The following is a 461,373-nucleotide window of genomic DNA, read 5'->3' as shown; positions in this document are numbered from 1 at the left end:
CCGGTACGAAGATTCTGCTGAAGGAATTCGCGGTATTCAAACGGTTCCTTTACAAAAATCCGTGCAATATTCATAAGAGTCTCTGTATCTCCGCATTCACTTCCGAAACATAGCTCATCTACAACACTAAGCCCGTCAAGAAGACTTATCCCTCCTCTGGAAAAACCCTCTGCACTGGCTGTTGCTGTCTGTACCGGTATTTCCAGGACCAGATCAGCGCCTCCAAGAAGAGCCATCTCAGCCCGGAGATGTTTTTCCATAAGGGCAGGAGCCCCTCTCTGTACAAAATCCCCGCTCATGGCGATCACAACATAATCAGCACCAAGGACCTCCCGGGCATAGCGGATCTGGTATTCGTGGCCTTTGTGAAAGGGGTTATATTCTGCAATGATTCCAACAACTTTCATATAAAAAAGTACCTGCCGTTTCTAAAAATTCAAATCTTGAAATAAGTTTTTATATTATGATAATGGTGCTATTTTAACATAAGCAATGTAAAAAGTTAAGCGGCATTCGAAATCTGTTTTGCTGCCATAAAACTGAATGCTGCTGTACGCTCTGTACCCGGCAACGCCCTTTGTAAGATACAGAAATCACGCAAATGCATGATCATGAGCCGAAATCCTCTGACCATCTGTGACATTTACCCACAAAAAACACCTCGCAGAACATTGTCGGTGAACAGTAATAATTGCACTTCAAAAAATACGCAGTATAGCCATTTTCTGACAATGAAACGCTTGAAAAGAAAAGGGTAAGGGGGTATAATGAACATAGTGTAGTGCCCGAACAGACACTAGCGTTTTTGTTACATCAAGAAAGGAGCCATTTAATCATGGGATTTGTTGAACTGCTTAAAAAAAGAGCAAAAGAAAGCGTAAAAACAATTGTACTGCCAGAGACAGAGGATATGAGAACTCTTGAGGCAACTGACAAGATTCTGAAAGAGGGAGTTGCAAAGATCATCCTCATCGGTAATGAGGAAGAGATCAACAAGAAAGCTGCAGAGGGCGGCTTTGATATTTCCGGTGCACAGATCGTAGATCCGGAGAAATCTGACAGAACTCAGGCATATATTGATAAATTTGTAGAGCTGAGAGCAAAGAAAGGAATGACACCTGAGAAAGCGAAAGAGATCCTTCATACTCAGTACCCATACTATGGCGTAATGATGGTTAAGATGGGGGATGCAGACGGTATGGTATCCGGTGCATGCCATTCTACAGCAGATACACTTCGTCCATGCCTTCAGATCCTGAAGACAAAACCGGGAACCAAGCTTGTATCTGCATTCTTCCTGATCGTAGTTCCGGATTGCGAGTATGGTGCAAACGGTGCATTCGTATTTGCTGATTCCGGTCTGAACCAGAACCCGACTCCGGACGAGCTTTCTGCGATCGCAGCATCTTCTGCTGAGTCCTTCAAGCTTCTTGTTCAGGAGGAGCCGATCGTAGCTATGCTTTCTCACTCCACCAAGGGAAGTGCAAAGCATCCTGACGTAGATAAAGTCGTAGAGGCTACAAGAATTGCCAAAGAGGAGCATCCGGAGCTTAAACTTGACGGAGAGTTCCAGCTTGATGCAGCTATCGTTCCAAGCGTAGGCGCATCCAAAGCACCGGGAAGCGAAGTAGCAGGTAAAGCTAATGTACTGGTATTCCCTGACCTTGATGCAGGTAACATCGGATACAAGCTTGCTCAGCGTCTTGGTAAAGCAGAAGCATACGGACCTGTTACACAGGGTATCGCAAAACCTGTAAACGACCTGTCCCGCGGATGCTCTGCAGACGATATCGTAGGCGTTGTAGCAATCACAGCAGTACAGTGCCAGGCAGAGGATAAATAATTATTAAAAGATCAGGAGAGTTAAATCATGAACGTATTAGTTATCAACTGTGGAAGTTCTTCATTAAAATATCAGTTAATCGATTCTGAGACAGAGAATGTACTTGCAAAGGGTCTCTGCGAGAGAATCGGTATCGACGGAAGACTGGTATACCAGAAAGCCGGATGTGACAAAGAGATCACAGAGGCAGCTATGCCAACACATAAAGAAGCGATCCAGATGGTACTGGATGCTCTTACAAACGATAAGACAGGTGCGATCGGAAGCCTTAAAGAGGTTAATGCAATCGGACATCGTGTCGTACACGGAGGCGAGAAATTCGCTTCTTCCGCAGTGATCACAGACGAGATGATCAAAGCAGTAGAAGAGTGCAACGACCTTGCACCGCTTCACAACCCGGCGAACCTCATTGGTATCCGTGTATGTGCAGAGCTTATGCCGGGCGTACCGCAGGTAGGCGTATTTGATACTGCTTTCCATCAGACAATGCCTGCTAAAGCATATCTCTATGGACTTCCGCTTGACTTCTACAAGAAATACAAAGTAAGAAGATACGGTTTCCACGGAACATCTCACAGCTTCGTATCCAAGAGGGCTGTTGATTTCCTTGGCCTTGACAAAGACAACTCCAAAGTTATCGTCTGCCACCTTGGAAACGGATCTTCTATCAGCGCAGTTGTAAATGGCAAATGCGTAGATACAACAATGGGTCTTACACCACTTGAAGGTGTTGTTATGGGAACTCGTTCCGGTAACATCGATCCGGCTATCATGGAGTTCATTGCTAAGAAAGAGAATCTGGACATCGAGGGCGTTATGAACGTACTTAACAAGAAATCCGGTCTTCTCGGACTTTCCGGCGGACTTTCCAGCGATTTCCGTGACCTCAACGAAGCAGCTGAAGGCGGAAACGAGGATGCAGCTAACGCGATCGACGTTCTCTGCTATGGCATCGCTAAATTTGTAGGCGGATATGTTGCAGCAATGAATGGTGTTGACGCGATCGTCTTCACAGCAGGTATCGGCGAGAATGCGATCCCGGTACGTGAGAAGGTTGTCAGCTATCTCGGATACCTTGGCGTAACACTTGACAAAGATGCTAACGGACATCGTGGCGAGGAGATCGTGATCTCCACACCGGATTCCAAAGTTAAGGTTGCAGTTATCCCGACAAACGAGGAGCTTGCAATCTGCCGTGAGACTGTAGCACTGGTATAAGCAGCTGTTTCAGTATCGGTACAGAACCGTTCGGGCATGATCGGTAATCAGGCAGAATTATATATTACTGTGGATCAGCAGTATACATTCGGGGGGCGGACAATTAAAGGTCCACCCCCGTAATTTACCCTGAATTTCTGATTAAGCCAACAGTAACAAAAAATTAAAAAAATGTAATATTTTCCCGAAAATAACGTTGACAAATCACAAGACCATATGTATAATGGATTGAGTGTGGATAGGAGAGACTTATGCAGATTCATTTATTAGACATTTCTTCCTGTGATGGCAAGACGATCCAGGAATCAGTTATTCCTGAACTGGAGAAGATTGATTTTCAGATGGGAAGTTTTCCGGTACTTGCGAAGGAACCGGTAGAGCTTACGATCACCAATACCGGTGATAAGGTTCTTGAGCTTACAGGAACCGGTAAGATTACAGTGGGTATTCCCTGTGACCGTTGTCTTGAGACAGTAGCCGTTGAGATACCGCTGGAATTTAAAAAGAAGCTTGATATGAAGCTTTCTGATGAAGAACGTGTCAATGATCTGGATGAAAGCAGCTATCTCACAGGTATGAACCTGGATGTGGACCGGTTGGTCTATCTTGAGGTATTGATATGCTGGCCTTTAAAGGTCTTATGTAAAGAAGACTGTAAAGGTATCTGCAGCCGCTGCGGGAAGAACCTGAATGAAGGTCCCTGCGGATGCAAGGAGGAGCCTAAGGATCCCCGCATGGCAGCTATCAGTGATATATTCAGTAAATTTAAGGAGGTGTAACCTATGTCCATTTGTCCTAAGAACAAATCTTCCAAAGCTAGACGTGACAAGAGAAGAGCGAACTGGAAAATGAGCGCTATGAACCTTGTTAAATGTAGCAAATGTGGAGCACTTATGATGCCACACAGAGTTTGCAAAGCTTGCGGAAGCTACAATAAGAAGGAAATCATCAAAGTTGAGGACTAATTTTAATTAGACAGTCAATATATGATGCGAAAAGAGTCTGGTATGCTGAGATAAGTATACCGGCTTTTTTTATACTCTGGGGGGAAAATAAAAAAATATGAAACAGAACAAGAATCAGAAAAATACCGCCGTGAACCAGATCACAGAGGGAGTGGTCTGGAAGCAGCTTCTGATATTCTTTTTTCCGATCCTGTTTGGAACTCTGTTCCAGCAGATATACAATACTGCGGATACGGTTGTAGTAGGACGCTTTGTGGGAAAAGAAGCATTGGCAGCAGTAGGAGGCTCATCCAGTATGATCGTGAATCTGATCGTAGGTTTTTTTGTAGGTTTATGTTCCGGTGCGTCTGTAGTGATTTCTCATTATTATGGGGCGAAAGACCACAAAAATCTCAAAAAAACACTTCACACATCCATGATCTTCTGCCTGGCCGCCAGTATTATTGTTGGAACAGCAGGTTTTATCCTGGCTGAGCCGATCCTTCGCCTGATGAAAACACCGGTAGAAGTAATTCCCGATTCTGTATTGTATCTTCATATCTATTTTGCGGGGACATTTTTCAACCTGGTCTACAACATGGTATCCAGTATCTTAAGAGCAGTAGGTGATTCTAAAAGACCGCTCTATGTGCTGATCATTACCTGTTTGTTGAATATTCTGCTGGATGTTGTATTTGTAGTGATCTTTCATATGGGAGTCCTCGGTGTTGCACTTGCAACAGTCAGTTGCCAGGCAGTCAGTGCCATCCTTGTAACCTGGTTCCTGATGCGTGCAGAGGATATTTATCGTCTGGAATTTTATGAGATTCGTTTTGATCTTCGTTCTCTGTGGGCAGTTCTCAGGATCGGACTTCCGGCAGGACTGGAATCAGTGATGTACAACATTGCCAATCTCACCATTCAGATTTTTGTCAATGAGCTGGGGACTGATACTGTGGCAGCCTGGGGAACTATGGGAAAGATTGATGCGGTGTTCTGGATGGTATGCAATGCTTTTGCCATCTCAATTACCACCTTTGTAGGACAGAATTATGGTGCCAGAAAATACCACCGTATGCGAAAAAGTGTCCGCGTCTGTATGGTGATGGCATACATTTCGGCGTTTATTGTAAGCGGAACACTTATTCTGTTCGCAAATCCGATCTACCATTTGTTTACAACAGATCAGGTGGTTGTAGACATTGGGGTGCATATGATTCGTTTCCTGATTCCATCCTATGCCATTTATGTTGTGATCGGAATTCTTTCCGGAGCGCTGCGTGGTTCCGGAAGAGTATTGGTTCCGATGATTCTGACCTGTGGTGGGGTCTGCCTGCTCCGGATCATCTGGTTGTTTGTCTTTGTAAGATCGCATCCAGGGATCGACAGTATCATGCTCAGTTATCCGGTATCCTGGATAATTACTGCGGTATTGTTTGTCATCTATTATTTCCGGCGATTTCCAGGTATGCAGAAAAAGAAATAATGATATATGAAAAGGTGCTGATTCTGTGCAGTAGCAGTAATCAGCACCTTTGCTGTTTCGAATGATGTCGATTTATTACGTATAGATTTGATTGCCTGAAAGCTAAAAAAGAGGTATTCTGGACGCAGATAGATGAAACATGTGCAATGGGGATGACCAGATATGCATGATCTGCAAAAAACAATACGATATGGGTTTTTGTTGATACTTGAAGTTATTGCGTTGTGTGTCGGTATGATTTATAGTGCAAGAACTGTACGGGCTGAAACCGAAGCGCTGATGTCAGATTTTGCACGGATATTTAATATTTCTGGAAAAGAAAAAGTTCTTTTTTCGGCAGCAATGAAAAATATTTTGAATATTGATCTGGAAGTACAGCAGCCGGACAGAAAGGTAACAGAAGTTGTTACTGAAAATTGGACCGTGATCAGTGGAAAACGTCTGGATCTTATCCTGAAATATATGGGAGATATAAATTTTGAAAAAGATGGGATCAGTCTTCGTATCCCTGCTTCTGTGGCACAAAGCTGGAAGGTAGCAGAGAATGGCACAATACAGACACTGGTACAAAAGGTTTCCGATCATTCATATGAAATAAAGATCTATAAAGGAATTCAGAAGATCACGGATATTCCGGGAAGCCGGATCATGATACCTGTAAAAGAGATATTTCCCAAGGAAGATATGGAAACTATGGAAATTACGGATTCCCAAGGAAGAAAATTTAAGACATTCCTGGATAAAAATCAGGATATTCTGATCGTTGACACGGACGAGACAGGAATCTTCTGTGTAAAAAGTCGAAAAAAAGATATAAAAGGGAATCCTTTTGAAATGGCAGCCCTGACGGCAGCAACAGTGCTAACAGTGCTGATCGTAGGAATCCGAAGCAGATCCGGAAAGCGAGGTGACAGTCATAAAGGAGAAAAGTAGGCAATGGACCCTGATCTTTGGACTTACTGTAGTGTTATCTATGACTGCTTTTTTTATGATGTATCTCGTGAACAATGAATATACAGCGAAAGGCGAGCAGACCATTCAGGGAATCCTTTGTCTGGATAATAAAGATGCGGCGGCAAAGCTACATTATCTTGCCAGGGAATGGCAATATTTTCCGGGAAAGCTGCTTACACCTGAGATGCTGAAAAAGAATCCAGGATATTACAGTTGTTATATTTCGATCGGAGAGCGTAATGAAATGGAACTGGGGAATGAAGAGGCCTCTTCGTATGGATGTGGGACATACCGGATGTTTCTGATCCTGCCCGAGGAGGAAAAAATCTGGGCTGTTTCGCTGACGGAGGTTTTTTCTGCATATCGGATCTATATCAATGGAGAACTGGCCGGGGAAGTGGGGAATCCTGACGAAAAATCTTATAAGGACAGGATCATGAACCGTGTTTTTACATTTCAGGGATCCGGGGCTGTGGAAATTGTCATAGCAGCAGCAGACAGAAACCATACCAGATCCGGAATCCGGTACATTCCGGTTTTTGGATCTCCGTTTCGGGTAAGTATACAGAGAGGAATGCGGGCACTTGGAAGCGGTTGTGCCATTGCATTCTGTAGCTGTATTATGTTCGGGACACTTATGGTATATATCAGAACCAGGACAAAAGAATTTGCCATTTTTAATCTGGTCTGCCTTTGTGTAGTGGGATATTCTGTCTGTCCCCTGATACATAATTTTTTTCTTCTGCCCACAAGACCCTGGTATGCACTGGAAACTATGATCTATTATCTGATCCTTTCCTGTATGATCCGGCTTGAGGATTGTATTATGGGGAAAAAACGGGGGAGATATCTGACTCTTCTGATCAATCTCTGGATCGTGATCGCTTTCTTTCTGGAGAGCTTTGCGGACATACTTCCCTCGGCCGGGATTCTTTATGAAGCTGCCTGGATCAGTGAAGCTGTCAAAGGAGTGGCGGCAGTTTATATGCTGCTCAATACTTTTGGAGAAACAGATTGCAGATATGGAAAAATCGTTTTGGTGGGAACAACGGTTTATGCCTGTTCTCTTGTGGCAGATAGGATAGGGTATCTTTATGAGCCGATTTTTGGAGGAGGTTTCCCGGAGACAGGTGGGCTGGTACTGACAGCTGCGTTTGGCTGTGTTCTGTGGAGAGATCTGTCAGAAGCATATAAGATCCGTCTGACTTATGAGGTATATAGTCATCAGACTGAACTTCGTCTCCTTGCCCAGAAAAATCATTATGACCGGTTAAAGGAACAGATGGAAGAAACCAGTCGTGTCCGCCATGATATGCGTCAGCACCTTCGTGTTCTGACGGCATTGCTGGAACGGGAGCAGTATAAAGAAATGCAGAAATATCTTTGCCGGTATACCCGGGAATTCCAGGAACGGCTAACCTATCAGTCTTACTGTAAAAATCAGGTTGCCGATGCGATTTTACATTATTATGAAGAATTATGTAGAAAAAACGGGATCGTTTTTCAGTGTCAGGTAGAAGCACCGGAAAAAACAGGGATCCAGGATACAGATTTTTGTCGTCTCTTTGGTAATCTTCTGGAAAATGCCATAGAAGCGGCACAGCTTTGTCCGAAAGGCAGTTCCAGATTTGTCCGTGTACAGATCCGTACCAGAAGTAATAAACTTCTTATAAAAGAAGAGAACAGCTGTACAGATCCCTTACGCAGAAATAAAACAGGATTTTTTTCGGGTAAGCATTCCGGACAGGGGATCGGAACTGCGTCGATCATGGAAATTGCAGCACGTTATGGAGGGTTTGCGGATTTTCAGTCTGAAAATGGCATTTTCAAAGCTGAGATATTTCTTCATCTGACGCAAAGAGATACTGAAGATAAGCTTTGCGGATAGCAGAAGAGCCACGTTTCCGGATCTGGACGACCTCCCCGTTGTCCAGAAGGAAGCCTTCTTCAGAAGCTTCCTGTATACGATCCATATTGACGATACAGCCACGGTAACAGGAGAGAAAATTAGGGCAGTCCCTGATCTGTTCCTCAAATTTGTGAAAGGTAAGATAAGAACGGACCGGACCGGCATCGGTATGAAGGCACACTGCATTTCGGAATGTGTCTGCATATAAAATGCTGCGCAGAGGGACCCGGATGGGAACCCGGTCAGAAACGACTTCAATGTAACGGGATGCCAGTAAATGCCTGGATTGAAAGGAATCCAGAATGGAACAGAGTTTTTCAGGCTGAAAGGGTTTCAGAAGATAATAGGAGGCTCCTACATCATAGCTTTCCACAGCAAAATCACTGCTGGTAGTGACAAAAACAAGGATGCAGTCATCGGACTGTCTTCGGATCCTGCGCGCAGCTTCCATACCCGTCATCCCGTTCATATAAATATCCAGGAACAGAATCTGAAATTTTCCGGGCTGATAATCTTCAAAAAATTCTTCTGCGCTGAAAAACTGATAGATTTCTGCCTGGATATGTTTTTTCTCAAAATAGGAAACAGCGATATTCTTCAGGTCTTCTGCATCCGTTGAGATGTCATCAATAATTGCAATATTCAAAATAATATAACCTCCGATTTATAAAAGAGTAGTAAAAACAGTATATCATAACTTTTATGTATATCCAATGTCGGATTTTTGCCTGGAATGACGTATTTTGTAGAAGGTTATCAGAAATGAATGTGTTTTTGGCAGATATTTAACACAAAAATGTCATATTTCATGGAAACTGTCATTTTGTCACAGGTCTGTTGTCATTTCCTGATAATTTTTTTACAATAGTGGCAGAAAATACGAAAGGCGGTGGATATACGAAAAAGAAGGGAAGCAGCTGGCGACACCAGAAACTGTTGACCAAGATCCAGATAAAAAAACAATCCCCCAAAGGGGCTGTATTTCCATATGGGAGGTACAGCCCTTTCCCCTGTCATAACAGTGATTCTTGACGGAAACGCGGAAATTCGCTATCATGGAAATGATTTTTATATACTTTGGAAGAAAACGGAGAAAATGCGCATGAACATTCTTAATATAGAACATATCCACAAAATTTTTGGAGATAAGGTGATATTTGATGATATCTCCTGCGGCATCGATCAGGGAGAAAAAATAGGTATCATCGGTGTAAACGGAACCGGTAAGACTACTTTGCTCCGCGTGATCGCCGGAGAGGAAGAACCGGACGAAGGGCAGGTGATCACTCAGAACGGGATCCGGATCAGCTGGCTTCCCCAGACTCCGGAATTTCCGCAGCATATGACCATTCTGGACTATGTGGCAGAAGGCAAATGGCAGAAGGACTGGAGTACCGAAAGTGAGGCCAGACGCATGCTGAATACACTTGGTATTACCGATCAGAATATTAACATGGACAATCTTTCCGGTGGTGAAAAGAAAAGAGTGGCGCTGGCCAGGATGCTTTTAAATCCGGCTGACATTCTGATCCTGGATGAGCCTACCAACCATCTGGACGGAGAAATGGTCACATGGCTGGAAGATTTTCTCCGGAATTTCCGTGGAACGGTGATCATGGTCACTCATGACCGTTATTTCCTGGACCGTGTGGCAAACCGGATTCTGGAGATCAGCCATGGAAAATTATATTCCTATGCAGGAGATTATTCCAGATTTCTGGAGCTGAAAGCACAGAGAGAGGAAATGGAGCTTGCCAGTGACCGGAAGCGCCGCAGCGTACTTCGGATGGAACTGGAATGGGCAGCAAGAGGCTGCCGCGCCAGAAGTACCAAACAGAGAGCAAGGCTTGACCGTTTGGAAGCACTGAAGGCGGGAAAAACCCCGCTGAAAGAGCAGAATGTGGAAATGGATTCCATTGAGACCCGTATGGGAAAGAAAACCATAGAGTTTCATCATGTAAGTAAAACCATCGAAGGTCGTCTTTTGATCAATGATTTTGATCATATTGTTCTTCGTGACCAGCGCCTTGGGATCATTGGACCAAATGGCTGCGGTAAGTCCACGCTTCTTAAAATGGCAGATGGACTGATCTTGCCGGATTCCGGAGAGATTCAGATCGGAGAAACGATCCGTATCGGGTATCTTGCCCAAAACGTTCCGGATATGGATGGAAGACAGCGGGTGATCGATTATATCCGTGAAGTGGCGGAATATGTTCCGACAAAAGAAGGAAGGATCACAGCTTCCCAGATGCTTGAGAGATTTCTTTTTGATCCGGCCATGCAGTACACTCCGGTGGAGAAGCTTTCCGGAGGTGAGAAGCGAAGACTGTATCTTCTGAAGGTTTTGATGGAGGCACCAAATGTTCTTCTTCTTGATGAGCCCGGAAATGATCTTGATATACCCACCATGACCATTCTTGAGGACTATCTGGATTCTTTTTCCGGCATCGTGATCACGGTGTCCCATGACCGCTATTTCCTGGATAATGTGGTGAACCGTATTATGGCATTTGAGGGAGATGGCCGGCTTGTCCAGTATGAGGGCGGTTATACGGATTATCTGGAAGCGAAGGAAAGAAAGGGACAGTCTCTGGAAACGCGCGCGGATATGAATGGAGGTACAGTACAGGGAGAAACAGCTGAGCCTGAGAAAAAGAAATCCGCTGCAGATACCTGGAAACAGAACCGGAAACAGAAACTGAAATTTACCTATAAAGAACAGAAAGAATTTGACACTATTGACGATGACATCGCAGCGTTGGAAGAACGTCTGGAGCAGATTGATAAAGAGATGGCTGCCAATGCCACAAATGCGGGAAAACTCCGGGAGCTTTCCGACGAGCAGCAGGAAATCCAGCAGAAACTGGACGAAAAAATGGATCGCTGGGTATATTTAAATGATCTTGCAGAACAGATTGAAAATCAGAAAGAGTAAAAGATATTGACTTCTCAGGCAAAACTCTAGTATCATAAATAACGGCACGTTAACCGGATAAACTGCGAAGCAGTTATTCGTTTATGAGCAGGTAGCGAATGCGGATTTCGAATATCCGCTTAAATTTTGGTACTCTGCAATGAAAATCCTTATACGGATGTGTCTGAGGATTTTCACTACAGTGTACCATATGCATTCCGAAAAGATTTCGGACAGAGAAAGGACAACATATGTCAGAAATAGTAAAAGTCGTTGTAGATGCAATGGGTGGTGACAATGCTCCCGAGGAACCGGTAAAAGCCGCAGTGGAAGCTGTGAAAGAAAAAGAGAACATCCAGGTTATCCTTACAGGAGTACAGGATGTGATCGAAGCAGAGCTCCGGAAATACCCGGATTATCCTAAGGACAGGATCCGTGTGGTGCATGCGTCTCAGGTGATCGAGACTGCGGAACCTCCGGTCATGGCTATCCAGAAAAAGAAAGATTCCTCAATTGTAGTGGGATTAAACCTTGTAAAAAAACAGGAGGCCGATGCCTTTGTTTCCTCCGGAAGCACAGGTGCGGTACTGGTAGGAGGGCAGGTGATCGTAGGCAGGATCAAAGGAATCCGGAGACCACCTCTTGCTCCGCTGATTCCTACCGCAAAGGGCGTTTCCCTTCTGATTGACTGTGGTGCCAATGTAGATGCCAGACCAGATCATCTGGTACAGTTTGCACAGATGGGTTCCATCTATATGGAAAATGTAGTGGGTATTAAGAAACCGAGAGTTGCTATCGTTAATAACGGTGCTGAGGAAGAAAAGGGCAATGCGCTGGTAAAGGCTACATTCCCTCTGTTAAAAGCATGTAAGGATATCAATTTTATCGGAAGCATTGAGGCGAGAGATATCCCGTCAGGTTATGCAGATGTAGTAGTCTGTGAAGCTTTTGTAGGAAACGTGATCCTCAAGCTTTATGAAGGTGTGGGAGCTACTCTGATATCTATGATCAAAAAAGGTATGATGACAAACATTCGCAGTAAAATGGGAGCTCTGATGGTAAAACCTGCTCTTAAGAAAACCTTAAAATCATTTGATGCCAGTGAATATGGCGGAGCACCGCTTCTTGGTCTGAAAGGTCTTGTGGTCAAAAGCCACGGAAGTGCCAGTAGTGTAGAAATCCGTCATGCGATCTTTCAGTGCGAGCAGTTTAAGGAAGAGAAGATCAATGAAAAGATCGAGGAGTTTACAGCAGCTGAGCAGAAAGCACAGGCAAAAGAAAAAAGCGAAAAAAAATAAAACCGGGATTGCCGGAAATATTACAGACAGAACAGGAGGCGAACAGTCGTGGAACTGGAAATGCTGAAGACCATCATCGAAAAAACTCTGGGAAGAAATATGGATGCCATTACAGAAAAAACTACCTTTGTGGATGATCTGGGAGTGGATTCTCTGGATTTTTTTCAGATTCTTATTGATCTGGAGGAAACTTTTGATGTTCGTATCGACCCGGAGGAAGCCGAGGAGATCGTTACTGTCGGCGATGCAGTGGAGACTCTTCGCCGGGTAACGAAGGGAAGAAGAAATGGAAAATAATTTAAAAAAGCTGGAGCAGACTATCGGATACCAGTTTACCGCAAAATCTTTACTGGAGCAGGCAATGACACACAGCTCCTATGCCAACGAAAAACACCTTGGAAAGCTTGGATGCAATGAACGTCTGGAGTTCCTTGGAGATGCGGTGCTGGAGTTGATCAGCAGTGATTTCCTGTACAAAAAATTCCGAAATAATCAGGAAGGTGAGTTGACCAAGAAACGTGCCAGTATGGTATGTGAAAAGAGTCTTGCCTACTGTGCAAGAGAATTCGGGCTTCCGGAGTTTATCCTCCTTGGAAGAGGTGAGGAAATGATGGGCGGTCGTAAAAGAGATTCCATCGTTTCTGATGCCCTGGAATCTCTGATCGGGGCTATGTATCTGGACGGTGGATTTGAACCGGCACAGGCTTTTGTTATGAAATTTATCCTGAACGATCTGGAGGATAAGAGGATTTTTTATGACAGTAAGACAGTGCTTCAGGAAATGGTGCAGGAAGGCGGAAATCATCCGGTGGAATATCGTCTCCTGAAAGAAGAGGGACCGGACCACAGTAAGAGTTTTACTGTGGAGGCGCTGATCAATGGAAAAAGTATGGGAACCGGAACCGGCCATACAAAAAAGGCAGCAGAACAGGCTGCAGCCCTAGAGGCAATACGCAGTATAAAATAACAGCAGGTGGCCAATGTATCTGAAAAATATAGAGGTGCAGGGATTTAAATCCTTTGCACAGAAAATAAATTTTGAATTTCATAACGGGATCACCGGCATCGTAGGACCTAATGGCAGCGGAAAAAGTAATGTTGGCGATGCAGTCCGCTGGGTTCTGGGAGAACAGAGCGCCAAGCAGCTTCGAGGCGGGAATATGCAGGATGTTATCTTTTCAGGAACGGAGCTTCGCAAGCCTCTGAGCTTTGCGTCCGTGGCTATTACACTTGATAACAGCGATCACAAGCTCCCGGTGGATTTTGAAGAAGTAACCGTTACCAGAAGACTGTATCGTTCCGGTGAGAGCGAATACCGCATCAACGGCAGCTCCTGTCGTTTAAAGGACATCAATGAGATGTTCTATGATACCGGTATCGGAAAAGAAGGATATTCCATCATCGGACAGGGCCAGATCGATAAGATCTTAAGTGGAAAACCCGAAGAACGCCGAGAGCTTTTTGACGAGGCAGCCGGGATCGTCAAATTTAAAAGACGAAAAAATACCACACTGAAGAAGCTTGAGGAAGAACAACAGAATCTGGTCCGTGTCACGGACATCTTAAGTGAGCTGACCAAGCAGCTGGAACCGCTGGAACGTCAGTCTGAGACTGCAAAAATATATCTGGCAAAAAGAGAAAATCTGAAAGAGCTGGATATAAATATGTTCCTCCTGGAATATGAACACACCGGAAATCTGATCCGCGAGCTGGAAGAAAAAACCAGGATCGCAGAAAATCAGTTAAAAGAAGCCCAGAATGCTCATAGTCGTACCAAGGATGAATATGAACGTCTGGAAAAAATACTGGAAGAGCTGAATGAGCGGATGGAGGCGTTGCGGGAAGAAAGCCGGGATCGTGCTATCCGTAAACAGCAGCTGTCCGGTGAGATCAATGTTCTTCATGAACAGATCCTGGCAGGAGAGCAGAATGACAGTCATTATCGCAGCCGTCTTTTAGCAGTTCAGGAAGATACGGAGAAAAAATCTGCAGACCAGGAGGCTCTGGAAGAGCAAAAAGCAGATCTTCAGGCAAATTTACGGGAGATCGACAGAAAACTTGCTGACGAGCAGAAAAAAATGGACAATATCCAGAGCAGTATCGAAGAATGCACCCAGGCAGTGGAAGATGGTAAGAATGAGATCATTGAGATCCTTAATTCCCGCGCAAACACCAAAGGTAAGGCACAGCGTTTTGATGCCATGAAGGAGCAGTTGGATATCCGGAAAGCAGGGATCAGTCAGAGGATCCTTTCCCTGAAAACCCAGGAAGAGGAGCAGCAGTCAGCGATCGATCAGGCACAGAGGGAATACGACACTATCACGAAGGCCATTCAGGAAACCAGAGAAGAAGGCAGCCGTCTTACAAAGGAGATCCATGCCATTCAGGAAACCCTTAAACAGCAGAATACACAGCTGGAAAAGGAACAGACGTCCTATCACAGAGAGGCATCCAGACTGGAATCTCTCCGCAATATCACAGAACGTTATGATGGATATGGAAACAGTATTCGTCGTGTCATGGAACAGAAGGATCATGTTCCTGGGATCCGTGGCGTAGTGGCGGATATCATCCACGTAGAAAAAAATTACGAGATCGCTATTGAGACAGCTCTTGGCGGAAGCATTCAGAATATCGTTACGGATAACGAGCAGACTGCCAAGCAGATGATTGAATTCCTGAAGAAAAACCGGTATGGTCGTGCGACTTTTCTCCCATTAAACAGCATTTCTTCAAGAGGCGAGTTTAATCAGAGAGGTGCGTTGAACGAACCGGGAGCTATTGGTCTTGCCAGTGGCCTGGTAACTGCAGAGAAGGAATATGACGGTCTGATCGGATATCTTCTTGGCAGAGTGCTGGTGGTGGATCATATCGATCATGCTATTGCCATTGCCAGAAAATACCGGCACAGTATCCGTATGGTAACGTTGGAGGGAGAATCCTTGAGTCCAGGCGGTTCTATGACCGGTGGAGCTTTTAAGAACAACAGCAATCTTCTCGGCCGTCGTCGTGAGATCGAGGAACTGGAAAAGAAGGTAAAAGAGCTGGCAGCCGGGTATAATGAGATCCGACAGTCCATGGAAGATAACCGCAGCAGGAGAAATAAGATGCGCGATACTGTGGCGGCGCTACAGCAGAAATTTCAGGAACAATCCATTCAGCAGAATACAGCCAGGTTGAACATTGAACAGCTGGAGAAAAAAGCGGAGGAGATCCGCGGCGGATATACCAGGATCGAGAGGGAGCAGGAGGAAATCCGTCTTCAGGCAAGAGACATGCAGGCAGATAACATAAAGATCACGCAGGAGCTTGAAGCATCTAAAAGGGATGAGGAAGAGCTGGAGACATTTATCGAGACCCGGCAGAAGGAGTTGGAGGACTGGAAAAAGGACGAAGCGGAGACTTCAGAGAAGCTGGAAAGGATCCGTCTTGACGCATCTGCATCCCAGCAGAAGGAAAGCTTCATAAAGGAAAATCTGCGGCGCCTGAAAGAGGAGATCGAAGTTCTTTCGAAAGAGAGGGAAGAAATTCTGGATTCTCTGGAAAAAGGCAACCAGGAAACTGCAGAAAAGAGAAAGACGATCGACAAGGTCCGTAAGGAGATCGAAGGCTTTGCCGCAAAAGAAGAGGCGGCTGCAAAACAGCTGGAAAAATGGCAGCAGGAAAAGGAAGAGCGCACAAAAAGTCATAAGGAGTTTTTTGAAAAGCGTGATGAGCTGTCTGGCCAGATCAGTCTTCTGGACAAAGAATGCTTCCGACTGAAGACTCAGACAGAAAAGATCGAAGAGAACCGGGAAGCAAGGATTTCCTATATGTGGGAAGAATACGAGATCACTCCGAATAATGCCTTGCAGTACAGGAAAGAAGAAATGAATGACAGGCATGTGATGAAGCAGCAGATCCATAAATTAAAGGACGAGATCCGAGCTCTTGGCTCTGTCAACGTCAATGCCATTGAGGATTACAAAGAACTTCTGGAACGGCATACGTTCTTAAGTGGTCAGTACAACGATCTTTTGGAAGCGGAAAAAACGCTGGAACAGATCATCCAGGAGTTGGATGAGGGCATGCGGAAGCAATTTAGCGAAAAATTCGGAGAGATCCAGAAAGAATTTGATAAAGCCTTCAAAGAACTGTTCGGCGGAGGCCGGGGAACTCTGGAACTTGCGGAAGACGAGGATATCCTTGAGGCAGGGATCAGGATCATTTCCCAACCGCCCGGAAAAAAACTTCAGAACATGATGCAGCTTTCCGGTGGAGAAAAAGCACTGACAGCCATTGCACTTCTTTTTGCTATCCAGAATCTGAAGCCTTCACCATTCTGTCTTCTGGATGAGATCGAGGCTGCACTGGATGATTCCAATGTAGGACGTTTTGCGGGATATCTTCAGAAGTTGACGAAGAACACACAATTTATTATAATAACACATAGACGTGGTACCATGAATGCAGCAGACAGGCTTTATGGAATTACCATGCAGGAAAAAGGGGTATCCACGCTGGTATCCGTAGATTTAGTAGAGAACCAGCTTACCCAGTAACAGAGGGGATGAATCAGTATGGCAGAAGAAAAAAAAGGATTTTTTAAACGTCTGGTAAGCGGACTTACCAAAACGCGAGACAATATCGTTGCCGGCTTTGATTCCATTTTCAGCGGTTTTTCCAGTATTGATGATGATTTTTATGAAGAACTGGAAGAGATCCTGATCATGGGAGATATCGGCATTAACGCAACCACCTCCATTCTGGAGCATTTAAAGGAGCAGGTTGCTGAGCAGCATATCAAGGAGCCGTCCCAGTGCAAACAGCTTCTGATCGACAGCATCAAAAAACAGATGCAGGTAGAAAGCACAGAATATGAGTTCGAGAACCGGAAATCCGTGATCCTTGTGATCGGTGTCAATGGAGTAGGTAAGACTACCTCTGTAGGCAAACTGGCCGGTAAATTAAAGGATCAGGGAAAAAAGGTCATCCTCGGAGCAGCAGATACCTTCCGTGCGGCAGCCGGGGAGCAGCTGACACAGTGGGCCAACCGTGCCGGCGTTGAGATCATCGGCGGCCAGGACGGAGCAGATCCGGCATCTGTTGTCTATGATGCAGTGGCAGCGGCCAAAGCCAGAAATGCAGATGTTCTGATCTGCGATACCGCAGGAAGACTTCATAATAAGAAAAATCTTATGGAAGAGCTTCGCAAGATTTACCGTATTCTGGAACGTGAGTATCCGGAAGCATATTTGGAAACGCTGGTAGTTCTTGACGGAACCACGGGCCAGAATGCGCTTTCCCAGGCAAGACAGTTTGCCGAGGTCGCCAATGTTACCGGAATCATTCTTACCAAACTTGATGGTACAGCCAAGGGCGGAATCGCAGTAGCAATCCAGTCTGAGCTTGACATACCAGTAAAATACATCGGAGTAGGCGAAAGTATCGATGACCTGCAGAAATTTGACGCAGATGCATTTGTAAACGCCCTCTTTGACGTAGAAGAAAGGAGCTAAATACAAATGCTTACATTAGAAAGCTTTGAGGAAGCGGCAGCAAAAGTAAAAGAAGTGACACAGGAAACAAAGCTGATATACAGCAGTTATTTCTCGGATATGACAGGAAACAAGGTTTATCTGAAACCAGAGAATATGCAGCGTACCGGTGCATATAAGGTGCGTGGTGCATATTACAAGATCAGCACACTTTCTGATGAAGAGAGAAATAAAGGTCTGATCACGGCATCTGCAGGAAATCATGCCCAGGGTGTTGCTTATGCTGCACACAAATATGGAGTAAAAGCAGTCATTGTCATGCCAACTACTACACCACTGATCAAGGTGGAGCGTACCAAGAGTTACGGTGCGGAGGTTATTCTTCACGGAGACGTATATGACGAAGCCTGTGCACATGCACTTGCCCTTGCAGAGGAAAAAGGCTATACTTTTATCCATCCTTTTGATGATCCGGCAGTAGCAACCGGTCAGGGAACCATCGCCATGGAGATCGTGCAGGAACTTCCTCTTGTAGATTACATACTGGTACCGATCGGAGGGGGCGGACTTGCTACAGGTGTCTCCACACTTGCGAAGCTTCTGAACCCGCACATCAAAGTCATCGGTGTTGAGCCGGCAGGCGCGGCATGTATGAAAGCATCCCTGGAGAAGGGGGAGGTCGTAACGCTTCCTCACGTAAATACTATCGCAGATGGTACTGCAGTACAGACTCCGGGAAAAAATATCTTCCCATATATCCAGGAAAATCTGGACGATATCATTACCATCGATGATGATGAGCTGATCGTGGCTTTTTTGGATATGGTAGAAAACCACAAGATGATCGTAGAGAACTCAGGACTTCTTACCGTAGCAGCTCTCCGTCATCTGGATGTAAAAAATAAGAAGATCGTTTCCATCTTAAGTGGTGGAAATATGGATGTGATCACCATGTCATCTGTTGTACAGCACGGACTGATCCAGCGTGACCGTATCTTTACCGTATCCGTACTTATCCCGGATAAGCCAGGTGAACTGGTACGTGTTGCAAGTGTGATCGCTGAAAATCAGGGTAATGTTATCAAACTGGATCATAACCAGTTTGTAAGTACGAACCGAAATGCAGCCGTAGAACTTCGGATCACCATGGAAGCTTTCGGAACAGATCATAAGAATCAGATCGTTGCAGCTTTGGAAAAAGCGGGTTGCAAACCGAGAGTGGTACGTGCTATACTGTAGGACATGTTATATTGCAATAACTGAAACTTCTGACCGGACTGTTGCATATGATGTAACAGCCCGGTCTTTTGCGAAAATACCTGCATAGACAGAAAGGACAGATAAATATGTGTGGAATTGTAGGATTTACAGGTAGACACCAGGCAGCTCCGATCCTTTTAGATGGACTCTCCAAGCTGGAATACAGAGGATATGATTCCGCTGGAATCGCCGTACGTGACGGAGAGGGCGAGACTGAAGTGATCAAAGCCAAGGGAAGACTGAAAGTTCTGTCAGAAAAGACAAACGGCGGAGAGACAGTACCGGGAACCTGTGGTATCGGCCATACCAGATGGGCAACTCATGGTGAACCCTCTGAGAACAATGCACATCCTCATATGACAGACGATGGTAATATCGTAGCAGTCCACAACGGCATCATTGAGAACTATCAGGAACTGAAAAATAAGCTCACCCGTAAAGGATATACTTTCTATTCTGAGACCGATACCGAGGTAGCAGTCAAACTGATTGACTATTATTACAAGAAATATGAGGGAACACCGGTGGATGCCATCACACATTCCATGGTGCGTATCCGTGGTTCCTATGCCCTTGCGATCATGTTCAAGGATTATCCGGGTGAAATATATGTAGCCAGAAAAGACAGCCCCATGATCCTTGGAGTGGCAGAAGATGAATCCTTTATCGCTTCTGACGTACCGGCGATCCTGAAATACACCCGCAATGTATATTATATCGGCAATTTGGAGATGGCGCGTGTGAAAAAAGGCGAAGTCACCTTCTACAATCTTGATGGAGATGAGATCGAGAAAGAGCTGAAAACCATTGAATGGGATGCAGAAGTAGCAGAAAAAGCCGGATATGAGCATTTCATGATGAAAGAGATCCATGAACAGCCAAAGGCAGTGCTGGATACGTTGAATTCCGTGCTCAAGGATGGAAAGATCGACCTCAGCGAAGTTGGCCTGGAAGAAGAAAGCATCCGGAACATCCAGCAGATCTATATCATAGCCTGCGGCTCCGCTTATCACGTAGGAATGGCAGCACAGTATGTGATCGAGGATCTTGCACAGATCCCGGTAAGGGTAGAACTCGCTTCCGAATTCCGTTACCGAAAAATGGCCCTTAACACCAACAGCCTTGCAGTGATCATCAGCCAGTCCGGTGAAACAGCAGACAGCCTTGCAGCACTTCGTAAATGCAAGGAAAATGGTATTCATACACTGGGAATCGTTAATGTAGTGGGATCTTCCATAGCACGTGAGGCTGATAATGTATTTTATACTCTGGCCGGACCGGAGATTTCTGTAGCTACTACCAAGGCGTACAGCACACAGTTGATCGCAGCTTATACACTGGCGATCCAGTTTGCAATGGTAAGAGGGACGATCACAGAAGAAGCCTACAGTAATTATATCAGTGAATTGCAGACACTTCCGGATAAGATCTGTAAGATCCTGGAAGATAAGGAGCGTATCCAGTGGTTTGCCTCCAAACAGGCAAATGTAAAAGATGCTTTCTTTGTAGGAAGAGGAATTGATTACGCCATCAGCCTGGAGGGCAGCCTGAAGATGAAAGAGATCAGCTACATCCACTCTGAAGCCTATGCGGCAGGAGAGCTGAAACATGGAACTATCTCCCTGATCGAAGACGGAACTCTTGTGATCGGTGTGCTGACCCAGCCGGATCTCTACGAAAAAACAGTCAGCAATATGGTTGAGTGCAAGAGCCGTGGCGCCTACCTTATGGGCCTGACCACATTTGGCAATTACAATATCGAGGATACCGCAGACTTCACCGTCTACATCCCGAAAACAGACCCGCACTTTGCAACATCCCTGGCAGTGATCCCGCTTCAGCTTCTGGGCTACTACGTAAGCGTAGCCAAAGGACTGGACGTGGATAAACCACGAAATCTGGCGAAGAGCGTGACAGTGGAGTAAAAAATATATATTGATTATAGAGAAAGCCTCAGAGTATGTATATGCGAAAATACTCTGAGGCTTTTTTATAAAATCTTTACGCAAAAATAGTTTCATGGTATCATATAAACATATGATGCTGCGAAATTATTTTGCTTTTCAGGGAATATTAAGAAGGGGTGACGGGTACATGCTTATGCCGGTAGTGCCAGAGAGGAGATTGCACTGAAACCAGAGCACTCGGACAGCCATGGAGCAGATAAAGGAGAAAGATTATCCGGAGTCTTTACAGAAATGTACAGGAAATATCCTGGCTTGTGGGGATCAATTATAACAAACTAATCAACAGTGATAAGCTTTTGGAGCTGCTGTTACAGTACAAAAAATAAGATAGGAAAAAACATATGAAGAATACAGTAGTGATCTTTAATGCCGGTATCGGTGCACTGACTCTGGGTTTTAAAAATGCCGGTTATGAGATTTTGAAAGCATATGAGCCGGACAGGAAAGTGACAGAGATCTATCAAGAAAATATAAGTCAAAATGTAACTGTATGCAGCCTTTCTTCCATAGATCCTGCCACAGTTCCGGACAGTAATGTCTGGGCTTTTGATCTGACGCAGTCGAAAGAAGAAGAGGTGTTTCGTAGTTGGGCCCTGGTGCAAAGAAGACGGCCGCCGGTCATTCTTTTTGTTATGAAAAAGCAATTATGGAAAGGGTTCATAAAGGAACACATTTTTCAGCTACAAGAATATGGATACCATATCACGCATAAAAATATCCAGAGTTCGGAGGTTACTGCATTTCCGCTGCGGGAAGAATTTGCATATATTGTTTTAAAAAGAGTGAATACTTCGGATATGGTCATGCCGGTGCAGTTCCATAAGAGCAGTAACCTGTTGGATGGCTGGGTGGAAATGAATCCACAGGATTCCTGGTATTACAGGATTGATTTTGCGAAAGAGAAGATCGATGCTTCGCATGCCGGCGACAGCGTTTTGTGTTGGGAAAAAGGCGGTTATCGGGAATCCGGGCAGGTTCGTCTGAATCTGAGAAAAATGCCGCTGATCCGTATCCATGGCGTCTATCATAAGATCACACACAAAGAAATAGCCAGATTAAAGGGATTTCCGGAAGATTTTCCACGTTCTGTGCCAAACAAAAGCCGGATGTACAGAAGCCTGATATATGCGCCGAACATAAAAGTGACAGAACAGATTGTTCGCAATCTCTGCGCAGAACCCTATATAAATTCAGAGGGTGATGTACAAATGAAAAACTGGGAAAATACGGCCCGCTTTAAGCAGCTTTTTGAAGAATTCCTTACATATAAAGGAGGTTCTTTCCAAAGCGATGAGAAATGGGTTTTTGTGACCAGAATGTACAGTGATTCTAAAGAAATCGCTACACTTAACCGGCTGCAGAGTTATAGCCGTCTGGCTGGAAAAGCAGTGTCAGATCAGAAAAAGGATCTGCCATTACAAAATATCTGTGTAGTGGCGAATCTAATCTCTGATGAGACCAAGAGAAAGTACGAAGAGGCGAAGCTTGGATATGTCTGGGACATCCGAAATGTGCTGTGGCTCTTTGAGGACTATCCGGAACTGAAGAATGAACTGATCTCAATCCTGAATTATTCGGTGGAAAACATAGAACCGGAGAGACCGGAGCCTTTTATTTTTGAGAAAATCAGCCAGGTGGAGAATACGGATCCGGAATCTGTTGTTGACAGCTATATAGCGCAGTTAAAAGCGCTGGAGACTGGTAGTGCAGCTTTCAAGAAATATGAGGAACTTTGTGTTTCTATCCTGAAATATATCCTTGGAGAATATCTGACTTTGTGGGAGCAGCAGAAGACAACAGAAGAAAATCTGTATCGCTTTGACATGTGCTGTAAGATCAAAAACGGGGTAACACAGGATTTTTTTGACACGATCTGTAAGTATTTTTCTACGAAGTATATCGTGTTTGAGTTTAAAAACTATGAAAAGCCTATTACCCAGAGGGAAATCTACACTACAGAAAAATATCTGTACGAAAAAGCTCTCCGTAAAGTTGCGATCATTATTTCCAGAAAAGGAGCGGATAAAAATGCGAAAATGGCCGCACGGGGAAGCCTCCGGGAAAGCGGAAAACTGATCATCTGTCTGTCCGATGAAGATTTGGAAGCGATGCTCCAGATAAAAAAAGATGGGGAAAAAACAACGGGCGGGTATTTGGAAGATATTTTGGATGATATGCTGATGCGCCTGGAAAAATAGAAAATTTTGTGAAAAATCACTCAAAAATACTCATTACGAAGGCAGAGTTTTGGAAGATGATCCGCTGCCTTCGATTTTTTTTATTTTCGAAATAAATCTGTTGTTGTAATATGGAAATTGATGTGGCATAATAAATGGGAAAATGTTAAAAATAAGAAAAATCCAGATTAAGGAAATGTAAAGTTGCATTTTCAGGATAACATGGCTCCTGACAGATTATGACAGGAAGCGAGTATGACAAAGGAGAAAATTATGGCAATTTTTTCAATGATCTTATCTTTGTTGTGTGGAGTATCATTATTTTTGTTTGGTATGTCCCTAATGGGCGATGGTCTGAAGCTGGCAGCAGGTAATAAGCTGGAAGCATTTCTTTATAAGATGACCAATACTCCGCTGAAGGGTGTCGCACTTGGTACTGGTGTTACCAGTGTGATCCAGTCGTCTTCTGCGACGACAGTTATGGTGATCGGTTTTGTAAACTCCGGTATGATGAAACTGAAACAGGCGATCGGTATCATCATGGGAGCCAATATCGGAACCAGTATTACTGGCTGGATCTTATGTCTTTCTTATATTGAAGGATCCAATGGAATCGCCAGCGTTCTTTCCACAGCAACGATTTCTGCTGTTGTGGCTGTAGTTGGTATTATTTTCCGTATGTTCTGTAAGCGTACCTTACATAAGAACGTGGGAAATATCATGCTTGGTTTTGCAATCCTGATGACAGGTATGCAGATGATGAGTGGTGCGGTATCTCCATTGCGTGAGAGTCCGATGTTCATCAAGATGCTGACTATGTTTTCCAATCCGATCGCAGGTATTCTTGTAGGTATTGCTTTTACTGCGGTACTGCAGAGTGCATCTGCAACGGTCGGTGTGCTTCAGGCTCTGTCTGTAACCGGTATCCTGACGTTTGCAAGTGCGTTCCCGATCGTTCTTGGTATCGGTGTCGGTGCTGCATGTCCGGTCCTGATTTCTGCGATTGGAGCCAATAAAAATGGTAAAAGAACTGCTCTTGTATATCTGATCAATGACCTCTTTGGTCTGATCCTCTGGTCTGTGATCTTCTATACGGCAAATGCATTTGTACATTTTACATTTATGGATATGACCATGACACCGGTAGCAATCGCTCTTTTGAACACAGTCTTCCGTCTGGCAACCGTTATCGTGCTGTTCCCGTTTATCCCGAAGATTGAGAAACTGGTATGCTGGCTTGTGAAGGATAATAAAGAGGATCTGGAAGATGAGGCAGACTTTGATCTTCTGGAAGAGCGTCTTCTGAATTACCCGGCCCTTGCTATCGCACAGTGTCACCGTGTAATGAACGGAATGTCCAAGAAGCTCCGTAAGAATGTCAACAGAGCCATGAATCTTCTGAATGATTATCAGCAGGATAAGTATGATAAGGTTCAGCGAAAAGAGGATCTGATCGACAAGTATGAAAGTCGTCTAGGAGAGTATCTGATCCAGCTGACAAAGAGAGAGATGAATTCTGCACAGACAAGACAGACTTCACTGTATCTGCATACGATCAATGACTTTGAGCGTATCGGTGATCATGCTTCTTACATTGCTCATATGTCCAATGAAATGCATGATAACCATACGAATTTTTCACAGGAAGCCTGGGATGAGCTGAATGTTGTTATGGAGGCAGTTCGTGAGGATATCAATATAACCTGCAATGCTTTCATGAAAGACGATAAAGAAATGGCACAGAGAGTAGCACCTCTCGGAGCTGTGATCACAGGACTTTGTGATGTACTGAAGATGCGTCATGCAGAGCGACTGAGCCAAGGCAAATGCGGACTGGAAGAGGGAACGGTATTTAGTGATATCCTCAACAGTTTCTGTCGTATCGCAACTCACTGTGCAAGTGCTATGGTGGCACTTATGAAGAGCGGAGAGACAGGATCTGATCTTCATATTCACGATTCCAAGATCTATCCCACAAACAATGCGGACTACTACCAGTATTTCAAGGAATACGGACAGAAATATGATATTGGAAATCAGGAAGGCCATATGCTCAGCATGGAGCCGGAAGAAGTAGAATAAGAAATGAAAAAGAAGGGGCTGATTATTGACAGCCTCTTCTTTTTTATTTCCTACCACGGATATTTTCCTTTTTTGGCATAAGGTAGAAGTTTACCATCGAGATTCCTCCTTGGGTAATATTCTTAAATAAACTATATATAACAAAAAAACGAGATACCTTTAAGAGGTACCTCGTTGTACTGAGATGATTATAGTTCAGAAAACAAAATATGTCAACCCTTTATTTTTTATTACTTTTTGTAAAAAACATATAATTGCTGATAATTACAAATAAGGGTTATCAAAATACAGATTTCATGATATGATAAACCTATCAGATAGCGTGAGACATATAATGGGGATATGTATCTCGCAGAAAGAAAAGGGAGGGTTTTATTATGGGTGAAAGTATGATCACATCGTTTGACGGAATGAAACTGTATCTGAAAAAAGAAACAGCAGCAGACAATAAAGCTGTGATCGTAATTGTCCACGGACTCTGTGAGCACCAGGGCAGGTACGATTATTTTGCGGAAAAACTTCATGAGGCGGGAATCGGAACCTATCGCTTTGATCACAGAGGACATGGACGGTCTGAGGGTGAAGAGACTTTTTATTCAGATTTCAATGAGCTTCTGGACGACACCAACGTAGTTGTGGATATGGCAATTGAAGAAAATCCGGATATCCCGGTATTTCTTCTTGGACACAGCATGGGAGGCTTTACAGTTTCTCTGTACGGAGCCAAATATCCGGACAAAAAGCTCCGGGGGATTATTACCAGTGGTGCGCTGACCGCAGATAACGGCAATCTGATACGTGGTGTGCCGGGAGGAATGGATGTACATACACGCCTTACTAATCAGCTGGGTTCAGGTGTATGCTCTGTACAGGAAGTAGTAGACTGGTATGGAAAAGATCCATACAATAAACAGTCCTTTACAGCTGGTCTATGCTATGCGATCTGTGACGGACTTGACTGGTTCAAAGAGAAAAAAGCAGAGTTCCATTATCCGGTCCTTATGACACACGGCGAGAAAGATGGTCTGGTAAGTGTACAGGATACCTATGATTTCTTTAAAGAAGCAGGATCAAAAGACAAGCAGATGAAGATTTACGGCGGACTTTTTCATGAGATCCTGAATGAGTATTGTAAAGATGAAGTGATTGGGGATATGATCCGGTGGATGGAAGTGAGGATCTGAATATAAATAAATTGTTTTACAAGTAGTAGCAAAGCCAGGTGAAAACATATAACACCTGGCTTTCTTTTGCAAAGAGATTCTGTTACAATAGCAGGATGAAAACAAGAAGACAGAACAGGAGAAAATGATCATGTCAAACATCATAGAAATCACAGATTTTAACGCTCCGGAGCTGGATGTATATGCCAGGATCTCGGAAATACAGCTTTTGAACCGGGCAGAACCGGAGAAGGGGATTTTTATTGCGGAGAGTCCGAAGGTTATTGAGAGAGCGTTGGATTCTGGGTGCCAGCCGATTTCTTTTCTGGTGGAACATAAACATGTTGAGGGCGAGGCAAAAGAACTGATCCGTCGTTGTGGAGACATTCCGGTTTATACGGCAGAATTTGATGTGCTGACGCAGCTGACCGGATTCAAGCTGACAAGAGGAATGCTCTGTGCCATGCGTCGGCCGGCGATGCCTGATATAGTCGATGTATGCAAAAATGCCCGCAGGATCGCAGTTCTGGAAAATGTGGTAAATCCTACTAATATAGGCGCGATCTTTCGTTCTGCGGCGGCTCTTGGGATGGATGCGGTGCTGCTGACACCGGGGTGCAGCAATCCATTGTACCGCCGTGCGATCCGTGTCAGCATGGGAACCGTATTCCAGATACCATGGACTTTTTTTGATGAAAAAACAGAGTGGAAAACGGAAGGAATCCGGTCTCTGAAAGCGATGGGATTTAAGACGGCAGCCATGGCTCTTAGGGAGGATTCCTTTGATATTGATGATCCTCATTTGATGGCAGAAGAAAAACTGGCAGTAGTTCTTGGAACAGAGGGGGATGGCCTTGCTTCGGAGACCATTGCGGACTGTGATTATACGGTATGTATTCCAATGGCACACGGTGTGGATTCACTGAATGTGGCGGCAGCCAGTGCAGTTGCATTTTGGCAGCTGGGAAAACGCTAAATATTTAAGAGAGTTTCCGTTTTTTATGATCTTGCATTCCGGTTTTCTTCTTCCATATCCATCAGATGAAAAGAAAGCAGCAGATACAGGATCTCGTTTCTGTCTGTAAGATCTGAATCCAGAAAAGCTTTGATCTTATCCAGACGATAAAGAAGAGTACTTCTGTGGATAAATAAAGCGCTGGCAGTATGAGAAATGTTCTGGTTGTGCTCCAGAAAACAACGCAGTGTTTCATAGAGATGAGATTGCTTTGCCTCATCCTTATATTTCATTGACAGAAGCTTTTCGTGACAGATCATGTAAGCAGGAAGCTTTTTGGTTGCCTGTTCCAGAATATAGGGCAGAGCGATGGAGTCAAAATAGTGGATACTTTCTGCGGGATTTTTGCGTTTTCCAACCTGCAGGGTAACAGAAGCCTGCGTGTATTGCCGGTGGAAATTAAAATGTCCAAGCATCTTCCGGCTGTATCCGGCGCTTAACATGCTGCTTTTGATAAAGCCCTCGATCTTATCGGAAATCTCATGGATAGTCAGAGTGCAGAGATCCAGATTGATAAAAAGCACAGCATTGCCTTTGTGCTCCGTGGCACAGGTGGCGGGAATTGTATTTTCCAGATAGTTACAGATGGCATTAAGGGTCAGATTTTTCTGGTCGATCAGTCCGGTCTGGATCAGGATGCATTGATACATATGGGAAGAAAGCCATCCCGCATTTGTCAGCTGCTGACTGATTTTTACATAATCAGCTCCGGGATCTGTCAGAATGGACATAAAAATCTGATGAAGAGGAAAAGCTTTATCCCGGCTGTGCATGATACCTGTGGAAAGTGCATGGGATACCATCTGGGAAAGGTACTCCAGAACAAAACCAAACGTATCATCCAGGGGAACCTCACCTTCGGAAAACATCAGCCTGTATACTGCTTTATCATTATTGGAGATATTTACGCAAAGAGAAGGAGCAGTAAGGCCATTTCCCGGATAATAAAAATATCCGGTTTTATAAAAAGCCTCTTCGTAATGAGGATCCTGCTTCAGGCTGTCCACAATGGCCCAGGAATTTTCAGTGGAACCCAAAACAGAATTGGAAAGATCACTTAGATTCCAGTCTCTGGAGGCAATGATAGTAAAATCCATACCGATCAGCATTATTGGATTAGGAATAACGGAAGCTGTAAGATTCAGAAGATCCTGGATAGAAGCGTTCTGAAGACGGGAATCCATCAGGGACTGATTCCACTGATCATAGAGGATAAAAATATCCTGAAGCCTGTTAAAGACAATATTGACCGGAATATCTTCAGGGATGATACATATGTTTGGCTGAGTTAATTCGTAGTTCTGATAGATTTTTCCAATCATCAGGAACAGAATATTTTTAGGATGATGAAAAGTGAGCTGAAAATCCGGATCTGTGATAAGGTAAACACGTCCATCCTGAAGAGAAGTGTTCTTTTCAAAGCAGGAAGGGCAGGAAAGGGCGGGGAATGTATCCAGCCTGGATGTATGCAGGGTAAAAGATTTCTGTAAATGATAGCAGATGAGTTTTGCACTGAGTTTCAAGGAAAATCCTCCTTCCTATATTTTGTAGGAAAAAACAGGAATAATAGCCATATTATGTGGAATTGTGATTCTTTTGATTTACAGTATAATGGAATCATAAGGAAAAAACAAGTGCAGAAACAAGTCATTTATATTGGGGTGTGGCAAAACAAGTGCGGAAAAAAGGGCAGGGCTGTATGTCAGTTAATGATCTTCCGAAGCTGATCAAAGAATATGGAAAAGATATCACATTTATGGGTGGTATCGACAACGGTAAGGTAGATCGCTTTGACTGGAATCAGGAAATGATCGAAGAGTCAACAGATCAGCTTTGCAGAGACTGTGGTAAGCTTTATTTTATTCCATGCACCACCCATGGCCTGAATTTCTCGTGTATCCCGGGTGTATATGAGGCAGTGGATCAGGAAATCGATAAAATGACAAAGGAAATGTTTTGATCGAAGCATAAGGCCTATTAATAAGAAGTAAATAGAATAACAAAGGTCGGAAAAGCCTGCAAAACCCAACAGAAAAGTGCTTTTTCGGCCTTTTTTTGTGAAATTCAGAAAAAAATAAATTTGTAAAGCAAAAACCCTTGACAGGTATGATGGAATCGTGTATGATAGCCAAGGTGATTACAGATGGAGAAATTTGTAGAGCAGACATTTTTATTTGATTTTTATGGAGAGCTTCTGACAGAGAGGCAGCGGCAGGTGTACACCAGTGTGGTATTTGAGGACTATTCCTTAAGTGAGGTTGCTGAGGAACTTGGCATCAGCAGACAGGGTGTACATGATATGATCAGACGGTGCAATCGGACGTTGGAAGAATATGAAGAGAAGCTTCATCTGGTCGAGAAATTCCTGAACATCCGCAGTCAGGTCATAAAGATCCATGAACTGGCTGACAAGTACCACGCCGAAGATATTGCGGCGATTTCCAATGTGATATTAGAGGAGTTATGATCAATGGCATTTGAGAGTTTAACAGATAAACTGCAGAATGTATTTAAGAAACTGAAGGGCAAGGGCCGTCTCACGGAGGCTGATGTCAAGGTGGCACTGAAGGAAGTTAAGATGGCGCTTCTGGAGGCGGATGTTAACTTTAAGGTCGTTAAGCAGTTTACAAAATCCGTTCAGGAAAAGGCTATCGGACAGGATGTTATGAATGGTCTGAATCCGGGACAGATGGTGATCAAGATCGTAAATGATGAGCTGGTCAACCTGATGGGAAGTGAGACAACAGAGCTTCCGATCAAACCGGGAATGGATCTTACCGTTCTTATGATGGTTGGTCTTCAGGGTGCAGGTAAGACAACGACGGTTGCCAAGCTGGCAGGCAAACTGAAATCCAAGGGAAAGAGACCACTGCTTGTGGCCTGTGATGTTTACCGTCCGGCAGCGATCACACAGCTGCAGGTAAACGGTGAGAAACAGGGCGTCGAGGTCTTTTCCATGGGAGATAAGCAGAATCCCGTGGATATTGCAAAAGCAGCTATCGAGCATGCGAAATCCAATCAGCAGAATGTTGTGCTCATCGATACGGCAGGACGTCTTCACATTGATGAGGATATGATGCAGGAGCTTGAGAATATCAAAGCGAATGTGAATGTAGATGCTACAGTGCTTGTAGTTGATGCCATGACAGGACAGGATGCGGTAAATGTGGCGCAGAATTTTTCTGATAAAGTTGGCATTGACGGTGTGATCCTGACTAAGATGGACGGTGATACACGAGGCGGCGCTGCGCTTTCCATTAAAGCCGTGACCGGCAAACCAATCTTCTATGTTGGTATGGGAGAGAAGCTTTCAGATCTGGAACAGTTCTATCCGGAGCGTATGGCTTCCAGAATCCTTGGAATGGGCGATGTAATGAGTCTGATCGAAAAGGTGGAAGCATCTGTGGATCAGGAACAGGCTCAGGAGATGCAGAAGAAGCTGAAAAAAATGGACTTCGACTTCAATGATTATCTTACCAGCATGGAGCAGATGAACAAGATGGGTGGTATTTCCAGTATCCTGAATATGCTTCCCGGAATGGGTGGCAAGATGAAGGACATCGAGGGTATGATCGATGAGAAGGCTATGGACCGTACCAAGTCTATCATTCTTTCCATGACACCTCAGGAGAGAAGTAACCCAAACATTCTGAACATTTCACGCAAGAACCGCATCGCCAGAGGTGCCGGAGTGGATATTACAGAAGTAAATCGTCTTGTGAAGCAGTTTGAGCAGAGCAAGAAGATGATGAAACAGATGCCGGGATTAACAGGCGGCAAGATGAACATGGGAAAAAGAGGCGGCTTTAAGCTTCCCTTTTAATAAATAACAATAAATTTTCAGAAAGATAATTGGAGGAAAACAAAAATGGCAGTTAAGATCAGATTAAGAAGAATGGGACAGAAGAAAGCACCTTTCTATAGAATCGTAGTAGCAGATTCCCGCTGCAAACGTGACGGAAGATGTATCGCAGAGATCGGAACATATGATCCGAATCTTGACCCAAGCGTATACAAAATCGATGAAGAGGCAGCTAAAAAATGGCTTGCAGCTGGTGCTCAGCCTACAGAGGTAGTTGCTAAGCTTCTTAAACTTGCCGGAATCGAGAAATAATACCTGACAGATTTGGATCTGTGACCTCAATGAGGCAGGAGCAAGGAGGTATGTAATGAAACAACTTGTAGAAGTAATTGCAAAATCTCTTGTTGAAAATCCGGATGAAGTAGTCGTTACTGAGACTGAAAAAGACGACGCGATCGTTGTTGAACTGAAGGTCGGACCAGCCGATATGGGTAAGGTTATCGGAAGACAGGGCAGAATTGCCAAGGCAATCCGTACTGTTGTGAAAGCGGCTTCTTCAAAAAGCAGCAAAAAAGTGATTGTAGATATTCTGCAATGAAAAAGAGACAGGAGCTGTGGATTCCATGGCTCCTGTTTTTACTCTGAAAAGGAGCAAAAATGGAAGATTTATTAAAGGTAGGAGTTATTACAACGACCCATGGCGTCCGTGGTGAAGTAAAAGTTTTTCCAACAACGGACGACGCAGAGCGTTTTCTTGATATTGAATATGTGCTTCTGGATACAGGAAAAGAGCTTCGCAGACTGAATATTCAGAATGTAAAGTTTTTTAAAAATCTTGCGATCCTGAAGTTTGAAGGCATTGACAACATCAATGATATTGAAATGTACAAGGGCCGTGAGCTTTGGATCCCACGTGAAGAGGCACAGGAGCTTGGCGAGGACGAATATTATGTGGCGGATCTCATCGGAATGGAAGTACTTCTGGAGAATGGGGAGAAATTCGGAGTGCTCCGTGATGTGATGGAGACCGGTGCTAATGATGTTTATATTGTAGATCGTGTGGATGGCGAGGAAATTCTGTTTCCTGCGATACATGACTGTGTTCTTGATGTGGATGTTGAAAAAAATACCATGACTGTACATTTGATGAAAGGGCTTGTTTAAATGAATTATCATGTACTTACATTGTTTCCGGAAATGATCGAGAACGGAATGAACACAAGTATTACAGGCCGTGCCATTACAAAGGGACTGTTATCACTGGAAGCGATTAATATACGGGATTTTGCATTCAATAAGCACCAGAAGGTAGATGATTATCCTTATGGCGGCGGAGCCGGAATGCTGATGCAGGCAGAGCCGGTATATCTGTCTTATGAATCCATTGCAGAACGTATTGGAAGGAAACCCCGCGTGATCTTTCTGACTCCTCAGGGAAAAACCTTCAATCAGGATATGGCAAAAGAGTTTGCCCTTGAAGAAGACCTGGTTTTCCTCTGTGGTCATTATGAGGGAATTGATGAGCGTGTTCTGGAAGAAATCGTAACAGACTATGTTTCCATTGGTGATTATGTACTTACCGGTGGAGAACTTCCAGCTATGGTCATGATGGATTCTATTTCCAGAATGGTACCAGGTGTTCTGAATAATCAGGAATCCGGTGAGACGGAATCCTTTTCCGGGAATCTTCTGGAGTATCCCCAGTACAGCCGCCCGGAGGAATGGCATGGAAAAAAGGTTCCGGAGGTGCTGCTTTCCGGACATCATGCCAATGTGGATAAATGGAGAAGAGAGCAGTCTATCATCCGTACAGCCAAATGGAGGCCGGATCTTTTACCAAAGGCTGATCTGACCAACAAAGAGTGGAACGAGGTCCGCAGGCTTCGCAAACAGTGGAAAGAGGAAGTGGAAAAATAATTATGAAAACATCAGATTTTTATTATGATCTGCCGCAGGAACTGATCGCTCAGGATCCGCTGGAGGACAGAAGCTCTTCCAGACTGATGCATCTGTCCCTGAAAGATGGAAGTATTGAACATCGTCATTTTACCGATATACTGGATTACCTGCATAAGGGAGACTGCCTTGTGATCAATGATACCAAGGTTATCCCGGCACGTCTTTATGGTCACAAGGAAGAAACTGGAGCACTGATCGAGATCCTGCTTCTGAAACGCCGCGAAAATGATATCTGGGAGTGTCTTGTAAAGCCGGGAAAAAAAGCACGTCCCGGTGCAAAGATCACTTTTGGTGACGGTATCCTGAAGGGTGAGATCATTGATATTGTAGATGAGGGAAACCGCTTGATCCAGTTCCATTATGAGGGGATTTTCGAAGAAATCCTGGATCAGTTGGGAGAAATGCCGCTGCCGCCGTATATTACCCACAAGCTGAAGGATAAGAACCGTTATCAGACTGTATATGCAAAGAATGAGGGATCTGCTGCCGCACCTACCGCAGGACTTCACTTCACGCCGGAGCTTCTTGAGAAGGTAAAGGAGAAGGGTGTGAATATTGCACATGTAACTTTACATGTAGGTCTCGGAACCTTCCGCCCGGTAAAGGTAGATGATGTAGAAAAGCACCACATGCACTCGGAGTTTTATATTGTGGAAGAAGATCAGGCAAAATTGATCAATGACACAAAGAAAAACGGTGGAAGGGTGATTTCTGTGGGAACTACCAGCTGCCGTACCCTGGAGTCAGCAACCGGAGAGGACGGAATCGTGAAGGCCGGAAGCGGATGGACAGAGATCTTTATCTATCCTGGTTATAAATTCAAAGCTATCGATGGACTGATCACCAATTTCCATCTGCCGGAGTCCACGCTTCTGATGTTGGTTTCAGCCCTTGCCGGAAAAGAACATATTATGGCTGCTTACGAGGAAGCTGTGAAGGAAAGATATCGTTTCTTCAGTTTTGGAGATGCCATGATGATCGAATAAGATCTAAAATTACTTTTTATATAAATAATATCCCAACGGATCGCAGCATGGAAACATGCATTATCACAGGATCTGTTGGGATATTATTTTTGGGTTATTCTATTTATTCTTCACTGTCAGAGCCTTCCGATGTAGCGGATGAAGAATCCGCGGCCGGAATTGCAGCACTGCGTTCCTCTATCTTGGATTTGATCCTGGATGCCTCATCTCCGGATGCAGGAGTTGGCTGGTAGTTGTTGTAGCCATCTGCGGAAGAAATAGAGCAGGGAATGATATTGGTCACGTTATCAGCCTGTACGCCTTCTGAGGTGATAGTGAAGGTCTGCTGGAAGATCATGGTGTCCATATCACTTGGAGAGCTGTTTCCTCCAAAGCAGAAATTACCAAGACTGTAGACGATGTTTTTTCCTTTATAGGTTTCGATTCCCTGGAGTACATGCGGATGATGGCCGCATACCAGATCTGCACCTTCATCGATAGCAAGGCGGCCAAGTGTCATCTGATTGGTATCAGGAACTGTTTCGGTCTCATTGCCCCAGTGGAAGATCACAACAATGAGTTCTGCTCCATCTGTTTTGACCTTTGCGATGTTATCTTTCAGCTGCTGTTCACGTCCAAGGTGGTCGTTCAGCTCATAAATTCCGACAAGACCAACTTTGACCCCTTTGATATCCATAACTGCAGTATCATCATAACCGAAGTGTGTAATGTTTGCATTGTCCAGAGCAGTCAGAGTATCCGTGTAGCTTTGCTCTCCGTAATCATGGCTGTGATTGTTTGCGGTGTTTACGGCTTCAACGGAACCGCTGGTGAGTATCTGAGCATATTCGGCAGGCGCTTTAAATGCAAAGGTTTTATCTTCTCTGGCATCGGAATCGGTGAGGGTTCCTTCAAAATTGGCAATTGTCAGGTCATCTGCCTCAAAGATGCTTTTTACATTTTTAAAGAAATAATCTTTGCCGTTGTTGTCGTAGTATGCGTTCAGACTTGTGTCATAATCAAAGGTCTCATCGGTACCCAACGTGCAGTCACCGACTACACTGAGCGTCAGTGAAACGGGATCTTTCACAGCAGCAGCTTCTTCTTTTGCCTTTTTTGCGGCCTCCTCTTCCTGTGCCTTCTGCAGTGCGGCGGCTTCTGCAGCTTTACGGGAAGAAATGCATGCACGTGCGGAAAAAATGATCACAAGAATAAGTATGATCAGGATCCCGCCAGCTGCAAGAAACATTTTCTGACGGCGTACCTGGTAATATCTGGATTTTTTGCTGATGTCATTCCTGCGAGTCCCAGTGAAATGTGAACGGGAATTTCGGGATGCAGAACCAGATTGCTTCTGACGTGTTTCTCGTGCTCTGGCGGCTTCCCTGCGTGCCTGCTCCGGATCATGGCCATGAGGCGGCCGCCTTCGATTGTCGTTTGCCATTCTTTTTCTCCTTCATATGTAAAGATATCTTTATTATAGAAAGAATGGTAAGTATTGTAAAGAAAGAATCGCGGACTTTTCAGAAAAAGAAGTTTTTGATATAATAGTTAAGCCAGAAGGCAGAAATATAAACTACAGGGAGATGGTGCTGACATGGTATTATATATCGGAAATCATACAAGTTCGTCCAAAGGCTATGCCGCCATGGGACGTCAGATGCTGAAAAACGGCGGAAATACGTTCGCTTTTTTTACCCGCAATCCCAGAGGAGGCAAGGCAAAAGAGATCGATCCCGTAGATGTGGAAAGATTTCTGAAGCTTTCCGGGGAAAATCATTTTGGAAAGCTGGTGGCACATGCACCGTATACCATGAATGCCTGTGCCGCAAAAGAAAATCTGAGAGATTTTGCAAGAGAGATTATGGCAGATGATCTGAAACGCATGGAATATACGCCGGGAAATTATTATAATTTTCACCCGGGCAGTCATGTAGGACAGGGAACTGAGACGGGAATTGCCAAAATTTCGGAAATCCTCAATGATGTCCTTACAGAAGAACAGAGTACGATCGTCCTTCTGGAAACCATGTCCGGCAAGGGTTCGGAAGTAGGAGCAACATTTCAGGAGCTTCGTGATATCATTGACAGGGTGGAAAAAAATAATAAACTGGGTGTTTGTCTGGATACCTGTCATGTATGGGATGGCGGTTATGACATTGTCCATGATCTGGATGGTGTTCTTGATGAGTTTGACCAGGTGATCGGCCTTTCCAGATTGAAGGCTGTTCATCTTAACGACAGTATAAATGGACTGGGCAGTCATAAGGATCGTCATGCAAAGATCGGCGAAGGTCAGATCGGCCTGGATGCACTTGTGAATGTGGTGTGCCATCCGGCTCTTGAGGGAATCCCCTTTATTCTGGAGACACCAAATGATGATGAAGGATGGAAAAGAGAAATTTCACTTTTACGAGAACGATATTCCATGAAAGGAGATTGATCCATGAAAAAGTTCAGATATTTTATTCTGGTGATTGCCGGGGTGGCGGTTATGCTGGGAGGCTGCAAAAATAAGGAAAAATATGACGAATCCGCTTTTCAGGATGACCTGGAACCTCTGAGTGAGGATGAAGTGGAAGCCATGGACCAGAATGGTGATGGTGAGATGGCAGTAGCTGATGAAAGCGACCTGGAGCAGCTGCAGGATTCTGAAGGTGCTGCAGGATCAGGAGATACAGATGGGGCCGCTTCATCGGATGCAGCAGACTCGCAGAGCAAAAAGAAACTGGATGAAAATGGCACTTATACAGATAAAGATGAAGTGGCCCAGTACATTTATGAGTATGGCCATGTACCCTCCAATCTGACTGCTGCAGACTATGATAATGCAGACAGTATGCTTCCGGTAGAGGAGGGTGTCACCTATCAGCAGTGCAGCCTTGATGATGCAGGGAAACAGAAGCTGATCTTTACTCAGGATGCAAAGCGCATTTATTACACAGACGATGACGGACAGTCTTTTGACGAGATCTATTAAAACCAAAAGAACAAAATAAGACCCCCGGATACAGATAAACGATCAGTATCCGGGGGATTTTGCGTGTCAGGGCTGAGAATGATCAGTGGACCAGATTCTTCATTTCAGCTCCATCCATAAAAGCTTTTGCGTTTTCCAGGGTTGTCTCCGCAATATTGGTCAGTGCTTCTACCGTAAAGAATCCCTGATGTGAGGTCATGGTCACATTTGGGAAGGACAGAAGACGCTGGATCGTGGAAGTAGGAAGAATGCTGCTTGACATGTCTTCATATACATATGCGGATTCTTCTTCGTAAACATCCAGACCAACAGCGAAGAATTTGTGATCACGGATACCTGCGATCAGATCATCTGTTTTGATCAGTCCACCTCTGGAGGTATTTACAAGGATCACACCATCTTTCATTTTTGCAATAGTTTCGGAGTTGATCAGATGCTCTGTTTCCGGAGTCATCGGACAGTGCAGACTGATCAGATCACTGGTGGAAAGGAGTTCGTCCAGTGAAACATACTCCAGAAAGTCAAGATTTTTATTAGGGAAAAGATCATAAGCAATTACTTTCATGCCAAAGCCGCGACAGATTTTTGCCATTGCCTGACCGATTTTTCCGGTGCCGATGATGCCGGCAGTTTTCTGATAAAAGTTAACGCCCATGAGACCGTTCAGTGCAAAGTTATTTTCACGGCATTTGATATATGCCTTATGGGTGTGCCGGTTGGCGGTAAGGGCCAGTGCCATGGCGTGTTCGGCAACTGCTTCCGGAGAATAACCGGGAACACGTGCCACCTGGATCCCACATTTTGCTGTAGTTTCCAGATCAACATTATTGTATCCGGCACAGCGCATCAGGATCAGTTTTACACCCTGGCGGTGAAGCTCCTCAATGACCGGTGCGCCGAGATCTGCATTTACAAATGCACAGATGGCATCGTAGCCGTGGGCAAGAGCTGCGGTTTCTTCATGGATATTTGCTTCAATGAATTTAATTTCAATACCTGGATAAGATGGAAGCAGCTTCTCAAAAAAATCCCTATCGTAGCTCTTGGTGTCATAAAACAAAATTTTCATAATCGTTGCTCCTCTCTGGAAATAATTATTTTCCGAAAAAATAATACCATAATAGTAGGAATTTGGAAAGTGGGAAAAGCAATAAAATTTATCAAAAAAATGGTTTTATTTTGGGATTATAGTATCCATAATAAATAAAAATTATACGAAATACAAAAAAAGAGAGCATTTTATGCACTGTCATCTGATGGAACAGATGTTGTGATACATGAAAATGCTCTCTGTCTGGATAAAAGATAATTATTCTGCCAGACTATAAAGATCGGAATAGAATTCCGGATAGGAGATGTTGACACATTCTCCGTTTTTGATGGAAAGTGCTCCCTCACAAAGCAGTCCTGCTACTGCAAAAGACATAGCTACACGGTGATCCAGATGAGAATCGATCTCTGCGCCATGAAGGGCTTTTCCACCATGAATGATCATGCCATCTTCGGTTGCCTGGATATCTGCGCCCATTTTCCGAAGATTTTCTGTCATAACCTGGATGCGGTCGGACTCTTTGACACGAAGCTCCTGTGCATCCCGGATAACCGTGGTTCCTTCTGCAAAAGCTGCCATAACGGCGATCATCGGAAGTTCATCGATCAGAGTAGGAATGATCGCACCTTCTATTGTGGTTCCGTGAAGAGCAGAGGAGCGGATCAGAAGATCGGCAGTAGGTTCGCCCTCTGTGGTCTTGTTGAGAAGAGTGATATCTGCTCCCATGGCCCTGCATACACGAAGGATACCGTCACGGGTCGGGTTGATTCCCACATTTTTCAGAAGGATCTCACTGTTGGGAACAAGAAGACCAGCTGCGATAAAATAAGCTGCAGAAGAGATATCCCCCGGAACCAGGAGCTCACGTCCGTAAAGAGATGGATCCGGTTTGATGGATGCTGTTGTTTCTTTTGAGGTTACATCGGCGCCAAAGTAATTCAGCATGATCTCCGTGTGATTTCTGGAAAGGACCGGTTCTGTTACACGAGTAATGCCGTCAGAGTACATTCCGGCAAGAAGTACGCAGGATTTTACCTGGGCAGATGCTACCGGAGAATTGTAGTGGATGGCATGGAGCTTTCTTCCGGAGATCTTAAGCGGTGCACATCCGTTTCCGTTGAGACTTATGATATCGGCACCCATTTGGGAAAGCGGAGTCATGATCCGTTTCATAGGGCGTTTCTGGATGGAAGCATCGCCGGTAAGCTCTGATACAAAGTTCTGTCCTGCAAGGATCCCGGAGATGAGACGGGTGGTAGTGCCGCTGTTGCCGACATCAAGAGTCTCTGATGGAGCACTGAGACCATGGAGACCTTTTCCGTGGACCAGGATCTCTCCTTCTGTATTTTCAATGTTAATACCCATTTTCCGGAAACAGGAAATAGTTGAGAGACAGTCTGCGCCCTCCAGAAAATTTGTGATCCTGGTAGTGCCTTCTGCAAGAGAGCCGAACATGACAGCTCTGTGAGAAATGGATTTATCTCCGGGAATGGCGAGAGAACCGGATAATTTCTTAGCTTTTTTGATTTCCATATTAGTACCTGCCTGTATTGTTATTTTTGAAATACATGGCAGCAGATCGGATATCTGCTGCCGTTTATATATCAGCGTTCGCAGATCTTGTAATTACGTTTTGTAAGAAGCACTTTAGCCTGCTCCAGGGCTGCGTCTGTATAAAATTCGATCTTCAGAACGCCATCTTCAAATTCTCGGTTGTGGATAATACCGATATTTTTGATGTTGACCTTTTCTGTTGCAAGGATGGTTGCAATGGTTGCAATGGCACCGGCCTCATCTGCCACATCAATATAAAGGACATAGGAGCGGGGGATCAGGCTGTTGTCTATAATGTCAATGGAGTCACGGTAATCCTTGGAGCTTGCAAACATGTCAAAGATGTTGTCAGCTTCTTTGTTGTCAATGGAACAGCGGATCTGGATCAGCATACGGATAAATTCATCCAGAACCGTGGAAATGTTTTTCTGATTTTCCAGACAGATCTGTTCCCACATAACCGGTGAAGAAGAGGCAATACGTGTGATATCACGGAAACCGCCGGCTGCGATCATTTTCATATACTGGGCGTCGTTATCCAGAAGATTTACAAGATTTACGAGAGCAGAGGCTACAATATGAGGAAGGTGGCTGACTCCTGCCGTGATGAAATCATGTTCTTCTGCAGTGATAACAAGGGGGATCGCACCAAGAGAGGAGATCAGTTCTGTGAAATCAGAAATTTTTTCCAAAGCAACTTCTCCTCCCGGAGTGATGATATAGTAAGCATTTTCCAGGAGATGATCACTGGAATTGGAAAAACCGCTGCGTTCGGAGCCTGCCATTGGATGACCGCCGATGAAGCGTCCTTCAAGTCCGAGCTCGGTTACTTTTTCGTGGATAACGTTTTTTACACTGCCTACATCTGTGAGGATACAGTTCTCTCCAAGAGAAGCTTTGATCTTTTCCATGTATTCCACATTGAATTCTACAGGTGCACAGAGAAAAAGATAATCACAGTTATATAACTGTTCATCTTCAATATCACAGATCCCGTTGATCACGTTTAAACTGACCGCCTCTGCCAGAGCGCTTCTGTCTTTGTCAAAGGCAATCAGGCGATAATCCGGGTGAAATTTTCGTATGGTTTTGGCAATGGAGCCGCCAATCAGTCCAAGGCCGATAAAACCTATGGTTTTCATAGTACTTCAGAGTCCTTTCAGGTTACTTTTTACTTTTATTCTTTAATAGTGTAAATCACGGCTATATTGTAAAAGAAAGTGTGAAAAATGTCAACAAATGTTAGAGGAAACAGGAAGGCCATTTTTATAGCTGTTTACCGTAATGTTTTGCGAATAGGGAAGAGTAATAGAAAGTTACTGTTCATTGGTAATATTCCGCGAAGCGTGTTGCTGAGAACGGAGTGAACAGTAACAATAGAAAAAGGCTTGAGAAATCAGAGATTTCGGACGTATAATATAATAAGAAAAAACAATATAAGATACAGAGGAGAATTTAGCATGAAATATCAGTCAGTAATGGATCTTCACACACACACCGTAGCCAGCGGACATGCATACTGCACACTTCGCGAGATGGCCAGGGCTGCTTCCGATAAAGGTCTTGAACTCCTGGGGATCACAGAGCATGCACCGAAAATGCCGGGAACCTGTCATAAGTTTTATTTTCAGAATATAAAGGTGGTACCCCGTGAAATGTATGGGATCCAGCTGCTTCTGGGTTCGGAGGTGAATATCCTGGATGCGGCGGGAACGGTAGATCTTGAGCAGAAAACCCTGGAGAAGCTGGACGTGGTCATTGCAAGTCTTCATGTTCCATGCATCAGACCAGGCAGCAGGCAGGAGAATACGGAGGCCTATCTTAATGCTATGAAGAATCCGTGTGTCAATATCATCGGACATCCGGATGACGGAAGATACGATATCGATTATGAGGCGCTTGTACAGGGAGCCAGAGAATACGGTAAAGTCCTGGAACTGAACAACCACTCCATGGACCCTGACTGTAACCGTGAGAATGCAGTGGAGAATGATACCATCATGCTGGAATACTGCAAAAAATATCGGGTACCTGTGGTTATGGACAGTGATGCCCATTTTGACCTTCTGATCGGGGAGTTTGATCTTGCCAGAGACCTTCTGACCAAACTGGATTTTCCGGAAGAGCTGGTACTGAACCGTTCTGTGGATGCCGTGAAAAAGTATGTAAACCGGAAATTCTGAAAGAAAGACGACTGTTCTGTATTAATTGACGGTAATGCGAAAAATTTTCTGAAAAAAAGTTGTCAAAATTGAATAAAATACTTGAAATTTGCATGGAAATTTAGTAAAATGTGAACATATTAAGTAAGACAAACAGGGAGGTATTACATATGGACGTTTTCAGAACAGACCGAATCAGAAATGTAGTCCTATTAGGTCATGGTGGCGCAGGCAAAACAACACTGGCTGAGGCAATGGCTTATCTGGCAGGTATGACGAGCAGACTCGGACGTGTTGAGGATGGCAATACTGTCAGCGATTATGACAAGGAAGAAATAAAGAGACATTTTTCCATCACAACTTCTCTGATCCCGGTACCATGGGACAAGATGAAGGTAAATGTACTGGATACTCCCGGATACTTCGATTTTGTGGGAGAAGTTGAAGAGGCAGTCAGCGCCGCAGATGCAGCGATCATCGTTGTTTCCGGTAAGGCCGGTGTCCAGGTAGGAACACAGAAAGCATGGAATCTCTGCGAGAAATATAAGCTTCCGCGAATGATCTTTGTTACAGATATGGACGTGGATGATGTCAGCTATCGTGAGGTCGTGGAAGAGCTGACAGAGCTGTACGGCAAGAGAATCGCTCCTCTTCATTTCCCAATCCGTGAGGATGGTAAGTTTGTAGGTTATGTCAATGTTGTGAAGCAGGCAGGAAGAAGATATATTGACAAGGCCGGCAAGGAAGAATGCCCGGTTCCGGATTATCTGACAGAATATCTTGAGAAATATCATGAAACTCTGATGGAGTCTGTTGCAGAGACAAGCGAAGAGTTTATGGACCGTTATTTCGAGGGAGATACCTTCTCCGTAGCAGAGATTTCCGCAGCTATTGCAACCAATGTACAGGATGGAAGTATTGTTCCGGTATGCATGGGATCACCGGTGAACCTTCGCGGTGTATCTAACCTTTTGGATGATATCTGCGGTTACTTCCCAAGCCCAAGCGGACGTTCCTGCAATGGTATCGCACAGAAGACTAACGAGATCTTTGAGGCCAATTATGACTTTGCCAAGGCAAAATCTGCCTATGTATTTAAGACCATCGCGGATCCGTTCCTTGGTAAATATTCTCTGATCAAGGTATGCTCCGGTGTGCTGAAATCCGATGATACACTTCTTAATGTAGAGAAGGGAACAGAGGAGCGTGTAAACAAGCTTTATGTCATGGAAGGTTCCAAACCGATCGAAGTTCCGGAGCTTTTTGCAGGGGATATCGGTGCCATCGCCAAGCTTGGCAGTGTACAGACCGGTGACAGCCTTGCAACCAAGGCGAATCCGATCCTTTATCCAAAGGCTATACTTTCCACGCCATATACATACAAGAGATTTAAGGCAGTGAAGAAGGGTGACGAGGATAAGATCGCACAGTCCCTTGCCAAGATGATGACAGAGGACAGAACATTGAAGGTTGTCAATGACAGTGCAAACCGTCAGAGTCTGATCTACGGTATGGGTGATCAGCATCTGGATATCGTTGTCAGCAAGCTGAAGGAGCGCTATAAAGTGGATGTGGAGCTTTCCAAACCGAAGGTTCCGTTCCGTGAAACACTTCGTAAGAATTCAGATGTGGAAGGCAAACATAAGAAACAGTCCGGCGGACACGGACAGTATGGCCACGTTAAGATGCGCTTTGAGCCATCTGGTGATCTGGAGACACCTTATGTATTTGAGCAGGTAGTTGTAGGTGGTGCAGTTCCGAAGAACTACTTCCCGGCTGTTGAGAAGGGACTTCAGGAATGTGTTCTGAAGGGACCTCTGGCTGCATATCCAGTCGTTGGTGTGAAGGCAACCCTTTACGATGGATCTTATCATCCGGTAGATTCTTCTGAGATGGCGTTTAAGATGGCAACTATCCTTGCCTTCAAGAAGGGCTTTATGGAAGCTTCTCCTGTACTTCTTGAGCCGATCATCTCCATGAAGGTTACAGTTCCGGATAAATATACCGGTGATGTTATGGGAGATCTGAACAAGAGACGTGGTCGTGTTCTCGGAATGAATCCGGATCACGAAGGAAATACCATCATTGAGGCAGATGTTCCGCTTCTTGAGATTTATGGTTATTCCACAGTCCTTCGTTCCATGACCGGTGGAAGCGGAGATTTCTCCTATGAATTTGCACGCTATGAGCAGGCTCCTAATGATATCCAGGAGAAAGAGATCGCGGCACGCGCAAGCAAGATTGACAGTGCTGACGAATAAACAGAGAGATCCTTTAAGGCAGAATAAAGAGTTGACAGGCTGCAGCATTTGCTGTAGCCTGTTTTTAGGTGCATTTGAAAATAAGCAGTCAGAGAAACGAATTGTGCTCATACAGGTTATTGAAGCATGAGCAAAAAGAAAAGAGAGAGGACAAAAAAATGTTAGTATGTGATTATATCGTGGAACAGATTGACGGAGATTATGCACATCTGAAGCGTGTGGATCAGCCGGAGGAGGAACTGAAAGTGGTTGCCAGAGCATTACTTCCGGCAGAAATCTATGAGGGCTGTGAGCTTCATTATGAGCTGATGCAGTATTCAATGAAATGATAAGGCTGCAGGATATCGCGGATATGGCAGGTGTCAGTCGTACAACCGTATCTAATGTGATCAATGGAAATACAAAACGGGTTTCACAGAGTACCATTGACCGGATCACGGCGATCCTGAAGGAGCAGAATTCTGTTCCCCACATGGGATCTGTGATGCTATCAGGACACGGCTCAAGGATCATTGGAGTGGTTCTTGGTTTTTCCTTCATTCATGGTATGCAGTCTCTGCAGGATTCTTTTGTGGGAGAGATCACAGGAACGCTGCAGGTCGAAGCAGAAAACAGAGGCTATTATATTATGCTCATTGGCGGTGAACGGATCGATAATGTGGTAGATATGGCATCCCGTTGGAATGTGGAAGGTCTTATCATTATAGGGTATAATGAAGAACAGTATCACCAGCTTTCCAGAAAGCTGAATAAAAAAATGGTATTGATCGATGCCTATCCGAAGGGCGGATATAGCTTTCAGAATGTAGGAGTGGATGATTATTCCGGCGGATATCAGATCGGGGAATATCTGTATTCCTGTGGATACCACCGGGCACTTTTTGTTGCGGAAACAGAGCAGGACAGTGATTATGCCAGATGGCTTGGATTCAAACAGGCTATGGAAAAAAATGGCGGCTTCTGCAGCCGCTCCCGCTATGTGGTGGTTCCCCAGGAACCCCGGCGCAGACTGAAAAAATATGAAGAGCTGCTGCCTCATTTTCTGGAGACAAAGGCTCTGGCATTTTCTTCGGATTACACAGCTGTGGAGGCCATCAATTTTTTTACAGACAAGGGAATCCGGATTCCGGATCAGATTTCCATTACCGGCTTTGATGATAATTTTTATGCGCAGATCGTCAGGCCAAAGCTGACCACTATTCATCAGGATATTCATCAGAAAGCAGTTCTGGCCCTGCGGAAGCTGCTTCTTATGGCAGAGGGAAAGGAACCTGCCGAAAAAAATGTAAAAAGCCCTGTCTGGCTTGTAAAGAGAGATTCTGTAAAAGAGTAGCAGGATCTCTTTTTTATGTTGTGATGACTTTTCCTGGCGCCTTTCCGGAATGTGGTGGGAATTCTTTCGCCGTACAGCAGTGCTTTATTGTTAAAACTGCATAAAAAAAACAGAAAAGTTTGGCAGTAATTTAAGTTTCACGAGAAACCTGTTGATTTTAAAGGGTGGATAGGATATGCTGATTTCAGAATCAACAGAAAAAGGAGGCCATTTATCATGAAAAAAAGCTGGTGGAAAGAAAGCGTGGTATATCAGATCTACCCGAGAAGTTTTAAGGATAGCAACGGAGACGGAATTGGTGATATTCCCGGGATTATAGAAAAACTGGACTATCTGAAAGAACTGGGAGTAAATGTTCTCTGGATCTCACCCATGCTGGAATCTCCGCAGGACGACAATGGCTATGATATTTCCGATTATCGTAGGATCTATAAAGAATATGGAACCATGGAGGATTATGAAAAACTTCTTGAAGAAGCGCATAAACGGGGCATTAAGATCCTCATGGATCTGGTCGTAAACCATACTTCCGACGAACACAACTGGTTTATTGAAAGCAGGAAATCCAAAGATAATCCTTACAGGGATTACTATATCTGGAGAGAGCCGGTGAATGGAAAAGAACCGAATAACTGGGGAAGTGTATTCGGAGGACCTGCATGGGAGTATGATCCTCAGACAGAGATGTATTATCTTCACCTGTTTTCCAGAAAACAGCCGGATCTGAACTGGGAAAATGAAAAGGTCCGTCAGGAAGTTTATGATATGATGAATTTCTGGTGTGAAAAAGGAATCGACGGTTTCCGAATGGACGTGATCAGCATGATCTCCAAGGATCAGTCATATCCGGATGGAGAAATGAACGGAGGATTATACGGTGATTTCGGTCCTTACTGCGTCCATGGCCCGAGGATCCATGAGTTTCTTCAGGAAATGAACAGAGAAGTTTTATCCCGATATGATGTGATGACAGTTGGAGAAACCTCCGGTGTGACTATCGAAGAGGCACAGAAATATGCAGGTGAGGACAGGAATGAGCTGAACATGGTATTTCAGTTTGAGCATGTAGAGGGACAGGGATCAGAACATGGCAAATGGACTACTGAGAAATACGATTTCCAGGAATTTAAAAAGGTTATGATTAAATGGCAGGAAGAGCTTGCGGGAAAAGCATGGAACAGTTTGTTTCTTGGAAATCATGACCAGCCAAGAAGTGTTTCCAGATTTGGAAATGATAATCCGGCATACAGGGAAACTTCAGCCAAGATGCTGGCAACCTGTCTTCATATGATGCAGGGAACTCCTTATGTTTATCAGGGAGAAGAGCTTGGAATGACCAATGCTTATTTTACAGAGCTTAAGGATTATCGTGATATCGAGAGCATTCAGTATTTCCATGAATATACAGAAGCAGGTATTTATACACCGGAATACATGATGAAGTGCCTGATGCTGAGAGGACGTGACAATGCCAGAACACCAATGCAGTGGGAGGATTCTCATCAGGCCGGCTTTACGGAGGGAACGCCATGGATCAGGGTAAACTCCAATTATAAGGAGATCAATGCGAAGCAGCAGCTTTCAGACCCGGATTCTATTTTCCATTATTATCAGAAGCTGATCCGTTTAAGAAAAGAAAAACCGGTGATCGTTTACGGTGCTTTCGAGGCACTTTACAGAGATCATGATCAGATTTTTGCATATACCAGAACTCTTGAGGGAGAGAAGCTTCTCACAGTCTGCAATTTCAGTGAGCATGTGGCAGAAATGGAAATTCCGGAAGAATTTCAGAAAAATGCAGAATGTCTGATCACAAATCTTGGAAGAAAGGATTTTGGAAAGAAAGTGGTCCTGAAACCTTATGAGGCATTTGTTCTTTACAGAAATCTGTAACAGGAGAGGGAAAAATGATAAAAAAATATGTATATGGAGAGCCCTTTGAGACTGAGGCACTGACAGAAAACATTGAGACAGCAGAAGGAAAGCCAGGATATGGAGAAATCTGTGCAGAAGATGGATTTTCTTTTACTTATATCATGGATGAAGAGGATATCGTTTATGGATTGGGAGAATCCAACCGCGGTATCAACAAGAGAGGATTCATTTACACCAGTAACTGTACCGATGATCCGGAGCATACAGAGGATAAACATTCCCTGTACGGTGCACATAATCTTATCATTGTGTCCGGAAAAGAAACCTTTGGAATGTTTTTTGACTATCCGGCAGCGATCACCTTTGACATTGGCTATACCAGAATGGATACCATGAAGGTAACCTGCGAAAATGCAGACCTGAAGCTTTATGTGATCGAAGGGGAGAGTCCCTATGATATTGTAAAGCAGTTCCGTCATGTGATCGGAAGAAGCTATATCCCGCCGAAATTTGCCTTTGGATTTGGCCAGAGCAGATGGGGCTATACTACAAAAGAGGATTTCCGGAAGGTTGCAGCTGGATATCGTGAAAATCATATTCCCATTGATATGATCTATATGGATATCGATTATATGCAGTCTTATAAGGACTTTACATTAAGTGAAGAGAATTTTCAGGATTTTCCGGAATTCGTAAAGGAACTGAAGAATCAGGATATCCGTCTGATCCCGATCATCGATGCCGGCGTCAAAGTAGAGCCGGGATACGATGTTTATGAGGAGGGTGTCAAAAACCGCTACTTCTGCCAGAGAGAGGACGGCAGTGATTTTGTAGCTGCTGTATGGCCGGGTGATACTCATTTTCCGGATGTGTTGAACAAAGATGCCAGAAAATGGTTCGGTGACAAATACCGTTTTCTGATCGAGAAGGGAATCGACGGTTTCTGGAACGATATGAACGAGCCGGCGATCTTCTATTCCACAGAGGGAATAAACGAGGTCAAAGAGCTTGCAGGAGAATTTGCAAAAGATACGGAAGGAAAGATCCATATCTGGAAGATGCAGAGCGCACTTCGCAATGCAGCAAACAATCCTGAAGATTATCGGAGATTTTACCATAATGTGAATGGCAGAAAGATCCGCCATGACAAAGTCCATAACCTGTTTGGCTACAATATGACCAGAGCAGCAGGGGAGGCTTTTGAACGGATCGATCCGGAAAAACGTTTTCTGATGTTTTCCAGATCATCTTATATTGGTATGCATCGCTACGGAGGAATCTGGACCGGCGATAATAAATCCTGGTGGGCTCATATCCTTTTGAACCTGAAGATGATGCCATCTCTGAATATGTGTGGTTTCCTGTATGCGGGAGCAGATCTGGGCGGATTTGGCGCTGATACAACAAGAGAACTGCTGCTTCGTTTCCTGGCGCTTGGAGTATTCACACCGCTGATGCGTGATCATACAGCGATTGGTACCAGAGAGCAGGAATGCTACCAGTTCGAAAATGTGGAAGATTTCCGTCATGTGATCGGTGTAAGATATCGTCTTATTCCATATCTTTACAGTGAATATATGAAGGCTGCTCTGAACGATGATATGTATTTCCGGCCGTTGGGCTTTGTTTACCCGGAGGATAAGATTGCCGTACATGTGGAGGATCAGCTGCTTCTTGGAAATGAGATCATGATCGCTCCGGTTTATGAACAGAACGCAAGAGGCCGTTATGTATATCTTCCGGAGGAGATGAAATTTGTGAAATTCCTTCCGGACGGAACCATTGCAGAGGAGATCCTGGAAAAAGGTGTACATTATGTGGAAGTGGCACTGAATGAGATCCCGCTGTTTATCCGGAAGGGGAAATGTATTCCGGTTGCAGAAGCAGCGGAATATGTGGCAGCTCTGGATACAAAAAATATGCAGCTTCTCGGATATGAAGGTGCGGAGTATACCTTATATGAAGACGATGGAATCCATAAGGATTACGACAGAGAAGAAAATTACCGTGTTCTGAAAAAATAAAGTCAGCAAAATGAAATATAAATTTCTGTGTTACATCATTTACGTTAGACATTATAAAGAATACAGGATGTGAACAGTTGATAAACAGAAAAGCCGTAAGTATATGTGAAAGTTTCTTAAACATATATCTTACGGCTTTTCTGCTGTTACTTTACATAAAATATCTTATGTAAAGTAATTTGCGTTCTGTTTAAATAACACTTCAGAAAAATCTGTTTATGCTTCTTCCTCAATCTTGATAACATTTTTCAGTACAGAGCAGCATGCCATGTCACCGATAACATTGACGCAGGTGGCGCCCATATCACAGAGGGTATTGATGCTGATATAAACACCAAGAACTCCGGCAGGAAGTCCGGCCATAGTTGCCAGTGCTGCGAAAGATGCGATAGCGCCACCGGGAACACCTGGAGTACCAACGGAAAGCAGTACGTTTGCAAGAAGGATAATGATCATAAGAGGAATACTTACATGGATCCCGCAGGCGTTTGCAAAGAACATGATCATAAAGGACATCAGGATAGATACAGCATCCATATTAACGGTAGCACCAAGAGGAATGGCGATGCTGGTGATCTGGTTGGATACGCCCATTTCTTCTTCCATACACTGCTTGCTTAATGGAATGGTTGCGGAGCTTGAGCAGGTTCCGAAGGCGTTCAGTGCTGCCGGCAGGATCGCTTTCAGGAATCTCAGCGGACTCTGTTTGCCGATCAGCTTTACAGAGAGACCGTACACTACAATAGCGAAGCCAAAGAATGCCACATACAGAATAACAAGCTGTGTTGCAAGGGAAATGATCGTTTCAGTTCCGTTGGCTTCCACAACCGGTACGATGGTACAGAAAACACCGATGGGTGTAAAGTACATGATGGTTGTGATGATCTTCAGGCATACTTCATTGACGGAATCAATCAGATTCAGGAATGGAGTTCCTTTTTCACCGACTGCGATCAGTGTGAAACCGATGATCAGGGCAAACACCAGAACCTGGAGCATGTTTCCGTCAGCAAATGCGGCGATTGGGTTGGAAGGGATCAGGTTTTTCAGGGTATCAAGGATACTGCTCATTTCTGTAGCCTGGATGTCTGCCGTTGCCATCTCAAATTTGACTCCCTCTCCGAGATGGATCAGTCTCGGGATGATCAGTCCGCACAGGCTGGCAAGTGCCGTTGTGCAGAGAAAATAGATCATGGATGCTGCAGTGATCTTGCCGGTAGTACGTGCGTTTCCGATGGAACAGATCCCAATGACAATGGAACAGAAGACCATGGGAAAGATCATCATGTTCAGGGCGTTCATGTAGATACTTCCGATCAGACTGGTCACAGTGAGGACAGGTTCAAACCGTCCGGCCAGGAAAAGCCCTGTGAGAATACCCAGGATCAGTCCTGTAAAGATCGCACCGGTAATATGCTTCCGGTACCAGGAATAAAAAGATTTCATTTATGCGTTCCCTCCTAAGATAAATATGTATGTATAATATAGGAAAATACATGCAGGAAATTATATCATGTGAAAAAAGAAGCGTCAACTAAACCAGGCCAGGATTGCAGGTTCATGTATATTTTGATGGAAAAGGGCTGTTTTTGGATTTTTGTTTGACAAATACATCATAAGTAGTTAAAATTAATAGCAGTGTGTGAAAGCATTAAAGTATTAATACTGAGTAATTTGTCAGGAGGAATAAAAAAATGGCTGCACCTTATAACCATAGAGCCATCGAAGCGAAATGGCGCACAAACTGGGAGAAAAAGCCGGTAAATGTCAATGATGGCAAGAAACCGAAATACTACTGTCTGGATATGTTCCCGTATCCGTCCGGAAACGGTCTTCATGTAGGACATTGGAGAGGCTATGTGATCTCTGATGTATGGAGCCGCTATAAAATGCTCCAGGGTTATTACCTGATCCACCCGATGGGATGGGACGCTTTTGGTCTCCCGGCTGAGAACTATGCTATCAAGATGGGTGTTCATCCGGCAGTATCTACAGCAGCAAACATCAAAAATATCAAACGTCAGATCAACGATATCGCAGCAATCTATGACTGGGATATGGAGGTTAACACAACAGATCCGGAATTCTATAAATGGACACAGTGGATCTTTGTAAAAATGTTCAAAGAAGGTCTTGCATATGAGAAGGAGTTCCCGATCAACTGGTGCCCTTCCTGTAAGACAGGTCTTGCAAATGAAGAGGTTGTAAACGGATGCTGCGAGCGTTGTGGTACTTCGGTTACCAAAAAGAACCTCCGTCAGTGGATGCTCCGCATCACAAAATATGCAGACAGACTTTTAAGTGATCTGGATAAACTGGACTGGCCGGAGAAGGTTAAAAAGATGCAGACAGACTGGATCGGCAAATCCTACGGCGCAGAGGTCGATTTCCCGGTTGAGGGAAGAGAAGAGAAGATCACGGTCTATACAACAAGACCGGATACTCTTCATGGAGCAACATTCATGGTACTTGCACCGGAGCATGCTCTTGCAAAGTCTCTTGCAACAGACGAGACAAGAGAGGCTGTAGAGAAATATATCTTTGATGCTTCCATGAAATCCAATGTAGACCGTCTTCAGGATAAAGAGAAGACCGGTGTGTTCACAGGTACTTATGCGATCAATCCGCTGAATGGCGAAAAGCTTCCGATCTGGCTTTCCGACTATGTTCTGGCAGATTATGGTACAGGTGCTATCATGTGTGTACCTGCTCATGATGACCGTGACTTTGAGTTCGCAAAGAAATTCGATATTCCGATCATCCAGGTTATCGCAAAAGACGGTAAAGAAATTCAGAATATGACAGAAGCTTACACAGAGGCTTCCGGAACCATGATCAACTCCGGTGAGTGGAACGGAATGGAATCTTCCGTACTGAAGAAGGAAGCACCGCATATCATCGAGAAGCTGGGTATTGGACGTAAGACTGTCAACTATAAACTGAGAGACTGGGTATTCTCCCGTCAGCGTTACTGGGGTGAGCCGATCCCGATCGTACACTGCCCGAAATGCGGTGCGGTACCGGTACCGGAGGATCAGCTTCCGTTAAGACTTCCGGAGGTAGAAAGCTACCAGCCGACAGGAACCGGAGAGTCACCGCTTGCAGCTATTGACGAGTGGGTAAATACCACATGCCCGTGCTGTGGTGCTCCTGCAAAACGTGAGACAAACACCATGCCTCAGTGGGCAGGATCTTCCTGGTATTTCCTCCGTTATGTAGATAGTAAGAATAATAAAGAACTGGTTTCCAAAGAGAAAGCTGATAAATATCTGCCGGTAGATATGTATATCGGTGGTGTAGAGCATGCTGTTCTTCATCTTCTGTACTCCAGATTCTACACCAAGTTCCTGTATGATATCGGAGCTATTGATTTCGATGAGCCGTTTGTTAAGCTGTTCAACCAGGGTATGATCACAGGCAAAAACGGAATCAAGATGAGCAAATCCAAAGGAAATGTTATTTCACCGGATGATCTTGTAAATGATTACGGATGTGATTCCTTACGTATGTATGAGCTGTTCGTAGGACCGCCGGAACTGGATGCAGAATGGGATGACAGAGGAATCGATGGTGTATCCAGATTCCTGAAACGTTTCTGGACACTGGCTCTTGACAGCATTGAGAAAGATATCCCGGCTACCAAGGAGATGGAGAAGACTCGTCATAAGATGGTGTATGATATCACCAGCAGACTTGAAGCATTCAGCCTGAATACTGTAGTGTCCGGATTTATGGAATACACAAACAAGCTGATCGCTATCGCAAAGCAGAATGACGGTGCTGTTGACAAAGAAACCATCGAGACAGTTACCATTCTTCTTGCGCCATTTGTTCCTCATATTGCAGAGGAGATCTGGGAGAAGCTTGGTCATGAGGATTCCATTTTCCATGCACAGTGGCCGGCTCACGATGAGGAGCTTATGAAGGATGATGAGATCGAGGTTCCGGTTCAGATCAACGGCAAGACCAAGGCTGTTATCAGTATTCCGGCAGAGATATCCAAAGAAGATGCGATTGCCGAAGGAAAGAAGGCAGTTGCAGATAAGATCTCCGGAAATATCATCAAAGAGATCTATGTACCGAAGAAGATCATCAATATCGTAGTAAAGAAATAAGATATATTAAAAACACCCGAAGCAGGGCGGAATATTTTTTCTGCCTTTGCCAGGGTGTTTTTTTGTGGAGAAACATCATGAAAACAGTAAGTATGCACAAAAATAACAAATGTTATTTAGCGAAGATGTTAATAATATTTAGGCATTTTAACAGATTTGCCTAATTTTTGGTCATACCAATTATATTGTCTATTGTTATTCAAATGAAAAAAACGTACAGTAACACCATGAGTCAGGCAAAGACCGAGAGATGGCTTTGCTGCTCAAAATGCAGTGTGACGGAATGAGGATGTCCGTTTAGCTGTATCTGCATATCTACATATTGAGAGAAATAAGGAGAGAGATAGTATGAGCGCAATGAATACACTTAAGAAATTCGGACTTGAACAGGCATTCAACTATGTTTACAAAGATCCGGATAAGAATTTTATCAAGATCATGGACTGGGCAGATAAATTTTCCGGTGGTGGATTTCCTACACAGAGAGCGATGATCCGCGAAGCCATTTCCAATCCGGAACATCCGTATTATCCATTTATTCATAGATTGGTAACTGATATTGATCCACATGTTATGAAAACTCTGGCTGCAAACTTCTTTATCAATGCAAACCTTGCAGGCTGGCCGAGACAGGATGAATGCCGTAAAAAATATGGCTGTAATATTCCGTGGGCGATCCTTCTTGATCCTACAAGTGCCTGTAATCTGCACTGTACAGGATGCTGGGCAGCAGAGTATGGAAACAAGCTGAACCTCACTTATGATGAGATCGATGATATTATCCGCCAGGGTAAAGAGCTTGGTGTTTATATGTATATTTATACAGGAGGAGAACCTCTTGTAAGAAAAAAAGATCTGATCCGTCTTTGCGAGAAGCATAATGACTGTATCTTCCTTTCTTTCACAAATGCAACACTGATCGATGAGGATTTTGCAAATGATATGCTTCGGGTAGGAAACTTTGTTCCTGCGATTTCACTGGAAGGATTTGAGACTGCAACAGATGGCAGAAGAGGAAATGGTGTATACCAGAAGGTTATCAGGGCAATTAATCTCCTCAGAGAAAAGAAGCTTGTTTTTGGTATCTCCGCATGTTACACAAGTGCGAATTTTGCATCCATTACATCTGAGGAGTTTTATGACAGCCTGATCGATCTTGGAGCGTACTTTATCTGGTATTTCCATTACATGCCGGTTGGAAATGATGCTGCACCGGAGCTGCTCCCAACACCTGAACAGAGAAGAGAAACTTATGAGCGTATCCGTAGATACCGTGCAACAAAGCCGTTGTTTGCCATGGATTTCCAGAATGATGCAGAGTTTGTGGGAGGATGTATTGCAGGCGGCCGTCGCTATCTGCATATCAATGCAAACGGCGATATCGATCCATGTGTGTTTATCCATTATTCTGATTCCAATATCCGCGAAAAAACACTTCTGGAAGCACTGCAGTCTCCGATGATGATGGCATATCATGACGGACAGCCGTTTAATGACAATATGTACCGTCCATGCCCGATGCTTGAAAATCCGCAGAAGCTGAGAGAAATGGTAGAAAAATCCGGAGCACATTCCACAGATCTTCAGTCACCGGAGAGTGCGGAGCATCTCTGTGCGAAATGTGACCGGTATGCTGAAAACTGGAAGCCGGTAGCAGAGGAAATGTGGAAGGAAGACCAGGAGAGAAAGGCAGCGAAGAAAGGCTGCTGATCCTGAAACTTAAAAAAGCAGAACTTATGAAAGAGCACGGTACCGGAAACAGGTGCCGGTGCTCTTTTTTTGAAAACGGAGGGATCAGACCATGAAAAAAATGATTGATAACATCAGAAAATATCTGCCGGTGGTGCTCTTTCTTGTATTTCTCCTTTTCTGTATCCGTTATAGAGAGGATCTGTCTGTGAGAAGGATCTTAAGCTATACACCGGAGGAACCTGTTAAGGCTGCATTACTTATGCTTGGGCTTTATGCAGTGAAAAGTATTTCTTTTATATTTCCAATTGCGATCCTGCAGCTTGCTGTAGGGCATCTGTTTTCTACAGGAACAGCACTTCTGGTGAACTTTCTGGGAAGAGCAGTCACATTGGCACTTCCATATTGGATGGGACGCTTCTCAGGTGCATCCATGGTGGAAAGTCTTACAGCTAAATATCCGAAGCTGAGAACAGTAGTAGATTACCAGAACGGAAATTCCCTGTATATTTCATTTTTTATGCGGACATTGAACTTTTTACCGGGAGATGCTGTGAGTCTGTTTCTCGGAGCTGAAAAGATCCCATTTGAAACCTATATGGCAGGTGGCATGCTTGGAACGCTGCCGGGAGTTATTCTCGCTACAATATTTGGAGCAAATATCAAAAATCCGAAGTCTCCGGCATTCTGGCTCTCCGCAGTGCTTCTTGTGATGATCAGTGTATTCTCGATCCTGATACACAGGCATATTTCCCGGAAGAAAAAATAACAGGGCTTTCTCTTCCTGCTTTTACTGAGAGGAAAAATGTAGTATAATGCAGACAGTAAAGAAAAGAAGGGAAAGAACATGGGGATAGATCATAACAAAAGATTAAAGGAACATTTATATTATTACAGTGCAAGAATCAGCCGGGATATGTCAAATCTGATCAAGTGGCTGGTTCTTGCTGTCATTACAGGATGTATCGTAGGAGCTGCCAGCACACTGTTTTCTTTTACGTTGAAGGCAGTAACCGGTTACCGGAAGGCTCATGAATGGATTTTTCTTTTGCTTCCGTTATCCGGCCTTGTCATTGTATTTTTGTATGAGAAGCTTGGAAAAGAGGATGGAGGGACCAATCAGGTTCTTTCTACCGTGCGTTCCAGAGATAATGTGCCGATCCTTTCTGCACCACTGATCTTTATCACAACGGCACTGACTCATCTTACCGGTGGTTCTGCGGGACGTGAGGGAGCAGCGATCCAGCTTGGAGGAAGTATTGCCAACCAGCTTGGAAGATGGATCCATCTGGACGAGGAGGACCGTCATGTAATTGTCATGTGCGGCATGAGCGCGGCGTTTTCCGCATTGTTTGGAACACCGATGGCAGCGGCAGTTTTTGCGCTGGAAGTGGTTAGTGTGGGAGTGATGTACTATGCGGCACTGATGCCATGTATGATCGCGTCACTGGTCGCTTCCGGATTTGCAGCCGGAATGGGAGTCACGCCGGAAAGTTTTCATGTGACAGATATTCCGGCACTGACTGTGGAAACTGGCCTGAAAATGGGAGTGATCGCTCTGGGCTGTGCAGTTGTCAGCATTATGTTCTGTATTGCCCTGAATGGTGCAGCAGGACTTTATGGCAGATGGTTTAAGAATAAATATGTCAGGGTTGCAGTGGGTGCCTGCCTGGTCATTGTTGTCACCTTTATTCTGAGAACAGATGAATATATGGGCGCTGGTGCGGAGCTTATTGAAAAAGCGGTGGAAAACGGACAGGCGGGTACTTTCGCCTTTTTCTGGAAAATGGTGCTTACTGCACTGACTATGCGTGCAGGATTCCGTGGGGGAGAGATCGTACCTTCTTTCTGCATCGGAGCCACCTTTGGCTGTGTGATGGGTAATCTCATGGGAATTTCTCCGTCAATCTGTGCAGCCTGCGGAATGGCAGCAGTTTTCTGCGGTGTGACCAACTGTCCGATCACTTCGATCCTGATTGCTTTTGAAATGTTTGGATTTAAAGGAGTATCCTTCTATCTGATCGCAGTATCTATCAGCTATGCGGCATCGGGGTATTATGGCCTTTATAAGGACCAGACCATTGTGTACTCAAAATATAAAGCAAAATATGTGAACCGGCATACCAGATTCTGATATAGAGCGAAATATGAAAGGGCGTGTGTATACTGGCATAATATCCTATGGAATACCGCATGGACATGTCTGGAAAATATCTGGACATCTGCGGAAATCTGATGTAATATATTAAACGTTAGTATTTACAGAAAGGCAGATTTTGAAGTATGGAAGAGAAGATTCTTGATTTTATCATGGAGTATGCACAGAAGAATGAGGGAGTTCCGTTTCAGGTGATCGAGGAGAATTTTAATATCGTTATGGATGATAAGCTGAAAGATATCATCAGTGATGCGATCTGGGACAGGGATAATGTTTCCGATGTGATCACAGAAAGTGACCGTTATGTGATCACCTGTTTTGAAGATTAATACAGGGCTGTCTGCGACCGCTGCGGTAATGGAATTAAGAAGTCTGAATATGAGGAGAATGCGTATGTGGCATTCTCCTTTTTTATTAGTCTGCCAGAATAATCTAAAAGAATTGAAGTTCCCCAAAAAGAATGATATCCTAAAGAAAAACAGATGGGGTGGTTGAAATGAACAGCAAATATGAGATTAACACAAAAGAAAACCGGGAATTCCTGAAAGCATCCTGTGAGGATCTTTTGAATTTCGGACATCGGTTTCCTTCACCGAATGGAGGTTCCTATTATCTGGGGGACGACGGAACACCATGGAAGGACAGAAACCGGGAAACCTGGATCACCTGTCGTATGGCTCATGTATACAGTCTGGGTCTGATGCTTGGCCATGAGGGAAGCGGAGAACTTGCGGATGCGGCATTGAAAGGTCTGAGGGGAGAGCTTCACGATGAAAAAAACGGTGGCTGGTATGCAGGTGTAACACCGGAAGGAGATATTGTGCCCAATAAACAGTGTTATGCCCATGCATTTGTGATCCTAGCTGCATCTTCCGCACTGACAGCCGGAAGGTCCGGGGCGGAGGAACTCCTTGAGGAGGCTCTGGCTGTTTATGATCAGTATTTCTGGAATGAAGAGGAGGGGCTGGCCTGCGATACCTGGAATACGGAATTTACCGTGCTGGATGATTACCGTGGATTAAATGCCAATATGCACACGGTAGAGGCTTTTCTGGCAGCTGGAGATGTTATTGGAGATAAGAAATATCATATCCGTGCAGGCAGGATCATTGATCATGTAATTGGATGGGCAGAAGATAATAGCTGGAGGATTCCGGAACATTTTACGAAGGAATGGGTGGCAGATCTTGACTGCAACCGTGACCGTCCGGATGATCCGTTCAAGCCATATGGAGCGACACCGGGCCATGGAATCGAATGGGCAAGACTGATCACACAGTGGGCACTTGCAAACTGCGGAGAAGAGAAAGAAAAACTGGAAAAATATCTCCAGGCAGCAGAGAAACTTTACACAACAGCAATAAAAGACGGCTGGAATGCAGATGGTGCACCGGGAATTGTATACACGACAGATTGGAATGGCAAACCGGTGGTACGTGACCGTATGCACTGGACTCTTGCAGAAGCGATCAATACCTCTGCAGTTCTTTATCATGTGACCGGTAAGGAGAAATATGCGAAAGATTATGCTGAGTTTATGAAGTACCTGGATGAAGTGGTCATGGATCACGAAAACGGTTCCTGGTTTCACCAACTGGATGAGACAAATCATCTGAAGGAAACTGTATGGCCGGGAAAATCCGATCTGTATCATGCGTTGCAGTCCACACTGATCCCGTATCATAAAGCAGATACATCCATTGCACCGGCAGTGGAGAAAAAACTGGAGATCTGAACAAAATCGTTTTGTGATTTTTGTTCATGAGCATATAACGAAGCGGAGTGCGAATGTCCACTGAAAACATAAAAAACCTTCCTGTGTTTACAGAAAAATTTCTCAGGACAGATACTTGCAGAGATACAGGTATCCTGTCTTGGAGAAATACGAGAACACAGGAAGGTTTTTTTAGTTTACTCCGTGACCTCTTTCAGATCCGAAATATCCGGAGAAGCCATGAGAGAATAATTGGTGTAATAAACAACGAAACCGGGTTTTGCACCGGCAGGTTTTTTTACATGTTTTTTCTGGATATAATCGATCTCTACCTTGGGAGCAGAGTGCCCTTTGGAGTACCAGGCTGCCAGGCGTCCTGCTTCTTCGAAGGTACGGTCCGGAAGTTCACCATCTTTAGTGCGGACGATCACATGGGAACCAGCCATCTTCTTTGCATGGAACCACCAGTCATTTCCGGTTGCAAACTTGAAAGTCAGCTCATCATTCTGGAAATTGTTTTTTCCCACATAGATATCAAAACCGTCACTGGATATGTAGTGGAGCGGTTTGGATTTTGGCTGGGCTTTCTGGCCTTTTTTGTTAGTGTAGTGGCGTTTGATATAGCCGTACTCAGTGAGCTCTTCCTTGATCTGGGAAAGGTCACTTTCGGATCTGGCGATATCCAGAGCATTGGAGATAGATTCCAGATGAGAGATCTCACTTTCCGTATCTGCGATCTGTTCTGTGACGGCTTCCTCTGTACGCTTCAGCTTTCCGTATTTATCAAAATATTTCTTGGAATTCTGTGCCGGTGTCAGTGTCGGGTCAAGAGGAATAGTGATCTCCTCATTGGTGTAATAGTTCAGTGCCTTAAAGGATCTGCAGCCTTCCTCAAGCCCGTATCCGTAGGTGTTGATCAGTTCACCGTAGACCTTGAATTTATCTTTTTTTGCAGTATCATTCAGCTGCTTTTTCTGGATGTTGTATTTTTTTCGGTTACGTTCCAGAGCGGTCTGTACTACACGGCGAAGATCGGAGGATTTCTGGTGGATGCGTGTCAACAGACTCTTGGTAGCATAATAAGTCTCCAGCATAACAGAAACACTGTCAAAGGTTTCGCTGCGGTATTCACTGCCAAACTGCTGATAAGGAAAGACACCGTATTCCACAGGCTCCTCTCCGCGGTAGACAATATTCGGGGTGAATTCTCTGTTCCGGATCTGCTCCATAAGGCGGAGAAAGGTATGATAAAGATGGGTGCAGGCTGTCTCATCCAGGGACTGTGCTGCATCGCTTCCGTCAATGGATGCACGGTAGCAGATCTCCTCAGCCATTACCGGGCTCATACCTGTGAGTGAAGTGTAAAGTGCCTTGGAAATATTCACAGGTTTTTTACAGATGTGCTGTGTGAACTCCTCCTCGGAAACAGTCAGCGGATTTTCTTTATCCCTGGTATTGGGAATGAAATATTCTCTTCCGGGAAGAACCTCACGGACAGAGCTCATATGGGAAGAGACATGCTTGATGCTGTCCAGGATCATTCCTTTTTCGTCACAGAAGATGATGTTGCTGTGCTTGCCCATCAGCTCCATGATCAGACGCTTTCTGCAGGGATCCCCCAGCTCATTAAGATGCTCCAGCTCAAATTCCACCACACGCTCCATTCCAGGCTGCTTCACATCAAGGATACGGGCGCTTCCGATGTGCTTTCTGAGAAGCATGCAGAAGTTCGGTGCAGTTAAAGGACTGATACGGTTCTTATCTGTAAAATAGATCAGAGGAAGGGATGCGCTTGCACTTAAGAGAAGACGTTTCTGTCCATTTGCGCCTTTTCCTGTGATCAAAAGTTCATCGTTTTCCGGCTGGGCGATTTTATTGATACGTCCGCCTTTTAAATTATCATCAATCTCTGCCACGAGAGCAGAAACTGTAATTCCGTCAAATGCCATGATTTTACCTCCATTTCAGTTGCTGTTCACTCCGTTCACAGCAACTCATTTCAACATCGATCATTATAACAGTAAAAAAAGAGTTTGACTAGGGTTTTGGAATGAACTATAATAAATCCGTATGCAATCATTGGCTGCATTTATCAGCAGCTGATAAACTTAAGAGGCAGTATTGGAGGATAACATGATAAAAAGTATGACCGGCTTTGGCAGGGCAGAAGCAGTTTCCAGAGAACGTAAGGTTTCTGTTGAACTGAAATCCGTCAATCACAGATATCTGGATCTGAACATCAAAATGCCGAAAAGACTCAGCTATTTTGAGGGAGAGATCCGAAATGTGATGAAGACTTATATCCGCCGCGGCAAAGTTGATGTGTTCATCACCTACGAAGACTATACAATGGGCGGAATGGCTCTGAAGTACAATGCAGAGCTGGCAAGGGAATATCTGGGCTATTTGAACCAGATGAGTGAGGAACTGGGGATTGAGAATGATATCCGTGTTTCCACACTTTCCAGATATCCGGATGTGTTTACAATGGAAGAGCAGGCTCCGGATGAGGAAGAGCTCTGGAATTTTCTGGAGGGTCCGCTTCATGAGGCCTGTCGGAAATTTGTGGAGACCCGCCAGCGTGAGGGTGCTAATCTGAAACAGGATCTTCTTGGGAAGCTGGACGGACTGGAAGCAAAGGTCGATGTAGTGGAAAAACGTTCTCCGGAAGTAGTGAAGGCTTATCGGGAGAAACTGGAAACCAAGATGCATGAGCTTCTTGAAGATAACCAGATCGATGATTCCAGGATCGCCGCAGAGGTGATACTTTTTTCAGATAAGATCTGCAATGATGAGGAGACGGTACGTCTTCGAAGCCACATCCACGGAATGAGAAAGATCCTGGATGAGGACGAGGGCGTGGGACGTAAGATGGATTTCATGGCACAGGAGATGAACCGTGAGGCGAACACCATCCTGTCTAAATCCAATGATCTTACCGTATCCAACGCGGCTATCGATCTGAAGACAGAGATCGAGAAGATCCGTGAGCAGATCCAGAATATCGAGTAACCGGACAGGAAACAGGCTGTACACAGACAGAAAGGGAGAGCGTAAATGGCGAAACTCATTAATGTAGGCTTTGGAAATGTTGTCAATTCACGCAAGATCGTGGCTGTGGTAAGTCCGGATGCCGCTCCTGTGAAGCGCATGATACAGAGTGTCAAGGGAACCCGCACCCTGATTGATGCCACACAGGGAAGAAAAACAAAAGCAGTGATCGTTACTTCCGATGATTATCTTGTGCTTTCCGCTCTGCAGCCGGAAACCATTGCCAGGAGATTTTCGGAAGCGTATGGAGAAGAAACGAGGGAGGAAGGAAATGAGTAAGGGAATTTTAGTTGTTGTTTCGGGCTTTTCCGGTTCCGGAAAAGGTACTGTCATGAAACGTCTGATGGAAAAATATGACAATTATGCATTATCTGTTTCTGTTACTACCAGAAATCCAAGACCGGGCGAGAAGGACGGAGAGGCTTATTTCTTCCGCACAAAAGAAGAATTTGAACAGCTGATCCGGGAAGACGGACTGATCGAGTATGCACAGTATGTGGAGAATTATTATGGCACACCCCGCAAATATGTAGAGGAGCAGCTTTCCGCAGGGAAAGATGTGATTCTTGAGATCGAGATCCAGGGTGCCATGAAGATCCGTGAGAAGTTTCCGGATACACTGCTGGTATTTGTATGTCCGCCGTCTATGGAGGAGCTTAAGAACCGTCTGGTAGGTCGCGGAACAGAGACTCTGGATGTGATCAACGGGCGTCTCAGAAGAGCGGTTGAAGAATCCAGAGGAATGGATAAATATGATTATCTCCTGATCAATGATGATCTGGAGGAATGTGTTGATACACTTCATGAGACCATCCGGTGTGAGCGCATGCGTACATCCAGGAATCATGATTTTGTATCCAGGATCCAGAAAGAAGCGGAAGCTTTTTTATAAATACCAATTAATAAGTTAAATACGGCCCTGCCGTTACAGAAGGGAGAAAAGATATGATACATCCATCTTATTCAGAATTAATTGAGGCTATCAACACAAACAACGAGGACGACGATGAGGCTCTCGTGCTGAACAGCCGTTATTCTCTTGTACTTGCAGCAAGCAAACGTGCCCGCCAGCTGATCGCAGGAGCAGAGCCGCTTGTACCGGGTGCAGCAGGAAAGAAACCGCTTTCCGTTGCCATTGATGAGCTCTACAAGGGTAAGGTAAAGATCCTTCCCGGGCAGGAAGAAGAGGAAGAGCTGGAGGCTCTTGAAGCTGAAAAGGAGGCTCTTGAGGCAGCAGAGGGCGAGACCGCAGAAGGCACTGAGACTGCAGAAGCAGCTCAGACAGAAGCGGAGTAATTTTATGAAAATATTATTCATCTCTCTTGGCTGTGACAAGAACCTGGCGGATTCCGAAGAAATGCTGGGACTTCTTACAGCCGGAGGTCATGAGATCACAGACGATGAAACGCAGGCAGATGCAATCGTGATCAATACCTGCTGTTTCATCAAGGATGCCAAGGAAGAGAGTGTGGAAACCATTCTTGAAATGGCAGAGTACAAAAAAACAGGAAGCTGCCATGCACTGATCGTTACCGGCTGTATGGCACAGCGATACCAGAAAGAGATCATTGAGGAGGTTCCGGAGGTCGATGCTGTTCTTGGAACTACATCCTACGGCGACATCGTAAAGGCTCTGGAAGAAGCAGTAGCCGGAAATCATTTCGAAGAATTCCGTGATATTGACTATCTTCCGGACACAGGAAGCAAACGTGTCCTTACTACTGGCGGACATTTCGGTTATCTGAAGATCGCAGAAGGCTGTGATAAGCACTGCACCTACTGTATCATCCCGAAACTCAGAGGTAAATTTCGAAGCGTTCCGATGGAGCGCCTCATTGCCCAGGCAGAGGATATGGCTGAACAGGGAGTGAAAGAACTGATCCTGGTAGCACAGGAGACCACCGTTTACGGAAGAGATCTTTATGGCAAAAAATCTCTTCACATTCTTTTAAAGAAGCTCTGTGAGATCAGAGGTATCCGTTGGATCCGCATCCTTTACTGTTATCCGGAGGAGATTTACGATGAACTGATCGAAACCATTCGTGATGAGAAGAAGATCTGTCATTATCTGGATATTCCGATCCAGCACGCATCGGACCGTATTCTTAAGAGAATGGGCCGCCGTACTTCCAAACAGGAACTGATCGATATTGTCGGAAAGCTCCGCAGGGAGATTCCGGATATCGTGCTGCGTACAACTCTGATCACCGGATTTCCGGGTGAGACGGAGGAAGACCATGAAGAACTGAAGGAATTCGTAGATGAGATGGAATTTGATCGCCTTGGTGTCTTCACTTACTCTCCGGAGGAGAATACCCCGGCAGCAGAGATGGCAGACCAGGTTCCGGAAGAAGTGAAGGAAGAACGCAGAGACGAGCTGATGGAACTTCAGCAGGAAATCTCTTACGACAGAGGTCAGGATCGTATCGGACAGGAACTTCTTGTTATGATCGAGGGAAAAGTTGCAGATGAAAGTGCCTATATCGGACGTACCTATGGGGATGCACCGAAGGTTGACGGATATATTTTCGTTCAGACAGGCGAACTGCTTATGACAGGTGATTTTGCAAAGGTACGTGTGACAGGTGCGCTTGAGTATGATTTGATAGGAGTGCTGAGCGATGAATACACCGAATAAACTTACAGTTGCAAGAATGATACTTGTACCATTTCTTGTAGTTTTCTTACTGACAGGATGGGGAGGAGAAGCAAACCGCTGGATCTGTCTAGCGATTTTTGTCGCAGCAAGTGTGACAGATTGGTTTGACGGTCATCTTGCCAGAAAATATAACCTGATAACCAATTTTGGAAAATTTATGGACCCGCTGGCTGACAAGCTTCTGGTATGCTCTGCCATGATCTGTATGATCGAGGTTGACAAGCTTCCGGCATGGGTTGTGATCATTATCATCGGACGGGAATTTATCATCAGTGGTTTCCGTCTGATCGCAGCTGAGAACGGAATTGTCATTGCCGCAAACTACTGGGGAAAATTTAAAACCGTTTCCCAGATGATCATGATCATACTTCTGATGCTGGATTTCGGAGGTGTTTTTGCAGTGCTGACACAGATATTTATCTGGCTGTCTGTTGCACTGACCATTATCTCCCTGCTGACTTATATCATGCAGAACAGAAAGGTCCTTTCCATGCAGGAGTAGGGATCAAAGTATACGAAAGGAGTTTCTTTTCATGATCACAGAACTGATATCCGTAGGAACCGAGATCCTTCTTGGAAATATCGTAAATACCAACAGTGCCTATCTTTCTGAAAAATGCGCCCTGCTTGGGTTAAGTGTTTACTATCAGGATGTAGTAGGTGATAATGAAGGCCGTATGCGTGACGTGATCCGTACCGCACTGGACCGTTCTGATGTTGTGATCCTCACCGGAGGCCTTGGACCAACAGAGGATGATATCACCAAGGAAGTAACTGCGGATCTGATGGGAATGCCGCTTAAGGAAGATTCCCACTCAAGGAAACTGATCGATAAATATCTGAAGGAATATGAGAAAAACAATCCTCAGAGACGTATCACGAAGAACAACTATAAACAGGCCATGGTCCCTGAGGGAGCCATTGTTCTTGACAATCATAACGGAACTGCTCCGGGACTGATCCTTGAGAAAAAAGGAAAAACCGCAATCCTTCTTCCGGGCCCTCCCAATGAACTGAAGCCCATGTTCGAGGAGTACGTTGTCCCGTATCTGCAGAAAAACCAGCCGGAGATCATTATATCCCAGATGGTGAAGATCAGCGGGATCGGTGAGAGTCAGGTAGCAGAGGAGATCCAGGATCTGATCGAAAGTCAGACTAATCCTACCATTGCACCTTATGCCAAAACCGGTGAAGTGCATCTTCGTGTGACAGCAAGCGCAGAGAATGAAAAGGTCTGCAGAAAGCTGATCAAACCGGTTGTCAAGGAGCTGAAGAAGCGTTTTGGAAAGAATGTTTTTGCCACAGATGAGAGTAAGACACTTGAGGAAGCAGTGATCGATCTTCTGAAAGAAAAAGATTTGAAGCTATCCCTGGCGGAATCGCTCACCGGCGGTATGATCGCCCAGCGCATTGTCAATGTATCCGGTGCGTCGGAGGTGTTTGGCTATGGCTTTGTGACTTACAGTAACAAGGCCAAGCATAAATGTCTGGGAGTGAAGAAGCGTACTCTGAAGGAGCAGGGGGCAGTTTCCGCCAAATGTGCCAGAGAAATGGCAAAGGGTGCCTGCAAAGCATCCGGAGCAGATATCAGTATTTCCGTGACGGGTCTGGCAGGACCGGGAGGCGGAACAAAGGAAACTCCGGTTGGTACTGTATTTATGGGCTGCTGCTATAAGGGCAAGGCCATTGCCAAAGAATTCCATTTCACAGGAAACCGCACGCGGATCCGCGAGCAGACTACAGCGCATGCGCTGGCGATGTTACGTGACTGTATCATTATGAGCAGATAGCGTGTCTTGATCATCTGTCTGGCGTTACAGATTAACCATAATATTTTTTATATAACAGGACTGATTTTTAAACAGATGAAACTTTTGAATTCAAGTATCTGTATCAAAAATCAGTCCTGTTTTATTTTTGTTTCCTGATAATAAGCCTTGGTATGGGCAATGAAAGAATATAAATGATCATATTTGCAAGGATACTATCATAAGTGCTAGTGTTTTTATCAGGGATTTCCTCTAAAATGTGGTTAAAGCAATATATGACGTAAATATACGTTTTACCGGAAAGGGGGAAATCAGAATGAAAAAGAAAAAAATCTGTTGTGTTTTGTGCTTATGATCAGCCTTATTTTTACGATGGCATTCGGAAGTGTGACTGTCAGCGCCGCACCAAAACTGAACAGAACAGGTGAAATACTCTTCTTCCAATCCTAAGATCGCACGTGTGGATTCCAAAGGAAAGATCACCGCAGTGAAAAAAGGAACAGCAGTGATCACAGCGAAGGCAAATACGAAGAAATTTAACTGTAAGGTTACAGTAAAAGCAGCGCAGAAGCCGAAGCCGACACCTACACCGGTGCCGAAACCATCTTTAAGTGCCACCACCTTAAATATGAATAAAGGTGATGTGAGGCAGCTTCAGGTTGGGATCAGTCCTGGCATGATCTTCTTACCAGGATCAAACAGCCGGCAGGAAACTATGAATATTGATCGAATATGAATGCTCCGCCATTCAATCCCATTCTAAAAAAGGAATCGACAGCGTAAAAACTGCCGGTTCCTTTTGGTTATACATAATAGAATATCTCATCGGTGCAGCGCATATTTTTCAATGGCGCGTGCTACGCCGTCTTCGTCATTGGAAGCAGTAATATAATCGGCTGCTTCTTTTACCTGGGGCTGTGCATTGGCCATGGCTACGCCAAAACCGACTTCCTGCAGAAGATGGACATCGTTGTCACCGTCTCCGCATGCCATAATGGATTCCCTTGGGATTCCCAGCATTTCGCCAAGAGCAACAAGAGCGGTTCCTTTGTTGACGCCGGCGGCGTTGATCTCAATATTGTAGCTTAAGGAGCCTACAAGCTCCAGCTCCTTAAGTTCACTTAATTCCTTCCAGGCAGCGGCACGTTCCTCCATGTCTGCAAAAAGCGCCTGGACTTTATCCATGCTTCTGTTTTCTTTTGTAATGACATCCCGGATGTCCGGAACTGCGATACGGGTAGTACGGACATAATTCCACATATTGGGGTCGTGATGGTATTTTCCTACATTATCAAGCTTGGCAGCATCTGCATATCCCTGGCCGTCAAAATAGATCTCACTTAAAGTATCATATTTTTCAAAGATACGGAGAGCTTTTTTTGCACTTTCCATAGGAAGAAGCTGCTCGATAAGAAGTTTATTATGGTCTGTATCAAGGACTCTGGCTCCGTTGGAGGTGAGAGCGTAGTGAATTCCCGGAAAATTTCTCAGTTCCGCGGGAATGCCGGTATATGGCCGGCCGGTAGCCATCAGAACAAGGATACCTGCATCAATAGCTTCCCTGAGAACACGTCTGGTATTTTCTGTGAGTTCTTTTTTTGTATTCAGAAGAGTTCCGTCCAGATCAAGACCGATCATTTTTATCTGCTGCATATCTAAGATTTCCTTTCCCGGTTAAGGTCATATATACAGAAAAACCGTCCCGAAAAAACATTTTCCGGGACGGTACCTATCTGTTTATCAGATGTCAAGAAGATCACTGTAAACTTTCAGTGCTCCGTCTGTATCATGAGCGAGAACACGTTTTGCAAGAACCTTACCAAGCTGTACACCCTCCTGGTCAAAGCTGTTCAGGTTCCATACAAAGCCCTGGAACATGATCTTGTTCTCAAAGTGTGCAAGAAGCGCACCCAGAGACTTCGGTGTAAGTTCCTCGCCGACAATGATACTGGAAGGACGTCCGCCCTTGAAGTTTTTGTTCAGGTTCTCGTCTTCTTTTCCGCATGCAAAAGCAACGATCTGTGCTGCAACGTTTGCACAGAGCTTCTGCTGGCTTGTGCTGTTCTCGATATCAACATCAACACCAAGCTGGCTCTTCTTAAAGCCGATGAACTGAAGCGGAACGATATTGGTTCCCTGATGCAGAAGCTGGTAGAAGGAGTGCTGTCCGTTTGTTCCTGGCTCACCGAAGATCACCGGTCCGGTCACATAATCCACCGGCTCACCAAAGCGGTTTACGGATTTACCGTTAGACTCCATATCACACTGCTGAAGATGAGCAGGGAAGCGGCTTAATGCCTGTGAGTATGGTAAAACTGCAGTAGAAGGATATCCCTGTACATTTCTCTCATAAACGCCGATCAGGGCATCCAGCATATCCGGGTTCTCAAGAATGTTCTTATTTGTTGCAAGCTTATCCTCTTCGGCAGCTCCGTCAAGGATGTCTGCGAATACTTCCGGTCCAAATGCAAGGGAAAGGATCGCTCCGCCTACGCCGGAAACGGAAGAGTAACGTCCGCCGATATAGTCGTCCATGAAAATAGCGGTAAGGTACTCATCACTCTTTGCAAGAGGAGAAGTCTCACTGGTTACAGCAAGCATATGTCTGGACGGGTTCAGGCCCGCTTTTGTAAGGGCGTCTTTTACGAATGCCTCATTTGTCAGAGTTTCAAGTGTTGTACCGGATTTGGATACAACGATGAAAAGAGAGTGAGCAAGATCTACAGATGCAAGAACAGCAGCTGCATCATCAGGGTCAACGTTGCTGATGAATTTTGCTTCCATCTTGAAGGTGTTGTTTGCCTTTGCCCAGTTCTCAAGTGCGATATATAATGCACGCGGTCCCAGGTCACTTCCGCCGATACCAATCTGTACAACAGTAGTGAATTTCTCACCGGCTTCATTTGTGATCTCGCCTGCATGTACTTTGTTTGCAAAATCTGCAGCTTTCTTCTGCTGAGCTACATAGAATTCTCGCTTGTCCACACCGTCAACAACAACAGAATCGCCAAGCTGTGTACGTGCAAGATGATGAAGGACCATACGTTTCTCGCCGGTGTTGATCACTGCGCCGTTGTATAATTCCTGGAATTTCTCGATCAGTTCTGCCTCATCAGCCAGTTTGGAAAGTGCGTCAAGAACGGTCTCGTCCACTTCCTTAGCTGCGTAATTGTAAGCCAGACCTGCTGCCATCGGTACGCTGTACTTCTTTACACGTTCTGCACCCTGCTCGCCGGACATTGCCTCTGCAATGTTCACGTGATCTTTCAGACCGTTAAGTGTGCTGTAAGAAGCAAGAGTGTCCAGATTTTTCCATGTTGCCATAATCATATTCCTCCTTTAATGACTGTGATCAGAGATATCACCATAAATCCTTTGGATATCTTTTTCACAATTGTCTACAGCCAATTATACTGAAAAAAGCTCTGGATTTCAACGGAAGGAACGATTTAATTGGTGAAAATCTTGTTAAATAAGGTAAAAAATATCAGAGATAACAGGATTGTGCCGGAAATATGAAGAAGTTTTCGTCAGCAGCAGGACAGGAATAAGGAAATATGATATGATAGAAAACAGACCACCCGGAGAAAAAAGCCGGGAATATAATAAGTGATGAAGGGAATTGTTTTATGGAGGAAATGAAGAAAAAAGGAAATGTGATCGCACTGCTGCCTATCGGTGTTTTTCTGGTTCTGTATCTGGGACTGGGAATTTTGTTCGAGTATGTGATGGAGATCCCCATGGGATTTTATAATGTACCGATCGTTGTGGCTTTTCTGTCTGCGATCCTGGTGGCATGTGTTCAGAACAGAACGATTAGCTTTGACAGAAAGCTGGAGCTTATGGCAAAAGGAGTAGGAGATAAAAATATCATCACCATGCTTCTGATCTTTCTGACCGCAGGCTCTTTTGTGGGTGTTGTGGGGCGCAGCAGTGCAGAAAGTGTGGCCTACTGTATGCTTTCTCTGATACCGGCACGTTTTTCTGTTGCGGTATTGTTTGTAGTGGCCTGCTTCGTATCTGTGGCTATGGGAACTTCCGTTGGGACTATCACGCTTCTTACTCCTATTGCGGTAGCGGTTTCCAAAGCTTCCGGTTTTGATATGGCATTTTGTGTGGCATCGGTGATGGGAGGAGCCATGTTTGGTGACAACCTTTCTTTTATTTCTGATACCACGATCGCAGCCTGCAATGGTCAGGGCTGTCAGATGAAGGATAAATTCCGGGAAAATTTCTGGATCGCATTTCCGGCAGCTGTTGTTACACTGACTTTGATCCTTATCCTGTCTTTTCAGACAGAGATCCAGGGAAGAGTGGTACAGGATTATCATCTTATACAGATTCTTCCATATGTTCTGGTGCTGATCGGCGGTATCATCGGCATCAATGTATTTGTGGTACTTCTGATCGGAATTATCTCCGGCGCATTTATCATGCTTCTTGGAGGACATATCGCACCGGTGGAGCTTCTGACCAATATAGGCTCCGGTGTTTCCGGAATGTTCGAGACTTGTATGGTGGCTATCCTTGTAGCAGCCATGTGTGCGCTGATCCGGGAGCATGGAGGCTTTGAAGCACTGCTTTCCGGAATACAGAGAGTTTTTAAAGGAAAAAAAGGCGGACTTCTTGGCATGGGACTTCTGGTTGGAGCCATGGATATCGCAACAGCCAATAATACGGTGGCCATTGTTATGGCCAACCCTATTGCAAAGGAAATGGCGCTGGAATATAAGATCACTTCCAGAAAGACAGCTTCTATCCTGGATACATTTTCCTGTATTTTCCAGGGGGTGATCCCATATGGAGCCCAGATGCTGGTTGCTATTTCTGCGGCAAAGGAACTGGGATTTGAGCTTTCTGCTTTTCAGATCATGCCGAAACTGTTTTACCCCATGCTTCTGCTTGCGAGTTCTCTGATCGCGATCTTTGGTGTAAAAGGCGGGGATGATAAATGAATCAGGAAGAGATGATCCGGGATGTTCGGAAAAGACTGTTTGAAATGCAGGATACAGGATATCAGGATTTTCATGCAAGGCTGGTTCCGACTGTGGAGAAAGAAAAGATCATCGGTATCCGGACACCGGTACTCCGGAAATTTGCAAAAGAGTTTGGAAAAACAGAAAGATCCGAAATGTTCCTGAAGGTTCTTCCTCATCAGTACTATGAGGAAAATAATCTCCATGGCCTGCTGATCGAGCAGATCAGAGATTATGATAAATGTCTGGGAGAACTGGAACGTTTTCTTCCGCATATTGATAACTGGGCGACCTGTGATCTGCTGGCGCTCCATATGATGAAAAAACACCGTGATATATTTATCCGGGAGATTTATCGCTGGATGGAGTCAGATAAGCCGTATATCATCCGGTTCGGGATCAGTATGCTGATGCGCCATTATCTGGACGAAGGATTTAAACCGGAATATCCGGAGAAAGTGGCAGCGATCCGCTCGGAAGAATATTATGTAAATATGATGCGAGCCTGGTATTTTGCTACAGCGCTGGCAAAACAGTATGAGAAGATCCTTCCATTTCTGGAAGCGCAGAGGATGGATATCTGGACTCATAACAAGACGATCCAGAAATCCATTGAAAGCTACCGTATCACACAGGAACAGAAGGATCATCTCAGGACACTGCGGATAAAGAAATAAACAGCAGGTAAGGGTTGGAATATGAAGGCAATATCGATCTATGCACTTACAAGAAATCAGAGTATGGAATGTGTTCAGAAGCTGGAACGCCAGCTTTCCGGCAGAGATTTTTTTCTCAGGATCAAAGAGTGGGAACTGGAAAGTATGAAAGTACTGGTGAAGCAGTTGGAACTGCATATGGAAGAGGTATATAAGCTCCGGCTTTTTTATTCGTTCCAGATCCCGAAGCTTGGAAAGGAGTTTGATCTTCTTCAGATCAAGGATGATCAGATCGTAAATATTGAACTGAAAAGTGGCAGTGTATCGGATGAGGCTATTCGAAGACAGCTGATCCAGAACCGGTATTATCTGTCTGTTTTTGGAAAACCGATCCTGTCGTATACCTATATCAGTAGCGAAGACCGTCTGGTAAGGCTGACCAATCATGATCACATCGTGGATGGAGACTGGGAAAAGCTTTGTACTGCGCTGGAGAAAGAAGGTCAGGATTATGGTGGTGATATTGAAGATCTGTTTCAGGCAGAGCTGTACCTGATCTCTCCACTGACAGAACCGGAACGTTTTCTCAAAAAGGAGTATTTCCTTACTTCACAGCAGAGAGATATCGAACGGCAGATCCTGAAGAGGATCCGGGGAGAGAGAAATGGATATTTCTGGTTCAGTGGTCTTCCCGGAACAGGAAAAACCCTGCTGCTCTACGATATTGCAATGCGGCTGTCTGTGCGTCAGAAAGTCTGTATCGTTCACTGCGGCGAAGGAGGAAAAGAATGGCGGCTTCTTCATGACCGTCTGCGGCGGATAGATTTTCTGGCAGATGATCAGCTGGGAGAGTCAACAGATCTTGGCTGTTACAGCAGTATTCTGGTAGATGAATCGCATCTTCTTTCTCCGGAAAAAATGTCGGTTCTGCTTACATGGAGCGAGCGCCGGCCTGTGATCTTTTCCAGTGATTCCGAAGATGTGATATCACCGGAGGAGTTGGATCGAAGTATTGTGGAGGGACTGGGAAAGCTGCCGGGAATTCAGAAATTCCATCTGACAAACCGGATCCGTACCAATGCGGAACTGTCTTCTTTTATTCAGAACATGGTACATCTGCCGGAAAAAAGAAGCTCCAGATGGTATCCGCATATTGTGGTGATGTATGCCAACAATAACAGTGAGGCGGAAAAGCTTCTGCATGATCTTATGAAACAGGGATTTAAGGAGCGGACAGAAGAGGCTTCCGGGCAGCCTGGTGTCCAGGCGGTGAGACCTGAGGAGAAGATTGTCGTATTGCTGGATGAACAATATTATTATGATGAAAACGGATATCTCAGATCCAGGTGTTCTTCGGGAGAATATTCTAATGTACGAAGTCTTTTTCACCTTCTGAACCAGGCAAAAGAGAGCCTTGCCCTGGTGGTGAAGGAGAATATGGCAGTATATGAAGTGCTGCTTGAGATCCTGCAGATGAAGAAAAAGCATATACGTTGAATTTTCGTGACTGTAAACTAACTGACTCTCCCTTGAAATCCCCCACCATTCCGTATATAATGGGAACGTTGTGGGGGATTTTCCCTGCTTGGCATTATGTTAAACAATAACTTCTGAAAGGAATATTATGAGAACTCTAGCTTTAAGCGATGAAATTTTAATGAAGGTTGACAAAGCTGCCCGCTATATCGGCGGTGAAGTCAACTCCGTAATGAAAGATAAAAATGCGGTAGATATCCGTTTCGCAATGTGCTTCCCGGATGTCTACGAGATCGGAATGTCAAACCTCGGCATGATGATTCTCTATAACATGTTCAACCAGCGTGAGGACGTATGGTGTGAGCGGCTCTTTTCCCCATGGCCGGATCTGGATAAGGTGATGAGGGAGGAGAAGATCCCGTTGTTTGCACTGGAATCCCAGGAGCCCATCCGGGATTTTGATTTTCTTGGAATTACGATCGGGTACGAGATGTGCTATACCAATATCCTCCAGGTACTGGATCTCAGTGGTATCCCGCTGAAAAGCGCAGACCGTGGTGAGGATTTCCCTATTGTGATCGGTGGCGGTGCCTGTGCGTATAATCCGGAGCCGCTGGCACCTTTTTTTGATATGTTTTATATCGGAGAAGGTGAAACGGTTTATGATGCACTTTTTGATGCGTACAAGGCCAATAAAAAGGCTGGTGGCAGCAGGAAGGATTTTCTTCTGGCAGCAGCTAAGATCCCTGGAATTTATGTTCCGTCTCTCTATGAAGTTACCTATAAAGAAGATGGTACGATCGCATCCTTTGCACCGACGGCGGATGGTGTTCCCGAGAAGGTCCAGAAGCAGCTGATCATTGATATGGAAAAGGAATACCGGGCTGTGGAGGCGCCGGTTGTTCCTCACATCAAGGCAACACAGGATCGTGTAACTCTTGAGATCCAGAGAGGATGCATTCGAGGTTGTCGTTTCTGCCAGGCGGGTATGATCTACCGTCCGACCCGTGAACGTGATGTGGAGACTTTGAAGGAATCGGCGCGTACCATGCTGAAAAATACAGGACATGAAGAGATTTCCCTCAGTTCCTTAAGCTCCAGTGACTATTCCCAGCTGAAAGAGCTGGTGAACTTTCTGATCGAAGAGTTTCATGGGAAGGCTGTTAATATTTCCTTACCATCTCTCAGGATCGATGCGTTTGCACTGGATGTTATGAGTAAAGTGCAGGATGTAAAGAAAAGCAGCCTGACCTTTGCTCCGGAGGCTGGTTCTCAGCGACTTCGTGACGTTATCAACAAAGGCCTGACAGAGGAAGTGATCCTCCATGGTGCAGGCGAAGCGTTCAAGGGCGGCTGGAATCAGGTGAAGCTTTACTTTATGCTCGGTCTTCCCACAGAAACAGAAGACGATATGAAGGGAATTGCTCATCTGGCACAGAAGATAGCAGAGACCTATTACGAGGTGGTTCCGAAAGAACAGCGTAAAGGTAAGGTACAGATCAACGTCAGCACTTCTTTCTTTGTGCCGAAGCCATTTACCCCATTTCAGTGGGCGCCAATGTATGCAGAGCAGGATTTTGTGGAAAAAGCCAAGGTGGTTAAAAATGAAGTCCGTGCCCAGCTGAATCAGAGAAGTATCCGTTATAACTGGCATGAACCGGATGTAACAGCTCTGGAAGGATTTCTCGCACGTGGGGACAGGCGATGTGCGGACGTGATCCTGAAGGCTTATGAAAAAGGTGCCCTTTACGATGCCTGGACAGAAAATTTTGATTATGATATCTGGAAGGATGCTATGGCTGAATGCGGAGTGGATATGACATTCTACACACTTCGTGAAAGAAGCCTGGATGAGATCCTTCCATGGGATTTCATTGATACCGGTGTCAGCCGCAGATTCCTGGAGCGAGAATGGCAGCGTGCAAAAGAGGGTGTTGTGACAGAAAACTGCCGTCAGAAATGTTCCGCATGTGGAGCTATGAAATTTAAAGGAGGTGTCTGCCTTGAAGGTAAGAATTAAATTCAGCAAAGAGGGTCCTATGAAGTTTGTGGGACATCTGGATACCATGCGTTATTTTCAGAAAGCGCTTCGTCGTGCAGAGCTTCCGGTAGCGTTTTCCGGCGGGTACAGCCCGCATATGATTATGTCTTTTGCAGTTCCCCTTGGAGTAGGGATGGAGAGTCTCGGAGATTATTTTGACCTGGAAATGGCAGAAGATATGCCTACTGCAGAGATCGCAGCCCGTCTGGAGGGACAGATGGCAGAGGGGATGCATATCGTAAGTGTTCGCAAGGTAGAGGATGGGAAAGCGGGTAAAGCGATGGCGTTGGTGGCAGCAGCAGATTATCTTGTGGAGTTCCGTCCGGGCAAAGAGCCTTCTATCGACTGGAAAGGACAAGTGAAGGAATTTCTGGCACAGCCGGAGATCAAAGTGACCAAGCAGACTAAGCGCAGCGAAAAGGAAATCGATCTCCGCCCGAATATCTATAAAATGGAAGTAAGAGAGAATGGGTTCTTCTATATGCTGGCATCTGCAAGCTCTAATTATACGAAGCCGGAGATGGTAACAAACACCTTTTTTCATTGGCTTGGAGAAGAACTTCCGGAATTTGCCTTCACAGTGAAACGTCTGGAAATGTATGCCGATGAAGGAGAAAATGCAAGTCCACGTTTTGTGACTCTGGAATCATTAGGTGAGGAAATTGAGTAAACTGATCATTACAAGAATGGAGATCCATGGTGTGTCCTGTACAGTAGCGGCCCTTTCAGAGGAGGAACGGATCGTCGAGATCCGGCTGGAATCCGATCAGGAAAAATCCATTCTTGGAAATATATACACCGGACAGGTCGAAAATATCGCATCCAATATCCAGGCGGCTTTTGTGCAGATCGAGCCTGGAAAGAGATGCTACTACCCTCTTGCGGAGGCACAGAGAGCTGTTTTTTCCGCAGGAAGAAAAGGCAACGGACCATTGCGGCCTGGAGATGAGCTTCTGGTCCAGGTAAGCAGGGATGCCATGAAGGGGAAACTTCCGGCATTGACCTCCAATCTGAATTTTACGGGAAGATATCTTGTTCTCACTACAGGAGATAAAAAGTTTGGTCTGTCTTCCAAGCTGGCACAGGAAGACCGCCATCGCCTCAGCGGATGGCTGAAAGAAGAAGCAGAGCGTCCGGATAAGGAATTCGGGATCATTGTCCGGACCAATGCCGCAGATGCTTCCAAAGAAGAGATCCTGAAGGAACTGGAGTGGCTGAAGGGCCGCTACCATAAAGCTGTGGTCCAGGGACGGAACCGAACCTGTTTCAGTCTGGTACTGGAGACAGAACCATTTTATGTGGCGGCTGTGAGAGATGCGTATGGTCGTGACCTGGATGAGATCATTACCGATGTACCGGAAATCAGAGAAATGATCTTGGGATATCTGGAAGAGATCAGCCCGGAGCTTAAAGAGAAGCTTCGTTTTTATCAGGACAAACTTCTTCCGCTTTATAAGTTGTATCGCGTGGAAACTGCACTGGATGCGATCCAGAAAGAAAAAGTATGGCTGAACAGCGGCGGATTTCTGGTGATCCAGCAGACGGAAGCCTTTGTATCCATTGATGTAAACAGTGGAAAATATACCGGAAAGAAGAAAATGGAAGAAACCTTCCGCAAGATCAATCTGGAAGCGGCAGCGGAAATCAGTCGGCAGCTGAGGCTTCGTAATCTCTCCGGTATTATCCTGATCGATTTTATCAACATGGAAAATCCGGATCACAGAGAGGAACTCTTTCATGTTTTACAGAAGCTTCTCAGAAAGGATCCGATAAAGAGCAGGGCCATTGATATCACACCATTGCATATCCTGGAAATGACCAGAAAGAAAGTAAGACGTCCGGTGATCGAGGACATTCGGGAGCTTACAAAAAAATAATAAAAATATCAAAAAAACTATTGACATAACAGTATGTCACTGTTATGATAATCGAGTATGCCGCACAAAGAGGTTAAAGAGCTTCAGTTTCAGAACAGAAGCCACCGAATTTGGCGAGTAAATAATTAGGAGGTGCCACAGATGTACGCAATTATTGCAACAGGTGGTAAACAGTACAAGGTTGCCGAGGGTGACGTAATTAAAGTTGAAAAGCTCGGTGTAGAAGCTGGTGAAACCGTAACATTTGACAACGTGATCGCAGTCAGCAATGACGGATTAAAGGTTGGCGAGGATGTAAAAGATGCCAGTGTTACCGCTTCTGTAGTTGAAAACGGTAAGAATCGCAAGGTCATCGTTTACAAATACAAACGCAAAACTGGATATCACAAGAAAAACGGACACAGACAGCAGTACACCAAAGTTAAGATCGAAAAGATTAACGGTTAATCTGGTGTCATCATGATTACAATTAAAGTCAGAAAGAAAAATGGATCTTACGAAGAATTTATTTCGAAGGGACATGCCGGTTATGCAGAAGCTGGACAGGATATTGTTTGTGCTGCGGTATCTGCACTGATCATTACCACGGTGAATTCTCTTGAAAAATTCACAGATGATAAATTTGATGTGCAGGAAAAGAATGGATTTGTTTCCATTCATTTCAGAAATGATCTTTCTGAACGGGGGATGCTCCTTATGGATTCCTTACTTCTCGGTCTGACGGAAATTGCTGGTAGTTATAACAATCGATATTTGACAGTAAAAGTCAAGGAGGTGTAACAACAATGATGAAGATGAACCTTCAGTTATTCGCACATAAAAAAGGAGTTGGTTCTACAAAGAACGGTCGTGATTCCGAGTCTAAGAGATTAGGTGCGAAAAGAGCAGACGGACAGTTTGTAAAAGCCGGAAACATTCTTTACAGACAGCGCGGAACCAAGATTCACCCAGGTGAAAACGTAGGCTGCGGTAAAGACTATACTTTATTTGCACTTACAGACGGAGTCGTAAGATTCACAAGAAAAGGTCGCGATAAGAAACAGGTTTCTATCGTTCCTGTAGACGCAGAGTAATGAAATAGGTAAAAGGCTTCAAATCGATCCGGTTTGGAGCCTTTTTTTGGAATAGAGGTGTAATATGTTTGCAGATAGAGCAAGGATCATTATCCGCTCCGGTAAAGGCGGCGACGGACATGTAAGCTTCCGCCGTGAGCTGTATGTACCCAATGGCGGGCCGGACGGCGGCGATGGTGGCCGTGGCGGTGATGTGATTTTTGAGATCGACGAGGGCCAGAATACTCTCGGAGACTACAGACACAGAAGAAAATATAAAGCTGAGGATGGCCAGGAAGGCGGTAAAAAACGCTGCCATGGTGCAGACGGTAAGGATGTGGTCCTGAAGGTTCCGGAAGGTACGGTGATCATGGATGCGGAATCCGGCAAGGTCATCGCGGATATGTCCGGTGAGAATCGCAGACAGATCGTATTAAAAGGCGGTCGTGGTGGAAAAGGCAATCAGCACTATGCAACAGCTACCATGCAGGTACCGAAATATGCCCAGCCTGGACAGCCGGCTCAGGAACTTGAGGTTCTCCTTGAACTTAAAGTGATCGCGGATGTTGGTCTGGTAGGATTTCCGAATGTTGGTAAATCTACCTTTCTTTCCCGTGTGACAAATGCACAGCCGAAGATCGCCAACTATCATTTTACAACGTTGAGTCCTAATCTTGGAGTTGTAGATACTGATAACGGCGGCTTTGTTATCGCTGATATCCCGGGACTGATCGAGGGTGCATCGGAAGGTGTAGGGCTTGGACATGAATTCCTCCGTCATATTGAGCGTACACGGGTTATCATCCATATTGTAGATGCAGCTTCCGTAGAAGGTCGTGATCCGGTAGAGGATATCCACAAGATCAATAAAGAGCTGGAAGCTTACAATCCGGAAATTGCGGCAAGACCGCAGGTTATCGCAGCCAACAAGATCGACTGTATTTTTGACGATGGAGAAGAAAGCCCCATCGATCGGCTGAAAGCAGAGTTTGAACCGCAGGGTATTTCCGTTTATCCGATTTCAGCTGTTACTGGACAGGGTGTCAGAGAGCTTCTTTTCCATGTGAAAGAGCTTCTGGATAAGAGCCCGATGAAACCGGTAGTGTTTGAACAGGAATTCTTCCCGGAAGATGTTCTTGTAAATGAAAATCTTCCATTTACTGTGGAGCGCAGCGAAGAAGATCCGGAAGTATTCCTTGTGGAAGGTCCTAAGATTGAAAAAATGCTTGGCTATACAAATCTGGATTCCGAGAAGGGCTTTGCTTTCTTCCAGAAATTCCTGAAAGAGGGCGGTATCCTGGAGGAACTGGAGAAAGCCGGTATCCAGGAAGGTGATACGGTTCGTATGTATGGCTTTGATTTTGATTATTATAAATAAAGAGGTATGACAATGACAAGTAAGCAGAGAGCATATTTAAAAGGCCTTGCCATGACAATGGATCCGATCCTTCAGCTTGGCAAGGGTGGTCTTACTCCTGAAAATACCGCTGCTGTTGAGGAAGCTCTTGCAGCAAGAGAGCTGATCAAGATCAGCGTTCTTCAGAACTGTCTGGAGGATCCGCGTGAAATGGCACAGGTTCTTGCAGAGAGAACAAGATCTCAGGTAGTACAGGTGATCGGTAAAAAGATCGTTCTCTACAGAGAAGGTAAAAAGGACAAGAAAAAAATCATTCTTCCCTAATCTCGGGAGGTTATAAATGAGCAAAGCAACAAAGAAAATAGGAATCATGGGTGGTACTTTTGATCCCATTCATATGGGGCATTTGATCCTGGGAGAAAAAGCCTATGAACAGCTTGAACTTGATAAGGTTTTGTTTATGCCCTGCGGAAATCCACCTCATAAACGGAACCGTAAGGGCAGAGCGACTGATGAACAGCGTGCGGAAATGGTCCGTCTTGCCATAGAGGATAATCCTCACTTTGAGCTGTCTCTGATCGAGATGCATGAGGAAGGCTATACGTATACTTACCGGACTCTGGAACAGCTGAATAAAGCGAATCCGGACACAGAGTATTATTTTATCATCGGTGCAGATTCGCTTTTTAATTTTGATACCTGGATGGAACCGGAACGCATTTGTCATGAAGCAGTACTGGTAGTGGCAACCAGAGATCATACTCCATTGAAGGAACTTGATCAGCAGATGCAACTTCTGTCACAGAAGTATAACGGAAATTTTATTCGACTGGATACCATGAATATTGATGTTTCCAGTGAACTGCTCCGTTCCTGGCATGAAAGCGGGCAGAGTCTCCGCTACTATGTTCCCCAGCCTGTGATTTCCTATATCGAGAAAAATGATATCTATAAAGGAAATGATTCAGATGGGAAAATATGATTTTATCAAGATAAAAAAGAAACTTTCCAAATATCTGGATGAGGCCAGATTTGAGCATACAATGGGGGTTATGTACACTTGTGCTGCGCTTGCCATGGTTTATGATTATGATCTGGAGGATGCACAGGCTGCAGGACTTCTTCATGACAGTGCAAAGTGTATTCCTAATAAAAAGAAACTGAAGCTGTGCAGCCAGCATGATATTCCGGTATCAGATTTTGAAAAGGATCATCCGTTTCTTCTTCATGCCAAACTGGGGGCTTATGTGGCCAGCAGTAAATATGATATTAAAGACGAAGAGATCCTGACAGCGATCACTTATCATACAACAGGAAGACCGGGAATGAGTCTTCTTGAGAAGATCGTATATATTTCAGATTATATTGAACCAATGCGTGACAAGGCTCCGAATCTTGCGAAGGTGCGAAAGATTGCTTTTGAAGATCTGGATGAGTGTATGTATGAGATTTTAAAGGATACACTGGAATATCTGGAGGAAAATCCCAAGGAAATCGACAGTACGACCAGGGATGCTTATGTTTATTATAAAGAACTCCATGACAGAAAAATGCAGGATGCAGCCAACAGACAGGAGGATTAAAATTTATGAGTATCGAAAAAGATATGGTCCGGATTGCCTGCAAGGCACTGGATGATAAAAAAGCAAAGGATATCAAGATCATTGATATCCATGAGGTTTCCGTGATCGCAGATTATTTTGTGATCGCAAGTGCTTCCAACCAGAATCAGGTACAGGCAATGGTTGACAATGCAGATGAAATGCTTGGCCGTGCCGGATATGAAGCAAAACAGATCGAGGGAACCAGAAACTCCAGCTGGGTCCTCATGGATTACGGTGATATGATCATCCATATCTTTGATGAGGAAAACAGACTTTTCTACGATCTTGAGAGAATCTGGAGAGACGGCAAGATTCTTGATGCGGAAGAATTTCTTGGTGAGAATGAGTAAAACTCGTTATATTGGTTTACTGTAAAAATATTATGTAAACTAAAAAAAGGAAATCAAAAAGCAGAAGTTTTCTGCTGAAAAAGAAAAGAGAGATATCTTTGTGGGGCGGTACAGCCACCTTAAAGATATCTCTCTTTTTAGATCACATTACATTGGGATCAGTTGTTTATGCTTTCATGAAAAGAAACGAAATACACCAAATACTTTGCCGAGGATCTGCAGATTACCGGTAATGATGATCGGTTCCATATTGTCGTTCTCCGGCTGAAGTCGATAATAACCATTTTCTTTGTAGAAAGTCTTAACTGTTGCAGAATCATCGATCAGAGCAACCACCATGTCGCCGTTTTCTGCTGTTGCCTGCTGCTTTACAAGAACCTGATCTCCATCAAAAATACCTGCATTGATCATACTGTCGCCTTTGACAGTCAGCATGAAACTTTGTTCATTGGGCATATATTCAGCCGGGATCGGAAAGTAAGCATCGATATTTTCCACTGCCAGGATCGGCTGTCCGGCAGCAACAGTGCCTACAAGAGGAACATTGACAACCTCGCGGCGGACCAGATTGAAATTATCGTCAATGATCTCGATCGCACGGGGCTTGGTGGCATCTCTGCGGATATATCCGTTTTTTTCCAGAGCTTCCAGATGGGAGTGAACGGAAGATGTGGATTTCAGGTTTACTGCTTCACAGATTTCACGGACGGAGGGCGGGAAACCTCTGTTAAGGATCTCGTTTTTCATATAATCCAGTATTTCCTGCTGCTTTTTACTGATTCTGCCATATGTCATGTGTACTTACCTCCCTGGGTTGATTTTATCTGCTGTCGACCATAATATGACAGCATCACGAAATTATATTTTAAATAGTATAACATACTTTTGAAAAAATGGCAAACGGATATTCGGAAAGTATGTTCGCACGTTTTAAAGCTTGTATTCATTTAAATAAAATGTTACAATAAAACGAACTTTAAGAGATGAACGATGTAAAGGAGGCATTCATTTGCCGGACAATAAAGTACATTCCGGAAAAACTCCGGGATTCTTAGCAAAGCTTCGTAAAATTTTTGGTCTGAACATTGGAACTGTAATGTTCGGAGCAATTTTTATCTATATGATCTTTAGTGTGATTCTTTATCTTACAGCTTCTCATATGGAATCTTATCAGGTTCCCTCCGGTCCGTTATCCATGAATGAGACATACACAGGGCTGGCGATCATGACAGAGAACGTAGTGCAGGCAGATGCAGGCGGTTACGTTACATATTACGCAAGGGAAGGTACCAAGATCAATGCCAACGGTGCTGTCTACAGCCTGAACAGCTCAAGATCTGCAGACAATGTAACCTCTCTGAGCAGAGAGGAACTGGCGGATATACGCAGTAATATGCAGAGCTTTTCCAAAGGATTTGATCCCAGCAAATTTAACAGTACCTATAGTTTTAAATATCAGCTCAATGGAAGCATCCTTCAGTATGCTTCAGATAGTTCGGGAGCTTCTTCTGCAAGTACGACGTCTGAAGATGGAGAGGAAGCTACAGTTACAACAATAGCTTCCAGTGATCCGAATATCCGCCGTGCGCAGACAGACGGGGTCATCCTGTATTCTACAGATGGCTACGAAACAAAAACCGTTGATAATGTCACAGCTGCTGATTTTGATCAGAATTCCTATCAGGAAACGGATCTGAAAACAGATGGACAGATAAAGGCCGGAGATGATATTTATACGATCATTACAGATGAACGCTGGAGTCTTTTGATCCCTTTAAGTGAGAAGCAGGCTGCTAATCTGAAGGAGCGTACATCGATCCGCGTCAAGTTTCTGAAAGATGATCTGACGCAGACAGGAGACTTTTCGATCATGGAGATCGATGGGGCTAAATATGGCAAGATCGATTTTAATAAGGGACTGATCCGATATGCGTCAGACCGGTTTCTGGAAATAGAACTTGTCACGAACAATGTGACAGGTTTAAAGATCCCGTTATCTTCTATCGTAACGAAGGAGTTTTATGCAATACCTTCCAAATATCTTACGACGGATGCTGAAACACAGCAATCCGGATTTATGCTTTCCGGCAGAAATAAAAAGGGCAACAGTACGAGAACCTTTGTCAGTGCCGGTATCTATGGCCGTGATGAGATCACAGACAAAGAAACACAGAAAACAAGCTATATTTATTACGTAGACAAGAATAAATTTAAAGAAGGTGATGCTCTTGTTGATCCGGATAGTGGAGAGAAGTTTATCATCGGAGATACAGAAGTTCTGGAGGGAGTTTTCTGTATCAATCAGGGATATGCGGTATTCCGCCGGATTGAGATCCTGGATGAAAATGAGGAATATGCAGTTGTATCAAAGGAAACCTATAATGGGCTTGTCCGATATGACCGTATTGTGAAAAATGCAGATAAAGTAAGTGAACAGGATATACTTTACTAATTAAAGGAGGCTTTATATCATGGTAGCGGAAAATTTGGCACAGGTGCAGAAAAATATTAATGAATCCTGCAATAAAATAAACAGAGATCCGAATGAAGTCACACTGATCGCAGTAAGCAAAACCAAACCGGTGGAGATGCTGAAGGAGGCTTATGATGCCGGAGCACGTGTCTTCGGAGAAAATAAAGTGCAGGAGATTGTAGATAAATATGATCAGATGCCTTCAGATGTCAAATGGCATATGATCGGACATCTTCAGCGTAATAAAGTAAAATATATTGTGGATAAAGTTGCAATGATCCATTCTGTAGATTCGCTTCGCCTGGCCGAGACGATTGAAAAAGAAGCAGCGAAAAAAGCGGTTATCGTCCCGATCCTTATAGAAGTAAATGTAGCGCAGGAAGAAAGTAAATTTGGTCTGAAACCGGAAGAAGTTTTACCGTTTATAGAACAGATCGCAGATTTTTCACACATTCAGATAAATGGGCTCATGACAATTGCTCCCTATGTTGATAATGCAGAGGAAAATCGCGAAATTTTCCGTGAACTTAAGAAATTAAGTGTTGACATTGCTGCTAAAAACATTAATAATGTTACTATGAGTGTTCTGAGCATGGGAATGACCGGAGATTACATGGTTGCCGTGCAGGAGGGCGCTACGATGGTGCGGGTAGGCACTGGTATTTTTGGTGCAAGAAATTACGCATTATAAGACTAATAAGATTGGAGATTTAAAATGGGCGTTTTAGACAAGTTTTTAGATGCCATCAAACTGAACGACGATTATGACGATGACGAATTGTTAGATGATAGACTTCTTGAGGATGAGGACGATTATGACGACGATTTCCTCGATGAAGATGATGATATGGAAGAGAAACCAAAGAAGAAATTTTTTGAGAAATTTTCCAAGAAAAAAAATGACGAGGAAGAGGATTTTCTGGATGATGAGCAGGAAGATGAAACGGTTAAGGTACCTGTTGCCAAGTCATCTGCAAAGACAGCTGCAGCCAAGGCTCCGGCAAGACAGGACCGTATTTCCAGACCGGCATCTTCTTCCAAGATCACCCCGATGCGTACAAGCAAGCGTTCTTCCCAGGCTGCAAATATGGAAGTTTGTGTGATCAAGCCTACAACAATGGAGGAAGCAAGAGAAATTGCAGATACACTGGTCGATAATTCTACTGTTATCCTGAATCTTGAAGGGATCGATGTGGAGCTTGCACAGAGGATCATCGATTTTACTTCCGGTGCATGTTATTCACTTGGAGGAAGCCTTCAGCAGGTGTCCAGCTATATTTTTGTACTTGGACCATATAATGTAGATATTACAGGTGATCTTCAGAATATCCTTGGCGGTTCTGTGCCGTCTGTAAGAGTGGGTTATTAACCTCATGGATAAAGAAGAACTTTTTGTTAAGAGAATCCGTGAACTGGCAAATCTGGCCTATCAGAGAGATATTACCACATTTACGGATTTTCTTAATTTAAATGAACGGAATATTTTAAACAGTCAGAATTTTCATAAGCTGGGTGTTACAGCGGAAGGTTTTGGCGGATACGAGAATGCAGAGCGTCAGATGGTAGCCTTTCATCCTGATGCTCTTGCTTTTACATGGGATTATCCCATTGATTGTATCCGGCTCGAGCCAAAAGCAGTGAAATTTTCAGAAGATCTGACACATCGGGATTATTTGGGAGCGATCCTGAATCTTGGAGTTGACAGGAGTGTTGTTGGGGATATTCTTATAGAAGATCATACTGCGAGCTTTTTCTGTCTGCGTCAGATGACAGATTTTTTTCTGGAGAATCTGTGCCGTGTAAGACATACTACAGTTGTGGCGTCGAAGATAGAAGATCCGGGTGATCTTCCGAGACCGGAACTGAAACCAGTTAGTGGAACCTGTGCGTCCGTACGCCTGGATTCTCTGATCGCACTGGCTTTTGGAACTTCCAGAAGCAGTATTGTGCATTGTATTGAAGAAGGACTTGTTTTTGTAAATGGAAAACTGATCACATCCAATGGTTATGAGCCCAAAGAGGGAGACATCATATCCGTTCGGAAAAAGGGACGTTTTATTTATGATGGAGTATCCCGTCAGACAAAAAAAGGACGTCTTGGGGTACGGATTCTGCTTTATATCTGAACAGCTAGGAGGAAAACGCAATGACAGCATCAAAATTACTTGTAAAACGAGAAGGTGATTTTCATTATCCCATCTGTTTTGAAGAAGATTTTTCTAATCTGGCACAGGTTATGAAGGAAGAGGGATTTGTCGACAGAAAAATCTGCATTGTGACAGATTCTAATGTGGGACCACTGTATGAAGAATCTGTAAGGCAGGTTTTAAGTGAGGTAAGTTCTGATATTTCTGTGTTCACCTTTGAGGCAGGAGAAAAAAACAAAAACCTTAATACTGTTTCGGCATTGTATCAGGTTCTGATCAAAAATGGTCTTGATCGAAAAAGTCTGCTTGTTGCATTAGGCGGTGGTGTGGTAGGCGACCTTACCGGATTTGGTGCAGCAACTTATCTCAGGGGGATTGACTTCATTCAGGTACCGACAACACTGCTTGCACAGGTAGACAGCAGTGTGGGTGGAAAAACCGGTGTAGATTTTCAGCAGTACAAAAACATGGTAGGAGCTTTTCACCAGCCACGTCTTGTTTATATGAACCTAAGCACTCTTTCTTCACTTCCGGCAGAACAGTTTGCCTGCGGAATGGGTGAGATTTTAAAAACAGGACTGATTTGTGATGGAGATTTTTTCCGCTATGTATGCTGTGAACAGAAAGAGATCAAAAAGCTGGACATGAAACAGATTGCCAGAATGGTACGCAGGTGCTGTGAGATCAAAGCCGGCGTTGTGGAGCGTGATCCAAAGGAACAGGGCGAGCGTGCACTTCTTAACCTGGGACATACTGTGGGGCATGCAGTAGAAAAACTTAAGAATTTCACCCTGCTCCACGGACAGTGTGTAGGAGTCGGATTGGTAGCTGCGGCATATCTTTCCATGAAACGAGGACTTCTGACCAGAGAAGAATATCAGGAAATCTGTCAGGGATGTTCGGATTACGATCTTCCGGTGCATGTAGAGGGCCTTATCCCGGAAGAAGTTCTTTCCGCAACAAAGAAAGATAAAAAAATGGAACAGGGACATATCAGGTTTATCCTGATGGATGGTATCGGAAAAAGCTTTATCGACAAAACAGTTACCGATGAAGAACTGCTTTCCTGTATTCAGGAGATAACTCTATGATCAGTCGTGTTAACCATCATCAGAAAATGTCTTTTAGTAAGTGTATGTCGGGGGACATTTTTTTACTGATCTTACTCGTGGCTGCAGATCAGGGAGCAAAATGGCTGTCATATCTGTATCTGAAAGGACAACCATCTGTTTCGCTGATTTCCGGCATACTTGAACTTCATTATCTCTATCCTGAAAACAAGGGAATCGCGTTTGGAATGTTTCAGGGAAGTGTATTCTTTTTTGCCATTGTGAGTGTGCTGTTTCTGGGAGTGATCCTCTATGCATGGATCCGTATTCCGAAAGAGCGGTTTTATCTGCCTTTGCTCACCATTGCTACAGTACTTGCAGCCGGTGCACTGGGAAATTTTATTGATCGTTTTTTCAGAGGATATGTGATCGATTTTATCTATTTTTCCCTGATCGATTTTCCGGTATTTAATCTTGCGGATGTTTATGTAGTTGTAAGTGGAATTTTTCTGATCCTGTTTGTGTGCACGAAATACAGGGATGATGATTTTGCGTTTCTGAATATCAAACAGTAATTCGGGCAGAGAGACATATAATGCATTTGTCTGTTCTTGTAGGAGATATAAATGGAAATATATGATTATACAGTAGAAAAAGAAGAATCAGGTATACGAATCGACCGCTATCTTGCTGAGAAAGACAGCGGTCTTTCCAGGTCTTTCCTCCAGAAACTTCTGAAAGAAGGACAGATTACCGTGGGCGAGAAAGCTGCCAAATCTAATTATAAGGTTCGTGAAAATGACAGGATCCATCTGGAGATCCCGGATTCCAGTGAGCCGGATATCATTCCGGAGGACATTCCGCTGGATATTCTTTACGAGGATGAAGATGTACTGATTGTTAATAAGCCCAAAGGGATGGTTGTACATCCAGCAGCCGGGCATTATCAGGGGACACTGGTCAATGCAGTTATGGCACATTGTGGTGACAGCCTTTCCGGTATTAACGGAGTGATGCGGCCCGGAATTGTCCACAGAATTGATAAGGATACCACCGGAGCGCTGTTGGTATGCAAAAATGATATTGCTCACCGGGATCTGGCAGAACAGCTGAAATGTCACAGTATCCGCAGACGCTACCGGGCAGTTGTGCAGGGAAATCTGAAAGAGGATGAGGGAACAATAGAGGGACCTATTGGACGGCATCCGACAGATCGTAAAAAAATGGCCATCAATCATAAAAATGGTAAAGATGCAATAACACATTATAAAGTGCTGGAACGTTTTGGCGAGGCCACGTATGTGGAATGTCGGCTTGAAACAGGGCGTACCCACCAGATTCGTGTGCACATGGCCAGTATCGGACATCCGCTTCTTGGGGACACGGTGTATGGTTCATCCAGAAATCCTTATCATCTGGAGGGACAGGCACTTCATGCAATGATTCTTGGATTTGTTCATCCACGTACCGGTGAATATATGGAATTTACAGCCCCACTTCCGGAATATTTTGTTAAATTGCTGATAAAATTGCGAAAATAGCTGGAAAACACGTGAAATATATTGTATAATAACTATATTAAAGAGGAAGCAGAGTTAATATTTACAAATTCGCTGAATCTGGACAGAAAGGATGTGGCTGTTATGAGTAACAATACAACAAGTTCTATTATTACTATCGGTCGTAAATATGGCAGCGCCGGAAGGCAGATCGGCCAGGAAGTTGCTAAATATTTTGGAATCAAATGCTATGATAAAGAGCTGCTGGAGCACGCAGCCAATGACAGTGGGATCTGCAAGGAGCTGTTTGAGCATCATGATGAGAAGCCAACAAACAGTTTTCTTTATTCTCTTGTGATGGATACTTATTCATTTGGGTATTCCTCAGCCGGATTTACAGACATGCCTATGAACCATAAGATTTTTCTTGCACAGTTTGAGGCAATCAAGAAGCTGGCTTCAGAAGGTCCTTGTGTAATGGTCGGCAGATGTGCGGATTATGCACTTGCAGATAATCCGGATTGTTTCAGTGTATTTGTTCATGCAAACCTTGACTGGCGTATCAACCGTATTTCTCAGAAATACAATAAAAATGCTAAAGAGGCCAAGGACATGATCAACAAAACAGACAAAAGCCGTTCCAGCTACTATAATTATTACACCAACAAGAAATGGGGATCTGCGGACAGCTATAATCTTTGTCTGGATAGCAGCAAGCTTGGCATTGATGGAACTGCGAAGGCAATTATCGAAGCCATTCACATTTATGACAGCCTGAAAAAATAAACATCAGATTTCAGACACCCTGCCATTTTTTATGGCAGGGTGTTTCAGCATTATAGGATAATTCTGCCTGCAGAATTATCCTATAAGTTATTAAAAGGAATGTTTATGTTTTTTTTAGACACAAACCAGAGATGCTATGTTATAATCACATGGTGGAGGAAATTACTATGAAAATTCGTTGGAACCATCGCTATGTGCAGTTAGGTGTGACTGCATTTCTGGTTATTGCTGCCAGTATTTTATTTTATTATGGGATTTTCCATATGAAATCTCTGATCACCGGAATTAAAACATTTTTCGGTATTATGGCGCCGATCATTTACGGAGCTGCCATAGCATATCTGCTAACTCCCATTGTTAATTTTCTGGAGCGGAAGATCATTTTTCCGATTTTTGAAAAAAGGAATAAAACACTTCAGAAAAAGGGGAGGAAAGTAGTACGCTGGATCTGTGTGATCCTTTCTGTATTTTTTATGTTTCTGGTCATTTATGCCCTTGTCATGATGATCCTTCCTCAATTGATTCGAAGCATCATGAATATTATCTACAGTTTTCCTCATTATGTAAGTGTAGTGGAAAAATGGTTAAACTCCGTCGTGGAAAAGGGATGGAAACTGAATCCGGATATGATCAGTCAGATCAATCAGTATTCCAGCAGATTACAGGAGTATTTGACAAATACGATCCTTCCCCAGATGCAGTTTATGATGAAAAATATATCTGCGAGCTTTCTGGATCTTCTTGTTTTTCTGAAGAATTTCCTTATTGGAGCGATCGTATCTCTTTATATATTGGCGGATAAAGAGGGGTTTATTGCCAAGGCAAAAATGGCGGTCTATGCAGCACTTCCAACCAAATGGGCAACTTTTCTTGTTCATTCCATGCGTTTTACGCATAAAACTTTTGGTGGATTTATCAGCGGAAAGATCCTGGATTCTGCAATTATCGGTGTATTGTGTTATGTTGGAACATCGATAATTGGAACTCCATATGCGATTCTGGTCAGTGTGATCGTCGGTGTTACAAATGTTATTCCGTTTTTCGGTCCATATCTGGGAGCAGTTCCATGTATTCTTCTTATTTTGCTGGTAGATCCCATTCAGAGTTTGTATTTCCTGATCTTTATTCTGATCCTTCAGCAGTTTGACGGAAATATTCTTGGACCAAAGATCCTGGGTGAGTCGACCGGACTGTCCAGCTTTATGGTTATTGTTGCAATCATGGTCGGTGGTGGTTTATTTGGAGTTCCGGGAATGATCGTTGGAGTTCCGGTATTTGCTGTGCTGAATGCTGCCGTATGGAAGCTGATCGGACGTAGTCTTGATGAAAAAGATATGTCTGCAGATGCTGAGTTTTATAGAGATATTGACTGTGTAGATCCTGTTTCCGGAAAGGTTCTGCCAATGCCGGTGAAAAAAAACGTATCAAAAGCACAGGAAGTTACAGTAAAAGCGGAAAAAAACAGAATCTGGTCCGGGGCTTGGGATGAAATTAAACGAATGTTTACATTTTTAGTTAAATTTATTCAGGCGAAATATGTAGGTTTTCGACTGAAGCAGAAAAACAGACGGAGACGGAGGAAGAACAGGTTATGAAGTTTGTAATTCAGCGTGTAAATCATGCAGAAGTCAAAGTAGACGGAGAAATTGTCGGAAAAATCGGAAAGGGTTTTCTTGTTCTGATCGGTGTTGGCCGTGAGGATACCAGGGAGGATGCAGATTGGTATCTGAAAAAGCTTCTGGGACTTCGTATTTTTGAGGATGAAAATGGAAAGACCAATTTGTCTCTGGCAGATGTAAACGGGGAATTGCTTTTGGTTTCACAGTTTACCTTATATGCAAACTGTCGTAAGGGAAACCGTCCAAGCTTTATAGAAGCCGGTGCACCGGATGAAGCAAATAAATTATATGAGTATATTATTTCGGAAGCCAGTAAACAGGTTCCGGTTGTGGAACATGGAATCTTTGGTGCAGATATGAAAGTATCTCTGGAAAATGACGGGCCGTTCACCGTTATTTTTGATGAAAATCTACGGAAGTAGCCGTTTACACTACCAATCTATTTGAAAAACTCGGGTTTGTCGTATAGATATAGATGGGTGCAAAACCACTTCTTTTAACAGGTGTTTCAGGTATTTCCTGCAAATTATGTAAATTTATATATTAAGGAGTTTTTATGGATAACAAAATTACTTACCACGAACAAAATGACATTGACAATACTTTAAAACTCCGTGAGGTTTTAAAAACGCTTCCGCCATTTTGCAGGGATTATTTCCGGGCTATTGATGCAACGACTACAACCAAGACCAGAATTTCCTATGCATATGATATTCGTATATTTTTTCAGTTTCTGTTAGATCAGAATCCAATGTTTAAAGACAAAAATATGTCGGATTTTACAGTTGATGTTCTGGATCAGATCAAAGCTGTTGATCTTGAGGAATATGAAGAATTTCTCAAAGTTTATAAATCCGCCGACTCTTCCAAAACGGAAACAAATGGTGAACGTGGCGTCAAACGAAAAATTTCTGCTTTAAGAAGTTTTTATGCTTACTATTATAAACATGAAATGATCACCACCAACCCGTCTGTTCTGATCGATGTGCCAAAGATTCATGAAAAGAATATTATTCGTCTGGATACAGATGAGGTTGCCATGCTGCTGGATTATATTGAGCATTGCGGAGATACGCTGACCGGGCAGAAACGGATGTACCACGAAAAAACGAAGGACAGAGATCTTGCTATTGTTACTCTCCTTCTTGGTACCGGGATCCGAGTATCCGAATGCGTCGGACTGGATGTTGAGGATGTAGATTTCAAAAACAATGGAATCAAAGTTACCCGGAAAGGTGGAAATGAAATGGTTGTATACTTTGGTCCTGAAGTAGAAAAAGCGTTGAAGAAATATCTGGAAGTCAGGGAGAATATTACACCTCTGGCAGGCCATGAGCACGCTCTCTTCTATTCTACCCAGCGTCGCCGGATCGGTGTTCAGGCTATCGAGAATCTGGTTAAAAAATATGCCAGAGAGATCACAACTACAAAAAAGATCACCCCGCATAAGCTTCGCAGCACCTATGGTACTGCCCTGTACCAGGAAACCGGTGATATTTACCTTGTAGCGGATGTTTTGGGACATAAGGATGTCAATACTACCAAGAAGCATTATGCGGCTCTGGATGATGCCAGACGGCGTCAGGCGGCCAAGGCAGTACGTCTTCGCGAGGACTGATATTTGGTATTGTTGGCATTGAGAAGCAGCTGTTTGGTAAAGAGCTATATAGTGAACCAGATGCTTTTATGTGCTTCCCTGTGTATGACATATAAAGATATAAAGAAATGGAGTTGATTTACATAATTATTATTACGTAAACCAACTCCCTCTTTTGTATTATATTCAATTTATATCCATACTCAAAACCGGTAGCATTATTTGTCAAAATCTGTCTCGAATATACCTTCCGGAGTACGCATGGTAAGAACACCCAGATTAAATTCACTGTCCATAATTGTGATATGATATTCAAAGATCACATCATCATCAAACTTGGAAAGCAGCACATAGCTTCCGTTCTCTTTCCCATCGATCTGATCGCAGATGTCATCGTAAACTTCCTCTCCGGAAATCTTTCGCGGGTATCCGCTTGCCTTGATCTTCTCTTCGATCGCTTTATATAATTCTTCCATACCTTATCCATATCCTTTCTGATATTAATTTGCTGATAAATCAGATATGTTTTTATCATACCAGATTTATCAGCAAAAATCAGCAAATATTTGGTTGTTTCCGATAAAGTTTCAGATAGGAGTACAGTTATATGATATAAAACTGTGTAGCCGAAGAATTTATTTCTTCTCGTAGAGGAATTCTTCCGGCAGAGTTACTTTGAAATCCTTTGCAAGGGCGCGGAAGTCATTCGGTGTGATAGTCTGCAGCTTCTGTGGAGCCATAGATAAGATCTTAACCAGGATCTCTGCGGATTTTTCAACGGTATGAAGAAGTCCGAAGGTCAGGTCGAAATCTTCGCCTGAGCAGAACATACCATGATGCGCCCAGATAACAACATCATATTTTTTCATCAGTTCAGCGGTTTTGATCGCGATTTCTCTTCCGCCTGGAACCATCCATCCGATGACACCTACACCATCCGGGAATACTACCGGACACTCAGTTGCAGATTCCCAGAGTTCACGGGTAAATACCTTGTCATCCAGGGGAAGAACGAAGGTAAGTGCAATGGTATTGGTGGTATGTGCATGGTAAATAACACGATGTTTACCGTTGGTAAGTTTTTTCTTTACTTCATGGTTCATAAGATGTGTCGGAAGCTCGCTGGTCGGTCTTCCGCCCTCTACAAGACCCCAGCGGATACGGTAATTGGTTCCTGTCTCGTCAAGCTCAATGATCGCAAGACACACTTCCGGGTCAACGATGATATTACGGAAATATTTACCGCTTCCTGTTACCAGAAAAAATTCGCCTGCAAGTCCCGGAACTTCAACACCGATGGGGGTCCATTCTCCGGGTGCGTTCAGTCGTGGGCGGATCATTTCCACTTCTTCTGATTTCAGACGATAGCTTAAGTTTCCGCCGTTTCTTTCATGCCATCCCTGCTTATATCCATCATCTGCCATTTTGATAAAGCCCTGTACGAATTTAGACTCAAGAATTTTCATAATATATTTCCTCCGTGTTCTGTGTGGTTTGTTGTTGAATTGCAATTGTTTTAATATGGTTTTTTGTTGTTTGTGACTTTATTATATGACTGTTGATGTGGATTGTAAAGAGAAATTTGAAAAAAATATCAACAAATCCACATGTGAAGTATAAAAAACAATGTAAATATTCAACAAACCACATATGCGACAGATATAAAAGAACAGAGAACACAAGCGAGCAATGGTAATATTATGTGATTTAAATGTAGTTTAATGTTGTCTTATAAGGTATTGAGTCCTTTTTATAAAGGCATGCAGGAACATCCGATTCCCAGCCCATCCGGGCCAATATGGCAGGAAAGTCCAAGTGAAAGATCGTCACACATCACATCCATTCCCGGAAAGCTTTCCCGGATCTGTGAGATCCAGTCTGCGGTAACTTCCGCAGTGCTGCTGGATGCAGCCATAAGATATACTTTTCCGGCATCATATTCTTTTTTGAAAGTTGTTTCCAATTCTCTGTGCATAGCATCGATCATGGCTTTTCTTGATTTTTTCATGCCTCTGCATTTCTGGAAAACATCCAGTTTACCGGTCCCAAATTTCATAACCGGTTTGATATTGAGAAGACTTGCGGCCAGTGCTGTGGTGGTATTGATACGGCCTCCCTTTTTCAGATATTCCAGTGTGCTTAATCCGACATAGATCACGGTTTTTTCACGGGAAGCTTCCAGAATATCCTTGATCTGCTGTGCTGTATATCCATCTTCCACCAGGTCTATCGCATCCAGAATGGAACGGTGAAGGGGTGTGGAAACACGCCCGTTATTTACCACAAACACCTTGTTTTCGTATTTTGGTTCCTGAGACAAGGCGGCAGCAGTCATGCAGGAACCGCTTAAACTACTGCTCAACGGAATGTAGAGGATCTGATCATAGGATAAAAGCATTTCGTCCCACATTTCCATAACTTCCTGTGGGGAAGGCTGTGAAGTTGAAACATCTGCTCCTTCACGTAGCTTTTCATAAAATCCTTTTCTGGAAAAATCCAGGTCTTCATGAAACAGTTCTCCATTCAGATAAAAAGGCATAGGAAGGACATGAATATCCAGTTCCTCTGCTTCTTGTTTTAAAATGCCACTGTGGCTGTCAGCCATGATTCCAATTTTTTTCATTTTCCATTTATCTCCTGCGTAATTCATGAATGTGTTTCGCAATGCGGTTCTTTTTTATAAAGAGCTACACTTTCTCGGAAACGTTTTTTGTTCAGCTCCCGCATCTGGGAAACCTCGTTTTTCTTTATGAAACCATGACTTTCCATAAATGTTCTTTGATCCAGCTGGTCCATATATATGGAATAATCCGTATCCTTCTCTGTTGAAATCTGTTTGAGAAGCCCGGTACCGATTCCGTTTCTGCGGTAATCTTTGCTTACATAAAGAAAGAGGATATTTCCGGGAGTCGGTTTCTCCGGGGAAACAGTCAATTGTTTTTTCATATCCTGAAGTTTGTTAAAATGCTCCAGATTCTTCCTGCCTTCCTTAGTAAATTTCAGGCGCAGGAAATGATAGCCTTTTTTCATACGGAAAACCGGGGCAAAATGGCCATGAGAGTCTTTACCGGTAATGAGCACCCCAACTACCTGATCACGGTAGGTTGCCACGGTAACGATATCTCTGTATATCATATAGGTGTAAAAGAAAAGTCTGGTCAGACGTTTTTCGGTATGTGTTTCTTCAAACTCCCAGCGGTCTTTATAGTTTCTTCGGATAAATTCCCGGATCATTGAAAAATCTTCCTTTTCTGCTTTCCGGTAGGCAGGTGCTTTTTTTAATAACATATTCCATATCTCCTGTATTTTTTCATAAATAACTATTCTATACTTTAAAAGATGATCTGCAACTTAACATCAACTGTTTCTCAACAATTGTTGAAGTTTATGAAAAAGTTTATATAAAATAAAAAACAACGGAAGAACCTCATGAAAAATAAGGTGTCCGCTGTTTTTTGGGTTTATGGATATGTGTAAAGTATTTGTTTTACAGTATAACAGTAAAACGACAGCCGCTTCCGGGAATATTTTCCACGGAAACGGTTCCCTTGCACAGGTTCAGAATCTGTTTTACAAGGGCAAGTCCAAGACCGTTTCCTTCCTGTTTATGGGAACTGTCGCCCTGGTAAAATTTGTCAAAAATATGTTTCATGGAGTATTCACTGATCTGGGGGCCTTCGTTTTCTATGGAAAAACGGATCTTTTCTCCTTCCGGCATCATCCGGATATAGATCGTACCACCACAGGGACTGAATTTGATAGCATTGGAAATCAGATTGTCCCATACATGACAGATGAGATTTTCGTTTCCAAGATACTCCACATCCATCATGTCCACATCAAATTCAATTTCTTTTTCTGACCATTTCGGTTCCATCATAACAATGGATTGTCGGATCTGTTCATCCAGACGGTACCAATTCTGACGGGTCTGGATCGACTGGTGTTCGATTTTGGACAGCAGCAGGATATTTCCTGCCAGGTGGGAAAGCCTTCTGGTGTTAAAAAGGATTTTGTTGATGTACTGCTCCTGCTCTTCTGATATAGGCATGTCATCATCCTGCAGCAGAGTTGCATAACCCTCGATGGCACTGATGGGAGTTTTAAATTCGTGGGAAACATTGGAAACAAAGTCTGTCTGCAGAATCTCCGTTGCTTCCAGTTCCTGGACCATCAGATTGAAATTAGAATAAATATCCCGGATTTCCTTCATTTGCTTTTCAGTTTCCAGTCGGACGGAAAAATCGCCTTCTGCAACCTGTTGCATGGCTTTTTTCAGCTTTAGTACAGGCCCGAAATACCGGATACTGAGGAAGTTGTTAAGGACACCCCCTGCGGCCACGCTGGCCAGGATGATCCATACGATGTTCGGAACGTCTGAAATATGCAGCACATCCATAACGAGCCAGGATATCAGAGATACACAGACAAGCTCCGACATGATCATAAAGATAAAACGTAAACGAATGCTTAAATTTATGAAGGGTTTCTTTTTCATGCCTTTATCACCTTATATCCGACTCCACGGATCGTCATGATCTTAAAATCCGGATTATCGCGGAAGCGTTCCCGAAGCCTTCCGATGTGGACATCTACTGTGTGGGCATCACTTGCGGAATCATATCCCCAGATATCGTCCATAAGCTGTTGCCGGGTAAAGATTTTTCCCGGAAAGGAAACCATCTTATATAAGAGCATGAATTCTTTCTGAGGAAGTACCATACTTTCCGAGGAGGTGGATACCGTCAGGGAATCGCACTCCAAAATGGTATCTCCGATTCGCTGTTTCCGCTCATTGATCATCTGTGCTCTGCGGAGAAGTGCACCTACCCGCAAAACCAGTTCATTGATATTGACCGGTTTCACCATATAATCATCGGTACCGGACAGAAATCCCATACGCATATCATCAAAAGCATCTTTGGCAGTGACCATAAGTACAGGAATGGAATCTCCGGCATCTCTGAGTGAGCGGACCAGTTCATAGCCATCCATATTGGGCATCATTATGTCTGAAATGATCAGATCGTAGTAATCTTTTTCCAGGGCATCCAGCGCTTCCTGCCCGTCAGAGACTCCTTTTACTGTATAACCGTTTTTTAAGAGGACATGCTGGAAAAGCTGGCGGAGTTCCCGGTCATCTTCCGCAATGAGAATTTTAAACATTTTTACATTCCTATTCCTTGATTTTTTCAATGTCCATGTTTTCAGGCAGGATACAGCTTAAAACAATGGAGATGATAAATACAACAGCAACTACATTTTGCGCAAAAACGGACTGTATGATCGACGGGAAAATATTCCAGATCCCGCTCTCGCTTGCTGTGGTGAATCCGATTCCGACAGCAAGGGAAAGAGAAACAATAGTGATATTTCTCTGTGAAAAACCACAGGAAGCGATCATCTGTACACCGGATGTCAGGATAGAACCAAACATCATAATGGTACATCCGCCGACAACAGAATCCGGAAGTGAGGCGAAAAAGTTTCCGATAGGCGGCAGCAGTCCGGCCAGGATCATACATACAGCTCCTGTCATAATGGTAAAACGGTTTACAACCTTTGTCATGGCAACCAGTCCTACATTCTGTGAGAAGGATGTTACCGGAGGACATCCGAACAGAGAAGAGATCGTGGAGGCATAACCATCACAGGCAAGAGAACCGGAAATTTCTTTTCCGGCGATCTCACGGTCCAGTCCGGAGGAAACCAGTGCAGAGGTATCACCGATGGTCTCTGCTGCAGATACCAGGAAGATAATGCAGGTGGAAACAATGGCTCCTGCATGGAATTCAGGTTTTACGGGAAGTAGGTGAGGCAGAGAGATAAGGCCACCGGATAAGATAGAACCAAGATCGACTTTTCCCATAAAGATGGCAATTATGTATCCTACTATCAGTCCAGCCAGTACAGATAACTGTTTTAAATACCCTTTGCTGAGGATATTCCAGAGAAGGCACACTGCAAGTGTAATGGTACCAAGAAGAAGGTTTCGGGCAGAACCGAAGTCTTCGCTATAGCCGCCGCCAAAGGATCTTGCGCCTACAGTAAACAGTGAAAATCCAATAGAAGTTACGACAGAAGCTGCTACAACCGGTGTAATGATCTTACGCCAGTATTTTGCAAGAAGACCAAGAGTTCCCTCCATGATACCGCCGATCATAACCGCACCGATCACGGCAGGATAGCCGTAATTAGCTGCAACAGTGCTTAAAACGGTGACAAAGGTAAAGCTGACTCCCATTACCACCGGAAGTCTGGAACCAATCTTCCATAATGGATACAGCTGTATCAGAGTAGCAATTCCCGCCACAAACATAGCATTTTGAAGCAGAATTGCGATCTGGGCCTGGGTAAGAGCCGGCTGAGCTGAGGCTGCGATCAGCGTGATCGGTGTCAGATTTGAAACAAACATGGCAAGGATGTGCTGAAGCCCAAAAGGAATCGCTTTGGCAATGGGAACGGTTCCATCCAGCCGGTAAATGTTGTTGATGCTGCTTTGCATTTCTTTTTAATTCTCCCTTCTACTATTATAAGAAAAGCCACAGAACAATCATAACACAGGTTCGGTATGGAAACCAGACAGATTTTGGTGAATAAATTTACTAATAGATGAAATAGGTCAGATTATGAATATTTATACACGAAAAAAAGAAATACCCTCTTGCATTTTCGGAGCTTTTACTGTAGAATTATTAACCAGGTGAACACAAATGTATGCCATACCCGAACACTGATTACAAAGATGTAACCAATCTTAACTGTATCAGTGTTTTTTAATATACAATGGGGAAACGAGGAAAAAATTATGGAAAAAAAGCATGAAATGATGAGTCTGGAGGACTCCGAACAGCTGAAAGGCAGAATGAAATTCTTTGAAAAGGAACTGGTAGAGAATCATCACATCGATCCCAACCTTTATGTGGAATACGATGTAAAAAGAGGACTTCGTGATTCCGCAGGTAAAGGTGTTCTCACAGGGCTTACTGAGATTTCCGATGTTACCGGCTATAAGCTGGTCAATGGCAGACGTATTCCTGCAGACGGTGCACTGTATTACCGGGGAATCAATGTGCAGGATATCGTAAACGGATTGAAGGACAGACGTTTTGGCTTTGAAGAGACGATCTATCTTCTGATTTTCGGTAAGCTTCCCAGCAAGGAAGAGCTTTCCAGATTTCTTGAGCTTCTTTCTGACATGGAGGATCTGGGAGGACGTTTTGTCCGTGACGTTGTCATGAAGGGAACCAATGCCAATATTATGAATGCTATGGAGCGCTGCGTACTTGCTCTCTATACATATGATGATAACCCGGAAGATATTTCTGTGGAGAATGTACTCCGCCAGTCTCTGGAACTGATCGCCAAGCTTCCTGAGATCGCGGTTTACTCCTACCATGCATACCGTCATTTCCGTAAAGATGAGACACTTTTTATCCGCAATCCGCAGAAGGGGCTTTCACTTGCCGAGAATATCCTTCTGATGCTTCGTCCGGACGGCAAATATACAGAGCTTGAGGCCAAGGTTCTTGATATCGCACTTGTACTTCATGCCGAGCACGGTGGTGGTAATAACTCTACTTTTACCACACATGTAGTAACATCTTCCGGAACAGACAGCTACTCTTCTACCTCTGCATCCATCGGTTCACTGAAGGGACCGCGTCATGGTGGCGCCAACCTGAAGGTCCAGAACATGTTTACAGATCTGAAGACCAATGTAAAGGACTGGGAAAGTGATGAGGAGATCACAGCATATCTGCAGAAAATACTGAATAAAGAAGCATTTGATCATGCAGGTCTGATCTATGGTATGGGACATGCAGTTTATACACTCTCCGATCCGCGAGAAGTGATCCTGAAGCGTTTTGCACAGGCTCTTGCAGAGGAAAAAGGAATGATGGAGGAATTTAAGCTCTATGATAAGGTTGAGAGTATTGCCGGAAAGCTGATCATGGAACACAGAAGGCTGTTCAAAAATGTTTGCGCAAATGTTGACTTCTACAGTGGTTTCGTTTACTCAATGCTTGGTATTCCGGAAGAACTTTTTACTCCGATCTTTGCCATCGCACGTATGCCTGGCTGGAGTGCACATCGTCTGGAAGAACTGATCAGTGCCAATAAGATCATCCGTCCTGCTTATAAGTATGTGGGGCATCATGCAGATTTTGTACCTTTTGATGAGAGATAATAAACAGAATGATAAAAGCAGTGGGGATTTCTGGCCTGTTTAAGGTAGAAATCTCTGCTGTTTTTTTATTCTCTTAAATTACAGAATAACAGGATCATAACTTTACATAATATATATTATGTGAAATAAATATCTTTTTTCACAAAAAAACAAGGCTTACCGCATAAGATATGATCGGATTGCCTTGTTTTTTATGGAATCTTACTTTATTATTTTTTTCCTATCGGAAGCTCTTCAGCCAGTTGACAAGCGAATCATGCCAGATGTTGTCGTATACGGTCTTTTTCATCTGGTCGTCTACAGGACCGTTTCCTGCCATTTTTGCAAGGATAGCAGCCTGAAGTTCGCCTACTGTCATTTCTTCCGGTGTTTTGTGCGGATTTGGTGCAGCGGCCGTTTCCTGCAGATTGGAAGACTCTGCTTCAGGAGTTGACGGAACATCCGCCGGGTTTGCTGTATTGTCAGAAGCTTTATCTGTATTTTCAGCGTTTGAAGCTTCTTTTTCCGGGGCAGCTTCTGTTACAGTGTTGTTTTCAGCCTCCTGCTCCTCTTCTGCCTCAGATGCAGCGTCTTCGTTCTCTTTTGCTGCAGCAGTTTCCGGAACATCAGTCTGAACCGGTTTGTATTCCGGCATATCTCCTGCAGGAATCCAGATCTCACCGCTGTTTGCTGCAACACGGACACGGATCCGTCCGCTCTGTGCGGAAACCTTCTGACCTGTGAGAGCACCTACGTATTCCGGTGCACTTCCAGTTGGAAGGTTCATCTCTGCATCACTGTCATCATTATTCACAGTAACGATCACTCGTATGCCTTCCAGATCTCTTGCAAAGGCAAACTGACGGTTTGTAAGAGCCAGTTCTGCGTAGGAACCGTAGCTTAATGCAGGAGTTCCCTGGCGGACCTTTCCGAGGGCTGCGATCAGTGCAGTACATGGGTTCTTTGTTGCAGCATCCGCATAATCGTTAAGATCAAGTGCCGGACGTAAGCTGGCATCGGAAAATTTTTCTTTTTTTCCGTTAATACCGAATTCTGAGCCGTAATAAATGCTTGGAACGCCAGGTAAAGTATAAAGAAGTACATGTACGGGAGCAAAATGTGCCTTGTTTTGCAATTTGGTATGAATTCGCTCTACGTCATGGTTGTCCACGAAATTGTAGAGGTCAAGATCTCCCATATTCTGAAGATATTTTACTGTATGAGCGATTTCAAAATAATTGTGGTCATTATGTCCGCTGTAAAGTGCTTTGTGAAGGGCATAGTTGGTTACACTGTGGAGAGTCTGCCCGTTTACCCAGCGGCTGTAATCTCCGTGAATAACCTCTCCCATAAGCCAGAAATCTTTCTTGACCTCGTCTGCGGTATGGCGGAGAATCCGCATAAAATCAAAATCCAGTACATCAGCGGCATCCAGGCGGATTCCGTCAATATCAAATTCGGAAACCCAGAAACGGATCACATCACAGATATAGTTCTGTACTTCCGGATTGCGCTGGTTCAGTTTTACAAGAAGATTGTATCCACCCCAGTTTTCATAGGAAAAACCGTCATTATATTCGGTATTTCCGCCGAAATTTACATTACAGTACCAGTTAACGTAAGGGGAATGCTCACGGTTTTTCTGGATATCCTTAAAAGCGAAGAAATCACGGCCTGTATGGTTGAATACACCATCAAAGATCACACGGATGCCTTTTTCATGGCAGGCTTTTACAAAATTGGTGAGATCTTCATTGGTTCCGAGACGGGAATCCAGTTTTTTGTAATCGGTTGTCTCGTAGCCATGTCCGACACTTTCAAAAAGCGGCCCTATATATAAGGCAGTACATCCGATTTCTTTGATGTGGTTGATCCACGGCAGCAGTGTGTTCAGTCGATGTACAGGAGTTCCGTAATCATTTTCTTTTGGAGCGCCTGTAAGTCCAAGTGGATAAATATGGTAGAAGATTGCTTCGTTGTACCAGCTCATAATATTACACCTCTGTTCTAAAAATTTATAATTTCCTGATAATTAGGGAAATTACACAAATATCTTCTCTATAATACCAGATTCCTATAATATAATCCAGAATAAATCAGCCAGTTTTTCAGCGAAAAATCCGGCAGATTGCTAATTGCCGGATCTTATCTGATGGATACTATGTTTATTCGTCAAATTCTGCAGTAACTATAAAGCCGCGTGGCGTATGCTCAATGCTTTTGATGATTCCCTCTTTGGATCTGATGCGGTCTGCGTTTCTGTAGCAGCCGGACATGGCTACTGCAGGCTCAATGATATAGCTGTAGTTAGTGGCAGAGAGAAATTCGGAGATTTTTACTTTATCTCCCACCTGGATCAGCCCCTGTCTTTCCATTTTAAATTTTTCTTCTCGCATAAATATGCCTTCTTTCTGTATAAATACGCAGTGCGAATATATCTGTAAATACAATTAATTACACGGTTAAAATATTTAAGAACCGGATGGGATCCGTACCAGAAGCTTCTGTCCGTCTTTTTCTACTGCTGTAAGAACGGGAATATGTTTTTTTCGCAGAGCATGAACGATGGGATACAGGGAAAACATGGCATTATCTGCAAAAACTGCTTCTGGTTTGCAACTGAGGATTTCTTTAATCCTGTCTTTTATAAAGCTTTTCCATTCTGCCTTTTCCATGGAGAGTTCTCCATAGATCCCGTTCAGCGTCAGCTCGGGTAACCGGGGAACCGGCAGATGTACGATCCTGGCAGAAGAAAGATCCGGAAGCTTTTGAAGCAGTATGTCTGTTTCTTTATTTCCGCCAAGGCTTACGATCACAGCTTCTTCATGGAAGGCGGCAAGGCTGCTCCTGCAGGCAAGAACAGAATCCTCAAGGGTTCCGCATATCATGAGAAATCCTCCTTTATGACAAAAGGCTGCACTTTTAAGACCGGTTACCAAAGACAACTCCTCGCCTTCCAGGCCCAGCCAGGAAGAAGGAAAACTGCATTTGTAATTCATGGAATATTCTTTTTTCTGTGGCTGGATACAGTAACCGCCCCGGTTGGACGGAAAGATCACAAAAGCAATGTTGGTTTCCGAAAGGCGCTTTTGGCAGGGAATAAATTCCGGAAGTATAAGGATATTGGTATTTTCCGCCGGGGTATCGCCCGAAGCGAGGGAAGCAGCATGTTCTGTAAGAACTTCTTCCACCCGTCTGTCTGCACGTTCGTTTCCAAGGTAACGCTCGAATTTATTTTCCAGGATCATGCCTGCCACACTGACTGCCTGAAAAAAGGCTTCGTCATTGTTGCTTTTGGAATCCCATCCCGGATTGAAATTGCCGATCAGTGTGGCAAGTTCATTTTTTTCACCGGTATTATCATTGATATCCAGAGGCTGGACAAAGGATTCATCAAATTTTAGTGCCAGCTCCTCACCTAGGATTTCCGGTCCAAGCTTCTCCCAGAGAAGGCCGAAGGCCGCATATGGGACGCCATTATCGCGAATACGGCTGTCTTTCTGATGATGATCATACTGTCCTCTGCCAATATCAAAAACAAGACCTTCATAGTTTTCAGGAACCTGGTTTCCACGTGTGATGGTGATCTCGGGATTCAGATATAAAAGCAGTGCGGCGGAAAAAACATCGTCTGCGTGAAATTTCCCGCTGTGGGTGAATGCGGATGCATTTTTCTGTTTGATTTTTTCCAGTAAATGATTCATATGAAACGCTCCTGTGTGTTTATTCTGTTCTTCAGTATACCACAGAAATGAAGAATAAACAAAGTCCTCTACAGTTAAAAAGGAATCCGTCCTGAAGACAGATTCCTTTAAAAATTTACGTTCTTTTATGCTTTATGTACAAAATAGGACGTTCATATTCAATTTTATTATAATGCGCAGATAATTTTATCCTGATATGCTTCCGGAACTTCTTCTTTATCCAGAGACATACTGATAATAAAGGAAACTTTGAAGGTTTCACCGATGGCACTTAACTGATCCAGTGTTTCGGTTGCGTCCTTTCCTTCAAGCTTGGCTGTTGTAAGGAAGCTGTCCAGATATATCTGCTCCAGATCATGATCCTGAGAGAGGATACCACAGATAAATCCTACAAATTCGTCCCCATTCTTAACCGGAAATCCGGAAACATCGATAAGGCGGACCTTGTTGTTCAGCTCATACATGTGCTTAGTACTCTTGTCTAAGTAAACAATACTGCCGTTGGCGTCTTTAACAGCTCCGTTTACTTTGTCTAACAGTACTTTTGTTTTTCCTTTGCCTTTCTTTCCTACGATCAGTTCAACCATCCTGTTTTCCTCCTTAGACACATATAATAATTTTGAATAAAATTGCTATTGATATGCTTCAAATTATAGTGCATTATGAATAAAATTGCAAGGGTTTTTTGAAAAAATCTGGTAATTTTAATCAGGTCTTACTGCTCTCTTTCATTTTCCATCTGTGCTTTTGCTTTCCTTCCGATCCGGGCAGTGCTGTTCATGATACTGGCCCGGGTAACCTTGTCGTTTCCGTACTTCAGACGGATTGAATCCAGTGCGGCATCCAGTTTCTGCTGGCGTTCCTTCCTGTGAGTATCCTCAAAAAAGGAAAGCTGTTCAAAGGAATCATCCGTAAGACCGGTCAGTGATACTCCCAGGAGCCGGAGTGGCTGTTTCATCCAGGATTCCTGAAAGAGATTTTGGGCATTTCTGTAAATCTCTTCTGTGATGTCGGTGGCATTTGGCAGTTTAGTCTGATGAGATTTGTTTTGAAAATCCAGGGTACGGAAGGTTACAGAAATGCAGGTGCATTTTTTCTTTTTGCGGCGCATGCGGGCAGCCAGAATATCGCATTGTTCCAACAGGATCGGAAGTGCCTGCTCCAGGGAGACAAGATCATCGTTAAAGGTAGTTTCCAGACTGAATCCTTTTGCTTCATCAGGTTTTGCTTTCACAGGGGAGTCATCCAGGCCACGGGCATACTGATATAACTGCTGTCCTGCCTTTTCACCGAGAAGTGCCTGTATTTTTGCTTTTTTTTCATGAGCCAGATCTCCGATGGTTCTGATTCCTGTATCCTGCAGCTTTTTTTCGGAGGATCTGCCAAGAAAAAGGAGTTCTCTCACTGGAAGAGGCCACATTTTTACAGGGATTTCTTCCGGAAATAAAGTATGCACTTTATCTGGCTTTTCGAAATCAGAGGCCATTTTGGCAAGAAGTTTATTGGTGGAGATGCCGATATTTACGGTAAAGCCGAGTTCTGTACGGATCTTATCCTTCAGTTCATGGGCAGTTGCCACCGGATCCGGGTAAATATAGGAGGTTCCGGTCATATCCAGAAAAACCTCATCAATGGAAAAGGATTCCATTACCGGTGCATAGGACGCACAGATTTTTTTGAAGGCTCTGGAACATTTATCGTATAATTCAAAGTCAGATGGAACGGCCACAAGATTCGGACATTTGCGAAAAGCCATAGCCATGGGCTCTCCTGTCTGAATCCCGTATTTTTTTGCGGGAATGGACTTGGCGACAACGATGCCGGTACGTTTACTGGGGTCTCCGCCAATACAGGAAGGGATGTCTCTCAGATCAGGAAGTCCCATCTTTACTCTTTTTGCTGCTTCCCAGGAAAGAAAAGCACTGTTTACATCAACATGAAAAATCAATCGTTCCATATAGGGTTCTTCTTTCAATTGTATAAAGTTTGTCTGTTATATCTATTTACAGATTTTTACAGACAACTGGTTAAAAAGGTTCCGATATTCCTCTTCCACCTGTGAAAAAGGGTATTGCCGGTATTGGATCGGAACATGGACAACCGGTTTTGGAGTGTCCGGTGTTTCATTCAGAAGATATTTCAGGTCATACCAGAGCAGGTCATTGTCGATCTCCTTCAGCTTTTGTTCTTCTATGGCAGAAAGTCCGGATCCTAGATATTTCTGATAGATAATGTTTAAAAGAGCTTCCTCCTGTTTCCGATACTCAGGAAGACTTTTCTTAAATGGTCTTGGAACATCGGACATATAACATTCGCTGGCATCGTGAAGAAGAGCCGCCAGTATAAGACGGCCGGAATAGCCACGTGCCTCGGCTTCTTTGGCACAGAGGATGCAGTGCTGCCCTACGGAGAAAAAAGTCCTTACATGGCCATTTCCGCGGCATAGAAGAGAAAGCGCGTGTGCAATGTCCTCAATGCAGATCAGCTCTTCGGCCGGATGTGTCGGATCAAAGTGTTTTCCAGTGTATGTGGTAATGCAGTCGCCCATAAAATGTTACGCCTTTCTTTAAGCTTATGAATAAATATGATTATTTATTATAAACATCCAGAGAAAGTGTGTCTATATGATCGTGAAATAAATTCCGGGAACTGTTACAGAAAAACAAAAGAAATACAAGGCTGTTTTACAAATATGAGTGATTCTGTGCTATAATACAAAAAAACGACAGGGAGATCATCAGCGATGAAACATATGGAAGAAATGAAGATTGCCGGATTAGCCATGGCATTATGTATCGTGATGCTGGGAATCTATATTGTCGTCCCAAAGGATGGAACGGTTTCTCGTCTTACTGCTATTCCGGATAATAATGCGGCGGAGCCTGTTACAGATTCTACATCAGAGGGAACTTCTGATGCGGATTTTCCAATCTATACAGAGGACAGCTACAGCAGTGGGTCCGAGAGTTCGTATTCTTATGACGATACTGGGGATGGAGATTCCTATACGGAAGAGCCGACTTATGATCCAGGTGATAATTCTTACGATGGCAATACTGATAGTGAAGCGAATGGAGCAGATACTTCAGATACATCTTCAGATGGAACCGGCAAAGGCGCAGGCAATTATGAAGATCCGGACAGTGGCTCCGGTGAAGTGGTCAATGACAATGATTACAGTGGTACTTCGGATACGGATCTTGATAGCAGTGAGACCGAAGATACCGGTAGTGATGGCACAGTAGAAATTAACTGAATGTAAAAAAAGAATAAAAAAGCAAATCTGCGAAATAAAATTTCAAACAGATTTGCTTTTTTATTTTTGGTTTGTAATCCTGTCAGTTGATGTTCTGGAGCAAGGATGTCATTTCCTGATAAAGAACATCCTTTGAAGACGCACCCATGACGATGGAAATAAATGGCTTCCCATAAGCATTCTGGCTTAAAAGTGCGAGACAGTTACCGGCTTTATCGGTTGTTCCAGTTTTTCCTCCAAGGATAGTGACATCCTTAGGAGTTGCTGCCTCTCCGGTAAGATAATGATCTGTAGCGGGTAAGGTAGCACTTGCGTCGGAGCCATCGGAATGCTTATAGCTAACTGTATAAGATGCCATTTGTGTGATGTCTGTAAACTCCGGATAATTCAGGGCTTCTTTCAGCATCAGATAAATGTCATAAGGCGTTGTATAATGATTTTCGTCCTGAAGACCATGGGGATTGGTAAAGTGAGTTCCTGTACAGCCAAGTTCTGCAGCAAAGCTGTTCATCATTTCTACAAATTTATCTGTTGTTCCACCTATGTGTTCCGCAATGGCAGATGCTGCATCATTGGCAGAATAAACAAGAAGACAATGAAGAAGCTGATCCATGGTAACCTGATCTCCCGCCTGGAAACCAGCTACCTGAGAACCGGATTCCAGGGTAACATTTTCCTGTGAGATCGTTACTGTATCATCCATGTTCCCATATTTCAGTGCAAGCATAGCTGTCATGATCTTTGTGATGCTGGCAGGATAAACCTTGTTGTAGGCACCTTTTGCATAGAGTACCTTTTTATCACTGAGATTCAGAAGCACACCGGATTGGCTGTCATCCAGACTGACAGAATCCAGAGCAACATCTTTTGTAACAACACAGAGATTATGGGCGAAACCTGCCGCGCGCTGTTCTTCCTTGGAAGTCAGAGTATTATCAAATTCGGAGAATGCATTGAAAGAATTTGCAGGAGTAGAAAAATCACCGCCCTTCAGCATGTAAACACCAAAACCGCCAGCTGTACATAGTACGATCAGCAGAAGAAGGAGAAAAATGGTGTTGCGGATCCTTTTACGACGCATCCGTTTCATCCGTGTATTCTGAGCTTTACGTCTGGCAGAAACAGTTCTGTCAGACGGCGTGGTGGAAGTTCTTTTTGTCCCCCTGGAGGCTGTATGTGCAGCCCGGGAATCCTGACCTCTGGAAGGATTGCCAGAATGTACATGAGTTTTTACAGGTTCTTTACGTGTCATAAGTATTCCTCTTTCCGAAAGTAGGTATCCGATTTCTGACCTTTTTTCTGTAATTCTTTATTATATGCACTGCTCTGCAGTCCTACATTGAGAACAAGTCCCATACCCATAAACAGACTGATCAGAGAAGTAAGACCATAGCTTACAAAAGGAAGCGGAGTACCTGTGTTTGGCGCAAGGCCGGTAGCAACACAGATGTTGATGAAGCTCTGTATGGAAACAATGCTTCCAACACCGCAGCATATGATCTTACCGGCAAGATCCTTGGCCCGCAGGCTCATACGGATACATTCAAAGGTGATCAGAAACAGCAGCAGTACGATCAGAGTACAGCCGATAAATCCGTACTGCTCTCCAGCCACCGCAAAAATAAAGTCGGTCTGATTCTCAGAAACAAAGTTTCCATCATTTACGGATGTAACACTGGTGTCATTACTGAAAGCACGTCCCACAAGCTCTCCGGAGGCGATGGCTGTTTTTGAGTTGTTCTGCTGTTCAATATCATCTGCGTATTCTTCGTTCTCCGGATACAGGAATGACATGATACGGTTTCTCTGGTAATCCTGTATCAGTTTCTGATCCGGCTGCACGATAATGGACAGAAAGATGATGGCCAGAGGAATCGCGATCAAGGCTACACCTCCGATGATCTTATAACTAAGTCCTGCGATGTAGATCAGAATACAGAACAGAACTGTTACGGTGATGGTGTTTTTCATATCCGGCTGTACATAGATCAGCATCAGTGGGATGACCAGAAGGACAGCTGATTGTATCAGAGTCTTTAAGGTATTCAGATCTTCCTCATGATCCATAAAAAATTTGGCAAAAAACAGGATAATAATGATCTTTGAAAGCTCGGTAGGCTGGAATCGGATAAAACCTAAATCCACCCATCTGGCAGCACCATTGGCGCTGGATCCGAAGAACCGGACAGCCAGAAGCATAACGATATTAAATCCATACATGATCCATTGAAAGTTCAGCAGCCAGGAATAATCCATCAGTGAAAGGATCAGCATAAAGACCACACCGATGATCACACCCAGAAGCTGACGTGTGCGAAGGTAGTCGGCAGCTGTTCCTACAAGCTGAATTCCAATAAAGCTGATCGCCAGGAGAAATGTCACCAGTCGAAAATTGTAAAACCGCAGCTTATACTGTTTAATCATAAATTATGCATCTCTTTTCTTAAGTACGGGTATGACTGCATGCAGAACAGGTGGTTCCTGTGTGATCTGTATGGTCACCCCTGGTTCATCAATTACAACGTATTTTTTTACGGCATGTATCAGATCGTTCCGTAAAAGCTTCATCATCTGTGGAGAACAGTCTATGCGTTCCGATACAAGAAGAAGCTTCATCCTGTCGCGTGCATAGCCTGCAGAGTGGTTTTTCCCGGAGAAAAATCCCATAATCATTCCTCCTGTGATGAAAAATGTCAGACAGCAAAGTGTCTCTTATTTTCGAAAAATGCTGCCAAGACGGTGGAATACACCATTTTTCCGACGGACAGTAACATAAGGGACTTCTTCGCCCATAAGCCTCCGGCAGATATTGCGATACTCTTCTTCTGCCTGAGAATTTTTTCCGGATAAAGGTTCTCCCTGATTTGTGGAGATCACGATTTGTTCATCATCCAGGATCGCACCGATCAGATCCACAGCCAGGATTTCCAACACATCTTCTACAGACATCATATCACCTCTGGCGATCATTTCAGGTCGAAGCCGGTTGATGATCAGCCGGATATCCCGGAGCCCTCCGGACTCCAGCAATCCGATGATACGGTCTGCATCACGGATCGCGGAAACTTCCGGTGTGGTCACGACCAGTGCACGGTCCGCTCCGGCTACTGCATTTTTGAATCCCTGTTCAATTCCTGCCGGACAATCCAGAAGGACATAATCGAATTCTTCCCGGAGATCATCGGTAAGCTTGATCATCTGTTCCGGAGATACGGCAGTTTTGTCCTTGGTCTGGGCAGACGGAAGAAGATACAGTTCTGAATGCCGACGATCCCGGATCAGTGCCTGTTTCAGGCGGCAGCTCCCATTGATCACATCAACCAGATTGTAAACAATACGGTTCTCCAGTCCCATGACAACATCCAGATTTCGGAGTCCGATATCGGTATCTACAACTGCAACCTTTTTTCCCATGGCAGCCAGTCCGGTCCCGATATTTGCCACGGTGGTGGTTTTTCCAACACCGCCTTTTCCAGATGTAATGACAATGACTTCACTCATGTTTTCTGATTCCTCCTATAAAATGTTCCACACTTCTGGTATCCTCATAAAGTTTGTTTAGTCATTCGATACATTACTGGTATCGCTTGCTGCATAGCCAGTGAGAATGGTGCTTTCATCTGCAAGTCCGAAAATGTATTTAAAGATATCATTAGCTGCAAGGCAGGCATTACCGGATGCATATCCGTTTGCGATTCGAACAGATATTGCGTACTTGGGATCAGAAACAGGCGCATATCCGATAAAAAGTGCATTGTTCGGATGATAATAGTCAATCTCGGCAGTACCGGTTTTTCCTGCTACTTCAACTCCAAGTCCGTTAAACTGATCATGAGTCTGCACCACACGATACATACCGTCATGGATGTCATCCCAGATATTGCTGGAAAGATCCAACTGTCCAGCTGTTTCGGAAGGATATTCCTTTATAAGTTTTCCTTTGGAATCCGTCACACGGTCCAGAAGGGAAAGCTTATAGATCGTACCGGAAGTGGCGATCGTTGACGCATAACGTGCAAGCTGGCTGGTCGTAAACGCATTGGTACCCTGTCCAATATAGGAAGGGACGGCGTTTTTGTCAGAAACCTGCGGAGAAGCCTCGGAAATTTCAATGCCGGTTTTCTGATCCAATCCCATAAGGGAAGCATATTTCTGAAGCATTCCAAGACTTCTGGCTTCAGAAAAATTACCTTCGGAATCTTTACCAAGTTCGAAACCAATCGTAGTGAAAAATACGTTACAGGACTGCTCAATGGCTTCACGGATATCAAGAGAACCGTGGCCCTGTTTATTCCAGCAGTTGATCGGAGGTGTTACAAGGTCAAAGCTTCCTGTACATTCAATATATGTGCCATCATCTATTACGCCCTCAGACATGCCGGCAACAGTAGATAAGATCTTTAAGGTAGATCCTGGAGCCGTCTTCTGCTGTGTTGCCTTGTTGAAGAACGGGCTGGAAAGATCTGTGGAAAGCTTTGCATAATAATCAGTATCCATATTGTTGGTCAGACGATTATTATCATATCCCGGATAGGAAACACATGCGAGAACATTTCCGGTTGCAGTATCTGTGATCACCGCAGATGCAGAGCACGGAGCCAACGCAAGCTGGGCCGGTGTGATCTCAAGATTTGCGATCTTGCGATACATGAAGGTGTAGGCATCAAGACCACCGGAGGCCATTGTCTGATACAGCTCGTCTTCTTTGGAAAGAACGCCCTGTTCATAGAGAACAAGACACAGATCTTCTCCACTGATGGTGTCTTCCTGAAGCATATATTTATATAGAAGCTTTGAAAAGCCTGTATCTGTTTTCAGGTAATCAATGATATAGGCGGTAAGAGCCTGATAGATCTCTTCAGAATCCAGATATTCTCCGGAGGTTGAGATCTGGGAAATATCGATCCAGTTCTGACTGGCAGCGTAGTTCAGATAATCCTTCAGACTGATACTCTGGTCATTTTTCCAGGCTTTGTATGTTTCATCTGCGGTATCAATGGAATCACTTTTCAGTACCTTCAAGGTATTGGTAAGAAGATCATCACAGATATAGGTAAGATATTCCTGCATCTGCGTATCTTCATCCTTATAGGCTGGAGGATTGTCGCCTGTCAGCCTGTTACTTATTGTATCAAAAACCTGTTGCTGTTTTTGCTGAAATTTGACGTATAAATTTTTTTCTGTGTCGGAAGCATCTGCATCACTGAATTTATTGATATCGATCACACTGTTTGCGATCAGTGCATTGTATACATCATAGATTGGGATGGTGATCTTACTTGCATCTTTCTCTGCTTCATAATCAAAGCTTTTATTCGGTGTCAGTTTAGAGAGGACAATACCAGCAACACGCTGTTCCAGGATCTGGTAAATACTCTTCTGCCAGTCGGAATCAATGGTCAGATAAACATCGTTTCCGGCCACAGGATCAACAGTTTTAGAATTGTCAATGTCAAGGACTTTACCAAGATTATCAACTGTGACCGTTTCTTCTCCGTCTTTTCCCTGAAGTTCAAGCTCCATATACTGTTCGATTCCGGCTTTTCCAACAACCGCATCATTGGAATAATCAGGATTATCCTTACGAAGGGTTTCCAATTCCTCAGAAGAGGCCTGGCCTGTGTAACCGAGGATTGGCGCCATACTCTCATCGTCCACATATTTTCTGGTGGAATCTTCTACAATGTCAATACCCTGGAGAGCGGCCTGATTTTCTTTTATGGCTGCCACAGATTTTTCACTGACATTTGTTGCAATGGTCACCGGCATATATTTCTTGAAACTGTTGGTGTTCAGCTGATAGCGCATGATCGCAATTTCGAGGATTTCCTGTTTAGTAAGTTCTTCCGGAAGAGAATGTGCGGCAAGTTCTTCTGGGGTGTAGGCATCTTTTCCGTAAAGAACGATAGAAAATCCGCTGCTTCCGGTAAGATGATCCATGATCTGGGCTGCGGTTGCGTTTTTCTGCTCATCACTGAGATCATCAATCTGTGCTTCTCCGTAAATATCCGCACGGAAACGGTTAAGAGTAAATCCTTCATCTACATCAAAAGCATAATCTCCATGATCATTGACGGTAATATGAAAATTATCAGATAAGCTGTCCCCGTTTTTGGAAAGAATCTGTAATACCTGATAGGCGATACCGTTCAGAGTCAGATTCTTTTCTCTGGTACTGTTGTATGTACCGCTATCTTCGAATGTGACAGAATATGCAAGTACATTGGAGGCGACAACTGTGCCGTTACGGTCATAAATATTACCACGGGTGCTTTTGATCACGCGTGTTTTGGTGGTACGTGTCTGAAATTTACTGATGTAATCCTCTCCCTGTATGATCTGCAGACTGAAAAGCTGCCGGACCAGAATAGATGACAGAAAAATAAATACGATCACAAGAACTGTAGTACGTTTCAGACGGATTTTTTTGATGATTTTTTTTATTTTAATTCCCAAATAGACTCACTTTCTTTCCTTACAGTATCCATTAAGTGGTAGTTGATCCAGTAAAATACCCGGTATACGATGATGGTGAGAAAAACCGTATATACAATTTCGGGGATAATGATCCTATATATGTAGGTCCAGAATCCAAGACGGCCTCTGAGCAGAAACTGGAGGCCATACACAGCCAGATTATAAAGAAGATCTGTTCCTGCTACAAGAAAAAGCGGAACTTTCAGATCATCATCATAAAAACTGCGGAATGCATAGCCGCTGATAAAACCTATATACATATAGATCAGTGCATAAAATCCAAACAATGATCCATAAAAGAGATCGACAAAAAGCCCGGAAAAAAATCCAGTCCACAGACCGACTTTTCTTCCACGCATAAGTCCCATGGATACACACAGGATCAGAAGCAGATTTGGAGTGATGGATCCAATGGAAATACGGTCCATTACTGTGCACTGAAGGAGAAAACAGACAATGATAGTGATAAATAATATAATCCTATTTTTCATTGGACGCATCCTCCGATTTGTCTATCGCGTCCTGTTTATTGGTGGTGATCACAAATACATCTTTCAGATGACCGAAATCAACCGGTGTAACGATCGTACCTGTTTTTGTCAGGTTATTGGGATCCTGTTGGATCTCACTGACATAACCAATAAACAGTCCTTCCACATATTTTTCACTGATATTTGATGTGACAATACGTTCTCCGACTGTTACCTTGTTATCCTGATCGTAAAGCTGCTCAAAGCTTAATTTACCTTCATCGATCAGTTTCAGATCTCCGGTGACAACGCAGTTGTCGGAGGTACTGACTGCCATAGCACTGACATTGCTGCTGTCATCGATGATGGAACGGACAGTAGCCCAGGAAGGTCCCACTTCTGTGACAATACCCACAAGACCCTTTCCGGCGATCACGTTGTTATCAACCCGGATCCCGTTATTACTGCCTTTGTTGATCATAAAGGTATCATACCAGTTTCCGGGATCTTTGGAGATTATCCTTGCGGCAACCTTGGGATAGTCGGTATATTCCTGATCAAGATCGTAAAGTTCCTTCAGGCGTGTGAGCTCTGTCTGGTCCTGGATCAGGATGTTGTTTTGCTCCGTAAGACTGTTGATCTGACTTTTCAGCTCTTCGTTTTCCTGAAGCACGTCCTGTTTGTCACGAAGATTGTTTTTTACATTTCCAAATATATCACTGACACCGGCGATCCCCTTTTCAAAGGGAACGATAAGAAAACCGGCGGCCTCCTGAAGTGGTGCGGAAGAGGTTCCGGAGGCTGCTGTAGCTACAATGCAGCTTCCACAGAAAAGTGTCATGATTACCAGAAGATGTTTACTTTTTAAATTAAAATGAAAACGCACTTTTTTTCGGATGTTTTTCATTATATATGCCCCTTTACAGTTTTTTCTGCTTTACCGGCTGGGCCCATTTGCGCAGGTTTCTGTCGCGGATGATTTTTTCCAGGCCGTATGCTGCAGAAGTTTCATACAGATCAGAAAGATTAAAGGCAAATCCTGTATAGCTAGCCAGATAGTTATCTATATAAGGCAGCCGTGTACTGCCGCCGGTCAGATAAATGCCCTCTTTTGCAATATGATAAGCGATCTGTGGCGGGGTACGTTCCAGAAAAGATTTCATCTCTGCTGCGATCTGGTTCACACAGTTGGCGATCCCCTCATTAACAACGTAGGCAGAAATAACTTCTTCTCGTGGAAGTCCGGAAATACTGTCGATCCCGACTACTTTTCGGGCTTCTTTTTTCTGATCGTTCAGTCTTCCCATAACTACTTTCAGACGTTTTGCAGTTCGTGTTCCAATCTGAAGATTATAATGTTTTCGGATCTCGCTGCAGATAGATTCGTTCATCTGTCTGCCTCCGATGGGGATCTTACGGCTAATGATGATCTTGCCGTCGGTTATGATGGAAAACGCTGTGCTCTGTGCACCGATGTTTACGATCATGCTTCCCTGATTCTTTTCAGGGTCGATTCCCATGGCAATGGCATCTGCAATAGGGGACTCCACCATAAAAACACGGTTTTTTCGCAGCCAGTGGCCATTGACCAGATAATAATATGCTCTCTTTTCGATAGCCGTCATATCAAGTGGCACGGAAAAATACATGTCTGCTCCGAGACCGGATGTATGATCGATCTTTTTTATCATGCTGTAAAGGACGATCTCCTGCAATTCCAGATTTGCCAGCATACCGAAAGCCATGGGAGAATTTACGGAAATATCCGCAGGTGATTTTTCAAACATTTCATAAGCTTCGTTCCCTATGGCAAGGATCCGGCGTCCTCTGTAGGCTACCATGTTCTTTTCTATGTAACTTTTGTTTCTGAAAAATGAATAGACTTTTACAGAGCTGCTTCCAAGGTCTACTCCGTAATTATTTCTAAAAAGCATAAATCCGTCCCTTCACTTAAGTATATTCATCAAAAATCCCTTTTTCGCGGAAACTGACATACCTGTGATCACCGATGATGATATGATCCAGAAGATGGATGCCGAGGAGTTCACCGCAATGATAAATCCGTTCCGTAACATCCAGATCAGCCTGACTGGGGGATGGATCACCACCCGGATGATTGTGGACCAGGATCAGGTTCACCGCACGATATTTTGCAGCTTCTACAAAGACTTCTCTTGGTGTGATCAGTGTGGCATTGACTGTACCGCGGCTTAAAAGCTGTTCACCCGACAAATGGTTATGTCCGTCCAGCATCATGCAGTAAAGCAATTCCTGTTCTTCATGCCGGAGCCGCTCCATATAATATTTCGCAATGGTTACCGGATGGTGAAAAGACAATTCCGGTTTTGCAGCTGCGGTTGCCATACGCTTGGAAAGTTCCCCGATACATTTCAGCTGTACGGCTTTTACCTTACCGATCCCATGGATCTTCATCAGTTCCTGAATGGAAATATGAAACAGTCCAAGCAGGCCACTGTATCCGGTCTGTTTCGATAAATTCAGGATTTTATCTGCCAGAGTCAGGGAACTGGATCCCTGTACGCCACAGCGCAGAATCACGGCAAGAAGCTCTCGATCGCTTAAGGACTGTTCTCCTTCCCGCAGACATTTCTCATACGGGCGCTGATAATCTGGCATTTCCATTATAGTATCTTTCATATGATTTCCCTTTTCGCTCTCGAAGAAGGGGATGCAAAATTGCAGAAGTTATTTTAGCATAAAAAAGCAGGGATGTACACTCTATCCCGGAAATTTCCACTTTTTTCATATTTTGTTTACAGGCAGGGCATAAACGGAAGCGACTGCTTCTGCCACCTTGATCCCGTCCATCGCTGCGGATGTAATGCCTCCGGCGTAACCGGCGCCCTCTCCGCAGGGGTAGATCCCTTCTATATTGGAAGTGAGCTTTTTCGGTTCCCGAACGATCCGTACAGGAGAAGAGGTACGGCTTTCTACTCCTTCCAGCAATGCATCCGGCCGGTCAAAACCGGAAAGCTTTTTTCCAAAAGCATGGATTCCTGCTTCAATGGAATCGCCGATCTCTTTCGGGAAAATACTGCGGACATCGGTAAGTGTATAAGCTCCTTTGATACAGGGGATCACATCTCCAAGCCTGGTACTTTTCTGATGTGTACAGTAATCTTTGAAAAGCTGTACCGGGATTTTTCCGTTTCCGGCTTCCCAGGCAGCGCGCTCCAGTTTTCTCTGCAGAGCGATTCCGCCGAGAACTCCCTCTTCAGGAAAATCAGAAGGGTTTACCGTAACGATGATAGCACTGTTGGCATTATGACTGTCACGTGCCTGATAGCTCATACCATTCACTGCAAGCATATCTTCTTCAGAAGATGCATTTACAACATATCCGCCGGGACACATACAGAAAGAATAAACGCCACGTCCGTTTTCCAGTGTATGGGTAACCTTGTAGCTGGCTGCACCCAGACGGTCGTTTTCCGGTTCTCCGTAAAGATCCTGGTTGATCATGGTCTGCGGATGCTCCACGCGTACCCCCACCGCAAAAGATTTCGGCTCCATATTTATATTGTGTTTATCCAGCATGGCAAATGTATCTCTGGCGCTGTGGCCGGGAGCAAGAATACAGATTTCTGCCGGTATTTCCTCTTTTGCATTGACAATGACTGCGTTAAGCTTCCGGTCACGGATTATCAGATCAGTTACTGTGGAACGAAAACGGAATTCCCCGCCCATTTCTTCAATCTGATGACGCATAAACTGAACGATACCTACAAGCTGATCTGTGCCAAGATGAGGCTTTTGCTGGTAAAGGATCTCAGAAGGAGCTCCTGCCTCCACAAATCGGGAAAGAACCTCCCTTCCTCTTCCAAAAGTATCTTTTACCAGAGTGTTCAGCTTTCCATCGGAAAAAGTCCCTGCACCGCCCTCTCCGAACTGTACATTGGAATCCGGATCCAGGATGCCGTTTTTCCAGAAATTTTCCACGGTTTCCTGTCGTTTGTCTGCTTCTTCTCCCCGTTCCAGTACCAGTGGACAGTACCCGGCTTTGGCCAGGTACCAGGCACAGAATAATCCTGCAGGTCCGCTTCCGATCACTACAGGACGATGGGACAGAGTTTCAGAGCCAGATGAGGGAAAATGATATTTTTTCTCAGAGGTTAACATAATATTTTTATCGTGAACCTTTTTGAGGACACGGGATTCGTTATCCAGTTTAATATCTACAGTGTAGACAAATTTTTTTTCCTCTTTGTGCCGGGCATCCAGAGATTGTTTTCGGATCTCATAGGTGAACGGCTGATTTCCAAGACGAAGCATTTTTGCTATTTTTCGGTGAAGCTGCTCTTCTGTATGGGTGATGGGAAGCTTCAGCTGTGTGATCCGGATCATTTTTCTTCCTCCTTTGCTGCCCAGATACCGGCGGCAGCTCCGCTTGACCATGCCCACTGCAGGTTATAGCCTCCGCAGGTACCGTCAATGTCAAGGAGCTCTCCGGCAAAATAAAGACCTTTATGAAGTCTGGACTCCATGGTTTTGCTGTGAACTTCAGACGTATCCACTCCACCGGAACAAACCTGTGCCTGTTCAAAGGAAAGGCCGTTTTTTACCGGGAGACGAAAATCGGTGATCCCGCGGATAAGATCCTTCTGTGCACATAAAACACGGATCAGTTTTTCAGGAAAAAGTCCGATGAGAAGTTCTTTTTCTGTTTTGTAAGGGCAGGCTGCTTTTCTGTGCTCCAGGTATTCTTCCAGCTCTTTCCGGTTCAGTTCCGGAAAAAAATTTATGGAAAGCTCCACATTTTTGTTTTCATGGACGGCACGGATAGCATAGCGGGAAATCTGGAATACCGGGATCCCGGATACACCGTAATCAGTAAGCTGCAGCTCTCCCTGCTGGGAGACTGTCGGTGTGCCGTCTATATAAAGTGTTATCGTCCCTTCTGTTCGTACACCACTCCAGCCGGAAAAAGAATTCCCCTTACATTTCAGAGCTGTCAGAGCTGGAAGGGGTTCGATCAGATGATGTCCAAGACTTTTTGCAATTTCGTATCCGCTTTCGCAGGAACCTGCAACGGAAGAAGCACGGGAACCATTTGCAAGGATCACGGCATCACCACTGTAGGTCCATCCGTCCGTATGGATCTTCCACTGTCCGTCTGCAAAAGACACGTCGGTAACAGTCTGATTGGTTTTCAGCTTTACCTTCAGGCTGCGTGCCTTCATGACAAGAACATCTACTACACTCTGTGCCTGGTTGCTTCGGGGATAGATCCATCCGTTGCGGTCTGTGGTACAGATTCCCAATTCCTGAAAGAATTTCAGAGTTTTTTCCACAGGAAACTGTGCCAGAGCATCTTTGGCAAATTCAGGATGAGATCCCCGGTAAGCGTTTTCATCCTGATTCAGGTTCGTCATATTACAACGGCCATTTCCCGTAGCACAGATTTTTCTGCCGGGACGGTCATTTTGTTCCAGAACCGTAACTGCAGCTCCGTTTACAGCAGCCTGAATAGCTGCCATAAGACCGGAAGCACCGGCTCCTACGACAAAGATCTGTTTTTTTAAGTCCGGTCCTTCGGATTTTTTCATAATCTCACAAGTTCCTTATCAACCATATACTGAAGAGATTTCAGGATTCCCAGCTTTGCATGCTCCCAGGTAAGACCACCCTGGAAATAAACTGCATAAGGAGGTTTCATGGGGCCATCGGCAGAAAGCTCAATGGAAGAACCCTGGATGAAAGCACCTGCTGCCATGATCACCTGACTGTCATATCCCGGCATATCCCACGGCTCCGGTGTCACAAAGCTGTCTACCGGTGCAGCAGCCTGGATACCCTGACAGAATGCTACAAGACCCTCTGGTGTTCCGAGGGTGACCGCCTGGATGATATCCTGACGTGGTTCTGTGCTGTTTGGAACTACCGGGAAACCAAGCTTTTCATAAATGTTCGCTGCAAAAACAGCGCCCTTTAAAGCTCCTTTAGTGACCATCGGTGCAAGGAAAAATCCCTGATACAGAGAACGGTTTACACCAAGAGTTGCACCGACTTCCATGCCCAGTCCCGGGCAGGTCATACGGTAGGAGGCATTTTCCACACAGTCTTTTCTTCCTGCGATATATCCGCCGATAGGTGCCAGACCACCGCCTGGATTTTTGATCAGGGAACCCACCATGATATCCGCACCTACATCACTTGGCTCGATGGTATCTACGAACTCTCCGTAGCAGTTATCTACCATACAGATTACATCCGGTTTGATCTTCTTTACAAAAGCGATCAGCTCACCGATCTGTTTCACAGAGAAAGAAGGACGGGTCTGATAGCCTTTGGAACGCTGGATGGTTACCAGTTTTGTTTTTTCATTGACTGCTTTTTTGATGTTTTCGTAATCAAAGGTACCGTCCTCAAGAAGATCTACCTGACGGTATTTTACGCCATATTCCGCAAGAGAACCATTGGACGGACGGATTCCGATGACTTCTTCCAGGGTATCATATGGTTTTCCTACAGGGGAAAGAAGCTCATCGCCCGGGCGTAAGTTTCCAAACAGTGCAATGGCAAGTGCGTGGGTTCCACAGGTAATCTGCGGGCGGACCAGGCAGGCTTCTGTGTGGAACGTATCCGCATAGACCTGCTCCAGGGTCTCACGTCCAAGATCATTATAGCCATAACCGGAGGAAGCTCCGAAACATGCTTCACTAACACGGTTTTTCTGCATGGCATGGATAACCTTCATCTGGTTGTACTCTGCAGTTTTATCAAATTTTTCAAAACGTTCTTTCAGGGAATCTTCTACAGTTTTACCGAAATCATAAACTGCGGAAGAAATTCCAAGCTGTGCATATAATTCTTTCATGATCATTTTTCCTTTTTTATTTTATTTGGCAGGCAGGATTCCTTTTTCCCTGCATACAGAAAGCATATAGGAAAGAATCCTGCTGTCATCGTAATCAAAGTTATCTTTATCTACCCAGGTTACCTCGCCTTCTCTTCGAAACCAGGTAAGCTGGCGTTTGGCAAAATGTCTGGTGTCACGTTTCAGGATACGGACGGCTTCCTCGTAAGAGTATTCTTCGTCCATCCAGTCCAGAATTTCTTTATAGCCCAGTCCCTGCATGGAAACCATTCCTCTGTGACAACCCATCTCACGAAGTTTTTTTACTTCTTCTACCAGTCCGTTTTTCAGCATTTCATCCACTCTTGTGTCAATGCGTTCGTAGAGAAGGGGACGTGGTGCGTTCAGGACAAAATAGGCCAGGGCATAAGGGCTGGTATGCTCCTTCTGCTCTTCATTATGTTCGGAGATCCGGGTACCGTTCTGTTTATAAAATTCCAGGGCACGGATCACACGCTTGACATTGTTCTCATGGATATCTTTGGCTGATTTTGGATCAACCTTGGCAAGCATGTCGTGGAGAAATGAAGGGCCTTTCTGCTCTGCCAGTTCTTCCAGCTCCCTCCGGTAATGGTCATCCTGGTTGGAACTGGTAAAATCAATGTCTCTGGTTACGGACTGAATATAAAATCCTGTACCACCTACCAGGATCGGGATCCGGCCTTTGGCGTAAATTTTGTCCATGGCTTCTTTTGCCATCTGCTGAAAAAGAACGATATTAAAATCCTCTGTGGGCTCCAGCACGTCCACCAGATGATGGGGAACACCATCCATTTCTTCTGGTGTGATCTTGGCGGAACCGATATTCATGTGGCGGTAAACCTGCATGGAATCCGCGGAAATGATCTCTCCGTTTACTGCTTTTGCAAGGGCAATGGAAAGTTTTGTTTTTCCCACGGCAGTAGGGCCGGTAAGGACGATAAGAGGTTTTTTCATATATTTCCTCCGTTTATAATAGGTATCTTAAACGATACGTTTGAATTTTTTTTCAATCTCTGTCTTACTCATGGCAATGATGGTTGGCCTTCCGTGAGGACAGTTATATGGATTTTCCAGTGTCAGAAGTTCATCGATCAGCTTGTCGGCTTCCTGGGAGGACATGGAATGATTGCCTTTTACAGCAGCTTTGCAGGCCATGGTCGCAAGCCTTGCGGTAAAAAGTTCAAAGGCATCTTTGGAACCGTCTGCGTTAAGATGGTCCAGCATTTCCAGAAACAGTTCTTCCTCTGTCATCCCTAGAAGACTGGATGGAACCGCACTGATGCTGTACTCTCTTCCGCCAAAAGGCTCGATCTCAAAACCGAAATCCCGGAAATACTTTTCGTTTGCTTTCAGAAGGTTTTCTTCCTCAAGGCTGAGTGAAACGATCAGCGGCGGGCTTACATACTGGGACTGGATGTTCTGAGACTGAAACAGCTTTACGAATCGCTCATAATATACTTTTTCATGAGCAGCATGCTGGTCAATGATATAAAAATTATCCTCGAACTGTACCAGCCAGTAGGTGTCAAACAGCTGTCCGATCAGCCTGTGGCGGCTTCTGGATTCAGGAGCAAGAAGCCGTTCTTCAAACAGTTCCAGCTGTTTTGGCGGTTCCTGTTCCTGAGATTTGATCGGTTCGTTGTCTACCTCAGGAGGTGCCGATTCAGCAGGCTTTTCAGAAATCACTTCAGAATCTGCTGTTTCTGCAGCGGAATTTTCATTTCTTCCATCTTTTAATGTTCCGGAAAACATTTCCTCTTCTTCTTTTGTAAAAGGCTGCGATCCATATACGGGGTTTTCCCGCAGAGAATCCACATGCTTGTATTTATCTGCAGAAGAAGCTGAAGAACTGTGAGCTGTTTCAGCTGAGCCATAGGAGGCGGTACCATTTGTCGACTTATCATAAGGCATCGATGGAACCGGCGTTGTACGTACTTCAGAAGCTGCCGGTGCAGTATGGGAAGCTATATTTGCCGTCCGGTTCGGGTGACCGTACATCTCCTGCCGCCGTTTTACTTCAAAAGGCTCCGGAATATTTCCTGGCTTTATCTGTTCTTTGCGGGATGTCGGTTCGTCTTTTCCCACAGATACCTGAGGAATCAATTCTCTGTGGGTCAATGCCTTGCGGACAGTTTCATAAATGGCAGTATAAACTTCGGTTTCTCTGGCAAAACGCACCTCTCTCTTTGCGGGATGCACATTAACATCCAGGTCATTGCCATCCATTTCGATCCGAAGGGAGACAAACGGAAATTTATGCTGCATGACAAGTCCCTTATATCCGTCCTCAATGGCTTTGGTAATGATCTTGTTTTTAACATACCTGCCATTGATATAATAATTCTCAAAAGTACGGTTTCCTCTGGAAATCTCCGGTTTCCCCACAAAGCCCTCGATCTTCATGAAATCATTTTCATAGGAAACATCCAGAAGCGCCTTGGCAATCTCACGTCCGTAAACACTGTAGATCACATCTTTTACACTGTAGTTTCCGGAACTGGAAAGCTTCACCTGACGGTTCTGGATATATTTAAAGGAGATTTCCGGATGGGAAAGCGCCAGCTGCTCCATCAGAGTATTGATGTAACCGGCTTCTGTCATATCGGATTTCAGGAATTTGCTTCTTGCAGGTGTATTGTAAAAGAGGTTTCGAATTAGAAAGGTTGTTCCCTCGGGTGCCCCCATTTCCTCCAGAGACTGTTCTTTTCCGCCTTCGATCACATAACGGGTACCACTGATCCCGGAAGGCGTCTTTGTGATCAGCTCCACCTGGGAGACAGCGGCAATACTAGAAAGTGCTTCACCACGGAAGCCAAGAGAGGCAATGTGGGTCAGGTCTTCTACCTTTTCAATTTTACTTGTGGCATGGCGGAGAAAAGCAAGCGGAACCTGCTCTGCATCCATTCCGGAGCCATTATCCGTGATACGGATCAGCTTTTTTCCACCGTCTGTGATCTCCACAGTAATAGCGGTAGCACCTGCGTCAATGGCATTTTCCACAAGCTCTTTTACAACAGAGGAGGGGCGCTCTACGACCTCTCCTGCTGCGATCTTATCAATGGTATTCTGGTCTAAAACTGCAATTTTTTTCAAGGGTATCACCACCGGTTCTTAATTTTGTTCTGCAGGTTATAGAGAATATTCAAAGCTTCCATTGGTGTCAGATTTCCAATCTCCAGGTTTTTGATCTCTTCAATGATATCATTGTCCTGTACCGTGTCAAACAGTGACATCTGTGCCATATCTACCTGATCGTAGGTGATTTTCTGCTTTTTCTTTGGAGCGGTCAGATCTTTTACAGCTGCGGTGATATCTGCATCACTGAGCTCCTCTACCAGTTCCTTGGCACGCTGGATCACGGAATCCGGAACTCCGGCAAGCTTGGCTACCTGGATACCATAGCTTTTATCTGCTCCGCCTTTTACGATCTTACGCAGAAATACGATGTCGTCGCCTTTTTCCTTGACAGCGATACAGTAGTTGTTGACACCGGAAAGCTTACCTTCCAGTTCGGTAAGCTCATGATAATGGGTCGCAAATAAGGTCTTGGCGCCGCAGAGTTTGGTATTGCTGATGTGTTCGATCACTGCCCAGGCAATGGAAAGACCGTCAAAGGTACTGGTTCCACGTCCGATCTCATCCAGGATCAGAAGACTTCGGGAAGTGGCATTACGAAGAATGTTGGCAACCTCTGTCATCTCCACCATAAAGGTACTCTGTCCGCTTGCAAGGTCATCGGATGCTCCCACACGGGTGAAGATCCGGTCAACCACACCGATATTCGCACTGTCCGCAGGAACAAAGCTTCCGATCTGTGCCATCAGTACGATCAGCGCTGTCTGGCGCATGTATGTGGATTTTCCGGCCATGTTCGGTCCTGTGATAATGGAGATGCGTTTTTTGTGGTTGTCAAGATACGTATCATTTGGAATGAACATATCGTTTTCAATCATTTGTTCCACAACCGGGTGGCGGCCATTTCGGATATCAATGAGGCCGGTTTCATTGATCTTGGGCCGGACAAAGTTATTCCTCTGTGCAACCAGTGCAAGGGAAGCAAAAACATCCAGAGCCGCTACTGCCTTTGCAGTACGCTGGATACGGACAACCTCAGCTCCAACCTGATCACGGATATCTGAAAACAGTTCAAATTCTAATGCATAAAGTTTATCTTCCGCTCCAAGGATCAGATCCTCCAGATCCTTCAGCTCCTGGGTGATGTAACGCTCTGCGTTGGTAAGAGTCTGTTTGCGGATATAGTTCTCCGGCACGAGATCCTTGAAGGTGTTGGTAACTTCTAGGGAATAGCCGAATACACGGTTATATTTGATCTTCAGGCTCTTAATACCGGTGTGTTCTCGCTCTCTTGCTTCCAATTCAGATAACCACTTCTTTCCATCTGTCCGGGAGCGGCGGAATTTATCCACATCTTCGTTATAACCTTCCCGAATGATACCGCCGTCCTTCTGGGCAAGGGGCGGATCATCAGCAATGGAATTACGGATCAGAGCGGTAATGTCTGACAGTGGATCCATGTCTTCGTTGATCTGCATAAGCAGCGGAGATTTAAATTCTGCAAGGATCTGCTTTATATACGGCAGCATTTCCAGGGAAGAGGCAAAGGAAACCAAATCTCTTGGGTTGGCGGATTTATAGCTGATACGGCTTATCAGACGTTCCAGATCGTAGATTGGATTTAAGTATTCTCGGATCTCATCACGTTCCATAGGTTTTGCGTTCAGTTCTTCCAAGGCACCAAGTCTCTTTTCAATTTCCTCTGCATCAATCAGAGGCTGTTCCACATAAGAACGAAGGGTTCTTGCACCCATGGCGGTTTTGGTCTTATCCAGAACCCAGAGAAGAGAACCTCTTTTCTGCTTTTCGCGCATGGTTTCCACAAGCTCAAGGTTACGACGGCTGGAGCTGTCGATGAGCATATATTTTTCAGCAGAGTACGGGCGGATGCTTGCCATATGGGAAAGTGCTGTTTTTTGTGTTTCCTTCAGATACAGGAACAGTGCACCGGAGGCAATAATCCCGCTGTCATAATCTCCGATCCCGAGACCTTCCAGATTTCCTACGTGAAAATGCTCTTTCAGGGTTTTCTGACACAGCTGGTCGTCAAAGTACCAGGGATCCAGAGCAAATACACAGATCCCAAGACGCCCCTTCAGATCCGCTACATCCACACCGCTTAAAAGAAAGGCGTCGTTGCAGATGATCTCTGCAGGTGTAAATTTATTGATCTCATCCAGAAGCTTCTGTGGTTTATCCAGTTCTGTGAGAAAACAGTCACCGGTTGTGATATCTGCAATTGCACAGCCAAAATGATCTCCGATGGAGACAATGGACATCAGATAATTGTTTTTGGACTCGTCCAGTGACATGGTATCCAGAGTAGTTCCCGGTGTGACAATGCGGACAACCTCTCGTTTAACAAGACCCTTGGCTTTTTTCGGATCTTCTACCTGTTCGCAGATGGCAACCTTATAGCCCTTTTCAATCAGCCGGTTGATATAAGTTTCCGCAGCATGAAAAGGAACGCCACACATGGGCGCTCTCTCTTCCAGTCCGCAGTCTTTTCCTGTAAGTGTAATTTCCAGTTCCCTGGATGCAGTCAGTGCATCCTCAAAGAACATTTCATAAAAATCGCCCAGACGGTAAAAAAGGATACAGTCGCTGTACTCTTCTTTGGTCTTTATGTATTCTTTCATCATCGGTGATAATGTACTGGTATCAGCCGGAAACCCAGTGTTTATGCGGGTTGCGGATGCCTCATATTCTTTTTTGACCCACTTTTGACCCATTTTTTTTTCTTCTTCAGTGTTTCTTGCTTTTTCCAAATATTTAAACCTCTTCCTAAATTGTCATTTTATCAGTAAAATTAGCTTTCTTTTCCATATTTTTTATCGTACCGTTCGTATTCATCTTTCACATACCCCTGTTCAAGATGCGTATAATATTCTGTCATTTTCTGAGTAGAATGACCACTAATCTTACCTACTGTAGCTGGTCCCATTCCAGACTGAACACATCTTGTTACAAAAGTATGACGAAAACTATGCGGAGTTACCTCTAACATTTCTGCTTCCCGACCCTCTTTTTTGGCCACCAGTGATTCCTGCTTATTTACAATATTTTTGATTCGTTCGCATTCATCTTCAGCATTGACAGGAAGATAGCTCATTCCTGTAGATGTTGTAAATATCAGCCCAGGGTATTTTTCCAGAAGCTCATTTTCAGCACCCCATTTCTTGCCTAATACTTTTTTGTCCTGGTCCTGTTTTTCTTTCCAGTTTCTAAAAGCTTCAATTGCGATATCTGGCAGCGGAATCAGTCTGACACTTTTCTTTTTTTTCGGGGATGTAATCTGCGTAATATAATATGGCTCTGTAAGTCTCTTTCCCTGCTTGTCATAATACAATTTAACTCTGTTCAACGTTTTGTATACACGGAGATATTTTTCATCAAAATTAACATCTCTCCATTGTAGGGCAAGCGCTTCACCTATACGCATTCCCGTATGCATTAAGATCAAGAAAAGCTCCTCGTAACGGTTTCCTTCAATAGTTTCCAGAAAACGGTGGCTTTCGACTGTACTAAGACAATTCTCTTTTGCATCCAAATTTTCTTCTGCTGGTTCTGCCAATGTTTCTCCCGGTACCTCTTTAGAAAGCTTAACATCTGCTGTGGGATCCGATGGAATCATTTTACTGGCAGCTGCCCTCTCAAACATTTGATGCACGATACTTAATGATTGTATTATTGAAGTCCGGGCATATCCCTCGTCCTCCAGTTTCTTTATCATGCTAAGAATATGTTCCGGTTTGACCTCTGCCAGCTTCATATAGCCAATGTATTCCTCAGTTCTTCTAAAACCATCTTCATAATTTCTTATTGTAGTTGCTTTGATCTTAAAAACTTTATAGAGTTCCATCCATTTCTCATACCATTTTGAAACAGACATACTCGAATCAAAGCCCGGGACTCCCGGAAGAACTTCTGTCAAATACATATTTCTTTGTTTTTTCAACTGTTGCAAGTTTGTTCCATAAATCGAAAAAGGCGGTTTGCCAGAACCCTTAATTGTGATTCTGGCCTCATAACGCCCATCTTTTCTTTGGCGAATCCCTTTACCTATTTCTTTACCTTTTAGATTCTTTCCCATAACATCACCATCCTCTTTCCATTAATAGATGATCATGCATGGCACTGGGCTTAATTTTAACACAACCCCTAAAACCTTTCAAGACTGCCGATCAATCCATTTCTGAAATTTTTTCTTATCAATCAGGGTTCTTCGCCCAATTCGTACCATGAAGGTATTATTCTTCATAAGAGTTCTCATGGTTTTCTCTGAAAGGCCTGTGAGTTCACAGGCTTCCTTGACCGATATAAGAATCTTATCGTTATCTGCTGCTTGTGTTTTTTTATGTATCATATATATTACAGCCAATATCTGCAGGCAGATGATATTGGCTGTTCCTCCTCTCCTATGGATTCTATAAACGACTGCCTGCTGGTCAATACAATTTTATTTTGTGTGTTGCTTTTTTACATAATATTCCACTGCTTCTTGTAAGCTGCATCCACTTCGACGACTTTTACTTACTACGCTGTTTTTGTTTATCTCCAACTTTTCACAGCATTCCTTAAGCGATGGGTAAAGGATTCCCCGATATTCAAACTCCTGATTGTTTAGCATATACTTTCTTTTTCTAGTCATAAAATGCTCAAAGGATTCTTCCAGGGAACAATTTTGGTTCCTGGCCCGCTGCCTTACACACGCATCTTCGATGCCATATTTCTTGCAGCAGGCCCTGAGACTAGGATATTCCCTTCCTCTAAATGTAAATTTCTGTATTCTTTTTTCTATCATTTCTTTATTCTTTATAAAATGTTCCAGAGATTCCTCTATGCTGCACCCTAATCTGTACTTTCTTGAAGATACGCTACTTGCACTCACGCCATAAGCTTTACAGCATTCTTCCATTGTTGCATAACTTTTATCTCGGAATACAAATCCCTTTTTTATCTCTTTCTTTTTCATTATAAAGTGATCCAAAGCCTCTTCTAGGCTACATCCCTTTGATGATGTGCGATTACGAACACTGGCAGCACGAACATCATATTTCCTACAACATTCAGCAACACTTTGATACTCTTTCCCTTTATATACAAATATCTTTTTCAACTTGTTTACACTGCTTTTTTCTATAAAATGTTTTACAGCATCTTCCCATGTGCAATGAGTCCTCCAGGCTCTGGCCCGTACACTGGATTCATTAATTCCATATATCTCACAACATTGTCCCAGCGAAATATATTTTTCCCTTTCATAAAAGAATGCTTCCTTTGCACGATGCCTTTTTTTGGGAATTACATAGTTTCCAGTAATTTCCTTTTTTTCCATTACTTCTTGTGGGATACATCCTTCCACATGAGAGACAATTTTTTCCAGCACCTCTGCATGGGAACGATTCTCCTTAAAAACTGCAGAACTTACTGACTTTGGCTTCAATCCATATGCAAGACAACATTCCGCAAAGTTTTTATATTCTTTTCCCCGAAATGTAAAAGCCCGTCTCTCTTTGGATTTAATGTAATGCGTAATCGCACGTGTGGAAGAAACCCCATTATTGTCCATATATAAACGTACTGATATAGGATTAATGCCAAGTTCTTCACAGCATTGGGGCAGTGATGGATATTTCACTCCATGATATGTGATTTCATGCGTTTTTTTCCATTCGATTGCCCGTTCAATTGCTTCCTGTGGTGTACATTTCCGATTCCACATATCTGTTTTAACAGAAGCTTCATTTAAATCGTAAAATGCGCAACAGGTTTTAATACTGTTCCATTTTCGATTTCTGAATATGATTTCTTTACTTTTTTTCAATTCAATAAAATGTGTAATTGATTCTTCTGTCGTACATTTATGTCTGTTTTGATAACTCATTACACTGCGGTAACAAATTCCATAAAATTCACAGCATTTATGCTTACTATCAAAAATTCTACCATTGTATACGAACTTGAACTTCTCCATGTAGTTTGATCTGATTTTTCGTGGCATAAGAACTTCTTTTCTCCTTTTAGCGTAATTGGATCTGATACATGTCAAAACATTTTGCCAAACAAAAAAAGACACTCCAAGAGTCCATTTTACTCTTTTTGTGTCTTTGTCGGTTGATCCGCAGACGCGGTATAAAGTATAAAATTCTGATTTTGTATCAGAATAAAATTTTGTGCAATCTGCCTTGCAAAATGTTCAATTTCATCGTATCATTCCAGATCTTTAATGTCAATTTCACTACAGTCTTTAAACAGTAGCAAGTGGGTAGTATTTTACTTGTATTCCTATGGATATATGCATAAACTGTTGCATACATGTAAATGTCCCTCCAGTCTTTTCACCGGAAAAGGGCACTTACAGAAAGGCTTTTTTACATTTATGTCAGGCAATAATTGCATAAATCAAAATTGGAAATGAAATAAACATAAGCCCAAAATCAACAAAGATCAATATCAACCAAAGCAACTGCAATTTTTCTTCCAAATGTCTTCCCCTTTTTCCGTATATTTAAGGACTTCCATAAATCCCTTATACCTAATAAAAGAGAATTTCAGAGCTGTTTCTGTAAAGATCTCCAAATTTTCACAGGAATTTTATTTTTGCCTTCAAAATTGCTTTTTTGATATATCAAACTGTTTTTATGCGACGCCGATCACAATTCTCGTTCCCTTGTGAAGATATTTCTGTGCAAACTCTGCACTCTTTCCAAATGTGACACAGGAGATAAAATCTGCTTCCTGTTCTCCGTCACGTTTATATCTTCTATTTACCGCAAGTGTATATCTTGCTACTGCCATATCATTATCTTTTCCGGCATATTTGATCTCCGGATTCTTTGTCAGTCTTCCCATTAAAATCACTTTATTCATAATCGCTACTGTCCTTTCCGCAGCTACGCTGCCATTGCATATTCTTCATCATCTGGTTCATTGTCCGGCATAAACATTGCACATGCGTCCGGTGGATTAGTATCATCCGGCGAAAACATTTTCCGAATCATTTCATATATGCTCGGATACCGATATGCGATTTCTTCTCTTGCGAGGAATCTGCATACCTTGTAAAGATTCTTTTTCATTTCTGCATCCGTTGCAAGCATAGCTGCCAGATGGATTCTCTCCTTTGTACAGTTCAGATTCGGGCATCCAAACCAGTGGATTATCTGCATTTCTTTCATTTTCAGTTCTGTCATAAACTGCTCCTTTCCAGGCATTTCGCCCTGTAAACATTGTTATCAGTTTCATTCGTCCGGCGGTCTGGCGTGCGTTTCCCTGTCATCTGCAGTCGTCTCAGACTGCCTCTGCCTGCATCAGCAGGCCACTGACCATAAGGCTTTGGTCAGCCGCCCATCATCGGGAGTGTCATTATGATTCCGCTCACTCTCTGTAAAAGAAAGGTCATGGCAGAACTCCTGGTAGACTTCCAGGGTGCACTTATCGGTTGTCAAGGTTCAGCGAAGGAACATTCCAAAACGTCCTCTGATTACTAAAGTCAAATGACTTGGCATGATGCAAAAAATTCGTGATATTTTTTTGCATTTTTATCATTTTTTCTTTTACTTTTGTTAATCCCTTTACTTACTCTGTATTAGGAGAGATAAAAGCGGACATGATTTTGAAAAATTATGAGAAAATTTTGTTCCTCTACCTATAAAGCTTTTGAAAGTATATTTACCAACCCCCTTTTGCAAGTTTTTTTCGCAAAAATGAACTATTCCCACACTAATTGCAAGTTTCAGAGGGTGTTTGGACGGTATTTTCGCAGAAAAAATCATTTTTCTACTAATCACACGTGGCAATGGGAATCATGTCAGCTGCTTTTGAAAAAAGGTCAAAAAAGAAGCACCAACTTTTATAGTCAGTGCCTGCCATATGTTTCTATTGATTCTGAAATACTCCTGTGGTAAATCCACAGGAGTGCTCGTTATCTTCTTTATTACATTTTTTCTTTCTTAAGATTAACCATCCGGTGATTACTGTTACCGAAGCAATCAGCAAAATCACATACCCTGACAAGTCTGTTGTATCACCTGTCTGCGGTGAATAGATTGACGTTGGGGTATTTCCTGTTGGTTTATCTTTCTTTGTGCCGTTACTGTCATTTCTGCCCGTCTGTCCGGACTTTTTCACGTCTTTATATGCAATGGCACAATCTGAAAACTGATTGGTCTGGAATGTAAGTGTCTGGTTATCTGCATCATATCGGGAACCTCCATCCTACAAAAATTGTCAAAAGTTATCAAAGAATATAACTCTGATTGTACTCTTGATTATGCTACAGTACAAGAAACACTGGGCTGATGAACCGGAAATGATTAAGAAATAATATCAGGAGATTCAGGAGTTATATCCACAGATTGGATTTTCCATTGGAAAAAATCTATCCGGTCTTTTAACAAAATAAGTACAATTTACGGCGGGCAACTTGCCCACCGTTATATTCAGCTATTCGTCAAATAAATATATGCATCTTCCAAAGTGATATCATTATCCAGGACACAATTCTCATTTGGCTTTCCTTTGCTTAATACTTTCATATGAATTCCATTTTCTACATACTGCTTAGATGAAATAGAATAATTGGCTTCTAACAAACGGGCTTCTTCTGCATTTTGTACCGTACAATTCCAAACACAGCCCTTTGCATTTTCCAGCAATCCACTCACGCTTCCGGAATATAAAAAATTTCCTTTTTTCATAATGGCAAGCTGTGTACAGGTTGCTGCTAAATCTTCTACTACATGAGTGGAAAACAGCACAGTTCTATCCTTTGAAAAATCAACCAGAAGATTGCGGATCCTGATTCTTTCTTCCGGATCTAACCCAGTTGTTGGTTCGTCAATAATCAAAAAATCCGGATTATTAAGAAGTGCCTGTATGAGTCCGACACGTCTCTTCATACCACCAGATAATTGCCGCATTTTTTTATTCTGATGCTCTGTAAGAGAAGTCTTTTCCAGATAATAGGTAATTCTTTGCTCGAGGTCATTTGTGGATACTCCTGATAGTCCTCCCATATATACAAGGCATTCTTTCACCGTAAGATTCGGATATAAGTCGATTTCCTGTGGAAGATAACCAATCTTTTTCTGTATTTTCTCATAATTTCCCTCGTTATACAGAATTCCATCAAGGGAAACCATTCCTTCCGTTTGTTTTAAAACGGTTGTAAGAACCCTCATCAAAGTGGTTTTTCCAGCACCATTCTCACCCAAAAGTCCGTAAATTCCCTTGGGTATTTCAAGAGATGCCTTATTTACTGCAACTACACCATTTTTAAATCTAACTGTTAAATCATTTATTCTAATACTCATAATCTATCCTCTTTTCTTTAAAGCCATTGGTAATACTGCAAATAAAAACAGCCCCGTTATAAAAGACACAAGTGTTCCATAAATCCAACTCTCGGACATTAATTGAGTAGGTTCACAAAAGCTGAAAGAAAACAATCCCAGATTTCCGAAAAATGAACTTCCCGCTTTTGATATAAGTCCAATGACAATTCCAAATAAACATCCAATACCTGCCCACATATTTCGAAGCAATGTGCACAAAATCACAGTGCATATACTCCAAAACCAGATAGTTCCAAACATTGCAATGAAAAATAAAAGGAATATCTGAGTGCCCGAAACGCCTTCGTTTACACTGCCCGGTTTTTGCCAGAAAAACAAAACATATCCAACACAGGAAAGTATTAATAAATATAATATTTGAACGCACACTCTCTGTGATATTACTTTTAACTGTTTTTTTTGATCATACAAATGAAATACATCGGCACGCTTATTTTTTACTTCCATCAAATATGTGTCACTACAAAAAATAATTGTTAAAAATGCTATTGGAGACTGAATTGCTGAACCGATTTCTTCATTGTATATAATCGGATGAATAACACACAATATCAGTATAAATGCACATGAATAAAAAATCTTATATAACGACAGGCAGTTTTTTAATTCCGTTTTCAATGAACCCTCCTCCTTTTCCAGATTGCAACAGAAATACATACTAATATAACAGATGAGATTACAAGCATAATCTGATTTATATTTGACATTTTGGCTGCATGTGTTTCAAAAAACCTGCCAGGAAATCGCACCATAATAGAGAACGGTCTCATATAATAAATATCATTCTTCTTGGTCAGCATATTCGAATATATAATGTGTAAAAACAAAACTGGTGCTGCCGGAAGCGGATTTTTAAATATTAATGCTGTAATTGTATAGACACAACATATCATCAAAAAATTCGGCACAATATAGATCAGAGAATTCACGCAAAAATCAATTGGTGTTACCGAAAAGCCCGATTCTAAAGACGTTTTCAAACATAGCATAAAGAATATAACATTCAAAATTACTAATACGCCCAACATACTAATGAATCCGCTTATTATTTTCCCGCATATATATTGGATTGCCGTAACAGGCTTTGTATGTAATAATTCATAGGTATTTTTTCGTGTATCCTGAATAAATAAAAATGATAGCAAGACTGTTGCAAAAAAGGCCATATGCAATCCTGCAAAATCCGTGAACTTTTTGGCAAAGTACCAGGAAAAAGAATGTTCGGATAATTTTCGCTCGATATAATGATTGATTTCTTCTGCTGTCCCCTTATGAATTTCAAGGTCCTCATAAGCATATATTGCATTATAATAGCCATATTGGGATTCCAAAAACTCAGAAGCAGTCTTTACATCCATGTTCTGAATTTCTTTCATTACATGATTTGCTTCCTGCCTGCTAAATCCAAAACCATTTTGGGAGGTGTCCATTAACGTCTCTTTGATCGTATCTTCCCACTCCCTTCTTCTTTCTTTATCATCAGATGTGGGAATGTACCCATTCATGACATCAGCATCCTCCAATGCTACGTCATTTTGTGTGATCTGTTCATTCTGTTTGATATAATGAATTTGCAAATACGGTGACAGACATTGATACATACTGGCAACTATAATAATCAAGCCAATCCACAAAACAGGGTTCTTTAAATAATCAAGTATACTTCTTTTTATGATTGTTTTCATTGTATCTCTTCCTTTCTTTATTTCTTTAACAACATCATACAAATCAATTCTCAATAAATTCACAACAAAAAAGACTAAAACCACTTTATTTGTGATTTCAGCCTTATAAAGTATTTTTATTCAGCTTTGAAAAGAGCTTCTACATGAGCACCGCCTTGTCTGGCATTATATATTTTCAAATTTCCTCCATGCTTTTCACAGAAAATACGAGAAATATACATACCAAGGCCAAAATGCTTTAAATCATCTTGTGGATTCTTATGATAAAATGGCTCTGTTACTTTTTCCTCAGTATCCACAAATCCTATTCCATCATCTTCAACAGAAATTATAAGAAAACCATCCTTTTTCTTTATCTGCAAAGCAATACTTTTTTGTGCATATCGAACCGCATTTTCCAGTAAATTGTCTGTCACTTCCATGACAAGTTCCTCATCCACTTTCACAATGTTTTGTTCCTGCGCTCTTTCTACCTTACATAATTTACTTTCCTTCTTGGACAGCATGGCAGCTTCTGCCTCAATCTTTTTTACCAGTTCCGATAATTCAATCTCTGAGCATTGCAGTTCCCTCTGTTCTAAATGGGACATTTTTCTCATGTTTTCCGTGAAATGCTCTATACGGTCAATCTGATACATGCCTGTTTGTAAGATATCAATAACATCCTCTGTTTTTATACTCTCAGAAGAAACAAACTCTAAGAGCATTTCCTGATACCCTCGCAATATGGAAAGTGGAGAACGTATATCATGTGCAATTGCATTCCGCAAAGCCTTCTCGTCATCAATCATTCGCCACATCTTTCTGTTGTTATCTGCTAAAGCACTTCGCATCATTTCAAATTCTTTACACAAAGTTCCCATCTCATCTTTATTTTCATAGGACACATGAAAATCCAGTTCATTATCTGCAATCATTTGCGAGGCATCTTTTAGTTCCTGTAGAGGTGTCTTTAACTTATTTTTATAAAAAAAGAATACCGCAGCAACACTCCCAACAATCGAAAAAATCAGTACCGAATATGTTTCCATAAAGTCACACATTTCCGAAAGATGATAGTCCAAACGATTCATCTGCGATTGATTAGGTCTTGATATCTCAATCTCGTATTTCTTTCCATATTGCTGAAACACGTCCGTATAATCTGCATAATCAATATATTTTTCCCATATTTTATTCTGCATATTTCTTGCAAAATGAACTGTAAATCCAGATAACAGAAATGCTACCGTTAAGCTGATCACAAAATAAAGCAGAATTGTTTTTTTCAGTGACAAGTTTCTTATTTTTTCCATCGGTATCCAATCCCCCATACAGTTTCTATGTATTCTTTTTCTGAATAATCCGCTATTTTTTTCCTTATACGCCGTACTAATTCCGTTATCGTTCTACTGTCCCCTTCCGCATCATATCCACAGACTTGTGCATATATACGTTCTTTATCAAACACCTGCCCCGGATGCATGGATAAGAATTCAATAATCTGATATTCAATTTTTGTGAACTCCATCTTGTGTCCGGCTATAGCTACTATTTTTTCAGAATAATCAATCAGCATTTCATCCATGAAACGGTATTCCGTTTTTTGTTGATGCCTTTCTTCTCTCTTTATGTTTGTGACAATCCTTGCTTCCAACTCCCGAAGACTAAATGGTTTCGTAATATAATCATCCCCACCCGAAAGCAACCCATTAATTTTATCATCTTCATCAACTCTTGCTGTTAGAAACAAAATCGGACATAACACTTTACTGCGTATCAGACGACATACTTCAATCCCATCCATACGTGGCATGTTGATATCCAATAAAATAATATCCGGTTTCATTTTTATTTTATTTAATGCTTCCATTCCATCTGTAGCCGTAATGGTTTCATATTGTTTCATATTAAAATAACTACAAAGCATTTTCACCAATTCTTTATCATCATCGACAACTAAAATCTTGTATTTCATCCAAACCACCTCCAGTATCCATATTATACGATAAAAAACAATGAAATCACAACAAGAGTACATGAAGAACGTAAGCACAATATATTTTTTTTCTCAATTCCAGCTCAATTTCCCCTCAATGCCTTTTTCTTCCGATTTTCGTATGCTTATCTCACGGCAAAGCAGTACCACACCGGTATGACCTGCTGAATGCAAAATAGCAGCCTTAATGCGAAGGGGATCGTCTGCACGGAAATGTTTTGCCTTTACTGCAATCTGGTCAACAGTCAGAAATCCAAATCCATGAACCTCACAGAGCCGGAAAGGCTCCTCCTTCACGATCATAACTGCAGCAGGGCCAAATTTCTCCTGTATTTTTGAAACTTTTGCAGGAGTCACCCCAAAAGGGGACAAATATATCATCAGTTCCCGGATGGAACTGCTTTTTTGATATCCTTCCAGAATATCATCTAAGCGTTTCTGCGTAATTCCTTTTACCTGAAGAAGTTTCTCCGGGCTGTCATTAAAAACATTCAGTGTGTCTTCCCCAAACGTTTCTACGATGCGGGCTGCCATTGCCGGTCCGATCCCTTTGATCAGGGATGACGACAAATAAGTCCGAATACCTTCTTTTGTGGTTGGCATGGTTACTGAAAAATTGCTCACACTATACTGCATTCCATATTTTGTGGGTTTCCAGTCTCCCGTCAGTTCCACATCCAGGCCTCCGTTTGTCGGAAGTTCGGTTCCAAATGCCTTTTTCCAATGGAAATACTGCAGATTCCTTCCCTGTTTACTGAAAAACGGTTTCGATTTTCAGATTCCAGAGTTTTCCGAATCGCCTGGATCCGCTCAAAGCCTTCCTTTTCGTACCATATGGCAGCCTGTGCCCTGCATCTTGCCTGCTTCTCCTGATTATCGAAATTTACCGTTTCCGATCCCTTCTCATGATTTTTCGGTAAATCCTCGGTCTTTTCAGCATCTGCATGTACTTTACGGGCATCTGCATGGTTCTTTTGCTGTTTGTTGTCATCATCATTCTCATTCGTTTCCTCCTTGTCCTTTTTCATAATAAATTTTTCATAGAAAAACAGTCCTGCTGCAACCGGAATGACCAGTGAAAGGGAATGTATAATCACTGCCAGAAATACCGGCCATAAAAATGGTGATACTAATAGACCAAAAATTCCAGTTATCACGCACAGCTTTTTATGTGCAGACAACCATTTGTTCATTTTCTCCATCATAAGCATTTTCTCCTATGATTTGCTCAGTCAAAATCCAGTTTTTCATCATCTGTTTCCATGTACCGGTCATCAATATCCTGACTACGCTCCCGGCTTCTTGCCGAAGTTCCTCTGGATCTTGTCCCTCCAGAATTTGATCTCCGTCTGTCATCTGATGCACCTGCCCTGGTATTGCTTCTGTACCTTCCAGCTTCACGTTCTCTGTCATAGTCGCGGTCATCCATTTCTGTTGCTCTTTCACTTCTGGTGCTTTTGGAAGCTGAACGCTGGTTTTCTGCACGGTCAGAACAGTTTCGATTAGAAGATGCCCTTGTTTCTCTTTCCGGTTCTTCCCGTTCGTCATTTCCAGATTCTAAAGCTTTCTTACTTTCTGCAAAAGAAATCTCTTCAATCATAAGCCGCATGCCGTAGACATTTTCACCAGCCCGATTCTTGTAGTTGTCATTCTGCATACGACCTTCTACCAGAATCTTAATCCCCTTAAACAGATATTTTTCCGCGAACTCTGCTTTTCGGCCAAAAGCCGTACAGCTGAAGAAATCTGCTTCCGGATCTCCTCTTCGTACAAATTTCCGGTTTACCGCCAAGCGAAAGTTTGCGATGGCAAGTTCTCCATTCTCTGTCTGTGTGTAGCGTAAATCAGGCTCATTTACTACTCGTCCCATCATGATTGATTTGTTCATAATTGTCCTCCCATAACTTTATAAAGTTTTCCAGTTTCATTCCAGATGTTCCCGCATACATTTGACTAATGCTCCCATACCATTTTTTCGGATCTCGCGGGCAGCAGAGTCAGCCGTACATAAATTTTTCGCCATCTCCAGTGATTCTTCTCCCGGATGTGTTGCAAACAATACCGGTATCAGATAAAACAGAGATTTTTTGACCAGCATATCATATGCCATCTTAAAGGATTCAGGCGAAGTTTCCTTTCCATCTGGATTACATACAATCTGCCATACTCCTGGATATTCGATAATCCATTCAAGAAGGTGCACGACCTCCTTTTCCATCTTTTTTCGTTTCATAACACCCTCCTTGCATTCTGAGTTTCCTTGTGTTTTTTTTGTGATCCTCCTTTCCTTATTTGCTGATCTGTACTTGTTGTCTGCCATATTTTTGCAACAAAAAAAGGCCATTTAGAAATTTTCATTCTAAATGACCTTATTCATTACAAAGGCAGGAGGCTTTTGGCTCCTTAATGTTTTACTTCCGGTCAGATCCGGAACCAGCGTTTCTTATCTGTGTCTACAGATACAAATACAAATCTCATAATCATATTAACGCAAGATATTGTTGGCGTCAATCGCACTTTTGCTATATTTTGTATTTTCGATTTTCAAAGATTTGATCAACTTCTCTTATTACTTATGGAAATGTAATTTTACCATTTTTATTTATACGAATCTTAAATGTACCACCAAACATTTTATTGTTATTTTTTTTATCTTTACAGTAAAAATATCCAATTGCGGTATCTCATCCCTCTCTTCGATCAAACTATTCTTTTGTCATCTGATTCTAATTTCTATTTTTCCTTCCACTGGGCTATATAAATCCAGAGGATCTTCATCACTTTCATAAACACGTCCTTCGCCTTCTCCGTAAGTATCTTCTGTTCCTGTTTCATATTTTTTATATGTTGTTCTGTTTTTTTCTTCTTTATTTACATATAATTCTAATGTCACCGTTTTAGCATCTGGAGAAATTCCTTTATATTTTGTATTATTTCTGCTTTCTTCAAACACAGTCTCTGTGTCTCCATAATTTGTCATTCTATAAAGCCCCTGATTTTCTTTATCGTCGGTTCCTATTAAATAATAATCTTCATATTCTTTATTATCCAAATTTCCATAAATTGTACTTGCCAAATCGTTTAAGTTCATTTTTGAAATCGTCAGATTTTGATTTGGAGATATCTTTATTTTTTTATTCACATTTACATTTATGGTATTCTTCTCCAGTTCTTCCCAATTTGATGAAAATTCAAAAATATAGTCATCCGTATCTTCTGTATCTGCAGTATCCATTTCTGTTGGATCAAATAACCATACTTTCATTTTTATATCTGCTGTATTATCTTTAATAGTTGTATCTTCCAACCTATAATGACAAACCTGACCATCTGCTCCGTTCTCCTTTTTCTCCAGAGCATATGTTCCATCTAACTGTGCCGCTTTTCCATTTATCTCCACTTCTGTTAGTAGAATAGTCTCTTTTTCTTTTGAATCATTTATATTATCAGATATTGCCACCCATAAATTCTCCTTATCAGCAGCAATTTCATCTAACGTAATAGAAATTCCATTTTTAGTAATCGTTTTTCCAACACTATCTATATATGATTCTACATTTTCATTAATCCCCAATGCAGTTTGAATCCACGAAGTAATCTGTTCCCAGGCCGCCTTTATCTCATGCGGATGTCCCAAACCTCCTATCAATAATGCTATTACAACTCCTGCTGCTGCAATCTTTGCTAATTTAAATTTCAAATTAACATTTCGCTTTTTCCATGGCAAGGAAGCTTCGTAAACAAATTTTTCATCTATTTCTCCCATCAGATCCAAAAAATTGTTTTCTTTTTTCATATGATTTCTTTCACCTCTTCCCATAATCTGTTTCTGCTTCGAAAAAGACTGGATTTAATTTTAGTCTCAGAGCATCCATGTCTTTTTGCAATGTCTTTAATATTATCCATATACCAATATCGCCTGACAAAAATATCCCTGTCTCCTGCTTTTAAATCACTTAAAAATTTTTCTAAAATATTCAAAATTTCCTTTTTCTTTATATCCTCTTCCACATAATCCTTTATTATATTTTCCAGTTTTTCCACTTCACCACAAATATCCATCATATGTGTATCTGCTCTTTTTGAAGCATTTTTCTTTCTGAAATTGTCCAATGCCAAATTTCTGGTTATTTTTCCAAGAAATGCAGATAATTTTGTTGGCGTTTTGGGCGGAATCTTATTCCACGTTATCAGCCACGTATCATTTACGCATTCTTCTGAATCTTCTGTGTTATATAAAATATTCCATGCAATCTTAAAGCAAAATTTTTCGTACTTTACTTCTACCTGGCGAATTGCATCTTCTGATCTTTCTAAAAATAAATTTATAATATGTATATCTTCCATATCACATTTCTCCCCTGTATATTAGTGTTTTTATGCAGATAGGTTATTTGCAGTGTGCCATATTAATGTTTTCTATTATATAGAACGTATTTTTTTCTGTTTGGTTGCACTTTTTTTCTATTTTTATAATTTTTTTTGTTACCATGCTTCCATTATCACTATAACATATTATCTAAACATTCTTCTCTCTTGGTCAACTATTAATATCGTAATCTACTTCTGCAAATAAAGCTACATGCAAAAAATGAAAAAAGGAGCTGCCATTCCATGTGTATTCATGAAAGGCAGCTCCTGCTTGAATCATTTTTATTTAACAACTACTTTTACTTTTTTACGGATCTTTCCAGATTTCACTGTGATATAGGCTGTTCCCTTTTTCTTTCCGGTGATCACGCCCTTGGAATTTAGCGTCACGCTCTTCTTATTTGAAGAACTGTAGGTAACTTTCTCCTGGGAAGTGATCGGGCTGATGACTGGTTTCAGCGTAAGTTTTTTTATTCCTTGCAACAGTCACGCTTGATTTCAGTCCGGTGATCTTTGTTGTTCTTACCGTTGTTTTCTGCACAGTAATGGAAATGACCTGTTTCTTGCCGCTGGCCAGTGTAATGGTCACTTTGATTATTATTTGAATTCCAGCCCTCAGCCTTTTCATTGACAGAGGGCTAATTTTGGCTTAACAATTATTGAGCATCCCTTAACTGATCTACAATGCTGCATTTTGCTGCGTTATCATACATCATGCAAGGAATCAGCCACCCAAGCAGAAGAAATACCGGAATTGTCAGCAGGACAGGCAGAACGGTGAACCGATACTCAAAGAACCAGAACATACTGCCCAGCATTTTCCCCGCAAGAGGTCCCACCGCCAGTGAAAGCACAAAGGCCGCCGCTACGGAAGACAGTGCGTAAAACAACCCCTCGTAGATCAGCATGGTTTTGAGCTGTCGGGGCGTCATTCCTACAGCCTGAAGCACAGCAAATTCCCGGCGGCGGGAAAGAATACCGGTCATCATGGCGTTGAAGAAATTTAAGAGTCCCACCAGCCCAATGATAGCACAGAGGATACCACCGATCAGAAGGAACATCTGCCGGAACTGAGCAAACTCAGAGCGAACCGTGGCTTTGCTTTCATACATCAAGGGCGAAAACTCACCGGCCGTGAGCTTTGACAGATATTGCTCTGCTTCGGCCTCGTCAGCTTCGTCCGCTGTGTCGAACAGGTAGAGCATCGGAACGACTGCACCACCGCTGTCCCTCTGTGCGGTGTCCACAGGCAAAACTGCGTTATATCCAATACCACCATAACGATAACCCATGGAGTTCGGAAGTTCTACCAAGGCGCAGACCGTGTACTCTACATCTCTGGCCCCATACAATTTTGCCTGAAGGTACTCCTCCGGTGTGTCTTCGTTGCACAGTTCCCCGGTGCGGCTGTCGATATATTTCACATCATCCGCATAGGTAGCCGTGATCGTGTCTCCCACCTTGGGGTAGTATTCAGGATTGGGTAGATTGCCGTAATCATCCAAAGAAACCGCAATGGCAATGGCGTTATTGTCCGGCTCCAGCATAGGAGAAATATCTCCGTCGAACACTTGCAGCTTGTCAAACAGACTGTTATCCAGAGCCTCGATTCTGGTATCTCCCATCACCATATTGCCCCGGTGCTCCATGCGGCTCATATGGCTGTCCAACTGCTCGGCACTTTCGTACCGTGCATAGTCTTGCCGCAGAGCATCCTCCGTCATCCACAGGTATGCGGTTTTTCGCACAGCATATCCCGTGCCGGAAAGACTGGCCTTTGTGTTTGCTGCGATCTCCTCGATCTGTTCTGGCGTGATGAATTCATCTGCCGGGTTGAAACGGAAGTAGTCGGGAGTGCTGACGATAAAATCGGCGCAGGTCATGGAGGATACATACTTCTCCATGCTGAAGCCTCCCACAAAGGCACACAGCGCATTGAACAGTGTCACCGACAGTGCCAGAGACACCACCACCAGCACCGTCTTTTTCTTGTTTCGTCCCAGATTGGCAAAGGCCATCTGATGGAGCTTGACTCCCCGGGTGCTGCGCTGTTTTTTCTTAGTCTGTATCGCATCCGTATATTTGGTAGCCTCTACCGGAGAGACCCTGGCTGCCATTTTTCCGGGCTTGGAACAGGACAAAAGCACCGTCAACAGGGCAAACAGCATGGAACCAAGGAAGATCACAGGCGAAGTGCTGATGGTGGTGATGCCTGCATCCAACTGGGTGGAGCGCAAGACAACAGGTACCAGAACAGCGCCGATGCCGTAGCCCAGCAACAGTCCTGCCGGAATGCCGATCAGACAAAGCAGAAGTGCCTGCTGGCGAATGATACGTTTGAGCTGCCGGGGCGTTGTGCCAATGGTTTTCAGAAGTCCGTAAAACCGGATATCCCCTGCAACAGAGATCTGAAAAATGTTATAGATGATAAGATACCCCGTGAAAATCACCAGCAGCAAAAAAGCTGCTATGGCGATCATCAGCTCTGGATCGAGCTGTGACTCCAGCTGGGATGAGGTATATCCCCAGTTGACGCCGATCCGGACGCTGTTGGGATCGGTATAGCTGTCCCATGTGTATCCAAGATCGGTATCCACCTGCTCCATCTGCCCTTGAATATTTGTGCTGGAGGCCAGCATGACATTCAAATCGGTGCGGAAAGGCTGTAACCCTGTTTTCACTGCCTGCGCTTCGATGTCATCTGCGTAATCACGGCTGATGTTGATGTAGTGAACAGGCATTAGTTCATCATATTCCCAATAGCCCACCAGCGTAAAGGTATCTGTTACAGTAAAGGCGGTTTGATCCTTGTCCGTGATGGAATAGGAAACCGTGACCTCGGCGCCCAGCTCCGGCGTTACGCCAAGCAGCTGCAACGCTGCCGTATCCATGGCTACTTCTTTGCCGCTTTCGGGCATCCGCCCGGTAGTAGGGGTGGCATAGCTCCATTTGGTGCAGTTGGCATCCATGTAGCTGATCTCTGCAGGCGTTTTGGAAAAGACACCATCCACAGTGATGCCGATCACCTTCCGTGCCCCCGCAGCCTTCACCTTTGGATGAGCAGCGATACGTTCCGCCTGCTCGGGGGAAACATCTTTAAAGGTACCGTGTGCATAGCCACCTACCTGCCGAAACTGGTAGGTTTCATAACTGGCGTTCAACGACAAGACAATGGTGAACATGGACGTAAATAGCATCGTTGTCAGCGCAATGGCAAAAATGGCGATCAGATTGCGGCGGCGGTTCGCATAAAGGGATTTTAAGCTGAGCTTTCGAATACATTTTCTGTTTTTGACATTCATCGTAGCCACCTCCCGTTAGTTCTGGGAGACGATCCGACCATCTTCGATACGGATAATGCGGTCTGCCATCTGCGCAATTTCTTCGTTGTGAGTGATCATTACGATTGTCTGGGCGAACTTTTGACTGGTGACTTTCAAAAGGCTCAATACATCCTGGCTGGTTTTGGAATCCAGATTGCCGGTGGGTTCATCTGCCAGAATGATAGCGGGTGCTGCCGCCAGCGCACGGGCAATGGCTACTCGCTGCTGTTGACCGCCTGAGAGCTGATTGGGCAGGGCATCCAGACGGTCGCTCAGTCCAAGCGTCTGCACGATCTGCTGCATAAAAGCCTTGTTTACCTTTCCGCCATCCAGTTCAGTGGGTAGAATGATATTTTCATATACATTCAGCACCGGAACAAGATTGTAGCTCTGAAATACAAAGCCGATTTTCCTGCGGCGGAAGATGGTCAGCGCTTCCTCCTTCAGGGAGAAAATATCCTGTCCGTCCACTATGACAGTGCCGCTTGTAGGGCGATCCAGCCCGCCCAGCATATGCAACAGCGTGGATTTTCCGGATCCGGATGTGCCGACAATTGCAACAAACTCTCCCTTCTTCACACTTAAATCAACTCCATCCAACGCATGAACTGCGTTATTACCGGAGCCATAAATCTTTTTCAGGTCTTTTGCCTGTAAAACCTCCATAAACGAGTACCTCCATGAAAAAATCTGTATGTATGAAAGGAAATGATCCTTTGATACATACAGATTATCGCATAGGATTCTTTCCACATTCTTTCCGGCAGAAAATGAAATCTAACAGTTTTGATAGAATTGTTGTTATTTCGGCAGAAATATGGAAAACGTACTTCCTTTTCCCGGAACGGAAGCAACCTTGATATAACCGCTCTCACCGGATATAATCTGTCGGGCAAGGTATAAGCCGATGCCAACCCCTTCTTGTTCCTGAACAGCATTTGAACGATAAAAACGGGAAAATATCTTTGCCTGCTCGTTTTCAGGGATACCTGAACCGGTATCCGATATATCGATCCTTGTAAACATTTCGTAACTTATGGTAGAAATCGTGATTGTTCCATGCTCCGTATATTTGATGGCATTGTCTACAATATTAGCCAGTGCTTCCGCTGTCCATTTGAAGTCAAATGTAGCGGAAATATCTGTATCGTACAGATATATGGATAATCCTTTTCCAGAAGCCTTGGCGGCATATTGTTCTACTACGCTTTCAAGCAGCGGCTGAAGTGATGCTTGCTGAGGGGAAAGTGAAATGATCCCATTTTCCAGTCTGGAAAGTTTTACGAGAGAGTCAATCAGAAATCGTAGCTTTTCCGATTGTTTGTACAGTGCCTCCACGTTTTCCTTTGCCGATGCAGGCAGAGTTTCCTCCATCAAAAGCTCGCTGTATAACAGCAGGTTTGCAATCGGCGTTTTCGTCTGGTGGGAAATGTCCGCAATCAAGGATTTGATTTTGTCTTTTTCCTGTGCCATATTTCGAGAAGATGCTTCTGCGGCAGAAAGATAGTGTGCAAACTTTGTTTCCAAAGCAGACAGCTGGCTTTCATCAAAAGTGATTTCAGAAAAAGAACCGGTCATGGCAGCGTCCAGCATCCTTTCGATTTCTTCCATCGTTTTTCTGACCTTTCTCCGCTCCCATAATACAACAGCTGCCGCCGCCAGAGAACACAGCAGTATGATCACAATGCCGGTTTTATTCATCTTTTGTCACCCAGCTATAACCGATTCCATAGACGGTTTTAATGTATTTCTGTGCCTCAAGCTTATCCCTCAGACGCTTGATCGTAACAGACAAAGCATTTTCATCCACATATTCAGCACCATCTGTCCAGATCCTGTCTACAAGGTCTCCACGGGTCATGGTTCGACCACGATTTTCAACAAGCAGACGCAGTAATTTTTGTTCTGTTTTACTCAATTCCACTTTTGAATCTCCCACATAAAAGGTCATTGCTTCAAAGTCAAAGTGAAATAGATCAATATGGATCGGTGCATTTTTATGGCTTGACGTTTGCTTTCGCAGTTGGGTATTCACTCTTGCCCGCAAAACCGAAAGAGAAAAGGGCTTGGTAATGTAATCATCAGCGCCCCTCTCCAGTCCGTCCACGATGTCCAGATCGGTATCATTGGCAGTCAGCAGAATAACAGGAATCCCGGGTGTGGTTTCCTTGACATCCCGTAGCAATTCAAGCCCACTGCCATCCGGCAGATTGATATCCAACAGGATCAGGGATACACCGCCGCAAAGCAGCTGCTCCTTCGCCGTTTTCAAGTCTTGGCAGGAAATGATCTTCCGATCATCTACTTTCAGTGCTTTGCATAAACCTTGATTCAAACCAATATCATCTTCAACAATCAATAATTGCTCCATATATCTCACTCCCTCGTTCCTCAAAGGTATTCGGCAAAGTTAATAACAAGACACAAAAATAACCGTCCCAGCGTGAAGTGAACGGTTATTTTCAATCAATTAAGTATGTGGACTAACCGTCTATCGGCAGCACACTTTTTCTATAATCATATTAGCACGCATATGTGACAATGTCAAAAAATTTCTTCATTCTCTTGGTTATTAATCTCCTTGATCAGCTGTACTGCTTTCTCTGCATCATCGGTTTTCACGAATATATTCACACCATATATTCCAAATCCAGGTGCTCCATGCATTGCAACATTCGCACCTGCTTCCTGGGAAAAAGCTTCTATTTCACTTTGCTTTAACATTTCTACGAGCTGTTCTGTCTCTACTATATTCTGTGCATTATAAATCTTTGTCCATTCTGTCTTAGATTGGGAAGTTTCTTTTCTCTCCTGAACATTTGGTGAATTCTGATTTCTTTTTCGATTAATAAATGCTAAGGTCCTAAGAATAATAAATGACACAATAGTAATACCTATCAGAAATCCCAATGCCAATCGTGTTATCTGTGTTTCTGTAGCTCCCATTCTAAATAAACATATACCATAGATGACTGTAAAAATTCCTGCACATATTACACTGGTGAGAAAATTTCGCCATATAGCAGCACTTTTTGGCAGGCATTTATCCCATATTCCATTATACACCATAATAGCTACATATAGGATTCCTCCTACTAAGACAGTTACTATCTCTCCCAAAACCAAACGAGTATCCACCATTAATAGCATCTGAATAATAATCGCTAACACACCAATCACAAACATTGATGCAAATGCAAGATTTCCAGCCTTTAATGCTTTTTGTTTCACCCATTCTTCATACACCGCAACTTTGTCCAGTGTTTCTTTCATATCTTTATTCATAGTCTGGCTCCTTTCTCCATCCAGGAGCTCTCTCATCTCAACATCGTAATATTCAGCAAGTTGAACAAGTACACTGAGATCTGGCATATTTATTCCTGTTTCCCATCTGGAAACTGTTCTTGCAGATACCCCAAACTTCTCGGCAAGCTGTTCTTGCGTAAGATTCTTTTCTTTACGACATTGCTTTAAAAAAGCTCCAATCTTTTTTGTATCCATATCTCTACCTCTCTTCCACTTACAGCTTACCAATATGCACCAAAATTACCACGACATAAAACGAGAATCCGTTAATTTTCAACCGGACATCTTATGTCTGGAATAAATAAACGGTATTTTCATACCGAAAACAAATACCTATAATCATTCCAACATTCAAACAAGAAGTATCTCTCGCCCAATGCGCTCGGTCAATTCCGATTTGAGTTAAAGCCCAAGAGGCTTTTAATGCCCCTTATGCTTTTCTCTTTTCTTTTGCTGTTTCAATTCAAACATTCGCTGTTCTTTCGCCTCTTTTTTCTTGCGATTTCTCTCTTTACGCTCCTGTTGGTTATGTTCCTGCTGTAATTTCAATGCTTGCTGCGATTTTGTGCCAATACCTGTTCTTATTGTCTGCTTTTTTACTTCTCGATGCATCCGTTTCGGATTTCTTTTTATATCCTTTACAACAGTTTCAACAGCCGGACTGAATTTCAAACTGAAATAGTATTGTTGAATATATTCCTGCACTTCGTAATCTTTTGGTTCTGCACCAAATATTACCTTTGCTACAGATAATTTACCATCCTCAATACGCTCGAATACGCCTACCCAAAATGGTTCTTCAAAATATACCGTCAGTTTTCCATTTGTTTTGTCCATAAAAATCCCTCCTAAAATGAATTGAACAAAGAATGGACAACCCGGAGGGGCAGGTTACTTACCCTATTTACATAGGACGGCTGGGCTACCTACCAGCTCTAGCATATCTTAAAAATATGCATTGCGTTTTTATCTTGTTTTTATCATATAAAGTGCAATATCACACAATATATCCTTACAATTTATATATTCTAATTCCTATAGTAAATCTATACAATCATCTTTTCCATTGATAGTACGAGACGATTTTAACATAATACTTTATCTGCTTTCAACACATAATCATGGGAACATATAATTCTGCTTCTCTGAATGATATCACCTCTAACAGAACAGTTTCCTTTTGCACAGCCTTCTATCGGTGTAAAATTTTCGCAGGAACCACATTTTCTGCGTTCCTTTTTCATTCCACGTCCATCGCACCGGATCATTTCATAACCAACAATGTATTTTTGCAGTTCATCTTCCGGGATTGTTTTTTCCAGCTTTTCCCCTGCATCATTTCTCAGTTCAAAATGAATATCCTTGCCATTTATGTCTGCTTGCAAGGCTATATTATTATTTAAGAGACCTTCCTCGTTTAACTCATTGATTTCTTCACAATCCAGATTTTCAATAAATTGCAAAATATCTTCCATTATGTCTACAGACAAGCCATATCCTCCAGAGCTGTATTCATAGAATATATTTCCATAATAATCGCCTTCTTTTAAGGTTATCGCAATCACATAGTCCCTGGATTTGTAATCATCAGATAGATCATGGTATATTTTTGTCTTCTCCTTATACTGATATCTGTTCTGGTTCTCTTCCCTGTACTTTTCATTTCTTATTTTATCGACTGCATTTTGTTTTTCTATCTTTGCTTCCATTGCAGCATAACCATTTTGCTTAAATTTTTCTATCAGCTCGTCCCCATAACAATCACGAAATTCTTCTCTACATTTCTTTAATGCATCCAGTTGTGTAGATAAAAACTTATCAAAGAAGCTTTCCGGAATATGCAGCCTGCTTGAAAATGGTCTTTTTCTCTTTGATATCGTTCTTTGAGTGCTGGCATATCCCAACACTCCCATAGACACATCTAACACCCCTGCTAATTCTACTGAATTTAATTCATAGACCTTTTCAATCGCATCATAAATATTTATTTCTACACCGACTCCCTGTTCATCCTGTTGTAAAAGATCCAGAAATTTTTCATAACTTATTTTACATCTATCATAAGGTCCCTTAATATACCAAGGTGCTTTTTTCGTAATCTCCGTATAATACTCCAAAGAAGCTTCCCAGTCATCGCACTCTTCGCCTTCCTTGCATGTAGTATACATGCCGCACACACCATTGGAATCAAATCCACACGTTTTACAAATCTTATCAATTCTCACACTTATCACCTCAATCCATCAACATTTTTCTGCATAGATAAATTTTATCATCAATGCTTTCCTTGTAATTATACACTTTTTCTGATGATATTGCTATCTGCAAGGATATTTGAACTTACTATTGAACTCTTCTTACTGAAAAATATAGATACTCAATTTGAATATATTTTTTCGACAATTACGTAGTATTTCTGTCTGAGGATTCTTATTGTCCTTTTGGGGGATTATAAATAAATTTTATTATATATTTATATGATTTTATACTGAAAACTTCAAAATAGAGATACTATATTTATATTCGAGGAAAAGAAATCGAAAATATGCACAACATTACCATTTTCCGAATACGATCTTTTTTATCTAATTACTCAATTCTTACTGTAACTGTTTTCTAGTAATATTATGTTTTTTCATAGTCGTATAAATGCTCAAAAAACCATTGAAAAAACCGTGAAATGTGCTATAATTATTCTCCGTTATTGAACAAAGTACTAATTGACATCCAAATATTTTTCAGAAGGACAATTATGCGTAAAAAATGAATTAAGAATAATACTTATGTGAACGTTATTGCTTACATTGATAATAATCGTCAATTTTGGCATTTTGCGTCAAATCAAAATATTGATTAATCTGATATAAAAATATCCTCATTACATGATAAAGAGAGATTATCTTTGAATGTCGCATCATTAGGCAATGACTTCTTGTTTAAAAATTAGTAGGAGATATAATGGAAGATGTAAATGCAATACACAGAATTTTCAAAAATTTAAAATATGAAATGGATAATAATGGTTGGGTCTATCAATGGCATTTAGGTGATGAAGAACCTATAAAAGTAACTCATAAATTTTACCCACCTGTATCCTCTGAAGAATTTCAGTTATTTGAAAAACACTTCCCCAACATGAAACTTCCCGCTTCGTATAAAGCCTTTTTATCTTGTTCAAATGGAATGGAGCTTTTTTGTGGAGAAGAGGGTAGTTCTCTAGTCAGCTGTACCATCTACTCTTTAAAAGAAGCTCTTAATCAAAAAGAGGTTTGGAATAATACACCCATTTTATCTGATCCAGAATTCACCTATCATCTTCCCATTCTTTTTCTGCAAGATATAGGTGATATAACCATGGATTTACAAGCTGTATTAGAAGGTAGAGAAGATTATTTATGTTATCCAGCTCCTGACACCGATCGTTTTAACCTTCCTTTTAATGAATGGTTGGAGCGCTATATTGTATGCCAGGGACATGAATTTTGGTTTTTCTTAAATCCGTAACTACCAAAATACTTTCTCTATATTTTTATTTAAAAATATATGTTTATGAAAAACACTCTGACTACTAATAAGTTGGAGTGTTTTTATAATTTATATTATATTTATAGATTTACTCTCAGTGCTACACATTCCGGGGGGTGAGGGCGTCCCCAAAGTGCGTTTTGATATCCAAACGATATGCTTGCCGGGTACTTCCAAACACTTTTTAAGGAAACCATACCATCCGTCCAACCATTTTATATTAATTCTCATCCGTATTATCGTTCTTCTCCATTAGCTGTTTCAGCTTTTTATTTATTTTACTTCTATTCTCCTCCTGTAATTTTCCGCAGAATAGATAGCAAAATTTCAGTGCAAACCACCAGATATACAAAGCTTTAAAGCTCTGGAATGCCTGATCATCCAGCATTCCATGTGCCACATTGTTGCGCATGTTAAATCCAAATTTTGAACAGAAAATCGTATTTAAAGCAAATATAAGGTCTTCATCCAGGCTTTCTTTTACTCCTTCCAATTCTAAGACAGCGTGCATTGGTTTTACTTCTTCAATCCCTTCTTCATTCATGTTGTAAACAGGTTCTCCACATTCCACTGCCAGATATCTTACTGCATTTTCTATCTGTGGAATCAGGATACTTAGCGCCGTCAAAAAATCTCCTGAAAAGCCAAACATAAGACCCTTGGTATACGATTCTTTTCTCCCCTCCGGAATCGCACAACTTACATCTACAATCTTTTTTACATCACTCTCTTCGATCACAAATCTGGAACGAATATATTCAAACGTATTTCTCACCAGGATCTGTGCAAAATAATCCATCTCCATGGTTGCTGTCCGCTCCATATTATCCTTAAGCGCACCTTCATCGATTGTTCCATCGGGCTTTTTCACAGGCCCGCTTTTAGCAATTAATTTTCCTCCTTTTCCAAGGATTGCCGCTGGAAATATCGTGTGCAGGATCCCAGTCCTATTTAATACCTGATTCTTTACCCTTTCTCTTTCCGGAATCGGAAGAAATGAAGCAAAATAACATAATGCCTCTTCTTTATCAAGATCTTCCAGTTGGCGGAACAGTTCTTTTACAATGCCGCTGGCATCCTGTTTATCACTCCATACCATCATCTCCGAAAGGGAAGCTTCTTCTATCTGTGCTATTTCCTGCAACAGTGCCTTTCTTTCTTCTTCCGTACCTTGTATGGTCTTTAACAACTGAATAACCTCTTTCAAATTGTGAATCTTTCTCATTGAATTTCCTTTGGAAGAGGCCCCGGCATATTCAGCCTCCATCCGGACAGCCTGAATCTTACGTCTTCGTGTCGCAATCAGTTTAGGTTCAGTAATACACTTTTTCTTCAGCCAGTTATTTTTTCTGCAATAGAGTTCTTCCAACAGATCACAAAACTTACCAATGAGCAGTGCATCGCAGCTATTATCATCGTAAGTTTTCAAGATATTTTCCACATAAGGGATCAGATATCCTGTATCCACTTTTTCCTCCATGGCAGTTTTTATCAAATATCCAATTTTTGCGTGGCTGCTGTTATCATACTCTTCTAATACTTTTATCAGCAGATTCTTTCGCACCTCTTCATTGATTTCCTTGCTTCGGATTTTTTTAGAGATAAACAAGATCCGGTTTATAGCCATGATATGATCTGCAAATGCACCGGTGTTCTTCAAGTGTTCGCAATAAGCCGTTTCTGCTATTTTAGCATTTGAAAAATCATTTTTCACAACCCATAAAAAATCTGATATCTTTGCCTTGTTGATCGGTGCGATGGGATAGCTTCGGATTTCCTCCAGCAATGCCTGATACTCTTCTCTATTTATATCTTTCCGATTCCAAATGCTGCGGGCATAGGAAAACGGTACGTCTTTAGGCGTATCAATCCATCGTTCCACAATAATATCCACCAGAAGATTCCTGAATTCCCCATCCATCGTTCCGCAGAAATCTGTCAGTGCTTTCTCTGCCGTTTGAAAATTAGGTCCTTTTAAAATCTCTGCAATCTGCTCTGCCATTTTTTCTGCCATACATATTCCTCCAACCTTTTTCTATAGGAAAAGTATAACGTATTTTTCTTTTTCCTGTAAAGCAGAAAGACCTGAAATTCCAGGTCTTTCGGTCATCATTGATTAGAAATTGAAATTCACACTCTATTTTATATCCTTGGAACCCATAGAAGCCGCCCATCCAGCCTGAATCCTTTGTATTACGTTTCCATCCCGTGCATCAATCGTAAGGAGTGGAACACCTGCAGCATCCATCGTCACGTCTCCCATGACCGGTCCATCCTCCCCATTTCCGTACTCATACTCTGGCTCTTTGGATGTCCAGGTTCCATAAAAATCCCACACCGGGATCAGGACTGCTTCGGTATCGCTGCCTTCACTGTCTGGCATGCACATATAACCCAGTTGTACCTTTGTTATGGTTATCTCCGCACTCTGTGCATCAATGGACGGATAACGGTAGTGGCTTCCTCCATCGACAGAGATCAGCCGATTCTTGTCTTCTGTCATTACCTGCAAAGTGATCGTTTTTTCAAAGATATCCTTGACCTCATCAAAAGGAAGTAAGAACAGCCTCTCATCGGAAGCATTCGATGCTTCTATGGGATTTCGGTGCAGAAAACTCTGAAGTGTCCCACTGCAAAAGTCCATCGTCAGTACTTCATTTTCCCATCCTTCAGACTGTCCTTCATGAAGTGTTCCGTCCTCATTTTCCCATTCAAGAGCCTGCTCATTAACAGGCAGAGAGGTTTCCCTCACATAATTAACCGGAACCCCGTCTATCATCCGTTCAAAAATGAAATCATCTTTTTCCAGGGTAGTGCTTCCTTCAGTAAGTGCTTTTGAGGAACTTTCAAATATCTCCCAGTTTCCGGACACAAGACCTGAAACCTTCTCCTTTGCTTCCTTTTCAGATACTTTCCCGCTTCCTGCCTTTATATAATTTTGAAAGCGTTCTTCCCTTTCTTTTTTCTCACTCGATTCCAGGGTCATGTCTCCACAATCGTCAAAGATAAACTTCGCTATCCCAAATCCGAGTTCCTCCACATCCGATACCTGCTCACTCTGTGTATAAGAATACCGATAGGTCAGTCCATCTACTGTATATGTCCCGCCTGTTCATTCTCATTCTTCTCTTCCTGCATGGGCTGTCCTTTTCCGAATGTGTCTTTTATTTTATTCTGTTCTTCTTCAGGAATCGCCACCCTTTTTACTTTTTTTAAACAGATTGCATCTACATCCGGGACTTTTACCGGTGCATCCGCTGTCAGGGTAAAATTCATCGGGGTTTCTTTATCCTCCCGGTCCGCTGATCTTAGATCTGCTTGGATTGTTGTCTGGTATGTTTCCGGTGCCTCTACCTGTTCTGCGACGGTTTTCTGAACTGTTTCCTTTTTCTCTTCATTTTTCTGTTCTGTCTGATTCTTTTCTTCCACAACAGCAGACTGGACAACACGGTCACATCCGGATAATGTCAAAAGATTCATACACAGAACGGCTCCCATAAACATTCTTATTTTCTTCATCCTTTTTCCATCCTTTCCTTTCGGTATTAAAAAAGGTACCCTCTTCTTATGAGAAAAGAGTACCATATTGCTTCGCCGATGTATTCATCAAGATGTAAACAAATTGTAAATCAGAAGATGGCTCTTACCGTGGCCCCCTCTCTCTGTCTGCTTTCGATTTTCAAGCATCCGCCATGGATTTCAGCCACCTTCACACAGAGTGCCAGCCCAAGTCCGGATCCGCCTTCTTTTCGGCTTCGTGATTTGTCCACCATATAGAATGCATCTGTGATCTTTCCCAGTTCTTCCTCCGGGATCCCCATTCCGGTATCCGACACCTCAAAGATCTTTTTTCCAGCTTTCTCATAAGCCTTTACCCAAATGCTTCCACCGGCATCCGTAGCCTTTAGGGCATTGTCGATCAGGTTTATCAGAAGGCTTTCCATCAAGGCCGGATCCATTTTCATGGAAAAGGCTTCACATTCCATCTTGAGGTGCACCGCTTTCTTTTCTGCCTGTTCTTTTTCCATGTCTATGACATGGTTTAAAAGGTCACCTGCCATGGTCATTTCCATCTGTATGGCATGGTTCTGATAAAGCCCCAGCATCTGTAGCATCTTCCCAGAAAGAGCCTCCAGGCGTTTTCCCTCCCGGTTGATATGTTCCAGTGCCCGGTCTTTCTGTTCATCTTTCAGCTTTACATGGCGCAGGGTATCCGAATACCCGATAATGGACGTTAACGGGGTACGCATTTCATGGGAAAGTGCCCCATGAGCAGCTCCTGTTTCTCTGCCACTTCCTGTAGCTTCTCCATCTGTTCCACAGTTCTTCGCATCATCATATAAATAAAAAGGCCGGCGATCAGGAACACAGCCAGATAAATTCCCAAAAACCAGACAGCGGTCTGTCTCAGCTCTGCAAAAAGCCCTGTGACTTCCCGGACAGAGAGGACTTCGTATCCTTCCGGTCTGGATAATGGTTCCAGCTGGAGAAGGAGGTATTTCTGTCCCAGTTTCTGTATCTTGTAGGCATACGGATCTCCTTCATCCTTTAAGCCTAAATTTTCGAGTCCCACCACTTTATAATCTGTCAGGTTTTCAATGACGGCATTGCTTTTTCGGTCGATCAGGGCCATGCCTTCCCCACAGCATCGCTGGAACTGAAATCCCATATAAGCCCGCTTTCCAGTCTCGGACATCTGCTCATATTTGCTGTTATCCCAAAATTGTTCCAGGAGTATCTTGCCATTTTCCAGCTGTCTTCCGTAGGTCTCTGCAGCATTATTGAGGCTTCGTTTTCCTGTGATATAAAGACTTAGCGTTCCCACTGGGAGCAGGGCACATAATAACGTTACCAGCATAAGAAGTACCGTTCGTTTCCACAGCTTCATCCTTATTCCTCCAGACGGTATCCAAGTTTCGGGATCGTCCTGATCTCATCATAAAGTTCCAGCTTTTTTCTGAGCTGTCCGATATGGACATCCACCGTCCTGCTTTCTCCCAGGTAGTCTTCTCCCCAGACCCGTTTTAACAGTTCTTCCCTTCCAAGCGCAATATTCTTATTTTGCAGGAGCAGCACAAAGAGGTCATATTCCATTGGCTTTAGGCTTACCGGAAGCCCGTCTTTGTAGACCTGATGGCTTTGCATGTCCACCAGGATGTTCCGGACCGTTAAGACTTTCTTGGCCCGTCCCGTCCTCTCCAGTACCTTCTCAATGCGTACCAGAAGTTCCAGCATCTCAAAAGGTTTTACCATATAATCTTCCGCACCCAGCTTTAATCCCTTCACCTTGGAAGCCACATCATCCTTTGCAGTCAGGTAGAGCACCGGAATATCTTTCTTTTTAAAATCCTCCATAAGTGCAAATCCGTCTTTTCCCGGCAGCATGATATCCACCACTGCCATATCTGCATCCTCATGCCATAAGAGCAGCCGCTGGGCTTCTTCCCCATCATAAGCTGCCACAGTCTCATATCCTGCCGCTTCCAGATTCATGCACAGCAATTCTGAAATTGCACGGTCATCTTCTATCACCAAAATTTTATTTTTCATTCCTGATGCCACCTCTAACGCTTTTTCTATAGTATAGTTTTTTATATCCCAAGTCTACATTGCATTTGTTATTGCCTTCTCATCATTTATACGCATCAAGACACGATAATGTGACCAGTTCAATTCAGGACACAGTGTGTCTCGAATTAGAAAAGTATAATAAAACTGAAATTATAGATTTTTGTCTCTTTTCTTTTTTGCCATTACGAATCCCAAAATTAAAGTCAAGTTCATAACCAGTACAACTATGCTACCTTCAATTTTACAGCTGCCACCCGACAAAATTGAATTTCCACTAATTACCATGTTGAACAAATGCGGATAATCTTCTGCTAATGATACTCCACCCAAAATAATTGCACCAACTCCATTCCATAAAAAATGGATTACAATCGGAGCAACTAAGGATTCCGTGTATTCCAAAACTGCCGTCACGAAAAGACTCATTGTTATAACGTTTAGTACGGGAAGTATTCCTGCTTCAAAAGCCCCACCATGTGCAAATGTAAATAATCCGGTAGAGATAAGGACAGCGACAACGATGTTGTAATTATTTTTTATCATCTGATACAAGTAACCACGAACTAACACTTCCTGCATAACGCTATTGATAAAAGCTGAAAATAATTGTAAAACCAATAACTGACAATAATGGAATCAATTCTGCCCAAAATCTCCAGACTGCCGCACTTTTTGTATCTGGTATAGGCAAAATTCAAGCACATATAGCCCAGTCTACAAAAAAGGCAAACGTTTTTAATGATACCAATACTAATTTCTTCATGTAATATTTTCCTCTACAATCCAGATTTTCTTAATTTCACAAACTTGAATCCGTCGATTCCTTTATTATCTAATCTGTTAGCAATTTATCCAACAGCATCTGCCTGTTGTTTATGAACATTTCTGTTATCCGATAGCTCTCTGTTTCTTCATATTCGCATAAATGTATTCGTCCATCATCAAAACAATAGATATCTGCATCAGGTATTCCTAACAAAATTGGCGAATGCGTAACTATAATAAACTGTGCTCCCTCTTTTGCACAACTATATATTTGCATCAACAATGTAAGCTGTCTCTGTGGGGATAATGCAGCTTCAGGTTCGTCAAAAAGATACAAGCCATTTGGACGCAGATTATTCTGTGCCAATGCGAGAAAACTCTCTCCATGTGATTTTTCATGGTATTTAGCGGAAGGATGTGTGAGATCCGCATATTCTTCTTCCTTCGTTGCAACATTATAAAAACTTTCAGCCCTAAGAAAATAACCCCACTTTTCCTTCCGATAGCCTTTGGAAATTCTTATCGCATCACACAATTCTGAATGTGTATCATGCGTAGAAAAAACATAATTCTTTGTTCCACCCTCCGGATTAAAACCATGTGCTACAGCAAGTGCCTCCAATAAAGTCGATTTACCACTGCCATTTTCTCCGACAAAAAAGGTAATTGGTTTATTGAAAACAAGTTTTTCAATCTCTTTAAAAGCCTTAATTCTCTTTAAATAACTATCGTTATCAATTCTATTCCAATCGAATAATACTCCTTGTAAGAATTGATCATTCATCTAATCACCTGCCTGTAAAAAACACTTTCTAATCTACCTTTTCTTGCTCTTTGGACAAGAAGCATCATTCGCTCTAAATAGCTCGGTCAACTGGAAGTTCTGGATGCGTATAATATGCGAAAAAAAACTTAACTCCATCTTAAATATAGTGCTGAGTTTCACTGTCATTCTTTAACACCATTTTTACCACACCAAGCAATGCTGCAAACAAAACACCAGCAACCGGCCATACAATCCATGTAATATCCCAGCTCATCGTCCAGAAGCTCCATGCAAGGTAAATCGCTGTAGTCAAGCACCAATATACACCAGAAAACGTGTCAGTCTTTTTCTTAAACAGTTTTTCTTCTTTTGTATATTCGCCTTCCTGAAGAAGGGTATCGTAACTGCTTTTTACCATCCCAACACGAACCAACAGATTCACTCCTATTGCAAGTATGAACAGCAGCAATCCAACGGAAAGGCCGAAACAATAGTCAGACGTTTCCATGGCTCCGGCAATAATTGTCGGAATCACTGCCAGTATACAAAGCACTACCCCAACAGCTGTTCCTCTGATAAAAATCGGTTCATAGGAATCTTTTTTTTCTCGTACTATTCCAGATACACCATACTCTGTTTCAAAGCATTCTTTTTCAAAATGTTCCATATGTGATTCTCGCATTCCATATGTAATAAACAAAAAGACGGCTGCCGCAACCATTCCAAGCAGAAAAACACATCCAAATACTGTTGCCAGAGATTCCGAAACATGAAATACGTCATCTTCTGCCATTGTCACAAGAACAATCAATAATATTGGACTTGAGATACACATACTTGTTGCGTTTGCCACTACTTTGGATCCATTTCTTTTCATGTCAAGAAATTCATTTGCATTCTCCATAGTTACTTTTTTCAACGGTTCTGCATAGCTTTCAGTACTTTCGTGATAGGTGATATTTTCTGCTTTCATTTCATCTTTTAATAGGTAATCTGTACTAACACAAAATAGCTCCGACATCTGTAAAATTCTTTGCAAATCTGGAACAGCTCCTGCACTTTCCCACTTAGATACTGCCTGTCTGGATACGCCCAACTGATTGGCTAGTTCTTCCTGTGACCATCCATTCTTTTTTCTTTCCTCTGTAATCTTATCAGCTAAAATCATTTTTTTCTCCTTTTGCAGATTTTATGAGCTCAATATAACAGTTTTGCTGTTTGCATTCCACCATTCCGGGCTGTAAATCTGTCAACCAGCAGTTGCAAATCACAAAAGAACTCTATGAATCCCGATTTTCCAACAATACAAGCAGGAAATTATTTATCATCTGTATTGTTTTCCTTTTTCTTATGAGTCGAACCCAAGCAAAGAAATGAAGAACCAAGACATAACCATACTATAGCCATAGAACTTTCATTTCCACTCGTAAAGCCAATAGCTGACGCTATGAAAAACAGAACTGATGCAATGTAAAATAAAATTGATTTGTTTATCCCTTTTTTCATAAATAAGAATCTCCTCCAAATCCCGATTTTCTCAATTCTCCAAACTTTTATTTATCTTCTAACTCAAATCCGAGTTCTTTCAATTCTTTTTCGTTTCTGACATCTTCTTCCGTTTTCTTTCCAGTAATGGCACTGTAGGCTTCTTTGATTCCATTTTTCACTGCCCATTTGATGACGAAATACAGCGCAATCAAAATAATAATTGCGGTTCCCCGCTTAAGCCTAATTCATTCCACATAATCATTAACTCCTCCGATTTCGTGACTTTCAATTTATTTTCAATTTTGCAGGCTGGGATTTATCATTGAATAAAACACATCCATACTCCAACTGCTATGATCAATATGCCTGATATTCTTCCTGCGAATTTTGACTTTTGATATCCTAGAAAATTAATTGTTTCAGGAGTTGTAAATGGCAATAAAACAACATCTATACCCATTACTACAATCCCAATTCCTATTATAAAGACATTATTGTTAGAAATAATGCCATAAAACATAACTAAGAATCCCAAAATAATGCCTAATGTAAAATACTTGATTTTATGGCTGTCTTTATCCATCATCTTTTCATAACAATTTTCACATTTACTGTTACAAAATTCAAAATTATCATTGAGTTTTTTGCCACAATATTTGCATTTTTTCACACTCTATTCCTCCATAATTTCCGTTTTGTTACTAACATGATATCATATTTTTTTCTCAATTACATCCACCTAATTTTAATACACTGCCATTCGTTTTGCTTCTATAACCAGCATCCTCTTGATCTTCTCCTGCAAGGTTTCCTTTGCATCTTCATCAATCGAATAGTTCTCATTTATCTCGATTTTTTCGGTTCCCAGTCAAAATAGTCAAAGACTTCTTTCCATATCTGGACGGAACATACACACTTTTCTTCCATGAAATTATTGCTGATAATTATAAAAAAACAGAAGACCATTTAAGATCTTCCATTTTATAAACAAACCTCTATATAAAACTATATATCCTGCCCATTTTTAATAAAAACAGACAATTGGCACACTTTCGTTTATCCTATTATAAAGTTCTGCCGCTTTGTCCGCCGGAAGATTAATGCATCCATGGGATCCACCACCTTCTCGGAAACGATTTCCTCCAAAGTATGGCTGCCATGAAGCATCATGAAATCCAATCCCCCCATTAAAAGGCATCCAGTAAGTTACTGGTCTTTCATATTCATATTTCCCATTTTCCAACATTTTTCCTTTCAGCACAGATGGACTTTTCTTGTAATACAGTTGAAAAATTCCCGGTGGTGTCTGCCGTTCTGCATACTGCATATCTCCTGACACAATATCCGATTCCAAAATGATAGAACCATCCTGATAGTAATATAAATGCTGTGCAGACAGGTCCACTTCAATATACGTGCTGCCTATATCATTCATTCCCCGTGCATTTGCTCGCATAGCGTATACCGGTTCCCGGTTTATCTGTACTCCTGCAATCATTTCCTGCATAATGGTTTCTATTTCCTTTTCCTGATCGATCTTCCATCCATAAACGGAACTATACACCTGAACAGTACGTCCGTTTGTTGTACAAAATTCCCTCTCTGTATTTACGGTATCATGTGTGGCAGCCAGCTGTGCCACATATTCTGCCACACACTGTCTCAGTTCATCCTCATTTTTTTGTAGCTTTCCTCTTTCATCAAAAATAAGCCAGTTTCTGATCTCGTCTCCCTCCAATGTTACCGTTTCTTCTCCAAATATATATACGATTTTGGTCCGGATCAGATTTTGGCATTCTTCCAATGAATTTTTAAGATCTGGATCATCTTTCAGTACTGCTGCTTTTACATAAACAGCCGGACAACTATTCAGATCAATGGTTCTTTTTTTGTCAGTAACCGCTTCTGACAGTGCCTGATAAGCTCCATTGAAATCCATGGTATTCCCTTCCGTTTCCGGTACGATTTCAAACTTCGAATCTTTATAAGCTACATAAGCATCTTCTGGTGCTGTCTGATTCTCTTTTTTTATACATTCCAGTTTTTCCAGCTGTTCTTTTAACCTCACTTTATCATAGGTCATATTTTCCTTGGCTGTATAATTTTGCTTTTTCCAAAATCCCCGAACCCATTTATATGGTTTTTGTTCATCCAGATATTGGGAAATACTGCCATCCGAAACATAACGATATCCGATCAATTTTCCATTGATACTCTGTGATTTCAGATTTCTTGCCTTTACTTCCAGCAGATAGTCCTCTGCTTTTTTAGCAACCGCCTGTTCTGCCTCTTCCGATGTTTTTCCAGAACAGTTAATTCCATTGATCGTTGTTCCCCGAAAAAATCTGTCTGAATAGTAATAAGACATTCCTGCATAGCCAGCCATAGCAAAGAACACTATGATGACAGTGATTATTATCCACATTTTTTGCTTTCCATTATCCTTACTGGTTATCTCTTTTCTTTTTCCCATCCATGCCCCCTGTTTTTAACGATAAACAGCATTCAGACAAATTTTTTAAATCGTCTGATTTTAATATCTCCGATTTAATAAAAAATAACCAAGGCTGCTGGAAAAACATTTTCTTTTACAAAAAGTAAGCTGATTTCTACAAAACATTTTCCCTCTGTTCTTTTACGGATAGGAACCCGCATCATCATTTATCTCACATTTTGCACTTTTGGGGTACTTTCAGACACTTTCCTTTTTCTCTGTGAACAGAACCCTGAAAACAGGAAAAAAAGGCTGCCGTGACCGGTCAGGGATTTTTCATCCTAGACTGATTCATGACAGCACCTAATCAGATCTCACTTATTTTCTTCTATACAAAATCGCTTCTCTGTTTTCTCCTTCTGTCCGGCCGGATTGTACACGTGTTTGTTTTACACTAATTAGATGCAGATACAAGCAAATCGGTTCTCATAATAATAAATTTTTTCTTTCTATCGAATTTTCCTGGTTCATTTGATAAAATGTCCTTATCTGACAGGAGGGGATTTTTTGAAAAGAGTATTTGATAGTCCTTTTTTGAATAAAGCTGCACTGGTGCTGATCTGGCTTCTATTAATGGGCGGGACATTCTTTTATGCCAATAAAAACTATTTTCTTTACCATGAAAATCCAACTTTAATCAAAGCAGACGGATATTATCTTTATAATTTTGGTAGTCCGCGTCATTATTACTGGGCACTGCCTGTTAAATTCACCCATGAAGGCAAAGTATATCATTCTCAGCTTCCTTTAGATATACGAGATGAAAGTTCATCCTGTACTGTAGATCTTCGCATTTACATACCGGCAGATTCTTCTGGCAGTGCATTTGCATTCCGAAACAATATCACCATTCCTGCACTATGGAGGATCTTTATTTTTGTTCCACTGCTACTTCTTCTTACATCCAAAAGAAAAGCCTAGGAAGGTTTTACACCTTATAAAAAATATTCTATTTTCATCATCTTCCTTTTAAAAAATGGGAGGTTTCACTTACCTCCCATTTTCCCAAAGAATCCTTTTATTTCAATTTTTATAATGTTTCAAGAAAACACATGAATGCTTCTCTTCCCTCGGTCGTACATTTGTATACTCCTGCATCTTCCAGAACATGGGTAAATACGATTCCAATCTCTTTCTGAAGAATGCCATGGATGTTTTCTTTTGTGATTTCCGGATATTTCGGAAGGAATTTCTTAACCCACTCTGCATGTTTCTCAATCTGCTCATTTGAAGAAATATCTTTGCCTTCGAGAATATACTCTTCCAGAAGTTCCATCTCACCTTTTAATCTGGCCGGAAGAACTGCAAGTCCCATAACTTCGATCAGACCGATATTTTCTTTCTTAATATGATGATATTCTGCATGCGGATGATACACTCCCAGCGGATGTTCTTCTGTTGTGATGTTGTTCCTTAATGTCAAATCCAGTTCGTAGGTATCCCCTACTTTACGTGCAATTGGTGTAATTGTATTATGTGGTTCTCCATTGGTCTCAGCATAAATAAATGCTTCTTCATCGGTATAGCCTCTCCATACTTCCAACACATGTGTTGCCAGATCTACCAAGCGATTGGAATCTTTATGGCGAATACGAAACACAGATAATGGCCATTTTACAATTCCAGCCTCTACATCTTCAAATCCCGGAAGTATTACATGCTGCTCAATTGGTGCTTTTTAACATTTTTCTTTCTCCTGTGCTTCACTTTTAAATTTATATTTTTGGTAGCATATATACCGATTTCCCTGATAAGTCAGCATACCTCGATCACCTTTTTCCAGTTCACGAAAATCTCCCTGTTGTATTTGAAATTCCATCAAACTTCCATCCGTCATCTCAAACACAACGCGAAACCAAGGTACATGTGCTTCAGACTGCATATGGGTATAGATTCCTTGCTTCTTTTCAACTACAGTCGCATCAACAGATTCAACTGCCGCACTACTGTTATTGCCAAAACTTAACAACATTTTGGTAAATACAAACATCATGATTATGAGTGCTGCTATACAGATTATAAATGCCATCCTATTTCTCCATTCCAGATATTTCATCCTGGGTCTGACTTATATATTGTTCACGATAAAGATTCCGGTATTCTCTTGACGTTACTTTATATCTTTCACGAGATATCCGGTTAAATGTCCTTTGGCTCTCAACTCCTGCATCCAGGCAAATGTCTGTGATGCTCTTACCAGTACATTCCAATTAATCTCCTGCAAGTTTTGTCTACTTTTTCTTCCCATTTGGCAAGTAATATACGTCTTCTGATATTATAATGTGCTTGTAAGATAAAGAAAGGAGGAAAACGAAATGAAAAGATTTAAAGCATACGTCAACTACCTCATGAACTTCTATGCCAACTACTTCAGAATTTACCGCTATATGTAAAGGACATTCCTGCCATCACAGGAATGTCCTTTACGGAAACCCAGTTTCAATGGTTTCCCTTATTATACTCTAATTTAGTTGCATTTGTACATGAACAGGATTCTCGAAAACATAGACAAAATTGAACAGAATTATGAAAATACTCTTACCAAGTTTTTTGATTTGTAAACCACTTATTAGCAGACGGATCCGCCAATGCTGAAAACGGATAGGCTGTTTTTCTTTCAGCTTTCAATTTGTCCAATTAATAATCTCTGAATTTCCATACATCTGATGGATTTGCTTTTTTCATCCTCAGCATTCTTTGAAGTTGCTCTTCTGTAAACCACAGATCGTGCAGTATTTTTCCGAAATATAGAGGCTAGATATCAGACCGCTTCATTGCAATTATAAACTGTTGATTTACCAAGATTATTTACATATACGGTAATCAAGTCACCTTTCTTAAGATCCGGCTTTTTCCATACCAAACGGCTTTTATGATAATACACTTTATTATGATATGTAAAACTATTTGACACTCCCCACAGCTAAAGCAGGGGGATTCTTGCTTCTCCCACTACTGCATTGGCAAACACCTTACGGTACTGCAATGTCTTACACAGTGTCCACAAGCTATATTTATACTGTTCCCGTATGCCCTACGGTACAGTTTTTATCTTTATGCAGACTGCATCTGCAGTCCTTTTTTCAGAATATTGATACTTGCATTCGTATCCCGGTCATGAACCCCATGGCATTTGGGACACTCCCAGATACGAATGCCCAGATTTTTTATCCGTGGATTTCTGTAGCCACAACAGCTGCAGGTCTGACTGCTCGGATACATCGTTGGTACTCTGTGAATTTCATTTCCATACCAGCCAGCTTTATATTCCAGCATTTCAAAAAATTTTGCCCAGGAAACACTCGCTATCGATTTTGACAGTTTATGATTCCGGATCATCCCCTTAACATTCAGATCTTCAATACAGATGGTTTGGTTTTCACGCACCAGCATCGTTGACTGTTTCTGCAGGAAATCATTCCGCTGATTGGTTACTTTCTCATACACTCCTGCCACCCTGATCCGCTGCTTCTCGCGGTTATGGGAATCTTTTTGTTTTCGGGAAAGCCTGCGCTGTTCTCTTATGAGTTTTCGCATTGAGCGTTCCAGATATCTGGGATTTGATACCGTATTTCCATTACTGTCAGAGTAGAACGCTTTGATTCCGACATCAATCCCTATCGTTCCGCCAGCATTTGAGCGTGGTTCCGGTTCAAAATCAACATTTAAAACCGCAAAATATTTTCCAGCCGGTGTGTGCTCAATGATCACGTGATTAATCTTTTCCACTTCCATCGACTGCCGTATTTTAACAAATCCAAGTTTCGGAAGTTTGATATATCTTCCCACAATACGAATATTATCTTTTTGATTTACCGTTCTGTATGACTGGAACCGGTTATGTTTACTTTTGAAGGTTGGATAGGAAGCCCGTTTCTGAAAGAAATTCACAAATCCCCGGTCGAGATCCCGCAAAGACTGCTGTAATGCAATGGAATCTGCTGCTTTCAGAAAGGCAAACTCCTCTTGCTTTTTCAGTTCAGTCAGCATGGCGGAAGTCTGGGGATAGCCGATCTTTTCCCCATTTTCATAGCCTTCCTTACGCATGGCAAGTCCCCGGTTGTAGATGAACCGGCAGCATCCCAGGGTCTGATGGATGAAGTTTTTCTGTTCTCTGTTCGGGTAGATTCTAAATTTAATTCCTTTTTGCATTATCCCATCTTATCCTTTTGTCTCTGCGATGTTTTCTGGTTTTCAATATACTGTTTTACTGTTTCCAGCGGAGCACCGCCCACCGTCGATACAAAATAGCTGTTTGTCCAGAGAGTCGGCATTTTCGTTTTAAGATAGGGAAATTCCTGTCTTAAAATTCTGGACGTATAGCCTTTAAATGACTTTACAGCTTTGTGGATGCCAAACTGAGGATCTACTTCCAAAAGCATATGAACATGGTCTGGCATGATCTCCATTTCCAGGATGTCTACAGAAAGATTTGCAGCATACTCTGTGAGCAGCTCCTTCAGCCGGACGTCCACACCATTAATTAATACTTTTCGTCTATACTTTGGACACCATACTACATGGTATTTACAGGAATAAACGACATTGTTGTTTGATTTATATGTTGTGTTCATATTTATATTATACTATGGTTTATTAGTTAATACAATTGCTATTTTGTCCATCTTCAATTACTTGCATAAATTCGATGGACGCGTCTTATATCCCCATAGCGGAAGCAAGGGGTTTTACGACGCATTGGATAAAGCATATTTTTTAAAGAATTAAAAATCTCAATATTCGTAAGAGACAATAATCTTTCTGCAAAAATCACAATTATAGGCAGCTATGCGGTCTCCAGATATCCTTGCTACCAACTCTGGATCCGTATTTAACCGCAAACTCTCAGAGCCTTCTTTCCACTCCAGTCCTGCCCCTGCACCAACCGCATGCAACTGACCCTTTCGCATTTTTCCTTCACAATATGGACATCTCATATTCATGTCATCTCCTTTAAGTAGTTAAAGTTCCTCTTGTTACCGAGTATTATCCTGTTCCTGGATAGATTGTATATCTTCTTTCGCATATGTCTTTCGCCTAAATGTTCTTTTCTATTTTTCTCGTTTCTTACGTTCTTTCATCAATAAAACAAATTGAACTGTCCATATTACGCATGCTGCCAGACACCCGACTCCACTATATAAAAAATCTATGGCTGCCCCGGCTACAAATGGCAGTGCCATCCACATCATCCGATTTCCATATACTCTGCACATTTCTTTTTCATCATACTGTTTTCGTTCTTCCTTAGATTTCATATTATAGCCAGACAAAAATGCAACGGCCTTTCCATTTGATTTTACAAAGCAGATTCCGAATAAAAACATAATCACTGCCATTCCCAAATCAAAGATAACACAGATTATCATTGCAGACACCTCACTTCCCGCTCTGGCTATCAAATAAAAAAAGCCAAACACAACAGTAAAACTTATTATGTTTGGCTAGGTCAACTTGTTATTTTTTTATCACTTCTTATGGTTGTATTATACTATATATTTCTCTATAGTAAAACAATTTTTTATATTATTTTTTATTTTAATATTATATTTCTACTTTCATCAATTTTTCAGATATTTTCAACGCATAAACAATGCTATTAGCTACAATATTTCCGGAAAATTCATCATAGGTTTGTGTTGCCACAAAGAAACGCTGGCTCTGAAAATCAAAGCCGTCGTTCCAAATTGTCTGCTTTTTCTTTTGCCGTCGTGCGGCAGATAATCAATTCATTCTATTTTGAACTTCTTTTATGCTACCTGATGTCTGCAATAGGAATGAATCGCCAAGAATGTAAACACAAATAATTCAATTCCTGCCGAAATCAAAATAACATGCGGTGTCCAGAAACTCGTTCCACCGATATTCAGATAATTGAAATCTGCAAGCTGAGAAAGGAAATTGTTCTGCATACCAATTCCGGCAGATGGAAGTATGGTAGAGAGCCATGTTGCTCCCATCGCCACATATGCAAAAAGCGGCATGAGAAGAACTACAATAGAGATCAGCAAAACGGTCAATGTGTCTTTACATTTTGCAGACAGGAACAGCGTACAGCTAACCGTTGCTAATACAGAAAGTAAGCCCGCTGCTGCGAGAATTATCTGCAACTGCCCCAGATTGATGTTTGGCAGATTAATGATAGAGTATCGCATCTGAAACGATGTTTTTAAACAATCCGTCCCGAACGCTGCATCTAAAATCAGAATGTGTACCGTGATCCCGACAAGGAATGTAACAACGAAAAGTGTAAATGCCGCCAGAATTTTGGTAATTGCTAATTGTTTATGCCCGTATTTGGTGGTTCGCAGGATGCTGTCACCGCCCGTTTGATATTCTCCGGCGAAAGTAGGTGCTGCGATTGCCACACACAAAATAGCAAGGAACAAAATATAAAACTCAATATAATCAAATGCATCTTTAGAAATTCCAGAATGAAGATAAAATGGCGTATCAAGTTCTGAATATTTTTCAAGAGCTTTCTGCTGTGCGGTTTCGTTTTCTCTTTGCTCATTCCGCATGACATCCTGTAAATGTTCTGCGCACTTTTCATAATAGGCTCCGTCAATGTCATTCGGGTCAATATCCATTAAATCAGCACCAATGCCTGTTAATGGATCAGCAAACGCTTCGGACAGACCCATCAGCAAGTGACGGAACGGGACGATTTTTTCAACAAATACAGACAGAGGAAAGCCCTCTTCCTCGACTGGCCCATATTCTCGAACGCAGCTTTGATAAGTTTCCAAAGCCGATTTGATCCTATCCGGGGTCACTTCACCAGCGGATGTTTTATATAAATCTTGTTTGTACTTGATAGCTGACAAGCCATCTAATTCTGTAACCGTGCCATCTTCGTTTGGACGGTTAATACCCTCAAATGAAATAGGCAGGTATGCCATGGCTACGGAAAGCAAAAGTGCGATTGCAAGTAAAATCAGGGTGCGCCGTGACTTCAAAATACGTTTTAGTTCAAGTCTAAAGAGCCGCATATTATCTGTCCTCCTTTTCCAAGTCTGTCTGCGGGAACAACCACAGATACAGATCTTCCAATCGTGGCTCCGTTGTAACAGACCCATCAATTTCCGAATGCTCGGACAGATAACGAATAGAAACCTGATTGTGATCTTCGCCTCGCTGATTGATAATGCGCAGCCGCATTTCACATTCCGGCAGCTTTGAGGTCGGAATTATGCAATTCCAAACCTTGCCCTCAATCCGCTTGACAAGTTCTGCGGTAGTTCCGACATCAACAATTTCTCCGGCTTTCATAATTGCGTTGCGCGTAGAAATATATTCTATGTCAGATACGATATGGGTGGAAATCAACACGATTCGATCATGCGAAAACTCGGAAATGAAATTCCGCAGACGCACGCGCTCTCCGGGATCAAGTCCTGCTGTCGGTTCGTCCATGACAAGTATCTCCGGGTCGTTCAACATAGCCTGCGCAATACCAACACGACGCTTCATGCCGCCTGACAGATTGGAGATTTTTTTCTTTTTCACATCGGAGAGCGAAAGAATGTCCAACAAATGATGGATCTTTTGGGTGGTTGCCCTTGTAGGAATATCTTTCAGCGCAGCCACATACTCCAAATAATCTTTGACCGTAAAATCCCGGTGATACCCAAAGTCCTGCGGCAGAAAGCCAAACTTGCTTCGGTAAACTTCACCCAACTCTCGAATGTTTTTTCCGTCATAGTAAACTGCTCCGCTGGTTGGTTTCATAATATCAGCAATCATGCGCATGAGCGTGGTTTTCCCTGCGCAATTCGCCCCCAAAAGTCCTCAAACGCCGGGAGTCAATGTCAGATTGACATCATTTACTGCTGTTTTGTCTTTGAACTGCTTGCTTAAATGCTCTATTTTCAGTTCCATGCTTACACTCCTTTCTTTTGCTTCGGCTGAACAATAAAAAGCCCTTGTTCGATAATCATTGTACCGAACAAAGGCTTTTCAATCTCAAAAATCACACGCTTAAATTCCTAAGTAATTCCTAAGATCACAGTCTTATTTTCCTAAGCGGAAAGGGGTAATGTAATCACAAAGTCTATGGTTTCGTTTTGACTGGATGCAGTAATCGTTCCACCGTGTAAATGTATAATTTCTTCCGAAATAGAAAGACCAAGTCCCGCGCCGCCTGTATTGGAAAGCCGGGCTTCATCCAACCGATTGAATTTCTCAAATATACTGTTAAGCTGTTCCTCCGGGATTGTTTCCCCACGATTTTCAAAAGTGATCTGAATATCATGTTCTAACCGTTTGGCCGATATAGTAATCTCTGTCTGTGGGTAGCTGTATGACGCGGCGTTCCGCAAAAGGTTACTGAAAACTCTCGCCAGTTTTTCAGGGTCAGCGTTCACGGATAAGTTATCCTCCGCAGTAAATACCGCTGTATTGCCATTTGCGGAGAGTGTCGGATATATTTCATCTATTACCTGCGCAATCAGACAATGTAAATCCACAGGTTCTTTTTTGATAATAACCGTATGTGCATTGTACTTGGTAATTTCAAAAAGTTCATTGATGAGCTTTTCAAGGCGTTCTGCCTTATTCAACGCAACTTTTACATACTTTTCCTTTTGCTGTTCAGGCATGTCAGGGGCTTCATGGAGCAGGCTCAAATAGCCGATTACCGTTGTGAGAGGAGTGCGTATATCATGTGCCAGATACATAATAATTTCATTTTTCTTCTCTTCTGCCTGCTTTGCAGCCCGTTTGCTCAACAGAACAGACATTTTGATTTGATTGAGTTGTGCCTCCAATTCTTTCAGTGGGTCAGGCAATGATACGGTATGATTGTTCTGCTCATAGACCGTTTGGGTCGCATCAATTACTTCATCCAGATAGCCCCACGGCTTTTTCCAATAGTAATTGAAAATACATACAAAGCCGATCATCAGATACAAAATAAAAAGCAGATCGAGCCGCCAGTAGAGCCATGCAAAAATACCGTTGTCAAATTTTGAAAAGATGTAGTCCAAGATAAGGGTCAAACCATATCCAACAACGGTATAAACCAGCAATGATAGGTATAGGCGCACTTTAAGGCGCTTTTCTATTGCTATTTTTTTATTCGACATGAATACACCTCCTACCGATTAGCAAACAGAAGAAAGCCAAGCAGGCCAATCACGATAACACTTACTATGCCTGCCGCATTTGTGAGTACATCAGTAATGTCAGAACGTCCGATTGCTAAAACATACTGCATAGTTTCCAATAAAAAACTTGTTCCAGCAATCAGCATGAACTTCACATATAATTTTGTTCTTGGCAGAAGCATTTGAAGATAAATGCCCATAGGAACAAAAATCAAGAAATTTTCGAGTACCTCTGTTAAGTGAAATGCTGTGCCAACTTCTTTGTCATAGTGAAAAGGAATAAGGTTTATACTCCTTACTTTATCCAGATTACTGATTGAAAACTGTAGTTTGAACAGTATGATCCAAACCAGAAGTGCCAGATAAATTAAGAATAAAATAGTTGCCAAACAATTTGATTTTCTCTTCATAGCGTTCTCCTTTCGCTTAAATTTTGTAGCCGACACCCCAAATCGTTTTAATATACTGCGGAGTATCGGAAGTATCGTTCAGTTTCTCGCGCAGATGCCGGATATGCACAGTAATTGTGCTGCTGTTTTTAGAGTAGTATTCATCTTTCCAAACTGCATGAAACAGTTCCTCAATGCTTACAACATTTCCAGCACTTGACAAAAGGACGTGGAGAATAGAAAACTCTGTCGGTGTCAGAGAAACCGGCTCACTGTCTAACAGACATTCATGGGTCTGCACATTCAGGCACAATTTGTTATAGGAAAGTTTCGATGGAACTTTCTCTGTGATGATACCGGGCGAATATTTCTTGTAACGTCTTAACTGTGCTTTCACTCTGGCAACTACTTCAAGTGGGCGAAAAGGTTTTGTCACATAATCGTCCGCTCCCAATGTCAGCCCCGTTATTTTATCCGTTTCCTCAATTTTAGCCGTTAGCATGATAATTGGATAAATGTATTTCTTTCGGATAAGCTGGCAAAGTGAAAAGCCGTTCATATCCGGGAGCATAATATCCAGAATGGCAAGATCAATGTCACCGCTTTCAATACACGACATGGCATCTGTTGCGCAGTAAAATTTATAAACAACGTAATTTTCGTTTTTCAAGTAGACCTCCAACAGATCCGCTATATCTTGCTCGTCATCTATAATTAGTATCTTTTCAGACATATTTTCAACTCTCCTTTTTGCTTGTACTCGATTAAGTATAACAAATACAGCATCTAAATTCACAATGGATTGCATGCGAAATTATTAAGATTTTCCTAACTTTTTTCATGCTAATATGATAATGCACATTAGCATATTAGCATGAAAGTAATCACAAATAACACCCATGAACAAATTTAATTATAACAATGTCCCTTTGCAAATGCTTGTTTTATTGCTTTCATTATAGAATACTATCGAAAATAGACATTTTTTTGTGCAAAACCACGAACTTGTCCATTTATAAGAAAAAGAATAAATTATTAGGGATATTTTTGATTTCTGCACGTCTAATAGATGTAAAGAAAATGCTGGCTGGCAAAAAAAGAGGTGGTGTTTAAATGACAAAGGAACAACTTGGATCTCTGATCCTAGATTCAGAAAGACAATTATACTCAACTGCAAAAACAATTTTATTTAGTGACTATGACTGTGCAGATGCTATTCAGGAAACAATTGTGAAGGCTTTTTCCAACGTCGGTACATTAAAAAACGATAACTATGCCCGGACCTGGTTAATCCGTATCTTAATCAACGAATGTTACAGCCTTGTGCGTAAATCCAGTAAATTTATCCCATTGGAAAATCTAGCTGACAGACAGGAACCGGAATCAGAAAAAACGAAGAATTACAGTGAATTATATACAGCCGTAAATTCCTTAAAAGAGGAACTGCGTTTACCCGTTATTCTATACTATATAGAAGATTTCAGTGTAAAAGAAATCGCCCAGATCCTTGAAATATCGGAAGGTGCCGTTCAAAAGAGACTTGCAAGGGCAAGAGGAAAATTAAGGCAGGAATTACAGGAGGTGTCAATATGAGATTAGAAGATATGAAAAACGATATTCCCGAAACACCGGATTTTATCCATAATATGATTCAAAATGAGGTGGCAAAGCAGCTGGCGGATAATAAAGTGGCGAATCTGCGAAGAAGAAAACGATGGACAGCTCCGAAAGTTGCCGCAGTGGCAGCTGCGTGTGTGCTGGCAGTTTCCACGGCAGTATATGCAGGAGTAAATCTGTATCACTGGTTTTTGGAAAAACAGGGTTCTTATGGTGTTTCAGTCAAAATTGATGCTGGTGATGCAGCAAAGAAGACCGTACTTCCAGATGAGGTCCCAGAGGTAGATCTGTCTACTAAATATGTTCCGGAGGGCATGAGCTGGATTGATGAGTACCATCTCCAATATCCTGAGCATGGCATGACTGGCGGGTTCAGTTTTTCATTTGTCCTGTTGGATAAAAATGATCTGGGACAGGTAGTACAGGATCAGAATGTTATTGATAGTGAAGAGCGTACATTTGGAAAATACCAGGGGATATATCTCAAATATAATAGCATTACCGAAAACGGGGCTCTTAACCAGAGAATTTATCTTATCTGCCCGGATTTATATCGTGTGCTTATGATCTACATCGGAGATGATGTGTCAAAGGATGAAGCCATAAAAGTTGCAGAAAATCTGGTGATTGAGGGAAACACGACTATGGTAAAGACCGCCGGATTACCTACATGGAGCGGAGAGATGGTATCTGAAAAGACAGAAGATGATAATGATGAAATAAGTACTTCTGTAAATGAGAAAAAACTACCCATTTACCAAATTGGTGACACCTTTGATCTGGATGTGATTGGTGAAAACACAAATGGTGAATATCTGGAAAAAACGATTTCTGTAAAGGTAGATTCTGTTCAAATTTCTGATGATCTTCAGCTTCTCGATCCGGACAAAATACCACAAGAATGGGCGGAAGCCATTGATGCTGATGGAAAGCTAGCTACAAACACATTGAATTATGTGAAATCTGGCGACGGAATCGATTCCCTGGATGAAATTGTGAAGTCAGAGGAAGTGAATCAGAAACTGGTCTATGTTACAGTTACCTATATCAATCATTCAAATGAGGAAATCGACCATATGCTTTATCTTGGTGCTTTACTGACCCTGACTAAGGAAAATGGAAAAGTGCAGCTTTACATTCCAACAGAACAGGCCGGCGATGGCTATGACTACATTAGTTGGACCGGCGTGGCAAAGACTGGAGAAATGGTATATTATAGTGTCTCTGAAAATTATGGCAACGGTGGAAACTATATTTCCTCTATAAAACCAGGCGAAAGTGTACAACTGAACATGGCCTGGATCGTAAATGAAAGCGACCTCAAAAATCTGTATCTGAATGTGACTGGAGACGGAGCTTCATATGAGTTCTCTGAATATATACTGAAAAAGGGACTAGTAGATATTCGCAAATAATATGCTATCGTTTATGATTCCATTTTTTTATATGTCATATATGAAAAAGCGTTTTTCGATTCCTTTTGGTTTCGAAAAACGCTTTCTTTTATTCTGTATAGATGTTCCCATTCTCATCCGTCCAGGTACCGTCACCATTGTCTGTGTATCCGACCCCATCTGCGTCACAATAATAATAATCTCCGTTTGTTGTTTCTATTACATTAACAGTACCGTTACTGCCCTGAAGTTCATGCTGTTCCAGTTGGTTTCCGAAATGATAACCTTCGTCATTCCAGGTACGATATGAATTTCCATTGGCATCTGCCCAGTTTCCATCTCCCTGATAACTGTATCGGCTCCCATAATCATCAGAATAGGTCCCATCTCCGTTATCGTAAAGAACTCTGGATTCTTCATCTCCTCCACCCGGTGCTACAATTGATGCTACACCGGAAGTAGTAGTGAATCCACTGGTATATGGTACGCCTGCTGGCAGATTTTCATAAGATGAAACAGACCCGTTGTTGTCAGAGGTAATTCCATCATCGGTCGTTTCACTTACCTGTCCGCTGTTTTCCATGGCAGGTTCATCATTTGTTTCCGCATCCGCTTTTTCCTCTTCGTCTACAGAATCCTCTGTATCTGTATTCTCTGTCACTCCTCCTTCGTCCTGTGTTTCAGCAGCTTTCTGCATAGTTACCATTTCAGAAAACGGTGCATAATCCGGTACATTATTTTTCTCTGGATCTGCATTTTTTTCAATACCAGACTTCTCCGTCTCTACTGAAACTGTATCTGTCCCGGCAGAGACATTAAATACCAGATTACCGCCTGCAAGCAGCAGCGTCACAAGAATTCCCGGAAGAATTCCTTTGCGGAGTTTCCGAATGTTCACCATATACAGAATCCGATCTTTAAACACCATTTCGCTGTCATTAAGACTTGCTGTCACATATGGAATCTGATTTTCCATGGCCACTGTCCTGAGAAGCAGCTGTCGATATAATTTATGTTCCTTTTTATTAACTCTGCGAACAACTGCTGTATCACACAGATTCTCAATATCCTTATCCGCTTCTTTCAGCATGATAAGAAGAAAGGGGTTGAACCAGTATATCGATGCACAGATTCGAAGGAGCATCTTATACCAGAGATCCCGATGGCAATAATGTGTAAGTTCATGGTAAAAGATAAGTTTTCTTTCTTCTGCTGAATACCCGGTTGCTGGCAGATACAATTTTGTATGTAAAAGTCCTGCAAGAAGCGGTGTGGTAAGACCTGCGTTTTGCCTGAGCTCCGGTATTCTGCGTACGTGCTTCTTTTGACACGCTGCACGGTACATCTGAATACTCACCGTATCACTTACCTGTAGACTCATCCGTTCCAGATTCCTTATAGAAAAATAATATGCCAGCAATTCTCCTGTCAGTTTAAGTACCGCTACGCTCAGCCAGACAGCAGCAAAAATCACAGCCACAATTCCCAGCCATTTATCTGATTCGTACCTGACAGTTCTCTTTTGTTCCGGGATTTCTGTCAGATTTTTCATGTCATTGCTCGCAGATGATACGGTTTCTGGTATCTTCTGACTTTCCTCTGGTCTGACTGCGTAATCCGTTATCTTCGGGTTTTGCGTATTCTGTTGACTGCTTCTAAGTACTTTGAAATCCACCAGTGCCAGATTCTCCGGAAGGCGCACCGGAACACAAAGGCTTATCGTAATCAACAGCCAGATAAAGTACTTCCATCTCGCTGATACACGTCCTTTAAACAGAGTCGCAAGCACTTTTACCAGTAAAATTACTATTGCTGCAATAATGTTCAGTTTCAGAATGTGCAGAACAAGAACCTCCATAATTTGCTATTCCTCCCTGTCCTCCAGGTTCTTAAGAAATTCACTGAGATCCTGGACTTCTTCCGAGCTGATTTTCTTTCCATGATAAAGTGAAGTTACAAACTTTTTTAGTGAATTCCCATAAAGCTTCTCAAGAACACTCTGGCTTTCATGTGCCTGATAATCTGACTGCGAAACCAGGGGTGTATACAGATTCATTTTTCCCTGTTTCGTCACTTCCACGAAATTTTTGTTCTCCAATCTGGTCAGCAATGACAAAATTGTTGTTGATGCAAGCTTTTTCTTCATATTGATCACTTTCTCAATCTCCGGTCTGGTCATCGGCGGAGTATTATTCCAAAGAACGAGCATAATATCCAGCTCTGATTCCGGAAGTCTCTGGTAAGTTTTTTTCACTTTTTCATACCTCCTGTTACATATTTTCTACAAATGTAGGAATAATTCTATTTTACCACGGTTTACGGAAATGGCAAGGGTTTTGCACAATTTGCAAATGCCCTTGCCATTCCTGCAGCTACTGACCACTATCAATCTATTTCTGCATAACTGCTGCCATTTTCATCACTCCATGTCCCGTCTCCGTTGTCCGTAAATCCTGTACCATTTTCGTCTTGGAAATAATAATCACCATTTGTAGTTTCCGTAACCGTCACAGTATTACCGTTTGCATCCTGAAGGTCATGCTGTTCCAACGTATGTCCCAGATGATGAGTATCATCATTCAGAGCTGAGTAGGTATTTCCATTTTCATCGGTATAAGTCTCATCCCCATTATCGGTATAGTCCATTCCATCATCTCCACGATATTCACAAGAATAATCTTTGTGAAGAATGTAATTAATCTCAATGGTATTTCCATCACTGTCAACTAATGTCATTGGTGAGGTAGAAAGGATATCGGAATCATCATTGCTGTCCGAGGATTTTGAAGAAGCATTTTCTTCTGTATCGGAGGAATCTGAATCTCCTCCTGACTTCTGACTGGCAGTATCTGTAGTTGCCTTATCAGAATCATCAGAAGAATCATCGGTCTGGTTTTCATTCTCCTGTCTGGTAGGTGAAGGATTTCCAGGATAAGAAATATATTCTACAAATTTTCTGACGTCACTGATGTCATCTGCATCTTTTGCATATCCCACTGCCATATACAGGCTGTTTCCCTCTGAATAAATTGTCTGATAGCAGGCATCGTATGTGTCATTGCATTTGGCAATCCCTGTTTTGACATCCTTCAGTGAATATTTATAGATATTTACATAATCATTTCCGTTCGTATAGCTTGCATAGGTACCTTCCGTATCTGCTTTTTCCCATTCAGATCCAGCCGGCGGCTGTGTATAGAAATCGTTATTTCCTGCTGCCATAACCGTTGCGGCTGAAAAAATCCCAAGTGTTGCTACCGTCATAAGTGTCATAAATTTTGTCTTCATCGTGGATTCTCCTAGAATTTTATTTTCTACATCTGTAGAAGTTAATTGTATTCTACAACTGTAGAATACAATTGTCAATTCTTTTTTTTATATTTTTTTATCATCTCAGTTTAATTTCTATTTTTCCTTCCACTGGGCTATATAAATCCAGAGGATCTTCATCACTTTCATAAACACGTCCTTCGCCTTCTCCAAATGATTTGAGGCATACTGGACATGATAGTCAGAACTAACATTTCTTTTTTCATTTTTCTGCAATCATATTTCCATCAAAAGTACCATTTTACGCCATTCCTGCAATAAAAAAAGACCCTCCCGGATAGACCATTATTGTTCCTGTCCACCCAGAAAGACCTGAAAAGTGACATGCTCCCACCACTTAAATCTTTGATTTTGAAGTGGGGGCTTCTTGCTCAATGGCTCTACTGAACCAAGTATCTACAAGCTATCCTCGCGTGCCCCGCGATTTTTATTAGTCCGGTTACGGACTTTTTGTTGTGCTGTCATGCACATTCTGCAAAGATTCTTTTTCCCTCATTCATGATGTTAACTGCTGCATTTACATCGCGGTCCATTCTGTATCCGCATTCACAGTGATAAATCCTATCAGATAAAGACAATTCTTCTTTTTTCTTTCCGCATACACTGCAAATCTTACTGGATGCAAAATAACGATTTACTTTTATCAGATATTTTCCACGTTCCTCCAGTTTATATTCCAGCATAGACAGAAACAGGCCATATCCATTATCATGTACGCCTTTTCCAAGATGAAGTTCTCCTGCCATCCCTTTCAGATTCAGATCTTCCACACATACTGCATCATAGTTCTCGACAAGACGGGCACTAAGTTTATGCTGAAAGTCTTTTCTCTGATTTCGGATCTTTTCATGGCACAGTGCAACTCGTTTCTTCTGCTTCTTATAATTCCGACTGCCTTTCTGACATCTGGACAGCTTTCTCTGTTCCCATGCAAGCTTTTTCTCTGTATTTCGGTAGAACATCGGATATTTGGCTCTTTTACCGGTAGAAAACACACACATTCCATGCATCGCAAAATCGATCCCGATAAATCTTTCTGCCGGTCTTTTTTCTGCTGTTTGGTTTTCACAGCAAAATAAAAGACTGGCAAAATATTTTCCGGATGGCTCCCTGCTGACTGTCACAGATTTCAATTTCCATTTTTCTGATATCGGACGGTGAAGCTTTATTCTAACAGCCGTCATCTTAGGCAGTTTCAAATATTTTCCTTCCAGAAAGATATTTCCATTCACCACGTTTGTTGTATAGGATTTTCTTGATGACTTCTTTGATTTGAAACGCGGAAATCCTGCAGATGGTTCACGAAAAAACTTATGGAATGCGTTTTCCAGATGCATCTGTACATTTGCTAACGCCAATGAATCCACCTCTTTCAGCCACGGATATTCTTTCTTGTAACTGGCTGGTGTGTTCCTTAACATCTTTTTTTCTTTTTTATAATATTCCATTTTATCTGCAAGCATACAGTTATAGATAAATCGGCTGCAGCCGATTGTTTTTTCTATTTGTACACGTTGTTCTGCATTTGGATAGATTCGTATTTTTACTGCCCAGTTTATTTTCCTCACCTTATTCCTACGTATAAGTAAACGAATTCAATTATCATTTTTCGAGCAATATGTTCTTTCTTTATTATAATACAATTCCACTGCAAGAACAAGTGTTTTCTTTTTTTATCTACAAAAATCTTTTGGGTATTTATGGGATTTATGGGTTATTTATGAGCATTTATGATCAAATCTACAATTCATCTCACTACCTGAAGAGATAGGAGAATTCTTGTTATATATCATGTTAAAATTTATTCTTCTCAGTGGTCTTAATATATAGTTTATCAAAATATAGAAGAAATGGATATATATTTTCTTTTAATATTTTTCTAAAAAAGCTTTATTTTATCACTCTCCAGTCACCGGACGCATCATGGAAAGCAGCTCCTTCCGGTAATGATCGGCCTTTTCCTGATTGCCCTGTTCTTTCCGTACCATTTTTGTGATTCCCGGATACTGTCCCGGGAAGCTTTCCAGCATGATACCATCTCCATAGATTAGGTAAACATCTCCGTCTGTCATATCTTCCTCTGTCAGCTTCTTTCCATTCTCATCCGTAAGCTTATCCGGTATCGTTCCGGAGAAAATCGTGTCTGTATCCAGATCCGCAAAATACCAGCTGTTATCATCTGTATGAAAATACACTGCTGTCATCGGCTTTTCCCCGCATCCCGCCAGACAGAACATAACAAGTACCGCCAGCATCACGATCCATTTTTTCATTATTCCACCTCCTAGTCTCTGTCAGTATTTGATTATTTCGACTTCACACCGTGCTAGCACCATGAAAAACATTAATATTACTGACTTCTACAATGTTTTTTATCTGGCACTACCATTAGTGGGAGATTTTTGATATAAATTTAATTGATCGTTGGAAGTACTTCCATAACCTGATCAATCACTTCCACAATTCTCTGTATATCCATATTTTCTTTTACATCAGAACTATCATTCACGTTCAAACCATCTTGCCAGTCCTGGACAATAGATACTGCCGGGATATTCACTAATGCAAACGGATAATGGTCACTGTTGGTTGCCATTGTCAGGAAAAATCTGTCACTGGGTGTAAATAGTTCTGACATACTGTTTTTATTTAATTCTGCCAGTTTTTTCAATCCCTCATCATCATATTCCGCATTGTCTGGTCTTTTGTTTCCTTCGATCATCGCCATATAACCCAGATCACTTTTTTCTGCAATAGTATCAATATTTATTACTCCGATGATCTGTTTCCGCTCGTCCTCCGTCAGCTTACCAACATACCATCTTGAACCCAGCATATATTTCTCTTCGCCCGAGAACAGGATGAATTTTATATTATACGGTATCTCTGTATCTTTTAAAATCCTTGCCAGTTCAAGCACTGCTGCCACTCCGGAACCGTTATCATTGGTGCCCACCGAATCTTCTGCACTGTCATAATGGGCACTTATGATCAGATTTTTTGTAGTATCAATGGATGAGTTTTTTGTCACAATGATATTTTCACCAATGCCGTCAACAATTGCATCCTCGGCTGTTGATGCCAGAAACACATCCGTCTGCGAGGAATGCCTTATTGCATTCTCATTGTTTTCATCGTTATATTCGAATTTCTGGTATTCTATTTTGTCATATCCCAGATTGCCAAAATATTCGCTAATATATTCTTTTACATTCTGTATTGCATCAGAATTTATTGGACGCGGTTCAGAAGTGATTTCATCGATGATCTGTTCAATATTCTGTTCCAAAGGCTCTATTATTGTACCGTTCTGGGTAACACTCTCCGCCATTGTCTGAATTGGTGCTATTAATGATATAACCATAATTAAGGCAATTGTAATTTTTTTCATTTGTGAGCTCCCTCATTTTACCAAGTATTAATCAGTATTTTTTATCCAATAACTTTCCTTTTTTTAACAAAATTAGTTTTTTATCATTTATGTTATCAACTTTATCAACTGATACTATTATACCATGAACTGCAGCACCAACCAAGTGTTCTTTTTTGCTTTTACAATTCATTGCACATCTGCAGAGGAAGGAGAATTCTTGCTATATATTAATATTATGTTAAATTCCTGAAAGTATTTTCTTTGCGTTCTCCAGCTTATTTTTTCCATTTATTTTTAGATATACTTTACTGATTTCAGAAGGCTCTCCTATTTCTCTGCAGAGATCCTGTGCCTGGGAAATGGGTATGTAGATTTCGTTGCCTTCTATTACTACAGCGGCTTTACAAGGCATATATGAGGTTTGCGGTCCTCTTGCGGAATTGCTGGATAAGGTAGTAAGATCATCTGTGGCTTTGGAAGTATCCTTCTCTTTTTCATCCAGGGAATAAAAAATATTCAGGTTTTCACCCATCTCTAAAAATTTTTCCTGTTGTTTTTTTGAAATGGCATGATTATTATAGTCTTTCATATCCCGTAGGGAACCATTTCCCAGCAATAACAACGGCATCTTCCCCAGTTCATTCTGAGTTGGATTTTTTCCAAACGCATTCATATCAATTCCTGAAAAAGTCGTTGTTTCCGTATAATCTTCAATTTTGATGACAACCGGGACTTCTATGACTGGCCAGATTTCTTTTATACCTTTTATCTTCTTCGCTTTCTGCAAAAAATCTTCATCATAAGCCAGATCTCCAAGTGGGAGCAGCACAGTAAATTGCCGTTTTTCTTCTTTCATGCCTGCCAGCAGCATTCCTAATAATGTAAGTATCAATGCCAGCAGAAGTATGACAAATAAGGTAAAGCTGTCTTTTTTTTTTTCTTTTCAATGAGAAGCCGCCTTTCTCACTTCTTCGAGAAGGATATTTTTCTTATGAAGCTTTCTGACCAGAATCAGGATTATGGAAATAAGCAGTACTGCAACAACTGCAGCTATGGAATACCACCAGTTATTGGTTTTCTCCTGGTCATCTTCAACCTTTAAAGACTTTATCTGGGTTTCTTTGATTTCAGAATCAAATTTTATTTCTTCCTCATATGATTTGCCATCTGCATCCTCATACGTAAGAATTAATTGTCCTGCACATTTTCCTGTTTTTCCTTTTACATATATGCGAAGACTTCCTTGGGATAAATCTCCGGCCTCTATGGTCCCTAAGAATGCAGTATCGTTTGAGCTTAATTCATCAGCCTTTAAGCTGACACTTGCATTGTATATTTTGTCTCTTCCTAGATTCATTGCTTTTACCGGGATCTCTACTGTATCCATAGTGTATAAAACAGATGGAATATCTGAAGCTTCCAGCTTAACACGAACCGGTTGGATGATCTGAAAAGACAGTAATTCTGTACCGGTAGTTGCCGTTGCTTTCGAATCTTCATAATCCAGAGAAAAAGTAATGACAGCCTGGCCAGGATCACAGTTTTCTGTTATAGTAATCATCTGTTCCAAAGTAATTGCTTCACCAGGAGCCAGGACTTGTACATAAAAAGAGTTTTTCTCAAATTCAATTCCTTTGTTCTCTGTAGAAAGGGAAATTTTTAAACCAAATATATTTTGACTGCAGCTTTTATTTCGAAATGTCAGCGACATTTCTGTTGTAGAACCAGCCTCCAGTCGTTGACCCGAAAGATTGCTGTCTTCTAATAATACCTGCGGTTTATGTAATATTTTTTCACTTGATGAGTCTGATGTTGAATTACCTCCTTCCTCACCGCCCGAGTACCCTCCGTTGTCTATAACCGGATCTGTTATCTGCGGGGCGTCACCGTCCTCCGGATTATCACTGTCTATTACAACATGAAAAGGATTCGATTTAGAACCATCACCAAAGTCATCTCCTGATGTAAAAATATCCGAATCCGGATTTTCTTTATCGCTATCAGCTTTATCAGGAGTCTTTTCATCCTCTGCCGGAGGTTCGGTACTCGGAGGTTCGGTACTCGTAGAATCATCCTCTTTTTCATCAAGGGTTAACGAGTTGTCATTCTCATAAGATACGGACGGATCTGAGTCCGTAAATCCTTCTTCAGCAGATGTAATCTCCGTGTTTTGAGGCTCTGTGGCAAAAACGGTAGCCGGAAGAAATATTATTGTCGTACACAATACTAATGCCGTTTTTACAAATAAATTTCTCATTATCAGGCAGTCCTTTCTCTTAAGATTCCTCCATCCATTTCATATACGTGGTCACATAAGATTCTGATGTCCTCTTCATTATGGCTTGCCAGCAAAATGGTTTTTCCTGCTGCTTTTAAATCCAGCAGCAGTTCTCTTATTTCTTCCACGCCATGTTTATCCAGTCCATTAAACGGCTCATCCAAGATCAAAAAAAGAGGATCTTCCATAATGGCCTGTGCAATACCAAGGCGTTGACGCATTCCAAGGGAATATTTTCCGACTGGTTTCTTCATGTCCGGATCCAATCCTACCCTTTTTAAGACTATGCGGATATCGGCCTTCGAAATCCGGCCATTCATGTCTGCCAGGATCTCCAGATTTTTAAAGCCCGTATATTGTGTAAGAAAACCGGGAGTCTCGATAATAACTCCAAGACTTTCAGGAAAATCCACATCATGGCCTATTTTTTTTCCAAATACAAAAATAGCGCCCGTAGTTACAGGAAGAAACCCACAGATGCATTTCATAAGGACGGTCTTTCCTGAACCGTTATTTCCAACAATCCCATAGACGTTACCTGTTTTCAGGGAAAGATTTACTTCCTGTAACACGATGTCTTCACCGAAACGTTTGGTCACGTGTTCTATTTTTACGCAGGTGTTCTGCATCATTCCACTTGCTCTTTCCAGATCACAGGCCAGATTAAATGTCCCTTCAGATTTCTTCCAATCTTCCATATAAAACACCTCCCAGAATTCCCAGCATTACGAATAAAAACAACAGTAGAAATAGCCAAACTCCTATTTTGTCCGGTCCCCAATTTTCATCAGCCAGTATCCATTCTACTGGATAAAACCATATCTGATTCTTAAAATAGCGGTCATGAAGGATAATTCCGAAATAAAAGCTTACAAAAGGGATTCCATATGCCATGTAAGCAGAATCCCATAAAATCCCGCAGCTTCCACCGAAAGTACTTATGATACTTCCGATAAGTCCTGTCCGAAATGCCTTCATGAGTAAGTCCAGAAGTGCTTCTTTCTGAATAGCACCCTTTATCTCCAGCGGATAGAACACAATAAAATTGATAAAAAGTACCGTTAGTATAGATAACGTCCAGACCATAAAACCAGATACCATAATGGAAAAAACTTTACCTTCGATATACTGTCTGCGAGTCGTTCTGGGAAGTATCTCCTTTAAAAATCCACTTTTATATTCTTGCAGAATGGAATCACTCCATGGCAATACGGCTGCTACCGGAATGGCAAAAGATACTGCCTGACTTTTTAAGGAACCTTCCAGTATACTGATAAAAGTACCACATGTCAGTGCTTTTTTTAAGCTGGGATAAGTCTGTCCAATGGCTATGGAAATGCAGGCTATCAGCCATGCTGCCAGAAAATTCTTATTAAAAAACATACGTTTTGTTTCACCCCACATAGGTTTTCCCCCTTCCGATCATGTCTTTTCTCCAAGAAATTCAAAGGTATATTTTTTCATCCGGTTAATTGCAAAAACTGCAAGAAGAACTAAAATACCCAGAAAAAACATATAGGAATGCGAGATTTTCGGGAGCAATGGATCATAACCCAAGTTATGTTTTCCGTATACTGCCTGGTTCAGAGGACTAATCCAGCAGATTAATACATTTACCTGATACATTTCGTATTTTTCTTTATGTAAAATTGCAGCCAGTACTTTCGGGTCCAATAAAAAGCCAAAAACACTGTAAAGAAGGCCAAAAATCATCCCCTTAGTCTTCCCTTTATAGAGATTTCCTACAAGGATTACAAAGCTTAAGGTCAGCGAATAACAAAACAGAAGGAAGAAAACCTGCAGCATACAGCCATAGGGTGAGATACTTTCCATGACCCTTACTGTAGAAGGGACCTGTAGGTTTTTTCCTAATTCTGAATAACCAAGCATGGCCGCAGTTTCGCTCCACAGGTTACCTGGATAACTCTTTTTCATACACAGCACGGCCGTAAACAGCAGCATCAAAACCGTATATAAAACAGTTACAAGAATAACATAAATGAATTGACCTAAAAGCCATTTCCTCTTTGTTGTCCGGGTCAGCTGGTATGGAGTAATAGGTGTCATCTTTGGCAGGTCAGAAAACATAAGAAGCAAGAGCAGCGAACTGGACAGTACTGCTATCCCATCCCCAAATGTCCAGATAAATGGTTCAATGGCCTGTACCGGTGTATCGTAGGTTTCCATTACAACCATGATTCTGCCTGTAAGCAGGAAACTAAGTACAAATTCTAACAGAAATATAAAAATAACTTTGGGATTGCGTAAAAATCCGAAGAAATTGTACCGTACAATTCCAAATACCTGTCTCATGTCAGTAACCCAGATTCCGGTCTATGATACTGCCATCCACGGCATTAATGGTAAGGAAGCTTTCATTCGGATCTTTACTGGTATTTGATTCTGTTTCTCCGTTATATTCACTTTCTGAAGTCATGCTGCCGAAAAAATCCCAGACGGGGATCAAAATACCTGTGTGTGCGTCAGTAGACGGCTCATATATTCTGGCATAACCAAGAACGATCCGATCAATATTATAGACCCTGGAATTTTCATATTGCATATTATCAGCGTTTGTTACCACCATCATTTTTTCATAAATTTTCATAACCTCGCTGAATGAAAGAAGATTTAAATTCTCTGTCTTTATTTTACCAATTGTGTAGGGATTTGAATAAGTCATGCTTTCTATGCCATCTTTATCGACATAAAAACAGAGACTTTCATAAGACCATGTTTCCATTGTGCTGTCCATATCTTCCAATGCCCCACCGTCTGCAATTGTCTGAGTTACCGGCACACCATTTATGGTACGTGCATAGTCAATTCTATATCCATTTCCAAAATTACCTGAACTATTATCGCCTTCAAAACTTTTGCACACCGCGTAATTCCAGTTAGAAAACTGTAAATCTGTGATGCCCATTTTTTCAACTTTTTCCTTTACAAGTTTTTTTGCTTCATCCAGGGACAGCCCTATAGATTCTTCTGTGGGTTTTTCTTTCTCTTCAGAATATCCGTAATCACACCACATTGCATCCTCCGGTATTTTTTCCCCACCCTTGTTTGCTGCTTTCTTGATCTTGACTGACAAGGTATCGGAGCCAGTGTAAGATGTTATATAATAGTATTGTGAATCGTCTGGCATCTGTGCAATACAATCGAAAAAATTTCCGGCAACAGGTTTTGCCTCTGTCAGGGTTTTCTTTTCCGGAGCAGTTTCGTATTCCTGTTCCCATGTCTCAATATCTTCATAGATATCATAGACATAATTACCATCATCATCTGTTCCATAGTTATACGGATCCAGGTTTCCGGTTGCAACGTCTTCTTTTAGTTCATCCAGAGTTTTTTTAATTTCATCTTTTGTCTTCACATAATAACTATCCATGGTATAAAGTTTTGCCTCTGAGAAGAATGCGTTTGTAATACGGTCTAGAAGCTCCTGGGTAACTTCTGCCGCAGTGACAGAAATAGCAGATATCTTTTCCACTTCCGGAATTTCTACGCTTGCATCTGTATTTACCACGAGCTTGGCACTGTCATCTTCCACATGGCTTTTATAATTTTGAGGAGCATCAATGAGATTCCTGATGGTTGTCTTTGACTCTGAACCGTCATCGTTCTTGCTTTCAGATGCTTCTCCTTTAGAACCGCTAACATCATCCGCTTCCGTATAAGCATCTACAGCCTTGCTCCCCTTCGGCTTTACCAAAGAAGAATCCGGGGTCTGTGCGCATCCTGTAAACATTCCAATACAAAGCACTATTCCTGCAAACTTTTTTATGTTTTTTCTCATTTCTGGTAATATCTCCTTTCTAAGGTTGTTATAAGTATATCATCGAGCATTACACCAAATCTTTCGCGATTTGTAACTGATATGTAAACGTTAGTGTGATTACCAGAAAACAGAGACGGTAGTTCCTTTTCCCGGATTGCTTTCAATCTTCAGTTGGAAATCGTGCAGTTCTATAATTTTCTGACATAAAGAAAGACCGAGCCCTACACTTCCTTTTGCCCTGGAACGAGATTTGTCTACCATATAAAATGGTTCCGTCACCATTTCCAGATCCTCTTTCGGTATTCCCTTTCCAAAATCCTGAACCATCAGATGGTCTGGGGTTGCCTCAAGCACAATTTTAGATTCTTTCCTGGAAGCTTTGACTGCATTATCAATTAGATTTGTCACTACACTTATCATTAAGTCCTGATCAAACTTCTTTACCAATTTTTTTGGTTCACAAAATACATCAAGAGAGATGTTTTTTTCTTGAAGCCTGCAATCAATGAGTTCTTTTACTTCTTTCAGGAAGTTATCCACCTGTATTTCAGCTGGATTGAATGAGTCTTCCGAAGCTTCGTAGAGTCCGGTTAATTCCAGCATTTTCATAGAAAGTCTTGAAAGCCTGCGACATTCATTTTCAATATAAATCAGAGCCTTCTCCTGCCTTTCCGGAGTCAGGCGCACAGTAAGCAATGTATCTGCATAGCCTATGATTGCAGTCATTGGGGTCTTCAGCTCATGAGCCAGACTTCCAATAAGCTGTTTTTGTGTCCGGTTTATGTTAGAAAGACTTTCAATTTGTTCTTTTATTTTACCTGTCATAAAATTAAAGGTTGCACCTACCTGCGCAAGTTCTGTATTGCCCTCTGACGGTACTTTAAAATCATAAATACCTTCAGAAACAAGAAGCGTAGCTTCTCTTAGGCTTGTAAGCGGTGCTGTGATTTTTCGAAGGCTCAAATAAAGGATAATTCCCATCACCACGATCAAAGATAAAGTAAATCCACCCGTCTGAAAAAACAGCAGATGACTTTTTTCTATTACATCTGTTATATCTTTATAAGTAACAATCTGATATCCCATATTTACATTGCCATAGTAAAATAACAAAAGTGTCCTTCCATTTATCTGACTGACCATAGGGCCATGACCGTCACTGTTGCTGCCATGATCCACCATGTTTGCCTTACTTTCACATAATTCTCTTAACTTTTTTACATCGAATTCATAAACAGTTCCATTATAGGTCATTTTTCCATCAAGATATAAAACCGCGCTGTCATGAAAAACCTGCCGAAAAGCATAAGTAACTATTTGGGGGCGCATTTCGTTGTCGGCATTCTGTTTCTGATTGTCAGAAAGGCTTGTTTTATTTTCAAACTGTAAGATATTTGTTCTGAATATACTGCTTTCATAACTGTTGATATTCTGTATACTCTGATTTTTCCAACAATAAGTGGTATAGAGAAAGATCCCTGACGACACCAACAGAATGATACATGTAGTCTGAGCAAAGATCTTTATTAAGAGTTTCATAAATCCACCTCAAGTCTGTAACCGATTCTGGGAATTGTTTTAATCTTATCCTGCCAGCCAAGCTTTTTCCTGATACGACCCACATGTGCATCCACAGTTCTTGTTTCTCCGCAGAACTCTTCATTCCACAGTTCCTGCAGAATCTGATTCCTGGTCAGTGCTTTGTTCGGGTTTTTGGCGAACACCATGAGGCAGTTATATTCCATTGGCTTTAAATAGATTTCCATGCCCATTTTTGTAACAGTACGACTAGACGTATCAATGATAACATCACCAATTTGAATCTGTTCTTGTACAGTGCCATTACGTTCCAGTACCTTTTCAAGACGGACCATCACTTCCAGCATTTCAAATGGTTTTACAATATAATCTTCTGCACCGTCTTTTAATCCCTTTATCTTGCTCGCGATATCTCCCTTTGCGGTAAGAAATATTACGGGGATTTCATACTGCTTCAGTTTCGGTAACAGGCTATATCCGTCTCTTCCGGGAAGCATGATATCTACAAGTGCACACTGAAACGCATGATCTTGAATAATTGCTTCATATGCCTCATTTCCATCCAGATATCCTACTGTTTCATACCCTGCAATCTCCAAATTCATACATAGCAGGTCATTGATTGACATTTCGTCTTCTATCACAAGAATTCTTGCCTTCATAATTATTACCTCACATGTTTTTATAACTATCTTTTCACAGGTTAATTATACATTAAATTCTATATTGCAGTTGTAACTGATTTGTAACAGCAAAAAAGGAAACCAAAACCATTCTGTGAGAATAGTTTTGGTTTCCTGTATAAATCGTTATTTTCTGATCGTTTATAACGCTGATGAGAACATTTGGGAGCAAATGATCAGTCTTTTATGAATCCCAAATATCTGCTTCCCTGATAAGTCAGTACTCCGGAATCTCCTTTTTTTATATTTTTAAATGATTTCTTTCATTTACCTTTATCAGATCGTATCATTCAAATCACATCCACTGATGATGCGATTCCATAAATTCTCCCGCTTGTCCATTCCTTTGGTAAAATAGGGAAGTCTTTCCTCTTCCAGCTCTTCCAGACGAAGCACATTTCCATTCAGATAATTGTCAATCCGGTATCCTGTACTTTTAAGTCTTGTAATCACGCCACCGATTTTTATATCCAGGATCTCATAACCAAATGGCTTTGCATCGTTCATCCAGATTTTTTCTCTTGATGATTTCATATCTGTCAGATTGCAGATGATTCCAGGAATAACATTCTGACTGATATCTTTCAACGCTGCTCTGTCCGATCTGTCATATGCTGATTTTATACACATGCCCAAATCGGCTTTATCAGCTAATACCGCCGCCAGTTTTTCATAAAATGAAAATAAAAGCTGATATTTTCCTGTTTTTTTTGCACATTCCTTCATACATTTCTGTATGTTTTGGTAGTAAGATTTTGTATTGACACCTGATTCTTTCACATGATAATCAAAAATGCCTAACATTGGATCCTGGTATAACAGATATTTTGAAGGATTTTGAGCCTCTTTATTCTCTTTCGTATTTAAGAATAAGGAATCAAAATTGTCAAGTGCCATAAAATCATCAAATTCTCCGCCTGTGCAGTTCCTGAACTCCTGCTTAAGGATTGTTTCGTCATAGTCTCTGTGAAAATCAAGGTGTGCAAAAAGTACAAGTCCCGGAAGCAAAGCATCCACCGGGGTTTCTGCACCATTATCCATCCATGCTGTACAGAGCACCTCTTTTATATTGTATTTTTTACAAGTAGAAAGAGCTGCTTTGGTACACGCATAGGTCTTAGAATAATTGGGGGAAATTCCGTTCCAAATCCAAGATCCTCCTGCAAAAATAACGTTATCCGAAAACTGCGCATGGATATCCAGCATTTTTTCATAGGTTCTGGTATCAGCATGATAATAGTCCCAATATACTAATCCTAGATCTTTTTTCGGTTTTTCCCATTTGGAGCAGTCCGTGTTTTCGGGCAGATCATAGTATCCGCCTGTAGAATTTGCTGTAATGTACATGTCACTCCATATCATAGGCTTTAATTCTAATTTTCTGCAAATATCTACGACTCTGTTACAATGTTCCCTGATTATCAGTGACCCTTTTTTATATCCATTTTCTTTTAGATAATTTCCAAGTCCCAGCATGACAGCCTCATCCATTCCAAGATGTACCCTGTTGGTAGAAAAATTCTCCTTTACTGAGCTGAGCAGCTTTTCAATAAACTGATAAGTTTCCTCTTTTTCAGGCTGGAGAATGTCCGCAGAATCACGAATCTTATCCATTCCCGGCCACTTCAGCGCATTGTGCAGATGAGCCAGGGTCTGAATACACGGAACAAGCTCTACCCCAAACATGGAAGCGTAAGCATCCAGCTCTTTTATTTCGTCCTTGGTGTATTTTCCGCGATAGACTCCAAAATAAGGCTGCCCCTCTACTTCATAGGTATCTTCTGTATAAAGCATAAGTACATTCATTCCAAGTTTTGCCAGTGTCCTGATCAGGAATTTCACCTTTTCAACTGTAAATACAGCATTTCTGGAACAATCCAGCATAAGACCGTTTCTTTCAAAACAGACATGCTCTTGATATTGAAATTCATCCTCTTCCATATGATATATGGCATAATTAAGTGCGCGGTAATAATGAGATATTTCCCGACAGATGATATGAATCTGGTTTTTTCTTTTATTGATCAATATTTCTGGTCTGTCCTGAAATTTAACAAACAATTCTATATTTTGGTTGAAACCGTCATTTTCAGCCAGCAGTATTTCAGTACCTTTTTTAATAGTATTATATTCTTTCTTATCAGATGAAAAAACAATGTTCATACGTATTCCTCTTTCTCTAGTAATCCTGCTCTTCTTAACAAATCAATCTTTTTGGCAGAGCATCCTCTGTCAATGTTCTATTTTATTCGTTTGTAAATAATCGGCTCATCATAGCCAAAAGTTCTTTTCCCATTTACTTCCATGGACTCTGATACTTCCAATTGATTTTCAGTGAACTTTTCATGCAGAGAAAATTTCAATACGGGAGAAAACATACTTACACTTCCGCCTTCCCATATATCACCTGATTTTCTGAAAAATGCAGGAGTAAATTTTGCAGAACACTTTAGCTGATCATAGTCGGCACCTTTGAACATTTTGTAAGTAAAATTCTTTTTATCATATCCTTCCGGTATCTCATAAGAAATAAGTTTTATTGAATTGCTTTCTTCCATGAAAAGAAACAAATGTGAAGAAGAGCGGGTAGTTCCCTGTACAGAATAATAGCTCTCTTCAATCATAAATACGCCTTCGAAACTATTTGGAAGATTTGCAATTCTGGAATTACATATTGTATTGATATGCTTTGCATATGGATACTGTGGATTTGTCTTACTTATTTTCTCAAATTGATCCTTATTATCAAATTTTCCATTCAACAGCGTAACAAAATTTATCAAGTCAGCCATAATCTTATGCCTCCATAATCTTTATCATATAGTTTTCATTCACTATACACCTTCCATATAAAAGAGTCCATGTACAAAATAAGGGAATATATAAACAAAATGCATCAGTTAACAAACATCGACAGAGGGGCATATCATTGTCCAATTGATATGCCCCCTCTTTGTCTGAATTACTGTTCCATTTTATAAATTTACGTATAATATTTCGTACCACACTCTGTTTCTATGGCTGAATCAGGATAATAAGAAAGTTACTGTTAATTGTGTTTATATCTACTTAAGGCACGAATCAGTTTTTCTGACTCCAGTGGTTTTGTAAGATAATCGTCCATTCCAGACTTCAGTGCTTTAGTCTTATCTTCTGTAAAAGCATTGGCGGTCATAGCTATAATCACAACAGCAGATGCATCACTTCTGTTCATTGTACGTATTTCTCTGGTAGCTTCCAGGCCATCCATAACTGGCATCATAATATCCATCAGAATTACATTGACTTCACCAACACCTGATTTTGCAAATGCTTCAACAGCCTCCTTACCGTTTGAAGCCCTTATAATTTCTGCTCCTGCATTTGTCAGAAGGAATTCCGCAATTTCCATATTCAATTCATTATCTTCGGCCAAAAGGATTCTCATGCCTTCAATTGATACATCATCTTCCTGGCCTTCTACCTGCTTCATATCAGTAGAAATAAGGAATGGAAGCTGTACCATGAATGTGGTTCCTACATTTTTCTCGCTTTCAAATTTAATCGTACCGCCCATTTTCTCTATTAGTTTTTTTGTAATTGGCATACCAAGACCTGTTCCTCCATAAACAGATCTTGCACCACCTGTTTCCTGAGTAAATGGTTCAAAAATATGGTTCTGAAATTCTTTGCTCATTCCAACCCCGGTGTCCTTGCAGTGAAACTCAAACAGTATATGCCTGTCATCTACCTGTGTTTCATAATAGCTGAGCAGTATCTCTTTTTCTTTATTATACTTGACAGCATTACTTATGATGTTCATAAGGATTCTTTTTAAACTTTAATCACAGCACTTTTGCATGCTCTGTCAATGTGTTTATTTCCATAAATAAATTTTTCTTTGTACCCATTATATGGTTCCAGTATTGATACGTCAATCCCATTAATGTGCCTTCTCTTCTTCACTCTTTGTGAAAGGAAGAGATTGCTAGCTTTTACCAATCACTCTGCCACTTCCACATCAAGTCTGCTTTGTTCTGAATTATCGAGCGGGTGATCATGTGCCAATCTGATATTGTTGACAATGAAGGACAGGAGCCCACTGCATTACTACTTAGCTCCTGTCCTGTACATCTTGAATATAGAATTAGTAAAAACAGATTATCGGGACATCATACTGAATAAGATTATAAAGCTGTCCGGCATTTTCTGGTGGAAGATTGATGCATCCATGAGAACCACCTGTAAGATATCTGTCACCACCAAAGTACGGCTGCCAGTCTGCATCATGAAAGCCAATTCCTCCATTGAATGGCATCCAGTACGTTACCGGCTGTTCATAAGAATAGGTTCCATTTGCTGTCATTTCACCTCGCAGCACGGACGGACTGCTCTTTGAATTCAGTGTGAATATTCCAGGGGGTGTTTTTCTATCCGGAGCGCTTGGCAGTCCGGATACGATTTCTGATTGGAAAATAATATTTCCATTCTGATAATACCACATATACTGCTCTGTGAGATCTACCTCTATATATGTATCTCCGAGATCATTAATCCCGTGTGCATTTGCCCTCATAGAATATACCGGTTCCCTGGTTGTCTGGGTTCCTGACTGAATTTCCTGCATGAGCTGTGCTACTTCCTTGTCCTGATCAATCTTCCACCCATAGGCAGAACCATATACATACACAGTCCTTCCGCTCGTGGTCTGAAATTGTCTTTCAGTGCCAACTGTATCATGATCTGCTGCAAGCTGTGCCACATAATCCACTACGTGCTGCCGGAAGGCTTCATCATTCTGGAGCAGCTGCCCTTTCTCGTCAAACTGCAGCCAGTTTTTGATGGTATTCCCATCGAGTGTTACCGTTTCGTCTCCAAATGTATATGTGATATTTGCTTTTGTCAGGTTCTTATATGTATTTACCATATTCTGAAGTTCTGAACTTTCTTTCGTCACATCTGCTTTCTTATAAGCCTTTGGATCACTTTCCAGATTTACCTCTGCCGCATCGTTATCGATTGCCCTGCATATCATCTGATAAGCTTCTTTGGTATTTAATTCGTTGCCTTCCGTTTCTGGCACAATAGTGAATTCTGAGTTAACAAAACTTACATACGCATTTTCCGGTGCTATCTGATTCTCTTTTTTCGCACAATTTAATGAATTTACCTGTTCTTCCAGTTTCTCCCGGCTGAAAAAAGTCTCTTCTTGAACCATATAGTTTTTTGTTTCAAAAAGACTGCCGATCCATTCCCATGATTTCTGAGTTTTCAGCAGCTGGAGAACCGCACCGCTGGATACGTATTTATAATCAATGTCTTTTCCTGTAATGGCCTGCGGGTCATGCATTCTTGCCCTTACCTGAATAGTATAGTTATCCTTTTTCCCAGCAATCTCCTGCTCAACCTCATATGCTGTCTTATTTGAACTGTCAATCCCATTGATGGTCGTCCCATAAAAGAAGTGATATGAGTAATAATAAGATATACCTGCATAAATACAACAGCCTATAACAAAAATCATCAATATAATCAATATTACAATTTTCTTAATTTTATTTTTCTTCTTTTCTGAAAATATAATAGATCTGAATTCCGATTTATCCATCGGCACATAAACAACTGAACCTGGTCTTGCCGATTTTGTAGTTCTCATTGATTGCCCTATCACTTCTTTTGGTCTCATGTCTTATTTATCTTTCTTTGAATCAATTAGTTTTTTGCATTGTCACTATCAAAATGTAATGTCTTATGGTACTTTGCATTTTCCTCCAGAAGTTTTTTCCATTTCTGGCCGTCTTCTTTCGTAGGATTATCAAAATTCTGCTGCCCCTTCAGTTCATCCATATACTGGATATAATCCAGGAAATAAATATCTACTGTCGAAATATCCCTGTCCTGAATTGCGAAGTTATTACAGTTTCCAGTAGACTCATTATATGGAAGTGTGTTTCCGTTGGCATCAAGAGCTACCATGAAGCAGTCACTGTTGGATCCTTCCTTATAAAGTTCATTTACCGTCAGTTCATACGGAGAACGAATTACGGATTTGAGTCCGATACCAGCATCGTTTGTATCATTCAGTTCCAATACTTCTGTCCGGGAATCATCTACTGTAACCGGGATATCGAAACTCCAGTCACCTTCATATTTGTAGTAGCCGGCATCCCTTCCATAGTTTTCATCATCCGCTTCTGACCACTCATAGTCTGCTTCCAGCCCTCTTACCTTCGTGATATCCAGATGCAGATTAAAAGTATCCGGAATCTCAATATCTTTAATATATTTCTGATATGCTCCACCACGCTCAGATACTTTATTGATAAATTCTTCCAGCAGCGCATAACCTTCATCCGTCTGATCATCTAAGTCCGCCTGAGTTATTCCCATCTCATCCATTACCTGCTGTGTCATTTCATTGTATTTCTCATTATATTCCGTATAGTCTTTTGCCGCCTCTGCCAAATCATAACGGAAAATGCATGCATAGGTGTTGTCATCCAGAAACTGTCCTTCCACCTGACCGTCGATCACCGGACTAGCTTCTGAATCAAAGTCCACACCGCCAGTCATATCCAGATCAATGACTGGTGTTCCACTTTCCGCCCTGGTTGACGTTTCTGGAAATGGCTTATCACTCTTAAACTGCATAGTTATATAGACCGCCTGGCTGTTGGCATATACCTCAGAACATGTAATTGTCAGCCCATCTGCTGTTTTAATGTAAGCATTCTCACTAGTGGCATTACCTGTCTTGTCCCCATCTGCTTCACTGCCATCTGCCGTTGTTCCATCAACGGATTCCAAGGTTGTTGCATAATCCGAAAAATCACCAAAGAAACTTACATTATCCTGCAAGATTTCAAAAAGCCCTCCTACAACCGGGATATTCTTTGCCATTACTGGATTGGTTGCACAGAATATAAATCCGACCGCCAGTACCGCTGCCATACCTCCTGCTACCCTGCCTCCGATTTTCATCCAGTGGAATGGATCCCTTGGTGCTTTTTTCTGAGTAACCGTATTATTCTCAATCAAATGATAGGCCTGATTGATATGTTCATGTACAATCGCCGGAATTTCAGTATCCTTTTGCATTTTTTTCTGGAAATCTTTCTCATTATTATTTAGAGTCATCATTAGGCACGTTCCTCCTTAATTTTATATCCATATATCTCTGCGATTTTTTTTCTTCCACGATGAAGGCGGGATTTCACTGTGTTTTCTGGCAAATCCAGGATATTACTGATTTCCCGGATATTAAATTCCTCCATGTAGTACAGAATAACAACCAAACGATATTTACTATCCAATGGTTCTAATGCCTGTAAGCATTCTATTGTCTCATATTCTTCATGAAAAGGTGTTTCTGGAATTTGATCCATAAAAGTAACCAGTTTATTCTTTTGTATGACATCTTTACATTTATTGATCAGGATGCGTATCAGCCATGTTTTAAAGTATCTGTTCTTTCTTAGACTTCTTAGATTTTCATAGCAGGAAAGGATCGTATCTTGTATTGCATCTGCAACATCTTCATCATTTTTCAGATATGCTGCTGCAATCTTGTACATACTCTGTACATTTTCATCCATGAGCCTGCAAAAAGCATCCTTGTCGCCTTTCTTCGCTTTTCGTATCAAAACCTCATTCATTATAGTTCCAATTCTCCTATCTCAGACCAGTCATCCGGAGTATACTATAGAAGCTTCATTTATGTGCTCCTACTTATTAGACGTGCGAATCCCTAAAAAGGTTGCAAATATTTTAAAAAAAATTATCTCAGATAAAAACACCTCCGAAATCGTTCAAATTTTATGATCATCAGGTCCTATTAGGTTATAAAAACAGCCGTACCATGTGCGTTTTACATGATACGGCTGTCAATAATTCTCATACCCTCAGGATAGATTAATTGAATCGCCAACTAAGACTCTCCATTTTTATTTATGTAATAAAGTTTGATCCAGCATGTTTTTAATTTCATCCGGAAGACTGTCTATCATTGCATTTTCGTCCAAAAACAGTAAAGTTGTATATTTTTTCGCATCATTCGGTGCTGAGAAAATATGAGTTACTGTATATGCTGTTCTACTTTTAGAAAAACAATCTTCATCTCGCAGTGATTATACTACGAAGCAATCGCCTTTTTGCTGTCCCTGATCATCATACTCTTTATTTAAGCATAGAGTAAAATTAAGATCTGTTGTGCCAAACTTATAAGTTCTCGTATCTGTAACAATCTCTTCCAACATAAAGCCTTCTGATCCAGCCAGCATTGCAATCTGTCCGATATGCTTAATTTTACGCTTACACAATGAAAAAGGGTGCTGCGGTGTAAAAAATATCTGCGAAGCCTGAAGCAGCTTTTTTGCTGCATAACTATAAAATTATTTTGCGGAAAGGTTTGTGGCCACACCTGTTAAGTGCCTGAAATTGGCAGCTTTATAAAGCACCTCAATATATCTGCCTTCAAATACATATAGAAATCTTTTACCTACTAAATGCTTCCTATACAGATCGGCAGCTATTTTAATCTCCTGTACGATTTTCTCTCTATCCTGTTGTTTTCCCAATCATCACTATAATATAAAAACAGCACCGGACAACTTTTTGTTATCCAGTGCCCATAATCTTAAAAAGCGGTTTTATGCTGGCTGTCAGCCGCGACATCCTTCCGAACGTCTAAAATGTCGCCGGTATCATTAAGTCCCCGGCGCGGACTCACCGTATCTCCCTGGTGTGGGCGTAATACCCTTCCGAGTATCAAATAGTCCCAGTAATTACCCTGCCCGGGCACAGTACAGCTTTTACGTGCCGCTACACGAAACCTTTTGGTTTAACTATATTATATGCGATACCCTAAGAAATATCAATAGTTTCTGGCAAAATCGATTGGCTGTATTTTATTGTACCCCATTACTTACCACTGTCTATGGTTTCCAGATCCTCAGGACAGATCAATCAAAAATCATATCCTCTGTTCCATCAGGTCTTAAAAATACTGTTTTTGAAATTCCATTACATTCAAGCGTTACTTTCTGCTCACAGGAAGAACAGAGGCGAACCCTGTGTATCCTGCCATCTCTCCATTCAAAATCAACTGTGATGGCACCCTGTGCCTTCATTCCCCGGACATTTCCGTCTTTCCACTCAGCCGGAAGTGCCGGAAGCAACAGGATATGCCCCTTCCTGCTCTGGATAAGCATCTCTGCAACTGCAGCTGCAAAGCCAAAGTTCCCATCGATCTGGAACGGTGGGTGTGCACACAGCATATTGGGATAAATGCCGCCTCCCACACAGGAAATATTTTCCTCCCTGGTATAACGGAGCTGGTTTTTCAAAAGCCCCAGTGCATGTTCCCCGTCCCGGAGTCTGGCCCAGAGAGGCATACTTTCCATGCCATACACCATCCGGTTCCTTCGTCCCCGCGCCTTTCCAGAGCCACCCGGCAGGCTTCCAGAAGCTCCGAGGTTTTTTCTGTGATCAGGTTTCCGGGATAAAGACCATACAGATGGGAAACATGGCGGTGATGGATCTCTGTTTCCGGATAATCCAGGAACCATTCCCGGATCTGTCCAAAGCTTCCCGTCTTAAATGGCGACAGTTTTGAAAGTACCCGTTTTACATCCACTGTCTCTCCCTCTATGCCCAGGATGTTACATATTTTCAGGTAGTACCCAAACAGTTCTTTCAGGATGCTGATATCCATGGTGGATGCCATTCCCACACTGTGGGATTTTCCATCTTCTCCACAGAAACGGTTTTCCGGGGAAGTGGAAGGCCCGGTAACATAGTATTCCCCATATGGGAACAGGAACCCAAGATAGAACTTTACGGCTCCCTCGATCGTTGGTTTTCACGCACCAGCATCGTTGACTGTTTCTGCAGGAAATCATTCCGCTGATTGGTTACTTTCTCATACACTCTTGCCACCCTGATCCGCTACTTCTCGCGGTTATGGGAATCTTTTTGTTTTCGGGAAAGCCTGCGCTGTTCTCTTATGAGTTTTCGCATTGAGCGTTCCAGATATCTGGGATTTGATACCGTATTTCCATTACTGTCGGAGTAGAACGCTTTGATTCCGACATCAATCCCTATCGTTCCGCCAGCATTTGAGCGTGGTTCCGGTTCAAAATCAACATTTAAAACCGCAAAATATTTTCCAGCCGGTGTGTGCTCAATGATCACGTGATTAATCTTTTCCACTTCCATCGACTGCCGTATTTTAACAAATCCAAGTTTCGGAAGTTTGATATATCTTCCCACAATACGAATATTATCTTTTTGATTTACCGTTCTGTATGACTGGAACCGGTTATGTTTACTTTTGAAGGTTGGATAGGAAGCCCGTTTCTGAAAGAAATTCACAAATCCCCGGTCGAGATCCCGCAAAGACTGCTGTAATGCAATGGAATCTGCTGCTTTCAGAACGGCAAACTCCTCTTGCTTTTTCAGTTCAGTCAGCATGGCGGAAGTCTGGGAATAGCCGATCTTTTCCCCATTTTCATAGCCTTCCTTACGCATGGCAAGTCCCCGGTTGTAGATGAACCGGCAACATCTCAGGGTCTGATGGATGAAGTTTTTCTGTTCTCTGTTCGGGTAGATCCTAAATTTAATTCCTTTTTGCATTATCCCATCTTATCCTTTTGTCTCTGCGATGTTTTCTGGTTTTCAATATACTGTTTTACTGTTTCCAGCGGAGCACCGCCCACCGTCGATACAAAATAGCTGTTTGTCCAGAGAGTCGGCATTTTCGTTTTAAAATAGGGAAATTCCTGTCTTAAAATTCTGGACGTATAGCCTTTAAATGACTTTACAGCTTTGTGGATGCCAAACTGAGTATCTACTTCCAAAAGCATATGAACATGGTCTGGCATGCTCTCCATTTCCAGAATGTCTACAGAAAGATTTGCAGCATACTCTGTGAGCAGCTCCTTCAGCCGGACGTCCACACCATTAATTAATACTTTTCGTCTATGCTTTGGACACCATACTACATGGTATTACAGGAATAGACGACATTGTTGTTTGATTTATATGTTGTGTTCATATTTGTATTATGCTATGGCTCATTAATTAATACAATTGCTATTTTGTCCATCTTCAATTACTTGCATAAATTCGATGGACGCGTCTTATATCCCCATAGCTGAAGCAGGAGATTTTACGACGCATTGGATAATATTACGATACTTTTTTTACCTTAGAATTAATGGACATAAAACCTGCTCCTGGATGTCGCGGATAAATATTCTTATACCTGTAAGTACTCAGCACGATCCCCATAAGTCCATAAGAAATTATGATACAGCTTCCTCCGGCTGAAAAAAACGGAAGAAATGTTATTGATTGCGGAAATACGCCTAGATTCTCAAGGACATTTATCAAAAAACTGATGAGAAATACAATTCTGCACCCGCATCCCATCATCATACCCAGCTGATTTATCTGTCGCAACGCAGTGTTAAAGACTGCAAAAATCAGAACCGCAAGAACACAGCACAAAAGTATAGCTGCAATTATTCCATATACAGATGACAAATAGGTCAGAATGTAATCCGCATTAAATGCTGGCAGGATTCCCGTTACATCTGATTTGCTTTTCCCGATCAGCTTATTCTGTCTCCAAAGTGAATGCAACATTTTTGTGAGATAGTCTGTTTCGCTACCGCTGGAAAACATCGCCTGTATGCGTGCAATTTGATATTCCGCCAGCCTGTTTCTCAGGTACATATCCAGGAAAGCTGCTATGGGCGCGGTCAAAAACACAGCCCAGATTCCACAGATAATTCTTTTCTTTCTGACAGTAAATTTCAGATTTGTATTTCCAGCATCATATTGTATTTTCCCATTCATAATCTTCTAAGATAAGGCCTTCAAGATTAAGCAAACAACTCGTAGTTTTACTATGATTCCATTTATTAGCTCCCGTGTTTACTGTAAAAAACACATTCTTTTTTGCTCTTGTAATTCCAACATATAAAATACTCAGTTCTTCTTTAAATGCTTTTTTTAATGATTGAGCATATGTAAATTTGCAATAATCAAATCCTTCATTGCAACTATTTGCTTCCTTACAAGATCTGCACATATGAGAACTTGGAAAAGCGAAACCATTTAATCTAGGAATAATTACATATTCCCATTCTAGGCCTTTCGCCGCATGTATAGTAGTTAAAACAACTTGTTCGTCTACAAATTCCATCATATGTTTTAATCCTTTGTTTCCTAAAATGAAATCAATATAGTCATATTTATCTCTTGAAGTTCCACTCACTTTTTTCGATTCTACAAATAAAATTTCTAATAATTTATACATTGATTCAAATATATATTTTTTTGATTCTTGTTGATATATTTCATTTCTTCTGGCATCAACAGCCAATAAACAATTCTTTAGATTTCGCTGAACAGCTTTGCCTAAAACATTATTATGAAATTCTTCTAATGCTATATTATAAAAAGAAATATATTCGGGATCAGTTTCTTTAAATAACGCATTAAAATACAGAATGCCTTTTTGATCTAAAATTTGAGCAACTGAATTGCCTTGCCATCCTGCTCGTACCAGAACCGCAACCTTATCTTCTTTAGTTGAAACAATCTTTTCTATTCCCTTTACAATAAAATCATCTTCTTCATGATCGCTCTGTAAATTTTTCACAAGAACTGAGGCTTTTAAATGCGATGGCTGAAAATTTTCTACACAATCCCTTATAAATAAATCTAAGGCTTTCATTCGATTATTTTCTCTAAAACGATAATTATTACAAAATTTAATCTCTATAGCTGGATAGGTTTCAATGATTAAATTGAAAATACCATTTACAGCACCTAAAAAACCATATATTTTTTGAACATCATCACCTAAAAAAATAATCATATTATTGCCAATTAATTTTTTTATCAACAAATACCCTAACAGATTTGTATCCTGAAACTCATCTATAATAATCATCTGATAATATTGTTTATAAAAAGAAGATATTTGCGTTTCACGCAGTAATTTAATTGCAGATATTAAAATTCCATTATATGTAATTACATGATTTGTTATTAGCTTTCTGTTCAAAATATCCCAGTAATCATCCAATGCAACAATCAGATTCTCTTTATTTGAGGCTTTAACCGCATCATTTACTTTTTTCAATTTATCACTATCAGCACTTGTAATAAATGTATTCAAAAGAGGACTATCTTCGTCTACAATTTTGAAGTCCGATAAATGAATGAATTCACCATTAAGGCAATATCCATGTTTAAAGAGAATTCTCATCGCAAAATTGTGATAATTGGCAACATCCACTTTAGCTAAATATTTTTGGATGTTTTCCACCAATTCTGGTAAAAGTGCTTTTAATGAATCTTTTATTTTCATTGCCGCATTTACACTAAATGTCATTGCTAAAATTTTCTTATTCGACAAAATATGTCCATTACTTAATTCTCTAGCAATTTTACTCACCATTGCTGTTGTTTTTCCACATCCAGCTGGTGCTGTAACAATTATTCTATTTTCATCCGAGAAGATGAACTTTAATTGCTCGATATCTCCTGCATGTTTTTCTTTAATAACATTTTCTGCCTGCATTATTTTACCTCTTTTATTAATTTATTGATAATTTTCTCAAAAGCAGGCGGAATAACTGTAACATATCCCGCTAAAACTGCACCTTTAGCCGCATTTTTAGATTGCTTTAATTTTTGAAGTTCTCTATCTTTATTCTCCACCATAATTTTCATTTGTAAGGTATCATCTATTTCAATATTTGCTGGATTTTCTACAAATTGTCCAGGATTAAAATTTAATCCCTCCCTTCTCAAAATCGGAATATATGGTTCTACTCCTGATAATTCTTTACAGCTTTTTAAATAATCAGTCAATTTAAAATTGTCATATACATCTTCTTCATAATCATTCGCTTTTGTAAAATAGATATCTGGTTCAGAACTATAACTTTCTTTCTTATCCTTGTCTATTAGCGCGATAGATTTTATTCCAAAAGATTTGTAAAGTGCCATACATCTTTTTACACTGTCTGCTCCATCTAGCTTGATAACTCCGATTCCTCTCTCATCCATATCGAGGCCCATACGTTCAGCAAATACCGGAATTGCCCCATTTTCAGTGTCTCCTTCTACAAAAATAATACATTTGCTAAACATAGCCTCTTTTAAATATATAAAATTATGAAGCATATGCTTATATAATTTATCATCAATCACAACATTCATACCTGAAACAATTTTTAATTGCGAATCAGTTCCTGTACTTTTATATAATCTTATAAATTGTCTGTAGTTGTCCAATAAAATATTCGGTGAATGTGTAGCTATAAAAATCTGTCCTGTTAATCCATCTATATCAAACAAATCCTTTAATAAATTTAAAAATTCTTGATTATTATTTTCAATCAATGCCTTAATTTTTCTAATCAAACTTCGCTGCCTATATGGATGCTGATGAACTTCTGGCTCATCTAATACTAAGAATAAAGGAAAGAGTTTTTTTCCATCTCTGTTTATTAATCGTTCTTCAAAATCTTCAGGTTTCCTTGTCGCCTTAACGTTATAAATTATTTCAATAATTTGTAACAAAATATTAAATGCATATTGAACCCCTTCGCCCAGTGAGCTTAATTCTCGTCCATTCTCATCTCCCAAGCCTAACAATCTACATACAAGTTTATCTACTTCTGTTTCAACATAAGCACTTACACTATCCCCTGTAATCGTATTTATTTTTTTTATTTGTATGTTCACATTTTTAACAATGTTCTTAAGCTTTGTTTTCTTAAGAATATCTTTTTCTTGTATTTCAGATTGTTCCAAGCTATGTTGAATAAGATAATTCAATACTTTTCCTGAACCGCTTGTTTTTCTAAAGTCTACTTCCTTTGATGGCATCCTTTGTGCATAATAGTACAATATATTCATAGTCCGTATGGTTGCCATACCAATTTTGGTTTGATTTGGCGTATCGTGATAATAATTTATCCTTTCATCGACAGAATCTTGCACTGCAACTAAAGTAATTGAATTACTGTCATCTACATCAAAATTATCTTCAAAATATCCGATTTCTTCATTTGAATATTTAACTTTGAATTTAATTTTAATTGGTAATGTGATATCCATAAAATCGGTTTCTGCAAATTTCCCGATTGCCAAGCAGATGTTTATCAATTCTAATATATTGGTTTTACCAATATTATTTTCGCCAATAAGAAAATTTAAAGTATCATTAAACGTTATTGTCTTTCCGGTCAAATTCCGATAATTATTAATTTCTACTATTTCACTTATATACATGACATTATTTTGATGTTTTAAAATTTAAACATCTTTTCCTTCCTTTAATCTTCAGTTTTCTGATTCCCATTATAGATTTATAATCATATATTATATCCTATTTGATGGACGTAGAAAACATAAAGGAATAAAAAGTATTCACAAAAACCTTATATTTTTAATATAAGGAAAGATCTCCATGCTTTGTCCAGCTGTTTGCAGGTCTCTTGCGCTGTCTGTGACGGAAGTTGTCTGTACCACAGATCTCCTTTATGCTCTTTTTTCTGATAATACCAGTCAGGATACTTTTCCCGCCCCAGTTCTTTATAATGACGACGTTCATAGTTGCAGACATTCCAGAGTTTGGATGCTGCATAACACATATGCACTATGATATTGGAATATTCTGGTAGGATTTTTGCATATGTTCTGCGTGACAGCAACATTCTTACTTCGAATATGAAACAAAGAATTTATCGTACCAGATAAGGAATGACAAAACTGTCCAGATTTTACGGCTGTTATCTGCCTTTTTCTCTTTATGGTCTTTCAGAAGCTGAAGCAGTTCCTCTGTATGAAAAAATTCTTCTGCTTCTTTCGAGGTAAATAACTCCTTTACCATCTGATACCAGTCATCCTGCCGCAGCCACACACGGATTGGAATTGGAAAACCAAGTTTCCTACGTTCATCGGTTTCCTGTGGAAGAAATTCTGAAACAGCTTTACGGAAAATATATTTGGTTGTACCCGCTGCAATCTTGGCTTCCTTCGGAAGCTTTGCTGCAAAGTCAAAAACTTCTTTATCCAGAAATGGTACCCTGACTTCCAATGAATGTGCCATGCTCATTTTATCTGCTTTCTGCAAAATATCTCCAGGAAGCCAGTAGCTCAGATCTACAGACTGCATTTTTTCCATGTCTTGAAGTGATCCTCTGTTTTCTGACTCAAGTTCTTCAAAAAATGGTCTTAAATATTCCTGTGTGGAAGGTCCTGTTACTTTATTTTTCAAAATCTGCGCTTTCTCTTTTTCACGGTAAATATATGCATTTCCGATGAAACGTTCTTCCACTTTCATTCCTGCACGGATAAGGAAATCTCGTCCCTTCACATCCGGCAGCTTTGCAGCCAGTTTTCCAATTACACGTCTGACACCAAATGGAATCCAGTCAATTTTTTTCAATGATTCCGGTTCTCTGTAAATATTATATCCACCGAAAAGCTCGTCTGCTCCTTCTCCGGAAAGAACAACCTTGACATGACCTGCAGCCTCTTTTGAGAGAAAGTAGAGTGCAACGGCAGAAGCATCAGCAAGGGGCTCATCCATATGATACATAACATCTGGAAGGGCATCCCAGAATTCCTGCTTGGATATGATTTTCACATGGTGTTTCAAACCTGCTTTTTCTGCCACTTTGGCAGCTTTGTTTACTTCACTATATCGGTCTCCCTCATCGAATCCCACTGTAAATGCCTGATCTGCACCAGAGGAAGAAGCCAGATAACCGGAATCCACTCCTCCGGATAAAAACGCGCCGACTTCCACATCACTTAACATATGGTGCTCCACTGAATCCTTTAAATTCTCTGCAAGCTGATTCCGCAGCTGCTCCATATTCGTCTTACGGTCCCATTGGCCTGGTGCAAGCTTTGTTTTGAAATAAGTCTTTATCTCATAGTTTCCGTTTTTATATAAAAGCATATGACCTGGCATAAGCTTATAAATCCCCCTGAAAAAAGTTTCTTCCAGAGGGGAATATTGAAATGACAAATACTGCTCCAGTGCCTTCTGATTTACTTTCCTTTCATAGCCTGGAAATGCAAGGATACTCTTAATTTCAGAAGCAAATACAAAGTGTCCATCTATTTCGGCATAGTACACAGGCTTAATTCCAAAAAAATCCCTTGCAAGCATCAAACTCTGCGCCTGTTCATTCCATACAGCAAATCCAAACATTCCCCTGAGCTTATCCAGTGCCTTCTCCCCATACTGCTGAATAGTATTTATCAGAACCTCCGTGTCAGAATGAGTACAGAAAGAAATGCCGAAAGCCTCAAGTTCTGCCCGCAGTTCCTTATAATCATAGATTTCTCCATTAAAAACAATATGAAGGTTTCCGTCCGCACTTTCCATAGGCTGCTGCCCATCTTCTAAATCAATAATACTAAGTCTTCGAAAGCCCAGCGTGATCTTCTCCCTGCAAAAAGAGCCCTCACTATCCGGGCCCCTATGCTCAATGGCTTTCATCATCCTTTCAATTACTGTCTTCTGATCCTGTCTGTAACCTGTAAATCCACAGATTCCGCACATTTTATCCTCCGTATCTATTTGATGTAGTTTATACGCTGCAACAACTTTTTTACCACAAGTGAATCCCACATGGTCACATCGTAATCATAGTGGTCTGTGAGTCTGCGCCTCAGCTTGTGTTTTCCCTTCTTTTTCTACTTTTGTAGAAATCATCTCTAATTCTACATCTGTAGAATTAGAAAGTCAATCTTATTTTCTACAATTGTAGAATCTATGTCATATATTTGATTACCCGTCATGACATACCCCAATGACTCAGATCTTACAGATTTTCAAACGGTGTGAATGCCTCACTACTGATAAAATGAAAAGCCGGAAAAACGGTCTTTTGTTACAGAGCCATTTTTCCGACTGTATGGTTACCTATATTTAGTCAACTACCCATCACCTAAAGGTAATGGGCTTGGCAGACTTAGCCAAAAAGAACCGATATCAGTCTTGCAAAGACCTTGTATCGGTTCTTTTTGTATTTTCTCATTATCTAATTATGGGAGGATTTTTCTGTATCACCGAAAAAACTTTTATTCCCGCACTTCAAGCCACTGGTCAATGTTCCCAAAATGTACCGCCTGCAGGTTATCTACATCAACCAGTTGCGGGAAGCTGTTTCTGATGATCAGGACACCATTTTCCTTATCCTGTTTTTCTCCACCGCCAGCGATGCCTCCCATAGTCAGATCAAGTGTTAAAACCGTTCCATCTTTATAACGCACCTGGTCAATATTAGCTCTGCCATAAAGATCCATACCATAATCTGTACCTGTGTACTCAAACCTGTTTTTCTCATCTTCATACACCTTCATAGCTTCATCATAATCAAGATATAATGACCATAAAAGGGGCGTTACTTCCATTTTTTTCACTGTGATTTCATAACCTCCAAAATCACATTTCCGGTTCACTTCCAGAGTTGTCGGAGGCTTTACTGCACCCAGGGTCCATTTAAAATCCCATGTTCCATCTGTAATAACAGTCGTATCATAATCTCCTTCCTCCGTAAGATTCTTTAATGTGATTTCTACTGTTTTATTACTCAGATCATAATCACCGTCATAGGATATACAGGCGTTAAAATATTTAAGATGTGCAGAATTTTGATCTGTTTTCAGTAACACATCCTGTCCTACCCCAGTATTGAAACTTCCAAATCTGTTATTGTCCACTGCATATACTTCCTTTCCATCGATCTTAAAATGTGTCATCTCCTCAAAAGAAGTATGATCAGTCATAGAAATACTGTCATCTGTTTTCACTTCAAAAAAAGCATACAGAAATCCCTGGTCCTGAATAGAATCTGTCAGGGTAACCGTCACACCATTTTGTGTTACAGACTGGTCTATATTCTGAATATAGGTTGATTCCTGCAGTGTCTTCTGCTGTTCTTCCGATGGCTCCAGTCTTTTCACCAGGTAATTATTCCATTTAAAGAACTCTTTTGCAGCTACAGTAACAGCCATACCAGTACAAATTACTGCTGCTGCAATCAATAATCGGCCACTGATTTTTTTTCTTTTGTATTTTTTATCAACTGAATCCGCCTGTTCAATCTGTTTTAGTGTATCTTCAAATTTATTATGAAAATCCTGTGGTACTTCCGGTGCGATATTATTCCATTTGTTCTCTAACATGACATTTTCCCCTTTCCTGTTATTCTTTTTAATTGCTTGCTGTTTTTCCCAGTTGCCGGTCTTTTCTCTTCTTCGGATAACTGCTCTTTCAAAAACTCTCTTGCACGTGAAAGTCTGCTTTTGATCGTTCCTTCCGGAATATCCAGAGCCTCACTGATCTCTTTCAATGAAAATCCTTCTAAATAATACAATGTGACCAAAACCCTCAGATCCTCCGGAAGTTCCATAATCGCCATATACAAATGACTGTATCTGTTCTTCTCAGTCGTTTTCATATTGTCCATATATTCTTCATATGGAATAACATTTTTTCTTTTCCGAAGAATCCCTTTGCATTCATTGATCAATATCCTTGTGATCCATGTTCGGAAATATTTTTCTTTCTTTAAAGTGGGAAGTTTTTCATATGCCTTAAGAATTGTTTCCTGCACAGCATCCCCACAATCAGAGTCATTCTTCAGAATGGACTTTGATATATGATACAGCATGGCTTCTGCATCCCGAACCTCCTTAATAAATACATCTTTTGTCATAACTTTGTCTTCTCCTTTTGTCCAGCTGGATTACCACTCATGTTTACTTTTACACTAATTAGATGCATCGGAAAGGAAATCGGTTCTCATAAAAGTATTTTTTCCGTTGCCTCTTCCATTGCCAACGAAATATCCACTTTTTTAATCTCTGTTCTGTTTGTGTTTGTATTTTTTATGTAATTCCGTAATATATTCCTCAAGCTTCTCTTTGTCTTGCTCTTCACAGGCGACAAAAACAAAACACTGCTTAGATCAATCCGATATGCTTTCACTGTTTTCTCACCCAGTTTCTCTGTATATGTGCAATAATTCCAGAAACGGTGCTAATTTATCCGGTAGTTTCATTTTTACTCTCTTACGTTTTTTACATTCTCCGTATTATACTACCATTTCACCAGGATATTCTCAGAAATTTTACAAACAAAAAGATGGACATAAGCAAGATCATACATGACAGAAGCACTCCTTGCATTGCCAATCAGATCCGGATTCGGATATTCATCAACAATGGATACCAGGTTGTGTTTTGTATATCAGCTGTCACAAGGGATGATGACATGATCTTTGCTGTGAAATTCAGGCATAACCTGCCGGATCATGGAGGTTGCCAGTTCCAGTTTAGACTCTTTTTTCCGCCACATGCGATAACCAAGAGGAACGGAAAGATAAGGTACTTTATCCCCATTCCAGACAGGTACGCAGAGCATGACACTCACAAAGCAGTGTCCATTCAGATAGTTGGAACCGTTGTGTGCGGCTCAGTATAGATAATATCAGCAGAAATAAGGTATCTGCTGTCGGAACAGAAAAAGTTTCAAAATAGATCAAAAAATATTGCTGAAGTCTGCCTGTCAGTGTTTTTTCGCTGTATAATGTTTTTGCCGTACAGGTTCACTTTCCTTTGTAATATTTTATGCCAAATTCATTATACATCAGAAAGTCCTGTACGATATTTTTTTATGAAAAAGTTGTAAAGTGGTGTATTAATATCGTAATTTTCCAAAAATGAAACTTTTTGCTCTTTGACAGGATATATAAGAATGTAAAGGTTAAAAGCTTTTAATTTTTGAAAATATTAAAAAGAAAGTAGGATTGATATGACAGATGAAGAAGAACTTTTGCAGCGTCTCAGGAACAGAGAAAAAAATTCAATAGATGAAGCAATCCGAATTTATACGCCGTATTTGAGTACTGTTTTGTATCATATGACCGGCAATTCACTGCCGAAAGAGGATATTGAAGAAATTGTGGCAGATGTGTTTGTTGTACTTTGGAAGAATACCGGGAGGATAGATTTGCAGAAAGGTACATTACGGTCATATCTTGCTGTTGTTGCCCGGAATTTTGCTCTGAAACGGATAAACAGAAAGATGGATCATACATCTCTTGAAGATATTGAACTGTCAGATGGCAAAAATTTCATGGAAGAGAATTTTCACAATAATTATGTATGGGAAACAGTTATGAGCCTTGGCGAACCTGACAGCGAGATTTTTGTAAGACGGTATAAATTTGATGAAAAAATCAAGGATATTTCAAAAGCAATGGGACTTAATATTTCTACAGTTAAGACCAGACTTTCAAGAGGAAAAAGAAAACTCAGAAAAATGTTATCGGATGCGGAGGAAAAATTATGAGAAGAAAAAATTTGCTTAAAGAATTGGGAATACAAAAACAGGCAGATATTTCCTGCAATGCTCTTGATATTGATACAGAGAACGTCAGACAGAGAGTTTATGCAAAACTTGACTTCGCAGATACAGAAAGGAAGCAAACGACTATGAGATCAAAAAAGAAAATATTACCTTTGTTGATAGCTGCAACACTTACAATTGGAGTTACTGCTATGGCAGCAACAGGAAAGATTTCAATGTGGACAGGTTCATCTGCATCACGTGCTGATTATACATCTCTTCCAACGTCAGAACAGATTACAAAGGATATTGGGTATAGACCGGTATTGATTGATACCTTTGAGAACGGGTACTGCTTCAAAGAGGGCAATATTATAAAAAACAGTTTTAAGGATGGCAATGCAAATGTAATTGAGAATTTTAAATCTGTGTCCTTTGATTATCAGAAGAATGGAGATGTTGTATCGTTTGAACAGCAGAAATTTAACTCAAAGCTTACTCCGTCAGGTGATATTATTGCCACTGTAAATGGAACAAATTTGTATTATGTACATTATATAAATAAAGTGGTATCGGATGATTACGAATTGACAGAACAAGATAAAAAAGACCAGTCCAGTGGAAAAGTTGTATTCAGTTACGATGACAGCACTTCTCAGATTGAAGTCAGTCAGGTTCAAAGCGTTAACTGGAATAAGGATGGCATCCAGTATGATCTGCTGCAAATAGATGGAAAATTACCTGCCGGAGAACTTGCAGATATGGCGAGAGAGGTTATTAATAACAGAAGATAATCGAGTAGGAGGGAGTGATTAGCTCCCGCCCTTTTATCGAAACCGCCGTGCGTACCGTTTGGTACACGGCGGTTTCAATGAGTTGACGTGCACAGACTGATAGGCTTCCAATACATGCTACAGTGCAGTGCCCTTCCCGGGAATAAATAAACGGCTCATATCTGCATGCTCCAGTTCAAGAAGCGCTATTTTTTTGTCAATGCCTCCGGCATATCCTGTCAGGCTGCCATTTGCGCCTACTACACGATGACAGGGAATGATAATAGAAACTTTGTTGTGTCCAACTGCACCGCCTACAGCTTGTGCAGACATATGAGAAAGCTGCTGCATTTCAGCTACTCTTCGTGCAATCTCTCCATATGTGATCGTCTGCCCATAAGGAATCTGTAATAAAATCTGCCATACTGCCTGTCTGAATGCGGATCCGGAAGGATGAAGAGGGGGAGTAAATGTGGGGTCCTCACCGGAGAAATATATATCCAGCCATTTTTTTGCCTCTGTAAGGATTTTCGTCTCCTGCACTATTCTTTTATCAGGAAGTGTATTGGCAAAATATTTCTGGCCTTCAAACCACAGACCGGTAAGCCCAATATCATCGGCAGCCAGTAAAATATTTCCCAGAGGTGATAAATATGTAGAGATATAGATCATTTTCAACCTGCCTTTCAAAAATCATATTCTCCCATATATGATGAACAGAATACCGGTCAATGTCAAGATGGCATACAGTAAGAATTATGTTAATGCGATCGTAGCTTCCAAGGTTCAGAAAAGAAGCTGTTCTTTCAGTTTCCATTTTCTGTTCCTGGAAGTAAAGGCTGCCTCCACAGAATTCAGAAGTAGCAGCCTTTTCTGCTCCTGGGTAAGATTTAACAGAGATTCCATATATCGGAATTCCCGGGAGAGGGTTGTTCTTTCAATCGCCGGATCATCGGTATTTAAGGTTACCTTAAGTCCCATTTCGAGAAATGCTTTCAGCGGATAATCAGACATTTCTTCCACAGCTTTTGTCTGGCGGTTGCTTGTAGGACACATTTCCAGAAAAATCCCCTTATCCTTTACAAGCTGTATCACTTCCTTATTTCCTGCAATCCTCACACCATGGCCGATCCTGACCGCACCCATATGGACAGCTGTTTTTACATCCTCTGCATTTCCGGCCTCGCCTGCATGGATGGTAAATGGAACCTGATATTCTCTTGCTTTTGCAAAAAGTGCCTCGTAATTTTCTGTTGGAAAGAGTGCCTCGGCTCCTGCAAGATCGATAGCAACCACGCCGCCATCTTCAACAAGATATTTTTTTGCCAGCTCCAGAGTTTCCAGATTTTCTTTCTGGTTAAGATCACCGCGCATACAGCATAAGATCAGATTACCGGGGATGGGAGCTCTTTTCAGACCACGTAATGCAGCATGGATCGCTGTTTCCTGAGTCATTTCCTTCTGTGTATGGAACTGTGGGGCAAAACGAAGTTCTGCGTAGATCACACCGTCTTCTTTCATTTCAGAAAGGATAAGATAAACAGCTTCTTCCAATGCCTCTTCTGTCTGAAGAAGGGAAAGAGGCAGGTCAAAGCATTTCAGAAAATCATTGAGATTTTCGCAGGTATCCGGTACAGAAAGGAGAGAAAGAAGCTCTTCATCTGTTGCAGCCGGAAGTGTGATCTGCTGCAATGCGGCAAGTCTTCTGGCTATCTCTGGGGTAATGCAACCGTCCAGATGTGCGTGGAGATCGATGTAGTGATTAATGATATTTTCTGTTTTCATAGGCGTTAAGTACCTCCCTGTCAGGATTTATTCTTATCCCGGAAATGATTTTATATTTCTTAAGGTATCTGCCGGAATGAAATATTAAAGTGAATTCCGAGTTATATTTCCTGTGTGGCTTTTTTTAACCAGGATTTCTCTTCTTCATTCAGATATGGGGAAATTTTTTCGTATACAAGGGCATGATACTGATTGAGCAATTTGCGCTCTCCTGCTTCCATCTGTCCCGGATCTATACCTTCCAGATCAAATGGTACCAGGGTCAGTGGCTCAAATTTCATAAACTGGCCGTAGGATGTTTTTTCAGCTTTTTTGCAGACTACAAGATTTTCGTGACGAATGCCGAATTCATTTTCCGCATAATATCCCGGTTCATCGGAGGTGATCATTCCTTCTTCCAGAACAGGAGCCGGAAGCTCGTCAGGGCTTTTCCAGCGGAAGCTCTGCGGTCCTTCGTGTACATTGAGAAGATAACCTACGCCATGGCCTGTTCCGTGGTTGTAATCCTCTCCCATAGCCCAGAGAGGTCCTCTGGCCAGGGTATCCAGATTCAGGCCGGTACAGCCGTAACGGAATTTTGCTGCTGCCAGGTGCAGGTGTCCACGGAGTACTGCTGTGAAATATTTTTTTTCTTTTTCAGTAACCGGGCCAAGTACAACGGTGCGGGTGATATCAGTGGTGCCCTCCAGATAATGTCCGCCTGTATCCATCAGAACCAGTCCTTTTGGCTCCAGTGGAATATTGGTTTCTTCTGTTGCACTGTAATGGACAATGGCTCCATGTGCACCGTAGGCAATGATGGGATCAAAGCTGTTTCCCTGAAAATTCTCCTGTACGGAACGGAATTCATAGAGCTTATCAGCAGCGGAAAGCTCGGTGATCTTCTTCATTCCCACATTTTTCTTCAGCCAGTGGATAAACTTCACCATTGCAACGCCATCTTTGAGGTGGGCAGTCTTTTCATTCTGGACTTCGGTTTCATTTTTGATGGCTTTTGGGAGAAGGGTCAGATTTTCACCGTCCAGGATCGTTACCTGCTTCGGAATACTGCTGACCAGTCGGCTGTTTACATTGCTTCTCGAAAGATATACCTTTTTCTCTTCGGGGATCGTCTGTACATAGGTGTAAATATCATCATATGGATAAATGGCAATATCGTCTTTGGAAAGTGCTTCCTTAACAGAATCCGAAAAGGCTTTTTCATTGGCAAAAAGACGGAGCTCGCTGTCATCCAGCACAAGATAGGAAAGAACTACCGGGCAGCAGTGGATATCATTTCCGCGGATATTTAAAAGCCATGCAATGTCATCAAGAGAAGTGAGGATAAAGAGGTCTGCCCCCTTCTCTTTCAGTTTGCTGCGGATTTCCCGGATTTTGTCTGCTCTGGACCTTCCGGCCCATTTTTCGGATAATTCCATTACCGGTTTACAGGAAAGTGCCGGACGATCATCCCAGATATTTCCGATGAGATCCTCATTTACAGAAAAACGTATCTGTTTTTTCTGAAGGATTTTTTCCAGCGTCTCTGCTTCTTCTGCGCTTACGGTACGGCCATCGAAGCCGAGACACATTCCCTTTTTCAGATTTTCTTCCAGGAATTTGTGAATCGTTGGTACGTCCGGTTCTCCTATCTTAAACAGAGTAACCGGCGTTCCCTCTAACTGCTGTGCAGCCTGGATAAAATATCTTCCGTCTGTCCAGAGTCCGGCCATGTCTTGCATGATCACGGCAGTTCCGGCAGAACCGGTAAATCCAGTGATGTATTTTCTGCATTTAAAATAATCTCCAACATACTCAGAACCATGAAAATCATCGGTCGGAACCAGATAAGCATCGATTCCCTTTTCCTTCATTTGTTTTCGAAGAGCTGTGATACGTTCTGTAACTGTCATAATCTTATGCCTCCTCTGTATAACTGTTCTTTATCGCAAAGCCATGATCCATAGGGCCGCTTCCTTTTCCCAGATCCAGCATGGCAGCAAGGGCTCCGGAAATATAGTCCTTGGCACGGTTTACAGATTCCACCATGGAAAATCCCTTTGCAAGGTTGGAAGCGATGGCTGAGGAAAGAGTACATCCTGTTCCGTGGTTGTTGGGATTGTCGATCCTTTTTCCCTCAAACCACTGATATGTTCCATTTACATAGAGAAGATCATTGGCATCATTGAGCTTATGTCCGCCCTTGCAGAGAACTGCACAGTGATATTGCTCGGAAACCTGTTTTGCAGCTTCGATCATATCATCGGCGCTTTTGATCTTCCGTCCGGTAAGCACCTCGGTTTCCGGGATATTGGGGGTGAGAAGATCTGCAAGAGGAAACAGTTCCTCCTTCAGAACATCCACTGCCTCCTCGCTGATCAGTCTTGCACCACTGGTGGCAACCATAACCGGGTCCACCACGATGTTTTTTGCCCGATACCAGCGGAGTTTTCCTGCGATCATATGGATCAGATCACTTTCGGAAACCATTCCGATCTTTACTGCATCCGGAAAGATATCCGTAAAAATACAGTCCAGCTCCTGACCCAGGAACTCTGCGGTTGCATTCTGGATAGCTGTGACACCGGTGGTGTTCTGGGCAGTCAGTGCGGTGATGGCACTCATGGCGTATACTCCGTTTGCCATCATGGTTTTAATATCGGCCTGGATCCCGGCTCCTCCGCTGGAATCGCTGCCTGCGATGGTTAATGCTGTTTTCATCTTTGGTTTCCTCCATTTTCTGTGAATATATGATTTTGTAACTCTGTCAGATCCCGACAGTAGATATAGGCATCCTTTTTCAGCTGTTCCTGATCCGGTTCTCCCAATGCGTCATAAATACCGGCAGTCAGAAATCCTGCTTTTCCGGCAGTCTGCAACGCGTAGAGCGAATCCTCCACAACCAGCGTCCGGGATGGCTCCGATCCCAGTGCTACTGCTGCTGTAAAATAGACCTTCGGAGAATGTTTGCTTTCTCCGATCTCACTGGTGGTATAGATTTTATCAAAAAAGGAAAGAAGTCCGTTTCTTTCCAGCGCCCGGCAGATATGTTCCCTGGGGCTTGAGGTTGCCACCGCAGCCGGGATTTTCTGTTCTGCAAGACATTGAAGAAGCTCCCTGGCACCTGATTTTGCCGGGACCTCTTCAAAATAATATTTGCGGATCCGGGCTTTCAGATCCATCACGATCTTTTCTTCGGAATACTCAAGAGTAAACCTGCTTTTCAGCCAGGCCGCTCCCTGCTCCATACTCATGGAAAAAAGGATTTCGTCCATTCCCGCAACCGGCTGATATCCCAGATCTGTAATATATCGTTTTCCAAGCTCCTTCCAGACAGAAAGCGAGTCCAGAAGGACACCATCTGCATCAAATATCATGGCTTTTATAGGAAAAATCATGTTTATACTCCTGGAAATTTTTTTGTAATACTCTGTCATTGGAACATTACGAAATAATTTTCCATGACATAAAAACTGACATAAAAAACGCGGATATATCACAAAAGATATATCCGCATTTATTATAAGCCGCAGATTCTCAAAATGCAACCGGGAGTTAATGAGGCTCATCTGAAACAGTAATTCTCTGTTTTCAAAATATTTTTTATTCTTTACCGTTAAAACAATATGTGCATACATTACAAGGATCGATTCCAATGGATTCCAGAAGATCATCCAGTCTGTGATAACGGAGAGTGGTAAAATTCTGCATCTTGCAGATATCCTGTACCATCTGCTCGTATTTCTCTGTATGTGGATCTGCATATTCATCCAGAATTTCCTGCGGACAGTTGGGGCCTTCTCTTTTTTCAATCACCTGACGTGTGATCAGCTCCATCTCAGATTTGGAACGTGAGAAGTTTAAGTATTTGCAGCCGTACATGATCGGCGGGCAGGCAGGACGAACATGAACCTCCTTGGCACCGCTGCGGTACAGAAATTCAGTTGTTTCGCGGAGCTGGGTACCACGTACGATGGAGTCGTCTATGAGAAGAAGTTTTTTATCCTTGATCAGCGCACGTACCGGGATCAGCTTCATTTTTGCAATGAGGTTACGTTGGTTCTGATTGGTCGGCATAAAAGATCTGGGCCAGGTTGGTGTATATTTGATGAAAGGTCTTGCGTAAGGAATGCCGGATTCATTGGCGTATCCGATGGCATGGGCAATGCCGGAATCCGGAACACCGGCTACAATGTCCGGATGCACGGAATCGCCGTCTCTCTTTGCAAGCATGCTTCCGCAGCGGTAGCGCATCTCCTCTACATTTACACCTTCATAAGAGGCTGTCGGATATCCGTAGTAAACCCAGAGGAAAGAACAGATCTTCATTTTCTTTCCAGGCTCAACCAGAGTTTTAACTTCGTCTGCTGTTACGAATACGATCTCTCCAGGGCCTAGCTCTTTATAATCTTCGTATCCAAGGTTGATATAGGCATGACTTTCAAAAGAAATACAGTATGACCCTTCTTTGTGGCCAATTTCCACAGGAGTTCGTCCCATCTTGTCACGGGCTGCATAAATTCCGTCTTTTGTCATAAGAAGCAGAGTCATGGAGCCATCGATCAGGCCCTGTACGTACTGGATACCTTCCACAAAATTGTCTTTTTCACAAATCAGTGCAGCGATCAGTTCGGTCACATTGACTGTTCCGTTGGTCATCTCCTGAAAATGTACCTTGGTCGTATTGTACAGCTGCTGCAGAAGTTCATCATAATTATTGATCTTTCCCACAAAAGTGAGGGCAAAGCTGCCGATCCTGGAACTGAACAGAAGGGGCTGAGGCTCATAATCAGAAATACATCCGATTCCCATATTTCCCTTCATGGAACCCACATCTCCGTCAAATTTTGTACGGAAAGGCGTGTTCTCAATGTTGTGGATGGCACGGTCAAATCCACTTTCTCCGTAAACCGCCATACCTCCGCGTCGTGTTCCCAGATGAGAATGGTAATCCACTCCGTAAAAAAGCTCCAGTACACAGTCATCCTTCGATGCTACTCCAAAAAATCCACTCATAATGTGCTCCTCTCTACTACCATAATGCTAACGATTTTTGTTGTCGTTTGTACATCCATAATCGCTATCAGTATAGCATAAGAGAATTGAAAATAAAAACCAATTTGGCGGATATTCCTGCTTTTTCAGAATAAATTATAATGATATTAGCCGAATTTATAGAAGCAGAAAGCATTTTATGCGTGAGGCAAATGTTCCGTCAGTTCCAAAGTGCGATAAACAGATTCAGGTAACCGGCAAAAGTCAGCCATGCCAGATACGGGACCATCAGATATGCAGCATTCCGGGAAAACTCCCCGAATGTGCAGATACAGCAATATACAAGTCCCCACAGAAAAATAAGCCAGAGAAATGCAAAGCCATACCATCCTGCCCCAAAGAAGAAAAACGGCCATAGGAAATTCACAGCAAGCTGGATCCCATATAAAGTAAGAGCCTTATTTCTGGCTCTGCTTTTGGGCCTGGATGCGATCAAGAACGAAGCAATCCCCATCATGATAAAAAGAATCGTCCATACAACCGGGAACAGCCATCCTGGCGGCGATAAGGGAGGCTTATTTAATGTTGCAAATACTTTCATTCCGTTTCTGGTAAAAAAACCGGAAACAGCTCCGGTCGCCAGAGGCACTGCAATGCAGGTGATCAGTTTTCTGGTATCTTTTTTCAAAAATATCCCCCTTTCTGGTCTGAGAAGATCTGCGGACAGCATTCATTTTCTCTGTTTATTATATTTCAGGATGCCGGTTTCTATACAATCATAATCGAGTAGGAGGGAGTGATTAGCTCCCGTCCTCTCACACCACCGTGCGTACCGTTCGGTACACGGCGGTTTCAATAGTTGATGTGCACAGACTGATAGGCTGTGGCTAAATCATAAAAGCCACCGTTTATCAGTCTTTCTTTTGTCATGGCTTTCTTAACTGTTGTCAGATTCGCACAATACCAGTGTCCTCTCCGGCAGTTTGCTGCCATGTTCGCATAGTATTCGTGTACTCCCATCTTTATCAGATTTCTTTTCTTTGTTCTTGGAAGTTTCCACTGTTTCCATATACACATGCGTATTCTGTGATAGAGCCATCCGTTGATGTCTTCAATATTGTTTTTCATGCTTGCTATTCCGTAATAGTTCAGCCATCCTCTTGCATATACCTTGATTTTCTCAAGGCTTGGTTTGATTGACTGTACAGACTTACGGGAAGATAACTCTTTCAGTCTCGACTTAAACTTCTTCCATGACTTTGGATGAACGCGAACGTAGATACCGTTCCCATTCCTTCCCAATGCAAAGCCAAGAAACTTAAAATTTCGGATTGCAAACACGCTGACAGTACGGCTTTTCTCTCTGTTGACTGTAAGTTTCAGCTTCTCTTCCAGATATTTCGTACTGCTTTCCAGAAGTCTCTCCGATGCCCGTTTGCTCTTCGCAAGGAGCACAATGTCATCTGCATATCGGATACATGGGACTCCTCTCTTTACAAACTCCTGGTCAAACTCATTAAGGTAGATATTCGCCAGTAATGGGGATAGGTTTCCTCCTTGTGGCGAACCTTCCTCTGTTTCCATCACCACTCCATTCTCCATTACCCCACTTTTCAGATAACGCTTAATCAACTGTACCACCCGTTCGTCCTTTACGGTCTTGCGCAGTAAGTTAATAAGGATTTCATGGTTAAGTGTATCAAAGTATTTCGATAAATCTAAGGATACTGCATAAGTGTATCCTTTTTCTGCATACTCCTTCACTTTAAGTATTGCGTCTTTGGCGCTTCTGCCCGGACGATAGCCAAAGCTACCATCTGCAAACAGCGGTTCATAGATTGGCACTAACTGTTGGGTTATTGCCTGTTGGATGGTACGGTCTATCACCGTTGGTATGCCAAGCTTTCGCACACCACCGTCTGGTTTTGGAATTTCAACCCGCCTTACCGGAGATGGAGTATATTTTCCTCTGAGTATCCGGTTTTTCAGTTCCTGTTGATGTTCCTTTAGATATGGCAGGGTTTCTTCGATACTCATTCCATCAATACCTGCCGCTCCTTTATTCGCCTTCACTCTTTTATACGCTCTGTTTAGATTATCTTTGTACAGTATCGCTTCCAAGAGTTTCGGCTGTGCACTGTCTCTTTCTTTCCATATCCGATTGAATGACCTTGACGCTTTCGCATACCCTTCATGTTCCGCACTATCTCTTTGCGAACAGCCACTTTTTGTGTTTTCTGTCATCATCAGTCATTCCTCCTTTCCCAGTCATACTCAAGACTCCTACTGATTCGGTCCTTCACCTTTCGGCTACTATGACCTCTGCTGACTTCTGTGCGTTCAGCACTGCTTTGTACAGTGGTTACTCCTTTCGGAGCATACCGCACAGACCTCCCCGGGTACCACACGTTTCTTCCTCTCCATCCATCTGCCTTATTTATCACGCATGATTCCGTGTAGTTATTGGGCTTTGACTTGGATAGCAGCCTTACCCTCATGCATAACCTTATATGAGATTTCTGTTCGTCAGACCAGAGATTTGCCCGTGGTTAGTCTGTTCCCACATCCGGCTTCCTTCGGATTCCGTCTCACGATGGACACCCTTGCCTTCGGCTATATCCTTCCCACTACCGGGCGGATTCGGGACTTTAACCCGTTAGAAACGTGCGCCGCCGGGCGCACTACAAAAAAGAAACAGCTCTGTTTTTATGCAGAACTGTTTCTTTTTGTAGATCGTTTAAAACTTTTGATCATTTAACACAGGTACACGTTTTTTTATATTCATTACTCCTGAGTGATTCCCTTGAACTCGTAACCGGCTTCTTTGATCACTTCTTCCACTTTTGCCTCGTCAACCTTCTCAGGTACAGAGAATACAGTTGTTCCGTTCTCGTGAGAAGAAACTACGTCTTCTGCTCCGAAAGCTGCCTGGATGGCTTTGTTTACGTGTGCCTCACAGTGTCCGCACATCATTCCTTCTACATTGACTGTTACCTTTACCATTGTTTTGTTCTCCTTTTCTTCTTTTATATTTTCATCATGACTGATGTGTAATGTTACCGGATTTTTGATCGTTTTGTCTTTGGCTGCATTGTGGACCTGAAACAGATTCAGACGCAGCGCATTTGTTACAACACAGAAGCTGGAAAGACTCATGGCCGCAGCTCCGAACATCGGATTCAAGGTCCATCCGAAAAGCGGGATCCAGACACCTGCTGCAAGGGGAATGCCGATTATATTGTAGAAAAATGCCCAGAAAAGATTCTCATGGATATTCCGAAGTGTGACGCGGCTTAAACGTACTGCCGCTGGAACATCGCTTAACTGGCTCTTCATCAGAACGATATCTGCCGCATCAATGGCAATATCTGTTCCTGCACCGATGGCAATTCCGATATCGGCTCTTGTAAGTGCCGGCGCATCGTTGATACCGTCACCGACCATGGCAACCTTTCCCTGCTCCTTCAGAGTGCGGATCACACTTTCTTTTCCATCCGGAAGAACTCCTGCGATCACATCGTCAACTCCTGCCTGAGCTCCGATGGCTTTTGCGGTACGCTCATTGTCACCGGTAAGCATAACTACACGGATTCCCATGTTCTGAAGCTCTTTTACTGCACGGGGACTGTCTTCCTTGATTACATCCGCAACTGCGATGATTCCCAGAAGTTTTCCGTTTCGGGTGAAAAGAAGGGGTGTTTTTCCCTGCTCTGCAAGCTGATCGGCCCGCCTGTTAAGGTCTGTGGAAACCTTTGTCTGGCTGCTGATAAATTTCATGCTTCCGCCTGTCAGTTTGTCACTTCCAAGCACGGCAGAAAGTCCGTTTCCCGGAAGTGCCTGGAATCCGGTTACTTCACCTGTGGCAAGGTTCTCTTCCACGGCTTTTTTGAGAACTGCCTTTGCCAGTGGATGCTCGCTTTTTTTCTCCAGTGCACAGGCTAGAGTGAGAAGCTCTGTTTCTGTGATTCCCTCTGCCGGGAGAATATCTGTTACCTCCGGCTGACCACTGGTAATGGTTCCGGTTTTATCCAGTGCGATGATCTGGATTTTTCCTGCTTCCTCCAGGGAAACAGCTGTTTTGAAAAGGATTCCGTTTTTGGCACCCATACCGTTGCCGACCATAATGGCAACCGGTGTTGCAAGGCCAAGTGCACAGGGACAGCTGATGACCAAAACGGAAATTCCCCTTGCCAAAGCATAACCGAAGGTCTGTCCTGCAAGAAGCCAGATGATCGTTGTGATCACTGCAATAGTGATCACTGCCGGTACAAACACGCCTGAAACACGGTCTGCGATCTTTGCGATCGGTGCCTTGGTGGCTGCCGCATCACTGACCATTTTTATGATCTGGGAAAGAGTGGTATCCTCTCCGACTCTGGTTGCTTCACATCTGATAAATCCGGACTGGTTCACGGTTGCCGCAGAGACCATGTCTCCGGCTTCTTTATCAACCGGGATACTCTCTCCGGTCAGTGCGGATTCATTGACTGCGGTGGTTCCTTCCAGGATCACTCCGTCCACCGGAATATTCTCTCCCGGACGGACAACAAAGATGTCTCCTTTCTGAACCTGCTCAATAGGAACGGTAAGTTCCTGTCCCTTTCGTACTACAACCGCAGTTTTTGGCGCAAGCTTCATAAGGCTTTTCAGGGCATCGGTAGTTTTTCCTTTGGAACGGGCTTCCAGCATTTTTCCTACGGTGATCAATGTCAGGATCATGGCTGCAGATTCAAAATAAAAATTCATCATGTAATTCATAACTGCAGCAGAATCTCCGTCTGCCTGTGCTCTTGTCATGGCAAACAGTGCATAGACGCTCCACAGGAAGGATGCCATGGAGCCAAGAGCTACCAGAGTATCCATATTTGGGGAACGGTGCCACAGACTCTTAAATCCATTGATGAAAAATTTCTGGTTGATCACCATAATGATACCAGCCAGGAGCAGTTGTACCAGTCCCATGGCTACGTGATTGCCGTCAAACCATTTCGGCAGTGGCCATCCCCACATCATGTGCCCCATGGAGAAATACATCAGCACCAGCAAAAATCCCACGGATGTGATAAGACGTCTCTTTAGGATCGGGGTTTCATGATCTTCCAGCGCTTCTTCTGCCGCAGACATGGAAATCTTTGCTCCGGCAGCTCCGCCCTTTAAGGATGCACCATATCCGGCGGCTTCCACTGCGGCAATGATCTCGCCGGATGAAGCGGTTCCTTCAACTCCCATAGAATTGGTCAGAAGGCTGACGGAACAGCTATCCACCCCCGGAACCTTTGATACGGCTTTTTCCACACGGGCAGAGCAGGCGGCGCAGCTCATACCAGTTACATTATATTGTTCCATTTTCTTTCAGTACCTCCTAAAATCCAGTTTATCCCTTTATTTCATCAGCTTCTGGAGGGTTGCTACCAGCTCATCAATGGTCTCATCCTTACCTTCCCGGATATCTCGGGCAACGCAGGTGCGGATGTGGCTGGCAAGCAGCTCTTTGTTGAACGCATTGACTGCAGCATTGACTGCGGCAGACTGGATTAAGATATCATTACAGTAGGCATCATTCTCCATCATTCCTATAATGCCTCTGATCTGGCCTTCAATACGTTTCAGACGGTTGATCAGCTTTTTTTTCTCCTCTTCTGAACGTGCAGTGTGTTTTTCACAGCAGCAGGGACAGACTTTCTTTTCAGACATAAGCTGTCTCTCCTTTCTCATAAATACCCTAATGGGGTATCCTCTTTATATGGAACAATATATACCCTCATAGGGTATTTGTCAATAGAAAACAGTATTTTTCATAATAAAAAAGCCCGCTCATCCGATATTGGCAATGAGCGGGCAATATAAACTTATATTTAACTGAATCAGGTAAGTCCCCAACGGGGTTGCGAAAAGCAATAAGCAGTGGGTGGGGACTTGTCCATAATTTTACTCTTCCACGATATGTCCGAAATAATAGAATCCCTTGCAGGTATCCAGGCTTACTTTTACATATTTGCCGATGAGATCTTTTTCTCCCGGGAAATGAACCAGAAGATTATGCTGGGTACGGCCAGTAAGAGTGCCCTTCTCCCGGTTTTCATCTTCTACCAGGATTTCCTGTACGCTTCCCTGGAAACGGGAGGAATTTTCCCGGCCCTTTTCCTGTACCAGAGTAAGAAGACGACTGAAACGGTCTTTTACCACATCCTCCGGTACCTGATTTTCCATGCCGGCAGCAGGGGTTCCGCTTCGTTTGGAATAAATAAATGTGAAGGCGGTATCGTAATTTGCTTTTCTTACAACATCCAGTGTTTCCTGGAAATCTTCTTCTGTTTCTCCCGGAAATCCGACCATGATATCTGTTGTCAGTGAAATATCCGGGATTGCCTTACGAATCTTATCTACCAGTTCCAGATATTTCTCCTTGTCGTAACGGCGGTTCATTTCTTTTAAGACTCTGCTGCTTCCGGACTGCAGCGGAAGATGCAGATGGTGACAGATCTTCTGGCTCTCTGCCATGGTCTGGATCAGTTCGTCGGAAAGATCCTTCGGATGTGAAGTCATAAAACGGATACGCTTCAGCCCTTCGATCTTTTCCACCTCTTTCAGAAGTTCTGCAAAGGTCACCGGTGTTTCCAGAGTTTTTCCGTAGGAGTTTACATTCTGACCAAGAAGCATGATCTCAGTAACGCCATCTGCCACCAGTTCTTCGATCTCGCGGATGATGGCCTGTGGCTCGCGGCTCTTTTCGCGGCCACGGACATAAGGAACGATGCAGTAGCTGCAGAAGTTATTGCAGCCAAACATTACGCTGACTCCTGTTTTGAAGGAGTATTTGCGGGAAGTTGGCATGCCCTCTACGATCTCATCGGATTCCTTCCAGATATCAATGATCTGGTCGTCGGTCTGCAGCGTCCGGTAAAAAAGCTCCGGGAATTTGTGGATATTATGGGTTCCGAATACAAGATTTACATATTTATAATCCTTGCGGATCTTTTCCACTACGTGATGTTCCTGCATCATACATCCGAACAGTACGATCTTCATATCCGGGTGATCTCGTTTGATGCGCTTTAAATGTCCAAGATGTCCATAAATCTTCTGATTGGCATTTTCCCGGACTGTGCAGGTGTTAAATACAACTGCATCGGCATCCTCGGTATCGACCATTTCATATCCCATTTTTTCCATGATGGCCGCAATAGACTCTGTCTGAATGGAGTTCATCTGGCATCCTTCGTTCTGGATGTGGAAGGTGGGACGTTTCGTACTGCTTTTGGCAAGAAGCTCTTTACATTTTTCAATGTACTGAAGCTGGATCTCTGTTTCTTTGTTCTGGCTCAAATCAATTCCTCCAATAACTAAAAATTTCATATGTATCTATAAATTATTTTTCTTTAGACAATATCAGACGGGAGCATTTAACTCCCGTCTGATATATCATACAGAATTTACAGTTGTCTGTCAAAGAGTTTTTATAATAGCGGTGCAAAAACTCTCAGTACGTTCTGAATGGCACGTACCACAATATTTCTCTTCTGGCAGAATGCCAGATCAATGGGATCACAGTACTCCAGGGTTTCTGTAAAATCATCCCGAATGTCCAGGATCACATCATTCTTATACATCCAGACACCATCTTCAAAATGTAGATAAAGGCTTCGGTAATCCAGATTTATGGTTCCTACGACGCCTACTTTGTCATCGCAGACAAAAGATTTTGCATGTAAGAATCCCGGCTGGTATTCGTAGATCTTTACACCTGCTTCCAGAAGCTGTTTATAATAAGACTGTGTCAGCAGGAAGACCATTTTTTTGTCCGGGATGCCTGGTGTCATGATCCGGACATCTACACCGCTTTTTGCAGCGAGGCACAGGGCGGTCATCATCTCATTATCTATGATCAGATATGGCGTGCAGATATAAACATAGTTTTTGGCGCGATTGATAATATTAAGATAAACGTTCTCTCCTACGATCTCATCGTCCAGGGGGGAATCGCAAAATGGCTGGACATAACCGCTTCCCGGAAATTCGTTGGGGTGCCACCTGTGCGGAACATAATTTCCGAAATCAAGAGAAGTATCTGTTCTGGTAACGATTCCCCACATATACAGGAACATAGCTGTCATATTCCAGACGCCTTCTCCTTTCAGCATAACGGCTGTATCCTTCCAGTGGCCAAACCGTTTTCGCTGATTGATATATTCGTCAGCCAGGTTGATGCCGCCGGTAAAACCGGTCCAGCCATCGATCACACAGATCTTACGGTGGTCACGGTTATTCTGGATAATATTAAGAATCGGACGGAATCGGTTGAATACTTCGCATTTGATCCCCCGCTGGCGCATCTCCTGATCATACTTGTATGGCAATGTGGTAAGGCAGCCGAAGCCGTCATAGATCAATCGGACATCCACTCCTTCTTTAGCCTTTTTTTCAAGGATATTAAGGATCGTCTGCCACATTACCCCGTCATTTATGATGAAATATTCGATAAAAATAAAATGCTTTGCCTGCTCCAGTTCATGCACCAGAACCGGAAACATATCATCTCCTACCTGGAAATACTCTGCTGTGGTATTCTCGTGAACCGGATATCTGGAATATTGCCAGATATAATCCGACTGGATTCTCATGGAACGGTCGTCTTCGTTTAAACGTTTTCTTGTGAGCTCTGAGCCTTCCAAGTATTCTGCAGTTTCATCAATAAGATTCTGATAATGCTGTTCCATCACAGTACCGATCCTTGATTTACCGAAAAGAAGGTACAGGGAAACACCAAATACCGGAAAAATAAGGATCAGCATCGTCCAGGCGAGCTTATAGGATGGATTGATCTTTTTATTTACGATCCACAGAACAACCAGAAAACCTATGGCCTGCATTCCGATCGTCACCCATCTGGAGTATTCCATAAGCCGGAAAAGGGCGATCAGCAGCCACGCCAGCTGTACAACAAGAGCCAGAGCTACATAAAAAATTCGATTAAATAATAATTTAAGGAGCGATCGCAATGGTTTGATAATCAGTTTAATAAACAAATTCATATTTCTTTCCTTCGTCAAACGTTCCTGTTTCTATTTAATTAAAAATCCCTGACCATACAGCCAGGGATTTTTGCGCACAATTAATTATATTTACGTTTTCTTGCGGCTTCAGATTTTTTCTTACGACGAACGCTTGGCTTCTCGTAATGCTCTCTCTTACGGATTTCCTGCTGGATTCCCGCCTTAGCACAGCTTCTCTTGAATCTGCGAAGAGCGCTATCTAAAGTCTCGTTCTCTTTTACGATAACGTTTGACATAGACTCACACCTAACCTCCCTCCAGTTGTAGATTGTGCTAAAATACAACTGTCTGGGTATTTTTCTTGCACGAGTGTTATTATATAGCATAACAAGTGCTTTCGTCAACATCTTTTTCGATTTTTATGAAAAAAATGTCAAAACTGTAAATCACGCGCAACTTTGTTATTTTGTGAGCTGTTTTTCAAGGATTCCTGCTGCTGCGTCCATAGCTTCCTGAGCCTTTTCCGGATTCTTTCCGCCGGCCTGTGCCATGTTCGGACGTCCGCCGCCGCCACCGCCAACGATCGCTGCCACTGCTTTGATCAGGTTTCCTGCATGAGCGCCTGCTTTCTGAGCTGCATCCGTTGCCATTGCAAGAAGATTAACCTTGCCGTCGTTTACTGCTGCAAGAAGGACAACACCTTCACCAAGCTGCTCTTTCAGTTTATCACCCAGGTCTCTGAGACCGTTCATGTCAACGCCTTCAACTTTGGCTGCAAGGAGTTTTACGCCGTTTACTTCAACGACTTTATCCATGACATCGCCAAGTGCACTCTGGGCAGCTTTGCTCTTGAGGGATTCATTTTCGCTCTGAAGAGCCTTTACCTCAGCCTGCAGGTGGCTGATCTTTTCTACAACCTCGGCTGTATTGGCCTTTAATGCTTTTGCAGCCTCATGGAGAAGCTCTTCCTGCTTTCTGTAATATTCGATAACTGCTTTGCCGGTAAGTGCCTCAATACGGCGTACACCAGCTGCGATACCGGATTCGGAAACGATCTTAAAGAGCATGATGGAGCTTGTATTCTTTACATGAGTACCACCACAGAGCTCTTTGGAAAAGTCTCCCATGGATACTACACGTACCTTCTGGTCATATTTCTCACCAAAGAGAGCCATTGCTCCGGATTTCTTTGCTTCTTCCACATCCATGACATCGGTATGGACATCAAGACCTGCCTGGATCTCTTTGTTTACAATATCTTCTGTTGCCTGGATCTCTTCTGCTGTCATTGCCTGGAAATGAGCAAAGTCAAAACGAAGTCTGTCCGGAGTTACCAGAGAACCCTTCTGCTCTACGTGGGAACCAAGAACAGTTTTCAGTGCTTTCTGAAGAAGATGTGTTGCACTGTGGTTTTTCTCGGTATCTTTTCTTGCTTCTTCGTTTACCTGCAGGGATACTGTCTCACCTGAGGAAATCATACCGGATTCCATATGTCCTACATGACCGAATTTGCCACCGCGGAGTTTGATGGTGTCCTCAACAACAAATTTACCGTTTGCAGTCTCGATCACACCGGTATCACCTTCCTGTCCGCCCATTGTTGCATAGAAAGGAGTCTGCTCTACAAATACGGTACCCTTCTGTCCCTCTGTGAGAGAATCTACGATTTCTGTTTCTGTGGTAAGGACAGTAACCTTGGAATCAAAGGTAAGATGATCGTAGCCGACGAATTCTGTTGTTACGTTTACATCGATATCATCGTATACGGTTGCGTCTGCACCCATATAGTTGGTTACTTCACGAGCAGTACGTGCCTTGACCCTCTGCTCTTCCATTGCCTTCTGGAAGCCTTCCTCGTCAATGCCGTAGCCTTTCTCCTCAAGAATCTCTTTTGTAAGGTCAAGAGGGAATCCGTACGTATCATAAAGCTTGAATGCGTTGTCACCGGAAAGAGTCTTTTCACCTGCTTTTTTCATATCCTCTTCCATGTCGGAAAGGATGCGAAGTCCCTGATCGATAGTTTTGTTGAACTGATTCTCCTCATTTGTGAGTACACGGAAGATGAACTCTTTCTTCTCCTCAAGCTCCGGATATCCGGCTTTGGAGCTCTCAATTACCTGTGCACTTAATTTGGCAAGGAAAGTCCCCTCAATACCGAGAAGACGTCCATGACGTGCTGCACGGCGGATCAGACGACGGAGAACATATCCACGTCCCTCATTGGTAGGCATGATTCCATCGGAGATCATAAATGTTGCGGAACGGATATGGTCCGTGATCAGACGGATGGAAACATCATCTGCGTAGTTTTTCTCATATTCTTTATGTGCGATCTCGCATACAAGATTACGGAGTGCACAAATTGTATCTACATCAAAAATAGAATCTACATCCTGAACAACTACAGCAAGACGCTCAAGTCCCATACCGGTATCGATGTTTTTCTGTTTCAGGGTTGTGTAGTTTCCGTTTCCATCGTTCTCGAACTGTGTGAAAACGTTGTTCCATACTTCCATGTAACGGTCGCAGTCGCAGCCTACCGTGCATCCGGGTTTGCCGCAGCCGTATTTCTCTCCGCGGTCATAATAGATCTCAGAACATGGACCACACGGACCTGCTCCATGCTCCCAGAAATTATCTTCTTTTCCGAAACGGAAAATACGTTCAGACGGAATCCCTACCTCTTTGTTCCAGATATCGAAGGCTTCATCATCATCCTGGTAAATGGATGGGTAGAGACGGTCTGCATCAAGTCCTACAACCTCTGTAAGAAACTCCCAGGACCAGTGGATGGCTTCTCTCTTGAAGTAATCACCAAAAGAAAAGTTACCAAGCATTTCAAAGAAAGTACCGTGACGTGCGGTTTTACCTACGTTCTCGATATCTCCGGTACGGATACATTTCTGGCAGGTTGTCACTCTTGTTCTTGGCGGCTTCTCAGCACCTGTAAAATATGGTTTCAGCGGAGCCATACCTGCGTTGATCAGCAGAAGACTCTTATCTCCCTGAGGAACCAGGGAAAAGCTTTTCATTACAAGATGGCCCTTGCTTTCCATAAAGTCAAGGAACATCTTACGAAGTTCGTTCACTCCGTACTTTTTCATGTTGTTATCCTCCTTGTGTCAACCCTACCTGTCAGCATTTCCGGAATGCGGTAGCTTTATCCCGGAAATGTCACAGATATGGGAAATTATTTTACACAGATTTTTTTGAATTTTTTCTTGCCTCGTTTCAGAACGATCCCGTCCCCTGCAAAAGCATCCTTCTCAACCGTGTGGTAAATGTCGGTGAGCTTCTCACCATCGATGGATACACCACCCTGCTGGATCGCACGGCGACCCTCGGAACGGCTTGGTACCAGCTCTGCTTTTACAAGAAGTGTGATCAGGTCGATTTTTCCTTCCTCGTCAAAATCTTCCTCTGAAAGCTCTGTTGTAGGCATATGAGAAGTATCTGCACCTGAGAACAGTGCGCGGGCACCCTCCTGTGCTTTCTTGGCTTCCTCCTCACCGTGTACAAGCTCTGTCAGCTGGTATGCAAGGATCTCCTTGGCTTTGTTCAGCTCGCTGCCTTCCCATTTGGCCATCTCGTCGATCTCCTCAAGAGGAAGGAAGGTAAGAAGACGCATACATTTGATAACGTCAGCATCGTCTACATTTCTCCAGTACTGGTAGAAATCGAACGGGGATGTCTTATTCGGATCAAGCCATACAGCTCCGGACTGTGTTTTTCCCATTTTTTTGCCCTCAGAATTGAGAAGCAGTGTGATGGTCATGGCATAGGCATCCTTGCCAAGCTTACGGCGGATCAGCTCAGTACCGCCAAGCATATTGCTCCACTGGTCATCGCCACCGAACTGCATGTTGCAGCCATATTTCTGGTACAGCATGTAGAAGTCGTAGCTCTGCATGATCATGTAGTTAAATTCCAGGAAGCTTAAGCCTCGCTCCATACGCTGTTTGTAGCACTCTGCTGTCAGCATACGGTTTACGGAAAAGTGAGCGCCTACCTCACGGAGAAGCTCTACATAGTTAAGGTTCATAAGCCAGTCAGCATTGTTTACCATAAGAGCTTTTCCATCAGAGAAATCGATGAAACGGCTCATCTGCTGCTTGAAGCAGTCAATATTGTGCTGGATGGTTTCTTTTGTCAGCATCTGGCGCATATCGGTCCTTCCGGACGGGTCACCGATCATTCCTGTTCCGCCGCCAAGAAGGGCGATCGGACGGTTTCCTGCCATCTGCAGCCTTTTCATCAGGCAAAGAGCCATGAAGTGACCTACATGAAGGCTGTCTGCTGTAGGGTCAAAGCCGATATAGAATGTGGCTTTCCCGTTATTTACCATCTCTTTGATCTCATCTTCGTCTGTAACCTGTGCGATCAGGCCACGTGCTTTCAGTTCTTCCCAAACTGTCATTGTTCTTTCCTCCTGTATAGCTTTTATGTTTACGCTTTTATTAAAATTTATAATTTACAGTATCAGCGTAAAAAATAAAAATGCCCGGTTCCTGTCCGTTTAGGACGAGAACCGGGTCCCGCGTTACCACCTAAATTTACAGAAAACTCGCATTTCCTGCCTCATAAAGTGAATTTACATCCCATTATATCCATATATATCAAGATATAAAACCACTTCAGCACAATAACGGGTGCCATTCCGTCGCAGCCTATCTATAATACGTTATTACTATAAAATTTATAATTTACAGTATCAAATCCCGATTCGGTGCGCAGCTCCGGGATGTATTCACAGAAGTTCTACCCTGCGCCTCTCACCTGCCGGCTGCTCTCTGTGGGGCTTTCCTCAAGCTACTTCTTCCCTTCCAAGCCTTTTACTATACTATATGAAGTATACAAACTGCTTTTTTGTTTGTCAAGAAATTTTAATATTGCTTTGACAACTTAAAGTGGCAGAATATTACTATTCACTCCGTTCTCAATTTCTGTTAGCCATTTATTCCCTCATCTACGTAAAGGTCATTGCCGTCTGCCGCTGATGTGGCAAGCTGATCACACCGTTCATTTAACGGATTATCCGCATGTCCCTTAACCCAGTGGAAGCTTACCTGATGCTGCTCCTTGGCCTTTAAAAGGCGTTTCCAGAGATCTACGTTCTTCACATCTTCGTTTTTTCCACGTTTCCAGTTTTTCTTCAGCCAGGAATCGATCCAGTGCTGATTAAAAGCATCTACCAGATACTTGGAATCGGAATACAGATCCACCTGGCAGGGACGGTTCAGTGCTTCCAGCGCTACGATAGCTGCCATTAACTCCATCCGGTTGTTTGTAGTTTTTTTGTATCCTCTGGATAGCTCACGTTCATGTAACTGACCTTTGGTATCAATATACTGAAGAACCGCTCCGTAGCCTCCCGGTCCGTCCGGATTTCCCCGGGCTGCACCATCAGTGTAGATTTTTACCTGCATATTTGATTCTCCTTAAATTTTTGATTTTATGTCCATACGCCTGTTTGTTCAAAGTTTACTGCCGGAAACTATGTTGTTTATACCCAGTCTACAAAAAATGTATGGCCTTTATAAGTTTCATATTTCACTTTGCTGAAATTCAGATTCTGGTTCCAGAAATAGCTGGTCATCATGAAATACATATAATTAAAATCTTTCTGTTTAAATCCGCTGAGTGTTCTGGCTTTGCCGGAAGTAACATGTTTATTGAAAATAGTCATGGCTTCCCTTGCAGCCTGATAGGCAAGAGTACGGTTCTCGAACTGACCATTGAGTCGTTTAAGAAGGGCACCGTTCCTCACTACAGAATACTGCGGAGTTGTACTGCTTCCGATATTCTCATAGATCACACCGCGGATCGTAGACGGAAATTCTCTGTCTGATTTGATCGTACGATTCAGAACACAAAGTGCTACTGCTTCCATTCCAATCTTGCCCTGATCTCCTGCCTCTGATTCACAAAGTGCGGCCAACAGTGCTTCATCGGATGTCTTGCCGTTGACTATTCCGGGATGGCTCTTATATTCTTTTACCATAGTGTAATATCTGCTGTTTTTGGTATCGTAAACTTTGACATTTCCATTGCTGACATTTACATTTGGTTTGGTAGTCTTCGCAGTGGCCACTCCGTTTGCTGCGATGGAGTATGTAATTCCATTCACTGTCACGGAGGTACTTACTGCCATGACACCGTTGGATTTAAAATAATATTTTTTCTGATCGATGGTTTTCAGACCGGTGCACATATAACCGGTATCAGGAGCAAAATAGTAGCTGATATTTTTGGATTTGTTTTTTACCCATTTGGTCGCCATATAACCGGAAGTTTTGTAAAAATAACGTTTCTGCCCTTTGCTGTTGGTGAGCCAGCCGGTTGCCATAATGCCTCCGCCTTTTGTGAAATAACGCTTTCTTCCATTGCTGCAGTTTATCCAGCCTGTGGTAAGCTTACCTGTTTTGGGATTGAAATAACGCTTATGGCCTTTGGAATCTGTCATCCAGCCGGTTGCCATAACACCCTTGCCTTTTGTAAAATAGTATGTATATTTGCCATTGACCTTCATCCAGCCCTTTACCTGTACTCCGGTCTTTGTGTTAAAGTAGTACTTGTATCCGCCCAGGGTCATCCAGCCTTTCTGCTTGCTCCCGTCACTTTTTATGTAGTATGTTTTTCCACCGATAGTTTTAAAGCCTGCAGTGGCAGCCTGTACCTCTTTTGCAGAAGCAGAAAAGACTGTGCTTCCCACGATCATCAGCATGGCAAGCATCAGACCCTTCAGCCATTTTTTTGTTCTGAAACTCTTCATAATTTTCCCCATCTCCTGTTTTAGATATAAAAGCTAGTTCGTCTCAAAAATTACAAAATTGTTACATTTCGTTTATTATATCGTAATGAATAAACACTGTCAACTTTTTTGTAACTGTGGACGGACTCCTGCCATATGATGAAGTGTAAATAAAATTTGCTGGAGGACTTATCGATGAGTGACTTAGCGGCTACCAATTGTGGATGTGATTGTGGATGTGGATGTGATTCCGGATGCAGCACGGGATGTGGATGTAACAATAACTGTGGCTGTAATAATAACTGCGGAACTTCCCTGTTTGGAAACGGTGGAAACAGCTGCTCCTGTATCCTTTGGATCATCTGTCTGATGTGTTGCTGCGGAAACAACAATGGCTGTGGCTGCAATAACAACGGCTGCAACGACAGCTGCTGGATCATCATCCTTCTTCTGCTTTTGTGCGGAAATGGATGCGGCTGCAACAATTGCTGCTGATCTTTTGAAAAGGCAGAGGTCATTTCCTCTGCCTTTTCTGCTGCCGTTTTTCTGCCTCCTCCTGTTTCTTTTTTTTCTCTTCCAGACATTTCAGATCTATCTCATAAAAAGAATTTCCATCAATGACAAGTTTCTGTTTTTTTTCAGATTCCATAACCGCATTCCTTTGAAAAATTTCTTCTATATATAATATGACCAGGGAAGGTTTCTGTCATATTTCTTTCTGCAAATTCATAGATTTCAGGAAAAAGGACTTTTTTATGGAACAGGAGCCTATCGCACGTACTGCTCTGGATGAAATGGTGGAAAGTGACCAGAATCAGATGCTGAAGGCTATGATCCCGTACCTTCCTTCTTCAGGGCAGCAGTTTTTATCTGTGTATACGAAAGTCCAGGAACTATGGAATACCATGTCACTTTTTCAAAGTAGCCGTAAAACAGCCGATCTGCAGGCTACCGGTTTTTCCGGAACCGATCCTCTGGAAATGCTGCAGGATATCCGTAAGTGCTGTGGCGGAGAAAATCGCCGTCAGATCGATCATATCACCAGTCTTATGGCTACGATCCAGATGCTTCGGATCATGAATGAAGATTCGTCAGGAGGTGAGAATCCATGAGTGATGATTGGAAAAATAATCCCCGGCTTTCCGGAATGGACCCTCAGAAGCTTTCAATGCTTCAGGGTCTGGCAGATCAGGGATTGGGGAAAAATCCGTCCGAACTTCTGCCATTTATCATGGGTGCAGCTTCTAAAGGAAAAAATGCGGGCTTAAATTTCAGCTCTGATGAGATCTCCACTATCATAGAAGTTCTTAAAATGGGGAAAAGTTCAACAGAGGTAGCTAAGCTTGACAGAATTGTGAATCTGATGAAAATGATACGTCATTAACAGCTCTGCGATCCCGGAACAGCATTTTTTCTGTTCCGGGATTTTCCACTTTATAATTCTTTTTATATTTGCCGGAATATAATCTGCAAAAATCTGACATATCTATAGATTCTATCGCATAATTCATAGAACATATTCCCTATTTTTGTGATATTTTTTTATCATTTTCCCTTTCTTCTTATATCAGTATATGGTATACTTGTCCATGAAATGAATGATATGCAAAATAGGATTTTATGCGTCAAGTGTTTGGCGAATGGGGAGTTGTCGCCAGAACGAAAAGTACGTCTTACGGTATGAGATCCGCACCCGTTGCAGCAATATAAGAGAATATCTCATATTGTGTAGGGCTTTTTCGACATACGTTCTATTACAATTGGAGATATCTTTTTTTATGCGCAAAAATAAAAGAGACAGTCTCCGAAAAACGTGATTTTTTTAACAAATGGAGGTTGTTATTTATGGTAGACAAAGCAAAAGTTGAAGAGGCGATCAAGCTTCTTCTCGAAGGAATCGGCGAAGATGTAGACAGAGAGGGACTGCAGGGAACTCCGGAACGTATCGCCCGTATGTGCGAGGAAATTTATGGCGGACTTGATAATGAAGCGGATGAACATCTTCAGAAACAGTTTCATGTAGAGAACAATGAAATGGTTCTGGAAAAGGATATTACCTTTTATTCCATGTGTGAACATCATCTTATGCCTTTTTACGGAAAAGCTCATATCGCATATATCCCAAATGGCAAGGTTACCGGCTTAAGCAAGCTGGCCCGTACCGTTGATGTGTACGCAAGAAGACCGCAGATCCAGGAACGTCTGACTGTGCAGATCGCAGATGCGCTGGAACGTGTCCTCGCTCCAAAGGGAATCATGGTTATGCTGGAAGCGGAGCATACCTGCATGACCATGCGTGGAATCAAAAAGCCGGGAAGCAAAACGGTTACGACTGTCACCAGAGGTGAATTCAAAGAAAATATGGAGCTCCAGAAACAGTTCCTTGCTATGGTTAAGGACTGATGGACAGAGTAAATCAGATCTGGAATCATCCGCTCTATCAGAATGAGCTTAATAAGCTTCAGTTGCTGGAAGCTGACCGTGAATTCTGCAGACATACACCGGAGCATTTTTTGGATGTGGCACGCCTTGCCTATATCAGAGCACTTGAGGAAAATGCTCCTGTTTCAAAGGAACTGATCTACTGTACTGCTCTTCTTCACGATATCGGACGGGCCAGACAGTATGAAGATGGTACGCCTCATGATGAGGCCGGCGCTGCTATTGCCGGACAGATCTTAAATGAGCTTGGATTTTCTATGGAAGAAATCGAAGTGATCGTTTCGGCAATACGTGGTCACAGAGCTCAGACGGATCAGACAGTTCTTGGAAAACTGCTTTATACTGCGGACAAAAGCTCCAGAAACTGTTTTTCCTGTAAAGCAGAGCCGGAATGTTACTGGTCTCCTGCCAAAAAAAATATGACGATCCAATATTAGGAGGTTTTTCCATGAAAATCGGAAATCGTGAGTTTGATGTAGAAAATAAAACATATATTATGGGTATCTTAAATGTCACACCGGATTCTTTCTCAGATGGCGGAAAATGGAATGATATGGATCATGCCCTGAAACATACAGAAGCTATGATCGCCGAAGGTGCTGATATTCTGGATATCGGTGGGGAATCCACACGTCCGGGGCATACACCGGTTGGTGCACAGGAGGAGATCGAGCGTGTTCTTCCTGTTATCGAAGCAGTAAAAGGGCGTTTCGATATCCCCATCTCTGTAGATACTTATAAGGGATGTGTTGCGGAGGAAGCCCTGAAACACGGAGCAGATCTTATCAATGACATCTGGGGACTGAAATATGATCCTGAAATGGCTCCTGTCATTGCCAGATATCAGGCTCCCTGCTGTCTGATGCATAACAAAGACAATACCGAATACAATAATTTTATTGTGGATATGCTGGCAGAAACCCAGGAATGTGTCAATATCGCCAAACGTGCAGGTATTGCTGATGATAAGATCATCCTTGATCCGGGTGTCGGATTTGGCAAAACATATGAGATGAACCTGATGACCATGGATAATCTGGAGCTTTTCCGAAAGCTGGGATATCCGGTGCTTCTTGGCACCTCCAGAAAATCCATGATCGGACTTGCACTTGATCTTCCTGTAGACCAGCGTGTAGAGGGAACCCTTGCCACATCGGTGATCGGTGTTATGAAGGGGTGTGCATTTGTCCGTGTTCATGACATCAAAGAAAATAAACGTGTCATCCAGATGACAGAAGCTATTCTTGGGCGCTAGGAGGAACTGATGGATAAAATCGAAATCAGAGATCTTGAAATTTTTGCAAACCATGGTGTGTTTCCGGAGGAAACAGCTCTCGGACAGAAATTTGTTGTTTCTGCTGTTATGTATACAGAAACACGTCCGGCAGGGCTGACAGATGATCTTTCTGCTTCTATCAATTATGGGGAAGTCAGTCATATGATCACCGATTTTCTTCAGAAAAATACTTATAAACTTCTGGAGGCTGCAGTGGAAAATCTGGCAGAGATGCTGCTGCTTTCTCTCCCATTGTTAAAAAAGGTCACCCTTCGTATTGAAAAGCCCTGGGCTCCGGTAAGACTTCCACTGAAAACTGTTGCTGTGGAAATTACCCGAGGCTGGCATACAGCTTATATTGCTTTTGGTTCCAATATGGGAGATAAGAAGAAATATCTGGACAATGCGATCCAGGGGCTTCGAGATATGAAAGAGATTGTTGTTGAAAAGGTTTCAGAGTATCTTGTAACGGAGCCTTACGGGGATGTGGAGCAGGATGAGTTTCTCAATGGAGCCTTAAGAGTCCGGACGCTGCTTTCTCCGGAGGAGCTTCTTGACAGGCTGCATGTGCTGGAACAGGCTGCGGACCGAAAAAGGATCATTCACTGGGGACCAAGGACACTGGATCTGGATATTCTGTTTTACGATAATGAGATCATTGATACAGTGGAACTGCATGTGCCTCATATTGATATGGAAAACAGGGATTTTGTGCTGAAGCCTATGGTGGAGATCGCACCGTATCTTCGGCATCCGGTGTTGAATTTAACAATGGAGCAGTTGCTAAAAAAACTTGAGGAAAAAACTTTGGCGGTGTAACTTTATTTGTTAAGACAAGCCCGATACAGATTCTTTACTACAATCTGTATCGGGCTTGTCTAATATGTATATAAGCTATTGAAAAAATTTTATTTACGGTTTACCAGGTCGAATTCGTCGGTGATCTCTTTGGATGGTGCCTTAGTAATAAGGCTGACGATGATATTTGCTGCGATGGCTACCAGAAAAGCGGGAAGAAGTTCATAGATTCCCCAGGCGCCGCCCAGTTTGCTGATTCCGTATTTCCAGATGAATACCATGGAACCGCCGCAGATCATTCCTGCCAGGGCTCCCTGCCAGTTGGAACGTCTCCAGAATAATGCCAGAAGCACCACCGGACCGAATACGGCTCCGAAGCCTGCCCAGGCAAAGGATACGATAGTAAACACAGAACTGTTCGGGTCGCGGGCAATAAACATGGCTACTACTGCAATGAGAAGAAGCGTGATCTTATCGGCTGCCATGCTTTCTTTTTTTGTTTCTTTATCCTTCAGGATGCTTCCGAGAAGGTCGGAAGAAACTGCTGAGGATGCTGCCAGGAGCTGAGAATCTGCAGTTGACATGGTGGATGCAAGGATTCCTGCAAGGATGAGTCCTGCAAGGATTGCTGCAATTACACCATGTTTACTGAGAAGATCTGCGATCTGAACGATAATTGTCTCAGATGCGGAACCTTCCAGAAGGGCAAACTCTCCTGCTGCTGTCATTCCAAGTCCTACCACACCGATCAGTACTGCCACTGCCAGTGAGATCACTACCCATATAGTTGCTACTCTTCTGGAAAGTGTAAGCTTCTCTTCGTCTTCGATTGCCATGAAACGAAGAAGAATATGCGGCATTCCGAAATATCCAAGTCCCCATGCAAGCATGGAAATAATATTAAGCAGTGGATATGCCTGTTCTGTTCCGGTTGTCGGATCATATGTAGTAAACATAGTCAGATATCCGGGCAATGATCTTGCATGGTCTGCAACTGCTTCAATACCACCTGCTGTGTTGATCCCGAATACAAATACGATCACAAGAGCGATGGACATGATGATACTCTGGATAAAGTCCGTGGTAGATGCTGCCAGGAATCCTCCCAGTGTGGTGTATCCAACGATGACCAGTGCACTGATGATCATAGCCGGCAGATATTTTACACCGAAGAGACTTGCAAAAAGTTTACCACAGGCTGCAAATCCGGAAGCTGTATACGGAATAAAAAAGATCACGATAAAAATCGCTCCGATAGACTGCAGGATCTTTTTCTCATCTCTGTAACGATTACTGAAAAAGGATGGCAATGTAATGGAATTTCCTGCCACATGTGTGTAGCGGCGGATTCTTTTTGCCACGATCCTCCAGTTTATGTAAGTTCCAATCGCAAGGCCAATGGCTGTCCAGCCTGCATCTGCAATACCGGTAAGATAAGCAAGTCCAGGCAGGCCCATCAGAAGCCAGCTGCTCATGTCAGAAGCCTCTGCACTCATAGCTGTTACAAGTGGTCCAAGCTTTCGGCCTCCAAGATAGAAGTCAGAACTGTCATTATTGTTCTTGGAGCACAGATAACCTACAAAGATCATTGCACCCAGATAGACGATAATGGCTGCCATTATACAAATATGTGCTGTTGTCATTGTTTCTCTCCCTTCCATGTATGTTTTCACATATTTATAGATATTATTATATTAACTTAAGAAAGTAAAGGGTATTTTGGGATTTTTCACATATTTTCTGTATAAAATTGTATAAATAACAAGAAAAAGGGCTGAACCCGATAAACAAGCTCAGCTCTTTTCAACATTTCTGTTTAATTTTCTTCGATACGTTTCTCTACGTCTTCTACTGTATATGCTTCTGTCAGTACTTTCAGAGCCTCCGGTGTGGTGTCTGTATTGTAAACTTTGATCACTTCCATCAGATCTGCACAGCTGTATGCATTTTCGTAAATATCCTGTGTATATCCGTAAAGCTCGTTGAAAGTATCTTTATCCGATGCATTCCAGAATCCCTGATACAGACGAACTGTGTTGTAATCTGTATCGTCAGTGTTTGCCTCCGGATGACCGGACATTGCGTTATACAGGATCGCAAAAGCAGGGCCTCCCATGGATGCATATTTTCCGGCAATGTAATCAATCTTAGGATTTCCAAAAGAATCCTCATCATTGATCTCATCATGGTTTTCCATGGAGAAGCAGTCAACTGCTCCAACCTTGATGTTAGACCCCTGCTCCTCTTCTTTTGATGTAATGAGTTTCATGATCTCATCAACATTGAAAGTACAGAAAACCGCATCATAATCTCCATCTACAAAAGCATGTTTCAGGTTATTGATTCCTTTTGGGTCTGTCATATATCCAGGACAGATGGTAATGGTGATATCATCTTTACCGGCATCTACAACCGTTGTTTCCTCCGATGCAGCAAGTTTTTCCACATCTTCGGAATAGGTCAGACCTTCTTTTTCAGCCAGTCCTTCCAGAACACCGATGGTTCTCTGGAGATGCATATAGTTCCCCTTAGAAGCACCGCCTGACGGTATGAGGTAATTATTTGTATCTGTATCTGCAAAATACTCAGCCATATTATAACCGGCCTCATAATCAGCCTTTGCATCCGGGCCCACACTTCCGAGGAAATACTGGCTTGTTTTTATCTGCTCATAATCTTTATCGCTGATGCTTCCGGAACCAAGAACATAGTACATCTCTTCTTCATCGCAGGCTTCTACAATCTTCTGAATATCCTGACCATAGAAGGAGATGATTCCGCTTACGCCCTGCAGTTTCATTGCACGAATGAAATCAATCTCATCCTCTGCGGAATTAATGCTTCCTGAAAAATAGAACTTCACTGGGAATCCCTGCTGGATATAATCCCTGTAATAGCTCATAAACATGTTCATTTCCGGGCTATCCTGATTATATACTACAACACCGATCGTATACTGAAGATCTCCGTCTTCCACAGCAGCAGAAACTTTTTTTCCGCTGACAGCAAAAACAGCAAGCATCAACAGCAGAATGCCTAATATTTTTAAGTTTTTAAATGTCATACTGTTTTTTGCCTTTCTTTATTTCTCAGTTACATAATGGCAGGCAACTTCATGTCCTGCTTCCATTTCCTTAAGTACAGGCCTTGTTGTTTTACATTTTTCCATGCAATGCTCACAGCGGTTCTGGAACGGGCATCCGTGAGGAACGTCCAGAGGACTTGGTGCCTCACTCTCAATACTCTCGATCTTTTTGTGCTGATCCATATGAATGGAAAACTGTGCTCCCAGAAGTGCCTGTGTATACGGATGGAGAGAGTTTTTCGCAACATCCTCCCCAGGAATTACCTCTACAATATTTCCAAGATACATAACTGCAATCTGATGAGCAAAAGAACGAATCAGCGCCAGGTCATGACAGATAAACAGCATACTGATATTCTTTTCTTTCTGAAGGCGCACAAGAAGCTGGATCACGGATTCCTGTACAGAAACATCCAGTGCAGAGGTAGCCTCATCACATACCAGAATCTCCGGTTCCAGAGAAAGTGCACGTGCAATACTGATACGCTGTCTCTGACCACCACTCATGTTATGGGGATAACGGTCTACAAAATCTCCAGGAAGCTCTACCATCTCCAGAAGTTCTCTGGCCTTGGCTTCTTTTTCACTTTTTTTCAGTTTCCCATAATTGATCAGTGGCTCTGTAAGAATGTCCACGATCTTCATTTTCGGATCAAAAGAAGCAAGCGGATCCTGGAATACCATCTGCATGTTCTGACGGTTCAGCCAGGTTTCCTTTTTGGAAAGATCTGCAAGATTTTTTCCATGGTAAAGGATCTCACCGCTGGTCGGCTTGTCAAGGGAAATGACCATACGGACAAATGTTGATTTACCGCAGCCACTCTCTCCTACGATTCCCAGAGTTTTTCCTTTATATACATTTAAGTTTACATCGTTGCAGGCTGTTAAGGTTCTGCCGCCGGAAGCCGGGAACTGCTTTACGATATGCTTCGCACTAAGTACGATATCAGATTCATTAAACATAACGCTGTCCCTCCATTTCCGGCACTGCAGCCAGCAGTTTCTTAGTATAGTCACTGGTCGGGTGATTCATAACTTCATCACGGGTTCCCTGATCCACAACTTTTCCATGCTGCATAACTACCAGCTGGTCAGCCATATAGGCTGCAACACCGATGTTATGGGTAACGATGATGATACCCGTTCCGAAATCATCACGGAGTTCCATCATCTGGCGTACGATCTGAGCCTGTGTAGTAACGTCCAGAGCACTGGTCGGCTCATCTGCCAGAAGAAGTTCCGGGTTAAATGTCATAGCCATGGCAATACCAACTCGCTGGCGCATACCACCGGAAAGCTGGTGCGGATAGCTTTTCATAATGTTTTCTGCATCAGGAAGACGCATTTTCTGAAGCATGGAGCATCCTTTTTTCCATGCTTCCGCTTTGGATACATCGGTATGTGTGCAAATATATTCCACATACTGACTGCCGATCTTACGAATCGGGTTTAAGGTTCCACCGCAGTCCTGGAAGATCATGGAAATACGGGTACCTCTTAATTTTCTCCATTCATCCTTTGTATTGGAAAGCAGAGATTTTCCGTTGAACTGGATATCACCGGCACTTACCCGGCCGCCCCCGGCAAGTGCGCCGAGAACAGCACGGATAACAGTTGTTTTTCCACTTCCACTCTCTCCTACTACACTGATGATCTCACCTTTCTTCATGGAAAGATTGAAATGCTCAATGATAGGTGCCTGCTTTCCGTACTGAACGGAAAGATCCTTGATTTCAAGCATAAATAAACGCTCCTTTACTCGGCAAGAGTGATATCCTTTGTCAGCCAGTAGTAGTCCATCGGATACATCTTAACGCCAGTTACCTTCTTATTGGAGAAGAGGTAAGTTGTCTCATATCCGAAGAATACAGTTGCTGCATCGTCCATGATATCCTGCTGGATGTCAACGATGAGATCTTTTCTCTTATCCTCATCAAATGTCTGAGCAAGCTCATCAAGAAGCTTATCTACATCCGGATTGTTATATCCTGCAGTGTTGTTTGCAGAAGAGCTGTACCAGTTCTCTCTTAAGTAGTTCTCCGGGTCACCGGTGTTGGCAACCAGTACGTTCCAGATAAGAAGGTCATACTGTCCGGAATCTCTCATGTCAAGAAGTGTCTCATAACTTACTGTATTCAGGTTTACGTTGATACCGATCTCTTTCAGGCTGGCCTGTGCTGCCTGTGCGTATACACCAAGCTCTGCACGGCTTGTGTAGATAACAAAATCAAGAACAAGCGGATCTCCGTCCGGAGTCTCTACATATCCGTCGCCATCAACATCTTTGTATCCAGCATCCTCGAGGATCTTTTTAGCGCTGTCCGGATCGTAAGAGTTTTCATCGTTGAGATCATCAAATCCAAAGTCAAGTGTTGGCGGAACCGGTGCTTTACCAGCTGTTGCACCACCCTCAAGAAGAGTGTTGCAGTATGTCTCTTTGTCAAGTCCACGGAGAAGTGCCTGACGAAGTGCCTTGTCGCTGAGTGCATGATCCTCATTCTGGTTCATGAATGCATAAGTAGAACGAAGAGACTGAAGCTCCTGGATGTCGTAATTGTCATTTCCCTCAAACTCAACCAGGTTCTCTGTTTTCAGGTTGTAAGCGATATCGATCTCGCCTGTCTGAAGAGCCATGGAACGTGTTGTCTGGTCATCGACACATTTCAGAGTAACTCTGTCAAGCGGAACTTCGCCATCCCAATAGTTCTCATTCTTTACTACAACGCAGGAGTCTGTCGGGCTGAAAGACTCTACTGCATAAGGTCCTGTACAGATCGGTCCTTCCATTGCAAATGTGGAATCATCAACATTTGTATCAACGATCAGAAACAGCGGGTCTGCAAGGCATCCGGCCATGTTTGCGTTTGCTCTGTTCAGGTGGAAGATCAGGTTCTGTCCGTCAACTTCAATACTATCAAGGTCAAAGAACTCCGGAACACGGTCGCTCTTCTCAGCTGTACGCTCGATGGAAGCTTTTACCATCTCCGGTGTCATATCATCGCCGTTGGAGAATTTTACACCCTCACGGATCTTGAATGTCCATGTTTTTCCATCTTCACTGTTGTCCCACTCTTCTGCAAGACATGGAACGATATCACCGTTCTCATCGAATTTTGTAAGGCACTCACCGATCGCATAACGGGATACAACCCAGCTGAAATACTGCTCTGTCGGCTCAAGTGTATCTGCAAAGCTTGTTACTCCAATCGTGATTTCCTTATCACTGCTCTTATCGCCCTTTGCCTGAGCCACTGTTGTCATAGAAAAAGTCATCATACATGCAAGTGTAGCAGCCAGCACTTTTTTAACTACGTTATTTCTCATTTCATCCTCCTAAAGATAAATATACTGATTATTGGTGTTGGTTTGTTACAGAAACGTTTTTTAATCCTGGCGCGGATCCAGTACATCACGGATGCTGTCTCCAAGCATATTGAAAACAACAACACAGATCACGATCGCAATACCAGGGTAGATCATAAGCCATGGCGCTTTTGCCATGTAAGTTCTTCCTTCATTCAGCATCAGTCCCCACTCCGGTGTCGGCGCAGTTGCACCAAATCCCAGGAAAGAAAGAGAAGCCAGCTCCAGCATCATGGTTCCGATATCTGCTGCCGCAGTTACCACCATCTGGGTTACCATGTTCGGAAGAACGTGTACAAGAAGAATTTTCCAGGTCTTTGTTCCGTTTACCACTGCAGCTTCTATATAAAGACTCTTCTTGACTTTCAAAACCATACTTCTTGCAAGGCGGGCATACTTCGTCCAGCTTACAGCCGCGATGGAGATAACGGCATTTACCAGGTTTGGTCCCAGCATACCGGCAATGGCGATGGCCAGTACAAGGCCGGGGAAAGAGATCATCATATCTGCGATACGCATGATCACCGCGTCCACAACGCCACCGAAATATCCGGCAATAACTCCTAAAAATGTACCGATCACAAAAATCACCGCAACCAGACATAATGTCATGATCAGGGAAGTTCTTGTTCCGAAAATAACACGGGAAAGAAGATCTCGTCCAAGTTTATCCGTTCCGAACGGATGAGCGGAACTCGGCTCCTGCAGTGATTCAGTCATAACTGCATTCAGCGGATCATATGGCGCAAGCTGCGGTGCGAAGATCGCAACGCCAATTACCACCAGGCCCAGAATGAAGAAAAGAGTGAACTGTTTATTTTCTTTAAATACTCGTAATACCTTTTTCAATTATCTATCCTCCTTAAGTCTTGGATCGAGATAAGTGTAGGACAGATCCACAAGCAGGTTGATGCACATGTACAGGATCGCGATCCAGAGTACATAGCCCTGTACAAGAGGATAGTCACGACAGGAAATTGCCTTTACTGCCATATTTCCCATACCAGGCCAGTTGTAAATGATCTCTACAACTGCGGTACCTCCAAGGAGGCTTCCAAGGGAAAGACCCAGCAGTGTTACCAGCGGAAGCATTACATTAGGAAGAACGTGTTTCCAAAGGATCACGCTTTCTTTGATTCCACGCATTCTTGCACCGGTCACATAATCCTGGTGAAGCTCCTCCAGCACCGCACTTCTTACCTGGCGGGTATATTTCGCAGACATGGCAAGTGCAAGAGTCAGTGCCGGAAGGATCATAGACTTGAAATCCGTACTTCCTCCTGCTACATTGATCCAGCGAAGCTGAACACCAAAGATACTGAGAAGGATCAGGCCCAGCCAGAAGCTTGGAACAGATACTCCCACAAAGGTAATTCCTCTCACAAAATAATCCGGGAATTTGTTCTGATATACAGCGGCCAGGATTCCAAGCGGTATGGAAATAATGACCATCATCAAAAGTGCCAGCAAAGACATCCTCAGCGTCGGCCAGAAACAAGATACCAGTTTATCCGTTACCGGCATTTTGAAAGAATAGGACTGTCCCATATCTCCTGTAACAACACCCTTCAGCCAGGAACCATACTGCACGAGAAAGGGCTGATCAAGGCCAAGCTCATGTCTTGTCTGTTCCAGAAGCTCCGGTGTCGGAAGATTACCACATTCTGTCAGCATGATCTCCGCAGGATCACCAGGTGACAGGTAGGTCAGTCCAAATGTGAAAAAGCTGATTCCAAATAATACAATGATGATCTGGAGAAATCTTTTTCCTATTTGTTTCTTTGTCACGTTTTACTCCTTTCCTCATTTGATGCGATTTTAACATTGCCGTTTTAATTGAGTTAGATAAAAAAACTACTGGATTCTTATTATGCAGAACATGCATGGAATTTTAGAAATTTGCACGAAAAAAGCCCGCGATGAAATACGGGCACATAAAAAAATATGCTTCCTATCTTCCGTAAGAATCATTTTAAAACAATTGCAAGCAGGTCTCCTGACTTAGGATCCTTACCCTCAGGCACCTTCCCGGTCTATTTCTCACGCACTCGACCAGTGGTATTTTGTCTGAGGATTCCCCCTTACAGTGACGGGATCGTACCGGATTTACACCGGTTTCCCTATTAATCCTCTCGGAACTTACAACGGCTGATGTGAAAATCAGCAAATGCTGTTAAATTACCTAAATATTATACGATAAAACTATAGTTTATGTCTATGGAAAAATGTTATATTTTTTGAAAACTCATAAATTTTGTTAAAGATGCTTGAATTGTATATATCCCCCATTGGGGATTTGACAATTAAATTTATTTGATCTGCTAAAAAAACACGGATTTTACCTCGCTGTTTTTACAAATAGAATAGCAAATGGTAAAACCCGGTTTTCTTACTGTTTCAATATGATTTCAGACAGAAGCGTTCTGAAAAGTCTGTTTACTATCAGGTCAGAGTATCTGTGATCGCCGCATATGCGATCATCGGTCCGTCTTCAATGATATTCAGGCTGGCTGTCTGATAAAGTACGACTCCGTTTTCAGTTGCAATAGACGTGTAAAGTAAATTTCCATAGTAATCTCTCAATTCACCCAGTTCTTCTCCCTTAAAGAAGTACTCTCCAGGCTTCTTGGATGGATACCAGCATCCGGTATACGGCGCATATTCATAGACTACATTTTCAAGAAGCATCTGACGGTAATGCTTCAGACCATGACACGTCTTTCCCTGGAGATGAAAAACAAGGTGACGGACGTCTCTTTTATCCTGTTCTACTTCCTCCCAGGTCCAGTAGCTGTGTCCGCCTCTTTCGATAAGAATACTTGGAATTCCAAGAGAAGAAGCATAATTATAGGCGCCACCTGTGGCGGTTGTGGAACGGACTACATATTTTACGCCGATATGCCGTGCCATATGCAATGACTTCTCTGCTGTTTTTTCATCTACAACCCCTACATAATAAACATAGGGATGAAGTTGTTCGAACCCATCTCCGCTGTGCAGGTCGATATAATAATCTGCTATAGAAAAAAGTTTCGTCACTATAGTATAGGCAATACGATCTGCAGCTGTTCCCTCAGGATCTCCGGGGAAAACGCGGTTCAGGTTCTTGCCATCCTCATAGACCAGACTCATGGTGCGATGCTCAAAGCCGCTGACGTTGACCAGTGGAACGATGATCACATTTCCCTTCAGTTCTTCCGGCTGAAATTCTTTTGCAAGTTCCATTGCTGCCTGGATTCCCACATACTCCGCACTGTGTATTCCTGCCGTGATCAGGACCGTCGGTCCGTCTTCCACTCCGCATATCACAGTTGCCGGCATTGCTATGCCGTATCCTGTGATCTTAATTTTCCCCTGTGCCTTCTCTCCTTTTTCAATCACCCAGTCATCAATTTTGATCATTGGTTGTTTCCCTTTTCCTTTTTTATATTTCCGCACTTTTGACGATAAGTATATCATGCCTAACCGAAATTGTACATATTCTTTTAAGATTCCGGGAAAACAGAAAAAAGCTTTCGTAACCGTTCATTCTGATCCGACGTACAAAAGCTTTTTTCCTGAATGATATATAATTTATCTTTTTACCAATTCTTTGGTGATTTCTTCCCAGCTGACTCCTTTTTCCACCATGAGTACCATCATATGATAAAGAAAATCTGAAATTTCGTATTTAATCTCTTCTTTATCCGGATTTTTGGCTGCAATGACGATCTCTGTGCATTCTTCACCGACTTTTTTCAAAATCTTGTCGATTCCTTTATCAAAAAGATAATTAGTATAGGAACCTTCCTTTGGATGCTCTTTTCGGTCAGTGATCACATCATACACATTCTGGAACACGTGAAGTGGATTGGTATCATCGTACTCTTTTTTCATCAGAGGTTTGAAGAAACAGGTACGGTTTCCTGTATGGCAGGCTGCTCCAACCTGCTCCACTTTGGCAAGGATCGTATCATTATCACAGTCAATAGTAAGAGCCTTTACATACTGTACATGTCCGGATGTCAGCCCTTTGGTCCAGAGCTCATTCCGGCTGCGGCTCCAGTATGTCATTTTTCCCAGCTTCAATGTTGTGTTAAAAGCAAGCTCATTCATATAGGCCAGCATCAGTACTTCATCCGTCCGGTAATCCTGGACAATAACCGGAACCATTCCGTCACTGTTTAATTTAAAATCCGACCATGCAATATTACTTTTATATGTGTTTACCGGAATTCTGGCTTCTTCGCAGGTTTCCTTAAATGTATGCAGATCATTTTCAAGACTGCTTACATAAGCACCGCAAAGTCCGGACACAGCTGCTTCTCCTAAAAGCTTCAGAACGTTCTCATATCTGTTTTCATCGGTATGAAGAACAATGGAAATCTGAGAAATCTCTGCGATTTCATTTTCGACAGTGTCCAGAGCCAGAACAGTGTCTGCATATTTTTCGATCAGATCCTGATTTTCTGTGAATTCTCTCAGATCAGAGATGCTGATCATCATACGCTCTTTTCCAAAGCGGCGTGATACTTCTTCCAGAAGTTTGATATTATTCTCTTTCGAAAAATTCAGTACAACTTTGGCACATCCCGCATAGATCAGCTTTTTTACATCTTCCATACGTTTGATATTTCCCGCTGCGATAACCGGGATTTCAGATGCCTGACAGATATCACGGATTTTTCCGATCGCACGGTCATGCTCTGCATCTGCAGAAGAAAAGTCAAATACCAGAAGCTCATCTGCCCCATTGTCACCGTAAAATTTTGCAAGTGTTTCTACATTTCCGTCTCCGAAAAGATTTCTCTGTCCAAATCCTGTTACCGCTTTTTCTGAATGAAGATAAAGACATGGGATCAACTGTTTGTTCATAAGTGGTCTCCTTCTGTATCAGAGGCTTCCCTTGGTAGAAAGCACGTCTGTGATCCGGGAATCGTATTGTGTTGCTGCATCAAGGGCTTTCGCAAAGCTTTTAAACATGGCCTCTGCCACATGATGGCTGTTTCCTCCGGAAAGAACTTTGATGTGAAGATTCATTGCCGCAGAATAGGATACTGCATAAAAGAATTCCTTTACCATCTCTGTGGCCATATCTCCTATTTTTTCTGTAGGAAACTCTGCATCCCATCCAAGATAAGGTCTTCCGGAAAGATCTACTGCGCAGAGCACAAGCACTTCATCCATAGGAAGGATACAGCTGCCGTAACGTTTGATCCCTTTTTTGTCGCCAACTGCCTCACGGATAGCGTTTCCAAGGACGATCCCTGTATCTTCAATGGTGTGATGATCATCTACATTCAGATCACCGTGGACTCTCAGCGTAAGATCATACAGTCCATGGCGCGTAAAACCGTCCAGCATATGGTCAAAAAAGCCAATGCCTGTATCAACATCGGAACTTCCTGTTCCATCAATATTCAGCTGCAGACGTATCTGCGTTTCTTTTGTGTTTCTTTCAATCAGTGCTTCTCTTGCCATTATTCGTTCTCCTTGTCCTCTTCCTCAAAACGGACTGCAATGGAATTTGCGTGTGCAGTCAGCTGTTCCGATGTGGCAAACTGGATAATGTCCTTGTGGATCTTTCGGAGTGCTTCTCTTGAATAATATACAATACTGGATTTTTTGATAAAATCATCTACAGAAAGTGCGGAGAAAAATTTGGCAGTTCCATTGGTAGGAAGCACATGGTTTGGTCCTGCAAAATAATCTCCAAGGGGTTCAGAGCTGTGCTCTCCGATAAAAATCGCACCTGCATTTCGTACCTTCATCATATCTTCAAAAGGATTCTTTGTGACGATCTCCATATGTTCAGAAGCAATTTCATTGGCAGCCTCAATGGCCTCGTCCATATCTTCTGCGATCAGGATATAGCCAAAGTTCTCCAGGGATTTCTCGATAATGGCTTTTCTGGAAAGTACCTCAACAAAACCTCTGACTTCTTTATCTACCTGATCTGCAAATTCCTCATTTGTTGTGATCAGGATCGCAGATGCCATCTCATCATGTTCTGCCTGAGAAAGAAGATCTGCTGCAATATAACGAGGATTTGCAGTCTCATCTGCAAGAACGAGGATCTCGCTTGGGCCGGCAATAGAATCAATGCTTACGTATCCATAAACTGCCTTTTTTGCAAGCGCAACAAAAATATTTCCGGGTCCTACGATTTTGTCAACCTTTGGAATACTCTCGGTTCCATATGCAAGTGCTCCGATGGCCTGTGCACCACCCACTTTATAGATTTCATCTGCACCGGCTTCGTTGGCGGCAACAAGTGTGCTTGGATTAACTTTTCCGTCTTTTCCAGGAGGTGTTGTCATTACAATACGGTCAACACCGGCAACTTTTGCAGGAACGATATTCATCAGCACGGAAGACGGATATACAGCCTTTCCACCGGGAACGTAAACACCTACACGGTTCAGAGCGGTTACCTTCTGACCAAGCATGGTTCCGTCTGTTGTGCTTGTGAACCAGCTGTTCAGAAGCTGCTTTTCGTGATAGCTGCGGATATTCACCAGTGCTTTTTTGATCACATCGATCAGGGAAGGATCTACCAGCTTGTATGCTTCCTCGATCTCCTCCGGTGTTACACGGATCGTATCCCTTGTCACTTCGACTTTATCAAATTCTCTGGTAAATGCAAATAACGCGGTATCTCCCTCTGCTTTTACTTTGGCAAGTATATTTGCTACTGCATCCTCGTATTTTCCATAATTATTAGGGCTTCTTTTTAAGAGAGTTTCCAGAATATCTTTTGTAGATTCTTTGGTGAGTTTTACCTTACGCATAATAAATTCTGCCTTCTTTCTGTATTTTGGAGGTTCATCTGTTGCTCAGTTTATTTGACCACACCTCGAAGTTCCGTGATCAGTTTGCGGATCCGTTCATCTTCCATTTTCATGCTGACCTGATTGACTACCATACGTGCAGACAGCGGGCAGACTTCTTCCAGCACCTTCAGGCCATTCTCACGAAGGGTGCTTCCGGTTTCCACGATATCCACGATAACCTCGGAAAGTCCTACGATCGGTGCAAGCTCAATGGAACCGTTCAGCTTAATGATTTCCACAGTCTGATGCTTTTTGTTATAGAAGTAATCCTTTGCAATATTTGGATATTTTGTAGCTACACGGATCAGCTGATTGTTATTCAGAACTTCCCTGGCGCTTTCAGGGCCGCATACGCACATGCGACATGCTCCAAATCCAAGATCCATAACCTCATATAGCTTTCTTCCTTCTTCCAGAATGGTATCCTTACCTACGATACCGATATCTGCTGCACCATACTCTACATAAGTCGGCACATCCGGACCTTTTGCAAGGAAAAACTTCAGCTTCAGTTCCTCGTTGGTAAAGATCAGCTTTCGGGAATCTTTGTCACGCATCTCCTCACATGTAATACCGATCTTCTCAAACATATCCAGTGTTTTGCTGGCCAGACGCCCTTTTGTGAGGGCAAATGTAAGATATCTCATCAGTCCTGCTCCTCCTTTGTCGGGCACAATGCCACTTTTTTACCTTCGTTTCGAAGCTCCATTGCTTCCTGGATCGCTTTTTTCAGATTTTCCGGATCATAGGTGATCACAATGGTCTTATCACCGGCCGGAACAGTCAGTTTCTGTCTGGAAAGCGCGAGCATCAGGTTATCGACCACAATGGCAAATCCAATGGAAGAAGCCGGTTTTCCGAAATGTTTCATCAATTCGTTGTATCGTCCGCCTTTGATCAGAGGTTCACCGGTTCCATATGTATAGGCCTGGAAAATGATCCCTGTATAATAACGGAACTTACTGAGCATTCCAAAATCAAAAGCAATGTATTTCTCACAGCCGTATACTTTCAGGATCTCATAAATTTCTTCCAGTCGTTTTACTGCAGAAAGTGCCTCTGGATTGGAGGTGAGTTTTTTTGCTTTTTCCAACACTTCTGCTGAACCGAACATCTGAGGCAGTTCAGCAAAAGCCTTGGAAAGGTTATCGCCTAAATTCTGTCCCTTAAGAAGTTCTTCCACACCAAAATAATTCTTCTGAGAGATCAGCTCACGAAGATGCTCTTCTATCTCTGGCCCCAGATCTGCCTCTGCAAGCAGGGATTTATAATAATCTACCTGGCCTACGCTAACCTGGAATTCGGTAAGTCCTGCTGCCTTCAGACACTCCACGGTCATAGCAAGAATTTCAGCATCTGCTGCTGCAGAATCATCTCCCATATGTTCAACACCCATCTGAGTATTTTCTTTCATCTGACCTCTGTAACTGGAATTGTTGATAAATGTATTTCCGGTATAACAAAGTCTTACAGGTCCCTTTTCCGGATCAAAATAAGTTGCACATGCTCTGGAAACAGACGGTGTAAAGTCAGGTCTGAGAACAAGTGTGTTTCCCTCTCTGTCAAAAAATTTATATAAGTCCTTGGATGGAATCGTTCCTACTTCATTGCTGAACACTTCAAAATACTCAAATCCCGGTGTTTCTATATCTTCATATCCATATCTTGAAAACACCTGGTGGAGCTCCTTCTGGAGCCGTTTTTTGCGGCTGCATTCCTCTCCATAAATGTCCCGCACACCTTCAGGTGTATGAAAAATACGCTGCATGCTCATTTCCTCCGTAACACATTTTGAGATTTCCTGTGTTTCACTTTAATTCGCTACCATGCTATCACAGAAAAACTTAAATTTGATTATATAGGAAACCTTTCCAAAAGTCAATCCCGTAATTGCAGATCTTTCTGGATTCCTTCCAGATAAGGAACCAGAAATCCATTTTTTCCGGAAAGATAAAATTCCTGGTCCAGCTCTTCCCGACGAAAACTTTTTCGTCCGCCGTCTTCCATCCTTTTCCAGAATTCCTTCAGCTTACGAAGGGTAAGATAATAAAAAACATTATCTGCGCTGAAATAGATCAGAAAAAAAGCAATCCCCTTCTGCTTTTCAAACTCATCCATAAATGCTACCTGATGAGGATGAATGTTCGCAAGGGGAAAAGTTTTTACACAGCATTCTTTTGCATCGAAGCAGACAGGGATTCCCTGTACTGCTCCGATATAATCTACGGTACTTTTCTGTTCAAAATATGCCAGCGTGATATGCCGGGAGGTTTTATCCATTTTAACCGGAGTGATAGGCGTCGGAATTTTCTGGATGAGGGCCAGTCCCTTTTCCCTGTACTGCTCATTGGTACGATTGATAAGTTCCTCCAGAGTAGAACCACGAAGTCCTCTGCTGTTCCATGTTGCCATAAGAGCTGTCCTTTAATCCAGAAGCTTGATGGATGGGAAATAACGGATCTCCGCTTTTCCGACGATCTGATCAAACTGTACATACGTATTCTGCCAGTATCGGGAATCCTTGGAATTGTTACGGTTGTCTCCCATCATAAAGTAACAGTTTTCCGGTACTTCGTATGGTCCGAAGCTTCCAAGAGGAGTTTCCGGCACAAAGGAATCATCCAGAGGTGTCTCTGAATCATTGATATAAACTTTACCATCTTTGATCTCTACTTTATCTCCGGGAAGACCGATGATACGTTTGATGAACAGCTGAGACTCATCATCCGGATATTTGAAGATCACAATGTCAAAGCGTTCCGGATCTTTCCATTTTTTTGAGATCTCGTGGCCAAATACATCCATATTCAGACCATAGGCCAGACGATAACCAAAGATACGATCCCCGGTCATAATGGTATTTTCCATAGATTCTGACGGGATCTTTGCATTGATCAGTACTACATTGTTGATAACCAGGACTACAACTACCACGATGATAATCATCTTGACGTAATCCCATATTTCATTCCAGATTTTCATAATAACTCTCCTCCAACTTTTCCTCTTTTAGTGTTCTGAGAAAGATTTCCGGAAGCGGTGCCGTAAAGACCTTCCCGGATAAATATGACAGGCTTCCTTTCATAGATGGAAACTCCATTCGAAAAGAATGAAGCAGCTGTCCTTTCAGTTTTTTATCGGCTTTTCCATATTTGGGATCACCAACAATCGAATGTCCCTCCGAAGCAAGGTGGGCACGAATCTGATGTGCACGTCCTGTGATCAGTTCAACCTTAAGAAGGGTACGGGTTCCATTGGTACCCAACGGATAATACTTTGTTTCCACTGGCAGGGCATTTTCTTTCTCTTGTTTATAGATGGTTACTTTGTTGCTTTTTTTATCTTTTGCCAGATAACCTTTGATATATCTTTCTTCTTTTAAAACTCCCTCCACAAGACAGAGGTAATATTTATGAAGTTCCCTGGACTTGAACATCCCTGAAAGTTCCTGCAGACCGGAAAGGCTTTTGCCTGCCGCTATCAGCCCACTGGTATTGCGGTCAAGGCGGTTGCATACGGAAGGACGAAAGGTTCTCAGATCATTCTCTGTAAGAGAGCCATTTTTCAGAAGATAGCCAGTCAGATATTCTACCAGTGAAGGGGTTCCGTCATCAACAGGCTGAGAAAGCATTCCTGCCGGTTTGTTGATCAACAGGATATTTTCATCCTCGTAAATGATATCCAGAGCATAATGTGCCCGTGGAGCAGAATCATTTCCGCTGAATTTTTCAAATGTTTCATCACTTAAAAACAGTTTTACATGATCTCCTGAAAACAGCTTTTCATTCCCGGTGGCTTTTTTTCCATTGAGCGTGATATTTTTTTTCCTCATCATTTTGTAGAAAAAGCTCTTTGGAGCTTCGCGGAGAAGCTTGGCCAGATATTTGTCAAAACGCTGTCCGGCCTCGTTTTCGTTAATGATAAATTCTTTCATTATATAATGCTCCTACAGACAGATTGCCAGGATCGTATGTTTGATCAGTTCTTCTCTGGAAAGATCCGGGTATCGTTCATCCGGTGTGAATTTAATCCCGTTTCTCAGAGATTCTTTGTGCTCATTCATGGAATCCAGACGTTCCAGATAGGGCTTCAGGTCCTTCAGGATCTTTACATCCACTTTATATCCGTTTTTACGGATGATTTTCTGTGACTGCTCTGCAAGGTAGGTGATATCTGCTTTTGGATCACTGGTATAACCCACTACTGTATTTCCGCACACGGCAACAGCGTCCAGGTAACCGCTTTTCTCATAAAAAGTCATGTACATTTCATAGGACATGACCAGGTCTCCTGCATGTTCGCAGATCTCTTTATAGATCTTTTCATCCATAGGATGACGTAACAGGATCATGATCAGGCTTACCATGGATTTACAGCCTGGCAGACAGCCTACTACGGTCAGAACCGTCCAGACTGTCATTCTTGTTCCGTTGACGGCCCACGCCACAAAGAAAATGAGCAGTGGAAGCGAAAATAATCCTGCGGTGATCAGGAGTCTTCGTTTTTTTTCGCTGTTAAAATAACCGAAATCACCTTTTTTTGTTTTTCTTTTTCTGGTATCTTTCATGTGCCGAACTCCTTGTCTGTGTTTTTTTGGCTTTTTTATGAAGCTCTCTGGGACGGATCAGACATTTCGGTCCAAAGCCGACCAGATCCATACGTCCGGTCATCTTAAGTCCTTCCAGGACCAGTTCGCGATTTTCCGGATTTTTATACTGCATCAGTGCTCGCTGTATTGCTTTTTCGTGTGGATTTTTCGGCACATATACCTTTTCGCCTGTCAGCGGATGGATTCCTGTGTAATACATGCAGGTAGAAAGTGTCGATGGCGTTGGATAAAAATCCTGAACCTGCTCCGGCGTAAATCCAAGATCACGGACGTATTCCGCAAGCTTCACGGCTTCCTTCATTGTACACCCGGGATGGGACGACATGAAATACGGAACGGCATATTGCTGTTTACCAGTCCGCGCATTTGCTTTTTCATATTCCTTCAGAAAGTTCTCATAAACCTCGTGCCTGGGCTTGCCCATAAACTTCAGGACTTCATCGGAAACATGCTCCGGTGCTACTCGCAGCTGACCGCTGATGTGATATTTCACAAGTTCATTAAGAAAAGTTTTATCCGGGTCTGCCATCAGATAATCAAACCGAATGCCGGAACGGACAAAAACTTTTTTGACTTTGGGGATGTTCCTTACCTTTCTGAGAAGCTGAAGATAATCCTTGTGGTCTACCGTCAGATTCTTACACGGAGAAGGAAACAGGCACTGCCGCTCCTTGCAGACTCCTTTTGTCAGCTGCTTTTTGCAGGAAGGATAACGGAAATCAGCCGTGGGGCCTCCTACATCATGGATATAGCCTTTAAAATCCGGATCCTCTGTCATCTTTTCAGCTTCTTTCAGAATGGAATCATGACTTCTCGTCTGAAGGATACGGCCCTGATGAAAGGTCAGCGCACAGAAATTACAGCTTCCAAAGCATCCTCTGTTGCTGGTCAGACTGAATTTGATCTCTTTCAGTGCCGGAATCCCGCCTTCTTTCTGATACATGGGATGATATTGTCCCGTATAAGGCAGATCGTAAACATCGTCCATTTCCATCTGCGTCAGAGGCTGAGATGGTGGATTCTGTATCACATATCCACGGTTCCCATAAGATTCTGCCAGAGGCTTTGCTGTAAATGGATCTGTGTTTCGGTACTGAATGGCAAAGCTGTCCGCATAAGCTTTTTTATCGGTCTGTACCTGTTCAAATGACGGAAGGATCACTGGATCGTAAACCCTGCTGATATCATGGCTTTTAAAAACCGTCCCTGCCACATATGTGATCTCCTGGACCGGAATCCCGCTTTGCAGGGCTTCTGCGATCTCCAGGATGGAATGTTCCCCCATTCCATAAGAGATCAGATCCGCACCGGAATCGATCAGAATACTGTGCTTGACCTTATTTTCCCAATAATCGTAATGTGCCATTCTTCGAAGACTGGCTTCGATCCCGCCAAGAATGACAGGCGTATGTTTATAGGTCTGCCGGATCAGATTGCTGTATACAACAGAAGCCCTGTCCGGTCTTAATCCCATTTTTCCTCCCGGAGAATAGGCATCTGTGCTTCGGTGCTTTTTGGAAACCGTATAATGATTCACCATGGAATCCATGTTTCCTGCTGTAACGAGAAAACCCAGGCGCGGTTCCCCGAACACCTGGATGCTCTCCTTCTTTCGCCAGTCAGGCTGAGGGATCATGCCTACACGATATCCTCTGCTTTCCAGAAGACGTCCAATGATCGCAGATCCAAAAGACGGATGATCCACATAGGCATCTCCTGTCACGTAGACAAAATCCAACTCATCCCAGCCTCTTGACTTCATATCTTCTCTTGTAACTGGTAAAAAATCCTGCATTTATAATTCCTCGTATGTAAGTGTATTAGTACTGTCTGCTCTGTGTTCATATGCTGTGATGGACTGCCTGGGCACGATAACCCTCTGCAATGATATCCAGCTGCCTGTGGAAGCGTTCCAGCTGACGCAGATCCTTGGTTTTGAATACCCGCAGGAACTCATCCTGTATTTTGCTGACTTCCCGTTCACTGGAAACACGGTAGAGATTTTCAATATTATTCAGAATATCCTTTACAAGATTGGACTGCATCTGCGATGAATTCTGAGCATCCATGATTTCGTTGCGCACAGAAGACATTTCATGATCCAGCGAAATGATCGCATCGGATGCTTTACTAAGACGTTCTGCTACATGAGGAGGCATATCACCTTTGTATTTATACTGAAGGGAATGTTCGATCGTTGCCCAGAAATTCATTGCCATGGTACGGATCTGTATTTCTACCTGAAGCCGTTTCGGCCCGTTAATAGTCTCCACTGTATAATAAAGGATCATGTGATAGCTCCGGTAACCGCTCTGCTTGATATGTGTCAGATAGTTCTTTTCACTTTTGACTTCCATATCTGTTCTTTTTCGGATGATCGCAGCAACGGTATCGATATCTTCTTCAAACTGACAAATGATCCGTACTCCTGCCAGATCTTCCATTTCTGTTTCCAGCTGTTCGATCGGGATATCTTTACGCTGCATTTTCTCCAGGATACTGGAAACGCTTTTTACTCTTCCACTGACTTGTTCAATGGGAGAATAACGATCATTTTCGTGATACTCTTCTATCATATGTTTAAACTTGACTGTCAGTTCTTTGACAGCCAGCTCGTAAGGGCACAAAATACTTCGCCATAACTGTATTTCCATGTTGCTCGCTCCTTATCATCTGCCGTCAGTCTCTTTTTTGTTTTGGTGACAGCGGCATACATTTTTTATTATAACATATGTTTTGAAAAAAAAGGGATTGTTTATCAATTTTTTATTAAAAAATTATAGAATTATTTTCCTTTTTGTGTGATGCATCCACAAATCTATATATATGTAAAATTCTGTATTTTATGAATATTTTTTATCAGGGCATAAAAATACCCTGGAGAAACCTTTCATTTCTCCAGGGTAAAAGTTCGAACATACTCCGAACTGGATCAGTCTTTCAGATTTTTGAGAACCTGTACAAGATAGTTCCATACTCTTTCTGTGGAAGCAATGCTGAGAACCTCCTCGGATGTATGGATATCCTTCATATCCGGTCCAAGGGATACACAGTCCAGTCCTTCCATTTTTTTATAGAAAAGCCCACATTCAAGGCCTGCGTGGATCGCAACGACTTCAGGCTTATGGCCATACATTTCCTCAAAAACTGCAACCATTTTATCTCGTAACGGAGAGTCTTTTCTGTACTCCCATGCCGGATATGCACCCTGTACTTCATAGTCGCCACCAAGAAATTCTGTAAGATATTCAATCTTATCAGATAATGCACTGCATGCAGCGTCTACAGAGCTTCTTACACTGGAACTTGCAAAAAGCTCGTCCTCATCCAAACGGAGGATGCCGATATTGCTGGAGGTTTCCACCAGACCTTTGATGGTTCCGCTCATTTTTTGGATTCCGAATGGTACATTCTGCAGATAAAATACGATTTTTTCCTGACTTGTAGGATGAAGAACCTCTGCTGTTGCAGTATCCTTTTCTGTTATTTCAAAAGTAATGTTTTCGTCAGAGCCTGTATATTCCTCACGGACCTGCTCCTGGAGCTCTTTTGCGTAAGCTTTTACCTCAGCAACGGAATCGGTAAGAAATTCTGCGGTGCACTCTCTTGTAATGGCATTGTCTTTCTGTCCGCCTGTAAGAGAAATAAGGGCATATTCCGATTTTTTCTTAAGCCCGTAAAGAAACCGTCCCATAAGTTTATTGGCATTAGCTCTGTTCTTGTCAATCTCGGCACCGGAATGTCCGCCCATAAGTCCACAGACTTTGACCTGTACCTTTTCTCCTTCTCCTTCTACACGCTGGACAGGGATATGGCTGATACCGGAAAGACCGCCGGCACAGCTGATCCAGAGACTTCCCTCCGCTTCAGAATCCAGATTGATAAATCTTCTTCCCTTCAGCACGCTGCAGTCCAGACCGACTGCACCAAGAAGACCAATCTCCTCATCAACCGTGAGCAGCACTTCAAGAGGAGGGTGTGGAATATCTGTACTGTCAAGAAGGGCAAGACCATAAGCAACTGCAATACCATCATCACCGCCAAGAGTTGTTCCGTTGGCTGTGATATAACCATCTTTTACAGAGATGTTCAAACCATCTTTTGTAAAATCATGATCTACGTCTGGTCGTTTTTCACATACCATATCCATGTGGCCCTGGATGATCACTGTGGGAGAATTCTCATATCCTGGTGTGCCTGGCTTGTAGATCACTACATTATTCAGCTCGTCCTGTACGTATCTGAATCCATGATCCTTCGCAAATTCCACAAGGAAATCACTGATCTGTTTTGTATTTCTGGAACCATGAGGAATCTTGCAGATTTCTTCAAAATAATGAAAAACTCTCTTTGGTTCACAATTTTCTAATACTGGCATAAATTCTGCCTCCTTCTGCTTCATAAATTCATTTGTCTTTTATAATAATCATATACTGTAAAAAAAGCAAGGACCTGTTTTTATGAAACGAAAAATAATCATATTTTTCTATATCTGCCTGTTGCTTTTTCTGCTTTTTCATCCAAAAGAAGCTCTTACTGGAGTAAAAAATGGCCTTGGATTGTGGTTGAATATCATGCTTCCCACTCTGTTGCCATTTCTGATCCTGACAGGAGCATTATTAAAAACCGGAAATATCCGGAAGCTTCTGAAACCATCTGCTTTCTTCTGGAAAACGTTTTTCGGGCTTTCACCTGCTGGAGCCTATGTTCTGATCCTGGGTCTGTTATGCGGATATCCTATGGGAGCTAAACTGGCACATGATCTGTACATAAACCAGCAGATTTCCCGCAGAGAAGGGGAATATCTTCTTACGTTTAGCTGCAATGCAAGTCCCGCATTTATCATTTCCTATCTTTCCGGCATACTCTTGAAAAATAAGATATCAGCAGTACAGATGATCCTCACTTTTCTGGCGGCAGATCTCTTTTGTATGCTGTTTTTCCGTTTCGTTGTATATCGCGGGCATACCGTGGACTCTGTCTGCGTAAACAAGATAAAAAAAGAGACATACCAACAGGACTCCACAGGAGCCATCCTGGATGTCTCGATCATGGACGGATTTGAAACCATCACACGTCTCGGGGGCTATATTCTCATCTTCTCACTGATACTCGCCTGTATCAGATTTTACTGGCCATTTCATGCACAAAGCTGTATGCTGTTCACAGCACCACTGGAACTAACTACCGGGTTGGAACAGATTGCCGACGCACCACTGCCATGGAAAAGCAGATACCTTGCTTCTATGATCCTGACTTCTTTTGGTGGCTTTTGTGTCATGGCTCAGACAAAAAGCGTATTGGAAAACAGTTTGTCACTGATCCCCTACGCTATTTCAAAATGTCTGAACGCCAGTGTGATATTCCTGATCCTAGTTTTCTCCGATATCGTCTAACAGATCTTCGTCTTCTTTTGTTACAGAAGAACTGTCATCATCCTGGAAGGTATTGGAGATTGCCGCTGCCTGAGCAGTCTGTGGTGCAAGCTCCTGACGATTATGATTAACAACCTCAAGGCAGCTCTGCAGAGCATCAATAAATGCTTTATATTTACCACCGGCATCTTCAAGTGTCTGGTTCAGGACAGAACCGATATTAGCCATCATATCATCCGTGTATGTGATCGCACTGAGACGAATGCTGTTTGCATCCTGTGTTGCAGAATCAAGAATCTCCTGAGCCTGCTTATTTGCAGCATTTATGGTCTCATTTGCCTGTGCATATGCTTTCTGCATGATCTCATGCTGTGTAACCAGTTCCTGAGCTTTGGCCTGAGCATCTGCGATCAGACTGTCAGCTTTAGCCTGAGCATCCTCAAGGATCGCATCCTTATTGCTGATGATCTTCTGATAACGTTTGATCTCATCCGGAGTTTTCAGACGAAGTTCACGTAAATACTCCTCAATCTCTTCTTTGTTCACTACGATCTTGGTAGTGGAAAGAGGCTGGAATTTACAGCTGTCCACATACTCTTCAATCTCCTGAATAATCTGTTCAATTCTGCTGCTCATAATACACTCTCCTTATTTCTCTGTTTCTCTTTTTTTCAATTTCTCTTCGACTGCATCCGTAATCTCACGTGGAGCGAATTTGCTCAGATTTCCTCCGAAATTAGCAACTTCTTTCATAATCGTGGAGCTTAAGTATGCATATTCCAGACTGGTTGTAAGAAAAACGGTGTCCACATCCGGTGCCAGAACACGATTAGTCTGGGCCATCTGCAGTTCATATTCAAAATCCGTGACAGCACGAAGCCCTCGAACGATCACCTGGGCATGGTTTTCCCTGGCAAAGTTCACTGACAGGCCCTCGAATGCTTTCACCTCCACATTCGGGATATCTTTTGTCGCCTTTGTTAGTATCTTAACACGTTCTTCTACAGAAAACAACGGACTTTTTGCAGAATTATGCAAAACTCCCACTATAACCCGGTCAAATGAAATGCTTGCCCGCTTAATGATGTCAAGATGGCCATAGGTTGCCGGGTCAAAGCTTCCCGGGTATACTGCTGTTATCATATGTCTGTCTCTCTTTCATTTTTTTAGGAAAACATGCTTGTTGGTTTTATATTCCTTGGAACGTACCAGACGATATCCAAGGTCCTCTACATAAGAAAAATCCGTATGCAGATCTTCCTCCACAACGATCAGCGTGTTTTCATCTGCAAGAGTGCTGTCAGCCAGATACTCAAGGACTGGTTGTTCCAGATGCTGTTCGTATGGTGCATCCATAAAAATACAGTCAAATGGTTCTCCGCCTTCCAGTGAACGCAGTGCCTGAAGCACATCCATGTTCAGCAGTTTACCACCATCCGTGAGTTTTGTAAATGAAAGATTTTCGCGGATACAAGTACATGCTTTGGGATTTTTTTCAACAAATACAGCATACTCGGCTCCACGGCTCAGAGCTTCAATACCGATCGCTCCGCTTCCGGAAAACAGATCCAGAAAACGACAACCAGGTATTTCAGGCTGGAGAATGTTAAAAAGAGTTTCCTTAATACGGTCTGTTGTTGGTCGTGTCTCATTTCCGGGAATGGTTTTTAAGTTCAATCTACGTGCTTTTCCTGCTATGACTCTCATTTCAGATTTAATCTCCAATCCAGATCACCGCGGGCCAGTCCAAGGATCAGAAGTTCCGCAGTGGCAATATTTGTAGCAACCGGAATATTGTACTGGTCGCAGCGTTTGACAATGCTCATGATATCCGGCTCTGCCGGGTCCATCATGACAGGGTTATAAAACAGGATCACCATATCCAGATCCTGACGTTCTACCATCTCCATAAACTGTTTGTCTCCGCCTATACTTCCGGCAAGAAACTTGTGAACGTGAAGACTGGTTGCTTCCTCAATTCTTCTTCCTGTTGTTCCGGTTGCATATACTTCATGTTTGGCAAGGATATTCTTGTATGCAATACAGAAGTCTTCAATCAGAACTTTCTTACTGTTATGCGCAATAATTCCTAAATTCATAATTCACCTCTCCATTCTGCCCTTGGGTTACATCCCTTTTCTCCCCTTTTATATAGGTAAAATCATATAACTCTGTAACTGATTCTAGCATAACGCCCAAAAAAGTGCAATTTAATTCATGTAAATTCATGAAAAATTAATATTTTCCCCGGCGTTGCTCCATATACTCTATTCTTCCCAGCTGTTTCCTGTAGTATAATCAATTTCAATTCCCGGCTGTATGTTATAAACAAAAACATGGAAAGATATCTTCTGGTCTTTAACGGATTCGGCTTCCATTTCCACACCCCGAGCTACCAGTTCATCTCCCTTAAAAAACGGAGTTACACGATACATGCAGGGATTTCCTGTACTGTGCACGTAATCTGCAACCTCATTTTCAAAAGGAAGCATTCCCGTCACATTGAGATATCTGGTTCCTGTGATAAGGTTTTTCTTGTTTGCATTCTCTCCAGTCAGCTGATACCCGATAAGATGGCAGCGATTATACAGATACCGGCCATCTACATTTTCATATTTTACAGTATGCCATCCTGTAGGCTTCACCATTCCGATCGCTCCTCGCTCTTCGACAGGCATCAGCTCCGGTGTGACCTTGGATTCTGCATAACCACAGCGCCCCAGGGAATCTAGTTCACTATAAAATTCGTATGCAGGTCCTGCGCTTTTTTCATCAGAAAAAGATGGTACATTTCCATTGATCTCCACATATGGACTGTCGCTGTATTCCGGAATCTGATCCAGAGAAACAGATTCTGTCTGCTCTCCTGTCTTCGTCTGGGATTGTTTCAGCAAACCTGCCACTGCATCGGAAGCGGATTCCGAAACATCTTCCCAGAGGATCTGTGCATTTTCTTCTATATATGTAAGAAATACCTGTCCGAAGATCCGACTTTGATCTTTTACCTCTTTCAGGCTCCGCGGCGGCATCCATCCATTACATACTGCAAGGGTAACACACAGAATAATAGCTGTGAGTATTTTTCGCATGGGCTGTTTTTTTCGTTTATATTTTCGTTTGTATGTAGGATAACGTTTCTTTTTCACGGGACCCCCTTATTTTTGTCTGACAGATATTATATGTTGTGCAGAAATTATTATAACTTCTGTTCCTGTAAAAAAGCAACCATACATTCTGTTTTTTATATTTTTGATTTCCTTTAACTGCCAGTGTATTATTTTACGGATTTCATATACTAGCAATGTAACATCAAAACAAACAACAACCAAGGAGGAAATGAATTATGCCAAGTAACACTTCTTCTAACAAAGCAGTTGTACCGGAAGCAAAGGGCGCACTTGACCGTTTCAAATATGAGGTAGCAAACGAGCTGGGTGTTCCGCTTACAGACGGATACAACGGAAACCTGACTTCCAAACAGAACGGATCCGTAGGCGGATATATGGTCAAAAAAATGATCGAGGCGCAGGAGCGGCAGATGTCCGGCAACTCCCAGGGCGGACAGCAGTACTAAATCTGTGTGCGCAGGTAGTTTTATTGCTATGCTGAGTTGATCTAAGCTCATGCAAAAAAAGATGCTGTCTGACAGAACTGAAAAACTGCCAGACAACATCTTTTAATTTTATATAAAAAGAGAGCTTATTTCATAAACATATCCACACATTATACAAATAATAAGATCAAAAAATCTTAAAATCCTATATTTATTTACAGCAATTCCTGTACTTTCCGATTACATCTGCTGATGCTCCGAAAACAGTTTTGCAGTCATCATGCTATTCTCATTTGGTCAAATACACAAAAGAAATAGCCTGTTACAGATTTTCTCTATAGCAGGCCATCTTACATACTCTTTTATATACTTTTTATCAGAGACTCTTTTTACAGTCCGATAAATCCTGTAACATCTCCGTTGATCACATAATGTGCACCATTATCTTCCGGTTTAATGTAGATTTTGAGATCTTTCAGTTCAGAGGCTTTTTTGCCCATGTCCTCTGTCCAGATCTTTTTGATCCTGTCAGCAACCTCTGAAGTATGTATCTCCTTGCCCCAGTACTGAACATATACTTCTGTTACTGGCTCAGCTTTCTTAGCTGCTGTTTTTCTTGTTGTTTTAGTCGCTGTTGTCTTAGCAGCCGTCCTGGTTGTTGTTTTCTTAGCTGCAGTAGTTTTTCGTGTTGTTGTCTTCCTGGCAGTTGTTTTCTTAGCCGGTTCTTCTGATTTTACAGCTGTTGTTTTCTCTTCATCAGATTTTACTTCTGCTGCTTTTTCTTCTACTGGTTTCTCAGCAGCAGGTTTTACCTCTGCTGTCTTCTCAGTTGCTTTTGTCTCTACAGATGCTTTTGCATCGTCTGTCTTCGGTGTCTCAGCCTTAATGGCTTTCTCTTCGGATGCGGTTACTACAGATTTTGCAGGAGTCTCGCTTACTGAAGCCGTTTTTACAGTTGTCTTGGTTGCAGCTTTCTTTGTCCTAGCCATGTTTATAGCCTCCTTACAAGGGATTTGTTAATCTTTTCTCGAATTTTAGGATATCACTTTTTGTGAAAGAACGCAAGGTTAGATCCCCAGATTTTCCAGTTCTTCACTCATATACCCCTTGAGATGCTCCTTTAAAGCCTTATGCTGAGGCAGGATAAGATCAAAATCCAGTGCCAGGATCTCACCAGCTGCTTCACTTGCATTCTTCAAAATTCCGGCATCATTGTAGATATCACCGATCTTAAATTCCATCAATCCGCTCTGGCGGATACCGAAAAGATCTCCTGGACCCCGAAGCTTCAGATCTTCTCCGGCTATATAAAATCCATCATTGGATTCATTGAGGATCTTCAGGCGTTTAGAAGTATTTTCTTCATTATTTCCCTGGATAAAAATACAGTATGACTGATGCTCTCCACGCCCTACACGGCCCCGAAGCTGATGAAGCTGGGCAAGCCCGAAACGTTCTGCGTTTTCTACCATCATAACGGTAGCATTTGGCACATTCACTCCGACCTCCACAACTGTGGTAGATACCAGCACCTGGATCTCGCCGGAAGCAAAAGCCTCCATGATCCTGTTTTTCTCTTTTGGCTTCATCTTTCCGTGAAGAATCTCTATGCTGATCTCTCTCGGCAGGACCTCCTGAAGCTTTCTTGCATAATCTGTAACATTCTCTGCCTCCAGGCCTTCGCTCTCTTCCACCATAGGGCAGATCACATAAGCCTGCCTTCCCATCTGAACTTGCTTTTCAATAAAAGAATATGCCTTGGGACGGTAGGAAGTTCCTACTACACAATTTTTGATCGGAAGTCTTTTTGCAGGAAGCTCGTCAATGATCGAAATATCCAGATCTCCGTATAAAATGATCGCCAGTGTCCGGGGAATGGGGGTTGCGCTCATAACAAGTACATGAGGCGGATTTCCTCTGGTCGTCAGCGCTTCCCTCTGGCGAACGCCGAATCTGTGCTGCTCATCTGTGATCACAAGCCCCAGATTCTTATATTCCACCTTTTCCTGGATCAGGGCATGAGTTCCGATGATCACATTCACTTCACCGTCTGCGATCTTCTGATAGATCTCACGCTTCTGTCTGGCTGTGGTAGATCCTGTCAGAAGCACCGGATGGCAGGAAGCGATATTCTGTTCTTCCATCAGCCTCAGAAAGCCTTCGTAATGCTGATTTGCCAGAACCTCTGTCGGTACCATCAATGCACTCTGAAATCCATTCTCTGCTGAAAGTACCATAGCTAAAAATGCGATCACGGTCTTGCCGCTACCAACATCCCCCTGTACAAGCCTGGACATCAGCTTATGACCGCTCAGATCCCGTTCGATCTCATGCCAGACATTCTTCTGGGCTCCGGTCAGGTCATAGGGAAGCCCTTCTATGATCTCCTCGGTTGTCCATACTGGTTTCATAGGAAACGTGTTTGGAGCCTCTTCTGTTTTCTCCTTCAAGAGCTGTATTGCCAGCACAAAAAGCAGAAATTCATCGAATACCAGACGTTTCCTGGCTGTGAGAAGCTCCTGCATATTTTTCGGAAAATGGATAGTCCGGATTGCATAATTGGCATCTGCGAGCTGATAGCGTTCCCGTATCTCCTCCGGCAGATATTCCCCATGGAGAGGCCTTGTATCCAAAATCTGATGGACCAACTTCGTGATCATCTTGTTGGAAAGTCCTTTCGTCAGACCATATACAGGCTGCATACTGTGAATGATCTCCTCATAAGCTGCCGGGGTAAAAATCTCCGGATGTTCCATCTGCGGACGGCCTTTTTTTCTGATGATCTTTCCTCTGAGGATAAACACACTGCCCTTTTTGAGTGTTCCCCTCAAATAAGGCGCATTGAACCAGGCAACCGGTAATCGGCCGCTTGCATCTGCCACAGTTGTTGTCAGAACCTGGAGATTGCGTATCTGGTTAATATAAATACCTGTTGCTATAGTGGCACGGATAGAGACTGTTTTGTTCTCCTCTGCTGATGCAATCTCCACAGGCTCCTCATATATATCGTAAGTCCGCGGATAATAACGGAGAAGCTCTTCCGCAGTCGTGATCCCGATCTTCTGGAAAAGCTTCTCTGTTTTCTCACCCACGCCTTTTAATTCACGCAAAGGTGTCTTTTCATTCATTTTTTATACTCTTTATTCTACAGAAATCAGATAGTAGTAGATCGGTTGTCCGCCCTGGTTCAGCTCAACCTCGCACTCCGGATATTTCTCAGTAAGAGAATCAGAAAGTGCCTCTGCATCTTCTTCCGATACATCCTCACCATAGTAAACACTGATGATCTCAGATTCCTCGTCAACCATCTCTGCTACCATCTCCTCTGCTACCTGAAGTCGATCCCTGCCTACTGCAAGGATACCTGCATCACCGATTCCCATGATATCTCCCTCATGGATTTCCTTGTCATCAATGCGTGTGTCACGAACTGCATAAGTAATCTGTCCGGTTTTTACTCTGGATATAGCATCTGTCATGGAAGCAAGATTCTCCTCGCCACCTTTTTCCGGAACAAAGCTGATCATTGCAGAAATTCCCTGTGGGATTGTCTTGGTTGGTACTACAATGATCTCCTTATCCTCAGTCAGATCCCTCGCCTGATTTGCTGCAAGGATAATATTCTTGTTATTCGGGAAAATATAAATTGTTTTTGCATTTACTTTCTCAATAGCATTGAGCATATCTTCGGTACTTGGATTCATAGTCTGGCCGCCTTCGATCAGATAATCTACGCCAAGTTCACGGAAAATCTGAGAAAGTCCCTCGCCTACGGATACGGAAATAAAGCCATGATCCTTAGGAGGTTCCTTGTTTTCTGCCTGTTCTTTTGCAAGTTTTTCCGCATCTTTGATCAGTTTTTCCTGATGTTCTTCTCTCATATTGTCAATCTTCATGCGGGAAAGCTGACCATACGTGAGTGCGCGTTCAAAAGCCTGTCCCGGATGATTGGTGTGCACGTGTACCTTGACAATCTCATCATCAGCCACCAAAACAATGGAATCACCGATGGAATCCAGAAATTCACGGAAACGGTCGATCTCATCCTGTGGAAGCGGTTTTTCAAGAAGAATAATAAATTCTGTACAATATCCAAATTTAATGTCTGCCTCTGCCTGAGGAGAAATTTTTGTGATCTTAGGAGCTACTGTTTCAAACTGGGAATAATCCACTTCTTTTCCATGATATCCGTCGATGGCACCACGGAAAACTTCCAGAAGTCCCTGTCCACCAGAATCCACAACACCTGCTTCTTTCAGGACCGGAAGCATCTCCGGTGTTCTGGCAAGAGTTTCCTCTGCATGCTGAAAGATCCCGTCGAAAAAAGCATCCAGATCTTCTGCCGCATCAGCAAGCTCTGCTGCTCTGTCTGCTGCAGCTCTGGCTACAGTAAGAATGGTTCCCTCTTTTGGTTTCATAACTGCCTTGTATGCAGTCTCAACGCCTCGCTCCATAGCTGCGGCAATGGCAGGTGCATCCAGATCCGTAAGTTTACGCACACCTCTGGTAAATCCACGCAGAAGCTGTGACAGGATAACACCGGAATTACCTCTGGCTCCACGAAGGGAACCGGAAGAAATTGCCTTTGCAAGGGATTCCATATCCGGATCTGTAAGAGCACCTACTTCGGAAGCAGCAGACATGATGGTAAGCGTCATATTGGTTCCTGTATCTCCGTCAGGTACAGGAAACACATTCAGTTCATTGATCCATTCTTTCTTCGCTTCCAGATTTTTTGCTCCGGACAGAAACATTCTGGAAAGTATTTTAGCATCTATGGTTTTGTTATTCACCACAAGTTCCTCCTCTAAAACTAATCTATTGCACGTACGCCCTCAACCATAATGTTGATTTTCTCAATCTCCATTCCTGTAAAGGCTTCGACTTTATATTTTACATTGTTGACAAGATTGTCCGCAATAGTACTGATATTCACGCCATATGCTACGATGACATGAAAATTCAGCCGGATCTTATTATCATCCGTGATCTTAACACTGATACCATGCTTCAGGCTGTCAATACGCAAAAGCTTGACCAGGCCATCCTTCATACTGATAGCTGCCATTCCAATGATGCCAAAACACTCTACCGCCACACTGCCGGCATAAGTCGCAATGACATCCGTATCAATTACAATCTGACCCAATCCGGAATCTATACGTCCATTCATATGGTTACCTCCATTGTTTCATTCAGATTAAATTATATAAAACTATTATAACCTTTTTTTTATAATTACGCAATGATAGAGTTCAACTTGTTTTATCTTATAGAAAATTACTTTATTTTCAAAGCATCCTACATATCCGGAAATGGCATAAAATCAGCATTTCCAAGTCTTCATAGTATAAATATATTGCTTTTCTTGCAAGAACACAACGCTTAATTCCACCATGATCCGCCCTGTTCCCGGAGGTATGGAATACTTTCCTTAAAACTCTTTGCAGAATTTTTAATAAATTTCCTTTTTTTGCTTGCAAAAGAGCAATTCATCTGTTAAAATGATGACTGTTGATAAAAGGAGGTGCTATTCATGGCTAAATGTGCAATCTGCGATAAAGGAGCTCATTTCGGAAACAATGTGAGTCATTCCCATAGAAGATCCAACAAAATGTGGAAATCTAACGTTAAATCCGTCAGAGTAAAAACAACTGCCGGCGGAGCAAAGAAAATGTATGTATGTACTTCTTGTTTAAGATCCGGAAAAGTTGAAAGAGCGTAAGTAATATCGTATGCCCCCGTAGAATGCGGGGGCTGTTTTTTTATCTTTAAGACAGATAAATTACAAGCGGGAAGTATGCCAGGTGCACACTTCCCGCTTATCTGCAAAACATATGATATCCGCACAGCAGACATACGACTGCCATTGCGATCACAATAAAATTCTCTGTAATAAGGATACCAAGAACCATGCCTACACCAATAAAAAACAGCATAAAACCAGTTAGCTTTCCCACTCCTGTCTGCTCATTTCCTGTTTTTTATTACAGTATATGCATGAAATCTGAATGGAATACTACTCTTCTTTCCCGTCTGTATCCTCAGCATTGCCTGCACCTGGTGCAAAACGGTTCACAAAATCCGGCACCATATCCAGGACTTTGGTAAGACCATCCTGATTTTTTACGTTTACAAGTTTGGTGCTTCCATTCTGGATCACAAGCACTGCACAGGGAGACATCTTTCCGGCAAGACCTCCGCCACCGTTGTTCTTCTTATCCCCTTCAAAAGCTCCGGCTCCCACGCCGAAAGATACATCGACCAGAGGAAGAATAATGGTATCACCTACATGAATGGCATCGCCAACCACTGTCTTGGCCGATACAAAGCCATCCATTCCTTTAAATAATGAATTCACGGTATCTTTGAAATTATTCTCTTTCTCCATGTTTTACCTCCTTATGTCTCCATCGGTGGATGACGTATTTTATATTTTTATTGAAATAAAGCTCTGCTGCTGTTTTGAGAACTACAATTCCGTAAATCCTTCCCTTTAACAGGATCTCTCCTTCAAGAACATTTTCATTATCAAAAAGGGGCGCTGCTTCGATCTTGTTTTTATGAAAAGGAATCGTCATTCCTAATACAGCCAATACCATACCTGTAACTGCCGGATCTTCATTGCCAAATGTGATTTTTCCGGTGATCCTTGTCGGAAGCACATGATAAATCAGTTTTTTTGCATTTTTCCACAGAAAGGAAAGAGCCTCTTTGATTCGGGGATGGTCTAAAAATTCTTTCCACCAGTTTATCTTATCACAGAAATTCCGGATTGTTAATGCAAGACTTTGAATTTTTTTCAGAATCCTTTTGGGGATTCCAAGAAAATTATGAATGATTCGGATCAGCTTTCCAACTGCCGTTTTTATTTTTCCCACTATATTCAAAATTAAATCTGCAATCTTTGTCCGAAGCTTCTTTTCATCTTCCGATATTTCTTCAGAAATCGATATCGGCTCCATTATTACCTTTTCCGAAATTTCATTTATATCTTCAACAGTATCTTCCTGAGGCTCAGACATTTGTAACTCTGCTGCATCGTTCTGCTGTTCGCTTTTTGATGTCTTTTCATGGCTTCTGGAAGACTCTGTCTGTTTTTTTGCATTTTGATTTCCGGAGTTGGAAAGAGCTCTTGGTTCCCTTTTTTTACGAAACAGATTTTTTAATTTTTCCAACGGAATCCCTAAAAAACATATTTTTGTTTTCAGAACGCCCTGCTCCCAGAATACCTGTGCAGATATTATATGAAGCAGCCAGCTCACTTCACCGGTAGCATGTATTTCACGAAGACTATCCGTACGGTCTTTTTTTAATTTCCCTCTGTATCTGATCGGACAGAACAAAAGAAGCAGCAGGATCAGAAAGATCAGCCCGATCAGGATCCCCAGAAGGATCAATATCCATTTTATTATCAGCCATAATATATGCAGCATTAGTTCACCTGTTTTTCAGATATTCTTTTATTTTAAAATTTCCAGTTTCGGTATAAACCTGTTCGATCACATCCTGTGCCATCTGTATAGCACCTGATTTTCCTCTGGCCATTCCAATGATCAAAGGACAGGTGTCTCTGGCGCTTCGCTGTACAAGCATGCCTGCGGGAAGAATTTCCAAAATATTTCCGGGATTATCAGACAAAGTAACAACGTAGATATCTGGCACAAATTTGCCAGCAGTGATCCTGGCTCTTATTCTGGTAGGATTTTTTACATCATTTCCTATGTAATAGTTTTTCATCCATTTCAGCAATCTGCCATCACCTCCGTTTATAATGCCAAACAGGGCTGCGTAAGTACACAGCCCTGTCCTGTTGTTAAAAATACTTCTGCTGTTTCGCCCAGACGCCCTCACTTCGCATTTCCAGATACTCCTGATAGGCCTGTTCCACGATATGCTTCTCGTTGGAAAAACGGAGAAGATGATAGATTTCATGAAACTTATAGTATCCGGAATCTACAAAATATTCCTCTCGCTGGGGTTTGCTATGATAATTATCAGCTATCATGAGATACCAGTGTACCTCTTTCATTACCACATCCTCCGGAACGGTGAAATTATACTGACTCTTGCCGATATATTTCACGATAGAGGCCCGAACACCTGCTTCTTCCATTACTTCACGCAAAGCAGTCTGCTCAAAAGTCTCTCCTTTTTCTACAGTTCCTTTGGGAAGCACCCATCCTTCATAACGATTCCTGTAGGATTTATACAATGCCAGGATCTTACCCCGATGAATTACCACACCGCCACAGCTTGTTGCTTCTATCATATTGCAATCCTCCTGTAATGCGTGTGTCTTTTGCACTGGCTATAGTATACCTCTTTTTCACCTTATAGGCAAGGGGCAAGAAGCAGATACTGTTCTCAATTTAATCGAAATAATATGCATCAAAAACATCTGCCGCAATGGGAACTGCCGCTTCACTTCCGGTTCCGCCGTTTTCCACGATCACTGCAATGGCGATATCCGGATCATCTACATTAGAATAACCCACAAACCAGGAATGACTGGAGCCATTTTCATCAAACTCCGCAGAACCGGTCTTTCCGGCAACAGTATATCCTCGCCCGTTCAATGCAGAAGCCGTACCGTTTTCAACTACATTTTTCATTAGTTTTCCAAGGATATTGGCTTCATTTCTTGTCATCAGACGTTTGTATTCTGTTTTTTCTGTTTCTCTGACCATATCACCGGAATTATTCACGATCTTATCGATCATCGTTGGCTTCATCAGTACACCATCATTGGCGATGGCACTTGTGATCAATGCCATATGCATCGGAGAAACAAGAGTGTTACCCTGACCGATCGAGGTCTGCATCACAAGTGCATTCGGAGAATCTTTATCAAGGGTAAAGCGGCTGGTTTTATAGGAATTCAGCGGAAGAGCCCTATTAAAGAGCAGATCCTCTGCAGTACTTTTCAGAGTATCTCCTCCCAGACCAAGTCCCATATCTGCAAATGCACAGTTACAGGAATGTGCAAAAGCGGAATAAAAATCCTCCTGTCCATGTACTGTACCATTGTAACACTGGATCGTGTGGTCATCCACTGTAATACTTCCCTGACACAGATAGGAATATCCTTCCAGTGATCCCTTTTGCCTGAAATAATCCAGTGCCGTGACGATCTTAAATGTTGATCCCGGCGGATAAGCTCCATTGGTCGCACGGTTTAAAAGGCTGCTGTTACTTTCATCATTAACAAGGGTATCCCAGTTCTGTGCGATCGTATTCGGATCAAAATCTGGTTTGCTCACCATAGCCAAGATACGTCCGGTGGATGGTTCCAGTACAACTACCGCTCCTCTCCGGTCTCCCAGAGAATTGTATGCCGTTGTCTGAAGATCTGCATTCAGACTGGAGATCACGGTATCACCCTGATTCTTTTTTCCCAGGAATTCATTTTTCATCTGTTCCAGAAAAAATGAATGGGAGGTGAGAAGCTGGAAATTTGCTTCAGATTCCAAACCGCTCTTACCATTGGTATCATATCCTACTGCATGTGCAAAAATATTGGAAAACGGATACGTTCTCTCTTCTGTTCCATCTTCATACACATTGGTCTGTGCCAGGACCTCACCATCCGAAGACTGGATGCTTCCACGTACTACCCGGTCCGAAAATGTATCCTGACGGGTGTTGTACGGGCTGTTGATAAAATCTTCGCTTTTTATGGCGTCAAAATAGACCAGATATCCGATCAGACTGACAAAGATCAATATAAAGAAGGCCGATACAAAAGTTAAAGGCCGGTTCTTTTTTCTACGGAGTCTGGCGATTTCTCTTTCTCTCAGGCGTTGCTCTCTTTCCTCTTCTTTCAATCGTTTCTTTTCGCTGCGTTTCAATTTGTTCGTCCTCATCTTCCCTCAGAATATACAGTCCCTGAATGATCGCAAGCATCAGGATGGTACACATGACAGAACTGCCTCCGTAACTCACCAGCGGAAGTGTAACTCCTGTCATTGGAATAAACTTGGTTGCACCGCCAATGGTCAGAAATACCTGAAAAGCATATTCCGTTCCGAGCCCCAGTGCGATCAGTTTATAAAACGGATTCCTGATCTTTAGTGCAATAGTAACGATCATCAGAAAAAAGCTTGTGCATACAAGAATCAGGCAGATGGCAAAAATGCCACCCAGTTCCTCGCAGATAGCACTGAAGATAAAATCATTTTTTACGACCGGAATCTTCTCCGGAGAGCCCTGACAAAGTCCCATTCCAAACCAGCCTCCGGTTCCGATCGCAAACAGAGACTGCACGATCTGATAACCTTCATTTTGATAGACAGCCATCGGATCCTTCCAGGCACTGACTCGCTGACGGACATGTCCAAAAAGATGATATGCGATCACCGAACCAACGCATCCTCCGCCAAGTCCCAGAAATAAATAGCTCGGATTTCTCGTTGCCACATAGATCAGTACAAGGTAGGTGACAAAAAAGATTACTGCACTACCCAGATCCCTGGAAAGGACCAGGATCCCTACATGGATCACTGCAACGATCGTAGCCAGTACTACTTTGCGAAAATCCACCTTGGTACACAGAAGTGATGCCATAAAAAATACGAAGGTTATCTTGATCACCTCGGAAGGCTGGATTCCCATAAGAGAAAGCTTTGCACCGTAGCTTGTGCTTGCCAGAACAAGAACTGCCGCCAGAAGTACAATACCAATTCCGGCATAAGCCCATGTAAGATCCTTTAAAAATTTCATTTTTCGTATCATTACCGGTATCACCAGTGATACTGCACTTCCTGCGGCCACGATCAGAAGCTGCTTAGTTGCAGACGGAAGTGAAAGCCTGCAGAGCATGATAAATCCTACGCTCAGGAGCATGCACATATTATTTAAAAGAAGCAGCGATGCATTCGGATAAATAATTCGATAAAGGATCTGGATCGCTGCAAAAAAGATCATCATTTCGATATAGAACAGGATGACCCTGAAATCCATGCTTTTTAAATAGATCACAAGAAATGCTGTAAAATCAATAAAAAAGATCATGGTCAGCTGCTGATGGAGCAGTTCTCTCTTTTCTTCCTCATCCTGCCGCCACACCATATAAAAACAATGAAAGGTATAGACGATCATCAATGTGAGGATCACATACTTAGATAATTCTGTAATTACATTAATCATACACTTTTACTCGGCTCCTCTTTTAAAATGGCCTTTTGTATACCTGCGTCCGGAAGGTTTTCCGTTTTTCTGATAAACCGTCCGGAATTCTTTCAGGATCGCTTTTGCTTTCTCTGGCTCTTCGATCGTAAATGCCAGTCGCAAAGAGTGAAGGTTCAGTTTTTTTACCTGATCTTTTTCACCTGGAAGTCCGTAAGGAATGCTGTTATAAATGATATTATAACAATATTTTGCTTTTTCGGAGATGTTTTTCCCCCATGGATCACAGCTGCATTTTACCGGAAATTCACTGTTATAGCGGTCTTTCAGATAAGCCGTCTCACATTTTCCTGTACATCCGAAAAGATTTTTCCTTACACACTGCGCGGAAAGCATCAGTGGGATATAACCATATAAAAGCAGCTCCGAAGAAGTATTATCTCTGTGTTTCAGTTCACCCTCATTCAACTCAAGGGGGACTGTATTTCGAAGAACTCCCTCTTCCCGCCAGAAATCAACACTCTGATCATTCCAGGTATACATGGATGCATCCAGGATACATTTTTCGCCATATCCCATTTTTTTCAGTACTGCGTAAGATTCCAGGTTTCTTACCAGAAAACCCTTCATACCCTGCTCCAACCATTTTTGAGCTGATCGAAGCCACTTTTCAGGGGTTTCTCCTCGATGGATATGTGGAGTAGAAAGATATAATTCACTACTTGCAGCAAGTTCCGGTGAAAAATACTTTTCCATAGTATCAAAAGGAAAATAAAAACCTGTAATCCCCGGTTCGTTCAAAAGTACTTCCGCAGTATCCGAACGTTCACAGGATACATACACAGGCAGGCTGTCTGTTACCCTTCTGTGACAGGCAGCCTGATCCTTAGATTTCGTCGGCTGCTTCGTAACCTGTGCTCTCTTCTGACATCCGATCAGTGCTTCCCGCAGCTGACTCAGAGCATCTCTTCGTACTTCATTGAGAACTTTAACCGGAACAAAAATCCTTCCATTTATTTCAATGTTCAGATCCTCCCACTGAAAATCTGTATTTCCCAGTTTCTCCATCTGCTGACGGATCCTCTGTTCTTCCATTGGCTGATTTTTAGCAAACTGTACCTCACCGCCCATAGCAGTTACTGTCTGGCCCTTGCAGGTTATTTCAAGTATAACAGGACTTTCAGGAGAAAGTATTAAATTCCCATGAATTTTTTCTTTAATTTTTCTGATCTCCGGCTGGATATTACCGGATTTTTTTTCATTGGCAAAAGCCATCATTTCCGGCCCACGATACATATCATAGTATCCTTTGCAGGATCCTCCCCGGCTGAAAAGCTCAAGAAGATACTTCCGGTCTTCTTCCAGAACGTGATATTCTTTTCCACTTAAATACATATCCAGATATTTTCGATATACTGCCGTGACGCCCGCTGTGTACGCCGGCTGTTTCATACGTCCTTCGATCTTCAGAGACATAACACCCGCCTCCAGGATATCCGGAAGAATATCCAAAGTGCAGATATCTTTCAGACTTAATGCACAAAAATCCTTGTCTCCTTTATATTTTCTGTGATCCATGGTTACACTGTAAGGAAGCCTGCACGGCTGTGCACAGCGGCCACGGTTTCCACTTCTCCCACCGAAAATACTGCTCATCAGACACTGGCCGGAATAGCTGTAACAGAGAGCTCCATGGATAAAAGTCTCTATTTCCAGAGGACTTGCCTTATGCATGGCCGATATCTCTTCCAGAGAAAGCTCTCTGGCCGGAACCACACGCGTTGCTCCCTTTCCCTCCAGAAACCGCATTCCTTCAGGTCCGGTTACTGTCATCTGTGTGCTTGCGTGAATATCCAGATCCGGAAAACTCCGGCGTATAAAAGAAAATACCCCCAAATCCTGTACGATCACCGCATCCAGACCAGCCTCATAATACGGAAGCAGATATTCAAACAACTGATCATCCAGTTCACGGTTCTTCAAAAGTGTATTCACAGTAAGATATAATTTGCGGTTATGGATATGTGCGGTCTCAATGGCAGTGATCAGCTCTTCCTGGGTGAAGTTCTGCGCATAAGCTCTTGCTCCAAAAGCCGGTCCGCCTACATATACCGCATCAGCTCCGGCACCAATAGCTGCCTCAAAGCTTTCATAAGAACCTGCCGGCGAGAGCAGTTCTGTTATCATATTTTTCAAAGTATTCCCTCATCTCCCATCTGTTAATCAAATCTGATGGCCATAAAACAAAAGAGGATTACCGAAGCAATCCCCCATCCTTATTTAAGCAGTTCATCAAGTTCTTTCTCCAGTTCTTTCACTTTACCATCCAGAAGATTCTTCTGTTCCTGAGCTTCCTGTTCTGCCTTCTTCGCCTCTTCGATCTGCATTTTCAAAGAGATCAGTTCATGCTTCAGATCATACATCTCCTGGTCTTTCTGCTGCAGATCCTGTTCAAAAATCTCCGCCTGTTTTTTAGCCTTAAAATAATCATCTGTAATATTCAGACTGAGCAGTGTATGCTTGGTCTCCATGGCCTGTCTGGAGTATCCCGGCATCTGACTCAGCTCACTGATCTTATTATTCATATAGGCTGCAACCTTCTGAAAATATTCCTCGGACTCATACCCGCCCAGAGTAATGATCTTTCCATCGATAACAACCTGTGCTGTATTCTTTACCGCCATTCGTAAAGCCTCCTGAATTTATCTGTTACTGGTTATTTCCTCAATAACATTCCTCTGTATTGCCGGTCTTACAACCCACAATTTCTTCTATTATAACTGATTCCTGCAAAAATGTATAGAAGTTTTTCTATTATTTTGTCGATAAATCTGAAAAGCACAAAACCCTTGATTTATGCGGGCTATCGGTTTTCATTTGTGACTAATGTGTGACTAATCAGAATTATATAACAATTCACATATTCCAAGATGATACAATATTTTTCTTAAAAATGCAAATTGCTGATGATCTTCTGGCCGTAATTCCTGCCGGATGCCTGGGCTTTTCCCATAATCTTTAACATATGTTTCCTCCAATAAAAAAAGACGATTATTCGTCTCCTAAAAATACTTGAATTATTTTTTTCGAAATGGTATATTGATAATACAAAAGGAACAACCGCCCACAAGGGGTTGATCTCAGTATAGGGATAGAATTACCACCTTGCACTCAGCCAAAGTTTTGGGGTGGTTTTCTATGTAGAATAGAGGTCAGCCACCCTGCAACACAATTGTTCCGTGTTCTATATTATCATATCATCCTTTGGTATTCAACGAATTTCACAAGGGGATCACTCGCCCTCTGAATCTTTGTATTTCGTCCTGTCCCAGATACCTTTTACTTTTTCCCAACCGCCGGTCGCAACCAAATACACTACAAACGCCGCAATAATCGATGCGAAATTATAATACCAGGTGACAGCTGTCTTATAATACGTGCACAGGACTGCCAGTGCCACCGGACACAGGATCAGTGATGTGACCAGTGCTACAATACTTGTCGGGATCTTATTAAGTCCCGGGAGCTCTTTGATCACCTGCACAATGATCGATACCAGGAACGCCAGCACCCCGATCAGCGCCAGACCATATGTTACATACTGCATCATTACATTTACATTCATGTTCATTCTCCTTTTCTTTCCATATCTTCTATTCTATGACATGAGGAAATGATTGTTTCCATGTAGTGTTTCCCTTCTCCGACTGTTGCACCGGCGCAATTACAGTTTAAAGCACATGTTCTGAAATTTCTTATAAGCATCAAAGTATAACTCGTGCTTATCTCCGTTATATGTCAGCTCATAATACATTCCATCCGGCACAGTCGTGCTCAGAAGTGCTTTACTGTTCTGTAATGTCTTACAACTCCATACCACGTACACATACTGTACTGTGATTTGTTTTCCATCGGTCTTATCCATGTGTGAATTGGTATATTCAGCTACTTTTACTTTGCAAAGTCTTAAAAATTCTTCATTTCCCATTTCCTTACCTCCTACACATGGTCAATTCTCGGAATTCCATACTCAACCGCACGCTCATGTTCGATCTTGCATCCTCTTGCTTTCTGCCAGTCTTTTGCAAAATAGGCGATATCGGCATCAGATAAAAACTCCAGGGACTTTCCAATGAACCACAGAGGTTTTGCTCCTACCGGTGCTGACTGGAAGAAAGAATCAATAACCTCTACAGGTTCTCTCAACAACTCTTCTGCCGCTTTGATTGCCACCTTTCGCTTTGCAAGAATCTCCTCATCTGCTTTGCCACTCATTGGCTGACTGATAAATAATTTCTTCATTTCTTGTCCTCTCTTTCTTAAAAAAGTGTATAAAAATACCACCTGCCATTTTCTGACTGGTGGATAATTATTGTTTATTTTAAGTCTTGCATTCTTGTGTATATTATCGTAAAATACACATAAGAATCGAGTAGGAGGGAGTGATTAGCTCCCGTCCTCTCACACCACCGTGCGTACCGTTCGGTACACGGCGGTTTCAATAGTTGATGTGCACAGACTGATAGGCTGTGGCTAAATCATAAAAGCCACCGTTTATCAGTCTTTCTTTTGTCATGGCTTTCTTAACTGTTGTCAGATTCGCACAATACCAGTGTCCTCTCCGGCAGTTTGCTGCCATGTTCGCATAGTATTCGTGTACTCCCATCTTTATCAGATTTCTTTTCTTTGTTCTTGGAAGTTTCCACTGTTTCCATATACACATGCGTATTCTGTGATAGAGCCATCCGTTGATGTCTTCAATATTGTTTTTCATGCTTGCTATTCCGTAATAGTTCAGCCATCCTCTTGCATATACCTTGATTTTCTCAAGGCTTGGTTTGATTGACTGTACAGACTTACGGGAAGATAACTCTTTCAGTCTCGACTTAAACTTCTTCCATGACTTTGGATGAACGCGAACGTAGATACCGTTCCCATTCCTTCCCAATGCAAAGCCAAGAAACTTAAAATTTCGGATTGCAAACACGCTGACAGTACGGCTTTTCTCTCTGTTGACTGTAAGTTTCAGCTTCTCTTCCAGATATTTCGTACTGCTTTCCAGAAGTCTCTCCGATGCCCGTTTGCTCTTCGCAAGGAGCACAATGTCATCTGCATATCGGATACATGGGACTCCTCTCTTTACAAACTCCTGGTCAAACTCATTAAGGTAGATATTCGCCAGTAATGGGGATAGGTTTCCTCCTTGTGGCGAACCTTCCTCTGTTTCCATCACCACTCCATTCTCCATTACCCCACTTTTCAGATAACGCTTAATCAACTGTACCACCCGTTCGTCCTTTACGGTCTTGCGCAGTAAGTTAATAAGGATTTCATGGTTAAGTGTATCAAAGTATTTCGATAAATCTAAGGATACTGCATAAGTGTATCCTTTTTCTGCATACTCCTTCACTTTAAGTATTGCGTCTTTGGCGCTTCTGCCCGGACGATAGCCAAAGCTACCATCTGCAAACAGCGGTTCATAGATTGGCACTAACTGTTGGGTTATTGCCTGTTGGATGGTACGGTCTATCACCGTTGGTATGCCAAGCTTTCGCACACCACCGTCTGGTTTTGGAATTTCAACCCGCCTTACCGGAGATGGAGTATATTTTCCTCTGAGTATCCGGTTTTTCAGTTCCTGTTGATGTTCCTTTAGATATGGCAGGGTTTCTTCGATACTCATTCCATCAATACCTGCCGCTCCTTTATTCGCCTTCACTCTTTTATACGCTCTGTTTAGATTATCTTTGTACAGTATCGCTTCCAAGAGTTTCGGCTGTGCACTGTCTCTTTCTTTCCATATCCGATTGAATGACCTTGACGCTTTCGCATACCCTTCATGTTCCGCACTATCTCTTTGCGAACAGCCACTTTTTGTGTTTTCTGTCATCATCAGTCATTCCTCCTTTCCCAGTCATACTCAAGACTCCTACTGATTCGGTCCTTCACCTTTCGGCTACTATGACCTCTGCTGACTTCTGTGCGTTCAGCACTGCTTTGTACAGTGGTTACTCCTTTCGGAGCATACCGCACAGACCTCCCCGGGTACCACACGTTTCTTCCTCTCCATCCATCTGCCTTATTTATCACGCATGATTCCGTGTAGTTATTGGGCTTTGACTTGGATAGCAGCCTTACCCTCATGCATAACCTTATATGAGATTTCTGTTCGTCAGACCAGAGATTTGCCCGTGGTTAGTCTGTTCCCACATCCGGCTTCCTTCGGATTCCGTCTCACGATGGACACCCTTGCCTTCGGCTATATCCTTCCAACTACCGGGCGGATTCGGGACTTTAACCCGTTAGAAACGTGCGCCGCCGGGCGCACTATCTTAATAAGAACCATTCGCAGTACCCATGATCTTTTAGATCGTACAGCTGAATGGTTCTTATTTTTTATTTCTTTGATAAACACCAATTATTTTTCTATCCTTGTACAATGCGATTTCTTCCAAAAAAGGAGAGATGTGTTGATCTGAACAGATTATTGACCTGCTCCATTATTTCGCCCTCTTTCAGCGGGCAATCCGTTATATCAAAAATAAAGTTTCCTGCCTGGCGCTTTTTCTTTTTTACCGCATTATACAGAACGTTTTTTCACCTGTGCTAATAGTCTTCAATTCAGATTCTCTGGTAACCCAGTTACCGAGTAATTCACTTTTTTTGTGACCTTTACTTTGTCGATAAATCAGGACGAGGATATCCAAGATGGGTATATGCCAGCACGGAAGCCATTCTTCCACGTGGAGTTCTGTTAAGGAAACCTGTCTGTAAAAGATAGGGTTCATACACATCTTCCAGTGTTCCGGAGTCTTCTCCGATTGATGCGGCAAGTGTTTCAAGCCCCACTGGTCCGCCCTGGAAATTCAGGATCAAGGTCTGGAGAATGCGGCGGTCCGTTTTATCAAGGCCATACTGATCTACCTCCAGAAGATCCAATGCAAAGCAGGCAACATCGTAGGTGATCACACCGTTATACTTCACCTGGGCAAAATCACGTACTCTCTTCAGAAGACGGTTGGCCAGACGGGGGGTTCCTCTGGAACGCTTGGCGATCTCGGCAGCTCCGTTGGGTTCGATTTCCACGCCAAGCACCTGAGCGGAACGGAGAATGATCGTCGTCAGTTCTTTTTTATCATAAAACTCCAGTCTCTGTGTTACGCCAAAACGATCACGAAGCGGTGCGGAAAGAAGACCTGCCCTCGTTGTTGCACCTACCAATGTAAACTTCGGCAGGTCCAGACGAATAGAACGGGCGGATGCTCCCTTGCCGATCATGATATCGATAGCAAAATCTTCCATGGCCGGGTAAAGAACCTCTTCTACCTGTCGGTTCAGTCTGTGTATCTCATCTACAAACAGCACATCTCCTTCCTGAAGGTTGTTCAGGATCGCAGCCATTTCGCCTGGCTTTTCAATCGCAGGACCTGATGTTACCTTCATATGTGTTCCCATCTCATTGGCAATGATCGCGGAAAGTGTAGTCTTTCCCAGCCCCGGAGGTCCATAAAACAGCACATGATCCAGTGAATCATGGCGCTGCTTTGCTGCTTCGATATAAATCTTCAGGGTATCTTTTGTTTTCTGTTGACCAATATATTCATCCAGACTCTGAGGCCTTAAATTTCCCTCCAGGGAAAAATCCTCTTCTGTAACATCTGTTGTAATGATCCTGTTCTCCATTTGCTATGCTCCGTTCTATTTCATTTCAGTGCGAGCATGTTTGCTCTTACTCACGGCGTTAAAAATTTTTCAGTGCAGCCCGAAGAATTGCTTCTACATCATCTGCCGGTATATCTTCCGGTACCTTTCGTACTGCACGAAGGGCATCTGCAGAACTGTATCCTAGTGCGACAAGCGCCTCTACCGCTTCCTGACGACTATCCCTCAGATCAGAGGCTCCCTCGGCTGCTTCTTCCTGCTGATGCGCCAGTTTCATCTCAAAAGCATCTTCCAGCTTCAGCTTGTCTTTCAGCTCCAGGATCATTTTCTGGGCTGTCTTTTTCCCGATTCCAGGGGCCTTGGAGATTGTTTTTACATCATCGGAAAGTACTGCAAAACGAAGCTCGTCTGCACTGATCCCGGAAAGGATACCCAGAGCGCCTTTAGGTCCGACTCCGTTGACACCGATCAGGAGCTTGAACATGCCAAGATCATCCTTCGAAAAAAAACCATATAGCTGTAGAATATCCTCCCGCACATAGAGAAAAGTATGGATCTTCTTTTCATCGCCTATCCGCGCTTTCCCAAGATCCTGTCCTGTCATATAAATCTCATAACCAATTCCGCCATTTTCCACAACCAGACAATTTTCACCGATATCTGCTACGGTACCTTTTACAAAAGAAATCAAATCTCAAGGCTCCTTCCCTGAAACAGCTGAACATCTGTTTCCCATATGAACGCAATAGTAACATAATTTTCAAAAAAAATCAACCCGGAATACAATCTCCGGGTTGATATACAAATCTGTGATTCCTCTCGCTGTTTTCTATCACTGATTAAGGAAATCCTGATCCTCAAAATAATTGATCCGCATGGAAGAACGGACATCATGAAGCGTTGCGGCAGCTTTTTCCCTGGCAACCTCTGTACCAGCTTTCAGGATATCGAACACATCTTCGGTTCGCTGCTCCCACATTTTCCTTCTTTCACGGATCGGTCCAAGTTCTGCCTGCATAACATTATTCAGGAACTTCTTGACTTTCACATCACCAAGGCCACCTCTCTGATAGTGAGCCTTAAGTTCATCCAGATTCTGATACTCTGGCAGAAATTCAGCAAAATGTTCCTGACGGCTGAAGGCATCCAGATAGATAAATACCGGATTTCCCTCTACACGACCAGGATCCTGAACACGAAGATGGTTCGGATCTGTAAACATAGACATGATCTTTTTCTTCACAACATCTTCTTCATCAGACAGATAGATGCAGTTTCCGAGAGATTTACTCATCTTAGCCTTTCCGTCAATTCCTGGAAGACGTAAGCATGCTTTATTGGAAGAAAGAACAATTTCCGGATCTGTCAGTGTGTCACCATAAACCGTATTGAATTTATGGACGATCTCCTTGCATTGCTCAAGCATCGGAAGCTGATCTTCACCTACCGGTACATGGGTTGCACGAAAGGCAGTAATATCGGCAGCCTGACTGATCGGATAGCAGAAAAAGCCTACCGGGATGCTGGCTTCAAAATTACGCATCTTAATCTCAGATTTAACGGTAGGATTACGCTGTACACGTGCTACAGTAACCAGATTCATATAATAAAAGGTAAGTTCTGTCAGCTCCGGGACCATGGACTGGATAAAAATATTGGATTTTTCCGGATCAAGCCCGCATGCCAGATAGTCCAGAGCAACCTGAAGAATATTATGACGTACTTTCTCCGGATGCTCCGCATTATCTGTGAGTGCCTGGGCATCTGCGATCATAATATAAATCTCATCATATAAGCCAGAATTCTGCAGCCTCACACGCTCTGCCAGGGATCCAACATAATGACCTACATGAAGGCGTCCCGTCGGGCGGTCGCCAGTTAAAATAATCTTACTCATGAATTTCGTTCTCCTTGAAGTATACTGAATATTTATGTTCTATTATAGCCCCTTGAAATTCACCGGTCAAATATTTTTAACCGGAAACTGCAATTTTCGTTGAAATATAACCAAAAATTTGTATGTATTTATTTTATTTATGCATTATCGGGCACAACATGCTTTATTCCAAAAAAAGAACTGCCATATCACTCGGAAAACTTTCGTGACAGGCAGTTCTTTTTGTTTTACAGAATCACATGTCTTGGGCAAACTTCCTTACATTTACCACAGCCTGTACACTTATCGTAATCAATGTGTGCACAGAAATCGGTAACTGTGATTGCCTCGGACGGACAGTTCTTCTCACATTTTTTACAGCCAATACAACCAAGCTCGCAGGCAGTTGTAACTGCCTTACCTTTTGCGTGGGAGCTGCAGGCTACACGTATCTGTTTGTCATATGGTACCAGTTCGATCAGGTGACGCGGACATTTGGCAACACATTTGCCGCAGGCTTTACATGCCTCCTGATCTACAACCGCAATACCATTCACTATATGGATCGCATCAAACGGACATGCCTTTACACAGCTTCCGAAGCCCATACATCCGAATGTACAGTCTTTTGCACCGCCGCCTGGGATGAAAGCCATCATCTCGCAGTCTTCCACACCTGTGTATTCATATTTCACGGTCGTCTTATCACAGGTTCCCGCACATTTTACAAAAGCAACCCGACGTGCCGTTTCTTTTACTTCCTGTCCCATGATCGCGCCGATCTTGGCTGCAACCGGAGCACCACCAACCGGACACTGATCTACAGGAGCTTCTCCCTTTGTAATTGCAGCAGCGAGTCCGGAACATCCCGGATATCCACAACCACCACAGTTATTTCCTGGAAGAACGCCGAGAATGGCTTCTTCCTTTTCATCTACCTTAACGGTTAATTTCTTGTCTGCAAGTCCGAGAAAGATACCAATGAATAAACCAGTACCGCCGACAATGACTGCAGCCATAATAATTCCTGTTATACTCATGCTCTTCTTCCTCCTATACGATTCCGGAGAATCCAAAGAATGCAATAGCCATCAGTGCTGCTGTAAGCAGAACGATCGGCATACCCTGGAAGGATTCCGGAATATCGTTGTATTCCATTTTTTCACGGATTCCCGCAAGTAATACAATTGCGATCAGGTAACCTACACCTGTGGCAAATCCGTTGACAACACTTTCAAGAATGCTGTATTCATATTTAACATTGTTCAGTGCTACACCAAGAACTGCACAGTTTGTTGTGATCAGAGGAAGGTATACACCAAGTGCCTTGTAAAGGGATGGTACAAATTTCTTGAGAAACATTTCTACGATCTGTACCAGTGCTGCGATAACCAGGATAAATACGATCGTTTTCAGATACTCAAAATGGGTCGGTACCAGGATAAATTTATAAAGCAGTCCTGCAACAAAGGATGCAATGGTAATAACGAATACAACCGCACCACCCATGCCGGCTGCAGTTTCTGTCTTCTTGGATACTCCAAGGAAAGAACAGATTCCCAGGAACTGACTTAATACAACGTTACTGCAAAGTGCAGAACCAATTGCGATCAACATCAAGCTTGCCATCTTCTATTCCCCCTTTTTATTCTTTGTCGGAAGGACATCCGCCGCAGGTCGCGCAATTGGAGCCGCAGCCGGACTGGATCTTGGAAACATCTTTGCCCTTCTTTGCCATGTTGATCTTTACTTTATTCTGGATCGCTGCAAGTCCGGCAAGAACCAGAAATGCTCCAGGTGCAAGGATAAAGATAGTGATCGGAGTATAGCCGGCAGCACCGGTAGCTGCATCAGCAACCGGAATGATCTGTGCTCCGAAAGCCTTTCCGGAACCAAGGATCTCTCTTACAAGACCAATGGCAACCAGGCCCACGGTAAAACCAAGACCCATTCCAAGTCCGTCAAAGATAGACGGAAGGACAGGATTCTTGGAAGCATAACTCTCTGCACGTCCCAGAATGATACAGTTAACAACGATCAGTGGAATGTAAATTCCAAGTGACTCATAAAGAGAAGGAGTAAAGCCCTCCATCAGAAACTGTACGATAGTTACAAATGATGCTACAACTACGATAAAGGCCGGCATTCTGACAGAATCCGGGATAACCTTACGCAGCATGGAGATGAGCATATTTGACATAACCAGAACTACGGTTGTGGAAAGTCCCATACCGATACCATTGATCGCAGAAGTCGTTACCGCAAGGGTAGGACACATACCAAGCATCAGGACGAAAATCGGATTTTCGGTTATAATGCCGTTTTTTAATCTTTCACCACAATTATTCATATTCAACTACCCTCCTAAAATGCGTTTTTGCAATAGCCGATAGCTGTATTGACTGCACCGGTAAAAGCTCTGGATGTGATGGTCGCACCACTGATAGCATCAATAGGCTCACCTTCGCCGCCATCCTTGGATACATAGAATTTATCGGTATTCTTTCCAACATACTGTTCCTGGAACTTCGCTTCTGTAGCACGCATTCCAAGTCCGGCAGTCTCACTGATAGAAAGAATGGAAACGCCGCTGACGGTACCGTCTTTTGTTACACCAACTGTGATCTGGATATCACCGCCGTAACCCTCTTTATCGGTTACAGTTACCACATAGCCTTCATCTGCTGCTTCACAGACTTCATCTACGGTTGCCTTGATTCCAAGATCTGCAGCTGTTTTATCTGCTGCTTCCTTGTCTACATCTACAGCTTTAAAATCTTCCAGGCTTACATCACTGAATACAGTCTGCCATGCTTCCTTTTTTGCCTGTTCCTCGGTTCTTGCAATGGGTTCTTTGGTAACTTCGTAAACCAGTCCAAGGCCAAGGCCGGCAACTACTGTAATGATCGTAAGGATCAATGTATTTCTGATAATCTTACCCATTATTTTTTGCCTCCTTTTCCAAAAGCAACCGGTTTTGTTACTTTTTCAATAAGCGGAACCAGAAGATTGCAGAAAATGATCGCATAGGAAACGCCCTCTGCGGAACCACCAAAGAGACGGAATACCGCTGTCACGATACCGAGGCAGCAGCCATATACCAGCTGACCTTTCGGAGTGATCGGAGTTGTCACATAATCTGTTGCCATAAACCAGGCTCCAAGCATCAGACCTCCTCCAAAGATATGGCTGAAAAGATAGTTTACATCAAAGCCTTTGCCTGTTCCCAGCATATAGAAAATGACAAATACTGCAAAACTTCCAATATATGTAAGAGGTACCTTCAGATCAATGATCTTAAATGCGAGAAGGATCACTGCACCGATGAGGATCGCCAGGGCAGAAGTCTCACCGATCGTACCCTGGATATTACCAAGGAACAGATTCTTTACAGGAATAGAAGTCCCCTCAATGAATCCCTGGTTTTTAAGTGCTGTCAGAGGTGTTGCCTGTGTAACTGCATCTACAACAGCATGGGAGCTTTTGGAAACTGCAAAGTTAGTCATTTTTCCGGCAAAAGAGATCATAAGGAAACATCTTCCTGCAAGAGCCGGGTTCATAAAGTTCTGTCCAAGTCCACCGAACAGCTGTTTTACAACAATGATCGCAAAAGCACTGCCAAGGATCGGCATCCAGATTGGAATCTGGGGCGGCATGTTCAGTGCAAGCAGAAGTCCTGTTACAACTGCACTGAAATCAGTAGTTGTATTTTTTTTATGCATCAGGCGGTCATAGAGCCATTCAAAAAACACGCTGGATGCAACCGTCGCCAGCACTACAAGAAGTGCATGCACTCCAAAGTTCCAGATACCGAAAAGTGTTGTCGGCAGAAGTGCGATCACTACCAGCTGCATGATACGGCTGGTGGTCATTTTATCCCTGATATGGGGATTAGATGATACGTTATACATTTGTTCCATTGTTATTCCTCCCCCTATTTCTTTTTCTTGCGCTCTGCAAGAACCATTTTTCTCATAGATTTAATACTCTGAGTCAGAGGTCGTTTGGCCGGACAGATGTAACTGCAGCAGCCGCACTCGCAGCATTCCATACCATCCATCTTTTCGAAGCCTGCCATATCACCATGTTCTGCAAGAGTTGCAAGGCGGGCCGGAACCACATGGCCCGGACAGACGCTTACACAACGTCCGCAATTAATACATGCAGTCTGGATCTGCTTCGCTTCGGAGACTGCGTCACGCTCCAGGAAAAGCAGGGAAGAAGTTGTCTTCGTACATGGAATATGAAGATCATACAGCGCAAATCCCATCATCGGTCCACCGGAGATTGCTTTCGCGATTTTTTCCTTCAGTCCTCCTGCAGCATCTACCAGTTCAGACAGATCTGTTCCTGTAAGAACAGAAAAGTTCTTCGGTGTACGGATACCGTCTCCGGTAACAGTTACATTACGGCTGATGACAGGCTGTCCAAGGATTACTGCCTTATAAACAGAAGTAACGGTCTCTACGTTATCAACCACGCATCCTACGTCTGCCGGAAGCATGGTGGAATTGATCTCTCTGCCTGTTACCGCATAGATCAGTGTACGCTCACCACCCTGAGGGTATTTAGTCTTAAGCTCTTTTACTTCCATACGCTCTTTGCCTTTGATAGCTTCTTTCATCCTGGCAATACAATCCGGTTTGTTGTCCTCAATACAGATACATCCCACTGCCTTCGGAAAAGCTTTCAGAATCACTTCCAGACCACCTACTATACTTTCCGGTTCTTCCATCATCCTACGGTAGTCACTGGTGATATAAGGCTCACATTCCGCACCGTTGACCAAAATATAATCGATCTTGTCAGGTTCCTTTGGTGAAAGCTTTACATGTGTCGGGAAGCCTGCACCACCCTGACCAACAACTCCGCCTTCCTGAATCCTTTTCAGGATATCTTCCCTGGAAAGATCAGAAAGTGTAGCAGGCGTATATTCCACAGATTCATACAGACCGTCATTCTCGATAATGATCGCATCACCCATAGCGCCTACTGCAGTCAGACGTTTCTCAATTCCCTTTACGGTTCCTGATACAGACGAGTGTATCGGTGCGGAAACAAATCCTCCTGCTTCTGCGATTTTCTGTCCTGCAAGCACATGATCGCCTTTTTTTACGATCGGCTTGGCCGGAGCTCCGATGTGCTGAGAAACAAGAATTGCCAGATCTCCCTTCGGCAAATACTTCTCGACAGGACAGTTTTTTGACAAATCTTTGCCGTCATTAGGATGGATACCACCCCTGAAGGTTAAAAATGCCATAGATCTCATCTCCTCCTTTATTTTTTGCAAGTACATGTACATAGTATTTCTGCGTTGCGCACATACTCATTTTTAAAGTTGATTCCGTGTTTCTGATTTTCCTTTTCTTATTTCATCCAAGACAAACAAGATATATTTCGCTCACATAAAACATCTCGCGAAACTTTACCAGTGAACAGCAACAAAATAGCTTCTGTTCTGAGCAGGATATGTATGAAAGATTGAATCCAGACACGATCATGTGATATACTTCGGTAGAAGATATTCACCAGCTCATAAAAAGCTGTAAATGAATGACTAATTTATGAAGCGATAATAGTCATTTTTCCACTGTCAATCCCCACATAAATCCAGTACCATTTCCTGTTTTTTATCATCAACTCTACTAATAACTATAACTCATTTCACTTTAAATTGCACTATTGAAAAACAGTTTTTTTGTGTATAATCAGATACAATCCATAAAGGAGAAAATTAACATGATCGTTAAAAAAATGCCGATTTTACAAGGGTTTCCAGCCTTTGAGACTGTTAAAAAATTGACTAAAACCCAGAGCTTTTCAGAGCGTTTTGTACCGCTTTTCTATGATATTGAAACTACAGGACTATCACGAAATTCCACTTTTCTGTATCTGATCGGTGCTGTAGCCTACGAAGGAAATAACTGGCAGATGTACCAGTGGATGATTGAAAACGAAGAGGAAGAACCTGAACTTCTGAAAGCATTTGCTGTATTTCTTCAGGATTTTTCATGTACGATCCAGTATAACGGTGACAGCTTTGACCAGCCTTATCTGGATGCACGATATCAGATCCACGGACTCTCTTCCCCTTTTACAAAGCTGCCTTCGCTGGACCTTTACCGGGAACTAAAGCCGCTCAAGGGACTTTTGAAGCTTTCCCGGATGAATCAGCCTTCTATGGAATCATTCCTCGGTATCACTGAACGAAACTACTGTGATGGAGGTGCCTGCATCCGTCTTTACAAACAATTCGCTTCCGGAAAGAAACCGGAAGCTGCTGAGATCGTTATGGGACACAATCAGGAAGATCTTCTTGGACTTGGAAAAATATTCTCCATGCTATCCTATCTTGCTCTTTTCAATGAAGATTACGAAGCACTGGATTGTGAAATTCAAGACAATCAATTGGTCTTTACAATTAAAACTCATTACGATCTGCCTGTTGAATTTTCAAATCATAGTGAAGAATTCTACATATTCGGACGAAATAACCGTGTCCGTCTTCTTGTGAAGCTTCAAAATGGACGTTTAAAGCAATATTATTCCAATTATAAGGATTACGATTACATCCCTTCGGAAGACACAGCCATACCAAAAACCTTAAGTGCCTGCATGGACAAAAAACTCCGAAGACCTGCCAAAAGGGAAAATTGTTATACCTGGTTTCCTGTAACAGAAGCTTTTCTGCATGATCCTTTAAAACAGAAAATCTATCTGAAACACTGCCTGCCATATTATCTTTCTGTTCTTAAATAATATCTCTGTTACGCAATTCCAATCAAAAAAAGGCCGTCACAATAAATGTGACGGCCTCTGAAATTCAAAATATTCATCTGCTGTACAGCTTCTGAGAAATTACTCCTCTGTCTGCTCTGCAGAATTATCCTCGAGTGCTTTCATGCTGAGGCTGATCTTTCTGTCTTCGCCATTGAAATCAACAACCTTAGCCTCGATCTCCTGACCGATGGAAAGTACATCAGATGGTTTCGCAACGTGCTCTCTGGAGATCTGAGATACATGAAGAAGAGCATCTACTCCAGGTGCAAGCTCAACAAATGCACCAAAATCTGTCATACGTGCAACTTTGCCCTTTACTACGTTTCCTACTGCGAAGTCCTCAGCAGCTGTAAGCCATGGGTTCTCCTCCGGGAATTTAAGGGAAAGTGCGATCTTGTCTCCGTTGATATCTTTGATAAGAACTGTAACTTTATCACCTACATTGAATACCTTCTTCGGGTTCTCTACTCTGCCCCAGGACATCTCAGAGATGTGAAGAAGTCCGTCTGCTCCGCCGAGGTCGATGAATGCACCGAAATCTGTAACATTCTTAACAACACCCTCAACTTTATCGCCTACGTTGATCTTAGCAAGAAGCTCTTTCTGTTTCTCAGCTTTCTCAGCAAGAAGAAGCTGTTTGCGGTTACCGATGATACGGCGTCTTCTTGGGTTGAACTCTGTGATAACGAACTCGATCTCCTGATCTGCATATTTGGAAAGATCTTTCTCATATGTGTCAGATACAAGGCTTGCAGGAATGAATACTCTTGCTTCCTCAACATTGACACAAAGACCACCGTCAAGTACCTGTGTTACAGGAGCCTTCAGAACCTCCTGGTTCTCGAATGCCTCCTCAAGACGTTTGTTGCCTTTCTCTGCTGCAAGACGTTTGTAGGTAAGTGTAACCTGTCCCTCTCCGTCGTTTACTTTGAGAACCTTTGCTTCCATGGTATCGCCAGGTTTAACAACGTCTGTAAGCACAACGCTTGAATCGTTTGTGTACTCGTTCTTTGTGATGATACCGTCTGCTTTATAGCCGATATTCAGGATGATCTCATCATCTTTAACATCGATGACGGTACCCTGTACGATCTCTCCATTTCTGATTGTTTTTACGGAATCTTCCAGCATCTGTTCAAAACTTAACTCTGACATGTTCTTGAACCTCCTCAATAATTTTCTTTGGGGTGGAAGCCCCTGCTGTAATACCTACACAACTACTGCATTGGAACATTTCAGAATCCAAGTCTACAGGTGTTTGTATATAGTAAGTATTTCCACATTCCTTTTTACATATTTCAAACAGCTTTTGAGTATTGGAACTATGTCGGCCACCTACGACCAGCATAGTGTCTACCTCTCCGGCTATCGCTTTAGCTTCTTTCTGCCGTTCTTCGGTAGCATTACAAATAGTGTTTAAAATATTTAAAATATTTAAAACATTATTATCATAACTCTTTTTGCGGAGAATTTCAACTAATTCTTGAAATTTGTTGTAATTAAATGTCGTCTGGGACACTACACATACTTCTTTTTCCGGAGAAATATTGAATTTCTCAGCATCCTCAGCATTTCTGATCACTGTATATGGTCCCTGACACCATCCGCAGATCCCCTGTACTTCCGGATGGCCCGGATCACCGATGATCACAATATGGGCACCTCTGGAGCTTTCTCTCTCAACGATCTTGTGGATCTTCAGCACAAAAGGACAGGTAACATCTACATATCCGAGACCATATTTTTTGATCGTGTTATAAACCCTGCGGCCTACTCCATGGGAACGGATCACAACAGTGCCGCCCTTCAGGCTGCCAAGATCCTTCTCACAGATCACAGCCACACCTTTTTTTTCGAGATCTGAGACAACCTCCTCATTATGGATGATCGGGCCCAGTGTATAAATCGGTGCTGCATCGGAACCGATCAGCTCATAAACACGGTCAACTGCTCTTTGTACGCCGAAACAGAAGCCGGCAGTTTCTGCAACTTTTACGTTCATCCATTCACCCTTTTTCTGTATACGGAAAGGATACTCTCAACCACTTCGTCAATTCCCATCTCAGATGAATCAACAAGAACAGCATCCTCTGCTTTTTTAAGCGGAGAAACCGCGCGGTTCATATCTCTCTCATCTCTGTCAACAATATCTTTCAGGATTTCATCCATATCGCAGGCTTCACCCTTCTCTGTAAGCTCCAGGTATCGTCTGCTGGCACGGGTCTTTGCACTTGCAGTCAGAAAGATCTTCACTTCCGCATTGGGAAGAATGGTGGTTCCGATATCTCTTCCGTCCATAACTACATTATTCTCGGCTGCAAGATTGCGCTGCAGCTTCAGAAGATGTGCACGCACCTCCGGATTTGCAGAGCTTACAGATGCCATATTTCCTACCTCTTCCTTACGGAGGAACGCAGTTACATTCTTTCCGTTAAGGATCACCTGCTGCTCACCGTTCTCATAACGGATAGAGATATCCGCATCGTGACAGGCTTCAGAGATTTTTTCGTCACCGCTGATCCCTTTTTCCAGAAGATAAAGTGCCATGGCACGATACATTGCCCCTGTATCTACATAAATAAAGGACAGCTCCTTTGCCACTTTTTTTGCAATTGTGCTTTTTCCTGCACCTGCCGGTCCGTCAATTGCAATATTAATACCCATAATTGTTGCTCCTTCCTCTTTTCTGTTATTCAATCGCCTGAGCTGCCGCATACGCTGTAGACCATGCGATCTGAAGATTATAGCCACCGGTCACTGCATCCAGATCCAGTACTTCACCTGTAAAATACAGATTTTTTATTTTTTTGGATTCCATTGTGGATGGCTGTATCTCTTTTACTGACACACCGCCTCTTGTGATGATTGCTTCCTTAAACTCTCCCATTCCCGTGATCGTAAACGGAAAAGCCTTGATCAGACGGCCAAAAGCCTGACGCTCTTCCCTGGAGATCTCATGTACCGGTTTTTCCCCGGGGATACCGCCAATTTCGATCATGATCGGAGTCAGAGAAGACGGAAAAAGAACACCGATCACATTTTTAAACTGTTTGTTATGATTTGCATCAAATTCACGCAGGATCCGGGCGTCAAGCTGTTCTGCATCAAGCGCCGGCTTCAGATCCAGGAAAGCCTCCAAAGGCTCCTTTTCCAGCTTTTTGCCGATCTGTGCACTGGCGGAAAGTATCAGCGGTCCTGTCACTCCGAAATGAGTAAACATCATCTCGCCGAAGTCTTTATAGAGAACTTTTTTGCCGGATTTTACTGTAAGCTCCACATTCCGAAGGGAAAGGCCCTGAAGTTTGGAGACATAATCTTCTTTTGCCACCAATGGCACCAGTGATGGTGACTGGGAAACAACTTTATGCCCCGTCTCAGCAGCAAAACGGTATCCGTCTCCTGTGGAACCTGTGGACGGGTAGGAAAGCCCTCCTGTGGCAACTACCACAGTATCCGCTTCAAAAAAATCACCGTCCGAAAGTAATACACCAGTAACTTTTTCATCCCGTGTACAAACTTCCTTTACCTCTGTATGAAGATGAATCTGCGCTCCGGCTTTTTTCAGTTCCCGTTCAAGAGCACGGATAATATCTGATGAATGATCCGATACCGGAAAAACCCGGTTTCCACGCTCTGTTTTCAGCGGCACTCCTGCTTCCTCAAAAAATTCCATCACATCTCTGCTTCCATAGGTGTAGAAAGCGCTGTAAAGAAATTTGCGATTTGACATCACTGCCGGAAAAAGCTCTTCGGTATCGGAATCATTGGTGACGTTGCACCGTCCCTTTCCGGTGATAAAAAGCTTTTTTCCGAGTTTCTCATTTTTTTCCAGTATGTGAACCTGGTGTCCTCTGCGCGCAGCATATACACCGCAGAGCATTCCGGCGGCACCGCCGCCTATGATCGCAACTTTGGACATTACCTGTTATCCTGCCTTTTTTATCTTTTTTATGCACAAAGGAGCCTGCATACAGCAAGCTCCTTTTCCTGTTTTGAAATGCATCTGCATTTCTATGTGTGCTTTATACCGGGTATGCGCCGTTCTTGGTATCTGCTACAGTCTCATCAACTTTTGTCTTCTGAGCCTGGCGATATTTAAAGAAGTCCATGGCAACCTGCGGGAACAGTGCATATGTGAGAACATCCTCATCCTGCTCCTTGTACTGTGCCATCTCGCTCTCAAGCTTATCAAGCTCATCCTCCAGAAGATCTGCCGGACGGCATGTGATCGGTTCAATATCTCCGATACATTTTTTCTGTACTTCCGGATTGAACGGTCTGGCTGTTGCGCCATACTTACCACTTAACACGTCTTTTGTCTCTTTTGTGACAACCTTGTAACGCTCGCCCATGATCACGTTAAATACAGCCTGTGTACCAACGATCTGAGAGGACGGTGTAACAAGCGGTGGCTCACCAAGGTCTTTACGTACACGCGGAACTTCCTCAAGTACTTCGTAGAATTTATCCTCGGCATGCTGCTCTTTCAGCTGTGATGTCAGGTTGGAAAGCATTCCGCCTGGTACCTGATACAGAAGAGTCTTGATATTTACACCAAGGTTCTTCGGATTGAGAAGACCTGTATCAAGAGCCTCATCACGCATCGGACGGAAGTAGTCAGCGATCTCAGCGAGAAGCTGCTGATCAAATCCTGTATCATATGGTGTTCCCTTGAAGGTCTCAACCATAACCTCTGTTGCCGGCTGGGATGTTCCAAGAGCAAACGGAGACATTGCTGTGTCGATGATGTCAACACCTGCCTCTACTGCCTTCATATATGTCATGGAAGCAACACCGGATGTATAGTGAGAATGAAGATCGATCGGGATCTTAACAGTCTCTTTGAGAGCCTGAACAAGCTCTGTAGCCTTGTACGGAACAAGAAGTCCTGCCATATCTTTGATACAGATGGAATCTGCACCCATATCTTCGATACGTTTTGCAAGATCTGTCCAGTAATCAAGTGTGTAAGCATCACCAAGTGTGTAAGCCATTGCAACCTGTGCATGTGCTTTCTCCTTGTTTGCTGCTTTTACAGCTGTCTGAAGGTTACGAAGGTCATTCATACAGTCAAAGATACGGATGATATCGATACCGTTAGCTGCGGATTTCTGTACAAAATACTCTACTACATCATCTGCATATGGACGATATCCAAGGATGTTCTGTCCACGGAACAGCATCTGAAGCTTTGTGTTTTTGAAACCGTCACGAAGTTTACGAAGTCTTTCCCACGGATCCTCTTTCAGGAAACGTAAGGAAGCATCGAAAGTAGCACCGCCCCAGCACTCTACTGCATAGTAGCCGACTTTATCAAGCTTCTCAATGATCGGAAGCATCTGCTCTGTGCTCATACGTGTAGCGATCAGGGACTGATGAGCGTCACGCAGGATCGTTTCCACAACTTTCACAGGTTTTTTCTCTATTTCTGCCATAATTATTCTCCTTACAAATTTTTATAAGACAATGGGTTAGACACCAAAGATCGCCATAAATGTACCGGCAGCAACCGCTGTACCGATAACACCAGCAACGTTCGGTCCCATCGCATGCATCAGCAGGAAGTTTGTAGGATCTGCCTCAGCACCAACCTTCTGGGATACACGGGCTGCCATAGGAACGGCAGAAACACCGGCTGATCCGATCAGAGGATTGATCTTTCCGTGAGTAACCTTGCAGAGAAGCTTACCAAGCATAACACCACCAAAAGTACCGCAGGCAAAGGCAACAAGACCAAGAACTACGATCTTCAGTGTATCTACGTTCAGGAACGCCTCAGCACTTGTGGAAGCGCCTACAGATGTTCCAAGAAGGATTACTACGATGTACATAAGAGCGTTGGAAGCTGTTTCAGAAAGCTGTTTAACAACTCCGGACTCACGGAACAGGTTTCCGAGCATCAGCATACCAACAAGAGGAGCTGTTGTCGGAAGGATCAGGCAAACAACGATTGTGATAACGATCGGGAAAAGGATCTTCTCAAGTTTTGTAACAGGACGGAGCTGCGCCATTTTGATCTTACGCTCTTCCTCTGTTGTGAACGCCTTCATGATCGGAGGCTGGATGATCGGTACCAGGGACATATAGGAATATGCTGCCACTGCGATCGGTCCCATAAGAGAAGACTGTCCAAGCTTACCTGCAAGGAAAATGGAAGTCGGGCCGTCAGCACCACCAATGATAGAGATCGCTGCTGCTGCTTTACCATTAAATCCAAGGAAAATTGCAAGGAAGTATGCAAGGTAAATACCAAGCTGTGCAGCTGCTCCCATCAGGAAGCTGATCGGGTTTGCGATCAGCGGACCGAAGTCTGTCATCGCACCGACACCCAGGAAGATCAGTGAAGGAAGAATACTCCACTCATCCATTAAGTAAAAATAATGAAGAAGTCCGCCAACGCCATTGGATGAATCCTCAATGCTCAGCATAATGTCCGGATAAATATTTACCAGAAGCATACCAAAAGCGATTGGAACCAACAGCAGCGGCTCAAAACCATGTTTAATGGCAAGATATAAGAACACACATGCCACTGCGATCATCAGGTAGTTTCCCCAGGTAAGGTTGAAAAATGCTGTCTGATGGATCAGGTTTGACAGGGTATTTGTTACATAAGACATTTGTCTACCTCCTGTTTAGTTCATTGTTGCAAGAGTATCTCCATTTTCAACGGCAGCACCCTCTGCAACATCGATGCTGGCGATCGTTCCGTCCTGAGGAGCAACAACCGGGATCTCCATCTTCATGGACTCAACGATCACTACGCTGTCACCAGCTTTTACGCTCTGTCCAACAGATGCAACGATTTTTACAACTTTTCCAGGAACCGCTGCGGAAACCTTAACAGAACCTGCGCCTGCTGCCGGAGCTGCTGCCTTTGGTGCTGCTGCAGGAGCTGCCTTAGGAGCCGGAGCTGCTGCTTTTGGTGCTGCTGCAACTGGAGCTGCTGCGTTTCCGTTCTCTTCTACAGTAACTTCATATGCTGTTCCGTTAACAGTAATTGTATAACTCTTCATTTTAAAATCCTCCTAAATAATGATTATCTTTTTCTGCGGTTGACTTTGCGGATGGAACGTACCACAAATCCGTCTGTGCTTGTCTTGCCTTCAGAAGCAGCGATTGCTGCAGCGATCACGGCAATAAGCTCACCATCATCTGTTACATCCTCAACAGCAGGCTCAGCAACTGGTGCTGCAACAACTGGCGCCGGAGCTGCGGCTGCCGGAGCCGGTGCGCTCTCTTTTTTCTTTCCTTCCACAAGTCCGGGAATATATTTGAAAAGAGAGATCACGAAGATCAGGAATACCAGGATCACAAATACGGTTCCAAGCCCCATCACTGTGTTCATGGCTGCCTTCTCCATGTTCTGTGCCAGTGTATAATTCACATCAACTGTAAGAGAAGTCGGGGTTCCTGATTTATCAAATACATAAGTGAAATTCGCTTTGTTTTTCTCGAAGGATACCGGAACAACAACAGTATACTGATCATCGGAATACTCCACTGTGATATCTTTCTCATTGATATCACCTTTTTTCTCACCAAGCTCTTCTCTGGAGCCGTCCCATGCACTTGCAGCACTCTGTGTGAAAGCATCCTCTGATTCCAGATATCCCTGGATATCATCCTCAGACATTGCGATGATCGCATCCGTCAGGCCCTTGGTTGTTGTGACAAGCTGACTCTTTACAGAATCATCAATCTCATCAGCAGCCCATGCAGTAGCTGTGCATCCGATCAGAAGTGCTGCCACGCAAAGAAGTGCCATGCAGACAGAAGAGATCTTTTTATAAAACTGTCTCATACGCTCACCTCACTTAGACTGTTCCATGCTTTTTGGATGGACGGTCTTCCCTTTTTGTGAACAGCATCTCAAAAGCACCGATTACATATTTTCTTGTATCTTCTGCTTTGATCACAGTATCCACATATCCTCTTGCTGCTGCAGATGCGATACCGTTCTGGAGTTCTTTGTACTCAGCTGCCTTCTCATTCAGTGTAGAAGCGTCAGCTCCCTCATACATGATCTTTGCTGCAAGGGAAGCATCCATCATACCGATCTCAGCTGTATCCCATGCATAAACCATATCTGCTCCGACAGATTTGCTGTTCATGGCAACGTATGCAGTTCCGTATGCTTTACCAATTACAATATTTACCTTCGGTACAGTTGCAGATGCAAAAGCATGTACCATCTCACCTACAGATTTAGCCATCATCTTCTCATTGCAGAGTGTAGCTTTAAATCCTGTTACATTAGTAAGAGTAAGTACCGGAATCTCAAAAGCATCACAGAATTTTACGAAGTCTGCTGCTTTTCTTGCACCTCTTGCAGAAAGAGTTCCGTCGGAAATCTCTGTCTTATTGCCATCAGCATCGTAAGATTCACTTCTGTTTGCAACAGCGCCAACAGTAGCACCGTTCAGACGAAGGAAGCCTGTTACGACATCCTGGCCGTAAGCTGCCTTTGTTTCAAAAAACTCACCATTATCAGCGATTCTTGACAGCGCAATAGCTGTGTCGCCTGTGCAGCCTGCGATATCATCACATACTCTGTTCAGGTCATCTGTGCATTCCTTGAAGCTGTCATTGTCTTCATTATTTTCCGGAAGCATGCTGATCAGTGTGCGGATCTGTCCGAGGATCTCCTCTTCTGTTCCGATGCCGTCAACAAGTCCTGTCTCCTCACTCTGGAACTGTGCGGAAGCTGAATCGCATTTTTCCACTCTGTTTCCTTCCAGTGCATTAGGAGTGTTTACAAACAGTCTGCCCTTCTTCTCCTCTACAAATGTAAAGTCTGTAAGAGCCGGTACAACTGCCATTCCACCGCCGCATGTTCCGAAAACAGCAGTGATCTGTGGAATAACACCGGATGCCAGTGTCTGTTTCAGATAGATCTCACCAAATGCCTCAAGTGCATCGGTAGCCTCCTGAAGACGAAGTCCCGCACAGTCTACAAGACCGATAACAGGTGCTCCAACTTTCAGAGCGAGATCATAAATTTTGGCGATCTTTTTGGCATGCATCTCACCAACTGTTCCGTTCAGTACAGATGCATCCTGGCTGTATACATACACCAGACTGCCGTCAATCACACCATATCCGGTGATCACACCGTCTGAAGGTGCTTTTTTTTCAGTCATGTTGAAATCCGTAGCTCTGGCTGTGACAGCCTGTCCGATCTCAACAAAACTGTTGGCGTCAAGCAGGGAATCAATCCTTGCGGCCGCTACGCTTTGTGTCGCATTACTCATTATACTATGCCCTCCATTTTTTTATTAATATAACCAAAAATTCAGCCGAGTATAATTGTACCTTTTTTTTGCAGAAAATTCAATACTTTTCGTCACGAACGTTAAAAAATTAACCCCTGACATATGCCAGGGGTCGCTAAATTAATGGAAATAATCCTCAAATACTTTATCCACATACCATTTATAGGTAATTCTGTCGATTTTGTCATCGGCGGTTACAAGGCAGGAAAGGAGTTCTTTTCCGTTGAGCTTTGCATGGAGTGTACCGATCTTCTGGTTTTTCTGTATTGGTGCCGGGAGCTTATCCGGAAGCTCCGTTTCCCATGTGATCGTTTCTGTTTTTTTCAGAAGATATCTTTTCTCACGATCTTTTTCAGAAAGTACTGCGTGTATTTTCAGCATGACCTGTTTTGGAGGATATCCTGAACGATCGGACTTTTGCGGATATGGATCTTCTTTTCCCGGTGCTGCTTCTGTTACCGGGATCTCCGGCAGCTGCGGAAGCTCCGGCAGCATTGAATAATGATAGTTTTCCCTGCCATAAGACAGAAGCTTCCTGGTATCGATCCATTTGTAATTTTTATTTCCAGGCCATCCGCATCCCAGAAGAGCCACGATAAATAATCGCTCGTCCTGTCGGACTGCGCAGACATAACAATATCCGGCATTTCCTGTAAATCCTGTTTTTCCGGAGATCACTCCTGTTTCCATATCCAGGAAAGCATTGGTATTATGTACCGAATAATGCTTTTTTCCTGAGATATCCGTGAAAGTATAATCTCTTGTCTGGGTGATATGGACAAATGTTGCATTTTTTATTGCATACGCCATGATCAGGGCAAGATCCCGGGCTGTTGTATGATGGATACCGCCTTCATCTTCTCCATCCAGACCATTAGGTGTAACAAAATGTGTGTCTTTACATCCCAGCTCTTTTGCTTTTTCATTCATCTTCTCTGCAAAAGCTTCAACGGAGCCGCTGATATGTTCCGCGATCGCCACAGCGGAATCATTATGACTTTTCAGCATCAGTGAATAGAGAAGATCCTCCAGATAAAACTGCTGTCCTTCCCGCATGCCAAGACGTGTCTGTGGCTGAGATGCCGCATTCCCGGAAACCTGCACGTAATCATCTCCCTTTGCCAGCTCCAAAGCAAGAATACAGGTCATTACCTTTGTTGTACTGGCATTTGGCCGTCCTTTGTAGGCTTCTTTTCCGTACAGCACGCGGCCGGTCTCCCCATCCATGAGAACTGCAGAAAGTGCATATAGATTTTCGTCATCTGCCGCCTTTATCGGAAAGATCTGACAAATAATAAGGACCGCTGTCATCAGCACGACAGCGGCCATACGCCGTTTGCTCATAATGCATCACCCCGTACACCATTCATATAACTGTTTACAGTAACCGTTATATTTAATTTTATGCGGAGATAGCATTCGGATATCACTTGTATCTATTGTCTGCCGGGATCGATCATCCGTTAAAAGTCAGATCCCATCTGTCAGAAAGATGTCCTGGCCTGACTGCAAGTAAAGCAAGCTCTTCCAACATATCCGGTGCCTTGGCAAGTGCCTCTTCCATCAGACTGTCCAGCTTAAGAAGCTCATCTTTGCAGTCGATCTCCGGCTCCGGGCTCATAAAAAAATCGGTAATAAACGCAGATCTCTTTTTTCCTGCGGGGGAAAGGGCATGTTCCGAAAGGCGTCTCTTCCTTCCTCCATCGTCACATACCAAAATACAGGTGAATATCTTCATCATTTTCAATGACAGATAAATGTTCCAGGTACGGATTGCCGGCAATACCTGGTGGATCGTCCATGCACTGAGAAAACTGGCACGGATCCCATGAGACGGATAAAAACGCAATGGATCTTTGCCGGTTTCATACATCAGCATACGATCAAATTCCTTCTCAAAGAGCGTATGTGAGACTTTCCCTTCGGCAGCTACCTGATTGACGTAAGGATGACAAGTAGAATCCAGGATATAATGACATCCGAACCCCAGCAGGTAGGCCATCAGTGCAGGATTTTTTTCCTCCCGGACCTTCGCCATTCCCTTTTCAAAGAATTCTCTTGCTTTCCGTCCGTGCATCTGCACTCCGTACTGTGTCACCGGATTTTTGGATATAAAATAATAAAACAGGATATCCGGACCATGCTGTCCGATCCGGTACAGATTTCCGTTGCTTCGAATCAGATGCTGTAATTTTGCGGAAAGTTTCCGGTAAACCCTTTTTCCAAAAAGATCATGTGCGTATGTTGTGGGCATTTTTGTCACTCCTCTTCTGTTTCCTGATCTGTCCGGCAGGTCCCGGCAAACCGACATCTGTCCGTGTTATTTGTTATACGTCCAGCTTCAGCTGGATCTCTTCCTCTGCTTCCGCCTTGAAATCCTCCAGCTGGACCGGATCCATTTCCGGAAGATCTTCCAGCCCCTGGACACCAAAGCAACGCAGAAATTCTTCGGTGGTTCCCAGGAGGATCGGGCGACCCGGAGCATCCAGACGTCCAAGTTCTCTCACCAGATCATAATCCATCAGCTTATTGATGGCATGATCACATTTTACCCCTCGGATCTTTTCGATTTCTGCTTTTGTAACGGGCTGTTTGTAGGCAATGATCGAAAGGGTCTCAAGCATAACATCTGTCAGCGTGGGTTTCTTTGGCTGCGCTGCGATCCGGATAAGAGAATCATAGTATTCTTTTTTTGTACAAAGCTGAAAGGAGTTTTCGAGCTCTATGATCTGGATCCCCCGCTCTTCTTCCTGATAACGGATCATCATATTTCGAATGATATTTTCCGTTGTTGTCGGATCCTGGCGGATCGCTCTGGCAATACGGGGTAATTCCACAGCTTCTCCCATTGCAAACAGGATGGCTTCGATTTCTCCTTCAATTCGTTTGATTTCCACTTATTGTCCTCATTCCTACTATATTATTCATCTGCAAACTCTGTCAGATTCTTCCATGTGTCCGGATCCGTGATAACTTCCACATGAATATCATCAAAAAGATCTTCCTGTTCTGCATGAACATGTCCCATTTTCATCAGTTCCAGAATTGCCAGAAATGTCACGATCAGCTGTATTTTGGAATGCTGATTTTCCATCAGCCTGCGAAAGCTGAATTTCCGGTGAGCTTTTGCATATTCCTTCATTTCCAGCAATTTATCAGAAAGTGATATTTCCTCTTTTTCAATCCTTCCGAATTTACTTCGGATCGGATCGATCTTATCTTCCTGTCTGCGGATCAATGCCTGATAGATCGCACTCATCCGCTCCAGTGTCAGACCCCGGAGAAGTTCCTGGGGATCAGACGGCGGAGTATACTGCAGCACTTCTTCCGGAAGATCCTGTTTTCGGTAATAAACCCCTGCCGCATCTCCAAGCCTGTCCCGTAATTCATAGGACATATATTTGTACATCTTATATTCCAGCAGCTTCTGCACAAGCTCTGCTCTGGGGTCCTCCTCTTCTCCTTCCTCATTCACTTCTTTCGGAAGAAGCATTTTGCATTTGATATCCAGAAGAGTAGCTGCCATGACAAGAAATTCGCTCATGATTCCCAGATCTTCTTTTTCCATGGAATGCAGATATTCCATATACTGATCTGTGATCTCCACAATAGGAATATCATAGATATCGATCTTGTTTTTGTCGATCAGGTGAAGCAGAAGATCCAGAGGGCCTTCAAATACATTCAGCTTAACAGATAATGCCATAGGGTTTCCTCATTTCGTTTTTTCGGAAGGTTTTATATCGATTACCAGCAGTTCCCTTGGATTATGGATCCGAAGGGGGATGGTATGTTCTCCAAGTCCGGCACTTACGATCATATGCTGATCACCTTTGTGAAAGTCTCCGCAGCAAAACGGCGGAAGAAGCAGATATTGAGGAGATGAAAGACCGTAATGTTCACTGAGGCGGACAACGCCTCCGTGATAATGTCCGGACAGGATCAGATCAGCACCCCATTCAAAATAGGTTTTTCCGTATTTCGGATTATGTGCCAGCAGGATCTGCATCCCTTTATCTTCAGGTTTTCCGATCATTTCTTCCATCACTTCTTTTTTCAGCTTCGGTGATCTTGGTTTGTGATAATATTCGATGGGAAGCTCCAATCCCCAGAAACAGAAGTGTTCTCCCTGCAGGACCATATCTTCACGTCCGTTCCTTAAAATATGCACACCGGCTTTTTTCAGTGCTCTTTCGTATTTTGCATAATATGGCCGGTATTCTTCGGAAAGGAACATTTTATATTCATGATTGCCAAGTGCATAATACACGGGAAAATCTCCGGCAAGCTCTGTCAGCAGCTTACATGCAGTTACCAGAGTATTCGTTTCTGTGCGTACAGCCATGTCGCCGGCAGAAAGGATCACGTCCGGGGCAAGCTTTCGGATCGTCTCTGTCAGCCGGATATTGTCTTTTCCGTAGGATATCCCGTGAAGATCTGCAAGAAGGATCATCCTCACGCCCTGTGGAGCATGGATCTTGTCCGTATGGATCTCATATTGTTTGATTCTGAATTTTTTCATATTATTTTCCAAATCCACAGTTTGGGAAAGTACAAACCGGACAGTTCAGACAAAGTCCGCCTTCTCCCAGCCTGGCTATCTCCTCTGCCTTGATCTCATCATCCGCCATTACTCTGGGCAGGATCAGATCAAATACCGTTCTTTTTGCGTACATGACGCAGCCCGGAAGTCCAAGTACCGGTATGGATCTTCCGTTCCGCTCAAGATATGCCACAAGCAGCATAGCTCCTGGAAGTACAGGTGCTCCATAGGTTACGATCTTTGCTCCGGTGTCATGGATCCCGCCCGGAGTACGATCATCGGGATCCACACTCATTCCGCCGGTACAGATGATCAGATCGGCTCCTGCATCTGCGAAAGAAAGAATTGCCTTTGTGATCTCTTCCTTATCATCTCCCGGCATCACCTGGCCTGTCACTTCTGTCGGAAACTCAGAAAGCTTTTCCCGGAGTACCGGTGTGAAGGTATCCCGGATCAGTCCTTTTTTGATCTCACTTCCGGTTGTGACGATTCCTACTTTTTTCTGCTGGTAAGGGAGAATGTCAAAGATCGGAAGACTTCCTGCTGCCTTCTCTGCTGCATCCATTTTCTCTTTCTCGATCACAAGCGGAATGATCCTGGTTCCTGCAACCTTATCACCTTTCTTTATCGGAAAATCTCCATGTCTGGAAGCGATCATCATTTCTCCCAGAGAATTCACAGCCACAAGTGCATCACGACGTATTTTCAGAATACCATCGATTTTTGATACCACCTCGATCTTACCTTCTTTGATCTCAGTTCCATGTACTTTGGAAGAATTTCCGGCACAGATTTTGTAAAGGATCTCTGCAGCTTCATTTTCGTGAAGGATCCCCGGTTTTTTCTCCCACACAAAAAGGTGTTCTTTTCCTACAGAGAGCAGCAGTGGTATATCCTCTTCTTTCACTACATGCCCTTTTTTGAAAAGAACGCCTTTTTTCTCATCTTTTATGATCTGCGTGATATCATGGCACAGAATGTGGCCCACTGCATCTTCTGTTCTGATCTCTTTCATCCAAAATCCCTTCCCTGTTCTGTTATTTCTTCAATCCGTTGTATTATACATCCAGTCTGCCCTTTTTGTCAAAATATGTTGCAGGCATCACAAAAGAAATGCCTGACAGGTTCTTTCCAGCCAGTCATGGTATCCGGCCTTTTTTATTGTTTCCCCGTACAGGATATCCAGACTGCCGATCTTTTTCCCATCCTGATAGTATTCCTGTGCCCCTGCTTTCTGTCCTTTTTTCACCGGCGCACTTTGTTCTTTGGGAAGGATCAATTTTTTCTTAACATTGTCAGGTTTCGTGCCATCTGTGCTGATATATCGGAATTTCCCTCTATATACAAGCGGAACCTGCGCTTTGACTCCTTTGCGGAGCTTCATAGGTTTCAGTGGCTCCAGAGCATCATCCAGATACAATGTGCACTTAGAAAAGCCGTAATTTAAAAGAGCTGCTGCATCCCGGAATCTTGTTTTCGGGTCCGGTGCGGCCATCACGGAGGCGATCAATGTGATCCCGTTTCGTTCTGCCACAGCACTGAGACAGTATTTTGCAATACTGGTGCTGCCTGTTTTAAGTCCCATACACCCCTCATAGCTGCGCAGCAGTTTATTGGTGTTGGTCAGTGTGAATTTTGAGGAACCTTTTCTGGTAACGTGTGTGATATCCTCCATCCAGACAGATGAATATGTAAGAACTTCCGGATATCTGCTTATGAGCTCCCTGCTCATAAGTGCTATGTCATAGGGCGTTGTATAATGCTCCTGTGATTCCGTCAGCCCACAGCAATCCACAAAATGAGTATTTTTCATTCCAAGATCATTCGCCCGCTCGTTCATCCTCTCCACAAAGGCCTGTTCTGTTCCCGCAACATGCTCTGCCATGGCTACACTGGCGTCATTTCCGGAAGCGATCACAATACATTTGATCATGGTTTCCGCATTCTGTGTCTCTCCCTCTTCCAGAAATACCTGCGACCCTCCCATGGATCTGGCATAGGCACTGGTGGTAATGGTATCCTCCAAATGCAGTGTTCCCTCACGGATAGCATCAAAGATCAGGATCAGCGTCATGATCTTTGTAATACTGGCCGGGCTTCTTCGGGTGTCAGGATCCCTGGAATAGATCACTGTACCGGTTTCTTTTTCCATAAGGACTGCACCCGGCGCTTCGATCAGCTGCTGTGCTTTTCTGCTATCCTCAGTTTCTCCCCTGACACCAACAGGTGTCAGAGCCAGGCATAAGACTAAGATACCGATTAAAAGGCTTTCCGGAACACTTCTGTTCATAAGCTCACTCCTGCCGCAAACATCTCTGTTCTATTGTAAAAGCTTTCCTGAAAGATTATTCCTGAAATTCTGAAAAATCATGGATTCCGGTCCGTATTCCTGTATCTTTCACTCTGCATCGCTTTGCTTTTTCAGTTCTTCGTCATACAGCTTAACACCTGTTTCGCAGTTTTCAGCAGCATATTTTCTTGCATAATTCGCTGCATCGATTGCCTCAGATGCATTGGCACATTCTTTGGTGATCAGATAGATCCCCGTGCGGACACAGAGCTTCATATCCGGGTATTTCTCTTTCATCTGCCGTAAGAATTCCTGATTAATCTTTAAAGCAAATGTTTCCGGATCACCATCCATATCATAGGGAGTGAAGAGGATAAAATGATCAGAGATCGCCCTGGTAAAATATGTATCCATATCTGTTTTTAGAACGCTTATCACATACTCGGAAAACTGCCGCAGGATCTGATCTCCCACACGGTATCCGTATTTTGCATTGATACGTTTAAATTTTTCAAAATCGGTATATATCACTGCATGTCCCGGACCGTAACCTCCGATCAGCATTTTCTCCACATCTTCTCGAAATCTTGAAAAAGAAGACAATCCGGTAAGCTGATCCCATCCGGATTCTGCAGCAATGCCACGATAAACACTGTTAAATGCCTGGTTCTTGGCATAATGCGCGGAAATGATCTTGGTAACTTCTCCCAGCAGTTTACGGTCTTCTCTGGACCAGAGTCTTTTTTCCCGGCAGGTCACATATACAATAGTTCCTGTATAGCTTCCTTCACAGTACATGGCAGCACAGACTACGGTTTTTGCTCCACCTTGTAACACATTCTTTCTTCCCTGTTCCGAATAATCAGCCAGATCGCTCTCCTGAAGGACCACAGTACCATATTCATCGTTATGGCGAAATAATGTGATAAAATCACTTTTTAAAAAATGGATCTCATCTATCAAAAGTCTGTAGTCCTCTTCCGAAACCCATTGAAAAATCCGGTCTGTTTTCTGCTCTGCCACTTCAGTACGCAGGATTGTGATCCGGTTAAGTCGGAATTTCAGACCGATCACTTTCATCAGAAGTTCAATAGCAGTCTGAAAGCTGCTCATTTTTTCAAATATTTCAAATGCAGTAGAAACAATATCATTATGAAGATATCTGGCATCTATCTCAACACCCTCATATAATTCCTGCTTTTTCTCTGTCTTATCCTCAAAATGTCTCAGATTATCACAGAAAGCATAGCGGTTTTTTCCATTTTTCTTTGCCTGGTAAAGTGCCCAGTCTGCATTTTCAAAGAGCTGCTGATATGTATATCCGGAAACATTTTCCGGAAGAAAGCAGATCCCTACACTGCAAGTTGCCAGATATGTGGTTCCGGGAAATTTGAGTTTCTGCACTTCCCGGATCAGCTTTCCTGCCTTTTTCATGATAGTGGCATGTCCGATGTCCTTCAAAAAGATCACAAATTCATCGCCACCCAGACGCATGATCACATCATTGATGTCGAACAAAGCCACAAACAGCTCTGCAAAACGTTTCAGGACTTCATCACCGAACATATGTCCGTAAGTATCATTTACATTTTTAAAATAATCCACATCAAGCACCATCATCCCGCATCCTGCATAGGGATTTCTGGATGCAAGGTATTCATCGATCAGTTCTTTTCCGAAAAAGCGGTTATACAGTCCGGTCAGAGGATCTTTTTGGGCACGTTCCTCAAGAAATTCTTCCTGTAGCTTCTCCCTGGTGATATCTCTGGAGCTTCCTATAAAATAATGATATCCAGTATTTTTGTCCTGTGCTATAAATCCCCGTACTGTCATAAGACCCGCATTACCGTCTTTATTGATACACCGAACTTCTATCGTCCCGCCTTCCCGGGATGTCAGAAAATCCGTCAGAAACTTCCAGTCGTCTTTATAAACATTGCTGTATTTCTGTCCACTGTTCTTAAAATCCGTAATATTTTTTACAGGTCTCAGGTATTCATCCAGACGTTCATATGTGTCCGTCTCCTGACAGTACTGAAAAATCTTCAGTGTAGTATTTCGATAAATGCAAGCGTATTTTTCCAATGTATCCCGAATATCAAAAACGGGATTTTTTTCGTCTGTTTTCATCATCGACCTCCCAGAGAGTTCTTGAGTTCACAGTATTTGTAAAAAAGTATACCATATCTTTGGGTATATATGTAGTTTTTTTATTTCTTTTTACAGTTTGTTTTTTACTATATAAAATACGCAGCTGAGGGCAGGATTACTCCTGCCCCTCTGCATTTTTCAGGAAAATGATACGGGTATGGTATTTTTTATGCTGTCATTATGGGAATATCGATCATATCTGGATTTCTCATTTACAAAAGTCAGCGATGCATTTTTGTTTTGCATTGTCAGAGCAGCCGTACCGGAAGCAATCTTCCGGGGATCTGTACCATATGCAGGTGCAGCGCCTTTTATGATGCGGACATTCTCTGTATTTGCCCATACCTCTTTCAGATAATAGCGTAGTACCGGTTTTTCCCAGACCGTATACTGCCCCAGCGGGATATTCCTGAGAGTGACCGATAATGTTGCATATCCATTTTTATCAGTTTCATAGCTTCCTCTGGTAAAGGTCACATAATCCTCATATCTGTGAGGATTTCCGGATAGATCCGTACCTTCTGCCACAAAGGAAAAGGTTGGATTTCCATGAGCCCAGGTAATATCCTCCTCTTTGATCTTTTTTACGATGGTGATATTTCCCAGCGGAAGTGTTACCGGAGTATTCTCTGCTTTCAGATCCACAGTATCCGTATCTGTATTTGCTTTTTTCTGGAAGATTACCTCCTTTTCATATTTGCCTGTATAGTTCTCCGGATTTTTTGTTTCCACTACTTTGAACCTTCCCTGATTGGCATCTGTAAGCACCAGCTCTTCAGTAGAGTACCATCCGGTTTCTACGTCAAACTTCAGGATACTCTGCCCGCCCAGGTCATCCTGGTAAGTCTGGTTCTCTCTGTTCCACTGAAGCACAGTAAATTCAGCATCTTCCAGAACTTCCCCGGTATAAATGTCTGTTTTTCTCAGTCGGATCACTCCTGTATATTCCTTTTCCTTTTCATTGACAACTTCAAAGGAAAGGCGGGCATCCTTGTCTGTGATATTTACTTCTTCTTCCCAGCTTCCTGTATATCCGGGCGGAGTCTTTGTTTCCATGATCTTATATTTTCCCTCATTATCCGAGGTCTTTAAAAGTTCACCGCTTACATAAAGCTCACTTGAGCTATCATAATTCAGGAGTGTTCCTTTTTCTTTATAGGCTTTTTTGGCTGCGCTGTATTCATAAAGTGTAAACTCCGCACCCTTCAGGACCTCACCGGTCTTCGCATCGATCTTACGAACCTCTATCCTTCGTTTTTCGTTCTGATAGTTCACTGCTTCAAACAGAAATTCCTGCTTTTCTCCCGGCTTTTCCAACGTAAAATTTTTCTGCCAGTTTCCGGTGTAATTGGGTGGAGCTTTTGTCTCCCGTACACGGAATTTTCCCTGATTGTCTTCGGTATAATTAAATTTCTCGGAGTTATAGATACGTTTCTGTCCATCATAAGTCAGTTTTTTTAAGGTTACATAGCTTTTGCTTTTTTTACTCCACTGATACAGGGTAAATTCAGCTCCTGCCAGTGGATCACCGGTATTTCCATCTTTCTTTCTGATGGATACTGTTCCACTGATATCCATGATATCCGTTACGTTGACGGTTGTTGTCTTTCCACCGGTTACTGTAAGATTTTTGATAACGGTGTTCAGCTTGTATCCGGCAGCGGTTTTAGTTTCCTTCACATAATATTTTCCGGGAAGCAGCTTTGAAAAAAGGATCTCTCCACTGGCGTTTGTTGTTCCGGATGAAACCTTCTGATCCTTACTGTACATAGTCCGGTATCCGGAGGTCAGAGCTTCTGCTGCAAACAGTCCGTACTGCGCTCCCTGGATCAGTTTTCCCGTGTTGGGTTCCTTCTTGACCAGCTTTGCATTGCCGTAAACCGATGGCTTTACTGAAAACGAAAGGCTTCCTCTTGTTCCCTGATATACGTAAGCGCCAAAATCCTGTACTCCATCTTTTCCTGCCTGTGCACTTCCGTCAACCAAGATATAGGAAACCGGCTGAAGCAGCATTTTGCAGGAAAACTTCTTTGTAGCAGATGCATTTAACGGAAAGATCAGAAAAAAGTATGCTCCATCCTTCAGGTTCAGGCTTGTTCCCGACATCATTTTGGGATTGGATTTGTGAGAATTATACTCCGCTGCACTTGTCCAGTAGGCAAGCTGCCATTTTTCTGCAGCTCCTCTGGTAATGGTGATCCCATTTCCTGCTTTTGCTCCGTCTGTCACTTTCATAAGAGTACTCATCTGAAATCCGTCCTTCATACTGTCCGGAACAAAGGGAAAACCTGCTGGTCTGCTTCGGAATACACTTAAGGGGATCGTCTTTCCGGATGCTGCCGACCAGGAACCATCTTCGGAAACATAAACGGCTGCCTTGTTTCTTGCAGGGATCGTCAATGTTTGGATCTTATCGATCAGGCGGTTTATCCCTGTATGTTCTACTTCTGCTGCTGTGGCATATCCACAGTCATTAAAGTATACCTTTGACAATGCAATATGCGTGAATACATAACGGTTCTGCCATTTTGACCAGTCTATGTGACTGCAGGAGGGGTCATATCCGGTCCCCAGATCCCCCGGTCCTCCGTAACCAAAGTACAAAAGCTTTTGGATCACAGAATTAGTCAGTGCTTTTACTGCCTCATTCTTCAGTGTCATACTGTCCAGCCCATCCTGGGTCGCTTTCAGGCAATACAGAGGTGAAACCTTCTCCTCTCCTGTATCATCGATATAATGTACAGAACGATACGTACATCCCATACGGGTTTTATTTCCGGGACCAAGAAAATCATTGGCAGCTGTCCAGATCTCATCGCAGTAAACCCTGGTCCAGCTGTCCAGATAATACTGGGACGGGGAAAGTGCTGTAACTGCAAGGGAATCCTCTCCCTCTGAAATCACTTCCGCACTGCCTGCTTCCAGGATCTTCCCCGGAAGTGCTGCAGAAAGGGCAATGATCTCTCCGTTTTCAATCTCCTGGATCAGTTTTTGATCCTCTTCGCTTTCCGCTGTGAGGATTTCTGCATTTTCTTCCGTAAAAACGATAAATCCCGGATCTTCCGCCTGCTCCGGTGTTTCTGTCAGAGCTATATTTTCTCCTTCTTCTGAAGCAACTTCCGGTTCGGTCAGCTCATCACTGTCAGTATTTTCAGCATTATCTTCACCTTCTTCAAAAGCTTCCTCCACCGTTTCCTGTTCAGGCAAGGCTGTCGGAACCAGCATCTCGGCCTCCCCAGGCTGAGACGTCGCCGGAATATCCGGGGCCTCCTCTTCTTTCTCCGGTTCTGCCTGTTCCTGCTGCGGATCTGCTGATACCGAACTCATATCTGCTGCAGGACTGGCCGAAACCACAAGAGAAGAAGCTGTGATCATCAATGCCATCCATGCACCGATCATTCTTCTTTTCAATTTTTTCGTCCTCCTTTCCATAGCGTCAGACTGCAGGTAAGCAACGCCATACCAGCCATCAGTGCAAACAGGAGCACAGGAGATTCATCTCCGGTCTTCACTGGTGTTGTCCTTACCGAAGAACTGTTATTTCCGGAAGCTCTTTCTGTGGCTTCTTTCCTGTCATTCCGGCGTGGGACGGAACTGGTTTCCAACGTCTCCTGATCCTCCTCCACAGAAAAGATCCATTTCACGTCTGCTGCCCGAAGAGCATATAAATTATCCAGCTCTGCCGGAACCGTAACTTCAAATCTCATGTTTCCTTTTTCTCCACTGGAAAATTCCCCCAGGGACACGGCTTTATTGAGAGACACAGCCAAAAGATCCCCGGAATACAGCTTTTTATGATTCATGGTGATCACCAGCTTCAGCTTTTTCAGAAATTCCTGATCCTTTACCGATTTACATTCCGGTGATGTGCGGAAGAATATCTCTGCAGCATGCTCCGTTGTGTTACTGATCTCTACAGAATCATGAAAAACATCTCCCGGCATTGCCGTTGAAAATCCGGAAAAAAAGTCTTCCGGAGCTGCGATCAGTTTGTGCGCGTTTCCTTCAAACTTCACCTTCAGATCCACCGGACTTTTTTTCTGAACCACAAGACCATCGGTATCGTGGATACATCTTAAGATCTTCTGATTTCCCCAGGGTGACATGGCACGGAAATCCGGTGCAAAATTTGCCGCCTGGACAGCATCTGCCACGATGGTGATCCCCAGCTTCTTATCCTGGTAGGATTCATCCCATTGGGATGGTACAGTCACACCGGTAAAAATATCCACGCTGTCTCCCTGTTCCAGCTTCCTGGTATAATAAAAATACTCTCCCTTCCGGATCCATCTCGGTGACATTCCTGTAAGATTCCTGTCATCCAGACCATCCAAACCTTCCAGATCATCTGTATAAGAGATCTTCACCCTTACCCAGCATGGCTCTGAATGATTGGTGATCCTGGGGATCTTGGATATCTCATCTCCCGGAAGAACGATCCGGCGATCCTGATATTTCATTTCTCTGCCGTCCTTTTTTTCCAGTTCCCTGAGAGAAATATTGATATCTCCCACTGCTATGTGATTGGTCACTGTCACGGAATCTGAAAATCTGGCATAAGCAGCCGTGCACGCCAGGATACTGCCTGCTATAACAGCACCTGCCAGCAGGACTTTAAGGTGTTTCTTCAAGCATTTCCCCTCCTTTCTGCCTGAGCAGAAACCGGATATGAAAAATACCTCCACGCACTTTCATAATCTGAAAATCCTTCTGCCTGTACAGCTTCCTCATAAACATTGATCTCAAAATCTTTAATGCTGTCCCTGTAAGTATCATCGATCTTCTGGGGATCAATCTGAAATCCGGTACACAGAGGAGCTGTTTTTTCTCCCTCGGATATCTTTTTGCGGTAGTAATAATAGCCGTCCTGACTGTTATACACCCAGTTTGCCGTATCCAGACCTGTTAATTTTACGCCTCTGCCGATATCGTCATTGGAGTAGGAAAGGGACATCCTCACATAGCAGTCTGCCTGGAACCCTTTCACACTGCCGGAAAAATTCCCGATCCGGATCTCTTTTCTGTAGGACGGACCATTCTCCATAGGCGTAGGTGTAGGATCCGGAAAATCCTCCTCGATCTCCGTTGTCACATACCCCACAGCAGCAGAATTTATCTTTTTTTCGAAATCTGAAAAATACGCCGCAGTCCCTGCTGCACACAGGAGCCCTGTTGTCAGGAGAAAAAAAGCGGGTCTTTTTAATCTATTCATTTCGTGACACCACCGGCCTGTCCTTTATTCTGATTTACATATTTCTGGTAAGCAGCAGTTGCCTGCTCCAGAACCGTAGTCTTGTCATCACCGGTATTGGTAGCCTGGATCGCATAAGCCCGTACCGGCATATCGATCTGCTGTGTATCCAGCTGACCTTCGATGATATTGGCAAAGGTTACTGTATCAAAAAGAGTTGTTGTCTTTGTTCCCGGCTTCAGGATGTGATTATATGCATAGGTATAGACCATATTCTGCCCCACTTCGGTCCGCTCCAGCTGTGTCCAGTCCTTGTTTTTGGTGAAGCTGAACAGCTCTGTTTTTGCAAGCGCATTCCTGGTGCCATCCTTGGCTGCCGTGATCACATTTCGGACCGGAACAGAAACTTCCAGATATACAAATGCTTCATTTACTCCTTTATTTGATACATAGGGGTCCTTCCGGATCACCTGAGTAGGAACCAGATCTGTATTGTCCTCCGGTTTCCAGTTAGGCTCATCCAGGTCGATATCCACTTTTCCTACGGTAAAGCTGTTGGTTGCCGTTTCAAAATCCGTAAGATATGCCGCTGTTCCTCCGGCTGCCAGTGCAGTGATCACAGCAGCAAGTGCGATTCCTTTTACCAGTTTTCTGTTTTTCATCATGATTAAATTCCTCCCTGTATTTTTTTCTTTTTTGGGGTATATGCCAGATCAAAGAGTACTGACAGACATGCCGCAATGCAAACTGCGGCAAAAGGGATCCGGGCTTTCAGAAAATGGATCACGTAGCCCAGATAAGGCAGGTGAAAGACTACCCGCCCGATGATCTGTGACGCCTCTGCGGGAACAGGATCTTCTGTCTTGTTGGCGTCACCTTTTGTGATAAAGATATCCTTTTCTTTTTTTACCACTCTGTGGGTGACAACGGTATCTCCGTTATGAAAAGTAATGATATCTCCCTTTTTCGGAGAAAACTCTCCTTCCTTTGTAAAAACCACAGCTCCGGTTGGAATCTCAGGTTCCATGGAACCGGAATAGACCACATAGGGCCGGATCCCGAAAAGTCCGGGAATTAAAAGTACCAATGCTGTCACCAGCATCAGCCCAAGAACCGTGTTGCCGATACATCGAAAAAATATTTTCATTCCTGTATTCTGTTCTATATACGATATTTGATGATCACTTCCCTCTGCAGGGAAAGAAACAGTGTTCGGACATCAGAAAAATTCCGGCGGAGACCTGCTCCACATAAATTGAGCCATAAAAAAGTCCTCCCTGTATAGCAGTTAATATGGCAGTTCGCAACATGCTCCCATCACTTAAACTCGCAGATCTTGAAGTGGGGACAAGCATGATCAAAATGATAATACAGCAAAAATACTGAATGGAAATTATTCGAGCAGATATGCTCAGATGTACAGTTCCTCTCATCACATACAGAGATGGAAGAATTCCTGCAACATTTGTTAAAAAAGATTTGTTTCAGATGATGTTATTATAGGGTTCGCAGCCCCGGAAGTCAATCAAATTCGTCCGACAGGATTCGACACTGGTTTCTCAGCGGGTATGTCTGCCACCCTATTTTTCATAAGCTGACAGACCCTGCATCCGCACAACGCCAGATTTTTTTACAGCTGTACCAGAGAGTAAATATATTCCAATGGAAGGAGCAGCAGATCACAGATTTCCCGTTCTTCCTCTTCTTTATTTCCGGAATTTACCGGCAATTCGATCCGGAAAGCCGGCTGACGGATCATTTCTCCGTAATACTGTTCCGGCCTGCCTGTGCTCCTTCGCCCGTTCTGCACTTCTCGTTCTATTGCCAGCTGCTCCAGCTTTCCCCTGGTACATTTTTTTAAGTGACGTGCAAGACGGTAGCATCTCTGACCAGTGGAAAAATTCTGATCCCGCCGGTAATAAACCACCTTTTTCCCATATCCACAGAAAACCAGCAGGCCACGTCCTCCGTATTCCTGAAAGATCCGGATCAGCGCCCGTGTCTCATTTTCACTGGCAGGCTGCTGATGGATCTTTTTTCTGCTGCAGAAGGTGGTGGGAAAATTCCGTGCAGTATCCATTCCTCTTGCATTCCCCTCGAATTCATCACAGGGAACATCCTGCATTTTCAGCATCTGACGGAAAATGGGATTTCGCACAGTATTGTAGCCCTTCCGGCAGATCTCATATCCATCCGGATTGACCACCGGTATGATACAAAGCCTGGTCTGATCCAGGAGCTTTTTTACCTCATAAAGCTCGTCCACGGTCCAGTTGCATTCATATATCCTGCAAAGCTCCAGTGCCATCCTGGTAAGCCTGTCCGTCATCTGTCCATCCGTTCCGGAAAAGCCGGCCACACAGAAAATACAGGCATCTCCATGTCCGATCTCCAGCATAGGGATCATCCGGTCATCGTGGCTTTTTCCGATCACCCGAAACTGCGTAAAGCCGCTGTAACGCCTGGCAGCCTCCCACAGTGAATAATAAATTGCTTCGTAGGTTTTATCCTGTACTGTATCCATGATGTTCCCTTCCTTCCGTCTTTATACATGTTCGTTATTATGTATATTATGCGAAAGGGCATAAAAAAAGAACCGGTTTAACACCGATTCCTTTTGTTTACAAAATAATTCAGGATACCGCCTCCGATGATGATCACCAGCGCAACTGCAACCACTCTTTTCGCTGCCTCCTGAGGAAGCTGGCCCTTGGAGCCAATAGAAGCCTCATAAAAGGTCAGTGTATAATCGATCTCATGAGGGGCACCCATGGCCAGTGTATCTGCGATCACTTCCATCTTATCATCCAGGGCAGTTACCGGGACAGTAAAAACAGAATTTCTGCCTTCCTCACTCTCATTGAGATATTTTTCCCCATCTACGATCATGTAATCATAGTTGGAGCTGCTCCACTGGAGCCGTGCATACATCTTCCCCTCTTTTACCAGCATCAGTGCGGGGGAAGAAACGCTGGCCTTTCCGCTTCCGCCTTCCAGTTCCACCTGTATGGAATATTCTCCGTCCTCCAGATCTGTTTTCACTGCGTTCTCTCCATCTGCAGCCAGAACCTGTATAGGGCATAGCAGCAGCATAGCCAGAAGAAGCAGCATTATTGTTCTCATCTTGTGTTTCATGGTTTTCTCTCCGTTTTCTGTTTTTCCTTCGTATCACTATAGCACAACGCTCCTTTTCTGTAAAGAACATCTCAGAGTTGTTGAAATGTCTCTTCTTTTCCAGTATAATAGAGTGAAATTTGCATACAAACGAAAGGAAATGAACAGAGATGATCGAAACAAAAAATCTCACAAAAAAATTCGACAGTTTTACGGCTGTGGATTCTCTGGATCTTCGCATAGAAACCGGCGAATTTTTTGGTCTGCTGGGGCCCAACGGTGCCGGAAAGACTACCACGATCAGTCTGCTTTCCACTCTGCTCCTGCCCACAGAGGGCGAAATCCTCATTGACGGGCAGACACTTGGACGCAACCGACCGGATCTGAAGCGCAAGATCAGCGTGATCACGCAGGAATATTCCATGCGCCAGGATATGAACATGGACGAGATCATGGAATATCAGGGCCGTCTTTATTTCATGCCACGAAAAGAGATCAAACGGAAAACTGAAGAGCTTCTGGATTTCTGCGGACTTCTTCCCTTCCGCAAGCGGACTGTAAGGAAGCTTTCCGGTGGTATGAAACGAAAGCTTATGGTATGCCGGGCACTTCTCACAAGTCCGGAGATCCTTCTTCTGGACGAGCCCACTGCAGGCATGGACGCGCTATCCAGACGACAGATGTGGAATCTTCTCCGTCAGCTGAACGGAAAAAATCTGACCATTCTTCTGACAACCCACTATATGGAAGAGGCACAGTCTCTCTGCAACCGGGTAGCACTTATGGATCACGGAAAGCTGGAGGAGATTAATACTCCATCGGGCCTGATCGACGGCCTGGGCAAATACACCGTAGATCAGGAAACACCGGAAGGTGCAAAAAGCCACTACTTCCACAGCCGGGAAGAGGCCATCTCTTTTCTGTCCTCTCTGGACGGACAGTGCACCCTTCGGGAGACAACTCTGGAGGATGTTTTTGTGGAGCGCGCAGGCAGGCATCTGATGCAGCGATAAGCCGGCGTCAGCCACAGTTATCTTATAATTTAACAGAATGGACGATGAATTATCATGGGAATACTTACTATTTTATGGGAAAAATGGGTGGAGTTCCGAAGGGATTTCTATAAGATCACGCTGGCAGCTATGATCGCGCCACTGATGTATCTGATCGTTTTTGGAATGGGGATCCAGACCTCCTCACATGGGGAGCCTTATCTGAATTTCCTGATCCCTGGTGTGGTTTCACTGACTACAATGAACGGAAGCTTTAATGCCATCGCACAGAATCTGAATGTGCAGCGTCTTTATGAGAAAGCCTTTGACCAGGTTATGATATCTCCGACACCTCTGTGGCAGTTTATTGCCGGACAGATCATCGGAGGCAGTCTCCGTGGGCTTTATGCAGGAGGGATCATTCTTCTTCTGACTATGCCGATCGGAACCGGTCTTGTATTCAACGGATGGTCATTACTGGTGATGTTCCTCAACGGTGCTGTATTTTCTGCCATCGGTGTTGTGGTTTCTTTCCTTGCAAAGAACCATGCGGATGTACCTCGTTTTTCCAACTATATCATTATGCCAATGGCTTTTTTGTGCAACACCTTCTTCTCTACAGAGAAGATCCCGGGCTTTCTTGGGAATTTTGTAGCTGCTCTTCCATTGTCACAGACCAGTCATCTGATTCGTACCATTGCTTCCGGCGGTGGAGTCAATTACCTCAGTATCCTGATCCTGACAGTCTATCTTATTGCATTCAGTATTGCAGCTTCCTGGTTTATCTATAAGAAAAAGAATCTGTAAATTTATCTTTATAATAAAATCACCAGCTTTCCTGTTCTTTCGGAAAACCGGTGATTTTTTTATTTCTTATGCTACTTTGGCTATTGTGCGTTTAAATATCTTTTTTTCTTCTTCTCACGATCACATATCCACCTGCAAGAAGTGATGCCACTGCCAGTGCGGACATGGTTCCGACCGGTGAGTTATCAGCTGTTGATACTGCGTTTCTGGATCTGGTTCCGTTGCCTCCGTTGGAGGATGTTGCGGATGCCTCTCCTGTTATTGTTGCGTCCGGATTAGAGCCTGTCTGACCGCCGCCATATGAACCATCTGCTCCCGGAGTTCCGGTAGGTGTCAGTTTTGCAGATTTAAACTGATATACCGCAGATTCAATAGTATCTGTCTGCTGCCACTGACCACCGGTGTAGATGTATTTCTGGAAGAATACATACAGGTTGTATGTAGCGTCTTTGTTGATTCCCTTGGCGGAACCAATCTTCCATGCTGTATGCATCTGGCTTTGGGTTGGGTTTGCAGCTGTACTCCAGTAAACCGGAACCCACTTCACATCACCCTCATTTGGATCCTGGTTGGTTGTTCCTGCACCGATCACAGTAAATTCATAGAACTGATTCGGATAGAACTGAATTGCCTCGTCCAGTCCCTGTACTATGCTCTCTTTTACATCCGGGATGTATGCATTCGGTGTGTTAGTCGGAGTTGGATCTGCAACTTTCGGTCTGGAATCTTCTTTAAATGCTATTTTCAATGGATTCGTCAAAACACCATTCTTATCTTTGATCTGGATATAAAGATCAATTGGATTGTCAGAGTTTAAATCCTCAAGACCGATATTAAATTTCTTATCAGCAGTAAACGTTGTCTGTTTTCCGGTAGATGTAAGATCTTTCGGAGTGGCAGACGTGCCATCACTGTTACGAGAAACCCATTTATAATAACAGGTACCGCTCTTATTCGAAATAAGAGTAACATTCGCAGATGTATGGTTGATCCATGAAAATCCAACCCATCTGACATTTGCCGGACGCTTAGCTTCATCCAATGCAATCTTCTTTGGTGTACTTACAGTTCCATCAGTTCCTTTGATGCTCACATAAACATCAATTGCATTGTTTGCATCCAAATCTTTCAAACTGATCGTGAAATCCTTATTTGCAGAAACATTTTTTCCCTTGCTCATTTTATCAACTGTCGGAGCTTTGGAACCACGATTTACCCATTTATAATAGTACACACCAGCTTTATCAGAACGCATAGTTACAGTAGCAGATGTATGACCTTTCCATTTGTAGCTTACGTTGGAAATCTTCGCAGGTGTTTTCGCTGTTTCTTTCAAAGTAACAGTTGCAATCTTTGTTACTGCTGACTCTGATCCATCTTTCGCTACTACCTGTACATAGAGATCAATCGCATCACCTTTCAGGTTTTTCAGATCAATCTTAAAATCTTTGTTTTCAGTGATCTCAATATTGCTGTCTTTAGTTGTGCTAATGGAAGGTTTATCCGCTCCCTTTGCCACCCATTTATAATAGCATGTACCACTCTTATCGGACTGAAGAACTACTTCTGCAGTTGTTGCAGTTTTTCTCTTTGCGCTGATTTTAGTAACCTTTGGTGCTGCCGGTTTCGGATTGTCTGGATTCTGTGCCTGGGTTACTGCAATCTCCTTCTTTACACCTTCACCAACAATGTTGTTACCACTTTCACTTTCTTTTACCCATATATAAAGGTCAATAGTCTTGTCTGTGACATTGGTAAGTTTCAGGGAAGTGGTTTCTCCTGCCTTAACCGTTCCACCTTCTATAGCTTTCTCGATAGTCGGAGCTTCCGCACCTTTTGCAACATATTTATAGAAATATGTACCTGCTTTATCAGATGTGAAGGTTACAGAAACAGTATTTGCTTCTTCACTTGTAGCACTATCAATAGTAATCGTTGGTTTATTAGAAACAAGCTGACCTGTAGCTGTATTTATTCCATAACTCTGGTCGCCTTCATAGCTCATCGCATTAACTGCTTTTGCAAATGCATCCGCAGCTAAAGATTCAGGTTTCTGGAAAACTGTATAGTCAACTGTCGGATTCTCTACGGAATATCCAATATTCTGATTCTCAAATGCGCCGGCAATGATGATACTTCCTGCACTCTGATCCTGCTGTCCTAATACGATATTGGATTTTACGCTCTTATCTCCGCTTGTATAGTTCTCGATAATCTTCGGTTCGTCTGCTGCAGCATTCGTTCCTTGTTCCAGGGAAATCGTACCTGTGCTGTAAACAGCTCCACCTGTAGATACATTATCTTTGATCTCGCCACCTGTAATCACAAGTTTACCGCTGTTTTTAACTGCCGCACCTACTGCAGTAGAGACATTCTTAGAAAGAGTAACGCCTGTCGTCATCACAAATTTAGCGCCAGCTTCTACAGAAACGATCGATCCATCTGCTGCGGTTCCGTCGTTTTTATTACCTTCAACAGAAAGTTTACCGATTTCTGAGGAACCGTCACCTTCATTCTGTGTCATGGACAAAATACTTCCTGCACTCACCTTGAACATATCACCTGCAACACTCCCACGTCCAACTACGGTTGTAGCATCTGTTGCACCAAAAATTGCAATATTCTTTTTGGCAGGAACGGTAATAGTATCTGTGAGATTAAACGATGCACTGATCAGAATCTTATAAGCAGATGTATATAAATCACTATCATCAATAGATCCTGTAAAGTCAGGTGCATTATTAATCGCTGCCTGTAGTTCTTCCGCAGTAGTAACAGTTGCATCTGCCGCAGTAGTTTGCTGCTCCTGCTGCGCCTCTTCCGCCTGGGCCTGAGCTGCTGCCTGGGCCTCTGCTTCTGCCTGAGCCTGAGCTGCTGCCTGGGCCTCTGCTTCCGCCTGGACCTGGGCTGCTGCCTGGGCTTCGGCCTCTGCCTGAGCCTGAGCCGCTGCCTGCGCTTCGGCCTCTGCCTGGGCGTCGGCTTCACTCTGTGACTGGTCATCCACAGCCGCTCCGTCATCTGGTGTTTCTGTATTCTCGTCTGCAGTCGGTGCTTCTGCCTCTGTTACCGCTCCGGTATCTTCAGCGGCAAACGCTGCGGCAGGTGCCATTCCAACAGTCATGGAACCTGCAAGCAGGACTGCAAAAAGCTGCTTTTTTTTCATTTATAAGTCCTCCTGTTATGAGTTAGTCTTTTTAAATCCAATTACCAAAAAGTATAGCACAACACTTCAAAAAAGTAAAGCGGACCGAAAAACCCGCTTTACTTTATTGTGTTACGGACGTACCTGTCCATTACCATAAATGATATACTTGGTGGTGGTCAGTGCAAGGAGTCCCATTGGGCCTCTTGCATGGAGCTTCTGGGTACTGATCCCGATCTCCGCACCGAATCCAAACTCATTTCCATCGGTGAATCTGGTAGAAGCGTTCACATAAACTGCTGCTGCATCTACCTCATCCAGGAATTTCTGGGCATGGGTATAATCATTGGTAATGATAGCCTCCGAATGCTTTGTATTATATTTATTGATATGTGCAATGGCTTCCTCCACGGAATCCACTACCTTTACAGAAAGGATATAGTCAAGATATTCAGTTCCCCAGTCCTCTTCTGTTGCAGGAACTGCTCCCGGCATCAGAGCCTTTGCCGCTTCATCTGCGCGGACCTCCACATGCTTTTCCTTAAGGCGTCCGGCCAGTACCGGCAGGAAATCGTCCTTCACCTTGCGGTTTACAAGAAGGGATTCGCATGCATTGCATACGCCCACACGCTGGGTCTTTGCATTGATCACAATATCCGCTGCCATCTGAAGATCTGCAGTCTCGTCCACATAGATATGACAGTTTCCGGTTCCGGTCTCGATGACAGGGATCGTACTCTGGTTTACCACTGCTTTGATCAGTCCTCTTCCGCCACGTGGGATCAGTACATCCACATACCGGTTCAGCTTCATAAATTCCGCAGCCGTTTCTCTGGAGGTATCCTGGATCAGCTGGATAGCATCCTCGGTAATGCTGCAGGCTTTTAATGCCTCACGGATACAGTTGACAATGGCAGTATTGGAATGAATCGCGTCGCTTCCACCCTTCAGGATCACGACATTTCCGGTTTTGAAGCAGAGACCGAATGCATCTGAGGTAACATTGGGACGTGCTTCGTAAATAATGCCGATCACACCTAAGGGAACACGTTTCTGCCCGATCAGAAGTCCGTTGGGACGTTTTTTCATACCGGTAACTTCCCCGATGGGATCTTCAAGACCGGTAAGCTGACGAAGTCCGTCTGCCATTCCTTCGATCCTCTCCGGTGTCAGCATCAGACGGTCGATCAGTCCTTCCGGCATCTGATTCTTTTTGCCGTTTTCCACATCCAGGGCATTGGCCTTCAGGATCTCATCGGTATGAGCGACAAGAGCCTTTGCCACAGCTTCCAGGGTTTTATTTTTGTCATTTGTGGAAAGATTTCGAAGGACTGTCTCCGCATCTTTCGCATTCTGTCCCAATTTTTCAAGCATTTCATTCATTTTCAAATATTCCTGCCTTTCTTTCTGTCTTTACAGCAATATCTTACTGTGCATCGCGGTATATATTCTCTTCCGTCACAATAACCTGCGGACAGATATCCGTAGGCTCTGTGGGAACCTCCGGAAGGATCTGGAAGGAAAATCCTACTGCAACGCGGCAGACCTCCGGATGTTTTTCCAGAAAGCGGTCATAAAAACCGCCGCCATAGCCTACCCGGTTACAGTTCACGTCAAAAGCCACCCCAGGCATGACCATCATGGCTTCTTCCCAGGAGACCTTTTCTCCGTCTTCCTTTGGCTCCGGGATCCCGAAATAGCCGGATTCCAACTGACTGAAATCGGTCAGTCTGTAAAATACCATATCCTTCCCGAAAACCTTTGGCACTGCCACTTCCTTACCGTCTTTCCAGGCCTGTTCGATAATATAGCGTGTGATCACTTCATGGTTATAATCTGCGTATGCCATGATCCGTTCTGCATTCCGGTATTCCGGAAGCTCTGTCAGGGCCTCTGTGATCCGGAGACTGTTTTCCCGGATCCAGGCATCGGTATGTTCTTTTCTGGCTTTGAAGATCTTTTTTCTAATTTCCTTTTTTTCTTCCATATTTTTCTCCAAGATTGGTGATGCTGCCATCCTTTTCTTTGATATCGATGTTATTCAGATGCGCACGGAGATTCCCCTTCACTGCATCCAGATATTCTCTCCGAAGCTTCGCCTGTTCCACCTTTTCTTCCTCGGTAAGACCTACACTTTTCTGTTTATGCGCCAGTGCGTTGATCCTGTCGATCTTGATATTATCCATCATAATCTTATTCTCCTTAAAGCAGTTTTTCGATATAATCAATGAGGAAGAATTCTTCCTTCTTGTTTCCTACAAATAATGTTCCGCAGCTCCTGCCTTCCACGATCCTGTGGATGTTGTGGAAGTCATTTCCGTTGGCAATGACCATGTCCGCCCCTGCCGCAGTGGCGATGATCGCAGCGGTAAGCTTGGTCGCCATTCCGCCGGTGCCCACATTGCTTCCTGTGGAGGATTTGCCAAGCTTACGCATATTGTCATCCATGTTTTCTACAATATCGATAAACTGTGCATCCGGATTGGAATTGGGATCGTCTGTAAAAAGACCGTCAATATCGGACATGAGGATCAGAAGATCCGCATCGATCAGTGCAGCAACCACGGAGGAAAGGGTATCGTTGTCTCCGAATTTTACCAGGTTCTGGAATTCGTAGGAGGATACCGAGTCGTTCTCATTTACAATGGGGATCACCTTTTCTGCCAGAAGCTGCTGGAAGGTATTCTGGGCATTCCTGCGGTTGGTATTGTTGACCATGGTATTCTTGGTCATCAGGATCTGTGCCACCATCTGATTGTATTCCCCGAAAAGCTTCTGATAAATGGTCATTAGCCTGGCCTGTCCCACAGCTGCACAGGCCTGCTTTTTCTCAAGCTCTGCCGGCTTTCCCTTCATACCCAGTGCAGCTGCACCTACCGCAATGGCTCCGGAGGATACCAGCACTACGTCTTTCCCCTGGTTATGAAGGTCGCTGAGCTCTCTGGCCAGGATCTCCAGCTTACGGAAATCCAGTCTTCCTGTTTCTGCGTGGATCAGTGATGATGATCCGATCTTGATAACAATACGTTTCTTGTCTTTCAGTCGTTCCCTGTAATTTGCGTTCATGTTTTTGGTTTCTCCTGATACCTGTATATTAGTCTTACTGATAAGTGACGGAATCGATCCTGTCATTCTGTACGATCTCCACCCAGGTAGTACCCGGATTCAGGCGGATCTCCTGTTCATTTCCGTCGTAATAATGCGTGATCCCCCATGGAGAATCCTTCTCCCAGCGGATATCAATGGCTTTGCCTCTGGTAATAAATTTGCCCTCTCCGCCGGAAATGGCATCAATATTCAGATAGCCGTTTCCATCGTAAGCCGGACAGGATGAATACTGAAGGATGATATTGTCGCAGGTAAGCTGTTCATTATCCAGCTGATCCACATGTTCCCTGCCAAACTGGAATCTCTTATATTCCTTTGTCTCTTCATCGTATTCATACCACGGATGATTATCAGTAAAATTATCCAGCTTCACAAGGCTGGCTGTGATCCCATCCGGTACGGTCTCTGTACCATCTTCTGCAAAAAGATAATGTCCGGTATATTCTTCTTTATATTCCTGGCTGTATCCCATAGCATCTATGCCTGCCTGAAGGTGGCTGGCATCTGTATAGGCATTGTGAGGTGCCTTCCGGTCTGTTGTACGGAAAAAAGCAAGCTTGCCGATCTGGATCCCGTTAAGGTTATCGATCACATGCTGCTCCAGATAAGGCAGTGCATAGGCAGCCTGTCCGTAGTGGGCATAGATCGCATTAAATTCGTTGGCGTAAAAGAGATAATAGTCACGGCAGCTGCGAACGGAACCGATCCGTTCCAGCTCATCATAATCTTCGAGAATGCCCATAAGACGGGTAATATTACCTTCCACCGGCGCTTCGTAGACAACACCGGCATGTCCGATACCACTCTGCGGAGCTCCGACACTGTTGTTGCCCATCATCACGGCAACCGGTCTCCTACGTCCAATGCTCTCCGGAACATTTTCGCCGGTGAGATAACTCTTTACCTGGGTTTCTTCCTGTTTCTCCCCATTGGGGACAAAACCTACCAGATCCTGCCCGGCTCCAAAAGCGGGAACAGTCTGGGCAATGCAGATGCATGCAGCTGTGATACCTGCCAGTATACCTGTCTTTTTCATTCTCATATATTACCTCCTTTTCTTAAAGCGGAAAAGCTTTCCGCTTAGCTTTTCTGTGGGACAGCACGTGATCATTCGCTGTATTAGCGGTTGATCCCCAGTTCCTTCAGTGCTGCTGCCTGCTTGGCTTCCATGACCTTTGCCTCATCCTCTGTCATATGATCATAGCCCAGAAGATGCAGCATACTATGTGCCACCAGGAAACAGAATTCCCTCGTCACACTATGTCCGTATTCCTCTGCCTGGGCAAAAACCTTAGGCACGGAGATCATGATATCTCCAAGAAGGAGTTCATCACTGTCCAGATCAAAGTAGGACTCATCCTCTTCCACAACGGAATAATCCGCCGGTGTCTCAAAGGGGATCATAGGAAATGACAGCACATCTGTAGGAGCCTGGATATTCCGGAATTCCGTATTTACCCTCTTAATCTCCTCGTTATCTGTCAGGACAAGATTGACCTGTCCGTCATAGGGGCATTTCTCCATTTCAAGAACCTTGTCCGCAACCTGGGATGCAAGGGCAGCATAGTCAATGCCTAACTCCTGATCTGTCTCATATTCGATATTTATGGTCATCTTCTGTACTCCTTATTTTTCACAGCATACCTGTCATCCTTCCTGGATTTGGCAGGCTTCTGTTTTTTTTCATAATCGTCATAGGCCTGCACGATCTGCTGTACAAGTGGATGACGTACAACATCCTTGCTGGTCAGCTGACAGAATCCGATGTCATCGATCTTCTTCAGCACCTTCATCGCCACATCCAGACCGGACGTGGCGTCCCTGGGAAGGTCCTTCTGGGATGCATCGCCTGTGATGATCACCTTGGAACCGAAGCCGATCCTGGTCAGGAACATCTTCATCTGGGCAGGTGTGGTATTCTGCGCCTCATCCAGGATGATAAAGGCATTATCCAGTGTACGCCCTCTCATATAGGCAAGAGGGGCAACCTCGATGAGCCCCTTCTCCATGTTTTTGGCAAAGCTGTCTGCCCCCATGATCTGATACAGTGCGTCATAAAGAGGACGCAGATAGGGATCGACCTTGCTCTGGAGATCGCCGGGAAGGAATCCCAGCTTCTCTCCTGCCTCAATTGCCGGTCTGGTAAGAATGATCCTGGAAACCTCCTCATTGCGAAAAGCAGTTACTGCCATGGCCATGGCAAGATAGGTTTTGCCGGTTCCGGCAGGTCCCACACCGAATACGATCATCTTCTTACGGATCTGTTCCACATAGTCCTTCTGTCCGAGGGTCTTGGGTTTGATCGGCCTGCCCTGTATGGTATTACAGATAAAATCCTTGTCGATCTCCTCCATCACGGATCCAATCTTCTCCATAGCAAGGGAAAGTGCGTAATTCACATTCTGCTGTGTGATGGTATTGCCTCTGCCCGCAAGTGTGTTCAGTTCCTCCACGATTGCCCTGGCCTGTGTGGCTCCCTCCTGGCTTCCCAGGATCTTAAGAGAACCGTCACGGAAGATCATGGTTACGTTCAGAGTACGTTCGATCAGCTTCAGATGCTCGTCAAACTGTCCGAAAATATTCGCCTGGCGGTCTGCCGGCACATCCACATATAATTCGATAATGCTGCTAGCCATCCTCTGGTGTCCTTTCTTTTGGCTGCGTCTTTTTTTCTGTGGGGGCTTCTCTTCCGGTCCTTTCAATGACGGTAAGAGTGCCTCTGCTGACGCAGTCCTGGTGATTTATTTCTATTTTAACATTATTTTCAGATATTTGAACCCCTTTTTCTATTAATTTTTCTTCATAATCATAAAGCCTCTGTATGGCCTGTTTTTTGGCGGCATCCTCTGTCAGTCTTTCTTTTCGGAGCTCAAACCTGTTGGTAGTGATGATCCCCAGGGAAAAAGGAACCTGAAAGATCCCGGTACTGAAAAGAGATTCCCGGCAGATAAGACGATCTTCATTTTGCTGCAGAGGAGAAGAAAGGTCCAGGAAACTGCTTCCAAGCTGAAAAAAAATCGTTGTTTTATTTTTACCGGGCCATACCTTTTTCTCTATGTCCAACGGAAAGGTATCGTAATAGGCAATGGAATGACAGACGTAAATATCCGCATCTGCCTGAACATACTCATAGCGGATGACCTCCTGGCTGTCATCTGTGATATCCACGATCCCGGAAACCAGTTCCTGGCCTTTTTTTATTTCATCCCCGGCTCTGACAAGAGGAGTTCCCTGCCGTGTGACCATGGAATCGATCACTCCGTCCAGAGTCGAAAACAGACTGCAGGATTTATCTTCCGGCTCTGCTTTTTCTCCGGCAGTTCCCTCCCGGATCTCAAAACGCAGGCCCGTTCCCGAAAATCCGGCAGACACCCAGGTGATCTCCGGAAATTCTCTTCGCAGGGAAGCTGCAAGTGCACTGCAGCTGATCTTCTTTCTGGATACTCCGAAACAGACCCCCTGCTCTTTCAGAAAGCTCATCAGCTGGGGAGTGGGATTTAAAATATTTCCCCGGATCTCAACGTTCCACACTCTGCCTGACAGAAAAAAAAGGAGGCAGAAAACTGCCAGAAACCCTGCAGGGATCATTTTTCTTCTTTTACAGAAAAGCAGAAAAAACAAAGGCCCTCTTTTTTTCAGGATGTGGATATGTACCCCTGTTTTTCTCCGCAGTGGCGAGATCTGCAGAAAATCCGCTACCTTCATAGTCAGCTGAAGCTCCGTCTCACCGGTACGGATGATCCTTTTCAGATCCATTTCCCTGCCTCTGCACAGATTCACAAACCGCTGGCACTGCTGCCCCTTAACAGAAACCCGCACAAAACCTGGGATCATTACTTATTTCCCTCCTCCAGCGTAATGCTTTCGATCTGCCCGCGGATACATAGTTCAAGGGTTGTGTAGCAGGGGATCACAAGGTTTTTCCCACGGATCACAAGTCTGCCGGAAGGTGTCAGTATCAGGATCTCCTCCCTTGTATAGCTCTGGATATTCCGGTAATTTTCGATCACTGCCCGGCGTTTTCCCGTAAGTATCACCTGCACCTCCCGAAATGCCGGTTCCCCGGGAAGCTCCAGAAAAGCTGACATTTTTCTCATTAAAAAAATCCTCCGGCTTTTATCATTAATCTATGCCGGAGGATTTCTTCTTATGTATCTTTCGCTGTATCTGCTTTTTGTCTTTTATCTGCGGATCAGCACCATAGAAAACCAGAGAATGGTATTTCCACCCAGATTGTATTCCATAGCTTCCTTTTCTACGATCTCACTGACTACCACGCCATAGCTTTCCAGACATGGATGCATATGCTCCGGAAAACGGCATGGTTTTCCGTCCAGATAGGCACAGCGTTCACAGAAGTCACAGGATTCCGTGGAAAGCGTAAAGGTCTCATAGCCCTCTCCCTCCAGAAAATCACGTACCTTCTCTGTAAGCGCTTCGTGTTCCATTCTTGTGGAAAGCATCTCCTTCATGTTCATGATATCCGATACCTCCGCAACGCTGGAAAAGAAAACTGCTCTCGGATAGCTCCGGATCTTCTTTTCGCATTCTGACAGCTCTCCCACTGCCGGAGGACAGGCCCATGTGCTCCCATAACGTTCACATTCCTGTTTACAGATCGTACGCACACGTGACTGTACTTTAATATCCCCTGTATCCAGCACACGATACTCAAAAATGGGATACTGGGAAATAAATTCATCAAATTTTTCTTTTATACTGTTCATACCTTTAAGATCTCCTGTTCTCCAAAAAGGCTCATAACTGCTGCCTCATAGTCACCAAAATGCTGGGATTTTTTGATCTTTTTCAGATATCTGGCATAATTGGTAAAGCCCGGTGCCATATAACTCCACAATTCCTTCATGCGAAAAAGTACATTTCGTTCTCCTGAAAGATGTTCCTGATAATCCCGGTAAAGACGGTCATGAAACTGACGCAGCTTTTTCCGGTATTCTTCCCGGTGATCCTCTCCGTCTTCTTTTTGCATAATGGCATCCAGAAGATAGGGCCTTGCGATCAGGCCTCTTCCGTACATGACGCTGTCTGCATCCGGAAATTTCTCCCGGATTTCCTGATAAGCCTCCACTGAAAAAATATCCCCGTTATATCCCAAAGGAACCTTCAGCTTTTCCCTTGCCTCCTCATACAGTCCATATCTGGGAATCCCCTTATAATGATCCTTCAGAAGGCGTGGATGGATGATCAGCTCCTTCAGCGGATATCTGCCGTAGATCTCAAGAAGCCGTTCCCAGTCTTCCTCATAATCCGTTCCCACTCTCGTTTTTATGGAGATCTCCATACCGGTCTTTTCGAAGATCTCATCCAGAAAACGTTCCAGCTTATCCGGCTCGCCCAGGAAACCGGCACCCTTTCCCTTGGCTGTGACAGTTCCCGAGGGGCATCCCAGATTGAGATTTACTTCCCTGTGTCCGTATTCATCCCGGAAGATATGCGCTGTTTTCACAAAATCCTCCGCATTGTTGGTCAGGATCTGGGGAATCACCGGAAGATCTCCGTTGGTTTCCGGTGATACCTCTTTGATCTCCTTGCTGCTGAGACGTTTATTGGGCTTGGCAGTGATGAAGGGAGTAAAGTATTTATCCATGGGATAAAAATAGTCATGATATGCATTCCGATAGACCCAGTTGGTTACGCCCTCCATAGGTGCCAGATAATTCTTCATTGTTTATCCTCCTTCATGCGGAAATAGATCTGCTTTCTCCCTCCGCTTCCCGTGGGGATCCTGCCTGTTTCATAATTTCCCAGAGATTTGATAAAGGGGGTCAGCTTGGAATATCCGTAATTACGCACATCAAAATCCGGAAGTCGTTTCCCAAGCTGGTCACCCAGCTGTCCGGAGGAAAGCCATCCCTCTTCGTCAGAAAATTTCTCGATGATAGCATTAATGGCCTTGCGTACCCGCTTGAGGTCTTTGTTCTTCCTGGAGCCGGAGCTGCTCTGTTTGCTGCTGTTTCCGGATTTTTTAGCTTCTGCTGCAGTAGCCATATCTTCCTTCTTCTCTTCCTCCTGCTGGTTGCGGTAGAGAAGATCCAGATATTTAAACTGGTTGCATGCGGAAATAAACGGCTTCGGCGTCTTCTCCTCACCCATACCCAGGACCAGCATTCCGGATTCCCGGAGCCTTGCTGCCAGACGGGTGAAATCACTGTCCGAAGAAACAATGCAATATCCATCCACATTTCCGGAATACAGAATATCCATGGCATCAATGATCATCGCCGAATCGGTGGCGTTTTTTCCGGTGGTATAGCTGTATTGCTGGATAGGAATGATGGAATCCTCCAGAAGAACCTTTTTCCAGGAGGAAAGCCGTGCACTGGTCCAGTCTCCATAGATCCGTTTGTAGGTGGCTATGCCGATGTTTGCCACTTCATCCACGATGATCTTGATGTATTTGTCTGATACATTATCTGCATCGATCAGTATTGCAATTCTTAATTCATTGTCCATAAATCCAACCTTTTCTGTTTAATCTGTGCCATCTCCGATGCGGATCAATGCTCCAACATGATCTTGAGGATCTCTCTGTCTGTTTCCTTCATACCGTCTTTTCCGATCTGTCCCACACAGCTGATGGTCTCTGCGGTTTCTTCCTGGAGAATTCCTGTATAAGGCGCATAAGACTGCCCGTTCATGGCAAGATGATGCGCCAGGAAGGCTGCGTCAAGACAGGCTGCGATCTTGGCAGCACAGGAGATCTTGGCCCCATCACAGATGATTCCCGGAATATTGGCAAGGGTATTCTCGATCGTTTTTTTGATCAGGGAAATATCTCCGCCTACCATATAGGTAATGGCGGCTCCGGCTGCACAGGAGGCCGATACCGCCCCGCAGAAGGCAGACAGCTTCCCTATATATTGCTTCTGATAGACTGTGAGGAGATTGGAAAACACCAGGGCCCTGTAGAGGCTGTAATCCGGCAGCTCCATCTCTCTTGCATAGACGATCAGCGGAACAGAGCATGCAATTCCCTGATTTCCGCTTCCGGAATTAATGACAACCGGCATATCACAGCCACCCATACGTGCCTCGGAAGCTGCTGCAGTAAGACTTCTCATTCTGGTGAGCATATCATGAGAATAGTTTTCACGGATCACGCGCCCGATACCCAGGCCGTATTTTCCGGTCATTCCCTCATGAGCAATGGCCATATTGCTTCTGATCTGCGCATCCAGAAGTTCCTTTACATCGGAAAGCTCTACGGTATCCGCAAATTCCCGAATATCCTCCAGATTTAACAGGCCTCGGTCCGTCTCTTCCTTTTCTTCCACAGCTTTGTCTGCATCAAGGAGGATTTCCCCGTTTTTGCTGATCCTGGTCACGTTGATATGGTCGTATTTGATCTCCAGGCTGACGGTATCTTCACCGGCATACATTTCGATGATAATGTGAAGGACCACCGGCGTATCCAGAAGCTCTACCTTACAGATATCTGCCTCCAGAAGTTCCCGGCAGCGTGCCCTACCCTTTTCATCGACTTTGGAAAGAACCTCCATATCCAGAGAAGCATCTCCTGCTACCGCCCCAAGGATCACACCTGCAGGAATTCCCTTTAATCCCCCGGAATTGGGGATGATCACACAACGCACATTTTTGATGATATTTCCGGAACATTTTGCTACGATACGCTCCGGCTCTTTTCCAAGGATCTCTCTTGCTCTTGCCGCACCATAGGCCAGGGCAATAGGTTCTGTACATCCCATAGCCGGGATCATCTCCTCACGGAGGATCGCCAGATAGTTTTTATATATATTTATGTCCACTTTTTTATTTACCTTCCCGTATTTTATGATTATTTCTTTTCCTGATATTTATGACATGCTACCATATGTCCCGGCTCCACCTGACGAAGTGCCGGGGTTTCCTGTCTGCAGCGTTCCTCACACCACGGACAGCGGTTATGGAAGCGGCAGCCCCCGATAGATCTGGACTGTACTCCGGTATCCGTAACGATCTGATCCAGAGTTTTGACTCTTGGGTCCGGAACCGGAATCGAGGAGATCAGCATTTTTGTATAAGGATGCAGCGGATTGGAATAGAGCTTATCTGCATCTGCGATCTCCATGAGATTTCCAAGATAAAGCACCCCGATCTCATCACAGATCTTCTGGACCACCTGCAGCTGATGGCTGATGAACAGATAGGTCAGCCCGTACTTTTCCTGAAGATCCTGAAGCATCTGAACGATCTGGGCCTGCAGGGAAACATCCAGCGCAGAAATGGGCTCATCGCAGACTACAAATTCCGGCTGTACGGAAAGTGCTCTTGCAATGGAAATCCTCTGACGCTGTCCGCCGGAGAACTCATGAGGATACTTCAGAAGATCCTGCTCTTTGAGGCCAACCACGCGGATCAGTTCTTTTGCACGCTCTTTGCGTTCTTTCTGCGTGTACATTTTATGGATCGCCATAGGCTCGCAGATGATATCCTGCACTGTATGGCTTGGGTCCAGAGAGGAATAGGGATCCTGAAAAACGGACTGCATTTTTTTGCGGTATGGAAGCAGTTCTTTTTCCCCCATGGCTCCGATCTCTGTTCCTTCATAAAAAATCTCACCGCCTGTGGGTTTATGATAACGTAGAATTGCCTTTCCGATGGTAGATTTTCCGCTTCCGGATTCTCCTACCAGACCGAAGGTTTTTCCCTTTTCAATAGAAAAGCTTACCTGATCCACAGCCTTCAGTATGCCCGGCTTAAAGGACAGAAGCTTCGGAGATTTCTGTTTAAAATATACTTTCAGATCTTTTACTTCAATTAAGGGCTTGCTCATCTCTTCTCCTCCCTTCTGTGACAGAATATCCTGTGTCCCTCTGAAGCCTCATAATATTTCGGAAGACAGGCTTCACACGTTTTGTCCGCATATTTACAGCGATTGAGGAAGGGACACAGATCACCGTTTCCATCCGAAAGATCTCTCTCCAGAAACTGTTCAAAAGTACCTCCCACCCGCGGCATGCTTGCGATCAGTGCCTGTGTATAGGGATGTCCCGGATGAAGAAAAATTTCCTCTACGGTTCCCTCTTCCACCACGTAGCCACCACACATAACAGCTACCCGCTTACAGGTCTGCGCCACGACGCCCAGATCGTGGGTGATCAGGATGATGCTCATATTGTTCTTTTTTTGAAGCTCCAGAAGAAGATGAAGGATCTGCGCCTGGATCGTAACGTCCAGAGCTGTGGTCGGCTCATCGGCGATCAGGACCTTCGGATCACTGCTCATGGCCATGGCGATCATCACACGCTGGCGCATACCGCCGGAAAGCTCGTGGGGATAGCTGTTCATAGCCTTTTCCGGGTCTGTGATGCCTACGGCTGTGAGAAGCTCCAGCACCCGGGCCTTTGCTTCTTTTTTGTTCATGTTGGTATGGCGTCGGATCAGCTCTACCATCTTATTGCCAACAGTGTAAACCGGATTCAGTGCGGAAAGCGAATCCTGAAAGATCATGGCGATCTCACCACCGCGGATCTCACGGAGCTCTGCTTCATTTTTCTTCAGGATATCTTCTCCCCGGAACAGGATCTCACCGCCCATGATCTTACAGTTGGATGGTCCGAGACGGAGAATGGATTTGGTGGTCACACTTTTTCCGCTTCCGGACTCTCCTACGATCCCGAAAAAATCCCCCTCACCGATGGCAAAGCCAGCACCTTTTACTGCCTGTGTCTCTCCAAGGTCTGTAAAGAAAGACACCTTCAGATCTTTTACTTCCAGTAATTTTTCCATATGTAAATGTCCTCCTTACTTGGGCTCGAATACTTTTCTTAATACTTCTCCCAGATAATTGAAGCTGACGACAGTGATCAGGATCAGGATTCCGGGGAAAATAGCCAGATACGGTGCCTGCTGGATATAGCGCTGTGCATTGCTCAGCATACTTCCCCAGGAAGCCGTAGGCGGTTGGATACCCAAGCCGAAAAAGCTCAGTGCAGATTCCATCAGGATGGCATTGGCAATGTTCATGGTTGCAGCCACGATAATGGTAGGCATGATGTTAGGCAGGATATGGTGTACAATGGTGGAGAATTTCTTCTGTCCGGAGATCTTTGCATAGATGACATACTCTCTCTCGTTCAGGGAAATAGTCTCGCCACGGACGATCCTGGCAATGTTCATCCAGGTCAGAAAGCCGATGATCAGGACAATGTTCTGAAGTCCCGGTTTCAGGAAGGCATTCATAACGATCATGATCAGGAATGTCGGAAGGCTCATCAATGCATCCACCAGACGCATCAGCACCGCATCCACCGTTCCTCCCACAAAACCGCTGATGGAACCGATGACCACGCCAAGGGCTGTAGAAAGCACCATGGAAAGGAAGCCCACCAGAAGGGATGCTCTTCCTCCGTAAATACAGCGAGCCAGATAATCCCGTCCCATATCATCCGTACCGAAAAGATGCGCCATGGAAGGAGCATTCAGTCTCTCTGTGGCGCTGATGGCATTAGGATCTACCGGGTACAGAAAGGCAAAAATGGAGATCAGTGCCAGCAGGATGATAGCTGCTGCACCTACCACTGCAAGTTTATTTGTCTTAAAACCAAGTTTGATATTTTTCCAGATATTTTCTCTCATGTTCCTTCACCTCCTAACATCCTGCTTTCCGGATCCTCGGATCAAAGACAGCATACAGAATATCTGCCAGAAGATTTCCGAGCACCACAAGAAGCGCGGTGAACATGGTAATTCCCATGATCAGGGGATAATCATACTGCATGACGGCAGTAACTGCCAGCTGACCGATTCCCGGCCATGCAAAAACCTGCTCGGTGATAATGGCACCGGATACCAGGGACTGCAGGCTCATTCCGAGAACTGTGATCATAGGAAGCATGGCATTTTTCAGTACATGCCGGAAAAGGATTCCAGACTCTTTCATTCCGTAAACCCTCTGCACCATAACATAATCGGAGGACATTTCCGTAATGGTACTGCTTCTTAAATACCGGATGTACTGTGACGCATTTGCAAAGGTCAGAACTGCACAGGGCATGACCATATGCAGGATCAGATCTCCAAAGGAACGGTTTCCGTCTGAATGCATACCGATACTTGGCAGGATATGTAAATGCACACTGAGGAGATAGATCAGCATGATACCGAACCAGAAAGTAGGAATGGAGATACCTACATAACAAAACATACTGGTAATCTTATCCAGAACACCATTCTTATTCTTTCCGGAATACAGGCCCAGTACAATGGCAATGAGAAAACCAAGCAGCATGCTGGTTCCCATGAGGATCACGGTTGCGGGAAGCCTCTCCAGCATCTGTGTCAGGACCGGACGGTTATTCATCAGAGAATTTCCGAAATTCCCGTGAAGGATCCTTCCCAGCCACAGAAAGTACTGCTCATAGAGAGGCTTTGTAAGTCCCAGGCTTTCTCTCAGGTTCTGGATATATTCTTCACTCATATTTGGTTCCACATAAGTCAGAACAGGATCTCCGGGCGCTGCTTTTGTCAGTGCAAAGCAGAGAACAGAGACAATAAACAGTGTCAGAATACACTGTATCAGTCGGTTTACGATCTTCTTCAAAATGTACCTCCTTTATTTTCCCCGAAAACAGGAAATCGGCTGGCGCAAAAAACGCGTCAGCCTCTTTCTGTTTCCGGTATTCATCCGCTATAAAATTATTTATTTCTCCAATGTGTAGATCTTGGAATAATCATAATAAATAGTTTTTAACAGACATTCATCAAAGCCCCCGAAATCTTTACTTACCGCATAGAAACCATTGGAATAAGCGATCGGATAGATATACATGTTATCATTGATCGTATTCTGGATCTCTTTATAAATCTCACCACGTTTTGTCTCATCTGCAGTGCTGTTGCCATCTTCCCACAATGCATCCAGATCTGTATCCTTGATCCTGGAATAGTTGGAACGGCTGTCGGAAGAACTCATGTCTGCGTAAAGGCTCGGCTCTTCTCCCAGAGTATAGAAGCTCAGTACCAGATCATAATCTGTGCACTCCGGATCCTTTGTCTTATTCTTGAAGGTAGACTCATCTGTAGGAAGAAGATTGATGGTGATTCCTACATTTGCAAGGGCAGACTGTACATACAGAGCCTCACTCTCCATTGTCTTATCTGTGGAGATATACATCAGGTTCAGAGAAAGATTTGTCTTTCCTGCTTCGGAAAGGAGCTCCTGTGCTTTAGCCGGATCATTGTCGTAGGTGTTGTCCGGTTTTGTATAGTAGAGTGTATCCGGTGTAAAAATAGAATCCGCAGGCTCTGCATAGTCCTCGGAAATGAAAGCAAACTGGCAGAACTCCTCTTTATTCAGTGCGTATGCGATTGCCTGACGTACCTTTACATCCTGAAGATCTTTGTTCAGCTCATTCATGAACATGGCGTTGACACGTCCGGAATTATAGGTATTGATGTTTACGTTATCGTAAGCACTGACGGTATCGTAATCATCTGCACTGATCAGACGTGCATCCAGATCTCCGCTTGCAAGTGCCGCATTGGCGGAACTGGAATCCTTTACGATCTTGAAGGTGATGGAATCCAGATTTACATCATCAAAATAGTCGTCGAATTTTGTTACTTTATAATACTCTCCGGATTTGTATTCCTCGAACTTAAAAGGACCATTTCCCACCGGTTCATTGTTGAGATCACTTTCTCCGATATTCTCCACGCCGTCATAAATATGCTTCGGAATACAGTAAACCTGGCTCAGTCCGCCAAGAAAGCCTGCGGAAGATGATCCAAGGGAAAGCTTGACTGTAAGGTCATCAACCTTCTCTGCCTCTACCGCCTTATCATTAACGTATCCGTAAGAAGAGTACGGAACATTCTGCTTCTCATCTACCAGCACCTGCATGGTAAATACCACATCATCGGCTGTGATCGGCTGACCGTCATGCCATTTCAGTCCGTCTTTCAGCTTCAGTGTGAATTCGCTGGCATCATCATTGGCTGTTACACTTTCGCAAAGTCCGTTTCCGTAATACATCTCTCCGTTCACGATCTCAAAAAACGGGCTGTACAGTGCCTGCATCATATCGAAGCTTGTCTGATCCACAACATAAAGCGGATTGATGTTCTGCGGATCTGCTGTTTCTGCAATGGTAATATTTCCACCTTCCGCCTTGGTTCCTTCTGTTTCTGCTGCAAAAACAGTCATTCCTGACATGACAGTTGTTCCTGCCACTGCAACTGCCAGAAGCGCTGCCAGTACTTTTTTTCTCATTTCCTGTTCCTCCTGTGTTTCAGTGAGTATTCCTCTTTTCCTACCAGTTTAATATGATATATGCAAGATAATACTATACCATATTACCTTTGTCAAGCTGTCCCTGGCTCTTCAGAGATTTTTTTACTGCATTTCGCTAAAGCTTGTATTTATTCTACATACAGATCACACAGGCGTCAAGATAAATTTTCTGTATCTTTCCTCTGATCTATATATATTTCCTTAATTCGTCATATTTTTGATCCAGTGTCCGTAATTGCACTTCAAAAATGCAGGCACGCATTTAAAGATCTGATCTGCATTCAGGCAACATACCACTATTGCCGGAGATGCATTGACCACAAATGCCATAAACATGGACAGGGGAATCACGATCCCCCAGGTACTGATCAGATCCACTTTCATGGAATAGGCGATGCTTCCGCTTCCCCGGATAATACCACCGTTTGTCGGCATCTGATAGGACATCCCTACCATTACCACACTTAAAATAATAAGAAAAGTATTGGCCATCTCTCTCGTTTCCGGCGAAAGCTGATACAGGCTCAGCACCGGGATCCGGATAAAGAAAAGAAGGATACCACAGATGAGTCCCATGACTACAAATAATTTCTGAAGCTTTTTGGAATAAACCTTCGCGAGTTCCAGGTTCCCGGAACCGATGGTTTTTCCCATGGTAACTGATGCAGCGGAGGCGGCTCCCACAGCAGCGGATTTCACCATCAAAAACAGATTGGAGGCTGCACTGTTGGCAGCAATGGCTGCTGCTGTCATATGTCCCAGGATTGCTGTCTGAAGAGCCGTATTCACGCCCCAGAGTCCCTGGAGCACCAGCAATGGACATACCACCTTATAATATTTCCGGCCGAACCTTAGGTCTGAATGCAGATAATCCCGGATACAAATGCCGATCCAGCTCTGTTTTTTGCGGATATAGATGATCAGAACACAGATCTCCGCAATACGGGCAGTCAGTGTTCCCACAGCAGCTCCTGCGGCTCCCATCCTGGGTGCACCAAAATGTCCGTAGATCAGGATCCAGTTTATGCTGCAGTTGATCACAAGAGTCATTACCGAAAGCCCGAAGGCAACCCCTGCAATTTCCACACAACGCAGTGTAGCAAGCAGGATCTGCGTCACCGCAAAGAAAAAGTAAGTAAACCGGATGATCGCCAGATAGGAACGGCCGGCTTCAATAATTGTCTGGTCTGTTGTAAAAAGCCCCAGCAGCTGTGTTGGAAAAAGGCTGGCCAGGATAAACAGCACAAAGGCAATAAAAAGGCCTGTGCGCATGGCCCAGGCACTGATCTTTCTTACCGGTTCTGTCTCTTTCTTTCCCCAGTACTGACTTCCGAATATGACAAGTCCGTCTCCCAGCGCCATAAGCAGCTGCTGAAAGACGAACTGTACCTGGTTTACGGTGGTCACACCGGATAATGCAGTTTCGCTGAAGGCTCCAAGCATAATGTTGTCAGCAAGATTGACACTTAAGGTCACTACATTCTGCAACACCAGCATGGAGCATAATTTCAGAAAATTACGATAAAAATTCTTCATCAGTCTTTTACGATGGCAATGATATCATCTGCGTTGATCACCAGATATTTCTCACCCTCATATTTGATCTCAGTTCCTGTGTATTTTCCGTAGATCACACGGTCACCTGGCTTTACCTGCACTGGTACTTCTTTACCGTCTACGACCTTACCGCCACCTACTGCGATAACCTCTGCCTGCTGGGTTTTCTCTCTGGAGCTGTCCGGAAGCACGATGCCGGATGCGGTTTTGTCTTCTGTCTCAAAATATTTTACGATAACTCTGTCTGCAACTGGTTTTAATGCCATGTTCATTTCCTTCTTTCTGTGATTATTAGCACTCTTGAGTTTCGAGTGCTACTCTTTTCTTATCATACTACATATCCGAAAATTGTCAAGATATTTGCGGATATGCAGTATGATATTATTTATGATAGGGCTCTCCGCTGATGATACGATAGCTGCGGTAGATCTGTTCCAGAAAGATCACACGCATCAGCTGATGAGGAAATGTCATTTTCGAAAAGCTTAAAGCATAGTCTGATCTCTTCAGTACTTCTTTTCCAAGACCGATAGAGCCGCCGATCACAAACTGGATATGGCTGGTCCCACGTATCCCCAGTTCGTTGATCTTCCGTGCGAAGTTCTCAGAGGTCAGCTGTTCGCCTCCGATCTCCAGAGTGATCACAAACGCATCGTCCCGGATATATTTGAGAAGACGCTCCCCTTCCTTGTTCCGAATGGCATCTTCTACTGTTTCGCTGGCATTATCCGGTGTTTTTTCGTCGGACACTTCTATGATCTCCAACTTGCAGTAACGCCCGAGGCGCTTGGAATACTCCGCAATGGCATCCCGCAGATATTTTTCCTTGATCTTCCCTACTGTCAGGATACTTATTTTCATCCGCCGTTCTCCTCCAGATAATTCTCAAATTCTTCTGCTGACATCAAAACCTTCCTTGGCTTGGTTCCTTCCTCCGGGCCTACCACTCCTGCGTCACAAAGCTGATCCATGATCCTTGCCGCACGGTTAAATCCAATCTTGAACATACGCTGGAGCATACCGATGGAGGCCTTTTCCTTCTCAATGATAAATTTACCGGCTTCTGTAAAATAGACATCTCTGTCACCGCCGCCGGCTCCTCCCGGGACACCGGCTGTATTGACCTGCTTCTCGATGGAGGTATCATAAACAGCACCCTGGTTTTTGTCAGAAACATATTCTACGACTGCACTGACCTCCTCATCTGAAACAAAAGCACCCTGCAGTCTGGCCGGCTTCTGATACCCCTGAGGATAAAACAGCATATCGCCCTTGCCAAGAAGCTTCTCGGCACCGTTCATATCTAGGATCGTCCTGGAATCCACACCGGAAGATACGGAAAATGCGATCCTGGACGGCATATTGGCCTTGATCAGGCCTGTGATGACATTGACAGATGGCCTCTGGGTAGCAATGATCAGATGGATACCTGCTGCACGTGCCAGCTGGGCCAGGCGGCAGATCGCATCCTCAACTTCTCCCGGCGCAACCATCATAAGATCCGCAAGCTCGTCCACGATGATCACGATCTGCGGCATCTTCTCAGGTGCCTTTTCTCCCTCCGGGACCCGCATATTGGCAACTTTTTTGTTATATTCTCCAAGATTACGTACCCCATATTCCGCAAAGGCATTGTAACGGCTGGTCATTTCAGAAACAGCCCAGTTCAGCGCACCGGCCGCTTTCTTCGGATCTGTGACTACCGGAATGAACAGGTGCGGGATCCCGTTATATACACTGAGCTCCACCACCTTCGGATCGATCATGATCAGACGCACCTCATCCGGTGTCGCCTTATAAAGGATGCTGATGATCAGCGTATTGATGCAGACGGATTTTCCGGAGCCGGTTGCTCCGGCGATAAGAAGATGAGGCATCTTGGCAATATCTGCCACTACCGGTTTTCCGGCAATATCCTTACCTGCTGCAAAGGACAGCTTGGATTTTGCATTTTTAAACTCCTCTGACTGAAGGAGATCCCGCAGCATGACCGGGCTGTTCTCCTTGTTCGGGACCTCGATCCCCACGGCTGCCTTTCCCGGTATCGGTGCTTCGATACGGATATCCGGTGTAGCAAGATTCAGCTTGATATCATCAGAAAGACCAACGATCTTACTGACCTTCACACCCATTTCCGGCTGCAGTTCATAGCGGGTAACGGTAGGTCCGCAGCTCACATTGGTAACGGTTACATTAACGCCGAAATTATGCAGGGTTTCCTGAAGCTTCTGTGCTGTTTTTCGCAGATGTGCATCGGAATCTCCCTGAGATCTGCCATCTCCGCGCTTCAGAAGCTTCAGCGGCGGATACTGATATGGTTTCTTCTCCGGAGCTCCCCCCTGGCTGATCTCATGCTGGATATTTCTGATCCCATGCTCGATCTCTGTCTGAGATGACTTCGGGTTTCTGGAGGGCTGATGGGATGCCTTCTGTTCAGCTTCCGGCTGAGGATCCTCCTTTATCTCAGCGAGAACGGCTGCCTTTCCTGTTTCCCGGGAAGCTTTTGCTGTTGCATCTGTCTTTGCCGGCAGGATCTGCTGCATCTCGGGAATATCCACATCCTCGTAGCCGTCATAGGCATCCTCCTCTTCGGCTTCCTGCATTTCTCTTTCGAAATCCGGCTCCTCCGACTCTTCCCGGGCCGGCTGCGGCTGTGAACGGTGGATCTGGAATTCCAGCGGCCGGGCATGCTCCTCCGGTTTCTCCTCAAGCCCTGGATCCTCTTCTGTCAGCTCTGTATCTGCCGGAAGTACAGCCTTTTGTTCATCAAGAAAAGAAGGAAGATTAAATTCTCCTTCCCGGTTCGCCTTCACCGCAGCCTGTCTTTCCTTCTGCGATCTTCTGGCTTTTTTCTTTTGTTTTTTTGAGATATTTTCCGGAGCTTCCTCTGTAAGGGCAAGTTCTTCTTCCTCCAGCTCTTCTTCCAGCCGGCGGATCTTCTCTGCTCTTTTTTCCGCACGGATCTTTCTTCGAAGCTCTTTCTGCTTTTCTCTGTCCGGCTGTCCCTCAAGATAAGCTTCTTTGCCCTCTCGTGCTGCATCTGTAAAAAAGTCCAGGATCTTATTCATAAATCCGAAGAAGGATCTCTGTGTTATGATGATGAGAGATACAAGAAGCACCAGAACGATGATCACAGTTCCGCCCACAACACCAAAAGCGGATGCTGTGGAAATACATACCGCACCACCGAATACTCCACCGCCGGTACGGTATTCCGAACTCAGTGAATAATAATCCGAAAACGTGGTACTTGGCGTATAGCCCTCTGTGATCAGCTGAAGAAAGCCGCAGAGGAACACAAAAAATACCACGCCTGCCAGTACCTTTTTGTAGGCAAGGCGGTTGGTATTGTTCACGATCAGGAACGTAACTCCGGCAAAAAGCAGGATCGGGAAAATATATGCACAAAGTCCCATGATGCCAAAACATACGGCACTGATGGCATTTCCTACGATCCCTCCCATACCAAATGCACTGATCATCAGGATCAGACAGGCCGCAAACATCACAAGGATCAGGATCTCTGTCTGAAAGCGGTTACCGACAGGCTGCTGCTTCGCCGCAGGTTTTCTTTTTCTTTTTTTTGTCGTTTTTGAAGCTGCCATTGTCAGACTCCTCCCAGTTGATATCAAATATAATTCGCTGCCAGAATAAGGATTCCGGCTGCAAAAGAATAAAATGCAAAATAACGCAGTCTGACCTGATTCGAAAGCTTAAGCATAAAACGGATCACCAGATAGCCTGTGATCCCGGCCACGATCATTCCAAGAACATAAATAAATCCCTGGCCAACAGTCATATGAACAGAAGTGAACTCTCCCATCTCCACAAAAAAAGCTCCCACCACAGCCGGAATGCTCATCAGCAACGAATATTTCACTGCAAACTTCCGTCCGAGACCGCAGAAAAGTCCTGCACTCATGGTAAGTCCAAGCCTGGAAAGTCCCGGAAACACGGAAAGGCCCTGACAGATACCCATCCACATAGCATCTCCAAAACTGGTTTCTCTTGTTCCCTTGCTGCCATTGACATTACTGTAGTCCACAACAAGGAGAATCACACCTGTAAGAAGGATCCCGATCCCGGAAAACATGTGTGAGGATGCGCTTCGCACAACAAGTCGTTTGCACTGATATCCGATCAGGACTGTAGGAATGGTGGATACCATGATCAGGGCGGTAAGCTTCCGATAAGTTCCGCTTATGATCTTTGCATAGGTAAGCTCTTTCCCAGTCCTACGGTTATAGAGAAAAATATTGGCATTTCCGATCAGATCCAGTATCATTCCGATCAGCTCGATCCCGATTTTCTTGATGTCCTTCAGAAAAACAAGGATCAGAGCTATCATAGTTCCCAGATGGAGCATCACTTCAAAAAGCACACCGGAACCTCTGGTACCGCCCAAAAGATCCTGCACTCCACAGAGATGTCCGAAGCTGCTCACCGGCAGAAATTCGGTGATTCCCTGAATGATTCCCAATATAATCGCATGTATCACTGACATAATGATATTTCCTTTTCTTAAATTTTTTCCAACACATTATAGCATAACTGAGTAAAACTTACAATCTTCACTTGGCAAAAGTTTCAAACAAATGTTCTTTTTTGATCTGCAGGAAAAAAAATCCTCCGGCTGCATCAGAAAACACAGTCGGAGGATCTGTTTATAAACAGACTTTCTGCTTATTTATTTTTCAGATATTCGTCGATACCTTTTGCACCAGCTTTACCTGCACCCATGGCAAGGATTACGGTAGCTGCACCTGTAACGGCATCACCACCGGCATATACGCCGTCCTTGGATGTCTTACCGGTTTCTTCCTCGGCAACGATACATCTTCTCTTGTTGATGTCAAGGCCCTTGGTTGTGGAAGAGATCAGCGGGTTCGGTGAAGTACCAAGAGACATGATAACAGTATCTACATCCATATCATACTCGGAACCAGGAATCTCTACCGGACGTCTTCTTCCGGATGCATCCGGCTCACCAAGCTCCATCTTGACAACCTTCATACCGTTTACGTGGCCGTTCTCATCAACGAGGATCTCCTTCGGATTTGTAAGAAGATCAAAGATGATGCCCTCTTCCTTAGCGTGATGAACTTCCTCTGCTCGTGCAGGAAGCTCTGCCTCACTTCTTCTGTATACGATATGTACCTCAGCGCCAAGTCTCAGAGCTGTTCTTGCAGCATCCATGGCAACGTTACCACCGCCAACAACTGCAACCTTTTTGCCTGCTGCGATCGGTGTATCGTAGGAATCATCGAATGCTTTCATGAGGTTGCTTCTTGTCAGGTACTCGTTTGCGGAGAATACACCGCTTGCATTCTCACCAGGAATACCCATGAACATCGGAAGTCCTGCACCGGAACCGATGAATACAGCCTCAAATCCCTCGTCCTCGATCAGCTGATCGATGGTAGTGGATTTACCGATGACAACGTTTGTCTCGAATTTAACGCCAAGCTCTTTGACCTTCTCGATCTCTTTCTTGACAACCTTCTGCTTCGGAAGACGGAACTCCGGAATACCGTAAACAAGAACACCGCCAAGCTCATGAAGAGCCTCGAATACAGTTACATCGTATCCTGCCTTTGCAAGGTCACCTGCACAGGTAAGTCCGGATGGACCGGAACCGATCACTGCAACCTTATGTCCGTTCTTAACCTCTGCTCCTGCAGGTTTGATATCATGCTCCAGAGCATAGTCTGCAACGAATCTCTCCAGCTTACCGATAGAAACAGCCTCGCCCTTCTTACCGCGGATACACTGTCCCTCACACTGGGATTCCTGCGGACATACACGGCCACAGATAGCCGGAAGTGCGGAAGATAAACCGATCACCTTGTAAGCCTCTTCCATGTTGCCCTCTTTGATGTGCTCGATAAATCCCGGAATATCGATGGATACCGGACATCCCTCTACACATTTCGGTTTTTTGCACCCGAGACATCTCTGTGCTTCTTCCATTGCTTCTTCCTGGTTATATCCAAGACATACTTCCTCGAAGTTTGTCGCACGTACCTTCGGATCCTGTTCTCTTACAGGAACTTTTTTTAACATTTTTGCATCTGCCATTAGTTGTCACCTCCGCAATGTCCGCATCCACCGTGGTGGGTATCGCCTTCCTGAAGCTTCAGTAATGCACGGCCCTCCTGGGTCTTATACATCTGACTTCTCTTCATAGCCTGATCGAAATCAACGAGATGTCCGTCAAACTCCGGTCCGTCTACGCAGGCAAATTTGATCTCATCACCGACCTGGAGACGACAAGCGCCGCACATACCGGTTCCGTCAACCATGATCGGGTTCATGCTGACAATTGTGTGGATACCAAGCTTCTTGGTAAGAAGACAGACAAATTTCATCATGATCATCGGTCCGATCGCTACACAGACGTCATAATGCTTGCCCTCATTTGTCACAAGATCCTCAAGAGTCTTTGTTACCATACCGGAACGGCCATAGGAACCGTCATCTGTTGTAACATAAAGATTGGAAACAGCGCCAAGCTCTTTCTCAAGGATAACCATATCCTTAGTCTTGGAACCAAGGATAACATCAGCTGTGATGCCGTGCTCATGGAGCCACTTAACCTGCGGATAAACAGGTGCGGTACCGACACCACCGGCTACGAATACCATTTTTTTCTTCTTAAGTTCTTCGATATCCTCATGGACGAACTCAGACGGACATCCCAGAGGTCCTACGAAATCACGGAATGAATCTCCCTCTTTCAGTGCGGACATCTTAATGGTAGATGCTCCGATCTCCTGGAATACGATGGTGACTGTACCAGCCTCGCGATCGTAATCGCAGATGGTAAGCGGGATCCTCTCTCCCTTTTCGTCAAGTTTAACAATGATAAATTGTCCTGGCAGACAATGGCTTGCCACACGTGGTGCATGCACAACCATAAGATGGATCTTAGCTGCCAGCGTTTCAGCTTTTAAAACCTTATACATGGTCTTCCTCCTCGCGCAAATTATAAACCTTTATTAATAATACGCTAAAAATCAGCATATGACAAGAGTAGATTTACAATTTCTGTCAAAATTCTTTACCACAGCACAGCGCAACCATATTAGTCTTATGCAACTAACATCATCAAAAGCCACGTACAAAACTGGTTATTTCTGTGATTTTTTCTTTTCGATGAGGGTATACAATCGGTCCAGCGCCTCCCGGATCCCTCCTACTTCATCGATGAGCCCTTCCTTTACCGCTTCCTCCCCTTCCAGCATAGTTCCTACATCTTTTACAAGCTGGGAGGTATCCAGCATCAGCTCCTCCATCCGTTCTGCCGTGATATGTGAATGTCCGGATACAAAGGCAATAATCCGGTCCTGGATCTTTTCCATATTGCGGTAGGACTGCGCCACGCCAATAAACATTCCATTCTGACGCACCGGATGGACCACCATGGTGGCACTTGGCACGATAAAAGAATAATCTGCTGATACCGCCATGGGTACACCTATGGAATGTCCCCCGCCCAGCACCAGGGAAACCGTAGGGATACTCAGAGACGCGATCATCTCCGCAATGGCAAGCCCTGCCTCCACATCTCCTCCTACCGTATTTAAAAGGATAAGAAGTCCCTCGATCTCTTCATCGTCCTCAATGAGAGCCAGCTTTGGCAGTACATGCTCATACTTGGTTGTTTTGCTGTGAGACGGCGCGGATTCATGACCTTCGATTTCCCCGATCACCGTCAGAAGCTCCACTTTATGCTTCCGGGAATTTCCATCGAGCACTGCCTGCCCGGTTTCCCGGATCTGTTCGTTCTGGCTCGCTTCCCGGTCCAGTTCCTTCTGTTTTCTCTCTTCGCTCTGTTTTTCCATAAAAAAATACCTCCGGAATCTGAAATTCTGGAGGTATTATATGCAAAATATTACTTTCTATTCAGAGATCATTCGTCCCAGTTTGTCCATACGTCAGTAACGTCGTCGTCATCATCAAGAAGATCCAGTGTTCTGTGAAGATCTTTGATAGCCTGATCATCCGTCAGCTCCACATAGGTCTGCGGGATCATGGCGATCTGTGCTTCTACAAGCGGGATCCCGGCTTTCTCAAGAGCCTCACGTACAGCACTGAAATCGTCCGGTGCTGTGATGATCTCAAAGCTGTCCTCTTCCTCGTTGAAGTCCTCAGCACCTGCATCCAGAGCTGTCATCATCAGCTCGTCCGCATCCATCTCGCCGCACTCATCCTCAAGTTCTTCCTTGTCGATGATGATCTGGCCCTTCTGGTCGAACATAAAGGATACGCATCCCTGTGTTCCGATGCTTCCGTTACCCTTGGTAAACGCGTTACGTACATTACCTGCCGTACGGTTCTTGTTATCTGTAAGAGTCTCTACGATAATGGCAACACCGTTCGGACCATATCCCTCATATACAGCCTTCTCGTAGCTGTCTGCAGAATCCGCACCTGCTGCCTTCTTGATTCCACGATCGATCGTATCGTTCGGCATGTTGTTCGCTTTTGCTTTTGCGATGACATCACGAAGCTTGCTGTTGTTTGCAGGATCCGGGCCGCCGGCCTTTACTGCCATAACGATCTCACGGCCGATGACTGTGAAGATCTTACCCTTCTTGGCATCATTTTTCTCTTTCTTATGTTTGATGTTGGCAAATTTTGAATGTCCTGACATGGTATCTTCCTCTCCTTGTTACCGTATATTTTCTTTCGTGCCCTGCTCATTTTGGGTACCGTTTTACATAATTGCAACTCGGTTTAATATAGCACTTATGAAAGATTTCGTCAAGAATCAGAAAACAAACCGGTCAAAATTCCTCATGTTCCCCTTAAAAAGTCAGTTCCAGACTGATCTCAAGCGCATGATTCACCTTATCAAGCATAGCACTGTCCAGATGACACACCTTATCCTTCAGACGCCGCTTGTCGATGGTGCGGAGTTGTTCCAGAAGGATCACGGAATCCTTTTCGATCCCGTAGGCAGATGCATCGATCTCAATATGTGTCGGCAGCTTTGCCTTATTCATTTTTGATGTAATTGCCGCACAGATCACTGTAGGGCTGTGACGGTTGCCCACATCGTTCTGGATGATCAGCACCGGACGGATGCCGCCCTGTTCACTGCCCACTACAGGTCTTAAGTCCGCGTAAAAAATATCCCCTCTTTTTATAACCACACAATTCACACTCCGATTCTGGTCCGGCTTATTTGCAAGCCGTATTCCTTTTTACAGATAAGTATTTCCACAATTTCTTTGTGTATACCATGCGTGGTACTTTTTTACCGGCCTTATGTCTGACCCGGCGTTTTCCGGATCCAGGTATTTACGGATCTACTGGAAAAAGCTCTCCTCTTCTCCGCATTCCTTACCGTCTTTGATATAAACCCGCGGAACACGTTTACTGATCCCGCAGACAAATTCATAGGAAAATCTTCCAGAAAGATCTCCCAGTGTTTCCACACTGATAAATTCCTCTCCATCTCTTCCCATCAGGGTGACCTCGTCCCCGGCCTTCACCTCCGGGATATCTGTGACATCAACCATAAACTGATCCATGCAGACCCGTCCGAGGATCGGAGCTTTTTTGCCCCGGATCAGGACCCAGCCCTTATTGGAAAGCTGTCTCGGATAGCCATCTGCATAACCTACGGGGATCGTTGCCATTCTGGTAAAGCGTTCTGTAACAAACGTTCCTCCATAGCTTACCGCTGTTCCACGTTCCACATTTTTCACATAGGATACATGACTTTTCAGCTCCATTGCAGGTGTCAGCTTCACAATATCACGTTCTACCTCCTCTGACGGATAAATACCGTAAATGGTGATGCCGGCACGAACGACATTGAGATTTGCTTCCGGAACACGGATGATACCTGCACTGTTGGAGCAGTGACGTACCGGAATATGAACACCTCTTTTTTCCAGAAGCTCTGCAAAACGGAGATAACGGTCCAGCTGCACCAGTGCAGGAGAACGGTCGGTCTCATCCGCCCTGGCAAAATGGGTAAACATTCCCTCGATCACCAGATTCGGGATTTTTGAGATTTTTTCGATCTTTATCGCATTTTCCGGAATATCCGCATATCCGATCCTTGTCATTCCCGTATCCAGAGCCAGATGAATATGTACATTTTTTCCAATGCGTGCACCTGCTTTTGCATATTCTGCCGCTGTATTAAGATCCGATATGGTGATCCGGATATCATTGGCTGCAAGCTCCTCATAATATTCCTCAAATACAAGGCCAAGGATCAGGACAGGCTTGGTGATCCCTGCATGCCGAAGCTCCAGTGCCTCCTCTGCAGTAGCTGTTGCAAATCCCCAGATATAGTCATAGTCCTGGATCAGACGGGCAATAGCTCTGGCACCATGGCCATAACCGTCTGCCTTGATCACAGCGATGATCTTTGTCCCTTCTTTGACATTTTTATGCATTTCCTCAAAATTGTGGGCAATGGCATCCAGTGATACCAGTGCTTTTACTCTCTCGTATTTTTTCATAATCCCGACTCCTCTTCACCTATAGCTAATGCCTTGGGCAGATATTCTATGATATCTCCTGCCAGCATACTGCGCTTTCCTTTTTCAGCGGCTGCAAGATCACCGCAAAGTCCGTGAAGATAAACACCTAACGCGGCCTTTAAAACCATGGGAGGCTGTTCCTCCGTTTTCAGATACATACATAACACTGCTGCCAGGATCCCGGAAAGCACATCTCCGCTTCCTGCAGTTGCCATTCCGGAATTACCGGAAAGATTCAGATACATCTGGCCTTTTTCATCTGCGATCACCGTACATGCATCCTTCAATACGCACACAGAGCCTGTTTCCGCAGCACATTTCAGTGCAGTATCTGCGATCTCATGCTGAATCTCCTGGATCGTTCTGCCACTGAGCCGGCTCATTTCTCCGATATGCGGTGTCAGGACTACATGCTCTCCCAGATACTGATACCATTGTGGATGTGCAGCCAGAAGGTTCAGGCCGTCCGCATCCAGGATCAGCGGCTTTTTCTCCCGGGCAGCCGCCGTGAGAAACCACTGTTCTCTCTCACGGCTGGCCACTGATGTTCCAAGTCCCGGTCCGATCACGATCACATCACACCAGGATAGAAGCTGTTCATTGGATTCCTGATCAAAGCGGCTGCAGACCATAGCCTCCGGAAGGAGTATCTGCAGTGGGATCCTGTTGGCTTCCACAGTCTGGATCTTTACCATTCCCGCACCGGCACGAAGTGCTGCACTGGCGCTTAAATAAGCGGCTCCGCACATTCCCTCACTTCCGGTCACAAAGAGCACTTTTCCGAAGGTACCCTTGTTTCCGCCGGGATCACGTTCCGGAAACAGCTTCAGATCTTTATTTTCCAGACAGGCGGCAGATGCAGTCACAGCTTCCTGTTCATAGATCCCGATATCGGCGGTAACGATCCTTCCTGCATACAGTCTTCCCGGATAAAAGCAAAGACCTCTTTTCCGGTAGGCAAATGTAACAGTCAGATCGGCGCTGAAGGCAATTCCCATTTCCAGGCCAGTATCTCCGTTCACTCCTGACGGGATGTCAACTGCGATCTTTTTGGCCCTCGCACTGTTCATCTCATGGATGATATCAGCATAATGCCCCTCGATCGGACGCGTCAGGCCTACCCCAAACACGGCATCTACTATAGTAGTATATTCACTCCACTGCGGGTTATTCACCTCAGGGACACGATAACCGGAAGCGATCTTATACTGAAGAGCTGTCTCTCTGGTCATTTTATCTTTGTTTCCGACCATATAAAACTCTGCCCGGATTCCCTTCAGATGGAACAATCTGGCAACAGCGATACCGTCACCGCCATTATTTCCGCTTCCGCAAACTACCAGGATCCTTTCGTCCTTCTGGAGATACTTTTCTGTTTCCTCTACCACCTTCAGTGCTGCCCGCTCCATCAGAACCTCGGAGGGAACTCCGATCTCACGGATCGTTGTGGAGTCCAGATCCTTCATTTCTGCGCAGGTAACAAGCTTCTTCATTCTGTCTTCTGCCTCCCCTCTGTCATAGAGAAAGCTGCCGTTTCCGGCAGCTTAACAATTCTTACTTATCCACATGTTCCTGCCTGTATTTGCTGAGATTATAAGACAGTGTCATCAGACTCTCGGAAAGATGAACGTTCTCTACGATCACATCATCCGGTGTCTCAAGATCAAGATGTGCAAAATTCCAGATTGCCTTGATTCCGTTCTCCACCAGAATATCTGCCATTTCCTTGGCTTTATTCTTGGGAAGTGTCAGGATCGCGATCTCCACGTTATTCTCTCTCAGGAAAAACGGAAGCTCACTGAGCATCTGGATCTCAAGTCCACGGACTGCGATGCCCTCAAGCACAGGATTTACGTCAAAGATACCAACAAGCCTGAACCCGCGCTTCTCAAAATCCACATAATTGGCAAGTGCCTGTCCCAGATTACCGGCTCCCAGGATGATCATCGGATGAACAGTATCCAGTCCCAGGATCTTACCGATCTCTGTATAAAGATAGTGTACATTATAGCCATACCCCTGCTGCCCAAAACCGCCGAAATTATTAAGATCCTGACGGATCTGAGAAGCTGTGGTATGCATCTTCTTACTTAATTCATTGGAAGAAATACGTTCTACATTATCTTCCATCAGCTCTCCTAAGTAGCGGTAATAGCGTGGCAGACGCTTAATCACCGCTTTCGAGATTTGTTTTGTCTCCACGATAGTTTTCCTCCTTACCTTACACTAGGTTAATTATAACGAATTGACATTTTCCTGTCAATTAAAGTTGTCTATTCTGTACAAATTTCTTTATATTTTTTCTAATAATTGATTTTTTCTTTGAAATCCCGGCAGTTTCCGTTATAATAGGTGGAGGATTTTTCCCTGTTCAGACATAAACAGGGGTGATTCTTTATACAGGAGGACAGTTTTTATGATTTTATCATGTCAGAATATATGCAAGGCCTTTGGCGAAAAAGTAATTTTAAATGATGCATCCTTTCACATTGAAGACCGTGAAAAGGCTGCTCTGATCGGCTGCAACGGTGCAGGAAAGACCACACTGCTGCGGATCATCATGCAGGAGCTTTCTGCTGATTCCGGTACCGTGGTGCTTGCCCGGGATAAAAATATCGGCTATCTTGCCCAGTACCAAGATATCCACGGACATCATACCATCTACGAGGAGCTTCTTACCACCAAGCAGCACATCATCGATATGGAACGCCGTATCCGCAATATGGAACAGGAAATGAACACGGTGACCGGTGATGAGCTGAACCGTCTGATGGAAACCTATACCCGCCTGACCCATCAGTTTGAGCTGGAGAACGGATACGCTTACAAAAGTGAGCTGACCGGTGTCTTAAAGGGTCTCGGCTTCACGGAGGAAGATTATGACAAGCAGATCGAAACTCTTTCCGGCGGTCAGAAAACACGCGTGGCGCTGGGCAAGATGCTTCTTTCCAAGCCGGATATCCTGCTTCTGGATGAGCCAACCAATCACCTGGATATGGAAAGCATCTCCTGGCTGGAAACTTATCTTCTGAATTATCCGGGAGCTGTTTTTATCGTCTCCCATGACCGTTATTTTCTGGATAAGGTGGTCACCAAGGTCATTGAGATCGAAGCCGGACAGACCCGCGTATACAGCGGCAACTACTCTGCCTATGCTCTCAAGAAGGCTCAGCTTCGTGACGCACAGTACAAGGCATACTTAAATCAGCAGCGGGATATCAAGCATCAGGAAGCCGTTATCGCCAAGCTGAAATCCTTTAACCGTGAAAAATCCATCAAGCGTGCGGAAAGCCGTGAAAAAATGCTGGACCGTGTACAGAGGATCGAAAAGCCTCTTGAGCTCCAGGACCGGATGCGTATCTCGCTGGAACCACGGGTGTTAAGCGGAAACGATGTGCTCCACGTGGAAGCGCTTTCCAAGGCCTTTCCGGGACAGACCCTGTTCTCCGATATCTCCTTTGATATCAAACGCGGCGAGCGTGTGGCACTGATTGGAAACAACGGAACCGGAAAGACCACCATGCTGAAGATCATCAACGGTCTTATTGAGGCAGATGCCGGCAAATTTTCCCTTGGTTCCAAGGTGCAGATCGGTTATTACGATCAGGAACATCATGTTCTGCATATGGACAAGACAATTTTCCAGGAGATCTCCGATACTTATCCGACTCTCACAGAGACCGAGATCCGAAATATGCTTGCTGCATTTCTTTTTACCGGAGATGATGTTTTCAAGGAGATCTCCGCACTTTCCGGTGGAGAAAGAGGCCGTGTTTCCCTTGCAAAGCTGATGCTTTCCGAAGCCAACTTCCTGATCCTTGACGAGCCTACCAACCATCTGGATATTGCCTCCAAGGAGATCCTGGAGGAAGCACTGGTCAGCTACACCGGTACAGTCCTTTATGTATCCCATGACCGTTACTTTATCAATCAGACTGCGACCAGGATCATGGAGCTGACAAACCAGGCAGTGGTAAATTACATCGGTGATTATGATTACTATCTGGAAAAGAAGGAGGAGCTGACCAGTACCTATGCACCGGGAAGCACTTCTCCGGAGGCACCTGCCGAAGAAAAAGCGGTTTCCGAGAACAAGCTTTCCTGGCAGCAGATGAAGGAAGAACAGGCAAAGAAACGAAAACGAGAAGCCGAGCTGAAAAAAGTCGAAGCCCGTATCGAAGAGCTGGAAACAAGAGACAGTGAGATCGACGAAACCATGGTCCTTCCGGATGTCTGCACCAATGTAGCGGAATGTACAAAGCTGAGCCGCGAAAAAGCAGCTATCGCTGAAGAACTGGAAGAGCTTTATGAAAAATGGGAAGAGCTGGCCTGACGGTCAGCTCTTTTTATTCCCTTATGTTTTTATGGAAGCAGCATGCCAAGATGCTGTTCAAAGCATACACCATCGTTACGGTCTGTTCCTTCCTCCACCGCATCCCGGATCGATGCCGAGATAAAGTCCACGGCCAGCTCTGCACAGGTTTTCATGGAATATCTTTTTACCAGCCCTGCACTGAGCACGGATGCAAAAAGATCTCCTGTCCCGGAATAGCTTCCTCCTGATTTCTCTGCAAATACCCAGGAGCTGTTTCCGTTTTCCAGGACAAGATTCCCCATTTTCAGAGGCTGCCCCTCCTCCCTGTGATCCACTCCGGTGATCACAACGGCAGGAAGTGAAAATTTCCGGGCAAGTCCGCACCCGATCTCCCGGATCTCTTCCATCCGCCGGGCCTCTGATGCCTTTTGCAGTTTATTCCAGATCTCCTCCATTTTTTCTTTTCCGTAGAGAAGAAGGAGGGCTTCCGTAAGGTTCGGTGTGATCACATAGGAACGGTGTGTCAGTTCGCAGAACCGGCTGCGGAGCTCTTCTGTATAGATTGGATAAACCGCGCCGTCATCCCCCATCACCGGGTCTGTAAGGATCAGAGTATCCTTCCCTGCAAACGCATCCATAAATTTCAGGATCCTGTCTGCCTGCTTATCATCAGAAAGAAATCCTGTATAGATCCCATCCGGAAAAAATCCTCTTTTTTTCCACTGCTCCATATATAGTTCCATATGCTCTGTGAAATCCTCACAGAAATAACTTTCATAACCGGTCTGGTTGCTTAAAACAGCGGTGGGAAGTGGACACGCCTGGACTCCCATCACCGAGATCACCGGGATCGCTGCTGTCAGTGAACATTTCCCCAGCCCGGAAAGATCATTGATCACTGCTATTTTTTTCATGGTAATTCTCCAGTCTTGAGTTTTTTTCTGTAATATTATAGAATGAACTGTCAGGTTTACGCAATCATTTTTGGAAGGAAATCATCATACTTATGTTAAATATATCTGCAGAACACAAAAAAGAACACCTATATCTGGAGGTTTATCACTATTACCGGAAGCTGATCATGGAAGGCCGTCTCCTTCCCGGAAGCAAAATGCCCTCCCTCCGCAAATGCGCCCAGGAGCTGAAGCTGAGCCGTACCACCATCGAAAATGCCTATCTTCTGCTGGCAGCAGACGGCTATATCATCGCCAGGGCACAGAGCGGCTATTATGTCACCGGCATTGCTTCCAGGCAGCATCTGCTCACCCCCAAAAAACAGGATAAGGATATCACGCCCTATCTATACGATTTTGCCTCTTCCGGTGTTGACCGGGAAAGCTTTCGTTTTGATCTGTGGCAGCGTTACATCAAAAGCGCCCTCCGCCAGGGCGACCGTATGCTTTCTTATGGCGAACCCCAGGGCGAAAGCGATTTCCGGGAGGTTCTCGCAGACTATATCCGGGAACGCAGAAATGTGATCTGCTCCCCGGATGACATTGTAGTAGGGGCCGGTCTCCAGCCCCTTCTCCAGATTCTCTGCCCTCTGATCCATGAACGGAAAACCGTTTCGTTCCCTACACCGTCCTTCACCGCATGCAGCACCATCTTTCAGGATTACGGATTTGATGTCCATTATCGGGACAAAAGCTGCGATGTGATCTATGTTTCTCCTGCTCACATGACAAAATGGGGCGAGATCATGCCGGTAAAACGACGCCTGGAGCTGATCCGTCATGCGGAGATCAATGACCATCTGATCATTGAGGATGATTTCGAAAACGAATTTGTTTATTTCCAGAAGCCAACGCCTTCACTTTTTGGTCTTGCAGGCGGTGAAAACGTTGTCTATATTGGTTCCTTTTCCAGGCTGCTGCTGCCCTCCATCCGTGTCAGCTTCATGGTACTGCCACGCTCTCTCCGGGAAAAATATACAAAAAAAGCAGCCTTTTATAATCAGACTGCTTCCAAGGCAGAACAGATCGCACTCTGCCAGTTTATCCGCGACGGGCATATGGCTTCCCAGACAAGAAAACTCCGCCGCCTTTATTCCCAGAAACTGAAGGCTCTTTCCCAGGCTGTCCGGGAGACCTTCGGCCAGGACTGCCAGATCCAGACAGGAGCCGCAGGAACCAGCCTTGCCCTTACTCTCCCCTGTTCTCTCACAGGCAGTGAACTGACAGACAGAGCCCGGAACCGTGGTCTGGGACTGGAGGTTCTCAGAGAAAACGGAGCCGAGGTCACCCTGGTCCTCTCCTGCTCCTCCATTCCATCCAAGGATTTTCTGCCTGCCTGTCAGCTTCTGAAGGAGGTTATCGGCTCCTAATCTCTCCGGTTATCGATCATGTAGAGCAGGGCATTTACAATGCACGCAGCAATGTTGCTTCCACCCTTGCGTCCTTTTGCCACAATATAAGGCACATCTGCGTGCATGATCAGCTCCTTTGACTGCACAACATTCACAAATCCTACCGGCACACCGATGATCAGCTCAGGAGAAAGCTTTCCGTTCTCAATAAGCTCATAAAGACGTACCAGTGCGGTAGGTGCGTTTCCGATGGCAAAGATCAGCTTTTTATCCATCTCTGCTGCCTTGTCCATGCTGGCTGTGGCTCTGGTAGTCCCGTTCTTTTTTGCAAGGGCAGCCACATCCTCGTCGGACATGAAGCAGTAAGCCTCACCGCCGTAGCGGGCAAGTGCACGCTTGTTGATCCCGGCCTTTGCCATCTGGGTATCTGTGACGATGCAGGCACCGTTGCGGATGGCGTCCATTGCCTTCTCCACTGCCCCCTCCGAGAAGCAGAGATTTTTTGCATAATCAAAATCTGCGCTTGTGTGGATGCAGCGTTTTACGATCAGCTCGGTTCCCGGGATCAGGGGAGTATCCCCAAGCTCTTCTGTGATGATCTCAAAGCTTCTTTTTTCGATCTCCAGGGGTTTTACATTTTCAAGCTCTACTTTCATTTCTATTCTTCCTCCGTAATCCCATTTTCCAGTATCTCATAGATTTTTTTCATATCCAGATGCTTCCGCAGCTCTGCAGCCAGGATATCATACTGCTGTTCCTTAAATGCCGCAAAATCCACGCCTGTCATATTTTCCACATCAATACCTTTTTTCTCGCCGATCACGCGTATGATCGCCTCTGCAGATGCTTCCTTATCAAAAACGCCGTGGATATAGGTTCCGCACACATTTCCCGCAAAAGCACCCTCTTCTTTTTTCTTACCGCTGACGCTGTCTGTGATCTTCGTTGCTGTTCCTGCATTCTCCTTCAGGATACTTTCGCCCATATGGATCTCATAGCCCTCGATCTCCGCACCGGAAAGAGGAGCAAACACACCGGACAGCTGACCGAAATGCCCCTGCACCCTGGTCCTGGTTTTCTTTTCGGCAAATACCGTCTCCATGGGAAGAAGTCCCATCCCTTTCATGGAACCGCCATTTTCAACTCCATGAGGGTCACTTAAGGTTTCACCCAGCATCTGATAGCCACCGCAGACACCAAAGATCAGCTTGCCTCTGGAGGCTTCCTTGAGAACTGCTGCCTCCATTCCGCTTTCCCGCATCCAGATCAGATCACCCATGGTGTTCTTGGTTCCAGGAAGGATGATCATGTCCGGAGAGTGAAGATCTCTCGGGTGTTTAACATAACGGAGAGAAACTCCGGGAATGCTCTCAAAAGGATTAAAATCCGTAAAGTTGGAAATCCTTGGTGTACGGATCACCGCGATATCAATGACACCGGCTTCCTGCTTCCGGTCAAAACGCTCCGTCAGGCTGTCCTCATCCTCCACCTGGATATCCAGGTAAGGCGCCACACCCACCACCGGGATCCCGCTTCTTTCCTCAAGCATGACAACACCAGGGTCCAGGATAGTCTTGTCTCCGCGGAATTTGTTGATGATCAGACCCTTTACCATAGCCTTCTCATCGTCCTCCAGAAGCTCCACCGTACCGATCAGCTGGGCAAAAACACCTCCACGGTCAATATCACCCACAAGAAGGACCGGTGCCTTGGCCATCTTTGCCATCCCCATATTTACGATATCCTCATCCTTGAGATTGATCTCGGCAGGGCTTCCCGCACCTTCGATGACAATGATATCATTTTCCGCTGCAAGAGCGTTGTATGCCTTCATCACATCCGGAACCAGGGTCTTCTTATATTTGAAATAATCCCTGGCACTCATAGTTCCAAGAACTTCTCCGTTTACGATCACCTGGGAGCCTACATCATTGGTAGGCTTCAGAAGAATCGGATTCATCAGGACAGACGGCCTGATCCCGGCTGCCTCTGCCTGCATGACCTGGGCCCGCCCCATCTCAAGGCCATCCTCTGTGATAAAGGAATTCAGTGCCATATTTTGTGATTTAAAAGGAGCCACACGATATCCATCCTGCTTAAAGATCCTGCAAAGTCCCGCAGCCAGCAGGCTTTTTCCGGCATTGGACATGGTTCCCTGCACCATTATTGCTTTTGCCATAATATACCTCCCTCAAGTACTTCGATCAGTTTTACATTTTCTTCATGGCGCTTTACCGCGATCCGATAATACCCCTTTGTAAGTCCCGGATAATTGCTGCAGTCACGGATCAGGATCCGTTTCCGCAAACAGAAGTCAAACAGCTCCTCCGGTCCTTTAAAGAAAATATAATTTGCTTCCGACGGAAATACTTTATACCCAATGCGGACCAGCTCATCCTTCAGCCACTGTGCCTCCCGAAAAACAAGCTGTCTTCCCTCCTCTACATATTCCGTCTCTGTAAGTGCCTGGAGCCCGGCTGCCTGGGCCATGGTGGAAACATTCCATGGCTGAACACAAAGCTCCATCCTTTCCATCAGCTTTCTGTCAGAACAGAGGCCATAGCCCAGCCGCACCCCAGCCATGGCATATCTTTTTGTAAATGCCTTCAGGATAAAAAGATTATTGAACCCGGAAAGAGAACGCTTCAGAGAATACTCTTCCGGGTCCTTTACAAAATCAAGGAAACATTCATCTACCACCAGCAGGATATCCAGTTTTCTGCATTTTTCCAGGATCTTTTTCAGAAGCCTGTGGGGGATCAGCATGCCGGTAGGATTATTGGGGTTGCATAAGAAGGCCATATCCAGTCCCTTATGGAGGATATCCAGATATGCCTCACTGAGCACAAAGCCGTCATTTTCCGTCAGCATGTAATATTCCAGTTCACAGCCTGTGCTGACCAGAGCCTGTCCGTATTCTGCGAAAGTAGGCGCCGGGATCAGAGCCCTCCTTGGCTTTACTGCGTGACAGAGCGTGAAGATCACTTCTGCTGCTCCGTTACCGCATATTACCTCTTCCGCTTTTACACCTTCCGATTCTGCGATCCTTTCCCTGAGAACGCCGCATCCCACCCGGGGATACTGTGCAATATGATCCAGACTGTGGATAATGGCCTGCTTCACACTTTCCGGTGTTCCCAAAGGATTCAGATTTGCCGAAAAATCCAGGCAGTCTTTATGTTTATATACGTCTCCTCCATGTATGTGTTTTGTCATTGGTCATTCTCCTGTCTGTATTTATTGTTACCTTAATAACCCGAACCGGATGCCCGCACTGAGCAGTCCAAAAGCCACCACACCCAGTATGGATGCCGCGTACATCAGCCGGTTAGCTCTTTTGATATCCTCCGGCTCCACAGGACGGATCGGATCCCCGATCGTGGGTTTTTCATATAATTTTCCGAAATAATATGCATTTCCCGCAAGCTGTACATCCAGCGCTCCGGCCATGGCAGCCTCTGTCTGGGCTGAGTTGGGGCTTGCATGATTTCTCCGGTCACGTTTGTAGATCTTTGCCGCGTTTTTTATATCCATTCCTGTAAAAACAGTTCCTGCCACCATCAGCCATCCGGAGATTCTGGCAGGGATATAATTGGCCACATCATCCAGCTTTGCCGCAACACGGCCGAAATAAAGATATTTGTCATTTTTATATCCAAGCATGGAATCCATGGTATTGATGCCCTTGTACAGAAACATCAGCGGCACCCCGCCGATAGCCATATAAAGCATGGGGGCGATCACGCCGTCGGATGCATTTTCCGCAACGGTTTCCACGGCAGCCTTTGTCACGCCGGTTTCCGTAAGCTCTCGGGTATCACGGCCTACGATCATGGACACCGCATAGCGTGCCTCGTCCAGAGTTCCATTTTTCAGCCGGTCATAAACCTTCATACTCTCATCCTTCAGGGAACGGGTGGCAAGAAGCTGATAGCACCAGAAAACCTCCAGCACAAATCCGGCCACCGGCAGATACCGGTAAAGATAATAAAGCACCAGAAGCGGCACCCCGCCGCTGAACAAACAGACAAGCACTACGATCAGAAAGCCTCCTGTCAGCTCACCACCGTGATTTTTCGGAAAAATCTTCCGGATCGCCTTTTCCAGCACTGCGATCAGATTGCCGATGACGCAGATCGGATGATAAAGCCATCTGGGATCTCCGATCAGAAGATCCAGCACAAATCCTATGACCAGTGCAGGAAGACTATATTTCAGCATCTTTTTTCTGCCTCCGTTCCTTCTTATATTCCAGTGCGTTCTTCAGAAAACGTGCCGGAACCCTGGGATTTCCGTAATAATAAAGATGAGGAAATCCTGCCATCAGCCTACCCCGGTCATGGATACAATCCCATCCTCTTTTAGATGCCGGCTTTGCCGCATGAAAATCCTCTCCGCAATCTGTGGAATCAAAATAATGGAATTCATGGGCAGGGATCTTACCAAGTCCGGTATCCTGTTTTTCCGTAAGGGTGATATAGCCGAACCGGTTCAGCTTCGGTGTCCGGTAGGCCCTTCCAGGGATCACCCCGCAGACTCTGCGCTGCTTTCCTTCCATATCCTCCATCTCCTGATGAAGATACATGAATCCGCCGCATTCTGCCAGACAGGGCATTCCGTCCAGGATAACTTCCCGGATCCGGGTGCACATTTCCTGATTATCTTCCAGCGCCTCCCCGTTTAATTCCGGGTAACCGCCGCTTAAAAGAAGCCCGTCCAGATCCTCCGGAAGCTCTCTGTCATGAATGGGTGAAAAACGCACCAGCTCCGCTCCCATCTGCTCCAGAAGATTTAAATTATCCGCATAGAAAAAGCAAAAGGCTTCATCATCCGCCACACCGATCCGTACCTTTTCCTCTGTCCGGTATCCGAAGGCAGTATCCTTCTGTATAAGCATTTCCGGCTCCGGCGCCGCAAGCTCCGGTGCTCCCCCTGCAAGCTCCAGGATCCCATCGATATCCAAAGTTTTCTCCAGCACCTCGGAAAGCTTCTGCAGACGGCTTTTCAGCTCCGGGATCTCCTCCGGAAGCACCAGTCCCAGATGACGGCTTTCAATCACACAGTCCTCCACCTTCGGAACATATCCCAGTACCTTTACGGAAAGCTCCTCTTCCAGAAGCTTTTTCATTCTGGGATACAGCATGGGAGACATCTGGTTAAAGATCACGCCGCAGATATGGCTGTCCTTTTTGTATTCCAGAAAGCCCTTTACATAGGCAGCCAGGGAAACACTCATGCCACGGCTGTTTACGATCAGGATCACCGGTGTATCTGTGGTGGAGGCCAGATCATAGGCACTGGCTCTGGAGGTGATCCCTCCTACACCGTCATAGTACCCCATGACTCCCTCCATCACTGCAATTTCACAGTCCGATGCGTTCTTTGCCAGAAGATACCGGATCCTGTCTCCATCTGTAAAAAACGTATCCAGGTTTCGGGATCTTGTACCAATCACGCGGCTGTGGAACATGGGATCTATGTAATCCGGGCCGCATTTAAAAGAAGCTACCTTAAGGCCACGGTTCACCAGCGCCTGAAGAAGCCCGCAGGTGATCAGGGTTTTTCCGCTTCCGCTGGCACCTGCCGCAAGAAGTATTCTCGGGATCTTCACCTAAATCTCCTCCCCTCTTCCGCTGCAGGAAATGATATAGATCGGATTCTCACCCATCATCATATGATACCTTCCGATAGATTTTGATCTTGCCGCAGACAGCTGTACGATATCCACATCTGTCAGGCTGAAATCTCGTATGGCATTCATGGCTTCCGTCACGGTCTCCAGAGTGATACAGTTGATCACGATCCGTACTTCCGGATTTTTGTCCAGAAGAAGCCGGATGATCTCATTCATGTTTCCGGAAGACCCGCCGATAAAAGCATGCGTCGGAGCAGGCAGCTCCACCATAGCTTCCGGTGCGGTACCCGATACGATCTCCAGATTATCTGCGGCAAATTTCCGCCTGTTCTCCTTAAGAAGAGCAAGGGCATCCTCCTTTTTCTCAATGGCATAGACCTGCCCCTTCCAGGCACGCAGTGCCATCTCAACAGAAACCGAGCCTGTGCCCGCTCCCACATCATAGCAGACAGAATCCTCCTGAAGGCGAAGCTTGGACAGCGAAACCGTACGTACCTCTTCCTTTGTCATAGGCGCCTTTCCACGGAGAAATTCCTCATCACAGATCCCGTGAACTGCGGGCAAAGGTAATGCCTTTTCATTGCACGCAGTTACCACGCTTAATGCATCTCCCCGGTATTCTGTAAGATCTGCTGCACTGGCATGAAAGATCTTTTCATTTTCGTAGGAAAGATTTTCGCCTACATAAAGAGTCACATCCCCCATTCCATACTCAACCAGACGAGAAGCCAGACGAGCTACCCCATCCTCTGTCCCCAGAATGGAAAAGACCTTGGGGTTATGTCGGATCAGGGAGATCAGATTGCAGTCTCTTCCATGAGCGCTGACGATCCTGGCATCATCCCAGGAAAGACCGATCTTCGCCATAAAATAAACAACAGAAGAAATCCCACAGATCACCTGGACATCACCATCCAAAAGATCCATCAGCTTCCTTGCGCCGCTGTAGAAGCCCACATCTCCGGAAAGGGCAATGGCAACGGTACGGTACTGCGGATGTGCCTTGATATACTCCACGATCTTATCACTGCGGTACTCATGGAGAACCACCTGTCCGGGCCTCTGTACGGCATCTGTCATACGCTTTGCACCGATCAGAAGCTCCGCCTCATCAAAGGCCTTCTTTCCTTCCAGGGTCAGGGTTTTTTCCGCGCCCATGCCGATGCCCACAAGAGAAACCCTCTGTGACAGGGTAAGGCCGAACAGCTTTGCCAGAAATACCCTTGCTTCCGGCAGGGACAGACCCTCCTCCCGCAAAGGTCTTCCGATGATCACAGGTGTGACGCCGCAGCGCTGACAGGCCTCCATCTTTTCCGGGAATCCACCTGCCAGACCGGTATCCTTGGTGACCAGATAGCTGCACTGGAACTGTCGAAGCATCGCTTCGTTGATCTCTGTGGAAAATGGCCCCTGCATACCGATGAGATGTTTTCCCTCGATCCCCAGCTCCGCACAGGAGCTGATCACAGAAGGGATGGACAGCACCCGGGCAAAAAGCCTCTCCTGGTAATCCGGGATCACTGTAAATTTAGACAGCTCCTTGCTTCCTGTGGTAAGAAAAATGTTCCCCTCTGTGCCGGAAAGAAATTCTGCCGCCTTCTCCGTGCTTTCCACATAGATGGCTTCACGGTTCTTCTCACTCGCCGGGCGAAGAACACGCTGATAACGGATATTTCCGTTCTCACAGGCAGACCGGATATTTTTTGTCACCTCTGCCGCATAGGGATGAGTGGCATCCAGAACGATCTCTGGCGCTTCCCTCCGGAAAAGCTCCTCCATATCTTCGGTTTTCAGCCTTCCGGCGCTGACATGGAGAAATTCATTTTCCTTCAGAAGGGATCCGCCATATTCCGTAGCTGCACAGGCATAGACCGGAACATGATTTTCCGCAAGGAACTCACAGAGTGCGTAGCCCTCGGTGGTCCCTGCAAAAACAATGGCTTTATACATTCTTATATCCCCTTGGTGTTACCATCTTGCCGTTTACATTCTTAGTCTGTGAATTTCCCACAAATACGGTAGTAAACATATCCACTTCTGTATCACGAAGCTCCTTCAGTGTCATAACCTGTGCAGTCTCGCCGTCACGTGCGATCTGGGCAACCGTGCCGCAGACAGTGTCCGGGGACTTGTATTTCATCATCAGATCACAGGCCTTCTGAAGATAATCCTTACGTTTTCTGCTGGACGGATTGTAAAGGCATACCACAAAATCCGCCTGTGCTGCTGCCAGAAGCCTTGCCTCGATCTTCTCCCACGGAGTCAGAAGATCACTTAAGCTGATCAGGCAGAAGTCATGGATCAGCGGTGCACCCAGCACTGCGGCGCCGCCTGTAGCTGCTGTCACACCCGGGATAATGATCAGCTCCACATCCGGATAGTTTTCTCCCACCTCATACATCAGACCTGCCATACCGTAAACACCGGCATCCCCACTGCAGATCATGGAAACGGTTTTTCCTTTTTTTGCCTCATCAAAAGCAAGTACACAGCGGTCTACCTCTTTTTTCATCGGCGTGGTCATGAACTCTTTACCTGCAAAATACTCCTTTACAAGATCCACATATACGGTGTAACCGATGATCACATCACTTTCATTTAATGCACGGATCGCTCTTCCAGTCATCTGGTCATACGCACCCGGGCCAATTCCTACAACATAAATCTTACTCAAAACGTATCCTCCGATTTCCGGCTGCAAGGGCGGTGGTCACACCGTCCCGGCCTGTTTTTTTTCTGATCAGTGTACCCTGTCCGCAACCCAGAACCGCGCTTCTCTCACAGACATTCTCTACACCTGTTATCTTTTTTACAAATTGTGACGGGGTAAATTCACCCTGCACTGCCTTCAGCTCTTCCTCTGTAAAGATCAGAAACGGAAGCTGCCAGGCTTCTGCCAGAGAAAGAAGTCCCACCTCTTCTTTCTTCAGATCAATACTGGCAACAGCTCCCAGTGCTTCTCTGTAAACGTCTGATTCCTTCAGACATTCCTCTGCCGCCTTCTGGATGGAGGCTGCATCCTTTCCCCTGCGGCAGCCCATTCCCAGAACTGCAGCGGGCGGCACCACATGGACTGTATTTTTAAAGGGCAGACAGCCTCTGTGGATCGTCACTGCAATACCTGTTTCCGGTGCCTCACCGGCTTTCTCACCATTCTCCGGATCCGCTGCTGCTGAGGGCCTTCCGTCTTTCCCGCAAAGCACCAGACCCTCCGGCAGCTCTCCGTCCCATGGAAACTCACTGTAGAAGCCAACGTTCTCTCCTGCAAGAAGGGCCGCAGAAGCCTCCTTCGCAGCCTTCATATGAAAAATAGCACAGCCATTCTTTTTGGCAAAAACATCCACTGCAAAACGACTGTGAAGATCTGTGGCTGTTGTCACAACCGGCACTGCCTTAAGATATCCGGCACAGCGAAGTGCCAGCTCATTGGCTCCGCCAAGATGTCCGGAAAGAAGAGCAATGACAAATTTTCCGCACTCATCGATCACCAACACAGCCGGATCCGTCTTTTTTCCGACAATGTAAGGTGCGATACTGCGCACTGCGATCCCGCAGGCGCCAATAAAGATCACGCCCTCTTTTCCTGCCCGGAACTGTTCCCCTGCCCACTGAGAGGTGGAAACAGAGATCGGATCCGGAAGGTAACGGCTCTTTTTTGCAAGGGTGACACTCTCACCCTCTTTTTCCAGAGCCCTCTGAAGCCTTTCCCCTGTCTCCAGCCCTGTCATACTGAAGCAAATGATGGAAATGTTCATATTTTATTTCGTAGCCTCACGGAACTCTGTGGTAAAGCCCGGATCATACAGCTTGGACCTGTCATAGCTTGCAGCATTGACCGCATCACCTACCAGCATAAGAGCTGTTTTTGTAATCTTGTTCTCTTTTGCTGTCTGAGCCAGAGTACCCACTGTACAGATAAACTTCTTCTCATCAGGCCAGGTTGCCTTGTAGACGATAGCTGCCGGTGTGTCCTCACGGTATCCGCCCTCCACCAGTCTGCGGCTCAGCTCCTCCAGCATACCTGTACTGAGGAAAATGACCATAGTCGCATTATGAGCGGCAAAGGACTGAATGCTCTCTTTTGCCGGCACCGGTGTCCTTCCTTCCATTCTTGTGATGATCACACTCTGGGAAATATCCGGAAGTGTATACTCCAGGTTCAGTGCAGATGCAGCTCCGCAGAAGGCACTGACACCCGGGCAGGAATCGTAGGGGATCCCCTTTTCATCCAGGATATCCATCTGCTCACGGATTGCACCGTAGATACAAGGATCGCCGGTGTGGAGACGAACGGTCATCTTACCCTCAGCCTCTGCTCTCTCCATAACAGAGATCACTTCCTCAAGGGTCATCTTTGCACTGTTATGGATGGTGCACACATCCTTGGAATACTCCAGAAGCTGGGGATTTACAAGAGATCCCGCATAGATGATCACATCTGCCTCTTCCAGATACTGTTTACCTCTTACTGTAATAAGATCCGGTGCTCCCGGACCTGCTCCTACAAAATGTACCATAATCTATTCCTCTCTTCTGTCTTTATTTTCTTTGATAATGATCAGGGAATAATATCCTGCATCCTCAGGGATCTCCTCCACGGTCCGGTAGATCTTTTCGTCCGGCATTCCGCAGTTTTCGATCATCATAGCCTCTGCCCCCTGGGAAAGAAGCTCCGCCTTCACATCCTTCATTTTCTTTCCGGCCTTCATAAGGACCTTGGTGCCGGAAAGCTTCAGCGCATCCTCGATCTGATAGGAAGCCGGGATCACGTGAAGAGGCTCTGCCTTCTCCACAAGTCCGGTATTCAGACGTGCGGAAACTGCACAGAAGGATGTGATCCCACAGACGATCTCCGTCTCATAGCCCTGAGCCACAAGTCTGTGATGAATATAGAGATATGTGGAATACACGGTAGGATCTCCCAGTGTGAGAAATACCACGTCTTTACCCTGGTCCAGGACAGCCTTGACTTTTTCTGCTCCTGCATCATGATAGCTTTTCAGCACCTCAGGATCCTTGGACATTGGAAAAGGAACTGCAAGAAGCTCCTTCTTTCCAAGCTCCGGATAAGCACCCTCCACGATCTTAAATGCTACCGTATCCTCCGGAACCTGTCCCGGAAGCGCGATCACCTCTGCCTCCTTTACAAGACGAAGTGCTTTTAAGGTAAGAAGCTCCGGATCTCCCGGTCCTACACCTACACCATATAATTTACCTGCCATATTTCTTTCCTCCTAGCTATATTTTCCAAACAGGATAAAACCTGTCTGTTATTTTTATCAAATTTTTTCCTGCTCTTTAAAGATTCCATCCGGACCGGGGGGCCTGTCATGAAATATCATCCACCCGGACTGCCTGCTCCTGTATCTTATGGATCAGCTCTTCTGCATCCCGAGTCTGCCCCAGCAGTCCGTATACATTGGAAAACACCACAGCGCCCAAAAGGATCTGCTCATAGGACCTGTGGTCCAGATAAAACTGGATCTTCTCCATGACCACAGCCATAGTCTCTTTCAGGATACCATAGCTGTCAAGAACAGCCAGCGCCTCATCGGTAGTCCCCGCCTCCAGGATCTCTCTGGCACATTCCAGAGAGCCCCCTGCACGGATGGCACTTGCACAGAGAACCTCCATCCTTCCGTCAGCACAGTGGGAATGGGTATTCATGATCCCGGCGGCAACCTTTACAAACTTACCGATATGAGCCACAAAAAGAATGCCCTTTACGCCCATATCAATGGCCATGTCAATGGTCTCTCCTACATAATTGCTACACTTGATATTGTTCTCAAAGGGAATGGACATATGCTCCCTGAGATAATCCGCACCGTAATTCCCCGGTGTCACCAGGATAAAATCTTCTCCCTGGCAGAAATGCTGCTTCATCTCCACATGGATGCTTTCGATCAGAGCCTTCTCACTCATGGGCTCTACGATCCCGCTGGTTCCAAGTATGGAGATCCCGCCAAGAATGCCAAGACGGGGATTAAAGGTTTTTTTGGCGATCTCCTCCCCCTGGGGAACGGATACGGTAAGCTTCAGACCGCCCTCGTAGTCATATTCCTGGGCTGCCTCTTCGGCCTCCCGCAGGATCATAGCTCTGGGAACCGGATTGATCGCCGCCTCGCCCACTTTCTGGGAAAGTCCCGGCTTGGTGACACGACCCACCCCGATCCCTCCGTCCAGGATGATCTGAGGCCGGGAGTTCTCTGTTTTCCGCTGCTGCCCGGCCTGTTCTGACGCTGAAATAGAAAACTTCTCCGCTTTTACATAGACCAGGATCCCGTTGGTGGTATCCGGATCATCACCTGCATCCTTCTGTACAGCACAGGAGACATACGTTTCGCCCCGGGTAATATCGTGAAGCTGTAATGTAAGGGTGATCCCCTTCGGGGTATCAAGCTCTACCTCTGAAAGAGACTCTCCCGAAAGCAGCATCCGGACTGCACCCCTGGCTGCCCCGGCTGCACAGGAGCCTGTTGTGTAGCCGTAGCGGAGGCGCTTGTTGTTTTTTATGACATACTGGTCTTCCAGTCCGTTCTTCATATATGCGACGCCCTCCTTTTTAAATTACCTTGTGCTCCAGCCATTTGCGGCTGTGGAAACGCCAGGTGAAAATAATCCCACGAACAGTCCAGTCCGCAAACATTCCGATCCAGACACCCATAGGCCCGAAGCCCAGGACACGGATCAGGAAAACACAGAGACAGAACCTGCACGCCCACATGGTACAGCAGGAGGTGATCATGGAAAACTTCACATCACCGGCTGCACGAAGACCATACCCAGGCACGAACGCCATTGTCCATACCACAGGCTTTACGATGGTGATCCATGTCATCATGTGGATGCACATTTCCGCACTGGTACTCTCCATTCCGCCAAGGATCGTCACTGGTCTGACCAAAGCATACACACTCAGACAGCTTACGATAATAACTGCCTCTGCAATGACGCAGAGTTTTTTTATGTAATAGACCGCCTCATCCTTTCGACCGGCACCAAGACACTGGCCTACGATAGTCATCAGGCCCACACCTACTCCGATGGCTGCGATACCATTCAGGTTCTCAAGGATATTGGTCATTGCCTGCGCTGCGATAGCTGCTGTTCCCAGTGTGGAAACCGTAGACTGGATGGCAAGTTTTCCAAGCTGAAACATGCTGTTCTCAATTCCCGAAGGGATCCCAAGTCCCAGAATACGTCCGATCATGCTCCAGTCCGGACGGATCTTCAGATAATCCTTCACAACGACAGGCTGGCGATCCTTACGCAGCTGCCAGAGAACAACCACTGCACAGAAAATACGGGAAACCAGTGTGGAGATCGCCGCTCCTGCAACACCAAGGTGGAAAACCCAGATCAGAACCGCATTTCCGCCAATGTTCATAATATTGGAGATCATGGAGATCGTCATAGGCCCCTTGGTATTCTCCTGGGCACGAAAGATCGAAGCCGCAGAATCATAAGCCGCAATAAAGGGGAATGACAATGCCGTAAAAAAGAAATAGGTTTCCGATGCACGCATAACATCCGCATCCACTGCACCGAAGATCAGCCTCAAAAGCGGCTTCTGAAAGATCAGACAGACTGCAGACACCACTACAGAGATCGCTGTGATGATAAAAAGCACCTGCCTGGCAGACATGTTCGCCTTCTCATAATTCCTCTGTCCGATATACTGGGCGCAGACAATGGCGCCTCCCGCTGCCAGCGCCGAAAAAGCCTGGATCAGAAGCACATTGATGGAATCCACCAGCGATACCGCAGAAAGAGCCGCAGATCCCACATTGCTGACCATCATGGTATCTGCGGTTCCCATTATCGAATTCAAAATCTGTTCCAGCACTACCGGCACCAGAAGATTACGGATCATCCGATTGGTAAACATATGCTGCTGTTCCATTGTTACATCCCCCGCCTCACTTATTTATGACCTGACAAAGCAGAAAAAAAACGTCTGTATTTTATCAATCACACTTTCTCTGACATTATACCCTTTTCCCGCTCTTTTTCCAATATATTTTCTGTGTTTTTTGTACAAACTGCAAAATGCCGCAGGCGCGAAACCTGCGGCAGTCTTTCTATTTTGTGTTTTTTTATTATACAATTATGTTCCAAAGTCACTCTTTTTCATATTTTTCGATCAAACATTGATGTTCCTTACTGGTTTTATCATAGTTGATCCCAACAAGCAGGATTTCACCTGTGTAATCCAGAATTGAAGAAGGATATTTTTTATCTTTAATCTGCATCACGGCAGTCTGGGCATTTTGATTCCACTTCAGCTCTACGATCAACGCCGGATAAGATGAACAGTACTCTATCTTTGGGATAAACACAAAATCAGCAAATCCACGGCCTGTCGGCAGTTCCCGGACAGGTTTAAAATAGTACTGCATTGCACTTAAATATGCAATTGCCAAAACACTGCTCAGTGAATTCTCATTGTTATATTGAATGGAAGACGCATACTCGTTGTGGATTTTTTCAATCTGTGCAGCAACTTCTACTCCATCCATGTCCAACGTAGCATCAAGTAAATGTTCCGAATTTTTCTGGAATTCCAGCATCTCATTCCACTGCTTACTTTCAACAGCAGCTGTAAGTTCTTGTCGAATCTCTTCATTCGGCACAAAGGCAGTCTTTAATTTGGGGTTATATCCAAAATAACCCAGGTGAATCATGTATGTTAACACATCATCCTTACTTTTGATGCTTACCGTATCGTTCTTAAAGGTTGCTGTGTTTACTTTAACCTCTGCGCCAGAGATCATTTCAATAATAGCTGTTTTCAAGCCGCCATAATTCATGTTGATCAGCGGAACAATGGCATCATAAGAAGCTGTTTCTGACCAATAGCTCTTGAATTCTCCCCGAAGCATCACGCCAACAACTGCTCGAGGATTATAAACCTGATGACCATTCAGCAGATATCCATCATACCAACGCTTTACCTCATCAAAATCCTGATGATATTCTTCTGCCAGTTTCTGCACTTCATTCTCAGTAAAACCGACATACGGTGCGAGACTGCCTGGGCTCAGCATAGAAAACTCATCAAAGTTATTCAGAGCTGACTGTGTTTTTTCCTTCTTTATGGGAAGAATACCTGTAAGGTACGCCAGTTGAATATACTTTGTAGGTTCTATTCCTTTGAACATTCCTCGCAGGAAATTTATATAATCTTCCTGTGCTTTTTTATTGGCCGCCTCATCACGAATCAGTACGTCCCATTCATCAATGATGACGATAAACTTCTGTCCCACCTTATCTTTGATTCTTGAAAGTGCATCCGGCAAGCCAGATACTTCAAGTGGCAGAACATCCGGATAAACTTCCCGCAATTCATCCAGAACCGCCTCCGTGACATGCTTCACTATATTATCCGCATCATCACAGTTTGCCAGAAACCACTGAATATCGATATGGATCACATCATACTTGTTAAGATGCTTTTTAAAGTCGGCCGCCCTGCTTATCTGCAATCCAGAAAACATCTGCTCAGAATCTGCGCCTTTACTATAATACGCAGCCAACATATTAGCCGCATAAGATTTTCCGAACCGACGCGGCCGACTATTGCAGATATAGGCATTTGTTGTATCAAGAACACTGTTTGTGTACTCGATCAGGCCAGTCTTATCCACATATATTCTGGAGTTAAGGGCAACCTGAAATGCACTGTTGTCCGGGTTCACAAATCTTCCCATGCTTTTCAGACTCCTTTCTGAAGCTGTTCCTCAAGCACGAGGTTACAACTCACCTGTTTTATTTTGATTTTATCATTTCACAGAGCAAATAACAAGTTGATGGCTGTTTTACTTTGTGCAACATATGCAAATCCCACTCGAACAGTACGCTCTTTCCCGGTTCTGTCAACCATTATTTCATTTTGATCTCGCTGTTATACGAACATCTGCTGATCCTTCTTCTGTTGGGGCATTCCTCCAACGCTTCATCGCTCTGTACCTCCGCTGCCGCTCGGCTCCAACACTGATCTTATCTGTCGGTGCTGTGCATGGAAAATACACACCCTTTTTGTACGGAAGATATGAGGTAACAGAGGACCTGGACAGGCCAAGAGCATTTGCAGTTGAAAGGACAGCAGCTTTATGATCCTGTGTTTTTCTGAAATCATCAAAGGTTTCCTGCACCTTCTCCGCCACATCCGATGCATACACACCAGCCGTGATAAGCAGCTTCCGAACCTTGATCGGGTTCAGACCCAGCTCATCAGCAATGGCCTGCAAAGACATCCCCTCTTCATAAAGCACAACAGACGGATTCATCAGTTCCTTAAGGATCTTCCCGGCATCATACTCCGGCTTTTCTTTCCGATTCTACAATGTGCTCCATCAAATTCCGGGCCAGACCCTTACCACGCTGCTCCGGATGCACTGCCAGAACATGAACGACCATAACCTCATCCGAATCGATCTGCCACGGCACATCTGCGTAGCCATCCACCTTTTCATCATTAACTATCGCACAGGCCGCAATCTCGCTGCCATCTGCCAGAACATACAGCTCTTCCTTACCAATACTGTTACGTAGCATTTCATCAGAAGGATGGATACCCTTCTTCCAATGTGGAAACGATGGATCACCCTGCTCCTGGTCGATCAGCTCCCAGTACAGAGATTTTATGTTGTCAAAATCATCTTTTACTGCTTTACGAAACATTATTTGTTCCATCCCCCTTACTCATGCAGCTCCAGTGGCAATCCGTCCGGGTCATGAAAAAACGTCATCTTCTTACCGGTAAAATCATCCACACGGATCGGCTCACATTCAATTCCGACCTCCGCCAGTTCTTTCACCGTCTGCTCCACACTCTCCACACAGAAAGCAAGATGACGCAGGCCACAAGCCTCCGGACGGCTCACCCGCTTCGGTGGATTTGGTTCTGCAAAAATCTCCAGCTCCGCATGCTCATCCACACGTAGATCCAGCTTCCAGTCCCTGCGCTCTGAACGATAGTTTTCTCTGATAACGGAGAAGCCAAGCTTGTTTACGTAGAAATCTTTGGCGGCTTCGTAGTTGGATACGATGATGGCGATGTGGTGTATTTTAGATAAGTTCATTTTTTTGTACTCCTTTTTAGTTTGTCTTATTTTCGTTATAAACTATATAGCGGTATTTAAAATATACCGTGTGTGCTTTGGCTCTGAAGGAGCATGTGTTTCACACACGGCATTATTTTTATTTCAGTCTTTCACTCGCATTTTAGTATATCACAAATCTGCAAATAAATCAGCCTTGTACACGTATTTTTTACTCCACTGTAACACTCTTTGCAAGATTTCTCGGCTTATCGACATCCAGACCCTTAGCAACAGAAACATAATAACCCAGAAGCTGCAGAGGAATAACTGCCAGACTGCCCACAAAATGCTCATCTACCTTCGGTACATACACAGTGAAGTTCACCTGATCCTCAATCTCCTAGAGTCTATTTTCAGAAACCCTTTGCTTCACAGAAAAAAGGATTCGGGTGAATCCTTCTGCAATACGCCGCATCATAACTGTTTTAGTATCTACAAAAGTTTCTGAATGTAGCAGAGTTAAAATCTTCTGGCATATATATATTAAGATTGAAAGTCGATTATCGTTGAATATGGTACGATTCTGTTAAGCCCAGGAATAAGTCTAAGGTGTAGATCAAAGGAACTCTCCAAAAGTTGCTACTGATTCTTGATTTGTTCTGGTCATAAGCATTACCTCATTAATATCATGTTTTTACAGTAAACAGGAAGAAATGCATTAGTCACTACACAAGGTTTTGAGGCACTTATATATTTACATGGAATTCCTCTCAATTTCATAATAAATATCTTTTTCGTATAGGTTCCAAGAATAATTTATGAATTTCGAATGTAATAAAAAGCGCCATTATAGTAATCAGGACAATTGCTACATCATTTTTCAATAATGTACCGACTATTATACATACCTTCAAAATTGGCATAGGTGGATAATGCAAAATCATAATATCCATAGAAGATTTTCCAATTTCACTTAAAACTTTAATGTTTCTTGGTAGCATTAAACAAGTTTCTAATAAAAATAATGTCCCCGTTAAACCAGTAATAATAAAAATTACTAAAGAATCAAAAGTATATGTATGCATATTAACAGTATTTTGTGTTATGCTTTGCACTATAAAAAAACATAACCCTGATATCATAAAAAAGGCTTTTTTATACTGACATATACTTTTCCAATTTAGTCCTATTAAATATCCCATTGACTCAAATATTGTAGCTAGAAACACTCTGGCAACTGATATTATTGGATAGCATATAATCGGGCTTTGTATATTTTTTACAAGCACTTTTAAAGCTAATGCTAATACCAAGCAAATAAGAATCAATAATATTTGTCTCTTTACTTTTGAAGTAATGAAGTTTTCTATTCTTTTTTCATATTCAGAAAGAAAGATCTTAGTTACAAACAGTGTTGCAAGAAACCAAAGTGGTGCAATTCCACGACATGTTATTGTTGCATATACTCTTTCCAATAATGAAACCTTGTTTTGTATTGCAAACAAAATTATATATACAAAGCTCCAGAAAAAATAAGGAATCAGAAGTTTTTTAGCTGTTTTGACTATATTACATTGTAAATTTCTTTGTAAACCAGAAATAATACCACTTGCTATGAAAAAAAGTGGCATATGAAAAGAATAAATAAATCTAGCCAAAATTACATACTTTGTAGATAACGCATTCTGAAGTAAAATAGTGTGTCCTAATACCACTAAAAAAATTCCTATTCCTTTTAAATAATCTAATTCAATAATTCTTGCCTTTTTGTTCATTTATTATTTTTCCCTGCATCTTAAATCAATGTTTTCATCGAATCAATCATTTTTTTGAACATTTCTTCAAGGCCATATAAAGGCTTCCATCCGAGTTTCCTGATTTTTGACGTATCCAGATTCATATGGAGAACTGGCGCATATCCCAAATTTTCATTCATATTTTCTTTAATTCTTACTGAAATATTGTTATGCGCACATTTTTGAGCAACTAACAGTGCCATTTCATAAATAGAACAATACGTATCTTCATTTGCCACATTATATGCCTCGCCAGCAATTCCCTCTTTCAAAATAGTCAAAATAGCTTTTGCTGCATCTTCTGTATACAAATAGCTCCGCTTAGTTTCACCTTTAGTATTAAGAATAATATCTTTTTTCTCTATAACGCATCTTGCAAATTCAGCAAAAACTCTTCCATCATCATATCTTACACCGGGTCCAAAAGTTTGCGTAAGCCTAATTACCTTTGCTGGCACATTATATTCTGATGCATAAGATACACATAAATTTTCACACATTCTTTTGCTTTCAGGATAACATGAGCGAACTTTCATTGTATCTATATTTGTATTGTAATTTTCAAATATTTTGTCATCAGTTGTTGGTGCTCCGTATACCTCCATACTTGATAGATATACAAATCCCTCAACAGAGCTAAGTCTTGCAATATCAAGCATATTTTTTGTTCCAATAAGCGCTGTCAAAGATGTTTCAACTGGATTTGCAACAAATAATTTACTTGATGTTTGACTAGCAGCATGAATGATATAATCAACATTCATTTTTTGAGGAGTAATTGTTTCAACATTTCCAAAATAAAATTCAAGATTTTCTGTTTCTTTTCCTAATATTTGATATGCTTTTTCCTTATTTCTTACCAAAGCAATAATTTTTATATGATTATTTGTTTTTAAAAGTTCTTTTATTACTGCTTGTCCAATAAGCCCCGTTGCACCTGTTATTAATATTGTCTTTTCTTTTAAATCATTCATATCCATTTTCCTTTTTTTTAAGTAATTTATTACATATCATTTTAATTTCTTTTATAATCTCCATTAATGTATCTCTCATTAAAAAAATCAAAATAAGACCAAATGCAATTACATAACAAATACATCCTATAATTGCACTCATTTTTAATCCACATACCAAATACATGGATACCATTAAAGCAAATGCAATATTTTCTCTAATATCCGCTCGTAATTCTTTAGTTAAAATTTCACATACAATATACCACAACAGTGCTGTTAATAAAGTTGCAAAAGCAAATGAATACATAGATTTAAGCAAATAATATGCTATGCAATTCGTCACAAAAGCAACTACTGTCATTCCACTTAATTGCCAAAAATATATTTTTTGTAATAATTTTGATTTATAATAATTGACATAAATACCCTTTATAACGGTATAAAATGCATGTGCCGCAAATAAAATAAATATTAATCCTGAACTTTCTTTATATTTGGGTAAAATCCATTCAATAATGAACTTTAATGGAAATGCGCCTCCAATAATCAAACAACCCCAAATTAATACAAATTTTTTGATTTTTTTGATATTATCTATATTCGTTTCTCTACAAAAATAGTTATACATGGATACAGTAATTGGTGTAATAAAGACATTGATAATCTGTTCAACACTTACCGCAAATGAATATTGTGCAAAATAAAATGAATTCATCAATATTTTTACAAACCAACGATCCATTCCTGTAAATATAGAACTTGAAAAATTCCCTAACATCAAAATAAATCCTTGCCTGATATTAATTATTATTTCCGAAATAGAGAATTTTCCACCTTTTAATATCCCAGTTTTTCTACTGACTCCATAACATAAAATGACAGCTATAATTATACTTGCCAAAACTTGAACGCTTAAATAGAGTTTATAATTATCTGTATTACACAGAAAAATGAGCAAAAGATCAAATATCAAGACTAGAATTTTTTCATAATTTAATGCTTTTCCATATAAATTATACTCCCCAGTTGCCTGGGCGAAACTTTTAAAATATCCTATGAAATTTGTAGCAAATACTCCAACCGCAAAAGCATACATTATGAAACTCTTTCTTATTCCACCAAATATTACTAAACCAATTGATGCAATCAATAGTACAAAAATATAATTCAAAAAATTTGTACTTAAATCCTTTTTTGATATATTTTCTATTTTTTTTCCACCATATTTTAAGTACATTCCATCATTGTATCCTAAATGGAAAAAACCGGCATAAGAAATATATAAAGCATACGTTTTTATATACGAATACGATTCTATAGATAAATATTTAGGTAATAAAAAATTACTTACAATTCCAACAAGTAAAAAAATAATATTTGCAAAAAGGACTTGTGCTAATCCTTTTTTCATTTTTTTCATCTCCTACAAAATCTAATTTTTAAAAATCTAACTTTTAATTTCAAACAATAAACAACCAACATAAATAATATAGGCATAATAATAGTAGTTGTACAAAGAATGGCAGATAGTGGTTGCTCCTGTATTGACATATAAAAATATCCATAAGCAATATATCCAAAAAATATAATAGAAATATCATACAATACACTTCTTTTTTTACTATATTTTATGGTGTAATATATTTGATTATATATAAATGAAACAAGCGCAGTACACCAAATCACACCAAAGTACCCAAAATCATAAATATACTTTCTAAAAGCTGTATATATATTTCCAACATTCAGGCCATTCGAATATCTAAATTCAAGATGCGAAATATATATCCAATCTTTAATATTAAATCTTTGTCCAATGAATCGAATAATAGAATAAAATGTTTCTTTTCCCCATATTTGAGATCCATCTATAGGTTTTTTAATAAAATCATCTAATAAATGGATAGACCCTCCAATATAGCAACATATATAATACAATGGACTTTTGGCTGTTTCTGAGTAATTTCTTCCAACAATATCTCTCAATTCCACAAATATGATAAGTAAAACTGTTGCAATTACTACTATTTTGACTAAAGCTTTTATATTATAGTGTTTATTCCATCCATTTTGTTTATGGTAAAGTAAATGATACATGACCATAGTTGCTATAAATATTTGAAGAATAGCTCCCCTGGATGAGCATACTAAGTTAAATAATATGTACGCTATAACTGGCAACATTTCCATAACATTAAACCTTTTTATTAGTTTAAAGTCTTTTTTTACTAAAAAATTATTAACACATATATATACAAATATATAAGAAAGAATCATAGATGCTTTATTTAAAATATTTATATAAGAAGGAATAACTATATGAAGATTTGAGGAGTCATAACTTACTATATTTCTATAGTATTCCATCTTCATTCCCCACGATAAAAGGGATTTCGAAGAAGCCATTGCAATGACATTATTTACAAATTTTATCTGTAAATAAATCAATACTAAATTTACTAATAAAATCAATACGATTTTCCAATTATCAACTTTTATTAGTTTTAATTCAAATATTTCATTTGCATTTCTTTTCCCATAAATGTTTTTACAACAACTATTACATACTATACCTATAACAGAAAAAACCAGACATCCACCAACAATTACTAATATTGTTGCCATACTTATTTCAGTTTTCCAGTACCTAGCGTTAACAATACATCCTAGCGTGCTCAGAAAAAAAACAGCACAAACTATAAATGATGGAGAAAATATATCTTTATCTAATATCATTAACGTCAATAACATTAATAATATCAGAAATAAAAGCAATAAATAAAGCATCGTTTCAACTCCTTATTTTGAATTAATCACCGTTTTAATAAGGTGTATATAACTGAGCATCTTCTTTAGCTTGCAAAACTGCTCTCATCATATAAAAGTCATCGGGCGTAGTAATTTTTATGTTTTCATATGGTCCATCTGTCATATGGAGTTTATATCCATAATATTTCATCATACTACATGAATCAATAAAATTAAAACTTTGTTCATTCATTGCCTTTTTATGTGCGCTTAGTATATCTTTCAGCCAAAAACACTGAGGAGCTTTTGCTACTCGAGAGTGTGCACGATCCGGAACTAATTTTATATCGTTGTTATCATATATTTCAACAATAGTTTCTTTTACTATCCCACTTGTAATTGAGCTTCCATAATCTTTAACATCTTGAATATTTCTTTTTATCAATTCCTCATTGATCAACGGTCTTACACCATCGTGAATAAGCACAATATTCTCTTCATCTCTTGCAATTTCTTGTGCAGCAATCAATCCATTATAAATAGATAGTTGTCCTGTTTTTCCGCCTGGAACAATTTTCTTCACCTTATTTAATCTATATTGATAAACAAGTTGATTCATATAATCGATCCATCCTTCAATGCAAACAACAACTATTGAATCTATATCTTCACTATTCTGAAAATGTTCAATTGTGTGAACTATTATTGGCTTATTATAAATATCAAGAAATTGTTTCGGTCGATCTTTACTATGCATACGGCTTCCTACTCCACCTGCAAAAATCACTCCAATATTCATTTTATTTCTCCTCGAATTACTTTTTTAATCCTCGACAAATTGAATTGAATGAGTTACCCTCTCATTTTCCGGAGGAAGAGTCATATAATCCCCAAAAATATATGAAAGATGTTCCTCTGTATTTTCCGGAATTGATACTTTAAGTCCTTCAAATAGTCCTGTTCGTTTTCCATCCCATAAGCGTTTCGGCATTATTTCTTTTAAACCATGTCCACCTGAAAAATTCCATGCATAATTCACCTTATCAAAGTCATATTTCTGAAGTTGTTTATCTAATTTATCTAATGTTTTTTCAGCCGAAAGTATTTTTCCAATATGAGTAATTTGTGCAAACTTAATTATTAACCATTCCATTTTGCTTCGTTCACGGTTGGTCATTACATAATCAATTTGTGTAAACTTATATAGCATTTTCCACCAAAGCACTTTAAAAACTTGTAGTTTTCTTAAAATTCTATTATCTGGCAAGCCATCTATAGGAAAAACATCCATCCAAACACCTATTTTTGCTTTGTACCCTCCCTGATCCCAATATATTTTCTTTTTGTTATTAATCATTCTTGTAAAATAACATTTGAAATTAGGATCTGAAGATTTTGTTACAATCTCCATATATTCAGGTAGATACTTAGGTGCAATTTCCAAAAATTTATTGTAATCCGGTCTTGGCAAACCAATATCAATATCGTCATCCCATGGTATAAAACCATTATGTCTAACTACACCGATTAATGTTCCCCCTATCATATAATATCTAAGATTATTGTCATCACATATTTTTTTAAAAAGTTTAAAATTTTCTAATTCACATGACTGTAATATTTTCAAATCTTCATTAAAAATTTCTTGTATTTGAAAATTATTTTTCTGTTTCATCAAACATTCCTCTTTTCTATTAAATCATATTAAATATAACTTTATAAATCCATACCATGCGCGTTTTTATTTTTCGTTTCGAAAATCCTTTGATAAACATAAGTTTAAATTTATGTTTTATATTATAGTTATAATCTATAATTATTTCTGAATAATATTTAGATTCTGACGTCATATCTTCTTTCGCTAGATATAATTCTTTTACAAAATTTTGAATAATATGTTCTCGCGAAGAAAAAATATTTTTAAACATATTATTCAACATATATCGTAAATCATGGTGAAGAATTGTTGTTTTCATTCCACACACATTCATATCATGCTGCCGATATAAAATTAATGGTTTTTCATCAAAATAGATATCTGAGCCTATACATTTCGCAAGTCGATATATCCATGAATCATGTATACAATTTATTTTAGGGTAATTTTTCAATGTAAAATATACTAAGCTACGATTAAAAATCATGGTGCATCCTGAAGCTAATGATGGCCACAATATTTCCATATAATCATTGTAGTAGACAATATTTTCTTTTTTTATTTCATTGAGATTTTTATCCACAAATATTTTATTTGTATAATAAAGAGCACCTTTTGTATTTTTTGATTTCTCTAATCTACATACGCCCTCAAATAATTTATCCTCCATCCAGTAATCATCTTGATCTGAGAATGAAAAATAATGAATATCCGGATAATTCTTATATACAAAAGTAAGCGAACGCAAAAAACTATCTCTAACTCCTAAATTCTCTTTTTTAAGCTCATCAATCCATATAACATTCCTATAATTTGTACAATATTCTTTTATGATTTTTCTTGTATTATCTTTTGATCCATCATCTCTAATAAACAATAATACAGAAACTTTTTTTTGGTTTAGAATAGATTCTATTTGTTCCCGAATATATCGCTCTCCATTATATGTGGACATTATAACAGCAACATTCTCTACACTATTATCTAAACTGTTTGGCAATATCTTCATTTACTATTTCCTCACCGCTTTTATGTTTTAACTGCTCCTGGGATGCTTCACTCAAACCATTATTGACCACACAATTGTTATCACATGTACTACATTTGTCCAGTTCCTCTTTTGACACCCTTCCATCGCGATATTCACAACAAATTTTGTTCTCATACATACTATATGGATGTTTTGAAAACAGAGCTTTTAACTTATGAACGATAACCCAAATTGCAGGTTTCCAAATATATTTGTGCATCGCTGGGGAAACAGATCCAATCATCCAGCAATTTCTATCACAATGGCGAACTTTTTTTCTAACAGACTCAGCTTCTGGGCTATTCCATAACTCATTCCAAGTCTGAACATTCAAATTGCCCATAACTTCTTTATCCTTTGTTCCATTGCATGGCATAACATCACCATACGGATCAATGAAAAATGTATCAAAACTCATATCACAAGGTAATAAACGTTTTTGGCCATAAATATAATTAATCAAACCATGGTTAAAATACGCCCTAAACCATTTTTTAGGGCTATTGCTACGAAGCAACTCATTTACTAAATTTTCAAAATTTTTTGCAACCATTGGGCGATTATGAATAATATTTTTAGCTTCTACAAAATAGAAACTGTTATGTAAAGATGCAGTTGCAAACTCCATTCCCATTTCATCAGATATTTTATATAGCGGAACCAAATCAGAAGCATTTTTATCTTGTACTGTCATACCAAATCCAACATCTTTCATACCCATTTCTCGAAGTTTTTTTAATGTACTATAGCCTCTCTGATATCCGTTCTGCAAACCACGAATTTCATTATTGGTCTGTTCTAATCCTTCAATAGAAATGCGAATACCAATCTGAGGAAACTCTTTACAAAGATCAACAATACGATCTGTAAAAAATCCATTTGTAGAAATAACAATGCGATCAGACTTCTTATACAATTCGCGAACAATATCCTTCAAATCACTCCGAATAAATGGCTCTCCACCCGTAATATTTGTAAAATACATCTTGGGTAATTTCTTAATAGTTTCAATACTGATTTCTTCCTCCGGTTTCGAAGGAGCTTTATAACGATTACACATAGAGCATCGTGCATTACAACGATAAGTAACAATAACTGTACCATTTAATTTTTTTTCACTATTATTAGACATTCCTTTAATACCTCAATCTTTTTATTTTAAATTTCGCTTTCATTTATTTTCATATATTATTTCTGTTTTCTTAACTACATCATCCCAATTATATTTATTTAAAATAAAATTCGACGCTACTTTCTTCAATTCCCGAACTTTTCTTGAATTATCACAATTCTCTTGAAGCTTACGAACTAATTCACTCACATTCGATTTCTTGAAAATTACTGCCTTATTTTCCACCACTTCCGTACATTCAGGAATGTCCGAAACCAGGCAACAATTCCCATAGCTCATTGCTTCTAGCAAACTTAACGGCATTCCTTCCAAATCTGACGGGAGAGTATAAACGTATGCATTACTATATAATTCATCTAATATCTCTCCCTGTACAAATCCAGTAAAGATAATCCTACTGTCACTTTTAGATAACTCTTTCAGTTTGCAGGCAAATTCATCTGTATCACTAGAGCCTCCAGCGATTACCAGTTTCTTATCTGTTTTTATCTGTTTGAACGCTTCCACCAGATACCGAATCCCCTTCTCAGGTACCAACCGGCCAAGAAAGAGAAAATATGAATCTTTTGTAAGACCATATTTTTCTGTAATGATTTCTGCGTTTTTAATAGCTGGACGATTCACTCCATTAGGAATAAAATGTGTTTTTCTACCATATGTTTCCTGAAAATAATCCTGAACACCTTTGCTCAGAACGATTATTTCATCAGCATATTTCACTGCATTTCGTTCTCCCTGACGGATAAATTTTGAACCAAATCCATTTTTCCATTTTTCTCTTTGCCAATCGATTCCATGTATGGTCACTACAACTTTTTTCCCAAATAATTTGGGCAACCACGCAAAAAATGCTGGTCCTTCAGCATGAATATGTACTACGTCGTATCTTCCTAATGCACAGCATAGAGCCGCAAAAAAAGAAGAACTAACTGCTGCCAGTCCCTTTTTTTCAATAGTGGGAACTGTTTTCAGTTTTATCCCCTTATATTGGTTTTTAATTTTTGCATCATATTCTGCGCCACTTACATGATGTCCAGCTCTGTTGTAACAAACAACTGTATGTCCGTCTCTCACCAGACGGGTACACAGTTCTTCGACAACAATTTCCACGCCACCCTCCCGACTAGGTATTCTCTTATGCCCAAACATCGCTATCCGTAGCGGCTCTTTAACCTTTTTTTCTCTCAATACTTTCCATCCTTACAGAAGATGCTCGCATCTTCTTACTAATATTTTTAATTAATCCTATACGTTCACATTCTTATAACTTCGAATACACCCCGCACCCACAAGGCACAGTTCTTTGGCGACGCCTGCGTTGGGCCACCTGGCGGTATTCAACCGGAAAGGAGGCGTCACTGGCGCTTCCTCTCTTGCTGATTGCTCAGCATTTATATATAAGAGGCATTTCTGCCGCTTATTAACTTGATTTGTTGTTTTTCCGGAAGCTTTCCTGGCATTTGCGGCCCAGGTTTCGGGCGCCGTTCAGGAAGCGGTTGACCTGATGGCCGTTCTGGCAGATGAATACACTGCCTTGTTTTTTTCCGGTGGCTCCGCAGATGGAACATTGCTTTTCTGTTCCGTCGGCGCGCAGCTCAAGTACCAGGATTCCTTCTGCCCAGGCCTTGTATTTCAGATAATTCCGGATGCGGATACTTAAGTGAAGAGGCGAATAATTGCCGCTTCTGTACATGGATATCCTGGAAAAATCTTCATCATACTCCGGCAGTACTAGTATCCCGGTCTGATTTTCTTTGCAGAAATCCATGATCTCCTTGCTGACCTGATGTGCGTAATGTTCATTCAGGTGCTTGAGATGCATGTAATATTTCCTGTTTGGCTGACTGACGTTGTCTTTATCGGTAAATGCCCTGGATGCTTCTACTTTTTTCAGCAAAGCTCTGCAATGATGTCGGTATGCATTTCCGCCTCTGCAGTTTTTTACAGCCAGCTGTCTGGATTCTTCATCCAGAACTGTGCATACTGCAAAGCTGTCCGTATTGGTAAAGCGGACGCTGCATACTCTGGCGCCTTCCTGCATTCGTTCCTTTGCTGTCCGGGCATCGGAGTTTTCCTGCTTGACAGGTACATGGAACATGAGCCATTTTTCCTCATGGACCAATGTCGGTGACAGGATTGCTGCTTCCTTCGGGAAGGGGCGTCCTGTAAGTCCACAGGGTACCCAGATCCATTTCTTTCCGTTCCAGAGCTTCAGCACTACGGAGGTGTCTGTCAGGTCTCTGTACATTCCCTTGAAAAAGGTGATGTTGGCATCGATCTTTTCGGGGAAGCTTTCTGCGCTTGCTGCGGTCTTTACTGCCATTGCAGCTTTGTTCATGGCAGATCTCCGAAAGTAAACGGGGAGCTTTCCGCCTGGCGGGATGTACTTTGGTTCTCTTCCGTCTCTTCCGGGAACGGTAAGCTTTTCCAGATGTCCCTGGATGGTCAGCAGATTTTCGGCCCAGAGTTCTTCTCTTTCTTTCAGGAGCTCATAGTAAAAGGCTACGGCTTCCCGATACAGGGCTTCTGTTGTTTCGATCATCTGCTTTTCCGGACAAAAGAGCCGCATTTTCCATGTTTTGATACTGTATCCTGTTTTCATGGCATCTCTTTCTGCTGTCAGGTATCGCTTAATATCTTCATTAGCGAAAAAAACTTATAACACTGTTAAATGCTGGCTTTTCTGGCACAGCTGACCACGATTTTGACCACTAATCATTGGAAAGAAAAAAGAAAAAATACCTGAAAAGTATTGATTTTACGCGGATTTGCGTAAGAAAAAAGTGACCACTTTTTGTGACCACTAATGTTAGATTTCGATGATTCTCAGACGATTTATTCACTTTTTGATACATAAATGCTGCATATCTCGCTTAAAAAGTGACATTATTAGCATGCTGCATACCTTGGCACGCCTTGACAAAGGAAAATATCAATGGTATCCTTTAAAATGGCTGTGAAATATGTCTTTTTAGGTCTGTGACTTATGAAGATAATAAGCGACACAATCCCCATAATCCACGAGCTGTCCAAGGATGTTTCCTCTTGTACCAGCTCTTTTTTTATGCCTAATCGACATTTCCATGCCCAAATGCTATACTATACCCGCAGGCCGCCTGATCTGGCTTTTGGCCTGCTAAATTTCAGAAAAGGATTTTTTTCTATGGAGAGAATTATTACTTATACGATCTCAACCGGGGAGTCCGGGGAAAATGTTCTTGGTTTTCTTCGGAAGAAGGGTTTTTCCAAACATATATTGACGACTATGAAGCGTGCAGAGCATGCGATCCTGCTGAACGGAGAACCGGCTTTTGGCAGAACGATCCTGAGGGAGAGGGATGTTCTCCGCATCCTTGTTCCGGAGGAAGTCGGGGACGGATCGGAGTCTTCCATTATTCCGGTGCCGCTGCCTCTGGATATCCTGTATGAGGATGAGGATATCCTTGTGCTGAACAAGCCTGCTGATATGCCTGTGCATCCCTCTGCGGGGAACTATGAGAATACTCTTGCCAACGGTGTTGCCTGGTATTATAAGCAACAGGGGAAGGCTTTTGTCTACCGTTGCATCAACCGGCTGGACAGGGATACCACGGGGGTGCTGGTGCTGGCCAAGAACCCTCTGAGCGGGGCTCTTCTCTCGGCCCAGATGAAGCAGCGCCAGATCCGGCGTACCTATCTTGCACTTACTGACGGGATCCCACCGGAAAGGGGGACGATCTCCGCTCCTGTTGCCAGAATGGATGCTTCTGTGATCACAAGGGAGGTTAATTTTGAGCGTGGGGAGACTGCTGTAACTCATTATGAGCGTCTTGCTGTCAACAACGGATATGCTCTTGTGGAGTTGCATCTGGATACGGGGAGGACCCATCAGATCCGGGTGCATATGAAGTATATCGGCTGTCCGCTGCCAGGGGATTTTCTGTATCATCCGGTTTTTGACCGGATCGGACGCCAGGCCCTGCATTCCTTCCAGCTGGAATTTGCCCACCCGATCACCGGGGAACCGATGTGTTTCCTGGCACCTGTGCCTGAGGATTTCCGCAGAGCATTTGCACAGTAAAAAAATCAGCTGTCCGGTACGTGTTTTCTGCACCGGCAGCTGATTTTTTTGTTGTTTTTATTTATTTTTTTTGTAGATCACAAGGAGTCCTTTGAGCAGAAGGTCCTCATCCAGAATGATTTCTTTCTTACAATGAGAAATGATCTTTTTTGCAAGACCACCTGTTGCGATCACGGTTGTTTTCTCACCAAGTTCTTCTTCCACCCGGTCAATGATCCCGTCGATAGCTGCTGCGTTGCTGTAGAGCACGCCACTTTTCATGCATTCGATGGTATTGCGCCCGATCACATGCTTCGGGGCATCAATGCTGATCCCGCTGAGCTGGGATGCTCTGGCTGTCAGTGCATCCAGGGATATTCCGATGCCAGGAAGGATCATTCCGCCAATGTATTGCTTTTTGCTGTTGACAACCGAAACTGTAGTGGCGGTTCCCATATCGATCACAATAAACGGAACCGGATATTCATTTAATCCTGCCACAGCGTCTGCCACAAGATCCGCGCCCAGCTGTCCGGGGTTGTCCATCATGATGTTCAGACCTGTTTTTACTCCTGGTCCCAGGACCATGACTTCTTTTTTGAGGATCTTTTCTGCTGCCAGCTTGGCAATGTTGGTGATCTGCGGGACTACAGATGAAATGATACAGCCTTCTATGTCTGCCTTTTTGATGTGGTAGATTTCCAGTAAGGTTTTCAGGTCTACGGCATATTCCAGTTCTGTTTTTGTTCTTACGGTAGAAAGTCTCTCGATGAAATATGTTTTTTTGTCATCGATGCAGCCCACGACTATGTTGGTATTTCCAATATCAATTGCTAATATCATAATTTTATTTTCCCTGTCTTTATGCTTTTGTCTTCTCACGGCTGATCTGTGCGGATGGGATCAGATGTGCCTTGGAAAGTGCGGCTCCCACTGCTCCTGTGATCACTGTGGAGGAAATCATTTCGCATACTGCGTTGATCCCTACCATGAGACAGCAGCCGATGATGATGTTATGACCGCCCATCAGATTTTTTACATAATCGGTATTTCCGAACAGTCCTACAAGTGCCGCCATGAAGAACAGTGTATTCAGGAATGCGGAAAAGAATCCGGTTACTGCACATGCCACATAGGTATTGCTGACCTTTCGCATGCCTTTAAAAATATATCCGAGGCAGATACCGTCCAGAAGACGTGGGATGAAGCGCTGGATAAAGGCAAATACCGGATTGATACCGAAAAGCACAACTCCCATTGCACTGGAGCCGCCTACTCCTATGCACTGGAGAAAGCTGGTCAGGCCGAAGATCGCACCTGCCACGGCTCCTCCTACGGGTCCGAGGACGACTGCACTGATGGCTACCGGGATCACGTTAAAGGAAATGGCCAGTGGCCCGATGTTCAGATATCCCAGTGGTGTGTAGGCCATCAGCAGAAGGATTGCTGCCATCAGGCCGAGTAATGTAAGCTGTGCTGTTGTAAATTTGTTGTTTTTCATTTCTTCTCCTCCTTGTTACCGTTCCGCTCTGTGAATATTTCCGGAAATACAGCATTTCCCGGCGTTTTCTGCGGATACAATACGGTGATGGAAAGCGGTGATCTTTTTGTTCCGCTTTTCGTTGTTAAAACCGGCTCTCTGACCGGCTCTGTAGATATGCTTCTGCCTTTGTGGTAAGCAGAAGGATCTGATCCAGGATCTTTAACGCTGCATCCTCCTTGCTCATAAGCGGGAGTGACACTTCTTCATCCTGTGTGATCAGAGTCAGGACATTGGTATCTCCCTGGAATCCGGCGCCTTCTACCTTCAGGTTGTTGGCTGCCACCATATCCAGGTTTTTCTTCTCAAGCTTGGCTCTGGAATTACGGAGCATGTCTCTGGTCTCCATGGAAAATCCGCAGAGGAACTGGCCCTGCTTTTTGTGCTGGCCCAGATATTTCAGAATGTCGTCTGTCCTCTCGAGCTCTATGGAAGCCTGATCGTCTTTTTTCTTAACCTTGTCTTCACTGACCTGCTTCGGACGGTAGTCTGCCACTGCGGCAGCCTTGATGATGATGTCCTGTTCATCACTTAAGCCGGTCACTGCCTCGAACATATCTCTGGCAGATGTCACAGGTACGACCTTCACAAAAAGGGGCGGCTCAATAGCAGTAGGTCCGCTTACCAGCGTAACCTCTGCTCCTCTGAGCATGGCCATTTTTGCAATGGCGTATCCCATCTTTCCGGATGAATGGTTGGTGAGACAGCGGACCGGGTCGATGGCCTCCTGGGTAGGTCCGGCCGTTACCAGGAGCTTTTTGCCGGCAAGGTCTTTCTGGAAGGCGGCTTCCTTCAGGATATATTCCAGAAGGGTTTCCGGTTCCGGCATTTTTCCGGCTCCGGTGTCTCCGCATGCCAGGTAGCCGCTGGCCGGTGTGATCACCTCATATCCGTAGGTTTTCAGCTTCCGGATATTGTCCTGTACCACGGGATTCTCATACATGGCGGTATTCATGGCCGGTGAAAGAATTTTCTGACATCTGCAGGCCATTACCGTAGTGGTGAGCATATCATCCGCAAGGCCATTGGCCAGCTTTCCGATCACGTTTGCACTGGCTGGTGCGATCATCACAACATCTGCCTTCTTGGCAATGGATACGTGCTCTACCTGGAACTGAAAGTTCCGGTCAAAGGTATCCACCAGGCATTTATTCCCAGTCAGTGTTTCAAATGTGATCGGATTGATAAAGTTCGTTGCATTCTCTGTCATCAGTACATGAACATCTGCATGAAGCTTATGTAATGCACTTGTCAGATATGCGATCTTGTACGCAGCAATACTTCCTGTGATGCCAAGAAGCACTGTTTTCCCTTTCAGCATCCCTGTCCCTCCTGTCAGTCAACCATACGGATACTCTCAATCACCGGCTGCTGGTCCTTTGCAATGGTTCCGTTGCCGTCTGTCGGCTTGGCATCCTTGCAGATCTGATCTACAATGTCCATCCCGGAGGTCACGTGTCCAAATGCAGCATAGTCGCCATCCAGATGTGTGGAATCGGACTGTACGATAAAGAACTGAGAGCTTGCGCTGTCCGGATCTGTGCTGCGGGCCATGGAAATGGTTCCTCTTACATGAGAAATATCGTTCTTCACTCCATTGCTGGAAAATTCGCCCTTGATGGTGTCCTCTGCTCCGCCGGTTCCGTCTCCGTTTGGATCTCCGCCCTGGATCATAAATCCGTCAATGATCCGGTGGAAGGTCAGACCGTCATAATAATTGTCCTGTACCAGCTTTACAAAATTTGTGACTGTGATGGGTGCAGTGTCTGCATCCAACTCTACATCAATCTCACCATAGTCCTTTACGGTGATGGCAGCATGATGGGTTCCTGTCAGCTGCTGGCTGGTATCGATCACAGTTGTTCCTGCCATTTGTGCATCCTCGGAACCATCGGAAAATTCTCCGTCTGCGCTGTCTGTATCCTCTGTACTGTCTGCGGAGCTGTCTGCAGAAGCTTCGGTTTCATGTGAGGTGTCCTCTGCATCACCGGAAGCCTCCTGATCATCGGCGCTTTCTTCATGGTCTGAAAAGCCTGCCGCCTCAGCCTCCTCCTCGGATACTGCATTGGCTGCTGTCTCTTCATCTACGCCTGTCTGTCCTTCTGAGGTTTCTTTCTCCAGAGATTCTTCCTTCTGGTCTGCTTTGTCAGAAGTACTGTCTGTGCTTCCGCATCCGGAAAGCATTCCTGCGGTAAGAGCTGTCGCAAATAATACGGCTAAAACCTTACGTTTCATATTTATAAGTCCTCCTTATCAGATCCCGAAAACGCCTGTTCCGGCATTTTCAGGTGAGCTTTTCACTCTCCCCCTGTAAGCTTTTCTCAGTTTAACATCATCTTTTCATAAAGTCAACTTTGCACGGAACCAGGTGCAGGAGTTACTGTTCATTTTGTTCTCAGTAACGTGCAGGATTCCCTTTGTTTTGCCTTGTATCTCTTCCGGTTCTCTGCTAAAATCATGTATGGAGCTTATTATGGGCTCCGTACATATAAGAAAGTGAGGAATCAACATGGAAAAGATCACAAGTTTTACCATTGACCATATCAAGCTTCAGCCTGGCGTATACGTTTCACGTAAGGATCCGGTTGGAGATCAGGTGATCACTACCTTCGATATCCGTATGACTTCTCCCAATGAGGAGCCTGTTATGAACACAGCCGAGCTTCACGCCATGGAGCATCTGGCAGCTACCTTCCTGCGAAACCATAAGGAGTTTGGCCCGAAGGTCATTTACTGGGGTCCTATGGGCTGCCGTACCGGAAATTATCTTCTTCTTAACGGGGATTATGAATCCAGAGATATCGTTCCGCTGATGATCGAGATGTTTGAATTTATCCGCGATTTTGAGGGTGAGATCCCGGGAGCTTCTCCCAAGGACTGCGGAAATTATCTGGATATGAACCTTGGCATGGCAAAATATCTGGCAAAGAAATTCCTAAACGAAGTTCTCTACGATATCAAGCCGGACCGTCTTGTTTATCCGGAATGATCTGCGGGTACGATCCGCTGGCATGATCCTTGTGTTCTGAACGGACTATATGCCGAAACAAAAAAACAGGCTGCCTGTATCGATGTATTTCATCGAATACAGCTGCCTGTTTTTTATTATATCAAGGAGATATCTGCAATTAAAGCAGGATCAGGATTTCCCTGATCTGGTCAAAAGCCTGTAGTCTGTGCTCTACTGTGCTGCTTCTGCGGTAGTATCTGCTGCCACTGCTCCTACCGGCGGGGTTGTGCTGACGTAATCGCCGGATGCGTAGCAGGTCTGGCCATTATAATCCACACGGATCCATCCATTGTCACAGACACCGGTACACTTCAGGGATTCTCCGGAAAGGACACCTGCCACAAACTCTGCCTCTGCATTGGCGTCAGAACGTAAATTCACACCCTCCACTGCATAGTAGGTGGCATCCTGAGCCTGTACGTTGATGCCGCTTGGGGTCTGCTCCGTAGCTGCTGTCTGTGCTGCGGGATCTGCTGCCCCAGCTGTGGTGGAGTCTGCCGCCGCTGCTGCTCCGTCTGCTGTGGAATCTGCTGCTGCCTTCGGTGTAGGTGTTGCAGTTGCCTTCGGCTTCTCTGTGGGCTCCGGCGTCGGTGTGGAATCTACTACTGTTACCACTGCATCGGTTCCTTCCTCATATCCACAGCCCTGTGCAAGGAAAGCCGCGCCTATTATCAAAGCCATAATACATTTTTTCTTCATTTTATCTGATTCCTCCTTATACGCCGGTAAAAATTCTCTGCGTCCAATATACACGATTCTGCAATATTATGCAAGTCCTGGCCGGTTCTTTCACATATTTACCGGCTCAAAAAGCACCCGGACAGTTCCGCCGCAGATCATTCCCAGATCTCCTGCCCCCTGTCCCAGCTCGTAAACCTTTGTTTCCGTATTTCGGATATTTACTGCGTGTTTTCCGGCTTCAAACTCCACTTTTCCGCCGCCGATGCTTCCTGCCGTGCTTCCGTCCCGGAATACGAACATCTTGCTCCCAGTTCCTCTTGGTGAGGAGCCCTTCTTCTCGATGATCGTGACCATGGTTCCCGGTGTCCTGCGGCGTACTGCTGCCTCCACCTCCTCATCACAGTAGGTGCGGAAATGCCGGTTCTTTTCCTGCACGATCTCTGCCATGATGCTCACGGCGATCTCAGCCGGCATCTGTCCTCCGATGGGAAGTCCGATGGGGGCATGGATCTGATCCAGCTGTTCCTCCGTAAAGCCCTCTTTTAGGAGCTTTTCCCTGGTGATCCGCACCTTTGTCCTGCTTCCGATCATTCCGAAATATGCAAAGGGTCTCTTAAGGATCGCTCTTGCACAGGCGGAATCTCCCAGATGGCCTCGTGTCACCACTACATAGTAGGCATTTTCATAGGGAGGAATCCTGTCGGACAGGGTATCAAACTCTCCAAAGATCCTCTCATCTGCCATGGGAAATCTTTCCTCCGTCACAAATTCCTCCCGGTCATCCATGACTGTTACATGAAAGCCCAGCATCCTGCCAATCTCTGCTACCGGAAGAGAAACATGGCCGCCACCCAGTATGATCAGCCTGGGATTCTTCTCGTAGGTTTCCACAAATATCTCCCTATCTCCGTTTTTCACAACGCCGGTTTCCACGGCTGCTTCCACGGAAGCCTTCAGGAATTCTTCTGCTTCTTTATTTCTTTCTGCTCCCTCCGGATAAAAAAAGCCGCCTTCTTCCGAAAGATATTTCAGCCCGGCATCCTTTCCGTTCAGAAGGATTCCTGTTTTTACACGCCCTCTTTTTTCTACCACATCATATATTGTCTGATACATGTCTTGTGTCCTTTCTGTCCGTCTTTCGCCGCTTATTCCAGGGCAAGCTCTTTTACCGCTCTGGCAGCCACATCCACCTCTTCTTCCGTATTAAAATAAGAAAAGCTGAAGCGGACGGCTCCTGTTTTTTCGGTTCCAAGTGCTTTATGCATCAGCGGTGCACAGTGGCCGCCGGCTCTTACACTGATCCCGTACTCTTCATCAAGGATCATGGCCACTTCTGCCGAGTCCATCCCTGCAATATTCAGAGTCACCACAGGGGAGCGTTCTTCTCCGGAAAAATCTCCGTACAGGGTGACTCCCGGAATTTCCTTTACCTGGTCATAAAAACGCCACATCAGCTGCTGCTCTCTTTTTCGGATCTGTTCTGTCCCGGTTTCCCTGATCCAGCTGATTGCTGCGCCAAGGCCTGCGATCCCGTGGCTATTCAGGGTTCCGGCCTCCAGTGCCTCCGGCATATCCTGCGGATGCTCCCTCTGAAAGGTGAGGACGCCGCTTCCGCCTACCTTCAGAGGCTCCACAGCTACCCCCGGCCGAACACAGATGGCTCCTGTGCCCTGAGGTCCCATAAGGCCCTTATGTCCGGAAAAGCAAAGAATATCTATATGATCTTTTTTCATGGAAATCGGAAATACTCCTGCTGTCTGAGCAGCATCCACAATAAAAAGCTTCTGGTGCTTCTGTGCGATCTCACCGATGGCGTAGATATCATTGAGATTTCCTGTCAGATTGGAAGCGTGGGTACAGACGATCACCTTCGTCTCCGGACGGATGGCTGCTTCAAGCTCCGTAAGGGAGATCCGTCCCTTGCGGTCTGCCGGCAGGATCGTAAGCTTCATGCCGTTTTTTTCCAGGCGGTACAGTGGACGGAGCACACTGTTGTGATCCATCTCCGTACAGATCGCATGGATAGTTTCTTCCTCCGGATGAAGTGTTCCCTGCAGGGCGATATTGAGCGCTTCCGTGTCATTGGATGTAAAGGCCACACATTCCGGTCCCCATATGTCAAACATCTCTGCAATCTGGCATCTTGTATTAAAAATAAGCCTTGAGGCTGCCATTGCTTCTCCGCTGCTGCCTCTTCCGCTGTTTCCTGCATGCTGCATGGCTTCCACCACAGCACGAGGCACACAGTCCGGCTTATGAAAGCTTGTAGCCGCGTTATCCAGATAAATCATTTCATTCTCCTTGTGATTTTTATCAAATACCTTTATAATAAACTCTGGCTTTATTTTATACTATCCGAGGAGGTTTTCCAATGAAAAAAACATCTTTTTTCAACAGTCTGCCATTTAAGCTGCTGGTTGCTGTGATCCTGGGGATCATGGCCGGGCTTATCCTGAACCGGTACAGCACCAACGGAATCTCCATGGCAGTTCTCAATATCACAGTTACTATCAAGTACATTCTGGGCCAGATCATTACCTTCTGCGTACCGCTGATCGTGCTGGGATTTATCGCTCCGTCCATTACCCGGCTTGGCAAAAATGCTTCGCTGATGCTGGGAGTTGCGGTTGTCCTCGCTTACGGCTCCTCTGTTGGCGCAGCGCTTTTTTCTACAGCCTCCGGCTTTCTGATCATTCCACATCTGTCCATCCATTCCTATGCTGCAGGACTGAAGCAGCTGCCGGAGGTGATCTTTGAACTGGAGATCCCGCAGATCATGTCCGTTATGAGTGCTCTTGTGTTTGCAATGATGCTGGGCCTTGCCGCCACCTGGACAAAAGCGAAGCTGATCACAGGACTTCTGGATGAATTTCAGAAGATCGTTCTTTCTCTGGTTGCACGGATCATCATCCCCATTCTTCCGCTGTTCATCGGCACTACCTTCTGCAGCCTTGCCTACGAGGGAACCATCACCAGACAGCTGCCTGTTTTTCTGAAGATCATCGTACTGGTGCTTGCCGGGCATTTTATCTGGATGGCTCTTCTTTACATCCTTGCAGGAATCTATTCCGGAGAAAATCCTCTGGAGGTTGTCCGCCATTATGGTCCTGCCTATCTGACTGCCGTAGGGACCATGTCCTCTGCTGCCACACTGGCCGTTGCACTGCAGTGTGCCTCCAAAGCCAAACCGCTCCGCAAGGATCTTGTCAGCTTCGGGATCCCTCTTTTTGCAAACATCCATCTCTGTGGTTCCGTCCTGACAGAGGTTTTCTTCTGTATGGCGATTTCAAAGATCCTGTACGGCTCCGTTCCCACACCGGGTACCATGGTTCTGTTCTGCCTTCTTCTGGGTATCTTTGCCATCGGAGCTCCCGGCGTTCCCGGCGGAACCGTCATGGCATCCCTTGGTATCATCACCGGAATACTGAAATTCGACAGCTCCGGCACTGCACTGATGCTTACCATCTTTGCACTGCAGGACAGCTTCGGAACTGCATGCAACGTGACCGGCGACGGTGCGCTGACACTGATGCTCACCGGCTATGCAAAGCGCCATCATATTGAGGAGCAGCAACTTGACGTAGAATTGTAAGTTCGGAGCTAAGTCAGGCGGATATTTGCGATCCGATCCGCTTCGTTGCTTGCTCATAACCGGATATCAACTGTTTTATGTCTTTTATGAGAAAATACTGGCTCGAGATGAATTTCCATTGTGACCGTTTCAGGAGTACGGCGGTAATTTTCTGTTCCGTCTTTCTCCTGCGGTTCTGAGATAACGATTTTACTGTTCAGCCGGTGGGAACGTTCTCTGTGTTCCAATATTCAACACCATCCGGATATGCATTCATTTCAAATATGATATCCTGTTTTTTTTAATTCTTCCCTATACAATTCAGCTATATATGCCGGACCATTACACCACAGCTTTGTTTTCTCATCATACAGTGCTTTTCCTGTCTTTGAACATAGAAAATCTGTCAATACCTCTTTTCTGTCCTTGCCCGTCTCTTCTGCGGAAGCAACCCGATCAGATAGCGCAGCACGCGCCTAAAAAACCACCAAGACCTACAATTATGCAATTAATCATACGTTTTTATGCTCCTTACCTTTTCCGCAGGATTTCTTTTGGCGGTTCGATCTCATTGGCGATCGTATGCTCTGTCAGTTCTGAAAGGATGCGCAATTTGGCATTGATCATCGGACGCATGCAGTTCGGTACATGCTCCTGATGTGCCCGGTGAATGGCAACACATTCTTTACAGTTGCCATGATAACGGCAGGCTTTCTGACATGGGCAGTGATCTTTGTCTGCATATTCTGTCCGAAACGCACTGGCAAATTCTTCCTGAATCCGAAGCCCCTCCGCACGGTTACCTTTATGAAATTCCTGCATTGCATGTTTTTCTGTTTCGTTTCCGTCAATAATCATTCGACTGTTCCTTTCTACTCTCCAACCACAACCCTGCAGTCCTTTTTATAATATGCGATGCCATGAGTTTATGGTGCCTGGCACTAACATTTCCGAAAAACTGGAATTTGGCTATTTCGTTGCAACAATACTTATCCAATGATTTTTTGCATTTGAATACGTTTTGATCTCTGTAAAACCCGCTTCTTTCAAAGCAGCAACAAGTTGTTTAGATGTGTAAATCTTCATACCATTGATCATCTTTGTCCATTTTTCATCTGCGGCATTCGTTCCGTCACTCTCGTTACAAATCAGGAATATGCCTTCGCTTTTCAGCACACGGTTGACCTCGGAAAAGCATTTTACTAATCCTGGCCAAAAGTAAACTGTTTCGAAGGCAGAAACATAATCAAAAGTCGCGTCAGAAAAGGGTATGGCAGATACATCTCCTTGAACTACATTACATTTCCCTTGTTTAATGGCGAGGGCGTTCAATTTTTGAGATTCTGCCACACTAACCTCAGAATAATCCATTCCTGTCACGTAGCCATTTCTACATCTATCAAGCCAGACCGCAATATTTGCTCCGCCGCCACAGCCGACGTCCAGAACTTCAGCATCAGACTTCGCGGAGATATTTGAGAATCCCCATTGCGATAATTTGGCGTGACCGCTGTTCATCATCTTCGTCATCAATTTTCCGCCGAAGCCTTGTGGCTTACGGGTATTTTCAAAAAATATCATTACAGAATTCCTCCTCCACAAATACCGGTTTTCTTAATTCGACAAACCGGTATTGCTCAATCGTTTTTCTCCGTTAGGAGAATATACAATCCATAAATAAAAAGAACAAGGAATAAAACCGTAGGAATCAATAATCCATTTTCTAAAATACTTATAATCATTCTTCCAGGTGGCGTTACCCATGCAGTTGCTGGATTTTGCATTGCCACTATTATCATTCCTACAATACCAACAACACCACTTAATGTTAAAAAACCACCTTTTATATTTCTACTCATAAGCATTACCTCCTCGTTAAATACCGATTGTTCGAGCTTGTGGATCTCACATGACTAAAGTCACATGCTCCTCAGTCGCTTTAAGCGACAAGGCTAAATATCGGCGGATACGCCTGTAGCTTAGGATATGCGCAGTCATGCGCTTTTTCCATGCCAGATATGGCAGGTTCCCACACTGCAGGTAATCCACTGTATATCTGCCTGTGTTTATGCAGCGCTTAAAAGTTCCATTTCTAAAAATAGTTCTCTTAAGTCCGCATATACACATGAGATCCTACGCTTTACTGAAGGGACTTTTGCCTCCAGCAAAGACCTTTCCGTTGCCGGAAGGGGTTTTAAGAGTTCACGTATAAAATATCTTGCTCCAATATTATAGGACGCCGAAAGATCACAGTTATATCTTTTTCCATTCTGGAATGTACATAAACTGTGATTGTCTGGATCACGGACAACTGTTCCCGATCCATCACAGGCAAGCCTGCTGGTATTCCACGCACAAATCCTGGATATCCGCATCCCTCTTCTATGCGCCTGATGTTCACATCTTTTCTGGATATCCCTTTTCCTCCACAGATGCAGCTTCTGTTTCTTTCTCCCGGATATCTTTCCTTTTGTTTCCAGATACTCAAACACGATCACATCCGCGTGGTTTTCTTCCGCATATCCTGTAACTGCCCCTGCGATCTTCCTTCCGAGCTCTGTGTTAAGACGCTTCGCGTAAGCCCATCTGCTTTTCACCTGTACAGAACCATGTTCCCGCTGGAACCTGCTTATCCGTCCCAGCACACGGTACATCCGGTCTTTTTCACTGGGAAAATCAATAAATTTTCTTCCCAGGACAGTTCCATCTGGCCGCATGATGGTACAGACTGCATCCGTATTGATCCCTAAATCCACACTGCAGATGACCTGTTCTTTTACAGGTGTCTTTGTAAGCGGCACCTCTTCTGTATAAGAAAAACGCAGGAAGTATTTACGATGCCTTTTTTCCAGCACGGGTGCTGCTGCTCTTTTTCCCGCCCAGTATTTCCTCAGATATTCCATATCTGTATGGCTGAGACTGACACGGAACCATTTCCAGTCGTGGCCGTCATAAAGTTTCAGGTACGCTCCATCTTTTTCCTCAGTATCTTCACGGTACATCACATCACGGTAAAATACCGGCATAGCATGATTACCACACACCAGCTTCGGCGTGCTGCCTTTCTGATCCACTTTTTCCCACAGTTCCAGCCTTGTCTTATATGAGGATACGCTTCCCAGGGCATGCTGGATAGCTGCCCTTCTGAGATAAGAAGGCATCTTTGGAAATCGCAGGTCAAAATCAAACCTTGCCTGATTCTTTTTTGTGGTATGCACCAGATGTTCTGCAGTATTGAAACGTTTTTTAGGTTCCGTGATCACTGCCAGTTCATCCCATGTCCGGGCATAGATCTCGATCAGACAGCTGACCGCAGAGCGATAGATATCCAGTGTCTGGCGAATCGGGATATTCTGTTTTCGCAGTTCTACGCCATAACTGGATACTGTCTTCATCTTTTTCCTCTTTCTGCTTACATTTTTAAAAACTGCTTCTTTCAGGTTTCTGTTTTTTCTTTTTGCCCTTCGATGTAAGAACATACCTGTTCCCTGCTCCTGTCACTTACCGTTACTGCACAATAAGATGGATTCCACAGATGCCCTCCCCAAAGTTCCTTCTTCAGTTCCGGATGCGCAAGAAACATCTGCCGGGCAATGTTCCCCTTCATGGTCTTGATCATATCAGAGATATAAAACTGTGGTCTGCAATCTACAAGCAGATGGATATGATCCGGCATAACCTCCATTGCCAGGATCTGAAATTTATATTCTTCTGCAAGGTCATAGAGCATTTCCTTGCATTCTGCATCAATACCATCCTTTAAAACCTTTTTCCGGTATTTTGTACACCATACAAGATGGTACTGCAGGGAATACACATATCCTCTACCATATGAAAGCTCATTATTATTGATATTAAATATATTTTTATCCATGTTTTTATTGTACCATATTCGAGAAGAATTTACAAACATTTGTTCCCCGTCCAAAAAAATAGTGCGTCTAACTCATCACTGAAGTAACGAGAATGCGACGCACAGTTATTCAAATACTAACGTACTTATTTCTGTTCAATAAGTGATTTATAGTAGTTACCAAAGTCAGCAAGTGAATTAACAATTGGAAGCATTTTTGTTCCGAGTTCCGTTAATCCGTATTCAACTCTCGGTGGCTGCTCATGGTAATCGTGGCGATATGCCAGTCCATCACTCATCATTTGTCTTAAACTATCTGTCAAAACCTTTTGTGAAATACCCTCTATACTTCGTTGTAGCTCATTGAATCTCCATGGGCGCTCTTTCAAGTTACGCAAAATCAGCAGTTTCCATTTTCCTCCGATGAGAGATACCGCTGTTGCAACTGGGCATTCCGGTAATTCTTCTTTTGCTCGCATAATTCTCACCTCCGAGTCTATTGTAACACATTCAATTTTGAGTGCACAGTTACAAAAAGGTGCGTACTTGTTTTTGTATGTGTCTCACACTATACTAATGCCATGTAATTAGAAACTACAAATCAACTATGGAGGTATTATTATGACAAATTACACAAAAACAACTATTGGAAAGGAAAACCGAATTGAGCTGCATGAAAAATTGTCTTTAACAGGTGCAGAAATCAGTTTAAACGAACTACCTGCAGGAGCAAATGTCCCATTTGTTCATTCTCATAAAGAAAATGAGGAAATCTATGGAATTCTTTCAGGTAACGGCAAAGCCATAATTGATGGAGAAGAAATCAGCCTTTCAACTGGAGACTGGCTAAAAATCGCACCTGCTGCAAAGCGTCAGTTTTTTGCATCCGATATTTCCGGAATTACTTATATCTGCATTCAGGTAAAAGAAAATTCTCTGGAACATTTTACAGCAGAGGACGCCGTAATCGGCTAATTAAAAGTATTTATTTACAAAAATGCACAGTTCTCGATAAGCTAAGAACTGTGCATTTCTTTTTTCTTCAATTTTACAATTTCTCTATTTTTCAAACAAGAACTTCTCGATTTCAAATGGCGATAAATAAATCTCTCCACCATCATCAGTTTAATTTTCGTTTAGATTAACGATTTCTTTTTCCTGTATTCTCTGTCCCTCGGATTTCCTCATGATAGAAATAATCTACGATCACCGGATGTCCCTGCGGGACTCTGCCATAAGGCATTTCATTATCCACAAATGGGCAATCATACTTCTTAGCCATTTCCTCAGCTTTTACTTCAAGTGCTTCAAAGTAGCTGCGGTTATGCTTGTTATAGATCTCGTCGTAAAGTGGTACAAGATCAGGATATTTTCCGGCGATATAATCCATAATTGTCTTTTTGAAACCGCCTCGAAGATTGAGATTTTCGAGCCAGAACAGATCGCACTGATCCTTTACCCGCTCAAAGATTGCTTCAAAATCCGTGATACCGGGGAATACCGGAGATACGAAACAGACTGTACGGATACCTGCTTCATATACCTGCTTCATAGCAGCGATACGGCGCTCAATGCTAGAAGCAGAGTCCATATCGTTCTTGAAATTTTCATCTAGTGTGTTGATCGACCATGAAACGGTTACATGTCCAAGCTTCTTCAGCAGATCAATATCTCGTACCACAAGATCCGACTTTGTGCAGATCAGAATATCTGCGTCACTGCCGATCAGCTGCTCCAGAAGTTTTCTGGTATTCCCGAATTGCTCCTCCTGTGGATTGTAGCCATCTGTCACAGAACCGATGACCACCCGCTGTCCGGCATATTTCTTCGGATTCTTAATTTCCGGCCAATGCTTCACATCAAGGAAAGCGCCCCATTCCTCCTTGTGTCCGGTAAAGCGCTTCATAAAAGAAGCATAGCAATACTTACAGGCGTGTGTACAGCCTACATATGGATTGACCGAGTAACCGCCTACAGGCAGACTGGACTTGGTCATGATGTTCTTTGTTTCCGCCTCATTAATGAGGATTCCATTTATTACTTCTGCCATGATCTCTGTACCTCCAACACTTTATTGAATTCATCCGGCATTTCCTGAATCATATTTTCATTCCCTATGATAGGGACAAGATCTTCCTTCATAAATACCGGAATGTCAAGCATATGCGCCTGATCTGTCAGAGACCATGCCCACTCCGGCTCCGTATGAACCTTCCTGCTCTGAGCTCCGGTCATGGTGCCCACAACGATCCAATTGATTCCGGAAAGGTCAACTGTGCCGGGATCGTCGAATAACGGCTCAAAGGTAACATGGTAATGTTTTGCTCTGACGTTTTTCCGAAGGGCGTCGATACGCCACAGTTCTGCTTTCCTCGTCACCGTAACGCCAAACCATGCGTTTTCCAGATCGGTATCAAAATCCAGCAAATCAGGTCGCTTGGTAAGGAACAGGAACTGATGCTGTGGATTTTCACGGATCTTTGCAAATACCTCGTCTCTCCATTCTGACTTCCAGCCGGAAAGATCGCTCATGCCGGTAAGAAGAAAGTTCTGCGGACGTTTCTTTTCCATCATCTTGAGCTTACCCGGAAAGAATTCAGGGTCAGCAAAGTCATCAATCATATGCCAGCGTTTCACATTATTGCGAGCATAGCAATATGCACACCCCACTGTACATCCGATGACGATATTCATGTTTTGAATCTGATCTTTGATACAAATACTCATGATTTCTGCCACTCCTCAAGATTCTTTCTGATACGGTCGAGGTATTCCTCAAACTGGGTAATTTCTTCCTCCGAAAAACCTTTGTAGTAAATACTGCCCATTTTATCAGATACAGAATCGTATTCGTCCTTTAAGGCATGTGCTTTTTCAGTCAGAAACAGAAGTGTTTTCCTTTTGTCCGTTTCAGACTGAACGCGTCTTATCAGCCCTTGATTTTCCATTCTTTCCAGCATCGTAGTAAGAGAAGTTATCGCTAATCCACATTTAATCGAGAGTGACCTGATTGAGATTCCATCTTCCTGCCACAGTACATAAAGAATACGCCCCTGGGCTCCGTTAAACGCATCAATATTCTTTTCGCTGAGAATCTTCTCAAAGATTCGATCTCCAAGTTGTTTTATTTTGGTAACAAGAAATCCGCCATTCATTTTCATACAAAAACTCCTATATAGTATTTTATCAAATAATACTATATAGGAGTTTTACTGTCAACAGTTTGTATGTCTAAGTAGAAGTAAATCCCGATTTTACGCTTTCTTAATCGGATGTCTAATTACAGTTTTCCATTTATCTGGAGCAACCTTTCTTGCATCAGACATATAAATCTCGTGGTGCAATCTATTTCTATACAAATTCCGCACTCTTTCCAAATGTGACACAGGAGATAAAATCTGCTTCCTGTTCTCCGTCACGTTTATATCTTCTATTTACCGCAAGTATATATCTTGCTACTGCCATATCATTATCTTTTTAAAGATTCGGTAAATAATAGTCTCCCACTTTTGTGTATTCGATTTTCATAATGATTTCCTTTCGCTTTTCATAAAATTATCATGTTATCTGCGTAGGATGTGCAGTTTTTCATTAAAATCTTTTCACATAGAAGACATTAAGTGGATATCAACCAGATACCAACTGGATGTCAGAAATGCCGCAGGCTTCAAAATGGCTCTGCGGCATTTCTGTGTATTTCTATTTGTTTCTGTCTGCTTCTATATGTTTTTGTCTGCTTCTGTAAGTTTTTGTCTGCTTCTGTAAGTTTCTATATACTTTTGTTGTTTCTATATGTTTCTCTGTTTACGGGCGGATCACTTTTCCTGCTTTTGTGAGCTTTTCCGCTATGGTATACATATTTGTTACGGTTCCCACTGCCGGTTCCTTCAGTCCATAGAAGTTCACACAGGTTCCGCAAGTCAGGATCTCTGTTCCCTGTTCCTGTAAGGTCTTAAGGTCTTCGATACATGGTGAATCCTGTGCAGTAAGTCTGGCTCCGCCATTATAAAACAGCATAACTGACGGCGGTGTCTCCAGCTGTGTCAGCGCATACACAAATCCCTTGATCAGGATCGCACCAAGCTCCGGATCTCCGTCTCCCATCTTATCAGAAGTGATGGCAACTGTATAATCTCCCTTAGGAACAGCCGGTGTGCAGACGATCTCAGGCTCTGCCTGACTTCTTGCAGCAGAATCTGATTTTACTGTCATATTGATCTCATAACCACCTTCTGTTTTTCTGGATACGAAGCTGCATCCGGTACTTCCGGCAAGTCTGCTTAAGTTGTTTACCGCCGTTTCGTTGTCTACCAGTATTAAGATCTCGTCTCCCTGCTCTGCCTTGTCAAGAATCTTCTTGGTCATCACCACCGGGATCGGACACTGCTTTCCCATCGCATCTACTGTGTGCTTCATACCTACTCCTCCTGTTTTCTGTGATTTTTTTATAATTGTTTTTTTATCATTATTATTTTTGATCATTATGCATTTTCGCCGTTTTCTTTTCTTTGATCTTTTATTTCTGCTCCAGCTCATGGGCCTGTTTGAAGATCTCACAGGCGCCTGTATTTACACATCTCTCATGCGCGCAGTCCATAAAAGTCAGCTTCCTGCTCCCGTCCTCCTGCCGTGTATACTCACAGCAGACGGTTTCGCCCCCGTTCATGGTACGGCAGAAACCGGATACAAATTCCTCTTCAATCTCCATTTTTATCCCTCCGACGGATTCTCAGCAATCTGGGCCGATGCGATCTCCTCCAGCATTCCTGTTTCATTGTAGGCTTCAAACTGTTCCTCGATCTTTCCGAGGATATCTGCATACTGACGGAAGGCCTCCGCCAGCTCATCCCTGTGTTCCGGAAGCTTCTTGTAGCAGACACGGTGCTCCATGCTTGCCCAGAGATCCATGGTCATCGTCCTCAGCTGGATCTCCACCGGAAAATACTCCATGGTATCCAGATAGTATACCGGAACTGCGATGATCACATGAAAGCTGCGGTATCCGTTGGGCTTTGGATTCTGTATGTAATCCTTCTCTCTGATAAAAATCAGCTCACTCTGCCGTTTCAGCGCATTTACAAGATTATATATATCATCAATAAAGTAGCAAATCACACGGATCCCGGCGATATCCCGGAGATGATCCTTGGCGTTCTGCACACTGTCCGAATGCCCCAGCTTCTCCAGCTTCTTTTCGATGCTCCTCTTGGATTTGATCCGTTCCTGGATATTGTGGATCGGAGATACGGAAGATTTCTGATACAGACTTCCGTTGAGCACTTCAAGCTTGGCGCGCATGATCTGGCATGCATTCTGGTATGGCCGGATGCAATCGTAATACTGTTCGTTTGTCATGAAACCCCCTCTTTCTCATTTGCTCAACTATATTATATATTACCTGACAAATGTGAGCGATCTGTATTAATTTCCTAAGATTTCCCTGACCATTTTATTAAAATTCTATAAAGTCTCCGGCATCAGTCTGAAAGCTTATGGATAAAAAGACCACTGCGGAGCTTCGGCTCAAACCAGGTGCTCTTTGGCGGCATAAGCTTACCCTCGTCTGCGATCGTCATCAGCTCCTCCATAGATGTAGGATACATGGCAAAGGCAGCTCCTCCTGTCTCATCTGCAGCTGCTGCCAGATCCTTCAGCCGGTGATTTCCTCCCATAAAGCGGATCCTCTCATCGGTACGCGGATCACTGATCCCCAGAACCGGACCCAGGACCTTATCCTGAAGAACAGACACATCCAGCTGACCTACGCTGTCTTTTCCCGCATAGATATCCGGATATGCCTTCAGATGGAACCATTCTCCGTCTACATACAGCCCAAAGCAGTGTTTCTCTACCGGTTTACATGGAAAGCCCGGCATTGCCATCAGCTCAAAATTAAACTTCATACTTCCGATGAAGGCTTTGGGTTCCATGCCTTTGATATCCTTTACGATCCTGTGGTACGGAAGAATGGTCAGCTGGTCATACGGAAATACCACTGACAGGAAAAAGTTAAATTCTTCTTTTCCGGTGTAGTCCGAATGCTCCGCTCTTTTCTTCAGTCCCACCTTTACTGCGGAGGCTGCTCTGTGGTGGCCATCCGCAATATAGATAGATGAGATCCCGCCAAAAAGGCTGTCTATGGTCCGAATCGTTTCTTCCTCATCTACGATCCATACACGATGTGTGATCTCGTCATCGGAAGTAAAATCATACACCAGAACATGTGTATCTTTCCATTCTTCCATAAGAGTAAGAAGCTCTGCCGGATATCTGCACGCCAGAAAAATAGGGCCTGTGTTGGCATCACAGACATCCACGTGACGGATGCGGTCCTGCTCCTTATCCTCTCTTGTAAGCTCATGCTTTTTGATCACACCATTCATGTAATCATCAATGGAGCTGACACCTACGATCCCTGTCTGGGATTTTCCCTTACGAATCAGTTCATACAGATAATAGTTCGGTTTCTCATCCTGGATCAGGATCCCTTCTTTCTGGAAACGATCCAGATTTTCCCTTGCCTTCTGATAAACCATCGGATCATAAATATCTGTTTCCGGATCCAGATCCATCTCTGCACGGTCTATATGTAGAAAAGATTCCGGATTTGTTTCCCCGATCTCTCTCGCTTCCTCTCTGCTGACTACGTCATAAGGAAGTGCCGCCACCTTTTCTGCTTTTTCCGAAGCAGGTCTTACTGCCCGAAATGCCTGAAATAAAGCCATTGTGTTTTCCTCTCATTCCTGTCCGGCCATACGCCGGCCTTTCTTAATATTTCTGCTTAGTCTGCAGAAAAATCGTCCTGTCCATTCTAACACATATCAAAATTTCCCGCAAACCTTTATCCGGCCCGTTTGAGGTCACTGTTCAACTCCGGCAGTACTGTCGCCAGCATGGTAAAAAAGCATGCACAGCCGCCTACAAGGTTGGAAACCGGTTCCGCCCAGAACACGCCATCTGTTCCCAGGCCATTCACATGAGGCAGCAGGAGCGTCAGCGGTACTACGATCACTACCTTTCGGAACAGAGAAAAAAAGGTGGCCTTTTTTGCCTTTCCAAGTGCTACGAACACGCTTTGTCCGGTAAACTGCAAGGCCATAAAGCAGAAGCCGAAAAAGTAAATATGAAGGGCGGGAACTCCCTTTTCCAGAAGCCCGGGATCGCTGTTAAAGATCCGGATGAAAAATTCCGGAAGCAGCTTCAGGATCCCCCAGCCTGCCAGGGTATAGATCACACAGACAGCTGTAATAAATTTAATTGCTTTTTTGACTCTGTCGTATGCTTTTTCTCCATAATTGAAGCTCATGACCGGAGAAGCACCTGTGGTAAGCCCATGGACCGGCATGGTGAAAATGTCACGGACAGAATTTAAAACTGTCATGACACCAACGTAGATATCACCGCCCCAGGTCTGGAGTGTGGCATTGCATACCACCTGCACAAGACTGTTTGTAAATGCCATAAAAAAACCGGACATACCAAGGCTTACGATACTGCCCACTCTTTTCCAGGAAATCTTCATGGCACTTTTTTTCAGGTTCAGGATCGCCTTTTTTCCTGTGAGAAAGCGCAAGACCCAGATTGCGGAGCAGAGCTGGGATATAATGGTCGCCAAAGCTGCTCCACGGACTCCCATGTGCATTCCAAAGATAAATAGGGGATCCAGAAGGATGTTCAGTACTGCACCGATCAGTATCGTAAGCATTCCGGTGTTTCCAAAGCCCTGGCTGTTTATAAACGGGTTCATTCCCAGAGTGATCATCACAAACAGGGTTCCCAGAAGATAGATCCTTATGTAGTCTGCCGCATAGGAAAAGGTTACATCACTGGCGCCAAAGGCATAGAGGATCGGTCTGTAAAAGATAAGGCCAATGGCTGTCAGGATCACTCCTGTGCCGATCAGCATCACAAAGGTGTTTCCCATGAGCATTTCTGCTTCTTCCTGGTGTCCTCTTCCTCGTTCCATGGAGCAAAGCGGTGCTCCTCCATTTCCAAAAAGATAGGTAAATGCAGTGATCAGACTGATAATGGGAAAACATAGTCCCACTCCTGTCAGTGCGGTGGCTCCGATCTCGGGGATCCTTCCGATATAGATCCGGTCTACAATGTTGTAAAGGAGGTTCAGGATCTGTGCAATGATCATCGGCACAGCTACCTCCATAATGTTGCGATAGACATTTCCTGTTGAAAAGTCTGTCTGATGTGTCTGCATTTCTTTACACCTTCCTGCTATTTCTTATTTAATTAATATACTATATCCGGCGTCCAAAGTAAACTTTGCGTTGCTGTTCTCTTCGTGAGCTATTGTTCACTCCGTTCTCAGTAATACTTTGTTATCTGTGTATTTATTCCTTGCTATTTTTGTCTAAAAAAGTTATAATAAAGCCATAAAAACGGTAATGATTTCACGTAAAACCGGTCAAAAAACCACATTACTGGAATCTGTTCCGCATGGAGGTATTTTTATGGATAATAATTATAAGGGCATGGCTGTAGGTGTTTTTGAGCTGGATAACCTGGTTGCCTGTTTTGTTGCTCTTGATGCTGCTTCCAAGGCAGCCAATGTCAAGATCCAGAGTGTTGAACGTAACCGTCTGAAGAGTGGCGCCTGTGTCAAGATGCGTGGTTCTGTTTCTGACGTTAATGCAGCTATGGAGGTTGCGCTGGAGGCAGCCAAACCTCTTGGTAAGGTTGTTTCTCATACTGTGATCGCTTCTCCTTCTGAGGATACTGAGATCGCACTGAAGATGACGATCAATAAATAAAGGGGGCGACAGATTTATGAATTATGGTGCTTTTGGTTTAGTTGAGGTTGTTGGCAGCAGTAATGCGATCCTGGTGATCGACCAGATGCTGAAGACTTCTGATGTTTCTTTTCTTACCTGGCAGACGAAGTGTGGTGGTCATGCCACTGTTTTTCTGACTGGTGATGTTTCTGCTGTTACGGCTGCCGTTGACAGTGTAAAGGGGAACCCGCCTTGTGAGATCGTAGCTTCAGCAGTGATCTCCAATCCTTCCGGTGAGACGGTTCGTCTGGCTGAGGAAGAAGCGGCTAAGAATCATTTTATTTGAGATTTGTCTACCTTATAATTATAAATTATAACGAACGTACGCAGGGAACCGCTCTGGCGTAGCGGGAAGGGCTTCGTCGTCCGCTGGCTTCTAAGGTGCTGCGGCTTCTGCTAAAACCATTCCAAAAAGTTCTGAACTCGCGTCCAGACGCTCAGACAGCAGAACTTTTTGGAATAACGCAGAAACCACACCACGTGAACTACTCGGCAACTTAGTTACCAGAGTATCTGAAATCCGGCGGGATACCGCCTTTTTTCAGGGTGCGTCCATGACACCAATACTGCTTGCCTTTCGGCTATACAGCTACTTTTATTATTTCTGGATTTTTTAGTCCGGTTACGGACAGTGTCTTCTCTTTTCCGGATACGGAAAGATATTTCCGCAGGATATTAAATGCGCCTACTGCATCTGCATTGTAGCTTACTCCGTCAGTTATATACATACCCCGTTCTTTTCGGTTTAATGCTTCTGCATATCTTTTTGATACTTCCGGTGATAATGGACTGCACTGGCTGGTATAGCTTTCCTCCTGTTTTATCAATTGGATCCCATACAGTTTCAGCTTATATCCCAGCATGATATACAGCCTGTTATATGGCAGTCCGTGAAACTTCTGGTTGGTCTTATGCCCCATATCTTTCTCTTTACGGATATTTCGGACATCTCCCACAACCACACAACGGATATCTTCTTTTCTGCAGTATTCTGCAATCCATCTGGTTACTTTGTGAAGATAATCCTTCACTGCATTCTGCTTTTTTCTGTAAAGTCTCTGGATATGTTTCGATGATCTTGGATATTTTATCCCTCTTTCCGATTGCTGCGCATACCAGACAGACTGCACTCTGGCGATCCCTTTATGAAAATATCTTTCCAATGAAAGATATCTCCTTCCAAGGATAAAAGTCCGGCCGTTTCCGGAATCATAACAGGTCATAAGATTATGAAGTCCAGGATCAATAGATAAATAATGTCCATTCTGGGAAAGCTGCTCTGGTCCTTCAATCTCATAGGTAACGATAAGGTCACATTTTCCGTTTTCCGGCGGATAGATCTGCAATTGTTTTATATGATCCATGTCCCTGAAAATCTTATTTTCAAGATATAGAAATTTTTCATGGATCCCGTAGGTTTCTTCCATATAGCTTTTCAGATCCTTTGGCAGAGACAGGCGTAGCTGGTCTGAACCTTTCTCATGCCGGATTCCCATCTGCATGTATGTGACCGGGATATTGTCCTGCTTAAAACGGGGCGGATTTGGATCTTTGATCCCTCTAGTCTTTTTCAGGACATAGAAAGATCTCCATGCTTTGTCCAGCTGCTTGCAGGTCTCCTGTGCTGTCTGTGATGGAAGCTGTCTGTACCACAGATCTCCTTTATGCGCTTTTTTCTGATAATACCAATCAGGATACTTTTCCAGTCCCAGCTCTTTATAATGATGACGTTCGTAGTTGCAGACATTCCAGAGTTTGGAAGCTGCATAACACATATGCCCTATGATATTGGAATATTCCGGCCGGATCTTTACAGATGTTCTGTGTGACAGCAGCATTCCTCTTCCCCCTTTGGACAGCTATGCAGATAGAGATCTACACTCCACCTTGATTTAATACGACTTGCTCTGATGCTCAATATAACGGCGGATATTCTCCTCAGATACAGATCCGATCGTTTCCACATAATAGGAATGGTTCCACAGCTCTCCCTTCCATAGCTGGTCTCTTATTTCCGGAAAACGTTCGAACAGTTTTCTGCCGGTGATTCCCTTCAGATACTTGACGATTGCTGTTATGGACAGCTTTGGTGGAGCTGATACAAAACAGTGGACATGATCACCTTCACCACATTCAAATAAATGAACGGTAAAACCTTTATCCTCAGCGATCTGCTGCACCAGTTCCTTTAGGTATTCCTCAATTTCTGGGTTTAATATCTTCCGCCGGTATTTCACCGACCACACCATATGGTAATTAATATTACACACACAAGTTCTGTAATGTATTAGATTTTCTTTCATACATATATGTATAACATAACAAGTAGAAATGCGCAACAAAAATCGAACATATTTTCGGTTGATTATATGCCGGTTACGGCATTAATATCAAGGGATTGGGAGATTATTATATTATTTCAATGTGAAGATATGCACAATCCTGCGCTTTCATCTCGGTAATTGAATTGCCGAGAATTCCCGCTTATTGTCCTAAGAATCAGCAGGACTCCTGCAGAGCATCCCGCCACGCCAGGGCGGTTCCCTGCTGGCTTTTGTATGCGTGAAAATTGCCTCAGACACGGTGATTTCGTCATTGATGCTCTGCTTCTACAAACTTCACACTTTCACTCTAGCCTATCTCCCCTTTCGCACGTCAGCCGGCGAGGTACCGTCTGGTTTGTGCTGGCTCTGCAGGAGGGGTGCGCTTCTTAGGCGGTGGGAATCTGCGTTGCTGGAAAAAATCCAGCTGTTTGAGCGACGCAGGAGCGAGTTCTGGATTCTTTTCAGCGGTTTTAGCAGATTTCCGGCGTCTTAGAAGCCAGTCCCCGACGAAGCCCCAGCACAAACCAGACGGTACCTCACCGGCGTCCGTCCGAAAAATCCACATCCACCATCTCCCTTCCATCTTCCACCTTCATCACAGCCACATCCTCCCGATGTGCCACAACCACTCTCTTCCCTCCGACATCACCGGAAAGCTTCATCAGTTCCTCATAATACTTCTTCGAAAAAACACAGGGATTCCCGGTCTTCCCATCATGCTCCACACAGGCGATCCCCTTCCCATCTCTCAAAAACACATCCACCAGTCCAAAAACCGTCTTCCACCGTAACCACGGCTGATCTGCCACCGTAAGCAGGCACGCATCCATCTCCCGGTTGACCCGCAGCCCGATCTTCAGTGAGGAAGATATCCCCTCATCCGGATGCAGATTGTAAAGAAACCGTTCGCCAAGCTTCTCTGCTTCCTGTGCGATCTCCTCATACTGGGTGACAACTGTGATCTCACATTTATGTCCCTGTGCCTCCAGTGCCTCCTTCACTTTTTTCAGTTCCAGAAGAATATGTCTGTACATCGGCATTCCGTCTATACTATACAGCAGCTTATTGCTTCCAAACCGCCGGCTGTTTCCTGCTGCCAGCATGATCAGTCCCAGTTTCATATCACCGCTCCTCTTCCTTTCGATTCCAGTTGTTTACACTTCTCTGCAGGCTGCCGCAGATCACCATGATTCCAGCCTCCCGACCTTGTGCCATAAGCTTCTCCGCCATACCGGGATCCTCCAGAGTATCTGCCTTGTTCAGATACGCGAGAAATCTTCGCCCGTCCACGCCTTTTTGCAATCCGGCTTCAGACCGGATGATCTTCCACACATCCATCCATGTCACAGGCTCATCTGTACGCTTTCCCAGAAATCCCGCCATATCATCCGGACGGTGTGCCGTATCGCAGATCTTTTTGCCGATGCAGTCAAGACCTATCACTCCTACTACCATATCTGCAAAAGAAGGGATCACCGGCTCATGAACAGCCGGCACTTTAAGCGGCCGGCGCCTGGATCCGTCAGCTTCCACAAGAAGAAGATCACAAAAGCCGGGCAGCTTTTCCAGGATCTCCTTTTCAGGGCCGGAAATCTTGGGCTGCCCGGCCTTATGATGTGCCGCGATAACGTATCCGTATTGTTCTATAAGCCGGCATGCTCCCGAAACATCCTCTGCTTCTGCAAAGGGATGTTCCGGTTCCCATGCCATATGTGTGGTTGTGGTCACGATCACCCGTTTTCCCTGTCCGGAAAATTTTTCTGCCAGTCCAAGGATCAGACTGGTCTTTCCGCCTCCTCCTGTGAATGCCACAGTAAGCGCTTTTTCATTTTTCTTCATGACACACTCCATTTATTCTCGTACTTCTTCAGAGGAAAAAAGCTCTGTATCGGTCACAGTTCCTCATTCTTTACAGCTTTCTCTTTTCCCGGAAGCACTCCGCAGGAAAGCAGCACCTCCAGTACTCCCCCTGCGATACACCTTGCCTTGTCTGAGATCGTAAAACAGTTTTTCTTCTGTTCTGCCCTTGGGTCAATGTCCGCGATCTTCATTCCCGCAAAAACAGGATAACCGTCCCGGATCAGCCCACGGATCACGCCGGAAATAGTAGCCTTCACCGGCGTATCACCTACCATGGCGATCACCTGGTCTTTTTCAACAAGATCTGCGATCTGACAGATGTTTTTCATGTTACCGGCTGCCGGTGAATGGATCACACGTTCCTTTCCTATCCCCGCGATCAGTCCCGGCACTCCGGTATTCGGCAGAGCACTGCCTTTTTTTATGATCCTTCCCAAGTTATGTCCACGCATGGTCTCGATCACATAATCCACATCCTCCCCTGCGGTAAAGCCCGGGCCAAGTCCCACAGTCAGTGGAGCCATGTCCCTGCTGGTCCCAAGATTCTTTTTTGCAAGGATGGCATCGATCACTGCCTCCGGCTCCAGTTCGCGGATATGTTTTCCATCGGTATCTGTCAGAAGGGGGATCTCTCCCTGGGCCCAGCATTTCCTGCACTGGGTCCGGATATCGTCCTCCGTGACCCTCCTGCACACAACGCCTTCTACCTCTGCAGTTCCGTCATAAACGGCTTCACAGAAAGCCACATGACGGCGGATGGCACTTGGACGGTCACATTCCAGGATCAGGATCTGATAACCACTCTGATGAAGCTTGTGGATCACTCCGGTGGCCAGGTCTCCGCCACCGCGCACAAGAATCATTTTATCAGTAAATACCGCTGTTTTCATCTTCATACACCTGCTGTCCGTTTCCCGGCATTCCTGCCGCAAGAGTATCATAAAGTTCCGCATAGGTTGCATCCTTATACGGGGATACATAAAAGAGTCCCACGATCCCTGCCGTGATTGCCGAAAGGACAGACCAGGGAATAAAGGAAAGATCCAGGATAAAGGTATCCATCTTCTGTCCGTCCATCATCTCACGGCTTTTTGCAAATACTTCCTTTGTGCTCATATCCGGATATTCCGCAAGAAGATAAGGTATCATCTTATATTCGTAGGATTTTACCACTCCGGGAATAATGAAAAGCAGTGTCCACAATACAAGATACAGGTCCCGTAAAAACATGGTTTTTACGATATTACCGTAATTCCCTGAACGAAATACACTGAGGAGCTTTCCGGGCCCGGGTACAGAATAAAGGTTCTCAATGTAAAAATCTCTTCCGCCTACCTCCAGAACATTTCCCACAAAAAAATGGAAAAGGATTCCGATCAGAGCCACAGCTACCACGGCACTGGCACTCAGAAGCGCAAAAAGCACTGCCAGTGGGGAGCGAAATACATGGCTGACATAAGAAGTAACACCATTGATATCCGTACCCAAACGATACGTTGTAACACCGCAATCCGGACTTGCCACATTTCCGGCACTGCCTGTGGCCGCACCGCTTCCGCCGGTTGCCAGCACAATAGCCAGCACCAGACTTACCAGCACTGCTGACCAGTAATTTTTTTTGAATGCCTGTTTTCCACGCCATTTCAAGTCACTGCGTTTCCAGCTGATCTTCTGCTCATTCATAACTTAACCCTCCATATATGCTTCACGGACACAGAGCTCTCTCCGGCCCTTCTGCCACAGCGCAGGCTCCAGCTCTGCCAGATAACCACCGCCGTTTTTTACATGCCATTCATAAAAAGCCCTGGGTCTGTCCGCATATTCTTCCATAATGTTCATGATCGTACCGCCATGTATCACAAGAGCCGCTGTCTTTATGTTGTTACGGATACACTGTGTGACGGCCTTCTGAAATCCTGTAAGGCTTCGGTGCTTAAAAGCTTCTCGACTTTCTCCTCCCGGAAAAGGAAGCGTTCCATTGCTGTCGATCCACCTCTGATAATCCTGATTTCCGGAAAGCTCTTTATAATTTTTATTCTCAAACTCTCCAAAATCACACTCGGAAAGCTCTTCGATAATATGAAAGCTTTTTCCCGGAAAAAGGATCCCCGCAGTTTCCACACAACGGCAGAGCGGACTTACGTAAAGGGCCTCCGGCATGGGATAGGTCAGGTTTTCCAAGAATTCCTTTCCTTCCATGCTCAGTGGTTCATCCGTTGTTCCGATATAACGCTGAAGCTTATTTCCGGGTGTCTGTCCATGTCGTATCAGATATAATCTAATCATCCTTCAGCACCGTCCCAATCCCGCATACCACTCTTGTGACCCTTCTGCTTTTTGCAGCCAGTGCAGTGCACACCCGGCCAACAGCTTCACGGTACTGCCGCTCAAAAGCATCCGCCGGAACGATCCCGTAGCCTACCTCCTCACTGACAAGGATCACATCCGTATCCTGCTGTGCCAGCTTTTCTGCCAGGCCGGTGAGATCTTCTCCTGCCTTCAGAGCTTTTCTTATGTATTCCTGAAATCCCAGAATGCCCTCTGCCTTCAGAAGTTCCTCTTCTGTGATCTCTCCTCCGAATTTCCAGTCCACATCCGGGAACTGCGCTTTTGCATAGGCAGCTTTTCCCTGATATGCACCTCCGATTATCATTTCCATATCTTTTTTACCTCATCCAAATCTTTATTACAGGTGAAATGCGCCACAAAAAGCAAGCACCAGTGCCATCACGACCTCGCAGATGCAGAGGAAAAATCCGGAAAGATCACCTGTGGTCCCTCCAAAATATTTCAAAGCCATATGGTGATACCACCAGAATACCAGAAGTGCGCTGACAGCTGCCAGAACACCCAGGATCGGATCCACCCATATCATCAGCGCTGCAAGGATCACAAACATCGTGATAAGAACATTTCGCACTGCGATCTCCGACGCATTTCTGGAAAATTCTGCCACAGTCCCGTCTGTCCTTGCCTTGGGAAATGTGATCACACCGATCCCGGAAAGACATCTGGACATCATAAAGCCCAGGCTCATGATACAGATCCCATTATAATTTCCAAGGAGCTGATCCCATGCTCCCAGCCAGAGGATAAAATATACGCAGGCTGTGATAATGGCAAATGCACCTGCATGGGAATCCTTCAGGATCTCCAGCCTCCTTGTGCGTTCCTGCCAGGAGCTTAATGCATCCGATGTGTCCAGAAGCCCGTCTACATGAATGCCGCCGGTAATAAATACCGGGATCACAGTAAGGATCACAGCGAGAAAAAATGGTTCCAGAGCTGCATGCATTCCGAGGATTCCTCCTGCAAGCCATGTCAGAATACCGATGACAGTCCCCACAAAAGGAAAAAAGCACATCATATATTTTATGTTTTCCTTCTTCCAGTCCACCATGGGCATGGGGATCTTTGAAAACATGGCAAAGGCTGCCTTAAAACTGTTCCACAAGCTTTTCATGCTTCCTTTCCTCCTTTATGCCATACAGGGATCCCGTACACGACTTCCACAACCTCTTCCGCCATCTTTGCCAGTTTCTGGTTGATCTGTCCCAGCTCTTTTTTGTACTGTTCTGATTCTTTCTCGTAGAGGATCCCGTCTGAAAAGATCTCGTTGGTGACGATCACCACATGCTTTGCCTGGGAAAGAAGATTTTTCACTCCTTCTGTGATCTTTTCCGCCACCTCCGGGTGGAAGCCGTCTTCCCGGAACATCTCATTTGCAACCAGATTGGACATGCACTCCAGAAGAACCACACAGTCCTTCGGAATGAGCAGCTCATCAAGTTCTGTATATCTTTCTATTGTCTCGAAGCCTTTTCCTGCACGCATGTGCCGGTGTCTGCGGATGCGCCTGTGGCTTTCTTCGTCAAAAGCCTGCATGGTAGCGATATAGATCCTTCTGGCTTCGCCAAGGGAAAGTATGGTTTCTTCCGCAAAAGCAGATTTTCCGCTTCCGCTGCCTCCTGTTACAACAACCAGCATATTATTTCAGCTCCTCGTACTGTTCTACATTGATATCACCAAAGGTACTCATGGAATTATATACTGCACAGGACAGATCCATCATAGGAAACAGTGCCACAGCTCCGGTTCCCTCGCCCAGGCACATGCCTGCGTGGATGATCGCTTCCTTGCCAAGCTCCTTCAGGATCAGATGTGCTGCAGGCTCTTTGGATACATGAGACGCAATGATATGATCACTTACCTGCGGGCAGATCTTTATTGCGATCAGTGCAGATACGCAGGAAATAAATCCGTCCATGACAACCGGCATTCCAAGTGCTGCTCCTCCAATGAATACTCCTGCCATTCCTGCAATATCCAGTCCGCCTACCTTTGCCAGGACATCAATGGCATCTGAACGATCCGGATTATTTAGCGCAATCGCCTTTTTGATCGCATTGATCTTCCTAACAAGCCCTTCACTGGTTAATCCGGCACCACGTCCGGTCATATCTTCCACCGGTTTTCCGAGAAGCACAGCTGCTACTGCACTGCTGGTGGTGGTATTTCCAATGCCCATTTCACCGGTTGCAAGGACCTGATATCCTTTATCCTTCAGCTCCTCTGCCATGGCAATTCCGGCTTCGATGCCACGAATCGCCTGATCTCTTGTCATTGCCGGCTCCCTGGTCATATTTCTGGTCCCATAGGCAACCTTAAGATCTGTACGGACCTTTGTATCTGTGACCATTCCCACATCTACAGGAAAAAGCTCTGCTCCACACTGACGGCACATCACACAGCAGGTAGTAGTCCCTTCCAGAAAATTCTCAGCCACGACAGCCGTCACTTCCTGTCCGGTCTGGGTCACGCCCTCTTCTACAACTCCGTTATCCGCGCACATGACAACCACCGCTTTTTTCTCCACACGTATCTCCGGCGTACCTGTGATGCCGGCGATCTGTGTCAGCATATTCTCCAGTTCTCCCAGAGAATGCAGTGGCTTTGCAATACTGTCCCATCTCTTTCTCGCCCTCTCCATAGCCTTTTCATCCAGAGGGCGGACTTTCTTCACTGCCTCATCCAAAGTCATCATTTGCTACCTCCAATCCTTTTACCTGTGGTAAAAATAATAAATTTACTAAAAATATAATTCAACGCCAGCACGATAAATTGTGTGCAGAATTTTGCAAACATATCCTGCAATCCCAGGATCTCCGCCAGAAGCCATACACCGCCTACCTCAATGACCATGGTCACCAGACGGGCACTTATAAATTTCAGAAAGGGCTGTATATGATCCCTCCATGTTTCACAGCGGTCATGAAATACAAATCTGGAATTCACAACATAGGCAAACAGGATCGCCAGGATGATCGATATGATGTTGGCACTCATCAGCGGGATTTTCACTGCCCTCATGATATAAAAGCTTAACAGATTTACAAGAGTCGTACAACCACCCCAGAAAATATAACGGATCACATCATTTTCATAGAATTTAAGGATCCACTTTTTCATTGGTATCTCCTCCTCGTATGATCTTTGACACGATATATCTCGGACGGCGTTTTACTTCCTCATAGATCCTGGCGATATAATATCCGATGATCCCAAGGCTCATCATCACGGCACTTCCGATAAAGAGCATTACGATCAGAAGTGTGGTATAGCCTTCCACCGCATGCCCGGAAAAATACCGGACCAGAGAATAGACCAGAAGGAGCAGGGAGCACCCAAAGCAGCCCACAGCACCGGCTGTTACAAACTGCAGCGGAAGTGTTGTAAATGCCACGATATTCCGAAACGCGTAGCTGATCAGCGTTCCTGCAGACCATTTGGATTCTCCTGCCTCACGCTCCTGCACCTCAAAAGGTACGGAGATGCTTTTGAAGCCTATCCAGGACGATGCCGCCCGGAAAAACATGCTCCGTTCAGGCATGGCGAGAACACTCTCCACCGCTTTCCTGTCCAGCAACTTGAAATCAGAAGCATTTTCCATATCAAAGCCGGTGGCACGGGACATGATCCGATAGAAAAATCCGGCACTTTTTCTGTGAAAAAGAGTTTCTTTTCCACGTTTTTTCTTGATACCCTCCACAACCTCGTAGCCCTGCTTCCAGAGCCGGTACATTTCCAGGAGGATCTCCGGCGGATGCTGCAGGTCACAGTCCATCACAGCCACCGCATCTCCGCATGCCTGTGCAAGGCCGGCCATAATTGCTGCTTCTTTCCCGAAATTTCTGGAAAAATGCACACCTGTCACATTTTTATCTTCTCCGGATACTTTTTCTATCGCTGCCCAGGTTCCGTCAGAGGAACCGTCATCTACCAGGACCAGTTCATAAAGGATCCCGGCCTGCCCCAGGAGCTCTCTGAGAGTCCGGCAGGTTTTCTCCAGCATCGGTTCCTCGTTACAGGCAGGCAAAACTACCGATAATCGGCTCATTTCTCCTGTTTTCCCCTTTCTTTTTGTTTTCCCCGGCGCCGGTAAGATATTACGATCCCGACAAACAGGATAAGGCCGATCACCGTCAGTATCATTCCGGGCACAATATACGGTGTACAGTATCTGAGCGTGACCGTATGCCTGCCTTTTTTTAATTCCAGTCCCATATACATACTGTTTGCCTTTACAAGTTCTGTTTTTTCTCCATCTACATAGGCGGTAAAGCCTGCGCTGTAGGGAATGGAAAATACCAGGATCTTATCGGAAGTGGTTGTGATATCTCCATGAATGCAATTTGTCTCCATTTTGATATTCTGAAGAGCTTCTTTTCCAAGCTCCTCTGTCTGTTCTTCGACAGAAGACATAGGCTGACATACCACATACAGATCATCAAAGGTATATTCTCCCGGCATGGAGAATGTCAGTGTCATAGTTCCTGCAGAATAGTTTTTATATCCCATATTCAGAAGAAAATTATGTCTTCCGCTGTAGCCGTTGTATTTATCTGTAAAGATCCGGATAGTCTTGTCCACGGATCCCAGCGAAACATCCACTGCTGATTCCTTGCTTTCTTTCCAGTAGCGCCAGTTATTATCTTCATAACGTACTGTATTCTTCTCATATTCTGTCATGGAATCCCATTTTTTATCACTGACCACTGCACGTGGAGAATAGGCATTAAAATCCAGATTTTTTGCCACAAGATAAACCTCTGCCTCCGGTTCTCCCTGATATCCGATCTGTACGGTCGCTCCTTCTTTGGTCACAATGATCTTTCCGTCTTTGATCTTACAGCCTTTTCCTGCTTCCAGTGTAAAATCTGCTTTCTTATCATCAAAGGTTAGATCTGTCTCAGAAAGACTGCTGTCCTCAAGGACTGCCCCCTGCAGGAGCGCCTGCTGCTTTTCGGTCACGGAAAGCTTTTCATACTTTTCTCTGGGGATCCAGGAATCATAGGTATAACCAAGAGGAAGGGAATCCTCGTCTTCGTAGATCCTGTATTTTTTTGTGACTGCTGCTTCACTGTCATAGCCGTATGGCAGATACCCATATCCGCTTTTTTTGATGGCAAAATATTTCACGGAGGCAAGACGATCCAGGATACTCCGTCCGTCCAGGCTGCTGTAATGATAATCCCAGGGGGTATTCAGATACATCTCATCAAAGAAACGGCTGATATTTCCATTGGCCACACTGAAATAATAGGAGGTACTATTGGTTCCCATATACATGGCAGTGTTTACGTAAGAGCCCGTTTTGTACTGGTCATATCTGGTAACCGCTGAATCATCCATTGACCGGATTGCTTTGTCCGGTCCGGCCTGAAGCTTTTCCAGCGCCTGATTCTTTTCCTCAAATTCTGACAGGTAATCTTTTTCGTAAGAATACTGGTATGAAACATTCAGAAAGATGCTGGTCACAAGCACTGCGACGATCATTCCGCAGAGATATTTTCCCTGTGTAAATACGTTTCCGTAGGAAACCACTGTAAACACAGCCAGGACCAGCATCATCAGTGCCATAATATTGCGTTCCGTGCGGGCAGATTCCGAAAATAGTGCCAACCCGCCATATATCAGCAGCATCACAAATATCCGTCGTTTTTCCCTGATACCCAGAGTAAACAGTTCAGGATATGCCTGTACCAGGATATATGCGATCAGCATTCCATATGCCCAGATCCATCGATTGGACACGTATGAAAATCCGTTCAGTACATGACCTGTAAAGGGGATCAGCAAAAACAGGTTCAGAAGCACAAAGCCCAGCTTCAGTCCCGTATATTTTTTCTTTTTGGAAAAGATCACAAACACGCCTGCCATTGCGACTGCGGAATATCCAGCAACGCCCCACTGGATCATATTTTCGCCGATCAGGCAGCCGAGATATTTTTCGTAGTAAATGCGGTCATATAACAGTGGCACATAATTCTGCGCCTGAAAGCGCTCTGTTCCAAACAGAGTCATGACCACAGGTAAAAAGATCAGTGCAGCGATCATAAGTGCGACCAGATAAAAGCCAGCAAATTTCAGGAACCACTGAAATACATCTTTTACTGAACGCTTGCGGAATATTCCAAAATACCGGAAAGCTGCATACAGTACCATAAAGATACTGATCATATAAAAGAAATAAAAATTAGACATTGCCGCTACAGCCGTCGCACAGATAAAAAGGTATGGCTTTTCTTTTTTGTAAATCTTTTCAATTCCCATAAGGACCAGCGGCAGATAGATCATGGGATTGGAAAAATATGGATGCTTCATGGACGCATAAATGGTCCATCCTGCAAAAATATAAACAAGGCTTCCAAGAAATGTAGCCTGTTTGGGATTCTTGCGGTAAAAGCAGTAAATGCTGAATGTAATACCCGCCAGATAAATGCGGAGAAAGATCAGAAGCTCATATAAGATCTCTGTGTCTTTTTCCGGTACAAAAACGGACAGTAAGGTCAGCGGATCACCGATCACATAATAATGAAGTGTTGTAAGGATATCGGAACCGTATCCGATATGCATATCCCACATAGGAAGGGAAAGCTTATGCTCCGTCACCAGCGTCTGCAGAATATTCCGCAGATATTTTCCATAATAGGCCAATGCATTGATGTGCTGCGGAACACCGTCATGACTCCAGATCAGGGATTTTCCATTAAAATAAAAACAACTGTAAATAAACAGCGAGATCGCCGCAAAAACAATCGTATACAGAATATAAAAATCTGCTTTTTTCTCTTTCCGGGATTTCTCCTTCGAAAAAATTCTCTTCATGTATATCTCTCCTGTATATGAAAAAAGGCCTGCGGTGCGCTAAACACCGCAGGCCTGTCACCTAATGCTTAATCAGCAAGCACACTGTATAAACAGTAACTATTGATCAATAATTAGTCTTCTTTCTTATCTGCTCCGTAAAGAGTGATAAGTTTCTGCAGATACTCATATCTAGCCTGAGCCTCAGACTCGTTCTTAGCAAACAGTCTTGCAGCTTTCTCAGGATTCTGACGCTGCAGAGAATTGTAACGAACCTCACCGTTCAGGAAGTCCATATAGTTCTCCATATCCGGTGTCTTGGAATCAAGGCTGAACTTGTTCTCAGCAGCCGGGTTGAATCTGAAGTTGTGCCAGTATCCGCACTTAACTGCCAGCTCTTCCTCTGTCTGAGCTTTGCTCATACCTTTCTTGATACCATGGTTGATACATGGAGCGTAAGCGATGATCAGGGATGGTCCCGGATATGCCTCTGCCTCTGCGATTGCTTTTACAGTCTGGTTGAAGTCAGCGCCCATGGAAATCTGTGCTACATATACATAGCCATAGCTCATTGCGATAGATGCCATATCTTTCTTCTTAGTCTCTTTTCCGCCTGCTGCGAACTGAGCGATCGCACCTGTCGGTGTAGATTTGGAAGACTGTCCGCCTGTGTTGGAGTAAACCTCTGTATCGAATACCATAACGTTGATGTCACGTCCGCTTGCAAGAACGTGGTCAACACCACCGAATCCGATATCGTAAGCCCATCCGTCACCACCGAAGATCCACTGGGATTTCTTGGAGAGGAAGTCTTTCTGTGCAAGGATCTCGTTAGCCTTGTCACATCCGCAAGCCTCAAGAGCTGCAACGAGTTTCTCTGTAGCTGCACCATTTGTTGCGCCTACAGCATAAGTATCCAGCCATTCCTGACCAGCTGCCTTAACATCCTCGTTTGTTCCGTTAGCTACAAGGTCTTCGATCTTCTCTTTCAGACCGCCACGGATCGCACGCTGTGCAAGAAGCATACCATAACCGAACTCTGCGTTATCCTCGAACAGAGAGTTTGACCATGCAGGTCCCTGTCCCTTAGCGTTTGTTGTGTATGGTGTAGATGGTGAAGAGTTACCCCAGATAGAGGAACATCCTGTAGCATTTGCAATGTACATTCTGTCACCAAAGAGCTGTGTGATCAGCTTAGCGTATGGTGTCTCACCACAACCTGCACAAGCGCCGGAGAACTCAAGGAGCGGCTGTTTGAACTGGCTGCCTTTTACAGTTGTCTCTTTATATTTAGCGATAACGTCTTCCTTCTGAGGAAGTGTTACACCGTAATCGAAGAATTTCTGCTCTTCTGTGTTAGCTTCAAGCGGAGCCATCTCAAGAGCTTTGTTGCCTTTCTTTCCTGGGCAGACATTTGCGCAGGAACCACATCCTGTACAGTCAAGAGCGGATACAGTCATTGTGAATGTATAGTCTTTCATTCCTGTAAGAGGAAGTGTCTTGATTCCCTCTGGAGCGTTAGCTGTCTCATCTGCTGTCATAGCAACCGGACGGATTGCAGCATGCGGGCAGACGTATGCACAGCGGTTACACTGGATACAGTTGTCCGGAACCCATACAGGAACGTTAACTGCGATACCACGCTTCTCATATGCAGCTGTTCCGGATGGTGTTGTACCATCTACATAATCCTTGAATGCAGATACTGGGAGGCTGTTACCTTCCTGAGCATTGATCTTGCACTGGATGTTGTTTACGAAGTCCTGAGCTTCCTGAGCACCGTGGGATGCGTGAGACATGAAGAGTCCCTCGTCCTCAGCGTTCTTCCAGCTCTCCGGAACCTGAACCTCTACGATCTGTTTAGCACCGGCATCGATAGCTGCCCAGTTCTTCTTAACAACGTCATCACCTTTACGTCCGTAAGTAGCTTTAGCAGCAGCTTTCATAAGCTCGATAGCCTGCTCCTCAGGAATGATTCCTGTAAGTTTGAAGAATGCGGACTGAAGGATCGTGTTGATACGTGTTGGTCCCATGCCAGTCTCAATACCAATCTTAACACCATCGATGGTGTAGAATTTGATATTGTGGTTAGCGATGAAAGCTTTAACCTGTCCTGGAAGATGTTTCTCAAGTCCTTCCATATCCCAAGCACAGTTCAGAAGGAATGTACCTCCGTCAACAAGCTCCTGTACCATGTTATATTTATTAACATAGGACGGATTATGACATGCAACGAAGTTTGCTTTGTGGATCAGGTATGTGGATTTGATCGGTTTCTTACCGAAACGAAGGTGAGACATTGTAACACCGCCGGACTTCTTGGAGTCATAATCGAAGTAAGCCTGAGCGTACATGTCTGTGTTGTCACCGATGATCTTGATGGAGTTCTTGTTAGCACCTACAGTACCATCAGCTCCAAGTCCCCAGAACTTGCAGTTTGTTGTTCCCTCTGGTGTTGTAACAAGTGGTGCGCCTGTCTCAAGAGAAAGGTTTGTAACATCATCAACGATACCGATTGTGAATTTCTCTTTCTCAGTGTTCTCATATACTGCTACGATCTGTGCAGGTGTTGTATCTTTGGAACCAAGTCCATAACGTCCTGTAAAGATCTTAACATCGCTGAACTTGCTGTCGCGAAGAGCTGCAACAACATCAAGATACAGAGGCTCGCCAAGAGCTCCTGGCTCTTTTGTTCTGTCAAGAACAGAGATCTGCTTAACTGTATCCGGAATTGCATCGATAAGAGCCTGTGCACAGAATGGTCTGTAAAGACGAACTTTAACAACACCGACTTTCTTGCCAGCTGCCATAAGGTAATCGATGGTCTCCTCGATGGTATCGTTTACGGAACCCATAGCTACGATGATGTGCTCAGCGTCAGCAGCTCCGTAGTAGTTGAACAGTTTGTAGTCTGTTCCGATCTTCTCGTTAACTTTGTCCATGTACTCCTGAACAACTGCCGGAAGAGCGTCATAATATGGATTACATGCCTCTCTTGCCTGGAAGAAGATATCCGGGTTCTGAGCGGAACCTCTCTGACATGGATGGTTCGGGTTCAGAGCACGGTTACGGAACTCTGCGATTGCGTCCATATCTGCCATATCTTTCAGATCTTCATAGTCCCATGTCTCGATCTTCTGGATCTCATGAGATGTACGGAATCCGTCGAAGAAGTTGATGAATGGAACTTTTCCTTTGATTGCTGCAAGATGAGCAACCGGTGTAAGGTCCATAACCTCCTGTACAGAAGACTCACAAAGCATTGCACATCCAGTCTGACGACAGGCCATAACGTCGGAATGGTCACCGAAAATACAAAGTGCGTGGGAAGCAAGTGCACGGGCAGATACGTTGATAACTCCCGGAAGCTGCTCACCAGCGATCTTGTAAAGGTTCGGGATCATAAGCAGAAGACCCTGGGAAGCTGTGTAAGTTGTAGTCAGGGCACCTGCTGCCAGAGAACCGTGAACGGCACCTGCTGCACCTGCCTCAGACTGCATCTCTGTAACCTGTACTTCCTGTCCAAAGATGTTCTTTCTTCCCTGAGTTGCCCACTCGTCTGTAGCCTCAGCCATTACAGATGAAGGGGTAATCGGGTAAATAGCAGCTACATCAGAAAAAGCATATGATGCATGAGCGGCTGCATGGTTACCATCCATGGTTTTCATCTTTCTTGCCATTGTTTTTTCCTCCTTAAAGGTTTGTTAAAAAATATATTATTTAGGCTTATGAAGGCCTAAAATTCCATTGGTTATTATATCATAGATTCCCAGTTATGTCCATTTTCTTTCATTGTTTTTTGTATATTATCCTGTACAAACGCCGTTATCTTTTTCACAAATAAAAAAGAGCTGTTCGGAATTTTTCCTCTCCAAACTGCTCTCCTTATCATCTCATACGCTTATCCCAACTCACATCCGGGAATCACTTCTCCTCTTTTCCGAAAAGATCCTTCATGGATTTCCGACGGAGCATTGTCCACAGCTGATCCTGGATCTCCTGAAGCTCATCATGTGCATGGCAGGGAACTCCGTCCTGTCCGTTCCTTGGACACTGATATGTGCCGTTCAGGCACTCAATGATGGACATATCCGGATCGATCGCACTGTATATCTCATATAATGACAGTTCTTCCGGATCTCTCTTCAGCGCGTAACCGCCATGAACTCCGCGGTATCCTTCCACGAGCCCTGCATTCTGAAGCTTCTTCAGTATCTTGTATGCAAAGGGTGCTGTGATCGATTCCCTCTCACAGATCTCGCTGACGCTCAAACGCGGCTCCCACATCAATGCGCGGATAACCCGCATCGCATAATCGCTTTCTCTGGTGATAAACATTTTTAACCTCTCTTCTGTTCAACTAAGCTGCTGATTTATGATAGTTTCCGCATTCCATCCGATCTGCCACGTTCCTGGGTGTTTCTGATGTGCCAGAGAGCCGGATATCCATATCCCCGGAATACTTCATTACCACATACGACAGTATAACCCATTTTTTTATATAATAAAAGGTTATTATTTTCCTGTGATTCATAGTAATCCCCTGTTTTTCCTTTATTTAGCCGAAAAAAGGAAAATACAGCTTGCAAATTTTTCAGTTTACGGTACAATAGGAAACGATTGTAATGCTTTCGTATGTAATTGAAACGATATTTATTTAATGAAAAAAGAGGTATGATATGATTTCAGCAAATAACATCACACTGCGCGTTGGAAAAAAAGCGCTGTTTGAAGACGTTAACATCAAATTTACAGAGGGTAACTGTTATGGATTGATCGGCGCCAACGGCGCAGGAAAATCTACATTCCTCAAAATCCTTTCCGGTCAGCTTGAGCCTACCAAGGGCGACATTGTGATCACCCCCGGTCAGAGACTTTCTTTCCTGCAGCAGGATCACTTCAAATATGATGCTTATCCGGTTCTGGATACTGTCATCATGGGTAATGAAAGACTCTATCAGATCATGAAAGAGAAAGAAGCCATTTACGCAAAGGAAGATTTCACAGACGAAGATGGCATCCGTGCCAGCGAGCTTGAGGGTGAGTTTGCAGAAATGAACGGATGGGAAGCAGAGTCCGATGCTGCTACTCTTCTCAACGGTCTCGGCGTCGACACCGAGTTCCACTATACACAGATGGCAGACCTTACCGGTAGTATGAAGGTCAAGGTTCTTCTTGCACAGGCTCTTTTCGGAAATCCTGATATCCTTCTTCTTGATGAGCCGACCAACCACTTGGATCTTCCTGCTATCGAATGGCTGGAGGAGTTCCTGATCAATTTTGACAATACGGTTATCGTAGTATCCCATGACCGTTATTTCCTGAACAAGGTCTGCACACATACTGCTGATATCGATTATGGCAAGATCCAGCTTTATGCCGGAAACTACGACTTCTGGTTTGAATCCAGCCAGCTTCTGATCAAGCAGATGAAAGAGGCCAACAAAAAGAAAGAGGAGAAGATCAAAGAGCTCCAGGAGTTCATCTCCCGTTTCAGCGCCAATGCTTCCAAATCCAAGCAGGCGACTTCCAGAAAACGTGCCCTGGAAAAGATCCAGCTGGATGACATGCGTCCTTCCAGCCGTAAATATCCATACATCGACTTCCGCCCGAACCGCGAGATCGGAAACGAGGTCCTCATGGTGGAAAATCTGTCCAAGACCATTGATGGAGTAAAGGTTCTGGACAACATTTCCTTCACTCTTGGTCGTGAAGATAAGGTTGCCTTTGTGGGCGCCAACGAGCAGGCCATCACAACCTTCTTCAAGATCCTTACAGGTGAAATGGAGCCGGATGAAGGAAATTACAAATGGGGCGTTACCACTTCCCAGGCATATTTCCCGAAGGATAACACACAGGAATTCGATAACGACCTTACTATCACCGACTGGCTGACACAGTACTCCGAGATCAAGGACGCAACCTACGTCCGTGGATTCCTTGGCCGTATGCTTTTCCCTGGTGAGGATGGTGTAAAACGTGTCCGTGTTCTTTCCGGTGGTGAAAAAGTTCGCTGTCTTCTTTCCAAGATGATGATCTCCGGTGCCAATATCCTGATCCTAGATGAGCCAACCAACCATCTGGATATGGAGTCTATCACAGCACTGAACAACGGACTGATCAAATTCCCGGGAGTGATCCTTTTCACCTCACACGATCACCAGTTTGTACAGACAACTGCAAACCGCATCATGGAGATCCTTCCTAACGGCAAGCTGGTAGACAAGATCACCACTTACGACGAGTATCTTGCCAGCGACGAAATGGCCAAGAAGCGTCACGTATTCCAGGTTAACGAAGAGGACGCACAGGATAACTAAATCCCATGCTTCTGTAACAAAAAATCTCCCCTGTTTCCGCCTTTACAGGCAGTCAGGGGAGTTTTTTTATCTGTTTTATATGCGCTTACTCCATGGTGATCGGAGCAAGCTTGCCCTGTGTTACATCCAGAAGATCTTTAAGCGGTACCTTCAGGGTAAGGCCTACTCTTCCACCACTTACATAGATCTCATCAAAGTTTTCGGCAGACTGGTCAAACACCACCGGATAATTTTTCTTCATTCCAAGAGGGCTGCAGCCTCCGCGGATATAGCCCGTGATCTTTGTAAGATCCTTTACATGGATCATATCTACTGTTTTTTCGCCTACAGACTTTGCGGCTGCCTTACGGTCCACCTCTTTCTCGATCGGAACTACAAACACATAGTAGCCGCCGCTTTTCCCTTCCATGACCAGGGTCTTAAAGGACTGATCATGAGGGGCTCCTGTGATGTCTGCACAGTGGATCCCATCTATGAACTCTCCACAGTCATATGCGATTGCTTCATATTTTACTTTTTTTCGATCCAGCATTCTCATCGCGTTTGTTTTGGCTTCTTTTCCCATTTCTGTCACTCCTCGGATTTTTCTCAGTTGTCTTTCCACTCATCAAGCTCATCCAGATCCTCATCATTCATCAGATCCGGGTCATTCCTGTAATTTCCATATTCTTCCTGCTCATAAAAATCCGCCATATTTTCAATATCCATCCGGCGTCTTTTCTGCTGCAGTTTTTCAAAATCTTCATAGCTGTCCCTGTTTTCCGACTCATCAAAACGATCATAGTCTTCATGATCCTCCGGATCTGCATAGCGGGATCTGCTTCCCGTTCCTGCATTCCTTCGTTCCCTGGTGCTGCTGCTCTGGCTGTATCTGCGGCCTCTTCTGTCATCCGAAGCATAATTTCTGTCGGAGGTTCTGTTTCTGCCGGATGTTCCGGAAGTGCTTCTTCTTTCAGTGGAACTGCCTTTGCTGTTTCTTTCGCTTCCGGATCTTTTTCGGCTGTCTGCATAATTTCTTTCTCGTCTGTCAGAGTTGCGTCCTTCTCTGTCAGATGGTCTGCGGGAACGTCTTTCACCCCGGCTTTCCCGGTCATCGTTTGCCCGGTTTTCGTATGTATATCTGTGATCGTCCCTGTTACGGTCAGAGGTGTATTCACGGCTGTTTCCTCTACGGTCCCTTCCTGCCGGCTTCCTGGTCTCCTCCGGCAGAGTTCCATCGTCGTCATCCTCTTCTTCGTCATCTTCCTCATCGTATCGGTCTTTGTTGATGGCGAACTGGATCAGCATACCAAGGATCGCAATTCCCGCTGCCATACCGACGCCATATGGAAACTGCGCCAGCCCTGCGATCTTTGCAATGGATAATCCTGCCAGAACACCACCCAGTATACTGGTTCCGACAATGATCACTCCTTTCGCATAACGCATAGCAAGTATTCCCAGTCCCACGCCGATAAGGATGCACAGGAAAAAGGAAAAAGAACTGGTCGGATGAATCAGATAGATACTCAATGTTATTCCGATACCAAATCCCAGTACAAAGATTCCTGCCCTGTAGATCAGAAACGAAACAACAGCCAGTACGATCCCCAGTCCCGCCATGGCACCTGCGATCACCATTTTATCCTGAACACCGGACATATAGGTTACACCAAAGCCGGCGCCTGCTCCGATGATAAATCCAAAGATCATCATCCAGAACCGGAGGATACGATATCCCAGGATACAGTTCAAAAGCCCGAAAACGCAGAGCACTCCATATACGATCACCATCAGCTGGCTGATCTGTTCCATACCTCCTGCTCTCTGCAGTATGTCAAATCCTCTTGACAACATATCCATATTCATAACTTACTCCTCTCTTTCCAAAACCTTCGGAAATCTTCCCGAAGATGTTTCAGAAAATAAAATATATGGTATAAAAATTATCCATCACTCCATAATGATACTCCACCTGACCAAGTCCGTGAAGCTTCATATAATACTGTGCCACATTCTGTACCACGCCATCATCCAGCAATTCCTGACAGGCTTCGGAAAAAGCTTCCTGACTGCCAAACTTGAAACGCACTACAGCCGCACCATTATCCATTCTCATCTTACAATAATCATATATGTCCTGCCAGCTGTAATCTTCAAAGTACCCCTGGTTCAGCACATAAAAATCCAGATCCTTCGCAGTACATGCCGGAACTGTCAGTTCTTCCGATGGTGTATAGGTTTTTTCATATTCTTCCGGGAAAGGGCAGAGATAATCGTAAATGATCGTCTTATGTTCTTCCAGCTGTGCGGCATCTCCATTTAAAAAATCCGGCTGATCCCCATTGGTAGCATCTACATAATAATACTCCTGGCCTATTTTTACAATATCCCATGCATGACCCTCTGTACTTCCTTTTGTGCTTCCGTCCACATAAATACAGGGAATATCCAGCCTTTCCAGAAGATACTGGACAGCTCCTGCATATCCGGCACAGACTGCGGATTTTTTCCAGAAAACACCTGCTATGCTCTGATCATCCTCCCCGGTCTGATACTGGGTATGGTCAATAACATACGTATAAACAATGCGTACCTTCTCGTAGTCACCGGCATCCTCCGGGATCAGGGCTCTGACCTCCTGAAAGCTCTGCTCCATGGCCGTCTGTATCTCATCGATCTCGCTGTCTGTATAAGTATAGCCCGGAGTAAAAACGCAGTAATCACTGTCTGAATACGTAGTTTTGTAGATTTTTTCACGATTGTGGACCCAGAATATCTCCGGGTGGTCTTTCAATACTGCATGATAGCTTCTGTCAATACTGTCATCATCGGAAATTGTCAGATAAAACTCCTTTTCCCGGGCACGGATTCCTTTCAGCAGCTCCCGATATACTCTCTGCTCTTCTTCCGTAAGCTGTTTGAAATAATATTCCTGATGTCCTTCTTCGCTCTGGGCAACCTCCATCTGACGCAGTTCCTCTACTTCCTTTGGCTCCCCTGAAATAACGCTCTTTGCTATGGATCGGATCTGATCCAGTGCCCCTGCCGAAGCGCTAAAGGGCTGAAGGATCACTGCGGCTGCAAGTACTGCGGCTGCCATGGGGCAGAAATTTCTTTTTTTCATAATATCATGTCCTCTGTCTGAAGCAGCGATTGTAAGAAAGGGCAGCCTCCCGTGGGAGACTGCCCTTATCTTCAATCGCTGTCCCTTAGTTTTCCATTTCCAGTGTTTCTACATCATCATCAAATGTATCCACTGCATCGTCCATGGTCTCCTGATCCAGAGTCAGCGTCTCAACTTCATCTTCTTCCTCGTCCTCCTGCAGAGCCGTATTCTTAAAATCTGCAAGAAGGTCACTGGAAACAGTATCACTGGATGCCAATGCATCCTTCAGTGCATCGGATCTAACCACATCCGTAAGGAGCTTTTCTGCACTCTCCTCTGTCAGAACATCATTCTCTGTAGCTGTAGTCTTATCAACTGTTTCCTCCGCTGTTGTATTCTGATAGAAGGATGGTTTTCTGATATAACGGAAGCTTGCACTGTATGCCTCACCAACCGTTACACCATTCTTGCTTGAGGAACAATGTACTGCGATCCAGTCGCCGGAATCCGTCTTTCCGCACAGGATACCAACGTGGTTGTTGCTTCCTGATTCCGGTCCTCTCTGGAATACCAGATCTCCTGGCTGTGCATCTGCTTCGCTGACAACACCGGCCTTCTCCCACTGGTCAGAGGTTCCGTCTCCAACTGCTGCCTGCATTCCCTGATTCTTATATCCATTGATCACTGCCCAGGTAACAAAGCCGCTGCAGTCCAGACCATATGCACGGAGCGTACCGGAGCTTCTGCTGCCGTCTGCAGATACCTTCTCAACGGAACCCCAGCTTGGGTCTTCTCCGATCACCGTAGATTTACCGCCCCAGAAATACCCAACCTTACCAACCAGTGAATACGCTGCAGTGATAACATCTACACGATCCTCAGAAACATCGTCTCCCACACTTTCACGGACAAAGCCTTTGGATGCGGTAACTACCGCACAGAGAAGCTTACAGTCTGTTTCCACATATTTCTTAAGGACGCTTCTGTCTTCCTTCGCAATATTGTTCTTCTTGATGTAGTAGTTGATCTTGCGATTTCCGTAGGATATCTTGGTAATATCCTGTTTGTCCCTGACGATCGGGTTCATCTCCGCAAAGATCCTTGCCAGATCATCCTTACAGGATGCATCCAATGTAAATGACGTTACTCCTGCTTTGCTCTTTTCATAAATATAAACAGCAAGGATATCCTGCCAGTTTCTTACCAGAAGTGTATTCTCCGTATCGGTAAGCTTGTTCTTCTCTTTATATTCTCTTTCAATCTCTTCCATTACAGAAGCAAAATCATCGGAGAAGGACAGATGATAATTGTTCTTAAGACTATCCAGATAAAAATCCTTGCCTGCATGGAGATTGGAAACCATATTTGTCACATAAACAGGATCTCCGATCTGTGTTGCTGTGGCGTTATTTCCATCTGTGATCTCTGTATTTTTGTTATCTTTTTTGTTGTTACTATCGTTCTTGTCAGCAGCTGCAAGCTTGGCTTCTGCCTCCGTCAGGATCTTATAATTCGTAACTTTGGCCTTTTCTGTCTTAGACAGCGCCTCATAAGCTGCACGTGCGCTCTCTATCTCAGCTTTATCTGCTGCTGTGATCGTTCTGCCTGCCAGTGCTTTGATCTTCCGGATCACCGCCTGTACCTTTGCAGAATCATCCCTGGCCGGTGTTGCAGTCGGTGCAGGTGTTGCGGTTGGTTCCGGCGTTGCCGTTGGTGCAGGTGTCGCTGTCGGTTCCGGTGTCGCCGTTGGTGCAGGTGTCGCTGTAGGCTCCGGTGTTGCAGTCGGTGCAGGTGTTGCGGTTGGCGCCGGTGTTGCAGTCGGTGCAGGCGCCGGTGTTTCCGTTGGTTCCGGTGCAGTAGTTGGTTCCGGTTCAGGTGCAGCAGTTATTTCCGGTTGCGGCGCAGCTGTCGGCACCGGATCTGCCGGAACTTCCGGTTCACTTACCTCACTCCCGTCTCCCGAAACACCTTCCTCAGCAACAATATTATCTGCTTCCTCGGCGGCTTTTACTCCGGTTGGAACTGCCAGTACCATAGCTGATAACATCGTGATGCAAAAAAACTTATTCAGGTACTTGTTCTTCATATTTATTAAGATGCTCCCTTCTTTCCTTGAACATCCCTTTACTTCCCCTATAATAAAGGTCTGCCTTAAACCATTTGATAACTTAAAGTTTAATTCAATTTATTTTAGCATACGAAAATTGTGAAATCAACCGTTCTGGTAGGATATCTCTTCCAATTCATCTTTTTTTCACTTTTTATTCATATTTTTGTAAGATTCTTTTTGGTTTACCATAACATAAAAAAGCCACAGTGCTCTCACACACTGCGGCTTTTTGTATACTGTCAGACAGTCACTGCCGGCTGTCCGCCCATATGAAACTGTTTTCTGACACAGAGCTGAAAAATCCCCTGTACAACCTGATAGCACACCCGAAGGATAAAACGAATGTCATCGGCAATGCACCGCGGGCTTTCCAGATAATATGCATGACGCTCACGGATATATTCCACAAGTTCCTCAAAGCTTTCAAACTGCTTTGCTTCTTCCAGCTGGCTGTCTGCTGCGCCGCTGAGGATACATTCTCTCAGGCGGTTCTTCAGCTCAGCTTCATAAGAATTATGTGCTGCAAGATTTCCTTCGTATGTTTTGTTATGAGGAAAAGTAAAATAATCAGCCATATAATGCATGACCTCACCGAATCTTCTCCAGTATACTCTGGCATTCTCTTCCTCCGGGTTCTTCTCGACAAGCGCCCTCATCTTATTCTGGAGATGATCAAATGTTCCGAAAAACTCATGTCTGGTGGTGAGAAATGATGGTTTCAGATCAGGCATGATATTGCCCAGGCAAAACGCTTTTCTGTGCTGCTGAAGACTGTACACCTCAGACATCTGGTCAGCCAGGTATCTGCCTAACAGTATATGTGATTTTTTACGCAATTTTTTCCCTCTTCCTTCTTTCCTGATCCAGATTCTGACCGGTCAACAGTAATTGGTTCCGCCCGGTCCTCTTCTGGTATCCATAAATCATCCGTTTTCCGGAACCAACTCTACTATAGCACTGTTTTTTCAAATAATCAAATAAAGATTATGTAAAATGTCATGCGGATATTCGCACCTCCACAGAGTACTTCCCTGATTCGGTTAAATTTTTAATCCAGATCAAAAAGTTGCCGCTGCTTCAGGTCAATAGCTGCCCAGACGGTACTTGTCTTTGGTTCTCCGTAAAGATAAACCGTGCTGGAAACCTGAGCCCAGACTTTGCAGCTTTTGCGGTAATCCTGTGTACCGTCCTCCTCCGTCTTTCTCAGATATGTCTCGATCCCCGGAACTGTAAGACTGTAGGCATTGTTCTGAACATTATGGAATTTTCCATCTGCACTGCAATATAACGGCTCATTCTCTTTCCCATAGGGGATCAGGCTTCCGATTTTTTCTGTGATATCTGTAAGCTTCCTGTTCCTGAGTTCAGACGGAAGGGTATTCTGGATACTGTTATCCGGAAGCTGTCCGTTTTCATCTTCGATATAAAATTTCAGGACCATCTCCTGATCCTTCAGATCATCCTGATCCAGATCTGCGCTGACCATATTATAATCCTTTACATTGATGTTCAGATCTGCATTTGTCTCAAGCGTATTTGCCTCCCCGGTTGCCCAGGTACTCTGGTCTGTCATATAATAATGAACCGATTCCGTCCGGGCAGAAGGATCAAGAGTATTTACAAAGCTTACCTCCGGCTGTACGGCTGTGACATTAGCCGCTGCCACGATCGCATTGATAAAAAGCCTGATCTCATCGTCGCCGGTCACTGCAGAATGCCCGGCTCCTGTATAGATCACATTGCCCTTGCTGTACAGATAATAATTATTTCTCGCATCATTAGGAGATTTATCATAAATACTTCCGGATAATGCATACCAGACAACAATGTCCGTTTTGCCGTCACTGTTCCCGTTGATATCACAGTCCTGCTCCAGCCCCAGCTGATAATACTGCCCGTGAGTAACAGCTATGTTCAGCATGTCTCCCATTTTGTAAGGATATTTGGTGATCGCACCTTCGTTGATCCGGCTGATACTGGTTGTGGTCGTTCCATTTGATCCCAGCTGATACTGATTCAGCAGATTATTGGTGTATGCCTGGGTCTGTGCGTAGCTTTCACCCTGATCTCCGGTTTTATATGCTATGTCACCGGCTTTTTCCATCAGCTCCTTAAATGTAACGGAGGAACCGTCCGTCAGGCCCCTTCCCTGTTTCAAAAGCTGCGAAACTGTCATTCCGTTGGAAAGCTGCTTATCGGAAACGATCCCATAACGATCCATTCCCGTTACAGAACGAAGTATAGTATTCAGCGAAAGTCCCCATGTCACATTATTGATGTTGGCTCTGTGCAGATACGCATCGTAGTATACATCTGTGTTTTCATCCACTCCGTACTGTGTTGATGCTATTTTTCTGTACAGCTTATTATAATCATAATTAATATACGATGTGGTATCATGCGCAAACAAAGTGCTTTTTCCGGACTTCACAAAATCCAGGATCTCGTCTGCCTGATGGTTCGCATTTGAAATATCCTGATATACATCTGCAAATCCAATGATCAGCATCTGCTTGTCCCGGAGAAGCTCTCGCATCTGGGCCTGTGTATACTGATTGATCTCCGTGACTGTTTTTGATTCCATGACAATATTGAAATCCTGAACCCCGGACAGCAGCTCATTAAATCTCCGGCTGCTGCTTAAGGTCCATGTGCAATTTGTCGGGATCAGCTGAAGAACCCGGATCGTCTGCTTCTGACCGGATGTATTCTGCTGTCTGGAATACCCTGTCTCTGAAGTATGGACATAAGAATTACGATTGCTTACCGCTTCCAGCTTCCATGTGATCAGCTTAAAATAATCCGATGGAATTTTCCGGATCACCGTATATTTCTGCCCCATCTTCAGCTCATAACGGTAATCATCCTCTCCATACTTCACCTGTGTTAACACATTTCCGCTTTCATCCTGCACAACCATATATTTATCCTGCTTTTCCCTCTCGGAAAATACACCGTCAAAGTTCAGATCAATATACAGATTGCAGTTATAAGTGGAAATGGCAGGAGCAGCGTCAGAATCATTTTCAACAGTGAACGTAAATCTCAGTTCATCCTGGATCGTTCCGCTGCTTTCGTCACTGAAATCATCCACACCTGCTGCCTCCGCCGGTCTTCCACCATTTTCATCAAAATTTATCACCGGCTTCGCAAGCTCCGAGAAAAACCGGATATCTTTTTTCCCACTGCCAAGCTTGGAGCTTTCAAAAACATTATCGTATTCCAGCGCCTGCTGGATAAAGCTGTAATAATAGGAAGAGGTGTCAACCTTTGAGCTGTCTGCTTTCCGTTCACCGGTAAGCAGTTCGGAACTGATCACGACTGGATAGCCGCTTTTGACAAAATCCAGCAGCTCCTGGCTTTGCTGCTTTGTCATATCATTGCCGGACCCCCGCAGATATCCGCCGCCGTCCGGTCCGTAGGTATTTAAGGGCGCAAAGCGTTTTACTCCGTTACTGCCGCTGTAGCTCTGGTCATACTCATTATCCAGCTGTCCCAAAAGCTTCAGAAGTTCCTTTCTATTGCTCTGGATCTGTACACCGGAGCCTATATGCACATACCGGAGGCTTCCGTCTCCTGTGATCAGAGGATCGCTGTCTCTGTTTTTTGTTCCGCCGATATAGAACATATCATAATCCGAAAGGATATCGTCAACATGGCCCACAAATTCCGAAGCTGTCATTGTTTTGATATTGATATTCTGAGAACCGTCTGTTATAGCATCGATTTCGGAGGTGTCTGCAGATTTATCGTCGCCCAGCCATTTTCTTACTTCATCAGCGGTAAGCTCCGGACTGCACTTATCCGGTTCGATCTCCAGAACATTGATCTCTGCTTTTGTAGTCACCTGCCGTTTATACTGATAGTTGATAATATATTCCAGGGCACGAGCCTGAGAGATTTCTTTTGTGAGAGGCTCCAGAGCTTCTCTGCTTCCATCTGAAAATGTATCTTCCTGATCGGAAGAATCTGTGCTGTCTGCCCCTAGCACTCCAAGCGAACGGTATTTATTTTCACTTTCAACGTAGTTCAGGATCTCTTCAAAGCCGGCAACGGCATCCGGAAAGGTATCTGTGCTGTCTTTATCCGCATCCGGATTAAAATTTGTATGGAACGCTGTGTTCACAAGGCAGTGTTCCGCGCCTGACTGCTGAGTATTTCTGAAAACGTATACGTAATGGTTTACATAGCTGCCGTCTGCATCATCATCCTTTATAAAAGCGTTAAATGCTTCCTGCAAGGCAGAACCGCCGGTCAGTCTGAAGGAATTGATGATGCATGGAACTGTCGAGTTTCTGAAAAAGGCTGCCGTTGTATCGGAAAGCGTTCCATTGATATAGATCAGATCATAATCCGCCAGAATTCCGGTATCGGAATTTTCCGCCGCTGCAGATAACGTTTCGCTGTCTTTGGCAGGAGCATCCTCCAGTGCAAGGTCTTTTGTATCCGCGTCTGTCTGTACTGCACATATCTCGCTGAAATCAGAAGCTTTTTTTGTATCGACCTGGATATTCAGGTTTTTAAATTCTTCGTCCTCGGGAGAAAGATGGAATACATATCTCTTCAACCAGTCGTTGTTGACATAGCCTCCCTGATAGTAAAAATGATCCACCTCAACCTGGCATGCAGAGCCATCTCCCTGAACAAAGCTGTAATTTCCATTTCCAGGTGTCAGCTTGTACTCTGCATCTGAAGTATAATGCGTTGCAGCTTTTCCATCACCTTCCTCCACCTTCAGGTAAGGGTCCTCATTTTCCGGATAAGAGGGATAATACCAGCCAAAATTTGCAAAAGCAGAAGGATCTGTATCACTTCCGTCTGCAGATCTCCGGCAACAGAACCAGACCTTCTCAACCTTATAGTAGTAATTATATAAAAAATCCTCCGGAATGCTCTGGATATCCTCGTATTCAACCGGCTGTTTTCCCGTAACAATGGAAACAGCCACACGCTCCACATTTCCGGTCCCGTCATCCTTCCAGTACCAGTACTGACCATCTGCAAGGGTGATATCCCCCTCTTTGCGGACAGCCTCCTGCCCCTGGTCTGCCAGCTTCTGATCCTCTTCCTGCGCATACTGTACCTGATCTCTGATGTAATCCAGATCACCGATCAGTGTATATTTATAGAAAGGATACTGCTCTATACTTTCTCCCAGATAAATGTACGGATCTGTCTGGCTGCCGGCTGATGCCGGGTTTTTCAGTGCTCCAAGGATACGGCTCTGTGTGATAGTATCTTCATTAACATCCTGAATTTCCAGTTCGTCTTCGTCAGGCGCTCCGCTATCCGGCTGCTCTGAGTCCTGGATCTCCGGATTTTCCTCATCACTTTGTATATCGGTTGTATCATCGGAAAACTCCCCACTCTCACCGGCACCAGAGCCATTCTCATCATCCGAAAGCCCATCCTGGATTTCACTGCTTTCCACTTCCGGCTGGTTCTCCTGAAATTCCTCTGAGGGCTGCCGGCTCTTTGCAGTTCCATCATCAAAATCACTGCTTTCCTGTTCTGTCACAGGGCTAGAGTTATCCTGTACAAGTACCCCATCCAAAGCCACTGAAGCATCTTCAGGCTGTTCGCCGGGGAATGTATACTTCCCTTCTCCGATATTATTTACGATCTCATCTGTCAGATCCGTATACACATTCTCGTAATATCCGTATTTTCCATTGGGATAATCGTATTCCGGAAGTATGGTTTTCTGCCCTCTGTCATTTTCATCCTTCAGAGCATTGTTTACTGTGGCGTTATCTACCTCCTCAAACTGCAGGAAATAGCTCCCGCGTACATCATCTCCCTCTGAAAAATAAAAGTTCCTGATATTCTCACGGTATTTTTCCGGCCGCTCATTATCCTGCTCCACGTCCTTTCGGATCGGATAATATTCCTGCTGCTGTTTTGTATAATCCCCGGCATCATCTTCGACATAATTTCCGTTAAGCGTAACCGTATCTGTCCTGGATGATCCGTCAAAATTCCTGAGCTCCAGCTTCTTCCAGCCATCCTCCTCACCTTCTCCGGCGTCAGGAAAATATTTTTCCTGATAGTCTGAATATGTCAGAGGACTGCTCTTTTCACTGTCCACTCCGGCAGCACCTGCAATATCACGGATCTTACGGATCCCGGTGTCTGCGTTTTCATCAACAGATCCGTCTTCCGCGAGCTTTACATTCATTGCAAATTCCTTCCGCTGCTTTTCCGGAAGCTTTTCAAGCCCTTCCTCCAAAGTGGAGAACCGTATGGTCCGGGTAACATTATCCTCATCCTGGTACTGGTATTCATAAAGCTTCAGACTCGGCTCCTGTCCGGACACATAATAACCGATCTCTGCATCTTCACTGTCATCTACAAGCTCCAGGATGCGGAAGGGCTTCTTTTCCGTGGAATTTTTTACAATGGTTTCGATCCCGGGCATCATTGCCGCCGAAGCCTGTACGGAAACACTGCTCTCAAACAGTGCGCCTGCACCAAGGACACCTGCTGTGATCACTGCTATCCCGGATAGCAGCAGCTTTTTATGTTTGATCTTCATGTCTGTGGCTGACCTCCTTCTTCCTGCTGTTGTGAGCCCGGCAGTATTATCTTAACCGGATTACGCAGATCCACGGTATGCAGCGTCCGGAGCTTTTTTCCAAGGTTTTCTGTGATCAGCTGGAAACGGATGATGCCGTCACTGTCTGCCCGGCTGACATCCACATGAAATTCCATGATACCTTCTCCATAGACTGAAGGCTCTGTCAGCATACTTGTCCCGGCTGCTGTGATTTCCTGTCTGCTGTAATAAAGCTTCTGTTCGCTTTCTCTCCAGTCCAGAACATCCACCACACGGATGCCAGCTCCACCTTTGTTTTTCTGTATGGAACACAGAAGAAGAGTCCTGTCACCATCCGTACTGCCATCGATATCATCAGAGATCGGAGCTCCCGGAGATTTTCCGGATCCGTATGCGTAATAAATGCTCTCACCGGCATTGACGATAAGCTTCTCCACACTGTCTGTAAGCTCCTGGGTGTCCATCTGCACTCTGGTGCTGCCTGAAATACTCCTGTATAATCTTGAGCCTGCTGCAACCGCCGTCAGCACCACAGCTGAAAAAACAGCTGTGATCGCAACGGCAACGATCATTTCCACCAGGGTGAAGCCTCCGTTTTTCTGCTGTCTCTCCTGTTCTGTTCTCATGAAGCGTCCTTTCCTGCAGAAATCGTATATTTTCCTGTATCCTGAAACAATGTAATGATCCTTGTTCTCTGTCCTCCGCCATGAACCGTGATCTTTTCACAATAGGGCTGCGTGCTGTTTTCCGGACGGTCAAGAGGGATGTCCTCTCCGTCAGAGAGCATTTTCAGGATATCCTTCTGCTCCCACACCCGGCTCTGGATGGGCAAAAACCCTCCTGTGCTCCGGTCATATGTAAGGATCAGCTCGTTTGTGCCGTCTTCCCAGAGATTTACCGTTGTGCCATTACTGTCTGTGTAGCTGATCTTCATTCTCCCTGAAGTGATCTTTTCCGACTGTTCTTCCCTTACACCTGTTTTTCCCCGATCCAGATAATAACTGATATAATATCCGTCTGAAGTCCAGGAAAGCCTCATTTCACCTACAAGCCGGTCCATAGCCTCTGTTTTTGTCCGGTCCAGGGCTGCTCCGATGGAAATGGCTGCCCTGTTTGCCCGAAACCCGGCTACCGGATCCAGAGACGGAACCAGAACCGCAAGAAGAATGGCAAAGATCGCCAGGATTACTGTCATTTCTATCAATGTAAATCCTCTGTTTTTCTTTTCCGGTAATTGCTTCATATCCTTATCCCTACTCTTTTTTCCAGTTTTCATAAGTTACATACTCTGAAAGATCATAGCTGTCGGAAAGCTTTCCGGTTCCGTTTCCGGCATCCTCTGCGGACGTATTTCCAAGGACGTATTTATCTCCCTCCCAGAAAAACTGCTGAGGTGCGATATCCTCATTGACAGTAACGCTCTGGAACACCCTGGCAGCCTCAAGGGATGCTGCTTCCAGCTTTGCTCCCGGCTCCAGTGTCAGCTTTCCCTTTGCCATGATGATCCCACGGAACTGTACTCCTTCATCGATCTTCACGTCTCCGGTGCAAAGCACAAGACGAAGCTTGTCAGCCATAGCCTGTGTGATCTCCAGTGTCCTTCCTGTTCCCGGAACCGTGGTCTTTTTGGTACTGCCGTCAGAAGCTTTCTCCTCATAGGTACTGCTCACACCATTATGGCAGATGATCGCAGTCAATCCGTCATCCTCCTCACCGGCCGTAAATTCGCAGCTCAGATCATTTGGATGTTTTTCATACAGATATCGGACCATTTCTTTTTCATTGACCAGATTGTCAAAAACGCTTCTTCCGCTGTCTGTCTCATCATGTATGATCCCCTCGGAGTCCTCCATCTTCGTATTGAGAAGATCCACGCTTGTGATCATTTTACGGTTCAGGGCATACCAGGTATTCTGATAGTTGATCTGCTCCTGGACCAGCTTTCCGGAGGCCTCCGCATCCGTTGCGTCCATAAGATCACCAGAAGCCGTATTTCCATCATAGGTCAGAATATTTCCGTTTGTCACATAGCGGAGATAATTATCTGTTTCTCCCATGCGGATCCCGGAGTTCTCGCCGGCAAAATAGAACGACAGATACTGATCCATATTTGACTTTATCCGTGGATTGCTGCTGTAATAGCTGTCCATAAATGCCGCCGCACTGGAGGGATCTGAAAAATTCAGGTAAAAATAAACCGAGCCTCCTCCGGAATTGTCATTATAAAAGACCTCCTGTACCGGCTGGTTCTGATCCACTCCGATCTGGCGGAGAGTTTTGCCTCCCCAGCTTTCCACCGGTTCATCCCATTTCACCGGAAGCTCTGTCTGCCCCATCAGCCCGGACTGGCTATATTCATCGTAGGACACCGGATTTCCGCCAAGCACACCGGATTCCAGATCAAAAAGTTCCACAGGAAACAGATAGGCAAGCTGTGTTCCCTTTACTGTCAGGCTCTCACCGGTCATCACATCACTGTTTCCGGCACTGCTGTTTCCTGATGCGATCCTGGAGGTGCCTATATAATTTTTTCCGGCAAGCATGAGCTTCTCCACTCCGGAAAGATCCATGGTCGTATTTTTTCCATTGATCACGATGGCACTGCTGATAGCCGCATCCGTCCAGTTTGTATACAAGGTTCCCGCATTTCTGCAACTGTCTGCTCTTGCCGATCCTGCTGAGCCGTAGCCATAATAATTCCCCCGGATAGTCACATTGCTGTTTTTTCCGGATTCCACAGTCAGATCGTCTGCAAAATATGTAGTTCCCAGAAGATTAACAGTCGCAGAGGAAAGTCTCGCCCCCTGTGCCCAAAGGGTCACACCGGCATCACTGGTAAAGGTTCCTCCTTCCTCCACCTTGATCTCACCTGCTCCCACAACCTTGTCTCCCCGGGTGATCTCCAGGGAAGCGCCCGGCTTCAGCAGAATACTTGTGCGGGAATCCCCGTCCGGATTATCTTTGCCTTTTAAGAGCCCTGCATAAATACTGCCCTGGATCGTGGATGCTTTTGTCACATCTGCATCACATATGATACCTCCCTCTGCCACAACGATCATGTTCATCAGATCCGGAAGTGTGGATGGGGTGGGAAACTGTACCTCCGGAATACCCAGACGGATGTCGGTTTCGATCACAGATGCCAGCCCTTTGGCGTCCACATAAATTACCTTCAGGTTTTCCAGGAGGATCCCGTCCTTCCGGCTTTTTTTCAGTATCGGATCACTTCCTGCAGGTGTGGTCACGATCAGTGTCTCTTTATCCGGATCGTATTTATTGCTGTCTGTAAGATCCAGATAGCTCTTGAGATGCTCCAGACTGTATTCTGATCCGGAGCCGCCACTTTTTTGAAGGCTTTCGGCAAGCTTTTCAATAAAATCATTCTGAAATTCCTTCTGACGCTCTTCATCCTGTACTACATCCTTGGAAGCACTGTTTTTATCGTATGTCTCCAGTACATGAATGTAGGCCTTTGACATGGCATCTCCTATATCCTGCTGCAGCCCTGTCTTTATTTCCTCCAGTGCACGCTCAGCCGTATAAAAGCTGTTCTTCCCCTTCAGATCTGTAGTTTTCATAAAGAAATTGCTTACTGCCAGATACAGCATCAGCATGCTTAAAATGCCGATAAAGGACACCGCCAGGATCACGGTGATCAGGGAAAAACCCTGGTTCTTTTTTTGTTTTGTCTTACTGTTCATTTTGTTCATTCTTTTCTCCAGAAACTCAATCTTCCTTCGCACTGTCCAGAACAGCGATCCGGTCGCTTTCCGGAAAGCCTTTCTCTGCTGCACCGGCTTTATATATACTCACCTTTGCAGTATAGATCCTGTCACTCTGCTTCCGGTCATCAAGGCCGTTATGATCCAGGACCTTCTTTGCAGCGCTCCCTGTAAGCTTTCGTTCATTGGCACCTGATGCGCTGACAGCCTGATAGGTCAGCTTCATCTGGCTGATCTTTGGTCTTGACAGGATCTTATTCAGATCACTGATATTATAGTCAAGATTGGTACGAAGCTTTGTCTGTGCTTTGTAAAGGCCGGGATTGGTGTTCCAGTTGCTCTTTCCAAGCAGGGAAGGACTTTCCTTTACTGTCAGGGACATCCTGTAGGCATTTTCCTGAACGGAGGTTGGTGTACCGTTTTCTTCGTCCCTCTGCTTTGTGATATAAAGCTGCAAAGGATAATTGGCAGTATTATCCAGAACGATCTCATCCAGAGGTGTCACGCTGCTGTCAGATTCATAATTGGGATAATAAAAAACATACAAGCTTTTCAGGTTTGCATCTGCTTCCGCGCTGTAAAATGGAACATATGCACTTTCGTAAGTACAGAAGCAGTCACTGGTTGTCTTTGTTCCTGTACGGAAGGATTCCCCGCCGCAGGGGCAGATATCCATCCGCTCATATCTGTTTCCGTTCTTTTTCACATAATTATATGCACTTAAGGTATAGCGGGCCTCTGCCTTAACGGTTCCGCCGCTTTCTGTCACACGGATATAAAGGGTCCGCCTGGTTCCTGCATAAACCTCATCCTCAGAAAGCTTTTTCGGTTCATCCTCCCCGCTGCCCTCTGTTTTATCCTCTGCATACTTTTTTTTTGCATATTCCAGCTGTCCGGACACAATCTCCCTCATTGCATTATCATCCCATTTTTTATCCATGATAAGGAACGCATTGGTCCTGGTATCCAGCTTTGAGATATTCGGCATAAGGTAATCATTTTTGCCGTATTCATTGTTGGAGGCTGTTTTCTTGCTGTAGCCGGAATCCTTACTTCCGTCAAACTCCAGCAAAGCGTCAAAGCTTTCGACATCATTTTTCACATTGGTAAGCTGGAAATAATATTTCGATGCATTTTCTCCGTTTTCTCTCGGATTAAATGTGTAGGTCCTGCCATTGTCCTCAGAGATCACAGATGCCGTGACTCTGGATGTATCTTCCCCATCTGCAGCCTGGTAAAGCCGTACCCCACTATAGCCCTCATGGTCCTTCAGTACTTCTCTCACTCCAAGACTTCCATCCCTGACCTGGTCGATCTGGGAATCCAGAAAAGAAAGTCTTGTTTTTTCTTTTCCGGAGGATGATTTGTCGATCGGATAATTAAATGCCAGAGAAAGATCTCCGAAATCCTTCGCCCTGACCTCCTCCATGATATTTTCCGCCATTGCTGTTGCTTCCATATAGAGGGCGGATTTTCTGTTGATCAGTCCCGATGTGACAAATCCCCGGAACAGTACCACTGCAGCAATGGAAAAAATACTCACTGCAACGATCACTTCGATCAGTGTCATACCTGAATTCTTTTTATTTTCCGTCATTTTTCACCTGTTCCCGAAAATACAGATAGAGGGGCCTCTTTTTCTCCCCTCTAACTGTCTCCTTCTATTTGCCTGCCTCTGCATTCTCTATCGTACCGAAAAGATTACCGGTTCCATGTGCCACACTGCCTGCATCCGGTTTTGTATAGCTGTTGGAGGTCCCTGTCATGGAAAACAGATCCACGGTCAGCGTACCTGTAAGATTTCCTGTAGTCGGATCAAAGGATGCATTTACCGAATCAATGGTCATCCTTCCATTCTGTGATGCCAGATATTCTGCCAGCTCCTTCAGGCTTGCATAGGTGATGGAAATCTGCAGGTCATCCTGAGTCCGGTACAAAACCGGTGTTGCGGTATCCTCCTGGTTTTCTGACGCATCCGCTGCTTCCTGCTGTTCCTCAATATCCGACTGGGATCTTCCGTCCATAGTAGCCACGAATTCCTTCGTTCCAAGGCCTACGCTGGAAGCCTTCATATCCAGGGAATTTTCCATGGCACTGGCAAGAAGGATCCCGTCTTCTTCCTTTATATCTGCCGGAAACTGTGCCACATAATCCTCGATCTTCTTCTGCATGGAGGAGGTTTCCTTCACGTAGTATTCCTTTTTTTCTGCCATTTTCAGAAGCCTGTCCAGATGTTCGCGGACAGACACACTCTCTGCCTGAAAGGTCTCTGCCTTCTCCATCTGCGGACGATATCCGAACACATATCCCGCCGCAAAGAACGCAATACCGAAAAACATCAGCAATATTATTTTATCATGCATGGATATCTTAAGTTTCATCCTCTGCCTCCTTACTGTTCGCTGTTCTCATCAGCAGCTGCCGGTTTCTCATAGGTACAGGTAACGGTCATAGTAACCGTTCCATCGTCAGACTGATCGATGCCTGTTGTAGTTACCGTTGCCAGACTTTCAAAGGTCCGCAGCTGCATCAGAGTATCCGCTGCCTCCGGTTTTCCGGTAACTCGCATGGAAAAACTGACCTCTGTTCCTGTGGAACTGAAATTTTCAATAGTAATATCTGACGGCATTTTCTGCTCCATTTCCTCAAGAAAGCTTTTCAGCTTTTCGTTGGGGGTATTGGTAAGCTCATATATTTTTTTGTATTTCTTATATTCCGATTTTGCTTCGGTATAGGCATTGTAGATGTCCTCAACGGGGCTTTCTTCCGTTACCCGCCGGTTCAGATATTCGTAATTTTTCTGCTGATGGATCCTGTTTGCAAAGCCTGCTCCCGTAAGAGCAAGCCCGGCCACTGCACCGATCGCAAACACCACGACCGCACCTCTCAGAGATTCCTGCTCATTATTCTTTTTACCGGAGGACTTCTCTTCCATAAGGTTCACACCGGATCTGCCCGGCGCCAGGATCGCCACATACAGAAAAAGATCCTCATTTTCCTTTTTATCCGGAAGCTGATAATTCTCAAGCTGCCGGATGCGGTGTACCTCCTGTCCAAGCTCATGCCCGAGAAGTGCCATCACTCCACGGATCTGTCCGCCGATCCCGCAGCAATAAATAGAGTCAAAAACAGCTCCCGGATTTCGGGATATGTAATAATCCATGATCCTGGATATATTTCCGATCATATAACGGAGACTCTCCGTTACCTCCGCCTTTGCATCCGCCAGCTGCCTTCCCTCTTCATCCGCCCTCTGGCTGTCTTTCCTGTATTCTTCTGATTCATTAACATCCAGTGCCTCGTAGAAGCAGTTTTTCTCAAAAAGAAGCTTCAGAGCTCCGTCTGTATCCAGCCTGTCTCCCAGTACCGGAAATGCACGTACTGCCTCCACAGCAGAATCCATACCATAATTTATATTTCTCTGCAGAGCCAGTTCTCCATCACGTATGATCGTAATACCGGTAAATTCCAGTTCGATCTTCACCAGCATATGAACGCCCTTCGAAAAAGCGCCCTTTACAGAATGGTAGATGCTGTCTCCTGTATAATTGATGCCGGTCATGGTAAGGCCTGCATTCTCCGCAAATTCTCCGTAAGCCCTGGAAATGGACCGTGGGGCCGCATAAACCATCAAATGATATTGTGGAGGCTGCTCCTGCACCTCCTCGATATCGATGATACTGTAGGAAAGCACATACTTTGAGATATCGATTGGAAAATAATCCATGACATTGGCCTCGATAATACTTTGTATCCGGTTCTTCTTTACAAGAGGGATCCGTACTTCCCTGCTTGCGATCCTGGTGGAGCCTACTACAAAAAATACTTTTTTTATCCGGATTCCTCTTTCTGACAGTTCCTTTCTTAAAATACCTGCCAGATTCCTGGTATCCCGAAGCTGTCCGTCCTCCACACTTCCCTTTGGTACCTGAATACAGAAGCAGTGCCGTATCCTGTTCTTCCGTCCGTTTTCTTCTATCTCTGCCACACGGAGCTGTGAGGCCTCTGCCTCTATGCTTAAAAATTTCGCCATTTCCGGTTCCTCCAAATACTTTTACATGGTCTTTTCCGTTGCAAAAATACACCTGCTGTATTTTCCTCTGTGCGGATGTACTTTTGCAACAGAAAAGTGGCTGCTGCTGTTTACAGAAATACCTTCTGTATACAGCATGACACTTTCCTGATTTCACAATAACGATATATACCAGCTGATCCACGCATTTCCCCACAGGGCAGCCAGAAAAATACCTGCTGACAGATATGGGCCCATGGCCAGCACATGTCCCTCACCCTGAACCCGGATACGGATCAGATGGATCACAGAGCCGATGATGCATCCCAGCAGAAATGCCAGAATGATCTGCTTCCACCCGAGGATCAGACCGCAGGCAAACATCAGCTTGATATCTCCGCCACCGATGGCTCTGCCCCTGCTTATCAGATATAGGATACCTAAAAAACCGCTGACACAGACCATACCAGCCAGATGAGAAAGAAGATTTCCTCTGTCCAGAACAGCTGCGGCCACACCAAGGATAAACAGAAACCCATTGATCCCCGGCGGGATCTCATAGGTGCGCCAGTCGATCAGACTTAAGGTCAAAAGTGCTGATGTCATCAGACAGTAGATCAGACTGAACAGATCCATCCCGTTTACCAGACAGATCACTACGTAGAGAATCCCGTTCAGTGACTCTATGACAGGATACTGGAAGGATATCTTTGATTTACAGCTACGACATTTTCCACCTAACAGCAGCCAGCTGAATACCGGGACCATATCATACCACTTCAATTTCCTCCCACAGGTCATACAATGGGAGGAAACCGTCACAATGGACTGATGAAGCGGAATCCGATAAATGCAGACATTTAAAAAGCTGCCTATGGTGATCCCGAATATAAAAATGACTATGTAAGGAACTATTTCAAGTAAAAGGAGCATAGGGGTATTCCTTTCTGTAGAAATTATGCGTGATTACTTTTTAGCTTTAGCCTCACCAGAACTCATATACTGTGCAAATTTATTATTTTTTGACTCTGTTCCCTCAGCATCCCCAGTAGTATAAGTTACACTTGTACCACCCTCAGAATTAACAGCTACCATAGCTACAATACTAGTAGGGTTTCCATCAACACCCCACTTTTTGGATTTTGTTGTGGTGGTATCCCATTTAGGAATAGATGCCTCTAATTCTGCTTTCAGCCCATCCGGACAATTCTTAGAAACAGTAGTTCCAGCATTATGTGTAATTGTAATAGTATATGTGTCTGTAGCAAGCTCATTAGCCGGATCAGCAGCATATACCTTAACAACCTTTACCATCTCATCCATATTGGAAGCATCAGCAGCTTTTCTGGACTTCTCAACATACTTTGTGTACTGTGGTGCAAGGATCCCGCCAAGGATCGCCATGATTGCAATTACGATAACAAGCTCTACCAGTGAAAAGCCTTTGTTATCTTTTTTCTTTTTGTTTAAAAGCCTAAACATATTGTATCTCTCCTTTTTCATAAATCTATGATGAATGCAGCTCCCTATGCTTAACTGCAGCACATCCTTAATCTGTTTCGGGCAGTTCCCGCAGAAGCTTTTCCGGTCCGGTCCTGCCCTGGCTCTTATCTTTACAGATTATCAAGTCCTGAATACATCGCTGCAATAGGCGAAATAACCGAAATGACGATGATTCCGATGACCAGTGCCATAAACACGATGATCAGAGGCTCCATGGCTGCCAGCACACTCTGTGTAGTCATTTCTACCTCTTCATCATAATAATCCGCCAGCTTTTCCAGCATAGCCTCCAGGTTTCCGGTTTCCTCACCGATCCCGGTCATCTGACAGACCATCGGCGGAAAGATCCCGGATGCCCGCAGCGGCTCCGACATGGGAATACCCTTCATCACAGCTTCTCTCACATCCATCAGCGCATTGGTATAATAGATGTTCCGGACAACCTTTGCTGCTGTTTCCAGGCAGTTGATCGTAGAAATCCCAGCTGACAGAAGAGTACTTACTGTTCTGGAAAATTCAGCACAGGCTGTTTTGACGGTAAGCTTGCCAAACAGCGGCATTTTCATTTTGATACGATCAATGACCAGCCGGCCCTGTTCACTTCTGTATGCTGCACGGTACCCGGCTGCCAGCGCAATGATAACCGCCAGCAGCACATACCAGTGCGACGAGGTCCAACGACTGGCATTCATTACAAACATGGTAATAGCCGGCATCTCAATATCCATTCCGTCAAACATGCTGATAAAGATCGGGATCACATAAAGCAGCATCACCGCAATAACAGCGATGGATACCACGATGAGGATAATGGGATAAATGGTTGCTTTCATTACCGTTGCTCTCAGCTTTGCTTCTTTTTCAAAGTGTACTGCCATGCGGGAGAAGGAAGTATCCAGACTGCCGGCGGATTCTCCTGCCTCCACCATATTTACAAGCATCGGCGGAAAGCTCTCCGGCTGTGCCCTCATGGAATCCGCAAGAGTATTGCCCTTCTCCAGCCCGGAAAGCACCTCACTGATGGATTTTTTCAGCGTTTTGTTTTCTGTCTGCTCTTCCATCATCTGCAGTGCCTCTTTCATCGGGACACCGGCCTGCAGAATACTGACAAACTGCCTGCAGAATACACTTAAGTCTCTCGACTTTACTTTTTTTCCTATAGAAAGATCAATATCTTTATTCAGAATTCCCTGCTCCCTCACGGAAACCGGGATCATTCCTGCATTTTTCAGAGAATCGAGGGCTTTTTCCCGGGTATCAGCCTCCAGACTGCCTCTCTTCTCTTTTCCGTTTCGATCAACGGCAATATATGAATAACCCGGCATAGGTTCACTCCTCTCAGAAATCAGGCAGATCAAAGGTTACTTTTTTGTTCATGGATACCGGATCCTGTGCATAGGTAACGGCTTCATCTGCATCGATGATTTTTCTCATATAGAGATCATACAACGCATCATCCATGGTCTGCATTCCCAGTCTTTTGCTGGTCTGCATGACCGATGGGATCTGATATGTTTTGCCCTCGCGGATCAGATTCCGGATGGCATTGTTTGCAAACAGCACCTCAAGGGCAGCCACACGCCCCTGTCCGTCTGCCCGCTTCAAAAGCTGCTGGGATACAATGCATTCCAGTACAGCCGCAAGCTGGATACGGATCTGCTGTTGCTGATCCGGCGGAAAAACATCGATGATCCGGTCAAGGGTCTGATCTGCTCCTGTGGTATGCAGCGTGGAAAACACCAGATGCCCGGTCTCCGCCGCAGTGATAGCTGTAGAGATCGTTTCCAGATCACGCATCTCGCCCACCAGGATCACGTCCGGATCTTCGCGTAGTGCCGCACGGAGAGCCTGTGCGTAATCCATGGAATCACTTCCGATCTCTCTCTGATTTACAATGGACCGGTCATGCCTGTGCAGATACTCAATGGGATCCTCCAGCGTAATGATATGATAACAATACTTTTTGTTGATCTCATGGATCAGTGATGCCAGCGTTGTGGATTTACCGCTTCCTGTGGGTCCTGTAACAAGTACAAGGCCTCTTTTCCTTGTAGTCATTTCTACCACTTCCGGTGGGATCCCCAGTGATCCCGGTTCCGGGATACCAAAAGGCAGACACCGCATGGCTGCTGCCAGCGTTCCTCTCTGCTTAAACACATTCACTCGAAAACGGCCTACCCCGGATATGGCGTATGCGAAATCAGTCTGCCCGTTTTCCTGCAGCTGCGCTCTGTGTCTTACATCGATCAGAGGCATGAGTAGCTTTTCCATCATTTCAGGTGACAGTGCTTCTCCTTCTATGGGATCCAGCTGTCCATCCACACGATACACCGGCGGCCTGCCCACAGTAAAGTGGACATCCGATGCCTTCACACGGACCGACCCTGATAATACTTCATCTAATATGTACATTTTTTACCTCTTGTTGCTGATCCCTCATTCGTAGGAAACTTTCAGCATTTCCTCAATGGATGTGATTCCTTCCAGAACATAACGGATACCATTGTCATGCAGTGTACACATTCCTGCCCGTCTGGCTGCATTTTCCAGTTCCTCTGAACTTCCGCCTTCTGCGATAAGATCACGGATCTCCTCGTTCACTTCCATGATCTCAAACACACCGGTTCTCCCAAAATATCCGGTATGATTGCAGAGATCACAGCCAGTTGGCTCATATATTTCCATTTCCTTATAGGTATCCTGTTTCAACAGACGTTTTTCCTCTTCTGTAGCCAGGCGTTTTTTGCGGCAGTGCGGACATAATTTACGCACAAGACGCTGTGCGATAACGCCTACAACGGAATCCGCAATGAGATAACGCTCCACTCCCATATCCGCCATACGGTTCAGGGTGCCTGCTGCATTATTCGTGTGTAAGGTGGATACTACCAGATGTCCGGTGATCGAAGCCTGTACTGCGATTCCCGCAGTTTCCCTGTCGCGGATCTCACCGATCATAATGATATCCGGATCCTGTCGGAGGATCGAACGCAGTGCAGATGCAAAGGTCAGATTCACCTTATTATTCACCTGGATCTGATTGATCCCTTCAATATCTGCTTCCACAGGATCTTCAACAGTCACAATGTTGACCGCCTCTTTATTAAGTTCGCTCAGCGCCGTATATAATGTAGTAGACTTTCCGCTTCCGGTAGGTCCTGTAACAAAAATAATACCATAGGGTGCAGACAGCATATGGTCAAAGCGTTTCAGCTCATCCGGTGCAAGCCCCAGCTCTTTTTTGTTTTTGGTAAGGCTCAGCTTGGAGGAAATACGCATAACAATCTTCTCTCCATGTACTGTAGGTACCGAGGAGATTCGGATATCGTATTCCTGACGATCCACCATGATCGTCAGGCGTCCATCCTGTGGTTTTCTCTTTTCGGAAATATCCATTCCTCCCATGATCTTGATCCTGGTGGAAATTGCAGGAAGAAGGCTGTTGTCGTAAACCATTTTTTCATAAAGAGTACCATCGATCCGGTAACGGACACGCACTTTACTTTCCAATGCTTCAATATGGACATCACTGGCTCTCTGGCGGATTGCCTGTTCCAGCAGAGACCGTACCAGCTGAACGATAGGTGCGTCACTGACATCTGCTCCTGTCTCTTCTCCGGTATTAGCCCGAAGCTGCTCCCGTTCTTTTGTAAAACGTCTGGCTGCATCCAGCGTTTCCGACGCACCATACCAGCGGTCGATGGCTGTACGGATATCTCGGGTAGTTGCGATATAAGGCTCCACCTGAAGATTGGTCACAATGGAAATATCATCAATAGCCATCATATCCATCGGATCCGCCATAGCCAGATGCAGGATATTTGCATTATAAGGATCCAGTTCAAAGGGAATACAGGTATACTTTTTCAAAAGATCGACACTGACCAGCCCCCGCACTTCCTTCGGGATCGTTACCCCCGCCAGCTGGACAACCTTAAGGCCAAGCTGCATCTGCAGTGCCCGTACGATCATCTCTTCCGTGATAAAACCATTATCGACCAGAACCTCTCCGATCTTTTTGCCGCTGCCCTTCTGCAGCTCCAAAGCCTTTTTCAGTTCTTCCTCAGTCAGAACATTCTGTTTGATCAAAAGATCTCCCAGTCTCATCCGTTCTCTTCTAATCGCCATTTTTCTTTCATCTCCGCATACAGGGCAAACCTGACGTCCACCTTATTTTCACTTAATTCGTACACATTCAACACAATCAGCGCAATTATTTGTTTTTTACAAAAAATAACACATATAGCAGATTTTAGCAAAAAACATCAGAAAAAATCGAGTAGGAGGGAGTGATTAGCTCCCGTCCTCTCACACCACCGTGCGTACCGTTCGGTACACGGCGGTTTCAATAGTTGATGTGCACAGACTGATAGGCTGTGGCTAAATCATAAAAGCCACCGTTTATCAGTCTTTCTTTTGTCATGGCTTTCTTAACTGTTGTCAGATTCGCACAATACCAGTGTCCTCTCCGGCAGTTTGCTGCCATGTTCGCATAGTATTCGTGTACTCCCATCTTTATCAGATTTCTTTTCTTTGTTCTTGGAAGTTTCCACTGTTTCCATATACACATGCGTATTCTGTGATAGAGCCATCCGTTGATGTCTTCAATATTGTTTTTCATGCTTGCTATTCCGTAATAGTTCAGCCATCCTCTTGCATATACCTTGATTTTCTCAAGGCTTGGTTTGATTGACTGTACAGACTTACGGGAAGATAACTCTTTCAGTCTCGACTTAAACTTCTTCCATGACTTTGGATGAACGCGAACGTAGATACCGTTCCCATTCCTTCCCAATGCAAAGCCAAGAAACTTAAAATTTCGGATTGCAAACACGCTGACAGTACGGCTTTTCTCTCTGTTGACTGTAAGTTTCAGCTTCTCTTCCAGATATTTCGTACTGCTTTCCAGAAGTCTCTCCGATGCCCGTTTGCTCTTCGCAAGGAGCACAATGTCATCTGCATATCGGATACATGGGACTCCTCTCTTTACAAACTCCTGGTCAAACTCATTAAGGTAGATATTCGCCAGTAATGGGGATAGGTTTCCTCCTTGTGGCGAACCTTCCTCTGTTTCCATCACCACTCCATTCTCCATTACCCCACTTTTCAGATAACGCTTAATCAACTGTACCACCCGTTCGTCCTTTACGGTCTTGCGCAGTAAGTTAATAAGGATTTCATGGTTAAGTGTATCAAAGTATTTCGATAAATCTAAGGATACTGCATAAGTGTATCCTTTTTCTGCATACTCCTTCACTTTAAGTATTGCGTCTTTGGCGCTTCTGCCCGGACGATAGCCAAAGCTACCATCTGCAAACAGCGGTTCATAGATTGGCACTAACTGTTGGGTTATTGCCTGTTGGATGGTACGGTCTATCACCGTTGGTATGCCAAGCTTTCGCACACCACCGTCTGGTTTTGGAATTTCAACCCGCCTTACCGGAGATGGAGTATATTTTCCTCTGAGTATCCGGTTTTTCAGTTCCTGTTGATGTTCCTTTAGATATGGCAGGGTTTCTTCGATACTCATTCCATCAATACCTGCCGCTCCTTTATTCGCCTTCACTCTTTTATACGCTCTGTTTAGATTATCTTTGTACAGTATCGCTTCCAAGAGTTTCGGCTGTGCACTGTCTCTTTCTTTCCATATCCGATTGAATGACCTTGACGCTTTCGCATACCCTTCATGTTCCGCACTATCTCTTTGCGAACAGCCACTTTTTGTGTTTTCTGTCATCATCAGTCATTCCTCCTTTCCCAGTCATACTCAAGACTCCTACTGATTCGGTCCTTCACCTTTCGGCTACTATGACCTCTGCTGACTTCTGTGCGTTCAGCACTGCTTTGTACAGTGGTTACTCCTTTCGGAGCATACCGCACAGACCTCCCCGGGTACCACACGTTTCTTCCTCTCCATCCATCTGCCTTATTTATCACGCATGATTCCGTGTAGTTATTGGGCTTTGACTTGGATAGCAGCCTTACCCTCATGCATAACCTTATATGAGATTTCTGTTCGTCAGACCAGAGATTTGCCCGTGGTTAGTCTGTTCCCACATCCGGCTTCCTTCGGATTCCGTCTCACGATGGACACCCTTGCCTTCGGCTATATCCTTCCCACTACCGGGCGGATTCGGGACTTTAACCCGTTAGAAACGTGCGCCGCCGGGCGCACTACAAGCAAAAAACTGTTCTGCAATATTGTATTAAATTGCAGAACAGTTTTTTCAGTTCAAGCGGATATCCGAATCCCGCATTCGGTTAAATTCCATACACCTCTTTATTATATTTTTCAATCTCGTCATCAATAATTGAATCTACATGAGGGAACAGACAACCGGGACCTCCATAGGTAATACATGGAATGAAATGTCCGTGTGGTGCATACTCCTCACATGCTCTTCTGACCTCCTTGCGGATCTCTTCTTCTGTGGAATCCACACGGTCTACAATAGAAGCATCGATTCCACCCATAAGTGTCATTCTTCCGTTCAGCTGTTTCTGGAGCTTCGGAATATCATTCTGCGGAAGTGTTCCCTGCCAGATGTCAATCCCAAGATCAACCATATCCTCTATGATCGGTTCCATGAAGGAATCTGCGTGATGCATGATGATCACTCCATGGTCTTTCATATATTTATAGGATCTTTCATACTGTGGTTTGATAAATTCTCTCCATGTGTCCGGACTGATGAACAGGGACTGCTTGGAACCCCAGTCATCGTGGGAAAGGATGATATCCGGGTGGAGATTATCAACGATCAGCTTTGTAAGCTGAAAACGGTACTCCCCAATGGCATTGCAGAGATCCATCATATCCTCCGGCTCAAGAAGGAAGTTCACCAGCATATCCTCAAATCCCATCAGGAAGTGAAGCCTCTCAAAAACACCTGTAGGCATAAATGCCATGAAAAGGCTTCCTGAATCCTTTATCTCCTGTGCCTTCTGTTTAAATGGTTCCCATAAAGCCGGATCCGAGCACTGACCGACAATATCCGGGATCACCAGCTGCTCTTTCCATTCTGTGATATCATCAATGACTTTGTTGTCCTCTGTTACATGTGGCATTGCAGCCAGCTGTTCCTGGGGCCAGAGGATCTCAGTTCCGAAAAGATCCTTCATAGGCTCCATACCACGGTGACGGTTTCCACGCACATAATTATTTGCCGGGTTAGGCGGGTAAAAGGTCGCACCCTCATACTGTCTCAGAAGTCTTTCCGGCCTGCCGTCCTTTTTTATCGTTTCAAGTAAAATCTCCGATGCTTTCAACATAATGCTTCCTCCTTTATTATCCTGTGATCTTTCAAAATACTCTATTACTTATCTTTATGATCTTGCGTCAATCTCAGCCTGATACTGAAGAACCTTTTCCTTTGTGATCTTAAATCCAAACACCAGAAGCAGAAGACCTGCCAGACAGAAAATAGCCGGAACAAGCGCAAAGGAAATCGTCATTCCCTGACGAGCCGTCCCCTCAAGAACAACTCCGGATTTCCAGCCTACCGCCACAAGACAGGCGCTGAGGATCGTTCCTCTTAAGAACACGGCAATCTTCAGCGGAAGATTCTGTAATCCCATGATCCATCCGGATGCATCTTTTCCGCTCTTCCATGTTGCATACACTACAGTGTCAGCATAAAGTGCAGGTGAAGCTGCAAAAGCCATGCCATAAAAAAACTGGGCAAGTGTCATAAGAGCGATCACTGTCATTGCATTTCCATAGAAAATATATACAAGGAACAGTGATACTGCCATTCCTGCATAAG

Annotated in this window: 430 protein-coding genes, 9 pseudogenes and 2 riboswitches (2 of these 441 running past the window's edge); of the genes and pseudogenes, 104 read left to right on the top strand and 335 right to left on the bottom strand. The window is 43.7% G+C overall.

Features of this window, described 5'->3' with window-relative positions; all coding sequences use genetic code 11:
* Window positions 1-407: the 5' end (the start) of a tRNA(Met) cytidine acetate ligase gene (locus tag EYS05_RS16505; protein ID WP_138277578.1), read on the bottom strand. It extends 868 nt beyond the left edge of the window; only the first 407 of its 1,275 coding nucleotides appear in the window; its start codon is at window positions 405-407; its stop codon lies off the left edge, out of view.
* Between the two features lie 428 nt (window positions 408-835).
* Here EYS05_RS16505 and pta point away from each other — a divergent pair, with 428 nt between their 5' ends.
* The 7 genes from pta (at window position 836) to EYS05_RS16470 (ending at window position 8,333) form a co-directional block, all read left to right on the top strand.
* Window positions 836-1,843 (top strand): phosphate acetyltransferase, encoded by a 1,008-nt coding sequence (gene pta, locus EYS05_RS16500; RefSeq protein ID WP_015525244.1) that lies wholly within the window; start codon window positions 836-838, stop codon window positions 1,841-1,843.
* A 27-nt stretch (window positions 1,844-1,870) separates the two neighbouring features.
* Window positions 1,871-3,061 (top strand): acetate/propionate family kinase, encoded by a 1,191-nt coding sequence (locus EYS05_RS16495; protein ID WP_118369303.1) that lies wholly within the window; start codon window positions 1,871-1,873, stop codon window positions 3,059-3,061.
* Between the two features lie 251 nt (window positions 3,062-3,312).
* Complete coding sequence (locus EYS05_RS16490; protein WP_021652543.1) at window positions 3,313-3,840, top strand: YceD family protein; 528 nt, start codon at window positions 3,313-3,315, stop codon at window positions 3,838-3,840.
* Window positions 3,841-3,843: 3 nt separating this feature from the next.
* Window positions 3,844-4,026, top strand: a complete 183-nt coding sequence (gene rpmF / locus EYS05_RS16485) for a 50S ribosomal protein L32 (RefSeq protein ID WP_015525241.1) — start codon at window positions 3,844-3,846, stop codon at window positions 4,024-4,026.
* 97 nt (window positions 4,027-4,123) lie between these two features.
* Window positions 4,124-5,491 (top strand): MATE family efflux transporter, encoded by a 1,368-nt coding sequence (locus EYS05_RS16480; protein WP_138277577.1) that lies wholly within the window; start codon window positions 4,124-4,126, stop codon window positions 5,489-5,491.
* 279 nt (window positions 5,492-5,770) lie between these two features.
* Complete coding sequence (locus EYS05_RS16475) at window positions 5,771-6,424, top strand: hypothetical protein (protein ID WP_138277576.1); 654 nt, start codon at window positions 5,771-5,773, stop codon at window positions 6,422-6,424.
* Window positions 6,425-6,491: 67 nt separating this feature from the next.
* Entirely contained in the window at window positions 6,492-8,333 is a 1,842-nt protein-coding gene (locus tag EYS05_RS16470) for a GHKL domain-containing protein (protein WP_158293342.1), read from the top strand.
* Here the strand turns inward: EYS05_RS16470 and EYS05_RS16465 are convergent.
* Window positions 8,272-9,000, bottom strand: a complete 729-nt coding sequence (locus EYS05_RS16465; protein WP_138277574.1) for a LytR/AlgR family response regulator transcription factor — start codon at window positions 8,998-9,000, stop codon at window positions 8,272-8,274. The two genes, EYS05_RS16470 and EYS05_RS16465, sit on opposite strands and share 62 nt — an antisense overlap.
* A 456-nt stretch (window positions 9,001-9,456) precedes the next feature.
* On the opposite strand from EYS05_RS16465, the gene EYS05_RS16460 reads away from it, so the two are divergent.
* The 12 genes from EYS05_RS16460 to EYS05_RS16405 all read left to right on the top strand — a co-directional run bounded on the left by EYS05_RS16460 (window position 9,457) and on the right by EYS05_RS16405 (window position 27,671).
* Window positions 9,457-11,292, top strand: a complete 1,836-nt coding sequence (locus tag EYS05_RS16460) for an ABC-F family ATP-binding cassette domain-containing protein (protein ID WP_118369321.1) — start codon at window positions 9,457-9,459, stop codon at window positions 11,290-11,292.
* Between the two features lie 230 nt (window positions 11,293-11,522).
* Entirely contained in the window at window positions 11,523-12,569 is a 1,047-nt protein-coding gene (plsX, locus tag EYS05_RS16455) for a phosphate acyltransferase PlsX (protein WP_118369313.1), read from the top strand.
* Window positions 12,570-12,617: 48 nt separating this feature from the next.
* Complete coding sequence (locus EYS05_RS16450) at window positions 12,618-12,866, top strand: acyl carrier protein (RefSeq protein ID WP_118369315.1); 249 nt, start codon at window positions 12,618-12,620, stop codon at window positions 12,864-12,866.
* Window positions 12,856-13,536: a ribonuclease III gene (rnc, locus tag EYS05_RS16445; protein WP_021652555.1), complete on the top strand. Its 681-nt coding sequence runs from the start codon at window positions 12,856-12,858 to the stop codon at window positions 13,534-13,536. Before EYS05_RS16450 ends, rnc begins: the two co-directional genes overlap by 11 nt.
* A gap of 13 nt (window positions 13,537-13,549) precedes the next feature.
* Window positions 13,550-17,110, top strand: a complete 3,561-nt coding sequence (gene smc, locus EYS05_RS16440; protein WP_138277573.1) for a chromosome segregation protein SMC — start codon at window positions 13,550-13,552, stop codon at window positions 17,108-17,110.
* Window positions 17,111-17,128: 18 nt separating this feature from the next.
* Window positions 17,129-18,067: a signal recognition particle-docking protein FtsY gene (gene ftsY / locus EYS05_RS16435; RefSeq protein WP_118062468.1), complete on the top strand. Its 939-nt coding sequence runs from the start codon at window positions 17,129-17,131 to the stop codon at window positions 18,065-18,067.
* Window positions 18,068-18,073: 6 nt separating this feature from the next.
* The gene (gene ilvA, locus EYS05_RS16430; protein ID WP_015525229.1) at window positions 18,074-19,285 is read left to right on the top strand and encodes a threonine ammonia-lyase; all 1,212 of its coding nucleotides are present in this window, start codon (window positions 18,074-18,076) and stop codon (window positions 19,283-19,285) included.
* 107 nt (window positions 19,286-19,392) lie between these two features.
* Window positions 19,393-21,231, top strand: a complete 1,839-nt coding sequence (gene glmS, locus EYS05_RS16425; protein WP_138277572.1) for a glutamine--fructose-6-phosphate transaminase (isomerizing) — start codon at window positions 19,393-19,395, stop codon at window positions 21,229-21,231.
* A 383-nt stretch (window positions 21,232-21,614) separates the two neighbouring features.
* A complete protein-coding gene (locus EYS05_RS16420; protein ID WP_138277571.1) occupies window positions 21,615-23,471 on the top strand; it encodes a DNA cytosine methyltransferase in 1,857 nt (618 codons plus the stop codon).
* Window positions 23,472-23,723: 252 nt separating this feature from the next.
* Window positions 23,724-25,532, top strand: coding sequence for a Na/Pi cotransporter family protein (locus tag EYS05_RS16415; RefSeq protein ID WP_138277570.1), 1,809 nt, complete (start codon window positions 23,724-23,726; stop codon window positions 25,530-25,532).
* A gap of 377 nt (window positions 25,533-25,909) precedes the next feature.
* Complete coding sequence (locus tag EYS05_RS16410; protein WP_138277569.1) at window positions 25,910-26,716, top strand: alpha/beta hydrolase; 807 nt, start codon at window positions 25,910-25,912, stop codon at window positions 26,714-26,716.
* A 130-nt stretch (window positions 26,717-26,846) separates the two neighbouring features.
* Entirely contained in the window at window positions 26,847-27,671 is an 825-nt protein-coding gene (locus EYS05_RS16405) for a TrmH family RNA methyltransferase (RefSeq protein ID WP_138277568.1), read from the top strand.
* A 23-nt stretch (window positions 27,672-27,694) separates the two neighbouring features.
* Here EYS05_RS16405 and EYS05_RS16400 read toward each other — a convergent pair whose 3' ends face one another.
* Window positions 27,695-29,233, bottom strand: coding sequence for a PucR family transcriptional regulator (locus tag EYS05_RS16400; RefSeq protein WP_138277567.1), 1,539 nt, complete (start codon window positions 29,231-29,233; stop codon window positions 27,695-27,697).
* 176 nt (window positions 29,234-29,409) lie between these two features.
* Between EYS05_RS16400 and EYS05_RS16395 the strand changes: the two genes are divergently transcribed.
* From EYS05_RS16395 to queA, 8 genes are all read left to right on the top strand, one after another.
* Window positions 29,410-29,670 (top strand): hypothetical protein, encoded by a 261-nt coding sequence (locus tag EYS05_RS16395; RefSeq protein WP_138277566.1) that lies wholly within the window; start codon window positions 29,410-29,412, stop codon window positions 29,668-29,670.
* Window positions 29,671-29,853: 183 nt separating this feature from the next.
* Window positions 29,854-30,177: a YlxM family DNA-binding protein gene (gene ylxM / locus EYS05_RS16390; protein WP_015525222.1), complete on the top strand. Its 324-nt coding sequence runs from the start codon at window positions 29,854-29,856 to the stop codon at window positions 30,175-30,177.
* Window positions 30,178-30,180: 3 nt separating this feature from the next.
* On the top strand, window positions 30,181-31,533 hold the full coding sequence (gene ffh, locus EYS05_RS16385) for a signal recognition particle protein (RefSeq protein WP_118369243.1): 1,353 nt from the start codon (window positions 30,181-30,183) through the stop codon (window positions 31,531-31,533).
* Window positions 31,534-31,578: 45 nt separating this feature from the next.
* Entirely contained in the window at window positions 31,579-31,824 is a 246-nt protein-coding gene (gene rpsP, locus EYS05_RS16380; protein WP_015525220.1) for a 30S ribosomal protein S16, read from the top strand.
* A 55-nt stretch (window positions 31,825-31,879) separates the two neighbouring features.
* Window positions 31,880-32,110, top strand: a complete 231-nt coding sequence (locus EYS05_RS16375) for a KH domain-containing protein (protein ID WP_015525219.1) — start codon at window positions 31,880-31,882, stop codon at window positions 32,108-32,110.
* Window positions 32,111-32,169: 59 nt separating this feature from the next.
* The gene (gene rimM, locus EYS05_RS16370; protein ID WP_138277565.1) at window positions 32,170-32,676 is read left to right on the top strand and encodes a ribosome maturation factor RimM; all 507 of its coding nucleotides are present in this window, start codon (window positions 32,170-32,172) and stop codon (window positions 32,674-32,676) included.
* A complete protein-coding gene (gene trmD / locus EYS05_RS16365; protein WP_015525216.1) occupies window positions 32,677-33,429 on the top strand; it encodes a tRNA (guanosine(37)-N1)-methyltransferase TrmD in 753 nt (250 codons plus the stop codon). It begins immediately after the preceding gene.
* A gap of 2 nt (window positions 33,430-33,431) precedes the next feature.
* A complete protein-coding gene (gene queA / locus EYS05_RS16360; protein ID WP_129974522.1) occupies window positions 33,432-34,457 on the top strand; it encodes a tRNA preQ1(34) S-adenosylmethionine ribosyltransferase-isomerase QueA in 1,026 nt (341 codons plus the stop codon).
* 103 nt (window positions 34,458-34,560) lie between these two features.
* On the opposite strand, the gene EYS05_RS16355 is transcribed toward queA, so the two are convergent.
* Entirely contained in the window at window positions 34,561-35,685 is a 1,125-nt protein-coding gene (locus EYS05_RS16355) for a CapA family protein (RefSeq protein ID WP_442858076.1), read from the bottom strand.
* A 348-nt stretch (window positions 35,686-36,033) separates the two neighbouring features.
* Between EYS05_RS16355 and EYS05_RS16350 the strand changes: the two genes are divergently transcribed.
* Together EYS05_RS16350 and EYS05_RS16345 are read left to right on the top strand one after the other, a co-directional pair.
* Entirely contained in the window at window positions 36,034-36,879 is an 846-nt protein-coding gene (locus EYS05_RS16350; protein WP_110104267.1) for a deoxyribonuclease IV, read from the top strand.
* 3 nt (window positions 36,880-36,882) lie between these two features.
* Window positions 36,883-37,416 carry a ribonuclease domain-containing protein gene (locus EYS05_RS16345; RefSeq protein WP_118624836.1) on the top strand — a complete coding sequence of 178 codons (534 nt, stop codon included), beginning with the start codon at window positions 36,883-36,885 and terminating at the stop codon, window positions 37,414-37,416.
* An 82-nt stretch (window positions 37,417-37,498) separates the two neighbouring features.
* On the opposite strand, the gene EYS05_RS16340 is transcribed toward EYS05_RS16345, so the two are convergent.
* The 3 genes from EYS05_RS16340 to EYS05_RS16330 form a co-directional block, all read right to left on the bottom strand.
* Window positions 37,499-38,485, bottom strand: a complete 987-nt coding sequence (locus EYS05_RS16340) for a 2-hydroxyacid dehydrogenase (RefSeq protein ID WP_110104269.1) — start codon at window positions 38,483-38,485, stop codon at window positions 37,499-37,501.
* A 240-nt stretch (window positions 38,486-38,725) separates the two neighbouring features.
* Window positions 38,726-40,000, bottom strand: a complete 1,275-nt coding sequence (gene aroA, locus EYS05_RS16335) for a 3-phosphoshikimate 1-carboxyvinyltransferase (RefSeq protein ID WP_110104270.1) — start codon at window positions 39,998-40,000, stop codon at window positions 38,726-38,728.
* Window positions 40,001-40,071: 71 nt separating this feature from the next.
* Entirely contained in the window at window positions 40,072-41,163 is a 1,092-nt protein-coding gene (locus EYS05_RS16330) for a prephenate dehydrogenase (protein WP_110104271.1), read from the bottom strand.
* A gap of 318 nt (window positions 41,164-41,481) precedes the next feature.
* Here EYS05_RS16330 and EYS05_RS16325 point away from each other — a divergent pair, with 318 nt between their 5' ends.
* The 6 genes from EYS05_RS16325 (at window position 41,482) to EYS05_RS16300 (ending at window position 49,676) form a co-directional block, all read left to right on the top strand.
* Entirely contained in the window at window positions 41,482-42,204 is a 723-nt protein-coding gene (locus EYS05_RS16325) for a phosphatase (RefSeq protein WP_110103914.1), read from the top strand.
* A gap of 149 nt (window positions 42,205-42,353) precedes the next feature.
* Entirely contained in the window at window positions 42,354-44,444 is a 2,091-nt protein-coding gene (locus EYS05_RS16320) for an elongation factor G (protein ID WP_110103913.1), read from the top strand.
* Between the two features lie 158 nt (window positions 44,445-44,602).
* Window positions 44,603-44,773, top strand: a complete 171-nt coding sequence (locus EYS05_RS16315) for a hypothetical protein (RefSeq protein ID WP_015525206.1) — start codon at window positions 44,603-44,605, stop codon at window positions 44,771-44,773.
* 23 nt (window positions 44,774-44,796) lie between these two features.
* Window positions 44,797-45,777: a LacI family DNA-binding transcriptional regulator gene (locus EYS05_RS16310; protein WP_243119165.1), complete on the top strand. Its 981-nt coding sequence runs from the start codon at window positions 44,797-44,799 to the stop codon at window positions 45,775-45,777.
* Between the two features lie 216 nt (window positions 45,778-45,993).
* Window positions 45,994-47,670, top strand: a complete 1,677-nt coding sequence (locus EYS05_RS16305; RefSeq protein ID WP_118515383.1) for a glycoside hydrolase family 13 protein — start codon at window positions 45,994-45,996, stop codon at window positions 47,668-47,670.
* A 14-nt stretch (window positions 47,671-47,684) separates the two neighbouring features.
* Window positions 47,685-49,676, top strand: a complete 1,992-nt coding sequence (locus EYS05_RS16300) for a glycoside hydrolase family 31 protein (protein WP_138277563.1) — start codon at window positions 47,685-47,687, stop codon at window positions 49,674-49,676.
* 216 nt (window positions 49,677-49,892) lie between these two features.
* Here the strand turns inward: EYS05_RS16300 and EYS05_RS16295 are convergent, their stop codons facing one another.
* Window positions 49,893-51,122 (bottom strand): dicarboxylate/amino acid:cation symporter, encoded by a 1,230-nt coding sequence (locus EYS05_RS16295; RefSeq protein WP_110103906.1) that lies wholly within the window; start codon window positions 51,120-51,122, stop codon window positions 49,893-49,895.
* A gap of 248 nt (window positions 51,123-51,370) precedes the next feature.
* On the opposite strand from EYS05_RS16295, the gene leuS reads away from it, so the two are divergent.
* The 6 genes from leuS (at window position 51,371) to EYS05_RS16265 (ending at window position 59,373) form a co-directional block, all read left to right on the top strand.
* Window positions 51,371-53,791 carry a leucine--tRNA ligase gene (leuS, locus tag EYS05_RS16290; protein ID WP_138277562.1) on the top strand — a complete coding sequence of 807 codons (2,421 nt, stop codon included), beginning with the start codon at window positions 51,371-51,373 and terminating at the stop codon, window positions 53,789-53,791.
* Between the two features lie 348 nt (window positions 53,792-54,139).
* Window positions 54,140-55,501, top strand: coding sequence for a radical SAM protein (locus tag EYS05_RS16285; RefSeq protein WP_118515391.1), 1,362 nt, complete (start codon window positions 54,140-54,142; stop codon window positions 55,499-55,501).
* A 91-nt stretch (window positions 55,502-55,592) separates the two neighbouring features.
* Complete coding sequence (locus EYS05_RS16280; protein WP_138277561.1) at window positions 55,593-56,249, top strand: TVP38/TMEM64 family protein; 657 nt, start codon at window positions 55,593-55,595, stop codon at window positions 56,247-56,249.
* Between the two features lie 78 nt (window positions 56,250-56,327).
* A complete protein-coding gene (locus EYS05_RS16275; RefSeq protein ID WP_118624820.1) occupies window positions 56,328-57,614 on the top strand; it encodes a chloride channel protein in 1,287 nt (428 codons plus the stop codon).
* 149 nt (window positions 57,615-57,763) lie between these two features.
* On the top strand, window positions 57,764-57,967 hold the full coding sequence (locus tag EYS05_RS16270; RefSeq protein WP_118515397.1) for a hypothetical protein: 204 nt from the start codon (window positions 57,764-57,766) through the stop codon (window positions 57,965-57,967).
* A 167-nt stretch (window positions 57,968-58,134) separates the two neighbouring features.
* Entirely contained in the window at window positions 58,135-59,373 is a 1,239-nt protein-coding gene (locus EYS05_RS16265) for an AGE family epimerase/isomerase (protein ID WP_138277560.1), read from the top strand.
* 176 nt (window positions 59,374-59,549) lie between these two features.
* Here EYS05_RS16265 and EYS05_RS16260 read toward each other — a convergent pair whose 3' ends face one another.
* Window positions 59,550-61,301, bottom strand: a complete 1,752-nt coding sequence (locus tag EYS05_RS16260) for an Rqc2 family fibronectin-binding protein (RefSeq protein WP_138277559.1) — start codon at window positions 61,299-61,301, stop codon at window positions 59,550-59,552.
* A gap of 184 nt (window positions 61,302-61,485) precedes the next feature.
* On the opposite strand from EYS05_RS16260, the gene EYS05_RS16255 reads away from it, so the two are divergent.
* The 8 genes and pseudogenes from EYS05_RS16255 (at window position 61,486) to EYS05_RS16220 (ending at window position 67,567) form a co-directional block, all read left to right on the top strand.
* A complete protein-coding gene (locus EYS05_RS16255; protein WP_138277558.1) occupies window positions 61,486-62,364 on the top strand; it encodes a YicC/YloC family endoribonuclease in 879 nt (292 codons plus the stop codon).
* Window positions 62,365-62,409: 45 nt separating this feature from the next.
* The gene (locus EYS05_RS16250) at window positions 62,410-62,682 is read left to right on the top strand and encodes a DUF370 domain-containing protein (protein WP_021978072.1); all 273 of its coding nucleotides are present in this window, start codon (window positions 62,410-62,412) and stop codon (window positions 62,680-62,682) included.
* Window positions 62,675-63,295, top strand: a complete 621-nt coding sequence (gene gmk, locus EYS05_RS16245) for a guanylate kinase (protein ID WP_015525188.1) — start codon at window positions 62,675-62,677, stop codon at window positions 63,293-63,295. Before EYS05_RS16250 ends, gmk begins: the two co-directional genes overlap by 8 nt.
* A 53-nt stretch (window positions 63,296-63,348) precedes the next feature.
* A pseudogene (rpoZ, locus tag EYS05_RS16240) lies at window positions 63,349-63,603 on the top strand (DNA-directed RNA polymerase subunit omega); the annotation flags it as partial.
* Between the two features lie 100 nt (window positions 63,604-63,703).
* Window positions 63,704-65,041 (top strand): 30S ribosomal protein S12 methylthiotransferase RimO, encoded by a 1,338-nt coding sequence (rimO, locus tag EYS05_RS16235; RefSeq protein ID WP_138277557.1) that lies wholly within the window; start codon window positions 63,704-63,706, stop codon window positions 65,039-65,041.
* Window positions 65,025-65,564 (top strand): CDP-diacylglycerol--glycerol-3-phosphate 3-phosphatidyltransferase, encoded by a 540-nt coding sequence (pgsA, locus tag EYS05_RS16230; protein WP_015525184.1) that lies wholly within the window; start codon window positions 65,025-65,027, stop codon window positions 65,562-65,564. The genes rimO and pgsA overlap by 17 nt, the downstream gene beginning before the upstream one ends.
* Window positions 65,565-65,595: 31 nt before the next feature.
* Window positions 65,596-66,852 (top strand): competence/damage-inducible protein A, encoded by a 1,257-nt coding sequence (locus EYS05_RS16225; RefSeq protein WP_138277556.1) that lies wholly within the window; start codon window positions 65,596-65,598, stop codon window positions 66,850-66,852.
* A gap of 403 nt (window positions 66,853-67,255) precedes the next feature.
* On the top strand, window positions 67,256-67,567 hold the full coding sequence (locus EYS05_RS16220) for an Ig-like domain-containing protein (protein WP_138277555.1): 312 nt from the start codon (window positions 67,256-67,258) through the stop codon (window positions 67,565-67,567).
* Window positions 67,568-67,653: 86 nt separating this feature from the next.
* On the opposite strand, the gene EYS05_RS16215 is transcribed toward EYS05_RS16220, so the two are convergent.
* Window positions 67,654-68,484, bottom strand: coding sequence for a Cof-type HAD-IIB family hydrolase (locus EYS05_RS16215; RefSeq protein WP_138277554.1), 831 nt, complete (start codon window positions 68,482-68,484; stop codon window positions 67,654-67,656).
* A gap of 87 nt (window positions 68,485-68,571) precedes the next feature.
* Window positions 68,572-70,155 carry a glucose-6-phosphate isomerase gene (locus tag EYS05_RS16210; protein WP_138277553.1) on the bottom strand — a complete coding sequence of 528 codons (1,584 nt, stop codon included), beginning with the start codon at window positions 70,153-70,155 and terminating at the stop codon, window positions 68,572-68,574.
* A gap of 314 nt (window positions 70,156-70,469) precedes the next feature.
* On the opposite strand from EYS05_RS16210, the gene EYS05_RS16205 reads away from it, so the two are divergent.
* From EYS05_RS16205 to rsfS, 14 genes are all read left to right on the top strand, one after another.
* Entirely contained in the window at window positions 70,470-71,786 is a 1,317-nt protein-coding gene (locus EYS05_RS16205; RefSeq protein ID WP_330575495.1) for a Na+/H+ antiporter NhaC family protein, read from the top strand.
* Window positions 71,783-72,484 (top strand): DNA alkylation repair protein, encoded by a 702-nt coding sequence (locus EYS05_RS16200; protein ID WP_118515419.1) that lies wholly within the window; start codon window positions 71,783-71,785, stop codon window positions 72,482-72,484. Before EYS05_RS16205 ends, EYS05_RS16200 begins: the two co-directional genes overlap by 4 nt.
* Before the next feature lie 21 nt (window positions 72,485-72,505).
* Window positions 72,506-73,960, top strand: a complete 1,455-nt coding sequence (locus EYS05_RS16195) for an ATP-binding protein (protein ID WP_138277551.1) — start codon at window positions 72,506-72,508, stop codon at window positions 73,958-73,960.
* Between the two features lie 127 nt (window positions 73,961-74,087).
* Entirely contained in the window at window positions 74,088-75,959 is a 1,872-nt protein-coding gene (locus tag EYS05_RS16190) for a TIGR03960 family B12-binding radical SAM protein (protein WP_138277550.1), read from the top strand.
* Window positions 75,934-76,650, top strand: a complete 717-nt coding sequence (locus EYS05_RS16185) for a TIGR03936 family radical SAM-associated protein (RefSeq protein ID WP_334295811.1) — start codon at window positions 75,934-75,936, stop codon at window positions 76,648-76,650. Before EYS05_RS16190 ends, EYS05_RS16185 begins: the two co-directional genes overlap by 26 nt.
* Window positions 76,634-77,857: a ribonuclease E/G gene (locus tag EYS05_RS16180; RefSeq protein WP_118515426.1), complete on the top strand. Its 1,224-nt coding sequence runs from the start codon at window positions 76,634-76,636 to the stop codon at window positions 77,855-77,857. The genes EYS05_RS16185 and EYS05_RS16180 overlap by 17 nt, the downstream gene beginning before the upstream one ends.
* Before the next feature lie 141 nt (window positions 77,858-77,998).
* Window positions 77,999-78,304 carry a 50S ribosomal protein L21 gene (gene rplU / locus EYS05_RS16175; RefSeq protein ID WP_015525170.1) on the top strand — a complete coding sequence of 102 codons (306 nt, stop codon included), beginning with the start codon at window positions 77,999-78,001 and terminating at the stop codon, window positions 78,302-78,304.
* A 12-nt stretch (window positions 78,305-78,316) separates the two neighbouring features.
* On the top strand, window positions 78,317-78,637 hold the full coding sequence (locus tag EYS05_RS16170) for a ribosomal-processing cysteine protease Prp (protein ID WP_138277549.1): 321 nt from the start codon (window positions 78,317-78,319) through the stop codon (window positions 78,635-78,637).
* 5 nt (window positions 78,638-78,642) lie between these two features.
* Window positions 78,643-78,930, top strand: coding sequence for a 50S ribosomal protein L27 (gene rpmA, locus EYS05_RS16165; RefSeq protein ID WP_015525168.1), 288 nt, complete (start codon window positions 78,643-78,645; stop codon window positions 78,928-78,930).
* Between the two features lie 64 nt (window positions 78,931-78,994).
* On the top strand, window positions 78,995-80,287 hold the full coding sequence (gene obgE, locus EYS05_RS16160) for a GTPase ObgE (protein ID WP_118515427.1): 1,293 nt from the start codon (window positions 78,995-78,997) through the stop codon (window positions 80,285-80,287).
* A gap of 12 nt (window positions 80,288-80,299) precedes the next feature.
* A complete protein-coding gene (yhbY, locus tag EYS05_RS16155) occupies window positions 80,300-80,590 on the top strand; it encodes a ribosome assembly RNA-binding protein YhbY (RefSeq protein WP_021978046.1) in 291 nt (96 codons plus the stop codon).
* Window positions 80,591-80,606: 16 nt separating this feature from the next.
* Window positions 80,607-81,248, top strand: a complete 642-nt coding sequence (nadD, locus tag EYS05_RS16150) for a nicotinate-nucleotide adenylyltransferase (protein ID WP_118624700.1) — start codon at window positions 80,607-80,609, stop codon at window positions 81,246-81,248.
* On the top strand, window positions 81,235-81,849 hold the full coding sequence (yqeK, locus tag EYS05_RS16145) for a bis(5'-nucleosyl)-tetraphosphatase (symmetrical) YqeK (RefSeq protein WP_015525164.1): 615 nt from the start codon (window positions 81,235-81,237) through the stop codon (window positions 81,847-81,849). The genes nadD and yqeK overlap by 14 nt, the downstream gene beginning before the upstream one ends.
* Window positions 81,850-81,854: 5 nt before the next feature.
* Window positions 81,855-82,220 (top strand): ribosome silencing factor, encoded by a 366-nt coding sequence (gene rsfS, locus EYS05_RS16140; protein WP_118515429.1) that lies wholly within the window; start codon window positions 81,855-81,857, stop codon window positions 82,218-82,220.
* Window positions 82,221-82,394: 174 nt separating this feature from the next.
* Here the strand turns inward: rsfS and lexA are convergent, their stop codons facing one another.
* Window positions 82,395-83,015, bottom strand: a complete 621-nt coding sequence (gene lexA, locus EYS05_RS16135; RefSeq protein ID WP_015525162.1) for a transcriptional repressor LexA — start codon at window positions 83,013-83,015, stop codon at window positions 82,395-82,397.
* Window positions 83,016-83,229: 214 nt separating this feature from the next.
* On the opposite strand from lexA, the gene EYS05_RS16130 reads away from it, so the two are divergent.
* The 11 genes from EYS05_RS16130 to EYS05_RS16080 all read left to right on the top strand — a co-directional run bounded on the left by EYS05_RS16130 (window position 83,230) and on the right by EYS05_RS16080 (window position 93,411).
* A complete protein-coding gene (locus EYS05_RS16130) occupies window positions 83,230-84,672 on the top strand; it encodes an HlyD family efflux transporter periplasmic adaptor subunit (RefSeq protein WP_138277548.1) in 1,443 nt (480 codons plus the stop codon).
* A gap of 19 nt (window positions 84,673-84,691) precedes the next feature.
* Complete coding sequence (locus EYS05_RS16125) at window positions 84,692-85,384, top strand: YggS family pyridoxal phosphate-dependent enzyme (RefSeq protein ID WP_138277547.1); 693 nt, start codon at window positions 84,692-84,694, stop codon at window positions 85,382-85,384.
* A 24-nt stretch (window positions 85,385-85,408) separates the two neighbouring features.
* On the top strand, window positions 85,409-86,062 hold the full coding sequence (locus tag EYS05_RS16120; RefSeq protein WP_138277546.1) for a cell division protein SepF: 654 nt from the start codon (window positions 85,409-85,411) through the stop codon (window positions 86,060-86,062).
* A 4-nt stretch (window positions 86,063-86,066) separates the two neighbouring features.
* On the top strand, window positions 86,067-86,819 hold the full coding sequence (locus EYS05_RS16115; protein WP_021652062.1) for a YlmH family RNA-binding protein: 753 nt from the start codon (window positions 86,067-86,069) through the stop codon (window positions 86,817-86,819).
* Window positions 86,820-86,839: 20 nt separating this feature from the next.
* The gene (gene aroB / locus EYS05_RS16110) at window positions 86,840-87,931 is read left to right on the top strand and encodes a 3-dehydroquinate synthase (RefSeq protein ID WP_138277545.1); all 1,092 of its coding nucleotides are present in this window, start codon (window positions 86,840-86,842) and stop codon (window positions 87,929-87,931) included.
* A complete protein-coding gene (gene lspA, locus EYS05_RS16105; protein WP_118624688.1) occupies window positions 87,928-88,464 on the top strand; it encodes a signal peptidase II in 537 nt (178 codons plus the stop codon). Before aroB ends, lspA begins: the two co-directional genes overlap by 4 nt.
* A gap of 51 nt (window positions 88,465-88,515) precedes the next feature.
* Window positions 88,516-89,430, top strand: coding sequence for an RluA family pseudouridine synthase (locus tag EYS05_RS16100; RefSeq protein WP_118624686.1), 915 nt, complete (start codon window positions 88,516-88,518; stop codon window positions 89,428-89,430).
* A gap of 102 nt (window positions 89,431-89,532) precedes the next feature.
* Window positions 89,533-90,174 (top strand): cytidylate kinase-like family protein, encoded by a 642-nt coding sequence (locus EYS05_RS16095; protein ID WP_021978034.1) that lies wholly within the window; start codon window positions 89,533-89,535, stop codon window positions 90,172-90,174.
* A 167-nt stretch (window positions 90,175-90,341) separates the two neighbouring features.
* Window positions 90,342-91,769 carry an AI-2E family transporter gene (locus tag EYS05_RS16090; protein WP_138277544.1) on the top strand — a complete coding sequence of 476 codons (1,428 nt, stop codon included), beginning with the start codon at window positions 90,342-90,344 and terminating at the stop codon, window positions 91,767-91,769.
* Window positions 91,766-92,215: a D-aminoacyl-tRNA deacylase gene (dtd, locus tag EYS05_RS16085; RefSeq protein WP_118515445.1), complete on the top strand. Its 450-nt coding sequence runs from the start codon at window positions 91,766-91,768 to the stop codon at window positions 92,213-92,215. Before EYS05_RS16090 ends, dtd begins: the two co-directional genes overlap by 4 nt.
* Window positions 92,216-92,349: 134 nt before the next feature.
* The gene (locus tag EYS05_RS16080; protein WP_118369250.1) at window positions 92,350-93,411 is read left to right on the top strand and encodes a tyrosine-type recombinase/integrase; all 1,062 of its coding nucleotides are present in this window, start codon (window positions 92,350-92,352) and stop codon (window positions 93,409-93,411) included.
* A 197-nt stretch (window positions 93,412-93,608) separates the two neighbouring features.
* Here the strand turns inward: EYS05_RS16080 and EYS05_RS16075 are convergent, their stop codons facing one another.
* From EYS05_RS16075 to EYS05_RS16045, 7 genes are all read right to left on the bottom strand, one after another.
* Window positions 93,609-93,866 (bottom strand): hypothetical protein, encoded by a 258-nt coding sequence (locus tag EYS05_RS16075; protein WP_118515447.1) that lies wholly within the window; start codon window positions 93,864-93,866, stop codon window positions 93,609-93,611.
* 159 nt (window positions 93,867-94,025) lie between these two features.
* Complete coding sequence (rhaD, locus tag EYS05_RS16070; RefSeq protein WP_118624684.1) at window positions 94,026-94,856, bottom strand: rhamnulose-1-phosphate aldolase; 831 nt, start codon at window positions 94,854-94,856, stop codon at window positions 94,026-94,028.
* Between the two features lie 284 nt (window positions 94,857-95,140).
* A complete protein-coding gene (locus EYS05_RS16065; protein WP_118515451.1) occupies window positions 95,141-96,013 on the bottom strand; it encodes a DegV family protein in 873 nt (290 codons plus the stop codon).
* 23 nt (window positions 96,014-96,036) lie between these two features.
* The gene (locus tag EYS05_RS16060) at window positions 96,037-96,678 is read right to left on the bottom strand and encodes a GNAT family N-acetyltransferase (protein WP_118515453.1); all 642 of its coding nucleotides are present in this window, start codon (window positions 96,676-96,678) and stop codon (window positions 96,037-96,039) included.
* A 199-nt stretch (window positions 96,679-96,877) separates the two neighbouring features.
* Window positions 96,878-97,888, bottom strand: coding sequence for a sensor histidine kinase (locus EYS05_RS16055; protein ID WP_118624680.1), 1,011 nt, complete (start codon window positions 97,886-97,888; stop codon window positions 96,878-96,880).
* Window positions 97,885-98,556: a response regulator transcription factor gene (locus EYS05_RS16050; protein WP_118515457.1), complete on the bottom strand. Its 672-nt coding sequence runs from the start codon at window positions 98,554-98,556 to the stop codon at window positions 97,885-97,887. Before EYS05_RS16050 ends, EYS05_RS16055 begins: the two co-directional genes overlap by 4 nt.
* Window positions 98,557-98,566: 10 nt before the next feature.
* On the bottom strand, window positions 98,567-99,895 hold the full coding sequence (locus EYS05_RS16045) for a uracil-xanthine permease family protein (protein WP_118624678.1): 1,329 nt from the start codon (window positions 99,893-99,895) through the stop codon (window positions 98,567-98,569).
* A 303-nt stretch (window positions 99,896-100,198) separates the two neighbouring features.
* On the opposite strand from EYS05_RS16045, the gene EYS05_RS16040 reads away from it, so the two are divergent.
* Window positions 100,199-101,581, top strand: coding sequence for a citrate/2-methylcitrate synthase (locus tag EYS05_RS16040; RefSeq protein ID WP_227752265.1), 1,383 nt, complete (start codon window positions 100,199-100,201; stop codon window positions 101,579-101,581).
* A gap of 220 nt (window positions 101,582-101,801) precedes the next feature.
* On the opposite strand, the gene EYS05_RS16035 is transcribed toward EYS05_RS16040, so the two are convergent.
* From EYS05_RS16035 to EYS05_RS16010, 6 genes are all read right to left on the bottom strand, one after another.
* Window positions 101,802-103,550: an alpha-amylase family glycosyl hydrolase gene (locus EYS05_RS16035; protein WP_118624676.1), complete on the bottom strand. Its 1,749-nt coding sequence runs from the start codon at window positions 103,548-103,550 to the stop codon at window positions 101,802-101,804.
* Window positions 103,551-103,725: 175 nt separating this feature from the next.
* Entirely contained in the window at window positions 103,726-103,956 is a 231-nt protein-coding gene (locus EYS05_RS16030) for a hypothetical protein (protein WP_015525138.1), read from the bottom strand.
* A gap of 75 nt (window positions 103,957-104,031) precedes the next feature.
* Window positions 104,032-105,264, bottom strand: a complete 1,233-nt coding sequence (locus tag EYS05_RS16025) for an MYG1 family protein (protein WP_118515463.1) — start codon at window positions 105,262-105,264, stop codon at window positions 104,032-104,034.
* Between the two features lie 167 nt (window positions 105,265-105,431).
* Window positions 105,432-105,851, bottom strand: coding sequence for a twitching motility protein PilT (locus tag EYS05_RS16020; protein ID WP_118515465.1), 420 nt, complete (start codon window positions 105,849-105,851; stop codon window positions 105,432-105,434).
* 128 nt (window positions 105,852-105,979) lie between these two features.
* Complete coding sequence (locus EYS05_RS16015; RefSeq protein ID WP_118624674.1) at window positions 105,980-107,221, bottom strand: DNA polymerase Y family protein; 1,242 nt, start codon at window positions 107,219-107,221, stop codon at window positions 105,980-105,982.
* A 42-nt stretch (window positions 107,222-107,263) separates the two neighbouring features.
* Window positions 107,264-107,812: a hypothetical protein gene (locus EYS05_RS16010; protein WP_118624672.1), complete on the bottom strand. Its 549-nt coding sequence runs from the start codon at window positions 107,810-107,812 to the stop codon at window positions 107,264-107,266.
* Between the two features lie 195 nt (window positions 107,813-108,007).
* Here EYS05_RS16010 and EYS05_RS16005 point away from each other — a divergent pair, with 195 nt between their 5' ends.
* Window positions 108,008-108,520, top strand: coding sequence for a hypothetical protein (locus tag EYS05_RS16005; protein WP_138277543.1), 513 nt, complete (start codon window positions 108,008-108,010; stop codon window positions 108,518-108,520).
* A gap of 82 nt (window positions 108,521-108,602) precedes the next feature.
* On the opposite strand, the gene EYS05_RS16000 is transcribed toward EYS05_RS16005, so the two are convergent.
* The 39 genes and pseudogenes from EYS05_RS16000 to EYS05_RS15800 all read right to left on the bottom strand — a co-directional run bounded on the left by EYS05_RS16000 (window position 108,603) and on the right by EYS05_RS15800 (window position 151,648).
* Complete coding sequence (locus tag EYS05_RS16000; RefSeq protein WP_138277542.1) at window positions 108,603-109,772, bottom strand: D-alanyl-D-alanine carboxypeptidase family protein; 1,170 nt, start codon at window positions 109,770-109,772, stop codon at window positions 108,603-108,605.
* Window positions 109,769-110,944 (bottom strand): FtsW/RodA/SpoVE family cell cycle protein, encoded by a 1,176-nt coding sequence (locus tag EYS05_RS15995; protein ID WP_118369262.1) that lies wholly within the window; start codon window positions 110,942-110,944, stop codon window positions 109,769-109,771. Before EYS05_RS15995 ends, EYS05_RS16000 begins: the two co-directional genes overlap by 4 nt.
* A gap of 3 nt (window positions 110,945-110,947) precedes the next feature.
* Entirely contained in the window at window positions 110,948-111,187 is a 240-nt protein-coding gene (gene minE, locus EYS05_RS15990; protein WP_015525127.1) for a cell division topological specificity factor MinE, read from the bottom strand.
* A gap of 45 nt (window positions 111,188-111,232) precedes the next feature.
* Window positions 111,233-112,021 carry a septum site-determining protein MinD gene (gene minD, locus EYS05_RS15985; protein WP_118752708.1) on the bottom strand — a complete coding sequence of 263 codons (789 nt, stop codon included), beginning with the start codon at window positions 112,019-112,021 and terminating at the stop codon, window positions 111,233-111,235.
* A 57-nt stretch (window positions 112,022-112,078) separates the two neighbouring features.
* Window positions 112,079-114,976 carry a penicillin-binding transpeptidase domain-containing protein gene (locus tag EYS05_RS15980; protein WP_138277541.1) on the bottom strand — a complete coding sequence of 966 codons (2,898 nt, stop codon included), beginning with the start codon at window positions 114,974-114,976 and terminating at the stop codon, window positions 112,079-112,081.
* A complete protein-coding gene (gene mreD / locus EYS05_RS15975; RefSeq protein ID WP_021652034.1) occupies window positions 114,961-115,488 on the bottom strand; it encodes a rod shape-determining protein MreD in 528 nt (175 codons plus the stop codon). Before mreD ends, EYS05_RS15980 begins: the two co-directional genes overlap by 16 nt.
* Window positions 115,478-116,374, bottom strand: coding sequence for a rod shape-determining protein MreC (gene mreC / locus EYS05_RS15970; RefSeq protein ID WP_015525123.1), 897 nt, complete (start codon window positions 116,372-116,374; stop codon window positions 115,478-115,480). The genes mreD and mreC overlap by 11 nt, the downstream gene beginning before the upstream one ends.
* A 13-nt stretch (window positions 116,375-116,387) precedes the next feature.
* The gene (locus tag EYS05_RS15965; RefSeq protein WP_138277540.1) at window positions 116,388-117,401 is read right to left on the bottom strand and encodes a rod shape-determining protein; all 1,014 of its coding nucleotides are present in this window, start codon (window positions 117,399-117,401) and stop codon (window positions 116,388-116,390) included.
* 16 nt (window positions 117,402-117,417) lie between these two features.
* On the bottom strand, window positions 117,418-118,125 hold the full coding sequence (gene radC / locus EYS05_RS15960; RefSeq protein ID WP_138277539.1) for a RadC family protein: 708 nt from the start codon (window positions 118,123-118,125) through the stop codon (window positions 117,418-117,420).
* Between the two features lie 105 nt (window positions 118,126-118,230).
* The gene (locus tag EYS05_RS15955; RefSeq protein WP_138277538.1) at window positions 118,231-119,832 is read right to left on the bottom strand and encodes an NAD(P)/FAD-dependent oxidoreductase; all 1,602 of its coding nucleotides are present in this window, start codon (window positions 119,830-119,832) and stop codon (window positions 118,231-118,233) included.
* Complete coding sequence (locus EYS05_RS15950; RefSeq protein WP_138277537.1) at window positions 119,829-121,034, bottom strand: NAD(P)/FAD-dependent oxidoreductase; 1,206 nt, start codon at window positions 121,032-121,034, stop codon at window positions 119,829-119,831. Before EYS05_RS15950 ends, EYS05_RS15955 begins: the two co-directional genes overlap by 4 nt.
* The gene (locus EYS05_RS15945) at window positions 121,031-122,305 is read right to left on the bottom strand and encodes a methionine gamma-lyase family protein (protein WP_138277536.1); all 1,275 of its coding nucleotides are present in this window, start codon (window positions 122,303-122,305) and stop codon (window positions 121,031-121,033) included. Before EYS05_RS15945 ends, EYS05_RS15950 begins: the two co-directional genes overlap by 4 nt.
* Before the next feature lie 21 nt (window positions 122,306-122,326).
* Entirely contained in the window at window positions 122,327-123,280 is a 954-nt protein-coding gene (gene miaA, locus EYS05_RS15940; RefSeq protein WP_138277535.1) for a tRNA (adenosine(37)-N6)-dimethylallyltransferase MiaA, read from the bottom strand.
* 27 nt (window positions 123,281-123,307) lie between these two features.
* Window positions 123,308-125,419 (bottom strand): DNA mismatch repair endonuclease MutL, encoded by a 2,112-nt coding sequence (mutL, locus tag EYS05_RS15935; protein WP_138277534.1) that lies wholly within the window; start codon window positions 125,417-125,419, stop codon window positions 123,308-123,310.
* A gap of 5 nt (window positions 125,420-125,424) precedes the next feature.
* Window positions 125,425-128,043 (bottom strand): DNA mismatch repair protein MutS, encoded by a 2,619-nt coding sequence (mutS, locus tag EYS05_RS15930; RefSeq protein WP_138277754.1) that lies wholly within the window; start codon window positions 128,041-128,043, stop codon window positions 125,425-125,427.
* A 167-nt stretch (window positions 128,044-128,210) separates the two neighbouring features.
* The gene (locus tag EYS05_RS15925; protein WP_138277533.1) at window positions 128,211-129,494 is read right to left on the bottom strand and encodes a tyrosine-type recombinase/integrase; all 1,284 of its coding nucleotides are present in this window, start codon (window positions 129,492-129,494) and stop codon (window positions 128,211-128,213) included.
* 78 nt (window positions 129,495-129,572) lie between these two features.
* The gene (locus tag EYS05_RS18250; RefSeq protein WP_442858075.1) at window positions 129,573-129,674 is read right to left on the bottom strand and encodes a hypothetical protein; all 102 of its coding nucleotides are present in this window, start codon (window positions 129,672-129,674) and stop codon (window positions 129,573-129,575) included.
* 186 nt (window positions 129,675-129,860) lie between these two features.
* A complete protein-coding gene (locus EYS05_RS15915; RefSeq protein WP_138277531.1) occupies window positions 129,861-131,405 on the bottom strand; it encodes a hypothetical protein in 1,545 nt (514 codons plus the stop codon).
* Window positions 131,406-132,055: 650 nt separating this feature from the next.
* Window positions 132,056-132,274 (bottom strand): annotated as a pseudogene (locus EYS05_RS15910) (single-stranded DNA-binding protein); the annotation flags it as partial.
* A gap of 23 nt (window positions 132,275-132,297) precedes the next feature.
* Window positions 132,298-132,597: a hypothetical protein gene (locus EYS05_RS15905; RefSeq protein ID WP_242858680.1), complete on the bottom strand. Its 300-nt coding sequence runs from the start codon at window positions 132,595-132,597 to the stop codon at window positions 132,298-132,300.
* A 1,248-nt stretch (window positions 132,598-133,845) separates the two neighbouring features.
* On the bottom strand, window positions 133,846-134,718 hold the full coding sequence (locus EYS05_RS15890; protein WP_138277530.1) for an ATP-binding cassette domain-containing protein: 873 nt from the start codon (window positions 134,716-134,718) through the stop codon (window positions 133,846-133,848).
* A 3-nt stretch (window positions 134,719-134,721) separates the two neighbouring features.
* Window positions 134,722-135,378: a transporter gene (locus EYS05_RS15885; protein WP_243119162.1), complete on the bottom strand. Its 657-nt coding sequence runs from the start codon at window positions 135,376-135,378 to the stop codon at window positions 134,722-134,724.
* Window positions 135,375-136,445 carry an ABC transporter permease subunit gene (locus EYS05_RS15880; RefSeq protein WP_138277529.1) on the bottom strand — a complete coding sequence of 357 codons (1,071 nt, stop codon included), beginning with the start codon at window positions 136,443-136,445 and terminating at the stop codon, window positions 135,375-135,377. The genes EYS05_RS15885 and EYS05_RS15880 overlap by 4 nt, the downstream gene beginning before the upstream one ends.
* A 116-nt stretch (window positions 136,446-136,561) precedes the next feature.
* On the bottom strand, window positions 136,562-137,740 hold the full coding sequence (locus tag EYS05_RS15875; protein ID WP_118624652.1) for a sensor histidine kinase: 1,179 nt from the start codon (window positions 137,738-137,740) through the stop codon (window positions 136,562-136,564).
* A complete protein-coding gene (locus tag EYS05_RS15870) occupies window positions 137,728-138,402 on the bottom strand; it encodes a response regulator transcription factor (RefSeq protein WP_055068075.1) in 675 nt (224 codons plus the stop codon). The genes EYS05_RS15875 and EYS05_RS15870 overlap by 13 nt, the downstream gene beginning before the upstream one ends.
* Window positions 138,403-138,495: 93 nt before the next feature.
* Window positions 138,496-139,098 (bottom strand): helix-hairpin-helix domain-containing protein, encoded by a 603-nt coding sequence (locus tag EYS05_RS15865; protein WP_227752267.1) that lies wholly within the window; start codon window positions 139,096-139,098, stop codon window positions 138,496-138,498.
* Window positions 139,089-139,628, bottom strand: a complete 540-nt coding sequence (locus tag EYS05_RS15860; RefSeq protein WP_138277528.1) for a hypothetical protein — start codon at window positions 139,626-139,628, stop codon at window positions 139,089-139,091. Before EYS05_RS15860 ends, EYS05_RS15865 begins: the two co-directional genes overlap by 10 nt.
* A 23-nt stretch (window positions 139,629-139,651) precedes the next feature.
* Entirely contained in the window at window positions 139,652-140,311 is a 660-nt protein-coding gene (ssb, locus tag EYS05_RS15855) for a single-stranded DNA-binding protein (protein WP_138277527.1), read from the bottom strand.
* Between the two features lie 36 nt (window positions 140,312-140,347).
* Entirely contained in the window at window positions 140,348-140,656 is a 309-nt protein-coding gene (locus EYS05_RS15850; protein WP_015525087.1) for a hypothetical protein, read from the bottom strand.
* A 483-nt stretch (window positions 140,657-141,139) separates the two neighbouring features.
* Window positions 141,140-142,243 (bottom strand): DUF4179 domain-containing protein, encoded by a 1,104-nt coding sequence (locus EYS05_RS15845; RefSeq protein ID WP_138277526.1) that lies wholly within the window; start codon window positions 142,241-142,243, stop codon window positions 141,140-141,142.
* A complete protein-coding gene (locus EYS05_RS15840) occupies window positions 142,216-142,770 on the bottom strand; it encodes an RNA polymerase sigma factor (RefSeq protein ID WP_138277525.1) in 555 nt (184 codons plus the stop codon). Before EYS05_RS15840 ends, EYS05_RS15845 begins: the two co-directional genes overlap by 28 nt.
* 306 nt (window positions 142,771-143,076) lie before the next feature.
* Window positions 143,077-143,277, bottom strand: a complete 201-nt coding sequence (locus EYS05_RS15835) for an Ig-like domain-containing protein (RefSeq protein ID WP_243119161.1) — start codon at window positions 143,275-143,277, stop codon at window positions 143,077-143,079.
* 173 nt (window positions 143,278-143,450) lie between these two features.
* Window positions 143,451-146,096, bottom strand: a complete 2,646-nt coding sequence (locus tag EYS05_RS15830) for an ABC transporter permease (RefSeq protein WP_138277523.1) — start codon at window positions 146,094-146,096, stop codon at window positions 143,451-143,453.
* Between the two features lie 15 nt (window positions 146,097-146,111).
* Window positions 146,112-146,783 (bottom strand): ABC transporter ATP-binding protein, encoded by a 672-nt coding sequence (locus EYS05_RS15825; protein WP_138277522.1) that lies wholly within the window; start codon window positions 146,781-146,783, stop codon window positions 146,112-146,114.
* 135 nt (window positions 146,784-146,918) lie between these two features.
* Complete coding sequence (locus EYS05_RS15820; RefSeq protein WP_118513832.1) at window positions 146,919-147,818, bottom strand: sensor histidine kinase; 900 nt, start codon at window positions 147,816-147,818, stop codon at window positions 146,919-146,921.
* Window positions 147,811-148,488 (bottom strand): response regulator transcription factor, encoded by a 678-nt coding sequence (locus EYS05_RS15815; RefSeq protein WP_138277521.1) that lies wholly within the window; start codon window positions 148,486-148,488, stop codon window positions 147,811-147,813. The genes EYS05_RS15820 and EYS05_RS15815 overlap by 8 nt, the downstream gene beginning before the upstream one ends.
* A 173-nt stretch (window positions 148,489-148,661) precedes the next feature.
* Window positions 148,662-149,618, bottom strand: coding sequence for a helix-turn-helix domain-containing protein (locus EYS05_RS15810; protein ID WP_118607978.1), 957 nt, complete (start codon window positions 149,616-149,618; stop codon window positions 148,662-148,664).
* Between the two features lie 225 nt (window positions 149,619-149,843).
* Entirely contained in the window at window positions 149,844-150,260 is a 417-nt protein-coding gene (locus EYS05_RS15805) for a YjdF family protein (protein ID WP_118253786.1), read from the bottom strand.
* 248 nt (window positions 150,261-150,508) lie between these two features.
* Window positions 150,509-151,648 carry a hypothetical protein gene (locus EYS05_RS15800; RefSeq protein ID WP_118513838.1) on the bottom strand — a complete coding sequence of 380 codons (1,140 nt, stop codon included), beginning with the start codon at window positions 151,646-151,648 and terminating at the stop codon, window positions 150,509-150,511.
* Between the two features lie 733 nt (window positions 151,649-152,381).
* Here EYS05_RS15800 and EYS05_RS15795 point away from each other — a divergent pair.
* Complete coding sequence (locus EYS05_RS15795; protein WP_138277520.1) at window positions 152,382-152,927, top strand: SMI1/KNR4 family protein; 546 nt, start codon at window positions 152,382-152,384, stop codon at window positions 152,925-152,927.
* A 241-nt stretch (window positions 152,928-153,168) separates the two neighbouring features.
* On the opposite strand, the gene EYS05_RS15790 is transcribed toward EYS05_RS15795, so the two are convergent.
* From EYS05_RS15790 to EYS05_RS15730, 13 genes are all read right to left on the bottom strand, one after another.
* A complete protein-coding gene (locus EYS05_RS15790; protein ID WP_118607975.1) occupies window positions 153,169-154,962 on the bottom strand; it encodes a DUF4209 domain-containing protein in 1,794 nt (597 codons plus the stop codon).
* Window positions 154,963-155,085: 123 nt separating this feature from the next.
* A complete protein-coding gene (locus EYS05_RS15785; RefSeq protein WP_243119159.1) occupies window positions 155,086-155,988 on the bottom strand; it encodes a DUF6034 family protein in 903 nt (300 codons plus the stop codon).
* Between the two features lie 50 nt (window positions 155,989-156,038).
* Window positions 156,039-156,467: a DUF6034 family protein gene (locus tag EYS05_RS17795; protein WP_243119158.1), complete on the bottom strand. Its 429-nt coding sequence runs from the start codon at window positions 156,465-156,467 to the stop codon at window positions 156,039-156,041.
* 110 nt (window positions 156,468-156,577) lie between these two features.
* Window positions 156,578-157,198, bottom strand: coding sequence for a sensor histidine kinase (locus EYS05_RS17790; protein ID WP_243119157.1), 621 nt, complete (start codon window positions 157,196-157,198; stop codon window positions 156,578-156,580).
* The gene (locus EYS05_RS17785) at window positions 157,183-157,836 is read right to left on the bottom strand and encodes a hypothetical protein (RefSeq protein ID WP_243119155.1); all 654 of its coding nucleotides are present in this window, start codon (window positions 157,834-157,836) and stop codon (window positions 157,183-157,185) included. Before EYS05_RS17785 ends, EYS05_RS17790 begins: the two co-directional genes overlap by 16 nt.
* A gap of 2 nt (window positions 157,837-157,838) precedes the next feature.
* Window positions 157,839-158,498, bottom strand: coding sequence for a response regulator transcription factor (locus EYS05_RS15775; protein WP_044961767.1), 660 nt, complete (start codon window positions 158,496-158,498; stop codon window positions 157,839-157,841).
* A 171-nt stretch (window positions 158,499-158,669) separates the two neighbouring features.
* Complete coding sequence (locus tag EYS05_RS15765; RefSeq protein WP_334295810.1) at window positions 158,670-159,098, bottom strand: CPBP family intramembrane glutamic endopeptidase; 429 nt, start codon at window positions 159,096-159,098, stop codon at window positions 158,670-158,672.
* 253 nt (window positions 159,099-159,351) lie between these two features.
* Window positions 159,352-160,068, bottom strand: coding sequence for an AAA family ATPase (locus tag EYS05_RS15760; protein ID WP_118064567.1), 717 nt, complete (start codon window positions 160,066-160,068; stop codon window positions 159,352-159,354).
* A gap of 139 nt (window positions 160,069-160,207) precedes the next feature.
* The gene (locus EYS05_RS15755) at window positions 160,208-161,218 is read right to left on the bottom strand and encodes a helix-turn-helix domain-containing protein (protein WP_118064565.1); all 1,011 of its coding nucleotides are present in this window, start codon (window positions 161,216-161,218) and stop codon (window positions 160,208-160,210) included.
* 149 nt (window positions 161,219-161,367) lie between these two features.
* Window positions 161,368-161,556, bottom strand: coding sequence for a hypothetical protein (locus EYS05_RS15750; protein ID WP_005342828.1), 189 nt, complete (start codon window positions 161,554-161,556; stop codon window positions 161,368-161,370).
* A gap of 47 nt (window positions 161,557-161,603) precedes the next feature.
* Window positions 161,604-161,717, bottom strand: coding sequence for a DUF6019 family protein (locus EYS05_RS18140; RefSeq protein ID WP_243119153.1), 114 nt, complete (start codon window positions 161,715-161,717; stop codon window positions 161,604-161,606).
* A 140-nt stretch (window positions 161,718-161,857) separates the two neighbouring features.
* Window positions 161,858-162,208, bottom strand: a complete 351-nt coding sequence (locus tag EYS05_RS15740) for a DUF2116 family Zn-ribbon domain-containing protein (protein WP_117996831.1) — start codon at window positions 162,206-162,208, stop codon at window positions 161,858-161,860.
* Between the two features lie 354 nt (window positions 162,209-162,562).
* A complete protein-coding gene (locus EYS05_RS15730; RefSeq protein WP_118064563.1) occupies window positions 162,563-164,011 on the bottom strand; it encodes a L,D-transpeptidase family protein in 1,449 nt (482 codons plus the stop codon).
* Window positions 164,012-164,539: 528 nt separating this feature from the next.
* Here EYS05_RS15730 and EYS05_RS15725 point away from each other — a divergent pair.
* Window positions 164,540-164,953: a hypothetical protein gene (locus EYS05_RS15725; RefSeq protein ID WP_118064560.1), complete on the top strand. Its 414-nt coding sequence runs from the start codon at window positions 164,540-164,542 to the stop codon at window positions 164,951-164,953.
* A gap of 109 nt (window positions 164,954-165,062) precedes the next feature.
* On the opposite strand, the pseudogene EYS05_RS15720 reads toward EYS05_RS15725, so the two are convergent.
* The 13 genes and pseudogenes from EYS05_RS15720 to EYS05_RS15670 all read right to left on the bottom strand — a co-directional run.
* A pseudogene (locus tag EYS05_RS15720) lies at window positions 165,063-165,710 on the bottom strand (UDP-glucose--hexose-1-phosphate uridylyltransferase); the annotation flags it as partial.
* Window positions 165,711-166,061, bottom strand: coding sequence for a DUF2500 domain-containing protein (locus tag EYS05_RS15715; protein WP_158293341.1), 351 nt, complete (start codon window positions 166,059-166,061; stop codon window positions 165,711-165,713). It abuts the pseudogene before it with no gap.
* A gap of 1 nt (window position 166,062) precedes the next feature.
* Window positions 166,063-166,242: an AraC family transcriptional regulator gene (locus EYS05_RS18135; protein WP_138277518.1), complete on the bottom strand. Its 180-nt coding sequence runs from the start codon at window positions 166,240-166,242 to the stop codon at window positions 166,063-166,065.
* A 427-nt stretch (window positions 166,243-166,669) separates the two neighbouring features.
* Complete coding sequence (locus EYS05_RS18245; protein ID WP_442858074.1) at window positions 166,670-166,726, bottom strand: hypothetical protein; 57 nt, start codon at window positions 166,724-166,726, stop codon at window positions 166,670-166,672.
* Between the two features lie 360 nt (window positions 166,727-167,086).
* Window positions 167,087-168,184 (bottom strand): IS200/IS605 family element RNA-guided endonuclease TnpB, encoded by a 1,098-nt coding sequence (tnpB, locus tag EYS05_RS15705; RefSeq protein WP_138277517.1) that lies wholly within the window; start codon window positions 168,182-168,184, stop codon window positions 167,087-167,089.
* On the bottom strand, window positions 168,184-168,606 hold the full coding sequence (tnpA, locus tag EYS05_RS15700) for an IS200/IS605 family transposase (protein WP_059086115.1): 423 nt from the start codon (window positions 168,604-168,606) through the stop codon (window positions 168,184-168,186). The genes tnpB and tnpA (EYS05_RS15700) overlap by 1 nt, the downstream gene beginning before the upstream one ends.
* 159 nt (window positions 168,607-168,765) lie before the next feature.
* Window positions 168,766-168,942 (bottom strand): PF20097 family protein, encoded by a 177-nt coding sequence (locus EYS05_RS18240; protein ID WP_442858073.1) that lies wholly within the window; start codon window positions 168,940-168,942, stop codon window positions 168,766-168,768.
* A 141-nt stretch (window positions 168,943-169,083) separates the two neighbouring features.
* A complete protein-coding gene (locus EYS05_RS15695; RefSeq protein ID WP_302471560.1) occupies window positions 169,084-169,401 on the bottom strand; it encodes a DUF3784 domain-containing protein in 318 nt (105 codons plus the stop codon).
* Between the two features lie 381 nt (window positions 169,402-169,782).
* A complete protein-coding gene (locus tag EYS05_RS15690; protein ID WP_138277516.1) occupies window positions 169,783-171,024 on the bottom strand; it encodes an ABC transporter permease subunit in 1,242 nt (413 codons plus the stop codon).
* Between the two features lies 1 nt (window position 171,025).
* Window positions 171,026-171,913, bottom strand: a pseudogene (locus EYS05_RS15685) (ABC transporter ATP-binding protein).
* Window positions 171,914-172,053: 140 nt separating this feature from the next.
* Window positions 172,054-173,118, bottom strand: a complete 1,065-nt coding sequence (locus EYS05_RS15680) for a sensor histidine kinase (protein WP_138277515.1) — start codon at window positions 173,116-173,118, stop codon at window positions 172,054-172,056.
* An 11-nt stretch (window positions 173,119-173,129) separates the two neighbouring features.
* Window positions 173,130-173,549 (bottom strand): VanZ family protein, encoded by a 420-nt coding sequence (locus tag EYS05_RS15675; protein ID WP_138277514.1) that lies wholly within the window; start codon window positions 173,547-173,549, stop codon window positions 173,130-173,132.
* 16 nt (window positions 173,550-173,565) lie between these two features.
* Window positions 173,566-174,261 (bottom strand): response regulator transcription factor, encoded by a 696-nt coding sequence (locus EYS05_RS15670; RefSeq protein ID WP_138277513.1) that lies wholly within the window; start codon window positions 174,259-174,261, stop codon window positions 173,566-173,568.
* A 380-nt stretch (window positions 174,262-174,641) separates the two neighbouring features.
* Here EYS05_RS15670 and EYS05_RS15665 point away from each other — a divergent pair, with 380 nt between their 5' ends.
* Together EYS05_RS15665 and EYS05_RS15660 are read left to right on the top strand one after the other, a co-directional pair.
* Window positions 174,642-175,121 carry a sigma-70 family RNA polymerase sigma factor gene (locus EYS05_RS15665; RefSeq protein WP_059085784.1) on the top strand — a complete coding sequence of 160 codons (480 nt, stop codon included), beginning with the start codon at window positions 174,642-174,644 and terminating at the stop codon, window positions 175,119-175,121.
* Window positions 175,118-176,560 carry a hypothetical protein gene (locus EYS05_RS15660; protein WP_138277512.1) on the top strand — a complete coding sequence of 481 codons (1,443 nt, stop codon included), beginning with the start codon at window positions 175,118-175,120 and terminating at the stop codon, window positions 176,558-176,560. The genes EYS05_RS15665 and EYS05_RS15660 overlap by 4 nt, the downstream gene beginning before the upstream one ends.
* Window positions 176,561-176,648: 88 nt before the next feature.
* Here EYS05_RS15660 and EYS05_RS15655 read toward each other — a convergent pair whose 3' ends face one another.
* The 32 genes and pseudogenes from EYS05_RS15655 to EYS05_RS15495 all read right to left on the bottom strand — a co-directional run bounded on the left by EYS05_RS15655 (window position 176,649) and on the right by EYS05_RS15495 (window position 211,265).
* Window positions 176,649-178,397, bottom strand: coding sequence for a M56 family metallopeptidase (locus EYS05_RS15655; protein ID WP_138277511.1), 1,749 nt, complete (start codon window positions 178,395-178,397; stop codon window positions 176,649-176,651).
* A 6-nt stretch (window positions 178,398-178,403) separates the two neighbouring features.
* Window positions 178,404-178,793 carry a BlaI/MecI/CopY family transcriptional regulator gene (locus tag EYS05_RS15650; protein ID WP_026649345.1) on the bottom strand — a complete coding sequence of 130 codons (390 nt, stop codon included), beginning with the start codon at window positions 178,791-178,793 and terminating at the stop codon, window positions 178,404-178,406.
* A gap of 131 nt (window positions 178,794-178,924) precedes the next feature.
* Window positions 178,925-179,827, bottom strand: coding sequence for a hypothetical protein (locus EYS05_RS15645; protein WP_138277510.1), 903 nt, complete (start codon window positions 179,825-179,827; stop codon window positions 178,925-178,927).
* A gap of 503 nt (window positions 179,828-180,330) precedes the next feature.
* Window positions 180,331-181,437: an RNA-guided endonuclease TnpB family protein gene (locus tag EYS05_RS15640; protein WP_118169646.1), complete on the bottom strand. Its 1,107-nt coding sequence runs from the start codon at window positions 181,435-181,437 to the stop codon at window positions 180,331-180,333.
* 330 nt (window positions 181,438-181,767) lie between these two features.
* Window positions 181,768-182,142, bottom strand: coding sequence for a hypothetical protein (locus EYS05_RS15635; protein WP_015524968.1), 375 nt, complete (start codon window positions 182,140-182,142; stop codon window positions 181,768-181,770).
* A 140-nt stretch (window positions 182,143-182,282) separates the two neighbouring features.
* A complete protein-coding gene (locus EYS05_RS15630; RefSeq protein WP_243119151.1) occupies window positions 182,283-183,260 on the bottom strand; it encodes a M28 family metallopeptidase in 978 nt (325 codons plus the stop codon).
* Window positions 183,261-183,291: 31 nt separating this feature from the next.
* A complete protein-coding gene (locus tag EYS05_RS17410) occupies window positions 183,292-183,432 on the bottom strand; it encodes a hypothetical protein (protein ID WP_158293340.1) in 141 nt (46 codons plus the stop codon).
* 48 nt (window positions 183,433-183,480) lie between these two features.
* A complete protein-coding gene (locus EYS05_RS15625; RefSeq protein WP_243119149.1) occupies window positions 183,481-184,098 on the bottom strand; it encodes a hypothetical protein in 618 nt (205 codons plus the stop codon).
* A gap of 87 nt (window positions 184,099-184,185) precedes the next feature.
* A complete protein-coding gene (locus EYS05_RS15620) occupies window positions 184,186-185,499 on the bottom strand; it encodes a hypothetical protein (protein ID WP_138277509.1) in 1,314 nt (437 codons plus the stop codon).
* Window positions 185,500-185,501: 2 nt separating this feature from the next.
* Window positions 185,502-186,152, bottom strand: coding sequence for an ATP-binding cassette domain-containing protein (locus EYS05_RS15615; protein WP_431833598.1), 651 nt, complete (start codon window positions 186,150-186,152; stop codon window positions 185,502-185,504).
* Window positions 186,153-186,195: 43 nt separating this feature from the next.
* Complete coding sequence (locus EYS05_RS15610; protein WP_242981880.1) at window positions 186,196-186,924, bottom strand: ABC transporter permease; 729 nt, start codon at window positions 186,922-186,924, stop codon at window positions 186,196-186,198.
* Between the two features lie 18 nt (window positions 186,925-186,942).
* Complete coding sequence (locus tag EYS05_RS15605; protein ID WP_227574037.1) at window positions 186,943-187,716, bottom strand: hypothetical protein; 774 nt, start codon at window positions 187,714-187,716, stop codon at window positions 186,943-186,945.
* A 118-nt stretch (window positions 187,717-187,834) separates the two neighbouring features.
* Complete coding sequence (locus EYS05_RS15600) at window positions 187,835-189,319, bottom strand: DUF6034 family protein (RefSeq protein WP_118626519.1); 1,485 nt, start codon at window positions 189,317-189,319, stop codon at window positions 187,835-187,837.
* 99 nt (window positions 189,320-189,418) lie between these two features.
* On the bottom strand, window positions 189,419-190,555 hold the full coding sequence (locus EYS05_RS15595; protein ID WP_243119148.1) for a sensor histidine kinase: 1,137 nt from the start codon (window positions 190,553-190,555) through the stop codon (window positions 189,419-189,421).
* Window positions 190,556-190,836: 281 nt separating this feature from the next.
* A complete protein-coding gene (locus EYS05_RS15590) occupies window positions 190,837-191,502 on the bottom strand; it encodes a response regulator transcription factor (RefSeq protein ID WP_059085761.1) in 666 nt (221 codons plus the stop codon).
* A 297-nt stretch (window positions 191,503-191,799) separates the two neighbouring features.
* Window positions 191,800-193,686, bottom strand: a complete 1,887-nt coding sequence (locus tag EYS05_RS15580) for a beta-N-acetylhexosaminidase (protein ID WP_138277507.1) — start codon at window positions 193,684-193,686, stop codon at window positions 191,800-191,802.
* Window positions 193,687-193,763: 77 nt separating this feature from the next.
* Window positions 193,764-194,315, bottom strand: coding sequence for a hypothetical protein (locus EYS05_RS15575; protein WP_138277506.1), 552 nt, complete (start codon window positions 194,313-194,315; stop codon window positions 193,764-193,766).
* Window positions 194,316-194,572: 257 nt separating this feature from the next.
* Window positions 194,573-195,325, bottom strand: a complete 753-nt coding sequence (locus EYS05_RS15570; protein WP_138277505.1) for an ATP-binding response regulator — start codon at window positions 195,323-195,325, stop codon at window positions 194,573-194,575.
* 324 nt (window positions 195,326-195,649) lie between these two features.
* Window positions 195,650-197,038: a L,D-transpeptidase family protein gene (locus tag EYS05_RS15565; RefSeq protein WP_243119146.1), complete on the bottom strand. Its 1,389-nt coding sequence runs from the start codon at window positions 197,036-197,038 to the stop codon at window positions 195,650-195,652.
* A gap of 176 nt (window positions 197,039-197,214) precedes the next feature.
* A complete protein-coding gene (locus EYS05_RS15560; RefSeq protein ID WP_138277503.1) occupies window positions 197,215-198,642 on the bottom strand; it encodes a DUF4179 domain-containing protein in 1,428 nt (475 codons plus the stop codon).
* The gene (locus tag EYS05_RS15555; RefSeq protein WP_114002663.1) at window positions 198,642-199,157 is read right to left on the bottom strand and encodes a sigma-70 family RNA polymerase sigma factor; all 516 of its coding nucleotides are present in this window, start codon (window positions 199,155-199,157) and stop codon (window positions 198,642-198,644) included. Before EYS05_RS15555 ends, EYS05_RS15560 begins: the two co-directional genes overlap by 1 nt.
* A 735-nt stretch (window positions 199,158-199,892) precedes the next feature.
* Entirely contained in the window at window positions 199,893-200,078 is a 186-nt protein-coding gene (locus EYS05_RS18235; protein WP_243119144.1) for a PBECR4 domain-containing protein, read from the bottom strand.
* Between the two features lie 384 nt (window positions 200,079-200,462).
* The gene (locus EYS05_RS15545; protein WP_243119142.1) at window positions 200,463-200,903 is read right to left on the bottom strand and encodes a glycoside hydrolase family 95-like protein; all 441 of its coding nucleotides are present in this window, start codon (window positions 200,901-200,903) and stop codon (window positions 200,463-200,465) included.
* The gene (locus tag EYS05_RS15540; RefSeq protein WP_420314738.1) at window positions 200,843-201,319 is read right to left on the bottom strand and encodes a glycosyl hydrolase family 95 catalytic domain-containing protein; all 477 of its coding nucleotides are present in this window, start codon (window positions 201,317-201,319) and stop codon (window positions 200,843-200,845) included. Before EYS05_RS15540 ends, EYS05_RS15545 begins: the two co-directional genes overlap by 61 nt.
* A gap of 128 nt (window positions 201,320-201,447) precedes the next feature.
* Window positions 201,448-202,134 carry a transposase gene (locus EYS05_RS15535; protein WP_243119140.1) on the bottom strand — a complete coding sequence of 229 codons (687 nt, stop codon included), beginning with the start codon at window positions 202,132-202,134 and terminating at the stop codon, window positions 201,448-201,450.
* Window positions 202,134-202,555 (bottom strand): annotated as a pseudogene (tnpA, locus tag EYS05_RS15530) (IS200/IS605 family transposase). Before tnpA (EYS05_RS15530) ends, EYS05_RS15535 begins: the two are co-directional and overlap by 1 nt.
* A gap of 134 nt (window positions 202,556-202,689) precedes the next feature.
* Window positions 202,690-203,238: an FtsW/RodA/SpoVE family cell cycle protein gene (locus EYS05_RS18130; protein ID WP_243119137.1), complete on the bottom strand. Its 549-nt coding sequence runs from the start codon at window positions 203,236-203,238 to the stop codon at window positions 202,690-202,692.
* A gap of 100 nt (window positions 203,239-203,338) precedes the next feature.
* Window positions 203,339-205,096: a UvrD-helicase domain-containing protein gene (locus EYS05_RS15520; RefSeq protein WP_138277501.1), complete on the bottom strand. Its 1,758-nt coding sequence runs from the start codon at window positions 205,094-205,096 to the stop codon at window positions 203,339-203,341.
* Window positions 205,096-206,817 (bottom strand): ATP-dependent nuclease, encoded by a 1,722-nt coding sequence (locus EYS05_RS15515; protein WP_118197852.1) that lies wholly within the window; start codon window positions 206,815-206,817, stop codon window positions 205,096-205,098. Before EYS05_RS15515 ends, EYS05_RS15520 begins: the two co-directional genes overlap by 1 nt.
* Window positions 206,818-207,244: 427 nt before the next feature.
* On the bottom strand, window positions 207,245-209,104 hold the full coding sequence (gene asnB, locus EYS05_RS15505; protein WP_138277500.1) for an asparagine synthase (glutamine-hydrolyzing): 1,860 nt from the start codon (window positions 209,102-209,104) through the stop codon (window positions 207,245-207,247).
* A 521-nt stretch (window positions 209,105-209,625) separates the two neighbouring features.
* Entirely contained in the window at window positions 209,626-210,732 is a 1,107-nt protein-coding gene (locus EYS05_RS15500; RefSeq protein ID WP_138277499.1) for a DUF4179 domain-containing protein, read from the bottom strand.
* On the bottom strand, window positions 210,726-211,265 hold the full coding sequence (locus tag EYS05_RS15495) for an RNA polymerase sigma factor (protein WP_118368756.1): 540 nt from the start codon (window positions 211,263-211,265) through the stop codon (window positions 210,726-210,728). The genes EYS05_RS15500 and EYS05_RS15495 overlap by 7 nt, the downstream gene beginning before the upstream one ends.
* 1,097 nt (window positions 211,266-212,362) lie before the next feature.
* On the opposite strand from EYS05_RS15495, the gene EYS05_RS15480 reads away from it, so the two are divergent.
* Together EYS05_RS15480 and EYS05_RS15475 are read left to right on the top strand one after the other, a co-directional pair.
* Window positions 212,363-212,902 (top strand): RNA polymerase sigma factor, encoded by a 540-nt coding sequence (locus tag EYS05_RS15480; RefSeq protein WP_110103537.1) that lies wholly within the window; start codon window positions 212,363-212,365, stop codon window positions 212,900-212,902.
* Window positions 212,899-213,693 (top strand): hypothetical protein, encoded by a 795-nt coding sequence (locus EYS05_RS15475; RefSeq protein ID WP_118368755.1) that lies wholly within the window; start codon window positions 212,899-212,901, stop codon window positions 213,691-213,693. The genes EYS05_RS15480 and EYS05_RS15475 overlap by 4 nt, the downstream gene beginning before the upstream one ends.
* Before the next feature lie 117 nt (window positions 213,694-213,810).
* Here the strand turns inward: EYS05_RS15475 and EYS05_RS15470 are convergent, their stop codons facing one another.
* The 17 genes from EYS05_RS15470 to EYS05_RS15380 form a co-directional block, all read right to left on the bottom strand.
* Window positions 213,811-214,344, bottom strand: coding sequence for a methylated-DNA--[protein]-cysteine S-methyltransferase (locus EYS05_RS15470; RefSeq protein WP_118368754.1), 534 nt, complete (start codon window positions 214,342-214,344; stop codon window positions 213,811-213,813).
* 114 nt (window positions 214,345-214,458) lie between these two features.
* Window positions 214,459-215,457 carry an adenosine deaminase gene (gene add / locus EYS05_RS15465; protein WP_118368753.1) on the bottom strand — a complete coding sequence of 333 codons (999 nt, stop codon included), beginning with the start codon at window positions 215,455-215,457 and terminating at the stop codon, window positions 214,459-214,461.
* A gap of 101 nt (window positions 215,458-215,558) precedes the next feature.
* On the bottom strand, window positions 215,559-217,349 hold the full coding sequence (locus EYS05_RS15460; protein WP_138277498.1) for an aminopeptidase P family protein: 1,791 nt from the start codon (window positions 217,347-217,349) through the stop codon (window positions 215,559-215,561).
* 4 nt (window positions 217,350-217,353) lie between these two features.
* The gene (gene thiD / locus EYS05_RS15455) at window positions 217,354-218,157 is read right to left on the bottom strand and encodes a bifunctional hydroxymethylpyrimidine kinase/phosphomethylpyrimidine kinase (protein WP_138277497.1); all 804 of its coding nucleotides are present in this window, start codon (window positions 218,155-218,157) and stop codon (window positions 217,354-217,356) included.
* Window positions 218,154-218,834 (bottom strand): HAD family hydrolase, encoded by a 681-nt coding sequence (locus tag EYS05_RS15450; protein ID WP_158293339.1) that lies wholly within the window; start codon window positions 218,832-218,834, stop codon window positions 218,154-218,156. Before EYS05_RS15450 ends, thiD begins: the two co-directional genes overlap by 4 nt.
* Window positions 218,835-219,039: 205 nt before the next feature.
* The gene (locus EYS05_RS15445; protein ID WP_118513963.1) at window positions 219,040-220,452 is read right to left on the bottom strand and encodes an amidophosphoribosyltransferase; all 1,413 of its coding nucleotides are present in this window, start codon (window positions 220,450-220,452) and stop codon (window positions 219,040-219,042) included.
* A 199-nt stretch (window positions 220,453-220,651) separates the two neighbouring features.
* Complete coding sequence (locus tag EYS05_RS15440; protein ID WP_243101124.1) at window positions 220,652-221,119, bottom strand: TspO/MBR family protein; 468 nt, start codon at window positions 221,117-221,119, stop codon at window positions 220,652-220,654.
* A 164-nt stretch (window positions 221,120-221,283) separates the two neighbouring features.
* Window positions 221,284-222,678, bottom strand: a complete 1,395-nt coding sequence (gene ltrA, locus EYS05_RS15435; protein ID WP_330575480.1) for a group II intron reverse transcriptase/maturase — start codon at window positions 222,676-222,678, stop codon at window positions 221,284-221,286.
* 537 nt (window positions 222,679-223,215) lie between these two features.
* Window positions 223,216-225,777 carry a heavy metal translocating P-type ATPase gene (locus tag EYS05_RS15420; RefSeq protein ID WP_138277496.1) on the bottom strand — a complete coding sequence of 854 codons (2,562 nt, stop codon included), beginning with the start codon at window positions 225,775-225,777 and terminating at the stop codon, window positions 223,216-223,218.
* Between the two features lie 36 nt (window positions 225,778-225,813).
* On the bottom strand, window positions 225,814-226,125 hold the full coding sequence (locus EYS05_RS15415) for a metal-sensing transcriptional repressor (protein WP_118368760.1): 312 nt from the start codon (window positions 226,123-226,125) through the stop codon (window positions 225,814-225,816).
* A 234-nt stretch (window positions 226,126-226,359) separates the two neighbouring features.
* Window positions 226,360-227,787: a tRNA (N6-isopentenyl adenosine(37)-C2)-methylthiotransferase MiaB gene (miaB, locus tag EYS05_RS15410; protein ID WP_118368747.1), complete on the bottom strand. Its 1,428-nt coding sequence runs from the start codon at window positions 227,785-227,787 to the stop codon at window positions 226,360-226,362.
* A gap of 101 nt (window positions 227,788-227,888) precedes the next feature.
* The gene (cls, locus tag EYS05_RS15405; RefSeq protein WP_118368746.1) at window positions 227,889-229,463 is read right to left on the bottom strand and encodes a cardiolipin synthase; all 1,575 of its coding nucleotides are present in this window, start codon (window positions 229,461-229,463) and stop codon (window positions 227,889-227,891) included.
* An 80-nt stretch (window positions 229,464-229,543) separates the two neighbouring features.
* Entirely contained in the window at window positions 229,544-229,720 is a 177-nt protein-coding gene (gene rpsU, locus EYS05_RS15400) for a 30S ribosomal protein S21 (RefSeq protein WP_004222305.1), read from the bottom strand.
* Window positions 229,721-229,885: 165 nt separating this feature from the next.
* Window positions 229,886-232,528: an alanine--tRNA ligase gene (gene alaS / locus EYS05_RS15395; RefSeq protein WP_118368745.1), complete on the bottom strand. Its 2,643-nt coding sequence runs from the start codon at window positions 232,526-232,528 to the stop codon at window positions 229,886-229,888.
* An 86-nt stretch (window positions 232,529-232,614) separates the two neighbouring features.
* Complete coding sequence (gene tyrS / locus EYS05_RS15390) at window positions 232,615-233,841, bottom strand: tyrosine--tRNA ligase (protein WP_015524942.1); 1,227 nt, start codon at window positions 233,839-233,841, stop codon at window positions 232,615-232,617.
* Window positions 233,842-234,370: 529 nt separating this feature from the next.
* Window positions 234,371-234,850, bottom strand: a complete 480-nt coding sequence (rnhA, locus tag EYS05_RS15385) for a ribonuclease HI (protein ID WP_118368744.1) — start codon at window positions 234,848-234,850, stop codon at window positions 234,371-234,373.
* Window positions 234,851-234,927: 77 nt separating this feature from the next.
* Entirely contained in the window at window positions 234,928-236,196 is a 1,269-nt protein-coding gene (locus tag EYS05_RS15380) for a cell wall hydrolase (RefSeq protein ID WP_118368743.1), read from the bottom strand.
* A gap of 174 nt (window positions 236,197-236,370) precedes the next feature.
* On the opposite strand from EYS05_RS15380, the gene EYS05_RS15375 reads away from it, so the two are divergent.
* Complete coding sequence (locus tag EYS05_RS15375; protein WP_118368742.1) at window positions 236,371-236,670, top strand: hypothetical protein; 300 nt, start codon at window positions 236,371-236,373, stop codon at window positions 236,668-236,670.
* A 19-nt stretch (window positions 236,671-236,689) separates the two neighbouring features.
* Here EYS05_RS15375 and EYS05_RS17815 read toward each other — a convergent pair whose 3' ends face one another.
* Window positions 236,690-236,824, bottom strand: a complete 135-nt coding sequence (locus EYS05_RS17815; protein WP_255638896.1) for a hypothetical protein — start codon at window positions 236,822-236,824, stop codon at window positions 236,690-236,692.
* A gap of 106 nt (window positions 236,825-236,930) precedes the next feature.
* On the opposite strand from EYS05_RS17815, the gene EYS05_RS15370 reads away from it, so the two are divergent.
* From EYS05_RS15370 to folK, 6 genes are all read left to right on the top strand, one after another.
* The gene (locus EYS05_RS15370; RefSeq protein ID WP_118368741.1) at window positions 236,931-237,287 is read left to right on the top strand and encodes a hypothetical protein; all 357 of its coding nucleotides are present in this window, start codon (window positions 236,931-236,933) and stop codon (window positions 237,285-237,287) included.
* Window positions 237,284-237,559 carry a hypothetical protein gene (locus tag EYS05_RS15365; protein ID WP_118368740.1) on the top strand — a complete coding sequence of 92 codons (276 nt, stop codon included), beginning with the start codon at window positions 237,284-237,286 and terminating at the stop codon, window positions 237,557-237,559. Before EYS05_RS15370 ends, EYS05_RS15365 begins: the two co-directional genes overlap by 4 nt.
* Before the next feature lie 220 nt (window positions 237,560-237,779).
* A riboswitch (THF riboswitch) is annotated at window positions 237,780-237,876 on the top strand.
* A gap of 144 nt (window positions 237,877-238,020) precedes the next feature.
* Window positions 238,021-238,578, top strand: coding sequence for a GTP cyclohydrolase I FolE (gene folE / locus EYS05_RS15360; protein WP_118368739.1), 558 nt, complete (start codon window positions 238,021-238,023; stop codon window positions 238,576-238,578).
* Complete coding sequence (locus EYS05_RS15355) at window positions 238,578-239,054, top strand: HD domain-containing protein (RefSeq protein ID WP_118368738.1); 477 nt, start codon at window positions 238,578-238,580, stop codon at window positions 239,052-239,054. The genes folE and EYS05_RS15355 overlap by 1 nt, the downstream gene beginning before the upstream one ends.
* An 11-nt stretch (window positions 239,055-239,065) precedes the next feature.
* Window positions 239,066-239,872, top strand: a complete 807-nt coding sequence (gene folP / locus EYS05_RS15350; RefSeq protein WP_118368737.1) for a dihydropteroate synthase — start codon at window positions 239,066-239,068, stop codon at window positions 239,870-239,872.
* A 9-nt stretch (window positions 239,873-239,881) separates the two neighbouring features.
* Window positions 239,882-240,712 carry a 2-amino-4-hydroxy-6-hydroxymethyldihydropteridine diphosphokinase gene (gene folK, locus EYS05_RS15345; protein ID WP_118368736.1) on the top strand — a complete coding sequence of 277 codons (831 nt, stop codon included), beginning with the start codon at window positions 239,882-239,884 and terminating at the stop codon, window positions 240,710-240,712.
* A gap of 89 nt (window positions 240,713-240,801) precedes the next feature.
* Here the strand turns inward: folK and putP are convergent, their stop codons facing one another.
* The 20 genes from putP to EYS05_RS15245 form a co-directional block, all read right to left on the bottom strand.
* Window positions 240,802-242,334, bottom strand: a complete 1,533-nt coding sequence (gene putP / locus EYS05_RS15340; protein ID WP_118368735.1) for a sodium/proline symporter PutP — start codon at window positions 242,332-242,334, stop codon at window positions 240,802-240,804.
* 173 nt (window positions 242,335-242,507) lie between these two features.
* Window positions 242,508-243,755 (bottom strand): sugar ABC transporter substrate-binding protein, encoded by a 1,248-nt coding sequence (locus tag EYS05_RS15335; protein WP_118368734.1) that lies wholly within the window; start codon window positions 243,753-243,755, stop codon window positions 242,508-242,510.
* Window positions 243,756-243,773: 18 nt separating this feature from the next.
* Window positions 243,774-244,739 (bottom strand): ABC transporter ATP-binding protein, encoded by a 966-nt coding sequence (locus EYS05_RS15330; protein ID WP_118368733.1) that lies wholly within the window; start codon window positions 244,737-244,739, stop codon window positions 243,774-243,776.
* Complete coding sequence (locus EYS05_RS15325) at window positions 244,732-245,517, bottom strand: ABC transporter ATP-binding protein (RefSeq protein WP_118368732.1); 786 nt, start codon at window positions 245,515-245,517, stop codon at window positions 244,732-244,734. The genes EYS05_RS15330 and EYS05_RS15325 overlap by 8 nt, the downstream gene beginning before the upstream one ends.
* Before the next feature lie 14 nt (window positions 245,518-245,531).
* Window positions 245,532-247,100: an ABC transporter substrate-binding protein gene (locus EYS05_RS15320; protein WP_118368731.1), complete on the bottom strand. Its 1,569-nt coding sequence runs from the start codon at window positions 247,098-247,100 to the stop codon at window positions 245,532-245,534.
* 60 nt (window positions 247,101-247,160) lie between these two features.
* Entirely contained in the window at window positions 247,161-247,988 is an 828-nt protein-coding gene (gene nikC, locus EYS05_RS15315; RefSeq protein WP_118368730.1) for a nickel transporter permease, read from the bottom strand.
* Window positions 247,989-248,927 carry a nickel ABC transporter permease gene (gene nikB, locus EYS05_RS15310; protein ID WP_118513550.1) on the bottom strand — a complete coding sequence of 313 codons (939 nt, stop codon included), beginning with the start codon at window positions 248,925-248,927 and terminating at the stop codon, window positions 247,989-247,991.
* 181 nt (window positions 248,928-249,108) lie between these two features.
* Window positions 249,109-249,297, bottom strand: a riboswitch (cobalamin riboswitch).
* A 284-nt stretch (window positions 249,298-249,581) separates the two neighbouring features.
* On the bottom strand, window positions 249,582-250,541 hold the full coding sequence (locus EYS05_RS15305) for a M14 family metallopeptidase (protein WP_138277495.1): 960 nt from the start codon (window positions 250,539-250,541) through the stop codon (window positions 249,582-249,584).
* Window positions 250,542-250,712: 171 nt separating this feature from the next.
* Window positions 250,713-251,993: a bifunctional phosphoribosyl-AMP cyclohydrolase/phosphoribosyl-ATP diphosphatase HisIE gene (gene hisIE, locus EYS05_RS15300; RefSeq protein WP_138277494.1), complete on the bottom strand. Its 1,281-nt coding sequence runs from the start codon at window positions 251,991-251,993 to the stop codon at window positions 250,713-250,715.
* Window positions 251,994-252,011: 18 nt separating this feature from the next.
* Window positions 252,012-252,599 carry an imidazoleglycerol-phosphate dehydratase HisB gene (hisB, locus tag EYS05_RS15295; RefSeq protein WP_138277493.1) on the bottom strand — a complete coding sequence of 196 codons (588 nt, stop codon included), beginning with the start codon at window positions 252,597-252,599 and terminating at the stop codon, window positions 252,012-252,014.
* Window positions 252,599-253,909, bottom strand: a complete 1,311-nt coding sequence (hisD, locus tag EYS05_RS15290) for a histidinol dehydrogenase (RefSeq protein WP_138277492.1) — start codon at window positions 253,907-253,909, stop codon at window positions 252,599-252,601. The genes hisB and hisD overlap by 1 nt, the downstream gene beginning before the upstream one ends.
* A gap of 50 nt (window positions 253,910-253,959) precedes the next feature.
* On the bottom strand, window positions 253,960-254,598 hold the full coding sequence (gene hisG / locus EYS05_RS15285) for an ATP phosphoribosyltransferase (RefSeq protein WP_118513540.1): 639 nt from the start codon (window positions 254,596-254,598) through the stop codon (window positions 253,960-253,962).
* Window positions 254,598-255,719: an ATP phosphoribosyltransferase regulatory subunit gene (gene hisZ / locus EYS05_RS15280; RefSeq protein WP_118513538.1), complete on the bottom strand. Its 1,122-nt coding sequence runs from the start codon at window positions 255,717-255,719 to the stop codon at window positions 254,598-254,600. Before hisZ ends, hisG begins: the two co-directional genes overlap by 1 nt.
* A gap of 110 nt (window positions 255,720-255,829) precedes the next feature.
* Window positions 255,830-256,363: a Holliday junction resolvase RecU gene (locus EYS05_RS15275; RefSeq protein WP_118513536.1), complete on the bottom strand. Its 534-nt coding sequence runs from the start codon at window positions 256,361-256,363 to the stop codon at window positions 255,830-255,832.
* A gap of 12 nt (window positions 256,364-256,375) precedes the next feature.
* On the bottom strand, window positions 256,376-256,933 hold the full coding sequence (lepB, locus tag EYS05_RS15270; protein WP_118513534.1) for a signal peptidase I: 558 nt from the start codon (window positions 256,931-256,933) through the stop codon (window positions 256,376-256,378).
* On the bottom strand, window positions 256,917-257,885 hold the full coding sequence (locus EYS05_RS15265; protein WP_118513532.1) for an RluA family pseudouridine synthase: 969 nt from the start codon (window positions 257,883-257,885) through the stop codon (window positions 256,917-256,919). Before EYS05_RS15265 ends, lepB begins: the two co-directional genes overlap by 17 nt.
* A 12-nt stretch (window positions 257,886-257,897) precedes the next feature.
* Window positions 257,898-258,518: a hypothetical protein gene (locus EYS05_RS15260; RefSeq protein WP_118513530.1), complete on the bottom strand. Its 621-nt coding sequence runs from the start codon at window positions 258,516-258,518 to the stop codon at window positions 257,898-257,900.
* Window positions 258,481-260,355, bottom strand: coding sequence for a YgiQ family radical SAM protein (locus EYS05_RS15255; protein ID WP_118513528.1), 1,875 nt, complete (start codon window positions 260,353-260,355; stop codon window positions 258,481-258,483). Before EYS05_RS15255 ends, EYS05_RS15260 begins: the two co-directional genes overlap by 38 nt.
* A 46-nt stretch (window positions 260,356-260,401) precedes the next feature.
* Entirely contained in the window at window positions 260,402-261,214 is an 813-nt protein-coding gene (locus EYS05_RS15250; RefSeq protein ID WP_118513526.1) for a GTP pyrophosphokinase, read from the bottom strand.
* 278 nt (window positions 261,215-261,492) lie between these two features.
* On the bottom strand, window positions 261,493-262,938 hold the full coding sequence (locus EYS05_RS15245) for an aminoacyl-histidine dipeptidase (RefSeq protein WP_118513524.1): 1,446 nt from the start codon (window positions 262,936-262,938) through the stop codon (window positions 261,493-261,495).
* Between the two features lie 82 nt (window positions 262,939-263,020).
* On the opposite strand from EYS05_RS15245, the gene EYS05_RS15240 reads away from it, so the two are divergent.
* Entirely contained in the window at window positions 263,021-263,956 is a 936-nt protein-coding gene (locus tag EYS05_RS15240; RefSeq protein WP_118513522.1) for a hypothetical protein, read from the top strand.
* Here EYS05_RS15240 and EYS05_RS15235 read toward each other — a convergent pair.
* From EYS05_RS15235 to EYS05_RS15215, 5 genes and pseudogenes are all read right to left on the bottom strand, one after another.
* Window positions 263,933-264,571 carry an ATPase gene (locus EYS05_RS15235; protein ID WP_114002511.1) on the bottom strand — a complete coding sequence of 213 codons (639 nt, stop codon included), beginning with the start codon at window positions 264,569-264,571 and terminating at the stop codon, window positions 263,933-263,935. The genes EYS05_RS15240 and EYS05_RS15235 overlap by 24 nt on opposite strands.
* Window positions 264,572-264,583: 12 nt before the next feature.
* On the bottom strand, window positions 264,584-265,078 hold the full coding sequence (gene coaD / locus EYS05_RS15230) for a pantetheine-phosphate adenylyltransferase (protein WP_118513520.1): 495 nt from the start codon (window positions 265,076-265,078) through the stop codon (window positions 264,584-264,586).
* 15 nt (window positions 265,079-265,093) lie between these two features.
* A complete protein-coding gene (gene rsmD / locus EYS05_RS15225; RefSeq protein ID WP_118513518.1) occupies window positions 265,094-265,642 on the bottom strand; it encodes a 16S rRNA (guanine(966)-N(2))-methyltransferase RsmD in 549 nt (182 codons plus the stop codon).
* Window positions 265,639-266,034: a methylglyoxal synthase gene (locus tag EYS05_RS15220; protein WP_021976563.1), complete on the bottom strand. Its 396-nt coding sequence runs from the start codon at window positions 266,032-266,034 to the stop codon at window positions 265,639-265,641. Before EYS05_RS15220 ends, rsmD begins: the two co-directional genes overlap by 4 nt.
* A gap of 174 nt (window positions 266,035-266,208) precedes the next feature.
* Window positions 266,209-266,838: pseudogene (locus tag EYS05_RS15215) on the bottom strand (DNA/RNA non-specific endonuclease); the annotation flags it as partial.
* Between the two features lie 440 nt (window positions 266,839-267,278).
* Here EYS05_RS15215 and EYS05_RS15210 point away from each other — a divergent pair.
* On the top strand, window positions 267,279-267,509 hold the full coding sequence (locus EYS05_RS15210) for an alpha/beta-type small acid-soluble spore protein (RefSeq protein ID WP_015524906.1): 231 nt from the start codon (window positions 267,279-267,281) through the stop codon (window positions 267,507-267,509).
* Between the two features lie 368 nt (window positions 267,510-267,877).
* On the opposite strand, the gene EYS05_RS15205 is transcribed toward EYS05_RS15210, so the two are convergent.
* The 4 genes from EYS05_RS15205 to EYS05_RS15190 form a co-directional block, all read right to left on the bottom strand.
* Entirely contained in the window at window positions 267,878-268,477 is a 600-nt protein-coding gene (locus EYS05_RS15205) for a DUF6465 family protein (RefSeq protein ID WP_243101095.1), read from the bottom strand.
* A gap of 78 nt (window positions 268,478-268,555) precedes the next feature.
* Window positions 268,556-270,616: an ATP-dependent DNA helicase RecG gene (recG, locus tag EYS05_RS15200; RefSeq protein ID WP_138277491.1), complete on the bottom strand. Its 2,061-nt coding sequence runs from the start codon at window positions 270,614-270,616 to the stop codon at window positions 268,556-268,558.
* 12 nt (window positions 270,617-270,628) lie between these two features.
* On the bottom strand, window positions 270,629-272,281 hold the full coding sequence (locus EYS05_RS15195; protein WP_118623943.1) for a DAK2 domain-containing protein: 1,653 nt from the start codon (window positions 272,279-272,281) through the stop codon (window positions 270,629-270,631).
* Window positions 272,282-272,301: 20 nt separating this feature from the next.
* Window positions 272,302-272,661, bottom strand: a complete 360-nt coding sequence (locus EYS05_RS15190; RefSeq protein ID WP_015524900.1) for an Asp23/Gls24 family envelope stress response protein — start codon at window positions 272,659-272,661, stop codon at window positions 272,302-272,304.
* Window positions 272,662-273,024: 363 nt separating this feature from the next.
* On the opposite strand from EYS05_RS15190, the gene rpmB reads away from it, so the two are divergent.
* Window positions 273,025-273,213, top strand: coding sequence for a 50S ribosomal protein L28 (gene rpmB, locus EYS05_RS15185; RefSeq protein WP_015524898.1), 189 nt, complete (start codon window positions 273,025-273,027; stop codon window positions 273,211-273,213).
* 97 nt (window positions 273,214-273,310) lie between these two features.
* Here the strand turns inward: rpmB and EYS05_RS17405 are convergent, their stop codons facing one another.
* The 23 genes from EYS05_RS17405 to rsxC all read right to left on the bottom strand — a co-directional run bounded on the left by EYS05_RS17405 (window position 273,311) and on the right by rsxC (window position 293,413).
* The gene (locus tag EYS05_RS17405) at window positions 273,311-273,448 is read right to left on the bottom strand and encodes a hypothetical protein (RefSeq protein WP_158293338.1); all 138 of its coding nucleotides are present in this window, start codon (window positions 273,446-273,448) and stop codon (window positions 273,311-273,313) included.
* Between the two features lie 59 nt (window positions 273,449-273,507).
* The gene (locus EYS05_RS15180; protein WP_015524896.1) at window positions 273,508-273,879 is read right to left on the bottom strand and encodes a GerW family sporulation protein; all 372 of its coding nucleotides are present in this window, start codon (window positions 273,877-273,879) and stop codon (window positions 273,508-273,510) included.
* Complete coding sequence (locus EYS05_RS15175) at window positions 273,863-274,924, bottom strand: DUF2953 domain-containing protein (protein ID WP_138277490.1); 1,062 nt, start codon at window positions 274,922-274,924, stop codon at window positions 273,863-273,865. Before EYS05_RS15175 ends, EYS05_RS15180 begins: the two co-directional genes overlap by 17 nt.
* Before the next feature lie 4 nt (window positions 274,925-274,928).
* Window positions 274,929-275,240: a hypothetical protein gene (locus EYS05_RS15170; RefSeq protein ID WP_118623939.1), complete on the bottom strand. Its 312-nt coding sequence runs from the start codon at window positions 275,238-275,240 to the stop codon at window positions 274,929-274,931.
* Between the two features lie 64 nt (window positions 275,241-275,304).
* Window positions 275,305-275,760: an NUDIX hydrolase gene (locus tag EYS05_RS15165; RefSeq protein ID WP_015524893.1), complete on the bottom strand. Its 456-nt coding sequence runs from the start codon at window positions 275,758-275,760 to the stop codon at window positions 275,305-275,307.
* A gap of 100 nt (window positions 275,761-275,860) precedes the next feature.
* Window positions 275,861-277,354 carry a peptidoglycan D,D-transpeptidase FtsI family protein gene (locus EYS05_RS15160; RefSeq protein ID WP_138277489.1) on the bottom strand — a complete coding sequence of 498 codons (1,494 nt, stop codon included), beginning with the start codon at window positions 277,352-277,354 and terminating at the stop codon, window positions 275,861-275,863.
* A complete protein-coding gene (locus EYS05_RS15155) occupies window positions 277,257-278,636 on the bottom strand; it encodes an FtsW/RodA/SpoVE family cell cycle protein (protein ID WP_118513506.1) in 1,380 nt (459 codons plus the stop codon). The genes EYS05_RS15160 and EYS05_RS15155 overlap by 98 nt, the downstream gene beginning before the upstream one ends.
* 6 nt (window positions 278,637-278,642) lie before the next feature.
* A complete protein-coding gene (locus EYS05_RS15150) occupies window positions 278,643-280,802 on the bottom strand; it encodes a peptidase U32 family protein (protein ID WP_118513581.1) in 2,160 nt (719 codons plus the stop codon).
* An 89-nt stretch (window positions 280,803-280,891) separates the two neighbouring features.
* Window positions 280,892-281,299, bottom strand: coding sequence for a cell division protein ZapA (locus tag EYS05_RS15145; RefSeq protein WP_015524889.1), 408 nt, complete (start codon window positions 281,297-281,299; stop codon window positions 280,892-280,894).
* 608 nt (window positions 281,300-281,907) lie between these two features.
* A complete protein-coding gene (locus EYS05_RS15140) occupies window positions 281,908-282,240 on the bottom strand; it encodes a ribonuclease (protein ID WP_118513504.1) in 333 nt (110 codons plus the stop codon).
* A gap of 99 nt (window positions 282,241-282,339) precedes the next feature.
* Entirely contained in the window at window positions 282,340-282,603 is a 264-nt protein-coding gene (locus tag EYS05_RS15135; protein ID WP_118513502.1) for a DUF6275 family protein, read from the bottom strand.
* Between the two features lie 11 nt (window positions 282,604-282,614).
* Window positions 282,615-282,917 carry a DUF4406 domain-containing protein gene (locus EYS05_RS15130; RefSeq protein ID WP_138277488.1) on the bottom strand — a complete coding sequence of 101 codons (303 nt, stop codon included), beginning with the start codon at window positions 282,915-282,917 and terminating at the stop codon, window positions 282,615-282,617.
* 196 nt (window positions 282,918-283,113) lie between these two features.
* On the bottom strand, window positions 283,114-284,508 hold the full coding sequence (ltrA, locus tag EYS05_RS15125; protein ID WP_330575480.1) for a group II intron reverse transcriptase/maturase: 1,395 nt from the start codon (window positions 284,506-284,508) through the stop codon (window positions 283,114-283,116).
* A gap of 533 nt (window positions 284,509-285,041) precedes the next feature.
* Window positions 285,042-285,158, bottom strand: coding sequence for a hypothetical protein (locus tag EYS05_RS18230; protein ID WP_442858072.1), 117 nt, complete (start codon window positions 285,156-285,158; stop codon window positions 285,042-285,044).
* Between the two features lie 129 nt (window positions 285,159-285,287).
* Entirely contained in the window at window positions 285,288-286,298 is a 1,011-nt protein-coding gene (ruvB, locus tag EYS05_RS15110) for a Holliday junction branch migration DNA helicase RuvB (protein WP_015524888.1), read from the bottom strand.
* Between the two features lie 58 nt (window positions 286,299-286,356).
* Entirely contained in the window at window positions 286,357-286,968 is a 612-nt protein-coding gene (ruvA, locus tag EYS05_RS15105) for a Holliday junction branch migration protein RuvA (RefSeq protein WP_118513498.1), read from the bottom strand.
* A gap of 141 nt (window positions 286,969-287,109) precedes the next feature.
* Window positions 287,110-288,174, bottom strand: coding sequence for a tryptophan--tRNA ligase (trpS, locus tag EYS05_RS15100; RefSeq protein ID WP_118513496.1), 1,065 nt, complete (start codon window positions 288,172-288,174; stop codon window positions 287,110-287,112).
* 227 nt (window positions 288,175-288,401) lie between these two features.
* The gene (locus tag EYS05_RS15095) at window positions 288,402-289,193 is read right to left on the bottom strand and encodes an RnfABCDGE type electron transport complex subunit B (protein WP_118513494.1); all 792 of its coding nucleotides are present in this window, start codon (window positions 289,191-289,193) and stop codon (window positions 288,402-288,404) included.
* Between the two features lie 13 nt (window positions 289,194-289,206).
* Window positions 289,207-289,782: an electron transport complex protein RnfA gene (locus EYS05_RS15090; protein WP_015524884.1), complete on the bottom strand. Its 576-nt coding sequence runs from the start codon at window positions 289,780-289,782 to the stop codon at window positions 289,207-289,209.
* Between the two features lie 16 nt (window positions 289,783-289,798).
* Window positions 289,799-290,503: an electron transport complex subunit RsxE gene (gene rsxE, locus EYS05_RS15085; RefSeq protein ID WP_015524883.1), complete on the bottom strand. Its 705-nt coding sequence runs from the start codon at window positions 290,501-290,503 to the stop codon at window positions 289,799-289,801.
* Window positions 290,504-290,517: 14 nt separating this feature from the next.
* Entirely contained in the window at window positions 290,518-291,096 is a 579-nt protein-coding gene (locus EYS05_RS15080) for an RnfABCDGE type electron transport complex subunit G (protein WP_118513492.1), read from the bottom strand.
* Complete coding sequence (locus EYS05_RS15075; protein ID WP_118368828.1) at window positions 291,096-292,073, bottom strand: RnfABCDGE type electron transport complex subunit D; 978 nt, start codon at window positions 292,071-292,073, stop codon at window positions 291,096-291,098. Before EYS05_RS15075 ends, EYS05_RS15080 begins: the two co-directional genes overlap by 1 nt.
* A gap of 14 nt (window positions 292,074-292,087) precedes the next feature.
* Window positions 292,088-293,413, bottom strand: a complete 1,326-nt coding sequence (gene rsxC / locus EYS05_RS15070; RefSeq protein WP_118368829.1) for an electron transport complex subunit RsxC — start codon at window positions 293,411-293,413, stop codon at window positions 292,088-292,090.
* A 479-nt stretch (window positions 293,414-293,892) separates the two neighbouring features.
* Here rsxC and EYS05_RS15065 point away from each other — a divergent pair, with 479 nt between their 5' ends.
* Window positions 293,893-294,912 carry a ribonuclease H-like domain-containing protein gene (locus tag EYS05_RS15065; RefSeq protein WP_138277487.1) on the top strand — a complete coding sequence of 340 codons (1,020 nt, stop codon included), beginning with the start codon at window positions 293,893-293,895 and terminating at the stop codon, window positions 294,910-294,912.
* Between the two features lie 99 nt (window positions 294,913-295,011).
* On the opposite strand, the gene rpsA is transcribed toward EYS05_RS15065, so the two are convergent.
* The 24 genes from rpsA to EYS05_RS14945 all read right to left on the bottom strand — a co-directional run bounded on the left by rpsA (window position 295,012) and on the right by EYS05_RS14945 (window position 321,518).
* The gene (gene rpsA / locus EYS05_RS15060) at window positions 295,012-296,088 is read right to left on the bottom strand and encodes a 30S ribosomal protein S1 (protein WP_015524876.1); all 1,077 of its coding nucleotides are present in this window, start codon (window positions 296,086-296,088) and stop codon (window positions 295,012-295,014) included.
* Complete coding sequence (gene ispH / locus EYS05_RS15055) at window positions 296,069-296,935, bottom strand: 4-hydroxy-3-methylbut-2-enyl diphosphate reductase (RefSeq protein ID WP_138277486.1); 867 nt, start codon at window positions 296,933-296,935, stop codon at window positions 296,069-296,071. Before ispH ends, rpsA begins: the two co-directional genes overlap by 20 nt.
* On the bottom strand, window positions 296,932-297,597 hold the full coding sequence (gene cmk / locus EYS05_RS15050; protein WP_015524874.1) for a (d)CMP kinase: 666 nt from the start codon (window positions 297,595-297,597) through the stop codon (window positions 296,932-296,934). Before cmk ends, ispH begins: the two co-directional genes overlap by 4 nt.
* A gap of 25 nt (window positions 297,598-297,622) precedes the next feature.
* Window positions 297,623-298,852, bottom strand: a complete 1,230-nt coding sequence (locus EYS05_RS15045; RefSeq protein ID WP_118368833.1) for an NAD(P)/FAD-dependent oxidoreductase — start codon at window positions 298,850-298,852, stop codon at window positions 297,623-297,625.
* 103 nt (window positions 298,853-298,955) lie between these two features.
* The gene (locus tag EYS05_RS15040) at window positions 298,956-300,368 is read right to left on the bottom strand and encodes an oxaloacetate decarboxylase subunit alpha (protein WP_015524872.1); all 1,413 of its coding nucleotides are present in this window, start codon (window positions 300,366-300,368) and stop codon (window positions 298,956-298,958) included.
* Between the two features lie 36 nt (window positions 300,369-300,404).
* Complete coding sequence (locus EYS05_RS15035) at window positions 300,405-301,553, bottom strand: sodium ion-translocating decarboxylase subunit beta (RefSeq protein WP_118168967.1); 1,149 nt, start codon at window positions 301,551-301,553, stop codon at window positions 300,405-300,407.
* A 15-nt stretch (window positions 301,554-301,568) separates the two neighbouring features.
* Window positions 301,569-301,949 carry a biotin/lipoyl-containing protein gene (locus tag EYS05_RS15030; protein ID WP_015524870.1) on the bottom strand — a complete coding sequence of 127 codons (381 nt, stop codon included), beginning with the start codon at window positions 301,947-301,949 and terminating at the stop codon, window positions 301,569-301,571.
* A gap of 23 nt (window positions 301,950-301,972) precedes the next feature.
* Window positions 301,973-302,737, bottom strand: a complete 765-nt coding sequence (locus tag EYS05_RS15025; RefSeq protein WP_118368834.1) for an OadG family transporter subunit — start codon at window positions 302,735-302,737, stop codon at window positions 301,973-301,975.
* Between the two features lie 13 nt (window positions 302,738-302,750).
* Entirely contained in the window at window positions 302,751-304,187 is a 1,437-nt protein-coding gene (locus tag EYS05_RS15020) for an acyl-CoA carboxylase subunit beta (RefSeq protein ID WP_118513484.1), read from the bottom strand.
* Between the two features lie 141 nt (window positions 304,188-304,328).
* The gene (locus EYS05_RS15015; protein WP_243101094.1) at window positions 304,329-305,552 is read right to left on the bottom strand and encodes a D-alanyl-D-alanine carboxypeptidase family protein; all 1,224 of its coding nucleotides are present in this window, start codon (window positions 305,550-305,552) and stop codon (window positions 304,329-304,331) included.
* Between the two features lie 112 nt (window positions 305,553-305,664).
* Window positions 305,665-306,462: a zinc dependent phospholipase C family protein gene (locus EYS05_RS15010; RefSeq protein ID WP_118513482.1), complete on the bottom strand. Its 798-nt coding sequence runs from the start codon at window positions 306,460-306,462 to the stop codon at window positions 305,665-305,667.
* Window positions 306,463-306,535: 73 nt separating this feature from the next.
* Window positions 306,536-307,105 carry an SMC-Scp complex subunit ScpB gene (gene scpB, locus EYS05_RS15005; protein ID WP_022426764.1) on the bottom strand — a complete coding sequence of 190 codons (570 nt, stop codon included), beginning with the start codon at window positions 307,103-307,105 and terminating at the stop codon, window positions 306,536-306,538.
* 23 nt (window positions 307,106-307,128) lie between these two features.
* Entirely contained in the window at window positions 307,129-307,914 is a 786-nt protein-coding gene (locus EYS05_RS15000) for a segregation and condensation protein A (RefSeq protein WP_118368837.1), read from the bottom strand.
* 9 nt (window positions 307,915-307,923) lie between these two features.
* A complete protein-coding gene (locus EYS05_RS14995) occupies window positions 307,924-308,730 on the bottom strand; it encodes a metallophosphoesterase (RefSeq protein WP_118513480.1) in 807 nt (268 codons plus the stop codon).
* A 1-nt stretch (window position 308,731) separates the two neighbouring features.
* Window positions 308,732-309,766: a molybdopterin-binding protein gene (locus EYS05_RS14990; RefSeq protein ID WP_138277485.1), complete on the bottom strand. Its 1,035-nt coding sequence runs from the start codon at window positions 309,764-309,766 to the stop codon at window positions 308,732-308,734.
* A gap of 87 nt (window positions 309,767-309,853) precedes the next feature.
* Window positions 309,854-311,041, bottom strand: coding sequence for a D-alanyl-D-alanine carboxypeptidase family protein (locus EYS05_RS14985; RefSeq protein WP_138277484.1), 1,188 nt, complete (start codon window positions 311,039-311,041; stop codon window positions 309,854-309,856).
* A gap of 108 nt (window positions 311,042-311,149) precedes the next feature.
* A complete protein-coding gene (locus EYS05_RS14980; protein WP_138277483.1) occupies window positions 311,150-313,174 on the bottom strand; it encodes a diguanylate cyclase domain-containing protein in 2,025 nt (674 codons plus the stop codon).
* A 156-nt stretch (window positions 313,175-313,330) separates the two neighbouring features.
* A complete protein-coding gene (locus tag EYS05_RS14975) occupies window positions 313,331-316,603 on the bottom strand; it encodes a SpaA isopeptide-forming pilin-related protein (RefSeq protein WP_138277482.1) in 3,273 nt (1,090 codons plus the stop codon).
* Entirely contained in the window at window positions 316,600-317,823 is a 1,224-nt protein-coding gene (locus tag EYS05_RS14970) for a hypothetical protein (protein WP_138277481.1), read from the bottom strand. The genes EYS05_RS14975 and EYS05_RS14970 overlap by 4 nt, the downstream gene beginning before the upstream one ends.
* A complete protein-coding gene (locus EYS05_RS14965; protein WP_138277480.1) occupies window positions 317,820-318,404 on the bottom strand; it encodes a hypothetical protein in 585 nt (194 codons plus the stop codon). The genes EYS05_RS14970 and EYS05_RS14965 overlap by 4 nt, the downstream gene beginning before the upstream one ends.
* Window positions 318,401-319,048, bottom strand: coding sequence for a TasA family protein (locus EYS05_RS14960; protein ID WP_110102296.1), 648 nt, complete (start codon window positions 319,046-319,048; stop codon window positions 318,401-318,403). The genes EYS05_RS14965 and EYS05_RS14960 overlap by 4 nt, the downstream gene beginning before the upstream one ends.
* Window positions 319,049-319,050: 2 nt before the next feature.
* Window positions 319,051-319,530, bottom strand: a complete 480-nt coding sequence (locus tag EYS05_RS14955; protein WP_110102294.1) for a signal peptidase I — start codon at window positions 319,528-319,530, stop codon at window positions 319,051-319,053.
* A gap of 483 nt (window positions 319,531-320,013) precedes the next feature.
* The gene (locus tag EYS05_RS14950; RefSeq protein WP_138277479.1) at window positions 320,014-320,907 is read right to left on the bottom strand and encodes a M14 family zinc carboxypeptidase; all 894 of its coding nucleotides are present in this window, start codon (window positions 320,905-320,907) and stop codon (window positions 320,014-320,016) included.
* A 77-nt stretch (window positions 320,908-320,984) separates the two neighbouring features.
* Window positions 320,985-321,518, bottom strand: coding sequence for a hypothetical protein (locus EYS05_RS14945; protein WP_243119134.1), 534 nt, complete (start codon window positions 321,516-321,518; stop codon window positions 320,985-320,987).
* 149 nt (window positions 321,519-321,667) lie between these two features.
* On the opposite strand from EYS05_RS14945, the gene EYS05_RS14940 reads away from it, so the two are divergent.
* Window positions 321,668-322,510 carry an ABC transporter ATP-binding protein gene (locus EYS05_RS14940; RefSeq protein WP_021650530.1) on the top strand — a complete coding sequence of 281 codons (843 nt, stop codon included), beginning with the start codon at window positions 321,668-321,670 and terminating at the stop codon, window positions 322,508-322,510.
* A 54-nt stretch (window positions 322,511-322,564) separates the two neighbouring features.
* Window positions 322,565-323,296, top strand: coding sequence for an ABC transporter permease (locus EYS05_RS14935; RefSeq protein ID WP_110102289.1), 732 nt, complete (start codon window positions 322,565-322,567; stop codon window positions 323,294-323,296).
* A 91-nt stretch (window positions 323,297-323,387) separates the two neighbouring features.
* Here the strand turns inward: EYS05_RS14935 and EYS05_RS17515 are convergent, their stop codons facing one another.
* The 32 genes from EYS05_RS17515 to EYS05_RS14775 form a co-directional block, all read right to left on the bottom strand.
* Window positions 323,388-326,459, bottom strand: a complete 3,072-nt coding sequence (locus EYS05_RS17515) for a hypothetical protein (RefSeq protein ID WP_194149845.1) — start codon at window positions 326,457-326,459, stop codon at window positions 323,388-323,390.
* Window positions 326,460-326,570: 111 nt separating this feature from the next.
* Window positions 326,571-327,821 carry a glutamate-5-semialdehyde dehydrogenase gene (locus tag EYS05_RS14925; protein ID WP_021650533.1) on the bottom strand — a complete coding sequence of 417 codons (1,251 nt, stop codon included), beginning with the start codon at window positions 327,819-327,821 and terminating at the stop codon, window positions 326,571-326,573.
* 43 nt (window positions 327,822-327,864) lie between these two features.
* Window positions 327,865-328,425, bottom strand: coding sequence for a 5-formyltetrahydrofolate cyclo-ligase (locus EYS05_RS14920; protein WP_138277478.1), 561 nt, complete (start codon window positions 328,423-328,425; stop codon window positions 327,865-327,867).
* Entirely contained in the window at window positions 328,403-328,624 is a 222-nt protein-coding gene (locus EYS05_RS14915) for a DUF896 domain-containing protein (protein WP_044960849.1), read from the bottom strand. The genes EYS05_RS14920 and EYS05_RS14915 overlap by 23 nt, the downstream gene beginning before the upstream one ends.
* A 16-nt stretch (window positions 328,625-328,640) precedes the next feature.
* Window positions 328,641-329,504: a glutamate 5-kinase gene (proB, locus tag EYS05_RS14910; RefSeq protein ID WP_044960851.1), complete on the bottom strand. Its 864-nt coding sequence runs from the start codon at window positions 329,502-329,504 to the stop codon at window positions 328,641-328,643.
* Between the two features lie 34 nt (window positions 329,505-329,538).
* Entirely contained in the window at window positions 329,539-330,588 is a 1,050-nt protein-coding gene (locus EYS05_RS14905; protein WP_227752257.1) for a DUF3048 domain-containing protein, read from the bottom strand.
* A gap of 77 nt (window positions 330,589-330,665) precedes the next feature.
* Window positions 330,666-331,160, bottom strand: coding sequence for an rRNA maturation RNase YbeY (ybeY, locus tag EYS05_RS14900; RefSeq protein WP_015524845.1), 495 nt, complete (start codon window positions 331,158-331,160; stop codon window positions 330,666-330,668).
* Window positions 331,157-332,182, bottom strand: a complete 1,026-nt coding sequence (locus EYS05_RS14895; protein WP_022426778.1) for a PhoH family protein — start codon at window positions 332,180-332,182, stop codon at window positions 331,157-331,159. Before EYS05_RS14895 ends, ybeY begins: the two co-directional genes overlap by 4 nt.
* A complete protein-coding gene (locus EYS05_RS14890; RefSeq protein ID WP_138277477.1) occupies window positions 332,175-333,380 on the bottom strand; it encodes a sporulation protein YqfD in 1,206 nt (401 codons plus the stop codon). The genes EYS05_RS14895 and EYS05_RS14890 overlap by 8 nt, the downstream gene beginning before the upstream one ends.
* On the bottom strand, window positions 333,380-333,643 hold the full coding sequence (locus EYS05_RS14885) for a YabP/YqfC family sporulation protein (protein WP_021650540.1): 264 nt from the start codon (window positions 333,641-333,643) through the stop codon (window positions 333,380-333,382). The genes EYS05_RS14890 and EYS05_RS14885 overlap by 1 nt, the downstream gene beginning before the upstream one ends.
* Before the next feature lie 84 nt (window positions 333,644-333,727).
* Entirely contained in the window at window positions 333,728-334,273 is a 546-nt protein-coding gene (locus tag EYS05_RS14880; protein ID WP_138277476.1) for a DUF2284 domain-containing protein, read from the bottom strand.
* Entirely contained in the window at window positions 334,270-335,232 is a 963-nt protein-coding gene (locus EYS05_RS14875; protein WP_110102278.1) for a tRNA dihydrouridine synthase, read from the bottom strand. Before EYS05_RS14875 ends, EYS05_RS14880 begins: the two co-directional genes overlap by 4 nt.
* On the bottom strand, window positions 335,229-336,020 hold the full coding sequence (locus EYS05_RS14870; protein ID WP_110102276.1) for an NYN domain-containing protein: 792 nt from the start codon (window positions 336,018-336,020) through the stop codon (window positions 335,229-335,231). The genes EYS05_RS14875 and EYS05_RS14870 overlap by 4 nt, the downstream gene beginning before the upstream one ends.
* A 44-nt stretch (window positions 336,021-336,064) precedes the next feature.
* The gene (locus EYS05_RS14865; protein WP_138277745.1) at window positions 336,065-337,285 is read right to left on the bottom strand and encodes an L-cysteine desulfidase family protein; all 1,221 of its coding nucleotides are present in this window, start codon (window positions 337,283-337,285) and stop codon (window positions 336,065-336,067) included.
* Between the two features lie 77 nt (window positions 337,286-337,362).
* Window positions 337,363-338,340, bottom strand: coding sequence for an ABC transporter ATP-binding protein (locus tag EYS05_RS14860; protein ID WP_021650544.1), 978 nt, complete (start codon window positions 338,338-338,340; stop codon window positions 337,363-337,365).
* Window positions 338,337-339,296, bottom strand: coding sequence for an ABC transporter ATP-binding protein (locus EYS05_RS14855; protein WP_118513443.1), 960 nt, complete (start codon window positions 339,294-339,296; stop codon window positions 338,337-338,339). Before EYS05_RS14855 ends, EYS05_RS14860 begins: the two co-directional genes overlap by 4 nt.
* 15 nt (window positions 339,297-339,311) lie before the next feature.
* Window positions 339,312-340,145, bottom strand: a complete 834-nt coding sequence (locus tag EYS05_RS14850; protein ID WP_118513441.1) for an ABC transporter permease — start codon at window positions 340,143-340,145, stop codon at window positions 339,312-339,314.
* Between the two features lie 13 nt (window positions 340,146-340,158).
* Window positions 340,159-341,109 carry an ABC transporter permease gene (locus EYS05_RS14845; RefSeq protein ID WP_243119131.1) on the bottom strand — a complete coding sequence of 317 codons (951 nt, stop codon included), beginning with the start codon at window positions 341,107-341,109 and terminating at the stop codon, window positions 340,159-340,161.
* Window positions 341,110-341,208: 99 nt separating this feature from the next.
* Complete coding sequence (locus EYS05_RS14840) at window positions 341,209-342,780, bottom strand: ABC transporter substrate-binding protein (RefSeq protein WP_138277474.1); 1,572 nt, start codon at window positions 342,778-342,780, stop codon at window positions 341,209-341,211.
* Between the two features lie 222 nt (window positions 342,781-343,002).
* Window positions 343,003-344,337, bottom strand: coding sequence for an MATE family efflux transporter (locus EYS05_RS14835; protein WP_138277473.1), 1,335 nt, complete (start codon window positions 344,335-344,337; stop codon window positions 343,003-343,005).
* Complete coding sequence (gene groES / locus EYS05_RS14830) at window positions 344,337-344,624, bottom strand: co-chaperone GroES (RefSeq protein WP_118513433.1); 288 nt, start codon at window positions 344,622-344,624, stop codon at window positions 344,337-344,339. Before groES ends, EYS05_RS14835 begins: the two co-directional genes overlap by 1 nt.
* 115 nt (window positions 344,625-344,739) lie before the next feature.
* Window positions 344,740-345,219, bottom strand: coding sequence for a 23S rRNA (pseudouridine(1915)-N(3))-methyltransferase RlmH (rlmH, locus tag EYS05_RS14825; RefSeq protein ID WP_138277472.1), 480 nt, complete (start codon window positions 345,217-345,219; stop codon window positions 344,740-344,742).
* Window positions 345,216-347,963 (bottom strand): FtsK/SpoIIIE family DNA translocase, encoded by a 2,748-nt coding sequence (locus EYS05_RS14820; protein ID WP_138277471.1) that lies wholly within the window; start codon window positions 347,961-347,963, stop codon window positions 345,216-345,218. The genes rlmH and EYS05_RS14820 overlap by 4 nt, the downstream gene beginning before the upstream one ends.
* A 23-nt stretch (window positions 347,964-347,986) precedes the next feature.
* Window positions 347,987-348,862 carry an undecaprenyl-diphosphate phosphatase gene (locus EYS05_RS14815; protein WP_138277470.1) on the bottom strand — a complete coding sequence of 292 codons (876 nt, stop codon included), beginning with the start codon at window positions 348,860-348,862 and terminating at the stop codon, window positions 347,987-347,989.
* Window positions 348,863-349,041: 179 nt separating this feature from the next.
* Window positions 349,042-350,436 carry an NADPH-dependent glutamate synthase gene (gltA, locus tag EYS05_RS14810; protein WP_118513425.1) on the bottom strand — a complete coding sequence of 465 codons (1,395 nt, stop codon included), beginning with the start codon at window positions 350,434-350,436 and terminating at the stop codon, window positions 349,042-349,044.
* Complete coding sequence (locus EYS05_RS14805) at window positions 350,436-351,323, bottom strand: sulfide/dihydroorotate dehydrogenase-like FAD/NAD-binding protein (RefSeq protein ID WP_118513423.1); 888 nt, start codon at window positions 351,321-351,323, stop codon at window positions 350,436-350,438. Before EYS05_RS14805 ends, gltA begins: the two co-directional genes overlap by 1 nt.
* A 165-nt stretch (window positions 351,324-351,488) precedes the next feature.
* Window positions 351,489-352,202: a ClpP family protease gene (locus EYS05_RS14800; protein ID WP_138277469.1), complete on the bottom strand. Its 714-nt coding sequence runs from the start codon at window positions 352,200-352,202 to the stop codon at window positions 351,489-351,491.
* Between the two features lie 68 nt (window positions 352,203-352,270).
* Window positions 352,271-353,014: a YebC/PmpR family DNA-binding transcriptional regulator gene (locus EYS05_RS14795; protein ID WP_015524823.1), complete on the bottom strand. Its 744-nt coding sequence runs from the start codon at window positions 353,012-353,014 to the stop codon at window positions 352,271-352,273.
* A 154-nt stretch (window positions 353,015-353,168) separates the two neighbouring features.
* Window positions 353,169-353,516 carry a type II toxin-antitoxin system PemK/MazF family toxin gene (locus tag EYS05_RS14790; protein ID WP_021650556.1) on the bottom strand — a complete coding sequence of 116 codons (348 nt, stop codon included), beginning with the start codon at window positions 353,514-353,516 and terminating at the stop codon, window positions 353,169-353,171.
* A gap of 156 nt (window positions 353,517-353,672) precedes the next feature.
* On the bottom strand, window positions 353,673-354,842 hold the full coding sequence (gene alr / locus EYS05_RS14785; RefSeq protein WP_110102265.1) for an alanine racemase: 1,170 nt from the start codon (window positions 354,840-354,842) through the stop codon (window positions 353,673-353,675).
* On the bottom strand, window positions 354,839-356,356 hold the full coding sequence (locus EYS05_RS14780) for an NAD(P)H-hydrate dehydratase (RefSeq protein ID WP_138277468.1): 1,518 nt from the start codon (window positions 356,354-356,356) through the stop codon (window positions 354,839-354,841). The genes alr and EYS05_RS14780 overlap by 4 nt, the downstream gene beginning before the upstream one ends.
* 61 nt (window positions 356,357-356,417) lie before the next feature.
* Window positions 356,418-357,065: a redox-sensing transcriptional repressor Rex gene (locus EYS05_RS14775; RefSeq protein ID WP_021650558.1), complete on the bottom strand. Its 648-nt coding sequence runs from the start codon at window positions 357,063-357,065 to the stop codon at window positions 356,418-356,420.
* A gap of 214 nt (window positions 357,066-357,279) precedes the next feature.
* Between EYS05_RS14775 and EYS05_RS14770 the strand changes: the two genes are divergently transcribed.
* On the top strand, window positions 357,280-359,196 hold the full coding sequence (locus tag EYS05_RS14770; protein ID WP_092069135.1) for an ABC-F family ATP-binding cassette domain-containing protein: 1,917 nt from the start codon (window positions 357,280-357,282) through the stop codon (window positions 359,194-359,196).
* A 29-nt stretch (window positions 359,197-359,225) separates the two neighbouring features.
* Here EYS05_RS14770 and EYS05_RS14765 read toward each other — a convergent pair whose 3' ends face one another.
* Complete coding sequence (locus EYS05_RS14765; protein ID WP_138277467.1) at window positions 359,226-360,092, bottom strand: pyridoxamine kinase; 867 nt, start codon at window positions 360,090-360,092, stop codon at window positions 359,226-359,228.
* A gap of 92 nt (window positions 360,093-360,184) precedes the next feature.
* Between EYS05_RS14765 and pdxR the strand changes: the two genes are divergently transcribed.
* On the top strand, window positions 360,185-361,501 hold the full coding sequence (gene pdxR / locus EYS05_RS14760) for a MocR-like pyridoxine biosynthesis transcription factor PdxR (RefSeq protein ID WP_138277466.1): 1,317 nt from the start codon (window positions 360,185-360,187) through the stop codon (window positions 361,499-361,501).
* Here pdxR and EYS05_RS14755 read toward each other — a convergent pair.
* The 27 genes from EYS05_RS14755 to EYS05_RS14630 all read right to left on the bottom strand — a co-directional run bounded on the left by EYS05_RS14755 (window position 361,498) and on the right by EYS05_RS14630 (window position 390,087).
* Window positions 361,498-362,139, bottom strand: a complete 642-nt coding sequence (locus EYS05_RS14755) for a precorrin-8X methylmutase (RefSeq protein WP_138277465.1) — start codon at window positions 362,137-362,139, stop codon at window positions 361,498-361,500. The two genes, pdxR and EYS05_RS14755, sit on opposite strands and share 4 nt — an antisense overlap.
* Window positions 362,140-362,141: 2 nt before the next feature.
* The gene (locus EYS05_RS14750) at window positions 362,142-363,662 is read right to left on the bottom strand and encodes a cobyric acid synthase (protein ID WP_138277464.1); all 1,521 of its coding nucleotides are present in this window, start codon (window positions 363,660-363,662) and stop codon (window positions 362,142-362,144) included.
* Window positions 363,647-364,699 (bottom strand): threonine-phosphate decarboxylase CobD, encoded by a 1,053-nt coding sequence (gene cobD / locus EYS05_RS14745; protein ID WP_138277463.1) that lies wholly within the window; start codon window positions 364,697-364,699, stop codon window positions 363,647-363,649. The genes EYS05_RS14750 and cobD overlap by 16 nt, the downstream gene beginning before the upstream one ends.
* Before the next feature lie 27 nt (window positions 364,700-364,726).
* Complete coding sequence (cbiB, locus tag EYS05_RS14740) at window positions 364,727-365,704, bottom strand: adenosylcobinamide-phosphate synthase CbiB (RefSeq protein ID WP_138277462.1); 978 nt, start codon at window positions 365,702-365,704, stop codon at window positions 364,727-364,729.
* Window positions 365,691-367,094 carry a cobyrinate a,c-diamide synthase gene (locus tag EYS05_RS14735; protein ID WP_138277461.1) on the bottom strand — a complete coding sequence of 468 codons (1,404 nt, stop codon included), beginning with the start codon at window positions 367,092-367,094 and terminating at the stop codon, window positions 365,691-365,693. The genes cbiB and EYS05_RS14735 overlap by 14 nt, the downstream gene beginning before the upstream one ends.
* Window positions 367,095-369,068, bottom strand: coding sequence for a precorrin-6A reductase (cobK, locus tag EYS05_RS14730; protein WP_138277460.1), 1,974 nt, complete (start codon window positions 369,066-369,068; stop codon window positions 367,095-367,097). It abuts the gene before it with no gap.
* Window positions 369,061-369,792: a precorrin-3B C(17)-methyltransferase gene (cobJ, locus tag EYS05_RS14725; RefSeq protein WP_118368866.1), complete on the bottom strand. Its 732-nt coding sequence runs from the start codon at window positions 369,790-369,792 to the stop codon at window positions 369,061-369,063. Before cobJ ends, cobK begins: the two co-directional genes overlap by 8 nt.
* Window positions 369,785-370,873, bottom strand: a complete 1,089-nt coding sequence (locus tag EYS05_RS14720; RefSeq protein ID WP_138277459.1) for a cobalt-precorrin 5A hydrolase — start codon at window positions 370,871-370,873, stop codon at window positions 369,785-369,787. The genes cobJ and EYS05_RS14720 overlap by 8 nt, the downstream gene beginning before the upstream one ends.
* A gap of 3 nt (window positions 370,874-370,876) precedes the next feature.
* Window positions 370,877-371,635, bottom strand: a complete 759-nt coding sequence (gene cobM, locus EYS05_RS14715) for a precorrin-4 C(11)-methyltransferase (RefSeq protein ID WP_015524810.1) — start codon at window positions 371,633-371,635, stop codon at window positions 370,877-370,879.
* A 3-nt stretch (window positions 371,636-371,638) separates the two neighbouring features.
* Window positions 371,639-372,340 (bottom strand): precorrin-2 C(20)-methyltransferase, encoded by a 702-nt coding sequence (cobI, locus tag EYS05_RS14710; RefSeq protein WP_092069119.1) that lies wholly within the window; start codon window positions 372,338-372,340, stop codon window positions 371,639-371,641.
* Between the two features lie 106 nt (window positions 372,341-372,446).
* The gene (cbiD, locus tag EYS05_RS14705; protein WP_138277458.1) at window positions 372,447-373,664 is read right to left on the bottom strand and encodes a cobalt-precorrin-5B (C(1))-methyltransferase CbiD; all 1,218 of its coding nucleotides are present in this window, start codon (window positions 373,662-373,664) and stop codon (window positions 372,447-372,449) included.
* Between the two features lie 19 nt (window positions 373,665-373,683).
* Window positions 373,684-375,024, bottom strand: a complete 1,341-nt coding sequence (locus EYS05_RS14700; RefSeq protein WP_138277457.1) for an MATE family efflux transporter — start codon at window positions 375,022-375,024, stop codon at window positions 373,684-373,686.
* A gap of 217 nt (window positions 375,025-375,241) precedes the next feature.
* Window positions 375,242-376,831 (bottom strand): AAA family ATPase, encoded by a 1,590-nt coding sequence (locus tag EYS05_RS14695; protein WP_138277456.1) that lies wholly within the window; start codon window positions 376,829-376,831, stop codon window positions 375,242-375,244.
* Window positions 376,832-377,008: 177 nt separating this feature from the next.
* Complete coding sequence (locus tag EYS05_RS14690; protein WP_138277455.1) at window positions 377,009-377,371, bottom strand: hypothetical protein; 363 nt, start codon at window positions 377,369-377,371, stop codon at window positions 377,009-377,011.
* Between the two features lie 64 nt (window positions 377,372-377,435).
* Entirely contained in the window at window positions 377,436-377,804 is a 369-nt protein-coding gene (locus EYS05_RS14685) for a GNAT family N-acetyltransferase (protein WP_158293337.1), read from the bottom strand.
* A 17-nt stretch (window positions 377,805-377,821) separates the two neighbouring features.
* Window positions 377,822-378,205 carry an SMU1112c/YaeR family gloxylase I-like metalloprotein gene (gloA2, locus tag EYS05_RS14680; RefSeq protein WP_138277453.1) on the bottom strand — a complete coding sequence of 128 codons (384 nt, stop codon included), beginning with the start codon at window positions 378,203-378,205 and terminating at the stop codon, window positions 377,822-377,824.
* Window positions 378,206-378,395: 190 nt separating this feature from the next.
* Window positions 378,396-378,551 carry a hypothetical protein gene (locus tag EYS05_RS17395; RefSeq protein ID WP_158293336.1) on the bottom strand — a complete coding sequence of 52 codons (156 nt, stop codon included), beginning with the start codon at window positions 378,549-378,551 and terminating at the stop codon, window positions 378,396-378,398.
* Window positions 378,552-378,942: 391 nt separating this feature from the next.
* Window positions 378,943-379,941, bottom strand: a complete 999-nt coding sequence (locus EYS05_RS14675) for an acyltransferase family protein (protein WP_118368875.1) — start codon at window positions 379,939-379,941, stop codon at window positions 378,943-378,945.
* 20 nt (window positions 379,942-379,961) lie between these two features.
* The gene (locus EYS05_RS14670; RefSeq protein ID WP_243119129.1) at window positions 379,962-380,936 is read right to left on the bottom strand and encodes an NAD-dependent epimerase/dehydratase family protein; all 975 of its coding nucleotides are present in this window, start codon (window positions 380,934-380,936) and stop codon (window positions 379,962-379,964) included.
* The gene (locus tag EYS05_RS14665; protein WP_138277452.1) at window positions 380,929-382,329 is read right to left on the bottom strand and encodes a hypothetical protein; all 1,401 of its coding nucleotides are present in this window, start codon (window positions 382,327-382,329) and stop codon (window positions 380,929-380,931) included. Before EYS05_RS14665 ends, EYS05_RS14670 begins: the two co-directional genes overlap by 8 nt.
* Before the next feature lie 5 nt (window positions 382,330-382,334).
* On the bottom strand, window positions 382,335-383,705 hold the full coding sequence (locus EYS05_RS14660; RefSeq protein ID WP_118368878.1) for an O-antigen polymerase: 1,371 nt from the start codon (window positions 383,703-383,705) through the stop codon (window positions 382,335-382,337).
* A gap of 34 nt (window positions 383,706-383,739) precedes the next feature.
* The gene (locus EYS05_RS14655; protein ID WP_118368879.1) at window positions 383,740-384,465 is read right to left on the bottom strand and encodes an IspD/TarI family cytidylyltransferase; all 726 of its coding nucleotides are present in this window, start codon (window positions 384,463-384,465) and stop codon (window positions 383,740-383,742) included.
* 24 nt (window positions 384,466-384,489) lie between these two features.
* The gene (locus EYS05_RS14650) at window positions 384,490-385,341 is read right to left on the bottom strand and encodes a LicD family protein (protein ID WP_138277451.1); all 852 of its coding nucleotides are present in this window, start codon (window positions 385,339-385,341) and stop codon (window positions 384,490-384,492) included.
* A 19-nt stretch (window positions 385,342-385,360) separates the two neighbouring features.
* Window positions 385,361-386,332, bottom strand: a complete 972-nt coding sequence (locus EYS05_RS14645) for a glycosyltransferase (protein WP_138277450.1) — start codon at window positions 386,330-386,332, stop codon at window positions 385,361-385,363.
* A complete protein-coding gene (locus EYS05_RS14640; protein ID WP_138277449.1) occupies window positions 386,304-387,485 on the bottom strand; it encodes a radical SAM protein in 1,182 nt (393 codons plus the stop codon). Before EYS05_RS14640 ends, EYS05_RS14645 begins: the two co-directional genes overlap by 29 nt.
* A 39-nt stretch (window positions 387,486-387,524) precedes the next feature.
* On the bottom strand, window positions 387,525-388,634 hold the full coding sequence (locus EYS05_RS14635; RefSeq protein ID WP_138277744.1) for a glycosyltransferase family 4 protein: 1,110 nt from the start codon (window positions 388,632-388,634) through the stop codon (window positions 387,525-387,527).
* Window positions 388,635-388,905: 271 nt separating this feature from the next.
* Window positions 388,906-390,087: a zinc ribbon domain-containing protein gene (locus EYS05_RS14630; protein ID WP_138277448.1), complete on the bottom strand. Its 1,182-nt coding sequence runs from the start codon at window positions 390,085-390,087 to the stop codon at window positions 388,906-388,908.
* Between the two features lie 561 nt (window positions 390,088-390,648).
* Between EYS05_RS14630 and EYS05_RS14625 the strand changes: the two genes are divergently transcribed.
* Window positions 390,649-391,545, top strand: a complete 897-nt coding sequence (locus EYS05_RS14625; RefSeq protein WP_138277447.1) for an RluA family pseudouridine synthase — start codon at window positions 390,649-390,651, stop codon at window positions 391,543-391,545.
* Window positions 391,546-391,602: 57 nt separating this feature from the next.
* Here the strand turns inward: EYS05_RS14625 and EYS05_RS14620 are convergent, their stop codons facing one another.
* The 4 genes and pseudogenes from EYS05_RS14620 to EYS05_RS18225 form a co-directional block, all read right to left on the bottom strand.
* On the bottom strand, window positions 391,603-392,367 hold the full coding sequence (locus EYS05_RS14620; protein ID WP_138277446.1) for a type III pantothenate kinase: 765 nt from the start codon (window positions 392,365-392,367) through the stop codon (window positions 391,603-391,605).
* A 19-nt stretch (window positions 392,368-392,386) separates the two neighbouring features.
* Window positions 392,387-393,025 (bottom strand): ECF transporter S component, encoded by a 639-nt coding sequence (locus tag EYS05_RS14615; RefSeq protein WP_118515968.1) that lies wholly within the window; start codon window positions 393,023-393,025, stop codon window positions 392,387-392,389.
* A 124-nt stretch (window positions 393,026-393,149) separates the two neighbouring features.
* Window positions 393,150-394,385: a bifunctional phosphopantothenoylcysteine decarboxylase/phosphopantothenate--cysteine ligase CoaBC gene (coaBC, locus tag EYS05_RS14610; protein ID WP_138277445.1), complete on the bottom strand. Its 1,236-nt coding sequence runs from the start codon at window positions 394,383-394,385 to the stop codon at window positions 393,150-393,152.
* A 14-nt stretch (window positions 394,386-394,399) separates the two neighbouring features.
* Window positions 394,400-394,903 (bottom strand): annotated as a pseudogene (locus EYS05_RS18225) (peptidylprolyl isomerase); the annotation flags it as partial.
* Between the two features lie 670 nt (window positions 394,904-395,573).
* On the opposite strand from EYS05_RS18225, the gene EYS05_RS14600 reads away from it, so the two are divergent.
* Window positions 395,574-396,053 carry an S-ribosylhomocysteine lyase gene (locus tag EYS05_RS14600; protein ID WP_015524777.1) on the top strand — a complete coding sequence of 160 codons (480 nt, stop codon included), beginning with the start codon at window positions 395,574-395,576 and terminating at the stop codon, window positions 396,051-396,053.
* Window positions 396,054-396,245: 192 nt separating this feature from the next.
* Here the strand turns inward: EYS05_RS14600 and EYS05_RS14595 are convergent, their stop codons facing one another.
* The 3 genes from EYS05_RS14595 to EYS05_RS14585 all read right to left on the bottom strand — a co-directional run bounded on the left by EYS05_RS14595 (window position 396,246) and on the right by EYS05_RS14585 (window position 399,046).
* Window positions 396,246-396,773 carry an SH3 domain-containing protein gene (locus EYS05_RS14595; RefSeq protein ID WP_138277443.1) on the bottom strand — a complete coding sequence of 176 codons (528 nt, stop codon included), beginning with the start codon at window positions 396,771-396,773 and terminating at the stop codon, window positions 396,246-396,248.
* Between the two features lie 90 nt (window positions 396,774-396,863).
* Window positions 396,864-397,868, bottom strand: a complete 1,005-nt coding sequence (locus EYS05_RS14590) for an XdhC family protein (RefSeq protein WP_138277442.1) — start codon at window positions 397,866-397,868, stop codon at window positions 396,864-396,866.
* 32 nt (window positions 397,869-397,900) lie between these two features.
* Entirely contained in the window at window positions 397,901-399,046 is a 1,146-nt protein-coding gene (locus EYS05_RS14585) for an aminotransferase class V-fold PLP-dependent enzyme (protein ID WP_138277441.1), read from the bottom strand.
* A gap of 80 nt (window positions 399,047-399,126) precedes the next feature.
* Here EYS05_RS14585 and EYS05_RS14580 point away from each other — a divergent pair, with 80 nt between their 5' ends.
* Window positions 399,127-400,347: a dicarboxylate/amino acid:cation symporter gene (locus tag EYS05_RS14580; protein WP_118623820.1), complete on the top strand. Its 1,221-nt coding sequence runs from the start codon at window positions 399,127-399,129 to the stop codon at window positions 400,345-400,347.
* A gap of 510 nt (window positions 400,348-400,857) precedes the next feature.
* Here the strand turns inward: EYS05_RS14580 and EYS05_RS14570 are convergent.
* The 6 genes from EYS05_RS14570 to EYS05_RS14545 all read right to left on the bottom strand — a co-directional run bounded on the left by EYS05_RS14570 (window position 400,858) and on the right by EYS05_RS14545 (window position 404,658).
* Complete coding sequence (locus EYS05_RS14570) at window positions 400,858-401,184, bottom strand: LPS biosynthesis protein (protein WP_119251558.1); 327 nt, start codon at window positions 401,182-401,184, stop codon at window positions 400,858-400,860.
* A 111-nt stretch (window positions 401,185-401,295) separates the two neighbouring features.
* Window positions 401,296-401,907: a class I SAM-dependent methyltransferase gene (locus EYS05_RS14565; protein ID WP_138277440.1), complete on the bottom strand. Its 612-nt coding sequence runs from the start codon at window positions 401,905-401,907 to the stop codon at window positions 401,296-401,298.
* Between the two features lie 56 nt (window positions 401,908-401,963).
* Window positions 401,964-402,185: a peptidase M50 gene (locus EYS05_RS14560; protein WP_138277439.1), complete on the bottom strand. Its 222-nt coding sequence runs from the start codon at window positions 402,183-402,185 to the stop codon at window positions 401,964-401,966.
* A gap of 207 nt (window positions 402,186-402,392) precedes the next feature.
* Window positions 402,393-403,721, bottom strand: a complete 1,329-nt coding sequence (locus tag EYS05_RS14555) for an IS200/IS605 family element transposase accessory protein TnpB (protein WP_138277438.1) — start codon at window positions 403,719-403,721, stop codon at window positions 402,393-402,395.
* Between the two features lie 41 nt (window positions 403,722-403,762).
* Complete coding sequence (gene tnpA / locus EYS05_RS14550) at window positions 403,763-404,200, bottom strand: IS200/IS605 family transposase (RefSeq protein ID WP_138277437.1); 438 nt, start codon at window positions 404,198-404,200, stop codon at window positions 403,763-403,765.
* A 125-nt stretch (window positions 404,201-404,325) separates the two neighbouring features.
* Entirely contained in the window at window positions 404,326-404,658 is a 333-nt protein-coding gene (locus tag EYS05_RS14545; protein ID WP_138277436.1) for a winged helix-turn-helix transcriptional regulator, read from the bottom strand.
* A 142-nt stretch (window positions 404,659-404,800) separates the two neighbouring features.
* Between EYS05_RS14545 and EYS05_RS14540 the strand changes: the two genes are divergently transcribed.
* A complete protein-coding gene (locus EYS05_RS14540; protein WP_117495883.1) occupies window positions 404,801-405,154 on the top strand; it encodes a cupin domain-containing protein in 354 nt (117 codons plus the stop codon).
* A gap of 166 nt (window positions 405,155-405,320) precedes the next feature.
* Here the strand turns inward: EYS05_RS14540 and EYS05_RS14535 are convergent, their stop codons facing one another.
* The 10 genes and pseudogenes from EYS05_RS14535 to EYS05_RS14490 form a co-directional block, all read right to left on the bottom strand.
* On the bottom strand, window positions 405,321-406,229 hold the full coding sequence (locus EYS05_RS14535; RefSeq protein ID WP_138277435.1) for a radical SAM mobile pair protein B: 909 nt from the start codon (window positions 406,227-406,229) through the stop codon (window positions 405,321-405,323).
* Window positions 406,217-406,906 carry a radical SAM mobile pair protein A gene (locus EYS05_RS14530; RefSeq protein WP_138277434.1) on the bottom strand — a complete coding sequence of 230 codons (690 nt, stop codon included), beginning with the start codon at window positions 406,904-406,906 and terminating at the stop codon, window positions 406,217-406,219. Before EYS05_RS14530 ends, EYS05_RS14535 begins: the two co-directional genes overlap by 13 nt.
* Window positions 406,903-407,340: a radical SAM mobile pair system MarR family transcriptional regulator gene (locus tag EYS05_RS14525; protein WP_117613248.1), complete on the bottom strand. Its 438-nt coding sequence runs from the start codon at window positions 407,338-407,340 to the stop codon at window positions 406,903-406,905. The genes EYS05_RS14530 and EYS05_RS14525 overlap by 4 nt, the downstream gene beginning before the upstream one ends.
* Before the next feature lie 93 nt (window positions 407,341-407,433).
* Window positions 407,434-407,529, bottom strand: a pseudogene (locus EYS05_RS18220) (GyrI-like domain-containing protein); the annotation flags it as partial.
* A 7-nt stretch (window positions 407,530-407,536) separates the two neighbouring features.
* A pseudogene (locus EYS05_RS14520) lies at window positions 407,537-407,653 on the bottom strand (single-stranded DNA-binding protein); the annotation flags it as partial.
* Window positions 407,654-407,983: 330 nt separating this feature from the next.
* Window positions 407,984-408,595, bottom strand: coding sequence for a sulfurtransferase-like selenium metabolism protein YedF (yedF, locus tag EYS05_RS14510; protein ID WP_118368362.1), 612 nt, complete (start codon window positions 408,593-408,595; stop codon window positions 407,984-407,986).
* Window positions 408,596-408,695: 100 nt separating this feature from the next.
* Entirely contained in the window at window positions 408,696-408,887 is a 192-nt protein-coding gene (locus EYS05_RS14505) for a hypothetical protein (protein WP_118368363.1), read from the bottom strand.
* A gap of 2 nt (window positions 408,888-408,889) precedes the next feature.
* Window positions 408,890-409,534: a GTP pyrophosphokinase gene (locus EYS05_RS14500; protein WP_138277433.1), complete on the bottom strand. Its 645-nt coding sequence runs from the start codon at window positions 409,532-409,534 to the stop codon at window positions 408,890-408,892.
* A gap of 122 nt (window positions 409,535-409,656) precedes the next feature.
* Entirely contained in the window at window positions 409,657-410,904 is a 1,248-nt protein-coding gene (locus tag EYS05_RS14495; protein ID WP_138277432.1) for a DUF1015 domain-containing protein, read from the bottom strand.
* 116 nt (window positions 410,905-411,020) lie between these two features.
* A complete protein-coding gene (locus tag EYS05_RS14490) occupies window positions 411,021-412,391 on the bottom strand; it encodes an MATE family efflux transporter (protein ID WP_138277431.1) in 1,371 nt (456 codons plus the stop codon).
* 253 nt (window positions 412,392-412,644) lie between these two features.
* Between EYS05_RS14490 and EYS05_RS14485 the strand changes: the two genes are divergently transcribed.
* Window positions 412,645-412,944, top strand: coding sequence for a BMC domain-containing protein (locus EYS05_RS14485; protein WP_138277430.1), 300 nt, complete (start codon window positions 412,645-412,647; stop codon window positions 412,942-412,944).
* Window positions 412,945-412,960: 16 nt separating this feature from the next.
* On the top strand, window positions 412,961-413,251 hold the full coding sequence (locus EYS05_RS14480) for a BMC domain-containing protein (protein WP_015524765.1): 291 nt from the start codon (window positions 412,961-412,963) through the stop codon (window positions 413,249-413,251).
* Between the two features lie 295 nt (window positions 413,252-413,546).
* Here EYS05_RS14480 and EYS05_RS14475 read toward each other — a convergent pair whose 3' ends face one another.
* The 16 genes from EYS05_RS14475 to EYS05_RS14400 all read right to left on the bottom strand — a co-directional run bounded on the left by EYS05_RS14475 (window position 413,547) and on the right by EYS05_RS14400 (window position 430,634).
* On the bottom strand, window positions 413,547-414,803 hold the full coding sequence (locus tag EYS05_RS14475) for an RNA-guided endonuclease InsQ/TnpB family protein (RefSeq protein ID WP_243119127.1): 1,257 nt from the start codon (window positions 414,801-414,803) through the stop codon (window positions 413,547-413,549).
* Between the two features lie 54 nt (window positions 414,804-414,857).
* On the bottom strand, window positions 414,858-415,268 hold the full coding sequence (gene tnpA / locus EYS05_RS14470) for an IS200/IS605 family transposase (RefSeq protein ID WP_180214424.1): 411 nt from the start codon (window positions 415,266-415,268) through the stop codon (window positions 414,858-414,860).
* A gap of 557 nt (window positions 415,269-415,825) precedes the next feature.
* Window positions 415,826-416,410 (bottom strand): nucleotidyltransferase family protein, encoded by a 585-nt coding sequence (locus tag EYS05_RS14465; protein ID WP_138277429.1) that lies wholly within the window; start codon window positions 416,408-416,410, stop codon window positions 415,826-415,828.
* Window position 416,411: 1 nt separating this feature from the next.
* Window positions 416,412-417,128 carry a selenium cofactor biosynthesis protein YqeC gene (yqeC, locus tag EYS05_RS14460; RefSeq protein WP_158293335.1) on the bottom strand — a complete coding sequence of 239 codons (717 nt, stop codon included), beginning with the start codon at window positions 417,126-417,128 and terminating at the stop codon, window positions 416,412-416,414.
* A 53-nt stretch (window positions 417,129-417,181) separates the two neighbouring features.
* Entirely contained in the window at window positions 417,182-418,045 is an 864-nt protein-coding gene (yqeB, locus tag EYS05_RS14455) for a selenium-dependent molybdenum cofactor biosynthesis protein YqeB (RefSeq protein ID WP_330575482.1), read from the bottom strand.
* On the bottom strand, window positions 418,017-418,832 hold the full coding sequence (locus EYS05_RS14450; protein ID WP_138277427.1) for a DUF975 family protein: 816 nt from the start codon (window positions 418,830-418,832) through the stop codon (window positions 418,017-418,019). The genes yqeB and EYS05_RS14450 overlap by 29 nt, the downstream gene beginning before the upstream one ends.
* Before the next feature lie 3 nt (window positions 418,833-418,835).
* Complete coding sequence (locus tag EYS05_RS14445; RefSeq protein WP_138277426.1) at window positions 418,836-419,435, bottom strand: histidine phosphatase family protein; 600 nt, start codon at window positions 419,433-419,435, stop codon at window positions 418,836-418,838.
* The gene (locus EYS05_RS14440; protein WP_138277425.1) at window positions 419,428-419,808 is read right to left on the bottom strand and encodes a bifunctional adenosylcobinamide kinase/adenosylcobinamide-phosphate guanylyltransferase; all 381 of its coding nucleotides are present in this window, start codon (window positions 419,806-419,808) and stop codon (window positions 419,428-419,430) included. Before EYS05_RS14440 ends, EYS05_RS14445 begins: the two co-directional genes overlap by 8 nt.
* Before the next feature lie 27 nt (window positions 419,809-419,835).
* Window positions 419,836-420,612, bottom strand: coding sequence for an adenosylcobinamide-GDP ribazoletransferase (cobS, locus tag EYS05_RS14435; protein ID WP_118623798.1), 777 nt, complete (start codon window positions 420,610-420,612; stop codon window positions 419,836-419,838).
* Complete coding sequence (locus EYS05_RS14430; RefSeq protein WP_118623796.1) at window positions 420,609-421,136, bottom strand: bifunctional adenosylcobinamide kinase/adenosylcobinamide-phosphate guanylyltransferase; 528 nt, start codon at window positions 421,134-421,136, stop codon at window positions 420,609-420,611. The genes cobS and EYS05_RS14430 overlap by 4 nt, the downstream gene beginning before the upstream one ends.
* Window position 421,137: 1 nt before the next feature.
* Window positions 421,138-422,190 (bottom strand): nicotinate-nucleotide--dimethylbenzimidazole phosphoribosyltransferase, encoded by a 1,053-nt coding sequence (cobT, locus tag EYS05_RS14425; RefSeq protein WP_138277741.1) that lies wholly within the window; start codon window positions 422,188-422,190, stop codon window positions 421,138-421,140.
* Window positions 422,190-422,618, bottom strand: a complete 429-nt coding sequence (locus EYS05_RS14420; protein ID WP_118515893.1) for a GtrA family protein — start codon at window positions 422,616-422,618, stop codon at window positions 422,190-422,192. The genes cobT and EYS05_RS14420 overlap by 1 nt, the downstream gene beginning before the upstream one ends.
* On the bottom strand, window positions 422,599-423,546 hold the full coding sequence (locus EYS05_RS14415) for a glycosyltransferase family 2 protein (RefSeq protein WP_118515892.1): 948 nt from the start codon (window positions 423,544-423,546) through the stop codon (window positions 422,599-422,601). The genes EYS05_RS14420 and EYS05_RS14415 overlap by 20 nt, the downstream gene beginning before the upstream one ends.
* Complete coding sequence (locus tag EYS05_RS14410; RefSeq protein WP_138277424.1) at window positions 423,543-426,317, bottom strand: YfhO family protein; 2,775 nt, start codon at window positions 426,315-426,317, stop codon at window positions 423,543-423,545. Before EYS05_RS14410 ends, EYS05_RS14415 begins: the two co-directional genes overlap by 4 nt.
* 113 nt (window positions 426,318-426,430) lie before the next feature.
* The gene (nifJ, locus tag EYS05_RS14405; protein WP_015524748.1) at window positions 426,431-429,976 is read right to left on the bottom strand and encodes a pyruvate:ferredoxin (flavodoxin) oxidoreductase; all 3,546 of its coding nucleotides are present in this window, start codon (window positions 429,974-429,976) and stop codon (window positions 426,431-426,433) included.
* Between the two features lie 244 nt (window positions 429,977-430,220).
* On the bottom strand, window positions 430,221-430,634 hold the full coding sequence (locus EYS05_RS14400; RefSeq protein WP_015524747.1) for an RrF2 family transcriptional regulator: 414 nt from the start codon (window positions 430,632-430,634) through the stop codon (window positions 430,221-430,223).
* Between the two features lie 341 nt (window positions 430,635-430,975).
* Between EYS05_RS14400 and EYS05_RS14395 the strand changes: the two genes are divergently transcribed.
* A complete protein-coding gene (locus EYS05_RS14395; protein WP_021650411.1) occupies window positions 430,976-432,616 on the top strand; it encodes an ABC-F family ATP-binding cassette domain-containing protein in 1,641 nt (546 codons plus the stop codon).
* A gap of 85 nt (window positions 432,617-432,701) precedes the next feature.
* Here EYS05_RS14395 and ybaK read toward each other — a convergent pair whose 3' ends face one another.
* The 20 genes from ybaK to EYS05_RS14285 form a co-directional block, all read right to left on the bottom strand.
* Complete coding sequence (gene ybaK / locus EYS05_RS14390) at window positions 432,702-433,181, bottom strand: Cys-tRNA(Pro) deacylase (RefSeq protein WP_022426473.1); 480 nt, start codon at window positions 433,179-433,181, stop codon at window positions 432,702-432,704.
* A 23-nt stretch (window positions 433,182-433,204) separates the two neighbouring features.
* Window positions 433,205-434,464 (bottom strand): DUF4203 domain-containing protein, encoded by a 1,260-nt coding sequence (locus tag EYS05_RS14385; RefSeq protein ID WP_138277423.1) that lies wholly within the window; start codon window positions 434,462-434,464, stop codon window positions 433,205-433,207.
* 49 nt (window positions 434,465-434,513) lie between these two features.
* Window positions 434,514-435,722 carry a transglutaminase domain-containing protein gene (locus EYS05_RS14380; protein ID WP_243119125.1) on the bottom strand — a complete coding sequence of 403 codons (1,209 nt, stop codon included), beginning with the start codon at window positions 435,720-435,722 and terminating at the stop codon, window positions 434,514-434,516.
* An 85-nt stretch (window positions 435,723-435,807) separates the two neighbouring features.
* Window positions 435,808-437,790, bottom strand: coding sequence for a C40 family peptidase (locus tag EYS05_RS14375; protein WP_138277422.1), 1,983 nt, complete (start codon window positions 437,788-437,790; stop codon window positions 435,808-435,810).
* Window positions 437,791-438,053: 263 nt separating this feature from the next.
* Window positions 438,054-438,650: a zinc dependent phospholipase C family protein gene (locus EYS05_RS14370; protein WP_118515887.1), complete on the bottom strand. Its 597-nt coding sequence runs from the start codon at window positions 438,648-438,650 to the stop codon at window positions 438,054-438,056.
* 212 nt (window positions 438,651-438,862) lie between these two features.
* A complete protein-coding gene (locus EYS05_RS14365) occupies window positions 438,863-444,349 on the bottom strand; it encodes a DUF5057 domain-containing protein (RefSeq protein ID WP_138277421.1) in 5,487 nt (1,828 codons plus the stop codon).
* A complete protein-coding gene (locus EYS05_RS14360; protein ID WP_138277420.1) occupies window positions 444,346-444,996 on the bottom strand; it encodes a PilW family protein in 651 nt (216 codons plus the stop codon). The genes EYS05_RS14365 and EYS05_RS14360 overlap by 4 nt, the downstream gene beginning before the upstream one ends.
* Complete coding sequence (locus tag EYS05_RS14355) at window positions 444,993-445,613, bottom strand: pilus assembly FimT family protein (protein WP_138277419.1); 621 nt, start codon at window positions 445,611-445,613, stop codon at window positions 444,993-444,995. The genes EYS05_RS14360 and EYS05_RS14355 overlap by 4 nt, the downstream gene beginning before the upstream one ends.
* A gap of 10 nt (window positions 445,614-445,623) precedes the next feature.
* A complete protein-coding gene (locus EYS05_RS14350) occupies window positions 445,624-448,080 on the bottom strand; it encodes a type II secretion system protein (RefSeq protein ID WP_138277418.1) in 2,457 nt (818 codons plus the stop codon).
* 16 nt (window positions 448,081-448,096) lie between these two features.
* The gene (locus EYS05_RS14345; RefSeq protein WP_138277417.1) at window positions 448,097-449,689 is read right to left on the bottom strand and encodes a type II secretion system protein; all 1,593 of its coding nucleotides are present in this window, start codon (window positions 449,687-449,689) and stop codon (window positions 448,097-448,099) included.
* Between the two features lie 64 nt (window positions 449,690-449,753).
* On the bottom strand, window positions 449,754-450,473 hold the full coding sequence (locus EYS05_RS14340; RefSeq protein ID WP_138277416.1) for a hypothetical protein: 720 nt from the start codon (window positions 450,471-450,473) through the stop codon (window positions 449,754-449,756).
* Window positions 450,474-450,484: 11 nt separating this feature from the next.
* A complete protein-coding gene (gene pilM / locus EYS05_RS14335) occupies window positions 450,485-452,125 on the bottom strand; it encodes a pilus assembly protein PilM (RefSeq protein ID WP_138277415.1) in 1,641 nt (546 codons plus the stop codon).
* 153 nt (window positions 452,126-452,278) lie between these two features.
* Window positions 452,279-453,037, bottom strand: coding sequence for a prepilin peptidase (locus EYS05_RS14330; protein WP_138277414.1), 759 nt, complete (start codon window positions 453,035-453,037; stop codon window positions 452,279-452,281).
* A 33-nt stretch (window positions 453,038-453,070) separates the two neighbouring features.
* Entirely contained in the window at window positions 453,071-453,586 is a 516-nt protein-coding gene (locus EYS05_RS14325; protein WP_243119123.1) for a type IV pilin protein, read from the bottom strand.
* A 131-nt stretch (window positions 453,587-453,717) separates the two neighbouring features.
* Window positions 453,718-454,932 carry a type II secretion system F family protein gene (locus EYS05_RS14320; protein WP_138277412.1) on the bottom strand — a complete coding sequence of 405 codons (1,215 nt, stop codon included), beginning with the start codon at window positions 454,930-454,932 and terminating at the stop codon, window positions 453,718-453,720.
* A 13-nt stretch (window positions 454,933-454,945) separates the two neighbouring features.
* The gene (locus EYS05_RS14315; protein WP_138277411.1) at window positions 454,946-456,019 is read right to left on the bottom strand and encodes a type IV pilus twitching motility protein PilT; all 1,074 of its coding nucleotides are present in this window, start codon (window positions 456,017-456,019) and stop codon (window positions 454,946-454,948) included.
* Between the two features lie 24 nt (window positions 456,020-456,043).
* Window positions 456,044-457,735 carry a GspE/PulE family protein gene (locus EYS05_RS14310; protein ID WP_138277410.1) on the bottom strand — a complete coding sequence of 564 codons (1,692 nt, stop codon included), beginning with the start codon at window positions 457,733-457,735 and terminating at the stop codon, window positions 456,044-456,046.
* A 217-nt stretch (window positions 457,736-457,952) separates the two neighbouring features.
* Complete coding sequence (ltrA, locus tag EYS05_RS14305) at window positions 457,953-459,347, bottom strand: group II intron reverse transcriptase/maturase (RefSeq protein WP_330575480.1); 1,395 nt, start codon at window positions 459,345-459,347, stop codon at window positions 457,953-457,955.
* Between the two features lie 521 nt (window positions 459,348-459,868).
* Window positions 459,869-460,879: a uroporphyrinogen decarboxylase family protein gene (locus tag EYS05_RS14290; protein ID WP_138277409.1), complete on the bottom strand. Its 1,011-nt coding sequence runs from the start codon at window positions 460,877-460,879 to the stop codon at window positions 459,869-459,871.
* A gap of 54 nt (window positions 460,880-460,933) precedes the next feature.
* Window positions 460,934-461,373, bottom strand: the 3' end of a protein-coding gene (locus EYS05_RS14285; RefSeq protein ID WP_118623784.1) for an MFS transporter. The gene runs 961 nt beyond the window's last position; only the last 440 of its 1,401 coding nucleotides appear in the window; its start codon lies off the right edge, out of view — the gene reads right to left on this strand; the stop codon is at window positions 460,934-460,936.

Origin of the sequence: Blautia sp. SC05B48 (assembly GCF_005848555.1) — a bacterium.
Taxonomy (GTDB): Bacteria; Bacillota; Clostridia; order Lachnospirales; family Lachnospiraceae; genus Blautia_A.
Note: the sequence above shows the minus strand (reverse complement) of the source record. Positions and strands in the feature narration are given on the sequence as shown.

Coding starts and splice junctions, on each gene's coding strand:
- pta (WP_015525244.1), top strand. CDS start 836: ATGGGATTTGTTGAACTGCTTAAAAAAAGAGCAAAAGAAAGCGTAAAA.
- EYS05_RS16495 (WP_118369303.1), top strand. CDS start 1,871: ATGAACGTATTAGTTATCAACTGTGGAAGTTCTTCATTAAAATATCAG.
- EYS05_RS16490 (WP_021652543.1), top strand. CDS start 3,313: ATGCAGATTCATTTATTAGACATTTCTTCCTGTGATGGCAAGACGATC.
- rpmF (WP_015525241.1), top strand. CDS start 3,844: ATGTCCATTTGTCCTAAGAACAAATCTTCCAAAGCTAGACGTGACAAG.
- EYS05_RS16480 (WP_138277577.1), top strand. CDS start 4,124: ATGAAACAGAACAAGAATCAGAAAAATACCGCCGTGAACCAGATCACA.
- EYS05_RS16475 (WP_138277576.1), top strand. CDS start 5,771: ATGTCAGATTTTGCACGGATATTTAATATTTCTGGAAAAGAAAAAGTT.
- EYS05_RS16460 (WP_118369321.1), top strand. CDS start 9,457: ATGAACATTCTTAATATAGAACATATCCACAAAATTTTTGGAGATAAG.
- plsX (WP_118369313.1), top strand. CDS start 11,523: ATGTCAGAAATAGTAAAAGTCGTTGTAGATGCAATGGGTGGTGACAAT.
- rnc (WP_021652555.1), top strand. CDS start 12,856: ATGGAAAATAATTTAAAAAAGCTGGAGCAGACTATCGGATACCAGTTT.
- smc (WP_138277573.1), top strand. CDS start 13,550: ATGTATCTGAAAAATATAGAGGTGCAGGGATTTAAATCCTTTGCACAG.
- ftsY (WP_118062468.1), top strand. CDS start 17,129: ATGGCAGAAGAAAAAAAAGGATTTTTTAAACGTCTGGTAAGCGGACTT.
- ilvA (WP_015525229.1), top strand. CDS start 18,074: ATGCTTACATTAGAAAGCTTTGAGGAAGCGGCAGCAAAAGTAAAAGAA.
- glmS (WP_138277572.1), top strand. CDS start 19,393: ATGTGTGGAATTGTAGGATTTACAGGTAGACACCAGGCAGCTCCGATC.
- EYS05_RS16420 (WP_138277571.1), top strand. CDS start 21,615: ATGAAGAATACAGTAGTGATCTTTAATGCCGGTATCGGTGCACTGACT.
- EYS05_RS16415 (WP_138277570.1), top strand. CDS start 23,724: ATGGCAATTTTTTCAATGATCTTATCTTTGTTGTGTGGAGTATCATTA.
- EYS05_RS16410 (WP_138277569.1), top strand. CDS start 25,910: ATGGGTGAAAGTATGATCACATCGTTTGACGGAATGAAACTGTATCTG.
- EYS05_RS16405 (WP_138277568.1), top strand. CDS start 26,847: ATGTCAAACATCATAGAAATCACAGATTTTAACGCTCCGGAGCTGGAT.
- EYS05_RS16395 (WP_138277566.1), top strand. CDS start 29,410: ATGTCAGTTAATGATCTTCCGAAGCTGATCAAAGAATATGGAAAAGAT.
- ylxM (WP_015525222.1), top strand. CDS start 29,854: ATGGAGAAATTTGTAGAGCAGACATTTTTATTTGATTTTTATGGAGAG.
- ffh (WP_118369243.1), top strand. CDS start 30,181: ATGGCATTTGAGAGTTTAACAGATAAACTGCAGAATGTATTTAAGAAA.
- rpsP (WP_015525220.1), top strand. CDS start 31,579: ATGGCAGTTAAGATCAGATTAAGAAGAATGGGACAGAAGAAAGCACCT.
- EYS05_RS16375 (WP_015525219.1), top strand. CDS start 31,880: ATGAAACAACTTGTAGAAGTAATTGCAAAATCTCTTGTTGAAAATCCG.
- rimM (WP_138277565.1), top strand. CDS start 32,170: ATGGAAGATTTATTAAAGGTAGGAGTTATTACAACGACCCATGGCGTC.
- trmD (WP_015525216.1), top strand. CDS start 32,677: ATGAATTATCATGTACTTACATTGTTTCCGGAAATGATCGAGAACGGA.
- queA (WP_129974522.1), top strand. CDS start 33,432: ATGAAAACATCAGATTTTTATTATGATCTGCCGCAGGAACTGATCGCT.
- EYS05_RS16355 (WP_442858076.1), bottom strand. CDS start 35,685: ATGTTTCTTGCAGCTGGCGGGATCCTGATCATACTTATTCTTGTGATC.
- EYS05_RS16350 (WP_110104267.1), top strand. CDS start 36,034: ATGGTATTATATATCGGAAATCATACAAGTTCGTCCAAAGGCTATGCC.
- EYS05_RS16345 (WP_118624836.1), top strand. CDS start 36,883: ATGAAAAAGTTCAGATATTTTATTCTGGTGATTGCCGGGGTGGCGGTT.
- EYS05_RS16340 (WP_110104269.1), bottom strand. CDS start 38,485: ATGAAAATTTTGTTTTATGACACCAAGAGCTACGATAGGGATTTTTTT.
- aroA (WP_110104270.1), bottom strand. CDS start 40,000: ATGGAAATCAAAAAAGCTAAGAAATTATCCGGTTCTCTCGCCATTCCC.
- EYS05_RS16330 (WP_110104271.1), bottom strand. CDS start 41,163: ATGAAAACCATAGGTTTTATCGGCCTTGGACTGATTGGCGGCTCCATT.
- EYS05_RS16325 (WP_110103914.1), top strand. CDS start 41,482: ATGAAATATCAGTCAGTAATGGATCTTCACACACACACCGTAGCCAGC.
- EYS05_RS16320 (WP_110103913.1), top strand. CDS start 42,354: ATGGACGTTTTCAGAACAGACCGAATCAGAAATGTAGTCCTATTAGGT.
- EYS05_RS16315 (WP_015525206.1), top strand. CDS start 44,603: ATGTTAGTATGTGATTATATCGTGGAACAGATTGACGGAGATTATGCA.
- EYS05_RS16310 (WP_243119165.1), top strand. CDS start 44,797: ATGGCAGGTGTCAGTCGTACAACCGTATCTAATGTGATCAATGGAAAT.
- EYS05_RS16305 (WP_118515383.1), top strand. CDS start 45,994: ATGAAAAAAAGCTGGTGGAAAGAAAGCGTGGTATATCAGATCTACCCG.
- EYS05_RS16300 (WP_138277563.1), top strand. CDS start 47,685: ATGATAAAAAAATATGTATATGGAGAGCCCTTTGAGACTGAGGCACTG.
- EYS05_RS16295 (WP_110103906.1), bottom strand. CDS start 51,122: ATGAAATCTTTTTATTCCTGGTACCGGAAGCATATTACCGGTGCGATC.
- leuS (WP_138277562.1), top strand. CDS start 51,371: ATGGCTGCACCTTATAACCATAGAGCCATCGAAGCGAAATGGCGCACA.
- EYS05_RS16285 (WP_118515391.1), top strand. CDS start 54,140: ATGAGCGCAATGAATACACTTAAGAAATTCGGACTTGAACAGGCATTC.
- EYS05_RS16280 (WP_138277561.1), top strand. CDS start 55,593: ATGAAAAAAATGATTGATAACATCAGAAAATATCTGCCGGTGGTGCTC.
- EYS05_RS16275 (WP_118624820.1), top strand. CDS start 56,328: ATGGGGATAGATCATAACAAAAGATTAAAGGAACATTTATATTATTAC.
- EYS05_RS16270 (WP_118515397.1), top strand. CDS start 57,764: ATGGAAGAGAAGATTCTTGATTTTATCATGGAGTATGCACAGAAGAAT.
- EYS05_RS16265 (WP_138277560.1), top strand. CDS start 58,135: ATGAACAGCAAATATGAGATTAACACAAAAGAAAACCGGGAATTCCTG.
- EYS05_RS16260 (WP_138277559.1), bottom strand. CDS start 61,301: ATGGCATTTGACGGAATTACAGTTTCTGCTCTCGTGGCAGAGATTGAT.
- EYS05_RS16255 (WP_138277558.1), top strand. CDS start 61,486: ATGATAAAAAGTATGACCGGCTTTGGCAGGGCAGAAGCAGTTTCCAGA.
- EYS05_RS16250 (WP_021978072.1), top strand. CDS start 62,410: ATGGCGAAACTCATTAATGTAGGCTTTGGAAATGTTGTCAATTCACGC.
- gmk (WP_015525188.1), top strand. CDS start 62,675: ATGAGTAAGGGAATTTTAGTTGTTGTTTCGGGCTTTTCCGGTTCCGGA.
- rimO (WP_138277557.1), top strand. CDS start 63,704: ATGAAAATATTATTCATCTCTCTTGGCTGTGACAAGAACCTGGCGGAT.
- pgsA (WP_015525184.1), top strand. CDS start 65,025: ATGAATACACCGAATAAACTTACAGTTGCAAGAATGATACTTGTACCA.
- EYS05_RS16225 (WP_138277556.1), top strand. CDS start 65,596: ATGATCACAGAACTGATATCCGTAGGAACCGAGATCCTTCTTGGAAAT.
- EYS05_RS16215 (WP_138277554.1), bottom strand. CDS start 68,484: ATGCAGCAGATAAAAATGATCGGTCTTGATCTGGACGGAACTCTTCTG.
- EYS05_RS16210 (WP_138277553.1), bottom strand. CDS start 70,155: ATGGCAACATGGAAAAATCTGGACACTCTTGCTTCTTACAGCACACTT.
- EYS05_RS16205 (WP_330575495.1), top strand. CDS start 70,470: ATGAAGAAAAAAGGAAATGTGATCGCACTGCTGCCTATCGGTGTTTTT.
- EYS05_RS16200 (WP_118515419.1), top strand. CDS start 71,783: ATGAATCAGGAAGAGATGATCCGGGATGTTCGGAAAAGACTGTTTGAA.
- EYS05_RS16195 (WP_138277551.1), top strand. CDS start 72,506: ATGAAGGCAATATCGATCTATGCACTTACAAGAAATCAGAGTATGGAA.
- EYS05_RS16190 (WP_138277550.1), top strand. CDS start 74,088: ATGAGAACTCTAGCTTTAAGCGATGAAATTTTAATGAAGGTTGACAAA.
- rplU (WP_015525170.1), top strand. CDS start 77,999: ATGTACGCAATTATTGCAACAGGTGGTAAACAGTACAAGGTTGCCGAG.
- EYS05_RS16170 (WP_138277549.1), top strand. CDS start 78,317: ATGATTACAATTAAAGTCAGAAAGAAAAATGGATCTTACGAAGAATTT.
- rpmA (WP_015525168.1), top strand. CDS start 78,643: ATGATGAAGATGAACCTTCAGTTATTCGCACATAAAAAAGGAGTTGGT.
- obgE (WP_118515427.1), top strand. CDS start 78,995: ATGTTTGCAGATAGAGCAAGGATCATTATCCGCTCCGGTAAAGGCGGC.
- yhbY (WP_021978046.1), top strand. CDS start 80,300: ATGACAAGTAAGCAGAGAGCATATTTAAAAGGCCTTGCCATGACAATG.
- nadD (WP_118624700.1), top strand. CDS start 80,607: ATGAGCAAAGCAACAAAGAAAATAGGAATCATGGGTGGTACTTTTGAT.
- yqeK (WP_015525164.1), top strand. CDS start 81,235: ATGGGAAAATATGATTTTATCAAGATAAAAAAGAAACTTTCCAAATAT.
- rsfS (WP_118515429.1), top strand. CDS start 81,855: ATGAGTATCGAAAAAGATATGGTCCGGATTGCCTGCAAGGCACTGGAT.
- lexA (WP_015525162.1), bottom strand. CDS start 83,015: ATGACATATGGCAGAATCAGTAAAAAGCAGCAGGAAATACTGGATTAT.
- EYS05_RS16125 (WP_138277547.1), top strand. CDS start 84,692: ATGGTAGCGGAAAATTTGGCACAGGTGCAGAAAAATATTAATGAATCC.
- EYS05_RS16120 (WP_138277546.1), top strand. CDS start 85,409: ATGGGCGTTTTAGACAAGTTTTTAGATGCCATCAAACTGAACGACGAT.
- EYS05_RS16115 (WP_021652062.1), top strand. CDS start 86,067: ATGGATAAAGAAGAACTTTTTGTTAAGAGAATCCGTGAACTGGCAAAT.
- aroB (WP_138277545.1), top strand. CDS start 86,840: ATGACAGCATCAAAATTACTTGTAAAACGAGAAGGTGATTTTCATTAT.
- lspA (WP_118624688.1), top strand. CDS start 87,928: ATGATCAGTCGTGTTAACCATCATCAGAAAATGTCTTTTAGTAAGTGT.
- EYS05_RS16100 (WP_118624686.1), top strand. CDS start 88,516: ATGGAAATATATGATTATACAGTAGAAAAAGAAGAATCAGGTATACGA.
- EYS05_RS16095 (WP_021978034.1), top strand. CDS start 89,533: ATGAGTAACAATACAACAAGTTCTATTATTACTATCGGTCGTAAATAT.
- EYS05_RS16090 (WP_138277544.1), top strand. CDS start 90,342: ATGAAAATTCGTTGGAACCATCGCTATGTGCAGTTAGGTGTGACTGCA.
- dtd (WP_118515445.1), top strand. CDS start 91,766: ATGAAGTTTGTAATTCAGCGTGTAAATCATGCAGAAGTCAAAGTAGAC.
- EYS05_RS16080 (WP_118369250.1), top strand. CDS start 92,350: ATGGATAACAAAATTACTTACCACGAACAAAATGACATTGACAATACT.
- EYS05_RS16075 (WP_118515447.1), bottom strand. CDS start 93,866: ATGGAAGAATTATATAAAGCGATCGAAGAGAAGATCAAGGCAAGCGGA.
- rhaD (WP_118624684.1), bottom strand. CDS start 94,856: ATGAAAATTCTTGAGTCTAAATTCGTACAGGGCTTTATCAAAATGGCA.
- EYS05_RS16065 (WP_118515451.1), bottom strand. CDS start 96,013: ATGAAAAAAATTGGAATCATGGCTGACAGCCACAGTGGCATTTTAAAA.
- EYS05_RS16060 (WP_118515453.1), bottom strand. CDS start 96,678: ATGTTATTAAAAAAAGCACCTGCCTACCGGAAAGCAGAAAAGGAAGAT.
- EYS05_RS16055 (WP_118624680.1), bottom strand. CDS start 97,888: ATGAAAAAGAAACCCTTCATAAATTTAAGCATTCGTTTACGTTTTATC.
- EYS05_RS16050 (WP_118515457.1), bottom strand. CDS start 98,556: ATGTTTAAAATTCTCATTGCGGAAGATGACCGGGAACTCCGCCAGCTT.
- EYS05_RS16045 (WP_118624678.1), bottom strand. CDS start 99,895: ATGCAAAGCAGCATCAACAACATTTACCGGCTGGATGGAACCGTTCCC.
- EYS05_RS16040 (WP_227752265.1), top strand. CDS start 100,199: ATGGAAAAAAAGCATGAAATGATGAGTCTGGAGGACTCCGAACAGCTG.
- EYS05_RS16035 (WP_118624676.1), bottom strand. CDS start 103,550: ATGAGCTGGTACAACGAAGCAATCTTCTACCATATTTATCCACTTGGA.
- EYS05_RS16030 (WP_015525138.1), bottom strand. CDS start 103,956: ATGCGAGAAGAAAAATTTAAAATGGAAAGACAGGGGCTGATCCAGGTG.
- EYS05_RS16025 (WP_118515463.1), bottom strand. CDS start 105,264: ATGAATCATTTACTGGAAAAAATCAAACAGAAAAATGCATCCGCATTC.
- EYS05_RS16020 (WP_118515465.1), bottom strand. CDS start 105,851: ATGGTTGAACTGATCGTAGGAAAGAAAGGCAAAGGAAAAACAAAAGTA.
- EYS05_RS16015 (WP_118624674.1), bottom strand. CDS start 107,221: ATGGAACGATTGATTTTTCATGTTGATGTAAACAGTGCTTTTCTTTCC.
- EYS05_RS16010 (WP_118624672.1), bottom strand. CDS start 107,812: ATGGGCGACTGCATTACCACATACACTGGAAAACACTTTGATCCGACA.
- EYS05_RS16005 (WP_138277543.1), top strand. CDS start 108,008: ATGAAACATATGGAAGAAATGAAGATTGCCGGATTAGCCATGGCATTA.
- EYS05_RS16000 (WP_138277542.1), bottom strand. CDS start 109,772: ATGACACGTAAAGAACCTGTAAAAACTCATGTACATTCTGGCAATCCT.
- EYS05_RS15995 (WP_118369262.1), bottom strand. CDS start 110,944: ATGATTAAACAGTATAAGCTGCGGTTTTACAATTTTCGACTGGTGACA.
- minE (WP_015525127.1), bottom strand. CDS start 111,187: ATGGGATTTTTCTCCGGGAAAAACCACTCTGCAGGCTATGCACGCGAC.
- minD (WP_118752708.1), bottom strand. CDS start 112,021: ATGAGTGAAGTCATTGTCATTACATCTGGAAAAGGCGGTGTTGGAAAA.
- mreD (WP_021652034.1), bottom strand. CDS start 115,488: ATGAAAAATAGGATTATATTATTTATCACTATCATTGTCTGTTTTCTC.
- mreC (WP_015525123.1), bottom strand. CDS start 116,374: ATGAAAAACATCCGAAAAAAAGTGCGTTTTCATTTTAATTTAAAAAGT.
- EYS05_RS15965 (WP_138277540.1), bottom strand. CDS start 117,401: ATGCTTTTTAGAAATAATTACGGAGTAGACCTTGGAAGCAGCTCTGTA.
- radC (WP_138277539.1), bottom strand. CDS start 118,125: ATGAAAGATACTATAATGGAAATGCCAGATTATCAGCGCCCGTATGAG.
- EYS05_RS15955 (WP_138277538.1), bottom strand. CDS start 119,832: ATGATCCGGATCACACAGCTGAAGCTTCCCATCACCCATACAGAAGAG.
- EYS05_RS15950 (WP_138277537.1), bottom strand. CDS start 121,034: ATGAAAAAATCCGAAGGACCGGACTTAAAAAAACAGATCTTTGTCGTA.
- EYS05_RS15945 (WP_138277536.1), bottom strand. CDS start 122,305: ATGAAAGAATTATATGCACAGCTTGGAATTTCTTCCGCAGTTTATGAT.
- miaA (WP_138277535.1), bottom strand. CDS start 123,280: ATGAAAAAACCTCTTATCGTCCTTACCGGCCCTACTGCCGTGGGAAAA.
- mutS (WP_138277754.1), bottom strand. CDS start 128,043: ATGATGAAAGAATACATAAAGACCAAAGAAGAGTACAGCGACTGTATC.
- EYS05_RS15925 (WP_138277533.1), bottom strand. CDS start 129,494: ATGGGAAAGAATCTAAAAGGTAAAGAAATAGGTAAAGGGATTCGCCAA.
- EYS05_RS18250 (WP_442858075.1), bottom strand. CDS start 129,674: ATGAGAACTCTTATGAAGAATAATACCTTCATGGTACGAATTGGGCGA.
- EYS05_RS15915 (WP_138277531.1), bottom strand. CDS start 131,405: ATGCCACGAAAAATCAGATCAAACTACATGGAGAAGTTCAAGTTCGTA.
- EYS05_RS15905 (WP_242858680.1), bottom strand. CDS start 132,597: ATGACAGAACTGAAAATGAAAGAAATGCAGATAATCCACTGGTTTGGA.
- EYS05_RS15890 (WP_138277530.1), bottom strand. CDS start 134,718: ATGAGTATTAGAATAAATGATTTAACAGTTAGATTTAAAAATGGTGTA.
- EYS05_RS15880 (WP_138277529.1), bottom strand. CDS start 136,445: ATGAAAACAATCATAAAAAGAAGTATACTTGATTATTTAAAGAACCCT.
- EYS05_RS15875 (WP_118624652.1), bottom strand. CDS start 137,740: ATGGAAAAAATAAGAAACTTGTCACTGAAAAAAACAATTCTGCTTTAT.
- EYS05_RS15870 (WP_055068075.1), bottom strand. CDS start 138,402: ATGAAATACAAGATTTTAGTTGTCGATGATGATAAAGAATTGGTGAAA.
- EYS05_RS15860 (WP_138277528.1), bottom strand. CDS start 139,628: ATGATGGAGAAAATGAACAAATGGTTGTCTGCACATAAAAAGCTGTGC.
- ssb (WP_138277527.1), bottom strand. CDS start 140,311: ATGAACAAATCAATCATGATGGGACGAGTAGTAAATGAGCCTGATTTA.
- EYS05_RS15850 (WP_015525087.1), bottom strand. CDS start 140,656: ATGAAACGAAAAAAGATGGAAAAGGAGGTCGTGCACCTTCTTGAATGG.
- EYS05_RS15845 (WP_138277526.1), bottom strand. CDS start 142,243: ATGGGAAGAGGTGAAAGAAATCATATGAAAAAAGAAAACAATTTTTTG.
- EYS05_RS15840 (WP_138277525.1), bottom strand. CDS start 142,770: ATGGAAGATATACATATTATAAATTTATTTTTAGAAAGATCAGAAGAT.
- EYS05_RS15830 (WP_138277523.1), bottom strand. CDS start 146,096: ATGAATGTCAAAAACAGAAAATGTATTCGAAAGCTCAGCTTAAAATCC.
- EYS05_RS15825 (WP_138277522.1), bottom strand. CDS start 146,783: ATGGAGGTTTTACAGGCAAAAGACCTGAAAAAGATTTATGGCTCCGGT.
- EYS05_RS15820 (WP_118513832.1), bottom strand. CDS start 147,818: ATGAATAAAACCGGCATTGTGATCATACTGCTGTGTTCTCTGGCGGCG.
- EYS05_RS15815 (WP_138277521.1), bottom strand. CDS start 148,488: ATGGAGCAATTATTGATTGTTGAAGATGATATTGGTTTGAATCAAGGT.
- EYS05_RS15810 (WP_118607978.1), bottom strand. CDS start 149,618: ATGGATACAAAAAAGATTGGAGCTTTTTTAAAGCAATGTCGTAAAGAA.
- EYS05_RS15805 (WP_118253786.1), bottom strand. CDS start 150,260: ATGGACAAAACAAATGGAAAACTGACGGTATATTTTGAAGAACCATTT.
- EYS05_RS15795 (WP_138277520.1), top strand. CDS start 152,382: ATGGAAGATGTAAATGCAATACACAGAATTTTCAAAAATTTAAAATAT.
- EYS05_RS15790 (WP_118607975.1), bottom strand. CDS start 154,962: ATGGCAGAAAAAATGGCAGAGCAGATTGCAGAGATTTTAAAAGGACCT.
- EYS05_RS17795 (WP_243119158.1), bottom strand. CDS start 156,467: ATGAAGAAAATAAGAATGTTTATGGGAGCCGTTCTGTGTATGAATCTT.
- EYS05_RS17790 (WP_243119157.1), bottom strand. CDS start 157,198: ATGCGTACCCCGTTAACGTCCATTATCGGGTATTCGGATACCCTGCGC.
- EYS05_RS17785 (WP_243119155.1), bottom strand. CDS start 157,836: ATGAAGCTGTGGAAACGAACGGTACTTCTTATGCTGGTAACGTTATTA.
- EYS05_RS15775 (WP_044961767.1), bottom strand. CDS start 158,498: ATGAAAAATAAAATTTTGGTGATAGAAGATGACCGTGCAATTTCAGAA.
- EYS05_RS15765 (WP_334295810.1), bottom strand. CDS start 159,098: ATGCAGGAAGTGTTAGTTCGTGGTTACTTGTATCAGATGATAAAAAAT.
- EYS05_RS15760 (WP_118064567.1), bottom strand. CDS start 160,068: ATGAATGATCAATTCTTACAAGGAGTATTATTCGATTGGAATAGAATT.
- EYS05_RS15755 (WP_118064565.1), bottom strand. CDS start 161,218: ATGATTTTAGCTGATAAGATTACAGAGGAAAGAAAAAAGAATGGATGG.
- EYS05_RS15750 (WP_005342828.1), bottom strand. CDS start 161,556: ATGAAAAAAGGGATAAACAAATCAATTTTATTTTACATTGCATCAGTT.
- EYS05_RS15730 (WP_118064563.1), bottom strand. CDS start 164,011: ATGGGAAAAAGAAAAGAGATAACCAGTAAGGATAATGGAAAGCAAAAA.
- EYS05_RS15715 (WP_158293341.1), bottom strand. CDS start 166,061: ATGGCATTTATAATCTGTATAGCAGCACTCATAATCATGATGTTTGTA.
- tnpB (WP_138277517.1), bottom strand. CDS start 168,184: ATGCAAAAAGGAATTAAATTTAGAATCTACCCGAACAGAGAACAGAAA.
- tnpA (WP_059086115.1), bottom strand. CDS start 168,606: ATGAACACAACATATAAATCAAACAACAATGTCGTTTATTCCTGTAAA.
- EYS05_RS18240 (WP_442858073.1), bottom strand. CDS start 168,942: ATGCGAAAGGGTCAGTTGCATGCGGTTGGTGCAGGGGCAGGACTGGAG.
- EYS05_RS15695 (WP_302471560.1), bottom strand. CDS start 169,401: ATGATAATCTGTGTTATCTTTGATTTGGGAATGGCAGTGATTATGTTT.
- EYS05_RS15690 (WP_138277516.1), bottom strand. CDS start 171,024: ATGCGGCTCTTTAGACTTGAACTAAAACGTATTTTGAAGTCACGGCGC.
- EYS05_RS15680 (WP_138277515.1), bottom strand. CDS start 173,118: ATGTCGAATAAAAAAATAGCAATAGAAAAGCGCCTTAAAGTGCGCCTA.
- EYS05_RS15675 (WP_138277514.1), bottom strand. CDS start 173,549: ATGAAGAGAAAATCAAATTGTTTGGCAACTATTTTATTCTTAATTTAT.
- EYS05_RS15670 (WP_138277513.1), bottom strand. CDS start 174,261: ATGTCTGAAAAGATACTAATTATAGATGACGAGCAAGATATAGCGGAT.
- EYS05_RS15665 (WP_059085784.1), top strand. CDS start 174,642: ATGACAAAGGAACAACTTGGATCTCTGATCCTAGATTCAGAAAGACAA.
- EYS05_RS15660 (WP_138277512.1), top strand. CDS start 175,118: ATGAGATTAGAAGATATGAAAAACGATATTCCCGAAACACCGGATTTT.
- EYS05_RS15655 (WP_138277511.1), bottom strand. CDS start 178,397: ATGGAGGTTCTTGTTCTGCACATTCTGAAACTGAACATTATTGCAGCA.
- EYS05_RS15645 (WP_138277510.1), bottom strand. CDS start 179,827: ATGAAGACAAAATTTATGACACTTATGACGGTAGCAACACTTGGGATT.
- EYS05_RS15635 (WP_015524968.1), bottom strand. CDS start 182,142: ATGAAAAAATGGATCGTGATGCTGGCGGTACTTGTTATGTTCTGTCTG.
- EYS05_RS15630 (WP_243119151.1), bottom strand. CDS start 183,260: ATGAAAAAAATTACAATTGCCTTAATTATGGTTATATCATTAATAGCA.
- EYS05_RS17410 (WP_158293340.1), bottom strand. CDS start 183,432: ATGAATTGTAAAAGCAAAAAAGAACACTTGGTTGGTGCTGCAGTTCAT.
- EYS05_RS15625 (WP_243119149.1), bottom strand. CDS start 184,098: ATGAAAGAAGAAAAACGGCAATTTACTGTGCTGCTCCCACTTGGAGAT.
- EYS05_RS15620 (WP_138277509.1), bottom strand. CDS start 185,499: ATGAGAAATTTATTTGTAAAAACGGCATTAGTATTGTGTACGACAATA.
- EYS05_RS15615 (WP_431833598.1), bottom strand. CDS start 186,152: ATGATGCAGAACACCTGCGTAAAAATAGAACACGTGACCAAACGTTTC.
- EYS05_RS15610 (WP_242981880.1), bottom strand. CDS start 186,924: ATGTGGGGTGAAACAAAACGTATGTTTTTTAATAAGAATTTTCTGGCA.
- EYS05_RS15605 (WP_227574037.1), bottom strand. CDS start 187,716: ATGGTTGTAATGGAAACCTACGATACACCGGTACAGGCCATTGAACCA.
- EYS05_RS15600 (WP_118626519.1), bottom strand. CDS start 189,319: ATGAGAAAAAACATAAAAAAGTTTGCAGGAATAGTGCTTTGTATTGGA.
- EYS05_RS15595 (WP_243119148.1), bottom strand. CDS start 190,555: ATGACCTATAATGGAACTGTTTATGAATTCGATGTAAAAAAGTTAAGA.
- EYS05_RS15590 (WP_059085761.1), bottom strand. CDS start 191,502: ATGAAGGCAAGAATTCTTGTGATAGAAGACGAAATGTCAATCAATGAC.
- EYS05_RS15580 (WP_138277507.1), bottom strand. CDS start 193,686: ATGAACATTGTTTTTTCATCTGATAAGAAAGAATATAATACTATTAAA.
- EYS05_RS15575 (WP_138277506.1), bottom strand. CDS start 194,315: ATGGCTGACTTGATAAATTTTGTTACGCTGTTGAATGGAAAATTTGAT.
- EYS05_RS15570 (WP_138277505.1), bottom strand. CDS start 195,325: ATGAACATCATAAGTAATGCTGTCAAGTATAATAAAGAAAAAGAGATA.
- EYS05_RS15560 (WP_138277503.1), bottom strand. CDS start 198,642: ATGATGACTCTAAATAATAATGAGAAAGATTTCCAGAAAAAAATGCAA.
- EYS05_RS15555 (WP_114002663.1), bottom strand. CDS start 199,157: ATGAATGAGGTTTTGATACGAAAAGCGAAGAAAGGCGACAAGGATGCT.
- EYS05_RS15545 (WP_243119142.1), bottom strand. CDS start 200,903: ATGGAAAGTATGCCTCTCTGGGCCAGACTCCGGGACGGGGAACATGCA.
- EYS05_RS15535 (WP_243119140.1), bottom strand. CDS start 202,134: ATGCAAAAAGGAATTAAATTTAGGATCTACCCGAACAGAGAACAGAAA.
- EYS05_RS18130 (WP_243119137.1), bottom strand. CDS start 203,238: ATGTACCTGAGAAACAGGCTGGCGGAATATCAAATTGCACGCATACAG.
- EYS05_RS15520 (WP_138277501.1), bottom strand. CDS start 205,096: ATGCAGGCAGAAAATGTTATTAAAGAAAAACATGCAGGAGATATCGAG.
- EYS05_RS15515 (WP_118197852.1), bottom strand. CDS start 206,817: ATGTATATAAGTGAAATAGTAGAAATTAATAATTATCGGAATTTGACC.
- asnB (WP_138277500.1), bottom strand. CDS start 209,104: ATGTGCGGAATCTGTGGATTTACAGGTTACAGACAGGATCAGAAGACA.
- EYS05_RS15500 (WP_138277499.1), bottom strand. CDS start 210,732: ATGTTAGAGAACAAATGGAATAATATCGCACCGGAAGTACCACAGGAT.
- EYS05_RS15495 (WP_118368756.1), bottom strand. CDS start 211,265: ATGACAAAAGATGTATTTATTAAGGAGGTTCGGGATGCAGAAGCCATG.
- EYS05_RS15480 (WP_110103537.1), top strand. CDS start 212,363: ATGACAGATGAAGAAGAACTTTTGCAGCGTCTCAGGAACAGAGAAAAA.
- EYS05_RS15475 (WP_118368755.1), top strand. CDS start 212,899: ATGAGAAGAAAAAATTTGCTTAAAGAATTGGGAATACAAAAACAGGCA.
- EYS05_RS15470 (WP_118368754.1), bottom strand. CDS start 214,344: ATGATCTATATCTCTACATATTTATCACCTCTGGGAAATATTTTACTG.
- add (WP_118368753.1), bottom strand. CDS start 215,457: ATGAAAACAGAAAATATCATTAATCACTACATCGATCTCCACGCACAT.
- EYS05_RS15460 (WP_138277498.1), bottom strand. CDS start 217,349: ATGACAGTTACAGAACGTATCACAGCTCTTCGAAAACAAATGAAGGAA.
- thiD (WP_138277497.1), bottom strand. CDS start 218,157: ATGAAAACAGCATTAACCATCGCAGGCAGCGATTCCAGCGGAGGAGCC.
- EYS05_RS15450 (WP_158293339.1), bottom strand. CDS start 218,834: ATGATTTTTCCTATAAAAGCCATGATATTTGATGCAGATGGTGTCCTT.
- EYS05_RS15445 (WP_118513963.1), bottom strand. CDS start 220,452: ATGAGTGGATTTTTTGGAGTAGCATCGAAGGATGACTGTGTACTGGAG.
- ltrA (WP_330575480.1), bottom strand. CDS start 222,678: ATGATGACAGAAAACACAAAAAGTGGCTGTTCGCAAAGAGATAGTGCG.
- EYS05_RS15420 (WP_138277496.1), bottom strand. CDS start 225,777: ATGGAACAATATAATGTAACTGGTATGAGCTGCGCCGCCTGCTCTGCC.
- EYS05_RS15415 (WP_118368760.1), bottom strand. CDS start 226,125: ATGTCTGAAAAGAAAGTCTGTCCCTGCTGCTGTGAAAAACACACTGCA.
- miaB (WP_118368747.1), bottom strand. CDS start 227,787: ATGAAATTTTTAGTTATTGGAGGAATTGATTTGAGCCAGAACAAAGAA.
- cls (WP_118368746.1), bottom strand. CDS start 229,463: ATGAATTTGTTTATTAAACTGATTATCAAACCATTGCGATCGCTCCTT.
- rpsU (WP_004222305.1), bottom strand. CDS start 229,720: ATGTCAAACGTTATCGTAAAAGAGAACGAGACTTTAGATAGCGCTCTT.
- alaS (WP_118368745.1), bottom strand. CDS start 232,528: ATGAAAAAGTACGGAGTGAACGAACTTCGTAAGATGTTCCTTGACTTT.
- tyrS (WP_015524942.1), bottom strand. CDS start 233,841: ATGACAGTTTGGGAAGAACTGAAAGCACGTGGCCTGATCGCACAGGTT.
- rnhA (WP_118368744.1), bottom strand. CDS start 234,850: ATGCAGGTAAAAATCTACACTGATGGTGCAGCCCGGGGAAATCCGGAC.
- EYS05_RS15380 (WP_118368743.1), bottom strand. CDS start 236,196: ATGAAGAGTTTCAGAACAAAAAAATGGCTGAAGGGTCTGATGCTTGCC.
- EYS05_RS15375 (WP_118368742.1), top strand. CDS start 236,371: ATGAGTGACTTAGCGGCTACCAATTGTGGATGTGATTGTGGATGTGGA.
- EYS05_RS17815 (WP_255638896.1), bottom strand. CDS start 236,824: ATGGAATCTGAAAAAAAACAGAAACTTGTCATTGATGGAAATTCTTTT.
- EYS05_RS15370 (WP_118368741.1), top strand. CDS start 236,931: ATGGAACAGGAGCCTATCGCACGTACTGCTCTGGATGAAATGGTGGAA.
- EYS05_RS15365 (WP_118368740.1), top strand. CDS start 237,284: ATGAGTGATGATTGGAAAAATAATCCCCGGCTTTCCGGAATGGACCCT.
- folE (WP_118368739.1), top strand. CDS start 238,021: ATGGTAGACAAAGCAAAAGTTGAAGAGGCGATCAAGCTTCTTCTCGAA.
- EYS05_RS15355 (WP_118368738.1), top strand. CDS start 238,578: ATGGACAGAGTAAATCAGATCTGGAATCATCCGCTCTATCAGAATGAG.
- folP (WP_118368737.1), top strand. CDS start 239,066: ATGAAAATCGGAAATCGTGAGTTTGATGTAGAAAATAAAACATATATT.
- folK (WP_118368736.1), top strand. CDS start 239,882: ATGGATAAAATCGAAATCAGAGATCTTGAAATTTTTGCAAACCATGGT.
- putP (WP_118368735.1), bottom strand. CDS start 242,334: ATGACAACAGCACATATTTGTATAATGGCAGCCATTATCGTCTATCTG.
- EYS05_RS15335 (WP_118368734.1), bottom strand. CDS start 243,755: ATGACATTTAAAAACTTAAAAATATTAGGCATTCTGCTGTTGATGCTT.
- EYS05_RS15330 (WP_118368733.1), bottom strand. CDS start 244,739: ATGTTTAATGAATCTGATATCGTACTTAGTGCGAAGCATATCGTAAAG.
- EYS05_RS15325 (WP_118368732.1), bottom strand. CDS start 245,517: ATGCTTGAAATCAAGGATCTTTCCGTTCAGTACGGAAAGCAGGCACCT.
- EYS05_RS15320 (WP_118368731.1), bottom strand. CDS start 247,100: ATGAGAAATAACGTAGTTAAAAAAGTGCTGGCTGCTACACTTGCATGT.
- EYS05_RS15305 (WP_138277495.1), bottom strand. CDS start 250,541: ATGATCAAAATTGATGACTGGGTGATTGAAAAAGGAGAGAAGGCACAG.
- hisIE (WP_138277494.1), bottom strand. CDS start 251,993: ATGAACAAACAGTTGATCCCATGTCTTTATCTTCATTCAGAAAAAGCG.
- hisB (WP_138277493.1), bottom strand. CDS start 252,599: ATGGCAAGAGAAGCACTGATTGAAAGAAACACAAAAGAAACGCAGATA.
- hisD (WP_138277492.1), bottom strand. CDS start 253,909: ATGCGTAAGGTAAAACTCACCAAAGAATCTACAAAAGATATTCTGGAA.
- hisG (WP_118513540.1), bottom strand. CDS start 254,598: ATGAGATATCTTACATTTGCCCTCACAAAAGGGCGTCTGGCCAGCAAA.
- hisZ (WP_118513538.1), bottom strand. CDS start 255,719: ATGCAGCGTATTTTTCATACACCTGAAGGTGTGCGGGACATTTATGGA.
- EYS05_RS15275 (WP_118513536.1), bottom strand. CDS start 256,363: ATGGCAACATGGAACAGCAGAGGACTTCGTGGTTCTACTCTGGAGGAA.
- lepB (WP_118513534.1), bottom strand. CDS start 256,933: ATGAAAATCTGGAATGAAATATGGGATTACGTCAAGATGATTATCATC.
- EYS05_RS15265 (WP_118513532.1), bottom strand. CDS start 257,885: ATGAAAGAATTTATCATTAACGAAAACGAGGCCGGACAGCGTTTTGAC.
- EYS05_RS15260 (WP_118513530.1), bottom strand. CDS start 258,518: ATGAAAGATACCAGAAAAAGAAAAACAAAAAAAGGTGATTTCGGTTAT.
- EYS05_RS15255 (WP_118513528.1), bottom strand. CDS start 260,355: ATGCAGGATTTTTTACCAGTTACAAGAGAAGATATGAAGTCAAGAGGC.
- EYS05_RS15250 (WP_118513526.1), bottom strand. CDS start 261,214: ATGGAAATACAGTTATGGCGAAGTATTTTGTGCCCTTACGAGCTGGCT.
- EYS05_RS15245 (WP_118513524.1), bottom strand. CDS start 262,938: ATGCCAGTATTAGAAAATTGTGAACCAAAGAGAGTTTTTCATTATTTT.
- EYS05_RS15240 (WP_118513522.1), top strand. CDS start 263,021: ATGAAACGAAAAATAATCATATTTTTCTATATCTGCCTGTTGCTTTTT.
- EYS05_RS15235 (WP_114002511.1), bottom strand. CDS start 264,571: ATGAGCAGCAGAATTGAACAGATTATTCAGGAGATTGAAGAGTATGTG.
- coaD (WP_118513520.1), bottom strand. CDS start 265,078: ATGATAACAGCAGTATACCCGGGAAGCTTTGACCCGGCAACCTATGGC.
- rsmD (WP_118513518.1), bottom strand. CDS start 265,642: ATGAGAGTCATAGCAGGAAAAGCACGTAGATTGAACTTAAAAACCATT.
- EYS05_RS15220 (WP_021976563.1), bottom strand. CDS start 266,034: ATGAATTTAGGAATTATTGCGCATAACAGTAAGAAAGTTCTGATTGAA.
- EYS05_RS15210 (WP_015524906.1), top strand. CDS start 267,279: ATGCCAAGTAACACTTCTTCTAACAAAGCAGTTGTACCGGAAGCAAAG.
- EYS05_RS15205 (WP_243101095.1), bottom strand. CDS start 268,477: ATGGCTAGGACAAAGAAAGCTGCAACCAAGACAACTGTAAAAACGGCT.
- recG (WP_138277491.1), bottom strand. CDS start 270,616: ATGAATGAAAAGACACCTTTGCGTGAATTAAAAGGCGTGGGTGAGAAA.
- EYS05_RS15190 (WP_015524900.1), bottom strand. CDS start 272,661: ATGAATGGACGTATAGATTCCGGATTGGGTCAGATTGTAATTGATACG.
- rpmB (WP_015524898.1), top strand. CDS start 273,025: ATGGCTAAATGTGCAATCTGCGATAAAGGAGCTCATTTCGGAAACAAT.
- EYS05_RS15180 (WP_015524896.1), bottom strand. CDS start 273,879: ATGGAGAAAGAGAATAATTTCAAAGATACCGTGAATTCATTATTTAAA.
- EYS05_RS15175 (WP_138277490.1), bottom strand. CDS start 274,924: ATGCTGCATATATTATGGCTGATAATAAAATGGATATTGATCCTTCTG.
- EYS05_RS15165 (WP_015524893.1), bottom strand. CDS start 275,760: ATGATAGAAGCAACAAGCTGTGGCGGTGTGGTAATTCATCGGGGTAAG.
- EYS05_RS15160 (WP_138277489.1), bottom strand. CDS start 277,354: ATGAGGACGAACAAATTGAAACGCAGCGAAAAGAAACGATTGAAAGAA.
- EYS05_RS15155 (WP_118513506.1), bottom strand. CDS start 278,636: ATGATTAATGTAATTACAGAATTATCTAAGTATGTGATCCTCACATTG.
- EYS05_RS15150 (WP_118513581.1), bottom strand. CDS start 280,802: ATGATAACAGAACTGCTCTCGCCGGCAGGTTCTTATGAAAGCTTTGAG.
- EYS05_RS15145 (WP_015524889.1), bottom strand. CDS start 281,299: ATGGCGGTAAAGAATACAGCACAGGTTGTTATCGATGGAAAGATCATT.
- EYS05_RS15140 (WP_118513504.1), bottom strand. CDS start 282,240: ATGAATGTAAATGTAATGATGCAGTATGTAACATATGGTCTGGCGCTG.
- EYS05_RS15135 (WP_118513502.1), bottom strand. CDS start 282,603: ATGGGAAATGAAGAATTTTTAAGACTTTGCAAAGTAAAAGTAGCTGAA.
- EYS05_RS15130 (WP_138277488.1), bottom strand. CDS start 282,917: ATGAAGAAATTATTTATCAGTCAGCCAATGAGTGGCAAAGCAGATGAG.
- ltrA (WP_330575480.1), bottom strand. CDS start 284,508: ATGATGACAGAAAACACAAAAAGTGGCTGTTCGCAAAGAGATAGTGCG.
- ruvB (WP_015524888.1), bottom strand. CDS start 286,298: ATGGAGAACAGGATCATTACAACAGATGTTACAGAAGAGGATTTTTCC.
- trpS (WP_118513496.1), bottom strand. CDS start 288,174: ATGAGTAAGATTATTTTAACTGGCGACCGCCCGACGGGACGCCTTCAT.
- EYS05_RS15095 (WP_118513494.1), bottom strand. CDS start 289,193: ATGAGTATAACAGGAATTATTATGGCTGCAGTCATTGTCGGCGGTACT.
- EYS05_RS15090 (WP_015524884.1), bottom strand. CDS start 289,782: ATGGCAAGCTTGATGTTGATCGCAATTGGTTCTGCACTTTGCAGTAAC.
- rsxE (WP_015524883.1), bottom strand. CDS start 290,503: ATGAATAATTGTGGTGAAAGATTAAAAAACGGCATTATAACCGAAAAT.
- EYS05_RS15080 (WP_118513492.1), bottom strand. CDS start 291,096: ATGGGTAAGATTATCAGAAATACATTGATCCTTACGATCATTACAGTA.
- EYS05_RS15075 (WP_118368828.1), bottom strand. CDS start 292,073: ATGGAACAAATGTATAACGTATCATCTAATCCCCATATCAGGGATAAA.
- rsxC (WP_118368829.1), bottom strand. CDS start 293,413: ATGGCATTTTTAACCTTCAGGGGTGGTATCCATCCTAATGACGGCAAA.
- EYS05_RS15065 (WP_138277487.1), top strand. CDS start 293,893: ATGATCGTTAAAAAAATGCCGATTTTACAAGGGTTTCCAGCCTTTGAG.
- rpsA (WP_015524876.1), bottom strand. CDS start 296,088: ATGTCAGAGTTAAGTTTTGAACAGATGCTGGAAGATTCCGTAAAAACA.
- ispH (WP_138277486.1), bottom strand. CDS start 296,935: ATGAACGTAAAAGTTGCAGAAACTGCCGGCTTCTGTTTCGGCGTACAA.
- cmk (WP_015524874.1), bottom strand. CDS start 297,597: ATGGGTATTAATATTGCAATTGACGGACCGGCAGGTGCAGGAAAAAGC.
- EYS05_RS15045 (WP_118368833.1), bottom strand. CDS start 298,852: ATGTCCAAAGTTGCGATCATAGGCGGCGGTGCCGCCGGAATGCTCTGC.
- EYS05_RS15040 (WP_015524872.1), bottom strand. CDS start 300,368: ATGGCAGAAATAGAGAAAAAACCTGTGAAAGTTGTGGAAACGATCCTG.
- EYS05_RS15035 (WP_118168967.1), bottom strand. CDS start 301,553: ATGTCTTATGTAACAAATACCCTGTCAAACCTGATCCATCAGACAGCA.
- EYS05_RS15030 (WP_015524870.1), bottom strand. CDS start 301,949: ATGAAGAGTTATACAATTACTGTTAACGGAACAGCATATGAAGTTACT.
- EYS05_RS15025 (WP_118368834.1), bottom strand. CDS start 302,737: ATGAGACAGTTTTATAAAAAGATCTCTTCTGTCTGCATGGCACTTCTT.
- EYS05_RS15020 (WP_118513484.1), bottom strand. CDS start 304,187: ATGAGTAATGCGACACAAAGCGTAGCGGCCGCAAGGATTGATTCCCTG.
- EYS05_RS15015 (WP_243101094.1), bottom strand. CDS start 305,552: ATGAGCAAACGGCGTATGGCCGCTGTCGTGCTGATGACAGCGGTCCTT.
- EYS05_RS15010 (WP_118513482.1), bottom strand. CDS start 306,462: ATGCCCACAACATACGCACATGATCTTTTTGGAAAAAGGGTTTACCGG.
- EYS05_RS15000 (WP_118368837.1), bottom strand. CDS start 307,914: ATGGCATTATCTGTTAAGCTGAATGTATTTGAAGGCCCTCTGGATCTT.
- EYS05_RS14995 (WP_118513480.1), bottom strand. CDS start 308,730: ATGAAAAAATTCAGAATCAAACAATATGAGATCCATACGGACAAGATC.
- EYS05_RS14990 (WP_138277485.1), bottom strand. CDS start 309,766: ATGAAAGAGATCAGAACAGAAGATGCAGTGGGCCACATTCTGTGCCAT.
- EYS05_RS14985 (WP_138277484.1), bottom strand. CDS start 311,041: ATGAACAGAAGTGTTCCGGAAAGCCTTTTAATCGGTATCTTAGTCTTA.
- EYS05_RS14980 (WP_138277483.1), bottom strand. CDS start 313,174: ATGATGAAAACAGACGAAAAAAATCCCGTTTTTGATATTCGGGATACA.
- EYS05_RS14965 (WP_138277480.1), bottom strand. CDS start 318,404: ATGAATAGATTAAAAAGACCCGCTTTTTTTCTCCTGACAACAGGGCTC.
- EYS05_RS14960 (WP_110102296.1), bottom strand. CDS start 319,048: ATGATGAAAAACAGAAAACTGGTAAAAGGAATCGCACTTGCTGCTGTG.
- EYS05_RS14955 (WP_110102294.1), bottom strand. CDS start 319,530: ATGAAAATATTTTTTCGATGTATCGGCAACACGGTTCTTGGGCTGATG.
- EYS05_RS14950 (WP_138277479.1), bottom strand. CDS start 320,907: ATGGATACAGTACAGGATAAAACCTACGAAGCAATTTATTATTCACTG.
- EYS05_RS14945 (WP_243119134.1), bottom strand. CDS start 321,518: ATGAAACACAAGATGAGAACAATAATGCTGCTTCTTCTGGCTATGCTG.
- EYS05_RS14940 (WP_021650530.1), top strand. CDS start 321,668: ATGATCGAAACAAAAAATCTCACAAAAAAATTCGACAGTTTTACGGCT.
- EYS05_RS14935 (WP_110102289.1), top strand. CDS start 322,565: ATGGGAATACTTACTATTTTATGGGAAAAATGGGTGGAGTTCCGAAGG.
- EYS05_RS17515 (WP_194149845.1), bottom strand. CDS start 326,459: ATGAAAAAAAAGCAGCTTTTTGCAGTCCTGCTTGCAGGTTCCATGACT.
- EYS05_RS14925 (WP_021650533.1), bottom strand. CDS start 327,821: ATGAATGAAATGCTTGAAAAATTGGGACAGAATGCGAAAGATGCGGAG.
- EYS05_RS14920 (WP_138277478.1), bottom strand. CDS start 328,425: ATGGAAGAAAAAAAGGAAATTAGAAAAAAGATCTTCAAAGCCAGAAAA.
- EYS05_RS14915 (WP_044960849.1), bottom strand. CDS start 328,624: ATGGATAATATCAAGATCGACAGGATCAACGCACTGGCGCATAAACAG.
- proB (WP_044960851.1), bottom strand. CDS start 329,504: ATGAACGCAAATTACAGGGAACGACTGAAAGACAAGAAACGTATTGTT.
- EYS05_RS14905 (WP_227752257.1), bottom strand. CDS start 330,588: ATGAGAATGAAAAAGACAGGTATACTGGCAGGTATCACAGCTGCATGC.
- ybeY (WP_015524845.1), bottom strand. CDS start 331,160: ATGACCATAAATATCGAATATGAGACAGATCAGGAGTTAGGCATTGAC.
- EYS05_RS14895 (WP_022426778.1), bottom strand. CDS start 332,182: ATGGCTAGCAGCATTATCGAATTATATGTGGATGTGCCGGCAGACCGC.
- EYS05_RS14890 (WP_138277477.1), bottom strand. CDS start 333,380: ATGATCCCAGGTTTTGTGCGGGTTTCTGTTAAGGGGCAGCAGTGCCAG.
- EYS05_RS14885 (WP_021650540.1), bottom strand. CDS start 333,643: ATGAGAAAAATGTCAGCTTTTCTGGAGCTTCCCGGGGAACCGGCATTT.
- EYS05_RS14880 (WP_138277476.1), bottom strand. CDS start 334,273: ATGAACAGTATAAAAGAAAAATTTGATGAATTTATTTCCCAGTATCCC.
- EYS05_RS14875 (WP_110102278.1), bottom strand. CDS start 335,232: ATGAAGAATTATCTGGCACCTATGGAGGGCGTAACCAACTGGGTCTAT.
- EYS05_RS14870 (WP_110102276.1), bottom strand. CDS start 336,020: ATGGACAATGAATTAAGAATTGCAATACTGATCGATGCAGATAATGTA.
- EYS05_RS14865 (WP_138277745.1), bottom strand. CDS start 337,285: ATGATCCCGGCTATGGGATGTACAGAACCTATTGCCCTGGCCTATGGT.
- EYS05_RS14860 (WP_021650544.1), bottom strand. CDS start 338,340: ATGAGCAAGCCCTTAATTGAAGTAAAAGATCTGAAAGTATATTTTAAA.
- EYS05_RS14855 (WP_118513443.1), bottom strand. CDS start 339,296: ATGGAAAAATTACTGGAAGTAAAAGATCTGAAGGTGTCTTTCTTTACA.
- EYS05_RS14850 (WP_118513441.1), bottom strand. CDS start 340,145: ATGAGAGAAAATATCTGGAAAAATATCAAACTTGGTTTTAAGACAAAT.
- EYS05_RS14840 (WP_138277474.1), bottom strand. CDS start 342,780: ATGAGAAAAAAAGTACTGGCAGCGCTTCTGGCAGTTGCAGTGGCAGGA.
- EYS05_RS14835 (WP_138277473.1), bottom strand. CDS start 344,337: ATGAAGAATTTTTATCGTAATTTTCTGAAATTATGCTCCATGCTGGTG.
- groES (WP_118513433.1), bottom strand. CDS start 344,624: ATGGCATTAAAACCAGTTGCAGACAGAGTTATCGTAAAATATTTTGAG.
- rlmH (WP_138277472.1), bottom strand. CDS start 345,219: ATGAAAATAAGTATCCTGACAGTAGGGAAGATCAAGGAAAAATATCTG.
- EYS05_RS14820 (WP_138277471.1), bottom strand. CDS start 347,963: ATGGCAGCTTCAAAAACGACAAAAAAAAGAAAAAGAAAACCTGCGGCG.
- EYS05_RS14815 (WP_138277470.1), bottom strand. CDS start 348,862: ATGTCAGTGATACATGCGATTATATTGGGAATCATTCAGGGAATCACC.
- gltA (WP_118513425.1), bottom strand. CDS start 350,436: ATGGCAGATGCAAAAATGTTAAAAAAAGTTCCTGTAAGAGAACAGGAT.
- EYS05_RS14805 (WP_118513423.1), bottom strand. CDS start 351,323: ATGTATAAGGTTTTAAAAGCTGAAACGCTGGCAGCTAAGATCCATCTT.
- EYS05_RS14800 (WP_138277469.1), bottom strand. CDS start 352,202: ATGGAAAAACAGAGCGAAGAGAGAAAACAGAAGGAACTGGACCGGGAA.
- EYS05_RS14795 (WP_015524823.1), bottom strand. CDS start 353,014: ATGTCAGGACATTCAAAATTTGCCAACATCAAACATAAGAAAGAGAAA.
- alr (WP_110102265.1), bottom strand. CDS start 354,842: ATGAAAAAATACGAGAGAGTAAAAGCACTGGTATCACTGGATGCCATT.
- EYS05_RS14780 (WP_138277468.1), bottom strand. CDS start 356,356: ATGAAGAAGCTTGTTACCTGCGCAGAAATGAAGGATCTGGACTCCACA.
- EYS05_RS14770 (WP_092069135.1), top strand. CDS start 357,280: ATGATTTTATCATGTCAGAATATATGCAAGGCCTTTGGCGAAAAAGTA.
- EYS05_RS14765 (WP_138277467.1), bottom strand. CDS start 360,092: ATGAAAAAAATAGCAGTGATCAATGATCTTTCCGGGCTGGGGAAATGT.
- pdxR (WP_138277466.1), top strand. CDS start 360,185: ATGTTAAATATATCTGCAGAACACAAAAAAGAACACCTATATCTGGAG.
- EYS05_RS14755 (WP_138277465.1), bottom strand. CDS start 362,139: ATGAAAGTAGAGCTTGAAAATGTAAAACCCCTGGAGATCGAAAAAAGA.
- EYS05_RS14750 (WP_138277464.1), bottom strand. CDS start 363,662: ATGGCAAAAGCAATAATGGTGCAGGGAACCATGTCCAATGCCGGAAAA.
- cobD (WP_138277463.1), bottom strand. CDS start 364,699: ATGACAAAACACATACATGGAGGAGACGTATATAAACATAAAGACTGC.
- cbiB (WP_138277462.1), bottom strand. CDS start 365,704: ATGCTGAAATATAGTCTTCCTGCACTGGTCATAGGATTTGTGCTGGAT.
- cobK (WP_138277460.1), bottom strand. CDS start 369,068: ATGTATAAAGCCATTGTTTTTGCAGGGACCACCGAGGGCTACGCACTC.
- EYS05_RS14720 (WP_138277459.1), bottom strand. CDS start 370,873: ATGAACATTTCCATCATTTGCTTCAGTATGACAGGGCTGGAGACAGGG.
- cobM (WP_015524810.1), bottom strand. CDS start 371,635: ATGGTACATTTTGTAGGAGCAGGTCCGGGAGCACCGGATCTTATTACA.
- cobI (WP_092069119.1), bottom strand. CDS start 372,340: ATGGCAGGTAAATTATATGGTGTAGGTGTAGGACCGGGAGATCCGGAG.
- cbiD (WP_138277458.1), bottom strand. CDS start 373,664: ATGAAGAACGGACTGGAAGACCAGTATGTCATAAAAAACAACAAGCGC.
- EYS05_RS14700 (WP_138277457.1), bottom strand. CDS start 375,024: ATGGAACAGCAGCATATGTTTACCAATCGGATGATCCGTAATCTTCTG.
- EYS05_RS14695 (WP_138277456.1), bottom strand. CDS start 376,831: ATGGGAAGATTTGTGAACCCGGACAACAGTGCATTTCAGGTTGCCCTT.
- EYS05_RS14685 (WP_158293337.1), bottom strand. CDS start 377,804: ATGTTTCGTAAAGCAGTAAAAGATGATTTTGACAACATAAAATCTCTG.
- gloA2 (WP_138277453.1), bottom strand. CDS start 378,205: ATGAACTTATCTAAAATACACCACATCGCCATCATCGTATCCAACTAC.
- EYS05_RS14675 (WP_118368875.1), bottom strand. CDS start 379,941: ATGAACAAAAAGGCAAGAATTATTGAATTAGATTATTTAAAAGGAATA.
- EYS05_RS14670 (WP_243119129.1), bottom strand. CDS start 380,936: ATGAATGATTTAAAAGAAAAGACAATATTAATAACAGGTGCAACGGGG.
- EYS05_RS14665 (WP_138277452.1), bottom strand. CDS start 382,329: ATGAAAAAAGGATTAGCACAAGTCCTTTTTGCAAATATTATTTTTTTA.
- EYS05_RS14660 (WP_118368878.1), bottom strand. CDS start 383,705: ATGCTTTATTTATTGCTTTTATTTCTGATATTATTAATGTTATTGACG.
- EYS05_RS14655 (WP_118368879.1), bottom strand. CDS start 384,465: ATGAATATTGGAGTGATTTTTGCAGGTGGAGTAGGAAGCCGTATGCAT.
- EYS05_RS14650 (WP_138277451.1), bottom strand. CDS start 385,341: ATGAAACAGAAAAATAATTTTCAAATACAAGAAATTTTTAATGAAGAT.
- EYS05_RS14645 (WP_138277450.1), bottom strand. CDS start 386,332: ATGAAGATATTGCCAAACAGTTTAGATAATAGTGTAGAGAATGTTGCT.
- EYS05_RS14640 (WP_138277449.1), bottom strand. CDS start 387,485: ATGTCTAATAATAGTGAAAAAAAATTAAATGGTACAGTTATTGTTACT.
- EYS05_RS14635 (WP_138277744.1), bottom strand. CDS start 388,634: ATGTTTGGGCATAAGAGAATACCTAGTCGGGAGGGTGGCGTGGAAATT.
- EYS05_RS14630 (WP_138277448.1), bottom strand. CDS start 390,087: ATGAAAACAGGATACAGTATCAAAACATGGAAAATGCGGCTCTTTTGT.
- EYS05_RS14625 (WP_138277447.1), top strand. CDS start 390,649: ATGGAGAGAATTATTACTTATACGATCTCAACCGGGGAGTCCGGGGAA.
- EYS05_RS14620 (WP_138277446.1), bottom strand. CDS start 392,367: ATGATATTAGCAATTGATATTGGAAATACCAACATAGTCGTGGGCTGC.
- EYS05_RS14615 (WP_118515968.1), bottom strand. CDS start 393,025: ATGAAAAACAACAAATTTACAACAGCACAGCTTACATTACTCGGCCTG.
- coaBC (WP_138277445.1), bottom strand. CDS start 394,385: ATGCTGAAAGGGAAAACAGTGCTTCTTGGCATCACAGGAAGTATTGCT.
- EYS05_RS14600 (WP_015524777.1), top strand. CDS start 395,574: ATGGAAAAGATCACAAGTTTTACCATTGACCATATCAAGCTTCAGCCT.
- EYS05_RS14595 (WP_138277443.1), bottom strand. CDS start 396,773: ATGAAGAAAAAATGTATTATGGCTTTGATAATAGGCGCGGCTTTCCTT.
- EYS05_RS14590 (WP_138277442.1), bottom strand. CDS start 397,868: ATGTATCAGACAATATATGATGTGGTAGAAAAAAGAGGGCGTGTAAAA.
- EYS05_RS14585 (WP_138277441.1), bottom strand. CDS start 399,046: ATGATTTATCTGGATAACGCGGCTACAAGCTTTCATAAGCCGGACTGT.
- EYS05_RS14580 (WP_118623820.1), top strand. CDS start 399,127: ATGAAAAAAACATCTTTTTTCAACAGTCTGCCATTTAAGCTGCTGGTT.
- EYS05_RS14570 (WP_119251558.1), bottom strand. CDS start 401,184: ATGATTATTGACGGAAACGAAACAGAAAAACATGCAATGCAGGAATTT.
- EYS05_RS14565 (WP_138277440.1), bottom strand. CDS start 401,907: ATGATATTTTTTGAAAATACCCGTAAGCCACAAGGCTTCGGCGGAAAA.
- EYS05_RS14560 (WP_138277439.1), bottom strand. CDS start 402,185: ATGAGTAGAAATATAAAAGGTGGTTTTTTAACATTAAGTGGTGTTGTT.
- EYS05_RS14555 (WP_138277438.1), bottom strand. CDS start 403,721: ATGAAGACAGTATCCAGTTATGGCGTAGAACTGCGAAAACAGAATATC.
- tnpA (WP_138277437.1), bottom strand. CDS start 404,200: ATGGATAAAAATATATTTAATATCAATAATAATGAGCTTTCATATGGT.
- EYS05_RS14545 (WP_138277436.1), bottom strand. CDS start 404,658: ATGCGAGCAAAAGAAGAATTACCGGAATGCCCAGTTGCAACAGCGGTA.
- EYS05_RS14540 (WP_117495883.1), top strand. CDS start 404,801: ATGACAAATTACACAAAAACAACTATTGGAAAGGAAAACCGAATTGAG.
- EYS05_RS14535 (WP_138277435.1), bottom strand. CDS start 406,229: ATGGCAGAAGTAATAAATGGAATCCTCATTAATGAGGCGGAAACAAAG.
- EYS05_RS14530 (WP_138277434.1), bottom strand. CDS start 406,906: ATGAGTATTTGTATCAAAGATCAGATTCAAAACATGAATATCGTCATC.
- EYS05_RS14525 (WP_117613248.1), bottom strand. CDS start 407,340: ATGAAAATGAATGGCGGATTTCTTGTTACCAAAATAAAACAACTTGGA.
- yedF (WP_118368362.1), bottom strand. CDS start 408,595: ATGAAGCACACAGTAGATGCGATGGGAAAGCAGTGTCCGATCCCGGTG.
- EYS05_RS14505 (WP_118368363.1), bottom strand. CDS start 408,887: ATGGAGATTGAAGAGGAATTTGTATCCGGTTTCTGCCGTACCATGAAC.
- EYS05_RS14500 (WP_138277433.1), bottom strand. CDS start 409,534: ATGACAAACGAACAGTATTACGATTGCATCCGGCCATACCAGAATGCA.
- EYS05_RS14495 (WP_138277432.1), bottom strand. CDS start 410,904: ATGGCTTTATTTCAGGCATTTCGGGCAGTAAGACCTGCTTCGGAAAAA.
- EYS05_RS14490 (WP_138277431.1), bottom strand. CDS start 412,391: ATGCAGACACATCAGACAGACTTTTCAACAGGAAATGTCTATCGCAAC.
- EYS05_RS14485 (WP_138277430.1), top strand. CDS start 412,645: ATGGATAATAATTATAAGGGCATGGCTGTAGGTGTTTTTGAGCTGGAT.
- EYS05_RS14480 (WP_015524765.1), top strand. CDS start 412,961: ATGAATTATGGTGCTTTTGGTTTAGTTGAGGTTGTTGGCAGCAGTAAT.
- EYS05_RS14475 (WP_243119127.1), bottom strand. CDS start 414,803: ATGCTGCTGTCACACAGAACATCTGTAAAGATCCGGCCGGAATATTCC.
- tnpA (WP_180214424.1), bottom strand. CDS start 415,268: ATGAAAGAAAATCTAATACATTACAGAACTTGTGTGTGTAATATTAAT.
- EYS05_RS14465 (WP_138277429.1), bottom strand. CDS start 416,410: ATGAAACTGGGACTGATCATGCTGGCAGCAGGAAACAGCCGGCGGTTT.
- yqeC (WP_158293335.1), bottom strand. CDS start 417,128: ATGAAGAAAAATGAAAAAGCGCTTACTGTGGCATTCACAGGAGGAGGC.
- yqeB (WP_330575482.1), bottom strand. CDS start 418,045: ATGAAGATGAAAACAGCGGTATTTACTGATAAAATGATTCTTGTGCGC.
- EYS05_RS14450 (WP_138277427.1), bottom strand. CDS start 418,832: ATGAATGAGCAGAAGATCAGCTGGAAACGCAGTGACTTGAAATGGCGT.
- EYS05_RS14445 (WP_138277426.1), bottom strand. CDS start 419,435: ATGATTAGATTATATCTGATACGACATGGACAGACACCCGGAAATAAG.
- EYS05_RS14440 (WP_138277425.1), bottom strand. CDS start 419,808: ATGGAAATGATAATCGGAGGTGCATATCAGGGAAAAGCTGCCTATGCA.
- cobS (WP_118623798.1), bottom strand. CDS start 420,612: ATGAAAAGCTTGTGGAACAGTTTTAAGGCAGCCTTTGCCATGTTTTCA.
- EYS05_RS14430 (WP_118623796.1), bottom strand. CDS start 421,136: ATGCTGGTTGTTGTAACAGGAGGCAGCGGAAGCGGAAAATCTGCTTTT.
- cobT (WP_138277741.1), bottom strand. CDS start 422,190: ATGACTTTGGATGAGGCAGTGAAGAAAGTCCGCCCTCTGGATGAAAAG.
- EYS05_RS14420 (WP_118515893.1), bottom strand. CDS start 422,618: ATGAAAAAGTGGATCCTTAAATTCTATGAAAATGATGTGATCCGTTAT.
- EYS05_RS14415 (WP_118515892.1), bottom strand. CDS start 423,546: ATGAGCCGATTATCGGTAGTTTTGCCTGCCTGTAACGAGGAACCGATG.
- EYS05_RS14410 (WP_138277424.1), bottom strand. CDS start 426,317: ATGAAGAGAATTTTTTCGAAGGAGAAATCCCGGAAAGAGAAAAAAGCA.
- nifJ (WP_015524748.1), bottom strand. CDS start 429,976: ATGGCAAGAAAGATGAAAACCATGGATGGTAACCATGCAGCCGCTCAT.
- EYS05_RS14400 (WP_015524747.1), bottom strand. CDS start 430,634: ATGTTTATCACCAGAGAAAGCGATTATGCGATGCGGGTTATCCGCGCA.
- EYS05_RS14395 (WP_021650411.1), top strand. CDS start 430,976: ATGATTTCAGCAAATAACATCACACTGCGCGTTGGAAAAAAAGCGCTG.
- ybaK (WP_022426473.1), bottom strand. CDS start 433,181: ATGGGAAAAGAAGCCAAAACAAACGCGATGAGAATGCTGGATCGAAAA.
- EYS05_RS14385 (WP_138277423.1), bottom strand. CDS start 434,464: ATGAATATGGATATGTTGTCAAGAGGATTTGACATACTGCAGAGAGCA.
- EYS05_RS14380 (WP_243119125.1), bottom strand. CDS start 435,722: ATGAAAAAAAGAAATTTCTGCCCCATGGCAGCCGCAGTACTTGCAGCC.
- EYS05_RS14375 (WP_138277422.1), bottom strand. CDS start 437,790: ATGAAGAACAAGTACCTGAATAAGTTTTTTTGCATCACGATGTTATCA.
- EYS05_RS14365 (WP_138277421.1), bottom strand. CDS start 444,349: ATGAAGATCAAACATAAAAAGCTGCTGCTATCCGGGATAGCAGTGATC.
- EYS05_RS14360 (WP_138277420.1), bottom strand. CDS start 444,996: ATGAGAACAGAACAGGAGAGACAGCAGAAAAACGGAGGCTTCACCCTG.
- EYS05_RS14355 (WP_138277419.1), bottom strand. CDS start 445,613: ATGAAGCAATTACCGGAAAAGAAAAACAGAGGATTTACATTGATAGAA.
- EYS05_RS14350 (WP_138277418.1), bottom strand. CDS start 448,080: ATGAACAAAATGAACAGTAAGACAAAACAAAAAAAGAACCAGGGTTTT.
- EYS05_RS14345 (WP_138277417.1), bottom strand. CDS start 449,689: ATGACGGAAAATAAAAAGAATTCAGGTATGACACTGATCGAAGTGATC.
- EYS05_RS14340 (WP_138277416.1), bottom strand. CDS start 450,473: ATGAAACTTAAGATATCCATGCATGATAAAATAATATTGCTGATGTTT.
- pilM (WP_138277415.1), bottom strand. CDS start 452,125: ATGGCGAAATTTTTAAGCATAGAGGCAGAGGCCTCACAGCTCCGTGTG.
- EYS05_RS14330 (WP_138277414.1), bottom strand. CDS start 453,037: ATGCTCCTTTTACTTGAAATAGTTCCTTACATAGTCATTTTTATATTC.
- EYS05_RS14325 (WP_243119123.1), bottom strand. CDS start 453,586: ATGTTTAGGCTTTTAAACAAAAAGAAAAAAGATAACAAAGGCTTTTCA.
- EYS05_RS14320 (WP_138277412.1), bottom strand. CDS start 454,932: ATGCCGGGTTATTCATATATTGCCGTTGATCGAAACGGAAAAGAGAAG.
- EYS05_RS14315 (WP_138277411.1), bottom strand. CDS start 456,019: ATGTACATATTAGATGAAGTATTATCAGGGTCGGTCCGTGTGAAGGCA.
- EYS05_RS14310 (WP_138277410.1), bottom strand. CDS start 457,735: ATGGCGATTAGAAGAGAACGGATGAGACTGGGAGATCTTTTGATCAAA.
- ltrA (WP_330575480.1), bottom strand. CDS start 459,347: ATGATGACAGAAAACACAAAAAGTGGCTGTTCGCAAAGAGATAGTGCG.
- EYS05_RS14290 (WP_138277409.1), bottom strand. CDS start 460,879: ATGTTGAAAGCATCGGAGATTTTACTTGAAACGATAAAAAAGGACGGC.